386 protein-coding genes, 5 pseudogenes and 3 riboswitches (2 of these 394 only partly in view) are annotated in these 461,373 nt (G+C 64.5%); of the genes and pseudogenes, 184 read left to right on the forward strand and 207 right to left on the reverse strand.

Annotated features, from left to right (window positions below; genetic code table 11):
* From ABNP31_RS13020 to ABNP31_RS13040, 5 genes are all read left to right on the forward strand, one after another.
* A protein-coding gene (locus tag ABNP31_RS13020; protein WP_350013381.1) for a c-type cytochrome crosses the window boundary here: on the forward strand, positions 1-484 show its 3' portion. 182 nt of this gene lie to the left of the window's left edge; 484 of the gene's 666 nt are visible here — the last part of the coding sequence; its start codon lies off the left edge, out of view; it ends in the stop codon at positions 482-484.
* Positions 485-810: 326 nt separating this feature from the next.
* On the forward strand, positions 811-2,310 hold the full coding sequence (locus ABNP31_RS13025) for a flavin-containing monooxygenase (protein WP_238066308.1): 1,500 nt from the start codon (positions 811-813) through the stop codon (positions 2,308-2,310).
* A 76-nt stretch (positions 2,311-2,386) separates the two neighbouring features.
* Entirely contained in the window at positions 2,387-4,018 is a 1,632-nt protein-coding gene (locus tag ABNP31_RS13030; RefSeq protein WP_309673694.1) for a 3-(methylthio)propionyl-CoA ligase, read from the forward strand.
* A complete protein-coding gene (locus ABNP31_RS13035) occupies positions 4,015-4,974 on the forward strand; it encodes an alpha/beta hydrolase (RefSeq protein WP_350013382.1) in 960 nt (319 codons plus the stop codon). Before ABNP31_RS13030 ends, ABNP31_RS13035 begins: the two co-directional genes overlap by 4 nt.
* Before the next feature lie 55 nt (positions 4,975-5,029).
* On the forward strand, positions 5,030-6,610 hold the full coding sequence (locus tag ABNP31_RS13040) for a GMC family oxidoreductase (RefSeq protein ID WP_350013383.1): 1,581 nt from the start codon (positions 5,030-5,032) through the stop codon (positions 6,608-6,610).
* A gap of 331 nt (positions 6,611-6,941) precedes the next feature.
* On the opposite strand, the gene ABNP31_RS13045 is transcribed toward ABNP31_RS13040, so the two are convergent.
* The 11 genes from ABNP31_RS13045 to ABNP31_RS13095 form a co-directional block, all read right to left on the reverse strand.
* Positions 6,942-8,366 (reverse strand): coniferyl aldehyde dehydrogenase, encoded by a 1,425-nt coding sequence (locus tag ABNP31_RS13045; protein ID WP_350013384.1) that lies wholly within the window; start codon positions 8,364-8,366, stop codon positions 6,942-6,944.
* 88 nt (positions 8,367-8,454) lie between these two features.
* On the reverse strand, positions 8,455-9,105 hold the full coding sequence (locus ABNP31_RS13050) for a hypothetical protein (protein WP_350013385.1): 651 nt from the start codon (positions 9,103-9,105) through the stop codon (positions 8,455-8,457).
* A 33-nt stretch (positions 9,106-9,138) separates the two neighbouring features.
* Entirely contained in the window at positions 9,139-9,792 is a 654-nt protein-coding gene (locus ABNP31_RS13055; protein WP_350013386.1) for a c-type cytochrome, read from the reverse strand.
* A gap of 9 nt (positions 9,793-9,801) precedes the next feature.
* Entirely contained in the window at positions 9,802-11,289 is a 1,488-nt protein-coding gene (locus tag ABNP31_RS13060) for a flavin monoamine oxidase family protein (RefSeq protein WP_350013387.1), read from the reverse strand.
* A 91-nt stretch (positions 11,290-11,380) separates the two neighbouring features.
* The gene (locus tag ABNP31_RS13065; protein WP_350013388.1) at positions 11,381-12,097 is read right to left on the reverse strand and encodes a hypothetical protein; all 717 of its coding nucleotides are present in this window, start codon (positions 12,095-12,097) and stop codon (positions 11,381-11,383) included.
* Positions 12,098-12,161: 64 nt separating this feature from the next.
* Positions 12,162-13,496, reverse strand: a complete 1,335-nt coding sequence (locus ABNP31_RS13070) for an NAD(P)/FAD-dependent oxidoreductase (protein WP_350013389.1) — start codon at positions 13,494-13,496, stop codon at positions 12,162-12,164.
* A gap of 173 nt (positions 13,497-13,669) precedes the next feature.
* Positions 13,670-14,647, reverse strand: a complete 978-nt coding sequence (locus ABNP31_RS13075; protein WP_217190413.1) for a WD40/YVTN/BNR-like repeat-containing protein — start codon at positions 14,645-14,647, stop codon at positions 13,670-13,672.
* A 10-nt stretch (positions 14,648-14,657) separates the two neighbouring features.
* Positions 14,658-17,060: an efflux RND transporter permease subunit gene (locus ABNP31_RS13080; RefSeq protein WP_238066315.1), complete on the reverse strand. Its 2,403-nt coding sequence runs from the start codon at positions 17,058-17,060 to the stop codon at positions 14,658-14,660.
* Positions 17,061-17,074: 14 nt separating this feature from the next.
* Positions 17,075-18,661, reverse strand: a complete 1,587-nt coding sequence (locus ABNP31_RS13085) for a DUF1302 domain-containing protein (RefSeq protein WP_238066316.1) — start codon at positions 18,659-18,661, stop codon at positions 17,075-17,077.
* Between the two features lie 83 nt (positions 18,662-18,744).
* On the reverse strand, positions 18,745-20,169 hold the full coding sequence (locus tag ABNP31_RS13090) for a DUF1329 domain-containing protein (protein WP_238066317.1): 1,425 nt from the start codon (positions 20,167-20,169) through the stop codon (positions 18,745-18,747).
* A 417-nt stretch (positions 20,170-20,586) separates the two neighbouring features.
* The gene (locus tag ABNP31_RS13095; protein ID WP_350013390.1) at positions 20,587-20,853 is read right to left on the reverse strand and encodes a hypothetical protein; all 267 of its coding nucleotides are present in this window, start codon (positions 20,851-20,853) and stop codon (positions 20,587-20,589) included.
* Positions 20,854-20,879: 26 nt separating this feature from the next.
* Between ABNP31_RS13095 and ABNP31_RS13100 the strand changes: the two genes are divergently transcribed.
* Entirely contained in the window at positions 20,880-21,989 is a 1,110-nt protein-coding gene (locus tag ABNP31_RS13100) for an AraC family transcriptional regulator (protein WP_350013391.1), read from the forward strand.
* Positions 21,986-23,083: an AraC family transcriptional regulator gene (locus ABNP31_RS13105; protein WP_238066320.1), complete on the forward strand. Its 1,098-nt coding sequence runs from the start codon at positions 21,986-21,988 to the stop codon at positions 23,081-23,083. The genes ABNP31_RS13100 and ABNP31_RS13105 overlap by 4 nt, the downstream gene beginning before the upstream one ends.
* 35 nt (positions 23,084-23,118) lie before the next feature.
* Here ABNP31_RS13105 and ABNP31_RS13110 read toward each other — a convergent pair whose 3' ends face one another.
* Entirely contained in the window at positions 23,119-24,897 is a 1,779-nt protein-coding gene (locus tag ABNP31_RS13110; RefSeq protein WP_238066321.1) for an acyl-CoA dehydrogenase C-terminal domain-containing protein, read from the reverse strand.
* Positions 24,898-25,335: 438 nt separating this feature from the next.
* Between ABNP31_RS13110 and ABNP31_RS13115 the strand changes: the two genes are divergently transcribed.
* The 4 genes from ABNP31_RS13115 to ABNP31_RS13130 all read left to right on the forward strand — a co-directional run bounded on the left by ABNP31_RS13115 (position 25,336) and on the right by ABNP31_RS13130 (position 28,702).
* On the forward strand, positions 25,336-25,500 hold the full coding sequence (locus ABNP31_RS13115) for a hypothetical protein (RefSeq protein ID WP_190288806.1): 165 nt from the start codon (positions 25,336-25,338) through the stop codon (positions 25,498-25,500).
* A 153-nt stretch (positions 25,501-25,653) separates the two neighbouring features.
* Positions 25,654-26,865, forward strand: a complete 1,212-nt coding sequence (locus ABNP31_RS13120; protein WP_238066322.1) for an acyl-CoA dehydrogenase family protein — start codon at positions 25,654-25,656, stop codon at positions 26,863-26,865.
* Positions 26,866-26,876: 11 nt separating this feature from the next.
* A complete protein-coding gene (locus ABNP31_RS13125) occupies positions 26,877-27,905 on the forward strand; it encodes a phosphotransferase (RefSeq protein WP_350013392.1) in 1,029 nt (342 codons plus the stop codon).
* Positions 27,906-27,931: 26 nt separating this feature from the next.
* Positions 27,932-28,702 carry an SDR family NAD(P)-dependent oxidoreductase gene (locus ABNP31_RS13130; RefSeq protein WP_238066324.1) on the forward strand — a complete coding sequence of 257 codons (771 nt, stop codon included), beginning with the start codon at positions 27,932-27,934 and terminating at the stop codon, positions 28,700-28,702.
* 426 nt (positions 28,703-29,128) lie between these two features.
* Here the strand turns inward: ABNP31_RS13130 and ABNP31_RS13135 are convergent, their stop codons facing one another.
* From ABNP31_RS13135 to paaY, 3 genes are all read right to left on the reverse strand, one after another.
* Positions 29,129-29,713 (reverse strand): type II toxin-antitoxin system HipA family toxin, encoded by a 585-nt coding sequence (locus ABNP31_RS13135; RefSeq protein WP_238066325.1) that lies wholly within the window; start codon positions 29,711-29,713, stop codon positions 29,129-29,131.
* A gap of 200 nt (positions 29,714-29,913) precedes the next feature.
* Complete coding sequence (gene paaX / locus ABNP31_RS13140) at positions 29,914-30,837, reverse strand: phenylacetic acid degradation operon negative regulatory protein PaaX (protein WP_238066326.1); 924 nt, start codon at positions 30,835-30,837, stop codon at positions 29,914-29,916.
* Positions 30,838-30,914: 77 nt separating this feature from the next.
* The gene (gene paaY / locus ABNP31_RS13145; protein WP_085704547.1) at positions 30,915-31,514 is read right to left on the reverse strand and encodes a phenylacetic acid degradation protein PaaY; all 600 of its coding nucleotides are present in this window, start codon (positions 31,512-31,514) and stop codon (positions 30,915-30,917) included.
* A gap of 355 nt (positions 31,515-31,869) precedes the next feature.
* Here paaY and paaF point away from each other — a divergent pair, with 355 nt between their 5' ends.
* From paaF to ABNP31_RS13225, 16 genes and pseudogenes are all read left to right on the forward strand, one after another.
* Positions 31,870-32,643: a 2,3-dehydroadipyl-CoA hydratase PaaF gene (gene paaF, locus ABNP31_RS13150; RefSeq protein WP_350013393.1), complete on the forward strand. Its 774-nt coding sequence runs from the start codon at positions 31,870-31,872 to the stop codon at positions 32,641-32,643.
* A gap of 34 nt (positions 32,644-32,677) precedes the next feature.
* Positions 32,678-33,469: a 2-(1,2-epoxy-1,2-dihydrophenyl)acetyl-CoA isomerase PaaG gene (gene paaG, locus ABNP31_RS13155; protein WP_350013394.1), complete on the forward strand. Its 792-nt coding sequence runs from the start codon at positions 32,678-32,680 to the stop codon at positions 33,467-33,469.
* Positions 33,470-33,471: 2 nt separating this feature from the next.
* The gene (gene paaH / locus ABNP31_RS13160) at positions 33,472-34,989 is read left to right on the forward strand and encodes a 3-hydroxyacyl-CoA dehydrogenase PaaH (RefSeq protein WP_350013395.1); all 1,518 of its coding nucleotides are present in this window, start codon (positions 33,472-33,474) and stop codon (positions 34,987-34,989) included.
* Positions 34,982-35,422 (forward strand): hydroxyphenylacetyl-CoA thioesterase PaaI, encoded by a 441-nt coding sequence (gene paaI, locus ABNP31_RS13165; protein ID WP_350013396.1) that lies wholly within the window; start codon positions 34,982-34,984, stop codon positions 35,420-35,422. Before paaH ends, paaI begins: the two co-directional genes overlap by 8 nt.
* A complete protein-coding gene (gene pcaF, locus ABNP31_RS13170) occupies positions 35,415-36,635 on the forward strand; it encodes a 3-oxoadipyl-CoA thiolase (RefSeq protein ID WP_350013397.1) in 1,221 nt (406 codons plus the stop codon). The genes paaI and pcaF overlap by 8 nt, the downstream gene beginning before the upstream one ends.
* A gap of 121 nt (positions 36,636-36,756) precedes the next feature.
* Positions 36,757-38,076, forward strand: coding sequence for a phenylacetate--CoA ligase PaaK (gene paaK, locus ABNP31_RS13175; protein ID WP_238066331.1), 1,320 nt, complete (start codon positions 36,757-36,759; stop codon positions 38,074-38,076).
* A gap of 257 nt (positions 38,077-38,333) precedes the next feature.
* A complete protein-coding gene (gene paaA, locus ABNP31_RS13180) occupies positions 38,334-39,323 on the forward strand; it encodes a 1,2-phenylacetyl-CoA epoxidase subunit PaaA (RefSeq protein WP_025339109.1) in 990 nt (329 codons plus the stop codon).
* Between the two features lie 25 nt (positions 39,324-39,348).
* Positions 39,349-39,630 carry a 1,2-phenylacetyl-CoA epoxidase subunit PaaB gene (paaB, locus tag ABNP31_RS13185; protein ID WP_013972614.1) on the forward strand — a complete coding sequence of 94 codons (282 nt, stop codon included), beginning with the start codon at positions 39,349-39,351 and terminating at the stop codon, positions 39,628-39,630.
* A gap of 8 nt (positions 39,631-39,638) precedes the next feature.
* The gene (paaC, locus tag ABNP31_RS13190) at positions 39,639-40,397 is read left to right on the forward strand and encodes a 1,2-phenylacetyl-CoA epoxidase subunit PaaC (protein WP_085664848.1); all 759 of its coding nucleotides are present in this window, start codon (positions 39,639-39,641) and stop codon (positions 40,395-40,397) included.
* Positions 40,384-40,917 (forward strand): 1,2-phenylacetyl-CoA epoxidase subunit PaaD, encoded by a 534-nt coding sequence (gene paaD / locus ABNP31_RS13195; protein ID WP_085664847.1) that lies wholly within the window; start codon positions 40,384-40,386, stop codon positions 40,915-40,917. The genes paaC and paaD overlap by 14 nt, the downstream gene beginning before the upstream one ends.
* Before the next feature lie 15 nt (positions 40,918-40,932).
* Positions 40,933-42,009, forward strand: a complete 1,077-nt coding sequence (paaE, locus tag ABNP31_RS13200) for a 1,2-phenylacetyl-CoA epoxidase subunit PaaE (protein WP_350012356.1) — start codon at positions 40,933-40,935, stop codon at positions 42,007-42,009.
* A 229-nt stretch (positions 42,010-42,238) separates the two neighbouring features.
* A complete protein-coding gene (locus ABNP31_RS13205; RefSeq protein WP_004376242.1) occupies positions 42,239-42,547 on the forward strand; it encodes a DUF485 domain-containing protein in 309 nt (102 codons plus the stop codon).
* Positions 42,538-44,106, forward strand: a pseudogene (locus ABNP31_RS13210) (cation acetate symporter); the annotation flags it as partial. The gene ABNP31_RS13205 and the pseudogene ABNP31_RS13210, both read left to right, overlap by 10 nt.
* Positions 44,107-44,146: 40 nt before the next feature.
* Positions 44,147-45,379, forward strand: coding sequence for an OprD family porin (locus ABNP31_RS13215; RefSeq protein ID WP_350012358.1), 1,233 nt, complete (start codon positions 44,147-44,149; stop codon positions 45,377-45,379).
* A 27-nt stretch (positions 45,380-45,406) separates the two neighbouring features.
* Positions 45,407-47,458 (forward strand): phenylacetic acid degradation bifunctional protein PaaZ, encoded by a 2,052-nt coding sequence (gene paaZ / locus ABNP31_RS13220; RefSeq protein ID WP_085664844.1) that lies wholly within the window; start codon positions 45,407-45,409, stop codon positions 47,456-47,458.
* A 156-nt stretch (positions 47,459-47,614) separates the two neighbouring features.
* The gene (locus ABNP31_RS13225) at positions 47,615-47,785 is read left to right on the forward strand and encodes a hypothetical protein (RefSeq protein ID WP_158090796.1); all 171 of its coding nucleotides are present in this window, start codon (positions 47,615-47,617) and stop codon (positions 47,783-47,785) included.
* A 256-nt stretch (positions 47,786-48,041) separates the two neighbouring features.
* Here ABNP31_RS13225 and ABNP31_RS13230 read toward each other — a convergent pair whose 3' ends face one another.
* Both ABNP31_RS13230 and ABNP31_RS13235 read right to left on the reverse strand, forming a co-directional pair.
* The gene (locus ABNP31_RS13230) at positions 48,042-48,299 is read right to left on the reverse strand and encodes a DUF6555 family protein (protein WP_025339101.1); all 258 of its coding nucleotides are present in this window, start codon (positions 48,297-48,299) and stop codon (positions 48,042-48,044) included.
* Between the two features lie 168 nt (positions 48,300-48,467).
* Positions 48,468-48,677: a general stress protein gene (locus ABNP31_RS13235; RefSeq protein WP_003259459.1), complete on the reverse strand. Its 210-nt coding sequence runs from the start codon at positions 48,675-48,677 to the stop codon at positions 48,468-48,470.
* A gap of 275 nt (positions 48,678-48,952) precedes the next feature.
* Between ABNP31_RS13235 and ABNP31_RS13240 the strand changes: the two genes are divergently transcribed.
* Together ABNP31_RS13240 and ABNP31_RS13245 are read left to right on the forward strand one after the other, a co-directional pair.
* Positions 48,953-52,735 carry a CheR family methyltransferase gene (locus ABNP31_RS13240; protein ID WP_085664889.1) on the forward strand — a complete coding sequence of 1,261 codons (3,783 nt, stop codon included), beginning with the start codon at positions 48,953-48,955 and terminating at the stop codon, positions 52,733-52,735.
* A gap of 81 nt (positions 52,736-52,816) precedes the next feature.
* Positions 52,817-53,215, forward strand: a complete 399-nt coding sequence (locus tag ABNP31_RS13245; RefSeq protein ID WP_085664842.1) for an NUDIX hydrolase — start codon at positions 52,817-52,819, stop codon at positions 53,213-53,215.
* Positions 53,216-53,323: 108 nt separating this feature from the next.
* On the opposite strand, the gene ABNP31_RS13250 is transcribed toward ABNP31_RS13245, so the two are convergent.
* Positions 53,324-53,875, reverse strand: a complete 552-nt coding sequence (locus ABNP31_RS13250; RefSeq protein WP_025339098.1) for an ATP-dependent Clp protease proteolytic subunit — start codon at positions 53,873-53,875, stop codon at positions 53,324-53,326.
* 22 nt (positions 53,876-53,897) lie between these two features.
* The gene (locus ABNP31_RS13255) at positions 53,898-54,272 is read right to left on the reverse strand and encodes a low affinity iron permease family protein (RefSeq protein ID WP_025339097.1); all 375 of its coding nucleotides are present in this window, start codon (positions 54,270-54,272) and stop codon (positions 53,898-53,900) included.
* A gap of 166 nt (positions 54,273-54,438) precedes the next feature.
* Between ABNP31_RS13255 and ABNP31_RS13260 the strand changes: the two genes are divergently transcribed.
* From ABNP31_RS13260 to ABNP31_RS13280, 5 genes are read left to right on the forward strand one after another with little or no spacing between them, the layout of a single operon-like run.
* Positions 54,439-55,356: a DUF72 domain-containing protein gene (locus tag ABNP31_RS13260; protein WP_350012359.1), complete on the forward strand. Its 918-nt coding sequence runs from the start codon at positions 54,439-54,441 to the stop codon at positions 55,354-55,356.
* Positions 55,353-56,138 carry an endonuclease/exonuclease/phosphatase family protein gene (locus ABNP31_RS13265; RefSeq protein ID WP_085615733.1) on the forward strand — a complete coding sequence of 262 codons (786 nt, stop codon included), beginning with the start codon at positions 55,353-55,355 and terminating at the stop codon, positions 56,136-56,138. The genes ABNP31_RS13260 and ABNP31_RS13265 overlap by 4 nt, the downstream gene beginning before the upstream one ends.
* Positions 56,135-57,337, forward strand: a complete 1,203-nt coding sequence (clsB, locus tag ABNP31_RS13270; RefSeq protein ID WP_085664840.1) for a cardiolipin synthase ClsB — start codon at positions 56,135-56,137, stop codon at positions 57,335-57,337. The genes ABNP31_RS13265 and clsB overlap by 4 nt, the downstream gene beginning before the upstream one ends.
* Positions 57,337-58,284: a lysylphosphatidylglycerol synthase domain-containing protein gene (locus tag ABNP31_RS13275; RefSeq protein WP_085664839.1), complete on the forward strand. Its 948-nt coding sequence runs from the start codon at positions 57,337-57,339 to the stop codon at positions 58,282-58,284. The genes clsB and ABNP31_RS13275 overlap by 1 nt, the downstream gene beginning before the upstream one ends.
* A gap of 34 nt (positions 58,285-58,318) precedes the next feature.
* Complete coding sequence (locus ABNP31_RS13280) at positions 58,319-58,747, forward strand: hypothetical protein (protein ID WP_350012360.1); 429 nt, start codon at positions 58,319-58,321, stop codon at positions 58,745-58,747.
* Between the two features lie 193 nt (positions 58,748-58,940).
* Here the strand turns inward: ABNP31_RS13280 and ABNP31_RS13285 are convergent, their stop codons facing one another.
* Positions 58,941-59,165, reverse strand: coding sequence for a metallothionein (locus ABNP31_RS13285; protein WP_085664837.1), 225 nt, complete (start codon positions 59,163-59,165; stop codon positions 58,941-58,943).
* Positions 59,162-59,626: a phosphotransferase system, HPr-related protein gene (locus ABNP31_RS13290; RefSeq protein WP_085589667.1), complete on the reverse strand. Its 465-nt coding sequence runs from the start codon at positions 59,624-59,626 to the stop codon at positions 59,162-59,164. The genes ABNP31_RS13285 and ABNP31_RS13290 overlap by 4 nt, the downstream gene beginning before the upstream one ends.
* 128 nt (positions 59,627-59,754) lie before the next feature.
* Here ABNP31_RS13290 and ligD point away from each other — a divergent pair, with 128 nt between their 5' ends.
* Genes ligD through ABNP31_RS13315 form a run of 5 tightly spaced genes read left to right on the forward strand, consistent with a single transcriptional unit; the run spans position 59,755 to position 65,370 of the window.
* Complete coding sequence (gene ligD / locus ABNP31_RS13295; protein ID WP_350012361.1) at positions 59,755-62,247, forward strand: DNA ligase D; 2,493 nt, start codon at positions 59,755-59,757, stop codon at positions 62,245-62,247.
* A gap of 60 nt (positions 62,248-62,307) precedes the next feature.
* The gene (locus ABNP31_RS13300; protein ID WP_085664835.1) at positions 62,308-63,351 is read left to right on the forward strand and encodes an acyl-CoA dehydrogenase family protein; all 1,044 of its coding nucleotides are present in this window, start codon (positions 62,308-62,310) and stop codon (positions 63,349-63,351) included.
* Positions 63,348-64,103 (forward strand): PIG-L deacetylase family protein, encoded by a 756-nt coding sequence (locus ABNP31_RS13305; protein WP_085664834.1) that lies wholly within the window; start codon positions 63,348-63,350, stop codon positions 64,101-64,103. The genes ABNP31_RS13300 and ABNP31_RS13305 overlap by 4 nt, the downstream gene beginning before the upstream one ends.
* Before the next feature lie 11 nt (positions 64,104-64,114).
* A complete protein-coding gene (locus tag ABNP31_RS13310) occupies positions 64,115-64,714 on the forward strand; it encodes a class I SAM-dependent methyltransferase (RefSeq protein ID WP_025339086.1) in 600 nt (199 codons plus the stop codon).
* Positions 64,711-65,370, forward strand: coding sequence for a glycosyltransferase (locus ABNP31_RS13315; RefSeq protein WP_238066338.1), 660 nt, complete (start codon positions 64,711-64,713; stop codon positions 65,368-65,370). Before ABNP31_RS13310 ends, ABNP31_RS13315 begins: the two co-directional genes overlap by 4 nt.
* 360 nt (positions 65,371-65,730) lie before the next feature.
* On the opposite strand, the gene ABNP31_RS13320 is transcribed toward ABNP31_RS13315, so the two are convergent.
* The 12 genes and pseudogenes from ABNP31_RS13320 to ABNP31_RS13375 form a co-directional block, all read right to left on the reverse strand.
* Positions 65,731-66,552, reverse strand: coding sequence for a Ku protein (locus tag ABNP31_RS13320; RefSeq protein ID WP_046614175.1), 822 nt, complete (start codon positions 66,550-66,552; stop codon positions 65,731-65,733).
* Positions 66,553-66,624: 72 nt separating this feature from the next.
* Positions 66,625-67,530 carry an SDR family oxidoreductase gene (locus ABNP31_RS13325; RefSeq protein ID WP_075045213.1) on the reverse strand — a complete coding sequence of 302 codons (906 nt, stop codon included), beginning with the start codon at positions 67,528-67,530 and terminating at the stop codon, positions 66,625-66,627.
* A gap of 451 nt (positions 67,531-67,981) precedes the next feature.
* Complete coding sequence (locus ABNP31_RS13330; protein WP_350012362.1) at positions 67,982-68,521, reverse strand: hypothetical protein; 540 nt, start codon at positions 68,519-68,521, stop codon at positions 67,982-67,984.
* Positions 68,522-69,013: 492 nt separating this feature from the next.
* Entirely contained in the window at positions 69,014-69,601 is a 588-nt protein-coding gene (locus ABNP31_RS13335) for a nucleosidase (protein ID WP_085615705.1), read from the reverse strand.
* 56 nt (positions 69,602-69,657) lie between these two features.
* Positions 69,658-70,764, reverse strand: a complete 1,107-nt coding sequence (locus ABNP31_RS13340; RefSeq protein WP_350012363.1) for a carboxylate-amine ligase — start codon at positions 70,762-70,764, stop codon at positions 69,658-69,660.
* A gap of 6 nt (positions 70,765-70,770) precedes the next feature.
* Positions 70,771-71,724: a methyltransferase gene (locus ABNP31_RS13345; RefSeq protein ID WP_085664830.1), complete on the reverse strand. Its 954-nt coding sequence runs from the start codon at positions 71,722-71,724 to the stop codon at positions 70,771-70,773.
* The gene (locus ABNP31_RS13350; RefSeq protein ID WP_350012364.1) at positions 71,724-73,058 is read right to left on the reverse strand and encodes an iron-containing redox enzyme family protein; all 1,335 of its coding nucleotides are present in this window, start codon (positions 73,056-73,058) and stop codon (positions 71,724-71,726) included. Before ABNP31_RS13350 ends, ABNP31_RS13345 begins: the two co-directional genes overlap by 1 nt.
* A gap of 21 nt (positions 73,059-73,079) precedes the next feature.
* Positions 73,080-73,277, reverse strand: coding sequence for a hypothetical protein (locus ABNP31_RS13355; RefSeq protein WP_085664828.1), 198 nt, complete (start codon positions 73,275-73,277; stop codon positions 73,080-73,082).
* A 60-nt stretch (positions 73,278-73,337) separates the two neighbouring features.
* Positions 73,338-73,457: pseudogene (locus tag ABNP31_RS13360) on the reverse strand (general stress protein); the annotation flags it as partial.
* A 205-nt stretch (positions 73,458-73,662) separates the two neighbouring features.
* Positions 73,663-74,946 (reverse strand): NTP/NDP exchange transporter, encoded by a 1,284-nt coding sequence (locus ABNP31_RS13365; protein WP_350013420.1) that lies wholly within the window; start codon positions 74,944-74,946, stop codon positions 73,663-73,665.
* Between the two features lie 4 nt (positions 74,947-74,950).
* On the reverse strand, positions 74,951-75,859 hold the full coding sequence (locus ABNP31_RS13370; RefSeq protein ID WP_085692582.1) for an aldo/keto reductase: 909 nt from the start codon (positions 75,857-75,859) through the stop codon (positions 74,951-74,953).
* 89 nt (positions 75,860-75,948) lie between these two features.
* Positions 75,949-76,812: a Dyp-type peroxidase gene (locus ABNP31_RS13375; protein WP_085615693.1), complete on the reverse strand. Its 864-nt coding sequence runs from the start codon at positions 76,810-76,812 to the stop codon at positions 75,949-75,951.
* A gap of 184 nt (positions 76,813-76,996) precedes the next feature.
* Here ABNP31_RS13375 and ABNP31_RS13380 point away from each other — a divergent pair, with 184 nt between their 5' ends.
* Entirely contained in the window at positions 76,997-77,890 is an 894-nt protein-coding gene (locus ABNP31_RS13380) for a bile acid:sodium symporter family protein (protein ID WP_025339072.1), read from the forward strand.
* A gap of 168 nt (positions 77,891-78,058) precedes the next feature.
* Here the strand turns inward: ABNP31_RS13380 and ABNP31_RS13385 are convergent, their stop codons facing one another.
* On the reverse strand, positions 78,059-78,526 hold the full coding sequence (locus ABNP31_RS13385) for a sterol desaturase family protein (RefSeq protein WP_350012365.1): 468 nt from the start codon (positions 78,524-78,526) through the stop codon (positions 78,059-78,061).
* Positions 78,527-78,923: 397 nt separating this feature from the next.
* On the opposite strand from ABNP31_RS13385, the gene ABNP31_RS13390 reads away from it, so the two are divergent.
* Complete coding sequence (locus tag ABNP31_RS13390) at positions 78,924-79,637, forward strand: MgtC/SapB family protein (RefSeq protein WP_085664824.1); 714 nt, start codon at positions 78,924-78,926, stop codon at positions 79,635-79,637.
* 17 nt (positions 79,638-79,654) lie between these two features.
* A complete protein-coding gene (locus tag ABNP31_RS13395) occupies positions 79,655-80,164 on the forward strand; it encodes a GNAT family N-acetyltransferase (RefSeq protein WP_085664823.1) in 510 nt (169 codons plus the stop codon).
* A 132-nt stretch (positions 80,165-80,296) separates the two neighbouring features.
* Here the strand turns inward: ABNP31_RS13395 and ABNP31_RS13400 are convergent, their stop codons facing one another.
* Positions 80,297-81,865, reverse strand: coding sequence for a sensor domain-containing diguanylate cyclase (locus ABNP31_RS13400; RefSeq protein WP_085664822.1), 1,569 nt, complete (start codon positions 81,863-81,865; stop codon positions 80,297-80,299).
* A 152-nt stretch (positions 81,866-82,017) separates the two neighbouring features.
* On the opposite strand from ABNP31_RS13400, the gene ABNP31_RS13405 reads away from it, so the two are divergent.
* Both ABNP31_RS13405 and ABNP31_RS13410 read left to right on the forward strand, forming a co-directional pair.
* Positions 82,018-82,518: a DUF4142 domain-containing protein gene (locus ABNP31_RS13405; protein ID WP_085664821.1), complete on the forward strand. Its 501-nt coding sequence runs from the start codon at positions 82,018-82,020 to the stop codon at positions 82,516-82,518.
* 8 nt (positions 82,519-82,526) lie between these two features.
* Positions 82,527-82,778: a hypothetical protein gene (locus ABNP31_RS13410; RefSeq protein WP_013972652.1), complete on the forward strand. Its 252-nt coding sequence runs from the start codon at positions 82,527-82,529 to the stop codon at positions 82,776-82,778.
* A gap of 109 nt (positions 82,779-82,887) precedes the next feature.
* On the opposite strand, the gene ABNP31_RS13415 is transcribed toward ABNP31_RS13410, so the two are convergent.
* The 5 genes from ABNP31_RS13415 to ABNP31_RS13435 form a co-directional block, all read right to left on the reverse strand.
* Positions 82,888-83,058 (reverse strand): DUF6021 family protein, encoded by a 171-nt coding sequence (locus tag ABNP31_RS13415; protein ID WP_350012366.1) that lies wholly within the window; start codon positions 83,056-83,058, stop codon positions 82,888-82,890.
* A gap of 55 nt (positions 83,059-83,113) precedes the next feature.
* On the reverse strand, positions 83,114-84,100 hold the full coding sequence (locus ABNP31_RS13420) for a DNA-binding protein (RefSeq protein WP_085664820.1): 987 nt from the start codon (positions 84,098-84,100) through the stop codon (positions 83,114-83,116).
* A 228-nt stretch (positions 84,101-84,328) separates the two neighbouring features.
* Complete coding sequence (gene codA / locus ABNP31_RS13425) at positions 84,329-85,570, reverse strand: cytosine deaminase (protein WP_350012367.1); 1,242 nt, start codon at positions 85,568-85,570, stop codon at positions 84,329-84,331.
* 223 nt (positions 85,571-85,793) lie between these two features.
* Positions 85,794-86,456 carry a thiaminase II gene (gene tenA, locus ABNP31_RS13430; RefSeq protein ID WP_350012368.1) on the reverse strand — a complete coding sequence of 221 codons (663 nt, stop codon included), beginning with the start codon at positions 86,454-86,456 and terminating at the stop codon, positions 85,794-85,796.
* Positions 86,453-87,100, reverse strand: a complete 648-nt coding sequence (locus ABNP31_RS13435) for a TenA family protein (RefSeq protein ID WP_075046974.1) — start codon at positions 87,098-87,100, stop codon at positions 86,453-86,455. The genes tenA and ABNP31_RS13435 overlap by 4 nt, the downstream gene beginning before the upstream one ends.
* 78 nt (positions 87,101-87,178) lie before the next feature.
* A riboswitch (TPP riboswitch) is annotated at positions 87,179-87,293 on the reverse strand.
* Positions 87,294-87,535: 242 nt separating this feature from the next.
* Between ABNP31_RS13435 and ABNP31_RS13440 the strand changes: the two genes are divergently transcribed.
* The 4 genes from ABNP31_RS13440 to ABNP31_RS13455 all read left to right on the forward strand — a co-directional run bounded on the left by ABNP31_RS13440 (position 87,536) and on the right by ABNP31_RS13455 (position 95,606).
* Positions 87,536-90,928: an Ig-like domain-containing protein gene (locus ABNP31_RS13440; RefSeq protein WP_350012369.1), complete on the forward strand. Its 3,393-nt coding sequence runs from the start codon at positions 87,536-87,538 to the stop codon at positions 90,926-90,928.
* 123 nt (positions 90,929-91,051) lie between these two features.
* The gene (locus ABNP31_RS13445) at positions 91,052-92,035 is read left to right on the forward strand and encodes an SCO family protein (RefSeq protein WP_350012370.1); all 984 of its coding nucleotides are present in this window, start codon (positions 91,052-91,054) and stop codon (positions 92,033-92,035) included.
* 81 nt (positions 92,036-92,116) lie between these two features.
* Positions 92,117-94,441, forward strand: coding sequence for a putative bifunctional diguanylate cyclase/phosphodiesterase (locus ABNP31_RS13450; protein ID WP_350012371.1), 2,325 nt, complete (start codon positions 92,117-92,119; stop codon positions 94,439-94,441).
* A gap of 214 nt (positions 94,442-94,655) precedes the next feature.
* The gene (locus tag ABNP31_RS13455) at positions 94,656-95,606 is read left to right on the forward strand and encodes a site-specific integrase (protein ID WP_350012372.1); all 951 of its coding nucleotides are present in this window, start codon (positions 94,656-94,658) and stop codon (positions 95,604-95,606) included.
* Here ABNP31_RS13455 and ABNP31_RS13460 read toward each other — a convergent pair.
* Entirely contained in the window at positions 95,596-96,513 is a 918-nt protein-coding gene (locus ABNP31_RS13460; RefSeq protein ID WP_350013421.1) for an SMP-30/gluconolactonase/LRE family protein, read from the reverse strand. The two genes, ABNP31_RS13455 and ABNP31_RS13460, sit on opposite strands and share 11 nt — an antisense overlap.
* A gap of 205 nt (positions 96,514-96,718) precedes the next feature.
* On the opposite strand from ABNP31_RS13460, the gene ABNP31_RS13465 reads away from it, so the two are divergent.
* Positions 96,719-97,672, forward strand: a complete 954-nt coding sequence (locus ABNP31_RS13465) for a LysR substrate-binding domain-containing protein (RefSeq protein WP_350012373.1) — start codon at positions 96,719-96,721, stop codon at positions 97,670-97,672.
* A 289-nt stretch (positions 97,673-97,961) separates the two neighbouring features.
* On the opposite strand, the gene ABNP31_RS13470 is transcribed toward ABNP31_RS13465, so the two are convergent.
* Both ABNP31_RS13470 and ABNP31_RS13475 read right to left on the reverse strand, forming a co-directional pair.
* Positions 97,962-99,122 carry a glycerate kinase gene (locus ABNP31_RS13470; protein ID WP_350012374.1) on the reverse strand — a complete coding sequence of 387 codons (1,161 nt, stop codon included), beginning with the start codon at positions 99,120-99,122 and terminating at the stop codon, positions 97,962-97,964.
* Between the two features lie 222 nt (positions 99,123-99,344).
* Positions 99,345-100,442: a sugar diacid recognition domain-containing protein gene (locus ABNP31_RS13475; RefSeq protein WP_025339054.1), complete on the reverse strand. Its 1,098-nt coding sequence runs from the start codon at positions 100,440-100,442 to the stop codon at positions 99,345-99,347.
* Between the two features lie 163 nt (positions 100,443-100,605).
* Between ABNP31_RS13475 and ABNP31_RS13480 the strand changes: the two genes are divergently transcribed.
* The 4 genes from ABNP31_RS13480 to ABNP31_RS13495 all read left to right on the forward strand — a co-directional run bounded on the left by ABNP31_RS13480 (position 100,606) and on the right by ABNP31_RS13495 (position 106,066).
* The gene (locus ABNP31_RS13480; RefSeq protein ID WP_085693197.1) at positions 100,606-101,934 is read left to right on the forward strand and encodes an MFS transporter; all 1,329 of its coding nucleotides are present in this window, start codon (positions 100,606-100,608) and stop codon (positions 101,932-101,934) included.
* A 196-nt stretch (positions 101,935-102,130) separates the two neighbouring features.
* The gene (locus ABNP31_RS13485) at positions 102,131-103,651 is read left to right on the forward strand and encodes an FAD-dependent oxidoreductase (RefSeq protein ID WP_350012375.1); all 1,521 of its coding nucleotides are present in this window, start codon (positions 102,131-102,133) and stop codon (positions 103,649-103,651) included.
* Positions 103,652-103,722: 71 nt separating this feature from the next.
* On the forward strand, positions 103,723-104,733 hold the full coding sequence (locus tag ABNP31_RS13490; protein ID WP_238066354.1) for an aldo/keto reductase: 1,011 nt from the start codon (positions 103,723-103,725) through the stop codon (positions 104,731-104,733).
* Between the two features lie 235 nt (positions 104,734-104,968).
* Complete coding sequence (locus ABNP31_RS13495; protein WP_350012376.1) at positions 104,969-106,066, forward strand: alkene reductase; 1,098 nt, start codon at positions 104,969-104,971, stop codon at positions 106,064-106,066.
* A gap of 146 nt (positions 106,067-106,212) precedes the next feature.
* On the opposite strand, the gene ABNP31_RS13500 is transcribed toward ABNP31_RS13495, so the two are convergent.
* From ABNP31_RS13500 to ABNP31_RS13585, 18 genes are all read right to left on the reverse strand, one after another.
* Positions 106,213-107,193 (reverse strand): LLM class flavin-dependent oxidoreductase, encoded by a 981-nt coding sequence (locus ABNP31_RS13500; RefSeq protein WP_350012377.1) that lies wholly within the window; start codon positions 107,191-107,193, stop codon positions 106,213-106,215.
* A 100-nt stretch (positions 107,194-107,293) separates the two neighbouring features.
* Complete coding sequence (locus tag ABNP31_RS13505) at positions 107,294-108,205, reverse strand: LysR family transcriptional regulator (protein ID WP_085615654.1); 912 nt, start codon at positions 108,203-108,205, stop codon at positions 107,294-107,296.
* A 76-nt stretch (positions 108,206-108,281) separates the two neighbouring features.
* Positions 108,282-108,974 carry a TraX family protein gene (locus ABNP31_RS13510; RefSeq protein ID WP_085664804.1) on the reverse strand — a complete coding sequence of 231 codons (693 nt, stop codon included), beginning with the start codon at positions 108,972-108,974 and terminating at the stop codon, positions 108,282-108,284.
* A gap of 3 nt (positions 108,975-108,977) precedes the next feature.
* Complete coding sequence (locus tag ABNP31_RS13515) at positions 108,978-110,054, reverse strand: metal-dependent hydrolase (RefSeq protein ID WP_085664803.1); 1,077 nt, start codon at positions 110,052-110,054, stop codon at positions 108,978-108,980.
* A 309-nt stretch (positions 110,055-110,363) separates the two neighbouring features.
* Positions 110,364-111,614 (reverse strand): OprD family porin, encoded by a 1,251-nt coding sequence (locus ABNP31_RS13520; protein ID WP_085664802.1) that lies wholly within the window; start codon positions 111,612-111,614, stop codon positions 110,364-110,366.
* A gap of 54 nt (positions 111,615-111,668) precedes the next feature.
* The gene (locus ABNP31_RS13525; RefSeq protein WP_085664801.1) at positions 111,669-112,868 is read right to left on the reverse strand and encodes a benzoate/H(+) symporter BenE family transporter; all 1,200 of its coding nucleotides are present in this window, start codon (positions 112,866-112,868) and stop codon (positions 111,669-111,671) included.
* Positions 112,869-113,010: 142 nt separating this feature from the next.
* Positions 113,011-113,925 carry a catechol 1,2-dioxygenase gene (gene catA, locus ABNP31_RS13530; RefSeq protein ID WP_085664800.1) on the reverse strand — a complete coding sequence of 305 codons (915 nt, stop codon included), beginning with the start codon at positions 113,923-113,925 and terminating at the stop codon, positions 113,011-113,013.
* 30 nt (positions 113,926-113,955) lie between these two features.
* The gene (locus ABNP31_RS13535; RefSeq protein ID WP_085664799.1) at positions 113,956-115,305 is read right to left on the reverse strand and encodes an MFS transporter; all 1,350 of its coding nucleotides are present in this window, start codon (positions 115,303-115,305) and stop codon (positions 113,956-113,958) included.
* A gap of 58 nt (positions 115,306-115,363) precedes the next feature.
* Positions 115,364-116,125 carry a 1,6-dihydroxycyclohexa-2,4-diene-1-carboxylate dehydrogenase gene (locus tag ABNP31_RS13540; RefSeq protein ID WP_350012378.1) on the reverse strand — a complete coding sequence of 254 codons (762 nt, stop codon included), beginning with the start codon at positions 116,123-116,125 and terminating at the stop codon, positions 115,364-115,366.
* A 145-nt stretch (positions 116,126-116,270) separates the two neighbouring features.
* A complete protein-coding gene (gene benC / locus ABNP31_RS13545; protein WP_350012379.1) occupies positions 116,271-117,281 on the reverse strand; it encodes a benzoate 1,2-dioxygenase electron transfer component BenC in 1,011 nt (336 codons plus the stop codon).
* 72 nt (positions 117,282-117,353) lie between these two features.
* Complete coding sequence (gene benB, locus ABNP31_RS13550; protein WP_004374327.1) at positions 117,354-117,839, reverse strand: benzoate 1,2-dioxygenase small subunit; 486 nt, start codon at positions 117,837-117,839, stop codon at positions 117,354-117,356.
* On the reverse strand, positions 117,836-119,194 hold the full coding sequence (benA, locus tag ABNP31_RS13555; protein ID WP_350012380.1) for a benzoate 1,2-dioxygenase large subunit: 1,359 nt from the start codon (positions 119,192-119,194) through the stop codon (positions 117,836-117,838). Before benA ends, benB begins: the two co-directional genes overlap by 4 nt.
* An 83-nt stretch (positions 119,195-119,277) precedes the next feature.
* A complete protein-coding gene (locus ABNP31_RS13560) occupies positions 119,278-120,183 on the reverse strand; it encodes an RHS repeat-associated core domain-containing protein (RefSeq protein ID WP_350012381.1) in 906 nt (301 codons plus the stop codon).
* A 94-nt stretch (positions 120,184-120,277) separates the two neighbouring features.
* A complete protein-coding gene (gene benR / locus ABNP31_RS13565) occupies positions 120,278-121,234 on the reverse strand; it encodes a benABC operon transcriptional activator BenR (RefSeq protein WP_350012382.1) in 957 nt (318 codons plus the stop codon).
* 362 nt (positions 121,235-121,596) lie between these two features.
* Positions 121,597-122,652 (reverse strand): GlxA family transcriptional regulator, encoded by a 1,056-nt coding sequence (locus tag ABNP31_RS13570; RefSeq protein WP_350012383.1) that lies wholly within the window; start codon positions 122,650-122,652, stop codon positions 121,597-121,599.
* A gap of 141 nt (positions 122,653-122,793) precedes the next feature.
* The gene (gene proX, locus ABNP31_RS13575) at positions 122,794-123,822 is read right to left on the reverse strand and encodes a glycine betaine/L-proline ABC transporter substrate-binding protein ProX (RefSeq protein WP_350012384.1); all 1,029 of its coding nucleotides are present in this window, start codon (positions 123,820-123,822) and stop codon (positions 122,794-122,796) included.
* A 70-nt stretch (positions 123,823-123,892) separates the two neighbouring features.
* Positions 123,893-124,846, reverse strand: coding sequence for a glycine betaine/L-proline ABC transporter permease ProW (proW, locus tag ABNP31_RS13580; protein ID WP_350012385.1), 954 nt, complete (start codon positions 124,844-124,846; stop codon positions 123,893-123,895).
* Between the two features lie 19 nt (positions 124,847-124,865).
* On the reverse strand, positions 124,866-126,026 hold the full coding sequence (locus tag ABNP31_RS13585) for a quaternary amine ABC transporter ATP-binding protein (protein WP_350012386.1): 1,161 nt from the start codon (positions 126,024-126,026) through the stop codon (positions 124,866-124,868).
* 418 nt (positions 126,027-126,444) lie between these two features.
* Between ABNP31_RS13585 and ABNP31_RS13590 the strand changes: the two genes are divergently transcribed.
* The gene (locus ABNP31_RS13590) at positions 126,445-127,425 is read left to right on the forward strand and encodes a LysR family transcriptional regulator (protein WP_025339032.1); all 981 of its coding nucleotides are present in this window, start codon (positions 126,445-126,447) and stop codon (positions 127,423-127,425) included.
* A gap of 139 nt (positions 127,426-127,564) precedes the next feature.
* Here ABNP31_RS13590 and ABNP31_RS13595 read toward each other — a convergent pair whose 3' ends face one another.
* Both ABNP31_RS13595 and hisN read right to left on the reverse strand, forming a co-directional pair.
* Positions 127,565-128,296: a hypothetical protein gene (locus ABNP31_RS13595; RefSeq protein ID WP_085664888.1), complete on the reverse strand. Its 732-nt coding sequence runs from the start codon at positions 128,294-128,296 to the stop codon at positions 127,565-127,567.
* A 224-nt stretch (positions 128,297-128,520) separates the two neighbouring features.
* Positions 128,521-129,312, reverse strand: coding sequence for a histidinol-phosphatase (hisN, locus tag ABNP31_RS13600; protein ID WP_075045172.1), 792 nt, complete (start codon positions 129,310-129,312; stop codon positions 128,521-128,523).
* Between the two features lie 146 nt (positions 129,313-129,458).
* Here hisN and ABNP31_RS13605 point away from each other — a divergent pair, with 146 nt between their 5' ends.
* Both ABNP31_RS13605 and ABNP31_RS13610 read left to right on the forward strand, forming a co-directional pair.
* Complete coding sequence (locus tag ABNP31_RS13605) at positions 129,459-130,349, forward strand: universal stress protein (RefSeq protein WP_025339029.1); 891 nt, start codon at positions 129,459-129,461, stop codon at positions 130,347-130,349.
* 245 nt (positions 130,350-130,594) lie between these two features.
* On the forward strand, positions 130,595-132,730 hold the full coding sequence (locus tag ABNP31_RS13610) for a TonB-dependent siderophore receptor (RefSeq protein ID WP_238066368.1): 2,136 nt from the start codon (positions 130,595-130,597) through the stop codon (positions 132,728-132,730).
* Between the two features lie 117 nt (positions 132,731-132,847).
* Here ABNP31_RS13610 and ABNP31_RS13615 read toward each other — a convergent pair whose 3' ends face one another.
* From ABNP31_RS13615 to ptrR, 4 genes are all read right to left on the reverse strand, one after another.
* Positions 132,848-133,369, reverse strand: a complete 522-nt coding sequence (locus ABNP31_RS13615) for an acyloxyacyl hydrolase (protein ID WP_015270391.1) — start codon at positions 133,367-133,369, stop codon at positions 132,848-132,850.
* 197 nt (positions 133,370-133,566) lie between these two features.
* Entirely contained in the window at positions 133,567-134,313 is a 747-nt protein-coding gene (locus tag ABNP31_RS13620; protein ID WP_350012387.1) for a phytanoyl-CoA dioxygenase family protein, read from the reverse strand.
* Positions 134,314-134,367: 54 nt separating this feature from the next.
* Complete coding sequence (locus ABNP31_RS13625) at positions 134,368-134,811, reverse strand: hypothetical protein (RefSeq protein ID WP_025339026.1); 444 nt, start codon at positions 134,809-134,811, stop codon at positions 134,368-134,370.
* A gap of 125 nt (positions 134,812-134,936) precedes the next feature.
* Positions 134,937-135,803: a putrescine utilization regulator PtrR gene (ptrR, locus tag ABNP31_RS13630; protein WP_013972688.1), complete on the reverse strand. Its 867-nt coding sequence runs from the start codon at positions 135,801-135,803 to the stop codon at positions 134,937-134,939.
* Positions 135,804-135,910: 107 nt separating this feature from the next.
* Between ptrR and ABNP31_RS13635 the strand changes: the two genes are divergently transcribed.
* Positions 135,911-137,296 (forward strand): aldehyde dehydrogenase family protein, encoded by a 1,386-nt coding sequence (locus ABNP31_RS13635; RefSeq protein WP_039613622.1) that lies wholly within the window; start codon positions 135,911-135,913, stop codon positions 137,294-137,296.
* A gap of 150 nt (positions 137,297-137,446) precedes the next feature.
* On the opposite strand, the gene ABNP31_RS13640 is transcribed toward ABNP31_RS13635, so the two are convergent.
* Both ABNP31_RS13640 and ABNP31_RS13645 read right to left on the reverse strand, forming a co-directional pair.
* Positions 137,447-139,357, reverse strand: a complete 1,911-nt coding sequence (locus ABNP31_RS13640; RefSeq protein ID WP_350012388.1) for an AAA family ATPase — start codon at positions 139,355-139,357, stop codon at positions 137,447-137,449.
* Between the two features lie 164 nt (positions 139,358-139,521).
* Entirely contained in the window at positions 139,522-140,421 is a 900-nt protein-coding gene (locus ABNP31_RS13645) for a helix-turn-helix domain-containing protein (protein ID WP_085664788.1), read from the reverse strand.
* A gap of 183 nt (positions 140,422-140,604) precedes the next feature.
* Between ABNP31_RS13645 and ABNP31_RS13650 the strand changes: the two genes are divergently transcribed.
* The 4 genes from ABNP31_RS13650 to ABNP31_RS13665 all read left to right on the forward strand — a co-directional run bounded on the left by ABNP31_RS13650 (position 140,605) and on the right by ABNP31_RS13665 (position 145,612).
* On the forward strand, positions 140,605-141,963 hold the full coding sequence (locus tag ABNP31_RS13650; protein WP_025339022.1) for a glutamine synthetase family protein: 1,359 nt from the start codon (positions 140,605-140,607) through the stop codon (positions 141,961-141,963).
* Between the two features lie 139 nt (positions 141,964-142,102).
* Positions 142,103-143,191, forward strand: coding sequence for a polyamine ABC transporter substrate-binding protein (locus tag ABNP31_RS13655; protein WP_075045168.1), 1,089 nt, complete (start codon positions 142,103-142,105; stop codon positions 143,189-143,191).
* A 13-nt stretch (positions 143,192-143,204) separates the two neighbouring features.
* Complete coding sequence (locus ABNP31_RS13660; RefSeq protein ID WP_238066371.1) at positions 143,205-144,500, forward strand: NAD(P)/FAD-dependent oxidoreductase; 1,296 nt, start codon at positions 143,205-143,207, stop codon at positions 144,498-144,500.
* Positions 144,501-144,934: 434 nt separating this feature from the next.
* Positions 144,935-145,612 (forward strand): DUF3313 domain-containing protein, encoded by a 678-nt coding sequence (locus tag ABNP31_RS13665; RefSeq protein WP_025339019.1) that lies wholly within the window; start codon positions 144,935-144,937, stop codon positions 145,610-145,612.
* Between the two features lie 140 nt (positions 145,613-145,752).
* Here ABNP31_RS13665 and ABNP31_RS13670 read toward each other — a convergent pair whose 3' ends face one another.
* Positions 145,753-147,129 carry an L-serine ammonia-lyase gene (locus ABNP31_RS13670; RefSeq protein ID WP_085664786.1) on the reverse strand — a complete coding sequence of 459 codons (1,377 nt, stop codon included), beginning with the start codon at positions 147,127-147,129 and terminating at the stop codon, positions 145,753-145,755.
* Positions 147,130-147,275: 146 nt separating this feature from the next.
* Between ABNP31_RS13670 and ABNP31_RS13675 the strand changes: the two genes are divergently transcribed.
* The gene (locus ABNP31_RS13675) at positions 147,276-148,217 is read left to right on the forward strand and encodes a LysR substrate-binding domain-containing protein (protein ID WP_075046970.1); all 942 of its coding nucleotides are present in this window, start codon (positions 147,276-147,278) and stop codon (positions 148,215-148,217) included.
* A 170-nt stretch (positions 148,218-148,387) separates the two neighbouring features.
* On the opposite strand, the gene ABNP31_RS13680 is transcribed toward ABNP31_RS13675, so the two are convergent.
* The 9 genes from ABNP31_RS13680 to ABNP31_RS13720 all read right to left on the reverse strand — a co-directional run bounded on the left by ABNP31_RS13680 (position 148,388) and on the right by ABNP31_RS13720 (position 158,235).
* Positions 148,388-149,809: an undecaprenyl-phosphate glucose phosphotransferase gene (locus ABNP31_RS13680; protein ID WP_085664785.1), complete on the reverse strand. Its 1,422-nt coding sequence runs from the start codon at positions 149,807-149,809 to the stop codon at positions 148,388-148,390.
* A 157-nt stretch (positions 149,810-149,966) separates the two neighbouring features.
* Entirely contained in the window at positions 149,967-150,719 is a 753-nt protein-coding gene (locus ABNP31_RS13685; protein ID WP_350012389.1) for a WecB/TagA/CpsF family glycosyltransferase, read from the reverse strand.
* Entirely contained in the window at positions 150,719-151,906 is a 1,188-nt protein-coding gene (locus ABNP31_RS13690) for a glycosyltransferase family 2 protein (RefSeq protein WP_085664784.1), read from the reverse strand. The genes ABNP31_RS13685 and ABNP31_RS13690 overlap by 1 nt, the downstream gene beginning before the upstream one ends.
* Positions 151,903-153,105 (reverse strand): glycosyltransferase, encoded by a 1,203-nt coding sequence (locus tag ABNP31_RS13695; RefSeq protein ID WP_350012390.1) that lies wholly within the window; start codon positions 153,103-153,105, stop codon positions 151,903-151,905. The genes ABNP31_RS13690 and ABNP31_RS13695 overlap by 4 nt, the downstream gene beginning before the upstream one ends.
* A gap of 60 nt (positions 153,106-153,165) precedes the next feature.
* On the reverse strand, positions 153,166-154,170 hold the full coding sequence (locus ABNP31_RS13700) for a VirK/YbjX family protein (RefSeq protein ID WP_238066374.1): 1,005 nt from the start codon (positions 154,168-154,170) through the stop codon (positions 153,166-153,168).
* 70 nt (positions 154,171-154,240) lie between these two features.
* On the reverse strand, positions 154,241-155,218 hold the full coding sequence (locus ABNP31_RS13705) for a glycosyltransferase family 2 protein (protein ID WP_350012391.1): 978 nt from the start codon (positions 155,216-155,218) through the stop codon (positions 154,241-154,243).
* A gap of 5 nt (positions 155,219-155,223) precedes the next feature.
* A complete protein-coding gene (locus ABNP31_RS13710; RefSeq protein ID WP_025339010.1) occupies positions 155,224-155,748 on the reverse strand; it encodes a serine O-acetyltransferase in 525 nt (174 codons plus the stop codon).
* A gap of 8 nt (positions 155,749-155,756) precedes the next feature.
* Positions 155,757-156,713, reverse strand: a complete 957-nt coding sequence (locus tag ABNP31_RS13715; RefSeq protein ID WP_350012392.1) for a glycosyltransferase family 2 protein — start codon at positions 156,711-156,713, stop codon at positions 155,757-155,759.
* A gap of 55 nt (positions 156,714-156,768) precedes the next feature.
* Positions 156,769-158,235, reverse strand: coding sequence for a GMC family oxidoreductase (locus tag ABNP31_RS13720; protein WP_350012393.1), 1,467 nt, complete (start codon positions 158,233-158,235; stop codon positions 156,769-156,771).
* 373 nt (positions 158,236-158,608) lie between these two features.
* On the opposite strand from ABNP31_RS13720, the gene ABNP31_RS13725 reads away from it, so the two are divergent.
* The 3 genes from ABNP31_RS13725 to galE all read left to right on the forward strand — a co-directional run bounded on the left by ABNP31_RS13725 (position 158,609) and on the right by galE (position 163,810).
* The gene (locus ABNP31_RS13725; RefSeq protein ID WP_350012394.1) at positions 158,609-160,135 is read left to right on the forward strand and encodes an O-antigen ligase family protein; all 1,527 of its coding nucleotides are present in this window, start codon (positions 158,609-158,611) and stop codon (positions 160,133-160,135) included.
* A 5-nt stretch (positions 160,136-160,140) separates the two neighbouring features.
* On the forward strand, positions 160,141-162,756 hold the full coding sequence (locus ABNP31_RS13730; protein ID WP_238066377.1) for a cellulase family glycosylhydrolase: 2,616 nt from the start codon (positions 160,141-160,143) through the stop codon (positions 162,754-162,756).
* Between the two features lie 79 nt (positions 162,757-162,835).
* The gene (galE, locus tag ABNP31_RS13735; protein WP_085615582.1) at positions 162,836-163,810 is read left to right on the forward strand and encodes a UDP-glucose 4-epimerase GalE; all 975 of its coding nucleotides are present in this window, start codon (positions 162,836-162,838) and stop codon (positions 163,808-163,810) included.
* A gap of 692 nt (positions 163,811-164,502) precedes the next feature.
* On the opposite strand, the gene ABNP31_RS13740 is transcribed toward galE, so the two are convergent.
* The 9 genes from ABNP31_RS13740 to ABNP31_RS13780 form a co-directional block, all read right to left on the reverse strand.
* Positions 164,503-165,309 (reverse strand): CpsD/CapB family tyrosine-protein kinase, encoded by an 807-nt coding sequence (locus ABNP31_RS13740; RefSeq protein WP_085593459.1) that lies wholly within the window; start codon positions 165,307-165,309, stop codon positions 164,503-164,505.
* Positions 165,310-165,319: 10 nt separating this feature from the next.
* Positions 165,320-166,882, reverse strand: coding sequence for a GumC family protein (locus ABNP31_RS13745; protein ID WP_085593461.1), 1,563 nt, complete (start codon positions 166,880-166,882; stop codon positions 165,320-165,322).
* A 19-nt stretch (positions 166,883-166,901) separates the two neighbouring features.
* Positions 166,902-168,017: a hypothetical protein gene (locus ABNP31_RS13750; RefSeq protein WP_025339250.1), complete on the reverse strand. Its 1,116-nt coding sequence runs from the start codon at positions 168,015-168,017 to the stop codon at positions 166,902-166,904.
* A gap of 24 nt (positions 168,018-168,041) precedes the next feature.
* Positions 168,042-168,599, reverse strand: a complete 558-nt coding sequence (locus ABNP31_RS13755) for a polysaccharide biosynthesis/export family protein (RefSeq protein WP_025339251.1) — start codon at positions 168,597-168,599, stop codon at positions 168,042-168,044.
* A gap of 243 nt (positions 168,600-168,842) precedes the next feature.
* Positions 168,843-169,019 (reverse strand): EPS-associated small membrane protein EppA, encoded by a 177-nt coding sequence (eppA, locus tag ABNP31_RS13760; RefSeq protein WP_075045301.1) that lies wholly within the window; start codon positions 169,017-169,019, stop codon positions 168,843-168,845.
* A 252-nt stretch (positions 169,020-169,271) separates the two neighbouring features.
* Entirely contained in the window at positions 169,272-169,814 is a 543-nt protein-coding gene (locus ABNP31_RS13765; RefSeq protein ID WP_075045302.1) for a helix-turn-helix domain-containing protein, read from the reverse strand.
* 222 nt (positions 169,815-170,036) lie between these two features.
* Entirely contained in the window at positions 170,037-171,455 is a 1,419-nt protein-coding gene (locus ABNP31_RS13770) for a short-chain fatty acid transporter (RefSeq protein WP_075045303.1), read from the reverse strand.
* Positions 171,456-171,645: 190 nt separating this feature from the next.
* Positions 171,646-172,302: a CoA transferase subunit B gene (locus ABNP31_RS13775; protein ID WP_025339254.1), complete on the reverse strand. Its 657-nt coding sequence runs from the start codon at positions 172,300-172,302 to the stop codon at positions 171,646-171,648.
* A gap of 35 nt (positions 172,303-172,337) precedes the next feature.
* Entirely contained in the window at positions 172,338-173,036 is a 699-nt protein-coding gene (locus ABNP31_RS13780; RefSeq protein ID WP_085624876.1) for a CoA transferase subunit A, read from the reverse strand.
* 140 nt (positions 173,037-173,176) lie between these two features.
* Here ABNP31_RS13780 and ABNP31_RS13785 point away from each other — a divergent pair, with 140 nt between their 5' ends.
* Together ABNP31_RS13785 and ABNP31_RS13790 are read left to right on the forward strand one after the other, a co-directional pair.
* Complete coding sequence (locus tag ABNP31_RS13785) at positions 173,177-174,082, forward strand: LysR family transcriptional regulator (protein WP_025339255.1); 906 nt, start codon at positions 173,177-173,179, stop codon at positions 174,080-174,082.
* Entirely contained in the window at positions 174,070-174,891 is an 822-nt protein-coding gene (locus ABNP31_RS13790) for an aldo/keto reductase (protein ID WP_350012395.1), read from the forward strand. Before ABNP31_RS13785 ends, ABNP31_RS13790 begins: the two co-directional genes overlap by 13 nt.
* Before the next feature lie 279 nt (positions 174,892-175,170).
* Here the strand turns inward: ABNP31_RS13790 and ABNP31_RS13795 are convergent, their stop codons facing one another.
* The 4 genes from ABNP31_RS13795 to lexA are packed head-to-tail and all read right to left on the reverse strand — an operon-like array spanning position 175,171 to position 180,910.
* Positions 175,171-178,251 carry an error-prone DNA polymerase gene (locus tag ABNP31_RS13795; RefSeq protein ID WP_085664775.1) on the reverse strand — a complete coding sequence of 1,027 codons (3,081 nt, stop codon included), beginning with the start codon at positions 178,249-178,251 and terminating at the stop codon, positions 175,171-175,173.
* Positions 178,248-179,666 (reverse strand): Y-family DNA polymerase, encoded by a 1,419-nt coding sequence (locus ABNP31_RS13800; protein ID WP_085664774.1) that lies wholly within the window; start codon positions 179,664-179,666, stop codon positions 178,248-178,250. The genes ABNP31_RS13795 and ABNP31_RS13800 overlap by 4 nt, the downstream gene beginning before the upstream one ends.
* Positions 179,667-179,672: 6 nt before the next feature.
* Positions 179,673-180,293, reverse strand: a complete 621-nt coding sequence (gene imuA / locus ABNP31_RS13805) for a translesion DNA synthesis-associated protein ImuA (RefSeq protein WP_025339259.1) — start codon at positions 180,291-180,293, stop codon at positions 179,673-179,675.
* Positions 180,293-180,910: a transcriptional repressor LexA gene (gene lexA / locus ABNP31_RS13810; RefSeq protein WP_025339260.1), complete on the reverse strand. Its 618-nt coding sequence runs from the start codon at positions 180,908-180,910 to the stop codon at positions 180,293-180,295. The genes imuA and lexA overlap by 1 nt, the downstream gene beginning before the upstream one ends.
* Positions 180,911-181,161: 251 nt before the next feature.
* On the opposite strand from lexA, the gene ABNP31_RS13815 reads away from it, so the two are divergent.
* The 3 genes from ABNP31_RS13815 (at position 181,162) to ABNP31_RS13825 (ending at position 183,378) form a co-directional block, all read left to right on the forward strand.
* Positions 181,162-181,407, forward strand: coding sequence for a DUF2790 domain-containing protein (locus ABNP31_RS13815; protein WP_350012396.1), 246 nt, complete (start codon positions 181,162-181,164; stop codon positions 181,405-181,407).
* Between the two features lie 224 nt (positions 181,408-181,631).
* The gene (locus tag ABNP31_RS13820) at positions 181,632-182,288 is read left to right on the forward strand and encodes an HAD family hydrolase (protein WP_350012397.1); all 657 of its coding nucleotides are present in this window, start codon (positions 181,632-181,634) and stop codon (positions 182,286-182,288) included.
* 178 nt (positions 182,289-182,466) lie between these two features.
* On the forward strand, positions 182,467-183,378 hold the full coding sequence (locus tag ABNP31_RS13825) for a LysR family transcriptional regulator (RefSeq protein WP_350012398.1): 912 nt from the start codon (positions 182,467-182,469) through the stop codon (positions 183,376-183,378).
* Positions 183,379-183,525: 147 nt separating this feature from the next.
* Here the strand turns inward: ABNP31_RS13825 and ABNP31_RS13830 are convergent, their stop codons facing one another.
* The 4 genes from ABNP31_RS13830 to ABNP31_RS13845 all read right to left on the reverse strand — a co-directional run bounded on the left by ABNP31_RS13830 (position 183,526) and on the right by ABNP31_RS13845 (position 188,387).
* A complete protein-coding gene (locus tag ABNP31_RS13830) occupies positions 183,526-184,299 on the reverse strand; it encodes an IclR family transcriptional regulator (protein WP_085615560.1) in 774 nt (257 codons plus the stop codon).
* 65 nt (positions 184,300-184,364) lie between these two features.
* Entirely contained in the window at positions 184,365-185,819 is a 1,455-nt protein-coding gene (locus tag ABNP31_RS13835; protein ID WP_350013422.1) for an amidase, read from the reverse strand.
* Complete coding sequence (locus ABNP31_RS13840; protein ID WP_015270478.1) at positions 185,819-187,129, reverse strand: citrate-proton symporter; 1,311 nt, start codon at positions 187,127-187,129, stop codon at positions 185,819-185,821. The genes ABNP31_RS13835 and ABNP31_RS13840 overlap by 1 nt, the downstream gene beginning before the upstream one ends.
* An 82-nt stretch (positions 187,130-187,211) precedes the next feature.
* Complete coding sequence (locus tag ABNP31_RS13845) at positions 187,212-188,387, reverse strand: M20 aminoacylase family protein (RefSeq protein ID WP_085664771.1); 1,176 nt, start codon at positions 188,385-188,387, stop codon at positions 187,212-187,214.
* Between the two features lie 202 nt (positions 188,388-188,589).
* Between ABNP31_RS13845 and ABNP31_RS13850 the strand changes: the two genes are divergently transcribed.
* From ABNP31_RS13850 to ABNP31_RS13865, 4 genes are all read left to right on the forward strand, one after another.
* Positions 188,590-191,106: an excinuclease ABC subunit UvrA gene (locus ABNP31_RS13850; protein WP_350012399.1), complete on the forward strand. Its 2,517-nt coding sequence runs from the start codon at positions 188,590-188,592 to the stop codon at positions 191,104-191,106.
* A gap of 253 nt (positions 191,107-191,359) precedes the next feature.
* Positions 191,360-193,009, forward strand: coding sequence for an MFS transporter (locus ABNP31_RS13855; RefSeq protein WP_085615552.1), 1,650 nt, complete (start codon positions 191,360-191,362; stop codon positions 193,007-193,009).
* Positions 193,006-194,139 carry an HlyD family secretion protein gene (locus tag ABNP31_RS13860; protein WP_084785191.1) on the forward strand — a complete coding sequence of 378 codons (1,134 nt, stop codon included), beginning with the start codon at positions 193,006-193,008 and terminating at the stop codon, positions 194,137-194,139. The genes ABNP31_RS13855 and ABNP31_RS13860 overlap by 4 nt, the downstream gene beginning before the upstream one ends.
* A gap of 214 nt (positions 194,140-194,353) precedes the next feature.
* Positions 194,354-194,947, forward strand: a complete 594-nt coding sequence (locus ABNP31_RS13865) for a hypothetical protein (RefSeq protein ID WP_350012400.1) — start codon at positions 194,354-194,356, stop codon at positions 194,945-194,947.
* 209 nt (positions 194,948-195,156) lie between these two features.
* Here the strand turns inward: ABNP31_RS13865 and ABNP31_RS13870 are convergent, their stop codons facing one another.
* On the reverse strand, positions 195,157-196,032 hold the full coding sequence (locus ABNP31_RS13870) for an AEC family transporter (RefSeq protein WP_025339272.1): 876 nt from the start codon (positions 196,030-196,032) through the stop codon (positions 195,157-195,159).
* A 330-nt stretch (positions 196,033-196,362) separates the two neighbouring features.
* Here ABNP31_RS13870 and ABNP31_RS13875 point away from each other — a divergent pair, with 330 nt between their 5' ends.
* A complete protein-coding gene (locus ABNP31_RS13875; RefSeq protein ID WP_063914168.1) occupies positions 196,363-197,667 on the forward strand; it encodes an MFS transporter in 1,305 nt (434 codons plus the stop codon).
* A 313-nt stretch (positions 197,668-197,980) separates the two neighbouring features.
* Here the strand turns inward: ABNP31_RS13875 and ABNP31_RS13880 are convergent, their stop codons facing one another.
* The 8 genes from ABNP31_RS13880 to ABNP31_RS13915 form a co-directional block, all read right to left on the reverse strand.
* The gene (locus ABNP31_RS13880; RefSeq protein WP_085664766.1) at positions 197,981-198,943 is read right to left on the reverse strand and encodes a 2-hydroxyacid dehydrogenase; all 963 of its coding nucleotides are present in this window, start codon (positions 198,941-198,943) and stop codon (positions 197,981-197,983) included.
* Between the two features lie 11 nt (positions 198,944-198,954).
* Complete coding sequence (locus ABNP31_RS13885; protein ID WP_025339275.1) at positions 198,955-200,247, reverse strand: MFS transporter; 1,293 nt, start codon at positions 200,245-200,247, stop codon at positions 198,955-198,957.
* Positions 200,248-200,305: 58 nt separating this feature from the next.
* Positions 200,306-201,256, reverse strand: a complete 951-nt coding sequence (locus ABNP31_RS13890) for a sugar kinase (RefSeq protein WP_350012401.1) — start codon at positions 201,254-201,256, stop codon at positions 200,306-200,308.
* Positions 201,249-202,037: a TIM barrel protein gene (locus tag ABNP31_RS13895; protein WP_085615548.1), complete on the reverse strand. Its 789-nt coding sequence runs from the start codon at positions 202,035-202,037 to the stop codon at positions 201,249-201,251. Before ABNP31_RS13895 ends, ABNP31_RS13890 begins: the two co-directional genes overlap by 8 nt.
* Positions 202,038-202,104: 67 nt before the next feature.
* Positions 202,105-203,124: a transcriptional regulator PtxS gene (gene ptxS / locus ABNP31_RS13900; protein WP_238066383.1), complete on the reverse strand. Its 1,020-nt coding sequence runs from the start codon at positions 203,122-203,124 to the stop codon at positions 202,105-202,107.
* 272 nt (positions 203,125-203,396) lie between these two features.
* Positions 203,397-204,641, reverse strand: coding sequence for a cytochrome c (locus ABNP31_RS13905; RefSeq protein ID WP_085588584.1), 1,245 nt, complete (start codon positions 204,639-204,641; stop codon positions 203,397-203,399).
* A gap of 12 nt (positions 204,642-204,653) precedes the next feature.
* Entirely contained in the window at positions 204,654-206,438 is a 1,785-nt protein-coding gene (locus ABNP31_RS13910) for a GMC family oxidoreductase (protein WP_025339280.1), read from the reverse strand.
* A 3-nt stretch (positions 206,439-206,441) separates the two neighbouring features.
* Complete coding sequence (locus ABNP31_RS13915) at positions 206,442-207,182, reverse strand: gluconate 2-dehydrogenase subunit 3 family protein (RefSeq protein WP_085664763.1); 741 nt, start codon at positions 207,180-207,182, stop codon at positions 206,442-206,444.
* Positions 207,183-207,634: 452 nt separating this feature from the next.
* On the opposite strand from ABNP31_RS13915, the gene ABNP31_RS13920 reads away from it, so the two are divergent.
* The 7 genes from ABNP31_RS13920 (at position 207,635) to ABNP31_RS13950 (ending at position 215,228) form a co-directional block, all read left to right on the forward strand.
* Positions 207,635-208,963: a hypothetical protein gene (locus ABNP31_RS13920; RefSeq protein ID WP_025339290.1), complete on the forward strand. Its 1,329-nt coding sequence runs from the start codon at positions 207,635-207,637 to the stop codon at positions 208,961-208,963.
* Between the two features lie 32 nt (positions 208,964-208,995).
* Positions 208,996-211,233 carry an Ig-like domain-containing protein gene (locus ABNP31_RS13925; RefSeq protein ID WP_085692509.1) on the forward strand — a complete coding sequence of 746 codons (2,238 nt, stop codon included), beginning with the start codon at positions 208,996-208,998 and terminating at the stop codon, positions 211,231-211,233.
* A 15-nt stretch (positions 211,234-211,248) separates the two neighbouring features.
* Positions 211,249-211,722: a curlin gene (locus tag ABNP31_RS13930; RefSeq protein ID WP_025339292.1), complete on the forward strand. Its 474-nt coding sequence runs from the start codon at positions 211,249-211,251 to the stop codon at positions 211,720-211,722.
* Positions 211,723-211,738: 16 nt separating this feature from the next.
* Positions 211,739-213,184, forward strand: coding sequence for a curlin (locus ABNP31_RS13935; protein ID WP_350012402.1), 1,446 nt, complete (start codon positions 211,739-211,741; stop codon positions 213,182-213,184).
* Between the two features lie 228 nt (positions 213,185-213,412).
* Complete coding sequence (alkB, locus tag ABNP31_RS13940) at positions 213,413-214,060, forward strand: DNA oxidative demethylase AlkB (RefSeq protein WP_350012403.1); 648 nt, start codon at positions 213,413-213,415, stop codon at positions 214,058-214,060.
* 169 nt (positions 214,061-214,229) lie between these two features.
* Complete coding sequence (locus tag ABNP31_RS13945; protein ID WP_075045331.1) at positions 214,230-214,517, forward strand: hypothetical protein; 288 nt, start codon at positions 214,230-214,232, stop codon at positions 214,515-214,517.
* Between the two features lie 96 nt (positions 214,518-214,613).
* Positions 214,614-215,228 carry a Yip1 family protein gene (locus ABNP31_RS13950; protein ID WP_085615526.1) on the forward strand — a complete coding sequence of 205 codons (615 nt, stop codon included), beginning with the start codon at positions 214,614-214,616 and terminating at the stop codon, positions 215,226-215,228.
* Positions 215,229-215,247: 19 nt separating this feature from the next.
* Here the strand turns inward: ABNP31_RS13950 and ABNP31_RS13955 are convergent, their stop codons facing one another.
* The 5 genes from ABNP31_RS13955 to ABNP31_RS13975 form a co-directional block, all read right to left on the reverse strand.
* The gene (locus ABNP31_RS13955; RefSeq protein WP_025339297.1) at positions 215,248-215,508 is read right to left on the reverse strand and encodes a DUF1652 domain-containing protein; all 261 of its coding nucleotides are present in this window, start codon (positions 215,506-215,508) and stop codon (positions 215,248-215,250) included.
* 184 nt (positions 215,509-215,692) lie between these two features.
* Complete coding sequence (locus ABNP31_RS13960) at positions 215,693-216,622, reverse strand: DNA-3-methyladenine glycosylase family protein (RefSeq protein ID WP_085664758.1); 930 nt, start codon at positions 216,620-216,622, stop codon at positions 215,693-215,695.
* A 179-nt stretch (positions 216,623-216,801) separates the two neighbouring features.
* Positions 216,802-217,689 carry a pirin family protein gene (locus ABNP31_RS13965; RefSeq protein WP_350012404.1) on the reverse strand — a complete coding sequence of 296 codons (888 nt, stop codon included), beginning with the start codon at positions 217,687-217,689 and terminating at the stop codon, positions 216,802-216,804.
* Positions 217,690-217,785: 96 nt separating this feature from the next.
* Positions 217,786-218,658, reverse strand: a complete 873-nt coding sequence (locus ABNP31_RS13970; RefSeq protein ID WP_085615520.1) for an alpha/beta fold hydrolase — start codon at positions 218,656-218,658, stop codon at positions 217,786-217,788.
* 21 nt (positions 218,659-218,679) lie between these two features.
* Positions 218,680-219,309 (reverse strand): LysE family translocator, encoded by a 630-nt coding sequence (locus ABNP31_RS13975; protein ID WP_025339302.1) that lies wholly within the window; start codon positions 219,307-219,309, stop codon positions 218,680-218,682.
* A 125-nt stretch (positions 219,310-219,434) separates the two neighbouring features.
* On the opposite strand from ABNP31_RS13975, the gene ABNP31_RS13980 reads away from it, so the two are divergent.
* From ABNP31_RS13980 to ABNP31_RS14015, 8 genes are all read left to right on the forward strand, one after another.
* Positions 219,435-219,914, forward strand: coding sequence for a GNAT family N-acetyltransferase (locus ABNP31_RS13980; protein WP_085664755.1), 480 nt, complete (start codon positions 219,435-219,437; stop codon positions 219,912-219,914).
* Positions 219,915-220,103: 189 nt separating this feature from the next.
* Positions 220,104-220,327: riboswitch (cobalamin riboswitch) on the forward strand.
* Positions 220,328-220,420: 93 nt separating this feature from the next.
* Entirely contained in the window at positions 220,421-220,609 is a 189-nt protein-coding gene (locus ABNP31_RS13985; protein WP_025339304.1) for a CbtB domain-containing protein, read from the forward strand.
* 9 nt (positions 220,610-220,618) lie between these two features.
* On the forward strand, positions 220,619-221,305 hold the full coding sequence (locus tag ABNP31_RS13990) for a CbtA family protein (RefSeq protein ID WP_075045338.1): 687 nt from the start codon (positions 220,619-220,621) through the stop codon (positions 221,303-221,305).
* Positions 221,305-221,691 carry a cobalamin biosynthesis protein gene (locus ABNP31_RS13995; protein ID WP_085664753.1) on the forward strand — a complete coding sequence of 129 codons (387 nt, stop codon included), beginning with the start codon at positions 221,305-221,307 and terminating at the stop codon, positions 221,689-221,691. The genes ABNP31_RS13990 and ABNP31_RS13995 overlap by 1 nt, the downstream gene beginning before the upstream one ends.
* 31 nt (positions 221,692-221,722) lie before the next feature.
* Complete coding sequence (cobM, locus tag ABNP31_RS14000) at positions 221,723-222,475, forward strand: precorrin-4 C(11)-methyltransferase (protein ID WP_238066389.1); 753 nt, start codon at positions 221,723-221,725, stop codon at positions 222,473-222,475.
* Between the two features lie 66 nt (positions 222,476-222,541).
* Entirely contained in the window at positions 222,542-222,784 is a 243-nt protein-coding gene (locus tag ABNP31_RS14005) for a DUF1272 domain-containing protein (protein ID WP_085615510.1), read from the forward strand.
* A 231-nt stretch (positions 222,785-223,015) separates the two neighbouring features.
* Positions 223,016-223,630, forward strand: coding sequence for a response regulator transcription factor (locus ABNP31_RS14010; RefSeq protein ID WP_085588546.1), 615 nt, complete (start codon positions 223,016-223,018; stop codon positions 223,628-223,630).
* Between the two features lie 13 nt (positions 223,631-223,643).
* A complete protein-coding gene (locus ABNP31_RS14015; RefSeq protein WP_238067629.1) occupies positions 223,644-226,913 on the forward strand; it encodes a transporter substrate-binding domain-containing protein in 3,270 nt (1,089 codons plus the stop codon).
* On the opposite strand, the gene ABNP31_RS26220 is transcribed toward ABNP31_RS14015, so the two are convergent.
* From ABNP31_RS26220 to ABNP31_RS14025, 3 genes and pseudogenes are all read right to left on the reverse strand, one after another.
* Complete coding sequence (locus ABNP31_RS26220) at positions 226,888-227,460, reverse strand: methyl-accepting chemotaxis protein (protein WP_238067630.1); 573 nt, start codon at positions 227,458-227,460, stop codon at positions 226,888-226,890. The two genes, ABNP31_RS14015 and ABNP31_RS26220, sit on opposite strands and share 26 nt — an antisense overlap.
* A 12-nt stretch (positions 227,461-227,472) precedes the next feature.
* Positions 227,473-228,243 (reverse strand): annotated as a pseudogene (locus ABNP31_RS26225) (PAS domain-containing protein); the annotation flags it as partial.
* Between the two features lie 102 nt (positions 228,244-228,345).
* Complete coding sequence (locus ABNP31_RS14025) at positions 228,346-229,365, reverse strand: LacI family DNA-binding transcriptional regulator (RefSeq protein ID WP_025339312.1); 1,020 nt, start codon at positions 229,363-229,365, stop codon at positions 228,346-228,348.
* 206 nt (positions 229,366-229,571) lie between these two features.
* On the opposite strand from ABNP31_RS14025, the gene ABNP31_RS14030 reads away from it, so the two are divergent.
* The 3 genes from ABNP31_RS14030 to ABNP31_RS14040 all read left to right on the forward strand — a co-directional run bounded on the left by ABNP31_RS14030 (position 229,572) and on the right by ABNP31_RS14040 (position 231,953).
* Complete coding sequence (locus ABNP31_RS14030) at positions 229,572-230,111, forward strand: gluconokinase (RefSeq protein ID WP_085664749.1); 540 nt, start codon at positions 229,572-229,574, stop codon at positions 230,109-230,111.
* Positions 230,112-230,222: 111 nt separating this feature from the next.
* On the forward strand, positions 230,223-231,575 hold the full coding sequence (locus ABNP31_RS14035) for a GntP family permease (protein WP_015270532.1): 1,353 nt from the start codon (positions 230,223-230,225) through the stop codon (positions 231,573-231,575).
* 84 nt (positions 231,576-231,659) lie between these two features.
* Positions 231,660-231,953: a hypothetical protein gene (locus ABNP31_RS14040; protein WP_085664748.1), complete on the forward strand. Its 294-nt coding sequence runs from the start codon at positions 231,660-231,662 to the stop codon at positions 231,951-231,953.
* Positions 231,954-232,129: 176 nt separating this feature from the next.
* Here ABNP31_RS14040 and ABNP31_RS14045 read toward each other — a convergent pair whose 3' ends face one another.
* The 4 genes from ABNP31_RS14045 to ABNP31_RS14060 form a co-directional block, all read right to left on the reverse strand.
* Positions 232,130-233,557: a sigma-54-dependent transcriptional regulator gene (locus tag ABNP31_RS14045; RefSeq protein WP_025339314.1), complete on the reverse strand. Its 1,428-nt coding sequence runs from the start codon at positions 233,555-233,557 to the stop codon at positions 232,130-232,132.
* The gene (locus tag ABNP31_RS14050) at positions 233,526-235,019 is read right to left on the reverse strand and encodes a sensor histidine kinase (protein ID WP_085705985.1); all 1,494 of its coding nucleotides are present in this window, start codon (positions 235,017-235,019) and stop codon (positions 233,526-233,528) included. The genes ABNP31_RS14045 and ABNP31_RS14050 overlap by 32 nt, the downstream gene beginning before the upstream one ends.
* A gap of 295 nt (positions 235,020-235,314) precedes the next feature.
* Entirely contained in the window at positions 235,315-236,775 is a 1,461-nt protein-coding gene (locus ABNP31_RS14055; RefSeq protein WP_350012405.1) for a HAMP domain-containing sensor histidine kinase, read from the reverse strand.
* Between the two features lie 326 nt (positions 236,776-237,101).
* The gene (locus ABNP31_RS14060; RefSeq protein WP_023662492.1) at positions 237,102-237,686 is read right to left on the reverse strand and encodes a lytic transglycosylase domain-containing protein; all 585 of its coding nucleotides are present in this window, start codon (positions 237,684-237,686) and stop codon (positions 237,102-237,104) included.
* 185 nt (positions 237,687-237,871) lie between these two features.
* On the opposite strand from ABNP31_RS14060, the gene gspG reads away from it, so the two are divergent.
* Positions 237,872-238,297, forward strand: a complete 426-nt coding sequence (gene gspG / locus ABNP31_RS14065) for a type II secretion system major pseudopilin GspG (protein ID WP_085588532.1) — start codon at positions 237,872-237,874, stop codon at positions 238,295-238,297.
* 11 nt (positions 238,298-238,308) lie between these two features.
* Positions 238,309-239,499 carry a type II secretion system F family protein gene (locus ABNP31_RS14070; RefSeq protein ID WP_085615498.1) on the forward strand — a complete coding sequence of 397 codons (1,191 nt, stop codon included), beginning with the start codon at positions 238,309-238,311 and terminating at the stop codon, positions 239,497-239,499.
* Here ABNP31_RS14070 and ABNP31_RS14075 read toward each other — a convergent pair.
* Complete coding sequence (locus tag ABNP31_RS14075) at positions 239,493-240,800, reverse strand: LLM class flavin-dependent oxidoreductase (protein WP_025339319.1); 1,308 nt, start codon at positions 240,798-240,800, stop codon at positions 239,493-239,495. The genes ABNP31_RS14070 and ABNP31_RS14075 overlap by 7 nt on opposite strands.
* Before the next feature lie 139 nt (positions 240,801-240,939).
* On the reverse strand, positions 240,940-241,875 hold the full coding sequence (locus ABNP31_RS14080) for an ABC transporter substrate-binding protein (protein ID WP_238066390.1): 936 nt from the start codon (positions 241,873-241,875) through the stop codon (positions 240,940-240,942).
* 215 nt (positions 241,876-242,090) lie between these two features.
* Here ABNP31_RS14080 and ABNP31_RS14085 point away from each other — a divergent pair, with 215 nt between their 5' ends.
* The 9 genes from ABNP31_RS14085 (at position 242,091) to ABNP31_RS14125 (ending at position 254,854) form a co-directional block, all read left to right on the forward strand.
* Positions 242,091-242,699 (forward strand): cysteine dioxygenase, encoded by a 609-nt coding sequence (locus ABNP31_RS14085; RefSeq protein WP_350012406.1) that lies wholly within the window; start codon positions 242,091-242,093, stop codon positions 242,697-242,699.
* On the forward strand, positions 242,696-244,282 hold the full coding sequence (locus tag ABNP31_RS14090) for a rhodanese-related sulfurtransferase (RefSeq protein WP_286099968.1): 1,587 nt from the start codon (positions 242,696-242,698) through the stop codon (positions 244,280-244,282). Before ABNP31_RS14085 ends, ABNP31_RS14090 begins: the two co-directional genes overlap by 4 nt.
* A gap of 251 nt (positions 244,283-244,533) precedes the next feature.
* A complete protein-coding gene (gene mexE / locus ABNP31_RS14095; protein ID WP_015270540.1) occupies positions 244,534-245,775 on the forward strand; it encodes a multidrug efflux RND transporter periplasmic adaptor subunit MexE in 1,242 nt (413 codons plus the stop codon).
* 12 nt (positions 245,776-245,787) lie between these two features.
* Positions 245,788-248,967, forward strand: coding sequence for an efflux RND transporter permease subunit (locus ABNP31_RS14100; RefSeq protein ID WP_025339324.1), 3,180 nt, complete (start codon positions 245,788-245,790; stop codon positions 248,965-248,967).
* Positions 248,964-250,379 (forward strand): efflux transporter outer membrane subunit, encoded by a 1,416-nt coding sequence (locus ABNP31_RS14105; protein ID WP_085665734.1) that lies wholly within the window; start codon positions 248,964-248,966, stop codon positions 250,377-250,379. Before ABNP31_RS14100 ends, ABNP31_RS14105 begins: the two co-directional genes overlap by 4 nt.
* Positions 250,380-251,060: 681 nt before the next feature.
* Positions 251,061-251,387, forward strand: coding sequence for a type II toxin-antitoxin system RelE/ParE family toxin (locus ABNP31_RS14110; protein ID WP_085665733.1), 327 nt, complete (start codon positions 251,061-251,063; stop codon positions 251,385-251,387).
* A gap of 13 nt (positions 251,388-251,400) precedes the next feature.
* Positions 251,401-251,685 carry a helix-turn-helix domain-containing protein gene (locus ABNP31_RS14115; RefSeq protein WP_003260206.1) on the forward strand — a complete coding sequence of 95 codons (285 nt, stop codon included), beginning with the start codon at positions 251,401-251,403 and terminating at the stop codon, positions 251,683-251,685.
* Between the two features lie 416 nt (positions 251,686-252,101).
* On the forward strand, positions 252,102-253,157 hold the full coding sequence (locus ABNP31_RS14120) for a tetratricopeptide repeat protein (RefSeq protein WP_350012407.1): 1,056 nt from the start codon (positions 252,102-252,104) through the stop codon (positions 253,155-253,157).
* A gap of 80 nt (positions 253,158-253,237) precedes the next feature.
* Entirely contained in the window at positions 253,238-254,854 is a 1,617-nt protein-coding gene (locus ABNP31_RS14125) for a response regulator (protein ID WP_085665731.1), read from the forward strand.
* 6 nt (positions 254,855-254,860) lie between these two features.
* Here ABNP31_RS14125 and ABNP31_RS14130 read toward each other — a convergent pair whose 3' ends face one another.
* A complete protein-coding gene (locus ABNP31_RS14130; RefSeq protein WP_350012408.1) occupies positions 254,861-256,927 on the reverse strand; it encodes an ATP-binding protein in 2,067 nt (688 codons plus the stop codon).
* Between the two features lie 174 nt (positions 256,928-257,101).
* On the opposite strand from ABNP31_RS14130, the gene ABNP31_RS14135 reads away from it, so the two are divergent.
* Positions 257,102-257,782, forward strand: coding sequence for a type 1 glutamine amidotransferase domain-containing protein (locus ABNP31_RS14135; RefSeq protein WP_085665729.1), 681 nt, complete (start codon positions 257,102-257,104; stop codon positions 257,780-257,782).
* A gap of 133 nt (positions 257,783-257,915) precedes the next feature.
* Positions 257,916-258,701 (forward strand): CSS-motif domain-containing protein, encoded by a 786-nt coding sequence (locus ABNP31_RS14140; RefSeq protein ID WP_238066393.1) that lies wholly within the window; start codon positions 257,916-257,918, stop codon positions 258,699-258,701.
* A 40-nt stretch (positions 258,702-258,741) separates the two neighbouring features.
* On the opposite strand, the gene hppD is transcribed toward ABNP31_RS14140, so the two are convergent.
* On the reverse strand, positions 258,742-259,818 hold the full coding sequence (gene hppD / locus ABNP31_RS14145; RefSeq protein ID WP_025339331.1) for a 4-hydroxyphenylpyruvate dioxygenase: 1,077 nt from the start codon (positions 259,816-259,818) through the stop codon (positions 258,742-258,744).
* A gap of 299 nt (positions 259,819-260,117) precedes the next feature.
* Between hppD and ABNP31_RS14150 the strand changes: the two genes are divergently transcribed.
* Complete coding sequence (locus ABNP31_RS14150) at positions 260,118-261,704, forward strand: EAL domain-containing protein (protein WP_085665728.1); 1,587 nt, start codon at positions 260,118-260,120, stop codon at positions 261,702-261,704.
* 32 nt (positions 261,705-261,736) lie between these two features.
* Positions 261,737-262,624, forward strand: a complete 888-nt coding sequence (rarD, locus tag ABNP31_RS14155) for an EamA family transporter RarD (RefSeq protein ID WP_025339333.1) — start codon at positions 261,737-261,739, stop codon at positions 262,622-262,624.
* On the opposite strand, the gene ABNP31_RS14160 is transcribed toward rarD, so the two are convergent.
* On the reverse strand, positions 262,587-264,158 hold the full coding sequence (locus ABNP31_RS14160; RefSeq protein ID WP_085665727.1) for a TerC family protein: 1,572 nt from the start codon (positions 264,156-264,158) through the stop codon (positions 262,587-262,589). The two genes, rarD and ABNP31_RS14160, sit on opposite strands and share 38 nt — an antisense overlap.
* Positions 264,159-264,552: 394 nt before the next feature.
* Between ABNP31_RS14160 and ABNP31_RS14165 the strand changes: the two genes are divergently transcribed.
* Positions 264,553-265,140 carry a LysE family translocator gene (locus ABNP31_RS14165; protein ID WP_350012409.1) on the forward strand — a complete coding sequence of 196 codons (588 nt, stop codon included), beginning with the start codon at positions 264,553-264,555 and terminating at the stop codon, positions 265,138-265,140.
* A gap of 92 nt (positions 265,141-265,232) precedes the next feature.
* Here the strand turns inward: ABNP31_RS14165 and ABNP31_RS14170 are convergent, their stop codons facing one another.
* The gene (locus tag ABNP31_RS14170) at positions 265,233-266,015 is read right to left on the reverse strand and encodes an AraC family transcriptional regulator (protein WP_350012410.1); all 783 of its coding nucleotides are present in this window, start codon (positions 266,013-266,015) and stop codon (positions 265,233-265,235) included.
* A 162-nt stretch (positions 266,016-266,177) separates the two neighbouring features.
* On the opposite strand from ABNP31_RS14170, the gene ABNP31_RS14175 reads away from it, so the two are divergent.
* From ABNP31_RS14175 to ABNP31_RS14190, 4 genes are all read left to right on the forward strand, one after another.
* Positions 266,178-270,005: a leucine-rich repeat domain-containing protein gene (locus tag ABNP31_RS14175; protein ID WP_350012411.1), complete on the forward strand. Its 3,828-nt coding sequence runs from the start codon at positions 266,178-266,180 to the stop codon at positions 270,003-270,005.
* Positions 270,006-270,153: 148 nt separating this feature from the next.
* Positions 270,154-271,773, forward strand: coding sequence for an NADP-dependent glyceraldehyde-3-phosphate dehydrogenase (locus ABNP31_RS14180; RefSeq protein ID WP_025339338.1), 1,620 nt, complete (start codon positions 270,154-270,156; stop codon positions 271,771-271,773).
* Positions 271,774-271,883: 110 nt separating this feature from the next.
* Positions 271,884-272,351, forward strand: a complete 468-nt coding sequence (locus tag ABNP31_RS14185; RefSeq protein ID WP_025339339.1) for a VOC family protein — start codon at positions 271,884-271,886, stop codon at positions 272,349-272,351.
* A 63-nt stretch (positions 272,352-272,414) separates the two neighbouring features.
* Positions 272,415-273,596: a hypothetical protein gene (locus ABNP31_RS14190; protein ID WP_085588495.1), complete on the forward strand. Its 1,182-nt coding sequence runs from the start codon at positions 272,415-272,417 to the stop codon at positions 273,594-273,596.
* 664 nt (positions 273,597-274,260) lie between these two features.
* Here ABNP31_RS14190 and ilvA read toward each other — a convergent pair.
* Both ilvA and ABNP31_RS14200 read right to left on the reverse strand, forming a co-directional pair.
* Positions 274,261-275,820, reverse strand: a complete 1,560-nt coding sequence (gene ilvA / locus ABNP31_RS14195; protein ID WP_350012412.1) for a threonine ammonia-lyase, biosynthetic — start codon at positions 275,818-275,820, stop codon at positions 274,261-274,263.
* Between the two features lie 181 nt (positions 275,821-276,001).
* Complete coding sequence (locus ABNP31_RS14200) at positions 276,002-276,433, reverse strand: PACE efflux transporter (protein WP_025339342.1); 432 nt, start codon at positions 276,431-276,433, stop codon at positions 276,002-276,004.
* Positions 276,434-276,626: 193 nt separating this feature from the next.
* On the opposite strand from ABNP31_RS14200, the gene nrfB reads away from it, so the two are divergent.
* The 4 genes from nrfB (at position 276,627) to ABNP31_RS14220 (ending at position 283,875) form a co-directional block, all read left to right on the forward strand.
* Complete coding sequence (nrfB, locus tag ABNP31_RS14205) at positions 276,627-278,801, forward strand: cyclic di-3',5'-guanylate-activated glycosyltransferase NrfB (protein WP_350012413.1); 2,175 nt, start codon at positions 276,627-276,629, stop codon at positions 278,799-278,801.
* Positions 278,798-281,803, forward strand: a complete 3,006-nt coding sequence (locus ABNP31_RS14210; protein ID WP_085665532.1) for a phage receptor — start codon at positions 278,798-278,800, stop codon at positions 281,801-281,803. Before nrfB ends, ABNP31_RS14210 begins: the two co-directional genes overlap by 4 nt.
* Entirely contained in the window at positions 281,803-282,642 is an 840-nt protein-coding gene (locus ABNP31_RS14215) for a DUF4434 family protein (protein ID WP_085665534.1), read from the forward strand. Before ABNP31_RS14210 ends, ABNP31_RS14215 begins: the two co-directional genes overlap by 1 nt.
* A 141-nt stretch (positions 282,643-282,783) precedes the next feature.
* Positions 282,784-283,875: a GGDEF domain-containing protein gene (locus tag ABNP31_RS14220; protein WP_085665536.1), complete on the forward strand. Its 1,092-nt coding sequence runs from the start codon at positions 282,784-282,786 to the stop codon at positions 283,873-283,875.
* A gap of 206 nt (positions 283,876-284,081) precedes the next feature.
* Here ABNP31_RS14220 and ABNP31_RS14225 read toward each other — a convergent pair whose 3' ends face one another.
* Positions 284,082-285,380, reverse strand: coding sequence for an ATP-binding protein (locus tag ABNP31_RS14225; RefSeq protein WP_013972839.1), 1,299 nt, complete (start codon positions 285,378-285,380; stop codon positions 284,082-284,084).
* Between the two features lie 6 nt (positions 285,381-285,386).
* A complete protein-coding gene (locus ABNP31_RS14230) occupies positions 285,387-286,088 on the reverse strand; it encodes a response regulator transcription factor (protein WP_003259958.1) in 702 nt (233 codons plus the stop codon).
* Positions 286,089-286,360: 272 nt separating this feature from the next.
* Between ABNP31_RS14230 and ABNP31_RS14235 the strand changes: the two genes are divergently transcribed.
* The 3 genes from ABNP31_RS14235 (at position 286,361) to mobA (ending at position 291,313) form a co-directional block, all read left to right on the forward strand.
* Entirely contained in the window at positions 286,361-287,536 is a 1,176-nt protein-coding gene (locus ABNP31_RS14235; protein ID WP_085665537.1) for an efflux RND transporter periplasmic adaptor subunit, read from the forward strand.
* A gap of 11 nt (positions 287,537-287,547) precedes the next feature.
* Positions 287,548-290,676, forward strand: a complete 3,129-nt coding sequence (locus ABNP31_RS14240; RefSeq protein ID WP_085665538.1) for an efflux RND transporter permease subunit — start codon at positions 287,548-287,550, stop codon at positions 290,674-290,676.
* A gap of 61 nt (positions 290,677-290,737) precedes the next feature.
* Positions 290,738-291,313: a molybdenum cofactor guanylyltransferase MobA gene (mobA, locus tag ABNP31_RS14245; RefSeq protein WP_350012414.1), complete on the forward strand. Its 576-nt coding sequence runs from the start codon at positions 290,738-290,740 to the stop codon at positions 291,311-291,313.
* Positions 291,314-291,542: 229 nt separating this feature from the next.
* Here the strand turns inward: mobA and ABNP31_RS14250 are convergent, their stop codons facing one another.
* From ABNP31_RS14250 to peaA, 5 genes are all read right to left on the reverse strand, one after another.
* A complete protein-coding gene (locus tag ABNP31_RS14250; protein ID WP_238066398.1) occupies positions 291,543-293,216 on the reverse strand; it encodes a fatty acid CoA ligase family protein in 1,674 nt (557 codons plus the stop codon).
* A 139-nt stretch (positions 293,217-293,355) separates the two neighbouring features.
* Entirely contained in the window at positions 293,356-294,477 is a 1,122-nt protein-coding gene (peaD, locus tag ABNP31_RS14255) for a quinohemoprotein amine dehydrogenase subunit beta (protein WP_238066399.1), read from the reverse strand.
* Positions 294,478-294,509: 32 nt separating this feature from the next.
* Positions 294,510-294,833 carry a quinohemoprotein amine dehydrogenase subunit gamma gene (gene qhpC / locus ABNP31_RS14260; protein WP_004375838.1) on the reverse strand — a complete coding sequence of 108 codons (324 nt, stop codon included), beginning with the start codon at positions 294,831-294,833 and terminating at the stop codon, positions 294,510-294,512.
* A gap of 1 nt (position 294,834) precedes the next feature.
* The gene (peaB, locus tag ABNP31_RS14265) at positions 294,835-296,265 is read right to left on the reverse strand and encodes a quinohemoprotein amine dehydrogenase maturation protein (protein WP_013972844.1); all 1,431 of its coding nucleotides are present in this window, start codon (positions 296,263-296,265) and stop codon (positions 294,835-294,837) included.
* A gap of 49 nt (positions 296,266-296,314) precedes the next feature.
* On the reverse strand, positions 296,315-297,880 hold the full coding sequence (peaA, locus tag ABNP31_RS14270; RefSeq protein WP_047934355.1) for a quinohemoprotein amine dehydrogenase subunit alpha: 1,566 nt from the start codon (positions 297,878-297,880) through the stop codon (positions 296,315-296,317).
* Positions 297,881-298,372: 492 nt separating this feature from the next.
* On the opposite strand from peaA, the gene ABNP31_RS14275 reads away from it, so the two are divergent.
* Complete coding sequence (locus tag ABNP31_RS14275; RefSeq protein WP_085665543.1) at positions 298,373-299,866, forward strand: aldehyde dehydrogenase family protein; 1,494 nt, start codon at positions 298,373-298,375, stop codon at positions 299,864-299,866.
* Positions 299,867-300,018: 152 nt separating this feature from the next.
* Positions 300,019-301,332: a hypothetical protein gene (locus tag ABNP31_RS14280; RefSeq protein WP_350012415.1), complete on the forward strand. Its 1,314-nt coding sequence runs from the start codon at positions 300,019-300,021 to the stop codon at positions 301,330-301,332.
* A gap of 138 nt (positions 301,333-301,470) precedes the next feature.
* On the opposite strand, the gene qhpG is transcribed toward ABNP31_RS14280, so the two are convergent.
* From qhpG to ABNP31_RS14300, 4 genes are read right to left on the reverse strand one after another with little or no spacing between them, the layout of a single operon-like run.
* Positions 301,471-302,763 carry a flavin-dependent monooxygenase QhpG gene (gene qhpG, locus ABNP31_RS14285; protein WP_085665545.1) on the reverse strand — a complete coding sequence of 431 codons (1,293 nt, stop codon included), beginning with the start codon at positions 302,761-302,763 and terminating at the stop codon, positions 301,471-301,473.
* Positions 302,756-303,433 (reverse strand): subtilisin-like serine protease QhpE, encoded by a 678-nt coding sequence (gene qhpE, locus ABNP31_RS14290; protein ID WP_085665546.1) that lies wholly within the window; start codon positions 303,431-303,433, stop codon positions 302,756-302,758. Before qhpE ends, qhpG begins: the two co-directional genes overlap by 8 nt.
* A complete protein-coding gene (locus tag ABNP31_RS14295; protein WP_085665547.1) occupies positions 303,423-305,156 on the reverse strand; it encodes an ABC transporter ATP-binding protein in 1,734 nt (577 codons plus the stop codon). The genes qhpE and ABNP31_RS14295 overlap by 11 nt, the downstream gene beginning before the upstream one ends.
* A gap of 1 nt (position 305,157) precedes the next feature.
* Positions 305,158-307,068, reverse strand: a complete 1,911-nt coding sequence (locus ABNP31_RS14300; protein ID WP_350012416.1) for a sigma-54-dependent Fis family transcriptional regulator — start codon at positions 307,066-307,068, stop codon at positions 305,158-305,160.
* 726 nt (positions 307,069-307,794) lie between these two features.
* Between ABNP31_RS14300 and ABNP31_RS14305 the strand changes: the two genes are divergently transcribed.
* The 6 genes from ABNP31_RS14305 (at position 307,795) to ABNP31_RS14330 (ending at position 314,388) form a co-directional block, all read left to right on the forward strand.
* A complete protein-coding gene (locus tag ABNP31_RS14305; protein WP_238066403.1) occupies positions 307,795-309,897 on the forward strand; it encodes a type VI secretion system Vgr family protein in 2,103 nt (700 codons plus the stop codon).
* A complete protein-coding gene (locus tag ABNP31_RS14310) occupies positions 309,894-310,469 on the forward strand; it encodes a DUF4123 domain-containing protein (RefSeq protein WP_238066404.1) in 576 nt (191 codons plus the stop codon). Before ABNP31_RS14305 ends, ABNP31_RS14310 begins: the two co-directional genes overlap by 4 nt.
* Positions 310,466-311,308, forward strand: coding sequence for a hypothetical protein (locus tag ABNP31_RS14315; RefSeq protein WP_238066405.1), 843 nt, complete (start codon positions 310,466-310,468; stop codon positions 311,306-311,308). Before ABNP31_RS14310 ends, ABNP31_RS14315 begins: the two co-directional genes overlap by 4 nt.
* Positions 311,301-313,181, forward strand: coding sequence for a hypothetical protein (locus tag ABNP31_RS14320; RefSeq protein ID WP_350012417.1), 1,881 nt, complete (start codon positions 311,301-311,303; stop codon positions 313,179-313,181). Before ABNP31_RS14315 ends, ABNP31_RS14320 begins: the two co-directional genes overlap by 8 nt.
* Positions 313,182-313,260: 79 nt before the next feature.
* Positions 313,261-314,112, forward strand: a complete 852-nt coding sequence (locus ABNP31_RS14325) for a hypothetical protein (RefSeq protein ID WP_350012418.1) — start codon at positions 313,261-313,263, stop codon at positions 314,110-314,112.
* A gap of 57 nt (positions 314,113-314,169) precedes the next feature.
* Positions 314,170-314,388, forward strand: coding sequence for a PAAR domain-containing protein (locus tag ABNP31_RS14330; protein ID WP_232873948.1), 219 nt, complete (start codon positions 314,170-314,172; stop codon positions 314,386-314,388).
* Positions 314,389-314,603: 215 nt separating this feature from the next.
* Here ABNP31_RS14330 and ABNP31_RS14335 read toward each other — a convergent pair whose 3' ends face one another.
* The 21 genes from ABNP31_RS14335 to mnxG form a co-directional block, all read right to left on the reverse strand.
* On the reverse strand, positions 314,604-314,840 hold the full coding sequence (locus ABNP31_RS14335) for a hypothetical protein (protein ID WP_015270586.1): 237 nt from the start codon (positions 314,838-314,840) through the stop codon (positions 314,604-314,606).
* Positions 314,841-315,533: 693 nt separating this feature from the next.
* A complete protein-coding gene (locus ABNP31_RS14340; protein WP_238066409.1) occupies positions 315,534-316,445 on the reverse strand; it encodes a trypsin-like serine peptidase in 912 nt (303 codons plus the stop codon).
* Positions 316,446-316,722: 277 nt separating this feature from the next.
* Entirely contained in the window at positions 316,723-317,574 is an 852-nt protein-coding gene (locus ABNP31_RS14345; protein WP_085615427.1) for a CsgG/HfaB family protein, read from the reverse strand.
* A 33-nt stretch (positions 317,575-317,607) separates the two neighbouring features.
* Complete coding sequence (locus ABNP31_RS14350) at positions 317,608-318,021, reverse strand: curli assembly protein CsgF (RefSeq protein WP_025339362.1); 414 nt, start codon at positions 318,019-318,021, stop codon at positions 317,608-317,610.
* Positions 318,018-318,419: a curli production assembly/transport protein CsgE gene (gene csgE / locus ABNP31_RS14355; protein WP_013972855.1), complete on the reverse strand. Its 402-nt coding sequence runs from the start codon at positions 318,417-318,419 to the stop codon at positions 318,018-318,020. The genes ABNP31_RS14350 and csgE overlap by 4 nt, the downstream gene beginning before the upstream one ends.
* The gene (locus ABNP31_RS14360) at positions 318,416-318,943 is read right to left on the reverse strand and encodes a type II secretion system protein (protein WP_013972856.1); all 528 of its coding nucleotides are present in this window, start codon (positions 318,941-318,943) and stop codon (positions 318,416-318,418) included. Before ABNP31_RS14360 ends, csgE begins: the two co-directional genes overlap by 4 nt.
* Complete coding sequence (locus ABNP31_RS14365; protein ID WP_013972857.1) at positions 318,918-319,292, reverse strand: type II secretion system protein; 375 nt, start codon at positions 319,290-319,292, stop codon at positions 318,918-318,920. Before ABNP31_RS14365 ends, ABNP31_RS14360 begins: the two co-directional genes overlap by 26 nt.
* Positions 319,293-319,297: 5 nt before the next feature.
* Positions 319,298-319,777 carry a type II secretion system protein gene (locus ABNP31_RS14370; RefSeq protein ID WP_015270589.1) on the reverse strand — a complete coding sequence of 160 codons (480 nt, stop codon included), beginning with the start codon at positions 319,775-319,777 and terminating at the stop codon, positions 319,298-319,300.
* Positions 319,774-321,639 (reverse strand): secretin N-terminal domain-containing protein, encoded by a 1,866-nt coding sequence (locus ABNP31_RS14375; protein ID WP_350012419.1) that lies wholly within the window; start codon positions 321,637-321,639, stop codon positions 319,774-319,776. Before ABNP31_RS14375 ends, ABNP31_RS14370 begins: the two co-directional genes overlap by 4 nt.
* The gene (locus ABNP31_RS14380) at positions 321,636-322,145 is read right to left on the reverse strand and encodes a hypothetical protein (RefSeq protein ID WP_075045048.1); all 510 of its coding nucleotides are present in this window, start codon (positions 322,143-322,145) and stop codon (positions 321,636-321,638) included. The genes ABNP31_RS14375 and ABNP31_RS14380 overlap by 4 nt, the downstream gene beginning before the upstream one ends.
* On the reverse strand, positions 322,145-322,708 hold the full coding sequence (locus ABNP31_RS14385; RefSeq protein ID WP_025339367.1) for a GspMb/PilO family protein: 564 nt from the start codon (positions 322,706-322,708) through the stop codon (positions 322,145-322,147). The genes ABNP31_RS14380 and ABNP31_RS14385 overlap by 1 nt, the downstream gene beginning before the upstream one ends.
* Positions 322,695-323,237 carry a PilN domain-containing protein gene (locus ABNP31_RS14390; protein ID WP_075045046.1) on the reverse strand — a complete coding sequence of 181 codons (543 nt, stop codon included), beginning with the start codon at positions 323,235-323,237 and terminating at the stop codon, positions 322,695-322,697. Before ABNP31_RS14390 ends, ABNP31_RS14385 begins: the two co-directional genes overlap by 14 nt.
* Position 323,238: 1 nt before the next feature.
* Positions 323,239-324,030 (reverse strand): hypothetical protein, encoded by a 792-nt coding sequence (locus tag ABNP31_RS14395; RefSeq protein WP_025339369.1) that lies wholly within the window; start codon positions 324,028-324,030, stop codon positions 323,239-323,241.
* The gene (locus ABNP31_RS14400) at positions 324,014-325,819 is read right to left on the reverse strand and encodes a GspE/PulE family protein (RefSeq protein WP_256573529.1); all 1,806 of its coding nucleotides are present in this window, start codon (positions 325,817-325,819) and stop codon (positions 324,014-324,016) included. Before ABNP31_RS14400 ends, ABNP31_RS14395 begins: the two co-directional genes overlap by 17 nt.
* A gap of 60 nt (positions 325,820-325,879) precedes the next feature.
* Positions 325,880-326,413 carry a response regulator gene (locus ABNP31_RS14405; RefSeq protein WP_031325917.1) on the reverse strand — a complete coding sequence of 178 codons (534 nt, stop codon included), beginning with the start codon at positions 326,411-326,413 and terminating at the stop codon, positions 325,880-325,882.
* A gap of 248 nt (positions 326,414-326,661) precedes the next feature.
* Positions 326,662-327,303, reverse strand: a complete 642-nt coding sequence (locus ABNP31_RS14410) for a SurA N-terminal domain-containing protein (protein WP_085588441.1) — start codon at positions 327,301-327,303, stop codon at positions 326,662-326,664.
* 12 nt (positions 327,304-327,315) lie between these two features.
* On the reverse strand, positions 327,316-328,806 hold the full coding sequence (locus ABNP31_RS14415; RefSeq protein WP_350012420.1) for a cytochrome c/ABC transporter substrate-binding protein: 1,491 nt from the start codon (positions 328,804-328,806) through the stop codon (positions 327,316-327,318).
* 239 nt (positions 328,807-329,045) lie between these two features.
* The gene (locus ABNP31_RS14420; RefSeq protein ID WP_085665553.1) at positions 329,046-329,711 is read right to left on the reverse strand and encodes an SCO family protein; all 666 of its coding nucleotides are present in this window, start codon (positions 329,709-329,711) and stop codon (positions 329,046-329,048) included.
* Positions 329,708-330,364: an SCO family protein gene (locus ABNP31_RS14425; protein WP_238066415.1), complete on the reverse strand. Its 657-nt coding sequence runs from the start codon at positions 330,362-330,364 to the stop codon at positions 329,708-329,710. Before ABNP31_RS14425 ends, ABNP31_RS14420 begins: the two co-directional genes overlap by 4 nt.
* Complete coding sequence (locus ABNP31_RS14430) at positions 330,361-332,337, reverse strand: cytochrome D1 domain-containing protein (protein WP_085588433.1); 1,977 nt, start codon at positions 332,335-332,337, stop codon at positions 330,361-330,363. The genes ABNP31_RS14425 and ABNP31_RS14430 overlap by 4 nt, the downstream gene beginning before the upstream one ends.
* A 20-nt stretch (positions 332,338-332,357) precedes the next feature.
* A complete protein-coding gene (mnxG, locus tag ABNP31_RS14435) occupies positions 332,358-338,207 on the reverse strand; it encodes a manganese-oxidizing multicopper oxidase MnxG (RefSeq protein ID WP_350012421.1) in 5,850 nt (1,949 codons plus the stop codon).
* 29 nt (positions 338,208-338,236) lie between these two features.
* Here mnxG and ABNP31_RS14440 point away from each other — a divergent pair, with 29 nt between their 5' ends.
* The 4 genes from ABNP31_RS14440 to ABNP31_RS14455 all read left to right on the forward strand — a co-directional run bounded on the left by ABNP31_RS14440 (position 338,237) and on the right by ABNP31_RS14455 (position 343,989).
* Positions 338,237-338,467, forward strand: a complete 231-nt coding sequence (locus ABNP31_RS14440) for a hypothetical protein (protein ID WP_085665557.1) — start codon at positions 338,237-338,239, stop codon at positions 338,465-338,467.
* A 480-nt stretch (positions 338,468-338,947) separates the two neighbouring features.
* Positions 338,948-341,014: a DUF6531 domain-containing protein gene (locus ABNP31_RS14445; protein WP_350012422.1), complete on the forward strand. Its 2,067-nt coding sequence runs from the start codon at positions 338,948-338,950 to the stop codon at positions 341,012-341,014.
* 69 nt (positions 341,015-341,083) lie between these two features.
* Entirely contained in the window at positions 341,084-342,934 is a 1,851-nt protein-coding gene (locus tag ABNP31_RS14450; protein ID WP_350012423.1) for an RHS repeat-associated core domain-containing protein, read from the forward strand.
* 788 nt (positions 342,935-343,722) lie between these two features.
* The gene (locus ABNP31_RS14455; protein WP_085665561.1) at positions 343,723-343,989 is read left to right on the forward strand and encodes a hypothetical protein; all 267 of its coding nucleotides are present in this window, start codon (positions 343,723-343,725) and stop codon (positions 343,987-343,989) included.
* 415 nt (positions 343,990-344,404) lie between these two features.
* Here the strand turns inward: ABNP31_RS14455 and madM are convergent, their stop codons facing one another.
* From madM to mdcA, 9 genes are all read right to left on the reverse strand, one after another.
* A complete protein-coding gene (madM, locus tag ABNP31_RS14460; protein WP_024087229.1) occupies positions 344,405-345,169 on the reverse strand; it encodes a malonate transporter subunit MadM in 765 nt (254 codons plus the stop codon).
* Positions 345,170-345,171: 2 nt separating this feature from the next.
* Positions 345,172-345,594: a malonate transporter subunit MadL gene (gene madL, locus ABNP31_RS14465; protein WP_003258591.1), complete on the reverse strand. Its 423-nt coding sequence runs from the start codon at positions 345,592-345,594 to the stop codon at positions 345,172-345,174.
* A gap of 204 nt (positions 345,595-345,798) precedes the next feature.
* Positions 345,799-346,719, reverse strand: coding sequence for a malonate decarboxylase subunit epsilon (gene mdcH / locus ABNP31_RS14470; RefSeq protein ID WP_350012424.1), 921 nt, complete (start codon positions 346,717-346,719; stop codon positions 345,799-345,801).
* Positions 346,716-347,330, reverse strand: a complete 615-nt coding sequence (locus tag ABNP31_RS14475; RefSeq protein ID WP_350012425.1) for a malonate decarboxylase holo-ACP synthase — start codon at positions 347,328-347,330, stop codon at positions 346,716-346,718. The genes mdcH and ABNP31_RS14475 overlap by 4 nt, the downstream gene beginning before the upstream one ends.
* A 1-nt stretch (position 347,331) precedes the next feature.
* Complete coding sequence (gene mdcE, locus ABNP31_RS14480) at positions 347,332-348,123, reverse strand: biotin-independent malonate decarboxylase subunit gamma (protein ID WP_238066418.1); 792 nt, start codon at positions 348,121-348,123, stop codon at positions 347,332-347,334.
* Entirely contained in the window at positions 348,120-348,968 is an 849-nt protein-coding gene (locus ABNP31_RS14485; protein ID WP_085665567.1) for a biotin-independent malonate decarboxylase subunit beta, read from the reverse strand. Before ABNP31_RS14485 ends, mdcE begins: the two co-directional genes overlap by 4 nt.
* Entirely contained in the window at positions 348,961-349,260 is a 300-nt protein-coding gene (locus ABNP31_RS14490; RefSeq protein WP_024087234.1) for a malonate decarboxylase subunit delta, read from the reverse strand. The genes ABNP31_RS14485 and ABNP31_RS14490 overlap by 8 nt, the downstream gene beginning before the upstream one ends.
* Position 349,261: 1 nt before the next feature.
* Entirely contained in the window at positions 349,262-350,206 is a 945-nt protein-coding gene (locus ABNP31_RS14495) for a triphosphoribosyl-dephospho-CoA synthase (protein ID WP_350012426.1), read from the reverse strand.
* Positions 350,206-351,867, reverse strand: a complete 1,662-nt coding sequence (mdcA, locus tag ABNP31_RS14500) for a malonate decarboxylase subunit alpha (RefSeq protein WP_238066420.1) — start codon at positions 351,865-351,867, stop codon at positions 350,206-350,208. Before mdcA ends, ABNP31_RS14495 begins: the two co-directional genes overlap by 1 nt.
* Before the next feature lie 394 nt (positions 351,868-352,261).
* On the opposite strand from mdcA, the gene ABNP31_RS14505 reads away from it, so the two are divergent.
* Both ABNP31_RS14505 and ABNP31_RS14510 read left to right on the forward strand, forming a co-directional pair.
* A complete protein-coding gene (locus ABNP31_RS14505; RefSeq protein WP_350012427.1) occupies positions 352,262-353,332 on the forward strand; it encodes an enoyl-CoA hydratase/isomerase family protein in 1,071 nt (356 codons plus the stop codon).
* Positions 353,333-353,348: 16 nt separating this feature from the next.
* The gene (locus tag ABNP31_RS14510) at positions 353,349-354,500 is read left to right on the forward strand and encodes an acyl-CoA dehydrogenase family protein (RefSeq protein ID WP_003258582.1); all 1,152 of its coding nucleotides are present in this window, start codon (positions 353,349-353,351) and stop codon (positions 354,498-354,500) included.
* 162 nt (positions 354,501-354,662) lie between these two features.
* On the opposite strand, the gene ABNP31_RS14515 is transcribed toward ABNP31_RS14510, so the two are convergent.
* A complete protein-coding gene (locus ABNP31_RS14515) occupies positions 354,663-355,595 on the reverse strand; it encodes a LysR family transcriptional regulator (protein WP_085588409.1) in 933 nt (310 codons plus the stop codon).
* Between the two features lie 126 nt (positions 355,596-355,721).
* Between ABNP31_RS14515 and ABNP31_RS14520 the strand changes: the two genes are divergently transcribed.
* Positions 355,722-355,985 (forward strand): DUF2790 domain-containing protein, encoded by a 264-nt coding sequence (locus ABNP31_RS14520; protein ID WP_350012428.1) that lies wholly within the window; start codon positions 355,722-355,724, stop codon positions 355,983-355,985.
* A gap of 1 nt (position 355,986) precedes the next feature.
* Here the strand turns inward: ABNP31_RS14520 and ABNP31_RS14525 are convergent, their stop codons facing one another.
* Positions 355,987-356,679 carry a tRNA (adenine(22)-N(1))-methyltransferase gene (locus ABNP31_RS14525; protein ID WP_075045087.1) on the reverse strand — a complete coding sequence of 231 codons (693 nt, stop codon included), beginning with the start codon at positions 356,677-356,679 and terminating at the stop codon, positions 355,987-355,989.
* Positions 356,680-356,815: 136 nt separating this feature from the next.
* Here ABNP31_RS14525 and ABNP31_RS14530 point away from each other — a divergent pair, with 136 nt between their 5' ends.
* From ABNP31_RS14530 to ABNP31_RS14540, 3 genes are all read left to right on the forward strand, one after another.
* A complete protein-coding gene (locus ABNP31_RS14530) occupies positions 356,816-357,196 on the forward strand; it encodes a RidA family protein (protein ID WP_015270613.1) in 381 nt (126 codons plus the stop codon).
* 216 nt (positions 357,197-357,412) lie between these two features.
* Positions 357,413-359,413 carry a peptidase U32 family protein gene (locus tag ABNP31_RS14535; protein ID WP_350012429.1) on the forward strand — a complete coding sequence of 667 codons (2,001 nt, stop codon included), beginning with the start codon at positions 357,413-357,415 and terminating at the stop codon, positions 359,411-359,413.
* Positions 359,414-359,621: 208 nt separating this feature from the next.
* A complete protein-coding gene (locus ABNP31_RS14540; RefSeq protein ID WP_085617101.1) occupies positions 359,622-360,179 on the forward strand; it encodes a TetR/AcrR family transcriptional regulator in 558 nt (185 codons plus the stop codon).
* A gap of 219 nt (positions 360,180-360,398) precedes the next feature.
* Here the strand turns inward: ABNP31_RS14540 and ABNP31_RS14545 are convergent, their stop codons facing one another.
* The 4 genes from ABNP31_RS14545 to ABNP31_RS14560 all read right to left on the reverse strand — a co-directional run bounded on the left by ABNP31_RS14545 (position 360,399) and on the right by ABNP31_RS14560 (position 368,001).
* Positions 360,399-361,799, reverse strand: a complete 1,401-nt coding sequence (locus ABNP31_RS14545; protein WP_350012430.1) for an efflux transporter outer membrane subunit — start codon at positions 361,797-361,799, stop codon at positions 360,399-360,401.
* The gene (locus tag ABNP31_RS14550; RefSeq protein WP_350012431.1) at positions 361,799-364,930 is read right to left on the reverse strand and encodes an efflux RND transporter permease subunit; all 3,132 of its coding nucleotides are present in this window, start codon (positions 364,928-364,930) and stop codon (positions 361,799-361,801) included. Before ABNP31_RS14550 ends, ABNP31_RS14545 begins: the two co-directional genes overlap by 1 nt.
* Before the next feature lie 15 nt (positions 364,931-364,945).
* Positions 364,946-366,088: a MexC family multidrug efflux RND transporter periplasmic adaptor subunit gene (locus ABNP31_RS14555; RefSeq protein WP_350012432.1), complete on the reverse strand. Its 1,143-nt coding sequence runs from the start codon at positions 366,086-366,088 to the stop codon at positions 364,946-364,948.
* A gap of 587 nt (positions 366,089-366,675) precedes the next feature.
* Complete coding sequence (locus tag ABNP31_RS14560) at positions 366,676-368,001, reverse strand: sigma-54 dependent transcriptional regulator (protein WP_350012433.1); 1,326 nt, start codon at positions 367,999-368,001, stop codon at positions 366,676-366,678.
* A 341-nt stretch (positions 368,002-368,342) separates the two neighbouring features.
* On the opposite strand from ABNP31_RS14560, the gene ABNP31_RS14565 reads away from it, so the two are divergent.
* Entirely contained in the window at positions 368,343-368,609 is a 267-nt protein-coding gene (locus tag ABNP31_RS14565) for a hypothetical protein (protein ID WP_013972506.1), read from the forward strand.
* A 107-nt stretch (positions 368,610-368,716) separates the two neighbouring features.
* Here ABNP31_RS14565 and ABNP31_RS14570 read toward each other — a convergent pair whose 3' ends face one another.
* The 4 genes from ABNP31_RS14570 to cobW all read right to left on the reverse strand — a co-directional run bounded on the left by ABNP31_RS14570 (position 368,717) and on the right by cobW (position 375,241).
* Positions 368,717-369,283, reverse strand: a complete 567-nt coding sequence (locus ABNP31_RS14570) for a vWA domain-containing protein (protein WP_085665575.1) — start codon at positions 369,281-369,283, stop codon at positions 368,717-368,719.
* 101 nt (positions 369,284-369,384) lie between these two features.
* Entirely contained in the window at positions 369,385-370,407 is a 1,023-nt protein-coding gene (locus ABNP31_RS14575; protein ID WP_085665576.1) for an ATP-binding protein, read from the reverse strand.
* 1 nt (position 370,408) lies between these two features.
* The gene (gene cobN / locus ABNP31_RS14580; RefSeq protein ID WP_350012434.1) at positions 370,409-374,170 is read right to left on the reverse strand and encodes a cobaltochelatase subunit CobN; all 3,762 of its coding nucleotides are present in this window, start codon (positions 374,168-374,170) and stop codon (positions 370,409-370,411) included.
* A gap of 3 nt (positions 374,171-374,173) precedes the next feature.
* Positions 374,174-375,241, reverse strand: a complete 1,068-nt coding sequence (cobW, locus tag ABNP31_RS14585; RefSeq protein WP_085602303.1) for a cobalamin biosynthesis protein CobW — start codon at positions 375,239-375,241, stop codon at positions 374,174-374,176.
* 100 nt (positions 375,242-375,341) lie between these two features.
* Positions 375,342-375,554, reverse strand: a riboswitch (cobalamin riboswitch).
* A gap of 97 nt (positions 375,555-375,651) precedes the next feature.
* Between cobW and ABNP31_RS14590 the strand changes: the two genes are divergently transcribed.
* The 3 genes from ABNP31_RS14590 (at position 375,652) to ABNP31_RS14600 (ending at position 379,071) form a co-directional block, all read left to right on the forward strand.
* The gene (locus tag ABNP31_RS14590) at positions 375,652-376,011 is read left to right on the forward strand and encodes a hypothetical protein (protein WP_238066428.1); all 360 of its coding nucleotides are present in this window, start codon (positions 375,652-375,654) and stop codon (positions 376,009-376,011) included.
* A gap of 326 nt (positions 376,012-376,337) precedes the next feature.
* Positions 376,338-377,915 carry an ATP-binding cassette domain-containing protein gene (locus ABNP31_RS14595; protein ID WP_350012435.1) on the forward strand — a complete coding sequence of 526 codons (1,578 nt, stop codon included), beginning with the start codon at positions 376,338-376,340 and terminating at the stop codon, positions 377,913-377,915.
* Positions 377,916-378,051: 136 nt separating this feature from the next.
* Complete coding sequence (locus ABNP31_RS14600; RefSeq protein ID WP_085665581.1) at positions 378,052-379,071, forward strand: branched-chain amino acid aminotransferase; 1,020 nt, start codon at positions 378,052-378,054, stop codon at positions 379,069-379,071.
* Between the two features lie 218 nt (positions 379,072-379,289).
* Here the strand turns inward: ABNP31_RS14600 and ABNP31_RS14605 are convergent, their stop codons facing one another.
* A complete protein-coding gene (locus tag ABNP31_RS14605) occupies positions 379,290-379,718 on the reverse strand; it encodes a multidrug/biocide efflux PACE transporter (protein WP_350012436.1) in 429 nt (142 codons plus the stop codon).
* A gap of 92 nt (positions 379,719-379,810) precedes the next feature.
* Here ABNP31_RS14605 and ABNP31_RS14610 point away from each other — a divergent pair, with 92 nt between their 5' ends.
* The 3 genes from ABNP31_RS14610 (at position 379,811) to ABNP31_RS14620 (ending at position 384,748) form a co-directional block, all read left to right on the forward strand.
* Entirely contained in the window at positions 379,811-380,665 is an 855-nt protein-coding gene (locus ABNP31_RS14610) for a LysR family transcriptional regulator (RefSeq protein ID WP_085665583.1), read from the forward strand.
* Positions 380,666-380,846: 181 nt separating this feature from the next.
* Positions 380,847-383,996 carry a T6SS effector BTH_I2691 family protein gene (locus tag ABNP31_RS14615; protein ID WP_350012437.1) on the forward strand — a complete coding sequence of 1,050 codons (3,150 nt, stop codon included), beginning with the start codon at positions 380,847-380,849 and terminating at the stop codon, positions 383,994-383,996.
* Between the two features lie 197 nt (positions 383,997-384,193).
* On the forward strand, positions 384,194-384,748 hold the full coding sequence (locus tag ABNP31_RS14620; RefSeq protein WP_238066432.1) for a DUF6708 domain-containing protein: 555 nt from the start codon (positions 384,194-384,196) through the stop codon (positions 384,746-384,748).
* A 25-nt stretch (positions 384,749-384,773) separates the two neighbouring features.
* Here the strand turns inward: ABNP31_RS14620 and ABNP31_RS14625 are convergent, their stop codons facing one another.
* Together ABNP31_RS14625 and ABNP31_RS14630 are read right to left on the reverse strand one after the other, a co-directional pair.
* On the reverse strand, positions 384,774-385,667 hold the full coding sequence (locus ABNP31_RS14625; protein ID WP_350012438.1) for a DUF2950 domain-containing protein: 894 nt from the start codon (positions 385,665-385,667) through the stop codon (positions 384,774-384,776).
* Entirely contained in the window at positions 385,664-387,121 is a 1,458-nt protein-coding gene (locus ABNP31_RS14630; protein ID WP_085665764.1) for a DUF3300 domain-containing protein, read from the reverse strand. The genes ABNP31_RS14625 and ABNP31_RS14630 overlap by 4 nt, the downstream gene beginning before the upstream one ends.
* Before the next feature lie 295 nt (positions 387,122-387,416).
* On the opposite strand from ABNP31_RS14630, the gene ABNP31_RS14635 reads away from it, so the two are divergent.
* Entirely contained in the window at positions 387,417-387,662 is a 246-nt protein-coding gene (locus ABNP31_RS14635; RefSeq protein WP_085616929.1) for a hypothetical protein, read from the forward strand.
* Positions 387,663-387,673: 11 nt separating this feature from the next.
* Here the strand turns inward: ABNP31_RS14635 and ABNP31_RS14640 are convergent, their stop codons facing one another.
* Positions 387,674-388,333, reverse strand: a complete 660-nt coding sequence (locus ABNP31_RS14640; RefSeq protein ID WP_075045073.1) for a VIT1/CCC1 transporter family protein — start codon at positions 388,331-388,333, stop codon at positions 387,674-387,676.
* Between the two features lie 122 nt (positions 388,334-388,455).
* Between ABNP31_RS14640 and ABNP31_RS14645 the strand changes: the two genes are divergently transcribed.
* Complete coding sequence (locus ABNP31_RS14645; RefSeq protein ID WP_075045072.1) at positions 388,456-388,707, forward strand: hypothetical protein; 252 nt, start codon at positions 388,456-388,458, stop codon at positions 388,705-388,707.
* Positions 388,708-388,832: 125 nt separating this feature from the next.
* Here the strand turns inward: ABNP31_RS14645 and ABNP31_RS14650 are convergent, their stop codons facing one another.
* The gene (locus tag ABNP31_RS14650) at positions 388,833-389,705 is read right to left on the reverse strand and encodes a DMT family transporter (protein WP_350012439.1); all 873 of its coding nucleotides are present in this window, start codon (positions 389,703-389,705) and stop codon (positions 388,833-388,835) included.
* Positions 389,706-389,813: 108 nt separating this feature from the next.
* A complete protein-coding gene (locus ABNP31_RS14655; RefSeq protein WP_025338904.1) occupies positions 389,814-390,224 on the reverse strand; it encodes a RidA family protein in 411 nt (136 codons plus the stop codon).
* A gap of 227 nt (positions 390,225-390,451) precedes the next feature.
* Here ABNP31_RS14655 and ABNP31_RS14660 point away from each other — a divergent pair, with 227 nt between their 5' ends.
* On the forward strand, positions 390,452-390,778 hold the full coding sequence (locus ABNP31_RS14660) for a hypothetical protein (protein WP_025338903.1): 327 nt from the start codon (positions 390,452-390,454) through the stop codon (positions 390,776-390,778).
* A 44-nt stretch (positions 390,779-390,822) separates the two neighbouring features.
* Here ABNP31_RS14660 and ABNP31_RS14665 read toward each other — a convergent pair whose 3' ends face one another.
* Both ABNP31_RS14665 and ABNP31_RS14670 read right to left on the reverse strand, forming a co-directional pair.
* Positions 390,823-391,035 (reverse strand): PLDc N-terminal domain-containing protein, encoded by a 213-nt coding sequence (locus tag ABNP31_RS14665; RefSeq protein ID WP_350012440.1) that lies wholly within the window; start codon positions 391,033-391,035, stop codon positions 390,823-390,825.
* A 224-nt stretch (positions 391,036-391,259) separates the two neighbouring features.
* Positions 391,260-391,730 carry an FAD/FMN-containing dehydrogenase gene (locus ABNP31_RS14670; RefSeq protein WP_085616937.1) on the reverse strand — a complete coding sequence of 157 codons (471 nt, stop codon included), beginning with the start codon at positions 391,728-391,730 and terminating at the stop codon, positions 391,260-391,262.
* Between the two features lie 161 nt (positions 391,731-391,891).
* Here ABNP31_RS14670 and ABNP31_RS14675 point away from each other — a divergent pair, with 161 nt between their 5' ends.
* Positions 391,892-392,899: a GlxA family transcriptional regulator gene (locus tag ABNP31_RS14675; RefSeq protein ID WP_025338901.1), complete on the forward strand. Its 1,008-nt coding sequence runs from the start codon at positions 391,892-391,894 to the stop codon at positions 392,897-392,899.
* Positions 392,900-393,047: 148 nt separating this feature from the next.
* Here ABNP31_RS14675 and ABNP31_RS14680 read toward each other — a convergent pair whose 3' ends face one another.
* Positions 393,048-393,731 (reverse strand): TetR/AcrR family transcriptional regulator, encoded by a 684-nt coding sequence (locus ABNP31_RS14680; protein WP_350012441.1) that lies wholly within the window; start codon positions 393,729-393,731, stop codon positions 393,048-393,050.
* Between the two features lie 139 nt (positions 393,732-393,870).
* Positions 393,871-394,755 carry a hypothetical protein gene (locus ABNP31_RS14685; RefSeq protein ID WP_085616944.1) on the reverse strand — a complete coding sequence of 295 codons (885 nt, stop codon included), beginning with the start codon at positions 394,753-394,755 and terminating at the stop codon, positions 393,871-393,873.
* 196 nt (positions 394,756-394,951) lie between these two features.
* Between ABNP31_RS14685 and ABNP31_RS14690 the strand changes: the two genes are divergently transcribed.
* The 5 genes from ABNP31_RS14690 (at position 394,952) to ABNP31_RS14710 (ending at position 400,234) form a co-directional block, all read left to right on the forward strand.
* Positions 394,952-395,932 (forward strand): aliphatic sulfonate ABC transporter substrate-binding protein, encoded by a 981-nt coding sequence (locus ABNP31_RS14690; RefSeq protein ID WP_350012442.1) that lies wholly within the window; start codon positions 394,952-394,954, stop codon positions 395,930-395,932.
* Positions 395,933-395,948: 16 nt separating this feature from the next.
* Positions 395,949-397,340: an LLM class flavin-dependent oxidoreductase gene (locus ABNP31_RS14695; RefSeq protein WP_350012443.1), complete on the forward strand. Its 1,392-nt coding sequence runs from the start codon at positions 395,949-395,951 to the stop codon at positions 397,338-397,340.
* A gap of 106 nt (positions 397,341-397,446) precedes the next feature.
* Positions 397,447-398,283: a bifunctional allantoicase/(S)-ureidoglycine aminohydrolase gene (locus ABNP31_RS14700; protein ID WP_013972924.1), complete on the forward strand. Its 837-nt coding sequence runs from the start codon at positions 397,447-397,449 to the stop codon at positions 398,281-398,283.
* A gap of 90 nt (positions 398,284-398,373) precedes the next feature.
* Complete coding sequence (locus ABNP31_RS14705; protein WP_350012444.1) at positions 398,374-398,973, forward strand: START domain-containing protein; 600 nt, start codon at positions 398,374-398,376, stop codon at positions 398,971-398,973.
* A 325-nt stretch (positions 398,974-399,298) separates the two neighbouring features.
* Positions 399,299-400,234 (forward strand): LysR substrate-binding domain-containing protein, encoded by a 936-nt coding sequence (locus tag ABNP31_RS14710; protein ID WP_350012445.1) that lies wholly within the window; start codon positions 399,299-399,301, stop codon positions 400,232-400,234.
* A 34-nt stretch (positions 400,235-400,268) separates the two neighbouring features.
* On the opposite strand, the gene ABNP31_RS14715 is transcribed toward ABNP31_RS14710, so the two are convergent.
* Together ABNP31_RS14715 and ABNP31_RS14720 are read right to left on the reverse strand one after the other, a co-directional pair.
* Positions 400,269-401,687 (reverse strand): amino acid permease, encoded by a 1,419-nt coding sequence (locus ABNP31_RS14715; protein ID WP_350012446.1) that lies wholly within the window; start codon positions 401,685-401,687, stop codon positions 400,269-400,271.
* Positions 401,688-402,031: 344 nt separating this feature from the next.
* Positions 402,032-402,454, reverse strand: a complete 423-nt coding sequence (locus ABNP31_RS14720) for an Lrp/AsnC family transcriptional regulator (protein ID WP_012272037.1) — start codon at positions 402,452-402,454, stop codon at positions 402,032-402,034.
* A 187-nt stretch (positions 402,455-402,641) separates the two neighbouring features.
* On the opposite strand from ABNP31_RS14720, the gene ABNP31_RS14725 reads away from it, so the two are divergent.
* Positions 402,642-403,694 carry an ornithine cyclodeaminase gene (locus ABNP31_RS14725; RefSeq protein ID WP_350012447.1) on the forward strand — a complete coding sequence of 351 codons (1,053 nt, stop codon included), beginning with the start codon at positions 402,642-402,644 and terminating at the stop codon, positions 403,692-403,694.
* 25 nt (positions 403,695-403,719) lie between these two features.
* The gene (gene ctlX / locus ABNP31_RS14730) at positions 403,720-404,673 is read left to right on the forward strand and encodes a citrulline utilization hydrolase CtlX (protein ID WP_049866761.1); all 954 of its coding nucleotides are present in this window, start codon (positions 403,720-403,722) and stop codon (positions 404,671-404,673) included.
* 613 nt (positions 404,674-405,286) lie between these two features.
* On the opposite strand, the gene ABNP31_RS14735 is transcribed toward ctlX, so the two are convergent.
* A complete protein-coding gene (locus tag ABNP31_RS14735; protein ID WP_085591441.1) occupies positions 405,287-406,168 on the reverse strand; it encodes a LysR substrate-binding domain-containing protein in 882 nt (293 codons plus the stop codon).
* 70 nt (positions 406,169-406,238) lie between these two features.
* Entirely contained in the window at positions 406,239-408,029 is a 1,791-nt protein-coding gene (gene ggt, locus ABNP31_RS14740) for a gamma-glutamyltransferase (protein WP_350012448.1), read from the reverse strand.
* A gap of 117 nt (positions 408,030-408,146) precedes the next feature.
* On the opposite strand from ggt, the gene ABNP31_RS14745 reads away from it, so the two are divergent.
* On the forward strand, positions 408,147-408,797 hold the full coding sequence (locus ABNP31_RS14745; RefSeq protein WP_085665614.1) for an ankyrin repeat domain-containing protein: 651 nt from the start codon (positions 408,147-408,149) through the stop codon (positions 408,795-408,797).
* A 217-nt stretch (positions 408,798-409,014) separates the two neighbouring features.
* Here the strand turns inward: ABNP31_RS14745 and pobA are convergent, their stop codons facing one another.
* The gene (gene pobA / locus ABNP31_RS14750; protein ID WP_085665615.1) at positions 409,015-410,202 is read right to left on the reverse strand and encodes a 4-hydroxybenzoate 3-monooxygenase; all 1,188 of its coding nucleotides are present in this window, start codon (positions 410,200-410,202) and stop codon (positions 409,015-409,017) included.
* Between the two features lie 172 nt (positions 410,203-410,374).
* On the opposite strand from pobA, the gene ABNP31_RS14755 reads away from it, so the two are divergent.
* From ABNP31_RS14755 to ABNP31_RS14765, 3 genes are all read left to right on the forward strand, one after another.
* Positions 410,375-411,253 carry a helix-turn-helix domain-containing protein gene (locus tag ABNP31_RS14755; RefSeq protein ID WP_350012449.1) on the forward strand — a complete coding sequence of 293 codons (879 nt, stop codon included), beginning with the start codon at positions 410,375-410,377 and terminating at the stop codon, positions 411,251-411,253.
* A 199-nt stretch (positions 411,254-411,452) separates the two neighbouring features.
* Positions 411,453-411,851: a MerR family transcriptional regulator gene (locus ABNP31_RS14760; RefSeq protein ID WP_013972930.1), complete on the forward strand. Its 399-nt coding sequence runs from the start codon at positions 411,453-411,455 to the stop codon at positions 411,849-411,851.
* 19 nt (positions 411,852-411,870) lie between these two features.
* Positions 411,871-412,770 carry a hydroxymethylglutaryl-CoA lyase gene (locus ABNP31_RS14765; RefSeq protein ID WP_061551595.1) on the forward strand — a complete coding sequence of 300 codons (900 nt, stop codon included), beginning with the start codon at positions 411,871-411,873 and terminating at the stop codon, positions 412,768-412,770.
* Positions 412,771-413,302: 532 nt separating this feature from the next.
* Here the strand turns inward: ABNP31_RS14765 and ABNP31_RS14770 are convergent.
* Positions 413,303-413,821 (reverse strand): MgtC/SapB family protein, encoded by a 519-nt coding sequence (locus ABNP31_RS14770; RefSeq protein WP_013972932.1) that lies wholly within the window; start codon positions 413,819-413,821, stop codon positions 413,303-413,305.
* A 251-nt stretch (positions 413,822-414,072) separates the two neighbouring features.
* On the opposite strand from ABNP31_RS14770, the gene ABNP31_RS14775 reads away from it, so the two are divergent.
* From ABNP31_RS14775 to ABNP31_RS14795, 5 genes are all read left to right on the forward strand, one after another.
* Positions 414,073-414,312, forward strand: a complete 240-nt coding sequence (locus tag ABNP31_RS14775) for a DUF3203 family protein (protein WP_025338886.1) — start codon at positions 414,073-414,075, stop codon at positions 414,310-414,312.
* A gap of 121 nt (positions 414,313-414,433) precedes the next feature.
* Positions 414,434-415,837: a cytochrome c oxidase accessory protein CcoG gene (gene ccoG / locus ABNP31_RS14780; protein ID WP_350012450.1), complete on the forward strand. Its 1,404-nt coding sequence runs from the start codon at positions 414,434-414,436 to the stop codon at positions 415,835-415,837.
* A 50-nt stretch (positions 415,838-415,887) separates the two neighbouring features.
* Positions 415,888-417,297 (forward strand): GntR family transcriptional regulator MpaR, encoded by a 1,410-nt coding sequence (gene mapR / locus ABNP31_RS14785; protein ID WP_025338884.1) that lies wholly within the window; start codon positions 415,888-415,890, stop codon positions 417,295-417,297.
* A 57-nt stretch (positions 417,298-417,354) separates the two neighbouring features.
* Complete coding sequence (locus ABNP31_RS14790; RefSeq protein WP_350012451.1) at positions 417,355-419,010, forward strand: PAS domain-containing sensor histidine kinase; 1,656 nt, start codon at positions 417,355-417,357, stop codon at positions 419,008-419,010.
* Positions 419,011-419,073: 63 nt separating this feature from the next.
* Positions 419,074-420,768 (forward strand): response regulator, encoded by a 1,695-nt coding sequence (locus ABNP31_RS14795; protein ID WP_085665621.1) that lies wholly within the window; start codon positions 419,074-419,076, stop codon positions 420,766-420,768.
* A 9-nt stretch (positions 420,769-420,777) separates the two neighbouring features.
* On the opposite strand, the gene ABNP31_RS14800 is transcribed toward ABNP31_RS14795, so the two are convergent.
* Together ABNP31_RS14800 and ABNP31_RS14805 are read right to left on the reverse strand one after the other, a co-directional pair.
* Complete coding sequence (locus ABNP31_RS14800; protein ID WP_085616981.1) at positions 420,778-421,524, reverse strand: SDR family oxidoreductase; 747 nt, start codon at positions 421,522-421,524, stop codon at positions 420,778-420,780.
* A gap of 76 nt (positions 421,525-421,600) precedes the next feature.
* Positions 421,601-422,617 carry an FAD:protein FMN transferase gene (locus tag ABNP31_RS14805; protein WP_085665622.1) on the reverse strand — a complete coding sequence of 339 codons (1,017 nt, stop codon included), beginning with the start codon at positions 422,615-422,617 and terminating at the stop codon, positions 421,601-421,603.
* Positions 422,618-422,868: 251 nt separating this feature from the next.
* On the opposite strand from ABNP31_RS14805, the gene rsxC reads away from it, so the two are divergent.
* A complete protein-coding gene (rsxC, locus tag ABNP31_RS14810; protein ID WP_085665623.1) occupies positions 422,869-424,269 on the forward strand; it encodes an electron transport complex subunit RsxC in 1,401 nt (466 codons plus the stop codon).
* Entirely contained in the window at positions 424,266-425,216 is a 951-nt protein-coding gene (locus ABNP31_RS14815) for an RnfABCDGE type electron transport complex subunit D (protein ID WP_238066445.1), read from the forward strand. Before rsxC ends, ABNP31_RS14815 begins: the two co-directional genes overlap by 4 nt.
* 47 nt (positions 425,217-425,263) lie before the next feature.
* Here the strand turns inward: ABNP31_RS14815 and ABNP31_RS14820 are convergent, their stop codons facing one another.
* The 5 genes from ABNP31_RS14820 to ABNP31_RS14840 form a co-directional block, all read right to left on the reverse strand.
* Positions 425,264-426,799: a DHA2 family efflux MFS transporter permease subunit gene (locus ABNP31_RS14820; RefSeq protein WP_025338877.1), complete on the reverse strand. Its 1,536-nt coding sequence runs from the start codon at positions 426,797-426,799 to the stop codon at positions 425,264-425,266.
* Complete coding sequence (locus ABNP31_RS14825; RefSeq protein ID WP_025338876.1) at positions 426,796-427,989, reverse strand: HlyD family efflux transporter periplasmic adaptor subunit; 1,194 nt, start codon at positions 427,987-427,989, stop codon at positions 426,796-426,798. Before ABNP31_RS14825 ends, ABNP31_RS14820 begins: the two co-directional genes overlap by 4 nt.
* Before the next feature lie 30 nt (positions 427,990-428,019).
* The gene (locus ABNP31_RS14830) at positions 428,020-428,493 is read right to left on the reverse strand and encodes a MarR family winged helix-turn-helix transcriptional regulator (protein ID WP_025338875.1); all 474 of its coding nucleotides are present in this window, start codon (positions 428,491-428,493) and stop codon (positions 428,020-428,022) included.
* A gap of 245 nt (positions 428,494-428,738) precedes the next feature.
* Positions 428,739-429,374, reverse strand: a complete 636-nt coding sequence (locus ABNP31_RS14835) for a response regulator transcription factor (RefSeq protein WP_061305020.1) — start codon at positions 429,372-429,374, stop codon at positions 428,739-428,741.
* 6 nt (positions 429,375-429,380) lie between these two features.
* Positions 429,381-430,787, reverse strand: a complete 1,407-nt coding sequence (locus ABNP31_RS14840) for a sensor histidine kinase (RefSeq protein ID WP_085616989.1) — start codon at positions 430,785-430,787, stop codon at positions 429,381-429,383.
* Between the two features lie 195 nt (positions 430,788-430,982).
* Between ABNP31_RS14840 and ABNP31_RS14845 the strand changes: the two genes are divergently transcribed.
* From ABNP31_RS14845 to ABNP31_RS14855, 3 genes are all read left to right on the forward strand, one after another.
* Entirely contained in the window at positions 430,983-432,605 is a 1,623-nt protein-coding gene (locus tag ABNP31_RS14845; protein WP_238066446.1) for an acyl-CoA synthetase, read from the forward strand.
* A 135-nt stretch (positions 432,606-432,740) separates the two neighbouring features.
* Entirely contained in the window at positions 432,741-434,510 is a 1,770-nt protein-coding gene (locus ABNP31_RS14850; protein WP_238066447.1) for an acyl-CoA dehydrogenase C-terminal domain-containing protein, read from the forward strand.
* Positions 434,511-434,779: 269 nt separating this feature from the next.
* Positions 434,780-435,787, forward strand: a complete 1,008-nt coding sequence (locus ABNP31_RS14855) for a FecR family protein (RefSeq protein ID WP_075045017.1) — start codon at positions 434,780-434,782, stop codon at positions 435,785-435,787.
* 13 nt (positions 435,788-435,800) lie between these two features.
* Here ABNP31_RS14855 and ABNP31_RS14860 read toward each other — a convergent pair whose 3' ends face one another.
* Positions 435,801-437,120, reverse strand: coding sequence for a Na+/H+ antiporter family protein (locus ABNP31_RS14860; protein WP_085616997.1), 1,320 nt, complete (start codon positions 437,118-437,120; stop codon positions 435,801-435,803).
* A gap of 518 nt (positions 437,121-437,638) precedes the next feature.
* On the opposite strand from ABNP31_RS14860, the pseudogene ABNP31_RS26230 reads away from it, so the two are divergent.
* Together ABNP31_RS26230 and ABNP31_RS26235 are read left to right on the forward strand one after the other, a co-directional pair.
* Positions 437,639-438,556, forward strand: a pseudogene (locus ABNP31_RS26230) (PDC sensor domain-containing protein); the annotation flags it as partial.
* 393 nt (positions 438,557-438,949) lie between these two features.
* A pseudogene (locus ABNP31_RS26235) lies at positions 438,950-439,462 on the forward strand (methyl-accepting chemotaxis protein); the annotation flags it as partial.
* Between the two features lie 32 nt (positions 439,463-439,494).
* Here ABNP31_RS26235 and ABNP31_RS14870 read toward each other — a convergent pair.
* Positions 439,495-441,390: a S8 family peptidase gene (locus tag ABNP31_RS14870; RefSeq protein WP_085665626.1), complete on the reverse strand. Its 1,896-nt coding sequence runs from the start codon at positions 441,388-441,390 to the stop codon at positions 439,495-439,497.
* A gap of 164 nt (positions 441,391-441,554) precedes the next feature.
* Between ABNP31_RS14870 and ABNP31_RS14875 the strand changes: the two genes are divergently transcribed.
* From ABNP31_RS14875 to ABNP31_RS14900, 6 genes are all read left to right on the forward strand, one after another.
* Entirely contained in the window at positions 441,555-442,571 is a 1,017-nt protein-coding gene (locus ABNP31_RS14875) for an ABC transporter substrate-binding protein (RefSeq protein WP_085665627.1), read from the forward strand.
* Entirely contained in the window at positions 442,568-443,416 is an 849-nt protein-coding gene (locus ABNP31_RS14880) for an ABC transporter permease (RefSeq protein WP_013972953.1), read from the forward strand. Before ABNP31_RS14875 ends, ABNP31_RS14880 begins: the two co-directional genes overlap by 4 nt.
* A 157-nt stretch (positions 443,417-443,573) precedes the next feature.
* Complete coding sequence (locus ABNP31_RS14885; protein ID WP_025338865.1) at positions 443,574-444,437, forward strand: LysR family transcriptional regulator; 864 nt, start codon at positions 443,574-443,576, stop codon at positions 444,435-444,437.
* 236 nt (positions 444,438-444,673) lie between these two features.
* A complete protein-coding gene (locus ABNP31_RS14890; protein WP_085665628.1) occupies positions 444,674-445,591 on the forward strand; it encodes an AEC family transporter in 918 nt (305 codons plus the stop codon).
* Positions 445,592-445,626: 35 nt separating this feature from the next.
* Entirely contained in the window at positions 445,627-446,238 is a 612-nt protein-coding gene (locus ABNP31_RS14895) for a cell wall hydrolase (protein ID WP_075045013.1), read from the forward strand.
* A gap of 220 nt (positions 446,239-446,458) precedes the next feature.
* Positions 446,459-447,310, forward strand: coding sequence for a CAP domain-containing protein (locus ABNP31_RS14900; protein WP_025338862.1), 852 nt, complete (start codon positions 446,459-446,461; stop codon positions 447,308-447,310).
* A gap of 156 nt (positions 447,311-447,466) precedes the next feature.
* On the opposite strand, the gene ABNP31_RS14905 is transcribed toward ABNP31_RS14900, so the two are convergent.
* Positions 447,467-448,438 (reverse strand): GlxA family transcriptional regulator, encoded by a 972-nt coding sequence (locus ABNP31_RS14905; RefSeq protein ID WP_238066449.1) that lies wholly within the window; start codon positions 448,436-448,438, stop codon positions 447,467-447,469.
* A gap of 106 nt (positions 448,439-448,544) precedes the next feature.
* Here ABNP31_RS14905 and ABNP31_RS14910 point away from each other — a divergent pair, with 106 nt between their 5' ends.
* On the forward strand, positions 448,545-449,156 hold the full coding sequence (locus tag ABNP31_RS14910; protein ID WP_350012452.1) for a LysE family translocator: 612 nt from the start codon (positions 448,545-448,547) through the stop codon (positions 449,154-449,156).
* Between the two features lie 162 nt (positions 449,157-449,318).
* Here ABNP31_RS14910 and ABNP31_RS14915 read toward each other — a convergent pair whose 3' ends face one another.
* Both ABNP31_RS14915 and ABNP31_RS14920 read right to left on the reverse strand, forming a co-directional pair.
* Positions 449,319-450,518 (reverse strand): MFS transporter, encoded by a 1,200-nt coding sequence (locus ABNP31_RS14915; protein WP_085693184.1) that lies wholly within the window; start codon positions 450,516-450,518, stop codon positions 449,319-449,321.
* 105 nt (positions 450,519-450,623) lie between these two features.
* Positions 450,624-451,529: a LysR family transcriptional regulator gene (locus ABNP31_RS14920; RefSeq protein ID WP_085665632.1), complete on the reverse strand. Its 906-nt coding sequence runs from the start codon at positions 451,527-451,529 to the stop codon at positions 450,624-450,626.
* A gap of 117 nt (positions 451,530-451,646) precedes the next feature.
* Here ABNP31_RS14920 and ABNP31_RS14925 point away from each other — a divergent pair, with 117 nt between their 5' ends.
* The 3 genes from ABNP31_RS14925 (at position 451,647) to ABNP31_RS14935 (ending at position 456,017) form a co-directional block, all read left to right on the forward strand.
* Positions 451,647-451,997, forward strand: a complete 351-nt coding sequence (locus ABNP31_RS14925) for a cupin (RefSeq protein ID WP_046615410.1) — start codon at positions 451,647-451,649, stop codon at positions 451,995-451,997.
* A gap of 205 nt (positions 451,998-452,202) precedes the next feature.
* Positions 452,203-454,620, forward strand: coding sequence for a glucose/quinate/shikimate family membrane-bound PQQ-dependent dehydrogenase (locus ABNP31_RS14930; protein WP_350012453.1), 2,418 nt, complete (start codon positions 452,203-452,205; stop codon positions 454,618-454,620).
* A gap of 128 nt (positions 454,621-454,748) precedes the next feature.
* Complete coding sequence (locus ABNP31_RS14935; RefSeq protein ID WP_085693187.1) at positions 454,749-456,017, forward strand: carbohydrate porin; 1,269 nt, start codon at positions 454,749-454,751, stop codon at positions 456,015-456,017.
* Positions 456,018-456,139: 122 nt separating this feature from the next.
* Here the strand turns inward: ABNP31_RS14935 and argE are convergent, their stop codons facing one another.
* Both argE and ABNP31_RS14945 read right to left on the reverse strand, forming a co-directional pair.
* Positions 456,140-457,300, reverse strand: a complete 1,161-nt coding sequence (gene argE / locus ABNP31_RS14940) for an acetylornithine deacetylase (protein WP_350012454.1) — start codon at positions 457,298-457,300, stop codon at positions 456,140-456,142.
* Positions 457,293-457,970, reverse strand: a complete 678-nt coding sequence (locus tag ABNP31_RS14945; RefSeq protein ID WP_013972966.1) for a DUF1028 domain-containing protein — start codon at positions 457,968-457,970, stop codon at positions 457,293-457,295. The genes argE and ABNP31_RS14945 overlap by 8 nt, the downstream gene beginning before the upstream one ends.
* 304 nt (positions 457,971-458,274) lie before the next feature.
* On the opposite strand from ABNP31_RS14945, the gene ABNP31_RS14950 reads away from it, so the two are divergent.
* The gene (locus ABNP31_RS14950) at positions 458,275-459,594 is read left to right on the forward strand and encodes a flavin-containing monooxygenase (protein WP_350012455.1); all 1,320 of its coding nucleotides are present in this window, start codon (positions 458,275-458,277) and stop codon (positions 459,592-459,594) included.
* Entirely contained in the window at positions 459,594-460,010 is a 417-nt protein-coding gene (locus ABNP31_RS14955) for a RidA family protein (RefSeq protein ID WP_025338851.1), read from the forward strand. Before ABNP31_RS14950 ends, ABNP31_RS14955 begins: the two co-directional genes overlap by 1 nt.
* Positions 460,011-460,238: 228 nt before the next feature.
* On the opposite strand, the gene pgm is transcribed toward ABNP31_RS14955, so the two are convergent.
* Positions 460,239-461,373: the 3' portion of a phosphoglucomutase (alpha-D-glucose-1,6-bisphosphate-dependent) gene (gene pgm / locus ABNP31_RS14960; protein ID WP_350012456.1), read on the reverse strand. Its footprint extends 503 nt past the window's final position; the window shows 1,135 of its 1,638 coding nt (coding positions 504-1,638); its start codon lies beyond the right edge, outside the window; it ends in the stop codon at positions 460,239-460,241.

Here is a 461,373-nt window from a genome sequence, read left to right on the forward strand (position 1 = left end):
CCATGGTGCCTCCGGGCAGTCACAGAACGAGCAGTACCCATCCCTCGCCGGGCAGCAGGCCAGCTACCTCCAGACACAACTCAAGGCATTTGCCGAGGGCAAACGGCACAGTGCGCAAATGGAGCCACTGGCCGCCACATTGACCGACGACCAGATCGCGTCGCTGGCGCAGTATTTTGCCCGGCAGACGCCGCTGCGCACCGACACCCCGGCGGCGGATGAGCGGTTGTCGGCCGAGGGCCAGGCGAGCGCCACAGCGCGTGGCTGTAGCGCCTGTCATGGCAGCGATTTCATGGGCGGGGCAGCTGGGCCGCGCCTCGCCGGGCAGGGACAAGCTTATCTGCTCAGCCAGCTCCTGGCGTTCAAGCAGGGCACGCGGACAGACCCGAGTGGGGCCATGAACGCGACCGCCGGTCTACTTTCGCCAGCCGAGGCACAAGCGCTGGCGCACTACCTCGCAGGCCTTGCCGCCGCCAGCCGCTGACCTGTCAAAGGGCGGATGCTCAGCCTCCGCCCCTGTTCCACGGCGTTATCACGCGAGCTTGGTGCGGCGGGGAAAAAACGTTTCGAACTTAAACATAACAGTCGTTGCGTTAAAGTCGAGAGCGGATTACAGTGCAGTAAAACAACAACAATCAACGGAGCGCATCGTATGCACGACTCCATTGCCCCACCCGCTGCCGGCCACCCTCCTCCGGGCCTCAGCACTGCCGTCTCGCGGCTGCCGAACGACTACCGCGTGATCGCGTGCGCGCTGATACCCACCTTTCAATCAATGACCCGGTCAAATTCCGAAGGCGCGGAGACTCCATGAGCAACCTTCATTTCGATACCTTGATCATCGGTGCAGGCCTGTCCGGCATCGGCACGGCGTGCCATCTGATGGACGAGTTTCCCAACCGCAATCTCGCCATTCTGGAACGGCGTGAATGCATGGGCGGAACCTGGGACTTGTTCCGCTATCCAGGCATCCGCTCCGACTCGGACATGCTGAGTTACGGCTACAAGTTCCGCCTGTGGGACAGCCCCAAGGTGCTGGCTGACGGAGCCTCGATCCGGCGCTACATCCAGGACACGGCAAAGCAGTACGGCCTTGCCGACAAGATCCATTACGGCCTCAGGACCCTCAGTGCGAACTGGTGCAGCCAGCAGCGCCTGTGGCAATTGACGGTGCTGCACGAAGCCAGCGGGGATATCCGGCATTACACCTGCCGATTCCTGCTCTGCTGCACCGGCTACTACAACCATGACGAGGGTTTTCTGCCCGCCTTTCCAGGGGAGAACGACTTCAAAGGTGTGCGGATCCATCCCCAGCATTGGCCCGAGGACCTGGACTATCGCGACAAGAATGTCGTGGTCATTGGCAGCGGCGCAACCGCTGCCACGCTGATTCCGGCGATGGCCGACAAGACCCGCCATATCACGATGCTGCAACGCTCCCCCTCGTACATCTACTCGTTGCCTTCGACCGATAAGCTCACGGGCGTGCTCTCCCGCATCATGCCCACAAGCTGGGCGCTCGGCCTGGCACGCAAACGCAACATCATGCTGTACCGCGCCGTTTACATTGCCTGCCGGCAATGGCCACGCCTGATGCGCAGGATCATCCTGGCACACGTGCGCCGCCAGGTAGGCCCGAATGCCGACATGCGCCACTTCACCCCGACTTACATGCCTTGGGACGAGCGCCTGTGCGCCGTACCCGACGGCGACCTGTTCAAGTCCATTCGCAACGGCCAGGCGTCGGTGGAAACGGACCATATCGAGCGTTTCACCGAGCATGGCATTCGACTCAAGTCGGGCAAGGAGCTGCCTGCCGACATCATCATCACTGCCACCGGGCTGCGTTTGCAGTTGCTCGGCGGCATGACCGTCTCGGTCGACGGCACGCCGTACCCGATCGGCGAGCAGATGACCTACAAGGGTGTGCTGCTGGAAAACCTGCCGAACATGGCCTGGATCTTCGGCTACACCAACGTTTCGTGGACGCTGAAGGTCGGCCTGGCCGCCACTTACCTGTGCCGCCTGTTCCGCTACATGGAACAACGCAACCTGGATGTCGTGACGCCTTACGACAACGCCAACAACGCGTTGAGCGACGGGATCCTGAATTCGATGAAGTCCGGCTACATCCAGCGTGACCAGCACTTCCTGCCGCGTCAGGGCCGGTCGCACCCCTGGTTCGTCTTCATGCACTACGGGCGCGACAAGAAGATGTTGCTCAAGGACCCGATCGAAGACCACCACCTGGAGTTCCAGCGCGCCCAGCAACAAGCACTCACCCCGCGGCCCGCCAAGGTCACCGGTTGAACCACGACGCCCACGGCCTCGCCGCCAGTGCGTGAAAAACAAGAAAGGTAAAAGGCTGAATATCATGCTAGGTCAAATGATGACGCTCCCGCTGACCATTCCTTCACTGCTGGAGCATGCGCAGCGGTATCACGGCGATACGGAAATCGTTTCCTGCCTCCCTGGCGGCGCCCTGCACCGCTACACCTATGCCGACGCTCACCAGCGTGCCAGGCAAGCCGCCAACGCCCTGACCCGCCTGGGCGTCAAACCTGGAGACCGGGTGGGTACCCTGGCCTGGAATGGCTACCGTCATTTCGAGCTCTACTATGCGATTTCGGGCATGGGGGCGATCACCCACACCATCAACCCGCGACTGTTCCCGGAGCAGGTCGCGTGGATCATCGGGCATGCCGAAGACGAGGTGGTCTGCTTTGACGAGAGCTTCGCTCCGCTGGTCGCCGACATCGCGGCGCAGTGCCCGAGCGTGAAGCACTGGATCGCCTTGTCGGATGCTGCGCAGATGCCGACTGCGGGCGAGACCCGCCTGCTGTGCTACGAGGAGCTGCTGGCTGCCGAGCCCGCGACGTTCGTCTGGCCGACCCTCGATGAGCATGCGGCGGCGGCGCTGTGCTACACCTCCGGAACCACCGGCAACCCCAAGGGCGTGCTCTACTCCCATCGCGCCACGCTGCTGCACGCGCTGTCCAGTGCCCTGCCCGACTCGCTCTCGCTGTCGGCCCGCGAGGTCGTGGCACCGATCGTGCCAATGTTCCATGTCAATGCCTGGGGGCTGCCGTACTCCGCGGCCTTGGTGGGCGCCAAGCTAGTGCTGCCTGGTGCCGGCCTTGATGGTCAGAGCGTCTTCAAGCTGTTCGAACAGGAAGGTGTCACCTTCTCGGCCGGCGTGCCCACCGTGTGGCTGAGCCTTCAGCAGTACATGCAGCAGACCGGAAAGCGCCTGCCCAGCCTGCAGCGTCTGGTGGTCGGTGGTGCCGCCTGTCCGCCTGCACTGATGCGCAGCTTCGAACAGGAGTTCGGTATCCGGATCCAGCACGCCTGGGGCATGACCGAAATGTCACCGACGGGCACCGTCAATACCTTGAAAGCGTCGCACCTGCCCCTGGACGAAGAAGCGCGCTTTGCCATCAGCATCAAGCAAGGTCGACCACTGTTCGGCATCGAGCTGAAAACCGTGGACGATGACGGCAACGAGGTAGTGCGTGACGGCAAGACCTCGGGAGCCCTGGTCGTACGTGGCCATTGGGTGGTCGATCGCTACTACCGCAGTGATGAAACGCCGCTGGTGAACGGCTGGTTCCCGACCGGCGACGTCGCCAGTCTCGACCAGGACGGGTTCATGCAGATCACCGACCGGGCCAAGGATGTGATCAAGTCGGGCGGTGAGTGGATCAGTTCAATCGAGCTGGAGAACATCGCCATGGGCCACCCTGCCGTCGCTGAAGCTGCCGCGCTGGGCATCGCCCATCCGAAATGGGACGAACGCCCGCTGCTGGTAGTTGTCGCCAAGCCTGGAGAGGCGCCGACCCGTGAGGCGATCCTCGCGCTCTATACCGGCAAAGTGGCACGCTTCTGCATCCCTGACGACGTGGTGTTCGTCGAGGCACTGCCGCACACTGCCACCGGCAAGGTCAGCAAGATCCAGTTGCGCCAGGCGTTGCGTGACTACCAATGGCCGGGCTCACCAGCGCGCGAGGTGGCGTCATGAACGCCCCTGCGAGAAGCCGGGCCGATACCCGTGTCATCGACCCGAGCGAAGGTCGCTGGAAGCGCAGGCTGCTCAACCTGCTATTGCGCCTGTCGGTGAAGTCCCGCCACGGCATGGGTATCGATATCCAGCGCCTGCGCAAGCAGTTCGCGCAGCTGGATCGCCAAGGCCAAGCGCTACCAACGGACGTGCTTCGGACGAGAGTCTCGTGCAACGGTACCCCTGCACATTGGCTGTCGCCGGCCAGTTGCAGGCAGGAGCGCGTGCTGCTGTACATCCACGGTGGTGCGTTCGTCGCCTACACCCCGCAGATTTATGCCGCAATGGTGGCGAACTGGTGCAGACCGCTCAAGGCCAGGGCGCTGATGGTGGACTACAGCCTCGCGCCCGAGTGCCCCTTCCCAACGGCGCTTGATCAGGCTCATGCCACCTACCGATGGCTGCTCGAACAGGGGACCAGGCCCGAACACATCGTGATCGCTGGCGACTCCGCCGGCGGCAACCTTGCGCTGGCGCTGCTGCAGCGGCTCAGGGACGAGGGAGCACAACTGCCAAGCTGCGCAGTGCTGTTGTCACCGTTCCTCGATTTCACCCTCAGTGGTGCGAGCGCGCTGGGCAATGCTCGTCACGACCCGATCTTCACCCTGCCTTTCGCGATCGCTATCCGCGGTTTCTACGCATCGGCCGAAAAACACGCGTCGCCTGAAGTGTCGCCCTTGTTCGGCTCCTTCGCCGGCTTGCCACCACTGCTATTGCAAGTAGGCAGCACCGAAATGCTGCTGGACGACTCGGTCCGCGCGGCGGCCAGCGCGGCGGCGGCCGGAGTGCCGGTTCGCCTGGAAATCTGGCAACAGATGCCACACGTGTTCCAGATGATTGCGGCGCTTCCGCAAGCCCTCCAGGCACAGCGCCATATCCTGGACTTCGTCAACGACCACACGAACTGGGATGGCTAGCGAACCTGTTCCTGTCCTGCCCAGACCTCCCAATGATTCCCCCGAGAACAACAACATGGAATTCGATTATCTGATCGTGGGTGCCGGCTCTGCCGGCTGTGTCCTTGCCAATCGCCTCAGTGCCGATCCCAGTGTCACCGTCTGCCTGCTCGAGGCAGGGCCGGAGGATCGATCACCACTTATCCATACTCCCTTGGGCCTGGCTGCCATCCTGCCAACGCGCCACGTCAACTGGGCATTCAAGACCACCCCTCAGCCTGGTCTGGGCGGGCGGGTAGGCTACCAGCCCCGAGGCAAGGTGCTCGGAGGCAGCAGTTCGATCAACGGTATGATCTACATCCGCGGCCATCAGGACGACTTCAATGACTGGCAGGCGCTGGGCAACGAAGGCTGGGGCTTCGACGATGTTCTGCCGTACTTTCGCAAGAGCGAAATGCACCACGGCGGCAGTAGCGAGTATCACGGAGGCGACGGCGAGCTCTACGTCAGCCCGGCCAATCGCCACGCTGCCAGCGAAGCCTTCGTGGAGTCCGCGCTGCGTGCCGGGCACAGCTATAACCCCGACTTCAACGGTGCCACTCAGGAAGGCGCTGGCTACTACGATGTGACGATTCGCGACGGCCGCCGCTGGAGCACCGCGACGGCATTCCTCAAGCCGGTCCGCCATCGCAGCAACCTTACCGTGCTCACTCATACCCATGTCGAAAGTATCGTCCTGCTGGGCAAGCAGGCGACCGGGGTACAGGCGCAGATCAAGGGCTCGCGCGTGCACCTGAGGGCGCGCAAGGAGGTCATACTGTCAGCAGGCGCCTTTGGCAGCCCGCACTTGCTGATGCTCTCCGGCATTGGTTCGGCAGCCGAACTCGAGCCCCAGGGCATCGCCCCGCGCCATGAGCTCCCGGGCGTTGGCCAGAACCTGCAGGACCACGCGGACGTGGTGCTGTGCTACAAGAGCAACGACACTTCGCTGCTGGGCTTTTCCCTGAGCGGTGGCGTGAAGATGGGCAAGGCCATGTTCGACTACGCTCGCCATCGCAATGGCCCGGTTGCGAGCAACTGCGCCGAGGCCGGCGCGTTTCTCAAGACCGATCCAGGGCTGGAGCGCCCGGATATCCAGTTGCATTCGGTGATCGGCACGGTGGATGACCATAATCGCAAACTGCACTGGGGCCATGGCTTCAGTTGCCACGTGTGCGTGCTTCGCCCCAAGAGCATCGGCAGTGTCGGCCTGGCCTCGCCAGACCCGCGCAAGGCGCCGCGTATCGACCCCAACTTCCTTGCCCACGACGACGATGTCGCAACACTGCTCAAAGGCTACCGCATCACCCGTGACATCATTGCCCAGACGCCCATGGCCAGCTTCGGACTCAGGGATATGTACAGCGCCGGCCTGCACAATGATGAACAGTTGATCGAGCTGCTGCGCAAACGCACCGACACCATCTACCACCCAATCGGCACCTGCAAGATGGGGCAGGACGAGATGGCCGTGGTGGATAGCCAGTTGCGTGTTCATGGTATCGAGGGGCTGCGCGTCGTCGATGCCTCGATCATGCCGACACTGGTCGGAGGCAATACCAACGCGGCCGCGATCATGATCGCCGAACGCGCCGCTGAGTGGATTGCTCACGGCTGACACCCTCGCCCGGACTCAAACCGCCCTGCACCATGCCAGGCATGGGCGGTTTCCACCTACCCGATCTCCCCTCCTCCCGCCCCCAAGCCTGCACGCCATCTGAACTGTGGGAGCGGGCAAGCCCGCGAACACCGTCAAAGCCGGTGCCATGCACTGCACTGCCTGCTTCGAGGGCACGCCCGCTGCCACAGATGGCGCTGCTCGAAGGGCTTGGCGGTTTCCGACCTTTCACATCAACATAAAAAAAGCGCCCCGAAGGGCGCTAAAAAGGGCATGACGATCGTAGCGTCAACTCGATGTAGCCTCGTCAGCCCTACCCAGCAAACGCTTTTCAACGCAACATCAGGCGCATCAGGGCTTGGGTCAGGCGCCCATAGGGCGGTTTGAGCAGGAAACTGCCATTGAACTTCGCCTGGTAGAACACCGGCCGCATCTTGCTGAACGTCTGGAACCCTTCCTCGGCGTGGTAGTGCCCGAGCCCTGAATTGCCCACGCCACCGAACGGCAGGTTTTCCTGCAGCACATGCAGCATCACGCTGTTGACCGAAACACCTCCGGACAATGTCTGGCGCAGCACCGTCTCGACCCGGCCGGCGTCTTCGTCGAACAGGTAGAGCGCCAAGGGCCGTTCATGGGCGTTGATGTAGCCGATTGCGTCCTCGAGCTTGCGATAAGCCAGTATCGGCAACACGGGCCCGAAGATCTCCTCCTGCATGATCAGCATGTCGTCGCGCACATCGAATACCAGGTGCGGTGTCAGCTTGCCCGCCCGACGCGCGCCATCCACATCCGCCAGCGCCACCACGCGCGCGCCCTTGTCCCGGGCGTCCGTCAGCAGCGCCTCGACACGTGCCAGCTGGCGCGCATTGATCATGCAGCTGTAGTCGGGGTTGTCAGCCAACGGTTGCGGGTAATTTCGAGCCACCGCCGCCCTGGCATGCGCGAGGAACTCTTCCTCGCTGCCGGCAGGCAGGAACAGGTAGTCAGGCGCGACGCAGGTCTGCCCGGCATTCAGGCATTTGCCCCAAAGAACGGTCTCGGCGGCCTGCTTCAACGAGTAACCCGGGGCGACGATGGTAGGCGACTTGCCGCCGAGTTCCAGCGTCACCGGGGTAAGATTTTCGCTGCAATTGCGCATGATCTGCCGGCCGACCGCCGGTGAGCCGGTGAAGATCAGGTGATCGAAGGGCAGCCGCGAGAAACCGTCGTTGATACCTGCACCTGGCTGTATCACCGCCACCAGGTCCTGGTCGAACCGCTTGCCCAGCAACTCGGCGAGCAAGCGACCATAGTGGCTGGAGTCGCTGGCCACTTTGATCATGGCCCGGTTACCGGCAGCCAGGGCGCCGCATAGCGGACCCAACGTCAAGTAAAGCGGGTAGTTCCACGGCGCAGCAATCCCGATAACCCCGAGCGGCTGGGCCAGCACCGCAGCGCGCGCGGGCTTGAACCAGATCCCGACACCGCGCTTGCGCGGTTTCATCCAGCGTTTCAGGCAGCGGACCGCATGGTTGATTTCGCTGACCAGGCCGAAGATATCGAGCATCTTGGTCTCGTGCTCCGAGCGGTGGCCGAAATCTTTGGATATGGCGGCGGCGATCCGCTCGGCGTTCTCCAGCACCAGCGCCTTGAGCGCCAGCAGGTTGGCCCGCCGGGTCTGATAGGACGGGTAGCGTTCCTCGGCGAATGCGTGGCGCTGAAGCGCGAAAACTTCACGCATCCGCTCGACTTCCGGCGCGACTTGCTCGATCGACATTGTGTAAGTACTCCTGGTGGATCTCTTGGATCGCTGCGACTGCAAACTGCGGCCGCGCGGGCGGCCCCAGCATGGAAACCAAGGTGTGTCAGCGCGCTGGCACCGCTTGATGCTTTGCCCGCACCAGGGCGAAGTACGCGTAGTACAGCTGGATCATCATGAAAGACCAGCTGGCCAGCGCTATCGACATGAATACGGCCTTCGTGTCGTCCCCGGGTATTGGGTAGAAGTCATAGATGCAGGCCACCAGTAGCCCCAGCATCGCCGCCACCGTGACTCCGAAGGCGTGCAGGTACTCGCCGACCATCGCCAGGCGGCTGATGAAGTACGCCAGGTAGACCGTGTAGCCAGCCCACATGATGACGTAGAAGTAGGGAAGCGGCTTGATCATGAAATCAGCCTTGATCATCACGAACGTGCAGGCAAAAGTGATAGCGAAAATCAAAGCGTCCTTGCCCGCCGAAGGCCGGAAGCCATGGGTGACGGCCATCAGGCCAAGCACCGTGACGATCGGGATGCCAAAGCCGCGGGAAAACGCATCGCAGAAATACGAAATGCCGTAGGAGAATTGCGACTGGGTCAGCAGGTAGATCAGGAAGTTGGTGCCGGAAAATGCCACGATCAACCATTCCAGGCCCAGCAGGAAGTTGCCTCTGCGCAGGAATTTGATGCCGTAGGTGCTCCCGGAAACCACCAGGAGGACGCAAGTGAGCAACGCAAGAACATCTTTGATTTCCATAGCTCAGGTCTCTTTCTTGTAGGTATGAAGGCTTTACTTCGGGGTGGCCGCCAAGGCAGCAAGGTAATGCGCCAGCGCCTTGCGGTCTTGTGCCGAGAGGGTCTGGGTAACCGCCTTCATCGAACCGGTTGGATCGACCCGGCTGCCTTGGGCAAAGGCGTCCAGCTGTACCAGCAGGTAGTCGGCACCTTGGCCAGCCAGACGCGGGAATGCGCCTTGGCCCATCAGCTTCTCGCCATGGCAGGCAGCACAGGCACCCGCCTTGACCAGTTTCTCACCTTGCTGGCGCAGGCCAGGATCAGGCTGGAACGTGTGGTTATCCATGGGCGTCTGGCGAGCGTAGTAGTTGGCCAGCTTGTCGATTTCAGCGTCACCCAGGCTGATCGCCAGTGGCTGCATGTTCGGGAAATGACGGGTGCCATTGGCAAAGCCGTGCACCTGCGCCTTGAGGTAATCGGCAGGCTGGCCTGCCAGGCTGGGGTAACGCTGGTGCTGCGAGCTTCCGCGCATCCCATGGCAGCCGTAGCAGGCATCGGCCGTCTGGGGCCAGGGCCCGTCCGCTTCATAGGCCTGGGTAGTGCTGTCGATGTAGGTAACGAGGTGGTAGAAGCCCAGCAGGTCACGGCCGAACAATGCCAGCAGGGCGACCAGCAACACTGCCGTACCACACAACAATTTCTTTTTCATCGCTGTCCCCTATGCCCGACGTAGCGAGGCAAGCGCCTGCAGTGCACTTTGATGACCTGAACGCACGGCGCCATCCATATACCCGGCCCAGATATCGGCAGTTTCAGTACCCGACCAGATGAGGTTGCCGCACGGCGGACGCAACGATTCGCCATGCTCGCTCCAGAAACCTGGCGGAATCGCCGACACGCAGGTGAGGCTCCAGGGATCTGTCAGTCCCCAGTCATGATCGTGGTAGGCGACTGGCTGCAAGGCTTCCTCACCCAATGAGCGGGCGTAGATTTCCGTCAGCACCTGCTGCGCGGCCTGGTGGTCGGAGGGCAGCATGGCATTGACGACGAAGGCGTTGATCACGCCGATTTCGCCGTTGGGTGGGGAGTTGTCCCAAGCCCATAGCAGTGGCCCCTTGACCTGCATGGTGTGGCCGTTCAGGCCCTTCTCGCGCCAGAACGGCCGCTTGTAGACCATCGCTGTCTTGCGCGCAGGGCTGTGTGCCGGCCAGGCACGCTGCAGCGCCGCGCGCCCCTCCGGCAGCGCGGGCTCGAAGCGTACCTGGTTGCACAGCGCCGGATGGATCGCGACGATGACCCGCCGGGCGCGTATCAACCCTTGGTCAGTGTGCAGCGTGACGACGTCGCGGTCCCACTCGCTGATCGCGCGCACCGGGCAGGCCAGGCGCAGCCGGTCGCCCAACTGCTCGGCCATGCGCGTGCACAGTATCTGCGAGCCACCAACGAAGCGGGTGCCCTGGGCGCTGTCCTTGATCGAGTCCAGCTTCATGTAGTCGCAGCTTGCCGAATTGATCATCGACAGGAAGTGCAGCAGGCTCATTTTGGCCGGCGCGACGCCACAGGTGAGCATGAAGCTGGTATCCCAGCCAGACCTGTCCTCAGGCTTGATATCTTGTTGCGCCAGCCAATCACCCGCCGAGAGCTTGTCCAACTCGCTGACCTTGGAAGAAGCCCATGGTTTACCGGACGGTACCAACCTGGAGAGCTCGCTGAGCTTGGCGCCGATTCGTTCATCGGTGCCAAAGGTGCCTTGCAAGTCGATCTCCAGTCGCCCTTCCCCCCCAAGAACCACAGTCTTCCCCTGGTAGTAGGTGGGGAACGTGTCCACTTGAAGCTCACGGGCAAGGTCGGCGACGGCCGTCTGGCCGGGCCCGATCCACTGCCCACCGACCTCGGAGATGTAGCCCGAGCCCAGGTCGTAATTGAGCACCCGACCGCCGACCCGCTCACGGGCTTCCAGCACCTGGAATGAGCGGCACCCGGCGTTCAGCAGATCGCGGGCCGCCGTGAGCCCGGCCATGCCGGCGCCGATGATGGCAACATCCAGGATGCCCTCATCGTCGCCATGCGCAGCCGCCACAGGTTCAGCGGCGCTGGCCAGGCCGACATGCAGGCCGAGGCCGCCAACGGCCGCGGTAGCGCCAGCGAACTTCAGCAACTGCCGGCGCTTGAGATCCAATGAATTGGAGGTAGGCTTTTCAGCCATAAAGGGAGCCTCACGCTATTGTTGTTCGATTGTGCTGCGCCACTGCGTGGCGCTTCAGGTCCAGCAAGCAAGGGATGAAGCGTTAAAATGTTCAGGCGCCCAGCGGCAGGCGCAGTGCCCGGTGTCGCAACTGCAACCCGAACAACACCAGCCAGAACGGGAAGATCAGTACCACGAGCACCAGCAGGGCATTGGTCAGCGGATCAAGGGCGGCAAAGAAGCCGGAAACGAAGTACAGCCCGAAGCACCAGCCCACCACCTTCAGCGGCAGCAGGATCGAGTTGCCCCAACCGGCATTCTTCAAATGGCGCCCCACGACGATGCCCCAGAACAGGACAACAGGGCCTTCGCACCACCAGAGCCCGCGCTGGCTACCCACTGCAATGGTCGTCCATGCTGCCTCGGCGCCAGCTCGCACGGCCTCGCTGCCCGTCAGGTGCAATTGCGCCAGTGGGTTGAGCACCGAAAGCTGCAGGCCCGCACCGGTTACGCCAAGCACCACATAGGTGGCGATGGCCAACAGGGCCATGTCCCCGAGCGCACCTGCCTCATCGCGAAACTCGCGCCAGAAATATGCCCCCACAGCCAGCACTGGCAGGTAGAAACCCAGGATGTCGGCGAACATCGACAGCCTGAAGTACTGCCTGGCTTCAGCCGGCAGGGTCAGCATGGTCGTTCCCTGCAACGTCACGGCCATGTCACCCTGAGTGACCATGAGCATGAAACCGACATTGAGGTAGGCGAACAGTCCGCCGATGATCGAAGCCCATGCCGTGAAACGCATGGCCTCATTCGAATAATTGTTCATTGCATCTCCGGGGGTGATGGATCGGCAAGGCGCCGCGCCGCGATCGGCCAGCGCCTGATCGCAGTTACGACGCTCGTGCCCGTCGATTGAGGGCGTTGTCGAGCAGGTTTACACCCGCCAGGGCGGCCTTTACCGCGCACCACTGCAAAGGTTCAGGAAGCGTCGAGGGGGTCTTGTGGCGCAGCGCCGTGAGCAAGGGCTGCTCGATGCCGCCGATACGTTCCGCCAGCAGGAAACCGATCAGCGATTGGGTGCCAACGCCATGTCCCGAGCAACCAGCCGTGTAGTAGATATTGCTGTGCGGCCCGGTTTCACCAACCACCGGCAAGGCGTCGTAAGCAAGGCTTATATAGCCGCTCCAGCACTTGTCGATCGCCACGTCGCGCAATGACGGGAAACGGTCGTCCAGGGCTTGCCTCAACGCGGCGTACGCCGCCCGGTCCGGCTCGTTCGGGGTCTGTGAGCCGTAGGCATAACCCAGTTGCTTGGTGGTTATCAGGAGGGTGTTGCGTGCGGTCAGGCGGTGGCTCTCCATGGTCCAGTGGGGGGTCACGATGCCCTCCCGGCCCTGCCAACCCAAGGACTGCAGTTGCGCAGCGGACAGCGGCTGTGTCTCGATGGCCGAGACCCGCAGTGGCGTGACCTTGTCGCGCAGCAAACCCAGTTGCGGCGTGTAGGCATTGGTGGCCAGGACCATGACCGGCGCGCTTGCCGAGCCTTTCCCGGTACGGCAGGTAATGGTTGGGCCGTCACTGTAGGACAGCAGCCTGGTCTGTTCGAACAAGCGAACACCAGCCTGCAATGCCGCGCGGCGCAAGCCCATCACGTACTTGCCGGGATCGAGCGTGCCACCGTGCTGAATGCAACCGAAAAGGAACGCAGGCGGAATACCGCGAGCGCGCATTTCATCGCGATCCACAAATCGAGTGACCGAGCCCAGCTCCTGTCCCAGCGCCATGCTGTGGCGCAGTCTCTTTTCCTGCGAGGGATGGATGACGGCACGGATGACACCGCTGGGCAGGTAATCGCAATCGATGGCCAGCTCACCCAGCCGTCGTTCCACGTAGGCCACGCCTTCATCGTAGAAGGACACGACCTTGCTGGCCTGTTCCACGCCGAGCCGCTTGTGGAACAGTTCGAACTCGACGCCCATGCTGCCGGCAAGGTAGCCGGCATTGCGACCGCTGGCGCCGAAGCCTGCAAATGCCTGTTCGAGGACCACCACGCTGGCACCGAGCGCGGTGAGCTCCAGGGCAGTAGACAGCCCGGCGAAGCCCGCGCCGACGATGATCACATCGGCATTGATGTCATCCCCAAGCTCCGGCTGCAGATCGTCTGGCTGTTCGACCCATCCGCCGAGAAGGCGGAACTTGTCAACGTTGCTGCTGAGCTCGGACATGGTTTGCCTCCGAAAAATTTGTTGTTGTTTCGCCAGACTCTACTGCTGCGCCCTATTTAACGCAACAGTTGTTATGTTGTTTTTTACACGTATTCGTCATCACATATGGAACGCTATTCGCCGGCATGAATAAGCCCGGCCGCACCGCTTGAGGACGGTCCGACCGGGCGGGGTCAGCGAGGGTTTCGACCTGAAGGCGTTTCGCTCACGCCATGGCGGGAAAACAGTAACGGCTGGCCGTCACCCAGCATGAGTGCTGCAGTAAGCGAGACGCCGTCGCCGCTAAGCGTCTCGTCGAAGCTGGCGCCGCCGTCCTGGCTGTTAACCAGCAGGCCGTCAAGACCTGCCACCAGTACGTGCGTGCCCTCTGCCTGTATGGCGGTAATCGAGCTACGACTGTTCAGAGGTATGCGCTGCCACGCACTTGCGTCCGGCGTGCCGCGCAACAAGGTACCGCGTTGCCCGCCTACCAGCAGACGGCCATCCGGCAGCACGGCACCACTCCACAGCGAGCCCTGGTAGCCGGTGTCCAGGTAACGCCAGGTCTTGCCCCGGTCATCCGAGCGCAGCAACTTGCCATGCTCGGCGGTGGCATAGACTGCCCCCTGCCCATCGCCGAACAGGCTCAACAGGTTCAGGTCGGCGCGACTGGCACCAGGCTGCGGTTGCAAGGTGCGTTCGGTCCAGGTTACCCCGCCGTCGTCGGTTGTCAGTATCAACGACCACAGCCCTACCGCCACGCCCTGCTGGCGATCGAAGAAGTGCACGGCGAACAGCGGGCGGTCGACATCGCTGTCGATGCGCTGCACCGCCCAGGTTTCTCCGCCATCACTACTGGCCAGGATCGCGCCCCAGTGGCCAACGGCCCAGCCGTTGCTGGTATCGACGAAGCTGACACTGGTCAACGTGCTCGACAAGGGTACGCCGTGGGCCTGCCGGTAGCTGCGCCCATGGTCGTCGGAAAGCAGCACGATGCCATGGTCACCGACGGCCACCACCCGCTCCCCCGCTTTGCCCGCACCCAGCATCATGGCCTGCGGGGCATTGCTGGCAGGTGCCACCGGTACCGCTTTCAGCCCCGCGGCCCAGGGCGCGACCATTGGCATGGCCGCTAGCAAGGCGATGCCCACGACCCGTTTCAGGTAATGCATGTCATTCTCCTCAATGGGTCAGCGCGCCGACCATGCGCACCGGGCGCTTGCGTGGGAACACCCGCTCCAGCCAGACAGCGAACGCTGGCAGCACCGTCATGGCCATGACCATGTTGACCATGAACATGAAGGCCAGCAGCTTCCCCATGTCAGCCTGGAACTTGAGCTCGGAAAACGACCAGGTAGCCACGCCGACCGCTAGCGTGAGCGCAGTGAAGATGGTCGCGATCCCGACTTCGCGCAGGGCGCAGGCCACCGCGGTGGCGATGGGTTGGCCATGGGCCTGGTGCAGCTGGATGCGGTTGTAGATGTAGAACGCGTAGTCGACACCGATGCCCACCGCAAGGACCATCACCGGCAGGGTGGCGATGGTCAGGCCGATCTGCAGCTCCTTCATGAACCAGTAACCGATGAAGGTGCCGAGGGTCAGCGGCAAACAGCACACCAGCACCGCCCTGAGGTCGCGGTAGACGATCAACACCAACAAGGCGATCGCGGCATAGACATAGAGCAGCATCGGCGTCTCACTCTTCTCGACCTCCTCGTTGATCGCCGCGATCACCCCGGCGTTGCCTGACGCCAGGCGCACGGCGATGCCGTCCTGTGGGTAGGCCGTGCGGAAAGTCTTCACTGCATCGATCACGCGGGAGATGGTGGTGGCCTTGTGGTCAGCCAGGTACAGGTGCACCGCGGTCATGCTGCAATCGGTGCGCATCAGGCCAGGCAAGCGCCCCACCTCGGCGGCCAGAGACGAATAGTTCATCGGGTCGATGGGCACCGCGCTCATCTTCGGGTTGCCCTCGTTGTAGCCCTCGTTGAACTGGCGCATCGCTGATGAGAACGACGCCACCGAGAGCACTCCGGGCACCCCTTCCATGGTCCAGACGAAGCGGTCCTGATATTGCCCCAGCGCGGTATCCTCGCAAGCATTGGCGCTGCCATCCGGCCCTGACCGGACCTCGAAGACCACGCTCAGCCAATCGAGGCCGATGTCATAATTGCTGGCTATGGCCACTGCATCGCGATTGAAGCGTGAATCCTCCCGCAGCTCCGGTGCCCCAGCCTGAAGCGAGCCGACCACACGGTCGTGGCTTTGCCATACAGCCATGACGAATACGGCCACGGCAACCACTAGCACCCAGCGGGCGTTGCGCCAGTCCGCCAGCCTCGCCAGGCCCTCCAGCCAGCGCGACCGCCGTTGGCGCGACACTTCCTCGGCAGCGGCATAGCGTGCATCGACCTTCAGCATCGAAGCCACCAACGGCAGCATCACCAGGTTGGTGACGATTTTGTAGGCGACGCCGAGAGAGGCCGTGATCGCCAGTTCGCGGACCATGGGGATCGGGATCAGCAGCAGGGTGACGAAGGACACCAAAGCGGTAACCAACGCCAAGGTGCCGGGTATCAGCAGCCCGCGGAAGCTGGAGCGGGCAGCCTGCGCGACTGGCTTGCCATCGGCGATTTCGCGGACGATGTAGTTGATCTGCTGGACACCGTGGGAAACACCAATGGCGAAGACCAGGAACGGCACCAGCACCGCCAGCGGATCGAGGCCATAGCCCAACAGGCGCAAGCTACCGAATTGCCAGACCAGCGAGGTCAACGAGCAACCCAGCGCGAGCAGCGTGAAGCGCACTGAGTGGCAGTACCAGTACACCGCCGCCGCCGTCAGTAGCAAGGCCAGCAAGCAGAACTCCAGCACCGCTGCCGCGCCATCGGCGATATCACCAATCTGCTTGGCGAAACCGATCAGCTGGATCTCGAAGTCGGCATCCTCGAACGGCTGTCGTAATTGCTGCTCCAGCACACGGTTGTAGGCCACATAGTCCAGGCGCTGCCCATTGACATCGTATTCGTTGAGCTCGGCAGTGATCATCGCACTGGTCTGGTCCCTGGAAACCAGGGTACCGATATACCCGCCCTGAGCGGTGGAGTCAGCGATGCGCCCGATGATGGTGGCATCCAGCCGCTCGGGGGTCACAGTTCCCGGCACCAACGGATCGGCACGAAAGCCCTCCTCCGTGATTTCGTTGACGAAGGCGTTCGGCGTCCAGAGGGAGCGCACACTGCTGCGCGAAACGCTGGGCAGGAACGTGACTGCCTGAGTAACATCAGCCAACCGCCGCAAGCCCGCTTCGCTCCATATGCTGCCGTTGCGTGCCTTGACCACGATGGTCAAACGGTTCGCGCCAAGCAGGTCGCCGCGGTATTGCTTGAATGTCTCGACGTACTCATGGCCAATCGGCAACTGCTTCTCGAACCCGGCGTCCATGCGCAGTTGCACGGCGAACCAGGCCATACCCAGGGTGAACAGCGCGAGTATCGCCAGCACCCAGCCGCGGTGCCCGAACAACCAGGCCTCGGTGCACGCCAACGGGCCGCGCGATTGTGTTTCCTTGATCTGAATAGACATGTTCACAGCAGGCCTCACAGGGTGCGCGAAACGACGACACCTACGTAATCGCGATCACGGAACAACTGGTCATAGGGGGTGTCGCCGCCCATGAACTTGGCGTAGTTGAACGACACCTGCCAACTGGCCGGGTTACGCACGAAGTTGAGGTAAAGGTTCATGCTGCTGGCGTCTTCGGTGAATGTCGCCGAGAGGTTGGGAGTCCGCCCCCCGAGGGAACGCGAATAGAAGATCCCTGGCGTCACCTGCCAGCCTGGAACCAAGGTGCCGTCGTAGGTGAGGCTGAAGTCCAGGTTGATCCCGGATGAGGTCTTGTCACCGCGAGCCTTCGGCGCCATCGCAGGGTCCAGCTGCCAGGTATTGCCACCGGCGGCGATGATTTCGCCGTCATAGCTGCGGTGCAGCCCCGGGTATTTGATGACCACCAACTCGGTCAGCAACGTGCCTGTGCTGGCGCCGGTGAAATCGAGCAGCGTGGGCGAGTTGGACGGCGTCATGCTGTAAAGCCCGGTGAGGTGCCACTGGAACTTCTTCTCGTCCTTCCAGCACTTGCCGCCATTGTTGCTGCACAAATCCAGCACCGGGTTGAGCGGCACTGCGTCCTTGGGCCGGTAGGACAGCTCGGTACCCACCGCCCAATCGCCGATCGGCATGTTCGCGCTGATGCCGTAGAGCATGCGGTCTTCCGGATACTCCCACTTCTGCGCCACGGCGAAGGTGTCCGGGTCCAGCAGACGCATCGTCAGCGATGGCAGCTTGTCGTGGTAGCGCAATACGTACAAGCCGACGTTCAGGTCGCTGTCCTGGGGCTGCCAGCGTAGCGAAAGGCCCCATTGCCCGCTGTCGCGGGCGTCCTTGTCATCGAACCCGTAGGTCTTCATCCCGCTGCCTAGCGCTGAGGTGTAGGACCAGTAGCTGCCAACCGGTGGCACCTCGCTCTTGTTCCAGGCGAACTGGTAATAGGCCTCGATGTTGACCCCGCTACCGAGGCCCGATGCCAGGCTCAGCATCGGTGCCGGGAGCACCGCTTCCTTCAATTGCACGCCAGGGCGCGACAGCGCCTGGATGTCGTAGGCGTTGGTGTTGTTGATACCGCCGAGCACGAACAGGCTCTCGCCCCAGTTGATCACCTGGTTACCCAGGCGGGCGCGAACCCGCTGCTCACCGACATCGAAGCCCTTGCTCACCCAAAGGTCGAGCAGGCGCGCCTTGAATTCCAGGTCATCGCGGGCGGCACTGGTCAGCCCGTCCTTGCCGACGCCATCAGGGGTGTAGAACGACAAAGCGCCGCTGGTATCGGTGGCTGCAAAATCCCGGATCCAACTGCCGCGTGCCATGAAAGTAAAGTCTTCCGGCATCTTCAGCAGCAGTTCATGGGTGCCTTTGAGGTAATGGGTAAACAAGTCACCCTTGTCGTAGTTGAGGTCGCCCTGGTCGCCGATACCGGAGGTCTGTGCCAGGCACCCGCTGGGCGGATGATGCCCGCTGGTGCCCTGGTTGATCAGGTTGCAACCCTGGGACTCGGTGCGGATACCCATACCGTAGGAAATCGTCGAATCGAACGAGCCCCTGATGGTCTCGGTCTCGAAAGTGAACCCCATTGCCAGGGGAGTCATGCACGCAATAGCAAGGCCTGAAGCTTTTGTGATTGTTGTTTTCATGTCGGCGCTCGAAGTGGGGAAGTTCAACGTTCGCTGATGGCACGCAGGTTGTCCGAGGTGTAGAAGTCACGCTTCAGACGTGGGTTGCCGGCATCCTCGGTGAGCCAGCGATGGTCTTTCTTGCCGACGCCGATGGAGGTCATGTCATAGAGGTAGCGACCGTCGACCAGGTTGTACTGGACCTGGGCTTCCATATCGCAGGTGCCGGTCTCGTAGACGGGGATGGGGTAGCCCTCGCGGACTTTCCAGATCTGCCCCTGCTTGTCGTAGTCGACCGCCACCAGGCCGTTCCAGCTGTCCTCGTCGATATAGAACATACGCTTGGGCGCCTGGTGGCGCATGCCTTGGCGTACGGTCGCCTCGACCACCCAGACCCGGTGCAGCTCATAGCGGCGATACTGCGGCGCAAAGGCGTTCTGCTGCGCGACATCCTCGATACGGGCGGAGGCGTCATAAGCACCGAACGAGTTGTAAGGCACCAGAAGCTCCTGCTTGCCGACCAGCTTCCAGTCGAAGCGGTCCATAGGGCCGAAGAAGATGTTCGACTCGTCGATGGTGTACTGGTTATCCAGGCCGATCTGCGGCGAGTCATAGGAATAGGACGGCATGCGACGCACCCGGCGCTGGCCGGGGAAGTAGTAGAAGGTGCTCGCCTGCTCGCCGGCCTTGGTCGTGACCACCCCGGCCTGGCCAGCCAGTGCAGCCGGCTCGTTGTAGGAGAAGTAGGTGGCAACCTCGAGCCGGTCGAACGAGGAGAACAGCGCACTGCCCTTCTGCCCCCACGGCGTGTACATGAACCAGTCGGTCGAGGTCTGCAACCAGCTCCCGCCACCGGGACGCGGTGAAATGCCGGACACCGTCTTGGCCATGTCGAAGCCTACGCCGCGGTAGCGCATCTTCATGTTCCACATGACTTCGGCGCCCGTGGTCGGCATGGGGAATGGAATACCGGGAACATGAGCGTCCTGCAACGCAACCCCGTTGGCGTCGAGCGTGGCGAAGCCGACATTCTTGCGCGTATTGTCGACGACGAAGTCCGGTGCACCACAGGTGCGTCGGGTCGGGTAGACATCCATGCGGTAATCGGGAATTTTCTTGAACAGCTCCAGCTGCCCGGGAGAAAGCTGCTTGGCGTACTGCGCGACGTTGGCCGCGGTGATGCTATAGAGCGGCTTGTCGTCCTTGAACTTCCAGGATTGCCCACGCACCTGCCCATAACTCCAGCCTGTATCCTGCTTGCCAGGCGTCGCCCAGGCAGGAATTACGCCATCGGCGCTGGCGGCAACCTCAGCGCCCAAGGGGGTCAGTTTTGTTCCCAATTGCGAAGCATCGTTCTGCGCAGCCTGCACTGCGCCGCAAGCGGCCAGCGCCGCAAGCGCCAGGGCCAATGACCGCCCTCTGCAACCAATGGAAGGTCCAACATCAAGGCGCTGAATCACATCTTTCATGCGAAGTTCCTCACGAGCTCTTGGCGACCGTTCGGCGTGCCTCGTTCGAGGCAGCACTGACGGCTGGGTTTGTTTCGAAAGCATGGTCAGATGACGACCACGCAAGGTAAAAAGCAATTTACTTGCCAATATTTTTTTACTTTTGTTTTCAATTACTTATATTTTTTATAACAACTGATATGTGCTACCTGGCGACTCAGATGCCCTCCTCTGCAGCACGCAGGACGGCGATATGTGCAATTACGGAACACTTGTTACTTTAAATCAATGGGAGAGGACTCCGCCCGCTGCCCCAGGGTGAGTCCGAGCCGGGGCAGGCAGGCGTTATCGAGGAAAGAAGAAAGGCGGATGCCCGCAATGGACGCTGAAGTACGTAGGCAGGCTGTGGTCAAGGCAATGTTGAATGAAGCTGTTGCCCTAATGGCGAAAGACATCGCCGATGCCGGCAACGGGATGAATGTGAGAGGTAATGCCTGGGCTTGCATTGGCGCGCACAGTCGACAGGTAAACACTGCCTGCACCCAGCACAACGAACACAATGACGATAAGCATTCGAGTCATGACGATCTCCGTAATCGGCGCTTCGCCGCAGCAGAGTTTGTTTTTGTTGGTGCGTCCTCTCCGAGTCTGACGGTCAGCTTGCTCGAGTGCTTCACATATCGCGCCACTAAACAGGCTTTTCATGACAGCCTGGAAAGCCATGTTCCAGGGTGCAGGACAGCTGTTACGATGACTCATCACTACCCCGGGCACTGCATGCGCACTGCCAGACCAGAACCTTCGATATGACTTCTTTCGTCCTCGACATCGCCCTGCTCGGTTTCGACGAGTTTTCGACCCGCCAGGGCCTGGATGCCCGCACACTGCTTGAAGAGGCAGGCGTGATGGAAGGCCAGACCGACCTGCCGCTGAGCGGCGAGCGCTTTGCCGCCCTCCTGGAGCTGGCGTCGCGCAAGTCCGGCAATGCGCTGTTCGGCCTGCAGCTTGGCTTGCAGCAAGGGCTTTCAGCGCTGGGCACGCTGCACTATGTGATAAGCAGCGCTCATACGGTCGGCGATGCGTTGCAGGCTTTCATCCGCTATTTCCCTACCCACAGCAACGGCGCAGAGCTAAGACTTGAGCAACGGGGTAACCAGGCCTGGCTGCTCTATGATGTGATAGACGCAAACGTGTCAGTTACCCGGCAGACCGTCGAGCTTGCCATGGCGCTCGGCACCAAGATCATGGAGAGCCTCCTGGGGCGGGCCTGGAAACCCCAGGAGCTTCTGCTTCGCCACGCTGCCGGCGCCCGTCTGAACACATACCGAGCCTTGCTGGACATTACTCCGCGCTTCGACAGTGCGGTCAATGCCTGGGTATTCGATCACGCCCTGCTGACCCATGCGCTCGGTGAGCGTGATGCTGGCCTGCAGGTGTTGATGAAAAACCATTATGACGAGCTTGCGTACCTCACCCTGCGCGAGCTACCCGCCCACGTACAACGGCTAATGCGGCACGGCCTTTGCGATGGGCAAGCCAGCGTTGAACACATAGCCGGGCAGCTTGCGCTCAGCCCGCGGACTCTGCAGCGTTACCTGCAAGCCGAGGGCACCCACTTCCAGGCATTGCTGGACGACACTCGGCAGGCCATGGCCAAGCGTTATCTCTGTGATTCCACCGTGAACCTGACACAGCTTTCCGCGCTGCTTGGCTATACCAGCCTGGGCGCATTTTCCCGCGCGTTTACACGCTGGAACGGCATCAGCCCGCAGAAATGGCGGCAACATCATCGCACAGGGCAACTGGCTGCACCGGAAACCCACGAGGTGTCGCCGCCATGAAAGCGGTATCCGCCGCGGCCAGCGAGCGTAGCACGACCACTGGCTCGTTCATCCGTGCGCTGGCGCTCAGCAAATTTACCGAATTCGCCAGCAATGAAGGGCTCAGGCCAACGGCAATGCTCCGGCTGGTGGCTTTGCCTGTGGACGTGGAACAATTCCCCCAGCAGATACTTGCCTACCAACGCTACTGCGGGTTGCTGGATCTGTGCGCACAACATGCCGAGCAGCCGCTGTTCGGTTTGCGGTTCGGGATGCACCAAGGGCTAGCAGTATTCGGTGACATGCTATATCTGGTCGGCAGCACCCGATCGGTAGGCGAAGCACTGCTGGAGCTCAAGGACAACTATGCAGTCTTCAATGGTGCGGTCAGCATGCAGCTCATACCTGCACGCGATCAGGTCTGCCTTGAGTTTTCAACGCCTCGGCAGTACGGCCCCGGGCAGTTCCAGGCCGCAGAGCTGATGTGTGCCGTGGCCCTGAAACTGTTGCGTGCGATGATCGGTGACGAATGGCAACCTGATCATGTGGCCTTTACCCACGCGCCACTTGGCAACGAGCTGGACTACAGGAGCATCCTTGGCTCACCTCCGATGTTTTCCTCGGCGTTTACAGGCCTGGTCTTTCCACGGGATGTCCTGTCGTTGCCACTGAACGCCAAGGACACAACATTGCACCAGCTGCTGGAAACGCACATAGGCCGGATGGAGCGGTTGTCCAGCGCGGCACTCCCTGGATCCATCAAGCAACTGCTTCGCCACCTGCTTCCCAGCGGCCGTGCAACAGTGGACAAAGCCGCCAGCTGGATGGTCGTGAATCCACGGTCGTTGCAACGCCAACTCTTCGCCGAGGGCACGTCATTCCAGCAGCTTCTGGACGAAGTGCGCCAGGAATCAGCCCAGCACTACCTGCAGGATCCTGCCATCAGCATGAGCAGGCTGGCGAAGCTTCTGGGATATGCAGACTCGAGCGGCTTCAGCCGCGCCTTTCATCGCTGGTTTGGCCTCACCCCGCTCCAATGGCAACGAAGAACCGGGCTGACCAGGCAACCCCGCTTGCTGCGAGGGCGAAAAAACTACAACGGCCCTGCCGAGTGAAGACGGCCTGGCAACATTGTTGCCAGGCGCATGGCTCAAAACTGCGAACTGTCCAGCAGATACAGCGATTCACTCCCGGCTTTCACCGAGGCTATCAATGAATGGATCCGAGGTAGCAGACGGGCGAAGTAGAAGCGCGCGGTACCCAGCTTGCTGGCGTAGAAGTCGTCTTGACCTGCTTTGGGCAGCGCCGCATTAGCCATTCGCGCCCACATATAGGCGTAGACGGTGTATCCGAAGACATGCAGATACTCGACCGAGGCAGCACCCACTTCGTTGGGATCGCCCTTGGCGCGGTCCAGGATCCAGGCCGTCAATTCCTCAAGATTGAGGACCGCAGCTTTCAATGGTGCGGTAAATTCGGCCAGTGTTGCTGGCGCCGAATGGATGAAACCCAGCACCTCGTCGATCAAGGTTTTCGCGGAGGCGCCACCCGTTCCCAGGACCTTGCGGCCGAGCAGATCCAGCGCCTGAATGCCATTGGTACCCTCATAGATCTGGGTGATACGGCAGTCACGCACCAATTGTTCCTGGCCCCATTCGCGAATATAACCATGCCCGCCAAACACCTGTTGCCCGTGTAACGTGGCTTCCAACCCCATATCGGTCAGGAACGCCTTGGCGACTGGCGTCAGCAATGCGACAAGTTCTTCTGCGCGCTTGCGCACCTCGGCGTCTTCGCTGTACCTGGACGTGTCCAGTTGCATGGCGACATAGCTGGAGAATGCACGCCCGCCTTCGTTCAAGGCTTTCATGGTTAGCAGCATGCGACGTACATCGGCGTGGACGATAATCGGATCGGCAATCTGCTGCCCATCGGCAGGTCCACTCGATGCCCGTCCCTGGACGCGGTCACGGGCATAGCTGATCGCACTCTGATAAGAACGCTCGCCGGTAGCCAACCCTTGCACGCCCACTCCCAGCCGTTCGTAGTTCATCATGGTGAACATCGCAGCCAGGCCTTTGTTCGGCTCGCCGACCAACCACCCCACGGCACCATCGAAGTTCATCACACAGGTCGCTGACGCCTTTATGCCCATCTTGTGTTCAAGGGATCCGCAGCTCAGGCTGTTCTTCTCGGCCAATGTGCCGTCGTCATTGCTCAACACCTTGGGTACCAGGAACAGCGAGATACCCTTGGGACCGGCAGGGGCGTCAGGCAGCCGAGCCAATACCAGGTGCACGATATTTTCGGTCAGGTCGTGCTCACCGCCGGTGATGAAGATCTTGGTGCCGCTTATAGCGTAGCTGCCATCCGCTTGCGGCTCGGCACGAGTACGGATGATGCCCAGGTCAGTCCCGGCATGCGGTTCGGTCAGGCACATGGTGCCTGTCCACTCACCGCTGTACATCCTCGATAGATACTGGCCCTTTAGCGTTTCGCTCGCATGCGCATTGATTGCCATACAGGCGCCAGCGGTGAGCATGGGGTACAGACCAAATGACAGGTTGGCCGCATTGACGATTTCATCGACCAGTGTCGAGAGCATCTTCGGCATCCCCATCCCGCCATGGCTGGCATCGCCGGCAACCCCGCCCCATCCGCCCTCGGAAAAAGCCTTGTAGGCCTCCACAAACCCTTGAGGTGTCGTTACCCGCCCGTCTTGCCACTGACAACCTTGCTCATCACCGGGACGATTCAGCGGTGCCAGTACCTCGGCTGCGAGCTTGCCTGCCTCGTTCAGGATCGCATCGGCTGTTTCCGAGTCGATAAAGTCGTGCAGAGCAGGAAACTGACCCCAAAGTTTACTGGCCTCGAATACTTCATTGAGGATGAATTGCATATCCCGCAGGGGGGCTTGGTAATCAGACATGGCATTTCTCGAAAATGAGTTGGGTGATGCGCATCCCGGGAGCGAAGTGCACACAGGGCAAGCGGATTACTGCTATTGCTGGAACGGGCGCAAATTAAAACAACCAACGTTATGCTAATTCGTGAAATTGCTCGTTGGCAATGCCCTTTCGGCTGTGCTGTGGCTGCCCCCCATTGGTATGCCGGCTTACCGCACTGGCGAGTAGAAACCCGCTGACGCTTGGCTGAGAACGGCAATGCGTGCCCAGATTCAGGTTCGCATCACCCAGAAAATCGATAACAAGAAAGCCGCAAGGTGCTCGAACACCTTGAGCGTACATTCATGAATTGCACATTTTCTGGCGCGATCTGTTAAGTCTCTGATGCTCGGAGTCTTTAGACTTCCAATCACCAACAACAAAAACCGGCAACCAGACAATCGCTGGACTCGGAGAGATTCATGCGCCGAATTGCGTTCATCGGCACGGTCACGCTTTTGCTCACAGGCACGTTGTATGCGGCAGAGCAAATCGTGCAGACCAGCCCCCTTTACCCTTGGCCTGTCTACCTGATGTCCAGCTTCGCGGACATCCTCAAGCCCCTGCGCGATGCATTGGCAATCTAATGCTGATTTGCCCACATCCTTCATCCGACAAGCACGATTTCCAATCGTCGAAGCCCAGTACTTTGAGTTCGGTAATGCATTGGCGCATGAACCCTGCTCGCATCCAAGCCCCTTCAACGCAATACGCCCCCGCGTCCTATCGAGGAATACAGCATGCACTTTGAACACAGCCCTAAAGTTCGAGACCTTCTCGGGCGGCTTGAGCATTTCATGGAAGATCACGTATACCCGGCCGAGCACGAGTACTACGACTTCATCGAGCACTCCGACAACCGTTGGGTGATTCCTCCGGTGATGCAGCAACTCAAGGCGCGTGCGCGGAGCGAAGGCCTGTGGAACCTGTTTCTGGCGAAGTTCGACGACTACGGCTCGGGCCTGACCAACCTGGAATATGCGCCGCTGGCCGAGGTCATGGGCCGCTCGTTCATCGGCCCGGAAGTGTTCAACTGCAATGCGCCGGATACTGGCAACATGGAACTGCTGGCACGCTATGGCAGCGAAGCGCAGAAACAACAGTGGCTGCTGCCGCTGCTCAACGGTGAAATCCGCTCAGCGTTCGCCATGACGGAACCCGCGGTCGCTTCCTCCGATGCCACCAATATCGAATGCCGCATCGAACGGGACGGTGACGACTACGTGATCAACGGGCACAAATGGTGGACCACCGGCGCACCTGATCCGCGTTGCGCGTTCCTGATCGTGATGGGCAAGACCGATCCCGCTGCCCCACCTCATCACCAGCAGACGCAGGTGATCGTGCCGATGGATACCCCCGGCCTCAAGCTACTTCGCCCCCTGCGCGTGTTCGGTGACGATGATGCCCCGCACGGGCATGCCGAGATCCTGTTCGAGAATGTGCGCGTTCCGGTTGGCAACCGGATCGGCGACGAAGGGCAAGGTTTCGAAATTGCGCAGAGCCGGCTGGGTCCAGGCCGGATTCATCATTGCATGCGCCTGATCGGATCCGCTCAACGTGCATTGGAATTGATGTGCGCCCGAGTCGAGCACCGGGTAGCGTTCGGCAGGAAGCTCTCCGAGCAAGGTTCGATACGCGAAGACATCGCGCGCTCGCTGTGCGAAATCGAGCAGGCACGCCTGTTGACCTTGAAGGCTGCCGACAAGATGGACCGCACCAGCTACAAGGACGCGCGGGACCTTATCGCGATGATCAAGATCGTTGCCCCGACCATGGCGCAGCAGGTCATTGACCGCGCCATCCAGGCCCACGGTGCGCTGGGCCTGTGTCAGGACAGCTTCCTGCCGCGCGCCTTTGCCAATGCTCGGGCCATTCGCCTGGCCGATGGCCCCGATCAGGTGCACATGGCCTCCTTGGGCAAAGCGGTGATCAAACGCTACACAGCTTGAGGAACGACCACATGACCCACATTGAAAACCTCGACAGCGAGCGCCTTGGCGCCTACCTGGAAGCCGTTCTGCCCGGTTTCAACGGACCTGTAGCGTTGGAGAAGTTCGCTGGCGGGCAGTCGAACCCGACATACCGGCTACGCGCCGGCGGGGCCGATTACGTGTTACGCAGCAAACCACGGGGCGCACTGCTGAAGTCCGCTCACGCGATCGACCGTGAGTTTCGCGTCATGCAAGCCCTGCGCAACACCGAGGTTCCGGTAGCCCACCCGTATCACCTCTGCGAGGATGCCAGCATCATCGGCAGTGACTTCTACCTCATGTCCTTCGTGGAGGGGCGGATTTTCTGGGACCCTGCACTGCCCGAGATCGAGCAAGCCCACCGCGCTGCCTACTACGACGAAATGAACCGCGTACTCGCAGCTATGCACCGCCTGGACGTCGAAGCCATCGGCCTCGGCGATTATGGTCGAGCGGGTAACTATTTCGAGCGGCAACTCGTGCGCTGGACCCAGCAATACCAGGCCAGCGAAACCGATATCAACCCTGCGATGAACCAGCTCATCGAGCGGCTACCGGGGCTGCTGCCACCAGACGACGGACGCGTCAGCCTGGTCCATGGCGACTATCGCCTGGACAACTTCCTGTTCCACCCTACCGAACCGCGCATCCTCGCGGTAGTCGACTGGGAACTGTCCACTCTAGGCCATCCCTTCGCCGACCTGGCCTATCAATGCATGCAGTGGCGCATGCCGAATGACGGCCTGATCCGAGGGTTGGGCGGTCTCGACCGCCACGCATTGGGCATACCAGACGAAGATACCTATGTCGCCGACTATTGCGCGCGCATGGGACTGGAAAAGATCGAAAACTGGAACTTCTACCTGGCATTCAGTTTTTTCCGGCTTGCGGCGATCGCCCAAGGTGTAAAAAAACGCGCCCTAGAAGGCAACGCTTCCAATACGCGGGCGCACGAAACGGGTGAGCTGGCCCGGCCGCTCTCGCAAATGGGGTTGGACCTCATTGCCCCTGGGAACTGAAATTTCAGTTGTTTGGAGAAGCTACGATGGTTAATGAACGTTTTTCGCTGGCTGGCAAAGTCGCTCTCGTCACCGGGGCTTCGAGCGGTATCGGTTATTGTCTTGCCCGCGGCCTGGCGCAGGCTGGCGCCACGATCGTGGCTTCGGCTCGCCGGCTCGACCGGATCGAGGCGCTGGTGCACGACATCCTCAACAGTGGTGGCAAGGCCATCGCTGTCGCCATGGATGTGACCGCCAGTGACAGCGTACGTGCCGCGTTCGACGCTGCGGCGGCCCAGGTCGGCTTGTGCGACATCATTATCAACAATGCCGGTATCGCGGCCCCTGCCCCCTTCCTGGAGACCGACGAAATCTCGATGGATGCGGTGCTGGACACCAACTTCAAGGGGATCTGGCGTGTGTCCCAGGAAGCCGCACGTCGGCTTGCCGAGGCAAAGCGCCCGGGAGCGATCATCAACATCGCCTCGATACTCGGCCTTGGGGTACAGCCCGGTTACAGTGTTTATGCAGCGTCCAAGGGCGCAGTAGTCCAGTTGACCCGGGCACTTGCCAATGACTTGATGCGCTATGGCATCCGGGTCAATGCCATTGCCCCCGGCTGGTTTGAAACGGAAATGAGCCAGGCATTTTTCGCTAGCGAAAAGGGGCAGGCAGCCCTACGCTCAATGCCATCACGACGTTTGGGCCAGCTCGACGAACTGGTTGGACCGGTGATCATGCTCGCTAGCGAGGCGGGCTCCTTCGTCAACGGCGTGGTGCTGCCAGTAGACGGAGCCCATCATACCCGCCTGGCATAACGGTATTGCTGCAAAGCAGGACACAGTGTAGCCAACACTCTGTGTCCACCGGCCGGCCTTCAGAAACTCCGAAAACATTAAGGCGCGATGCCCTGCGGAAATCCGGTAATGGGCATCAAGGCGACCTTCGAGATTCTGCCGTCAGACGCTATCTGAATGGCTCACCCGATGAACCGATCGCTTACTGCTTGTATCTCAGCCCAGGTATATTGGGTCTGATAAGCCACAGGTTATCCGAACCTATTGCAGTGTTGAGCGAGACGAAATTGACAGAGCCGGTACAGATGCCCTCCTCCTCGCCGTTGGTGTTGGCGGAGCTGGCCGCCAGCACCCATGCCGCTGCGGATGCATTCATCGCCGCCGGTAAAGATACTTAACTTTCCCTGCGCCCCAGAGTTCGGACGGTAGTTATATTAAAGCGCCCACCTACCTGAGCATCCGCACCGAACTGGTCGCATCACAGGCCATATCCAGGTCCTTTCCTGAGAGGATTTGCGCGTAATGATCCTTTAACTCCTGCTCCCAGCTCGCCACTTCTTCAAGCAAATGCTCGGCTTGATCCCGTGTCAGTGCAAAGTGCGTATGGTGGCTGAGCAGATTGCTCCGGCTGACCTGGCTGCCCTCCCGGCCAATCGCCATGGCCAAGGCCTTCGCGGGCCCCTCATCAAGCATCGGCAATACGTCGTACATCGGTGAAAGCCGCCACTTCCCGGCAACCCAGACCACTGCATGGTTGCGCGGATGGTCGTCGGAGTTGCCTGCCAGGGCGTTGTAGCACATGCGTTTGAACAGCTCCTGCAGGTCGCCATCCGGCACGCCCCGCCGACGCATCTCGTCAGCCACGGCGGCATAGCGCCAATCCCTGTGGTGCGGGCCATCCCACTCCGAGTCGAGCAAAGTCAGAGCACTGAGCATCGGTATGCGCCTGGCGCCCTCGGCAATGGGCGTGCGGTCAAAGCGCTCGACCAGCAATGTAGACGGGTTTTCAGCATGCAGTGCGGTCCGGGTCACGTTAATACCCTTCCCCGCCGCAAATGTCATACAGGCATACTCAATCGTCGGTAGGTCATAGTGGTCAAACCGATCGCGTGTTTAGCCAGAATGAGCATCCCTTTGTCCTGAAGGGTGCGTTACGCAGGACTTCCCCAAGCTTAATGTCTATATGGGTTTGCCTTATAAAGGGTAAGGCTCACTATGGTTGACATTATTTTTCAGATCAGCCCGCCAAAACGCCTGTAAAAGCCTTCATTCACATCCGGCAAAGGCCCATCAGCCGTCTCCAGCGCTGCATTCAGCCAATCTTCCGCCTTGGCAAACACCAGCCGATAGAGGTTACGGCACAGCTGTCGCGCGGCCCTTCCCTCCCAATCCCCAGGCAGCAGCTCGTCCGGCAGTTGCGGGTCGCGCAGCAGCAGCCGGCGGTATTCGTGAATCAGCAGCGTACGTGCCAGGAAGCAATCCTGCGCATCGAGCTGTTGCTGCTCTTTCAAGCCTTGCCATAGCGGCCTGAACAGCTGGATGAACTCGCTGTACTGCTGCCCCAGTTCGTCGATACGCCAGCTTTCCCGCACCTGAGCACGCATGGCCTTGGATGCCAGCACCTCCTGGGTGTGGGTTTCGAAGACGATGCTGTCGTCGCTCGCCTCCAGGTCACGCAAGGTGGCGGCCAGGTCGGTGCGGTCTGCCCGTGGGCAGCCCAGCAGGTTCGGCGCCATGGCGCCGAAGCCCTGCCACTCCAACTCTTCACGCAAAGCCTTGCGCTTGCCGGCCTCCAGTTGCGAGAGCAACACCAGCGTCCAGGCGCCGTCCCAGGCTGGTTGGCTGGGGCTGTAGACTCGCTTGAAGGCTTTCTCGAATCGCCGGCGGCCAGTCCCTGTCAGGCTGTAGTAACTGCGGCGGCCAACCTTTTCGGCGGTGAGCCAGCCTTCCTTGGTAAGGCGGAAGATCGATGTGCGGATCAGGCGCTCGTTGATGCCGATCGGCTCCAGCAGGTTGATCAGGCTACCCAGCCAGACGGTTCCGCCGTGGGGTTCGATGGCGTCGCCGTACAAAGTGATGATCAGGGAACTGGCGCGGATCGGCGTCTGTTCCTGGAAGCGGGTGATCAGGTTGTTCAGTGGGGCGAGATTGCTCATGGGCGAACTGTGCGCGGTTAAAGCACCGACTATACCTGCGCGGCGGGCCGCCTGACCATTGCGTGACGCTGCCAGGCTCATGCCGATGCCTGGCCTTTGGGCCTGACGCCGGTGTCTTCCATGCGTGGGCGCTCGGGCTCGACCTCGGTCAGTGGTGGGCATTCGACCATGCTGTTCATGCAGCGTTGCGCCAGGTGCTGGTACTCCGCCGTGCCACGTTGCTTCCAGGCCAGTTCCTGTTCGGTCAGTGGGCGCTTGACCTGGGCTGGCGAGCCCATCACCAGGCTTTGTGCCGCACATTCGAAGCCCGCCTTGACGAATGCCGTGGCCGCGACGATACAGCGCGGTGCCACATAGGCACCATCCATTACCACCGCGTTCATGCCGATCAAGGCGTCTTCGCCCACGCGACAGCCGTGCAGCACGGCGCCATGCCCGACATGCCCGTTGCGTTCGACCACCGTATCGCCACCCGGGAAACCATGCATCACGCAGGTGTCCTGCAGGTTGGCGCCCTCCTCCAGCACGATACGGCCGAAATCCCCCCTTAGTGATGCCAGCGGGCCGACGTAGCAACGAGGGCCGACGATTACATCACCAATCAGCACGGCGCTGGGGTGCACGTAGGCTGTCGGATGAACCACGGGCGTCAGGCCGTCCAGTCGATAGCAAGGCATGGCAAAGCTCCTGAAATGATTTCAAATGCGCCTTGATCTTGTATCACAATCTTGTGGTGCGTCAATCGGCATGGTCGTGTATCGCTTTTGCTCGGGTCATCGCGCTCCAATAAGTTCGGAAATACGCGTTGATCGCAAGGTGATGAAGCGATTCAACATCAGGAAACCCTTTGCTGAGGCAGTTGTCAGCCCCGCAAAAAGAGATACATGAAACAATTTTGAATGTTGCATTATTGTATCGCGTAATGCATATACTGGTTCCACCTGGACGTGATCCCCACATCACGCCCCTGCAAACAATTCCAAGAAATGCCGGCCCCACGATGTGCCGTGCGTGCAGCCAGAGGAACCCGACATGCCGCGATATCTCGATGTGCAGGCGCCCGAACACGGCGTCCAGCTCATTACCCTGCAACGGCCCGAGGCGCTCAACGCCCTGTGCACCGAGCTACTGGCAGAGCTGGCCGCTGCGCTGGAAGCGGCCGGGCAAGACGAACAGATCCGCGCGGTGGTGCTCACCGGCAGCCGCAAGGCATTCGCCGCAGGCGCTGATATCCGCGAGATGGCCGAGCGCGACCTGGTCGGCATCCTCAACGACCCGCGGGTGGCCCACTGGCAAAGCATCGCCGCCTTCACCAAGCCACTGATCGCCGCCGTCAACGGCTACGCCCTGGGTGGCGGCTGCGAACTGGTGATGTGTGCCGACATCGTCATCGCCGGCAGCGACGCCCGTTTCGGCCAGCCGGAAATCAACCTCGGCATCATCCCCGGCGCCGGTGGCACCCAGCGCCTGCTGCGGGCAGTAGGCAAGCCGCTGGCCATGCAAATGGTGCTGACCGGCGAAGCCATCACCGCCCGTCATGCCTTGCAGGCCGGGCTGGTCAGCGAAATCACCCAGCCGGAACTCACCGTAGAACGTGCCCTGCACATCGCCCGCAGCATCGCCGCCAAGGCCCCACTGGCGGTGCGCCTGGCCAAGGAAGCGCTGCTCAAGGCCGGCGATACCGACCTGGCCAGCGGCCTGCGCTTCGAACGCCATGCCTTCACCTTGCTGGCCGGCACCGCCGACCGCGACGAAGGCATCCGTGCCTTCCAGGAAAAACGCCAGGCCCGCTTCCAGGGCCGCTGATCATCCTTCCCTCGACTGACGGAGCGAGTCTGTCATGACTTTCCAGCACATCCTGTTTTCCATCGAGGACGGCGTCGCCCTCCTCTCGTTGAATCGCCCCGAGCAGCTGAACAGCTTCAATACCGCCATGCACCTGGAAGTGCGCGAGGCACTCAAGCAAGTACGCCAGAGCAACGAAGCACGGGTGTTGTTGCTGACTGCCGAAGGCCGTGGTTTCTGCGCCGGCCAGGACCTGTCCGATCGCAACGTCGCCCCGGGCGCCGAGATGCCGGACCTGGGCGAATCGATCGACAAGTTCTACAACCCGCTGGTGCGCACCCTGCGCGACCTGCCGCTGCCGGTGATCTGCGCGGTGAACGGCGTGGCTGCCGGCGCCGGTGCCAACATCCCGCTGGCCTGCGACCTGGTGCTGGCCGCCCGCTCGGCCAGCTTCATCCAGGCCTTCTGCAAGATCGGCCTGGTACCCGACTCCGGCGGCACCTGGCTGCTGCCGCGCCTGGTCGGCATGGCGCGGGCCAAGGCCCTGGCCATGCTGGGCGAGCGCCTGGGCGCCGAACAGGCCCAGCAATGGGGGCTGATCCACCGCGTGGTGGACGATGCCGCGCTGCGCGACGAAGCCCTCACCCTCGCCCGCCAGCTCGCCACCCAGCCCACTTACGGCCTGGCCCTGATCAAGCGCAGCCTGAACGCCAGTTTCGACAACGGTTTCGATGAACAGCTGGAGCTGGAGCGCGACCTGCAGCGCCTGGCCGGGCGCAGCGAGGACTATCGCGAAGGCGTGAGCGCCTTCATGAACAAGCGCACGCCGGCATTCAAGGGGCGTTGATCATGAGCGCACTCGCAAGCAATGCCCAGGTGGCGGTGATCGGTGCAGGCGCCATGGGCGCAGGCATCGCCCAGGTTGCGGCCCAGGCCGGCCACCCGGTAAAGCTCTACGACAACCGCCCGGGCGCTGCAGCCCAGGCGGTGGCCGGCATAGACCGGCAACTTGCCCGCCTGGTGGAAAAAGGCAAGTTGCAGGCTGCCGAACGGGAAGCCATCAGCGCCCGGCTGTGCCCGGTAGACGCCCTTGAAGCCCTGGCCGATGCCCGCCTGGTGATCGAGGCCATCGTCGAGAACCTGCAGGTCAAGCAGGCGCTGTTCAGCCAGCTGGAAGCCTTGTGCGCCACCGACTGCATCCTCGCCAGCAACACTTCGTCGCTGTCCATCACCAGCCTCGCCGCCGGCCTGCAACGCCCGCACCAGGTGGTTGGCATGCACTTCTTCAACCCGGCGCCGCTGATGGCCCTGGTCGAAGTGGTCTCGGGCCTGGCCACCGCCCCGGCCGTTGCCGCATGCATTCATGCCACCGCCCAGGCCTGGGGCAAGCAGCCGGTGCACACGCGCTCCACGCCGGGCTTCATCGTCAACCGTGTGGCGCGGCCGTTCTACGCCGAAAGCTTGCGCCTGCTGCAGGAAGGCGCAGCCGATTGCGCCAGCCTCGATGCGCTGCTGCGTGATGCCGGCGGTTTCCGCATGGGCGCGTTCGAACTCACCGACCTGATCGGCCACGATGTCAATTACGCCGTTACCTGTTCGGTCTTCGATGCGTTCTACGGCGACTTCCGCTTCCAGCCTTCGCTGGTGCAAAAAGAACTGGTGGACGCAGGCCGCCTCGGGCGCAAGACCGGCCAAGGCTTCTATAGCTATGCCGAAGGCGCCGAACGCCCGCAGCCAGCCGAACTGCATAGCCCCGCCATCGTCGATGCCTGCGTCGTCGAAGGCGACCTGGGGGTGATGCAGCCGCTGGTCGAACGCCTGCGCCAGAGCGGCGTCGCCGTGACCCAGCGCGCCGGCAGCGGCCTGATCCAGGTGGGCGATGCCACCCTGGCGCTGTCCGATGGCCGCCTGGCCAGCCAGCGCGCCCGGGAAGACGGCCTGCGCAACCTGGTGCTGCTCGACCTTGCCCTGGACTACACCACCGCCACCCGCCTCGCCATCAGCTGGTCGGCCGACACCAGCGACAACGCTCGTGACCAGGCGGTGGCCTTGCTGCGGCGTGCCGGCCTGAAGGTAACGGCGGTCGCCGACCTGCCCGGCCTGGTGGTGCTGCGCACCGTGGCGATGCTCGCCAACGAGGCCGCCGATGCCGTGCTGCAAGGTGTCGGCAGCGCCGCCGACATCGACCTGGCCATGCGCGCCGGCGTCAACTACCCCTGCGGCCCGCTGGCCTGGGCCGCGAACATCGGCATCCCCCACACCCTGCGCGTGCTCGACAACCTGCAGCGCAGCTACGGCGAAAGCCGCTACCGCCCTTCCCTGCTGTTACGCCGCTGCGAAGCCAAAGGAGGCACCCTGCATGACTGATGTCGAACTGGCACAAGCCTGTGCCGAGGCCATGTACGCCCGCGACCAGGCCACCCAGGGCCTGGGCATCCGCCTGCTGGAAGCCGGCCCGGGCCAGGCATGCCTGCGCATGCCGGTACGCGCCGACATGATTCAGGGGCATGGCACCTGCCATGGCGGCTTCCTGTTCGCCCTGGCCGACTCGGCGTTTGCCTTCGCCTGCAACAGTCACGACCAGGCCACCGTTGCCCTGGGCTGCAGCATCGACTACCTGGCCCCGGCGCTGCGCGATGATGTGCTTACCGCCCGCGCCAGCGAGGTCAGCCGCAAGGGCCGCACCGGCCTGTACCACGTCCGCATCGAGAACCAGCGCGGTGAGCTGGTGGCGATGTTCCATGGCAAATCCTACAAAGTGCGCGGCACCGTGCTGGCGCAGGAGACGCAAGATGACTGAACACACCCAAGCCGATGCCTTGATCATCGACGCCGTGCGCACCCCCATCGGCCGATATGCCGGCGCCTTGAGCGGCGTGCGCGCCGATGACCTGGCCGCCATCCCGCTCAAGGCCCTGATCCAGCGCCACCCCGAACTGGACTGGAAAGCCATCGACGACGTCATCCTCGGCTGCGCCAACCAGGCTGGCGAGGACAACCGCAACGTCGCGCACATGGCCAGCTTGCTGGCCGGGTTGCCGATCGAAGTGCCGGGCACCACCATCAACCGCCTGTGTGGCTCCGGCCTGGATGCCATCGGCAATGCAGCCCGCGCCCTGCGCTGCGGCGAAGCCGGGCTGATGCTGGCCGGCGGCGTGGAGTCGATGTCACGCGCGCCGTTCGTCATGGGCAAGGCGGAGCAGGCGTTCGGCCGTGCGGCCGAACTGTTCGACACCACCATCGGCTGGCGTTTCGTCAACCCGCTGATGAAGGCGGCCTTCGGCACCGACTCGATGCCGGAAACGGCCGAGAACGTTGCGCAGCAGTTTGGTATTTCCCGCGCCGACCAGGACGCCTTTGCCCTGCGCAGCCAGCACAAGGCCGCCGCCGCCCAGGCACGCGGGCGCCTGGCACGGGAAATCGTGCCAGTCGAGATCCCGCAGCGCAAAGGCCCGGCCAAAGTGGTCGAGCACGACGAACATCCCCGCGGCGACACCACCCTGGAGCAACTGGCCAGGCTGGGTACCCCGTTCCGTGAGGGCGGTAGCGTCACCGCTGGCAATGCTTCCGGGGTCAACGATGGTGCCTGCGCCCTGCTGCTCGCCAGCAGCACCGCCGCCCGCCGTCATGGCCTGAAGGCTCGCGGCCGAATCGTCGGCATGGCGGTGGCCGGGGTCGAACCACGGCTGATGGGCATCGGCCCGGTGCCGGCTACCCGCAAGGTGCTGGAGCTTACCGGGTTGTCGCTGGCCGACATGGACGTCATCGAGCTCAACGAGGCCTTTGCCGCCCAGGGCCTTGCGGTACTGCGCGAGCTCGGCCTGGCCGACGACGACGAGCGGGTCAACCGCAACGGCGGTGCCATCGCCTTCGGCCACCCGTTGGGCATGAGCGGTGCACGCCTGGTCACCACCGCGTTGCACGAGCTGGAAGAAACCGCCGGACGCTACGCCCTGTGCACCATGTGCATCGGCGTTGGCCAAGGCATCGCGATGGTCATCGAACGCCTCTGAGCGGCTCAGACCATCGGCTTGTTACCGAACCGAACGCAGCCGTATATGCTGCTTCCATGACACTCACCGCGCGGCCTGCAACCGGTACCGCGCGGCGTACAAGAACAATTCGAGTGAAGCCATGAACATGTACCATGATGCCGATCGTGCCCTGTTGGACCCGATGGAAACCGCCAGTGTCGACGCCCTGCGCCAGCACCAGCTGGAGCGCCTGCGCTGGAGCCTGAAGCACGCCTACGACAACGTGCCGCTGTACCGCCAGCGCTTTGCCGAGTGCGGCGCCCACCCCGACGACCTCAAGTGCCTGGAAGACCTGGCGAGGTTCCCCTTCACCGGCAAGAACGACCTGCGCGACAACTACCCCTACGGCATGTTCGCCGTGCCCCAGCAAGAGGTGGTGCGCCTGCACGCCTCCAGTGGCACTACCGGCAAGCCGACGGTGGTGGGCTACACCCAGAACGACATCGACACCTGGGCCAACGTGGTCGCCCGCTCGATCCGTGCCGCGGGTGGGCGCAAGGGGGACAAGGTGCATGTCTCCTACGGCTACGGCCTGTTCACCGGCGGGCTTGGCGCGCATTACGGTGCCGAGCGCCTGGGCTGCACGGTAATCCCCATGTCCGGTGGCCAGACCGAGAAGCAGGTGCAGCTGATTCGCGACTTCCAGCCCGACATCATCATGGTCACCCCCTCCTACATGCTCAACCTGGCCGACGAGATCGAGCGCCAGGGCATCGACCCGCAAGACCTCAAGCTGCGCCTGGGCATATTCGGCGCCGAGCCGTGGACCGACGAGCTGCGCCGCTCTATCGAGCAACGGCTGGGCATCGATGCCCTCGACATTTATGGCCTGTCGGAAATCATGGGGCCTGGGGTGGCGATGGAGTGCATCGAAACCAAGGATGGCCCGACCATCTGGGAGGACCATTTCTACCCCGAGATCATCGACCCGGTCACCGGTGCGGTGCTGCCGGACGGCCAACTGGGCGAACTGGTGTTCACCTCACTGAGCAAGGAAGCGTTGCCCATGGTGCGCTACCGCACCCGCGACCTCACTCGCCTGCTGCCCGGCACCGCCAGGCCGATGCGGCGGATCGGCAAGATCACCGGCCGCAGCGATGACATGCTGATCATTCGCGGGGTCAACGTGTTCCCGACCCAGATCGAGGAGCAGGTGCTAAAAATAAAACAGCTTTCCGAGCTTTATGAGATTCATCTGTATCGCAATGGCAACCTGGACAGTGTCGAGGTGCATGTGGAACTGCGTGCGGAGTGCCAGCACCTCGATGAAGGCCAGCGCAAGGTGTTGACCGGTGAGCTGACCAAGCAGATCAAGACCTACATCGGCATCAGCACCCAGGTGCGCCTGCAGCCCTGCGGCACGCTCAAGCGTTCCGAGGGCAAGGCCTGCCACGTGTTCGACAAACGGTTGGCCAGCTGATTCATTCGGCTGCCTTTTCGGCCCCGGCATCGTCCGGGGCTTTTTTTTGCATTTTTTCGGCTGGCCTCTTCGCGGGTAAACCCGCTCCCACAGGAATTGCATGATGCCTGGGGGCTGCACATGACCTGTGGGAGCGGGTTTACCCGCGAAAGGGCCGCCAATGTGATACACAAATCTATTCGATACACATAAAACTGTTTGACGTTATGTTTTGTATCGCTTACAAATGACTCATGCCTTAGCAGGAGTCGGAACACATGTACGCACAGCTAGTGGAAACCGGAGTCAAGCGCGTCAAGTCGCTGGAAGAGATGTCGCCCGAGGAGCGCAACTTCCAGGAAAAGATCGACGCCGAAATCAAGATCGAAGCCAAGAACTGGATGCCCGAGGCCTACCGCCAGACCCTGATCCGGCAGATCTCCCAGCACGCCCACTCGGAAATCGTCGGCATGCTGCCCGAAGGCAACTGGGTCACCCGTGCCCCCAGCCTCAAGCGCAAGCTGCAGCTGATGGCCAAGATCCAGGACGAAGCCGGCCACGGCCTGTACCTGTACAGCGCCATGGAAACCCTGGGCGCCGACCGTGACGAAGAAATCGCCAAGCTGCACAGTGGCAAGGCCAAGTACTCGAGCATCTTCAACTACCCCACCCTCAGCTGGGCCGACATGGGCGCAGTGGGCTGGCTGGTGGACGGCGCCGCCATCGTCAACCAGGTGGTGCTGCAGCGCACCTCCTACGGCCCGTATTCGCGCGCGATGATCCGCATCTGCAAGGAAGAGAGCTTCCACCAGCGCCAGGGCTACGAAATCCTCCTGACCATGATGCGCCACGGCACCCAGGCCCAGCGCGACATGGTCCAGGACGCGATCGACCGCCTGTGGTGGCCGGCACTGATGATGTTCGGCCCCAGCGACGAGCACTCCCCCAACAGCGCCCAGTCCATGGCCTGGAAGATCAAGCGCCAGACCAACGATGAGCTGCGCCAGCGCTTCATCGACCAGACCGTGCCGCAGCTCGAATTGCTCGGCTGCACCGCCCCCGATCCCGAGCTGAAGTGGAACGCCGAGCGCGGCCACTACGACTTCGGCGAAATCCAGTGGGACGAGTTCTACGAAGTGATCAAGGGCAATGGCCCATGCAACCAGGAACGCGTCGCCACCCGACGCAAGGCCATCGAGGACGGTGCCTGGGTACGCGAGGCCGCCGTGGCCTACGCGCGCAAGCAACAGAACAAGAACGCCGCCTGAGCGGCGATTGATGCGGAGATCGAAAATGTCTGTCTGGACCCTCTACGAAGTGTTCGTGCGCAGCAAGCACGGCCTTAACCACAAGCATGTCGGCAGCGTGCACGCCGCCGATGCTGCCATGGCCATCGAAAACGCCCGCGAGCTGTACACCCGCCGCAGCGAAGGCGTGAGCCTGTGGGTGGTGCCCTCGGCACTGATCACCGCCTCTTCCCCGGACGAGAAAGACCCGCTGTTCGCCCCGGCGGACGACAAGGTCTACCGCCATGCCAGCTTCTACGAACTGCCCGACGAAGTCGGACACATGTGAGGTTGGCCATGCACAACGAAACCCTTGTCCCCTACCTGCTGCTGCTCGGCGACAGTGCCCTGGTGCAGGGCCAGCGCCTCTGCGAATGGTGTGGCCGCGCCCCGGCCATCGAAGAAGAACTGGCCCTGATGAACGTCGGCCTCGACCTGGTAGGCCAGGCGCGCAACTGGCTGGAGTACGCCGCCGAGCTGCTCGATGATGGCCGTGACGCCGACGCCCTGGCCTTCCGCCGTGACGAGCGCGCCTATCGCAACCTGTTGCTGGTCGAGCAGCCCAACGGCGACTTCGCCGTGACCATGACCAAACAGTTCTTCTATGACGCCTGGCATTTCGCCATGCTTCAGGGCCTGGTCGGCTCGAACGACGAGCGTATCGCCGGTATCGCCGCCAAGGCCCTGAAGGAAGTCACCTACCACCTGCGCCGCTCCAGCGAGTGGGTGCAACGCCTGGGCGGTGGCACCGAAGAAAGCCGCCAGCGCATGCTCGCGGCCATCCCGGCACTGTGGCGCTTCACCGTCGAGCTGGCTGCCGGTAGCGACAATGAAGTGCACCTGGCACAGGCGGGTATCGCCGCCGACCCCGCTGCCGTCGGCGCGGCCTGGCTCAAGCAGGTTGGCGAGACCTTCGCTTCGGTCGAGCTGCCGCTGCCCAAGGCCGCCAGCCACTTTTACCTGGACGGTCGCAAAGGCCTGCACACCGAGCACCTGGGCCTGCTGCTGGCCGAGATGCAGTTCCTGCCAAGGGCGTATCCCGATGCAACCTGGTGAGCTGATTGCAGGCGACCGTGGCGCCCGCGCGCCACGCGGCGACGACCTGGCCCGGGCCTGGGCGGTACTGGCCCAGGTCATGGACCCGGAAGTGCCCGTGGTCAGCGTGGTCGACCTGGGGATCGTGCGCGACCTCGGCTGGCACGCCGGGCACTTGCACCTGGTCGTCACGCCGACTTACTCCGGCTGCCCGGCCACCGAGGTGATCGAAGGGGATATCCGCCAGGCGCTGGAACAGGCCGGTTTCCCCGCCCCGGCTCTGGAGCGCCGGCTGACCCCGGCCTGGAGCACCGACTGGATCAGCGAACTGGGCCGCGAGCGCCTGCGCGCCTACGGCATCGCCCCGCCACAGGGCAGCGCCAGCAAACGCAGCCTGCTCGGCGAGGCGCCGCAGGTGTGCTGCCCGCAGTGCGGCAGCGCCCATACCGAATTGCTCAGCCAGTTCGGTTCCACGGCTTGCAAGGCGCTTTACCGCTGCCGCGAGTGCCTGGAGCCGTTCGACTATTTCAAATGCATTTGAGCCGTGGAGATCGCCATGAGCCAGTTTCACAGCCTGACCATCAAGCAAGTGCGCAACGAGACCCGCGATGCGGTGTCGATTGCCTTCGACGTGCCCGAGCACCTGCAGGCGCAGTTCCGTTTCACCCAGGGCCAGTACCTGGTCATGCGTACCCAGCTGGACAACGAAGAAGTCCGCCGTTCCTACTCCATCTGCAGTGCCGTGCAGGACGGCGAACTGCGTGTGGCGGTAAAGCGCGTGCCTGGCGGGCGCTTCTCGGCATTTGCCAATGACGTGCTCAAGGCCGGCCAGCAACTGGAAGTGATGCCGCCGTCGGGCAGCTTCTTCGTACCACTGGAACCGGCTTGCCAGGGCAACTACCTGGGCGTGGCTGCCGGCAGCGGCATCACCCCGATCCTGTCGATCATCGCCACTACCCTGGCCAGCGAGCCACACAGCCGCTTCACCCTGCTGTACGGCAACCGCTCCAGCTCTGGCGCACTGTTCCGCGACAAGCTGGAAGACCTGAAGAACCGTTACCTCGACCGCCTGAACCTGATTTTCGTGTTCAGCCGCGAGCAGCAGGATGTCGACCTGTACAACGGCCGCATCGATGCCGACAAGTGCGGCCAGCTGTTCTCGCGCTGGATGGACGTTGCCAACCTGGACGCTGCATTCATCTGCGGCCCGCAGGCGATGACCGAGACGGTGCGCGACAGCCTGCGGGCCAATGGCCTGGCCAAGGAACGCATCCATTTCGAGCTGTTCGCCGCCGCCGGCAGCGAAGCCCGTCGTGAAGCCCGCGAGGCGGCGCGCCAGGTGGACTCGGCGCTCAGCCACATCACCGTGATCAGCGACGGCCGCGCCCTCACCTTCGACCTGCCACGCAACACCCAGAACGTGCTGGACGCCGGCAACGCCATCGGCGCCGAACTGCCGTACTCGTGCAAGGCCGGCGTGTGCTCGACCTGCAAGTGCCGGGTAATCGAGGGCGAAGTGGAGATGGACAGCAACCATGCCCTGGAGGACTACGAAGTGGCGGCCGGGTACGTGCTGTCATGCCAGACCTACCCGGTGAGCGACAAGGTAGTGCTCGATTTCGACCAGCTGTAGGCCCAAGCCCCTCTCGGGCTGCTGACGCGGTCTCTGTAGGAGCGGCCTTGTGTCGCGAAAGGGCCGCAACGCGGCCCCAGGATCCTGGCCCTGATCATGGATTGCCGGGGCTGCTGCGCAGCCCTTTCGCGACACAAGGCCGCTCCTACAAAGGCCGCACCAACAGCATTGCAATGCAACACCCGCGTGACCTCAACAAAACAATTACAACACCCAGAGATCGCAACCCATGACACCCGAACGCATCGAAAGCATCGCCAACCACCCCGACTTCCAGCACCTGGTGCAGCGCAAACGCCGCCTCAACGGCAGCCTGACCCTGGCCATGCTGGTGATCTACTACGGCTTCGTCCTGCTGGTGGCGTTCTCCCCCAGCACCCTCGGCCAGTCCCTCAGTGGTGGCGTCACCACCGTCGGCATGCTGGTGGGCGTGCTGATGGTGCTGCTGTCCTTCGCCCTGACCGGTATCTACGTGCACCGCGCCAACAACGTGCTCGACCCGCTCAACGACAAGGTCAAGCAGGAGTGCGCACAATGAACTGGACCGCCATCTCGATGTTCATGGTGTTCGTCTGCTTCACCCTGCTGGTCACCCGCTGGGCTGCCATGCGCACCCGCTCGGCCAGCGACTTCTACACCGCCGGCGGGGGCCTGACCGGCATGCAGAACGGCCTGGCGATCGCCGGCGACATGATCAGCGCCGCGTCGTTCCTGGGCATTTCGGCAATGATGTTCATGAACGGCTACGACGGCCTGCTGTATGCCCTGGGCGTACTGGCCGGCTGGCCGATCATCCTGTTCCTGATCGCCGAACGCCTGCGCAACCTGGGCAAGTACACCTTCGCCGACGTGGTCAGCTACCGCCTGGCACAAACCCCGGTGCGCCTGACCTCGGCCTTCGGCACCCTGGTGGTGGCGCTGATGTACCTGGTGGCGCAGATGGTCGGTGCCGGCAAGCTGATCGAACTGCTGTTCGGCATCAGCTACCTGTACGCGGTGATGCTGGTCGGCGTGCTGATGGTCGCCTACGTCACCTTCGGCGGCATGCTCGCCACCACCTGGGTGCAGATCATCAAGGCGGTGATGCTGCTGTCGGGCACCAGCTTCATGTCCTTCATGGTGCTCAAGCATTTCGGCTTCAGCACCGAGGCGATGTTTGCCAGCGCCGTGGCCGTGCATGCCAAGGGCCAGGCGATCATGGCCCCGGGCGGCTTGCTGTCCAACCCGGTGGACGCCATTTCCCTGGGCCTGGGCATGATGTTCGGTACCGCCGGCCTGCCGCATATCCTGATGCGCTTCTTCACCGTCAGCGATGCCAAGGAAGCGCGCAAGAGCGTGTTCTATGCCACCGGGTTCATCGGCTACTTCTACCTGCTGCTGATCGTCATCGGCTTTGGTGCCATCGTCATGGTCGGCACCGAGCCGTCCTACCGTGACGCCACCGGCGCGATCATCGGCGGCGGCAACATGGTCGCCGTGCACCTGGCCCAGGCCGTGGGTGGCAACCTGTTCCTCGGTTTCATCTCCGCCGTGGCCTTCGCCACCATCCTGGCGGTGGTCGCCGGCCTGGCGCTGTCCGGTGCATCGGCCGTTTCCCACGACCTGTATGCCTGCGTGGTGCGCCAGGGCAAGGCCAGCGAGCAGGAGGAAATGCGCGTGTCGCGTATCGCCACCCTGCTGATCGGCTTGCTGGCGGTCATCCTCGGCCTGATGTTCGAGTCGCAGAACATCGCCTTCCTCTCCGGCCTGGTGCTGGCGGTGGCCGCCTCGGTCAACTTCCCGGTGCTGCTGCTTTCGATGTTCTGGAAAGGCCTGACCACCCGCGGCGCGGTGTGCGGCAGCATGGCCGGCCTGGTTTCGGCGGTGCTGCTGGTGGTGCTGGGCCCGGCGGTGTGGGTCAACGTGCTGCATCACGAAAAGGCGCTGTTCCCCTACAGCAACCCGGCGCTGTTCTCCATGAGCCTGGCCTTCCTCGGCGCCTGGGTGTTCTCGGTCACTGACAGCTCCGAACGGGCCAGCCAGGAACGTGGCCGCTACCTGGCCCAGTTCATCCGTTCCATGACCGGAATCGGCGCTGCCGGCGCCAGCAAGCACTGACTCTCAGGGAAGAACAACCATGTCGGGTAAAACAACAACAATGAACCGCACGCACTTCATTTCGGCCGCCTGGCTGGCGACCCTCGCCCTGCCGATGCCGGCGATGGCAGACTTCATCGGCGACAGCCACGCCCGGCTGGAGCTGCGCAACCACTACCTCAACCGCGACTTCCGCCAGAGCAACGCACCGCAGGCCAAGGCCGAGGAATGGGGCCAGGGCTTTACCGCCAAGCTGGAGTCGGGCTTCACCGAAGGCCCGGTCGGCTTTGGTGTCGACGCCATGGGCCAACTGGGCATCAAGCTCGACTCCAGCCGTGACCGCCGCAATACCGGCCTGCTGCCTTTCGGCCCGAACAGCCATGAACCGGTCGATGACTACAGCGAACTGGGCCTGACCGGCAAGGTGCGGATGGCCAAGAGCACCCTGCGCCTGGGGACCTTGCAACCGATCCTGCCGGTGGTGGTGTACAACGACACCCGCCTGCTGGCTTCCACCTTCCAGGGCGGCCTGCTCACCAGCCAGGACCTGGCCGGCCTGACCTTCAACGCCGGCCGCCTGACCAAGGCCAACCTGCGTGATTCCTCGGGCCGCGACGACATCGGCTACGGCGCCGCCAGCAGCGACCACCTGGACTTCGGCGGCGGCAGCTACGCCATCACCCCGCAAACCAGCGTCAGCTACTACTACGCCAAGCTCGAGGACATCTACCGCCAGCAGTTCGTCGGCCTGATCGATACCCGCCCGCTGGGCGAAGGCCTGAGCCTGCGCACCGACCTGCGCTACTTCGACAGCCGCAACGACGGCGCCGAGCGTGCCGGCAACATCGACAACCGCAACTTCAACGCCATGTTCACCCTCGGCGTACGGGCCCACAAGTTCACCGCCGCCTGGCAGCAGATGTCCGGCGACAGTGCCTTCCCGTTCGTGAACGGCGGCGACCCGTTCACCGTCAACCTGGTCACCTACAACACCTTCACCCGCGCCGGGCTGGACTCGTGGCAGGTGCGCTACGACTACGACTTCGTCGCCATGGGTATCCCCGGCCTGAGCTTCATGACCCGCTACACCGATGGCCGCCACGCCGAAACCGCCACCGTCAGCAATGGCCGTGAGCGTGAGCGCGACACCGACATCACCTATGTCATCCAGAGCGGCCCGTTCAAGGACGTCAGCCTGCGCTGGCGCAACGTCACCTTCCGTTCCGGCAATGGCCTGACCAACGCCGTGGACGAAAACCGCCTGATCATCGGCTACACCGTGGCGCTGTGGTAACAGCGCCCCTCTACATTGGAGAACAGCATGTCTGCCGCCCCTACCCTGCAAAGCTTCATCGCCGGCCGCTGGCTTGGCCAGCACGGCGCCCAGGCCCTGCGTAGCGCCCTGGATGGCCACGTCTTGGCCTACAGCCACGAAGAGCGCCCGGACTTCGCCGAAGCCGTGGACTTTGCCCGCGCCCGTGGCCTGGCCGCGCTGATGGCCATGGACTTCCAGCAACGCGCTGCCCGCCTTAAGGCATTGGCCCTGTACCTGGCCGAGCGCAAGGAGCAGCTCTATGCCCTGTCCCACCACAGCGGCGCCACCCGTGCCGACAGCTGGATCGACATCGAAGGCGGCAACGCCACGCTGTTCTCCTATGCGGGTATCGGCAGCCGTGAGCTGCCGTCGGGCAACCTGGTGCACGAAGGCCCGGCCATCCCGCTGGGCAAGCAAGGCCATTTCGCCGGCAGCCACATCCTGGTGCCGCGCGCCGGCGTGGCAGTGCACATCAACGCCTTCAACTTCCCCATCTGGGGCATGCTGGAGAAGTTCGCCCCGACCTTCCTGGCCGGCATGCCATGCATCGTCAAGCCGGCGACCTCGACCAGCTACCTGACCGAGGCCGTGGTGCGCCTGATGAATGCATCCGGCCTGTTGCCCGAAGGCAGCCTGCAACTGGTGATCGGCAGCACCGGCGACCTGCTCGACCGCCTGCAAGGCCAGGACGTGGTGACCTTCACCGGTTCCGCCGACACCGCCGCCAAGTTGCGCGTCACGCCGAACCTGGTACGCAACTCGGTGCCGTTCACCGCCGAAGCCGATTCGCTGAACTGCGCCATCCTCGGCCCGGACGTGACCCCGGACAGCGAAGAGTTCGACCTGTACATCAAGGAGGTGGCCCGCGAAATGACCACCAAGGCCGGGCAGAAATGCACCGCCATCCGCCGCGCCATCGTACCGGCCAGGCACATCGACGCCGTTGCCACGCGCCTGCGCGAGCGGCTGGCCAAGGTGGTGGTCGGTGACCCGTCGGTGGAGGGTGTGCGCATGGGCGCCCTGGCCTCCCACGACCAGCAGCACGATGTGGCCGAGCGGGTGCGCAGCCTGCTGCAGAGCTGCGACCAGCTGTTCGGCGCCAGCGATGGCTTTGCGCCGCGTGGCGAGGGCGTGGCCGAGGGCGCGTTCTTTGCCCCGACCCTGCTGCAGGCCCGTGACCCGCATGCCGAAGGCGGTGCCCACGATATCGAAGCGTTCGGCCCGGTCAGCACGCTGATGGCCTATGACGACCTCGATGAAGCCCTGGCGCTGGCCGCTCGGGGCAAAGGCAGCCTGGTGGCGACCTTGGTCACCGCCGACCGCAGCGTGGCAGCCAAGGCCATCCCGGTGGCTGCCGCCTGGCATGGCCGCCTGCTGGTACTCGACAGCGAGGCAGCCAAGGAATCCACGGGCCATGGCTCGCCATTGCCGCAGCTAAAGCATGGCGGCCCGGGCCGCGCTGGTGGTGGTGAAGAGCTGGGTGGCCTGCGTGCCGTCAAGCACTACCTGCAACGTGCCGCTGTACAGGGTTCGCCGAGCATGCTCACGGCGGTAACCGGCGAATACGTGCGCGGTGGCGAAGTGATCGAAACCGAAGTGCACCCGTTCCGCCGCTATTTCGAGCAGTTGCGCATCGGCGAGTCGCTGCTCACCCACCGGCGCACCGTGACCGAAGCCGACCTGGTCAACTTCGGCTGCCTGTCGGGTGACCATTTCTACATGCACTTCGACGAGATCGCCGCCAAGCAATCGCAGTTCGGCAAGCGCATCGCCCACGGCTATTTCGTGTTGTCGGCAGCGGCCGGGCTGTTCGTCTCCCCGGGTGCAGGCCCGGTACTGGCCAACTACGGCCTGGATACCCTGCGCTTCATCAACCCGGTGGGCATCGGCGACACCATCCAGGCGCGCCTGACCTGCAAGCGCAAGATCGACCAGGGCAAGACCAGCCCGCTGGGCCAGCCCCAGGGCGTGGTGGCGTGGGATGTGGAGGTGACCAACCAGCTGGGCGAGCTGGTCGCCAGCTACGACATTCTCACCCTGGTGCTGAAACAGCCCTGACAGTGCCGTTGGTCAGGGGCGGTGGATATCCAACCGACCTCCCCTGGCTGTTACCGCTCTCATTCAATGAGGGGTGGTCAATGGCTTCGCCTCTCACTCCTGTATTGGGCCCGCCTGATCGCGGGCCTTTTTTTCATCGAGAGCGAGGGTTGCGAGATGAAAGATTTTACTGCGATGGGTGGCGGTAGCGCACAGGATGACTGGCCAGAGCTCGAGCCGGACCGGCGCAATGACCGGGCAGATGACCCGGATGCCGACCCCAATGTGACAGATGACGAAGAGAACCGCCCGGGCGTACCGGCCAGCGACCCCGAGTCCGGTGCCTGACCGTCATGCAGACGGTCTGCGCGATCCCGTGTGGGAGATTGGCCAACCCTTTGGGCCGCGCTGTCGCACAGATAACGGAATTCGCAAGCGAACCTCGTACCCTGTGGGAGCGGCTTTAGCCGCGAAGAATCCAACGCGGTGCATGGCACCGGCTGCGCCGGTGTTCGCGGCTAAAGCCGCTCCCACAGAGGATCGTGCCAACTTTTAGAATTTGAGCAGGACATCTGTTCCCGCACGGATTGTGCAGTCGGGGGTATCACATTGTCGCCGCAGACTGGTTCGGCTTGCCGCCGGATACCCGCCAGCTCACCGCGGTAATGCCATAGCGCTCGGCCATCGGCCTGCTGACTTTCCTGATCTTCTCCCGGCCGAACTTGGGAATGATGCCGATGCCCGCATCGCAACTCGCCCAATGCCAGGCCTCGGCATTGTCCAGCGTCTCCAGACGGATGATGAAACTGCGCGGCTGGCCATGCAGTTGGTAATCGATGATGTACAGCTGTGGGCTAGGCATCGCAGGGGCCTCCTCTTCTCCATGGATGACACCTGATTGATCGGGGCACGGCCGGAAGATTCAAAAAATTGTCGAACAAGAAGTATCAACGGCTATTGATGCCTCGGTACGCAAGGTCTGGCCACCACCCGGCACCTGAGGTACCGGGTGTCCAGCAACCCCTTCAACTTACTGCTGGCGGCCCCCGCCGTGGCTGTTCTGGCCGCCCTTGCGACCGGCCTCCGATGCCCGTTGGCGGTCATTGGCGAAGTTGCCGCCAGAAGCCTGCCCGCCTTTGTGCCCCGCACGGGAGGCCCGTTCCCGGTCGTTGGCGAAATTGCCTGGGTTGGTTTCCTTGGTGCCGCCGCGCTGGCTGGTGCGCTCTTGATCCTGCGCCATGTGGTTTCTCCTTGCGATGGATGGGTCGCATGGATGTTTGCCATGCCTTGGTTCCGAACCGCCGATCACACAGTCTGCTCAATGGTTTTGCCGGCAACTGACCAGTGGCACCAAACATGGGTCGGCAAAAGGTTTGCGTGACGGAAGCAGGCGGGTCGCACTTTCCTGTGCCTGCGGAGGTCTCAACAACATGGCGACGGCCTATAATCCCGCCACACACACGCCCGATGATGCTGCTGCGGGCGGAACGTTCCGGTCTGCACAAGGCTCCGTCCATGAAGTCGTCCCCCAAGCAACCTGCCTCGCCCCAGAACCCGGCGCTCAGCCCCAGCCACCTGGATTTCCCGGTGGTGGGCATCGGTGCATCGGCAGGCGGCCTGGAAGCGATCTGTACGCTGTTCCGGCAAATGCCCAGCGACTGCGGCATGGCCTTCGTCGTGGTCCTGCACCTGTCCCCCGACCACCAGAGCGTCGCCGACCGCATCATCCAGGAGACCACGCAAATGCCGGTGCGCCAGGTGACCGAGCCGGTGCCCATCGAGCGCAACCACATCTACGTAATTTCACCGGCCAATCGCCTGTCCACCAACGATGGCTACCTGCGCGTGACCCCGGCCAACCGGCGCCGTGGCGACCACGTGGCCATCGACCTGTTCTTCCGTGACCTGGCTGACGTGCACAAGGACCACGCCTTCTGCGTGGTGTTGTCCGGTACCGGTGCCGACGGCGCCGTGGGCCTTTCGCGGATCAAGGAGCAAGGCGGCGTGACCTTGGCGCAAAACCCGGACGACGCCCAGTACGACAGCATGCCCCGCGCCGCCATCGAGACCGGCATGGTCGACCTGGTGCTGCCGGCGGCAGAAATGCCGCAGAAGCTGCTGGAGCTATGGCGCAATGCCCGCCAGGTCCGGCTCCCGGAAATCGAGGACGACACCCTGCCACCGGCCTTGGGCACCCGTGCCGGCGATGCCCAGGCCAGCGAGCCGATGCTCGAAGAGATCCTGTTGCAATTGCGCAGCAATACCGGCCACGACTTCCAGCACTACAAGCGCGCCACGGTGCTGCGGCGCATCGAGCGCCGCCTGCATGTGACCGGCCAGGCAGACCTGGCGGCCTACCTGCATTACCTGGAACAGCACCCCGCGGAATCCCGGGCGTTGCTGGCCGACATGCTGATTGGCGTGACCAATTTCTTCCGCGACCGCGAAGCCTTCGAAGCCCTGGAGCGCCATGTGCTGCCGCAACTGGCCTGCGAACGCGACCCGGCCGAGGGCGCGGACGAGATACGCGTGTGGTCGGCCGGCTGCTCCACCGGCGAAGAGGCGTACAGCCTGGCCATGCTGGTTTGCGAGCAGCTGGCACTGGAGCAGCGCTCGCACAAGGTACAGGTGTTCGCCACCGACCTGGACGAACGCGCCATCGGCATCGCCCGCAGTGGCTCCTACCCCGAAGCGATCGTCACCGACGTGCCGCCCAGCCGGCTGCGCCAGTTCTTTCTCAAGGAAGACCAGCATTACCGGGTGCGCAAAGAGGTTCGCGAGAAGGTGCTGTTCGCCCGGCATAACCTGCTGTCGGACCCACCGTTCTCGCAGATCGACCTGATTGTCTGCCGCAACCTGCTGATCTACCTGGACCGCGAGGTGCAGCGTGACATCCTGCAGATGTTCCACTTCGCCCTGCGCCCGGGTGGCTACCTGTTCCTCGGGTCGTCCGAGTCGGCCGACATGGCCAGTGAACTGTTCGCCCCGGTGGACAAGCGCAACCGCATTTTCCGCGCACTCGATGCCAGCAATACCGGCCGCCGTTCCGGCCGTCAGCTGGCCGGCACATCTGCCACCAGCATGCCCCTGGAGACGCTGGCCAAGGCCAAGCCGGGGCGCAAGCCATCGTTCGCCGACCTGCACTACCGCGCCCTGGCGCGCCGCATGCCGCCCAGCCTGATCGTCGATATCGACGGCAATATCCTGCACATGAGCGAAGGCGTGGGGCGTTTCCTGCAAGTGGCCGGTGGCGAACCGAGCCGCAGCCTGCTCAACCTGGTGCTACCGCCCCTGCGCCTGGCCCTGCGCAGCACCTTGTTCCAGGCGCGTCAGGGGACCGAGGCGGTGACCTCGCGCCCTGTCGACCTGGCGGAAACCATGGGCAAACTGCAGGTGGAGATCACCGTGCAGCCGTACAAGGACGACCTCAGCGCCAGCGATTGCCTGCTGGTGGTATTCGAGGAGCGCGCGCCTGATCCGTCCCTGCCGATGCCTGGTGTCATCCGCCAGACCGACAGTATGGTCTTGCACAACCTCGAGCGCGAACTGCAGCGTACCCGCCTGCAACTGCAGGAAACCATCGAGCAGTCAGAGGTCTCCAGCGAGGAGCTGACGGCCTCCAACGAAGAGATGCAGGCCATCAACGAGGAGTTGCGTTCGGCCAGCGAAGAACTGGAAACCAGCAAGGAAGAGCTGCAGTCGATCAACGAGGAACTGCTCACGGTCAACTACGAGCTGAAGAACAAGGTCGAGGAAACCGACAAGGTCAACGACTACCTCAGCAACCTGATCGCCTGCACCGAGATCGCCACGGTGTTCGTCGACCGCAACCTGCATATCCGCTGGTTCACCCCGCGCGCCACCGACCTGTTCAATATGCTGCCGGTCGATACCGGCCGTTCCCTGCTCGACATCACCCACCGCCTGGATTACCCGGCGCTGGCCGACGATGCCCGCGCCGTGGCCCAGGGCGAGGCCATCATCGAGCGTGAAATCGGCGGCCAGGGCGATCACTGGTACCTGGCGCGCCTGCTGCCCTACCGCTCCAGCGAGCAGAAAATCGACGGCACGGTGCTGACCTTCATCGACATCAGCAGCAGCCATGCCGCCGAGGAGCGCGTGCGCCTGGGCGAAGAGCGCCTGAGCAAGCAGCTGGCCGAAACGCAGAGCACCAGCCACATGAAGGACGAGTTCTTCGCCGTCATGTCTCATGAACTCAAACACCCACTCAACCTGATCCAGCTCAATGCCGAAATCCTGCGCCGCCTGCCGTCGCTACGGAACATCAGTGCAGCGAGCAAGGCCGTCGGTACTATCTGCGATGCGGTAACCAGCCAGGCGCGGATCATCGACGACCTGCTGGATGTGGCGCGCATTCGCACCGGCAAGCTCAAACTCAAGACCGAGCCTGTGGACCTGCTTGCCGTCCTGCAGGGCATCCATGGCGTGGTAGTCAGCGAGCAACACCCCTGCACAGTTCGCCTGGAGCTGCCCGCCGACAACCTGCCGGTGATGATCGAGGGTGACGTTACCCGCCTGGAGCAGATCATCTGGAACCTGCTCAACAACGCGCTGAAGTTCAGCCCGGCGGGCAATGACATACGCCTGGTGCTGAGCCACGACGAGGACCACGCCCGCCTGCAGGTGATCGACCATGGAGTGGGCCTGAGCCACGACAGCCTCGAGCATATCTTCGACCTGTTCAGCCAGGCTGCGCCGCAACATGCCAGCCACAGCCGCGAAGGCCTGGGCATCGGCCTGTCGCTGGTACGGCAACTGGTCGAGGCCCATGGCGGTACCGTCCGCGCCACATCAGCGGGGCTTGGCCTGGGCTGCACCTTCACGGTCACCCTGCCCCTTTGCGAAACGCAGCCCCAGCAGCATACGCAGGGCTCGGAGCCGCCGAGCGAGGGCCGCCTGAACGGAATTCGCGTGTTGCTGGTGGATGACTCCGTAGAGGTGCTGGCGGTGATGCAGGAGCTGCTGGAAATGGAGAGCGCCACTGTCAATGCCTTCAGCAAGCCACGCGAGGCCCTGGACGCCGCTGCGGGTGAGGAATACGACATCATCCTGTCCGATATCGGCATGCCGATTATGGACGGCCATGCGTTGATCAAGGCCCTGCGTGGCTACGTGCACCTGCGCCATACCCCGGCCATCGCCCTGACCGGTTATGGCGCCAGCGCCGACCAGTACAAGTCGCGCCAGTCGGGCTTCGACCGGCACCTGAGCAAGCCGGTGGGCTATGACGAGCTGGTGGAGGCCATCGAGGCGCTGAGCGGCTCGGTGCCTTACTGACCGTTGGTCGCTTCAGACGCAACGTTCATTGCTGCCGGGGGCCGAATCTACATGGAATTAGGGATTCGCCCAGGAGCCTGAATGAAGCCAGTCAAGCATCGCGCCACCATCATCTGCCGGCATGGCAAACAAACCCATAAATGGTTGTGGGTGAGAAAGCCCAACGCCGCCTGGACCCTGCCCGGCGGCAAGATAGAGCCCGGCGAGACGCCGGTACAGGCAGCGGAGCGTGAATTGCTTGAGGAAACCGGGTTGCAGGCAGAATCGCTGACCCTGTTGATGCGTCATGAAGCGGCAGAGCGCATGCATTATGTGTTCGAGGCGGAGTTCGTCGATGCCCCGCATCCCAAGGCGCAGCATGAAATTGTCGATTGCCGGTTCGCTCACCCGGACCAGGTGCCCATGCTCAAGGACGAGATCAAGCTGCTGATCCGCTCGTTGCTGGCCTGTGACCGGGCTACGGCGGCGTCAGTGAGGTAGACCTTCTACACCTGTGCCGGCCCTTTCGCGGGTGAACCCGCTCCCACAGGCATTCCACCGAACCTGTGGGAGCGGGTTCACCCGCGAAGAGGCCGGCACAGGAATCCGCTAGGCATGCACACTCCACTGACACGCCTCTGCCTCGATCGGCATTTCGTCAATGGCATGGATCATCCCGTTCGCCAATGCCTCCCGGGGCCCGAGTATCCGCGGGTAGGCCATCAGATACCGCGGTACATCCAGCACCTCGTCCGCCCCTTCAGTCCGCTCGGCGACGATCTGTGCATACAGCCGCAGGTCATAGTCCAGGCTCATCGCATACTCGGCCATGCGGGAGTGGTCGACCGAGCCATGCAAGGTCCAGTGGAACGGATGAAACAGGAACTTGCTGTAACTGCATGCCGTGCGCCGATCCCCGGCCAGGAACAGGATGTTGCCCATGGATTCCACCGTGCCGAGGTTGTGGGTATGCACCTCGACCGGTAACGCCCGCAGGAAGTTGTACAAGGTAAACCCGTAGCTGCACTCGCCGCCCATGGTGGCGATGTTCAGTTGCAGGACTTCGGCCCCTTGCTGCAACGCCCGCGAACAGGTGTTGATCAGGTTGCCGCAGGTGGATGAATTGATAGGCCCGGTGAAGTGGACGATATGTCTGGCCATGCTTGCCTCCAGGGTTGGCAGGTCATTCCTTGGGTTTCTGCGCATCGTCACCCTGCCCGGCCATCTGCCGGTACTGCTTGCGCAGGGCATGCAGCTCGGCCGGGTCCATGTCTTCAAGGTCCAGCAGCGCCTTGTGCGCCTGTTGGGTGGTGCGCAACAGCTCATCGATCTTGATGTGCAGTTCGTCGTTGTCGCGGTTCTGAGTGTTCTGGATCAGGAACACCATGAGGAAGGTGATGATGGTGGTCGAGGTGTTGATCACCAGTTGCCAGGTGTCGTTGAAGCCGAACAGCGGCCCGGTCACTGCCCAGATCAGGATAAGCAGGCAGGCGATGCCAAAAGTCAGCGGGCGGCCGGCCCAATTGGCCAGCCATTGGGCGAAACGGTCGAATTTCATCCTGGCGCCCTTCCTCATAGCAGGTATGCGGTGGAAACGCCGCGGGCCGCAAAGTTCCACGCGGCATCAGCCTTTTCCGTTGGTCAACCGTGCTGAACCCTGGCCGCTGTTGACCGGTCGCACTTTCAGAGTGACCGAACAAGGACCCGGCAATGAGGAAGGCAGCGTGAGCGATATCCGCATCGGCATCTCCGGTTGGCGCTACGGCCCGTGGCGCAAGGATTTCTACCCGAAGGGCCTGCCCCAGGACAACGAACTGGCGTTCGCTTCGCGAGCGGTCAACAGCATTGAAATCAACGGCTCGTTCTACAGCCTGCAAACACCCGAACGCTACCAGAGCTGGCATGACGAAACGCCGCCTGGGTTCGTGTTCGCGGTAAAAGCCCCGCGCTACATCACCCATGTACGGCGGCTCAAGGACATCGAAGAGGCCGTGGCCAATTTCTTCGCCTCCGGGCCGCTGCTGCTCGGCAAGAAGCTGGGCCCGTTCCTGTGGCAGTTTCCGCCGAACATGAAGTTCGACGAGGCCCGCTTCGCCCGTTTTCTCGAACTGCTGCCGCACAGCCGCAAGGATGCCCGCGAATGCGCACAGGGGTGTGCACCGCGCCTGAAGGACAACGGCAGCACCGATATCAAGGGCAACGCACGGCTGCGTCACGCGGTGGAAATCCGCAACGAAAGCTTTTTGTGCGAAGCCTTCATCAAGCTGCTGCGCAAGCACCGGGTAGCGCTGGTAGTGGCCGACAGTGCCGGTAAATGGCCCTATGTCGAGGACCTTACCGCCGACTTCGTGTACATGCGCCTGCATGGCGATGTCGAGTTGTACAGCAGTGGCTATACCGCCCAGGCGCTGCGGCGCTGGAAGCAGCGCATCCAGCACTGGAGCCAGGGCCGCCAGGCCGACGATGCCCAGCTGGTGGTGCCAGGGCCGCCACCGCGGCGCGCCGCCCGTGACGTCTACTGCTATTTCGACAACGACCAGAAAGTCCATGCGCCTTATGACGCCCGGCGCCTGTTGCAGAAGCTGTCGCTGGACCATGAGCTGATGACCGAGCCTGGCGTGGTGCCGGAGGTGACCCTGTGAACAGGACCCTGCCTGCCCCGCACTGCATCATCGACAAGATCACCGCCGTACGTAGTCTGAATGTACTGACGTTGAACGTGCACAAGGGCTTCACCTTCTTCAACCGGCGCTTCATCCTGCCCGAGTTGCGCGAAGCCGTGCGCGCCACCGGCGCCGACCTGGTGTTCCTGCAGGAAGTGCACGGCAGCCACCAGCAGCATGCCCTGCGCCACCCGGCCTGGCCGGATACGCCACAGTACGAGTTCCTGGCCGACAGCATGTGGCCGCAGTTCGCCTACGGCCGCAATGCCGTATACCCCCATGGCGACCACGGCAACGCGCTGCTGTCGAAATTCCCCATCAGCCGCTTCGACAACCTGGACGTCTCGGTGCAGGGCAACGAGCAGCGCGGCCTGTTGCATTGCCAGCTGGAAGTGCCTGGCCATGACCAGGTGCATGCGGTGTGCGTGCACCTGGGCTTGCGCGAGGCCCACCGGCAACGCCAGGTGAAGCTGCTGCTGGACCTGCTAGGCAGCCTGCCGCCCAAGGCCCCGGTGATCGTTGCCGGCGATTTCAACGATTGGCGGCTGAAGGCCGATGCGGTGCTGTGCGAACACCTGGTGGAAGCGTTCGGCGAGCATTTCGGCACCCCGGCACGCAGTTTCCCGGCGCGCCTGCCGTTGTTGCGCCTGGACCGCATCTACCTGCGCAACGCCATGCCCGGCACGGCCCAGGTGCTGTCGAAGTACCCGTGGTCGCACCTTTCCGACCACGCCCCTCTGGCTTCGGAGATCAAACTGTGAACCGACCCTGGGTAGACGGCAACTGCGTGCAGTTGCTGATCAATGGCGAGCAATACTACCCCCGCGTGTTCGAGGCCATGAGCCAGGCACGGGAGGAAATCCTGCTGGAGACCTTCATCATCTTCGATGACAAGGTTGGCCAGCAATTGCAGCAGGTGCTGATAGATGCCGCCCGCCGCGGCGTGCGTGTCGAAGTGGCCGTGGATGGGTACGGCACGGCCGACCTGCCCGACTCTTTCATTGCGGCCATGACCGATGCCGGAGTCAGTTTCCACGCCTTCGACCCGCAGCCGCGGCTGGTGGGCATGCGCACCAACCTGTTCCGGCGCCTGCACCGCAAGATCGTGGTGGTCGATGGCGAGCGGGCCTTCATTGGCGGCATCAACTACAGCGCCGACCATTTGGGCGACTTTGGTCCCATGGCCAAGCAGGACTATGCCGTGGAGGTCGTCGGCCCGGTGGTGGCACAGGTTCATGCCGCCAGCAAGCGCCTGATGTCACCGGTGCTGCAGCCGCCCAGCGCGGTAAGGCCATTGACCGAGCCTGCCGGTACCTGCACCGCCGTGCTGGTCGAGCGCGACAACAAGGTGCGCAGCACCGATATCGAGGCCCACTACCTGCAGGCGTTTCGCAGTGCCCGGCGGCGCATCGTGGTGGCCAATGCGTATTTCTTCCCGGGCTACCGGCTGATGCGTGAATTGCGCAATGCGTCCCGGCGCGGCGTGGAGGTCCGGCTGATCCTGCAGGGCCAGCCAGACATGCGCTGGGTACGGGCGCTGTCGCGACTGCTGTACAACTACCTGCTGCGCGACGGTGTGGCCATTCACGAGTATTGCCAACGGCCGCTGCACGGCAAGGTGGCGCTGGTGGATGATGAGTGGGCCACGGTCGGCTCCAGCAACCTGGACCCGCTCAGCCTGTCGTTCAACCTTGAAGCCAACCTGTTCATCCGTGACCGCGCCTTCAACCAGCAGCTCAACCAGCACCTGCAGGCGCTGGCCCGCGAACAATGCAAGCCGGTCACCCTGGAACGCATGGTTCGCGGCTACTGGTGGCGGGCACCGCTGATATTCGTGTGTTTCCACGTGATCCGCCATTTCCCGCGGATTGCCGGTTGGTTCCCGGCGCACCGTCAGCACCTGCGCTCGGTGCAGCCGGAGGCCGAGGCACAGGTTGACTATCACGAGGGCAAGACCTGATGGCGCGAAAACACTGGCAAATCTGGGGCAAGCGGCTGTTCACCCTGGCATTCCTGATCCTGATCCCTGCGCTGTTGTACCTGCTGGCGCGCAACCTGGACTGGAACGAAGTGCGCCAGTCGTTGCTGGCCTACAAGCCTGGCACCCTGGCCATCGGCCTGGTGCTGGCCGGGTGCAGCTACCTGACGTTCGCCAGCTACGACCTGCTGGCCCGGGCCTACACCGGCCACCACCTGCCGGCCCGCCAAGTGTTGCCGGTTGCCTTCGTGTGCTATGCCTTCAACCTCAATTTCACAACCTGGGTGGGTGGCGTTGCCTTGCGCTACCGGCTGTACAGCCGCCTGGGCCTGGACACGGCAACCATCACGCGCATCCTCACCCTGGGCCTGCTGACCAACTGGATGGGCTACATGCTGCTGGCAGGCACGGTGTTCGCCTTGCGCCTGGTCGAGCTGCCCGCCAACTGGGCGGTCGGCGCCAGCGGCCTGCAACTGATCGGCCTGGTATTGCTGGCGATTGCCGCAGGCTACCTGCTGGCCTGTGGTTTCGCCAAAAAACGCACCTGGCGCTGGCGCGACCATGAGGTAACGCTGCCGTCGCTGCGCCTGGCGCTGTGCCAGGTGGTACTGGGTGCCAGCAACTGGGCGCTGATGGCACTGCTGATCTTCTGGTTGCTGCCTGGCGACGCCTTCTACCCGTCGATACTTGGCATCCTGCTGATCAGTTGCGTGGCTGGTGTGGTCGCGCATATCCCGGCCGGGCTGGGTGTGCTGGAAACGGTGTTCCTGGCCCTGCTGCATGGGCAGCTTGCCCAAGGCACACTGGTGGCGGCCCTGCTGGGTTACCGCACGCTGTACTACCTGGTGCCGCTGTTGCTGGCGGTGCTGACCTACCTGATCCTGGAGAAACGCGCCAAGGCCATGCGCCGGCGCGACAAGCCTGCCTAGACCTATCGAGGGCCAGTGGCCCGGGAGGTGGCAAATGCGTGGCGCTGTCTTGAAGCCGATGTTGATACTGATGGTGGCGAGCCTGGCCAGCGGCCAAGTCCTGGCCGAAGCCTGCAATGTGCTCACCCGCTCCTCCAGCGAGGCGGTAACGCCGGTGGAGCGGCACAGCTGCTACAGCTACAGCAACCTGCCCGCCGAAGCGATCAACTGGTCATGCAGCAACGAGAGCAAGGACATGCTCAACAGCGAAAAGCACAAGGTCGCGCGTTGTGCGGATGGCAGCGTCGGCAGTTGCATCGCGCCGTTGACCCAGGAGGCATTGGCCAACCTCAAGGCAGCTGGCGGTGACAAGCCGGCGTTGCCCAAGGATGCACGGGTGATCACCTACTACTACGACACCCCCAGCCTGGGCCAGGCCCGCACCGATTGCGAGCGTAGCAACGGCATCTGGCAGACTCACTGATTCTGCGGGCCTGCGCGCTGCTTTGTGTAGGAGCGGCCTTGTGTCGCGAAAGGGCCGCAGCGCGGCCCCAAGATTTCAGCTTCGCACGGAAATTTGCCGGGGCCGCTTTGCGGCCCTTTCGCGACGCAAGGCCGCTCCTACAGGATCATCACAGCCCCATAGACCTATGCAGAACCTATGAGACGGCGATGTTTCAGGGTGAAATCGGGTCACTCGCCGGAAAAGTTTCGTCCAGCGCATTGTCCACCGCGCTTTCCCCGGTCTTTTCACCACAGTGGCAATCAGGCATCCGGCACCGCTCGCCATTGTGATGCCCGCTGGCACAGGCCTCGCAGCAATACACCTTGCCTTCGAGCTGCAAGGCATTGGCATCCACGGTGCAGGAACAATGCGCACAGGCACAACGTACCTCGTTCATGGCTTGCTCTCCTCGTCATCGATCACATCATCGGCCCAGGGCTCTCCATCCAGCGGCGCGGAGCGGGCCAGTTCGGCTTCGTCCAGGCCTATGCCGCCGCCAATCTCGTTGGCCTCTACCCGCCTCAGGGTCTTGTCTGCAGGGCCGCCGCTGCCGCCCGGTTCATGCGGGTCGCGGGCACCGGTTTCATCCAGCAAGGTGTCCGGGCTCAGGTCGTCGTAAGTGACGTTGTCCTCGTGCAGGCTGTCGCTCAACGCCTCGCCGCCGGTCATGCCGCTTTCGGCCACGCGCCGCGGTGGGAACTCGCGGGCCACGTCCGCGGCCGGTCGCTCGTCACCCACACGCCCCTCGCGTTCATCCAGGCGCTCGTCGAAGTCCAGTTCATGCACGCTGCCCATGCGGTCTTCGGTGTCGTCGATTTCAGTGGGGGTATACGGCTTCGGTTCATCTGCTCGGGCCATGTGCGTTCTCCGTCAGGTGGCTTCATTCGGTCGACTGCACCAGCTGCTGGAAGATTCAGAGTTTTTTTGAACTCCCGCCCGGGCCGCTGCCTCCCAGATTAGAGACTGCGAACCGCCCGGAGCCCGCCATGGCCAAGCCCCTGCAGGAATATGCGCGCAAGCGCGACTTCAATGCCACGCCCGAGCCCAGCGGCAAGCGCAGCCGTGGCAAGCGGGCCCACGCGCTGCAGTTCTGCATCCAGAAGCACGATGCCAGCCACCTGCACTACGACTTCCGCCTGGAGCTCGATGGCACGCTGAAAAGCTGGGCCATCCCCAAAGGGCCGTCGCTGGACCCCAAGGTGCGCCGCCTGGCCGTGCACGTGGAGGACCACCCGCTGGACTACGCCGACTTCGAAGGCCATATCCCCGAAGGCCATTACGGCGCGGGCGACGTGATCGTGTGGGACCGGGGCATCTGGGAGCCCGAAGGCGATGCGCGTGAGGCCTATGCCAAGGGCAAGCTGCGTTTTCGCCTGCAAGGCGAAAAGCTCGGCGGTGTATGGAACCTGTTCCGCACCCACCTAGCCGGCAAGAAGGAGCAGTGGATGCTGGTCAAGTCGCACGACAGCCAGGCGCGCAGCGAAGCCGACTACAGCATCGTCGACGCCCAGCCCGACAGCGTGCTCAGCGACCGCACGCTGGTGCCGCGCAAGCCGGCAGCAAAAAAGGCCGCCGCGCCACGTCGCAAAACCGCCAGCAAAGGCCGGAAGGTGCCGTTGCCGGCACAGCTGCAGCCACAACTGGCGACCTTGGTCGACTCCCCGCCCAGTGGCGACTGGCGCTACGAGGTCAAGTTCGACGGTTACCGCATCCTTGCCCGCATCGACGGTGATGACGTGCGCCTGTTCACCCGCAATGGCCATGACTGGAGCGGCAAGATGCCCAGGCAGGTTGCCGCCTTGCGTGCGCTGGGCCTCGATTCGGCCTGGTTCGATGGCGAGGTGGTGGTGGCCGGCGAAGACGGCGCGGCGGACTTCCAGGCGCTGCAGAACGCTTTCGACACCGAGCATGACGAGCACATCACCTATTACCTGTTCGACCTGCCCTTCCTGGGCGGCCAGGACCTGCGTCAGTTACCGCTGCAGGACCGGCGCAACACTTTGCAGCAGTTGCTGGAACACAACGAATCGGACGTACTCAAGTACTCCGCCGACTTTGACCAGCCCGTCGAATCCCTGCTCGACAGCGCCTGCCGGCTGCAACTCGAAGGCCTGATCGGCAAGCGCGTCGACAGCCCCTACAGCGGCCGCCGCAGCCCCGACTGGATCAAGCTCAAGTGCAAGCAGCGCCAGGAGTTCGTGATCGTCGGCTACACCGACCCCAAAGGCAGCCGCAGCGGTTTCGGTGCCCTGCTGCTGGCCTTGCACGACAACGACAGCGGCGAGTTGCGCTATGCCGGCAAGGTTGGCACCGGCTTCAGTGCAACCACGCTGGCCAGCATCCATGCCCGGCTGAAACCGTTGGAAATCGCCAGGCCGGCCCTGCCCAACCCGGCCACCGGGGCCGAAGCCCGGGGCGTGCACTGGCTGAAACCGCAACTGCTGGCCGAAGTCGCCTACGCCCAGATGACCCGTGACGGCATCGTGCGCCACTCGGTGTTTCACGGCCTGCGTGATGACAAACCGGCTACCGCCATCGACCTGGAGCGCAGCATGCCCGCCAAGACCCTGCCCAAGCGCAAGCAGGCCAAGGCCCCCGAGGCCTTGGGCGAGCTGCGCCTGACCCACCCCGAGCGGGTTGTCGACGCCACCAGCGGCGTTACCAAGCGTGAGGTCGCCGAGTACTACGCCGCTGTCAGCCAATGGATACTGCCCCAGCTCGAGCACCGCCCGGTGGCGCTGGTGCGCGCGCCGGATGGCCTGGCCGGGGAGCTGTTCTTCCAGAAGAACGCCGGCCAACTGCATCTGCCCAACGTGCTCAGCTACGACAAGGCCGAGGCCGGCCAGGCGGCGATGGTCGTCAACCGCGCCGACACCTTGCTGGGTGCCGTGCAGATGAACATGATCGAGCTGCACACCTGGAACGCCACCGACAAGGACTTCGACAAGCCCGACCGCTTCGTCCTCGACCTCGACCCGGACCCGGCACTGCCGTGGAAGGCCATGCTCGAGGCCACCCAACTGGCCCTGACGCTGCTGGATGAACTGGGCTTGAAGGTGTTTCTCAAGACCAGTGGCGGCAAAGGCATGCACCTGGTCGTGCCCCTGACCCGGCGGGCCAGCTGGGATGAAGTCAAGGCGTTCAGCCACGGCATCGTCGATTACCTGGCCAGGCTGTTCCCCGACAGGCTCAGTGCCGTATCCGGGCCCAAGAATCGCATCGGGCGCATCTTCATCGACTACCTGCGCAACGGCAAGGGCGCGACCACCGCCTGCGCCTATACCCTGCGCGCCCGCGAAGGCCTGCCGGTATCCGTGCCGATCTGGCGCGAGGAACTGCCGCAACTCAAGGGCGCCAACCAGTGGAACATCGGCAACGTGCTTGAACGCCTGGGCGAGGTGGACGACCCCTGGGCGGAGTATGGCAAGACAAGGCAATCGATCACCGTGGGCATGCGCAAGCAGCTGGGGCTGGCCTGATGGCGGCTTGCCTCCAGCGCTACGCCTACGCCCGCAGTGCCTCACCAAGGAGCCAAGCCCATGAGCATCGTCCAGGATTTTGACCTGACCAACCTCGATCGCCTGCTGCGAGCCTTCAGCGAGCGGCAGCAACCGCTCAACCTGGATACCCAGTTGCCGCAGCTGATCCAGGCACTGCAAGCCGACCACCTCGACCTGCTGCCCCTGCCCGGCCAGGGCAATACGCTACGGCGCTGGCAAACCCTGGCCCGGGTGGCAGGCTGTGATCTGGCCTTGGCCAAGCTGTACGAGGGCCACACCGACGCGTTGGCGATCCTTGCCGAATGCGCTGCGGCACACCACGCTGCCGAGGGTATATGGGGCGTGTGGGCCGCCGAACCGCCGGATGCCCGCGCCTGCATCGTGGCCCGTGATGGCGACCAGGTCCGCCTGGAGGGTCGCAAGGCCTGGTGTTCGGGCGCACTGCAGATCGACCGGGCGCTGGTCACGGCCTGGGACCAGCACGACCAGCCCCAGCTGGTGGCCATCGAACTGTCCCATCCCAGCCAGGGCCTTGCCATAGACCGCTGGCAGGCCATCGGCATGGCCACCACCGCCAGTGTCGAAGTCGAATTCAACCATACCCCCGGCATCGCCATCGGCCGCCCTGGGCAATACCTGTCACGCCCCGGGTTCTGGCACGGCGGCGCTGGCATTGCGGCCTGCTGGTACGGCGCCGCCGAAGCCCTGGCAGACTACCTGCGCGAACACTGCCGCAACCCCCGCCCCGACCCACATGCCGATGCTCACCTGGGCGCGGTCGATGCAGCCTTGTACGGCGCCAGGGCGGCACTGCGCGAATGCGCGGCGTGGATCGACCGCCAGCCAGGCGCGGACGCCAGCTTCGAAGTGCGCCGCACCCGCGCCCAGGTGGAACAGGCCGTGGAGCAGGTGATCCACCACGTTGGCCGGGCGCTGGGCGCCACGCCTTTCTGCCGCGACAACCACTTTGCCCGGCTGAGCGCCGACTTGCCGGTGTTCCTGCGCCAGAGCCATGCCGAGCGCGACCTGGCGGCGCTCGGCGAGCAGTTGGCACAACGGCCGGCGGGAGTCTGGCAGCTATGAGGCAGAACCTGATCCAGGCGAACAGCGGTACGCCGTGGGCGGCCTGGCAGCAGGCCGCGCACCTGGCCAGGGCCACCTGGATCACCCCGCAGCAGCTGTGCCCGCCAGGCCGCCGCCTGGTACTGCTGGCTCCGCACCCCGATGATGAAATTCTCATGGCCGGCGGGCTGCTGGCGGGCTTTCATGGCCGGGAAGACGACCTGGTGCTGATCTCCGCCACCGATGGTGAAGCCAGCCACCCCGGCTCTACCCACTGGAGCGAACACCGCCTGCGCCGGCAAAGGCCGCTGGAAAGCCGCCATGCGCTGCAACAGCTTGACCTCGACCTCGGCCGCATGGACTGGCGGCGGCTCCACCTCAAGGACGGCGCGTTGCCACGTGACGAGGCATTTCTGCTCAACCACCTGAGCCAGTTGCTCAGGCCTGACGACCTGCTGATGGCCACCTGGAGCGGCGATGGTCACTGTGACCACGAGGCAGTGGGCCGGGCTGCGGCGCAGGCGGCCCGGATGCGCAAGGTGCAATGCCTGGAGGTACCCGTGTGGGCCTGGCACTGGGCGCAACCGGACGACCCGCGCCTGCCTTGGCCGCGGGCCCACCGCATCCAGCTGGACGAGGCCAGCCTGGCCCGCAAGCGCAAGGCCCTGGCCGCCCATGTCAGCCAGCTGGAGCCGGATGGCCAGCGCCCGCCCGTACTGCCGCCGAACTTGCTGGATTGCCTGCTGCAACCTTTCGAACTGGTGTTCCTGTAAATGGAGTTGTCATGAGCCTCGACCCACAGTATTTCGCCGACCTGTACGCCACCAGTGAAGACCCTTGGGCCTTTCGCACCCGCTGGTACGAAAAGCGCAAGCGCGAGCTGGTCATGGCCAGCCTGCCGCGCCAGTGCTACCAGCGCGTGTTCGAGCCGGCTTGCGCCAATGGCGAGCTGAGCGCCCTGCTGGCCGAGCGTTGTGCCAACCTGTTGTGCCAGGACCTGGACCCTACTGCGGTAGCGCTGGCCGGTGAACGCTTGGCTGGACTGAGCAATGTCTCGGTGGAACTGGCGCGGCTGCCCTCGGACTGGCCGCATGGGCATTTCGACCTGATCGTGCTGAGCGAGGTGGGTTACTACCTCGACCCGACCGACTGGTTGCAGGTGATCGAACAGTCGGTGGCCAGCCTGACCTACGACGGTGGGCTGCTGGCCTGCCACTGGAAGCATCCCATCGCCGGCTGCCCGCAGGACGGGCGTGAAGTGCACCGCATGCTGGCCCGGCACCTTCCGCTGTATCTGCAGTTCCAGCATGACGAGGCGGACTTCGTGCTGGAGTACTGGGCCTCTCAGCCCAGCGTGGTCGACCTCGACGAGACCTGCCCATGATTGCCGTGGTGATCCCGGCCCACAACGAGGCCCGGCGCCTTGGGCGCTGCCTGCGGGCAGTACTGGCTGCCGCCCTGCAGGCGCAGCAGGCGGGGCACCAGGTGGAGGTGCTGGTGGTGCTGGACCGCTGCAGCGATGGCAGCGCCGCCGTGGCAAGGCGTTTCGGTGTACAGGTGCTGACGGTGGATGCCGGCAACGTCGGTATGGCCCGCCGGGTGGGCGCGGCATACATGGTCGAGCGCGGCGCGCAGTGGCTGGCCTGCACCGATGCCGACAGCCGGGTGCCAGAGCACTGGCTGCTGTCGCAACTGGCCTGCAGGGCCGAGGTGGTGTGCGGCACGGTGCATGTCGAGTACTGGCAACCCTGGCAGACAGCGGCCTTGCGCAAGCTGTACCACAGCCGTTACCAGGCACGTGAGGGGCATCGGCATGTGCATGGGGCCAATCTGGGTGTGTGTGCCGACGCCTATGATCGGGTGGGCGGCTTCCAGCCCCTGGCGGCACATGAGGATGTGCAACTGGTCAACGACCTGCAGGCCAGTGGGGCGCAGATCGTATGGACCGCCAGGCATAGCGTGGCCACCAGCAGCCGGCGCGACAGCCGCGCGCGCGAAGGGTTTGGTGATTATCTGGCGGGGTTGCAGACACAGGTTTGATGCTGGTTCGCAAGCGGCGCGTACCCTGTGGCAACTGTCTTGCTCAAATTCTAAAAGTTTGCGCGCCCCCTGTGGGAGCGGCCTTGTGTCGCGAAAGGGCTGCAAAGCAGCCCCAGCAATTTCAACTGTTGCGCATCAATCCTGGGGCCGCATTGCGGCCCTTTCGCGACACAAGGCCGCTCCCACAGGTACAGCGACAACCTCGAGAGCAACGCTATACCTGTGGGAGCGGCTTTAGCCGCGAAGAATTCAACGCGGTGCATGGCACCGGCTGCGCCGGTGTTCGCGGCTAAAGCCGCTCCCACAGGGGGCCGCGTTATGTTCAGTTCCATGCGAGCTGGCTTGCGGTGACGATTCCTTTCACGACGCCTTGCGTGTCTTCTTCGCCGGCTTCTTGCCACCGAGGCTGCGCTTGAGCAGTTCGGTGAGGTCGAGGATGTCGGCGCTTTTCCCCGCTTCCGTCGCCTCGCCCTTCTCCACAGTCTCGATCTTGCCCTTGCTGGCCTTCTCTTCCACCAGGTCCATGATGGTCTGGCGGAAGGCATCGTGGTAATCCGCGGGTTTCCAGGGCCCGCTCATGTCTTCCACCAACCGCTTGGCCATGTCCAGTTCGCGCTTGTCCACCTTGGCCTCGGTGACGCTGCTGTCCAGTTCCAGCGTTTCCAGCCCGCGCACTTCTTCGGGCCAGCGCAGGGTGATCATCACCAGCGCATCATCCAGCGGGCGTAACAGCGCCAGGTGCTGTCGGGTGTGCAGCACCACCGTGGCCAGCGCCACCTTGCCGGTTTTTGCCAGGGTTTCGCGCAGCAAGGCGTACACCTTGCCGCCACGGCGGTCGGGGGTAAGGTAGTACGGCGTGTCGAAGTGCTGCAGCGGGATCTCGCCAGCCTCCACGAAGGAAAAGATATCGATCGTCTGGGTCGCCTCGGGCCGGGCCTTGCGGATTTCCTCCTCGCTGATCACCACGTAGCGGCCCTTCTCGAACTCGACGCCCTTGACGATGTTGTCCTTGTCGATTTCCTTGCCGGTGACCTTGTTCACCCGCTTGTAGCCGACCGGTTCCATGCTGCGCTTGTCGAGCCAGTCGAAATCGACCCGCTCGGTGCGCACCGCGGTGTTGAGGGCCACGGGGATGTGCACGAGGCCGAAACTGATGGCGCCTTTCCAGATTGCCCTAGCCATTGAGGTGCTCCCAGGTTGCCTGCCAATACCTGAATCGACTGCAACGGGCGGCGAAGGTTTAGCCGCCCCGCCCTACGGCAGCGGGTTGCCGCCGGTCACGCCGAACACCTCGCCGGTGATGTAGCTGGACTCCTGGCTGGCCAGCAACACATACACCGGCGCACATTCGGCGGGCTGCCCCGGTCGCTTCATCGGTGTATGCGCGCCGAAGTCGGGGATTTTCTCCGGTGGCTGGCCGCCGCTGGGCTGCAGCACGGTCCAGATGGGGCCAGGGGCAACGGCGTTGACCCGGATACCGCGCTCGATCACCTGCTTGGCCAAGGCCTTGGTGAAGGCAACGATCGCGGCCTTGGTGGTGGCATAGTCGAGCAAGGTGGCCGAAGGCTGGTAGGACTGGATCGAGGCGGTGTTGATGATGGTCGCCCCCGCCGGCATCAGCGGCACGGCCGCCTGGCACAGCCAGAACAGCGCGTAGACGTTGGTTTTCAGGGTGTGGTCGAACTGCTCGTGGCTGACCTGGCTGATGTCCTTGCGCGCCTCCTGCTTGCCGGCGACGTTGACCAGGATGTCCAGGCCGCCGAGCTGCTCGTGGGCCTGGTCGACCAGTTCCTTGCAGAACTGCTCGTCCTTCAGGTCACCGGCAAGGGCCACCACCTTGCGGCCTTCGGCTTCGATCAGCTTGATGACTTCGCGGGCATCGGGTTGTTCGATGGGCAGGTAATTGAGGGCAATGTCGGCACCCTCGCGGGCGAAGGCAATGGCCACTGCCCGGCCGATGCCCGAGTCTGCGCCGGTGATCAGCGCCTTGCGCCCCGCCAGGCGGCCAAAGCCCTTGTAGGTGGTTTCGCCGTGGTCTGGTTCGGGCTGCATGTTGGCGTCCAGCCCTGGTGCTGGCTGGCCTTGGGCCGGGAACGGAGGGTGCGGGTACTGGGTCAGCGGGTTCTGCATGCTGAACTGGTCGTGCGGTTTGCTGGGCATGGGGGCCACTCCTCTGGTGAAACCGGTGTTGGCCCATTCGCGGGCTTGCCCGCTCCCACAGGTATTGAAACTGGTGGTAGTCCTGTGGGAGCGGGCAAGCCCGCGAAGGCCGTTCTACCGATTTCGAGGTAAACCGCCATCGATGGTTTTTTCCGACTGGCCCAAACACTGACCAGCGGTCGATACGTCACTCAAAGTGACTAGTTCCGTACCTCAGCTGTGTCGACATCCGGCGCATCCGGTGCATCTGGCGCGTCTGGAGCATCTGGCGCGTCGTCCACATCCGCCCTTGCAGCGTCTCTGGCTGCATTGGCAGCGACTTTGGCTTCGTCCCTGGCGGCATCTGCCGTAGCCCTGGCAGCATCTCTGGCGGCATCAGCTTCGTCTCGGGCTGCGTCGCGGGCAGCATCTGCCGCGGCCCTGGCAGCGTCTCTGGCTTCATCTGCGCCGGCTACGCCAGCAGCTTTTGCGGCGTCACGGGCTGCATCCGCCTCGGCTCTGGCAGCGTCTCTGGCGGCATCTGCAGTAGCTTTTGCCGCATCCCGGGCGGCATCTGCCTCAGCCCTTGCAGCGTCTCTGGCTGCATCAGCATCGTCTCGCGCTGCGTCCCTGGCGGCATCTGCCGCATCGTTGTCGTTGTCGTTGTCATGCGCATCGCCTGGGCCTCTGCCGGCCATGCCACCATGGTCACCATCGCCGGCCCCCGGGCCACCATGGCCGCCATGACCGCCACCGCCGTCACCGCCGTGACCACTGCCTCCGCCACCGCTGCCACCGCTGCCACCACCGTGACCGCCACCGCCTCCAGAGCCACCGCTGCCACCACCGTGACCACCGCCACCTCCAGAGCCACCGCCGCCACTACCGTGACCGCCGCCGCCTCCAGAACCACCGCTGCCACCACCGTGACCGCCGCCACCTCCAGAGCCACCGCCACCGCCGCTGCCGCCGTGGCCACCACCACCGCCGCCGCTGCCACCGTCTTTGGCATACACGCTGGAGAAACTACCGATGTAGTCGGGCACCAGGACGGTCGAGGCCGACAGGACGCCACCTATTGCCAATGCCAACAAACATTTCTTGAGCAACATGATGCACCTCCGCTTGGAGTTGCGTCGTCATCTCCGTATCGAACGCAATGACCAATGAGTTCGCAACCGCCCATGGAGCGGACAGCCAACCGGCGCGGCCATAGATCTGCAGTGTCAGCGAGCAGCTTCGGTTTCGCACGATCCTTCAGAGCCAGTCAGCATCTTTGCGTGGGAAATATTCCCACATATTAAGACTAGTACTGTCTGCCTGAGTTCAAAGGACCGAATATCAGGCCAAGGCACGTTCTAAGACTGTTGGGGCCGCTTTGCGGCCCTTCGCGGCGGTTCGGCGTCCCGACGTGCCCGCTGCCACAGGTTTGGTGCCATGCTCAGGATATGCGCGGTTCCTGTGGGAGCGGGCGAGCCCGCGAAGGGCTGCAAAGCAGCCCCAATCACGCCTGGCTGAACAGCACCTGCCTGAAAGCCTCAGCCGCCAGGTGTACCTGCACCGCCCAGTCCTGCGCCGCGTCACTGCCGGCATCATCGGAAATGTATTTCAGGCACACGAACGGGATGCCTTCGCCGCGTGCGATCAGCGCCAGCACGTAGGCTTCCATGTCGACCACGTCATAAGGTGCATCGCCATGGTTGATCTCGAAGCTGTCGCCACTGCCGCAGGTTTCCAGGGCCAGGCCGGGGATCTGCGCCCCATGCTCCAGCACCACCGGGATGTCCGACAGAGGTGTCTGGTAGCGGGCGAAGCCCAGCGGGGTCACATCCATGTCGCGCTGCACGAAGCGGGTACAGCACACCACCTCGCCCTTGCCATGGCGCTGGCTGCCGGCCGAGCCGAGGTTGACGATCAGCCTGGGCCGGCGCGCGGCAATGGCCTTGGTCAGGGCGATGGCGGCATTGACCTTGCCGATGCCGGTGAACACGGTGTTGACGTCAGCGAATACATCGCCGGCCTCGGCTTCGAGGGCGAAGACAAACAACGTGTCGTCCAGGGAAATGTCGGGGAATTGCTTGATCAGCATCATGGCGCAGGTGGTTCCGAGTGGCTGCGAAAGGCGCGGCCATTTTCGGCAAACCCCGGCTAATTGCAAGCCCCGGCGGCCACCACGGCCCGTAACGCCTGCACCCTGCCCAGGCCGGCAGCGCTGGCCTGAGCCAGGCATTGCAGTTGCTGGTCGGCATGGGTGCCGTCGCGCAGCAGGCGTTGTGCATGGTGGAAGGCGCGCTCGGCGTCTGCGGTGTCGATCGGCAACTGCTCCTGCAATTGAGCCAACCAACCTTCGGCCGTGACCGGCTGTTGCTCATGCAGGCCAATGAACTCGCCCTGGCGCCCATGACGCATGGCGCGCCAGTAGTTTTCCTGGGTGATCCAGCGCTGTTCGCGGTTGCAGGCCGCCGGGTCATGCCGGTACACGATGCTGTGCTCCACCAGGTGACGAAACAGCGCAGCGATGCACAGCGCGTCCTCCAGCCGCGGGCAGCCGTCGCAGATGCGCAGCTCGACCGTCGGGAAACGCCGCGAAGGCCGGATCGCCCACCAGAAGTCGCCATCCGCGGCTAGCGACCCTGTGCGTTGCAGCAATGCACGGTAGCGCTCGTAGGCGGCCCAGTCCGGCAACGGCTCGGGCAAGCCCATGTGCGGCCATTCCCCGCAAATCACCCGACGATAGCTCATGTAGCCGGTGCACTGGCCTTCCCACAGCGGGGATGACGCACTCAGCACCAGCAACAGGGGCAACCAGCCCAGTACGCGGTTGATCAATTGCATGCGGTCGCAACCTGGCGGTACGCCCACGTGTACATGCAGGCCGTTGAGCAGGCTGCGCCGCGCCACATGCCGGTAGTCAGCGAACAGTTGCTGGTAGTGCGCCGGGGTAGCAGGTTTCTGCCGCAGCCAGGCGGCATTGGGGTGGCTCGCCGCACCGTACAGGCCCATGCCCTCTTCGGCCAGCGCTGTGTTCAGCTGCTGGCGGCTGTGCTGGAAGAACTCGCGTGCCTCGAACAGGTTGGCGAACACCGGCGAGGCCACCTCGATCTGGCTGCGGAACATTTCCTGGGCAAAATGCTGGCCCAGCGCCTTGCGACAACGCCCGACCACGGCTGGCGAAGGTGTGGCTGGCACCTGCCCTGTGTCCAGGTTCACCAGCAGGTATTCTTCCTCGATGCCGAACGTGCAGGGTCGGGCCATGCTGCCTCAGCTGTTGCGGGTAACTGTGAGCACCACCGCGGCGATGCGCTCGACCTGCTCGTAACCGGGTTCGTTCAGTTGCTCGCCGAACACGTCCGGGTCGATTTCCCGATACACCCAGGACCATTCCGGGCCCGCCAGGCGCAGGCGAATGGCTTCGAGCAAGGCGTCCCGGCCTTCGACGATCGCCACGCCGGTATACAACAGTAGCGAGCCCCCCGAGCCGAGCCGCTCGCAGGCTTGTTCGACGATCCGCAGCGAAAGCTGCGCGCCGAGCGAACCGCCGCCATGCCGATAGGTACGTTCGCTGGCATCGAGCATGTACGGCGGGTTGGCAACGATAAGGTCGAACAGCCCGGTAATGCCGCCGAGCAGGTCACTTGGCTCCACGGACACATTGCTCAGGCCCGCCAATGCCGCGTTGATCGCGGTGTAACGCAGCGCGAGCGGGTTGATATCCACGGCGCTGACCTGGGCATGGGGAGCCGCCCGGGCAATCAGCAAGGCGCCCACACCCGTGCCGCAACCGATATCCACGGCATGCTCGACACGCTTTGGCGTGCGTTGCAAGTGATCATGGATGACCTGGGCGAAACGGTAACTGTCGGGGCCGAAAAACACCGCGTCGGAATGTTGGGTGGGGTACGCGGAGTGCACCAGCAGCAGGTCGTCGAGCGTGGACCAGCGCACGCGGCTGATCAGCAAATCACCGTGCTCCTCGAGTACCTGGGCCTGCCGCATCTGGTCCAGCTCATCGGCAGAAACCAGTGACGAACGGAACGGACGGTTCCAGCCGAACACATCGCGCACTGTCCTGGCCTGCCCGGCTTCCGGGCGCGCATTCACGCGAGCATGGGTTGCCGGGGTGACGCAAGTGAAGCGGTAGCCGTCGGCGCGCAGGCGCCTGCCTAGTTGCAGCACTGCCTGGTCAGCCTGGGTCTGTTGCGGATCGAGCAGCATCAGCGGGTGATCTCCTGAACAAGGCCGGTAGCACGCATATAGCGCCGAGTGGCCAGCAAGCCTTCCGGTGTTGCATGGCGGTTACCGGACATCGTGTCGATCAACGTCTCGATATCGGCGTCCGCGGCAGGAGTGGAAAGCGCATCATCCGATTGCACTTGCACCTCCCAGCTGCCAGGCAGCACGCGGCGCCCCCGGGCTTGCCAACCTGCCGCGATCCAGTCGTGCCATAGTTGTTTTTCATACGCCGTGAACACGCCATACATCGGTGCCGAGGGGCCGTCGATGAGCCCCCACCAGCGGCTATTGGCGGGTGCTTCACCACGGCGGATCCAGCCCTGCGCCTGCAGGGCCTGCAGAAACGCGGGCATGGCGCCGGGTTCGGCCAGCCATTGGTTGACGGTACGCTTTTGCAGGCGGCAATGGTCGGAATGCATGAACTGGCCAAAATTGCGCTTGTGCTCCAGTGCCGACAGCAATTCGGATTCAAGATCGAAGCTGCTGATCAGGCTGGGTGTATCAAGCCCCAGGTCGTTCAAGCGGTACCCACTGCGCACCCGCTGGTAGAACTGGCCAGCGTCGTCGGCCGGGCAGAGTTGGCGTAGCGCCTGGATGGACAGATGCGCATGCCCGCTGGCCGCGTTGTCGATGGTCACGTGAAGCTGGAAATAATGGCCATCGATGCCCAATTCCGCCAGTTCGTAGGTGGTGATCAGCAGATGCAACGGTGGTTGTTCATAGCCCAGGTTGTAGCCGATCACCTCGGGAAGGAAATCATCGCCGTGGCGCCCCAATGCCAATTGCAAGGCGCCCTGCAGGTAACGTTGGTCGTCCAGTTCAGGCATACCCAGGCAACCCAGCCGGCTCAACAGCCGTTGGTAGATCAGCACATGGTTGCAGCGCGGATCACCGCCACCCAGTTCTTCCAGGTAGGTGCGAATCAGGCCGTGATAGCGCGGATCGCTCCACTGTCGCAAGGTACTGTGCAGCCATGCCCCGTCCACTGCCTTGGTGGGCGCCACTTGTTGCAGGAACCACAACGCCTGGGCGCGGTTGGCAAAATAGCGCCGCGGCGCGCCTTGGCGTCGTTGCTCGAGGTAACTGGCATAGGCCTCGGCCACCTGGTTTGCATGGCTAGCGCTCCAGGCTTGCAGCTGAGCAGGATCGGCAGGCAGGTCATCCGGCAAACGCTGCGCGCGTGCCAATTGTTCGCTCAGCCACGCCGCGCTCGTGGTGTCGTGGGCCACGAGCAACTTGTGGTAACGCTCCTTCAGGCCTGGCCCATTTGCCGAAGCCGGTATCACCGCGCCGGTCTTGCGGGTCATTACCGTCATGCCGTAGTCCTTGTCCGCGTTTTATTGGCTGGGTTTCTGGCCAGGCATCGGCTCGGGGTCCGGCGCAGGTTGGGGAGCAGGTTGGTCGCCGGGTTGCTGCATCTGCAGCGAAGGTTTGCTTTGGTCGGCATCCTTTGCCGGGTGGTCGTTGTCCCGGTCGAAACAGCCACCCAGCAAGCCAAGCGTGCCCACCAGCGCTATCAGAGGGATCAATCGCATGGGGTTCTCCTCATGTGCAGAATCGCAGTGCCCGATCACCCGGGCACTGCGTAGCCTCACTTACGAACGGCCGCCCTTGCGGCCCGATTCGCTGGTACGGCCACCACCGGATTGCTGGCCGCCCTTGCGCCCAGCTTCGGAGGCTTTTTCGCGGTCATTGGCAAAGTTGCCCGGGTTCTTGTTGCCACCCTGGCTGCCTTGCTGGTTGCCGGTGCGGCTGTTCTCTTTGTTGGCCATGGTCTTAAACCTCGTATGACTTCGGAATGCACGGCATTACCTGCCGTACACCAGTTGGGAGTTCGGTCATTTCGGCGGATTCGGTTTAATGCGAAGCGTTCGGACCAACGGCATTAAATAAGCGGCATCAGCATATTTGGCGCGCCTGTCAGTCGCGCGATGTGGTATCCAGGCGTGCCTGTCGCCTTCCCAGCAAACCTCCGGTCATCGCCCAGCCCAGGGCAATCAGCGTACCGATCAACATCGCCAGTTGCGGGTACTCGCCCATCACATCCAGCCCCCGCTTGACCCAGCCGCTGAGCGCATCACCGCCGCGGTAGACCACGGTGTCGATGAAGTTCTTGGCCTTGTACTTGTCCTCGGCGGGCAGCACGGTGAACAGCATCTCCCGCCCCGGCCGCACCAGCGCGTACTCACCGGCCCGGCGCACCACCATCACCACCACGAACACGGCGAACACCGGGGCCAGTGCCAGCCACAGGAAGCCCGCAGCCATCACCAGCGGCACCGCCACCAGCAGCACGCCCACCCCCAGGCGGCGGGCAAGGCGCCCGGTGAGGAACACCTGGGTGAGGATGGCCAAGGCCTGTACCACGGTGTCGATCAGGCCGAACACCTGGGTTTGCCGGGTACGGTCGGTGAAGGTTTCGCTGACGATGCGCGCCTGTTCGAAATACAGGAAGGTACTGACACTGGCGAGCAACACCACGAACAGGGCAATGCCCAGCAGGTAGGGCGAGCGCAGTACGGCAGTGGCACCGGCAAACGGGTTGCCGCCCAGTGGCCGGGAACCTGCCCGCTCGGCTTGCGCCGGCAGTGGATGCCGCGTTCGCCAGCGTTGCAGGTACAACGTGGCGCCGATGCTGCCCAGCAGCAACGCCGCGGCCAGCACCAGCAACCCGGCATGGCCCAGCGGCGCCACCAGCAGCGTGCCCAGGATGGGGCCACTGAGCCCACCCAGGCTGGCCCCGGCCGCCAGCAGGCCGAACAGGCGCTTGCCTTGCGCTGTGGAAAACAGGTCGGCGAGCACGCTCCAGGCCAGCGAGATGCTCAGCAGGTTGAACACCGACAACCAGATGTAGAAGGCCCGAGCCGTCCACGAAGCTTCCGGATTGCGGGCAAACAGCACGGCGAACAGCAGCAGGTTGCTGGCGAAGAAGCCGTAGGTCCAGGGCAGGATGTACCGGCGCTGCACCTTGGAGGCCAGCCAGCCAAACAACGGCAGGCACGCCAGGGTGGCGATGAAGGTGCCGGTGAACAGCCATTGCAGGTTGTCCACGCCACCGGCAACGCCCATGGTTTCGCGCACCGGGCGCAGCATGAAATAGCCAGTGAACAACAGGTAGAACAGCAGCAAACCGGCGATCACCACCGGCCCTTCGCCGGGCTGGATGTTCAGCCCCTGGTCCAGGCGCCGCCGCCAGGCTGCCATGGTGTCAGGCAAACTGCTTGATCAGCGCCTGTTGCTGCGCCTGGGTCAGCAACGGCCCGTGCCCGGCCTTGAGCTGGTCAAGTTGGCGCTCGGGCCGGCTGGTCGCGGGGATGACCGTGGTCACCGCCGGGTGACTGATGGCGAACTTCAGAAACAGCTGCGCCCAGCTGCCGATACCTGCCTCTGCGGCCCAGCCGGGCAAGGCCTGGTCCTTCACCCGGGCGAACAGGCGGCCATCGTCGAATGCCCGGTTGATCAGCACGGCGACGCCTTTGTCCTGGCACAGCGGCAGCAGTTCGCGGGCGGCGTCGGGGGCATTGACCGAGTAGTTGATCTGGATGAAGTCCAGCGGTTCGCTGCGCACGATGCGGGCGACCTCGTCCTGGCCACTGTTCAGGTAATGGGTAATGCCGACATAGCGGGTCTTGCCCTGCTGCTTCAACTCGCGGGCATAGGGCAGTTGGGTCTGCCAGTCGCGCAGGTTGTGGATCTGCAGCAAGTCGACCTTGTCGGTGCGCAGGCTCTCGAGGCTGCCGGCCCATTGCGCTTCGGCGTCTGCCCGGCTGTCGGCGGCGATCTTGGTGGCGATGAAGCACTGCCGGTGCCAGCCGCCCTCTTCCAGCAGCTGGCCGAGAATGCTGTCGGCGCCGCCGTAGTTGGGCGAGGTGTCGATGACCCGGCCACCGCCTTCGAAGAACGCCTTCAGTACAACTTTCAGCTGCTGGTACTGGGCCGAACCGGCTTGCACTTCGAAACTGCCGGAGGTACCGGCACCGATCACCGGCAGCGCTTCACCGGTGCTCGGCACGTTGCGGGTCAGCAAGCCCGCCGGGGCAGCGGCGTGCAACCAGGGGCTGGCGGCCAGCAAGCCCAAGGTAGCACCCGCACGTAGGACATCACGACGTGCGTACATGGAAAAGCTCCCGTCACGAAGCGGAAACTTTCAAGGCTAGCCGCTGTACCCCGCTGCGTCCGGTGTTTCTGTATCTGGATGTTTAGCGATCAGGCTTGCAGCAGCAGGCTCAGGTCGACACCCGTCTCGCTCATGGGCGGGCACCAGTAGTAACCACCGGTCAGTGGCCGGCTGAAGCGGTACAGGCCGTCGATGATGCCGTCCTCCAGGCCGCTCATGCGCCGCAGCTGCACCTCGAACGCATCGAAGCTGTGGCCCAGGGCCACGAAGGCCAGGCCAGCGCCACGTTGGTCTGCCCAGGCCACCGAACGACGGACGATGAACGCTTCTGGTTCGAAGCTTTCCTGGGCCGTGCGCTTGACGTGGGCGGACTCGGGGGCGTCGTCGAGCTCTTCGTTGTCGCTGAGGCGGCGCCCGATGATGTTGTCCTGGTCGGCCTGGGGCAGCGACTTGAAGTACTCCAGGTCGTGCTTCCATAACTGGAACGCGGCAAAGCTGGAGCCATCGGCGCCAATGGCCGCTTGCACGGCCTCTTCGTCCACCGGGTTTTCGGTGCCGTCCTCATAGCCGGTCAGGTCATGGCCGCCACGGTGCAGGAAGCCGTCGACGCTGTCGGCCAGGCGCAGGGCCGGTGCCAATGCCAGCTCCAAGGCCTGGGCCCGCAGCAGCAAGTCGCCGCGCTCGTTGCCGCGCAGCCACAGCCACAGGGCGTGTTGGGTGCTGGGGTTCTCCACTGCAGCATCCAGCTGCGGGAAGGCGCGCAAGCCAGGTACTTCACGGCCCAGGGCCTTGGCCAGCGGGGCGCCGACACCCAGGATCAGCTGTTCGCCATCGACCTGCGGCAGCAAGGCATCCAGGGCGGCAGGCAGGGCCTCTGGCGACTGCAGGGTGAAGAACAGGTGACGGGCGTGGGCCGGCACCGGGGTGGCAAGCAGACCTTGCTGGAACGGCATGACAGGCTAATCCTCGGTAAAAACCGGAATGCTACTGCGCCTGCAGGCCTACTGCAACGCGGCATACAGCCTCGCTGGCCGCTGCGCTTGGTAACAAACGGTTACCAAGGGCTGGCGCTTTGCAATTAGCTATCAATCAGGGCCGACCTACACTCCTCGGGATCCTTCGCCCGAGAGACCGCCCATGACCGCATCACCTTTGCTCACCGCCTTTCTGCCGTTGGCCCTGGGCATCATCATGCTCGGCCTCGGGTTATCGCTGACCCTGGCCGACTTCGCCCGCGTGGTGAAATACCCCAAGCCGGTGGTGGTAGGCCTGGTTTGCCAGATCCTGCTGCTGCCGCTGGTGTGCTTCCTGATTGCCAACGGCTTTGGCCTGGAGTCGGCCCTGGCGGTGGGGTTGATGCTGCTGGCCGCCTCGCCTGGCGGGACCACGGCGAACCTTTTCAGCCACCTGGCCCATGGCGATGTGGCGTTGAATATCACCCTGACGGCGGTCAACTCGCTGATCGCGATCCTGACCATGCCACTGCTGGTGAACCTGTCGCTGAGCTGGTTCATGGCATCGGACCAGGCCATACCGCTGCAATTTGCCAAGGTGATGCAGGTGTTCGCCATCGTCCTGCTACCGGTGGCGCTGGGCATGCTGGTTCGCCGCTTCGCACCCGCTTTTGCCGCGCGCATGGAGAAGCCGATGAAGCTGGTGGCCGCGTTGTTCCTGGCGTTCACCATCGTCCTGGCGCTGGCCAAGGACTGGCAGACCGTGGTTGCGTACGCGCCGGTGGTGGGCCTGGCCGCGCTGCTGTTCAACCTGCTGAGCCTGAGCGTGGGCTACTGGGTGCCGCGCCTGTTGAACATTCCCAAGCGCCAGGCGATTGCCATCGGCATGGAGATCGGCATCCACAACGGCACCTTGGCGATTGCCCTGGCATTGAGCCCTTCGTTGCTGAACAACGCCACCATGGCGGTGCCGGCGGCGCTGTACAGCCTGATCATGTTCTTCACCGCGGCGGCGTTTGGCTGGTGGGTGAGCCGCGGGCATGTGGCGGCGCAGCCCAAGGGTGAAACGGTGAATTGAGGGCCTTTCCACGTACCCTGTGGGAGCGGGTTTACCCGCGAAGAATCCAACTCGGTGCATGGCACCGGCTGCGCCGGTGTTCGCGGCTGAAGCCGCTCCCACAGGGTCCCTGCTGACTCAATGAGTCATGTGCAGTTGCATCATCGTGGGCTGCTCTGCCAGTCCCTGTCACAACTGGCTGCGCTTACGCCGCAACTGCTGTTTCAGCACCTTCAACGGCGGTGCATAGAAAAACCCGAACGACACACTCCCCTTGCGCCCCTTCACCGCGTGATGCAACCGGTGCGCGCGATGCAAACGCTTGAGGTAGCGGTTGACCGGCCGTGGCTTGCGTGGCCAGTGCCGATGAAAGAACCCGTCGTGGGCCACGACATACAGCACGCCATACCCCGCCACCCCGCCGCCCACCCACTGCAAGGGCGCATAACCACCCTTGCCCAGGGCCACCAGCAGCGTGGCAGTCAGCCCCAGGGCCACCAGGTACAGGTCATTGGTTTCGAGCATGCCCAGCTGCGGCTCATGGTGCGAGCGGTGCAGCCACCAGCCCCAGCCATGCATGATGTACTTGTGAGCCAGCGTGCCAACGCCCTCCATGGCCACCAGGGTGCCGAACAGCACGGCGAGATTGAACAGCATGGAACGGTCCGGGGGATGGCAAGGGAAGGCGCAAGAGTACCGATTGCCCGCATTTTTTTCCATGCAGGCGTGACCGGTAGCAGGCCCATTGCGGATGAAGCCATTGTCATGTTTTTGCCCTTGACCTGGCCTGCCACGGGGCGTAAGGTCCGCGGCGCAATTTTGCATCCCTGAACAGGAGACCTGCATTGGACAGTAGCCCCAGTCGCATGCGACAGGCCCACGTGGCGCGCTAGTCCGGCAGTGTCCTGCACTGTCTGGCCGGCCTGGCAAGACGGTGGTTTCTTGTAATCCCCCTCTTCTTCCTCCCCCTTCGTGGTCTTGCGCATTTTCTGGTTTTTCAACCGCGCCAGCTGATGGCGTTCTTGCGGGCGTGTGCCCGTGGAAGAGGTTTGCTATGGATTGGAAAGTATTTCTGCTGCGTGTCAGCATCGCCCTGCTGCTGGGGGCGCTGATCGGCGCCGAACGTCAACTGCGCCAGCGCCTGACCGGGCTGCGCACCAATGCACTGGTCAGCACCGGTGCCTGCCTGTTCGTGCTGATGACCCAGGCGGTGCCGGGCATGGCGCCCACCGATGCGTCGCGTATCGCCGCGTACGTGGTATCGGGCATCGGTTTTCTTGGTGGCGGCGTGATCATGCGCGACGGGTTCAACGTACGTGGCCTGAACACCGCCGCCACGCTGTGGTGCACGGCCGCGGTCGGCGTGCTGTGCAGCCTCGGGCTGCTGCTGGAAGCGACGCTGGGTAGCCTGGTGGTGCTGTGTGCCAATATCCTTTTGCGCGACATTGCCCAGCGCCTGGACCGCCAGGACGTGGTGCCGGCCAGCGAGGTGGAACAGCACTTCGAGGTGCGCATCGTCTGCCGCGCCGAGGACGAGATCCAGGTCCGCAGCCTGATGTTGCACAGCCTCGGCGACCCGCAGCTGCGCCTGCAGTCACTGCACAGCGAAGACCTGGCGAACCCCGCACGCCTGGAAGTGCGCGCCGAACTGCTCGGCACCGCGCAGGCACCAGCGCAACTGGAACGGTTGGTCAGCCGGGTCAGCCTGGAGAAAGGTGTAAGCTCGGTGCGCTGGCAATTGCAGCCGCAGGTGCTGGCGGCAGACTAGAACGAAAGGACTTCTTCATGCGCATTCGCCCTACCCTCGAGCAAGACATTCAATGGCTGCCGGGCGTCGAACGCTCGGCTGCCCAGGCCTTTGCCGCCCGGCCGGCGCTGGCATGGCTGGCGCAAGGAGATGTGATGGACTGCGGCACCCATCAGGCATTTGTCGAAGCTGGCGGGAGCTGGGTGGCCGAGGGGCCGGATGGGCGCATTCTGGGGTTTGCCTGTGCCCGGTTCGAGGATCAGGCGCTGCATCTTCATGAAATTTCGGTGCGCCGGGAGGCCCAGGGGCAAGGTGTCGGGCGCAAGCTGCTGCAGCAGGTGGCCGATGCGGCGCGCCAGGCGGCGGTGCGGGAGCTGACCTTGACCACCTTTGCCGATGTGCCGTGGAATGCGCCGTTCTACGCGCGGTTGGGGTTCGAGGTGATCGATGAGGGGCTGCTGGATGCACGCTTGCAGCAGATTCTGGCCGAGGAGCGTGCCCATGGGCTTGAGGGCCGTTGTGCGATGCGCCTTGGCGTAGATAACTAGACCCCCGGGGCTGCTTTGCAGCCCATCGCCGGCAAGCCAGCTCCCACAGGGACCGCGCATTGCCAAAGAGATGCACATTACCTGTGGGAGCTGGCTTGCCGGCGATGGGGCCGGTACAGGCAACCCAAGCCTTCACTCATCTACACTCACCACCGAACTTTCTGCCACACAATACCCATCCCGCCCCTGGCGCTTGGCCTGGTACAGCGCCGCATCCGCTGCCGCCATCAGGCGCTCGGCCGTCACTCCCTCCCGCGCCAGGTCACCCACGGCAATCCCCGCACTGAACGACACCCGCCCCAGTGGGCTGCCCGCATGCTCCAGCGGCTGCCGACGCAACAGCTGTTGCACTTCCTGCATCAGCAGTTCCGCCCCGCGAACATCGGTATCAGGCAGCAGCAATGTGAACTCCTCGCCGCCATAGCGCACAGCCAGGTCGGCCGGCCGCTTCAGTGCCTGCTGCAGCACCTCGGCAAAGCGCCGCAGGCACTGGTCACCCGCGGGGTGCCCGTAACGGTCGTTGTAGGCCTTGAAGTAATCCAGGTCGAGCATCACCAGCGCCAGCGGATAGCCCTGGCGTCGCGCCCGGCGCAGCTCCGGCTCGAACACGGCATCCAGCCGTCGGCGGTTACCCAGGCCGGTCAGGCTGTCGGTCAATGCCAGGGCCTTCAGGGTCTGGTGTGCCTGGTGCAGCGCCCGCTCGATGACGATACGCTCGCGCAACTGGCGCAACACCACGCCACCAAAGGCCGCCAACCCCACCAGCAACAGCAGCAAGACCGCCACCGACTTGATCGCATCGTGTCGCCAGGGCGCAACGATCGACTCCCGCGACAAGCCCGCCTCCACTACCAACGGGTAGCTGCCCAGCGCGCGAAAGCCATACAGCCGTGGCGTGCCGTCCACCACGGCGACCGCCTCGGCCACCCCTTCGCTTGCATACGGCAGGTGCTTGCGGAAGATCTCGCTGCTGCTCAGGCTGCGGCCCACCACCTGCTCGACGAACGGCCGCCGTACCAGGATGGTGCCGTCGCGCTTGGCCAGCACCAGCGCGCCACGTTCGTCGATCTTGAAGTCGCCGTAGTAACGCACAAACCACTCCACCTTGATGGTGCCCAGCAGCACCCCGGCGAAGCTGCCATCGGCATATTGCAGGCGTCGTGAAATGGGGATGATCAGGTCGCCAGTGGAACGGCTGCGCACCACCGAACCGATGTGTACCCCACGGTCGGTATGGTCGCGGTGGTAGATGAAGTAGTCGCGGTCGGCATTGTTGGCATTGGGCGGGACTACCGCCTGGTCGGTCACGATCCAGCTGCCATCCGGGCCATACACGAACAACCCGTGCAACTGCGGCATGATGCTTTTCTGCTGCACCAGCAAGGTATGCAGACGCGGCCGGTCGATGTGCTCGAAGCCGTCGCCTTCCAGGCGCTCGGCCAGCGCCGCGGTAATTGCGTCGACCTGGCGGATGGCGTCTTCGGCATGCTGCGCCGTGGCCCGGGCCAGGTTGGTGACCATGTTTTCGGCGTTGGTGAAGGCGTGCCGGTAGTCGCGCCAGATACGCCAGCCTTCCACCACGACGAAGGCCAGCATCACCACCAGCATGAACGCCAGTACCAGGCGGAACAGCGCCACGGCGCGGCCCTCGCCTGTTATCGCGAAGAACCCGTCTTCATCCTGTTTCCTGGCTGCACACATTGAAATCCCTAGCCATACCGCGTTCGCCGCCTTTCACTATAGTTCAGCACCACCTGGGCGCAGCCGGCCAGGAAAAAGATTAAACCTTTGCCGCCCGTGCACCCTCAACCGTACGCGACACTGAGGTCGCGCCACGGTTTAAGGAGTGAAGCATGAGCAGTCTCTTCATCAAGCGCGTCGGTTTCTCCATGGTGCTGGGCCTGGCATCGGTACACGCGATGGCGGCAAGTTCCGATGACTTCGTCGAAGCGGCCACCGAGGCCGGTATTGCCGAAGTGGTCACCGGCAAGCTGGCTCTGGAAAAAACTCAGAATGCCGAAATCAAGACCTTCGCCCAGCAGATGGTCACTGACCACACCAAGGCCAATCAGAAACTCGGCGACATCGCTCGCAAGCTCGATATATCCGTACCCGATGAGGCGGCAATAACCGACAAGGTCAAGAAAATGATCCTGGAATGGCGGGAGGAGTCGTTTGACAAGTCTTACGTCAACAACCAGGTCGACGCTCACGAAAAGGCGGTGGAGCTGTTCAAGAAGGAAGCGGCATCGTCCGACAAGGCTGAACTGAAGGCCTTTGCCAGCGAAACCCTGCCCAAACTCGAACAGCATCTGGAGCATGCCAAGGCGCTTCAGGCCAAACACGGCAAGTGAGGCCCGCCATGAGTAACGATGCATTGAAAGCCGAGGTGCTGACTCGCCTGCTGCACGCTCACCCCCAGGGGCTGGGCAAGGAAGTGCTGGACAACTACCGGGGCGAGAAAGCCGTGGCCGGTATGCTCAAGACGCTGCAGGAGGCCGGTTTGATCCAGGATGGCAGCGTGGCGGTGAGCAGCGACCATCAGATCAGCGTGAACTACCCCATCAAACTCTCGGCTGCGGGCGTGGAGGCAGCCAGGCAGGCAGAGTCCTGAGTCAAGCGAGCGTAGCTTTCCTGGCCAAGGGCTCGAGACAGCCCGCCCCAAGCAGTACCGTGTTGATCGCGGGGGCCGCTGAGCGGCCCCTTTGCGACAAATGCCACCTTCACGGGGATTTTTCGACGTCCCGCGGTGGCTTGGCAGGCCCTTGAGGGTCGACTTGCGGATCCTCCACATCTGGCGAATCGGGGTCGAAACCCAAGTCCTGGCGTTCGTTCGCCTGCTCGGACGAATGGGGCCCTTGGGGATGTTTTTCTGGCTGTTGTGGTTCAGGCATGAGGCTATCTCCGGTGAGTGTCTAGGGAAGAAATCACCAGCCAGAAAAAGTTTGATTAATCTGTATCCACCGCTAGCTGGGCACGGCATTGAACCAACGCTGCATCACGTTGCTTCAGTTGCTCCTCGAGTTGCTGCAGTTGGCGAGCCTGTTCCGTGCACAAGTCGCGCCTGGCCTCCAGGCTCTGTGCCTGTACATCCAGCTGCCGACGCATTTCCTCGCTGGCACCCTGCGCCTGGGCCAGGATAGTGCGCAAGCCCTGGATCTGCGCATCACGCTGTTCCAGCAATTCATCCTGCGCCCTACAGGCGCTGGTGGCCTGTCGGTGCTCGCCCAACAAACGCTCGTTGTCGCGGTGCAGGCGGGTCAGCTCGTCCTGCTTGACGATCATGCCCTGCTGCAGCTGGCGCACTTCCACCTGCAACTGTTGCAGCTGCGCCTCGTGGCGGCGCTGTTCCTGTTCACGCTGTTCGCGGCTGGCGTTGCGGTAATGCTCCAGCGCGTCGCGGGCATGACGGTGCTTGTCTTCCAGTGACTTTACCTGCTCGTCCTTGTCGGCCAGGCGCACCTGCAGCTCGCCCAGCGACTGGTTGAGGCTGGCACTGCGCAGCTGTTCGGCCTGCAGGGTGCTTTGGGTGGAGAGCAGTTTCTCCGATTCGGCCGCCAGCGCGGCCGCGTCAATCTGATGCTGCTGATGCGCCGCAGCCAGTGCCTGCTGGGCAATCGCCAGCTGCGCCTCCAGTTGTTCGCGCTGTCGAGTGAAGGCGCTTTCGGCCTGCTCGATCTTCAGGTCGGCCTCGTCCTGCAACTGGGTTGCCAGCTGCCCGACCATTCGGCTCAGCACGTCGCTCAGCGCAATGCCGCCCTCGGAGGCCACAGGCTGCTGGCCATTCAACTCTTTCAAGTAGCGGTGAATCGTGGTCTTGGAACCGGTGTTGCCCAGTTCGATACGTATGGCATCGATGCTGGGGTTCTCGCCCCGGGCAATCAGCGCCTGACGCGCCTGCTGCACTACAACCTTGTTGATACCGCCCCGGGCCATGCTTGCTCCTACGATTTTGTACCGTGTTATGTACCATGTAATTACGTACCAATTATGGAGACAGGCCATTGCCCATGCAAACATTTCCTATGGTGGAATAATCACGGCTTATCGCATGTTAGTGGTTCATGAAGGCCGCGCAAGGGAATAAAGCAGTACGCCAGACAGCAAAACGCCCCACTCGGCTTCAAGCCGGCGGGGCGCTGCAGAATGCTGACGCAGGGAGCGTCAGGTGTAGCGTTCAACCCTGGCAGGCGTTCTACGCATCAGCACCTTGCCGTTGCGTACCGACACCAGCGCATGCCCCTGGCTGCGCACCATTTCGTAATCGTCCGGCGCCGACAGCAGCAACAGGTTGGCCGGCCGCCCCACTTCGATGCCGTAGCGCTCGCCCAGGTTCAGGGTGCGGGCGCTGTTGTCGGTGATCAGGTCCAGGCAGCGCTGCAGGTCTTCGTAGCCAAGCATGTGGCAGATGTGCAGGCCGGCCTCGAGAATACGCAGGATGTTGCCATTGCCCAGCGGGTACCAAGGGTCGACGATGGAGTCCTGGCCAAAGCACACGTTCATCCCGGCCCGGTCGAGCTCGGCCACGCGGGTGACGCCGCGGCGTTTCGGGTAGTTGTCGAAACGCCCTTGCAGGTGAATGCTCTCGGTCGGGCAGGACACGAAATTGATACCCGACTGCTTGAGCAGGCGGAACAGCTTGTAGCAGTAGGCATTGTCGTACGAGCCCATGGCCACGGTATGGCTGGCTGTCACCCGGGCGCCCATGCCGCGCACCCGTGCCTCTTCGGCCAGCACTTCAAGAAAGCGCGACTGCGGGTCGTCGGTCTCGTCGCAATGCACGTCCACCAGGCAGCCGGTACGCTCGGCCAGGTCCATCAGGAACTTGACCGACGACACGCCCTGGTCGCGGGTGTTCTCGAAATGCGGGATGCCGCCAACCACGTCGGCACCGATGGCCACCGCTTCGGCCATCAGCGCCCGGCCGTTGGCATAAGACTCGATACCCTCCTGGGGGAATGCGACGATCTGCAGGTCGAGCAGGTGGCGTACTTCGTCACGCACTTCGACCATGGCCTTCAGCGCGGTCAGAGTGGGGTCGGTGACATCGACATGGGTACGTACATGCTGGATGCCATGGTCCACCAGCATGCCGATGGTCTTTTTCGCGCGGTTCTTGATGTCGTCGTGGGTGGTGATCGCCTTGCGCTCGGCCCAGCGCTCGATGCCTTCGAACAGGGTGCCGCTCATGTTCCAGTGCGGCTCGCCGGCGGTCAGCGTGGCGTCCAGGTGGATGTGCGGTTCGATGAAGGGCGCCACCACCAGGTTCTGCCCGGCATCCAGGTCATCGGCAGCGCGCGTCGCCACCCCTTCGGCCTGGGGCACGATGGCGGCGATGCGTTCGCCGCTGAGCTCGATGCGGAACAGGCCGGGCTTGCCGCGCAGGCGTGCGTTGATGATGTTCATGATGCTTCTCCCTGGGCTTTGCGGGTGGCCCTACCAGCATAGTGGCCGAAATCTGATCTGCCCGGTTAGCGCGGACCTTTGCAGGAGCGGCCTTGTGTCGCGAAAGGGCTGCGAAGCAGCCCCAGGATTTCAGCGCAAATGCACAAATTGCTGGGGCTGCTTCGCAGCCCTTTCGCGACACAAGGCCGCTCCTACAAGAACTCGCGCAGGGCCATGCAGTGCGTTACTGGCTAACCAAGCCCATCTGCCAGAAGTCCGCCTCCAGGCTGGACGCCTGGCCGAAAATCCCCACCAGCTCGGCAAACCGTTGCTCGGTCATGCTCCGCGCTGCCAGCTCGTCCAGATGCTTGCGCGCCGCGGTGGCGACACCCTGGTAGCCTTCACCGGCATACTCGGCGATCCACTCGCGGTACGGGTGATTGCTCAGATCGCCAATGCGCTCGGACAACGCCCGGCCAATCTCGGCATAGCCGATCACGCAAGGCGCCAAGGCCACATGCAACTCCAGCAGGTCACCCGCGGCACCGCAGTCCAGCACATAGCGGGTATAGGCAACCGTGGCCTGGCGCTCTGGCGCGGCCTCGATATCCGCCTGGGTCAGGCCCCAGCGTGCGCACAGGCGCAAGTGCAACTCGGTTTCATCCAGAATCGCCGCCAGCCCGGCCTGCGCGGCGCGGATGTCGGCCGGGCGACGGCTCTTGTAGGCGGCCAGCGCCCAGGCGCGGGCGAACTGGATGAGGAACAGGTAATCCTGTACCAGATAGGTGCGGAAGGCGGCTTCGCTCAGCGTACCCTCGCCCATCTGGCGCACGAATTCGTGGTCGACATAGCTGTTCCACTGCGGCGTGGCAGCAGCCTTGAGGCGGTCGAAGATATCCATGCTCATTTGTCCTCCGGGTAGACGGCATCGAAGAAGGCCAGCTCCAGCGCCACGGTGCGCTGGTAGAAGTCAGCCGCCAGCGCGGCTTCCTGCGGGCCGACGCGGTCGAGTTCGGCTTGCAGAAAGGCAACGAAGCCCTGGAATGCCGGGTTGTCGTGCAGGGTGATCCATTCGGCGTGGACGAAGTTGTCCGGCAGCGGTTTTGGCGCCTTCAGCGCCCAGTCCAGGTACAGGCCTTCGGCGACATTGAGCACCGCCAGCGCGGCCACATAGGACCGGGTGGCCGCCGCTTCGCGCATGATCGCCTTGAAGCCTGCGGTTGGCACGGTGTCGGCCGGTTCGCTGCGTTGCGCGGGGCTTACCCCCAGGGCCTCGAAGGCGCGCAGGAAGTAGGTGTTCTCGTCACTGGAGATCATCCCGGCAAAACGACCGAAGCGCAGGCGCGCCTCGAAGGTGTCGGCGGTGGCGATGGCCGCGCCCAGCAGGGTCAGGAAGCTGTCGAGGAAGCGGTGGTCCTGCACCAGGTAGTCGACCATGATCGGGTCCGGCAGGCTGCCGTCGCACAATTGGGTGACGAAGCGGTGGCCAACGGCCGCCGACCAGGTCGGCTCGCTGCGGCGGCGCAGGGACTGGCTGAAGCGTTCGGTCATGTTGCTGTCCTTGATGGGGGTGACAGCGAGACCGCGATGGTTGGCATGGACGGGCCTCGCAGTGAGGCCGGCAAAAAGGCAGGTTTCAAGTCCCATCCCTTCGCCGGCATGATCCGGATCAGGTTCGAAGGGTCACCGCGCTGCAGCATCCAGCGGTTTCTCAGCCCGTTGCCGGGCTCCCCTTGGTGGCGCTCAGGTATACCCCAGGGCGCCGCTGCTGTCACCACCCAATCTGTGGGCAATGGGTGACCCACTAGTGGGGCCCCTCACCCATTTTTGACGCCGTTGTATTTAGCGCGCATCAGGCGCCACAAGGATTTGTTTAGAAACACATTCCTCGCATTTGGGTTGGCACAGCCGTTGCTCCAGCCCCAGAAACGGGCAAAACGCCACTGATGGCTGAAAGCCATAAGGCCGCGAGCGAGGCATAAGGCAATGAAAACACCTGCCGTGATCAACCCTGCCAGGCATGCATTCCAGCTGTCCACCCTCACCACGCTGATGCTCGGCCTCGGGCTGGTCACGGCTACCGCCGCTCCCCTCGACGACAACAGCATGCCACCGCCGACCGACCCGTCGGCCTACACTGACCAGCCAGCCGACCCGACCCAGGCGTTGCTGGACCTGTTCAACATGCCGCCGGCCAACCAAGGTTCGCTGGAGCTGACCAATGGCGTGTACGGCGACCGCGACACTGTACGCGCCAACAACGTGCTGCCGCCGGCCCTGCAAACCGACAACAAATACCCCACCAATGGCAAGCCCAGCCCGCTGTTCGGGGCATTGCCGTTTACCCAGCAGCTACTGCTATTCGAGGAATTCGGCACGGAGAAACTCGACCCCACGTTGCCGCAGCCGCCCCTGACCTTCCCGGTGCCCACCCTGGGCGCAGCACCGGCGCAGGACCCCAACGTGGTGGCGCGCAGCGGCCCTAGCGGCACGGCCCTGGAAGCCTTCCTCAAACAACCGGGCCTGTACCCGTTCCCGACCCAGTATTCCAACGTGCTCGACCGCAACCCGTGGAAGGCGCAGATCGAGATGTTCCTCAACCGCCAGCCGGTCGGCTCCCCGGCGGAAGGCCGGCCACCAGGAAAAGGCTGGTCGCACCAGCGCTGGAACGAGTTCTACCCGCAGGCGGGCTTCAAGACCGCCCAGGCCGGTGCGCGCATCAATCAAGGCCTGCGTGACCGCAAGCAACTGCACAACTATGCGGTCGGCGAGTTCGCCCCGGGCGGCCTGTACTACCAGACCTCTGACATCCCGAACACGCTGGGCACCACCAAGGGCATCGACACCCGCTTCCATCCGAGGATGCCCCTGCAAAACCACAAATCGGTATGGACCTTCGACGGCACCTTCCCGCCCAAGCTGCTGATGGCGCGCTATGGCCAGCCGATCCTGATGCGCCACTACAACGCCCTGCCGATCGACCCTTCGGCCAACAACGGCTTTGGCCTGCACACCCTTTCCACCCACGAGCACAACGGCCATTCGCCGGCCGAGAGCGATGGCTATGCCAATGCCTACTTCTTCCCCGGCCAGTATTACGATTACCGCTGGCCGTTGCAGCTGGCCGGCTACGACACCATCAACACCCGCGCCCAGGACGCACGTGCGGCGTTCCCCTGCTCGCCGGGCGAAACCCTGTTCGTCAATGACGCCTCGCCAGGCCTGAAAACCTGCCAGAACGGCAGCATCAAGATCCGTGGTGACTGGCGCGAAACCATGAGCACCCACTGGTTCCACGACCACATGATGGATTTCACGGCGCAGAACGTCTACAAAGGTAACGCCGTGATGATGAACTACTACAGCGCCCTGGACCGCGGCAATGAGGCGCTGCAGGATGGCGTCAACCTGCGTTTCCCCAGCGGTTCGGGCATGCCGTGGGGCAACCGCGACTACGACGTCAACCTGGTGATCGCCGACAAGGCCTGGGATGCCAACGGCCAGCTGTGGTTCAACCCGTTCAACACCGACGGCTTCCTCGGCGACCAGATACTGGTCAACTGGCAGTACCGGCCCACGCTCAAGGTACGCGCGCGCAGCTACCGCTTCCGTATCCTGAATGGCTCGGTGTCGCGCTACTTCAAGTTCGCCGTGGTGCGTGAAATTGCCGGTACCAGTGGCGAGTTCAAAGGCCCGACCGGCTCCAACCTGTCGTATGCGCGGGTGCCGTTCCACATGATCGCCAACGACGGCAACATCATGGAACACACCGTGCCGTTCGACGGGACGATGGACCTCAACGGTGACGGCAACCTGCAGGACAACAACGGCATCCTGCCGCTGCAAGGCATCGCCGAGCGCTACGACATCATCATCAACTTCGCCAAGAACGGCATCAAGGTCGGCGACAAGCTTTACTTCGTCAACCTTGAGGAACACCAGAGCGGCAAGGGCCCGGAAGGCGCCATCTCGCTGGCCGATGTGTTGTCGGAAAAGTACAAGCCAGTGATCAAGCAGACCAGCAAAGGCCCACGCTGGGAAAACGGCGACCCAGGGATCGGCAAGTTCCTGCAGCTTGTGGTACAGCCCTACAGCGGCCAGGACCTGAGCATGAACCCGGCAGCCTATGAACCGGCCAAACCGGGCAAGGCCGCAGGCATGAAGATGCTGCCGCTGCCGATCGACCGCAACTCTGCCAGCGACCAGGCCAAACTCCAGGCTGCCCGCCACCGCGAGTTCATCTTCGGTCGTTCCGACGGCACCGACACCCAGCCCTGGACCATCAAGACCGATGGCGGCTTTGGCTACAGCATGGACCCACGGCGCATCAGCGCGGCGCCACAGCTGGCCCAGCAGTCCACCGATGCCGGCTTCAGCGGCGACGGCACCCTGGAAGTGTGGAAGATCATCAACGGCGGCAATGGCTGGAGCCACCCGGTGCATGTGCACTTCGAGGAAGGTGTGGTGCTCAGCCGCGACGGCAAGGCACCGCCAGAATGGGAAAAATGGGCGCGCAAGGACGTGTATCGCATCGGGCCGGACATCGATTCTTCGGAAGAGGTGGAAGTGGCGATCCGCTTCCGCGAGTTTGCCGGTACCTACATGGAACACTGCCACAACACCCAGCATGAAGACTCGTCGATGCTGCTGCGCTGGGACCTGGAGCACCCAGGCCAGTTCCAGGTGATGCCGACCCCGCTGCCAGGCTGGGATGGCGTGGAGTACGTCGCTTCGGTTGGCCTGCCGACCTTCCGCACCAAAGACCATGACGACGACGACGCGGCCAACAAACCGCCAGTCGCGGCCAACGACAGCGCGGCTACCACGGCCGGCAAGCCGATCACCCTGAACGTGCTGGCCAACGATACCGACCCGGAAGGCAACCTGCCGCTGACCGTCGTCGGCCTCAGCCAGCCGGACTCCGGCCAAGGCAATACCAGCACCGATGGCACCAAGGTGACCTACACCCCGCCGGCCACTGTCACCACGCCGTTCACCGCCAGCTTCAACTACTCGGCGCGTGACGCCAAGGGCGCCGAATCGGTGGCACCGGCCACGGTCAGCATCGCGGTAGGCTCGGCAGCGGTGGTCGACCAGATCCAGGTCACCAGTGCCACGGTACAGGTGCTCAGCAGCAACCGTTTCACCTGGGAAATTGCTGGCACTACCTCGGTGGCCACGGGCAACAGCATCACGGTGACCGCGGCCACTACCGGCGGCCCGGTGAACCTGGGCACCGCCACGATGACCGCCACGGGCAGCGGTGCCAGTTGGCGGTTGGTGGCAACCACCTCCGGCTACGGCCCGGCCACGCCGGCGACAGTGGCCGTGAAGTCGGCGCTGGGGCAGAGCGTGACCGCGCCAGTCAGATACAAGTGAGGGTAAAGCGGGGGCCGCCATGCGGCCCATCGCCGGCAAGCCATGTGCAGTCCCTGTGGGAGCTGGCTTGCCGGCGATGGGCTGCATGGCAGCCCCGATCCCGTTATCGACGAGGACCGCATCATGTCCGGCTCATGGCGTTTCCTGCTGGTGCTCTCGCTGTTCGCCGCCAGCATCCCGTTCTGGCCGCTGCAACCGCAGCACCCCGTGGCCGAGGAAGCTGCAACGCCCTGGGGTGCCGACTACTTCCCCAACATCCCGCTGCTCACCCAGGACGGTGAAAAGGTGCATTTCTTCGACGACCTGATCAAGGACAAGGTGGTCGCCATCAACTTCATCTTCACCGGCTGTTCCGACTCCTGCCCGGTGGAAACCGCCCGCCTGCGCCAGGTGCAGAAAATCCTCGGTGACCGGGTAGGCAAGGACATCTTCCTCTACTCCATCAGCATCGACCCCTACAACGACACCCCCGCCACCCTCAAGCGCTACGCCGAAAAGTTCGGTATCGGCCCCGGCTGGACGCTGCTCACCGGCGAGCCAGCCGATATCGAACAATTGCGCCGCAGCCTGGGCCTGTACATCGATGGCCTGGAAAACGGCCGCTCCAAAGACCACAACCTCAGCCTGATCATCGGCAACCAGGCCACCGGCCGCTGGATGAAAGCCTCGCCCTTCGAAAGCCCGTACATCCTCGCCGACCGCCTGGGCAACAGCCTGCACAACTGGAAACAGGCCAGCGCCATGGCCAACGACTACGCGCAGGCTCCCGAGGTGCGCGCCCCCAGCAGTGGCGAGCAGCTGTTCCGTACCCGCTGCTCGTCCTGCCACACCCTGGGCAACGCCGAACCAGGGCAGCCCGGCATCGGCCCCGACCTGCTGGGCGTGACCCGCCAGCGTGATGCCAACTGGCTGACCCGCTGGCTGAAGGAGCCCGACCTGATGCTGGCCCAGAAAGACCCCTTGGCCATGCTGCTGTACGAACAGTACAACCGTGTGGCCATGCCCAACATGCGCCTGGGCGATGCCGAAGTCAGCGCGCTGATGAGCTACATGGAGGAAGAAACCGCGCGCCTGCAGACGCCGCTGGCCGATAAGGGAAATCCTTAAAGGCAATTAGCCATCAGTCATTAGGCTGTCATCTTACTGTCGTATTTTTCGACCATCACCCAGGGTCGGGAACTATCAGCAGTGATTCGCCGTTCGCTTTCATCCGCCAGCCTTCTGCGGCTGCTGATCCTGATGCTCTGTGCCGCCACCCTGGCCTTTCTATGGGGGCTGCACGTTTCGCAGAAGGCCGCCGCCCGCCAGGACGCGCTGTCGGCCAAGGCCGCCGAGCACTTGAACCTGGCCAGTATCGTCGGCGAAAGCCTGCGCCAGCTGGTGGATCGTGCCCAGGCCGTGGGCCGGGTCACCCAGGACGACATGAAGGTGCTGCGCCAGGGTAGCGTCAGCCTGGCGCGGATGCTTGCCGAAGACCCGGTCTTCAAGCGCATGAGCCTGTACGACCGGCAAGGCCGGCTGTTGTCTGCCAGCCATGCCGACGAGGCCGCCGAGCTGCCCGAAGACTGGTTGCGCCAGCTGCAGCGGCACGTTGCCCGCTACGGTTTCAAACCGTTCCTACCCAGCGTGCAGCCCCCCGGCCAACCGGCCACCCTGCCCAACTGGCACCTGCCCTTCCTGCTGCCGCTGACCAACCTGCCCGGCCGCGAAATCGACAATATCCTGGTGGTGCAGCTGGACATCGGCTACCTGGCGGTGCTGCTACAGCACATCGACTTGGGCAGCAGCGGGCTGGTGCGCCTGTTGCAGGATGACGGCCTGGAGCGGTTGCGCATCGATAGCAGCGGCGTGGTGGTGGCCGGCGACGCCCTGCTGCCCGGGCTGCCGGACAGCGGCAGTGAAGCAGGCATGCTGACCCAGTACGCGGCCGGCGACCCGTACCAGAGCCTGTACCGGCGCCTGCCCGAGCGGGGTTTCAGCGTGGTGGTCAGCCAGCGCCAGGACGAAATCCTCGCGCCGTCGACACTGGCCTATTCCCGGCAGTTCTGGCTGAACCTGAGCATGACCCTGATGATCCTCGCCAGCCTGCTGTGGACCTTGCGCCTGTTGCGCAAGCGCCAGGAGGCCTTCAACGCGCTGGAACAGGCCCAGCAGGTCAACCAGCAGTTGATCGGCCGCCTCGAGGACGAACACCGGCGCAGCAGCCATGCCGCAGCTACCGACCACCTCAGCGGCCTGCACAACCGGCGCCAGTTCGTCGAGGTGGCCAGCCAGGCGCTGACCCGGCAACGCGGCAAGCGCCGGCTGATGGCGATCCTGTTCATCGACATGGACCGTTTCAAGTCGATCAACGACTCGCTCGGGCACAAGATCGGCGACCTGCTGCTGCAGGCCGTGGCCGGGCGTATCCAGCGTCTGCTGGAGCCAGGCGACGAGGCTTCGCGCTTTGGTGGCGACGAGTTCGTGGTGCTGCTGGCCGGCGAGCGCAGCGAGGAACAGATCAATGCCTGGGTGCGCGTACTGGTGCAGAAGCTGTCGGCCACCTACGCGCTGGACGGCCAGGAGGTCAACACCAGCCCCAGCGTGGGCGTGAGCATCTGCCCGCGCGATGGCCAGGACATCGACAGCCTGATCCGCAGTGCCGATGCCGCGATGTACTCGGCCAAGCAGGCCGGGCGCGCCCAGTACCGTTTCTTCGACCCGTCGCTGAACCTGGCCGACATCCACGCCTTCACCCTCGAACAGGCCTTCGGCAGCGCCCTGGCCGAGCGCCAGTTCGTGCTGCACTACCAGCCACAGATCCGCCTCGACACCCAGCAGGTGCTGGGCTACGAAGCGCTGGTGCGCTGGGACCACCCCGAGTTCGGCCTGCTGTACCCGGACCGGTTCATTGACCTTGCCGAGCGCAGCGGCTTCATTGTCGAACTGGGCTGGGAGGTGCTGCGCCTGGCCTGCGAGGCCTTGTCGGGTTGGGACGCCCAGGGCCGGGAGACGCGGCTGGCGGTCAATGTATCCGCCCTGCAGCTACGCCAGGCGGACTTCGCTGCACGGCTATTGAGCAAACTGCAGCAGTACGCCATCGCCCCACAGCGGCTGGAGCTGGAAATCACCGAAACCACCATCCTCGACCCCGAAGGCACGGCGGTGGCGCACCTGCACACCCTGCGCGACGCTGGCCTGGGCATCAGCCTGGACGATTTCGGCCGCGGCTACGCCGGCTTCGCCCACCTGCACTCGCTGCCGCTGAGCAAACTGAAGATCGACCGCTCGCTGATTGCGCCGCTGTCCAACAGCCACGACGACAGCCCGATCGTGTCGTCCACCATCATCCTTGCCAAACGCCTGGGCCTGGAAGTGGTGGCCGAAGGCGTGGAAACCCGCGAACAAGTGGTGTGCCTGAAGCTTGCCGGCTGCGATATCGCCCAGGGCTACCACTTCAGCCGGCCGCTGTCGCCGGCGCAGATGCGTGACTACCCGCTCTTCAACGGTGTCGAGGACAAGGCCTGCGTGTAACGCAAGCCAGATCGGGGCTGCTTCGCAGCCCATCGCGACACAAGGCCGCTCCCACAGGTACAGCGCTGGACCTGCAGGCAGCGCAACCCTGTGGGAGCGGCCTTGTGTCGCGAAAGGGGCGCAAAGCGCCCCCGACAATCCCGCCAGCATCGCAGTCAGGACAGGCAACCCATTTCGGTTTATCGTGTGCCCATCATCTACTCGCACCCGCACCATGACCGACATCGAGCGCTACCTCCGCGCCGCCACCCGTGACAACACCCGGCGCAGCTACCAGGCCGCCATCGAGCATTTCGAAACCCACTGGGGCGGTTTTCTGCCGGCCACGGCCGAGAGCATCGCCCGCTACCTGGCCGACCACGCCGATAAGCATGCCGTCAGCACCCTGCGCCAGCGCCTGGCGGCGCTCAGCCAATGGCACGTCGCCCAAGGTTTCCCCGACCCGACCAAGGCGCCGCTGGTGCGCCAGGTGCTACGCGGCATCCGCACCTTGCACCCGACCCCGCCCAGGCAGGCCGCGCCGCTGTTGCTGCAGCACCTGCAAAGCGCAGTGGAATGTTTCGAAGAAGAAGCCCGCCAGGCCCGGGAACAGCATGACCTGGCCACCCTGCGCCGGGCGCGTCGCGACGCTGCGCTGCTGTTGCTGGGTTTCTGGCGCGGTTTTCGGGGTGATGAACTGGCACGCCTGCGCGTGGAACACATCCAGGCCGAGGCTGGTGTCGGCATCACCCTGTTCCTGCCGCGCAGCAAGGGCGACCGCGAGGCCCAGGGCGTACAACACCGCACCCCGGCCCTCAAGGCCTTGTGCCCGGTCATGGCCTACCTGCAATGGCTGGAAGTCGCCGGCATCGCCCATGGGCCGGTGTTCCGCAAGCTCGACCGCTGGGGCAACCTCGGCGACACCGCGCTCAACAGCAACAGCCTGGTCGGCCTGCTGCGGCGCATGCTGGAGCGCGCCGGGGTACCGGCGGCGCTGTATACCGGCCACTCGCTGCGCCGTGGCTTCGCCACCTGGGCCACGGCCAACGGTTGGGAGTTGAAGGCGCTGATGAGCTATGTGGGCTGGAAAGACGCCAAGTCGGCATTGCGCTACATCGACGCGGCGCAGCGCTTTGGCGAACTGGCCGTGCTACCGGCCAGCCAGGCGCAAAAGCTCATTCCTTGAAGGTGTGCCGGGCGATGCCGCCAATTTCCGGGCTGATGGCATACAGGTCGCCAGCGTCGGGGTAATGGTGCAGGTCTTCGGCACTCATGCCGAAGCGCGCGGTACTGATGAACAAGGTGTTCATCCCCGCTCCGCCAAAGCAGCAACTGGTGGGGCACGGCACTGGCATCAGCACCTGGTCGGTGAGGTGGCCGTGGCGGTCATAGCGCAGCAGGCAACTGCCATGGTACTGGCACACCCACAGGCCGCCTTCGCGGTCCAGTGCAAGGCCGTCCGGCCGCCCTAGTTCGGCAGGGGTTTCGGCAAACAGGGTGACCGCACCAAGACGGCCTTCGGCCAGGTACCTGGCGCGGTAGATCGAGCGCGCCGCCGAATCGACGAAGTACACCGTGTGGCCATCCTGCGACCAGGCCAGGCCGGTGGGCAACGCCATGTCGTCGTGGATCACCTGGTCGCTCAACTGCCCGTCAAAGCGGAACAGCGCCCCGGTGTTGCCACTCAGGGCATCGTCCATCAGCCCGGTTACGAAGCGGCCCTGCGGGTCGCAGGCGCCGTCGTTGAAACGGTAGGTCGAACGTGGGTGAACCGAGACCGAATGCCGGCGTACCTTGCGCAGCGGCACGTCGAAGATGGCCACGCTGGCGTCTTCGGTGAAAATCAGGTTGCCCTGGTCGGTCAACGCCAACGCGCCGATGCGTGCCGCGGATTCGTACAGGCACTCGGCTTCGCCATCGGGCGTCAGGCGGTTGATACGGCCGCCAGAGATATCGACGAAGTACAACGCGCCGCTGCATTCATCCCAGACCAGGCTTTCGCCCAGGTCGGCGCGGGTGTTGGCGACGTTGACTGGCACATGGCTGCATGCCTTGAGGCGGTTACGCAGTTCGCCCACCTCCGCCAGCGTCATGGAACAGGCCAGTCCCAGGCCCTGTGCGGCATCGGTGAAGACCGCAACGTTGTCGTGGAAAGGCTCTGTGACGGGCATTTGCTGGCTACCTTCGATTCTCCTTTCTACGATAACAACAAAAAAATCAATGACTTAATATTAAAAGCATGTAACTTTGATATCTCATGGATATCACCGCCGGTTCACCGGGCCGAAGGACCGCAGGATGATCGAGACACGTTTGCTTCGGCAGTTCGTTGCCGTGGCCGAAGAGCTGCACTTCCACAAGGCCGCCGAGCGCCTGCACATGGCGCAACCACCGCTGAGCCAGGCGATTGGTCGCCTCGAGGACAAGCTCGGTTTCAGCCTGTTCCTGCGCAACAAGCGCGGGGTACGGCTGACTGCTGCGGGCACGGCCTTCCTCGACACCGCCTACCGCACGCTGGCCGAGCTGGAACAGGGCATCGAGTATGCGCGCAATGTGTCCGCCGGCATCTGCGGCAAGCTGGACATCACCGCCATTTCCATCGCTTATTACGAGTCGCTGCTCACCACCTTGCGCCGCTTTCGCGAGGCGTACCCGAACGTGCAGCTGACCATCCGCGAGATGCCATCGGCCTCGCAGGCCAAGGCCCTGCTGGCCGGTGAGGCGGATATCGGCTTCATGCGCAGGTTGCCGTTGCCGGCAGGCACCCTAGAGTCACGTTTGCTGCTCGACGAGCAAATCGTCATGGCCCTGCCCACCCGCCATGCCAAAGCACGGGAGGGGGCGGTAGACCTGCGCGAGTTCGCTGATGAGGATTTCGTCTTCACCCCGCAAGCCCTGGGCAGCGGCTACCACGCGCAGTTGACGGCGCTGTGCGAGGCGGCGGGTTTCTACCCCAGGGTGGTGCAGGAAGCGGCACAGGTCCACACCCTGCTCGGCCTGGTGGCCTGTGGTTTTGGCGTGGCCCTGGTGCCGGCCTCGTTCATCGGCTCCATACCGCGCGAGCGCGTGCAGTTCCGAGCAATCCTGCCAATCGACGACCAGCCCACCCCGGGCCTGGGCTTGTACATGAAATGGAACGCCCGGAATGCTTCACCGGCGCTGGCCAACTTCATTGCCATGTTCGAGAACCCGGGCGTCGCTGGGCATCAGGGGCACTGTCCAGGAACAGCACCACATAACCCCCTCTCATAGAACGGCACATGACTCATTGAATTAGCAGGGGCCCTGTGGGAGCTGCTGGTCACTGTGTTTGGTATGGATACGATCGCGTTCATACCTGTCCTTCTTGTGTCGCCTGTACTGGCCTCTTCGCGGGTAAACCCGCTCCCACAGGATCACCGCAAATGCTGAATCCGTGCAGTCCCTGTGGGAGCGGCTTTAGCCGCGAACACCGGCGCAGCCGGTGCCATGCACCGCGTTGAATTCTTCGCGGCTAAAGCCGCTCCCACAGGGTACGCGGACCGCTTGCGAATTCAGTTCTCTACGCAACAGCGCAGCCCAAGGGACTCTGCGTTGCGCAGCGCCACAGCCGCCCGATATCACAAGCCCGCGCCCGCAGCAGCTCAGCGGCATTGGCACATGCCTGCTCCAGGCTCATCGGCCCGCTGGCCAGGGCAAAGGCAGCATCGACACCATGGGCATACAGCTGCTGGTAGCCTTCACCCAAGGTCCCGGCCAGCACCACCACCGGCACCCCGTGGCGCTTGGCAACCCGGGCCACGCCCATCGGCGTCTTGCCACGCAAGGTCTGGGCGTCGAAGCGACCTTCGCCAGTCACCACCAGGTCTGCGCCCTGCACCAAGGCATCCAGGCCGGCCAGTTCGGCCACCACTTCCACCCCTGGGCGGAACTGCGCGCCCATGAAAGCACGCGCGGCGAACCCCATGCCGCCGGCAGCGCCACAGCCAGGGTAGTCCCGCACATCCTCACCCAGCAGCAGCGCACAATGGTCGGCAAAATGCCCCAGGGCCTGGTCCAGCGCCTGCACCTGCTGTGGGTTGGCGCCCTTCTGCGGGCCGAAGATCGCCGAGGCGCCATTGGCGCCACACAGCGGGTTGTCGACGTCTGCTGCGACTTCGAACTGCACCTCGGCCAGGCGCGGGTCGAGGTCGCTGGCATCGATGCGGGCCAGCTTGGCCAAGGCCAGGCCGCCCTCTTCCAGCGCTTGCCCATCGGCGTCCAGCAGGCGCAGGCCCAGCGCCCGCAACATGCCGCTGCCCGCGTCGTTGGTGGCGCTGCCGCCGATGGCCAGCACTACCCGTTGCGCGCCGGCGGCCAGGGCGGCGGCAATCAGCTCGCCGGTGCCCCAGGTGCTGCTGCGGCAGGCATCGCGCTGGCCTGGCGGCACCAACTGCAGGCCACTGGCCTGGGCCATTTCGATGATCGCCGTGCGGCTTTGCGGCAGCCAGCCCCAGCCCGCCTCCACGCTTTGCCCCAGCGGCCCGCGCACGGTCTGACGACGCAGTTCGCCGTGGCTGGCAGCGAGAATCGCATCCATGGTGCCTTCGCCACCGTCGGCCATCGGGCACTCGACCAGCTCGGCCTCCGGCCAGGCCTCGCCCAGGCCCGCCGCAATGGCGCGGGCGACACCGGCAGCGTCGAGGCTGTCCTTGAACGAGTCGGGGGCAATGACGATCTTCATGGGGTTTCTCCTGTCCTGATGAGCGGCATGCTGACAGGTGGCTGCCAAGGAGGCCTCGGTCAAATGCACAAAACGCCGGGCGGGTTGTTTGGGCAGATGCCTTTCGCCTGCACTGGCCCTATCGCCGGCATGCCTGCTCCCACAGGTTCAACACAGGCCTGAGAGCATCATGCATCCTGTGGGAGCTGGCTTGCCGGCGATAGGGCTGGTGCAGGCAGCCCTTCAGTCGGCAGGCAGCAGCTGCAACCCCAGGTAGAGGCTAAGCATCCCTTCCATGCGCAGCGGGTCGACCTCGCCCAGCTCGGCAATCCGCTCCAGGCGGTAGCGCAGGCTGTTGCGGTGGATGCCCAGGGCATCGGCACAGGCCTGGCTCTGGCCGTCATGGGCACACCAGGCGCGCAGGGTGGTGAGCAACTGCCCGCTGCTGTCCTTGCTGCGAATACGCTGCAACGGCTCCAGCAATTCATCCAGCGCATCATCGTTGCGATGCCGCCACAGCAATGCCGGTAACCGGTAGCGTTGCAGGCTGAGCAGGCGCTCGCCGGGCAGTACCTCGCGCCCATAGGCCAGCAGGTCGCGCACCCGGCGATAACCCCGGCGCAGTTGCTCCAGGCTTTGCGCGGCACTGCCCAGGGCCAGCCGCTCCACTTCCCAGCCATGGCGCTGCAGGCGTTCCAGCAGGCGAGGTTCGTCCAGCACCACGCCTGCCGGGCGACACCACAACAACGACTGGCGGGCCGGGCTTACGCACCAACTGTCCGGGTAGCGGCTCATCAACCATGCCGCCAGGGTTTCGGCGGCTGGCCCCGAGGCCAGTTCGAACAGGCACGGTACCCGCGGCAACTGGGGTTTCAGGCCCAGTTGCCGGGCCTCGTCGAGCAACCGTGGAGAATCGCCGCTGCCGCCCAGCAGCAGGGCCAGCAAATCGTCACAGCGCTGCCGTCGCCATTGCTGGTCGGCCTGCAAATGGCGCTGGGCCAGCAGCATTTCGGCGGTCATGCGCACCAGTTCACCATAGGTACGCACTTGCTGCGGGTCACCGGTCAGGCCGAGTACGCCCATCAATCGGCCATCCAGCATCAGCGGCAGGTTCACCCCGGGCTGCACGCCCTTCAGGCATTTGGCCGCGTCGGTATCCAGCTCGACGATGCGGCCGTTGGCCAGCACCAGTTGCGCGCCCTCGTGGCGGGTGTTGATACGCTCCGGTTCGCCACTGCCAAGGATCAACCCCTGGCTGTCCATGACATTGACGTTGCATGGCAGAATGGCCATCGCGCGGTCAACGATATCCTGCGCCAGGTCATGGTCGAGTTCGAACATTGAACGGTCCTTTGGGTGTCAGGGTTTTGGGCTCGGGCACAGCAGCCCGGTGCAAGTGCTGTGCAAAAGCACAAAGACAGGCACGCCGCAGTCCCCGAGACTCGTCAGGGCGAGCGCCGGAACAGGCGACGCGGCGACAACCATAACAACAGAGAACCCGATCATGGCATACAGCCCCGCCCCTGACCAAGGCACGGACACCAACCGCAACGCGCTGTACCGGCGCATCACCCTGCGGCTGATTCCGTTCATTTTCATCTGCTACCTGTTCAACTACCTGGACCGCGTCAACGTCGGCTTTGCCAAGCTGCAGATGCTCGACGCGCTGAAGTTCAGCGAAACGGTGTACGGCCTTGGCGCCGGCATCTTCTTCATCGGTTACGTGCTCTGCGGCCTGCCGAGCAACCTGGCACTCAACCGCTTCGGCCCGCGGCGCTGGATCGCGCTGATGATGATCGCCTGGGGCAGCCTCTCCACCTGCCTGCTGTTCGTCACAACACCCACCGAGTTCTATGCCTTGCGCCTGCTGACCGGCGCCGCCGAAGCCGGCTTCTTCCCGGGCGTGGTGCTGTACCTTTCGCGCTGGTTCCCGGCGGCCCGTCGCGGTCGCATCATGGCCCTGTTCATGTCGGCGATCCCGGTTTCGGGCCTGCTCGGCGGGCCGTTCTCCGGCTGGATCCTCCAGCACTTCGCCGCCGGCCAGCACGGCCTGGCCGGCTGGCAATGGATGTTCCTGATCCAGGGCCTGCCGACCGTTGCCCTGGGTGTACTGGCGGTGTTCCTGCTCAGTGACGGCTACCAGAAAGCCGCCTGGCTGAGCCCGGCCGAACGCCAGCTGATCGCCGCCGACCTCGAGGCCGATGCCGCCAGCAAGCCGAGCACCACCGGCGACGGCGTGCTCGCCGTGTTGACCAACCCGCTGATCTGGACCTTCGGCTTTGTCTACTTCTGCATCCAGAGCGGTGTGTACGCGATAAACTTCTGGCTGCCGTCGATCATCAAGAACATGGGCTTCGACAACCCGCTGCTGATCGGCTGGCTCAGCGCCATCCCGTACCTGCTGGCCGGCGTGTTCATGATCCTGTGCGGGCGTTCGGCCGACCTGCGCAACGAGCGCCGCTGGCATCTTGTGGTGCCGATGCTGATGGGCGCCATCGGCCTGCTGATCGCGGTGAACTTCGCCGGCAACCCGGCCATCGCCATCCTCGGCCTGTCGATCGCCACCATGGGCGCGCTCACCGGCCTGCCGATGTTCTGGCCGATGCCCACTGCACTGCTCAGCGCCGGCGCGGCTGTCGCCGGCCTGGCGATCATCAACTCGGTGGGCCAGATGGCCGGTTTCCTCAGCCCGTACCTGGTCGGTTTCATCAAGGACCAGACCGGCTCGACCGATGCCGCGCTGTATTCGCTGGCGGCGTTGATCGTGCTGGGTAGCCTGGTGGCCTTGCGGGTTACCCGGGCTGGTGCGCTGAGTACTGCAAGGGCCAGTTGAGGCATTCGCGGGTAAACCCGCTCCCACAGGATCACCACCAACTCGAAGATTGTGGGATCCATGTGGGAGCGGGTTCACCCGCGAAGAGGCCAGCCCAGGCCACACACAATCCACCCCCCCACCGATCGTCAGCTCAACGCATCCCCTCCCCGACCCAGGCGTCAAATGGTTCCAAAGGTCCCTTTGGAGAACCCCCATGACCCAGCACGCCGTGGCCCGCCTGGCCCAACTCGACGAACACCGCCCCCTGCGCGTCCAGGCCGGCAGCGAGGAGATCATCCTCATCCGCCAGGGCGACCAGGTGCACGCCTACCAGGGCAACTGCCCCCACGAAGGCGCGCCACTCAATGAAGGCGTGGTGTGCGGCGGCCTGCTGGTGTGCCCCTGGCACAAGGCCGCGTTCGCCGTGGACGAGGGTGCGGTCTGCGAGCCGCCGGCCCTGGCCGACCTGCGCCGCTACAAGACCTGGGTCAAGGGCGACGAGGTCTGGGTCGATGACCAACCCCTACCCAGAACCGAGCCGCCCCGCCACAGCGACGCCCGCTGTTTCGTGGTGGTCGGCGCCGGTGCCGCGGGCAGCGCCGCAGTCGCCACCCTGCTGGCCCATGGCTTTGCCGGCCGCCTGGTCTGGGTCGATCAGGAGCGCCAGCCAGCCTACGATCGTACTTCCCTCAGCAAATTCGTGATCGCCGGGCAGATGCCGCCCGATGAGGTGCCGGCCCTGCTCGACGCCGACGCCCTGCGCAAGGGCCAGCTGGAGCGCAAGCATGGCAAGGTGCGCACCCTGAACACCCAGAAACGCCAGGTCACCCTGGCCGACGGCCAGCAGATCGACTATGACGCCTGCCTGCTGGCCACCGGCGGCAAGGCGCTTCGGCCCGATATCCCGGGCGTCGACCTGCCCGGGGTATTTACCCTGCGCTCACGGGAAGATGCCGCACACCTGCTGGACGCTGCCGAGCCCGGCCAGCCGGCAGTGATCGTCGGCGACGGTTTCATCGGCCTTGAGGCCGCCTCGGCCTTGCGCAAGTACGCTGTGCAGGTGCACCTGGTCACCCGCCGTGAGGTCCCCCTGGCCCGGCAGCTGGGCGAGCGCATCGGCCGTAGCATCCGCGAGTTGCACGAACGCAAGGGGGTCACCTTCCACGGCCCCACCGAGGTCGAGCGGATCGAGGGCCAGGGCAAGGTCGAGGCCGTGCTGCTGGCCAACGGTGAACGGCTACTGACGCCATTGGTGCTGCTGGGCACCGGGGTCAGACCGGCGACCGCTTTCATCCAGGGGGTGCTGCTGACCGAGGACAAGTCGGTGCAAGTCGACGCTGAAATGCGCGCTGCAGATGGCCTGTGGGCCGCAGGGGATATCGCCACCTTCCCGCTCAGCGGGCGCCCGGTGCGTATCGAACACTGGCGCCTGGCCCAGCAACATGGGGTGATCGCCGCCGCCAACATGCTCGGCGAGCAGCGCCGCTATGCCGACGTGCCGTTCTTCTGGACCTACCAGCACGGCCGCACCTACGAAGTACTGGGCCACGCGCGGGACTGGAACCGCATCGAGTTCGTCGGCGAGCCGGAAAAAGGCGACTTCATCGCCTTGCAATGCGTGGATGAACGGGTCGAGGCGGTCATCGCCAAGGGCTATTCCGATGCCATGGCGACGCTATCGCAACGCCTGAAGCGCCCGTTGACCTTGCAGGAGGCCTTGGCGCTGATCGGTTGAGGCTGCCTTTCATTGCGCCCCGGTTGTGTGTAAAACAGGAAGATCAGCCTACTGCACAAGGACCCAAGCGCATGATCTACCGCCCCCTCGGCCACAGTGGCCTGCAGGTTTCCGCCCTTACCCTGGGCAGCATGATGTTCGGCGAGCAGACCAGCACCGAGGACGCCCTGCGCATCATCGACAAGGCCTGGGACCAGGGCATCAACTTCATCGACACCGCAGACGTGTACAACGCCGGGCGCGCGGAGGAAATCGTCGGCGAAGCGGTGGCCCGCCATCGCCAGGACTGGATCGTGGCCAGCAAGGTCGGCTTCGGCCCGGCCGATGGCCTGCCCAACCGCAGCGGGCTGTCGCGCAAGCACATCTTCAATGCCCTGGAGGCCACGCTGACGCGCATGGACATGGACTACCTGGACATCTATTACCTGCACCGCGAAGACCAAAAAGTGCCGCTGGAAGAAACCGTTCAGGCCATCGGCGACCTGCTGCGCCAGGGCAAGATCCGCTACTGGGGCGTGTCCAACTTCCGCGGCTGGCGCATCGCCGAGGCCTGCCACATTGCCGAGCGCCTGGGCGTGCCCAGGCCAGTGGTGAGCCAGCCGCTGTACAACATCGTCAATCGCCAGGCCGAGCCGGAGCAACTCACCGCAGCCGGCGCCCATGGCCTGGGCGTGGTGCCGTTCAGCCCGCTCGCGCGGGGCGTGCTCAGCGGCAAGTATGCACCGGGGGCGGTGCCGGATGCCGGTAGCCGTGCCGGGCGCCAGGACAAGCGCATCATGGAGGTGGAATGGCGCCAGGAGTCGCTGGCCATTGCCCGGCAGATCCAGGCCTATGTGGATGCCAAGGGCGTGGGTATCGTCGAGTTCGCGATCGCCTGGGTGCTGAACAACCGGCTGGTCAGTTCGGCGATTGTCGGGCCGCGGACGGAAGAACAGTGGGATACCTATGGCGGCGCGCTGGCGGTGAAGATTACCGCGGAGGATGAAGCGTTCATTGATTCGCTGGTCACGCCGGGGCATGCGTCGACGCCGGGGTTCAATGATGTGGCGCATTATGTGAGTGGGCGGTTGGCCCGCGGCTGATCGTTCTCCTGTTCTGGCCTCTTCGCGGGTAAACCCGCTCCCACAGGATCACCTATGCCTTCAGGGCCTGTGCAACCCCTGTGGGAGCGGGTTTACCCGCGAAGAGGCCGGAACAGGCGACATCCAAGCTGCTGGAACAAACCATTGGGGAGCCCAATGCCGGGCTCCCGGTCCCCCCTTTCCCCAATCACCTCGGTATCGTGCGCACCATTGGTTTTCCACCTCTGGAGCAGCAATGAAACTCTTGCAACCCTTGAAAGTCGGCCCGCTCACCCTGCCCAACCGCGTGTTCATGGCCCCCCTCACCCGCCTGCGCAGCCTCGAGCCGGGTGACGTACCTACCTCGCTGATGGCCGAGTACTACCGCCAACGCGCCAGCGCCGGGCTGATCATCACCGAAGCCACGCAGATTTCCTTCCAGGCCAAGGGCTATTCCGGCTCGCCGGGCATCCACAGCGCCGAGCAGATCGCCGCCTGGAAGCATGTCAACGAAGGCATCCACGCCAATGGCGGCCATAGCGCCGTGCAGGTGTGGCACACCGGGCGGGTATCGCACACTTCCCTGCAACCCGGCGGCGAAGCACCGGTGGCACCTTCGGCGCTGCCGGCCGCTGCCCGCACTACCCTGCGTGACGAGCACGGCAACCTGATGCGTGTGGAAACCTCTGCGCCGCGGGCGCTGAGCGAGGCGGAAATCGCCGGCATCGTTGCCGACTTCGGCCAGGCGGCGGCTAATGCCCGTGAAGCCGGGTTCGACTTCATCGAGCTGCACGCCGCCCACGGCTACCTGCTGCATCAGTTCCTCACCCCCAGCGCCAACCAACGCGAAGATCGCTACGGCGGCAGCGTCGAGAACCGTGCGCGTATCGTGCTTGAAGCAGTGGACGCGGCGATTGCCAGCTGGAGTGCCGAACGCGTGGGTATCCGTGTGTTCCCGCTGGGTGGTTTCAATGGCGTGGACAATGGCGAGGACCAGGAAGCCGCAGGCCTGTACCTGATACGCGAACTGGCCAAGCGCAACCTTGCCTATCTGCACCTGTCCGAACCGGACTGGGCTGGCGGCAAGCCGCTGCGTGACGAATTCCGCCAGGCGATTCGTGCGGCCTACCCGGGGGTGATCATTGCTGCCGGTGCCTACACCGCCGAGAAAGGCGAAGACCTGATCGGGCGTGGCTTGATCGATGCCGTAGCGTTCGGGCGCAACTTCATTGCCAACCCGGACCTGGTAGAGCGGCTGCGGGTGCAGGCGCCGTTGAATGCGCACCGGGCGCAGTTCGACTATGCCAATGGGGCTGAGGGGTATACGGATTATCCGTTCCTCATGCAGGCTTGATGCTGAAAGAGGGAGCTCATGGGCTCCCTTTTTTGTTGCCTGTGTCGGCCTCTTCGCGGGTGAACCCGCTCCCACAGGGACTCCACAAAGTTCAAGTCTGTGGTGATCCTGTGGGAGCGGGTTCACCCGCGAAGAGGCCGGTAGCTTTAACCCAGCTGCGCCAGGGCCTGCGCGGCATAGGCATGCGAACGCTGCCGCGCCAGCGGGTCGTGAATGCGGCAGTCGATCATCAGTTCATCCGCACCGGTCTGCTCGATCAGGGTGCGCAACCCTTCCCTTACCCGCTCCGGCCCGCCGGCCACGGTGCAGGCCATCACCTGCTCAAGTACCGCGCGCTCATGGCCCGGCAGGCTCTCGATATAACCCTCCTGCGGCTTGGGCAACAGGCCGAAGCGCCCGACATGCAGGTCCAGCATCCACTTGCGATGGGAGCTGGCCAGGTAATCTGCCTCGGCGTCGCTGTCGGCGGCGAACAGGTTCATGCCCACCATCACATACGGCTTGGCCAGTTGTGCCGAAGGCTGGAAGTTGGCCCGGTAGTGGGCAATGGCCTGCAGCAGGTAGCGCGGGGCAAAGTGCGAGGCGAAGGCATAGGGCAGGCCCAGTTTCGCTGCCAGGTCGGCGCCGAACAGGCTGGAACCGAGGATCCACACCGGGATGTCATGCTTGCCCGGCACGCCGCGCACGCGGCGCTGGCCGTTGTCGGCCAGGTAGTCACGCAGCTCAGCGATGTCCTGGCTGAAGTCGCGCTCTGGCGCAGCACCACGCAAGGCGCGCACGGTCGGCCCGGAGCTGCCCGGCGCACGGCCGAGGCCCAGGTCGATGCGGCCAGGGTGCAGGGTGTCGAGCGTGCCGAACTGCTCGGCCACCACCAGCGGCGCGTGGTTGGGCAGCATGATGCCACCGGCGCCAACGCGGATATGCCGGGTGGCGTTGGCTATTTCGTTGATGACCAGTGACGTGGCGGCCGAGCCGATGCCCGGCATGTCGTGGTGTTCGGCGATCCAGTAGCGGCTGTAGTGCTGTTGCTCGACATGGCGCGCCAGTTGGCGGGACTCTTCGATCGCGTCGGCGAAGGTCTTGCCTTCGCCGATCATGACCAGGTCCAGTACGGACAGTGCAATCATGGGGTCTCCACAGGGATTATCAGTGACTGCCAGTTTCCCTGCTGCGCAGCCAGTGATAAACCCGGCTTCAGGCCCGGCATAGGGGCCTGCCATTCCCCAATCAGTATTCCCAGGGCACGCCCGGTTCCCAGCTGGCTACCAGCAGGTCGATGAAGCCGCGCACCCGTGGCGACAGGTGGCGCTTGCTTGGGTAGACGATGCGAATCGGGTCTGCTGGCGGCCGATAGGCTTGCAGCACCTCCACCAGGGTGCCGGCGCGCAGGTCGTCGCCGGTAATGTAGGTGGGCAGGTGAATCAGCCCGAAACCCGCCCGCGCGCCGTCGAGCATCGCCTCGGAGCTGTCGATGTTCAACCGCCCGGGGTCTTCGCACAAGTGCAGCCCCGCTTCGGTATGGAAGCGCCACGGCATGGCCTTTTCACCGGCCAGGAAGGCGATCTTGTCGTGGCCGTAGAGGTCGCCGGGCACCTGCGGTACGCCGCGTGCGTCCAGGTATGCGGGCGAGGCGCAGGTGACGAACTGCTGCCAGGCCACCGTGCGCGTCAACAGTTGCGAGTCTTCCTTCGGTGCACCGATACGCACCGCAACGTCGATACCCTCCTCGACCAGGTCGACGAAACGGTCGGTGAAGCGGATATCCGCGCGCAGCTCGGGCCACTGCTTCAGGTAGCGGTCGAGAATCGGCAGCACATGGCGCTGGCCGAACGACAGGGGTGCTGTCAGGCGCAGGGTGCCGGTGGGCTTGCCACGGCGCTGGGCCATGGTGCTTTCCACCTCGTCCAGGTCATCCAGAATCTGCCGCCAGCGCTCGTAGGCCACCAGGCCCTCGTCGGTCAGGCTCAGCTTGCGCGTGGTGCGGTTGAGCAGGCGCACGGCCATGCGCGCCTCCAGGCGAGCGATGCTCTTGCCCACCGCCGAACGCGTCAGGCCCAAGGTGGCGGCGGCGGCGGTAAAGCTGCCGGCCTTCGCGGCGCTGACGAAGGCGGCGATGTCGCCGAAGCGGTTGGGTTCCATGGGGGTTCCTGAGTCTGGTGCGGCCGGTTTAGATGGGTATGGATTTGTGAAATGCAAGCAGGACCGTCGAGAGCGATCAAGCGAAAACCTTGATCGCCAGTAAATGCACCGGATAGAACAGGTAGCCCCAACGCCCCACTGCTGGCACCCGCCAATCATCATGACGCAGCAACAGCAACCCGACCGGAATGGCCAAGGCTGCAGCAATCAGCGTCAGCACGGTAATGGGCGCCAACAGATGTTCCCGCAACCAACTGTTGGTCAGGTTCCCACCCATGGCCAACAGGCAAGGCAACACCCAGGCCGCCCCTCCCTTGCGGCGGGCCATCAACCAGGCGCCCGGCAGCATCACCCCCGGTAGCCCGTACATCAGCTGTTCGCTGAACAACCACCCTGCAAGCAGACCGGCAACGCCAAGCACGCGCGCCGACCTCGACGGATGATGCACGCCCCAGGCAACCAGCAACCCCAACACCAGAGTCGGCATCACGCTGAACGTTGGCGAACCACTGTCCAGCCAACGGTATACGGGCTCCGACAGCACCGCGAACACCAGCATCAACCCCAGATAACGCAGGTTGCCGCGGGTATAGAGCGCCCCGCCCCTGGCGCGTCCCACATTCACCGCAATCGCCAGGCAGAACAGCGGAAACGCCAACCGGCCCAGTACGAACAGGCCATCGGCAGCAGGCCACAGGAAACGCAGGTGGTCGGCGACCATGGTCAGCATCGCCGTCCACTTGACCAGGTCCACCCCGGCTGATCGCATGCCTCAGCGCCCGGGCTCGACTGTGGCGGGCCCCAGGTAGCGGTCGGTCCAGGCAGCCAGCGGCAAAGGTGGCTGCTGCTCGACGATCCGTCGCCAGATCAGCATCAGGTCGTCGCCATTGAACGCCGCCCCTGGTCCGGCGCCCTTCCACATCGACGGCACATCGGCGATCCAGTGCCCCTGGCTGTCACGGTGGGCCATGTTGAAGCGGAACGTGTAGTTCCCCGGGATGCCCATGCGCAGGTCGCTGACCACCAATGCATCGCCGACCTGGTCATAGCGCAGCCAGTCATCGGTGAACCAGCGCAAACGCTGGTGCAAAGGGTGCCCGGCCAGCGCTTGCGCCAGCTGCAGATTACGCGGCAAACGCTGCATTTCTGGCGCTTGCTGGTCGAACGCACTGCTGATGCCTTCGTAGTAATCGCCCTCCGGGGTCTTGGCCAGCACCCGCCAGACCAGGCTGTTGAAGGCTATCGGCACGGCACGTACCTGGCTGACAGCGATACCCTGGCGGTCGAGTGCAGCCTGGAAACGCTGCTCGGCCGCCATGCGTCCGGCCAGGCCGAAACCCAGGTAGGCTGCGCTGAATACCAGGGCCAAGGTCAGTAGCTGCGTAGCCCTTCTCGTTAGCCCTTTGATGATTGCGTAGATCACCGCGGCCAGCAGCGGCACGGTGTAGACCGGGTCGATGATGAACACCGCTGCCCAGCTTTCCGGGGTGGCCTGCAAGGGCCAGAACAATTGCGTGCCGTAGACCGTGAAGGCGTCGAGCAAGGGGTGGGTGACCAGCACCAGCCAGAACGCCAGTAACAGCCTGGGCAAGGTGTAGCCTTTGCCTGGCCAGCACTTGTTGACCAGCCAGGCCAGCAGCAAGGCCAGCCCGGTGAGCACGAACAGGGAATGAGAAAAGCCGCGGTGGTAGGTCATCTGCGACACCGGGTCGGCGTAGCGGATGATCACGTCCAGGTCGGGAAGCGTGCCCAGCGCCGCACCATACAGCAGTGAGCGGCGGCCCTGGATGCGGCCGAGTACGGTACCCTGCAGGGCCGCGCCGAGTACGGCCTGGGTGATGGAGTCCAAGGGTGGCATTCCTGAAAAGGTGGTTTCCAGAAGCTACCTTCATCCTGCCCTGATGCGCAATTCCCTTGGTTATGGGCTTTCATTGTGGGAGATGGCCCAGCCATTTGGGCTGCGCTGTCGCGTAGATAACTGAAATTGCAAGCAATCCGCGTACCCTGTGGGAGCGGCTTTAGCCGCGAAGAATCCAACGCGGTGCATGGCACCGGCTGCGCCGGTGTTCGCGGCTAAAGCCGCTCCCACAGGGTCCCTGCTAACTCAATGAGTTATGTGCAGCTCCTACAAAGGCCCCGCAGGCATCCTGTGGATGCGTCAGAACAACTGCCAGGTGTACACCAGCGTCAAGCGGTTCTCGTCGATGTCGCTGCGGTAGTTGGACCGGGCCATGGCATTGCGCACCCGGATCCCCAGCCCCTTCAGCACCCCGCCCTGCACGGCGTAACCGATGTCCAGGTCACGCTCGCGGTCGCGCCCTTCATAACCCAGCCCAGTGTCGACATTGTTACCGGTGATGTAGCGCACGGTCGCGGTCAACCCCGGCACGCCCATGGCCGCGAAGTTGTAGTCGTAGCGCACCTGGTACGAGCGTTCGTCGGTGTAGGCGAACTCATAGGTCGGCACTTCGTTACCCAGCGGCGAGATGTTGGCGAATACCCGTGGGAACGGGCTGTCGCCATAGATGCCCTGGTAGCCGGCATGGAAGCTGTGCCCGCCATGCCGGGCCGAGAACATCGAGAAAAACGCCTGGTTGTCGATGTTGCCGAGCAACGCATCGCCATCCTCGCGAGCAGTGAAATACCCCAGGTTGGCGCTGAGCACCCAGTTGCCTACGGGCTTGCTGTGCTTGAGGCCGACAAAGCCCTGTTCGTAGATGTCCTCCAGTTGCCCGTACCACAGGCTGACGCTGCTCTGGTTGGCATTGAACGCATAGTCCCCGCCCAGGTAGTTGAAGGCATCGCTTTCTGCCTGGCGCATCGGCACATGGCCGAGCATGGCGTTCATCTTGCCGTCGCCGCCTTCGTTGCGCAGGTGGGTGCTTTTCAGGTGCCCGGCCTGCACGGTCAGGCCGTCGATTTCCGCCGAGCTCAGGCTTGCGCCCTGGTAGGTCGGTGGCAACAGGCGGATGTCGCTGAAGGTCAGCACCGGCAGGTTGGGTTGCAGTTCGCCGACGCGCAATTCGGTCCTGGATAACCGGGCCTTGAAGGTGGGCGCCAGGCGGCTGTATTCGTCGGCAGCGCGGCCATCGCTGTGCACCGGCAGCAACCCGGTGTTGGTGCGGTCGGGGCTGCTGTCGAGCTTGATGCCCAGCAGGCCCAGGGCGTCAACGCCAAAGCCGACCGTGCCCGGGGTGTAGCCCGACTTGAAGTCGAGGATGAAGCCCTGGGCCCACTCCTCGGCCTTGGATTGCCGGTTGGCCCCGACGATGTCGGAGAAGTCGCGGCTGAAGTAGTAGTTACGGGCACTCAGGGTGGCCTTCGAATCTTCGAAGAAGCCGCCTTCGGCGGCCAGCAAAGGTTGGCTGAGCAAAGTCAGGCCCAGGGCGACGCAAGGGGTGTTGTTCATTCCGAAGCTCTCTTGATCTTGTTTTTATGGGTAAAGCGTTGGAAGCACGGCGGTTCATGGGGTACGGCGCAGCACCTCCCGGGCACGTGGCTGGCGCAGCCTGAGCAACCCATGGCTCAGCAGGCCGAACAGCAGGCCCCAGAACGCTGCCGACAGGCCCAGGAAGGCCACCCCCGAAGCGGTGACCAGGAAGGTGAACAGCCCGGCATCGCGCTCGGTTGGTTCCGCCAGGCTGCGGGCCAGGGCTTCGCTGATGGCGCCATACAGGGCCAGCCCGGCCAGGGCGGCGATCAGGGCGGCGGGGAATGCTGCGAACAGCGACATCAGCGTGGCCCCGGCGATCCCCAGCAGCAGGTACAGCGCACTGCCAGCCACCGCCGCGACATAGCGCCGCCGTGGGTTTTCATGGGCTTCATGGCCAGTGCACAGGCTGGCGGTGACCGCCGCCAGGTTCAGCCCGTGGCAACCGAACGGCGCCAGCGCGGCACCGGCCAGGGCGCTGGCACTGATGATCGGGCTGGCCGGCGTGGGGTAACCGGCGTTGCGCAGCACTGCCATGCCCGGCATGAACTGCCCGGTCAGGGCCACCAGCACCAGCGGCAGTGCCAGGCTGAATACCGCTGCCAGGCTGAACTGCGGGGTGACCCACTGCGGCGACGCCAGCTCCAGCACCAGCGCCTCGCTGCGAAACGCCCCGCTGGCCACGGTCACCACCGTGCCCACGCACAGCACCGCCGCCACGGCGTAGCGCGGCTGCAGCCGGCGCATCAGCACGTAGGTGACGAACATTGCCAGTACCAGCAGCGGTTGCACCGGCAAGGCGCGGAACACCTCGACGCCGAAGCTGAACAGGATGCCGGCCTGCATTCCGGCGGCGATGGAGCCTGGCAGGCGCGCGATGATGCGGTCGAAGGCCCCGCTGATGCCGATCAGCAGCAAAACCAGGTTGGCCACCAGGTAGGCGCCCACGGCCTGTTCCAGACCCAGTTGCGGCAAGGCGGTGACCAGCAGCGCCGAGCCGGGGATCGACCAGGCGATCACCACCGGCACCCGGTAGCGCAGGCTGAGCAGCGCGCCAAGCACGGCGCTGCCCATGGACACTGCCCAGACCCAGGAGGACAGTTGCCGATGGGACAGGCCGGCGGCTTCTGCGGCATGGAAGATGATCACCAGGGGGCCTGCGTAGGAGATCATCGTGGCGATGCAGCCGGCGACGATGGCGGACAGTGAACTGTCCTTGATCAGGGTTTTCATGGCACCTCTCGCATCGGTGATGTATGGCAAGGGCTGCGCCCTTGATCGCCGGCAAGCCAGCTCCCACAGGGATCACACAGGTTTCAGTCCTGTGGTGATCCTGTGGGAGCGGGCAAGCCCGCGAAGAAGCCAACCCGGTGGCTCAAGCCTCTTGCAAAGCCCGCGGCCGCCCACTGCGCTGTTCATCGGCACCGCCGTGGGCCCGCTGCAACTGGAAGTCGAATTTCAGCTCGGCATGCCGCCCCGCCTCGCCCTCGACGAACACCACCTCGCCCACCAGCCCATCGCGCGTGGCATAGGCAAAGTCATCCCACAGGTACTTGTCCCCGGCCAGGTTGATCTGCGTGGTCAGGTGCCGGTGCCCAGGCGCCGAGATGAAGAAGTGCACATGCGCCGGGCGCTGGCCATGGCGGCCCAGCAGGTCCAGGCACTCCTGCGTCGGCCCCTGCGGGTCGCAGCCATAGCCTGACGGCACGATGGTGCGCGCGCGGTAGCGCCCTTGGGCATCGGTGACGATGCGCCGGCGCAGGTTGTACTCGGACTGGCTCTGATCGAAGAACGAATAAGTGCCCCGGGTATTGGCATGCCACAGGTCGACCGTGGCCCCCGGCAGCGGCCGGCCTTGCGGGTCGAGCACCTGGCCCTCCAGGTACATCAGCGTGGCAACCCCCTCCTCGCTGCCGTCGTCCATGCGCACTTCACCTTCGGCGATGGGCGCACCGGCCACGTACAGCGGGCCTTCGATGGTGCGCGGGGTGCCGCCGACCAGGCCTGCCTGCCGGTCCTTGGCATCCTGCAGCAGGTCGAGGAAGTGTTCGATGCCCAGCCCCGCCACCAGCAGCCCGGCCTCGCCACGACCGCCCAGGCGGTTGAGGTAGTCGACGGCATGCCAGAACTCGTCCTCGCTGATTTCCAGGTCTTCGATCAGCCGCGCGGTGTCTTGCAGCAGGCGCTGCACGATGCGCTTCAGGCGCGGGCTGCCGGCATCGTTGCCAAAGCCTGCGGCCTCTTCGAAGAACTGCTGTACCTCGGCAGTGTGGGAAATTTTCACGGTCATGGTGGGTTACCTCATGTTGTTGTTCTGGAGTTACGCCTGCGCCGCAATGGCCTGGGCATGCCGACGGCCGCTGGCCAGGTGCACGGCCATGGCCAGCGCGGCAATTGCGCCGGGGATGGCGAAGGCGATGAAATTGAGTTGCAGGGGCAGGTTGATGCCCATCAGTGCGCCACCGAGCAGCGGGCCGACGATGGCGCCGTTACGGCCGATGCCCGAGGCCCAGCCCAGCCCGGTGGAACGCACTGATAGCCCGTACAGCTGGGCGGCGCCGGCATACAGCAGGATCTGCGTGCCGATGGTGGTGGCGCCGGCAATGAAGATGAGCAGGTACAGCACCGGCATCGGGCTGTTGACGCCCAGCAGGCTGATCGACAGCGCGGCGGCAATGAAGAACGCCACCTTGACCTTGACCAGGTTGTAGCGATCGCCCAGCCAGCCGCCGAGAATCGCCCCGGCCATGCCGCCGAAGTTCAGCGCCAGCAGGAACGACAGGCTCGAGCCCAGGCTGTAGCCGGCGTTGGCCATCAGCTTCGGCAGCCAGGAACTGAGCGCGTAGACCATCAGCAGGCAGCAGAAGAACGCCAGCCACAGCGCCAGGGTGCGAATGGCCAGGCCGTTGCGGAACAGTTCGACTACAGCGGTGAACTTGCCGGCCCTTTCGCGGGACAAGCCCGCTCCCACAGGGGCGACCAGTACATCGTCAGGTTGCAGGTCGCAATCCGGGTCCAGCCGCTTGAGCAGCTTGCGGGCCTCGCCGGTACGGCCCTGGCGCACCAGAAAACCGATCGACTCCGGGAGGTGGTAGAGGATCACCGGCAACAGCAGCAGTGGCACCGCTGCGGCGAAGAACATCGATTCCCAGCCGAAACGCGGCAGCATGAAGATCCCGACACCCGCCGAGAGCATGCCGCCCAGCGAGTAGCCACTGAACATGATCGCCACCAGCGTGCTGCGCAGGCGCTTGGGCGCGTACTCGTTCATCAGTGCCACGGCGTTGGGCATAAGGCCGCCACAGCCCAGGCCGGCAATGAAGCGGTAGATGCCGAACTCGCTCGGGCTGCTGGCAAAGCCGTTGAGGATGGTCGCCCCGGAGAACAAGGCGAAGCAGATGGCGATGCCCTTCTTGCGCCCGATGCGGTCGGCCAGGCTGCCGAACGCCAGGGCGCCGAACATCATGCCGAACAGCGCATAGCTGCCCAGTGCACCGGCCTGCAACGGGGTCAGGCCCCACTCTTTCATGATGACCGGCAGTACCACGCCGTAGATGAACAGGTCATAGCCGTCGAAGATCAGCAGCAGGCCGCACCAGGCCATGACCATCCAGTGAAACGGGGTAAAGCGCGCGTTATCGATGATCGGGTGTACGTCAAGGGTTCGCATGGCATCTGTCGCTCTTGTTTTTGTTGTGAAAGAAAGCTCTTTGCCCTGTGGGTGTCGCTCAGCCGAGGTCGCCGCCCCCTACCGGCAAGGTCACGCCGGTGATGTACGAGGCTTCGTCGGAAGCGAGGAACAGGATCGCGCCGACCTGCTCGTCGATGCTGCCGTAGCGGTGCATCAGGCTGCTGTCGAGGGTCTGGTCGACGATCTGCTGGTACCAGTACCTTTCCTGTTCGGTCTGCTCGGCACTGTTGCGCGGCACGCGCCGGGGTGGCGCTTCGGTGCCGCCGGGAGCGGTGGCGTTGACCCGGATGCCCCGGCCGGCGGTTTCGAAGGCCAGGCACGCAGTCAGCGCATTGACGCCGCCCTTGGCCGCGCCATAGGGCACGCGGTTGACGCCACGGGTGGCGATGGACGAGACGTTGACGATGGCGCCGCTGCCGCGTTCGAGCATGTACGGCAGTGCGGCATGGCAGCACCACAAGGTAGGGAACAACGAACGGCGTACTTCGGCTTCGATCTGGTCCACTTCGTAGTGTTCGAAGGGCTTGGCCCAGATGGTGCCACCGACGTTGTTGACCAGAATGTCGAGGCGGCCGAACGCTTCAACCGCGCTGGCCATGACCTGGGCGCAGTCGGTGTGTTGTTCCAGGTCGGCAGTGAGGGTGAGCATGCCCTCGCCGGCCAGCTCGTGAACCAGTTCGGAGCGGTCTACCGCGACCACTTGCGCGCCTTCGGCCTTGAGCCGCCAGCACACGCCACGGCCGATGCCCTGGGCGGCACCGGTGACCAGGGCGACCTTGCCTTGGAATCGGTTGTTCATGTGTGTCTCCTGCTTGATCCGTGTAAGGGCAATTGGGAGGGCTGCGCCCTCCATCGCGACGCAAGGCCGCTCCCACAGGGGAACGCGGTGCATGTGGGAGCGGCCTTGTGTCGCGAAAGGGCCGCACCGCGGCCCCGGCGATCTGTCAGGCCGCCGCCGCGAACTTCTCGTAGTAGAAGTTCGCCGGGGTAATGCCCTGCTCGCGCACGTACTGGCTGACCGCCTCGACCATCGGTGGCGGGCCGCACAGGTACACATCCACATCGCCGTCGTTGAGGTGGCGCGGTTCGATGTGCTGGGTCACGTAGCCCTTCTGCGGGTACTGGCTGTCCGGGTTGGCCACGCAGGCGCTGAAGGTGAAGTTGGGGATGCGCGCCGCCAGCGCCTGCAGGCGGTCGAGTTCGACCAGGTCGAAGTCGTTGGTCACGCCGTAGATCAGGTGCAGCGGATGCTCGCTGCCCTGCTCGGCGATCTTCTCCAGCATCGCCGTGAACGGCGCCAGGCCGGTGCCACCGGCCAGCAGCAGCAGCGGGCGCTGGATCGGCCGCAGGTAGAAGCTGCCCAGCGGCCCGGCCAGGGTCATGCTGTCGCCGGCCTTGGCCAGGTTGGTCAGGAAGCTGCTCATCAGCCCGCCCGGCACGTTGCGGATCAGGAAGCTGACCTCGCCGTCCTTCTGCAGCGAGCTGAACGAATAGGCACGGCTCTGCTCGCTGCCCGGCACCTTGAGGTTGACATACTGCCCCGGCAGGAAGGCCAGGCGGCTGAGGGCCTCGCCCTTGATCGACAGGGCAATGGTGCTGGCCGACAGCTGGCGGACATCGCTGATGGCGGCCTCGAAACTGGCCTGTTCGGTCTTGCACAACTGCGACGAGGCCGGGATGCGGATGACGCAGTCGCTTTCGGCGCGCATCTGGCAGGTCAGTACGTAGCCTTCGGCGACTTCGTCTTCGCTCAGGGCGTCTTCGATGAAGTTGTCGCCCAGGTCGTAGCGGCCGGACTCGGCCTTGCACTTGCAGGTACCGCAGGCGCCGTCGCGGCAGTCCAGCGGGATGTTGATGCCCTGGCGGTAGGCGGCGTCGGCCACGGTTTCATGGTCGGTGGCCTCGATGAAGCGGGTAACCCCGTCTTCGAAATTCAGTGCGATCTGGTAGCTCATGTTGCACCTCGCGGGCGAGCCGGGCCACGGCACGTCGCAGGACGCACCGGGCAGTGCTCGCAAAACCCTGGATCAGATGTGGTAGATGTCGATGACCTGGCGCACGTAGTCGTTCTTCAGCACCACTTTCTTGGCCTTGATCAGCGGCTGTTCGCCGCGCAGGTCGAGGGTGTAGAAGCTGGTGCCGAAGTAACTGTCGGTGGTCTTGTAGCGGAAGCTCAGGGTGTGCCAGTTGAAGCGCACCTGGCAGCTGCCCTCGCCCTGCTCGACGATCTCGATGTTGCTGATGTTGTGCGAGGTGCGGGTGTCGGGCACGGTCGCACTGGAGCGCTCGGTCTTGATGCGGAACACCCGGTCTTCCAGGCCGCCACGGTTGCCGTACCAGATCAGCGAAATTTCGCTTTGTGGGTCTTCGGTAAGGGTGTCGTCATCGTCCCAGCTCGGCATCCAGAAGCTGGCATCGCTGGCGTACAGCTCCAGCCACTGGTCCCACTGGGCATCGTCCAGGTAGCGCGCTTCGCGGTAGAGGAAGTCGCGCACGGTTTCATAAAGGCTCATTGCACGGCCTCCACGGGGATCAGTTGCTGTTCGTCCTTCAGGGCCTGGATCATGATGTCCTGCCAGTACTTGTGCTGCAGCACGAACAGGCCTTCGTCCTCGGTGCGTACGCCCGACAGCAGCGGCTTGAGTTCGATCTCCCTGGCCGCCTCGTCGGCGCCTTCCACCCAGTGCGCAGCGCCGCGGGACATGTCGTTCCAGCCGGTGCCGCCGCCATAGCCGGTCTGGCACGAGCGGAACTCTTCCAGGTCATCCGGGGTGGCCATGCCGCTGACGTTGAAGAAGTCTTCGTACTGGCGAATGCGCTTGGCGCGGGCATCGGCGCTCTCGCCTTTCGGCGCGATGCAGTAGATGGTGATTTCGGTCTTGTTCACCGAAATAGGCCGGGCGATGCGGATCTGCGAGCTGAACTGGTCCATCAGGTACACGTTCGGGTACAGGCACAGGTTGCGCGAGTTCTCGATCATCCAGTCGGCACGGGCCTGGCCGAAGTCGGCGGCCAGCTGGTCACGGCGCTCGTAGGCCGGGCGGTCTTCGGGGTTGGCCCAGCGGGTCCACAGCAGCAGGTGGCCGTGGTCGAAGGAGTAGAAGCCACCGCCCTGCTTGGCCCAGGCGCCGGCACTCATGGTCTTGATCTCTTCACCCGCCTCGCGCTGCTTGCGCTGGTTCTGGGTGGCGGCGTAGTTCCAATGCACGGAACTGACGTGGTAGCCGTCGGCGCCGTTCTCGGCGGTGAGTTTCCAGTTACCTTCGTAGATGTACGAGCTGGCACCGCGCAGCACTTCCAGGCCTTCCGGCGACTGGTCGACGATCATGTCGATGATCTTGGCCGACTCGCCCAGGTGCTCGACCAGTGGCTTGACGTCGGCATTCAGGCTGCCGAACAGGAAGCCACGGTACGACTCGAAGCGCGCCACCTTGGTCAGGTCATGGGAGCCGTCGCAGTTGAAGCTGTCGGGGTAGCCGGCGTTGCTTGGGTCTTTGACCTTGAGCAGCTTGCCGCTGTTGTTGAAGGTCCAGCCGTGGAACGGGCAGGTGTAGCTGGAGCGGTTGCCGCGCTTGTGCCGGCAGAGCATGGCGCCGCGGTGGCTGCAGGCGTTGAGGAAGGCATTGAGCTCACCGTCCTTGTTGCGCGCGATGAAGATCGGCTGGCGCCCCATGGTCAGGGTGAGGAAGTCGTTTTTCTCGGGGATCTGGCTTTCATGGGCCAGGTAGATCCAGTTGCCCTCGAAGATGTGTTTCATCTCCAGGTCGAACAGGCGTGGGTCGGTGAACATCTCGCGCTTGCAGCGGTAGATGCCCTTTTCACGGTCGTCCTCGAGCAAGGCATTGAGGTAGTCGAATCCCAGGGACATGGCCAGGGTCTCCCTTGTTATTGTTTAGACCTGGTCAGGTTAGGGAGACCGCTGGCGGGGGACTATCCGGATTGTGCAGAGTGTTATCCAGCTTCGCCGGATTTTCGCACTTGTTGACTCAACCGTTTGGGGTCATGGAGCCAGCTGTTTACTTCAGAGATTTCTCCAGCTGCGTCCACGCTACGATGGAGCGGAAACAGAACCTCATATGCTTCAATATCCAGTTTCCGCTTCGCTATAAACCAATTGCGTATGGGGCCCCAGCTATCTGGCATTGTGTCAATCAGCCACCCATTTTTCGCAACACGATTTCCCACCGTTAAAGAGCTACCCACTACCCGAAGCATCTGCTCGTTAGACCATATAGGCGCGTTCATGATTTCTTCTAGATGACTCCCACTACCACGAACCTGTTCGTCAACCGTCTTCACAACACGTTGATTTACTACACGGTGGGCAGAATGGCCTCTGTTGAAATCTGGATTGATGCTATACCCGGTTTTGGTGCTTCCCGCCTTAGGCCGGATGCTTGGGAGTTTTACTTTTGGAACAACTTTATGACCGCTGGGGTCAGTATTGTTAACGGGATCACCACCACAATAGGCGTAACAGTTTATTCCTCCAGCACCCATTGGGCTCAAGCTGTCAGGGCTGTTCAACCGCATCAAAACCGGGTTGAGCGCACGATATCCCTCCCCCAACAAGTAGTGCCCTGTTACAGACTCTTTTTTCTGCCCGCTGTAGCGAAGTACAGTTGCGCATTGCTCGTTTCCATCAAATCCATAAACTGTGTACTGCAGCGAATAAGGGGGAAACTGCAAGATAGATCCGTGCTCGTCCACGGCGTAGAACGCCGCCTGCCCCCCATTGCGCTGTGCCAGTGCCCGGCCAGCGGCCCGCAGCAAAGCCGAAGCCCCTGCGCCGGTATGTTTGACCAGCGCGAGGCCTTCGGGGGAATAGAAATAGAGATCCTTCTGTAACATTGACATGGTTGCCACCATTTACCCGAAATACAGCAAATGGTGGGTCGAGCATAAAATGCGAACAACTAGCAAAAATATCAGGTGGCCGAGCTAGCCGGCCTCATCCCCGCCGCTTGAACGTCTGCGAAGGCAGTTCACCAAACTGCTGCCGATACACCTCCGAGAACCGTCCCAGATGAAGGAAGCCGTAGTCCAGGGCCAGTTCCGTCACACTGCGCACGCCACAAGTCGGGTCGCTCAGGCACGCATGCACCCGTTCAAGCTTGCGCTGGCGCACGTAATGCTTGGGGGTGATGCCCAAGTGCTGGTCAAACAACGCATACAACGAGCGCAAGCTCATGCAGGCCTGCTCTGCCAGTACCTCAGCCGACAACTCCTGCTTCAGGTTGCGCTCAATGTAGTCAAGAATGCGCTCAAGCCCCGCTTGCGGCGCGCTCAGGCTTTCGCGGCGGATATTGGTGCTCATCAAGGTCAGCAGCTTGCTGGCGACGATCTGGCTGTAATGGCCCTGCACCCTGGGCAGCGAATCGCTCACCTCTGCTTCCTGGCAGACCATGGCCAGCAGGTTGACGAACCCGTCCAGCTCGTCCAGCCGGTAATGGTTGCGCAAGAACCGCACCCCGCCATCCGGGCGGTGCCAGCGCTGTTCGTCGCAGATCGAGTCCAGTAGCCGGGTCGGCACCTTGAGGATGAATTTTTCGCAGTCTTCCGAGTAGGTCAGGTCAACCGGGTCGTCGGGGTTGATCAGCAGCAGCTCGCCCGGCACCAGGTGATGCTCGCGCTTGTGCCCACGCCACAGGCAGTTGCCGTTGAGCAGCACCTGCAGGTGGTAGATGGTTTCCAGTGCCGGCGAGGTAACGCGCACGCTGCCGCCGTAGCTGATGCGGCACAGGTCGAGTTCGGCGAACTTGCGGTGGCTGAGGCTGGCTTGCGGATGAGTGGTGCGGGACAGACCGATGCAATGCTGGCCTACGTGCTGGTTCACATAATCGGACACAGCATAAGGGTCGGCGTGATGAAACACGCTACTGCGCTCGCTCAGCAGGCGGCTTTCCATAGGCAAGGCACTCGGATCGTTATTGTTCTGGTCGCCGCTTCCTACGGCCCGGTGGGGCTGTGGTTGCGGTCGTCACGGTCATTCTATCGAGCCGGCTGCGGGTCGCGGGGGCAGGCGACAACCGGTGGATGGGCACACTTAAGCAAAAAGGCGGGGGTTGGGCAATGCGACCTTGGGAATGGATGGGCGGATAGCGGACGTTCATGACAGGAGAGATGTTCGGTTATCGAACGGTGTTTTCCTGTGCCGGCCTCTTCGCGGGTGAACCCGCTCCCACAGAGATCCACCACTGCCGCAAGACCTGTGCAATACCTGTGGGAGCGGGTTTACCCGCGAAGAGGCCAGCACAGGCAACCGAAAGTTCAGTGCACAGCCACATCCTGCCGCCCTGCCCACCCTTGGCTCCTTGCCCGGTACTGCCGCGGGGCAATGGCGAACAGCTCACGGAAGCGCCGGTAGAAATGCGGGAAGCTGACAAACCCGCTGGCCACCGCCACTTCGGTCAATGACTTGCTGGTGTGCTGCAGCAACTGCCGCGCATGGGTCAACCGCAGCTCCAGATAGTAACGCGGCGGCGTGGCCTGTACATGCCGGCGGAACAGGCGCTCCAGATGCCGCCTGGACAAGCCGGCATGCTCGGCGATCTCGTCGATGCCGATCGGGTCTTCGATATTGGCGTGCATCAGCTCCAGGGCCAGGCGCACGCCGTTGGGCAGGCTGGGGTCGATTTCCGGCGAGCTGGCAGGTGCATCACTCAGTACCCGCGCCCGGTCGCATGCCAGCATCTGCTCCACGGCGCGGCGCAACGCTACGCCACCGCACTGTTCAAGCAGCGCCAGCATCATGTCCAGCGCGCTACTGGCGCCCGCGCAGCTCATGCGCCGGCGATCCAGCACATGGGCCTGGCGGCTGATGCGCACCTTGGGGAACAGCTCGCTCATCATCGCCCGGCCGTCGGGGTGGAAGGCGCAATCATGGTCGTTGAGCAATCCCGCTTCGGCCAGGAAGTAGGCACCGTTCCACAAACCGCCCAGCTGGCAGCCGTGCTGGTCGGCCTGACGCAGCCTGGCGCGCAGCATCGGTGAGGTTTCCAGGCGCACACGGAAGCCGCCGCACACCAGCAGGCAGTCCAGGCCTTGCACCTCCAGGTCGGCCAGCTGGGTGTTGACCGGCAGGGCGATGCCAAGGTCACTCATCACCTGGGGACCCTCACCCACTACCTGAATCTGGAACAACGGCGTGGCACTCATCAGGTTGGCGGTGACCAGACTGTCCATGGCGGCGGTGAAGGCCATCATCGAGAAGTGCTCGCGCAGGACGAAGGCGACACGCTGGCATGGCATCGACAGCGAAGTGCGGATGGCCGGGTCCAGGTGGGCCAGGTTGGTGTTCTTGAGGATGCTTTCGAAGTGGCTCATGGCTATTCACTCAACAGCGGAAATCGCGTTGCCCCCTTCGCGGGTGAACCCGCTCCTACAGGTATCGCACAGTATTCAGAGCCTGTGCAGTACCTGTGGGAGCGGGTTTACCCGCGAAGGAGCCAATGCTAATGGATCAGGTTACTTGCCAGCCTGGGCCGCAGCGTCACGGGAGGCTTGCAGCCACTGGTCGAACTGCTGGCGGTGCGCCGCTACCCATTCCTTGGCATGGCGGGTGATGTCGGCAGGCTTCTTCTCGCCCTGCTGCATCTTCAGGTTCTGGTTGCTCTCGTCGTCGGTGCTGATCTGCACCAGCGACAGGAACTTCAGCGCTGCCGGGTTCTCTTCGGCAAAGTCCTTGTTCAGCACGGCCACCACCTTGTCGATGGCAAAGCCGAGGTTTTTGCCGTGGTACATCGTGTCGACATCATTCTTGCCATCCGGCAGGTCGGTCTTCGGCACTTCCAGCCAGACCACGTCCCTGCCCTCGACCAGCACGCTGGCGATCCACTGTGGCACCCAGGTGAAGTAGAAGATCGGCTTGCCTTCCTTGTAACGGGTGATGGTGTCGGCCATCAGCGCGAAGTAGGAGCCCTGGTTGACGGTGATGCTCTTGTCCAGGTCGTAGGCTTTCATGTGGTGGGCAATCACCAGCTCGCAACCCCAGCCCGGGTTGCAACCGGTCATGTCAGCCTTGCCGTCACCGTCGGTGTCGAACAGCTTGGCGATCTCTGGCTTTTTGAGGTCGGTGATGTACTTGATGTTGTACTGGTCAGCGGTTTTCTTGTCGATCAGGTAGCCTTGGGCCACGCCCGGCAGGATGTCGCCAGTCTTGACCATCACGTCGTCACCACCGGCCTGCTGGTAGAACTGGTTGTGCAGTTTGTCCCACAGGTGCACGGTGAAGTCGACGTCGCCGTTGGCCAGGGCCACCATCATCACGCCGTACTCGGTCTCCTTCGGCTCCTGGACCTTGTAGCCCAGCTCGCGCAGGCCTTCCATGGCCACTTCGCCACGGAAGCGCTCTTCGGCGATGGAGGGGAAGATCGGCGTAACCTTCACGCCCTCCCCCGGTTTTTCGGCCGAGGCGTGCGCGCCCAGCGCGGCTGCCACCAGGGTCAGCGCAGTGGCGCATTTGAGGATGCTGCGGGAGAACTTGGATTCGTGCATCGTCGCTTACCTTCTTCTGATTTTTATCTTCAAGTGCGGCAGATCGAACGTCTCAAAAGCCTTGCAGTGCTCAGGCGGTCTTGCGCCGCCCTTGCGGTTGCGCCACGCCACACAGGCGCATGACCACGCCTACCGGGCCGGTGTGGTACCAGCGCAGGCTCGGGTCGGCGCTGGTGCGGGCGCCCATGGCCTGGGTCAGGCGGTCAAGGAAGATCGCCAGCAGCACCAGCCCTACGCCACCGACCGTGGCCAGGCCCATGTCGAGGCGGCCGATACCGCGCAGGACCATCTGGCCCAGGCCGCCGACGGAAATCATCGAGGCGATCACCACCATCGACAGCGACAGCATCAGGGTCTGGTTGAGGCCGGCCATGATGGTCGAGGTGGCCAGCGGCAGCTGCACGCGGGTCAGCATCTGCCGTGGGGTGCAGCCGAAGGCACGGGCGGCCTCGATCTTGTCATCCGGCACCTGGCGAATGCCCAGGTTGGTCAGGCGCACCAGTGGCGGCAAGGCGAACACGATGGTTACCAGCACGCCGGGCACGTTGCCGATGCCGAACAGCATCACCACCGGTACCAGGTAGACGAAGGCCGGCAGGGTCTGCATGGCGTCGAGCAGCGGGCGGATGATGCGCTCCAGGCGGTCGCTGCGGGCACACAGGATGCCCAGCGGTATGCCGATGACCGCGCAGAAGAACACCGAGGTTAGCACCAGCGCGAGGGTGGTCATGGATTCGGCCCATACGCCGATCAGCCCTAGCAGGGTGAGGGTGACGAAGCACAGCACGGCCATGCGCTTGCCGGCCAGCTGCCAGCCCAGCAGCGAGGAGAGGATGATGCCGATGGTGGGTGGGATGCTCTGCAGGGTGAACTCGATGCCATTGAGCACCTGGTCGATCGGCCAGCGGATGGCGCGGAACACCTCGCGGAAGTTGTGCACCAGGAAGTTCAGGGTGGCGGTGACCCAGTCGCCCAAGGGGATGGTGGCCGCCTGGAACGGGTCGAGAATGCTGAATTCGGACATGAGGGTGTACCTCTGGGTATTAGTGGCGGCTCAGGGTCTGCAACAGCTCGTTCTTCGACAGCGTGCCCTTGAAGGCGCCCTGGCGGTCGAGCACCGGTACCGGGTACGGCAGGTCGGCCGCCACACCGAGCACTTCGTGCAGTGGCGTGTCGGTGTATACCGGGCACTGCTCGTGCAGGCTGTAACGCTCACTGGCGGTAGCGCCGTTGGCGTCGGTGTCGACCACGCCCAGCAACTGCCCGCGGTCGTCGACCAGGTAGCCGAACGGCACGCCGGCCTGGAAGCTCGGGGCCTTGCCGTTGACCTTGCACACCACCGCCGGGTCGAACTTGGCCACATCACCGGCCTTGAGCACCCGCGAGCTGTCGAAGCTCTTGAAGAAGGTGCGCACGTAGTCGTTGGCCGGCTGGTTGATCAGCTCCTGTGGGGTGCCGATCTGCACCACGCGGCCACCTTCCATGATCGCGATGCGGTGGCCGATGCGGATGGCTTCCTCGATGTCGTGGGAAATGAAGATGATGGTGCGCTGCTGCTCGGCCTGCAGGCGGATCAGCTCGCCCTGCATTTCGCTGCGGATCAGCGGGTCGAGCGCGGAGAACGCCTCGTCCATCAGCAGGATCGCCGGGTCGTTGGCCAGGGCCCGGGCCAGGCCTACACGCTGCTGCATACCGCCAGACAACTGGTGCGGGTAGCTGTTTTCATGGCCGGCCAGGCCAACCTGGCTCAATGCTTCACGGGCGCGGCTGTGGCGTTCGGCCTCCGCTAAGCCGGCAATTTCCAGGCCGAACGCGGTGTTTTCCAGCACGCTCATGTGCGGCATCAGTGCAAAGGACTGGAACACCATGCCCATTTCCTTGCGGCGCACATCCAGCAGGGCTTTGTCGGAGAGCCCGGTGATTTCCTTGCCGTTGAGGTGAATGCTGCCGGAGGTGGGTTCGATCAGGCGGTTGAACAGCCGCACCATGGTCGACTTGCCCGAACCGGACAGGCCCATGATGACGAAGATTTCGCCACGCTTGACGGAAAAGCTTGCATCGAACACGCCGACGACGTGGCCGGTCTTGCTGAAGATTTCGTTCTTGTCGGCCCCCTTGCGGAGCATCTCCATGGCCATGTTCGGGTTGGGACCGAACACTTTGAAGATGTTTTTTACCGAAAGAATCTCATCGGCATGGCTCATACGACCCTCTTTATTATGCTTATTAACCAATCTTTCAACTTCGCACTTTCAATAAGGCGGGTAGAGATCAGTGCGAGTACGCTTGGCAGTCCGTTCAAATTCGAACGTGAGTCAAAACCGGCACGCAGAAAGTCCTGCTTCAAAATTGTCCGACTATCGATGTCTCGAATGTCGCGCCGTGGGTTCAACGTTAGGCCTTGAACCAGAGCGGGTCCAACGACATTTGTTTCACGCAAACCATTACCTGAAGTTATCAATAAGGGCCTGAGCCCCGAGCCACAGCCTGGCGCAGTGCGCTTGAATGCAGGCGCAGCCTTGTGCAGCGAAGAGACCGGCTCATACACTTGAGCCATGGGTGCCTGTAGGGGCCCTTTCGCAGCACAAGGCTGCTCCTACAAAGGACCTGCACCCCACCGACATGGTCAGACACTCCGAACCCGATCAGACGCTGATCAAGATGCCCTCGCTGCGTGCGGTCAAAGTCTTCGTCGCCGCCGCCAAGTACCAGAACTTCACCCGCGCCGCCGAGGCGCTGTGCGTGACCCAGGCAGCGGTCAGCCGGCAAATCCGCGAACTGGAAACCTACCTGGGCGCCGAGTTGTTCACCCGCGTGGGCCGTGCGGTGGAGCTGACGGTGGCCGGCTCGATCTTCTTCGATGCGGTGCAGTTGTCGTTCGTCAACATTTCCCAGGCTGCCGAGCGCATTCGCAGCAACACCAACAGCAAGCAGGTGGTCACCCTGTGCTGTTCGCCGGCCTTCGCCGCCTTGTGGATGGGGCCGCGGATGCCGAGGTTCTTCGATGAGAACCCGGACATCGACATCAACCTGGTGACCACGCAGAACTTCCTGGCCATGGAGCCCGGGGTGCGCCCGGACATCTACATCACCAAACTGGGCAAGGTGCAGGCGGGCTACAGCTCGCACCAGCTCAACCACGACGTGATCTACCCGGTGTGCACGCCGCTGTACCTGGCGCAGCACCCAGAGGTGCGTACCCTGCAGGGGCTGCGTGATGGCACGTTGTTGAACCTCAGCCCTTATGGCCGCTCGCAGGTGGCCGAGCACGTGGACTGGAACGTCTGGTTGGCGTTCCATGACATCGACCTGAAAAGCCGCGCCAACACCGGCCCGCACTTCTTCAATGCCAACGATTACAACCTGCTGGTGCAGCTGGCCCTGGGTGGCCAGGGCGTGGCGCTGGGCTGGCACCACCTGGTAGAGCCGCTGGTGGCCCAAGGGCTGCTGGCAAGGCCGGTGGAAGAGGAACTGGTGCTCAAGGATACCTTCCACTTCCTGGCGTTCAACGAAGACAAGGACCATGACTCCAGTTGCTGCCGCTTGCGGGACTGGTTGCTGGCGGAGTTTCAGCCGTTGCTGGAGTCGTTGCGTACCCGCTGAATATCAGTTGCCTGTGCTGGCCTCTTCGCGGGCACGCCCGCTCCCACAGGTACTTCATCGCCCTTCAGGCTGGTGATATCCCTGTGGGAGCGGGCATGCCCGCGAAGAGGCCGGTACAGGCAACCCGGAACCGCCCACTTCACTGCACCGGCAGGAAGTTCATCAACAGCAGGCTCTGCGCATAATTCAATCCAATCCGCCTGTACCGCTCATCCAGCAACTCCGCCAGCAAATCCAGCCGTGCCACGATCTTGCCGAACTCAACGGCAAAACTCAGGTTGCTGCCCTCTTCCGAGATTTCGTTGGAGAACAACAGCAGCACGCCATTGGCATCCTGCCGCTGGCTCAGCATCCAGGTGGCCTTCTCGATATTGCGCGCCGCGTTGTTGATGAACAGCGGGTCGATGGTATCGGTCATGTAGAACTCGGTACGCCCGCCGTGCGCGGTGATCAGCATGCTGCCGATGGCGTAGATGAAGGCGCCCACCCGGTCACCGCGAAACTCGGGGCTCAGGGCATAGCTCAAGGCTGCCAGGTCGCGACGGTTGCCCAATTGCGGCAAGGGCTGGCGTTGTTCGATGGCGATACGGATCTGCCGCTCGGCAGTTGCCGCGTCCACGTAGCCGGACAGCTTCCACTGGTTGGGGTTGCGCAGGTAAAGCTTGTTCATCAGCAGGTACAAGCTCTGCAGGTTGTCGCGCATGGACAGCGTGGCCAGGCGGTCGACGCTGGTCTGGAACAGTTCGCTGGGCTTGCCGTTGCCGAGCTGGTTGACCATGTCGCGACCCTGCTGCTGGGTGCAGGCGCACAGGCACGTGAGGGTGCCTGCCAATAGCAGGCGGAGGAAGAATTCTGGCTTGCTTGCAACCATCGGCACCGGGTCGATATTCGGCGGCCGCACCGGGGATCAGTGTGGCCTGGCCAAGCATAGAGCCCGGAAATTGGAAAAAGTGCGGTGATCGGGGTTATGGATACCTGTGCCGACCTCTTCGCGGGTAAACCCGCTCCCACAAGATCACCACATATCTTGAAAACTGCGCAGTACCTGTGGGAGCGGGTTTACCCGCGAAGAGGCCGGCGCAGGCAACACATGAATCACATGGCGTGACGCAACATCTCCACCACCTGCGCATGCAGCGCCGGGTCACCACAGGCCACCACGCACCCGCCATTCTGCGCGCTGCTGCCATCCCACGCCGTGATCACCCCTCCCGCCCCTTCGATGATCGGCATCAGCGCCTGCACGTCATACGGCTGCAGGCTCGCCTCGACAATCACGTCGACAAACCCGGAAGCCAGCATGCAGTAGGCATAGCAATCGCCACCGTAGCGCATCAGGCGCGCCTTGCCGGCAACGGCTTCGAATGCAGCCTTGCGCGCGGCGGTATCGAACATGTCCGGGGTGGTGCACATCAGCGTGGCCGAGGCCAGGTCGGCACAGGCGCGGGTCTGCAATGGCGTACCGCTGCGCCAGGCGCCTTCCGGTGTGCCGACAAAGCGTTCGCCGGTGAACGGCTGGTTCATCACCCCTACCACCGGGCGCGTGCCGTCGTTCAGGGCAATCAGCGTGCCCCACAGCGGCAGGCCGGTGATGAAGGCACGGGTGCCGTCGATCGGGTCGAGCACCCAGGTCAGCGGGCTGCTGCCGACTGCCACGCCGGCTTCTTCACCGAGGATGCCGTGCTCGGGATAGCGGGCCTGGATCAGCTCGCGCATGGCGTCCTCGGCTGCCTTGTCGGCCACGGTCACCGGGTCGTACAGGCGCCCCCCCTTGTCCTCGACGTCCAGGCTGGCGCGAAAGTATGGCTTGATCGCCACGGCAGCAGCATCGGCCAGCTGCTCGGCGAAGGCGCGGAATTCACCGATCTGTTCAGCACTCAGGGACATGGGGCGGGCCTCGTGAAAATGATGGGGCCCGCATCATACCCGACACACCGTGCCGCGCCAGCCTCCGTCGGCCGCTCATGCGGCCCTGCGCGGTCTAGACTGAACAAGACCAGACACCGGGGGGCTGCCACACGTGGAGGTGTGAGATGAGCCAGTTCAAGCGTCTGTTCGTCATGCTCGGCCCGCAAATGCGCCACACGCCAGCGCTACAACGCGCTGCGGCGTTGGCGGAATCCAGCGGTGCCTTGCTGGATATCAACGTGTTCGTCGACGATGTCGACACCTTCGGTTTGATGAGCGATAGCCGCGAGCGTGAGCGGCTGCTCAGCGACAACCGCCAATGGCTGGCGGACGAAGCCGAACAACTGGCCAACGCCGGCCTGGATGTGTCTACCGAACTGCTGCTGACCCGCGACCCGCTGGGCAGCGTGCTGGAGCGGGTGGAACGGCTGGGTTGCGACCTGCTGATCAAGGACGTGCAGCACGAACCGGTGCTCAAGCGCCTGCTGGTAACGCCACTGGACTGGCAGTTGCTCAAGGACAGCCCGGTCGCCGTGCACCTGGTCAGCGATATCCGCCTGCCGCTGCCCCGGCAGATTGCCGCCGCGGTGGACCTGAACAGCCATGGCGCCGGCGAGCACCTGGATGAGCAGGTGATCCATTGCGCCCATGCCCTGGCCCTGCAGTGCAATGCCGAACTGCACCTGCTGCATGTGTGTGACGCGGCCAAGACCCACATTGCCGACTTCGGCGCCGGCACAGTGACCATGCCCGGCTTCGATGTCAGCGTGCGCACCGCGCAGCGGGCGGCGTTCAACCGGCTGGGCGACCACCACCAGATCCCGCTGGAGCGCAGGCACTTCCTGGAAGGGGCCGCGATCAAGGTGATTGCCCAGTTCGTCGGGCACAGCCGGGCGGATGTGATCGTGATGGGCAGCCACCGGCATGACGCCATGCAGACGTTCCTGGGCGGGACCACGGCGCATGTGCTGGAGCATCCGCTGTGCAATGTGCTGGCGATCAAGGCGGTTCGCTGAGAGCTGGTAAATCTGCACCGGCCTCTTCGCGGGTGAACCCGCTCCCACAGGTACCCCACTGACCTCAGGCCTGGTGAAACCCCTGTGGGAGCGGGTTTACCCGCGAAGAGGGCAACACGGATTTCAGCCTTGGTATCTGGTACACCAGTACCACACAAAAAGAATGCATTTGATAATGATTCGTAGTAGTTTCTCGGCGCTTGCCCACCCTACCCTCAGCGCCCTACTCCAGGATCGTACCGTCGATGCGTCGCACGTTCGTTTCGCTTTGTGTGCTTCATGCTGTCTCCCCACTGGCCTTTGCCGAGCCTGAACCGCTCGGCGAACCCGCCCAGATCGAACTCCAGGCCCTGAACATCACCAGCAGCGCCGACAGCGAACGTGCCAATGGCCCGGTCGAGGGCTACAAGGCTACTCGCTCGGCCAGCGCCACCCGCACCGACACCGCCCTGCACGAAACTCCGCAATCGGTCAGCGTGGTGCCCAAGGATGTACTGGAAGACACCGGCGCCACGCGCCTGCAGGATGGCCTGGACTACGCCGGCGGTGTCGGCCGCGCCAACAACTTCGGCGGCCAGGGCCTGACCACCTTCACCGTGCGTGGCTTCACCACCGGGGAGTTCTACCGCAACGGTTTCCCGATCAACCGCGGCTACCCCAACGCCCCCGACGCCAACACCGTCGAGCGCCTGGAAGTGATCCGTGGCCCGGCCAGCAGCCTGTATGGCCGTGGCGACCCCGGCGGCACCTTCAACGTGGTCAGCAAGCAGCCGCTGCCAGAGTCGAAAGTTACCCTGGGCAGCCAGTTCGATGACCAGGGCATGCACCGTGCGACCCTGGACGCCACCGGGCCGCTGAACCAGGACGGCTCGCTGGCCTACCGCCTGAACCTGCTGGGCGAAGGCGGCGAAAGCTTCCGTGACGACGTGGAAAGCGAGCGCTATGACGTGGCGCCGGTGCTCAGCTGGCAGGTCAACGACAGCACGAAGATCGTCTTCGAGGGCGATTTCATGCGCAACAACCACCCGCTGGACCGTGGCCTGACCCGCCTGCCCGGCCAGCTCGGCACAGCTTCGCGCGACACCAACATCTGGGAAAAAGGCAGCGACAACCTGCTGCACAACGACAACAACATGGCCCAGTTGCGTTTCGAGCACCTGCTCAACGACAACTGGACGCTGGGCGGTGGCATGCAGTGGCTCGACGGCTCGCTCAAGGGCAACGCCGTGGAGGCCAACGCATTGCAGGCTGACGGTCGCACGCTGGGGCGCAACTTCAACTACCGCAAACTGGAGTGGACCGACCGCGACTACCAGCTCAACCTCACCGGCCACTTCGACACCGGCGGCTACGCTCATACACTGCTGACGGGCATCGAGTACGAAGACTACGACTACAACTCGATCATCCAGCGCTCGGCCAGCGGTGCCAGTGAGTACCCGATTGACATCTTCGACCCGGTACTGGGCCAGCCACGCCCTGCCCTGACCCGCACCACCACCCATGACAAGGAAAACCTGAAGACCTGGGCGGCTTTCATCCAGGACCAGGTGGCCCTGACCGAGCGACTGAAGGCGCTGGCGGGCGTGCGCTTCGAGCGCTTCGAGCACGATTACGACGACAAGCTGCCGACCAACCGCGACTTCAGCAAAGGCGAAAACGGCGTCACCCCACGCTTCGGCCTGATCTACGACCTGACCGATACGGTTGCGGTCTATGCCAACACCGCGCGCTCGTTCAAGCCCAACACGGGCACGCCAAGCGGGGGCGGAGGCTTCGACCCGGAAAAAGGCAAGTCCTACGAACTGGGTGTGAAATGGGAGGCACTCGACCGCCAGCTGAGCATCGATGCTGCGATCTATCACATCGTCAAGGAGAACGTCCTGGCGCGCGACCCGAACGACCCCACCGGTACCTACAGTATTGCGGCCGGCGAAGTGCGCAGCCGTGGCCTGGACATCAACATCGCCGGCAACCTGACGCCGGAGTGGCGCGTGATCGGTGGTTATGCCTACGTCGACGCCGAAGTGACCCAGGATACGACCCTGCCCAAGGGCACGCGCCTGGCCAACATCCCGCGCAACAGCTTCAGCCTGCTGAACACCTACGAGTTCCAGGATGGCCTGGCCAAGGGGCTGGGGTTGGGGGTTGGAGTGAAGTACGTGGATGATCGCGCCGGCCAGACGGCAGCCACGACCTACACCATGGAGCGCTACAGCGTGGTCGACCTGCTGAGCTTCTACAAGGTCAACGAACACGTGCGGTTGAACCTGGACGTGAAGAACGTGTTCAACAAGGGCTATGAAGAGGGCGCGTTCAACAACTATGTCTACCCGGGTGCGCCAAGGACAGTGCAAGCTGGGGTTTCGTATACCTTCTGACAGTTCCTGGGGCTGCTTTGCAGCCCATCGCGACACAAGGCCGCTCCTACAAGGAAACCGCGATCTCCTGTAGGAGCGGCCTTGTGTCGCGATGGGCCGCAAAGCGGCCCCCCGGTCTCAGAACCCTTTGCTGTAGAACAGCGAGTACGACTCGATGCCGTCGTTAGGCTGCTTGAGCCCCGCGTTGGAGTAGTGCATCGCGCGGATCCCCACCTTCTGCTCCCCCGGCAGTTTCAGGCCGAAGCCGATGCGGTCTTCGAAGTTGACCGACGAGCCCAGGCGCTGGTCGCCCACGTCGGTCTTGGAAAACGCCGCCAGACCAATGCCGGCCTCGATGTACGGGGTATAGGTGAAACCGCTGAACTCGTAGGTGAACACCGGGCTGAACGACAGCGAGTGCGCGCCACTGGCCTCACCGCCTTCCCAATAGGTGTAGGCCGCATCCCAGTACCCGGTCAGATGACCGGTGCTGCTTTCCAGCCATTTCTTGTCCCAGTCGAACGACAGGCCGATACGGTAGGTCATGTCGCCTTGGCCAGTGGCGCCAACGGCACCGCTCACCTGCGCTGCCTGGGCCAGATTCGCCCCGGCAAAGGCCAGCACTGCAGCAGCCAGCGAAGCTGCTAGACGGGTTTTCATCAATGACTTCTCCTGATGGTCTATACGGCAAGCGGGGGCTTGGGCCCCTCGATCTTATGTGGCGACCGGTTGCATCCAGACCGGTCACACGAAGTAATACTTTTCTGATTATCGACCAGATAAACACAAAGTTGAAAGTGAATTGCCACCATTGGCTAATACCCTGCGCCAGCATCTGCCATGCCGAACAGCAGCGGTCAGTCGTATTCCGCCTCTTCGTGTTCGCCCAGCAGGCGCCTTTGCCTGGGGGTGGCTTCCTCCAGCACCTGCGGGTTGAAACGCCAGTTCAGGTACGGCGAAAACTTCTGCGCGACCATGCGCCGGCCATAGTGCACTTGCAGCATGTCGCGCTCGCGTGACTGGGTGCAGTTGGCCCCGCCGCTGTGCCAGACATCGCTGCGAAACACCAGCGCGTCCCCTGCCTTGCACAGCACCGGCTGGGCCTCACGGCCCTGCCAGTGTTGCTCGCCAGCCTGTGGTGGCCGCGCCGCGCGGTGGCTGCCGGGCACAATCCAGGTCGGCCCGATGTGATGGTCGATATCGCTGAGGTACAGCTGCGCAGTCAGGATCTGCGGGGGTTGGGTGAAGTCGCTGCGCTCGCTGAGCCAGTCGGGCAACTGCATGGGCAGATGGTCCAGGTGCAGGGCCACGCCGGGGTAGCCCGGGTGGCTGCGCCAGGCGGTCTGGCCGATCACGTGGCAGTCGGCGCCCAGTGCCGCTTCGGCCAGGGCGATCAGCGGCGGCAGGTCGAGAAAGGGCAACCACAACGGGTTGCGGTTGAACACGCACTTGTAGTGTTCCAGCAGCCCCTGGTAATCCCAGTGGATGGGCTGCAGGTCATCGATAGCGCAGCGCAACAAGGCGATACGCAAGGGTTCGAGCACACCGGGGAGCAACACATAGCCCCGCTCGTCCAACATCTCCAGCTGAAGGTCCAGGCTCATGGCGATGCGCTCCTTTCAGGCAGGAGCACATCCGTACTCCTGCCCGTTTTTCCATCAACGCCAGTTCAGGTTCACGGTTGCGGGGGTCTTGCCATTCACGGTCACCAATTGCTGCACCGTCTCACCCTGGGCGTTGCCAGTCACTTTGTATTTGCCGGGAGGCAACTGCACATACAGCAGCGGCCCGGCATCCGTAAGGCTGAGCACGGGCTGGCCCTGTGCATTCTGGATGTCGACGGTGGCACCGCTCTGGAACTTGCCTTCCGGGCCGGTGGAAAGTTCCACGTGCAGGTCATAGCCCGGGGTCTTGCGCAGGGCGTTGGCTTCATCCTGGCCGATGCCGCCTTGCAGGTAGCGGACGCCGTTCTGCTCCTGCTGTTGCAGTTGCACGGCCTGCATGTCGATGGGGGCATTGAGGTCGGCGGCGGCCGCCAGGGTCCATGGCAGCGCCAGGGTGATCAGCAGCGCCGCGCCGAGGGCATAGTGATGGTTACGCATGGTACGACCCTCCTTTCGAGGATGGCTTACCTATTATCTGATCCTTCGGGCGTAACGGCGTTCGTGCTGATGCATGGTCGTCTTGATGAAATTCGCATCGATGGTGTGAATATTGTGCTGGAACATCAGGTTGCGCGCCCTTCCTCGAGCAGTTTCACGAACATGCTCAAACTGCGCGATACCGTGCCCCGGCGCCACACCAGCCAGGTCTTCAGGTAACGGAAATCCTCCGACATCGGCCAGGCACTGACGGTGCTGCAACCGGGCATGTTGTCGAGCATGCTGCGCGGCATCATCGCCAGGCCGGCGCCGGCGCTGACGCAGGCCAGCATGCCGTGGTACGACTCCATTTCGTGGATCTTGCCAGGCACTGCCTGGTCCTGCACGAACCAGTTCTCGAAGTGGTGGCGGTACGAACAGTTGGCGCGGAAGGCGTAGATGCTTTCGCCGTTGACGTCCTGGGCGCGGGTTACCGGGGCGTGGTTGAGCGGCGCGATGACCATCATTTCTTCCTCGAACACCGGCATGCCTTCCAGCGTCGGGTGCAGCACCGGCCCGTCGACGAACGCCGCCACCAGGCGGCCAGACAACACGCCTTCGAGCATGGTCCCGGACGGCCCGGTGGACAGGTCCAGGTCGACCTTGGGGTAGCGCTGGTTGTAGGCCGCCAGCAAGGCCGGGATGCGCACCGCGGCCGTGCTTTCCAGCGACCCCAGGGCGAAGGTGCCCTGCGGGTCTTCACCGGCCACGGTCAGCCGCGCTTCGTGCACCAGGTCGAGGATGCGCCGGGTGTATTCGAGGAAGTTCCAGCCTGCGGGGGACAGGCGCAGGCGGCTCTTCTCGCGGATGAACAGCTCCACGCCCAGGTCCTCCTCCAGTTGCTTGATACGCGTGGTCAGGTTCGACGGCACCCGATGGATATGCTGCGCGGCGGCACTGATGCTGCCCTGCTCTGCCACGGCCTTGAAGATCTCCAGTTGCACCAGGTCCACAGCCTTTCTCCAAACGTGAATGTTTCGCTCATTATTATTCAGTTTTCATTAAAGCCATAGCCCACTAGTCTGGCGTCACGGTTCAACAACAACGAGAGTGTCCCGCCATGAGCGCGATCAGCAGCCTGACCCACGCCATCTCCCTCGACCCGTACAGCGGCGAGCAGATCGGCGCCTACCCGTTCGACACCGACGCCGCACTGGAAGCGGCGCTGCAACGCGCCAAGGTTGGCTACCGCCAGTGGCGCCAGGTGTCGCTGGGTCAGCGCAGCGAGTACTTGCTTGCCCTGGCCAGCACCCTCGAAACCAAGGCCGAAGCCTTCGCGCAAATGATCAGCCGCGAAATCGGCAAGCCTGTCGCCCAGGCCCGTGGTGAAGTCAGCAAGTGCGTCGGCCTGTGCCGCTGGTACGCCGAACATGGCCCGGCCATGCTCGCCGCCGAGCCGACCCAGGTCGAGAAAGCCCGCATCGAATACCGCCCGCTGGGCCCGATCCTGGCCGTGATGCCATGGAACTTCCCGGTCTGGCAGGTACTGCGCGGCGCCGTGCCGGCGATCCTGGCCGGCAACACCTACGTACTCAAGCACGCGCCGAACGTGATGGGCAGCGCCTACCTGCTGGGCGAGCTGTTCAAGGATGCCGGCCTGCCGGAAGGCGTGTTCGAAGTGCTGAACGTGACCCCGGATGGCGTCACCCGCGCCATCAACGACCCACGCATCGCCGCCGTGACCCTGACCGGCAGCGTGCGTGCCGGCATGGCGATTGGTGCACAAGCCGGCGCGGCGCTGAAGAAGTGCGTGCTGGAGCTGGGCGGTTCCGACCCGTTCATCGTGCTGGCCGACGCCGACCTGGATGCCGCCGTGAAAGCTGCCGTGATCGGCCGTTACCAGAACACCGGCCAGGTCTGCGCTGCGGCCAAGCGCCTGATCGTCGAGGAAAGCATCGTTGACGAATTCACCCGCAAGTTCGTCGAGGCCACTCGCGAGCTGAAGGTCGGCAACCCGCTGGAAGAAGGTACCTACATCGGCCCGATGGCCCGTTACGACCTGCGCGACGAGCTGGATGGCCAGGTCCAGGCGACCATCGCCGAAGGCGCCACCCTGTTGCTGGGCGGCCACAAGGTCGATGGCGTGGCCAATTTCTACGCACCGACCGTGTTCGCCAACGTCACCCCGCAGATGACAGCGTTCAAGCAGGAGCTGTTCGGGCCGGTGGCGGCGATCATCAGCGCACGTGATGCGGAGCATGCGGTGGAGCTGGCCAACGACAGCGAGTTCGGCCTGGCCTCGACCATCTACACCGCCGACTACGCGCTGGCCGAGCGCATGACCGCGGCGCTGGATACCGGCGGCGTGTTCATCAACGGCTATTGCGCTTCCGACCCCCGCGTGGCGTTTGGCGGGGTGAAGAAGAGCGGCTTCGGGCGTGAGCTGTCGCACTTTGGTGTGCGTGAGTTCACCAATGCCCAGACTGTGTGGCTGGACCGTAACTGATTCGATGCTTAGGGGCCGCATTGCGGCCCTGTGGGAGCGGGTTTACCCGCGAATCAGGCGACACGGTGCCCGGCACCGGCTGCGCCGGTGTTCGCGGGTGAACCCGCTTCCACAAGGACTTTGAAGGGCTGAAAAAGCAGCCCCAGGGCCTCAATCCCGAACCTGGTCCTTGACCCAGTCCAGCATCCCCCCCGGCACGATCAGTTCATGCCGCGCCCGCGAACAGGCGGTATACAACCCCGCCAGCATCCGCGCCCGCTCATTGCGGTTCCCCGCCACCTGCGGCGCTACCATCAGCTCCGGCGACACCATCACCCGGGCGAACTCCATGTTCTTCACATCCCGCACCCGCCCCAGGAACAGCTTGGGCGCCTTGTCCCAGCGGTAACGGCTCTTGGCCCTGGCAAAGTGCTCTGGCGTGTAGCCCTTGCGCAGCATGTTGGCCACGGCGACGAACGCCTTGTCATCACCCTTGTCCTGCTCCAGCGCCTGCCAGCTGGCATAGCGGAACAGCATCGGGTGACGCGGCCGGGTGCCATGGCGGTACAGCTCGATGCAGTCTTCGACGAACAGCTCGAAGTCCTTGCGCGCGCTTTTCAGCAGCACGAACGGCACGCCCTGGTGGGTCAGGCGCTGGAACCAGCCAAACAGGCCCCATTCATCGTCGACGATCAATGCCGTGGGCTGTTCCGGCACCGTTACCGCATCGAAGAAGCTGACCCGCGTGTAATGCTCGGCGCTGCCGCTGAAGGCTGCCTGGATCGCCGCCGGGTGGGCCTGGATCAGCGGGTTGAGCACGTTGTCCATCGCCGGGCCGGCCCGCAGCGAGTGGTCGATGTAACGCTGGCGGATGAAGCCGCCATGGTGCGCGCTGAGGCCGTTGAGGTTCTGCAGCTCGTCACCCAGGGCAATGATCGACTGCGGGCTGCGGTCGAGCACGGCAAGCATCGGTGCCGACAGCTCGTGGGCCTCGTCGACGATGACATGGGTGTAGCGGCTGTCGATCACATGACCAGTCAGCGACAGCAGTTTGACCCGGTGGTAGTCGCGCACCGGCAACTGGATTTCCCGTGCCGACGGGCGAATCAGCTCCTGCCAGTACACCCGTGCCTTTTCCAGCAACACTTCCTGGTCCAGTGGCGTGGTCCCCGGCCCGGCCCAGGGCAGGTGGTGCAACTGCAGCTGGGTGTCGGCGCTGTGGCAGAACGTGCGCACCGCGCGGATGCACAAGGCAACCACATCGCGCGCGGCGAGCGGGCCGATGTCGGGGATGGCCAGCCAACGTACCACCTGCGCATCCTGCGGGCGCCACGACAGCTTGGTGCGATACGGGTCGCGCAGGCGCCAGCCGTTGCTGGTGAGGTCGCGGTTGAGCAGCTCGTCGGCCAGCTGGCCGAAGGTCAGTGCGGTGTAGGCGGCGGCATCCTTGACCCGCGCCTGCAGCGCGCGCAGCTGGCCTTCGGTCAAGGCCAGCAACAGCGTGCGCTGCGGCTCGAGCAGGCGCGCGAACTGGTGAATCAGGAAGGTCTTGCCGGTGCCGGCAAAGCCCTGTACCGCCACCGACTCATCGCTACCACTGAGGAATTCGCGCAGCAGGCGGTTCTGTTGGTCGCTGAGCATCAGGTCGCTGGCCAGTGACGGCAGGTACACCGGGTGCAGCGGAGTCGCCCGCTGGCGGTAGCTGTCGGCGAACTGGAAGTTCCACTGGCCCTCGGCGTCCAGCAGCTCGTCGGCCTGGTACTCCACCTCGGTCGACAGCAGTGCGATACCGTTTTCGCCCAGCATGCCCAGGCCCATGGCGAAGGCTTCGCGATCGAAGTGCTGCGCCACCTGGCCCTGGAAGCGCCCCGGCGCGGCGCTTTCGACCTCGTTGGCAATGCGCACTATTTCGGCAAAGCGGCGTTCCTGCGCATCCGCCGAGGCGGTGGCGGGCTGGCGCGGCAGGTTCTGCACGAACAGCACGGCGGCGGCGTCGAGGACGCTGGCGGTGGTGAAGAAGTCGGTGGTGGGCTCGCTGGCGAGGCGGTCGGCCTGGTCGCTGGGCAAAGGCAGGTAGAACATCGGCACCTCGGGTGGAATCAGGGCGGCACGATAGCAATTTTCGCTGTGGAATGCTGGGTTGTGTATTGCCTGGGCCGGCCTCTTCGCGGGTGAACCCGCTCCCACAGGGACCTCACAACGCCTGGCACTGAGGTGATCCTGTGGGAGCAGCTACACCACCAGATTCAGCCCCTGCCCCGCTTCAAGGTCTCGCTGGGAAACTCCTTGAACAACTGCCGGTAACTCTCTGAAAACCTTCCCAAATGCCAGAAGGACCAACGCATCGCCACCTCGGCCACCGTCACTTCACCGCCATGCAGCAGATCGCGCCGCGCACCGTTCAGCCGGCGCAGGCGCAACCAGTGCGCCGGCGGCATCCCGGTATACGCCTTGAAGGCTTGCTGCAACTGACGCAAGGAAACCCCGGCAGCATCCGCCAGCTCCACCAAGTTAAGCGTCTCCTCCGGGCAATCGGCCGCCCACTCGCTCACCCGGCGCATGATCGCCCGTTCCTCGTCACGCCGGCCCAATGCCACGCCCTGCAGGCGCTGGCAGGCGTTGTCGAGGATGAACAGGCAGTCTTCCAGCAGTTGCTCCGCCAGGGCCTGCCCCTGCAGCGGGCAATCCGCCTGGCCCAGGCGGGTCAGTGTCGCGCTCAGCCAGCTGCCGAACAGCGCGTTCTGGCCGCTGCCCAGCGGCACCATGAACAACCCTTCCAGGCGCTGCGGGTCAAGCCCATGGCGGGCCAGGAAGGCCTGGTCGAACACGACCGCCACTTCCTGGTAGTTCTCCGGGGTGATCCAGATGTTGCGGCTCTGTTCGTTCAGCAGGTACAGGCTGTTCTCGCTGCGGTCGAAGCAGAACGCCAGCGAACCGCTGGGTGCGCGGAAAAACTGCTCCACCCGGGTGTTCAGCCGCTCCTCGTATACCTCCACCCCGTCCAGCCCCAGGCAACGCAGCTCTCCGCTGAAATGCCCGGGCGACATCTGCCGGTACTGCTGCTGCCACCCAGGGGTGGCACGTACTTGTTCGGTCACGTCGGTGGTGTGGAAAGCCTGGACTTGCAGGGCGTTGGCGGTTGTCACGCTCGGTCCTAGTTGCACTCTTTTGGTGCATTCATTGCCGGAGAAAGTGGATAGATCAGCCATGCGGGCTGCGACCAAGATAGTCTCCAGCGCGTCACCTGGGAAGCGGGACGCCTTCGAAACCGTAGAACGGTTTACGCTGGCACGCCTGCTCCCACACTAAAACCCAACCAAGAGGTCTGTATGAACGCCCCCTTCGATCAGCTGTCCACCTGGCTGAAAGAACACCGGATCACCGAAGTCGAATGCGTGATCAGCGACCTGACCGGCATCGCCCGCGGCAAGATCGCGCCCACCGCCAAGTTTCTCCACGAGCGTGGCATGCGCCTGCCCGAAAGCGTGCTGCTGCAGACGGTCACCGGCGACTACGTTGACGATGACATCTACTACAACCTGCTCGATGCCGCCGACATCGACATGGTCTGCCGCCCAGACCCGAGCGCCGTGTACCAGATCCCGTGGGCGATCGAGCCGACCGCGATCGTGATCCACGACACCTTCGACAAGCAAGGCAACCCCATCGAGCTGTCGCCGCGCAACGTGCTGAAGAAAGTGCTCAAGCTGTATGCCGACAAAGGCTGGCAGCCGATCGTGGCACCGGAGATGGAGTTCTACCTGACCCAGCGCTGCGAAGACCCGGACCTGCCACTGCAAGTGCCGCTGGGGCGTTCCGGCCGTGCCGAAAGCGGCCGCCAGTCGTTCTCGATCGATGCCGCCAACGAATTCGACCCGCTGTTCGAAGACGTCTACGACTGGTGCGAGATCCAGGGCCTGGACCTGGACACGCTGATCCATGAAGACGGCCCGGCGCAGATGGAGATCAACTTCCGCCACGGCGACGCCCTGGACCTGGCCGACCAGATCACCGTGTTCAAGCGCACCATGCGTGAAGCCGCGCTCAAGCACAACGTGGCCGCCACCTTCATGGCCAAGCCGATCACCGACGAGCCCGGCAGTGCCATGCACCTGCACCAGAGCGTGGTCGACATCGCCACCGGCAAGCCGATCTTCGCCAATGAAGACGGCAGCATGAGCCAGCTGTTCCTGTACCACATCGGCGGTTTGCAGAAGTACATCCCCAAGCTGCTGCCGATGTTTGCGCCCAACGTCAACTCGTTCCGCCGCTTCCTGCCGGACACCTCGGCACCGGTGAACGTCGAGTGGGGTGAAGAAAACCGCACCGCCGGCCTGCGCGTGCCCACCTCCAGCCCCGAGGCGATGCGCGTGGAAAACCGCCTGCCGGGCGCCGATGCCAACCCGTACCTGGCCATCGCCGCCAGCCTGCTGTGCGGCTACCTGGGCATGGTCGAGCGCATCGAGCCCAGCGCACCGGTGCAGGGCCGTGCCTACGAGCGGCGCAACCTGCGCCTGCCGATCACCATCGAGGACGCCCTGCAGCACATGGAAGACTGCGAGACCGTGCAGCAGTACCTGGGCAAGCAGTTCGTCCAGGGGTACGTGGCGGTCAAGCGTGCCGAACATGAGAACTACAAGCGCGTGATCAGCTCGTGGGAGCGTGAATTCCTGATGCTGAGCGTCTGACTTTTTCGCGGTACCTGTGGGAGCGGGTTTACCCGCGAATGCTGTGGTGCATTCAACGACGTATTCGCGGGTAAACCCGCTCCCACAGGGCACGAGCCCCTGCACCGAACTCCAAGAACAAGACCAACGAGGTGTCCCCATGCGTCATCTGCAAGCCCTGATCCCCGCCGCATTCACCCTGCTGTTCGCCACCACCACCCAGGCGACCCCCTCGGTCAGCGTGTACAACTGGACCGACTACATCGGCGACACCACCGTGGCCGACTTCCAGGCCAGCAGCGGGATCAAGGTGGTCTATGACGTGTTCGACTCCAACGAAACCCTGGAAGGCAAGCTGCTGGCCGGGCGCACCGGCTATGACGTGGTGGTGCCATCCAACCACTTCCTCGCACGCCAGGCCCAGGCCGGTGCCTTCCTGCCGCTAGACCGCAGCAAGCTGCCCAACTGGCAGCACCTGGATCCCAAGCTGCTCAAGCAGCTTGAACAGAACGACCCGGGCAACCAGTACGCCGTACCCTACCTGTGGGGTACCAACGGCATCGGCTACAACATCGACAAGGTCAAGGCGGCCCTGGGCGTCGACCATATCGATTCATGGGCGGTGCTGTTCGAGCCCGAGAATCTGAAAAAGCTCAAGCAGTGCGGCGTGGCGTTCATGGACTCGCCCGACGAACTGTTCCCGGCCGTGCTCAACTACCTGGGCATGGACCCGCGCAGCGAAAAACCGGCCGACTACGCCAAGGCGGAAGCCCGCCTGCTCGAACTGCGCCCCTACATCACCTACTTCCACTCCTCCAAGTACGTTTCCGACCTGGCCAATGGCGATGTCTGCGTGGCCTTCGGCTACTCCGGCGACGTGTTCCAGGCCGCCAACCGCGCCGTGGAGGCGAAAAACGGCGTAAAAGTCGCCTACAGCATTCCCAAGGAAGGCAGCAACCTGTGGTTCGACCTGCTGGCCATCCCCAAGGACGCCAACAACCCCGAACAGGCCCTGGCGTTCATCAACTACCTGCTCGATCCCAAGGTGATCGCCAAGGTCAGCGCCACGGTCGGATATGCCAACGCCAACCCCGATGCCCAGGCCTACATGGACGCGTCGCTGGTGAAAAACCCCGAGATCTACCCACCCCAGGACGTGCTGGACAAGCTGTACATCTCCAGCACGCCGAGCCCGAAGATCATGCGCGTCATGACCCGTTCCTGGAGCAAGATCAAGTCCAACCGCTGAGTCGAGAACGCCCATGTCTTTCACTACCCAACACACCGCTTCGTACTATGCCGCCACGGCACGCGATGCAGCGCCCTATCCCAGCCTGGACGGCGAACTGAGCGCCGATGTGTGCGTGGTCGGCGGCGGGCTGACCGGGGTCAATACCGCCCTGGAACTGGCCGAACGCGGGCTCTCGGTGGTGCTGCTTGAAGGCCGGCGCATCGGCTGGGGCGCCAGCGGCCGCAACGGCGGCCAGTTGATTCGCGGCATCGGCCATGACGTCAGCGGCTTTGCCCGGCATGTCGGCCAGGACGGCGTGCAGTACCTGAAACAGGCCGGCATCGATTCGGTAGCGCTGGTGGCCAGCCGCATCGCCCAGTACGGCATTGCCTGCGACCTGCGCTGGGGCTTCTGCGAACTGGCCAATACCCCAGCGCAGTTCGCCGCATTCAAGGACGAACAGGACGACCTGGCCGCACTCGGTTATCGCCCTGAAACCCGCCTGGTCAGTGCCGACCAGCTGCATGAAATCGTCGCCAGCAAGCAGTACGCCGGCGGCCTGGTGGACATGGGCTCGGGCCACCTGCACCCGCTTGACCTGGTCCAGGGCGAAGCCCGCGCCGCCCACGGCCTGGGCGTACGCATCTTCGAGCAGAGCCCGGTGCTGCGCATCGAGCACGGCCCCCGCGTGACCCTGCACACAGCCCGTGGCAAGGTGCGGGCAAGCAGCCTGGTGCTGGGCTGCAACGCCCACCTCGATGAACTGGAACCACGCCTGAGCGGCAAGGTGCTGCCGGCCGGCAGCTACGTGGTGGCTACCGAGCCATTGCCCGAGTCACTGGCCAGCAGCCTGATCCCGCAGAACATGGCGCTGTGCGACCAGAAAGTCGGCCTGGACTACTACCGCCTGACGGCAGACCGGCGCCTGCTGTTCGGCGGCGCCTGCCACTATTCCGGCCGCGCCCCCAAGGACATCGCCGCCTACATGCGGCCCAAGGTGCTGAAGGTGTTCCCGCAGCTGGCCAACGTGCGTATCGACTACCAGTGGGGCGGCATGATCGGCATCACCGCCAACCGCTTCCCCCAGGTCGGGCGCCTCAGCCAGCACCCCAACGTTTACTACGCCCAGGGCTATTCCGGGCATGGGCTGAACGTGACGCACTGGACGGCGAAACTGCTGGCCGAAAGCATCGCGCTCGGCCACAGCCAGGGGCTGGACGTGTTCAGCGCCGTGCCACACCTGACATTCCCCGGCGGCAAGGCACTGCGCTCGCCGCTGCTGGCGCTGGGGATGTTGTGGTATCGACTGCGGGAGGTGCTGGGTTGATGTGGCAGAGGGCTTGCCTGCGAATCGGAAGTTAAAGGAAATTTTTTAAAAAATTCTGTAATTAACTGTTTTTAAAGGACTTTCAAAAATCAGACAAAGGACTCAAAGAATAACCTGCAACCCTTTGTTTTTAATGATATTCAGCAGCTTCAAAGCCGGTCCTCACCGTACCTCCACCCGCCTGCAACGCCCGGCAGAGCAGACCCAGAAAGACTTTGCCCGCGAATCGCAGCACTTCTGCTCCTTAACGGGCATAGTTTTCCAAGGGCGGCAGAAACTGAAAAGCCAGCGAGGTCCCAAGACACTGTAGGAATTTGCGCGCCTGGGAACATTACCGCAGCCAATTCCCACTACAGATTGAACCAGCCCACTGGCCAACTGTCGCGCACCTGCTAGCGTTGTTCTGGCCGACCTATCATGGATGCATCTTCATCATGAAATCATTGCCCCGCATTACCCTGTTGTGCGCCGCACTGCTTACCATGGCCGCCTGCTCCAGCAATCGCGTGGACCCAAAGGACTACTCCGGCTTCCTCAAGGATTACAGCCGGCTGCAGGAAACCAAGAGCCCGTCGGGTGACCCGGTGATGCGCTGGATCGACCCCAAGGTCAACGTCAACCAGTACAGCCAGGTGTTCATCGAGCCCAGCCAGTTCTACCCCAGGCCGCAGCCGACGGCGGTCATCTCGGCGCAGACGCTGCAGGAAATCACCCGCTACTTCAACGAAGCGCTGCGCCGTGAAATGGGCAGCGTGGTACCGCTGGCCAAGGGCCCCGGCCCGGGCGTGATCGTGGTGCGCCCGGCCATTACTGCGGTGTCCACCAGCAACGAGGGCCTCAAGCCCTATGAGGTCATCCCTATCGCGCTGATTTCAGCCGGTGTGAACACCGCCATGGGCGGCCGTGACCAGGAGGTTGATGTCGGCGTGGAGGCTGCGTTCCTCGATGGTGCCAGCCAGAAAGTGCTGGCCCAGGTCGTGCGCAAGGGCACGGGGCAGGATCTGGAGAACAAGACCACGCAGCTGACCCTGAATGACGTCAAGCCGGTGCTGGATGGCTGGGCCAAGGACATGCGCGCGAGCTTCCTGGAAGCGAAGCAGAAAGCCCGCTAAAGCCTCACTGGTCCATGTAGGAGCGGCCTTGTGTCGCGATGGGGCGCGGAGCGGCCCCAGATCCACGTATTCAAGGTGAAATCGCTGGGGCTGCTTCGCAGCCCTTTCGCGACACAAGGCCGCTCCTACAGTTGACCGCGTCAGCATTCGACGAAGGCAACGGCCAGGCCGCCGCGCGAAGTCTCCTTGTAGTTGGCATGCATGTCCGCCCCGGTATCACGCATGGTGCGGATCACCCGGTCGAGCGAGATGAAGTGCTCGCCATCCCCCCGCAACGCCATCTGCACGGCGTTGATCGCTTTCACCGCAGCAATCGCGTTGCGCTCGATGCACGGCACCTGCACCAGGCCGCCAACCGGGTCGCAGGTCAGCCCAAGGTTGTGTTCCAGGGCAATCTCGGCGGCATTTTCCAATTGCGGCGGCGTAGCGCCCAGCACCTGGGCCAGGCCGGCAGCGGCCATCGAACAGGCCGAGCCCACCTCTCCCTGGCAACCAACCTCGGCTCCGGAAATCGAAGCGTTCTTCTTGCACAGGATGCCGACCGCCGCTGCCGCCAGCAGGAAGTCCACCACGTCCGCGTCGCACGCGCCCGGGTTGAACTTCATGTAGTAGTGCAGCACCGCCGGAATGATGCCAGCCGCACCATTGGTAGGCGCCGTGACCATGCGCCCGCCGGCGGCGTTCTCTTCATTCACCGCCAGGGCGAACAGGTTGACCCATTCCATGGCGCTGAGGGTGGAACCGATCACGTTGGGCTTGCCCAGTTCCTGCAGGCTGCGATGCAGCCGCGCCGCGCGGCGCTTGACGTGCAACCCGCCCGGCAGGATGCCTTCGTTGCGCAGGCCGTTGTCGACGCATTCACGCATGGCGCCCCAGATCCGCAGCAAGCCCTCGCGTACCTCGGCCTCCGGGCGCCAGGCACATTCGTTGGCCATCATCAGCTGCGCCACGTTCAAGCCATGGGCCTTGCACAAGGCCAGCAACTGCGCGGCACTGTCGAACTCGTACGGCAGCACCACCGCATTCGCTTCGACGGCTGGCGCATCGATCTCGGCTTGCTCGACGATAAAGCCACCGCCCACCGAATAGTAGGTCTGGCGCAACAGGCTGCCCTGCCCGTCCATGGCTTCCAGGCTCATGGCATTGGGGTGGTACGGCAGGTTCTCGTCGAGCAGCAGCATGTCGCGGCTGTACTCGAATTCCAGCGGGTGGCTGCCATCGAGCATCAGGCAGTGCTCCTGCATCACCTGGCCAATGCGCGACTCGATGGTGGCCGGGTCGATACGGTCCGGCCACTGCCCCATCAGGCCGAGCAGGCAGGCGCGATCGGTGGCGTGACCAACCCCGGTGGCCGACAGCGACCCGTACAGCCGCACCTCGACACGGCTTGCCCGGGCCAGCAGCCCCTGTTCGCGCAGGGCCTGGGCAAAGGTAGCCGCCGCCCGCATCGGGCCGACGGTGTGGGAACTGGACGGCCCGATGCCGATTTTGAAAAGGTCGAAAACACTGATAGCCATGCTAATGCCTGACCGTGCCCGGGTATGAAGCCGCAGCACGGTTATCTGGAGAAATTGAGCGGTATTGCGATTTTGCGCGATACTGCCGCGCTGGCTCATGGATGACCAACGAAACTTCCTAAGCAAGGCTTTAGTGGTACTAAACGATGCGACGACAACTCAATGGCCAGACATTCGTCTGGCTACACGTGTTCGCCTGTGCGGCCCGGCACTTGTCCTTCACCCGCTGTGCCGAAGAGCTGCACATCACCCCGGGCGCCGTCAGCCAACAGATGCGCCAGCTGGAGGAACGCCTGGGCTATCGGCTGTTCCTGCGCCGGGCGCGCGGTGTGGAACTGAGCGCCGAAGGGCAACGCCTGGCGCAGACGGTGACCGAAGCCTACGGCAGCATCGAAGCGGAACTGCTGCGCCTGGACGCGGGGGAAATCCGCGGCACCTTGCGCCTGCGCTCGATCCCGTCGTTCCTGGCCAAATGGCTCACGCCTCGCCTGCCGCGCTTTCAGCAACGCTACCCGGACATCGAGCTGCGCCTGGTGGCCGAAGACAGTGCCCAGGCGTTGACCCCGGGCGATTTCGACCTGGCCATCGACCTGAACGATGGCAGCTACCCCGGCATGCTCTCGACGCCGCTGCTGGACGAGCAGATCTTCCCCGTGTGCTCCCCCACCTTGCTGCGCGGGCGCCCGCCGCTGCACGGGCCGGCAGACCTGGCGCACTACCCGCTGCTGCACGACATCACGGCCTGGCGCGGCAGTTCGGAATATGCCGAATGGGAGTTCTACCTGGAGGGCATCGGCGCCGCCGGCCTGGATGTGCGGCGCGGGCATACCTTCAACCGCAACCACCTGACCATCGAGGCGGCGATTGCCGGCATTGGCGTGGCGATTGCCCGGCGCACGCTGCTCAACGACGAACTGGAGCGCGGGGCGCTGATCGTGCCGTTCGGGGTGCCGATCGCCAATCACAAGCGCTATGTGGTGCATTACCCGCCGGGCGGGCTGAACCAGCCGGGGGCGCGGGCGGTGCATGACTGGCTGGTGGAGGAAGCGCGGGGGTTCAGGGAGTTGCACCCGCTGAACAAGGACTAGGCCAGCCAATTGCGCTTGCACGCTGCAAATGACTCATTGAATTGGCAGGGACCCTGTGGGAGCGGCTTTAGCCGCGAACACCGGCACAGCCGGTGCCATGCACCGCGTTGGATTCTTCGCGGGTAAACCCGCTCCCACAGGGTGCGCAGAGCGCTTGCGAGATCTGTGCGTCAGTAGGCCTGCTTGCCGGTAAAGGCGCTAAGTGTGCGCACCAGAATCACGAAATCCAGCCACAGCGACCAGTTGTTGATGTACTCGATGTCCGAGTCCACCCGCTGGATCATCTGCTCGATATCCCTGGTCTCGCCCCTGAACCCACGCACCTGCGCCAGTCCGGTCATGCCAGGCTTGATATTGTGGCGGGCAAAGTAGTCGACGATGTCCTGCGAATACAGCGTGTCATGCTGCAAGGCATGCGGCCTTGGCCCGACCAGCGACATCTCCCCGGTCAGCACATTGAACAACTGCGGCAGTTCATCCAGGCTGGTGCGGCGGATGAAGGCGCCGACCCGGGTCAGCCGCGGGTCATTCTTCTGCGCCTGCCTGACCACGCCCTCTTCCGGCTGATGGACATGCATGCTCCTGAACTTCCAGATGCGGAACGCTTCCCCGGTCCAGCCGGTGCGTTCCTGGCGGAAGAACACCGGGCCGCGGCTATCGAGCTTGATGGCCAGCGCAACGGCAAGCAACACCGGCGATGCCAGCAGCAGGATCAGCGCCGCCAACACCCTGTCCTCGAGGTTCTTCAGGAACAGGCTCATGCCCGTCAGCGGTGTTTCCGACAAGGTCAGCACGGGAATGCCGGCAATTTCCCGCACGCTGTGGTTGATCAGGCGCAACGAGAAGATATCCGGCACCCAGTTCACCGCAATGCACTTGTCGAGCAACTTGAAATACACATCATTGATGACCTCGGAACCACCCAGTGGAGTCACCAGGTACACCGTGCGGATGCCGTAACGGGCCACGACATCGTCGAGCTCGGCAACATGCCCGAGTACTGGCATGCGCTGCTTGCCGTCGGCGCTTTCGCGCCCCGGCTCATCGGCGCTGTCGATCAGCACGCAGCCCAGCACACGCTCGCCGAACCAGGGGTTGTTGCTGATTTTCTGGTACAGGAAGTTGGCCAGGTCACCGGCGCCGATGATCAGGGCGTTGTCCAGGCGGGCATGGGCGGTGAAGCGCTTTTGCAATTCACGCACGGCAAAGTGCAGGAACAACTGGGCGATGTAGCCAATGATGAACAACTGCACCACCAGCAGACGCGAATAGGTTTCGCTCTGCTTGGCCAGGAAGGCCATGACCACAAGGAAGCAAAAGGTTGCCGACCAGGCCTTGAACAGCCGAAAAGCCTTGATGGAAAGGCCAACGTTGGTACGGTAGATCGCATAATGATCGTAGATGACGGCCAGGGCGCCAACCAGCAACAGCAGCATGATCACGTAATCGGAGGTGATGTAGCCAAACTGGTCGTAGATCAGGTACCAGGCAATACCGGTGACTGCAATCCCATCGAGGCCGGCCTGAATGGCGTTACTTACGCTGCTTCTTCTCTGCAGCAAGGAACGACTGCTTCTGGGCTCGAGAACCATTTCAGACCTCATCAATTTGCGCGCAGCAAGTGCCTTCCACAAACCAGCAAGACTTGACAACGGCTCATGCAAAGCCCGTGAAGCGAAATCCTGCAGCCCCAACCCATTGATCTCACTGTAGCAGCCATCCGCCATCAGTGTGCGCGGATTCTGCCGCTCATACGGGGTGTCTGGCCGCCCCTCCGTCGCGGCGGTACAGCAAGGTACGCAGCAGGAACAACGGGTTACCCACCACATAACGCATGAACAAACGCTTCGGCTCGCGCAACAGTCGGTACAGCCACTCCCCGCCCAACCGCCGCAACCACTCGGGCGCCCGGCTGACCTTGCCGCCGAGAAAATCCAGGATCGCGCCGCCGCACACAATCAGGCACGGCCCGCCAGTTGCTGCCAGCCTTGCCGCCACAACCTCCTGCCTGGGCATGCCCATGCCCAGCACGATCAGCTCCGGTTGTTGCTCCCTGGCCAGTTGCAGGTAGGTATCGACGCTGGCAAAGCCATCGTGGACCGACACTGGCACCACCCCGAACATGGCTGTGCTGCGCTGCACGGCCTGGTCCAGGTAAGGTTGCCGGGTGCCCCAGAACGCGACCCGCCGCCCACGGTAGGCGGCCAGGAGCCGAGGAATGAAGTCGGTGCCATTCATGTTGAGCCCCGGTTCAAGCCCCAGCCGGCGATACAGGATCGCCATGCCGGAACCGTCGCGCAGCAGCACGTCGGCCGCCGACAATGCCTGGTGGCAGGCGCCATCGCGCACCACCAGGTTCATTGCATGGGCATTGACGAAGCCCAGCACGGTCGCGGCTTCCGGGGCGCTCAGCCTGTCCAGCAGGCGCTGCGCGGCAGTGGCATCCACCACCACTTCCAGCTTGCCGACAAGGGTGTTCCAACGTTTCTGCCATTCAGCCATCAGTCTTCATCCCGTTTCGAACGTACCCATTCAACCTGGCGCTTGATCAGGAACCCCAGATACAAGGGGACCTTCCTTGCGGCGTAAAACGGCGCGTACAGCAGCACGGAAAACGGGATCAGTTCGCGACAGAAGCGCGCCCAGGCCAGTGCGACGGCAAGGCCGAGCAATGCCAGCGCGCAAAGGGCGATCCAGGCAGGTGCCGCCAGGCCGAACAGCAGGTACGCCAGCCAGGCCACCAGGTTGAGCCCGAGCAGGCTCAGCACCAGCAACGCCAGGGGCGGCACCAGCAGGTCCAGGGTCATGGCCAGCAAGCTGCCGTTACGCTGGGTGACTGCGGCCAACGCACGCCTGGGCGCATCGGCCAGCATCAGGCTCAGGTGCCCATGCTCCCAGCGGGTGCGCTGGCTACCCAAGCCTTGCTGGCTGGCAGGGAACTGGCTGCTGACCACGGCCTCGGGGCAGAACACTGGCGGCTTGCCCTGCTGGCACAGGTCCAGGCCCAGTTTCACATCCTCCACCAGATGCCCGTTGGCCAGGTCGATCAAGGCCAGGTCACGCCAGCCGAACGCCATGCCGGCGCCCATCAACTGGCAAGGCAGGCCCAGCCGTGCCCAACCACGCGGGCGCACCAGGTTCTTGACCCGCCAGGCGAACTCGGCAACCTGCACTGCCAGCCCGGCCCCTGCCGATGCGTGCATCAGGTACAGCGCCTGCACCGGGCGAGCGACCTCGCGGTAGCGCCGCGCCAGGTGCTCGATCGCCCCCTCATCCACCTGGCAGTCGGCATCCACCACGATCACCACCTCGGGCGGCTGGCTGGCCAGGTGGCGCACGCCAAAATCCAGGGCGTAGCCCTTGCCGCGCAACCGCGCATCGCGGCGCTCCACCACTTCGGCACCGGCCTCGCGCGCCAGTTGCGCGGTGTCGTCAGTGCAGTTGTCCGCCACCACCAGCAAGCGGTCGCCTGGCCGCAACTGCGGGGCAATGCTTGCCAGCGTGGCACGAATCATCGAGGCCTCGTCATGGGCTGGCACCAGCACTGCCACCTGCGGACGAGCGTTGTTGCCCAACGGCTGCGCGCGCGCTGGCAGGCAAGCCATCAGCACCTGCACCAACAGCAGCAGCACCGGCAACAGGGCGATGGCCGCCAGCGTGCCCAGTAACCAAGCCAATACACTCATCATGCGGATGCCTTGAAATAGCTGGCCAGCCTGGCCGCTTCGGTATCGATGTCATGCCGTTGCAGCACACGCTGGCGGGCTGCCTCGCCCATGCGCTGCAGCGCTTCGGCAGGTTGCGCCAGGCAGTCGGCCATGGCCGCCGCCAGCTCGTCCACGGCGCCGGCAGGGAACAACCAGCCGTTCTCGCCCGGCCGCACCAGCTCGGGAATACCTGCCACATAGGTGGTCAGTACTGGCCGGCGCAAGGCCATGGCTTCCATGATCACCACCGGCAACCCCTCGGCAAAGCTGGGCAGCACCAGCGCACGCGCCGCAAGGATTTCCTCGCGCACCTGTGCGCTGCTGATCCAGCCAGTGATGCGCACCTGCTGCTGCAAGCCATGCCGGGCAATCAACGCCTCGATCTGCCCACGCATTTCACCGTCGCCGGCCAGCACCAGCTCGAAGGCGATCGCCCGGGCGGCAAGTACCCGCGCGGCCTCGAGCAACAGCAGCTGGCCTTTCTGTTCGCACAGGCGACCGACGCACACCAGGCGTGGCGCCGTGGGCACGCCGACCGGCGCCACCTCATGGAAGCTGCGCTCGAGGCCGCAATGCACCACCTTCACCTTGGCCCAGTGGTCGTGCGCCACCCAGCGAAACAACTGGCTGCGCCCGTACGAGCTGACCGCCGCGACAAATGCGGCACGCCGCACCTTCTCGCCCATGTGCAGGAACTGCGGTTTGTCGAACTCTTCCGGCCCGTGCACGGTAAAGCTGTAGGCTGGCCCGCCCAGCACGTTGGCCAGCATCACCACCTCGGTGGAGTTGGTGCCGAAATGCGCATGCACATGTTTTGCTTCGCCAGCCTTCAACCACTGCAGTACCTGGCAGGCCTCGGCCAGGTAGACCAGGTGGTAGGGCCAGGCGCGGTCGGCCCGCAGGCCAAGGCGCATGGCCAGCCAAAGCGCCTGGAAGAACCGGCGCGGCTGTGCGCGCAGCACTTGCCAGGACGGTGCCAGCAAGCCCTTGACGCCACGTTGCAGCACATAGCGGGTCCTGGCCTGTTCGCTCGAGTCCTCGGCATCCTGCAACTCGGCGTCCCACCCGCGCAGGGCAATACGCTGCACCTCTACCCCCTGGCGCTCCAGCGCCAGGATCTCGCGGCGGATGAAACTGTGGCTGACCTTCGGGTACTGGTTTATGAAATAAGCAATGCGCATAGGAATCCAGATCAAGACCCGCGTAATGAACCTTCAGGCCTGCCGTGGCAGGGCCGGCCGTTACTTCAGGCTGTCGATTACCGGCGGCCGGCGCCCCGCCGATGCCACCTCGTCAGGTGCATCCTCCTGTTTCCCTTGTAGTCCAAGGTTGTGACCGCTGCCTGGCAACGTGGCCTGCAAGCGGGTGAAAACATCGTCGAGCAACGCCTGGCGGCGGCGGTACATCGCCCGTTTCTTCGCCGGGATGTCCTGTTCCGCCCGCTGTACCGCGGCCAGCGGGAGGGCGAAGAAATCCGCATGGTTCGACGCAGTAGCGCCGTGCTCCAGCCAGATCACGTCATAATTGGCCGCCAGGTCCTGGCCTTTGTCGTTGCCGAAATAAGCGTGCCGATGGTGGCGGCAGGCGTCACTGACGGCATACAGGTGTGCCACGCCCAGGGTCCTGGCCAGGCACTTCAATGCCTCGAGCAGCAGGCTGCGTGGGCGCAACCCTTCGAAGTCCTTGGTCAGGTCGCGGTAGATGGCCAATGAGGTTTCGCTGTCGACACCCTTGTGGATGCCCTGCACGGCACCGATGAACAGGCAAAGCTCGCCCTGGCTGCGACACAGGCTGAACGCCAGGGATGCCACGCGCAGTTCGCCCTGGAACAGGTTCAATACCAACTCGCCTTCGCGCTTGAACCAGATCGGCCGGTCCAGCACCAGGCGGCAGCCCGGCGAATGGCTGGACAGCTCGCACAGCGTCAGGCTTTCGTCCCGCCCCAGCAGCAACAGCGCCGGAAACTGCCCGGCCAGCACTTCGAAGTGCGAAGCCAGCACCTCCAGGCGCTGCGGGGCTTCCCAGCATTTGCTGAGGTAAGGCCACTGCACGACACCGATGCAATCCACCCCCAGCCGCTGCAAACCTTGCGGGCCCAGCGTCGCCGTCATGCGCTGCAGGAACGCATTCAGCTCAGGCCATTGCCTGGCAATCTGCAGCGTCAACTTGCGCTTGTTGTTCAGCGCCCGCAACGAGTAGCCCGGTTGCAAGGTAAACACGCTTTTCACGATCATGCCGAGCATCATGGGCCTCTTTCTCATAGAACTGCACATAACTTATTGAATTAGCAGGGGCCCTGTGGGAGCGGACTCCTTGTCACTTGTACTCGATCAACGTCGATTTGCCGGCCGCGATGCGGTGGCGCAAGAACTTCAGTTGCCCGAGCATTTCCGGGAACTTGCCCAATACCAGGAACACCGCCTGTAGCCAGTTCTCCCGCACCGACTTGCCGCCACGGCGGGCCAGGCGTACGGCCTGCAGCGGGTAGACCAGCAGCAACAGCAGGCTCCAGCCGCCCAGCAGCAGGCAGGCCAGCACGGTCACCACGGGGATGCCCAGGCCCCACAGCCAGGCCCGGCGCGATTCGCGAAGCCAGTGCCGCTCGGGCGGCTGACCATGCAGGTAGGCCCCTTCGGCATAGGCGTGGCCAGCGCGCAGGCTACGCCGCCACCATTGGCTGAAACGGGTCATGGCGGCGTCGTGCAGGGTCATCTCGGCGTCAAGGCGCCAGACTTTCCAACCCTTTGCCCGCAGGCGCACGCACAGTTCGGGCTCTTCTCCGGCGATCAACTCGGGGCGAAAGCCGCCGACCGCGGCAAAGGCATCTACCCGCATCAGGGCATCGCCACCGCAGGCCTTGGCCTCGCCGATGGGGGTGTCCCACTCCAGGTCGCACAACAGGTTGTACACCGACCGCTGCGGGAAGCGCTCGCGTCGGCGGCCACACACCACTGCCACGTCGGGATGGTCGTCGAGAAACGCCTGCGCCGCGGGCAGCCAGCCGCTATTCACCTCGCAATCGCCATCGACGAACTGCACCAGTTGCATCGACGGCAGCCGCCGCTGCAAGGCGAAAAAGCCTTCGTTACGGGCGCGTGCGGCAGTAAACGGGGTGCCCAGGTCCAGCGCCAGTACCTCTACCCCCAAGCTGCGGGCCAAGTGCAGTGAACCATCGGTGGAGCCCGAATCGACGTACATGACCTTGTCCGCCCCCTGCTGCAGCGAAATCAGGCAACGTTCCAGGCGCTGGCCTTCGTTGCGGCCAATCACCACCACACCGACCCCGCTCGCCATGGGCCTCACTCGACGGGCGCCGTGGCGGCCGGTTGCCTGGCCTTGATGATGGCCGGCACCCCCACCGCCAGCGAATTGTCCGGCACATCCACCAGCACAACGGCATTGGCACCGATGATCACGTCGTTGCCGATACGGATGCTACCGAGCACCTTGGCCCCGGTGCCGATATCGACGTTGTTGCCGAACACCGGTGCAATCGGCTCGTTGACATTCTTCAGGCCAACAACCACCCCATTGCGGATGCGGCAGTCATCGCCAAAGCGGGCATAGCCGCTGATGACGATGCCGCCGAAATGGTCGATGACGAAGTTGCGGCCGATTACCACTTCGCACGGCAACTCCACACCCGTGATGATCTGCACGAACTTGAACAGGACCTTGTAGATGAGCGAAAACAGCTTGCGCAGCAGTGCCGGGCGCACCCCATAGCGCCAGCGGCCGAAGCGGTACACCAGCAGTACCCAGAAGCCCTGGGCGCCCCAGTCGCCACCGTGGGCACGCAGGTCGGCACGTATATTCTCGAACATGGCTCCACCTACCTTGTCGGTTGGCTGGCGTACCGGGTCTTGAACAACAGAGACCAGGTCGCCCGGCAGTGACGCCAGCAGGCCTGTATCGCGCCCCGGCCGCGTCGTTTCAACAGCGCCTTGAGTGCCAGCACCAGGTCGCCCAAGGTGACCAGCAGCATGTGCAGGGCCAGGCCCGCCAGCCCGTGATGCTTGCGAAAGTACAGCAGCTCGCTTTCGATCTGGTATGACGAGATCTGCCGGCTGGCCACCTCAAGTTCGGCCACCGACCTGGAGCTTTCCCCACCGATGTGCACCACCGTGGTATGCGGGTAGAACACCACCTTCCAGCCGGCCGCCTTCACCCGCTTGCAGTGGTCGACCTCTTCGTAATAAAGAAAGTAGCGCGGGTCGAACAGGCCCACCTGGTCGAGCACTTCGCGGCGCACCAGGTAGAAGCAGCCAGGCAGCCAGTCGCACTCGCGGACCGAGGCGTGGTCCCAGTTCATTTCGTCGACCATCTTCAGGCCGGGGAACAAGCGCCCCAGCCCGGTACGCCCGACGAACACGTTGAGCGGTGTGGGGAAGTAGCGGCAACTGGGCTGCAGGTCGCCGTCGCGGCCCTCCAGGCGCACCCCCAACACCCCGCACTCCGGGTGGGTTTCCATGTAGTCGAGGGTTTTCTGCAGGGAATCGGCGGCGACGAAGGCGTCGGTGTTCAGCAGCAAGGCGTACTTGCCCTTCAGGTGCTCCAGCAGCTGGTTGTTGGCCCGGCCGAACCCCACGTTCTGCCTGTTGCTCAGCAGCAGTGCCTGCGGGCACACCTCGGCCATGCGCTGCAGCGAGTCATCGACCGAGGCATTGTCCACCACCAGGTAGCTGGCCAGCCGTTCGCTGTCGGCCCGGCGCAGCGCATCGAACATCGGCTGCAGCAGCCTGGCCGTGTTGAAGTTGACCACCATGACGTCCACAGGTTTGCTAGCCATTGTTGCCATCCCTCGAAGAAGTCCCCGCGCCTTTGCAGCATCAGCACAACATTCGTCACACCACGGCTTCCCTGGCCGCGCTCATCCTGGCATCGAGGTGGTCGGCCAGGCGTACCGCAAACTGCAGCAGCGGCATGGTCGGGTTGGAGGCACCGCCCGTGGCAAAGATGCTGCTGCCGGCGATATAAAGGTTTTCGGTACCGAACACCCTGCAGTTGGTATCGACAACACCGAACTGCGCCGACGACGCCATGCGCGTGGTACCCATGTGGTGGGCATGTGGCGACAGCTTCAGCGGTATCGAGGTGTCATAAACGAAGTCATTGAGCTTGATGAAGCCCAGGTTCATGTCCGCCCACTGCTTGGCCAGTTCGCTGCCAATGCACTTGATGGTGTGCCGGTCATCAGCGCTCAGAGCCCAGTTGACATTGACCTTGGCCACGCCCAGTGCGTCCTTCTCGTCCAGCAGCGAGATGCGGCTGCGCAGGTTGGGGAACTGCTCGATCATGGTGCTGATGACACCGTCACCGGGGCAACTGAACTTGGTCACGAAGGCGATCTTGCCGGCTACCCCCATGTCGCAGGCCAGATTCTCCAGAAAATGCTTCACCTCGGCAGTACGACCATAGGTTTGCACATCGGCCAGCAAGGCAGCCCTGACATTGCCTTTACCTGCCTTGTATTCGTCAACGAAGGCATCGGTGGTGTAGTACTCGCGCGGCTCGGGGGCCAGCCCGGACTTGAGGATGAAGGAGCCAAGGTCAATGTTCAGATGCTCCATGAAACACCGGCCGACCAGCCCGTCCTTGCTCACGACCCCCGCCGCCAGCAACGACTCGCTGTTGAGCAGTTGCCGGGCATTCTCGATGGCACCGGTGGCCAGCACGAAGTTTCTCGCAACCAGGCGCTGGCGATTGCACGCGTAATCGGACAGTACGACTGCGGCCAGCTGGCCGGAGGCCTGGTCGAACTCCAGGTTCACGCAATTGCAGTTGATGAACACGTCCAGGCCTTGGGTCTGTTCCAGGGCTGTGGCGTACTTTTGCGCAAAACGCGTGGGCGGGCTGAGCAGAAAGCGGTCTGGCTCGAATTCTCCGCCGTCGAGGCCAGCATTCAACGCGTGAAAATCCGACCCGGGCGGCAGGTCGACGATATCCATTGCAACAGGCAGGTAGCTTGCTATCTCCGAATAGGGAATGGGCCAGCCAGGCAGGTCGCCAATAGGGGGAACGGCGAAGTCCGAGGGGCTGAACGGTCGGCAACGGCCGGCCCAATGGTTGGATGTGCCGCCCAGGTAACGCAGGCGAGCCTCCCCGGCGTACAGCTCCAGGCCAGTGGATGCACAGGCGTACAAAGCTTGCGAGTTCGCCGAATATTCACGCCCGCCACCCTCGGCAAGCAGTACGCTCCAGCCCGCGGCGGCCAGGCGCAGGCCCAGGGTAATGCCCGCGGGGCCGGCACCGATGATGCAGACATCGTAACTGTCGCGCAGGGCCTTCTGCTGTTGATAATCCTTGATCATGGGTGTTCGTTCCGGAAGTAGCGAGACGGCAATACCCAGCCGTTGATCACCACGAACCCGGGCCTGCCGGCAGGTTGGCTGGCAGCGGCTGGCGTAGCAGCGAACACCAAACCACCAACCCCCAGCAACACGCAACTCTGGAGAAACCCTCTACGACCCGTTTGCGCAGTACAAAAAGTAAGCTTCCCCATGACACAGTGACCTGCACCTTTGAAAGATTTACCCGACAAGCAGCATTACCGCCAGTCCCCGGGGCCAGCTTCACAATCGACGGCATGGCGTCGATCTCTGACCGATTGGCTAAAAGGTCACTATAGTTTCAATCAGCCACGATGCTAGCCGTTGCCCACCGACGCAAAGGTGCACATAGCCAATGCCTGAACATTTTCGTGCGTTGATCGTCATCCTGTTTCTGGCGAGCGTGGTCTTCCTGCTGGCGCGGCGGCCTGCCACCGACCTGGTCCCGCTCAGCGACTTCAAGCGCCGGCGCAACCTGTGGTTCCTGCTTACCCTGCTGGCGTTCTTCTCGCACAGCTTCTGGCTGTACCTGGGTGCTGGCGCCGTCATCCTGTACATCGCCGGGCGCCGCGAACACAACCCCATGGCGCTGTTCTACATGCTGCTGTTCCTGGTCCCGCCGGCTTCGGTGCAGGTGCCCGGGTTTGGCGTGGTCAATTACCTGGTCGACCTCAACCATATCCGCCTGCTGACCCTGTGCGTGCTGCTGCCGGCGGCACTGGCCCTGCGCCGGCAGGGCGACACCCTGCGCTTCGGCCGCACCTGGCCCGACAGGCTGTTGGCGGCCGGCCTGCTGCTGATGAGCGTGCTGTACCTGCGCGAAACCACCCTGACCGACACCCTGCGCCAGACGCTGTACCTGTATGTCGACGTGCTACTGCCGTATTACGTGGCCAGCCGTGGCCTGCGCCAGATCAGCGACTTCAAGGACACCCTGCTGGCCTTCGTGCTTGCCTCCTTCGTCCTGGCCCTGATCGGCGTGGCCGAGTACGTGCGCCACTGGCTGCTGTACAGCGCCCTGGTCGACGCCATGGGCGTGCCGTGGAGCATGTCCGGCTACCTGAGCCGTGGCGGTTCGCTGCGCGCCAGCGTCACCACCGGGCAGGCGATTGCCCTGGGCTATGTGATGAGCGTGGCCATCGGCCTGTTCCTGTTCGTCCAGGGTTACGTGCGCCGCCCCCTGCAGCGGGCGCTGGGCGCCCTGCTGCTGGCCGCCGGGCTGTTCGCGCCACTGTCCCGTGGCCCGTGGATCGGCGCCGTGGTCATCGTGGTGGTGTTCATCGCCCTGGGCAAAGGTGCGGTCAGGCGCCTGGCGCTGCTCGCCGTGGCAGGCGTGCTGGCCCTGCCCTTGCTGACCATCGTGCCCGGTGGCGACAAGGTACTGGACATGCTGCCGTTCATTGGCAACCTCGAGAAAGAGAACATCACCTACCGCGCAAGGCTGATGGACAACTCGTGGATCGTCATCCAGCGCAACCCGCTGTTCGGCTCGTTCGACTTCCGCAACACCCCGGAAATGCAATCGATGATCCAGGGTGAAGGCATCATCGACATCGTCAACACCTACATCAACCTGGCGCTACGGGTAGGGCTGGTCGGGCTTGGCCTGTTCGTGGCGTTCTTCGCCGCCGTACTGCACGGCATCCGCAAGGCCATGCGCAGTTTCCCTGACAAGGATGACGAACAACGCCAGCTCGGCCGGGCATTGCTGGCGACACTGATCGGCATCCTGGTGATCATCTTCACCGTCAGCAGCATCACCTTCATCCCGGTGGTGTACTGGACTGTCGCCGGGCTGGGCGTGGCCTACATCCAGATGGTCCGCAGGCTGCACAACAGCCAGGCCATCGCGCTGGCCGACCCCGGCCTTCAACCAAGGTGACACTTATGAGCTTGCTCCCCCTGCGCAGCCGGGGTTTTCAAACCCTGCTGCGGGTTTCGGCCATTGCCGGCCTGGCCTTGCTGCCGCTCACCGGCTGGGCATCAGCGTGGCAAGTCAGTGTCGATGAACAGAACGGCCTGCCCATGGTGACCCGCGGCGGTGGGCCGGTGATGAAAGCCAAGTTCGACTTCTGGGCAGCCAACTGGAGCTGGACCGGTTTCTCCACCACGTTCAAGGTCAATGGCCCCTACCACTACATGCTGCAGGGCAAGAACAAGGAGCTGGACTTCGACCTGGCGGCGGATATCCGCAAGGAGCAGGCGCAAACCCTGAGCTGGGCCTTCGACCTCGACGCCCATAGCCGCCAGGCCGGGGTGATGGGCGGCGGCATGGTGTTCGAGTTCGACCCTGCGCAAATTGCCGGCGAGATGGGCGCCCCGCAGCTGCTGCCCGGCAACCGTGGCTGGTCGTGGGGCAAGGCTGACCAGGGCCGGCGCATCGAAATGCGCTTCGACCCGCCGCTGACCAAGGTGTATTTCGAGCGCGGCAACCCGTCCGAACTGCGTGCGTTCATCTACAGCGACCCGATCAACGCCGGACAGCAGCAGATCAAGGCGATGCTGAACATTACCGGCGACATTGAGCTGGGGCCCACGCCCAGCGAACGCTTCGGCCTGGCCGACCCCGCCGGTTGGCCCGACGACCAACTGGACTGGCGCACCTCGCCAGTGGACCTGTCATTCCTCAACGCTGCGGAAAAGCCTGCCGGCAAGCACGGCTTCGTCAAGGCCGTTGGCGAGCAATTGATGTTCGAAAACGACACCCCGGTGCGCTTCTGGGGCACCAACCTGTCCGCCTATTCACTGTTCAAGAGCCCCGACGAAGAAATCCGCCAACAGGCCAAACGCCTGTCGGCACTGGGTTTCAACCTGGTGCGTTTGCACCACCACGACTCGCCCTGGGTCAGCCCTAACGTGTTTGGCGACGGCACCCTGGTGCGCGATACCCAGCAGCTCAGTGTCGAATCGCTGCGCAAGCTGGACCTGTGGATCAAGGCGCTCAAGGATGAAGGCATCTATATCTGGCTGGATCTGCACGTGCAGCGGGCGCTTACCGCCAATGACAACATCGATGACTTCAAGGAACTGGCCAAGGGCGAGAACCACGTCGACCTGAAGGGTTACGCCTATGTGAACCGCAGTATCCAACAAGCGATGAAACGCTTTGCCGAGCAGTACCTGACCCATGTGAACGAATACACCGGCCTGGCCTACAAGGACGACCCGGCCATCGCTGCCGTACTGCTCACCAATGAGAACGACCTCACCCAGCATTATGGTAACGCCCTGATGCCGAACAAGGATGTGCCGCACCACAGCGAGCGCTACATGGAAGCGGCCAAAGCCTTCGCCAAACAATACGACCTGCCCACCGACCTCACCTGGCGCGCCTGGGAGCATGGCCCTTCGAAGCTGTTTCTCAACGACCTGGAACAGCGCTTCAACGCCGACATGATCGCCCACCTGCGCGGCCTCGGCGTGAAAGTACCGATTGCCACCACCAGTACCTGGGGCGGCAATGGCCTGAGCGCGCTGCCGGCACTGACCGCAGGCGATGTCATCGATGCCCATGCCTACGGTGCCAATGGCCAACTGGAGAAGAACCCGTTGACCAGCGACGGCATGATCGACTGGCTCGCCGCCGCCCAGGTAGTCGGCAAGCCGCTGACCGTCTCCGAGTGGAACGCCGAACCCTTCCCGCTGCCCGACCGCCACTCGCTGCCGCTGTACGTGGCCGGCACCGCCGCCCACCAGGGCTGGGACGCCATGCTGCAGTACGCCTACAGCCAGCAAGCCTTCAACCCAGGCTGGCGCACGGCGGACAACTGGCACGCGTACAACGACCCGGCGATGATCGCCACCCTGCCCGCTGCCGCCCTGCTCTATCGCCGCGCGGACGTGAAGCCGGCCACTACCCGCTATGTGTTCGCGCCGACGCCCGCCACCCTGTACAACCAGGAGATCACCCCGCGCACTTCAGCGCTGCTGCGCACGGCCATGGAAAAGGGCCAACTGCAGATCGCCCTGCCACAGACGCCGGAGTTGCCCTGGCTGAAGCCCGCCGCCATCCCTGCCGGTGCGCAGGTACTGCAAGACCCGGGGCAGTCCTTGCTGCCAGCCGACGCCACGCAAGCGCTCAGCGACACGGGCGAGCTCAAGCGCAACTGGCAACAGGGCATCTATACCATCGACACACCGTTGACCCAGGCCGCCACCGGCTGGCTGGGAGGTCGCTCGATCAGCCTGGGCGCCATCCAGGTGCAAGCACGAACGCCGTATGCCAGCGTCGTGGTGCAAAGCCTGGACGGCAAGCCCCTGGGCCAGTCACGCGAACTGCTGCTGTCGCTGGGTACCCGTGCCGTGCCCAAGGCCGATTACAAGACACCGTTCAACGTCGAGCCGCTTGCCGGCACCTTGAGCATCAAGGCGCCTGCTGGCCTGAAACTGTTCGCCCGGGATGCGCAGGCGCAGTTGAAACCGTTGCCGATGGCTTACCAGGATGGGCGCTACAGCATCACGTTCGATGGCAAGTACATGTCCAACTGGCTGTTCTTGAAATAGGGTATATGGCCATCTACCCTCACCACAGACCTGTAGCTGAAAAGCGCGGCTGTACAACAGCAGAGTCCGGGAGGCATGGATGAAGTTTCTGGTTGTCGGTGGCGCAGGCTACATTGGCTCGCACATGGTCAAGCACTTGCTCGGCGCGGGCCATGAGGTGGTGGTGGCGGACCTGGTCTCGCCCGGCCCCGGCGTGCAGTGGGCGAAACTGGACATCGCCGACGAACCCGCGCTGGATGTGCTGTTCGGGGTTTGCCGTTTCGACGCTGTGTTCCACTTTGCCTCGTTCATCCAGGTGGGCGAGTCGGTCAGCGTGCCCGGCAAGTATTACCAGAACAATGTCTCGGCTACCCTTTCCCTCCTGCAGGCCATGGTGAATGCCGGTATCAGGCACCTGGTTTTTTCTTCCAGTGCAGCCGTTTACGGCAACCCACAGTATGTGCCGATCGACGAAGCGCATGCCAAGGGGCCGATCAACCCGTATGGGCTGAGCAAATGGATGGTCGAGCAGATTCTCGAGGACTTCGACCGGGCCTACGGTTTGAAGTCGGTATGCCTGCGTTACTTCAACGCAGCGGGAGCAGACCCGGAAGGCCGGCTGGGAGAGCGCCATGACCCGGAAACCCACCTGATCCCGTTGATCCTGCAGGCCGCTTCGGGCCGGCGTGATGCGGTAACGGTATTTGGCCGCGACTACGACACACCGGATGGTACCTGCATACGCGACTATGTGCATGTGGCCGACCTGGTGGCGGCCCATGCACTGGCGGTGGATTACCTGCTGGCGGGTGGCGAGCGAACCGCGTTCAACCTGGGCAATGGGCTGGGCTTTTCGGTGCAGCAGGTGATCGATATGGCCAGGGCGGTGACTGGCCGGCAGATCCGCACCCTCGACGCGCCCCGCCGCCCCGGCGACCCGCCCCGGTTGGTGGCGGATGCTGGCAAGGCCATGCGCATGCTGGGCTGGCGGCCGGAGTTTGCCGCATTGGAGCCGATTGTGCGGCATGCGTGGCAATGGGAGTTGCAGTATCCCTGGGTTCAGCGCCAAAGCTGAGATTGTGGGGCTCGCTACCCACCAACTGAAGGCAAGCGCCATACCTGTGGGAGCGGGCGCGCCCGCGAACACCGGCGCAGCCGGTGCCAGCCACCGCGTCGCCTGCTTCGCGGGTGAACCCGCTCCCACAGGGGCCCCATCAGCCGAAAGAATGCGCCATACCTGTAAGAGCGGGCGCGCCCGCAAACACCGGCGCAGCCGGTGCCAGCCACCGCGTCGCCTGCTTCGCGGGCATGCCCGCTCCCACAGGGACCCCATCAGCCGAAAGAATGCGCAATACCTGTAGGAGCGGGCGCGCTCGCGAACACCGGCGCAGCCGGTGCCAACCACCGCGTCGCCTGCTTCGCGGGCATGCCCGCTCCCACAGGGACCCCATCAGCCGAAAGAATGCGCCATACCTGTGGGAGCGGGTTTACCCGCGAACACCGGCGCAGCCGGTGCCAGCCACCGCGTCGCCTGCTTCGCGGGTGAACCCGATCCCACAGGGCCCCCACCAGCTGAAAGAATGCGCGATACCTGTGGGAGCGGGCGCGCCCGCGAACACCGGCGTAGCCGGTGCCAGCCACCGCGTCGTCTGCTTCGCGGGCATGCCCGCTCCCACAGGAAACCCCGTCAACTGAGGGTATGCGCTGTACCTGTAGGAGCGGCCTTGTGTCGCGATGGGCTGCGACGCAGCCCCAGAATCCTGTGCCTCAATAATAGGTCCGAGGCTGCTCGTCAGCCTTGTTCAATACCGTCCCCACCAGGTTCACCCTGGCCAGGTGATGCAGGCAATCTTCGATTTCCTTCCTGTTGTTCATACCGTTGGCCACCACCAGCAGCACACAGTCGAACTTGGGTATCACGGTGATCGCATCGTCAGAGCTGAGCAACGGCGGCAAATCGAAAATGCAGATGCGCGACTCGTAGCGGTTGCGCAGTTCGCTGATCAGGTTGTTCACTTTGGGCGACGACAGCATTTCGGTAGACAATGGCACCGGTACCCGCGTGGGCAGTACCACGAACCGAGGCAAGGTCGGGTTGACCAGGCAGTCCTGCAGCTCGGCCTTGTCCGTCAGAAACTCGTTCAACGCCTGGTCCATGGGCAGGCCCAGGCTGCTGCCGACCTTGGGCCGACGCAGGTCGAAGTCCACCAGCAACGCAGTCTTGGTGGTGTGGTGGGCGATGCTCATGGCCAGGTTGATCGACAGCACCGTCTTGCCCGCTTCAGGTGTTGGCGAGGTGATGGCCAAGGTTCGCCAGCCATTCTCGTCCATGGTCCTGAGCACTTGCGTGCGCAGCAGGTCGATCGGCCCGTTCATGTTGGAGTTCTTGTTGTAGGCGACGATACGGTGACGCTCCAGGTGCTCCGCGCGCAGCGGCACCACCTTGGTGTTCACGTAATCGAACTGGCCAGGCACTTCCACCAGCGCCGTACCTGGAGCGGGTGACAAGGCCTGCGGGGTACCTGGGGTAACCTGGTGAAGATTATTGCCAACAGCCGGCTTGGTCCTGTCCATCACTGCTTTCCTATGCAAACCGCGACATGACTTTGAACAACAGCACATCCAGTGGCATGTAGAACACGTGCACCAGCACCACCATGATAGCCGCCAGCACCAATGCAGCCAGGATCAGCCAGTTGCGCCAACGCTTGCGCCTGGCCACATCGGCCTTGGTATCGATGTATGGCAGCGCCACCAGCACCCGCCTGCCCAGCAGGTTTTCCAAGGCACCGACGCCGCGAATGCGCTGGTTGAGCATTTCCAGCAGCATCACCAGCGCACCGCCACCTGCCGGTGCCAGCACCAGGCCCAGCGCAGCGATTTTCTTGCGGTTGGGTTTGATCGGTTTCTCGGGCATCAGCGGTGGCTCCAGCAGCACAAAGCGCTCGGCCTTGTTCTCCTGCTCCAGGCTTTCGGTAATCTTCGCGCCCATTTCCTTGGCGCGGATTTCCTCGTACTTCTTGCGCGCGTTGTCGTGGTCACGCATCAAGGTCACCAGACCACGCTCGACCTGCGGCGCCTCGAGGATCTCGGCCTCGTAGCCTTCCATCTTGCGGGTCAGCTCGCGCTTCTGCTCGGCCAGCGAAGCAATGCGCACCTGTGCCGCACTCATCTTGGCGCGCACGCGGGCGACATCGAGGCCGACCGTGGAGGCCGCAGCCGTGCGATTGCCACTGGCTTCGAGCGCCTGGATCCTGCGCTTGACCGCCACCACATCGGGGTGGGCTTCCTTGTAGCGGCTCAGCAGCCGGGCATACTCGGCCTTCAGGCTGGGCAGGTCCTGGGGCTGCTCGGCACTGGCCACCCTGGGGCCTTCGCCGACCTTGGTAGCCAGCCCGGCACTGGCCGCGGACAGTTCCAGCTCAAGGTAACGCAGCTCTTCCTGGGCGGCCTTGTAATCACGGTCGACCTCGCGGAACTCCAGCTCCGAGCGTGACAGCATGTTCATGCGCAAGGTCTGGTGCTCGGGCAAGGCATTGGCGTGGGCCTGCTTGAAATCCGCCAGCTGGTTTTCCAGGCTGGCCAGCTCGGCACCCAGCTTGTTCGCCTCCTGGGTGAGGAACTCGGTGGTTTCGTTGGCCCGCTCGGTACGCTGCTTGAGGTTCTCGTTGAGGAACAGCGTGACCAACTCGTCGGCAACTTCCTTGGCCACCTCCGGCTGCTTGTGCTCGAAGGACACATTGAACGCCACGGTCGCTTCGCCACGCCCGCGTACATAGGTGGTGAGGGTTTCAACCACGATGGCACTGCGCATGTGGTCAATCTTGTCGCTATCGCTGAAGCGCTTGTCGGGGAACAGGTTGTACTTGTCGATGATGCGCAGCAGGTTCTCGCGGGTCATCACCCGCTGGCGAATCACTTCGATGCGTTCATCGGCGAAACTGGTGTTGTTGGTCGATACCAGCTCGGGTGAAATTTGCTGCGACTCCACCAGGATGGTGCCGGTCGACTGGTAGATCGGCGGCACCATCACTGCGACAGCGACGGTCGCGGCCAGGATGACTACGATGCTCACCCCCAACAACAGGGCCCGGTCCTTGATTATGGCGATGTAATCTCTGAGGGAGAGCTCGTAGTCGGACTTCATGGGGCCACCTGCCTGAAGTTCAGATGTCGGGGTACCTGTACGTCAACGTCAAACCCACGATCGTAGCGTTCGCATCAGCTTCGTGATCCTGCTGCCGATCCTTGTACATCAGCGACAGGCGCAGGTCCCAGTAGGGCGAAAACTCGCGGCTGGCCCACACGCTGTAGGTCTGCAGGGTGTTGGGGGTCTGCCCTTTGCTGTCTTGCCAGGCAGCGTCCGCGCCCACCCGGGTCAATTCGCTGACGGCGTAACTCCACACACCGCGCACCTGGTCCAGCTCGGCGAAGCCGCCTTCGGCGCTGGCCACCGTGCTGCGTTCGGCGGTAAAGCTGGCGACGGCGCGCGCACCGGTATACAGCAGCGCTACCCCACCCTCCCCGCGTCGGCCACCTTCGTCACCGGAAACCTCGGTGACACCCACATGTGCATCGGCGCTGAGGCGTTCGGAGAACTGGTACTTGACCCCGACAGCCGGGCTGTAGCTGTTGGACGCCGTCGCCGTCTGGTCTTGCTCGGGCTCATAGCGCCGGGCGCCAAAGCGGCTGTACAGATCAGCCCGCTCGCTCCAGGCGTAGGTCCAGGTGAACACGTTGCCCAGTTCTTCGTAACCCGTCAGCGTACTGATGTCATAACGGGCACGGTTGTACGTGGTTTCGTTGCTCAAGGTGCTGCGTTCGGTAACCGCCTGGCTCCAGTTGCCGGCCAGCGTATACAGCTTTTGCGTGCCATCGGTGGTGACCACGCCGGTATCCAGCACCGTTCCCGACAGCGTCGAACTTTCGTTGTAACGTGCCAGCAGGCCAAACCGCCCGCGCTCGGTCTGGCGCTGCCAGCCCAGGCTCACGTCGGGGTCCTCACGGTTGTCGACCACCGCCGTGTCGGACGAGCGCAATACATGTACGCCCAGCCCCAACCTCAGTTCGTCACGGTCGAAGGTACCGATCAGGGTGTAATCCGGCGCGATGATCGTGCGCGTTATGCCCTTTTCACCCGACGACAGCAGCAAGGGGTTGCTGTCATGTTCGACGGATGTCGGTACCACCACCGTAGACTGCCAATTTGCTGCCAGGACTGTGTCCGTAAACGGCAACACCAAGATTGCCGTTGCAATGCTAGTTGTTCTGAGAAGAGGCATTAAGTGTTCTTATTAAAGGCAAGATCAAGGAACGACCAGCGTATCGCCAGCCTGCAGTTGGATGTTGGTGGACATATCCCGGCCAGACACCAGGTCTCTATATCGCACGGGCAGAATTTTTTGGGAAGCGCCGGTGCCACGCACCACTTTGATTTCGCTTTCATCTGCAAACTTGTCCAGGCCGCCCGACATGCTCAAAGCCTGCAGCACTGCCGTAGGGCCTGCCATTTGTACCGGCCCGGGCTTGATCACTTTGCCTTGTACATAGACCAGGTTGCCGGCGATGCTCTTGACGACAACGCTGACATTCGGGTCGGGGAGAAACTTCTCGAGTTTGGCAGCCACTTGTTTTTCAACGGTCGTCACATCCAGCCCGGCAACATCGATGCGCCCGGCCAGGGGGAACGTGATACTGCCATCGGGAAGTACGGTGGCTTCCTGGCGCAGGCTGTCTTCCTGCCATACCGAAACCATCACCACATCGCCGGGGCTGAGCAGGTAGGTAGCACTGTGCGGGTCGGCCTTACCGGCACCAGACCACACCATCAGCATGCAGAACGCGGCAAACATTGAACGCACCATGAGGGTCCCTCCGGCCGAAAAGGCCCGACAAAGAGCACTGAATGAGAACAACACACCAACTCTCGCTCCGCTTCGCGGCATACACCAACCGCGATGGCCTCGATCTTCCAGAGGCCTTGCCTTGGCGCTGTGTGCCTGCAACCGTGGACCTGCACGGGCTACTGGCAATATAGCAACGGCTGGGGAATTGACAAGCCAGGCCCCGGGCCGCTGGCGTCAAGGGTTAAACCCAGGCTGGCGGACTCAGATCTGTTTCCTGTTGGCGACTGCCACAAAGCCAACGACAGCAAATGCAAAGAACCACCCTGCGGTTGAAACAGGGATGATACTGTTCTGATTGATATACATATCCGCCGCACGCGCCGCGCCACTCATCAGCGCCAGCAAAGACATCGATTTGATAATCAGAGCCGTGCGCATACGCCCCTCCTGTAAAGAGGAAAATCAACTATTTGTTGGCGTGGTGTTCGGGAGTTGTTTCACTGTTGAATTGAGCTTATGAACACAATGACATTGCGTCAACGATTCGACACTATAATAAAATTCAATGGGCGCCGGACAATGCAGTCAAAATATCGGCGCACAAATTGAGCAAAGGGCGCTGCATTGGTGACGCCAGAGTTTCATCGCTGAGAAAGGCAAGGCCGTGGGGCACTTTGGCGCCCCAGCGTGTTACTCGTCTGCGTGATGTACCACGACCAGCAACTGCGCCGGCAGCGGCCCCACCGACCTTAGCCGGTGGGGTGTCTGGGCATTGAAATGCAAGGCATCGCCTTGCTCCAGCAGCACCCGCTCGTTCATGAAGTCCACCTCCACCTGGCCGGCGTGGACGAACAGAAATTCTTCGCCCAGGTGTTCCTTGAACGTGGGGTCGCTGAACTCGGTCGGCGGCTGGATCAGGAACGGCAGCAGGCTGCGCTGCCCGACCTGGCTGGTGAGGGCCGCGTACCCCGGCCCTGCCCCGTCACCCACCAGGGCCTGGCGCTCGCCATGGCGCACCAGGCTGTAGCGGCTCTGGCCGGCCTGCTCTTCGGCGAACAGTTCTTCGACATTGACATTCAGTGCCCGCGCCAGCTTCAGCGCGGCGGCGATCGAGGGGGTGTTCAGGCCACGTTCGACCTTGGACAGGTAGCTCTTGGTCATGCCGGTCTTGTCGGCCAGCAGTTCCAGGGTCATCCCCAGTTTCTTTCGCAGCAGTTTCAATCGGATAGACATGTGACGCGGGTTTCCCAGGCGAAGGCAGCCTGGTAATGATACGTGGACTGCTCAGGAAATGCTGGGGCTGCTGCGCTGAGTCTTGTAGGAGCGGCCTTGTGTCGCGATAGGGCTGCAGAGCAGCCCCGGCAATTTGTGCACAGTTGCTGAAATCCTGGGGCCGCTTTGCGGCCCTATCGCGACACAAGGCCGCTCCTACAAAAAGCCAGCGCAGGCCCAGGGTTACGGCATCACCGGCGGCAGGTACTGCAACGTCGTACCCAATGCCCACAGCAACACCAGCACCAGCGGCACGTGCACCAGCAACTGCACGAACGAGAAGCCGATCAGGTCGCGTGCCTTGAGCCCCAGTACCCCCAGCAGCGGCAGCATGTAGAACGGGTTGATCAGGTTCGGCAAGGCTTCGGCGGCGTTGTAGATCTGCACTGCCCAGCCCAGGTGGTACTGCAGGTCATTGGCCACCAGCATCACGTAAGGTGCCTCGATGATCCACTTGCCACCACCCGATGGGATGAAGAAGCCCAGCACCGCCGAATACACGCCCATCAGCACGGCATAGGTGTCATGCGTGGCGATCTGGGTGAAGAACAGCGAAATGTGGTGGGCCAAAGTCTGCTCGTCGAGGCCCTTCACCTGTGTGAGGATGGCAGCGATCGAACCATACAGCGGAAACTGGATCAGCACCCCGGTGGTGGTCGGCACCGCGCGCGCCACCGCATCGAGGAAGCTGCGCGGGCGCCAGTGCAGCAAGGCACCAAGCATGATGAACAACAGGTTGTAAGTGTTCAGCCCGGAAATGGCGGTAATCGCCGGCTTGGTGGCGAACTCCTGGTACAGCCAGCCGGCAGCCAGGGCCACCAGCAGCAGGATCAGGATGGGGCTGTGTTCCAGCCACTCGCCCGGGCGGGTGCGCTGGGGTGCCGGTGGCGCGGTGAAGCTGGGGTCGACCCCACAGTCCTGGGCGCTGCGCGCACTGTTCGGGCCCGGGGCCGTGGCGTAGGCGATCACCAGCGAGACCACCACCAACGCCGCCAGCATCACGCCGGACTGCCAGAGGAAGATGGTTTCGGTGAACGGGATCACCCCGGTAATCGACAGGATCGACGGTGGCAGGCTGGCCGGGTTGGCCTGCAGTTGCGCCGCCGACGAAGACAGGCCCAGCGCCCACACGGCACCCAGGCCCAGGTAGGCGGCTGCACCGGCGGCGCGGTAGTCCATCTTCAGTTCGGTGCGCCGGGCCAGGGCGCGCACCAGCAGGCCGCCGAACACCAGCGACAGGCCCCAGTTGAGCAGCGATGCCAGCATCGAGATCAGCGCCACCCAGCACACTGCCGAACGGCCATTGCCGGGGATGCGCGCCAGGCGGTCGATCAGCCGCGCCGCGGGCGGCGAGCTCGCCACCACATAGCCGCCGATGACCACGAAGGCCATCTGCATGGTGAACGGGATCAGGCTCCAGAAGCCATCGCCAAAGGCCTTGGCGGTGTCGGTCGGCTTGGCGCCCATGGCCAGGGCGCCGATGCACACCAGCAGCACCGCCAGGGCGGCAAACACCCAGGAATCGGGGAACCAGCGTTCGGCCCAGTTGGAGCAGCGCAAGGCAAAGCGCGCGGAACGGCTGTCTTGGATTTCAGCGGCCACAGTTCAATTCCTTTTATTGGTTTTATCGGATACATCAGCAAATGCAAAACCCCTGTAGGAGCGGCCTTGTGTCGCGAAAGGGCCGCAACGCGGCCCCTCGATCTCGGCATCGATGCCAAAATCGCGGGGCTGCGTTGCAGCCCTTTCGCGACACAAGGCCGCTCCTACAGGGGCGGTGCGCGGCGATAGATTAGAAGGTCATTTCCTTCACATCATCCGGCACGATCAGCTTGCCGGCGGTTTTCTCGATGATTTCCTCAACGCTCACCCCGGGCGCGGTCTCGCGCAGGATGAAGGCGCCGTCTTCGATTTCCAGGTAGGCCAGGTCGGTCAGCACCTTGCGGATGCAGCCAGCACCGGTCAACGGCAGGCTGCACTGCGGCAGCAGCTTGGACTCGCCGTCCTTGGAAGCGTGGGTCATGGTGACGATGATGTTCTCGGCACCGGCCACCAGGTCCATGGCGCCGCCCATGCCCTTCACCAGCTTGCCCGGGATCATCCACGAGGCGATGTTGCCTTGCACATCCACTTCGAAAGCGCCGAGCACGGTCAGGTCGACATGGCCGCCACGGATCATGGCGAACGACTGCGCCGAATCGAAGATCGAGGCACCGCGGCGGGCGGTGACGGTCTGCTTGCCGGCGTTGATCATGTCGGCATCGATGGTGCCTTCGGTGGGGAATTCGCCCATGCCGAGCAGGCCGTTTTCCGATTGCAGCATCACATCCATGTCGGCGGGTACGTAGTTGGCCACCAGGGTCGGAATGCCGATGCCCAGGTTGACGTAGTAGCCGTCCTTCAGTTCACGGGCGACGCGTTGCGCCATCTGTTCGCGGGTCAGTGCCATGGTCAGGATCTCTTTGTTGTTCTGGTGGATGGCGCTCAGGCCTTGACGGTGCGCTTTTCGATACGCTTTTCGAAGGTGCCGACGATGACGCGGTCCACGTAGATGCCCGGAGTGTGGATCTCGCTGGGCAGCAGCACGCCAGGTTCGACGATCTCTTCCACTTCGACCACGGTGATCTTGCCGGCGGTGGCGGCCAGCGGGTTGAAGTTTTGCGCGGTGTTGCGGTACACCACGTTGCCGTAGTGGTCGGCCTTCCAGCCCTTGACGATGGCGAAGTCGCCGGTGATGGATTCTTCGAGGATGTACTTGCGGCCGTTGAACTCGCGCACTTCCTTGCCGTCGGCAACCGGGGTGCCGTAGCCGGTGGCCGTGTAGAAGGCCGGGATGCCGGCGCCACCGGCGCGCATTTTCTCGGCGAGGGTGCCTTGCGGGGTCAGTTCCACTTCCAGTTCGCCGCTCAGCAGCTGGCGTTCGAACTCGGCGTTCTCGCCCACGTAGGAAGCAACCATCTTGCGGATCTGCCGGTCTTCCAGCAGCACGCCCAGGCCAAAGCCATCGACACCGCAGTTGTTGGAGACCACGGTCAGGCCCTTGACGCCACGGCGCCTGATTTCGCTGATAAGGTTTTCCGGGATGCCGCACAGGCCGAAACCACCAGCCAGTACCGTCATATTGTCGGTCAGGCCTTCGAGGGCCTGTTCATAGGTTGCAACGCGCTTGTCCAGTCCGGCCATGCTGATCCGCCTTTTGTAGTTGTTGAACCGACGAGGCTGTCGGTGAGCGTGTGGGGACATCTTCACCGCAAGCGACTGATTTGTTAATTTTGTTTTCATCATCGATTGATAACTTTTGCAAAACAACCAAAAGGCCTGTCATGAACGTCAAGCAACTGCGCGCCTTTGTCGCTGTGGCCAAGTACCAGAGCTTCGCCCAGGCCGGTGAACACCTGCATGTCTCGCAACCGGCCCTGAGCCTGACCATCAAGGCCCTGGAAGAAAACCTTGGCGGCGCCCTGCTGAGCCGCACAACACGCAGCGTCAGCCTGACTGCCGAGGGCGAGGTACTGCTGCCACTGGCGCGGCGCCTGCTGGCCGACTGGGACGACACCGAAGAAATGCTGCGCCAGCGTTTCACCCTGCAACTGGGCCGGGTTTCGGTGGCGGCCATGCCGGCCTTTGCCGGCAACCTGCTGCCCTACTCGCTGAAGGTGTTTCGCCAGCGATACCCGAAGGTCAACGTCACGGTGCACGATGTGATCAACGAACAGGTGCAGGAACTGGTGCGCCATCGCCGCGTCGAACTGGGCATCGGCTTCGAACCGGACAACATCGATGGCCTGGATTTCCACCCGTTGTACATGGACCGCTTCGTCGCCGTGGTGCCCGCCGATTCGCCCTTGGCGCAGCTGCCCCAGGTCAGCTGGGCACAGTTGCTGGCCGAAGACTTCGTGGCCCTGCAACGCCCTTCGGCGGTGCGCCTGCTGATGGAACAGAACGTGGCCGCCCAGCACGGCAAACTGGCGGTGGCTTTCGAGAGCCACCAGCTGTCGACCATCGGCCGCATGGTTGCCAGTGGCCTGGGGGTCAGTGCCGTGCCGGCACTGTGCATCAACCAGATGCAGGAGCTTGGCGCCCGCTGCGTCACCCTGGTCGAGCCCACGGTCGAGCGCCGCATCGGCGTGATTGCCCTCAGCGAACACAAGCTTTCCACGGCGGCGCAAGCGCTGCTTGAAGTACTGCTTTCCAATACCCGCATCCCGGAGGTGACATGCGTTACGTGAAACTGGCAGGTTCGAGCGTTCCGGCCATCGGCCAGGGCACCTGGTACATGGGTGAAGATCCGGCCCGCAAGGCGGCCGAGGTGGCGGCCCTGCAACAGGGTATCGAACTTGGCCTGAGCTTGATCGATACCGCCGAGATGTATGCCGAAGGTGGCGCGGAAGAAGTGGTTGGCCAGGCCATTGCCGGGCGCCGCGACCAGGTGTTCCTGGTCAGCAAGGTGTACCCGCACAATGCCAGCCGGCGCGGTATGGCGGCGGCCTGCGAACGCAGCCTCACGCGCCTGGGCACCGACTGCATCGACCTGTACCTGCTGCACTGGCGTAGCCAGCACCCACTGGAGGAAACCGTCGAGGCCTTCGAGCGCTTGCGCGAGCAAGGCAAGATCAAGCGCTGGGGTGTTTCCAATTTCGACGTCGACGACCTGCGCGAACTGCACAACCCCGATTGCGCCACCAACCAGGTGCTGTACAACCCGGCCCAGCGTGGCATCGAGTTCGACCTGTTGCCGTGGTGCGAAAAGCGCGCGCTGCCGACCATGGCCTACTGCCCGCTGGCCCAGGCCGGGCGTCTGCTGCAGCACCCGGTGCTGGCGGAAATCGCCGAGCGCCATGGTGCCACGGCGGCCCAGGTCAGCCTGGCCTGGGTGACCCGTGATGACGGGGTGATAGCCATCCCCAAGGCCGTGACGCCCGAGCATGTGCAGTTGAATGCGGCTGCGGGAATGCTGACCTTGACCAGCGAAGACCTACGGGCGATCGACCGGGCGTTCCCGGCACCGACGCGCAAGCAGCGGTTGGCGATGGTGTAGCGACTGGCACGGACTCGTTTTTTGTAGGAGCGGCCTTGCGTCGCGAAAGGGCCGCAAAGCGGCCCCAGCATTATCTGCAGTGACGCCGAAATCCTGGGGCTGCTACGCAGCCCTTTCGCGACGCAAGGCCGCCCCCACAGGTCAGCGCAATCCGGACTATGGCGAGACTCCTGTGAGAGCGGGCGTGCCCGCGAACACCGGCAAAGCCGGTGCCATGCACCGCAGTGCCTGCTTCGCGGGCTTGCCCGCTCCCACAAGGGCCCGCGCAAAGATGGGGATTCAGTGAAAGTCCCGGCTGCGTACGTCCAGCCCTTGCAACAGCGGGCTCACATCCTCCAGCCGCCGTGCTATCAGGTGGCGCACGCCATTCTCCTGCTCCAGCCGCCCGCTGACCTTGAGCAACTGCGACCCCACCAGCGCCCGCCGCTGCCGTTCGGCAAGCGCCCGCCACACCACCACATTGACCATGCCGTGCTCGTCCTCCAGGGTGACGAAGGTCACGCCACTGGCGGTCTGGGGCCGCTGGCGGCCCACCACCAACCCGGCCACGGCAATGTTGTCACCATGCCCGACATCTTGCAGCTCGCGCGAACTGCGACAGCCCAGCGCCCGCAGGCGTGAGCGCAGCAAGGTCAAGGGATGCGGCCCAAGCGTGGTACCCAGGGCCTGGTAATCGGCCATCAGGTCCTCTGCCACGCTGGGAACGGGCAGTTCGACGGTGCTTTCCGGCAAGGCCTCGATATCGGCGAACAAAGGCAGCTGCGGCTGCACCGCCGCCACCTGCCAGCGCGCCTGGTGCCGGTCGCTGGCCAAGGCGCGCAGCGCGCCGGCATCGGCCAGGTGAGCGCGGGCGCGCGAATCGAGCCCGGCACGCAGGCACAGGTCTTCGACATCGCGCCATGGTCGCTGCGCCCTCGCCTGCTCCAGGCGCCTGGCATCGGCCTCGGCAAGGCCGCGCACCAGGCGCAAGCCCATGCGAATGGCCAGCACCTCTCCAGGCTCAGGCTCGAGCGTGCAGTCCCAGTCACTGTGGCACACATCCACCGGCCTGACCTCGATACCCTGGCGCCGGGCCTCTTGCAGCAACTGATCGGGGCTGTAGAAGCCCATGGGCCAGCTGTTGACCAGCGCGCAGGTGAAAATCGCCGGTTCATGGCACTTGAGCCAACTGCTGGCATAGCACAACAAGGCAAAGCTGGCCGCGTGCGACTCCGGAAAGCCATAGCTGCCAAAGCCCTTGATCTGCTCGAAGATGCGCTCGGCAAACGCCAAGTCGTAACCATTGCGCAACATGCCCTGCACCAGCCGCTCGCGGTGCGGCTCCAGGCCGCCGTGACGCTTCCAGGCGGCCATGCTGCGGCGCAACTGGTCGGCCTCGCCCGGGGTGTAGTCGGCCGCGACCATCGCCAGTTCCATCACCTGCTCCTGGAACAGCGGCACGCCCAAGGTACGCTCGAACACTTCCTTCAGTTGCGGCGAGGGGTACGTCACCGGCTCCTGCTTCAGCCGCCGGCGCAGGTAAGGGTGGACCATGTCGCCCTGGATCGGCCCGGGGCGGACGATGGCCACCTCGATGACCAGGTCGTAGAACTTTACGGGCCGCAGCCGCGGCAACATGGCCATTTGCGCGCGCGACTCGATCTGGAACACGCCCATGGTCTCGGCACGGCTGATCATCGCGTAGGTGGCCGGGTCTTCGGCGGGGATGGTCGCCAGGGTCAGGTGCCGGCCACGGTGGCGTTGCAGCAGGTCGAAGCAACGGCGCAAGGCGCTGAGCATGCCCAGCGCCAGCACGTCGACCTTGAGCAGGCCGACCATGTCCAGGTCGTCCTTGTCCCACTGGATCACCGTGCGCTCCGGCATCGCGGCATTCTCCACCGGCACCAGCTCGTCCAGGGGTTGCTGCGAGATGACGAAGCCGCCCGGGTGCTGTGACAGGTGCCGGGGGAAGCCGATCAGTTCGCCGGCCAGCACCAGCACCCGGCGCAGCGAAGGGCTGCCCGCCTCGAAACCGGCCTCGGCCAGGCGCTGGTCATCGGGTATGCGATCGCTCCAGCGGCCGCAGCATTTGGCCAGGGCGTCCACTTGGTCGGCCGGCAGCCCCAGCACCCGCGCCACATCCCGCACCGCACCGGCAGCATGGTAGGTGTTGACCACCGCAGTGAGCGCCGCCCGGTGCCGGCCATAGCGGCGGAACACATACTGGATCACCTCCTCGCGCCGGTCGTGCTCGAAGTCCACGTCGATGTCCGGCGGCTCGTTGCGCTCGCGCGACAGGAAGCGCTCGAACAACAGGTGGTGTTGCATGGGGTCGAGCTCGGTGATGCCCAGCACGAAGCACACCACCGAGTTGGCAGCCGAGCCCCGCCCCTGGCACAGAATGCGCTGGCTGCGGGCGAAGGCGACGATGTCGTGCACAGTCAGGAAGTAGCTTTCGTAGCCCAGCTCCTCGATCAGCGCCAGCTCCTTGGCCAGCACATCCCTCACCTTGCTGCTCGGCCCGTCTGGCCAGCGCGACGGCAAACCCTGCTGGCACAATTCGCGCAACCAGCTCGCCGGGCTATGCCCCTGGGGCACCAGTTCGCGTGGGTACTGGTATTTCAATTCGCTCAGTTCGAACTGGCAGCGCGCAGCGATGGCCAGGGTCTCGGCCAGCAGGTCGGCGGGATAGAGTTCGCCCAGTTGCGCCTGGCTGCGCAGGTGCCGCTCGCCATTGGCAAACAGGAAGCGCCCCGCCTCGGCCACCAGGCAATGCTGGCGAATGGCGGTCATGCAATCTTGCAGGGCGCGACGACCGCGCACGTGCATGTGCACGTCGCCACAGGCCACGGCGCGGATGCCGACCCTGGCCGCCAGGCTACGCAAGCGTTCAAGGCGCAAGGTATCGTCACTGCCGCGGTGCAGGTGCACGGCCAGCCACAGGCGCTCGCCGAACACGCCGTGCAGCCACTGCCCGGGCGTGGCATCGCCGCTGTCATCAGCTATCCACAATGCCAGCAGGCCCTGATGGTGCTGCTGCAGGTCATCGCGAAACAGTTGGTACTCGCCCTTCTGCGCCCGCCGCCGGGCCCGGGTGATCAGCGCGCACAGGTTCTGGTAGCCGACCAGGTCCTGCACCAGCAGCACCAGCCTGGGGCCGTCCTGCAACTGCACTTCACTGCCCACGATCAGCCGCAGCTGGTGTTCCTTGGCCGCCTGCCAGGCACGGACGATACCGGCCAGGGTACATTCGTCGGTGATCGCCAGCGCCTGGTAGCCCTGTTCACGCGCGCGCCGGAACAGCTCGTCGGCGCTCGACGCGCCGCGCTGGAAGCTGAAGTTGGACAGGCAGTGCAGCTCGGCATAACCCGGGGTGTTCATGCGAACCAGCCCTGCAGCCACAACGGGCCGGCCTTGCCCAGGTCGCGATAGGCCCAGCCGCGCAGGCCGTCGCGGGTTTCGATGCGGTAATAGTCGCGGCGCACATCGCCGCCATCCCACCAGCCCGACTCGATGCGCTCGGCATGGCCTTGCAGGCGATAGCCGCCTTCGTCCAGCGCCATGGGGGCCGACAGCAGCCAGCCAGGGCGGCTGCCAGGAACGACCGGCATGTTGCCCTGGGCACCCTGCTCTACCGCTTGCCAGGCACACTCGGGGCGATGATCGGCTGCCGCGCTCAGGCCCTTGACCGCCTCATCCCCCAAGCGGGCGCGCAGCCGTTCGCGCAATTGTTCCCAAGGTTGCGCCTGTTGCGCACGCGGGTCGAACAATGCCTGGTGTTGCGGCACGAAGGGTGGCAGGTCCTCGGCAACCAGCCGCAGGTTGCGCACCGGTGCGGGAATGCGCAGCGGTTCCAGGCGCCCGCGCGCCAGTTCGAACAACATTGCCGCATCGCGTTCGGCGGCCAGCAGGCCTACCTGCAGCAAGGTATCCGGCCCTTCGGCGTGCTCCAGGTGCAGGCAGAAACGCTGCACGCCACAGTCACGCCCGGCGAGGAACGCGGCAAGGTCGTTGAGCATGCGCCGCAGCGGGAACAGCAGGGCCTGGTGCGATTCGACGTCGAAGTTCAGCTCCAGCCGGGCTTCGAAACGGTCCGGCGGCTGGTAGAAGCCCAGCCCCAGGTTGCGCAGGCCGAGCAACTGGTCAAGGTGCAGCTGCACCTGGGCCGGAAAGCGCCTGGCCAGGCTGTCGCGGGGCAAGGCCAGCACCTGGCTCAACTGGCGCAGGCCCATGCGGGCAAAGGCCTCGGCAGCCGGCGCAGGCAGGCCGATACGCTCGATGGGCATGCCCAGCAGCGCCGCACGGGTGGCATCGGCGTCACTCACGGCCAGGCCATCGTGAGCGTTGGCGAGCATGCGCGCCGCCACCGGGTTGCTGGCCAGGACGATGCGTTGGCGCAAGCCCAGTTCCGCCAGTTCCTGGCGCAGGCGTGCCTCGAACAGCGGCCAGGGGCCGAACAGTTGCAGGCTGGAGCCCACCTCCAGCAACAGCGCCCGTGGGTAGTGCAGGCTGACCTGGGCACTGAAGCGGTAGGCCCAGGCTGCCAGCAACTGCTGCACCTGGTCGATGCGCCTGGGGTCGGCTTCGACGCAGCTGAAGCCATCGGCCAGCGCACGCGCCGCCGTCAGGGTTTGCCCGGCCCGCAGGCCGAGCGCGGCCGCCGCCGGGTTGACCGCCTGCAGCACGCGTCGCTGGGTCGGCCCGCCAAGCAGCACCAGGGGTGTATCAGGGTCGTCACGCTCACGCAGGACCGTGTCCAGCGCCAGCTGCGGAAGCAGGATGCAGGCCCAGAGCATGTTGCATCAGCCCCGCCCCGGGCAGGCGATGGGCAGCGCCGGGGGCATGCCGCCACGGCTTTTCAGCACGCGCCATTGTGCCGGGCGGGTGTCGACGGCAATGCGCAGCGCTGCGGGCGAAGGGTTGTGCGCCGCCTGTTGCGGCCGGCAGGCGAAGGCCAGCGCCTGCCCGGTTTCGGCAGCCACCTGCAAGCGCCGCAGGGCGCGGTCATCGGCACGTTCCGGCCAGCACAGCACCGCCGCGCAACTGCCGGAGCGCAGGCACTGCTCGGCGGCCCACAGGGCATCGGCAGGTGCGGCGTCCACCTGTACCAGCCAGCGCAGGTCTACCCCCGCGGCCTGCCAGGCCGGGGCGTAAGGAATGAATGGCGGTGCCACCAGCACGATTCGGCTGGCTTCAGCGCTCAAGCGGGCCAGGGTTGGCCACAGCAGCTGCAATTCGCCACAGCCGGGGCTGGCCAGCAACAGTTCGCTGAGCGCAGCCGCCGGCCAGCCGCCTTCCGGCAGGCATTGGTCAAGGGCGGCATGGCCTGTGGGCTGCAGGCCGAGCGGCCGCGCCTGGGCCTGCCGACCGCGCCATACCCGGCGCTGGTCGAGCAACCTGTCGAGGTCGACCACCGCGCCCATCAGTCACGCCTCAGCAAGCCGCAGAACACGCCTTCGATGAAGAACTCCTGTTCAGGCCGCACATCGATAGGCGCATAGGCCGGGTTGCGTGGCAACAGCCGGTAATTGCCACCCTGGCGCTGCAGGCGCTTGATGGTCACCTCGCCGTCCAGGCGCGCGACCACGATCTGGCCATCGCGAGCGTCGGCCTGCTGGAGGATGCCGACCAGGTCGCCGTCGAAAATGCCGTCGTCGATCATCGAGTCGCCACGCACCTTCAGCAGGTAGTCAGGGGTACGGCGGAACAGGCTGGGGTCGAGCAGCAACTGCTCGTGAATGTCGAGGTCCGGGCCGATGGGGGCACCTGCCGCCACCTGGCCCAGCACCGGCACTTCGAGGATTTCCGGGCGGCGCAGCCGTTCGGCCAGGCGTATGCCCCGCGCCTGGTTCGGCGTGACGTCGATGTAGCCGGCCTGGCACAGGGCGGTGATGTGCTTGCGCGCGACACTGCGCGAGGCAAAACCGAAGCGCGTGGCGATATCGGCCAGGCTCGGCGGCTGGCCGTGGTCGGCGATGCGCTCACGGATGAACTCGAAGATGGCGCGGCGTTTTGGGGTAAGATTGTCCATGGAGCACATTTGTACTCTTTTCGGAGCACGCTGAACAGCCCCCTTCGTCGACGGCTTGGCGGCTGCGATCCGGCAAACCTGACTGCACATGGCGAATTGAATCAGCAGGGACACTGTGGGAGCCGCGCTTGCCAGCGATGCAGCGCTCCAATAGACCAGATAGTGGAAATATATTTTGCGCGCTAAATATTATCACGCAATATTCAACCCAGGCAGCAAGCAGTCGCTGATCCCACTACCCAAGCTAACGGAGCATGATCATGACCTTCATCAAAGCAATCGCCATCGCCACCCTGACCTTTGGCAGCAGCGTCGGCGCCTTCGCCCAGACCGCCTCCCCGTACCAGTACGGCATGAACCTGGATATCGCCCAAGTGATCGCGGTGGAGGCCTCGGGCCACGCCACCGACCACGCCGACACCGCCACCCTCACCTACCGTGACAGCGACGGCAAGGTGCAGAAGATCAGCTACCTGCGCCCAGCCGCCTCCGCCAACCAGAACTGATGACCAAACTTCGAAAGCCGGAGCGTGCCAGCGGCCGGTTACTCGGTTGGCTTTCCAGCTTTGGCAGTTGCTGACTCGACGCGCAGGCGCCAACCTCGCGTTCGAGCACAGCTCTGCCAAGGCTGCCGTACTCCAGTACACTCAGGAAGTCGCGAAGTTCACGTGACTCCAAAGGCAAAGAATCTCCCTTCTGGCCCGCCCATGATTTTGGACCTGGATACCCAATGCTGACTGCCCTGCTGTTCGACCTCGACGGAACCCTCACCGACACTGACACCTTGCACCTGCAGGCCTTTCGCCAACTGCTGCGCGAGCATGACGGCCGCGAGCTGAGCCAGGCGCAGTTCGATGCCCAGGTCAGCGGCCGCGCCAACGGCGAGCTGTTCGCCGAGCTGTTTGCCGGTGCCAGTGCCGAGCAGTGCCAGGAGCTGGCCGACCGCAAGGAGGCACTGTTCCGCGACATGTCGCCGGCTCTCGAGCCGATGCCGGGCCTTGTGCGCCTGCTGGAACATGCCCGGGCTCATGACATCGGCATGTGCGTGGTGACCAACGCACCGCGGCTGAACGCCGAGCACATGTTGAACGCCATGGGGCTGGGCCAGCGCTTCGAGCATGTGCTGGTGGCCGAGGAACTGGCACGGCCCAAGCCGGACCCGCTGCCTTACCTGACCGGGTTGCAGCGGCTGGGTGCCGAGGCCGGGCAGGCACTGGCCTTCGAGGATTCGCTGCCGGGGGTGGCGGCAGCGAGTGGCGCGGGGATCTTTACCGTGGGCGTGGCCACTACCCAGACGCCAGAGCGGTTGCTGGCGGCGGGGGCGAAGCTGGTTGTCCGTGACTTCAACGACCCGGCGTTGTGGACCTTGATCGGATCCATGCAATGAGCATACAGGGCCGCTTCGCGCCCCATCGCCGGCAAGCCAGCTCCCACCTCGACCGCATCGGCCTCAAGCCATGCGCCATCCCTGTGGGAGCTGGCTTGCCGGCGATGGGCTGCGAAGCGGCCCCAGAATTTCAAGGCAATATGCATGCCCCAGCCATTGTGCACACCCAGGTCCACCCATGCTGATCGACGAAGAACTGACCCTCAAGAAGCTGGAAACCTTCCTCGCCTTCATGCGCACCGGCAACCTCGGCCGCGCCGCCGCCGAGCTGGCCACCAGCGCCGTCAGCGTGCACCGTGCCATCCACTCGCTGGAAAGCGCACTGCGCTGCCCGCTGTTCAAGCACGAAGGCCGCCAGCTGATCCCGCTGGAAAGCGCCTACGTGCTGGAAAAGAAAGCCCGCCAGCTGATCCAGGACGCCGAGCAGATGGTCCGCCTTACCCGCGAGGCCGCCGGCTTCTACGCCGAGCGCTTCCGCCTGGGCGCGCTCTACTCGCTGACGGTGAAAACCGTGCCCAAGCTGGTCATGGGCCTCAAGCTGCGCCGCAGCGAACTCAACATCGACCTGACCCTGGGCTCCAACGTCGACCTGCTGCAGCGCCTGAAGAACCACGAGCTGGAGGCCATCCTCGTGTCGCTCGACGAAAGCGTCAGCGACCCGGCCTGCGAGCAGCTGCCGCTGTTTTCCGACGATATCTTCCTTGCCGTGCCCATCGATTCGCCCTTCGCCGAGCAGGCCGAGGTGGACCTGGCCGACCTGGCCGACTCCACCTTCATCACCCTGACCCAGGGCTTTGCCACCCACCGCGATGGCGCCCGGGTGTTCCAGCAGGCCGGCTTCGAACCCAAGGTGGCCATGCAGGTGAACGATATCTTCACCCTGCTGAGCATGGTCAGCTCGGGCGTGGGCTTTGCCCTGCTGCCCGGGCGTATCGCGGCGGTGTACGAAAACCGGGTCAGGTTGATTGCCCTGAAACCGCAATATCGCTTGCAACAGTATATCGGCGTGGTGTTCCTCAAGGCGCGGGAGCGGGAGCCGAACCTGCTGGCGTTGCTTGCGGAATGCAGGATGTACAGCCTGGAGCGCTGAGGGGCCTCGGAACACAGCCTCTTTTGTTGTTTGCTGCACTGGCCTCTTCGCGGGTGAACCCGCTCCCACAGGTACCGAGCAAGCCTCGGGCAATGCACTTACCCTGTGGGAGCGGGTTTACCCGCGAAGAGGCCGGTGCAGGCTGACTCAAACCAGCAAGGCCCGCTGCACCTCCCCCACCGTTGTAGCCAGGCTGTTCAGGTGCAGGTTCAACACCCGCTCCACCGGCGCCTGGTCCAGCGGCCAGTGCAAGGCAATGCTCCCGGCCAGGCGCCCTTCGGCATGCACCGGCAGGGCTATCGCGCGGATCAGGAACGGCAAGCGCACCGGGTACTCCCAGTGCCCTTCGGTGCGCTGGCCGAACCCCTTGTTCGCTTCCTCCTCGATGTCGCGCAGCACCGTCTCGTCGCCCACCCGCGCATGGGCCGCCAGGCGCTGCACTTCATCGACCGCCAACTCACCCAGGCATGCCCGCCCCATCGCCGAGTGGAACAGGCTGGCATGATGGCCGACGATCTGGCAGGTGTGCGGGTAGCGCTTGCGCAATACCTGGGGGATGGCGCTTTCCATCACCTCCAGCCGCTCGCCGTCGAAACATGACAGGTCAACCACCAACCCGGTGCGCTCGCTCAACTCCAGCAACATGGGTGCGGCGTGCTCCACCAGGCGCCGCTTGAAACGCAGCTGGCGGTCACCGAACAGGCGCCGCGCGCACAGCCGGTAACGCCGGTCGCTGAGGCCGCGGTAGACCCAGCCCTGCTCCTGCAGGGTGGCGAGCATGCGCGACACCGTGGCCTTGGGCAGCGCCGTCAGGTAATGCAGTTCTTCCAGGCCCAGCGCCTGGTGTTCGCCCAACAGGTCGACGATGGCCAGCGCCCGCTCCACCGAACGCACGCCGCCACTGTCTGCCGTGATGCCCATGAGTGTGACCTCCCTGTAGCTGGATGGTCAGGATAGCCAGCAAGATCCGCGCCTGCCCAGCGGTTTCATGGCGCTTGCAGGCTCCGGGGTGGGCGCCGCGCTACCCAACGGGTGAGCTGTTCATGGGCATGGGCCAGCTGCAACACCGCATGGTCGGCCTGGGCCGGGCCGATGATCTGCAGGCCCATGGACAACCCGGCAGCATTGAAGCCGACCGGTACGCTGATGCTCGGCAAACCGGCCAGGGTCGGCCCTATCACCACTTCCATCCAGCGATGATAGGTGTCCATCGCCCGCCCGCCGACCACCGTTGGCCAAGGTTGCCGTGCATCGAATGGGAACACCTGGGCCGATGGCAACAGCAGGTAATCGTAACGCTCGAACAGCTGGCCCAGCGCGCGGTACCAGTCGCTGCGGGCCACCGAAGCCTGGTACACCGCCGCCGCGCTCAGTTGCAGGCCACCCTCCACCTCCCACTGCGCCTCGGGCTTGAGCAGCGCGCGCTTGCCCGGGTCGGCATAGGCGGCAGCGAGGTTGCCGTGCACCAGGAAGTGGCGATGGGTCAGCCAGCACTGCCACAAACGCGCCAGGTCGAACACCGGCTGGCAGGCCTCGACCCGGCAGCCCAGTTCGGCGAAGTCTGCCAGGGCCGCTTCGCACAGGCCCAGCACCCCGTCATCCATCGCCAGGTAGCCGTTGTAGTCGCCCAGCCAGCCAACCCGCACGCCGCGGAAATCGCGCTGCAACCCGGCGGCAAAATCGCGCCGGCCCTCGCCCAGCGACAACGGCGCCCGCGCATCGAAGCCCGCCTGGGTCGACAACAGCCGCGCCACATCCACCACGCTGCGGCCCATCGGCCCCTCGGTGGCCAGCTGCTGCACGAACAGTTCCGGCACCGGCCCGTGGGGTACGCGGCCCTGCGACGGGCGCAGGCCATACACGTTGTTGAACGCCGCCGGGTTGCGCAGCGAGCCCATCATGTCGCTGCCGTCGGCGACCGGCAGCAGGCGCATGGCCAGCGCCGCCGCCGCCCCACCGCTGCTGCCCCCGGCCACCTTGCCCGGGTCGTAGGCGTTGGTGGTGGTGCCGAACAGGGTGTTGTAGGTCTGCGAACCGAGGCCGAATTCCGGCACATTGCTCTTGCCCACGATCAGCGCACCACTGGCCCGCACCCGCGCCACACTGATCGCGTCCTGCTCGGGCACCTGCTCGGCGAACAGCGGCGAGCCCAACGTGGTGCGCAGCCCGGCAGTGGCGGCCAGGTCCTTGACCGCCTGGGGCATGCCATGCATCCAGCCGCGCGAATGGCCACGGCCCAGCTCGCGGTCACGCTCATCGGCCTCGGCCAGCAGTGCCTCGGCCGGGCGCAGCGATACCAGCGCATTGACCTGCGGGTTGAAGCGTTCGATATGCGCCAGATAAGCCTGCATCACCTCCCGGCACGACATCTGGCGGGCATGGATGGCCCGGGACAATGCCTCGGCATCGAGGGCAACGATGGGGTCGATGGCTAGCGGCATCACGGTTTCACTCCAAGGTTGAAAGCGGCAGGCTTGCCCGCACGTGGGGCTTCCTTCAGGCAATAGGTGCCCAGCAGTGTCAGCAGGCAGGCGAACAGCACATAGAACGACGGCGCCACCGGTGTACCGAGCACCTTGCTCAGCCAGGTGACGATCAACGGGGCGAAGCCGCCGAACACCATCACCGCCACGTTATAGGCCACCGACACACCGGTAGAACGCACCTCGACCGGGAACTGCTCGGCCAGGGCCGTGGGCGCCGGCCCGAAGAAGCCACCGATGGCGGTGCACAACAGCAGTTGCATCACCAGCAGGCGCTCCAGCGACGGCGCGGCAGCCACCCACACATACAACGGGTAGACCATGACGAAGAACGCCAGGGTGAAGGCCATCAGCACCGGGCGCCGCCCCAGCCGGTCAGACAACGCCCCGGACAGCGGGATCACCACGGTCATCAGCCCAACCGCAAGCATCTGCACCAGCAGCACCTGATCCAGCGGCAGGCCGAGGTTCTTGTGGGCGAAGGTCGGCATGTTCACCAGCACCACGTAGAACGACACCGTCGCGCCACAGGCCAGGCCCATCGATACCAACAGGCTGCGCCGATGCTCACGCAGCACCTGCCACAGGCTGGGCGACTGGCCCTTGGCCTGGCGGCGCGCCTCGATGAATTCCTCGGGCTCTTCCATGTGCTTGCGAATCCACAGCCCCACCGGGCCGATCAGCAGGCCGAGCACGAACGGGATACGCCAACCCCAGCTGTCCAGCGCCGCAGGCGTGCACAAGTGGGTGACCAGGGCCACCATCGCCGCCCCGGAGAACACCGCCAGGCACTGCCCCACCAGCTGCCACGAGCCATACAGGCCCTTGCGGTGGGCCGGCGCGCTCTCCACCAGGAAGGCCGTGGCGCTGGCGTACTCGCCGCCGGTGGCAAAACCCTGCAGCATGCGCGCCACCACGATCAGCATCGGCGCGGCCATGCCGATGGCCAGGTAGTCGGGGGCAAAGGCGATCATGGCAATGGACACGGTCATCAGCCGGATGATCATCTGCATCGCCGCCTTGCGGCCCTTGCGGTCGGAATACATGCCCAGCAACACGCCGCCCACCGGGCGCATGAAGAAGCCGACGCCGAAGGTGGCCAGGGCCATCAGCAGCGAGGCGTATTCGTCGTCGGAGGGGAAGAACTGCCGGGCGATGATGCTGGCCAGAAAGCCGTACACGATAAAGTCATACCACTCCAGGGCGTTGCCGATGACGGCGGCGACCACTTGCCGGGTACGCGACACGCCGGTGCTCGAAGTCTGCATAGGAAACACTCCACACAATGATTGGGTGATCGCCCAGGCGCGGTCGCGCCCGGGTTCCAGCGGCAGTCGTCAAAAGGAAAGGTCAGGCGGGCGCGAGCCAGCGCTCTGCCAGCGCGCCCCAGTAGGCGGCGCCGGTCAGCAGGATGTCGTCGTTGAAGTCGTAGGCCGGGTTGTGCACCATCGGCCGCGATACGCCATTGCCGATGAACAGGTAGGCGCCGGGGCAGCGTTGCAGCATCCAGGCGAAGTCTTCGCTGCCCATCAGCTTGCGGGTGTTGCCATCCACTGCCTCGGCACCGAGCAATTCCACTCCCACCTGCCGGGCGAAGGCGTTTTCCGCGGCATGGTTGACCAACACCGGGTAGGCCGGGCGGTGTTCGATGGTGGCGCTGCAGCCAAAGCTCTCGGCCTGGCTGACGATAATCGCCCGCACCCGCTCCAGGGTCTGCGCCCGCACCTCGGCGTTCAGCGCGCGCAGGCTCAGGCGCAGCAGCGCCTGCTGCGGGATCACGTTGGCCGCTTCGCCGGCCTGCAAGGCGCCGACGGTAACCACGGCCGCCTCCTGCGCATCGATATTGCGCGCCACCACGGTTTGCAGGGCCATCACCACACTGGCCGCCGCCACCAGCGGGTCGACGGTCAGGTGCGGCATCGAGCCATGGCCGCCAACCCCGTCGAGGGTCACCGTGAGCAGGTCTTGCGAGGCCATCATCGGCCCTTCGCGGAAGCCCAGGTGCCCCGCCGGCAGCCCGGGCATGTTGTGCATGCCGAACAGTGCATCGCAAGGGAAGCGCTCCAGCAAACCATCGGCCAGCATCGCCTCGGCACCACCCTGGCCCTCTTCGGCCGGCTGGAAGATCAGTGTCAGTGTCCCGTCGAACTGCCGGGTCGCCGCCAGGTAGCGCGCGGCGCCAAGCAGCATGGTGGTATGCCCGTCATGGCCGCAGGCGTGCATGCAGCCCTGGTGCTGGCTGCTGTACGCGGCGCCGGTAGCCTCGTGGATGGGCAGCGCATCCATGTCGGCGCGCAGGCCCAGGCGGCGTGGGCTGCTGCCATTGCGCAGTACGCCGACCACGCCGGTCCTGCCGATACCGGTGTGCACTTCATAGCCCCATTCTTCGAGCAGTCGGGCAACCAGCGCCGAAGTGCGGCTTTCTTCGAAGCCCAGTTCCGGGTGAGCGTGGATATCGTGACGGATTGCGTGCAGGTCGCTGGCCACATCGTTCAGCCAGGCCAGGATGTGCTGATGTCGGGACATGTAGAGTCTCCTTGCGCGGGTGGATTCCCGTTCTTGTTGTTCGCCTTGAGGTCACGACGGGTGAGGCAGGTCGTGCTTGGCTGACAGATAAGCGCGAGGAAGCTGGGAGCACAATCGAATCTGGTTTCACACGGTGGAACACAAAGTCGTGCCTTTGCTGTTACCTTGAACGCACTGTTCAGCCAAAGCCAAGGACTGCGTCATGCCCCCACGCCCCACCACCCCCACCGGTTTCATCCGCGTCCGTGGCGCCCGCGAGCACAACCTCAAGAACATCGATGTCGATATCCCCCGTGATGCACTGGTGGTGTTCACCGGCGTGTCCGGCTCGGGCAAGTCCTCGCTGGCCTTCTCCACCCTCTACGCCGAAGCCCAGCGCCGCTACTTCGAATCGGTCGCGCCCTATGCCCGGCGCCTGATCGACCAGGTCGGCGTGCCGGACGTCGACGCCATCGAAGGCTTGCCCCCGGCCGTGGCCCTGCAGCAGCAACGCGGCACGCCGAGTGCACGTTCCTCGGTGGGCAGCGTGACCACCCTGTCCAGTTCGATCCGCATGCTCTACTCCCGCGCCGGCCACTACCCGGCCGGCCAGTCGATGCTGTATGCCGAGGATTTCTCGCCCAACACGCCGCAGGGCGCCTGCCCGGAATGCCATGGCATGGGCCGGGTCTACGAAGTGAACGAAGCGACCATGGTCCCCGACCCGTCGCTGACCATCCGCGAGCGCGCCGTGGCGGCGTGGCCGATGGCCTGGCAGGGGCAGAACCTGCGCGACATCCTGGTGACGCTGGGCTATGACGTCGATACCCCCTGGCGCGACCTGCCACAGGCGCAGCGTGACTGGATCCTGTTCACCGAAGAAACGCCCACCGCGCCGGTGTATGCCGGGCTGACCCCGGCGCAGACCCGCGCCGCCCTCAAGCGCAAGCTAGAGCCCAGCTACCAGGGCACGTTCATGGGTGCCCGGCGTTACGTGCTGCACACCTTCATGCACTCGCAAAGCGCGCAGATGCGCAAGCGCGTTGCCCAGTTCATGCGCCCCAGCCCGTGCCCGCTGTGCCAGGGCAAGCGCCTGAAGCGCGAGGCCCTGGGGGTGACCTTCGCCGGCCTGGATATCGCCGAGCTGTCGCACCTGTCGCTGCAGGCGCTGGCCGAGGTGTTCCGCAAGGTGGCGGCAGCAGACTACCTGGCACAACAGCAGGACGACCTGACCCTGGAAAAGCGCCTGGCTGCCCAACGCATCGCCAACGAGCTGCTCGAACGCATCGACACACTGCTCGACCTGGGCCTGGGCTACCTGGCCCTGGAGCGCAGCACCCCGACCCTGTCCTCTGGCGAGCTGCAACGCCTGCGCCTGGCCACCCAGCTGAACTCGCAGTTGTTTGGCGTGATCTACGTGCTCGACGAGCCTTCGGCCGGTTTGCACCCGGCCGACAGCGAAGCCCTGTTCGAGGCGCTGCAGCGCCTGAAGCACGCGGGCAACTCGGTCTATGTGGTGGAACACGACCTGGACACCATGCGCCGCGCCGACTGGCTGGTGGATGTAGGGCCTGCCGCTGGCGAGCATGGCGGCACCATCCTCTACAGCGGGCCGCCCACGGGCCTGGCCCAGGTCGAGCAGTCGAGCACCCGGGCCTACCTGTTCAGTGCACCGGCCCAGACCACGCGCGCACCACGCCAGGCCCACGACTGGCTGAAGCTCGAAGGCATCAGCCGCAACAACCTGAACAACCTCAGTGCGCAATTCCCGCTGGGCTGCTTTACCGCCGTTACCGGTATTTCCGGGTCGGGCAAGTCGAGCCTCGTCAGCCAGGCCCTGCTGGAGCTGGTGGGTGCGCACCTGGGCCATGCCGCCCAACGCAACGAGCCCGAAGAGCAGAGCCTGGAAGATGAACCTGAACAGGCCAGCGGCGGGCATGTGAGCGCTGGCCTTGGCAGCATCAGGCGCCTGGTGCAGGTCGATCAGAAGCCGATCGGCCGTACGCCCCGCTCCAACCTGGCCACCTACACCGGCCTGTTCGACCATGTGCGCAAGTTGTTCGCCGCCACCGAACAGGCCAAGGCAAAAGGCTTCGATGCCGGGCGTTTCTCCTTCAACGTTGCCAAGGGGCGCTGCGAGAACTGCGAGGGCGAAGGCTTCGTCAGCGTCGAGTTGCTGTTCATGCCCAGCGTCTATGCGCCCTGCCCGACCTGCCATGGCGCCCGTTACAACCCGGAAACCCTGGCGGTGAGCTGGCAGGGCATGAACATTGCGCAGGTGCTGCAGCTGACGGTCGACCAGGCCCTGCTGGTGTTCGCCGAACAGCCAGCGGCGCGGCGCTGCCTGCAGGTGCTGCAGGACATCGGCCTGGGCTATCTGCGCCTGGGCCAGCCGGCCACCGAACTGTCCGGCGGCGAGGCGCAGCGCATCAAGCTGGCCACCGAGCTGCAACGCATGGCCCGCGGGGCGACGCTGTATGTACTGGACGAACCCACCAACGGCTTGCACCCGCAGGACATCGACCGGCTGCTGGTGCAGCTCAACCGCCTGGTCGATGGCGGGCACAGCGTGGTGGTGGTCGAGCATGACATGCGAGTGGTGGCGCAGAGCGACTGGGTGATCGACATCGGGCCTGGGGCCGGGGATGCCGGGGGCCAGGTGGTGGTCAGCGGCACGCCACAGGTGGTGGCCGGGTGTGCTGAAAGCCGCACTGCGGAGTTTCTGGCCAAGGCCTTGTAGCGCCTGCACCGGCCTCTTCGCGGGTAAACCCGCTCCCACAGGTACTGCACAGCTTGCAAGATCTGTGGTGAACCTCTAGCTCCCACAGGTACTGCACAGCTTTGCAAGATCTTTGGTGAACCTCTGGCTCCCACAGGTACTGCACAGCTTGCAAGATCTGTGGTGACCCTGTGGGAGCGGGTTTACCCGCGAAGAGGCCGGTGCAGGCTGTAGACTGTTTTTTTGCAACGGCCGCTGAAGTACAGTCTGCCCCATGGACAAATACGCCCCCCGCCAGTGGCTCCCCCACGAAAAACCCAGCCTGCCGGGCTCCCCCTCCACGCCCCTGCACACGCCCGCCAAACGCCTGGCCTACGGCGTGGTCGGGCTGCTGGTGGCGATCACCGGTGGCCTGGGCAACGCGCTGGTCACCGCCAACCTTGTGTTCCTGCAAGGAGCGCTGGGCGCAACCACGGCGGAAATGGCCTGGTTGCCGGCCGCCTACGTGATGACCAACGTGTCCATCAACCTGCTGCTGGTGAAGTTCCGCCAGCAATTCGGCCTGCGCGCGTTCACCGAGGTGTTCCTGGTGCTCTATGCCCTGGTCACCTTCGCCCACCTGCTGGTAAACGACCTCAATTCGGCCATCGCCGTGCGGGCAGCGCATGGCATGGTCGGTGCCGCGCTCAGCTCGCTGGGGCTGTACTACATGATCCAGGCGTTCCCGGCGCAATGGCGGCTGAAGGCGATGGTGCTTGGCCTGGGCGCCTCGCAGCTGGCGTTGCCGCTGGCGCGGATCTTCTCCGAAGACCTGCTGCAGATCGCCGAATGGCGCGGCCTGTACCTGTTCGAACTGGGCCTGGCGCTGGCCGCGCTGGGCTGCGTGCTGATGCTCAAGCTGCCCCCCGGTGACCGCTTCAAGACCTTCGAGCCGCTGGACTTTCTCACCTTCTCGCTGATGGCCAGCGGCACCGCGCTGCTGTGCGCCGTGCTGTCACTCGGGCGTATCGACTGGTGGCTGGAGGCGCCCTGGATCGGCATGGCCCTGGCGGCCTCGATCGCGCTGATCTTCAGCGGCCTGGCCATCGAGCACAACCGCCAGAACCCGCTGCTGATGACCCGCTGGCTGGGCAGCGGCGCGATCATTCGCCTGGCCCTGTGCGTGGTGCTGATTCGCATGGTCACCTCGGAGCAGTCCACCGGGGCGGTCGGCTTCCTGCAGGCGCTGAACCTGGGCAGCGAGCAGATGCGCACGCTGTACGCGGTCATGCTGCTGGGCGCGGTGGCCGGCCTGGCCAGCAGTGCCTTCACCATCAACCCCAACCACCTGGTGATCCCGCTGTTCATCTCGCTGCTGGCCATGGCCACCGGCGCCTTCATGGACAGCAGTTCGAGCAACCTCACCCGCCCGGCACAGATGTACCTCAGCCAGTTCCTGCTGGCGTTCGGCAGCACCTTCTTCCTCGGCCCGTCCATGGCCCTTGGCATCAGCCATGTGCGCGCCAACCCGCGCAACCTGGTGAGTTTCTCGGTGCTGTTCGGCATCTGCAACAACCTCGGCGGCCTGATTGGCGCGGCACTGCTGGGCACCTTCCAGACCTGGCGGGAAAAATTCCACTCCAGCCACCTGATGGACCGCCTCAGCTACCTGGAACCCTTGGTCACGGCCCGTGTGCAAAGTGGCGGTGCCGGCTACGGCGGCATCATCGCCGACCCGGCCCTGCGCAGCGAAGCCGGCATGCGCCTGCTGGCCAGTGCCGCCACCCGCGAGGCGAATATCATGGCCTACAACGATGTGTTCGTGCTGATCGGCAGCATCGCTATTCTGACCATGATCTGGATCTGCATCCGTAGCACCTGGCTCTGGCACACCAAACGCCGGGCCATTTCCCCTGACTCCACCCCCGGCGCGCCCACCCGATGACCGACGACACCCGCACCACGACCACCACTGCCATCGCCGAAACCCCGGAAGGCGCCACGCCGCCCAGCGAGCCGACCAGCCCGGTGCGTTCGCGGCGGGTGCGGATCCTGTCGTCGATCAGCTTCGCCTGCGTGGCCCTGGCCGGCATCCTGCTGGTGCTGTATGCCTGGCGCCTGCCGCCATTCAGCAGCGCCATCGAAAGCACCGAGAACGCCCTGGTGCGCGGCCAGGTGACCATCATCGGGCCGCAGCTGAGCGGCTATATCGTCGATGTGCCGGTGCATGACTTCCAGTTCGTCAAGGCCGGCGACCTGCTGGTGCAACTGGACGACCGCATCTACAAGCAACGCCTGGCCCAGGCCATCGCCCAGCTGCAGCAACAACAGGCGGCCCTGGCCAACAACCTGCAGCAGCGCAACAGTGCCGAAGCCACCATTGCCCAGCGCCAGGCCGCCATCGGCGATGCCGCCGCCCAGGCAACCAAGGCCAGGGCCGACCTCGGCCGCAACCAGGCGCTGGTCAGCGATGGCTCGGTGTCGCGGCGCGATCTGGACCTGGCCCGGGCCAGCGAAGCCGCTGCGGTCGCCAGCCTGGCCCAGGCCAAGGCGGCACTGGAAATCGCCCGCCAGGACCGCGAAACCGTGGTGGTCAACCGGGCCGCGCTGGAGGCCTCGGTGGAAAACGCCAAGGCCGCCGTGGAGCTGGCCCGCATCGACCTCGACAACACCCGCGTCACCGCTCCGCGCGACGGCCAGCTGGGGCAGATCGGCACGCGCCTGGGTGCCTATGTCAATTCCGGTGCGCAGTTGATGGCGCTGGTGCCCGACACCCTGTGGGTGATCGCCAACATGAAGGAAACCCAGATGGCCGATGTGCGCATCGGCCAGCCGGTGAGTTTCACCGTGGATGCGCTGAACCACCTGAAGCTGCATGGGCACGTGCAGCAGATCTCACCGGCCACCGGCTCGGAGTTCGCCTTGTTGCAGGCGGACAATGCCACCGGCAACTTCGTCAAGATTGCACAGCGCATACCGGTGCGGATCACCGTGGATGCCGACCAGCCGGAGGCTCGGCGCCTGCGGCCGGGGATGTCGGTGGTGGTCAGTATCGATACTCGCAGCCAGGATTGATGTTGTTGCCACTGGCCTCTTCGCGGGTAAACCCGCTCCCACAGGTTCACCACAGGTCTTGAAAACTGTGCAATACCTGTGGGAGCGGGTTTACCCGCGAAGAGGCCAGCGAAGATCATGCAGAGATGCCGTCTTGCCATGATTGCGCCGCTCTAGCCCGTAGGTTCTAATCGCGCACGACCCGTTTGCCTTTGTCACTCAAGGAAGTGTCACCATGTACAGGAAGATCGTGCCGCTGGCGCTGTTGGCAACCCTGGCCGGTTGCCCGAACAGCGAGGACACCAGCGAGGCCAGTTTCCAGAAGGCCGCCCAGGCCTACCTCGATACCCAGTACCCGCACTGCTTCGTCATCAGTTCATTCCCGACCAAGACCCAGGACTTCGATCTCCATGGCACCAACAAGGCGTTGCATGCCCTGGCCCAGGTAGGTGTGGTCAGCGAAAAGGAGATCTCGCGCACCGAGGTGCCCGCCCGCCTGTGGCAAGCGGCACGCACAGACATCTACTACGCCTACGACCTCACCGACGAAGGCCGCAAGTACTACAAGGCGGATAACGGGCTGTGCTTCGGCAAGGCGCAGGTCACTGCCATCGAGCAGTTCAGTGAACCGAGCGAGGCGACCGGGCAGAAGATGTCGAATGTGACCTATGCCTACAAGATCACTGGGTTACCGGCGTGGGCCGGGGATGATGGGGTCAAGGCCAGCATTGCCGAACTGGGCAAGGCGGTGGCCAGTAATGACACGCCGCTCAAGGAAACCCGGGCGATGGTGCTGACCAGCCAGGGGTGGCGGTTGCAGGAGAAATAGCCGTTTGCCGGGCATGCCTCCCGCCGGGTTGGTTGATGCTGGACCTTGTAGGAGCGGCCTTGTGTCGCGAAAGGGCTGCAAGGCAGCCCCAGCAATTTGTGCATCTGTGCTGATGCCTTGGGGCTGCTTTGCAGCCCTTTCGCGACACAAGGCCGCTCCTACACTAGTCCGCGCAGGTTAGAAGTTGATGCAAGGAGGCTGGCAATGGCTTACATCCACCAGGCCAGCACCACCGGCAACCAGGCAAACGACAGCACCGTGGAACACATCACCAGGTTCGCCACCTGCTCCGGTTCGCGGTTGGCGCGCACCGCCATCAGGTAGTTGAACACCGCCACCGGCATCGCCGACTGCACCACCAGCACCGCACGCTCCAGGCTGCCCATGCCCAGCGCCGCACCTACCGCCCAGCCCACGGCAGCCCCCAGACCAATGCGCAAACCGCCCAGCAGCATGCCGCTGCCCACATGGCGCAGGCGAATGCTGGCCAGCGACACACCCAGTGTCAGCAACATCAGCGGGATGGTCATGCCGCCCAGCAGGTCTGCGGTATTGGCCAGCCAGCGCGGCAACTCGAAATCGAGAAAGATGATCGGCATGGCGCCGGCCAGGCTGATCACGATGGGGTTGCGCAGTAATGCCTTGAGCGAAGCCGCAGTACCGGAAATGGCCATGCCGAGGGTGAACTGCACGATCGACAGGGTCAGGAAGAACGCCACTGCCAGGGCCAGGCCGTGTTCGCCAAAGGCGTACAGGCTGATCGGCAGGCCCATGTTGCCGGTGTTGGGGAACATGAACGCCGGCAACAGCACACGCCAGTGCATGCCCGAAGCGCGGCACACCAGCAAGCCGGCCAGGGCCATGCCCAAGGTGCACAGCAGGCAGGCCATGGCCATGCTGGTGAAGGCGGTCGGGTCCAGTTCGGTGCGGCTGAGCGTGGACAGCACCAGCGACGGGGTGCCGACGGTCATCACCACCCGGGCGATGAATTCGGTGGGGTAGTCCAGGCCCTTGCGGGCCCAGGCATAGCCGATGCCGGCGACGATGAAAACCGGGGCCAGGACGGCGAACAGCGAAGCGAACATGGGGGCCTTCCTTGGGGGTGAGCCCCGCATTATGCCGCAGTCTGCGGGCTTGCCGGCGATTGGGCCGCACAGCGGCCCCGGGATGTCCGCCCAAGACGCATTCGTGTCGCCCACAGACTGCGGCGTCTCGTCGCACACCCAAGCCCCTTGGGCAAAACCGCGCAAGCCCGTAGAATCGCGCTTCCTTTTCGCCCGTCGCCTTGAACGGTGGCAACCGGCAGCGTCGCATCCAGCCCAGGCACATCCGTGCAGCCCCTCGGCCCCGTTCGGGTCGAGCCGGTGTGCGCGTCCGAAAAGGCGCTCATTCCGCTCATCCAACTAGAGGTACGTATGTCTCCGCGTTTGCTGGCCATGGCGCTGGCGCCCCTGCTCGGGCTGTTCATCATTGCCCTGGGCAACGGCTTCATGTCTTCCCTTACCACCCTGCGCCTGGGCGCTGCCGGCGAGTCGGCCACCACCATCGGTGTGGTTTCCTCGACCTACTTCATCGGCCTGACCCTGGGTGCCATCTTCAACGACCGGCTGATCCTGCGCATCGGCCATATCCGCGCCTATACCAGCTTCGCCTCGCTGATCGCCGTGACCATCCTGCTGCAAGGCCTGTTCTACGACGTCACCTGGTGGTCGGTGCTGCGCCTGATCAACGGCTGGGCGGCGGTGGGCGTGTTTCTGGTGATCGAAAGCTGGCTGCTGCTGGCCGGTGACGCCAAGATCCGCGGCCGCCTGCTGGCGCTGTACATGATCGCCTTCTACGGCGCCGGGGTCATCGCCCAGGCCGGCCTTGGCGAAATCACCCACATGGGTGACACCGCACCGTTCATGCTGGCCGGCGTGCTCGCCGCCCTGTCGGTACTGCCCATCGTGATCCTGCCGCGGGTGTCGCCGCTGCTGGACCAGGTCGAACCGCTCAAGCCGCGCCAGTTGCTGGGCGTTGCGCCATCGGGCCTGGTGGGCTGCTTCGGTTCGGGTGTGGCCATTGCCGGCATCTATGCCTTGCTGCCGCTGTACCTGCAGCGCATCGGCCTGGATGTGGGCGAGGTCGGCAACATGATGGCCTGGGTGATTCTTGGTGCCATGCTGCTGCAATACCCGGTCGGACGCTGGTCCGACCGCAAGGACCGCCAGGATGTGCTGATCGCCCTGGCCGCGCTGTGCGTGCTGCTGTCGCTGGTGACGGTGTTCCTGCCGTCGGACTCGATCCTGCTGCCGGCGATGCTGTTCCTGCTAGGTGGTGGCGTGTTCACCCTGTACCCGGTGGCGGTCAGCCATGCGGCCGACCGGGCGCCATCGGATGCACTGGTGCCGATGATCCAGGGCCTGCTGCTGATCAACTCGCTGGGTTCGGCCATGGCGCCGGTGGCCATTTCGCCGATGATGACCGAGTTTGGCGAGGCCGGGTTGTTCTGGGCCTTTGCCGTGGTCAACCTGGCCATGGTGTGCTTCTTCATGTGGCGTCGTGGCAAGCGCCCGGCGGCAGAGCACCCGGCCCCGTTCACCGCTTCGACCACCTTCTCGCCGACCGGTGCCGAGCTGCGGGTGACCGAAGACCTGATGCATGCGGCGCAGGAGCACCCGCCGCTGGAGCCGGTGGAGAGTGCTGCGCCAGCGCAGGCGCAGCGTTCAGAATCGCATTGACTCCGGGGGCTGCCCTGCAGCCCTTTCGCGACACAAGGCCGCTCCCACAGGGACCTCATCAGCTGAAGGAATGCGCCATACCTGTGGGAGCGGGCGCGCCCGCGAACACCGGCGTAGCCGGTGCCATCCACCGCGTCGCTTGCTTCGCGGGCATGCCCGCTCCCACAGGGGCCTCACCAGCAGAAGGAATGTGCCGTACCTGTGGGAGCGGGTTTACCCGCGAACACCGGCATAGCCGGTGCCATCCACCGCGTCGCCTGCTTCGCGGGTAAACCTGCTCCCACAGGGGCCGCGCAGGTTTGTTGATCTGGCTTTAGCCATTCACCAGGTTGGCCGGGCGCTCACCAGCCAGGGCACTGAGCAGGTTGTCCACCGCACAGCGCGCCATGGCCTGGCGGGTTTCCTCGGTCGCCGAGCCGATATGCGGGGTCGCCACCACGTTGTCCAGCTGCAACAACGGCGACTGCGCCGGCAACGGCTCCTGCACGAACACATCCAGGCCGGCGCCGCGTATGCGCCGGGCACGCAACGCTTCGATCAGCGCCGGCTCATCCACCACGCGCCCGCGGGAAATGTTCACCAGGATTGCCTGTGGCTTCATCAGCGCCAGCTCCCGCGCGCCGATCAGGCCTTCGGTGCTGGCACTCAGCGGAACGGTCAGGCAAACGAAATCCGCCTGCTGCAACAGCTCATCCAGGCTGCATTGACGCGCCGCATGGCGCGCCTCCACCTCAGGCTTGGCACGCTGACTGTGATACAGCACACGCATGCCGAAGCCGGCCGCGGCACGCCGGGCCAGGGCCTCGCCGATGCGGCCCATGCCGACGATGCCCAGCGTCTTGCCGTGCACATCGCTGCCGAAATGCGCCGGGCCGAGGTTGGCCTGCCAGTTCCCGTCTCGCACCCAGTTCGCCAGCTCCACCACCCGCCTGGCGGTGGCCAGGATCAAGGCAAAGCCCGTGTCGGCGGTGGTTTCGGTCAGCACGTCGGGGGTGTTGGTCAACATCACGCCACGCCGGCTGAGCTCGGCGATGTCGTAGTTGTCCACGCCGACCGAAACGCTGGACACCACTTCAAGCTGTGGCGCCAGGTCGAGCAGGCTGGCGTCCAGGCGCAGGCTGGCCCCCAGCAACCCGTGCGCCCCCGGCAAGGCGTCGCGCAGGCGCGCCAGGCCATCGGGCCCGGAGGTGTCCACCCAGGTCACCTCGACGCGCTCTTGCAGGCGTGCCATCAAGTCGTCGGACAGGCGTTTGTACAGGACGATTCGCTTCTTCATTGCACAGGTTCCTAATGGTTCATGGCCAGGCGCGAGTTGCCGCGCTTGGCCCGGCCGGATGTCTGGGAAGTATTGAGTGCGGCGGTAAGCGCCACTGCGGCCAGCAGCGCACCGCACATGAACAGGTAGGAGGCACCGGGCCCGCCCGTGACGCCATTGAGGTAACCCACCAGCCACGAGCCACCGAACGAGCCCAGCGCGCCCATGCTGTTGATCAGCGCCATGGCACCGCCCGCGACGTTGGCCGGCAGGATCTCGGGCACGATCGCGAAGAACGGGCCATAGGGTGCGTACATGCAGGCGCCGGCGACCACCAGCAACGCGTACGACAGCCAGAAGTGTTCGCTGCCCAGGGCGTACGAGCCATAGAACGCAACGGCGGCGATCAGCAGTGGTGGCCAGACGAAGCGCTTGCGCTTCTGCAGGCGGTCGGACGCCCACGACACACCGACCATGCCCAGCACCGCCGCCAGGTAAGGTACCGACGACAGCCAGCCGGCCTGCACGATGTCGAGGTTGGCCGCCTGCTTGAGGATCGACGGCAACCACAGCACGAAGCCATACACACCGATGCTCCAGCAGAAGTACTGCAGCGAAAGGATGATCACCTGCGGCGAGCGGAACGCCTCGCGGTAGTTCTTCACCGGCTTGATACCTTGCTGCTCGGCAGCCAGCGCCTGCTCCAGGGCGGCCTTTTCCTGCTCGCTCAGCCAGTTCACCTGGGCCGGGCGGTCATCCACCAGGCGCCACCAGAAGAACGCCCAGATGACGGCAGGCAGGCCTTCGATGATGAACATCCAGCGCCAGTCGTAATGCTTGACCAGGTAGCCCGACACCACCGACATCCACAGGATGGTCACCGGGTTGCCGAGGATCAGGAAGGTATTGGCGCGCGAACGCTCGGCGCGGGTGAACCAGTGGCACAGGTACACCAGCATGGCCGGCATCACCGCCGCCTCCACCACCCCGAGCAGGAAGCGGATGGCGATCAGCATGTAGACGTTGCTGACCACGCCGGTGAGCGTGGCAAGGCCGCCCCAGAGTATCAGGCAGACAAAGATCAGCTTCTTCACACTGCGCTTTTCGGCGTAGATGGCGCCAGGCACCTGGAAGAAGAAGTAACCAAGGAAGAACAGTGCCCCCAGCAGCGAAGACAGTGCGGGGGTGATGTGCAGGTCTTCAGCCATGCCGGAAGCGGCGGCGAACCCGTAGTTGGCGCGGTCCAGGTACGCCAGGCTATAGGTGAAGAACACGATCGGGATGATGTACCACCAGCGGCGAGGTGCCAGGCTTTGGCTTTGCATGGTTCGTTTCTCCTGAGCTTGTTGTTTTTGTTGCAACAGGTGTTTCGGGGTCAAGTGTTCACGCGCTTCTGCGCAGGTCGTGGGCTTGCAGCTCATGGCGCAGCGGCAGACCTTCCATGTCGCCACGCGACTGCACGGCGCGGCTGCCGCACCAGTTGCCACGCGCCACTGCCTCGGCTACCGGGTGGCCCTCCAGCAGCGCACTGAGCACGCCGACGGCAAAGGCATCGCCGGCGCCAACGGTGTCCACCACATGGCTGACCGGCACTGGCGCCACCTGGCCTTCGCCCTTGGCGCTGCGGAAGTAGGCGCCGGCGTCGCCCAGCTTGATCACCACCAGTTCCACCCCTTGGTCGAGGTAGAACGCGGCGATGTCTGCCGGGGTGTGCTGGCCGGTCAGCAGGCGGCCCTCTTCCAGGCCTGGCAGAACCCAGTCGGCCTTGGCTGCCAGGGCATTGACTTCGCGCACCATGCTGCTTTGGTCAGGCCACAGCGAGGGGCGCAGGTTGGGGTCGAACGAGATACTGCGCCCGGCGGCACGCATGGCGTCCATCAACGCATGCGACAGCGCCCGGCAGCCCTCCGACAGCGCCGGCGGGATGCCGGTGGCGTGCAGGTGGCGGGCCTGCAAAGAGCCCGGGCGCAGCAACGCCGGCGACAGCCGGCTGGCCGCCGAGCCACGGCGGAAGTACTCCACCGCCGGGTCGCTGCCGTCATCGCAGCGGGCCTTGAGCTGGAAGCCGGTGGGGTAGTTGGGATCCACCTCGACGCCGGAGCAGTCCAGGCCTTCGCGGCGCAGGCTGTCGAGCACGAAGCGGCCCAGCGAATCGTCGCCCACCCGGCTCAGCCAGCGGACCTTGAAGCCCAGCCGCGCCAGGCCGATGGCCACGTTGCTGTCGGCGCCGGCGATGCGCTTGCCGAACTGGCCGACACTGGCCAGGTCGCCGGCCTGCTCGGCGACGAACATGGCCATGGTCTCGCCGAAACACAGCACGTCATGCTCATGCATGGCTCAGCTCCTCACTCGATACGCCCTGCCCCAGCGCCGCCAGGTCGCGCACCTGGGCACGGGTCAGCGCCAGCAGATCGTCGCTCACCAACGGGTACTCGACAGCACGCACCACGCCGGGGGTGAACTCGGCCATCAGCTCGGCCCACTCCTGCAGGTCCGCAGTCTCTGGCGGGACGGCTACCAGGCGGCCATCGGCCCGCCGCTGCACGGCCTTGCAGTGCACATAGCGCACCCAGCGGCCAAGCTGGCGTGCGGCGTGCCGGGCAGGCTCGCCCTGCCACTGCCAGTTACCGATATCGAAGGTCATGCCCAGGCTCAGCCCGAGCTCGTCGGCGCGCTGGAAAAACTGCTGCAGGGGTTCGATTCGTCCACCTTGCGCGGTCTGGTCATTCTCCACCAGCAGCAACGGCCCGTGCGCCGGCAACAGCGTCGCCAAGGCCGCAACATCACAGCCCGCATGGTAGTGGCCCAGGGAAACCTTGAGCGCTACCGCGCCAAGGGCGCGGGCGGTTTCCAGCTTTTGCGCCAATTGCGGGTCAAGCTCGCCTTGTGCGGTCCACAGTTCCAGGGGTGTGGAGTACAGGCACTCAAGGCGCAGCGCGGCAATGGCTGCAGCCAGCGCTGCAGTGTCCGGCGCACGAGTGAACAGTTCTTCGCGCAGTTCCACGCGGGTAACGCCAGCGGCAGCCAGCAGGTCAAGGAACTGCTCCTGGCCACGTTGCCGGACAAAGTCGGCACCGTAGCTGGAGAGGCTGATGGAAACGGGGCTCGAGTGCATTGTTGTTGTCCTTATGAAACCGGTTTCATTTTTTGATGACAGCAAGCACGCGGGTGCCTGCCTGTGATTACTGTGGCTGGGTTGAACCTCGGATGATCAGCTCGGCCTTGAAGTCGATGCGCCGGGCTGCCCCGCTGTCGCCGCGCAGGCGGCCAAGCAGGCTCTCGAATGCTGCCACGCCGATTCGCTCGGTGGGCTGGGCCAGTGCAGTGATGCCGCTGCCGACCAAGGGGTACCAGTCAAGGTCGTCGAGCGCGATCAGCCCGACGTCCGCGAACAGATTGCGCCCTGCTTCGTGCAGGGCCCGGGTCACGGCCAGGGTGGCGACACCGTTGAAGGTGAAGATGGCCTGCGGGCCATGGCCGCTGCCGGCGATGAACGAAGCCAGCTGGTCATCCAGCCCGGCGCCGATTTCCAGCACCTGCTGGCGCATGCCGGGGCGCCGGCTGATCGATGTGCCGAACGCTTGCACCCGCTCCAGCCGCGAGCTGGTGCCATCGAGGCGTTCGGTTACCGCCAGGATGTCGCGGTAGCCTTGCGCCTGCAGGTGGTCGAGGGCCTGCTCGACCGCGTCGGCATTGTCCAGGCCAACCAGGTCGACATTCAGTTCGGGCAACTGGCGGTCGACCAGCACCATGGGGATGTCGCGCTGCAGGTTGAGCAATTCGCCGGGGTGATGGCCAAGCGTGTTCACGATCAGCCCTTCGACGTTGTAGGACTGCAGGGCCACCAGGTGGTGACGCTCCTGCTCGTCGTCGCGGTTGGTGTTGCACACCACCAGGCTGTAGCCGTGCTGGCGGCAGGCAGTTTCCACGCCATGCATCACGGCCACTGAATAGGGGTTGAGGATATCGGCCACCAGCATGCCGATCAGGCGCGTCTGGCCGCGCTTCAGGCCACGGGCCATCTGGTTGGGGCGGTAACCGAGGCGCTCGATGACCTCTTCCAGGCGCTTGGCGGTGGCTTCAGCGAGCAACTGCCGGTCACCGCCGATGTAACGGGAGACGGTGGCCTTGGAAACGCCAGCGACACGCGCTACTTCGCTGATGGTGACCCGTTCGCGGGCATGGGCAGGCGCGTCGGTCATGGGCTGTCCTTATGATTGTTGTGATAGCGATGAAACCGGTTTCAATACAGCAAAATCGCACGCGTTCGTCAACATGCCGTTGGTCGGGAGTGCGATATTCATGCGTAGCAAATGCAATAAGAATACGCTTTAACTGACTGATATATATAGATATATAAACACGAGACCCTGTGGGAGCGGGTTCACCCGCGAATGCGATGTTGAATGTGCCGACGCATTCGCGGGTAAACCCGCTCCCACAGTGGATTGGGGGTGCAGACAGAGGGATGCAGTTAACGGAGGGCTTTCACGTCACTGGCGGTGACGGCATCCCCTTGGTTACCCCAACTGGTGCGAATGAAGTTCACCACCTCGGCAACCTCCTGATCACTCAGGCGCCAGCCGAACGCCGGCATGGTGAAGTTCGACGGTGCCGCGTGCGTCGCCGGCACTGTGCCCCCCGCCAAGACCACGTGGATCAGCGATGTGGCATCCGCCGTCTGCACCACCGGGTTGCCGGCCAGGGCCGGGAACACGCGGGTATAGCCCTGGCCATCGGTACGGTGGCAGGCCGCGCAGTTGTCGATGTACACCGCCGCCCCGGGCTTGCTGTCGTCGCCCTTCCACAGCGCATCCGCCACCTGTTTGTCGTACACGTGCGGCTGGTCATCAGGGTTGCTCGGCGGCAGCGTCTTCAGGTAACGGGCGATAGCGGTCAGGTCGGCGTCGCTCATGTGTTGCATGCTGTGCTCGACCACGTCGCTCATGCCACCGAACACGGCGCTGCGGTCGCTACGGCCAGTCTTGAGAAACTGCACCAGCTGCTCTTCGCTCCAGCTACCCAGGCCGTCCTTGTGGTCGCCACGCAGGTTCTTGGCAATCCAGCCTTCCAGCGGTGCACTGCCAGCCAGGAACTGCTCGCCATCCTGTGGGCTCAGTGCCTTTTCCTGCATGGTCAGCGCCCGCGGCGTATGGCACGCGCCACAGTGCCCCAGGCCCTCGACCAGGTAGGCACCGCGGTTGACCACCGGGTCGGCAGCCGCCGACGCCTGCCAGGGCTTGGCCTCTGGCGCGAACAACCCGCGCCAGACCGCCAGCGGCCAGCGCATGCTCAGCGGCCAGGGGATGTCGGTGGCCTTGTTCGGCTGCTCGACCGGCTCCACGCCCTTCATGAAGTAGGCATACAGCGCCTGCATGTCCTGCTCGCTGACGCGCGCATAGGACGGGTATGGCATGGCCGGATACAGGGTGCTGCCGTCCTTGCCGATGCCCTTGCGCACCGCCTGGTCGAAGTCTTCGAAGCTGTACTGGCCGATACCACTGGCCGCCGGGGTGATGTTGGTGGAGTACACCGTGCCAATCGGTGTCTCCATCGGCAGCCCACCGGCGAACGGCTTGCCGCCCTTGGCGGTATGGCAGGCGACGCAGTCGCCGGCGCGGGCCAGGTACTCGCCCTGGCGCACCTGCGCATCGTCATTCGGCGCAGCCTGTGCAGCCACGCTGGCACCCAGCAGGGTTGCGATCAACATTGTCTTCATGCGCATCGCTCCTCAAGCCTGGACCAGCGGGCCAGGGTTTTTCAGGTACTGCTCGCGGATGGCGCGGGCCGACCAATAGGTCAGCGCAGCCACCAGCCCGGTCGGGTTGTAGCCCAGCCCCTGGGGGAACGCCGAAGCCCCCGGAACGAACACGTTGTGCACGTCCCAGCTTTGCAGGTAGCGGTTCAACGCACTGGTTTTCGGGTCGGTGCCCATGATCGCGCCGCCGTTCAGGTGGGTGGTCTGGTAGCTGGCGGTGTTGAAGTGGTCCTTGACCTTCTTGCCCAGCACGGCAATGGTCTTGGGGTTCATCGCCTGGGCGATCTTGCTCAGCTTGTCGACCATGAACTGGTTCATCCTGATGTCGTTTTCCTGCCAGTCGAAGGTCATGCGCAGCAGCGGCTGGCCGTAGGCGTCGCGGTAGGTCGGGTCGAGGTCCAGGTAATTGCCACGGTAGGACTGGTGGGCGCCGTGGGCGTCCATCGAAACCTGGTGGGTGTAGTAATCGGCGGTGGCCTTCTTCCAGGCGCTGCCCCAGGCCGGTGTGCCAGGCGGGGTGGCGCCGCCGGCAATCGGCCGTGTGCCGGCCTGGTTCACCCACATCGGCGAGCCACCGACGAAACCGTGCGGGCCATGATCGAAGTTGTCGGCGTTGAAGTCATCGATGGCAATGCCGTTGCCACCGGCGCCGATGAAGTTGTTGGTGTAGGTGTCCTTGTCGAAGAACGCCTTGACCGTGCCCATGTTCTGGTAGGCGAAGTTACGCCCGACCACGCCTTCGTTCTTGATGGGGTCGTACGGTTTGCCGATGCCGGACAGCAGCATCAGGCGCACGTTGTTGAACTGGAACGCCGCCAGGATCACCAGGTCCGCCGGTTGCTCCACTTCCCGCCCCTGGGCGTCGATGTAGGTCACCCCGGTGGCCTTGCGCTTGCTGTCGTCCAGGTTCACCCGCAGCACATGGGCGTTGGGCCGCAATTCGAAGTTCGGCACCTGGCGCAGCGCCGGCAGGATGTTCACGTTGGGCGAGGCCTTGGAGTACATGTAGCACACGTAGCCGCTGCAGAAACCGCAGAAGTTGCACGGCCCCATCTGCGCCCCGTACGGGTTGGTGTACGAGCCGGAGGTGTTGGCCGAGGGCAGGTTGTAGGGCTTGTAGCCCAGGCTGGCCGCCGCCTTTTCGAACAGCCTGGCCGACACCACGTTTTTCTGCGAAGGCAGCGGGAACGGGCTGGAACGGTCCGGCGCATAGGGGTTGCCGCCCTTCCCTTCGCCAACGACCTGGCCGTTGACGGTCCAGGCCTGGCCAGAGGTACCGAATACCTTTTCGGCAAAGTCGAAGTGCGGTTCCAGTTCTTCGTAGCTGACCCCGAAGTCCTGGATCGTCATGTCTTCGGGGATGAACTTGCGCCCGTAGCGTTCTTCGTAGTGGCTGCGCATGCGCAGCTCCATCGGGTCTACCCGGAAGTGCACGCCAGACCAGTGCAGGCCTGCGCCACCTACACCTTTGCCCGGCAGGAAGGCACCGAGCTGGCGATTGGGCAGTGCCACGTCGTTCATGCCATGGCGGATGGTGACGGTTTCTTTCGACACATCGACGAACAGCTTCTTGCGCACGCTGTAGGTCAGCTCGTCGATCACCTGCGGGTAGCTGCCTTCCGGGTAGGTGTCCTGCATCGGCCCCCGCTCCAGGGCCACCACCTGCAGCCCGGCCTCGGTCAGTTCCTTGGCCATGATCGCGCCGGCCCAGCCGAAGCCCACGATTACCGCGTCCACTTTCTTCATCACGGTCGCCATGTCTCAGGCCCTCTCGCCACGGATCGAAACAGCCGGGAACGGGTAAGGCTCGTTGCGCTCGACCCAATCCATGAAATCGGCGCGGGCGCCGGGGAAGCCGATCTGGGTCCAGCCGACCATGCCTTTGTTGCCGCCATGGATCGGGTCGCAGAAGAACCCTTCACGGGTGTTCTGCACCAGCAAGCTGAAGAACACCTTGGCCGGCACGGTGTCGAAAACCAGCTCTCCAGCCTCGACCTTGCTGAGAACGTGGTCTCGGGTAGCGCTATCTTGCGCAGCAAAAACTTGCCCGGAATTGGCCTTGCACCAGCCGTCCACGGCGGCGATGCCCAGGCGGTAGATCTGTTGCGGGCTGAGTTGCAGCTGGTAACCCAGTTCGGGCGCGGCGTCGGCCTTGAACGGGCCCTGCATGTACCACTGCGCGCCGGTTGCGTAGGGGGTGTTCATCTGCCGGTCGATGAACTCGGCAGCGCCGGCTTCAAGTGCACCGGGGCCAAGCTCGTCGGCCGGGATGATGCGCGAGACGGCCGCCTGCACGAAGGCCCACTCCTCTGCAGTGAAGAACGTCGGCTGGTAGTTGCCCGCTGGCGGTGTGGCCGGCACTTTGGGCTCGTGTTGCGGGGCCGCAAGCAGCTGACTGGCACCCACGCCAAGCCCCGTGCTGGCCACGGTGACCACAGGGATCAAGGTCAAGGTCTTGCGCAGAAAGTCCCTGCGCGGGTTGTCTGGGGCATGGTCAGGCATTGCGAATCCTCATCGGCTGTGTGCGGCCTTGAAAAGCGCCATCTGATTTTCAATATGGGGGGTGGTCTTGATAGGCCATCAAGAAAACAGCCGAATAATTTAGCGTGTTCAGAAATGTTTTGAAACCGGTTTCAGGCTTGATTTCAAAGGGGCCGTCCGGACTTCGCACCAGGCCTGCCTGCCTTGCTGGCTACACACGCATTCGCGGGCAAGGCCGCGCCCACAGGGCCGCGTTCACGCAGATGTCACGAATGGGGCGGCACGACCTGCCCCACTCCCCAACCTTGGGGGCACGGTGCCCAACGACAAACGCCTACCAATACCGTTGATAAGGAATTGGATCCCTTGCCCTGCAAGGGCTACAGCACATTTTTTCCGGTTTGGCACGCCTATTGCCGATCTCCTGCCAGACGCCCCAAGTCCATGGGCCCGTTTGCAGGAGGAAATGACTCATGCACCGACCGATACCCCACCCGCTGGCAGTGGCGATTTTCGCCGGCATGCTCCAGCTCCCGGCGCAGGCTGCCTTGAACGCTGTCGATCCAGGCGCCTATGTGCCCGCCAACGGCGGCTTCCCTGCCTGGTACCAGGACAGCCACGGTCGTACCCTCGACCTGTGCCTGACCAAGGCGGTCAGCTCGCGGGTGCCTGGCGCGCCCGGCGCACCGTCGTACATGTGCACGCTGCTGCCTACCCCCGGCGTGTTCGACGATACCCAACCCATCGTCTTCCCCACCAACTTCCCTGACGAGGCGTTCTGGTTCACCGCCGACGCCGCCATCGTCGACGCCACTCGCGGCATCGACCTCAGCTACGGCACCGCGATCGAAGCGGCATTTGCCGCCGAAGAACCGGTCGACGGCGACCAGGTCAGCTTCGCCCGGGTGCGTATCCGGGTCGACGTGCCAACCGCCGGCACCTACGTGGTCACTCACCCCTACGGCGTTGAAGTGTTCGACGTACCTGCGGCCGGGCGCCGGGCGATCAACATGACCCGCGACATCGGCATTGCCGGCGCAGGTGATTTCACCGGTGCCCTGAAAGGCGATGTCGGGCCGTTCCTGCGTAGTGTCAACGGCCCCTACACCGAAGGCAGCGAGCGTTTCATCGGCGACCCGAACCTGGAAGAACGGGTGACCGGCAGCCCGTTCAACACCAACTACGTGCGCATCGAAGGCCCCGGCGGCATCGACCTGCGCACCGAGCTGTTCGCGGTTTCGGGCAAGCTTTCCGCAGTGGCCCTGCCAACCCCGCTGATGCCGCAACGCACTACCTACTCGCGGCATACCGAGAACGGCGACCTGCGCGCCCAGCAGGACATCTTCGTGATGGCCCCGCCGCCACCGGCCAGCGTCACCCTGACCAGCCAGACACCCAACCTGAACCTCACCGAGGCCAACGGTACCGGCGCCTGGTACGCCCAGTCGGTGCTCGACCCGGCCGCCGGGACGGTCCTGACGCTGACCGCCGACAACAGCGTGGCGATCCCCACCAGCAGCCTGACCACCGCCAACGTGCCGCTGACCGACCTGGTCACCATCACCCAGGCCCAGTACCGCCTGTCCACCGGCGAGCTGACCCTGGTGGCCAGCACCAGCGACGAAACCACGCCGCCAGTGCTCACCGCACATACCGGCAACGGCGCGCTGATCGGCAACCTGAGCGGAACTGGCGCCGTGAAGACGCTGAGCACCAGCCTGTCGCCGATCCCGCCGGCCAAGGTGCAGGTCACCAGTGCCAATGGCGGTAGCGACACCGAAGACGTGGTGCTGGTGCCATGAACAGACAAAGGCTCAGCCTTCAAGGAGGCAGCATGAACACTTGGTCGCGCCGTGCGCTGTTGGCCGCCGGTTTTTCTCTTACCGTTACCAGCGCCGCGTTTGCCGCGCTGTCCGATGTCGACCCGGGGCCCTACACCTTCGCCACCGGTGGCTATCCGATGTGGTACAAGGACAGCCTCGACCAGTCCCTGGAGCTGTGCCAGTCCCGTGCCACCAGTACGCGAGCCCCCGGCGCGCCAGGGGCACCCGCCTACATGTGTACCTTGTTGCCCGAGCCCGGCATCTATGACGATGCCCTGCCGTTGGTGTTCCCGGACAACTGGCCGCCAGAGATGTTCTGGTTCCTGGCTGAAACCGACATTCCGCAGGTCGGCAACAGCGGCTACGAGCTGGAGGTCTATGTAGCCGGGGTGGAGGCAGCCTTCGCCGCTGAAAACCCGGTCGATGGTGACCAGCAGAGCTTCGCCCGCATCCGTATCCGCGCTTCGGTCCCAAGTACCGGTACCTACACCATCACCCACCCTTACGGGGTGGAGACGGTCAACGTCACCACGGCTGGGCGCCGGGCGATCAACATCACCCGGGACATAGGCATTGGTGCTCCTGGCAACTTCCGGGGAGCGCTGGCGGGGGCGATCGGCCCTTGGCTGAAGGGTGTTGGCGGGCCTTACACCGCGGTCAACCCCGATACCGGCGCCATCGAAACCTACATCGGCGACCCCAATATCACCGAAGCGGTGACCGGCAGCCCCTTCAATACCAACTTCGTGCGCATTCAAGGCCCCGCTGGCACCATCCAGACCAACACCTTCACTGTTTCAGGCAAGGTACTGGACCAGCGTGCCCAGACCCCGGTCAGCCTGGAACGCGCCACCTACTCGCGCAATGCCACCGGCACCCGCACGGAAGTGTTCGCCAAGGCGCCCAGCGCAGCCAGCCTGTGCATGCGCAATGGCATCGCCCTGGTCGGCACCCCGCCTTCGCCGTGCCAGTACACCCTCACCGCCGACAACAACGGGCTGTTCTTCCACCAGCAGTTCGGCCAGGAAGCACCGCCCGCAGTGGTGGTGGTCACCGCCAGCAACAGCGCCGGCGGCACCCAGCCGACCGCGCTGTCGAGCAAGCTCACCGACGTGGTCAAGGTCAGCACCGCACGCTACGACTGGGCCAACAAGCGCCTGCTGATCGAGGCCAGTTCCAGTGATGAGGTGGCGATCCCCGACCTGCTCGCCCAGGGCTACGGTCGCCTGTCCAAGGCAGGCACGCTGCAGAGCCTGACGGTCAACGACGTACCGCAGCCACCGGCCACGATCACGGTCAAGTCGGCACGTGGCGGCAGCGATATCGAACCGGTGGTCGTGGTCGGCAACGCACCGGTCGAGGCGGCCAACCAGCCACCGCTGGCCCAGGCCGATATCGGCAGCACCAGCGTCGGTATCCCGATCACCCTCAACCTGCTACAGAACGACAGCGACCCGGACGGCAACGTACCGCTGACCATCAGCGACCTGACCCAGCCCGGTACCGGCCTTGGCGGCGTGGTGATGAACGGCACCACCTCGGTCACCTACACCCCGCCAGCCGGGGCCACGCAACCCGTGGTGGCCACCTTCAGCTACCGGGCGGTGGACGCCAAGGGCCTGAAGTCGGCACCGGCTACTGTCACCATCAACGTAGCGCCCAACCGGGCACCAACCGCCAACCCGGAAACCGTCGCCACCCTGGGCGTGCCATTGACCATCAACGTGCTGGCCAACGACACCGATCCGGAAGGCAACGTGCCGCTGACTGTCCCCGCTACCTCCCTCACCCAGCCGGCTACCGGTCGGGGCACGGTCAGCACCGACGGCACCACGGTGACCTACACCCCACCGGCCACGGTGACCACCGCCTTCACCACCACCTTCACCTACCAGGCGCGTGACTCGCTGGGGGCGCTGTCCAACCCCACTACCGTCACCGTCAACGTGTCGCCACGGCCCGCCGCCGAAACCTTCGCGGTCACGGCAGCCACGGTCACGGCACGCTCCAACAACCGTTACAACTGGGACCTCAGCGGTACCTCGTCGGTCACCACCGGCAACACCGTCACCGTGCGGGTTACCACCACTACCGGCGTGCAGACCCTTGGCACCGCCACGGTAGCGCTGACCGGCCGCTGGCGCCTGGCGGTGAGCAATAGCACCACGATCATCCCGACTGCGGCACCGACGGCGACGATCACCACCAGCCAGGGCACCACACGCACCGTCAACGTAACCGTGCAGTAAAGGCCGGAGGTTGCAATGAAACGCCTGTACCCCCTGCTGCTCGGCCTGGCCCTGGTGGGCCAGGCCTGCTGGGCCGACGACCTGCTGGACAATGCCGACCTCGCGCCCGGCAACGACCTCGGCGACCCGGTGATCATCCGCCTGCTGCCGGCCGGCGCCGGCCAGGCTGCGGTGATCGAGCAGCAAGGCGCGGGCAACCGCGCCGCACTCGACCAGAACGGCCAGGCCCTGCTGGGCCGCATCGTCCAGGCCGGTGGCGCGCAGGAAGCGTACATCTTGCAGGAAGGTAGTGACCTGATGGCCATCATCAGCCAACAGGGAAATGGCAACAGCGCGTCGATCCGCCAGAGCGGCAGCAGCAACAGCGCGGCCATCGAGCAGATCGGCAACGACAACAGCGCCAGCATCGTGCAGTCCGGCACTGGCCTCAACAGCTCCGTGACCCAGGCCGGCAATGGCCAGCACGTTCAGATCACCCAATACCGATAGCCCTGGAGGCACCCCCATGTACAAGCTCGCTCCGTTAAGTGCCGCTATCGTCCTGGCCCTTGCAGGTCAGGCCATGGCTGCTGACAGCACCTCGTCCCAGACCCAGGACGGCAAGGAAAACATCGCCGAAGTCAGCCAGTCCCTGGCGCCATTCGCCTCGGCCACCCAGACCCAGACCGGCAAGGGCAACAACCACCTGGCGGTGCAATCCGAGAGCACCAGTGATATCCAGCAGAGTGCCAACGGCCAGTACAACGCCGGCTACGCCGACCAACTGTTCGAGAACGGCAGCCAGATCACCCAGCACGCCAGCGGCAGCTACAACGATGCCTTCGTCAGCCAGTCGCTGGGCCTGGGCAACCAGTCGCTGCAAACCCAGCAAGGCGCCGAAAACACCTCGACCGTGTGGCAGGACAGCCAGGAAGGCAGCAAGGCCACCACCTGGCAATCCGGCCAGCGCAACGAGGCCTTCATCGAGCAGACCTTTGGTGGCAGCAACAACAGCAGCATCATCAACCAGACCGGCCAGGACAACTACGCCGCCGCCGAGCACCTGAGCTACGTCGATGGCGATATCCAGGTCTACCAGGATGGCAAAGGCAACTGGGCGTATGGCGACCAGCGCGACGGCACCGGCGGCACCATCGGCATAGGCCAGTACGGTGGCGGCAACTCGGTGGAAGTGTGGCAGGACAACCAGACTGCCAGCCAGGCATCGGTAACCCAGTCCGGCCAGCTGAACGAAGGCTATATCGACCAGAGCTTCGGCATGAACAACAAGGTCAGCCTGTCGCAACAGGGCACGGCCAACGCCAGCTGGTCGGACCAGTTCGAGACCAACAACTCGACCACCACCATCACCCAGACCGGTAGCAACAACCTGCATTTCACCTACCAGAACGGTGAAAACCTCAACCTGACCATCAACACCAAGGGCAATGGCAACAGCGTCACTGCCAGCAACTGGAAAGGCGCCAAGATGGGCGGCCAGTTCGGTACCAACCAGAACGCCACCATCAACCAGAACGGCAATGGCAACGGCGCCAACCTGACCCAGAACGGTGACAACCAGCTGGCCACGCTGACCCAGAAAGGCACCGGCAACCAGATGGAGACCAAGCAGGCCGACATGAACAACGAGCTGTACTTCGAACAGAACGGCACTGACAACATCCTGATCGCCGACCAGCGTGGCACCGAAAACTATGCCTACGGCAACAGCCAGGGCACCGGCAACGTCATCAACCTGGACCAGTCCGGCTACAGCAACCAGAGCTACACCAACCAGCTGTACGGTGGCGGCAACGAAGCCACCATCAAGCAGGTTGACAGTTACAACGTCGCCTACGTGACCCAGGGAGGCCAGGGCAACAAGGCGTACGTCGACCAGAGCGGTGTCACCCAGACCGCGACCATCAGCCAGCTGGGCAGCGCGAACGTGGCCACTGTGACCCAGCAATAGATCGCTCCCCCTTTGAACCGCGGTGCTCCTCTCCCTGGTGCCGCGGTTCCTTTTTATTCCTGTCAGAACTTCTTTTCTTGCCGACCTGTTCGCGGGCACGCCCGCTCCCACAGGTACTCCACCGCCGTCAAAGCCTGCGCCAACCCTGTGGGAGCGGGCATGCCCGCGAATAGGCCAAGCCTGCCAAGCGCATTACAATGGTCCCCAACCAAGCCGATACCCAATCCCATGATCCAGTCCGACCTCAACCTGTTCGGCCACCAGCCGCAACGCCTGGCCAGCCACACCGTGCTGCTGCCCGGCTTCGCCCTGGCCGAGATCGAGCCTCTGCTCGATGCCCTGCGCCCGGTGCTGCGTGCCGCGCCGTTCCGGCACATGCACACCCCGGGCGGCCTGCGCATGGCGGTAGGGTTGACCAACTGCGGCACGCTGGGTTGGGTCAGTGACGAACACGGCTACCGCTACAGCCATTGCGACCCGCTCAGCGGCAAACCCTGGCCCGCCCTGCCCCCCGTGTTGCTCGAGCTGGCCAACCGCGCCGCGGCCATGGCCGGGTTCGACGGCTTCGTGCCGGATGCCTGCCTGGTCAACCATTACCTGCCGGGCACCCGCCTGAGCCTGCACCAGGACCGCGACGAGCAGGACTTCGGCCAACCGATCGTGTCGGTGTCGCTGGGCTTGCCGGCGGTGTTCCTGTTCGGTGGCCTGCAGCGCGCCGACAAGACCCAGCGCATCCCACTGAGCCACGGCGATGTGCTGGTCTGGGGTGGAGAGGACCGCTTGCGCTTTCACGGCGTGCTCCCGATCAAGCCCGGCGTGCATCCGCGCCTGGGTGAACGGCGGATAAACCTGACCCTGCGCAAGGCCGGTGGCTGAATCGGAGCGACGGCCTGTCACCCGGCGCAAACAGGATGAACGCGCATGAAACACGTTGAACATCTTGGCCAGGCAAGCTTCAAACGATATGCCATGCCCTCTTCAGCCTGGAGCCCGCCATGCCCTGCCAGCCCTGTTCCCCGACCCCTCACAGCGGAGCCGCGCGCCCATGAAAATGCCCTGCCGCGCGCCCAATTCCTCACTGCAACTCGATTACGTACGCGACACCCTGTTCGGCCCGGTGGCACAAAGCGTGGAATGCCAGTGCCAACTCGCCGCCCTCAACCTGCAAGGCCGCCCGGGCCTGCGCCTGCACATCTGCCCGCCGCTGCCCGACAAGGTCGACCGTGCCCACAGCGTGGCCTTCGTCTGGGACGGGCGCAGCTACCACGGTGTGGTCCGCGACCAGGGCAAGTGCGGTGATGGCGGCCTCAACCTGCTGCTGGAACTGCTGTAAGACGATCAACGGCGATCAACCCGGCTGAACCCAGCGGGCGCGTCACGTCTCCATAGCAAAAGGGCCCATGTCTGCCGGAGAACGCGGAGAACGCCAATGAACAGTCCGTTGCTCAAGCTCTTCACTCACCCCGCCGACGCCTGGCTGGATATTCGCCGGGCCGAGGAAGACCACCCGCAGCAGTATCTGCCGCGCCTGCTGGCCCTGGCGTTGATCCCCGCGGTGTGCCTGTTCTTCGGCACCACCACCTTCGGCTGGAGCCTGGCGGCCGAGGAGCGGGTGCGCCTGAGCATGGCCAGCGCCGCGCAACTGGCGGGCCTGCTCTATGCCACCACGGTCGTCGGGGTGATGTTGATGGGCACGATGATCCGCTGGATGTCGCGCGGTTTCGATGCGCAGCCCAGCCTCAACCAGTGCATCGGCTTTGCCGCCTACTGCGCCACGCCATGGTTCTTTGCCGGGGTGGTTGGCCTGCTGCCGATCCGCTGGCTCGCGCTGGCTGCGCTGCTGGCAGCCTCGGCCTATGCCAGTGTGTTGCTGTATGGCGGGTTGCAGACCTTCCTGCGCCTGAAGAAGGAACAGGCCATGCTGTTCGCTACCTGCGTGTGGGGCGTGGGGTTGCTGCTGCTGGTGACCATCCTGGTGGCGATGATCCTGTTCTGGTTCAACGGCCTGATGCCGGAATATGTGCGCCCGGCCAGCCTGGGCTGACCGGGGCGCGGCAGGCGCCTCAGGCGATCGCCTTGAGTGGCGCCGGGTGGCTGTCACGCAGCGCGTGCAGCTGCCCCACCAGGTTGACCAGGTCGCGGCAACTGTTGAGGCTATGCAGGGGGACCCCGCTCAGGGTCACGCCCTCGTCGAGACTCTGGCCCTGACCCAGGCGGATGGTCAGGTTGGCGCCGTCCGTGCAGCTGACTTCGCAACGGTCGGGCAGGCAGGCCTGCTCGATCATCTGCCGCATTTCTAGCATCGAAACTCCTATCAACGACATGGTACGACCCTCTCTTTGGGATGGCCTGTTGTGTGAGTACGCCTTTGTCGGGCGAGGCGCCAATTGATATTGCGCATGCCGGAGCAGGCGTCCATGCGCCTGGGCAATGATCATGCGGGGAATCCTCTAGCACCTTAGTGGAAGATCGCCTGCGCAGTTCGAGTGTTCGAACGCGATGGCAGACTTAGCGACGAGCGGTGCCGGCAGGCCCCAGCGATGCCCACAGATGCTGCGCCGCATAGGCTCGCCACGGTCGCCAGGCCAAAGCTCGTTGCGCCAGTTGGGCGTCGTCGCCTTCGAGCAGGCGCAACGCCTTGACCAGCGCCACGTCGCCCAGCGGCAAGGCATCGGCCGCGCCGGCCTGGCGCAACGCCAGGTAGTGCGCGCTCCAGGGGCCGATCCCCTTGAGTTGGCACAGGTTGCGCAGCAGTTCATCCAGCACTTGCCCGCGGCGTAGCAGCCCGGGCTCGGCCAGCAAGGCGCTGGCCAGCGTGCCCAGGGTGGCGGCGCGCGCCCGCGGCATGCCCATACCGTCGAACTGCGCAGCCGCCAATACCGGCAGCGCCGGAAACACGTGGCTCAGGCCCGGTGCGGGCCAGCGCAAGGGCACGCCGTGGCGTTGCACCAGGCGGCCGGCCAGGGTCATGGCCCCGGCCACACTGACCTGCTGGCCCAGCACAGTGCGCATGGCCTGCTCGCAGGCGTCCCAGCCTTGTGGCACGCGCAGGCCCGGGCGCTCCTGTAGCAGGCGGGCCATCAGCGGATCGCGGGACAGTTCTGCATTGATGCGCGCGGGGTCGGCATCAAGGTCGAAGACCCGCCTCAGCCTGGCGGTCAGGCCGGGTAGCGCGTGGGCCGGGACGCCTTCAAGGCGGACCCGCAGGTACTGGCTGCCCGAAGGTGTGGCGTGCAAGACGGCGTGGCGGCCGGCAATTACCAGAGTACGGCGGTAGGTGCCGTCGAGGCAGGTCTCGATGCCGGGGATGCAGCGGGCAGCGAGGAAGGCCAGCGTCGAGGGCCAGTGGTAAGGGGCGCGGTAGCGCAGCCACAAGGTGTGGTGGCCGGGGGTGGGCAATGATCGGCGCACGGCGTGCAAGGGGGTGAGCTTGGGCATGGGGTGATCATGCCAGTAATGCCAATGGTTTCAATCCGGACGTGGCTTTTGAGTGCTGGGGGCGCTTTGCGCCCCTATCGCGACACAAGGCCGCTCCTACAGGGGATCGTGCTTCCCTGTAGGAGCGGCCCTGTGTCGCGATAGGGCTGCAACGCAGCCCCAGCTTTTTCAGTCAAGGATCAATGCGCTGCACCGCCCCGTGCATCCTGCATCTGCCCGAACCGCCCGGCATGGAAGTCGTCGAACGACTCGGCAATTTCTGCCTGGCTGTTCATCACGAACGGGCCATAGCCCACGATCGGCTCGTCGATCGGTTCACCGCTGAGCAGCAGCAGGCTGGCACCTTCCAGCGCTTCGACGGCAACATCCTCACCGCCGCGGTCAAGCAGCACCAGGCTGGATGGGCCGGCTTCGCGCTCGCCGTTGATCCGCACATTGCCACGCAACACCACCAGCGCCGCATTGCGACCGGCGGCAACCGGCAGCTGCAAGGTTGCACCGGCATTCAGGCGCATGTCCCAGACATCCATGGCGGTAAAGGTTCGCGCCGGCCCCGAATGCCCACGATATTCACCTGCAATCACCCGCAGGCTGCCGCCCTCGCCGTCCAGCGCCACCACCGGGATGTCCTCGGCCAGCAGCGTCTGGTAGCCAGCCGCTGCGCGCTTGTCCCGTGCCGGCAGGTTGACCCACAGCTGTACCATCTCCAGCGTACCGCCAGTGCGGGCGAAGCCCGGGGAGTGGAACTCTTCATGGATGATGCCGTTGGCAGCAGTCATCCACTGCACGTCACCGGGGCCGATCAAGCCGCCAGCGCCGGTAGAGTCGCGGTGCTCCAGTTCGCCCTGGTAAACGATGGTCACGGTCTCGAAGCCGCGGTGCGGGTGCTGGCCAACGCCGCGCCGCGCACTGGTCGGGGTGAAGTCATGAGGGCCGGCATAGTCCAGCAGCAGGAACGGGCTGATCTTGCTGGCCAGGTTGTCGTAGGTGAACAGGCTGCGCACCGGGAAACCATCACCTACCCAGTGGGCGTGGGGGCTGCGGTGAATACCCAGAACCGTTTTCATGAGAAAGCTCCTCTCTTGGTTGAGATAACCTTATCAATGATGCCAATCAGGCGGTAGCAGGCCTGCTTGGCATTCATCGTTCCACCCATGGAACAGTCAGCCTTGCAAGAAACCGAGCACCTGTTCTGCAGCAATGACCGGGTCTTCCTGCATGAAGCAGTGCCCACCTGCAACTTGCCTGGCGGTCACCTGAGGGTTGAGCGCCGCCAGGCGGCTCACCGAATGGGGCACGAAGGGGTAGGTGTGCTCGCCGTACAGCACCCGCGTGGGCGTGCGGATCGCCGTCAGGCTTGCCCACATGCGCTTGGGGAAGGAACTGAAGATTTCCACTTCGCGGCTGGGCCGGCACTTGAGCACCACCGCTTCGCCACAGTCGCCGATGGCATGCTCGACGTAGGCCCGCAGCGCCGCATCGGTCCACCCCTTGAAGATACCCCGCCCATGCAGCGAAGCCAGGGCTGCCTCGCGGTCGGGCCAGTGGCTGCGACGGCTGGCGGCCTTGCGCGCCAAGGCGTGACGCTGATGCAAGCCGACCAGGGCCGCCACCCCCATAACACCCAGCATGCGCCGGCTGAACAGTACCGGGTCAAGCAGCACGGCACGGGTGAACAGCTGCGGTTCACTGGCCAGGATCAGGCCGGTGAGCACGCCACCGAAGCTGTGCCCGACGGCAAAGCGCGGTACGTCGCCATACTCGCCCCGCCCGGCTGCGAAAGCCTCCACCGCCAGCGCAGCGGTGCGGTTCCAGCCACGAAAAACCCCGCCATGGTCACTGTCACCATGGCCCTGGACATCGCTGAGCCACAGGTCGAAATGTTCGCCCAGGCGCATCAGCAATGGCTGGTAGGCAAGGCAGCAGAAGCCGTTGCCGTGCAGAAAATGCAGCAGCGGCTTGCCACTGGCCGGGGTTCGCCAGCCACGCAGGGTGAAGCCTTCGGCGCATTCGTGGGACCAGGGGATCAACTGCATCGGCTTGCTGTACTCGCGGGGTCAGGAAAACGCCGATTCTACAAACAGCAACGGGTACAGTGAAATCACCAGCAACAAGGCCATCAGGACATTGAACAGCATCAGCCAGCGCGGGTTCTGCAACAGGTTGCGCAGGGCGCTGCCGAACATCACCCACACCCCCACGCTGGGCAGGTTGACCAGGGCAAACAAGGCGGCAATGACAATGACGTTGGTCACATAGCCTTGCGCCGGCGTGTAGGTGGTGATTGCACCGACTGCCATCACCCAGGCCTTGGGGTTGACCCACTGGAATGCCGCCGCTCCCCAGAAGCCCAGCGGTTTGCGGGCACTGGACGAGGCTGTGCCGACCGGCCCGGAGGTGGCGATCTTCCAGGCGAGGTAAAGCAGGTAGGCGGCGCCGGTGTAGCGCAGTACCGTGTACAGCGGCGGCCAGGCCTTGAACACCTCGCCCAGGCCCAGGCCAACGGCCAGCACCATTACCATGAAACCGACGCTGATCCCCATGGCGTGCGGGATGGAGCGGCGCACACCGAAGTTGACGCCCGAGGCCAGCAGCATGGTGTTGTTGGGGCCAGGGGTGATGGAGGACACGAAGGCAAACAGCACGAAGGCGGTGAGCAGGTCGGCAGAGGCAAGCATGGCAGGCATTCCACATTCTTTATGGGTGGTGTCACACTAACGGAGTCGCCCTCCTCTGCGACCGATACAGTTTCACTAAATTGTGTAGATACACATCGCTGTACCGCTACCACCAGATCAAGGAAGCCGTCACCATGAGCCTTACCATTCGCCCTGCCGTTCGCGCCGATGCCGAGCAGATCCTGGCCTTCATCACCGAACTGGCCGAGTACGAACGCGCTCGCCACGAGGTGATCGCGAGCGTTGCCGATATCGAGCGCAGCCTTTTTGGCGAGGGCAGCACCGTGCACAGCCTGATTTGCGAGCGCGATGGCCGGGCAATCGGCTTTGCCGTGTATTTCTACAGCTACTCGACCTGGCTCGGGCGCAACGGCATCTACCTGGAAGACCTGTACATAACGCCCGAGCAGCGCGGCGACGGTGCCGGGCGGCAATTGCTGCAGCATATTGCCCGCGAAGCGGTGGCGAATGATTGCGGGCGGCTGGAATGGAGCGTGCTGGACTGGAACGAGCCCGCGATCGGCTTCTATCAGAAGCTGGGGGCCGAAGCGCAGGATGAGTGGGTGCGCTACCGGCTGGACGGGGAGAAGCTGGCGACGTTTGCCCGGGGCTGACCAGGTGGATGCTTACGGCATAGACCACTACAGGCCGAACCGGCTTGCATGAGGGCTTGAGTGCGCTTGCCTTGAACTTTCCAGCGCCTGTGAGATCGAGCGCCGCGCGGGCGGCGCTCGATCTCCCAGGCACTGCAAAACCAAAGCCCTACCATCAGGGCAATTGACGGCAGCCCCGCCCCATGGTCTCCTTATGCCTCGCGTTCAGGTGCCCCCGATGGGGGTGAAACGGGAAACCGGTGCGTCACAGGCCCTCAAGCAGGGCCGGACAAGGCCGGTGCTGCCCCCGCAACGGTAAGCGAGCGAAGCGTCTGTACCACTGTGCCCGGTCACCCGGCATGGGAAGGTGACGCCTTCCAGGAGCCTGGCTCCTCCTCGCAAGCCCGGAGACCGGCCTGGCGTTCATGAACACCCCGCGGTGGGCGGGCGCTGTTGCATTCCCCTGGGCTGCCACGCTCGGGGCTGCCGCGCTTGCCCGTTGCCCACAAAAAGCAGAGGAACGCGTCATGCCCGTCACCAGCGCCAAGCAACACAGCATCACCACCCCCGTCACCCTCAGCCAGCGTGTCGTCATCGCCGTCGGCGCCAGCCTGCTGGGCCTGTGCCTGGTGTACTTCGCCGGCTTCTCGCACATCGAAGCCGTGCACAACGCCGCCCACGACACCCGCCACAGCGCCGCCTTCCCCTGCCACTGAGTACGCCCGATGATCACACGCATTGCCCGTACCGCGGGCTTCAGCGGGTTGCTGGCGGCCTTGCTGCTGACCTTGCTGCAAAGCTTCTGGGTCGCCCCGCTGATCCTCGAGGCAGAAACCTACGAATCCTCGGCCCCGGTCGCCCAGCACGAGCATGCCGGCGAAGTGGCCGCCCATGAACACAGCGCCGAAGCCTGGTCGCCGGAAGACGGCTGGCAGCGGGTGCTGTCCACCACTGGCGGCAACCTGGTGGTCGCGGTCGGCTTCGCCCTGATCCTCACCGCCCTGTACAGCCTGCGCGAACCCAAGCGTGCCGGCACCGGCGCACTGTGGGGGCTGGCCGGCTTCGCCGTGTTCTGCCTGGCCCCGACCCTGGGCCTGCCGCCGGAACTGCCAGGTACTGCAGCCGCCGACCTGGGGCAACGCCAGGCCTGGTGGATCGGCACCGCCAGCGCCACCGCGCTGGGCCTTGCCCTGCTGGTATTCGCCCGCCACTGGTTGCTGAAGGCGCTGGGCGCCGTGCTGCTGGTCATTCCCCATGTGATCGGTGCGCCGCAACCCGAGGTGCACGAGAGCCTGGCCCCCGCCGCACTGGAAACCCAGTTCAAAGTGGCCTCCTGGCTGACCAACGCCGCCTTCTGGCTGGCCCTGGGCCTGCTCAGCGCCTGGCTGTTCCGGCGCTCCAGCCAGGCCTGATGCCTGCCTTTTACGCCGGCTTCGGCTGCCGCCGGGGTTGCCCGGCGGATACGCTGGAAACCTTGCTACGCCAGGCCCTGGCCAACCAGGGCCTGGCGTTGGCCGGCCTGCACGGTATCGCCAGCATCAGCCTGAAGGCCGACGAACCCGGCTTGCAGCAACTGGCCGAACGCCTCGGCGTGCCCTTGGTGTTGTACGATACCGCGCAATTGCAACCCTACGAACTCCAGCTCAGCCACCGCTCCGCCGCTGCCCATGCCCACTGCGGCTGCTGGGGCGTGGCGGAGAGCGCGGCTTTGGCCCTGGCCAGCGAGCGGCTCGGCACGGCCAGGTTGCTGCTGACGCGCCAGGTACTGGGCCCGGCTACCCTCGCCCTGGCCTGTTGAACGTTTCCCCTCTTTCCTGCAAGGACTTTCCATGACGGTCTACTTCATCGGCGCCGGCCCCGGCGACCCGGAACTGATCACAATCAAGGGCCAACGGCTGATCCGCCAGTGCCCGGTGATCATCTATGCCGGTTCGCTGGTGCCGGCCGCCGTGCTCGAGGGCCACCAGGCCGAGACCATGATCAATAGCGCCGAACTGCACCTGGAGCAGATCATTGCCGCCATGCGCAGTGCGCATGAGCAAGGCCTGGATGTGGCCCGGGTACACAGTGGCGACCCCAGCCTGTACGGCGCCATCGGCGAGCAGATCCGCCATCTGCAGGCGCTGGGCATCGATTACCAGATCATCCCCGGGGTCACCGCCACGGCGGCCAGCGCCGCCCTGCTCGGCTGCGAACTGACCCTGCCCCAGGTAGCGCAGACCGTTATCCTTACCCGCTATGGCGACAGTTCGCCGATGCCGCCCGGCGAGCAACTTGGCGACCTGGCGCGCCATGGCAGCACCCTGGCGATCCACCTGGGGGTCAAGCACCTGTCGCGAATCGTCGAAGAACTGCTGCCGCACTACGGCGCGCACTGCCCAGTGGCGGTGGTGCATCGCGCCACCTGGCCGGATCAGGACTGGGTGCGCGGCACCCTCGGCGATATCGTCGAACGCGTCGCGGCCAAGGGCTTCCGGCGCACGGCGCTGATCCTGGTGGGCCATGTGCTGGGCGACACACCGTTTGCCGAATCGGCCTTGTACCGCGCCGGGCATGCCCACCTCTATCGCCCTGGCGACTGAACATTGCCAGGTTCGCCACGGGCGTAGCAGACTCCGGTTTCCCGCCTGCAAACAGGAGTCATGCCCATGCTGGACCTACGCCCAAACTGCGAGTGCTGCGATACCGACCTGCCGGGTGACAGCCCCGATGCGCTGATCTGCTCCTTCGAATGCACCTTCTGCCGTACCTGCGCCGAAACCCGTTTCCAGGGCCGCTGCCCGAACTGCACCGGCCAGTTGGTGGCACGCCCGACACGGGTTGGCCAGGCGCTGGCCAACAACCCCGCCTCGACCCAGCGCGTGAGCAAAGTACACTCCGCCTGCGCATGATCTACTTCAAAACATTCAAAAAAACAGACATCGCCGCTTTGTCAGGGTGATGTCTTTCCCACTTTTTGTAGGACTTTTCAACAACTAGCCCGGGGACTTTCAACACTTCTATACTCGGCATTACCAAATTTCGGGAATGGTCGTATCGTGCAGCGCTTCCGATAACCCTACTTGCAGACGTATTCCTGAGTGATCCAGGAAGCGGACCACATCCTGACAGGAGTTTTCTTCATGACTACCGTGCTGATCGTCGACGACCACCCCATAGTGCGACTGTCCTTGAAAATGTTGCTCGAACGCGAGCGCTTCCAGGTCGTCGGCGAAGTCGGCGATGGCAGTGAAGTCACTCAGGTGGTCCGCACACTGCGCCCGAACGTGGTCATCCTTGACATCGGGCTTCCGGGCCTGGACGGCATGGAAGTCATCAAGCGCCTCCAAAGCCTGGAACCGGCCCCCAAGATCATGGTACTGACCGGCCAGGCCACCGACCTGTATGTACGGCGCTGCCTGGATGCCGGCATCGGAGCCTTCGTCACCAAGGACGAGGACCACGAGGCCTTGCTGTTCGCCCTGAAGGCCTTGGTCAAAGGCTACTCGACCTTCCCGCAGATGTCGGTCAACAGCAACTCGCTGGAAAGCGAGCCGGTGCGTCTGGCGAGCCTGTCCAACCGGGAAATGGAAGTGCTCAGGCGCCTGTCACGCGGCGAGAACAACAAGAATATCGGCACCTGCATGAACCTCAGTGCCAAGACCATCAGCACCTACCGGGGCCGCATCATGGAAAAGCTCAAGACCGAATCGCTGGTTGAGATGGTCGACCTGGCCAAGCGCAACAGCGTCTACTGAGCGCTTGGTGACAATGAAGCGCCTGCTGGCAAGCGCCCTTCTGGTCATCGGCCTGGCCAATTCCGGCGCGCTGCTGGCCAACAGCGAACCCCGCCAGTTGCTGGCGCGCTCGGTCAGCGCCGCCGCCCCGCTGGCGCTGTCCAGCGAAGAGCGGCAATGGCTCCAGCAACGCCAGCACCTGGTGCTTGGCAGCTCGCGGCCCGACTACCCACCGCTGGAAATCAATGTCAGCCAACGCGACTATGAAGGCCTCAGCGCCGATTACGCTGGCATCATCGCTGAACAGCTGGGCACCACCATCGAAGTACGACGCTACGACAGCCGCCACGAAGCCATCGCTGCGCTACGTGACGGCCGTATCGACCTGCTGGGCAGCTCCAACGCCTTCGAGGCAGCGGATGCCCAGCTCAGCCTCAGTGCGAGCTACGCCGACGACCTGCCGGTCATCGTCACCCGCGAGGGGCACAGCCTGAAGAACACCCCCGACCTCGCCGGCCTGCGCCTGGCCATGGTCGATCATTACCTGCCGGCCAGCAGCGTTCGCAGCCTGTACCCCAAGGCGCAACTGAGCCTGTATCGCTCGACGCTGAGCGGGCTGGCCGCCGTCGAACTGGGCGAGGCCGACGCCTACCTGGGCGATGCCATCAGTACCGACTTCGCGATTGGCAAGAGTTATCAGGGCACACTGAAGATCGACCACTTCTGCCAGGTTGCCCCCGGTGCGTTTGCCTTTGCCCTGGCCAATGACAACCCGCGCCTGCGCCAGTTGGTCGACAAGGCGCTGGCGCGCATCAGCGAAAGCGAACGCCTGAACATCCTGCGCCGCTGGAGCAGTGGCAACACCAGCCTGCTGCTGCAACGCCACCTCACCGCCCTTACCGCCGAAGAAGAAGCCTGGATCGCCGCCAACCCCAGCATCAGCGTGCTGGTCAACACATCGCTGGCACCACTGACCTTCAATGACGCCCAGCACCGCCCCAGCGGCATTACCCTCGACCTGCTCAAGCAAATCTCGCTGCGCACAGGGCTGCATTTCAAGCCGGTCGAAAGCCCGTCGGCGCAGGCAATGGTCGAGCGCCTGGCGCGCGGCGATGCGCAGATGATCGGCGCATTGGGCTATAGCGCAGACCGTTCGAAACAACTGCGCTATACCCGCCCCTACCTGGTCAGCCCGCGGGTGCTGGTCACCCGTGGCGACAATGCATTACCGGCGCAGGCCATGGCGCTGGATGGCCAGCGCATCGCCCTGGTGCGCGGCTCGCCGCAACGGGCCGTGCTGCAACAACGCTACCCGCAGGCCAGGATGGTCGAAGTGGACAACCCGCTAGGCCTGATGGAAGCCGTGGCCAACGGTGCCGCCGACGTCGCCTTGAGCAGCCATATCAATGCCGCCTACTACATCAGCCATGTGTTCAAGGACCGCCTGCGCATTGCCAGCGTGCTCGACGACGACCCGGCCATCGCCGCCTTCGCCGTGGCCGCCGACCAGCCGCAGTTGCAGGCAATCCTCGACAAGGCGCTGCTGAGCATTCCGCCCGAAGAGCTGGACCAGTTGATCAACCGCTGGCGCACCACCACCCTGGTCAGTGACAGCCCTTGGCGCGACTACCGCACCCTGGCCTTGCAGGTGCTCGTGCTGTCGGCCTTGCTGCTGGCCGGGGTGGTGTTCTGGAACAGCTACCTGCGCAAGCTGATCAACCAGCGCACCGAGGCCCAGCATGCCCTGCAAGCGCAGCTGGCGCTCAGCCGCGGCCTGCTCGAGCAGCTGCGCCAGGCCAAGGACGACGCCGAACAGGCCAGCCAGACCAAAAGTACCTTCCTGGCCACCATGAGCCATGAAATACGTACCCCGATGAATGCCGTGATCGGCCTGCTGGAGTTGGCCCTGGAAGACAGCCGCGGTGGCCGTTGCGACACCCAGACCTTGCAGACCGCCCACGATTCGGCCATCGGCCTGCTTGAGCTGATTGGCGATATTCTCGACATTTCCCGCATCGAATCCGGGCACATCACCCTGCAGCCGGTGCCCACCAACCTGGTCGAACTGGTACGCGCCACCGTACGGGTGTTCGAAGGCAATGCACGGGCCAAAGGCCTGCACTTGCACAGCGAGCTGCCCGCTGCGCCGGTCTGGGTACTGGCTGATCCGCTGCGCCTCAAGCAAGTCTTGTCCAACCTGATCAGCAACGCCATCAAGTTCACCGACCGCGGCGAAGTCCAGGCCAGCCTGCTGCTCTCGCCCGCCGACAATGACAGCCTGGCAGTGGAACTGAATGTGCGAGACACCGGTATCGGCATCGGCCCAGCCGACCAGGCCCGGCTGTTCAATGCCTTCGTCCAGGCCGATGGCCCCCGGGCACGCCAGGGTGCCGGCCTGGGGCTGGTCATCAGCCGCACCCTGGCCGAGTTGATGGGCGGCACCTTGAGCCTGCAGAGCGTCGAAGGCGTAGGTACCAAGGTGCAGGTCAGCGTGCGGCTGCCCGCGTGCGCAGCACCGGTACAGGTCGAACACAACGCCCCGGAGCTGGAAAGCAGCAGCGGCCCGCTGAACATACTGGTGGTCGACGACTACCCCGCCAACCTGCTGCTGCTGGAGCGGCAACTGCATACCCTGGGGCATCGGGTGACGCTGGCAGAGAACGGGGAAATCGCGCTGGCACGCTGGCAGGCAGCGCGCTTCGACCTGGTGATCACCGACTGCAGCATGCCGGTCATGGACGGCCACGAACTGACCCGCCGCATCCGCAGCCTCGAGGGCGAACGCGGCCTGGCGGCATGCCGCATTCTCGGCGTCACCGCCAACGCCCAGGCCGAGGAGCGTGCCCGCTGCCTGGCCAGCGGCATGGACGAATGCCTGTTCAAACCCATTGGCCTGCGTACGCTCAAGGCCCACCTGCCCCACGCTCACCCCCGGCAACAGCCGCCAGCGCGGCGCGCCAGCGGGTTCAACCTTGGCGAACTGCGGCACCTGACCCAGGACGACGAACAACTGACGCGGAATCTGCTGGAACAGCTGGCACAAAGCGTCAGCGAAGACCTTGCGACCTTGCGCGCACTGGCAGCCGATGCCCCCGGCGAGGCTGTGCGCGCCCTGGCTCACAGGATCAAGGGCGGGGCGAAGATGCTCAAGGTACGCACGCTGGTCCACGATTGCGAAGCCATCGAACAGGCCCACGGCCAAGGCCTGCCGACGGTTGACCTGCGCCTGCAATTGCAGGCCAGCCTGGAGACCCTGCTGGACGAGTTGGGCGATGCGCTCAATGCAATTGCAGCGTCGAACTGATCTGGCTGATGGCGTTTACCACGTGCCGTGAACCCTGCTGGATTTCCATGATCACCGTGCCGGCCTCATTGGCCAGCGCCACGCCATGATCGGTGCGTTTCAAGCTTGACTGCATGCTGGCCACGGCCAACAGCGACAGGTCGTGGTTCTGCCGCACCACGTCGACGATTTCCACGGTGGCCTTGCTGGTTCGCGCCGCCAGGTTGCGCACCTCGTCGGCCACCACGGCAAAACCGCGCCCGTGCTCGCCGGCGCGGGCCGCCTCGATGGCCGCGTTCAAAGCCAGCAAGTTGGTCTGGTCGGCAATACCACGGATGGTCAGCACGATCTGCCCGATCACATCCGACTGCTTGCTCACCGCATCGATGCTGCGGGCCGCGTCGTTGAGCTCATGGGAAATCTGCTCGATCACCTGTACCGCCTGCTGTACCACCTCGGTGCCCTTGCGCGCGCAGGCATCGGTCTGCACCGAACTGGCATGGGCAGCATCGGCGGCGCTTTGCTGGGTGCTGATCTGGCGGGTGATGTCGCTGGCGAACTTCACCACCTTGTACAAGCGGCCCTTGCTGTCGAAGATCGGGTTGTAGGACGCCTCCAGGTAGACCGTCCGGCCATGTTTGTCGACGCGCTCGAAACGGTGCGAATGGTATTCGCCGCGGTTGAGCGAAGCCCAGAACTCGCGGTACTCCGCCGATTCGCGCTCATGCGCCAGGCAGAACAGCCCGTGATGGCGGCCGACCACCTCGTCCAGGCGATAGCCCATGGTGTCGAGGAAGTTCTGGTTGGCCTTGATCACCCGGCCTTGCGGGGTGAATTCGATCACCGCCATGGAGCGGCTGATGGCCTTGAGCAGGCTTTCGCTCTCGTGCTCCTCCATCACCCGCTGGCTGATGTCGGATGCCACCTTGATCACGCTGGTGACCTGGCGCTGCTCGTCCAGTACCGGCATGTAGCTGGCTTCCAGCCAGACTTCGCGGCCGGCCTTGTCGATGCGCTCGAAGGTACCGCTGATGGCCTTGCCCTGCCCCAGTTCACGCCACAGTTGCTGGTATTCGGCGCTTTTCGCGTAGCCAGGGTCGCAGAACAGACGGTGGTGCTTGCCGCGCAACTCCTCGGCGCTGTAGCCCATGGCCTGGCAGAAGCGCTCATTGGCATCGAGGATCGTGCCGTCGGGGGTGAACTCGATCATTGCCATGGAGCGGCTGATCGCCGCCAGCTTGGCCTGCAAGCTGGCCAAGGCCTCATGACTGCGCTGGATCTCGACCAGATCGGACTTGCGGTGGAAATCGAACATGACGCCGGGCTCCTGTATGCGCGGTGTCCTGAGCATAGATCGCCGTTAGCGCCATGCAAGCACAGTGCTATCACCTTGTAATTAATGCATTCATAGTACGGAGCGCGCTTCTTGACCAGGATGGGCAAGCGTCCGGGCTCAGGAACTCTCCCGCACCATCAACTCGAAGCCCAGGTCCTGCTGCGCATTCGGCACCCGCTTGCCATCGAGCAACGCCAGCAGCGCCTGTGCAGCACCGCGCCCCACGGCGGCCCGAGGCGTGCGAATCGAGGTCAGCCGCGGCACCATGTGCGCCGAGGCCGGCAGGTCGTTGAAACCGACCATCGCCACCTGCCGCGGCACCTCCACCCCTTGGCGCAATGCCTGCAGCACCGCGCCCTGGGCCAGGTCGTCGTTGCAGAAGAAGATACCGTCGACATCCGGCGCCTGTTGCAGCAGCTGGCTGAACAACGCGCTGCCCAGGGCAATGGAAGAAGGCTCCGGCGCCAGCACTTCCAGCTCGGCCGCCTGCAAGCCGGCCTCGGCCAACGCCTGGCGGAACCCTTCGGCACGCTGCATCACCCGCGGGTCGAGCTGCGCGGCGATGAACGCCAGGCGCTTGCGCCCGCGCTCGATCAGGTGGCGGGCCGCGGCGCGCCCGGCCTGCTGCTGCGAGAAGCCGACCGACAACGCCCCTGCCTCGCCATTCAGTTCCATCATGTGCACACAGGGCACGCCACTGGCCGCCAGCATCTGCCGCGATGCCTCGCTGCGCTCGAAACCGGTCAGCAGCATGCCGCAGGGCTGGTAGGCCAGGTAGTTGCGGATGAGGTTCTCTTCTTCGGCAAGATCGTAGTGATAGTTGCCGATCAGCACCTCGAGCCCGCGCGGGCGCATGACCTCATGAATGGCTTCCAGCGTATCGATGAACAGCTGGTTGGACAGCGACGGGATCAACACCACCACCGACTGGCTGCGCGCCGACGCCAAGGCACGGGCCGCCGGGTTGGCCACGTAGCCAAGGCTCGCTGCGGCAGCAACGACCTTTTCCACCAGCTCCGGCGCAACCGTGCTGACCCCGCGCAGGGCGCGCGAGGCGGTAATCGGGGAAACCCCGGAAAGCCTGGCAACTTCTGCCAGGGTGGGACGACCTGTGGTACGGGAGCCGGTGCGGGACATGGATGTTGTAATTTTACTACTTGCAAGGAAAGGGAACGGCCACTAAGGTAGCGCTGTCTCAGGACGCAGGCAATGTAATCTTTGGTAGCAGCCACCGCGCGCTCGCCGCCAAGCGTCCATACTGCGTAAGGACAAGATCAATAACACCGGGGAGGTGACTGTTCGTCGACGACGAGACAGCGCTATCTCACCCGCAGGAGGTACTGATGAATTCTCCCCTGTCCGCCATCGTGGTGATGGGCGTGGCCGGTTGCGGCAAAAGCTGCATCGGCGCTGCCATCGCCGCCCGAAGCGGCGGCCGCCTGATCGAAGGCGACGCTTTCCACCCTGCCGAAAACATCCGCAAGATGAGCGCTGGCATCCCCCTGGACGACAGCGACCGTGCCGGCTGGCTGGTGCGTCTTGGTCAGGAGCTGCAAGCCACGACCCAGGCCGGGGAACGTCCGATCCTGACCTGTTCGGCCCTCAAACGCCGCTATCGCGACTCCCTGCGCGATGCCATGCCCGGGCTGGTGTTCGTGTTCCTCGAGCTGTCACCCGCCGAGGCGGAAAAACGCGTGCTGGCCCGCCCCGGGCATTTCATGCCGGCGAGCCTCATCGACAGCCAGTTCGCTGCCCTCGAGGCGCCACACGGCGAACCCCTGACTATCGCGCTTGACGCCACCCAGCCCATCGAAGCGCTTGCCGAAGCGGTGGACAGCTGGCTAAAGGGCCGCGGTGAGCCGGGCCTGGCACAAACCGCCTGACCGTGGCGGCTTTCCCGGCCCACCCAAGACAGCGCTACCCTGCCCCATAAGCGCAAGCAAAGTTACAAAAAAGCTACGCCAAAACAACGATAAGACCGAGGCCTTCAAACCATGTTCGGACTGGCTACTGATACCTTCCTGCTGCTCGACGCGCTGGTTACCATCGTCGGGCTGATCCTGCTGATCACCCACTTCAAAGTCCACCCCTTCGTCGCCCTGACCATCGCGGCCGGCTTCCTTGGCCTGACCTCCGGCATGCCGGTGGCCAAGGTCATGAAATCGTTCCAGGACGGTTTTGGCGGCGTGCTGGGCTTCGTCGGCATCGTGCTTGCCCTGGGCACCATGCTTGGCAAGCTGATGGCCGACTCCGGGGGGGCCGACCAGATCGCGCAAACCCTCATCCGTGCCTTCGGCAAGAAGAACGTGCACTGGGCGATGATGTTCGCCGCCTTCCTGGTGGGCATCCCGCTGTTCTTCGAGATCGGCTTCGTGCTGCTGATTCCGCTGGTGTTCATCGTCGCCCGGCGTTCCGGCGTGTCGCTGATCAAGATCGGCATTCCACTGCTGGCCGGCCTGTCGGTGGTGCACGGCCTGGTGCCCCCGCATCCGGGCCCGCTGCTGGCGATCGGCATCTTCCATGCCGACATCGGCAAGACCATCTTCTATGGCCTGATCGTGGCGCTGCCTACCGCCATCATCGCCGGCCCGCTGTTCGGTAACTTCATTTCCCGCTACATCCCGGGCACCCCGTCCCAGGAGCTGATGGACCAGATCGCCAAGGAGTCCGACCAGGGCAACCTGCCGAGCTTCACCATCACCCTGGTCACCGTGCTGCTGCCGGTGGTGCTGATGCTGCTGAAGACCTTCGCCGACGTGGTGCTGCCAGCCGAGCACATCGTGCGCCAGTGGATGGACCTGATCGGCCACCCCATCACCGCCCTGCTCGCTGCCCTGCTGCTGGCCTTCTACACCTTCGGCTCGGCCCGTGGCTTCAACCGCCAGCAGATCATGAAGATGCTCGACCAGAGCCTGGCACCAACCGCGGCGATCGTGCTGATCGTGGGTGCCGGCGGCGGCTTCAAGCAGATGCTGGTAGACACCGGCGTGGGCAACGTGATCGGGCAGATGGCCGTGCAGGCGGAGATTTCGCCGATCATGCTGGCCTGGCTGGTAGCGGCGGTAATCCGCATTGCCACCGGTTCCGCGACGGTCGCCACCATCACCGGCGCGGGCATCGTCGCACCGGTGATCGACCTGGTGCCTGGGGTCAACCGTGAGCTGCTGGTGCTGGCCACCGGCGCCGGCTCGTTGATCCTGTCCCATGTCAACGACGCCGGTTTCTGGCTGGTGAAGCAGTACTTCAACATGACCGTGGCGGAAACCTTCAAGACCTGGAGCATGATGGAGACCATCCTGTCGATCGTCGGCATCATCTTCATCATGTTGCTGTCGCTGGTGGTGTAACCGTTGATCGGGGTAATGGCACCTTGAAGCTTCGGGTAGGGCCGAACGGAAGTATCAGCCCTACCAGAAGCAAAGGAGCCTGCCATGCCCCGCTCAAGCATCCTGCTGATTGCCCTGCTCGCCACGCCATTGGCCATCGCTGCCGGCACCGGCCCCACCTACCCCGACGACCCGCACAACCCGGCGCCCAAGCCGGGCGCGGACAGCACCCTCAACCCGATCGAAAAGCCCATGCCGCGGGACACCGACCCACGCATAAAAGGCAACGACCCGGACAGCCCGCCCGCTGAACAGAATGACAACCGGGATTTGCCGGGTATGGATGGCAGTGGCTCGGAAGGTACCGGGCGACAGGGAGCAGCCGATAATCAGCGTTGATCAATGCGCTCAAATTCTAAAAGTTGCCGCAATCCCTGTAGGAGCGGCCTTGTGTCGCGAAAGGGCTGCAAAGCAGCCCCAGCAATTTCAACTGTTGCGCATCAATCCCGGGGCCGCGTTGCGGCCCTTTCGCGACACAAGGCCGCTCCTACAAACGCCGCTCCCACAAAGGGGGCTCACCACTGGCGCTTGTCCGGCCTGGTCAGCCCCAGTTTCTCGATCCGGTAACGCAGCATGTCCCGCGACAGCCCGAGCATGCGCGCCGACTTGGTCACGTTCCAGTCCGTGCGGTCCAGGGTCTTGCACACCAGGTCGCGCTCCATGTCCGGCAGGCTGGTGCCGGGCTCGGGTTCGTGCCGAGGCATTTCGAACACCGCAGGCGCCGCCTGTTGCACCAGCGGCTCGTCGATCAGGGTCATGCACAGGTTGAGCTGATGCGCCTGCACCACCTCGTTCGGTGCCAGCAGCACGGTCTGCTCCAGCATGTTGCGCAGTTCGCGCACATTGCCTGGCCAGCTGTAACCGAGCATCAGGTTTTCCGCCTCGGCGGAAAAGCGCAGGTTCGGCTTGCCATAACGCCGGCCATGATGGGCCAGGAAATGCCGCGCCAGCAGCAATACGTCCTGCCCGCGGGCATACAGGCGCGGGACCTTCAGGGCGATGATGCGCAGGCGGAAGAACAGGTCGCGGCGGAACTTGCCCTGCTGCACCATCTGCTCCAGGTTGCAGTTGGTAGCGCTGATCACCCGCAGGTCGACCTTGCGCTCCTTCACCGCGCCGATGCGGCGGATACTGCGGTCTTCCAGCAACTTGAGCAGCTTGGCCTGCAGCACCAGGTCCATCTCGCCAATCTCGTCGAGGAACAAGGTGCCGCCATCGGCAGCCTCCACCAGGCCCACCCGGCGCTCCTTGGCATCGGTAAAGGCGCCCTTCTCGTGGCCGAACAGCTCGGCCTCCAGCAGGTTGGCCGGGATCGAGGCACAGTTGAATTCGATGAACGGCCCCTTGCTGCGCGAACCATCGAAATGCAGGGCGCGGGCCACCAGCTCCTTGCCGGTACCGGTCTCGCCTTCGATCAGCACCGGTGGCAAGTCGTCACTGGCCATGCGCCGCTCGGCATCCAGCACCTGGCGCAGGGTGTGCTTGAGGGTGAGCATCGTCGGTGATTCGCCGATCAACGCCTGCAACCCGGACTTCTGCGCCTCGCGCTCCTGGTAGAACGACAACGTGCGCTCCATGCGTTCGGCAGCCAGTGCCTTGTCCAGGGTCAGCTTGAGCTCGGCCAGCACCACCGGCTTGGTCAGGTAATGGAAGGCGCCCTCCTTCATTGCCTGCACGGCATCTTCGACATTGCCGTAGCCGGTCATCATGATCACTTTCAGGTCCGGCACCTGCGCCACCAAGGTACGCAGCAGGTCGTGCCCGCTCATGCCCGGCAGCGAGTTGTCGGTCAGCACCGCATCGGGCTGGCCCCGCTTGATCTGCTCCAGCGCCAGTTCCGCGCTGTGGCACACGGTGACCTCGAAGCCCTTGAGGCTGAGGTAGGTGCGAATATTGTCGGCGAGAATTTCATCATCCTCGACTACCAGGATGCTGTGCTCCATGGTCCCCTCCCGCTGCGATATTGAATGTGAGGCTGACGCGGGTTCCTTCCTCTTCGCGGCTGCTCAGGCTGACCGAGCCGCCAAAACGTTCCATGATGCGTTTGACCAGGGCCAGGCCTACGCCGAGGCCGCCCTGCTTGGTGGTGTAGAACGGCTTGAACACCATCCGTTCCTGCTGTTGGCTCATGCCCTTGCCGGTATCGCTGAGGACGAACTCGGCACGCTGCCCATCCTGCACATTGACCTGGGCACGCAGCATGCCGCCTTCGGGCATGGCTTCCAGGGCATTGGAGAACAGGGTGTTGAGAATTTGCGTGAGTTGTAGCGGCTGGCTGGCCACCCATTGTGCCCCGGGGCCTTCGTAGCAGAAGCGCACGCCGTTGCGTTCGATCTGCTGGGCGAAGGCCAGGTGGGTGTCCTCGATGGCCGTCACCAGGTCCACGGCCTCGGCGTCGTCACTGGTCGGGCGCAGCGACACCAGCAAGTCACGCACCCAGCGCGACATGCGGTCGACCTGGCTGATGATGTCGGTGATGTTCTTCTGTGCTGCGGGGTTGGCGATTTCCTGGGCCAGTTCGGCGCTGGAGCGGATGTTGGCCAGCGGGTTGCGCAAGCTATGCGCCACCGCCGAGGACATCTCGCCCAGGGCCACATAGGTTTCACTGGCCACCAGCCGATCCTGCTGCAAATGCAATAGCTGCGCCGCGCGGCGCACGATCCAGAACAGGCCGAAGTAGACCAGCGCCCCGCCCACCAGGGTCGAGGCCCAGATCAGCACGTAGCCGCGCTGGATGCGCCGCACCAGGTCTTGCGGCTCCTTGTAGATCTCCACCATCGCCAGCACCTGCTCGCCCTGGCTGTCGAACAGCGGGATGTAGTTCTCGATGAACAGGTAACGCGGCTCACGCTGGAACTTCTGCTCTTCGCGGTCATCGTCGGCCTGGTGGTAGCTGGCCGACACCGCCTTGCGCGAGCGGAAGGCGCGGTCGAGGTCGCCATCGGCCTCGATGCGCTTGCCGATCAGCTCCCGGTTGGTCGACCAGACGATGGTGCGGTCGCGTGCATAGACATTGGCCAGCAAGGTGTCCGGCAGGTGCTCGACATGGTCGAGGAACTCGACCCGGGTAGATTCAGCCAGGTCCGGGGTGAACTGCAGGTGCTGCTGGTCCAGGCGCGGATCAAGCAACTCGCCCATGGTGGTGCCCGGCGGCAACTGCGAATGGCGCACTTCGGCCTGGGCCATGGCCTGGATGAACTGGGCGGTGAGCATGGCATCGCGCTCGACGCTGTCGCGCACCACGAAACGCGTCGACACATAACCCAGCCCGCCTGCCACCGAGGCGATGATCAGCAGGCTGATGACCGAGAACCAGCGCAGCAGGTTGAATTCGCGCAATGGCACGGCCACACCGCTGGCGGTAGTACTGGCCTTGTCTGGCACTTCATTATCCAGCATCTGCATCGCGTGCTTCCCGCGCTGGGCGTCCGTTCAGAAATGCATCAAGGCGACGAACAGTAGCCAATTGATAGCACTCCACCCGTGCAGCCGCAGCTGCCATTTGTCGTGTTGCACTCCGCCTGTCACGTTGCAAGAACCCAGCCAGCCATCTGATTGATTTGATTAGTTCTTTATAATCAATAGGTTAATGAATTTTCCTAGATTCGTATGGAGGATTATCCCCCACATTTGGGGATTTTCACCCCAAAAAACATAGATCCTTTATAAACAATAAGATACGAAGATTTATCAATGTAAATCATGAGGACTCGATCAGCCGGAAACTCAACGAAACCCGGGTGCCATGGCCTTCACTGCTGCTGAGCCGGACGCTGCCACCGAAGCGTTCCATGATGCGTTTCACCAACACCAGGCCCACACCCAACCCACCCTGCTTGGTGGTGAAGAAAGGCCGGAAGGCCATGCGCTGCCGCTCTTCGTTCATGCCTTTGCCGTTGTCGGACAGGCGCAGGGTCAGGTTACGACGGTCATGGCGCACCACCTCGACACGCAACCGCCCACCCTGCTCCATCGACTCCAGGGCGTTGGCGATCAGGCTGCTGAAAATCTGCCGCAGTAACACCGGGTGCCCCAGCACCTGCACCGCCGGTAACGGTTGCAGGTCCAGGCTCACGCCGCCACGCGCCAGCAGCACCGCGTAGGTCTGCAGGCTTTCCTGCAATGCCAGCGGCAAATCCACCGCCACTGCCTCATCGTTGAGCGGGCGCAATGACTGCAACATCTGGCGGATCCACTGCGACATGCGGTCGACCTGGCTGATGATGTCGTTGACATTGCGCTGCGCCGGGCCGTCGTCGAACGCCTGGGCCAGCTCGGCACTGGAACGGATGCTGGCAAGCGGGTTGCGCAGGCTGTGGGCTACCGCCGAGGACACCTCGCCCAGTGCCACGTAGGTTTCGTTGCTGATCAGCCGTTTCTGCTGCACCGACAGCAGGCGCGCGGCGCGGTGCATGATGCCGTACAGGCCGACGTAGACCAGCCCGGCACCGACGGTGATCGCCAGCCAGATCAGGATCAGGCCATGCTCGATGCGCACGATCAGGTCATGGGGCTCCTTGTAGATCTCGACCATCGCCGTGACCTGCTCGCCATCGGCATCGAACAGCGGAATGTAGTTCTCGATGAACAACTGCTCGGGTGGGATGACGAACTTCTGCTCGGCGCGGGCCTGTTCGAAGTTGTGGTAGCTGGCCGAGACTCGCATCTTGTATTCGAAGGCCTGCTCCAGGTCCTGGTCGCCTTCGATCAGCTTGCCGACCAGCGCCGGGTTGCTGGACCAGATCACCGTACGGTCCGGGGCATAGATGTTGGCCAGCAGCATGTCGGGCAGGTGGGCGATGTGGTCGAGGAACTCGCCACGCGCCCTGCGCCGGGCGTCCGGGTCGACATCGAGCAGGTTGGCGCGGTCGATGCGCGGGTCGAGCAGTTCACCCATGGTGCGCACATTGGGGATCGACACATGGCGCACTTCGGCATCGGCGATGGAGGTAATGAATTGCGCGGTGAGCAAGGCATCGCGCTCGATGCTCTCGTCAATGATGAAACGGCTGGAAATCAACCCCAGCCCGACCGCTACCGAGAGGATGATGGCCAGGCTGACCCAGGCGTACCAGCGCAGCAGGTTGAACGGCTTGCGTGGGGTGGCCAGTTCGTTACCGGCGGGTACTTCAATAGCGTCGGAACGAGGGGCGATGTCCATGGCGGACTCCACAACTGGGCACCTTCAGAAGGTTATAGCCCAGAGTTGGGGAAACCATCGGGTCAGCTTGGTGGCATCCGCCGAAGGGTATTGTTTTGTTTCCCGTACTGAACGCACCTGCCTTGCAAAAATCCAGATGCTCACACGGTCCCTGTGGGAGCGGCTTTAGCCGCGAACACCGGCGCAGCCGGTGCCATGCACCGCGTTGGATTGTTCGCGGCTAAAGCCGCTCCCACAGGGTACGTGGATTGCTTGCAATTTCAGTTATCTACGCGACAGCGCAGCCCAAAGGGCTGGGCCATCTCCCACAGGGAAAATTGCAAAGGCTAATCACCCGTCAACCCCTGCAACCGGCGGTACTCCCGCAGCACATTCGGTACATAGCGCCGGGTCTCGGCAAACGGCGGTACCGCACCACGGCGCAACACAGCTTCGGGGCCGGCGTTGTAGGCCGCCACGGCCAGGGTGATGTCATTGTCGAACAAGTTGAGCATGCGCTTGAGGTAGCGGGCCCCGCCCTGCACGTTGTCTTCCGGGTCCAGGCGGTTTTCCACGCCCATCTCGCGGGCGGTATCCGGCATCAGTTGCATCAGCCCCACGGCGCCCGCCGGTGAACGGGCCTTGGGGTTGTAGCCGGACTCGGCCTTGATCACCGCATGCAGCAACGCCGGGGGGACGTCGTGGGTACGCGCCGCGGCGGCGACCAGCTTGGCGTAGGGGCGGCCGGTGATGAGCTGCGCGTTGGCCGGGCCGGCCTGGGCCTTCGGCTCGCTGATCACCGTTTCATAGAGGCGCCCGGGTCGATGGACGTTGGTCAGTATGTAGCTGCCTTTGGCGTCGATGGAAATGTACACATCGGCCTGGGCAGCACCTGCCACCAGCCAGATCAAACCGAGAATGAGTCCACGCATGTCGGTCGCCTCTTCGTGGTACCCCCAAATTTGGGGGATATACCCCGGAAAACCCGAGGTCGATGACCACGACGCAAGCACTGTGCCGCTTTGCGTACCGCATGGTGCAAGGCGCCAGCACGGGCGTGCACGGCTGTTGCATGGAGCCTGCAAAAGCTTGTCCCCATGCAGCGGAGGGCTTCACCATGCAGCGCAGAACCAACCCTCAACGTGGCTTCACCCTGCTTGAACTCCTGGTGGTGCTGGTGGTGCTCGGCCTGTTGGCCGGTATCGTCGCGCCCAAGTACTTCAGCCAGCTAGGCCGCTCCGAGGCCAAGGTGGCGCGGGCGCAGATAGAGGGGCTGAGCAAGGCCCTGGACCTGTACCGCCTCGAAGTCGGCCACTACCCCAGCAGTGAGCAAGGCCTGCAGGCCCTGGTGATCGCCCCCAGTGGCGAAGCGCGCTGGACCGGCCCGTACCTGCAGAAGGCCGTGCCGCAAGACCCGTGGGGCCGCCCGTACATCTACCGGCAACCTGGCGAGAACGGCGGCGAGTACGACCTGCTGTCGATGGGCAAGGACGGCCAGCCCGGTGGCGACGGGGAAAACGCCGAAATCACCAGTTGGCAGTAGGGAGAACGACCATGCGCTACAGCCTCAAGGCCCTGGGCAGGCAGGGTGTGGTGCAGTTGCAGATCGACGCCGAGGACGCCGACCAGGCCCGCCGCCAGGCCGAGGACCAGGGCCTGCGCGTGCTCAGCCTGCGCGGCCACGGCGGCGCCTTGCGCGGCATGGCCTGGCGCCGCGAAGCAAGCTTTGACCTGGTGCTGTTCAGCCAGGAACTTTCAACCCTGCTCAACGCCGGCCTGCCGCTGATCGACGCGCTGGAGAGCCTGGCGGAAAAGGCCCCCGCAGCGGCAACGCGCAAAGTGCTCGCCGAACTGGTCCGCCAACTGTACGAAGGCCGCTCGCTGTCTCAGGCCCTGGGCCAGCAGCCACGGGTATTCCCGCCGCTGTACGTGGCGCTGGTGCAATCCAGCGAGCGTACCGGCGCACTGGGCGACGCCCTCGCCCGCTACATCAGCTACCGCCAGCGCCTGGACCTGGTACGGCAGAAGCTGGTGGGCGCCTCGGTGTACCCGTTGCTGCTATTGCTGGTGGGCGGTGGCGTGGTGCTGTTCCTGCTTGGCTACGTGGTGCCGCGTTTCAGCCAGGTATTCGAGGGCATGGGCACCGAGTTGCCCTGGCTGTCTCGGCTACTGATGCAGATCGGCCTGTTCCTGCATGCCCAGCAACTGCCACTGGCGTTGGGCACCCTCGGCGTGGTCATGGCGCTGTGGCTGCTGCGCCGCCAGCCACGGGTGCGGCGTTGGGCAGCCTGCCAGCTGCGGCGCCTGCCGGCACTGCACCAACGCCTGATGATGTACGAACTGGCGCGCTTCTACCGCTCGTTGGGCATCCTGCTGCAAGGCGGCATCCCCATCCTCACCGCCATGGGCATGGCCCGCGGCCTGCTCGGCAGCGCGGCGGCCCAGGGCCTGGAGCACGCCAGCCAGCGGGTCGGCGAAGGGCTGCCGTTGTCCGACGCGCTGGAGGCCGGGCAACTGGTCACGCCGGTATCGCTGCGCCTGCTACGGGCCGGCGAGCAGTCCGGCAACCTGGGCGAGATGCTGGAGCGCTGCGCCGACTTCCATGACCAGGAAATCGGCCGCTGGGTGGAATGGTTCGTCAAACTGTTCGAACCACTGCTGATGACCTTCATCGGCCTGCTGATCGGCCTGATCGTGATCCTGATGTACATGCCGATCTTCGAACTGGCCTCGAGCATTCACTGAATGGCCAGGCCCAGGCTTTCGCGCAGGGTGGTGCCCTCGTAGGCGGTGCGGTATACCCCGCGTTCCTGCAGCAGCGGCACCACTTGCTCGGTAAAGCGGCGGAACTGCCCGGGGTGGCCGATATAGATGTTGAAACCATCCAGCGCCCGCGCCTCGAACCACTCGGCCATTCTGGCCGCTACCGTTGCCGGCGAACCGACGAAGGCCCCCGGCCGCAACTGGCGGCCGAATTCCACCGCCTGGCGCAAGCTCAAGCCCTGCTCCCGTGCCTGGTCGGCAATACGCCTGGCGTTGGTGAAGAAGCTGCTGCGCGCGTGCTCCAGGCTTTCTTGCGGGAATGGCGCATCGAGGTCGTACTGGCTGAAGTCGTGCCAGCCGAAGTTGCGCCCGAACTCCTTGAGCGCCAGCTCGAAGCTGTGGTCCTGCTGGTGGTAATGGCGCTCGATCTCGCGGGCGTGTTCGTCGGTGTCGCCGACATAGATCTCGGCCCCGGGCAATACCAGCAACTGCTCGGGGTCACGCCCCAGCCGCGCGGCGCGGCCCTTCACATCACGGTAGAACGCCTGGCCCTGCTCAATGCTGGCGGCGTGGGTGAAGATTACATCCGCGGTGGCAGCCCCAAGGTCACGCCCTTGCTGCGAATCGCCGGCCTGGAAGATGACCGGCTGGCCCTGTGGCGAGCGCTGGATGTTCAACGGCCCCACCACCGAGAAGTGCTCGCCCTTGTGGTTCAGGGCATGCATCCGGCTGGGGTCGAGGAACTGCCCGGTGGCCCGGTTGCGCGGGAAGGCGCCGTCTTCATAGGAGCGCCACAGGCCCTGCACCACCGCGACGTGCTCCTGGGCGCGGGCATAGCGGGTGTCGTAGTCGTAGTGCTCGTCACGGCCATAGTTGCCGGCGGTGCCGGCGTCGCCACTGGTGACCACGTTCCAGCCGGCGCGGCCCTTGCTGATCAGGTCCAGCGAGGCAAGGCGGCGGGCGACGTTGAACGGTTCGTTGTAGGAAGTGGTCAGGGTGCCGACCAGGCCGATGTGGCGTGTGCTTACCGCCAGCGCCGAGAGCAGGGTCAGCGGCTCCAGGCGGTTGAGGTAATGGGACGGCGAGCCGGGGGTGATGTACTGGCTGTCGACGATGAACATCAGGTCGAACAACGCCGCCTCGGCCTGACGGGCGATGTCGATGTACCAATCGATATTGACGCTGGCGTCGGCAGGCAGCTCCGGGTCGAGCCACAGGTTGTGCCGGCCAGGGCCGCCGCAGCCCATGGTCAGGGCACCGAGCTTGATCTTGCGGGTGGTCATGGGTATTCCTCGGAAATGGTGGTGGCTGGGCCGGCCTCTTCGCGGGTAAACCCGCTCCCACAGGAATTGCGCAGTATTCGAGTGCTGCACTGCCCCTGTGGGAGCGGGTTTACCCGCGAAAGGGCCGGTACAGGCGTAATCAGTGCTCGAACGCCGCCGCGAACGAGGTATCGAACAGGCTGGCCGCCGGGTAGGCCTTGATCAGCCCCAGCCCGGCAAAGAAGTCCACGGTCTTCTGCGCCTCCACGATCACCTGCGGGTTCAGTGCCGCCACATCGGTACGCGCCCTGGCAAACCAGGCCCGGGCGATGTCGCGGTCGGCACGGGTGCGCTTGGCCCAGGCATCGGCATACGCCTCGGTGTGGGCGGGGTCGCTCAGGGTCCAGTCACGGGCCTTCTTCAGGCGCTGGAGAAAATCACTGATCTGCGCCCGCTTGACCTCCACCGCCTTGGCATTGGCCACCACGAAACTCTGCGCCGGGATCAGCCCTTCGGCCGTGGCCAGCACCCGCGCCCCTTGGCGCTCCTGCTGGGTGACATAGGGTTCCCAGGTGGCGATCACATCCACCGAACCACCATCCAGGGCATGCGACGCATCCAGGGCGCTGAGGTAGCGCAGCTCCAGGGCGTCACGCGGCACCGCCGCCTTGTCCAGCGCGCTGAACAGCAGTTGCTGGCTCCAGGAACCCTTCCAGATCGCCGCACGCTTGCCACGCAGGTCTTCGAGGCGGTGAATGTTCGAGTCCTTGCGTGCCAGGATGGCCACGCCCTCCAGGTTCTGCCGGCTGACCGCAATCACCTTGATCGGCGCACCCAGCGCACCGAGGAACAACGGCGGCGCATCGCCCAGCAGGCCGATGTCCAGGCTGCCCACGTTCAGCGCCTCGGCCACCGGCGAGCCGGCGGTGAACTGCTTCCATTCCAGGGTATAGGGCAGGTCGTCGAGCACGCCGGCCGCTTCCATCACGGCGCGGGCATTGAAGCTCTGGTCGCCAACCACCAGGGTTTGCGCGGCGGCCGCCAGGCTGAGGGAGCTGGCCAGCACACCGGCGGCCAATTGCTTGAGGTATCGCACGTTCGTCTCCAGGTACCGTCGAGGTACATAAGGCCGATCCGCGCGTGCGGTCTCGTGGGGTAATCGCGGGGCTTGCTGTTCGTTGCGCCCATTTCAAAACAGATCAGCCAAGCTGTAAATGCATTTTTTGCATATTAGCTTATGAATATTTTTACTTTTAAGAATACTCACCGCATTTGCTAGGGTTTAACCAAACCGTCAGCCGAGCCTGAACCATGAGCCAACCCCTGCGCCTCGAGCGCCTGCGCCACTTCATCGACGCACTTTCGCAACTGCTGGACCGGGAAACCGACGAAGCCACCCTCCTCGACCAGGGCCAGGGCCTGCTGCGCAGCCTGGTCGCCCATGACGACTGGCTGCCCGAGGCGCTGGCGCAGCCGGACCCGGCCCGTTACCATCAATACCTGCTGCATTGCGATTCGCGCCAGCGCTTTTCCATCGTCAGTTTCGTATGGGGGCCAGGCCAGCAGACGCCGATCCACGACCACCGGGTGTGGGGCCTGATTGGCATGTTGCGTGGCGCCGAATACTCGCAAGGCTTTGTCCGTAGCGAGCACGGTACGTTGCTGCCGGCAGGCGAGCCGGTGCGCATCGACCCCGGCCACGTGGAGGCCGTATCGCCGCGCATCGGTGATATCCATCAGGTCAGCAACGCCTTCGCCGACCAGGTCTCGATCAGCATTCACGTGTATGGCGCCAACATCGGCGCCGTCAGCCGTGCCGTGTACCTGCCCGACGGCAGCGAGAAACCGTTCATTTCCGGCTATTCCAACACCCTTCTGCCCAATATCTGGGACCTGTCCAAAGAGAACCCTGCCCCATGAGTACCGTAGCCACCCGCGCCTTCCACGACATTCGTCGGGCATTGCTGGCCCATGAAGAACTGGCGCTGATCGATGTACGCGAGGAAGACCCGTTCGCCCAGGCACACCCGTTGTTCGCCGCCAACATTCCGTTGTCGAAACTGGAGCTGGAGGTGTTTGCCCGGGTCCCCCGGCGCGACACCGCCATCACCCTGTATGACGACGGCGAAGGCCTGGCGGCCCAGGCCGGCCAGCGTCTGACGGCACTGGGCTACAGCGATGTGGCACTGCTCGAAGGTGGCCTGGCCGGCTGGCGCGCAGCAGGCGGCGAACTGTTCCGCGACGTCAACGTGCCAAGCAAGGCCTTTGGCGAACTGGTGGAAAGCGTGCGACACACCCCATCGCTGGCGGCCGAACAGGTGCAAGCGCTGCTGGATGCCAAGGCCGATGTGGTGGTGCTCGACGCCCGCCGCTTCGACGAATACCAGACCATGAGCATCCCGGGTGGCATCAGCGTCCCGGGTGCCGAACTGGTGCTGCGGGTGGCCGAGCTGGCGCCCGACCCTGCCACCCAGGTGATCGTCAATTGCGCCGGGCGCACCCGCAGCATCATCGGCACCCAGTCGCTGGTCAACGCCGGCATCCCCAACCCGGTGGCCGCCCTGCGCAACGGCACCATTGGCTGGACCCTGGCCGGGCAAACCCTGGCCCACGGCCAGCAACGGCGCTTCGCCGAGGTTACCGACAGCACCCGTGCCGATGCCGCACAGCGCGCGCGCAGCGTGGCCGACCGCGCCGGCGTGGCCCGCCTGGAGCCCGAAGGCCTGGCCGCCTGGCAGGCTGATACCAGCCGCACCACCTACCTGTTCGACGTACGCACGCCCGAGGAATACGCCCAGGGCCACCTGCCGGCCAGCCGCAGCGTGCCGGGCGGGCAGCTGGTGCAGGAAACCGACCATGTCGCCAGCGTACGCGGGGCGCGCATCGTGCTGGTGGACGATGACGGCGTGCGGGCCAACATGAGCGCTTCGTGGCTGGCGCAGATGGGCTGGCAGGTGGCAGTGCTGGACGGTTTGTCAGCGGCAGACTTCAGTGCAGCCGGCGAGTGGCAGGCGCCGCAGCCGGCGTTGCCAGCGGTGACCGAAATCGGTGTCGAGCAGCTGGAGGACTGGCTGCAAGCGCCAGGCACCGTGCTGCTGGACTTCACCAGCAGTGCCAACTATGTGAAACGGCATATTCCAGGCGCTTACTGGGCGATCCGCGCGCAGTTGCCACAGGTGCTGGAGCGCTTGCCGGTAGCCGAGCGCTATGTGCTGACCTGCGGCAGCAGCCTGCTGGCGCGCTTTGCGGCGCTGGACTTGCAGGCACTGACGCAAACCCCGGTGTACGTGCTGGACGGTGGCACCGCGCGCTGGATCGCGGCGGGCAAGGCGCTGGAGAGCGGCGAAACGCGCTTGGCCGTGGCGCGTACCGACCGTTATCGCCGGCCTTATGAAGGGACGGACAACCCGCACGAAGCGATGCAGGGGTATCTGGACTGGGAGTTCGGCTTGATTGCCCAGCTGGAGCGCGATGGCACCCATGGGTTCCGCGTATCGAGCTGAGATTGCCGGGGGCGCGTTGCGCCCCTTTCGCGACACAAGGCCGCTCCTACAGGGGAACGCGTAAGCTGTAGGAGCGGCCTTGTGTCGCGATGGGCTGCAACGCAGCCCCAGAAATCCCAACCATGCCGCAAATCGATGAACGACTCACACATATCATTCATCGTGATAATAACCTTCGTCCCGTTCGATTCGTGCCTCACGCGCAAGACACTCACACTCCGCCCACTACTAATACATTGGCGGAGTTCTCCATGGAACAATCATTCAAACCCTTGCGCTTCCCCCTCGCTGCCCTGGCAGTGGTGGTGATCAGCGCTTGTGGCCGAACCCCAGACGCAGTGCAGGCTCCCACCGCGCCGAAGGTCAGCGTGGCCAAGGTGATCGAGCAACCGATCAATGAATGGGACGAGTTCACCGGCCGCCTCGAAGCGCCGGAAACCGTCGAGGTACGCCCACGGGTCTCCGGCCAGATCGACCTGGTAGCCTTCACCGAAGGCGCCCAGGTCAAGAAAGGCGACCTGCTGTTCCAGATCGATCCACGCCCGTTCCAGGCAGAGGTCCGCCGCCTCGAAGCCCAACTGCAGCAGGCCAAGGCCACCGCCATTCGCAGCGCCAACGAAGCCCGCCGTGGCGAACGCCTGCGTGACAGCAACGCCATTTCCGCAGAACTGGCCGAATCGCGTAGCAGCGCCGCCGCCGAAGCCCGCGCCGGGGTCGACGCGATCCAGGCCCAGCTCGACCTGGCACGCCTGAACCTCAGTTTCACCCGTGTCACCGCGCCCATCAGCGGCCGTGTCAGCCGCGCCCAGTTCACCGCCGGCAACATCGTCACCGCCGATGTCACCCCGCTGACCAGCGTGGTCTCCACCGACAAGGTCTACGCCTACTTCGACGCCGACGAGCGCGTGTACCTCAAGTACACCCAGCTGGCCCGCGAAGGCCAGCGCGGCCAGAGCACCCCGGTGTACCTGGGCCTGACCAACGAAACCGGCAACCCGCACCTGGGCCAGATGAACTTCGTCGACAACCAGGTCAACCCGCGCACCGGCACCATCCGTGGCCGTGCGGTGTTCGACAACAGCGACGGCCAGTTCACCCCAGGCCTGTATGCACGCCTGAAGCTGGTAGGCAGCGCCCAGTACCAGGCCGTACTGATCAACGACGAAGCCGTGGGCACCGACCTTGGCAAGAAGTTCGTGCTGGTCATGGACAAGGACAACAAGGCCGCCTACCGCGCCGTGGAGCTGGGGCCGAAGCTGGAAGGCCTGCGCATCGTGCGCAGCGGCCTGGGCAAGGACGACCGCATCGTGGTCAAGGGCCTGCAGCGTGTGCGCCCTGGCTCACCGGTCACCCCGGAAGAGACACCGATGGCCAGCGAACAGACCCTCGCCGCCCTCGCCCAGCAGCGCCAGGCCCTGGAGGCCAGCAACCCGGCGCCGAAGGTGGCGGGCAACAACGTGAAAGTCGCCAGCGCCCAGGCGCCACGCGGTTAAGGGACCACACCGATGAACTTCTCGAAATTCTTCATTACCCGGCCAATCTTCGCCGCGGTGCTGTCGCTGGTGCTGCTGATCGCGGGTTCGATCTCGCTGTTCCAGCTGCCGATCAGCGAATACCCCGAAGTGGTGCCGCCCACCGTGGTGGTGCGCGCCAACTTCCCAGGCGCCAACCCCAAGGTCATCGGCGAAACCGTCGCCGCGCCACTGGAGCAGGCGATTACCGGCGTGGAGAACATGCTGTACATGTCCTCCCAGTCCACCGCTGACGGCAAGCTGACGCTGACCATCACCTTCGCCCTGGGCACCGACCTGGACAACGCCCAGGTGCAGGTGCAGAACCGCGTCACCCGTACCCAGCCCAAGCTGCCCGAGGAAGTGACCCGCATTGGTATCACGGTCGACAAGGCCTCGCCCGACCTGACCATGGTCGTGCACCTGACCTCGCCGGACAACCGCTACGACATGCTCTACCTGTCCAACTACGCCATCCTCAACATCAAGGACGAGCTGGCGCGCCTGGGCGGCGTGGGCGATGTGCAGCTGTTCGGCATGGGCGACTACTCGCTGCGCGTGTGGCTGGACCCGAACAAGACCGCTTCGCGCAACCTCACCGCCAGTGATGTGGTGGCTGCAATCCGCGAGCAGAACCGCCAGGTAGCCGCCGGCCAGCTGGGCGCCCCACCCGCCCCCGGTTCGACCAGCTTCCAGCTGTCGATCAACACCCAGGGTCGCCTGGTCAATGAGGAAGAGTTCGAGAACATCATCATCCGCGCCGGTGCCGATGGCGAAATCACCCGCCTGAAGGACATCGCCCGGGTCGAACTCGGCTCCAGCCAGTACGCCCTGCGTTCGCTGCTGAACAACCAGCCGGCGGTGGCCATTCCGATCTTCCAGCGCCCAGGCTCCAACGCCATCGAGATCTCCGACGAAGTGCGGGCGAAGATGGCCGAGCTGAAGAAGGACTTCCCCGAGGGCATGGACTACAGCATCGTCTATGACCCGACCGTGTTCGTCCGTGGGTCCATCGAAGCCGTGGTACACACCCTGTTCGAAGCGCTGGTGCTGGTCGTGCTGGTCGTCATCCTGTTCCTGCAGACCTGGCGTGCCTCGATCATCCCGCTGATGGCCGTGCCGGTATCGCTGATCGGTACCTTCGCCGTGATGCACCTGTTCGGCTTCTCGCTCAACGCGCTGTCATTGTTCGGCCTGGTCCTGGCCATCGGTATCGTGGTGGACGATGCCATCGTCGTGGTGGAGAACGTCGAGCGCAACATCGGCCTGGGCCTGAAACCGCTGGAAGCCACGCAAAAGGCCATGGGCGAAGTGACCGGCCCGATCATCGCCACCGCCCTGGTGCTGTGCGCGGTGTTCGTACCTGCTGCGTTCATTTCCGGCCTCACCGGGCAGTTCTACAAGCAGTTCGCCCTGACCATCGCGATCTCGACCGTGATCTCGGCGTTCAACTCGCTGACCCTGTCGCCGGCCCTGGCTGCCGTGCTGCTGAAGGACCACCATGCGCCCAAGGACCGGTTCTCGCGGTTCCTGGAAAAACTGCTGGGCAGCTGGCTGTTCGCCCCGTTCAACCGCTTCTTCGACCGCGCTTCCAACCGCTACGTCGGCGGCGTGCGTCGGGTCATCCGCTCCAGCGGCATCGCCCTGTTCGTGTATGCCGGCCTGATGGGCCTGACCTACCTGGGCTTCTCGTCCACCCCGACCGGTTTCGTACCGGCCCAGGACAAGCAGTACCTGGTGGCGTTCGCCCAGCTGCCTGACGCGGCCAGCCTCGACCGCACCGAAGCAGTGATCAAGCGCATGAGCGAAATCGCCCTGAAGCAGCCTGGCGTGGCCGACTCGGTAGCCTTCCCAGGCCTGTCGATCAACGGTTTCACCAACAGCCCGAACAGCGGCATCGTGTTCACCCCGCTCAAGCCGTTCGACGAGCGCAAGGACCCGAGCCAGTCGGCGGCGGCCATCGCTGCTGCACTGAATGCCCAGTTCGCCGACATCCAGGACGCCTACATCGCGATCTTCCCGCCACCGCCGGTACAAGGCCTGGGCACCATCGGCGGCTTCCGCCTGCAGATCGAAGACCGTGGCAACCTGGGCTACGAGGCGCTGTACAAGGAAACCCAGAATATCATCGCCAAGAGCCACAACGTGCCGGAACTGGCGGGCCTGTTCACCAGCTACCAGGTCAACGTGCCGCAGGTCGATGCCGCCATCGACCGGGAAAAGGCCAAGACCCACGGCGTGGCGATCACCGACATCTTCGACACCCTGCAGGTCTACCTGGGCTCGCTGTACACCAACGACTTCAACCGCTTTGGCCGTACCTACCAGGTCAACGTCCAGGCCGAGCAGCAGTTCCGCCTCGATGCCGAGCAGATCGGCCAGCTGAAGGTGCGCAACAACCTCGGCGAGATGATCCCGCTGGCGACCTTCCTCAAGGTCAGCGACACCTCCGGGCCTGACCGGGTGATGCACTACAACGGTTTCATCACCGCCGAGATCAACGGCGCAGCGGCACCGGGCTACAGCTCCGGCCAGGCCGAAGCTGCAATCGAGAAGCTGCTGAAAGAGGAACTGCCCAACGGCATGACCTTCGAGTGGACCGACCTGACCTACCAGCAGATCCTCTCGGGCAACACTGCGCTGTTCGTGTTCCCGCTGTGCGTACTGCTGGCCTTCCTGGTGCTTGCCGCCCAGTACGAAAGCTGGAGTCTGCCGCTGGCGGTGATTCTGATCGTGCCGATGACGCTGCTGTCGGCCATCACCGGGGTGATCGTGTCGGGTGGTGACAACAACATCTTCACCCAGATCGGCCTGATCGTACTGGTGGGCCTGGCGTGCAAGAACGCGATCCTGATCGTCGAGTTCGCCAAGGACGAACAGGCCAAGGGGCTCGACCCGCTGGCAGCGGTACTGGAAGCCTGCCGCCTGCGCCTGCGGCCGATCCTGATGACCTCGATCGCCTTCATCATGGGTGTGGTTCCACTGGTGTTCAGCTCCGGTGCAGGTTCTGAAATGCGCCATGCCATGGGTGTGGCGGTGTTCTCGGGGATGATCGGCGTGACCGTGTTCGGCTTGTTCCTGACCCCGGTGTTCTTCTTCCTGATTCGCCGTTTCGTCGAGCGTCGCCAGGCCCGCAAGGCCGAACGCGCCCACTCGCTGGAGAGCCATGCATGAACCTGCTCAAACCCTTGACCCCGAGCCTGCTGGCGCTGGCCCTGGCGGCCTGCGCGGTAGGCCCGGACTACCAGGCGCCAGCCACCGAGCCTGCGCAGCTGGCCAGCGATGTACAGGCCAAGGCCTACGACCGTAGCCGTTTCGAGAGCCTGTGGTGGAAGCAGTTCGACGACCCGGTACTGAACCAGCTGGTGCAGGCTTCGCTGGACGGCAACCGTGACCTGCGCGTGGCCTTCGCCCGCCTGAAGTCGGCCCGTTCGATCCGTGAAGACGCCGAGAACGATCAGTTCCCGGTGGTCACCAGCCGCGCCAGCAGCGACATCGGCAAGGGCCAGATCCCCGGCCAGACCACGCAACGGGTGAACAGCGAGCGCTACGACCTGGGCCTGGACATGGCCTGGGAGCTTGACCTGTTCGGCCGCATCCAGCGCCAGATCGAAGCCAGCGAAGCCCAGGAAGCGGTAGCCGCGGCCGACCTGCAGCAGCTGCAGGTCAGCCTGATCGCCGAGCTGGTCGATGCCTACGGCCAGCTGCGCGGCGCGCAGTTGCGCGAGAAGATCGCCCTGGCCAACCTCAAGACCCAGCAGGAATCGCGGGCCATCACCGAAACCCTGCGCGATGCCGGGGTGGGCAACGACCTTGACGTGGTACGGGCCGACGCGCGCCTGGCCGGGGTCGAAGCCACCGTGCCGCAACTGCAGGCGGAACAGGCGCGGGCCCGGCATCGCATCGCCACCCTGCTCGGCCAGCGCCCCGAGGCGCTCAGCGTCGACCTGTCGCCCAAGGCCCTGCCGGCCATCGCCAAGGCGCTACCGGTGGGTGACCCGGGTGAACTGCTGCGCCGCCGCCCGGACATCCGCAGCGCCGAACGCCAGTTGGCGGCTGCCACTGCCAACGTCGGCGTGGCCACGGCCGACCTGTTCCCCCGCGTCAGCCTCAGCGGCTTCCTCGGCTTTACTGCTGCCCGTGGCTCGCAGATCGGCTCCTCGGCAGCCAATGCATGGGCGCTGGGCCCGAGCATCACCTGGGCGGCCTTCGACCTGGGCAGCGTGCGCGCCCGCCTGCGCGGTGCCAAGGCCGATGCCGAAGGGGCACTGGCCAACTATGAACAGCAGGTGTTGCTGGCCCTGGAAGAATCGGCCAACGCCTTCAGCGACTACGACAAGACCCAGCAGCGGCTGCTGTCGCTGATGCGCCAGAGCGATGCCAGCCGCAAGGCGGCTGAACTGGCCTCGATTCGTTATCGCGAGGGTACGGTGGACTACCTGGTGCTGCTCGATGCCGAGCGTGAGCGGCTGAGCGCCGAAGATGCTCAAGCCCAGGGCGAGGTCGAGCTGTACCGCGGCATCGTCTCCATCTACAAGGCCCTGGGCGGCGGCTGGCAGCCGGAGACTGTAGCCAGCGCGCGCTGATACACCCGTTTCAACGACTCCTTTGGTTGGCTCCTCCCCCAACCGTTTGCCCCGCAGGCCTTGGTCCGCGGGGCTTTTTTATGCTGATTGAGGGTGTGTGCAGGGTGCATGCCTCTGAATCTTCAGTGCCTATGAGATCGAGCGCCGCCCGCGCGGTGCATCGCCGGCAAGCCAGCTCCCACAGGTACTCCACCGCTTTTGAGACCTGTGGTTCACCTGTGGTAGCTGGCTTGTGCATGCCTTGAAGTTGGTGCGGACCATGTAGGAGCTGGCTTGCTGGCGATCGAGGGCAAAGCCCTCGCCTAGGTTCTAGAGCTGTAAGACATTTCCGAACCAGAAACCAAATGCTTCAGTTCGAACGCCCTGTCGAATTATCCTACAGCACCTGTCGGAAGGTGCTGTCTTGGCTGGGAAGCACACCAGGTTTAATGTCCTCGGCTCGCCTTTTCAGGTGAGTTGCCTCACTTCTGTTGCCCATTCCTTTCTGTTTTAGTCGGTGTCGATAATGGACATTTACAGGCTTGAGGTTATATCGGTATCGATATAATTTGTGTGCAGGCTCCTGGAATCTGTGCATTGCCATGTACGCCAGAAAGGTGCAGCGGCATGACCAAACACACGGGTGAGGCATGAGGCGCAAGCGCAGCTGGCGATTGGAGCGATGGCGAAGGGGTATGCGTCATGTGGGACGGTCAGAAGCCTATCGAATGGGTAGGCGGCAGCAAGGATGATGTGCGCAGGTTTCCACCAGTGGCGAGGCAGCGGGCTGGGTATCAGCTGGACTTGATCCAGTCCGGTGAAGAACCTACCGACTGGAAGTCGATGGAGAATGTGGGGCGGGGTGTGCGGGAGATCCGCATCAAGTGTAAAGACGGTGCTTTTCGCGTGTTGTATGTTGTGAACCGCCCGGAAGCTGTCTATGTCCTGCATGCATTCCGCAAGACAACTGAAAAGACGGATAAGCGCGATATTGATGTGGCGAAAGCCCGTTTCAAGTCGCTGGACTGAGAGGTGATCAACAATGGCGAATGAACGCTCGGCATCTGTATGGGACGCGTTGGCTGATACGCCAGAAGAGGCCGACAACCTTAGGCTGCGCTCGCAGTTGATGCGGATTTTGGTCAAGACGGTGCGTGCCTGGGATCTACCTCAGAAGGATGCGGCGCGTCGGCTACATGTCACTCAACCGCGCTTGAGTGAGCTGTTGAATGGGAAGATTGACAAGTTTTCCCTGGATGCCTTGGTAAATCTGCTGGCCAATGCCGATCTGGAAGTGGATTTCACGGTGAAGGAAAAGCTCGCCTGAATCGGTGGCTGGACCATGAAGGCCAGGCCTTGCCGTTTTCAACCCGCACCGAACTGAGGCGAACGAGGATCGATTCTCTACTAATGCGGAAAATAAATTTCTAAAGACAGTTGCTCCCACATCTGTTTCGGGCCAGTTACTCCTGGCTCCTGCGCACTCGCACCCTGGGTGCATGTCTGGAGAATGCAGAAGAGCAGCAGCGCTACCTTCGATATCGTGTCGTACAAACAAGGGGTCGCGCGCGCCAGGCACAGAAGAGACTGGCCCGAAACAGATGTGGGAGCTGGCTTGCCGGCGATGCGCCGCGCGGGCGGCGCTCGGTCTCACAGGCGCAGAAAATGTCGAGACAGGCACCTGGTTGCATTTACCCCCCAGCTAGCCCAAGCTCTGCCCTTCCCGCCGCCACGGATCGTCCGATGCCCAGACGCCACCGCTACCTGATCGCCCTGCTGCTGTTGATCCTGGTATCGGCCCTGTTCGGCTACCTGTGGCGCGACACTCCGCCAGCCCCGCCAACCCTGCCCGCGCACAGCTACGCCAAGGCCCTGCGCCAGGCCCATGAGGGCCAACCCGGCGCTGCACGGGTGCTGTACCAACAATTGCAGCGCACCGACCTACCGCCCATCCGCCGAGCGGCCTTGTATGCCGAACTGCCCAACTACCCTTCGCCCCAGGCATTGAAACTCGCCCGCCAGGACCTGGAACATGCCGACCCGCTGGTGCGCCGTGCAGCCATTGCCGGCATCCGCCGCCTGCTGCCGGCGGCGCAGCGCAGCCTGGTACTCGGCCCGCTGCTGGATGACGACGAGCAAAGCGTACGCTTTGCCGCGGTAGATGCCCTGCTCGGCCTTGCCCCGGATGACATCGGCCTGTATTTCGGCCCGCTGCAGGTCGCCCTGGAGCAATACCAGCAGGCCCTGGAGCAACAACCCGAAGACCCAGACGCCCAGGTCCACCTGGCGCGCCTGTATCTGCACGAAAACGACTACACCCTGGCCGCCACAGCCCTGCAACGGGCCCTGACGGTAGCGCCAGGCAACCTCGACGCACTGGCGACCCAGGTACGCCTGCTGGAACGCCAGGGCCATCACGACGCCTCGCGTCAGGTACTGGGCAAAGCCCTGGCGCTGAGCCCCGACTCGGCCTTTCTGCAGTACGAACTGGGGCTCTGGCTGAACCGCCACGAGCAGCGCGAATACGCCTTGCTGGCCTTGTCCCGCGCCGTCGAACTGGACCCGGATAACGCCGACTACCGCTATACACTGGCGGTCACCCTGCATGAACTGGAACAACTCGACGCCGCGCAAAAGCAACTGGAAACCGTGCTCAGCCGCCAGCCGGCCAATCGCCGGGCACGGGTGTTGCTGATCCAGTACTGGAAGGAAACCGGCCAGTTGCAGAACGTGCAGGTACTGCTGGCCGAACTGGAGCGGCAGAACCCGGACGACCCCGTGCTGCAACAGGGCCTGTAGGCAACGTCCGAAAATTTGTTGAACCCTGGGGCTGTGCCCAAGGTCCAGTGGATATCAGACCACCCTGCAGGAGAGTCGTTTTGGCCAGTTCGTTGGCGCTGGACGAACGTGCATTGATCCTGGCGCCCCCGCCAATAGCCGCGGATACTGCTCGCCTGCTCGCTTCTGCGGGCATCGACAGCCTGTGCGCGGTCGACCTGGCCAACCTGCAAGCCTGCCTGGCCGAAGGCGCGGGCGTGGCGATCATTGCCGAGCAAGTGTTCAAACAGGGCCCAAGCGCGTTGCTGCAGGCATTCATCGACCAGCAACCGTGCTGGTCGGACCTGCCCATCGTGCTGCTCGGTCAAGGGAGCCAAGCGGCCAAGGGCTCGACCAACTATCCAGTGGGCAACCTGGTCCTGCTGGTCGCACCATTCGAAAACGCCCAGCTGCTGCACACGACCCGGTCCGCCCTGCGCAACCGGCGCCGGCAGTACCTGGCGCGCGACCAGCTGCAGGACCTGCAGCAACGCCTTGACGCCCAGGCCGCGCCTCCCGGCGAAGACCAGCAACGTAGCGAGTTCGCCCGCCACCAGACGCGCAAGATGGAGGCCATCGGCCAACTGGCCGGGGGGGTCGCCCATGACTTCAACAACCTGCTCACCAGCATTGGCGGCAGCTTCGAGCTGATCGACCGGCGCTTGCGCCAGGGCCGCAGCGATGGCCTGGACAACGTGCTGCGCATGGGCCGCGAGGCAGTGTCACGCGCCGCCCGCTTGACCCATCGCCTGCTGGCTTTCTCTTCCCGGCAATCGCTGCACAGCCAGCAGGTCGACCTGCACGACCTGCTCCAGGCCAAGCGCCTGAAGGCTTGCTTGAGCCCGGCCGTGAACCTGCACCTGCAAATCGCCAAGGGCCTGTGGTCGGTCGAAGCCGATGACCAGCAGTTGCAGGAAGCCCTCGACAACGTGCTGCTCAATGCCTGCGAAGCCATGCCCAGCGGCGGCCAGCTGCGCATCGAGGCAAGTAACCAGCACATCGGCGCCGGGCAATTCCCCGGCGGTGCCCAGTGCGCCGGCGACTATGTACGCCTGCGAATCGTCGATGACGGCCAGGGCATGGCGCAAAGCACGCTGGAGCATGCCTTCGAGCCGTTCTTCAGCACCAAGGCGATCGGCCAGGGCATCGGCCTGGGCCTGTCGATGGTGTACGGCTTCAGCAAGCAATCCCACGGCCATGTCACCCTGCACAGCCAGATCGGCCAAGGCACCCGGGTGGACCTGTACCTGCCGCGCCATGTCGACCAGGACCAGGCACCGGTCAAACCCGTGCAGCCCGTGCGAGGCTACCAGGGCAATCACGTGCTGGTGGTCGAGGACGACCCGCATGTACGCCAATTGCTATGCCAGGCCCTGCGCGAGGATGGCTTCGCCTGCCACAGTGCCGCCGACGCCAACGAGGGCCTTAAGGTTCTGCGTTCGACACAACCGGTGGATCTGCTGGTCAGCGATGTCGGCTTGCCCGGCATGAATGGCCGCCAGCTGGCCGAGATTGCACGCAACCTGCGCCCACGCTTGCCAGTACTGTTCATCACCGGCTATGCGGAAACGGCCATGGCCCGCGAGGGTTTCCTGGAGGCGGGCATGCACCTGATCTGCAAGCCCTTCGAGCTGAAGCAGCTGCAGGCCCAGGTGACCCAGATACTGGGCAAGCCCTGAACCGCTTCACTCCTCCAGCATGCGTAGCGCCTCATCCACCAGGTCCGCCAGCGCGAACGGCTTGTTCATCAATGCCGTGCCCGGCTGCTCGAGCAACTGCGCTTCGATCGGCTGACCCGCATAGCCGGTGATGAACAGGATCTTCTGCAACGGCAGCTGCATGCGCATGGCCTTGGCCACCTGGCGGCCACTGAAACCACCCGGCAAGCCGATGTCGGTGATTACCAGGTCGAACGGGCCGTCATGGCGGAAGCGCTCCAGCGCACTATTGGCGTCGCCCACATCAATGACCTCGAAACCACGCTCGGTCAGGTACTCGCGCATCACCGCACGCAAACCGAGCTCGTCATCGACCAGCAACAGGCGCTGCCCCCCGGCCAGGCGCTGCGAGCGCTGCACCAGCGCGGGCGCCTCGGGTACCGGGTCATGGCACCTTGGGAAAAGCATGCAGACCTTGGTGCCCTGGTTCGGCTCCGACTCGATCCAGGCGTAGCCCCCCGACTGGCCGACAAACCCATACACCATCGACAAGCCAAGCCCTGAGCCACGCCCGACCGGCTTGGTGGTGAAGAACGGTTCAAAGGCCCTGGCAATGTCCACCGCCGGCATGCCGCAGCCATCATCCTCCACATGCAAGGCCACGTAGTCGCCTGGCGGCAGGCCGCCCTCATCCGGGAAACACGCCGTCAGCCGCTGGTTGACACTGCGCAGCGTGACATTGCCGCGATCCAGGCACGCTTCGCGGGCGTTGGTGCAAAGATTGATCAAGGCATTTTCAAGCTGGGAAACATCAAGGTTCACCGCCCACGGTGTGACATCCAGCTGCCAGTGCAAACGCATCTCGGCGCCCAGCGTGCTGCGCAGCAGTGGTTCGCTCAAGCGCAATTGCCGGTTGAAATCCAGCGGCCTGGGCGCCAAAGGTTGATGACGGGAAAACGCCAGCAAGCGATGGGTCAGCTCCATGGCACGCTGCACCGAATCACGCGCCACCTCGACATAGGTCTCCACGCGCTCCAGCCGTCCTTCCTGCAGGCGCCGTTGCAGCAACTCCAGGCTGCCGCCGATGCCGGACAACAAGTTGTTCAGTTCATGGCCCATGCCCCCGGCCAACTGGCCAACCACTTCCAGGCGTTCGTTGTTGCGCATCAGGGCTTCGGATTGACGCGCGGCCTCTTCATGCTCCTCGGTGATGTCCCGGCCAACGGCAGTCAGCAGGCTGCCATCGAACCGCGCACTCCAGCGAAAACAGTGGTAATGGCCATCGCAGTGACGCAGGCGCGTCTCAATCTGCTCGGCATTGCGGTATTGCAGGCACCCGGAAACCGCCACCTCAACCTCGGCGCGATCGGCCGGATGTACCAGATCCAATACCGGAACACCCTGTACCTGCTCCTCGGCCCAGCCCAGAATGCGGTACCAGGCGGGGTTGGCGGCATGCACCTTCAGCTCGGGCGTAACCGTCATCATCGCATCACGCGACAACTGCCAGAACTGCTCGCGCTCCACCAGGTGTCGCTCGACCTGCTGCTCGAAGCTTTGCGCCTGCTCGCGCCAGTGGCGGTGCGCCTCGACGCTGGCCGTGGTCTCGATCACCGCGTGCAGAAAACCTGCCACGTTGCCCAGTTCATCGCGCAACGGTGTGTAGCCGAACGCATACCACAACGGCTCCCCGCCTTCGCCGCAGGCAAGACGCAGTGGTGGGTCCTCGACAAAACTCGAGTGCCCTTCGAGCGCCTTGAATACCCACGGCCCCATCGCCGGCCATACATCGCTCCAAAGCGCATCGAAGGCCATGCCCAATGCATCCGGGGCAACCGGCCGCAACGCCCGGTAGCCAGCATTGTGGACAACGTTGAGGTCTGGCCCCCAGACCACGGCACACGGGAACGGTGTCAAGTGCATCATGTCGACGGCAATGCGCAATGAGGCCGGCCAGCGCGGCAGCGGCCCGAGCGATGTGCGCCCCCAGTCGAACTGTACAATCCGTTCGCCCATGAGGTCGGCCGGTGCCAGTACAGGCGCCTGCAGAATGACCGTCGACGCAGGCTCGCGCGGCGTACCGTTTTCGACCACTATCGTGACTCCAGCATGGTTCAGGAAAAGTATGGGCGCCCCGTGAATGTGGTTCACGGTAGCACAACACACGCCACGCAATATGGCGTACTTGCACCTGAGAGCTATGCTCATTAGGTTTTCCCTCGGGCCAGGGAGCAACGGCCCATTCAGGTTGCCGACGGGAGCGTGGTCATGAGCAAGAAAATGCTGGTGGTGCTGACCAATACAGCCAAGTATCCGACCCTCAAACGGGCGACCGGGTTGTGGCTGGGGGAAGCCGTGCACTTTGTCGAAAAAGTCGAGAAAGCCGGTTATACGGTCGATTATGTCAGCCCGCTGGGCGGCTACGTACCCGTCGACCCGCATAGCCTGCAAATGGCCCCCGACCTGGACTGGCAGTGGTATGACGACAAGCGCTTCATGACCCGCCTGGGCACCACCTTGAGCCCTGGCCAGGTAAAGGCCGAAGAGTACCGCGTCATCTACTACACCGGCGGGCACGGGGTGATGTATGACTTTCCCGACAACCAGCCGCTGCAAGACCTGGCACGCCGGGTCTACGAGAACAAGGGCATAGTCGCAGCGGTCTGCCATGGTGTTGTCGGGCTGCTGAACATCAAGCTCAGCGATAACAGCCTGTTGCTCAAGGATCGTCAGGTGACCGGCTTCTCCAATACCGAGGAGAAACTGGTCGAACTGGACAAGGTGGTCCCCTTCCTGACGGAAAACGAGCTGGGCGCGCGCGGCGGTATCTACAGCAAGCATGAAGACCCGTGGCAGCCGTTCGCGGTGGCCGATGATCGGCTGATCACCGGGCAGAACCCGGCCTCCACGGCACTACTGGCCGAAAAAGTGCTCGCCAAGCTGAAGTAAAGCCGACAACGAGGTTCTGCTTTTCTGTAAAACTGCAACACTTTTGGCCTACAGCCGGGGGCGTCATCAAGCACATAGGATCAGCGCTGACCTGTTCAACCCGAACAGCAAGGTTCAACGGAGCGGCGGTCCTATGGCAGCAATACCGAGTGTCGGCATCAACTGGCGGAAACTACTGCTGATATTGTCCATCGGCGCAATACCGGTGCTATCCGGGTTACTGATGATGGACTATCAGTTGGAAAGAAAACTTGAGGAGAATGCCAAGGTTTCTGTTCAAGAGGCGGTTTTCAGCATCGACCAGGCACTGGGCCGCATGGAAGGCGATCTGGACCTGATCCTGCCATTGGCAGGCAAGCCCTGTGACGAAGTGCTCGGTACGCTGGAGCAGAGAGTCGCCAACAGCCCGCACCTTCGCTCTTTGATACTCACCCGCGACCAACAAGCGTATTGTGCGACGGACATGGACCCTTTGGCGTACAACTCGGCATTTGCCCTGTCCGGACGGCAGACAGAGCTGGCATTCGACGCGCCATCGTCGCCTAACGCGGCGATCATCAAGATCCAGAGACCGCACAGCGACCCCGGGATAATCGCAACCGCATACGGTCGGCAGTTGCGTGACGAACTGCGTGCTTTCCAGGACGGGCTGACATTGCTTCTGGAGTTCAACGACCTGTATATCTGGAGCGAGGGAGACAGCCGCGACGCACGACGCCCCTCCCAGGCCGAATTCACCGAGCGAACGGTGTCCCAGAAATATGGCTACATGGTGATCGGCGGCTACCCAAAAGGGTACGCCGCCCAGGAGTTTCGCCTATCCCTTCACCAGGTGCTGCCCTCGCTGGTACTGGTCGGGGTCGCCAGCATGTTCATCATGTACCTGGGCCTGACCATTTCGGGCAAGAAGAAGGGTTGATACCGCCGCCATCGAGTCGTGACGGCGGTACTCTCGGGGATCAGTCGGTGCTCAGCACACCACGGCGTACCTGGTCGCGCTCGATCGATTCGAACAGGGCCTTGAAGTTGCCCTCGCCAAAGCCGTCGTCACCCTTGCGCTGGATGAACTCGAAGAACACCGGGCCGAGCAAGGTCTCGGAGAAGATCTGCAGCAGCAGGCGCTTGTCGTCAGGCTGGGAGGCGCCATCGAGGAGGATGCCGCGTGCTTTCAGCTGATCTACCGGCTCGCCGTGACCTGGCAAGCGCTCCTCGAGCATCTCGTAGTAGGTTTGCGGCGGTGCCGTCATGAAACGCATGCCGAAGCCCTTGAGGGCGTCCCAGGTCTTGAGCAGGTCATCGGTCAGGAAGGCGACGTGCTGGATGCCTTCGCCGTTGAACTGCATCAGGAACTCTTCGATCTGCCCGGAGCCCTTGGACGATTCTTCGTTCAGCGGGATACGGATCATGCCATCCGGTGCGGTCATGGCACGCGAAGTCAGGCCGGTGTACTCACCCTTGATGTCGAAGTAGCGGATTTCGCGGAAGTTGAACAGCTTCTCGTAGAAGCCGGCCCAGTACGACATGCGCCCGCGATAAACGTTGTGGGTGAGGTGGTCGATGATCTTCAGGCCGGCACCCACCGGGTTGCGGTCCACACCCTCGATGAACTTGAAGTCGATGTCGTAGATCGAGCTGCCTTCCTCGAAACGGTCGATCAGGTACAGCGGCGCACCGCCGATACCCTTGATCGCCGGCAGGCGCAGCTCCATCGGCCCGGTTTCGATTTCCACCGGCTGGGCGCCCAGTTCGAGGGCGCGGGCATAGGCCTCGTGGGCGTTGCGCACGCGGAACGCCATGCCGCATACCGACGGGCCGTGTTCGGCGGCGAAGTACGAGGCGATGCTCTTGGGTTCGTTGTTCAGGATCAGGTTGATGTCACCCTGGCGATACAGGTGCACATCCTTGGAACGGTGGGTAGCCACCTTGGTGAAGCCCAGCATCTGGAATACCGGCTCGAGTACGCCAGGGGTCGGCGAAGCCAGTTCGATGAATTCGAAGCCCATCAGGCCCATTGGATTGTCGAAGATATCAGCCATGTTCGTGTCCTCATCTGCAGCGAAAAATTATTGATTGCGTGGGATGTGGCACGGAAACGGCGGTGAGCACGGGATACCCCGCACGCTGCGGGCGAGGAAGTCACCTATTATCAGCTTGAACCCATGGTATGTCATATGGACCCATTCTCGGCGGGCTTGATCCTTCGGTATCGAAGGACCTTATTGTTGTATTCGTAAATCGATTCTACATTGCGTAAAATGGTTTGTCGCGCTTTAGTTGCTCACGGCTTCCGACAAGCGGCTATCCTCTCGTAATCCTTCCTACAGATCAGGTCAGCATGCCCCTTACCGTCAAACGCCGCGCCGGCTTCGGCTGGCGCACCCTGTTGCCCTGGGTCGTCGGCGTGCTGCCGGTGGCGTGCGGCCTGACCGTGATGAACTGGCAGATCGAGCGCGAAATGCAGGCCAGCAGCCAGGCCACCGCCCGCCAGGTGGTGGAACACGTCGAGCGCATTCTCGACAACCTGTCCAGCGCTGCCAATGCCCTGCTGCCACTTGTCGACAGCCCGTGCGACGAGGCCCAGCTCATGCTGCGCGCCCAGGTCACGCGCAAAGCCTTCGTGCGCTCGACCAACCTGTTCCGGCACAACGCCCTTTATTGCACCTCGCTGTTCGGCGCATTCGACGAGCCGGTCAACCCCGGCGACTACATCGACGGCAAGCTGTGGCTGATGGATGGCAACTCGGTCACCCCAGGCCACCCGCTGCTGGTGTATCGGGCCAGCGATGGCGACCGCGGCGCGATCAGTACGGTGGATGGCGAACACCTGCTGACGGCGCTGCGCCTGATCGGCCCCGATGAAGAGCTGCAGATCCGCGTGGGCGATGCCTGGCTGGGCAAGGATGGCATCGTGCACAAGGGCGTGCCCCCTGCCGCGGCCAGCGCGAATGTGCAGCTGGGCTCGACCCGTTACCCGTTCAGCGTGCATGGCGGCTACGGCGCCGACAAGCAGGGCCAGCTGTGGCGCAGCCACTACCCCGCCCTGTTCGGCTTGCTGCTGGTACTGGGCGCGGTGGCCGCCCTGGTGTGCCGCTGGCAGGTTCGCCGCGCCACCTCGCCCCGTGCCGAACTGCGTCGGGCCCTGGAGGCCGACGAGTTCCTGCCGTACTTCCAGCCGGTGGTGCGCAAGGGCGACTACCGCTGGGCCGGCGCCGAAGTGCTGATGCGCTGGAACCACCCGCGCGAAGGCCTGGTACGCCCCGACCTGTTCATCCCCTACGCCGAACACAGCGGGCAGATCGTCGCCATGACCCGTGCGCTGATGATGCACACCGCGCAGAACCTGGCACCCTATGCCGGGCTGCTGGAGGACGGTTTCCATATCGGCATCAACATCACTGCCGACCACTGCCGCGACTTCAGCCTGCTGGACGACTGCCGCACCTTCCTTCAGCACTTCCCGCCAGGCCGGGTGGTGCTGACCCTGGAGCTGACCGAGCGCAAGCTGATCGAGGCCACGCCGGTGGCTCTGGAACTGTTCGAAAAGCTCGACGCCATGGGTGTGAAGATTGCCCTGGACGACTTCGGCACCGGCCAGTCGAGCCTCAACTACCTGCGCCAGTTCAAGGTCGACTACCTGAAGATCGACCAGAGCTTCGTCGCCATGATCGGTGCCGACGCGCTGTCGGTACACATCCTCGAGACCATCATCGAGCTGTCGGCCAAGCTGGGCCTGGGCATCGTTGCCGAGGGCGTGGAAACCGAAGCCCAGCGCGACTACCTGGCCCGTCACGAGGTGGACTTCCAGCAGGGCTACCTGTTCGCCAGGCCCATGCCGGCTGCTCAATTCCTCGAGGCGCTGGCGGCACGCCCGGCTGCGTCGCGGTTGCCGCAAGCCGCGCCCCCTGAGATCATGCGCGGCTGATCCACCCGCTCAATTCCCTATTCGAGGCATTCGTGTCAAAAGGCATTCTTTCGTCGGTCATGGCGTCCTGTCTGTTCGCCGTGATGTACTTCTATACCTCTCTGCTCACGCCGCTCGATGGCGAAGAGATCTTTGGCTGGCGCACCCTGTTGACGCTGCCCTGCCTGACCCTGTTCATGCTTGTCTCGAAAGACTGGAAACGGGTGGGTGAACTGCTTGCCCGGGTAAAACGCACGCCGCTGCTGTTACTGGGCATGGTCGCCACATCGTGGCTGATGGGCGTGCAGCTGTGGCTGTTCCTCTGGGCACCCCTGCACGGGCGCAGCCTGGAAGTGTCGATGGGCTACTTCCTGCTGCCGCTGGCCATGGTCCTGACCGGGCGCCTGGTGTATGGCGAGCGCCTGTCACGCCTGCAGAAGGTGGCCGTGGCCTGCGCCGCGCTGGGCGTGGGCCACGAGCTGTACCAGCATGGCAGTTTCGCCTGGGAAACCCTGGTGGTGACGATCGGCTACCCGATCTACTTCGTGTTGCGCAAGCGCTGCCGCACCGAACACCTGGGCGGCCTGTGGTGCGACATGTGCCTGCTGTTGCCCTGGGCGTTGTACTTCGTGATCCAGGGCCCGCTTTCCCCTGCCGATCTGCAGGCACACCCCGGGCTGTATGCGTTGATCCCGATCCTCGGGGCGATCAGCGCCTCGGCCCTGATCGCCTACGTGCTGGCCAGCCGCCTGCTGCCGTTCAGCCTGTTCGGCCTGCTCAGCTACGTCGAACCGGTGCTGCTGGTGGGCGTGGCGCTGCTGCTGGGCGAAACCATCGGCCCGGATCAGTGGCTGACCTACCTGCCGATCTGGGCCGCGGTGCTGGTGCTGGTGATCGAGGGCTTCAAGCACCTGCTGCGTCAACGTCGCCGCTCGGTGTAAGCCGAACCTGGCGCACCCGCCGCTCCTCGACCGCCTCCACGGTCAGCGTCCAGCCATTCCAGGCCAGGCGGTCACCCACCATGGGCAGGCGGTCGAGCAGGCTCATCACCAGGCCCGCGAGGGTCTGGTAGTCCTCGGTGGCGCGGGCGCTGAAGCCGGTACGCGCCTGCACCTGGCTCAGGTTCAACGCACCGCTGACCACAAAGCCTTCACCTTCCTGGACGATGCCCGGGCCTTCGACCTCGCTGGCATCCGGCAGCTCGCCGGCAATCGACTCGAGGATATCGGTCATGGTCAGCAGGCCGGTGAAGTCACCGAACTCGTTGACGACGAAGGCGATGTGCGTCGACTGGCCTCGCATCTGCTCCAGGGCGTTGAGGATGCTGAAGCTTTCCAGCAGGTTCAGCGGTACCCGGGCCATGCCTTCCAGATCGGGCTGGCTACCCGACAGCAGTTCCTTGAGCAGCTCCTTCTTGTGCACGAAGCCCAGCGGCTCGTCCACGCGGCCATCGCGGATCAATGGCAGGCGCGAGTACGGCGAATTGGCCAGGGCCAGGGCAATCGCGTCGGCCGGCTGCGCCAGGTCGATCACATCGACCTCGGCGCGGGCGGTCATCACCGTGCGGATCGGCCGCTCGGCCAGGTTCAGCACGCCACTGATCATCACCCGTTCACGGCGGTCGAACAGCACCTGCTCCTCACCGCCTTCGACCAAGTCGGCGATTTCCTCGCCCACCTCGTCCGCCTCGACCCGGCGGCCACCCAGCAGGCGCAGCACGGCATGCGCGGTGCGCTCACGCAGCGGCCGGTGCTGCTGCAGGCTGCGCTTGCGGCGGGCACGGGCCAGCTGGTTGAACAGCTCGATCAGGATCGAGAAGCCGATGGCCGCGTACAAGTAGCCTTTCGGGATATGGAAGCCCAGGCCTTCGGCGGTAAGGCTGAAGCCGATCATCATCAGGAAGCCCAGGCACAGCATGATCACCGTAGGGTGGGCGTTGACGAAGCGGGTCAGCGGCTTGCTGGCAACGATCATGATGCCGATCGAGAAGATCACCGCGATCATCATCACCGACAAATGCTCGACCATGCCCACCGCGGTAATCACCGCGTCCAGCGAGAACACCGCATCGAGCACCACGATCTGCGCAACGATCGGCCAGAACGCAGCGTGGCGCACCGCGCCACTGGCCTGGGTCACATGGCCTTCCAGGCGCTCGTGCAGCTCCATGGTGGCCTTGAACAGCAGGAACACGCCACCGAACAGCATGATCAGGTCACGGCCGGAGAAGCTCTTGTCGAACACCTCGAACAATGGCGCGGTCAGCGTGACCATCCACGAGATACTGGCCAACAGGCCCAGACGCATGATCAACGCCAGGCTCAGGCCAATGACCCGCGCGCGGTCGCGCTGATGCGGCGGCAGCTTGTCGGCGAGGATGGCGATGAACACCAGGTTGTCGATACCCAGCACCAGCTCGAGGACGATAAGCGTCAACAGGCCCAGCCAGGCCGTGGGGTCGGCTAGCCATTCCATTAGCGGGTACTCACGAGGGCAGCGTCACGAGGACGGGAGAAGGAAGGCCTTGAAGGCCGGGGACTGGGGGGCTCCGCGAAGGTGCTCATATGGACCTTGATAGCAAATTGGGAAAATGATCCTACAAGCACAGCAGCTTTCCGTAATAGCGCAAAACTATTACAAAACCTGTAACAACCTTGTAGGAGCGGCCTTGTGTCGCGATCGGGCCGCACAGCGGCCCCAGCTGTTGATGCAGCGCTGCTGAAACCCGGGGGCCTTGTGCGGCCCGATCGCGACACAAGGCCGCTCCTACACAAAAATGCGCTGGCCGGGCGTGAGGTACTTTTCTTCAATACCGCAGGCTGTCGATGCCCGAGCATGGAGGCCACCCTCAACCAAACGGATCCCCCTCATGAGCCTGTCCCTGTCCATGGCCGCTTTCGCACTGGCGGCCTCGATCTCCCCCGGCCCGGTCAACATCGTTGCGCTGGGCAGCGGTGCCCGCCATGGCCTGCGTGCCAGCCTGGCGCATGTGGCTGGCGCCACGCTGGGCTTCTGCCTGTTGCTGGTGCTGGTCGGGCTGGGCCTGCATCAGTTGTTGCTGCGCTGGCCTTTGCTGGGCCTGCTGTTGCACTGGGGCGGCGTGGCGTTCCTGCTGTACATGGCATGGAGGCTGGCCAGCGACGATGGGCAGCTGGGCAGTGCCCATCCCGCCCAGGCCCCCTCGGCCTGGCACGGCGCGGCGATGCAATGGCTCAACCCCAAGGCGTGGCTGGCAGCGGTGGCCGGGGTGGGTGCCTACACCGGCGGCGAGCAGCAGTTGCTGTGGCTGTTTGCCTGGATCTACGGGCCGATCTGCTTCATTTCGGTGGCCTGCTGGGCGTGGGCCGGGAGCGTGGTTCGCCAGTACCTGGGCAACCCACGGCACATGCGCCTACTGAATCGGGGCTTGGCGGTGCTGCTAGTGGGCAGTGCGGTTTATCTGGTCATTCAAGGCTAGCTGCACCAGCCCTATCGCTGCCCTCAAGACCTGCACTGTACCTGTAGGAGCTGGCTTGCCGGCGATAGGGCCATCACAGCCAAAATGGCAATTCAGCCGAATGCATTGCGGTAATGCCCCGGCGTCGCCGCCAGGTGCTGCTTGAAGGCCCGCTGCAGGTGCGCCTGGTCGGCAAACCCAGCCTCCTGCGCAACTTCGGCGATTGCCCGGCCCTGGCGCAGTTGCGCCCTGGCCAGCTGCACGCGCTGGTCGAGCAGGTAGCCATGCGGTGTCAGGCCGAAGCGTTGGCGGAACGCGCGAATCAGGTAGGACCGCGACAGGCCGCAGGCCGCGCAGATGTCGTCCAGGCTCAGCGGGTCGCCACGATGGGCGCGTATGAACGCTGCCGCCGCGTCCAGTCGCGGGTTGCCCTCGTCGTTCACGCTGGCATTACCGCCAAGCATGCCAGGCAGTGCGCCAAACAGTGCCGCCAGGCGGCCTTCGCGGTCCGGCACGCTGGCGTCGAACAGGTCGGCAAAGGCCTGCAGCAGGCACCGGTACAATACCGGCGAGCTACTCCAGGCCTGGGACGGCAAGGCAAACCCCAGCGCCTGCAACCAGGGCATGTCGACGAACAACATCAGGTAGGACCATGGCTCCCCGGCGATGGGGTTGCAGGCGTGCACCACGCCTGGGCTCATCAATACCGTGGCACCAGCCGCCACCTCGATGCACTGGTCACCGTACAGGTAGGTGCTGCGCCCCCCCGTGATCACCCCGATGGAAAAGCTCTCGTGGGAATGCGCGGCGTAGCACACCTGGCGCCCGTCCCCTACCCGCCGGGCTTCGACGAAGGGCAACGCCGGGTCGCGCCAGAACCGTGATACTTCGATCATCCCTCACCCCGCTCGCCGCTGCCATGCGCCTGGATACTACACGCTTGTCACGGAATCAGCAGGCAACCGCAGGCCATATATCCAGCCCGCGTTATCCCATTACCACTTGGCCATCGATAAATACCGTTTGATGCCCCCTCTTTGCATGAAAGGAGCATCGACATGCCAGCCATCAACCCTCATCAACCCTTGCTCGAGGCGCAGCTGCCGCACTGGGCACGCCAGGTAACGCCCAATCAATGGGCCGCGTTGAAGCGAACCCAGATCGCCCCGTGGAAGGCGCAGGACTGGTTCGCCAATGCTGCCCCCGACCTGCGTGACACAGTGCATGCCAGCCAGGCGCGCCTGATGCAGGCGCAAGCAGCCTTGGCCGGCTCGCTCAAAGGCCTGAAACAGATCACTGAATTCGCCGAGCCATTGCTGCAACGACGTCTTGCCGAACAAGGCTTTCACGCGCCGCTGCGCAATAGCCAACTGCTGCGGGTCGAGCGCAACTGGCACTGGGCCGCCCTGCGCTATCTTTACCGCCATCGTCGCGACAACCTGCTACAGGCCGCCCTGCAGAACTTCGCCAGCGACGAAGTGTTCACCGCTGAAAGTGCCATTGCCCTGGGCGACAACATTCAGGTGACGCCGATTCTGGTGCAAGGCTCCGCCCCCTTCGGCATGCAATCACCCGTCGCGCACTTTCCATTGCAGTCGGAGCACTATCAGGTGGAACGGCTGCCACTTGAGCCGGCCGCTTTCGCCACACAGTGCCGTGACCTGGACCTGGGTGAGGCTTACCAGACCCACCTGGAACAACACCTTGCCCAGCCCGCTACCCGAGCCTTGGCCATCAAGGTTCAGAAAGACCGCCTGCGCCTGGCGGCCGACCTTGCCTATCTGCGGCACCTGCTTGACGGCAGCACGCGCGATCAGGTCGAACAGCTGTTGCAGGGTGGTGCCGTGAGGTGCTGGCAACTGGCGCTGTTCGGCACGCCCCTGCACGAGGTCATGCTGATCGATGCCGGCAGTGCGGGGCTGGCGCTGTACCTGCCCGCCCATGACCCAGCCCTGCGTCAATGCAGCAACCTGGACGCGGTACACGACACGCTGGCGACCTTGCTGCTGGAGCCCGATGCCCGCCAAGCCTTCACTGCCTACATCAGGCAGGACCAACGCACGCACTTTCTCGACCTGTTGCAGCAGAACCTCGACGCCACAGGCAACACGGCCTTTGACCGCCCTTGGCAGCGCGCAGCGCAAGCGGACCTGCGCCCCACACGCGTGGCTATCACGGCCGAGCCTTTCGGCCACTACCAGGACCTGCACCTGGCCCGCCTCAAGCACGAAGCCAGCCTGCTGGCGGTCCCGACAGCAATGGCCGATGCCAACGCGCGAACCAGGCGCCTGGAGGAATGGGAAAGCCTTGGCCTGGATGCACTCGGTATTGCCGCGTTCTTCGTTCCGGGTGCAGGCACCCTGATGCTGGCCGTCACTGCCTGCCAACTGCTCGGCGAGGCCTTCGAGGGCTACCAGGCCTGGCATGAAGGCGACCGCCACCTGGCGCTGCGCCACCTGGAGGCGGTCGGCCTGAACCTAGCCCTGATCGGAGGGTTCGTGGCAGCGGGCAAGTTCGTGCCCAAGCTGTTCAACAGCCCGTTGATGGAAAGCCTGCAGCAAGTACGTGGCAACGACGGGCGCTACCGGCTCTGGAATGAAGACCTCACCCCCTACCGCAGTGCCGTGACACTGCCCGAAACCCTGCAGCCCAATGCACTTGGCCAGTACCTGTATCAGGGCCGGTATTTCATCCGCATGGACAGCCAGCTCTTCGAACAACGCTTCGATCACGACCTGCAGCAATGGCGGGTCATTCACCCCGACACGCCCGACGCCTGGCAGCCACCGCTGACGCACAATGCCCAAGGTGCCTGGCGCGGCCAGCATGAACAGCCCGGCCAGTGGCCATTCGCGAAGCTGGCGCGCCGTCTCGGCCCTGCATATGCCGCTTTCACGCCAGAACAGCTGACGCAAGCCGGCCGCCTCTGCGGCATCGACGCCGCGCAGTTGTGCCGGGTGCACCTGGAAGGCCGAGCAACGCCCCCGCTGTTGCTCGATGCCCTGCAACGCATGGCGGCACAGGCCGAGGTAGAGGCGTTGGCCGACAGGGCCCCACCGGGCCTGTTCGAGCGCCTCTACAACGGCAGCGCGCCCACCACCCCGTCAACGCAGAAACTGCTCGCTGCCTATCCACGGCTTTCCCCTGCCCTGGCCACGCGTTTGCTGGCACCGCTGGGCGAGGCTGAATCGCTCGCCTGGCAACAGCAGGGTCAGCTACACATTCAGGTTCGCCAGGCACTGGAACAGGTGCACAGCGAGCTGCCCCTGGTTCGCGCCCTGGAGGGCGTGCTTCAGCCAGCCCGGGCCAGCAGCGACAGCGAACGCCTGCTGTTCAGCGCCTTGGATGCCATGCCCGACTGGCCTGCGGACCTGCGCCTGGAGCTGCATGGCGCAAGCCCCCAAGGCCCTTTGCTGGAGCATGTCGGCAGCGACCAGGCCAGCACCCTGCGCCGTGTGATCAAAACGACCGAAGGCTATGAGGTCGACCGGGGCGAGCGCCCTGCACCTGGACCGCGTGATCCGGACCTCTGCCGTGCCATAGAGCAGGCACTGCCACGCTCGCATCGCGATACGCTGGGTATCCCGACGGCCGATGGCAGCTCGCTACGCCAGCGCGTACTGGGTTGGGTCGACCTGCACAGACAGACACTTGCCCAACGCCTCTGGGGTCATCGCGCGCTGCTGCGCAAGCCCATGGGCAGCTTGCGCGGCGGTCGGCCGCTTGACCCCGAACCGCCTCAGCCGCGGCTGGAAGGCTCGCTGGCCGGGGCCTATCGGCGCTTGTTCCCCGACGCCACCGACTGGGAATTCGAAAACTGGCTCGGCAACGACGAGGACAACCCGTACGTCGATGACATTCGCTCACCCACACAGCGGCTGCACGACCTGCAGCAGCGTCTGGATACTTTGCGCCGCGACCTGCATGAATGGGCCCGGCCCGATCCGCAGCGCCCGCACCAGCGGCACCTGGCCATCCGCCCCATCCTCAACGCCTGGCGGCGGCTGTCGACCGTAGCGCTTGAAGGGGGTGGCAGCCTGCACAGCCTGGACCTGTCCGGCCTGGAGCTGGACAACCAGGACTTGGCCAGCCTGGCCTTGCCAGACGACTTCACCCATGTGCAGCACCTGTCACTCAGCTACAACCGTTCACTCAGCCAGTTGCCAACCGGGTTCTACGAGCGCTTCCCCAACCTCAATCGCCTGCTGCTGGCCGACTGCCGGTTCGACACCGTGCCCCGCCTGGGTAACCCTGAGCACCTCGCCTGGCTGGATCTGGAAGGCAACCGCATTACCTGGAGTAGCCAGGCCCAGCAGGCACTGAACCGCTGCTCCGGGCTTGTAGTACTGGACCTTTCGGGCAACCCACTGCTGCAGGCCCCGGACCTGCGCGGCCTGGCCTACCTGAGGACGCTGTTCCTGAACGACTGTGCGCTCAGCGAATTGCCGCAAGGCCTGGACCAGATGATCGAGCCCATCATCGTGGATATTGCCGACAACCAGTTGCTGCGGCTGCCAGACGGTTTCACCGTGCCAAGGCCAGTCGCAGAGGCGCTGCGCCTGGAAAGCGAATGGCTGGGCGCCCCCGTGGTTGCACAGATCGAGGCTTACAACGCTGCGCATCAGGTGGACCTGATGGTATGCGCAAGCGACTATCAGGAATTCTTCGAACAGACCGGCCCGGCAGAACTGGCCCTGTGGCAGCGTTTGCCGCTGCAGTATCGGCGCGACCTCAGGCCCTTGCTTGAACTTGAACCGTTCCTGTCCCACCCAAGGCAAGCCCGTGCAGAGTTCTGGCGGCGTCTGGCCCTGATCGAGGCAGACCCCGCCCTGCGTCAGCAATGGTTGACGCACCCACCGTACGACCTGTTCAACCTCCCGCTTTGACCGCCCCCGGGTGCCTGCCTGCACAACAGGCAGGCATTTGCCGCCATGTTAAGCCAGACTGGTGTTTTTCCGGTGGCCGGTGCATGCTCCTAGCTGAAGCGATTCACCCCGGCTTGAAACCCGCCCAGCAATGTGAGGTGCAGTACCCATGGACCGTCTGCTCGATTCACTCTTCCCCAGCGCCGAGAACATCCCGGAAACCTGGCGCCTGGAAGCCCCCCTGGAACAACGCGACTATCTGGTGAACGGCGAGCTCAGGCGCTGGGACGGACCTCTGGCCACGGTGCGCAGCCCGGTCTGGCTCAAGGAAGGCAACGATGAGCATCAGGTAGTGCTGGGCAGCGCCCCGCTGCTCGATGCCGACACCGCGCTCACCGCCCTCGATGCCGCCGTGCAGGCCTACGACAAAGGCCGTGGCGCCTGGCCGAACATGCGCGTGGCCGAGCGCATCCAGCATGTCGAGACCTTCCTGGCACGCATGCGTGAACAGCGCCAGGCCGTGGTCAAGCTGCTGATGTGGGAGATCGGCAAGAACCTCAAGGATTCGGAAAAGGAATTCGACCGCACCTGCGACTACATCGTCGACACCATCAACGCCCTCAAGGACCTCGACCGCCGTTCCAGCCGCTTCGAGCTGGAACAGGGCACGCTGGGCCAGATCCGCCGTGCACCACTGGGCGTGGCCCTGTGCATGGGGCCATACAACTACCCGCTGAACGAAACCTTCACCACGCTGATCCCGGCGCTGATCATGGGCAACACCGTGGTGTTCAAGCCGGCCAAGTTCGGCGTGCTGCTGATTCGGCCGTTGCTCGAGGCCTTCCGTGACAGCTTCCCGCCAGGGGTGATCAACGTCATCTACGGCCGTGGCCGGGAAACGGTGAGCGCGCTGATGGCCAGCGGCAAGGTCGATGTGTTCGCCTTCATCGGCACGCACAAGGCCGCCAGCGACCTGAAGAAGCTGCACCCGCGCCCGCACCGGCTGCGCGCCGCGCTTGGGCTGGATGCCAAGAACCCGGGCATCGTGCTGCCCCAGGTGGACCTCGACAACGCCGTCGAAGAGGCCGTCACCGGTGCGCTGTCGTTCAATGGCCAACGCTGCACGGCGCTGAAGATCCTGTTCGTCCACGAGGACGTGGTCGATGCCTTCCTCGACAAGTTCCAGCGCAAGCTGGCCGCGCTCAAGCCCGGCATGCCTTGGGAGCCAGGCGTTGCCCTGACGCCGCTGCCCGAGCCCGGCAAGGTCGACTACCTCGACGGCCTGGTCGCCGATGCCACAGCCAAAGGCGCACGCGTGCTCAACGAAGGCGGTGGGCACAGCCGTGGCTCGTTCTTCTACCCGGCCGTGCTGTACCCGGTGAAGAGCGACATGCGCGTGTACCACGAGGAGCAGTTCGGCCCGCTGGTGCCGGTAGTGCCCTACCGCGACCTGCAGACGGTGATCGACTATGTACTGGACTCCGACTACGGCCAGCAACTGAGCCTGTTCGGCAATGACCCGGCGACCATCGGCAGCCTGGTCGACATCTTCGCCAACCAGGTCGGGCGCATCAACATCAACGCGCAATGCCAGCGCGGCCCCGACACCTACCCGTTCAACGGCCGCAAGAACAGCGCCGAAGGCACCCTGTCGGTACATGACGCCCTGCGTGTGTTCTCGATCCGCACCTTGGTCGCAACGCGCTTCCAGGAGGCCAACAAGGAACTGATCAGCGAGATCATTCGCAACCGGCAGTCGAGCTTCCTGACCACCGACTACATCTTCTGACCGCCGCGTTTATAGAGAATCGGTCTATCGCCCCTGTCGATTTTCCATCCGCGCAAACGACTCTAAGCAACAGGGCGCCAACCGGCGCCCACTTCCAAGGAGAGTCGAACATGGCAGCCAAACCCATCCCCGAAGGCCAGCACAGCATCACGCCCTACCTGGCCATCAACGACGCCGCCAAGGCCATCGAGTTCTACAAGAAGGCCTTTGGCGCAGTGGAAATGTTCCGCCTCGATGCCCCTGGCGGCCGCGTTGGCCATGCCGAGCTGAAAATCGGTGATTCGTCGCTGATGCTGGGCGACCCCTGCGACATGGAAGGCGGCCTCACCGCCAGCCAGAAGCTCAGCGGCACAGGCGTGGGCCTGCACCTGTATGTCGAAGACTGCGACAAGGTCTACGCCCAGGCCCTGGCCGCCGGCGGCACCCAGTTGCATCCCTTGACCGACCAGTTCTACGGCGACCGCAGCGGCACCCTGAAAGACCCGTTCGGCAACATCTGGTTCGTTTCCACCCACAAGGAGGACCTGACCCCCGACGAAATTCGCGCCCGCGCAGCGAAGATGTTCGGTGGCAACTGAGCGGTAAGTTGAAAGCGGCGCGACTTTGCTTGAAGCTTGGGGCTCGTAGCTGGGAGCTGCTTCATGCGAATCATCGACAAAACCGCCGCACAGGTCCGTAGCCTGACCCCTGCAGAAGAGGAGCTGCTGGTCGGCTTTGCCACCGGCAGCCTCGCCGGCCCGCGCCTGCTGCAGGCCAACCAGTTGCTGATGAAGGTGCGCAACGCCAACCAGTGGCTGGCCTGCGACTGCCGCAACGATGCCTTGCCGGTACTCAATGTCACCCTCAACGGCAGCACCGGTACGCTGTTTCTCAAGAACAACCCGGGTACCGCCGAACACGCGCCCGGCTGCCCGTTCACCAAGGACGAGCGGGAAGCGGCCGAGCGCGAGAACGACCCCGCGCCACCCGCCGCCTGGCTGCCGCCTGACACACCGTTGCGCCTGATCGGCGATTTTCGCAGCGGCACCGCCGGTGCCGGCGGCGATGGTAGCGAGCGGCGCGACCAACAGCGCCTGCTGTCACTGCTGCTGACCTGGATCGAGACCAGCGGCCTGAACCTGTATGCCACGCATCTGAAAAAGGACCTGACCGGGCAGTTTGCCGAGTTGCGCAGCGTTGCCAGCCGCTATCCGCTGCTGGAACGGGTGCCCGCAAGCAACTACCTGGAAACCCGCCTGGACATGAAGCACATGATGATGCTCAAGTCCCGCCTGCGCGAAGCCACGGTGTTCGGCAACCACCGCCGCCACGGCCTGCTGCTGGACTGCGTGGACCAGATCAAAGGGCGCAAGCTGTTCAACAACCGCAGTGAAGACGGCTTCGACTTCCAGGGCCACCACCTGTACTGGGGCGGCAACCGCACCGCCGGGCCGTTGCTGGCCTTGGCGCTGTACTCGCCGACCAGTGCCGGCAGCCATTTCTACGAGCTGATCCATGTCGCCAGCGTACCGGTGCTGTCCCGCGCCCACCTGTTCCCGGTGTATCGCGACGAAGAGCGCGAGCCGCTCAAGGCCCTGGTATCGCTGGTCGACTGGATGGCCGGCAAAGGTGTGAAAGTACAGATGCGCCGCCCGGTGATCGGCGGCCAGGTGATGGATGAACTGGTAATGACTTCGGACCAGGACCGGGTGTTGTCGGTATCGTTGCTGGAGCAGCCAATCGGCCCCGAACCGGATACCGAGAACTTCAAGCGCTACGCCGACTTCAAGAGCCTGGAAACCTTCCGCAAATTCGTTGCCGGTTTCTTCATGCGTGAGCGCTGAGCCCATCTACCGGCACACACAAAAACTTGTAGGAGCGGCCTTGTGTCGCGATGGCTGCAAAGTAGCCCCGGCAAATCATGCACTAGTGCTGAAACCCAGGGGCCGCTTCGCGGCCCATCGCGACACAAGGCCGCTCCTACAGGTACAGCGACAACCTCGAGATCAACGCTGCACCCGTGGGAGCTGCTTGCCGGCACAAACTCGTCGCTGGCTTCTTCATGCGTGAGCGCTGAGCACCATCTACCAGCACACACAAAACCTTGTAGGAGCGGCCTTGTGTCGCGATGGGCTGCAAAGCAGCCCCGGCAATTCATGCACTAGTGCTGAAACCCAGGGGCCGCTTCGCGGCCCATCGCGACACAAGGCCGCTCCTACAGGTCCAGTGCATGCCTTGAGGGCGACGCTGGCCATGTGGAAGCAACTGTCTTGCTCAAATTCTAAAAGTTGGCGCGATCCCCTGTGGGAGCGGCCTTGTGTCGCGATGGGCTGCAAAGCAGCCCCAGCAATTTCAACTATTGCGCATCAATCCTGGGGCCGCGTTGCGGCCCTTTCGCGACACAAGGCCGCTCCCACAGGTACAGCGACAACCTCGAGATCAACGCTACACCCGTGGGAGCTGGCTTGCCGGCGAAGAAGCCCGTACAGGCTGCATGAGGTTTGCGTATCAACCCAGAAACAGCTTGTACGCCGGGTTGTCGGTCTCATCCCAGTACCGGTACCCCATCTCATCCAGCGCCAACGGCAACCCCGCCAACTCATCCCCCGGTACTTCCAGCGCCGCAAATACCCGTGCCTCCGCGGCACCATGGTTGCGGTAATGGAACAGGCTGATGTTCCAGCGCTTGCCAAGCCGCTCCAGAAAGCCCAGCAAGGCCCCCGGGCGCTCGGGGAATTCGAAGCGCAGCACCCGCTCGTCAGCGCCGGGCGCGGCACGGCCGCCAACGGTATGGCGCACATGCAGCTTGGCCAGTTCGTTGTCGGTCAGGTCCAGTACGCTGTAGCCCTGCTCGCGCAGGCTGGCCAGCAACTGATCGCGCGGGTCGTGCAGCGGGTGTGTCTGCACACCCACGAACAGCCGCGCCTCCTTGCCGGGGTAATAGCGGTAGTTGAACTCGGTGATCTGTCGCTTGCCCAGTGCCTGGCAAAAGGCGCGGAAGCTGCCCGGCTGTTCCGGAATGGTGACAGCGATGATCGCCTCGCGCTGCTCGCCCAGTTCGGCACGCTCGGCCACATGGCGCAGGCGGTCGAAATTGACGTTGGCCCCGGAATCGATCGCCACCAGGGTCTGCCCCTGCACGCCGTCGCGCGCCACGTACTTCTTGATCCCGGCCACGGCCAGGGCCCCGGACGGTTCGGTGATCGAGCGGGTATCGTCATAGATGTCCTTTATCGCCGCGCACAGCTCGTCGCTGCTCACCGTCACCACTTCGTCAACGAAGTGCCGGCACAGCTCGAAGCAATGGGCGCCGATCTGTGCCACCGCCACACCATCGGCGAAGGTGCCGACCTGCGGCAGGATCACCCGCTCACCAGCGGCCATGGCAGCCTGCAGGCAGTTGGAGTCCTCCGGCTCGACGCCGATCACCTTCACCTCAGGGCGCAGGTACTTCACATAGGCGGCAATGCCAGCGATCAGCCCACCGCCACCCACCGGCACGAAGATGGCGTCCAGCGCCCCCGGGCGCTGGCGCAGGATCTCCATGGCCACGGTGCCCTGCCCGGCGATCACATCCGGGTCGTCGAACGGTGGCACGAAGGTGGCACCTTCGCTGTCGGCCAGTTTCAGCGCATGGGCCAAGGCGTGGGGGAAGCTCTCGCCGTGCAGCACTACATGGCCACCGCGCGAACGTACCCCTTCCACCTTCAGCGACGGCGTGGTGGTAGGCATGACGATGGTGGCCTTCATGCCCAGGTGCGATGCCGCCATGGCCACACCCTGGGCATGGTTGCCCGCGGAGGCGGTGATCACGCCGCGCTCGCGCTGCACGGTACTCAGGCGTGACAGGCGGGTGTACGCACCGCGGATCTTGAACGAGAAAGTAGGCTGCAGGTCTTCCCGCTTGAGCAACACCTGGTTGCCCAGGCTGGCAGACAACGCAGGCGCAGCTTGCAAGGGCGTTTCGATGGCCAGGTCGTACACCGGGGCGGCAAGAATGCGCCGCACCTGCTCCGACAGCAGTTGCTGGGGGGTGACGGTAGAACGAGGGCTGACGAAGCTGGTCATCGATGACTCCTTGGCTGTGTTCACGTTGCCCAGGAGTCAGAGAGAAGAAACCCGCCTCCAGGGCGGGTTCGGTGCACGTACGCGCTAGCCCGCCAAGCTGATAATGGCGGTAATAATAATGGCGTTGACGTGCTGGAAAGTATTCATGGGGTAGGAACTTAGCCGGTAGTGGAGCACAAAGTCAACACTTCGCCTGCTGCGCCGAAAGCGGCACATCGAACACCTTGTCGAAGCCCCACTGGAAGACAAACGCGTAAGCGAAGAAGAACACGAACAACGCCAGGTTGGTCAGCAACGCTGCCCACAGGCTGACATCCAGCCAGTACGCCACCAGCGGCAGCAGGATCAGCACCAGCCCGCCCTCGAAGCCCAGCGCATGCAGCAGGCGCCGCAGGAAAGTGCGCTCACGCCGGTGCTGGCGCGCTTCCCAGCGTTCGAACACCCAGTTGTAGGCCATGTTCCAGCTCATCGCGATGCCCGACATCAGCACCGACAGCACGGTCGACTGCGCCATGCCGGCACCGAACGCCAGCTCCAGCGCGGGCGCCACGCAAGCGACGGCGATGGCTTCGTAAAGAATGGCCTGGACGATCTTGCGTGCCTTGCCTTGCATGTTCAGCTCCCTGGGTAAACGACCTGTAAAACTACAAGAAGTGGCCCACAAGAAAAAGCCTGAAATTTGGACAACCCCGCGTTCGGCTGCTTGTATCTATCCAGTACAAACGGCGACAAGTCGTACAACTTCGTCCAGGGAATCGAACGAGGATATAGACGATGGCCCACCCCTTCCTGCCGGTGACCGGCACATGAGCCTGGCATTCATCGATTTTCTCACCTATGTGCTGTTCGGCCTGAAGATCCTCGCGATCGTCCTGGCCACGCTGATGTTCCTGCTGGGCCTGGATGACCTGTTCATCGACCTTTGCTACTGGGGCCGCAAGCTGATCCGGCGGTTTCGCATCTACGACAAGTACGAAAAAGCCGACGAAAAACGCCTGTTCGAGGTACCAGAAAAGCCCCTGGCCATCATGGTCCCGGCCTGGAACGAAGTGGGCGTGGTCGGCGAGATGGCGCGCCTGGCAGCCTCGACCATCGACTACGAGAACTACCAGATCTTCGTCGGCACCTACCCCAACGACCCGCAAACCCAGGCCGACGTCGACGTGGTGTGCCTGCACTACCCCAACGTGCACAAGGTGGTCTGCGCTCGCCCCGGCCCCACCAGCAAGGCCGACTGCCTGAACAACATCATCGACGCGCTGCTGCGCTTCCAGCAGGACGCCGGCATCCAGTTCGCCGGCTTCATCCTGCACGACGCCGAAGACGTGATCTCGCCCATGGAGCTGCGCCTGTTCAACTACCTGCTGCCGAACAAGGACATGATCCAGATCCCGGTGTACCCCTACGCACCGGAATGGAAAGGCTTCACCGCCGGCCACTATGTCGACGAGTTCGCCGAAAACCACGGCAAGGACGTGATCGTGCGCGAGGCCCTGACCGGCCAGGTGCCCAGCGCCGGGGTCGGCACCTGCTTCAGCCGCCGCGCCATCAGTGCGCTGCTCGAGGACGGCGATGGCATCGCCTTCGACGTACAGAGCCTCACCGAAGACTACGACATCGGCTTCCGCCTGAAGCAGAAGGGCATGAAGTGCATTTTCGCCCGCTACTCCATCACCGACCCGACGCTGACCCTGAAGCAGGAATGGCGCCCGGGCATGAGCCGCGAATTCTCCCAGGTGATCTGCGTGCGCGAGCACTTCCCGCGCGACTGGCAGCATGCCATCCGGCAGAAGTCGCGGTGGATCGTCGGCATCGTGTTCCAGGGCACCAGCAACCTCGGCTGGAGCCGCAAGGGCGCGCTCAACTACTTCCTCTGGCGTGACCGCCGCGGCCTGTTCGCCTACCTGCTGAGTTTCCTGGTCAACCTGTTGCTGCTGGTGTTGCTGGCCATGTGGCTGGTCACGGTGATTGCGCCGGAGTCGTGGCGCTTCATGTCGATCCTCAGCGACAGCTGGCTGCTGACCACCTTGCTGTGGCTGAACGGGCTGATGCTGTTCAACCGCCTGTTCCAGCGCGCCTGGTTCGTCACCCGCTTCTATGGCATCGGCGAAGGGCTGCTGTCGGCACCGCGGATGATGTGGAGCAACTTCGTCAACTTCTTCGCCAACCTGCGCGCCCTGCGTCAGGTGATGGAAATGGGTGACTCGCGGCGCGTGGCCTGGGACAAGACCACTCACGAATTCCCCGCCATCGCCGCCCCCGCCCGCACGCCGCTGGGCCAACGCCTGGTGGCCAAGGGCCTGATCAGCGACGAACAGCTGCAACAGGCGATCACCAGCCCGGTACGCCGGCGCCTGGGCCGCGAGCTGCTGCTGCGCGGCTGGCTGAACAGCGAACAGCTGGTCGCGACCCTGGCCGAGCAGATGGACCTGCCCTGGGCACCGCTCAACCCGTTCAAGCTCGACCCGCAGCTGATCGCCAAACTGCCGCGCAAGCTGGCGACGCACTATGGCGTACTGCCGGTGGCCGAAGACGGCGACACGCTGGTGCTGGCCAGCGAAAGCCCGGTCAGCCAGGTATCGCTGGGGGTAATCAGCCGCCACCTGAAGCGCCCGGTCAGCGCCCGCCTGGCGCCCCAGGGCCGGGTGACCCTGGGCCTGCGCTACCACTACCCAAGCCCCTGGCAGAAGCCGGAAACCCGCGACATGCTGGCCATCCTCGAGCGCCACCAGGACGACGAAGTGCTGCTGGAACAGGTCAGCCACCACCAGGTGATGCTCGGCGCCCTGCTACAGGTGCGCGGCATGGTCCCGGTCACTTTGTTCAACCAGGCGCTGATCGACTTCGACCCGGAACACCAGAGCCTCGGCGAGCACCTGATTGCCCGCGGCATCATCACCGAGCAGGTGCTGCAGCAGGCCCTGATCGAACAGGCCAGCGAACAGCAGGCCGCCTTTGACCTGACCCGGGAGGTGGCATGAAGCCGCGCTTTTCCCTCACCTTCACTGGCTTGTTGCTGTGCTCCGCCGCCCTGCCCTGCGCCGCTTCGGCGCCGATGACCGACTTTCAGCGGTTCACCAGCTACCCGTTCATGGAGCGCAGCTACCGCGAAGCGAAGAAGGACAACTGGCCCGAGGTCGAACGCCTGACCCGCCACGTGCTGGGCCGGGTGCCGAACAACGACGAAGCCCGTGCGCTGCTGGTCGAGGCCCTGGCTCACCAGCGCCGCTACAAGGAGGCCGAGGCCCTTGCCGAACAGTTGGGCGACAGCCCCGAATACGCCAACGCCCTGCTTGAACTGCGCCTGACCTGGATCGAACAAGACCCGCCGCCGGCCAGCCAGGTGGAACAGTGGCTGGCCAGCAGCGACGGCACCCACCGGGTGCGCCTGTGGCAGGCCTATAGCCTGAGCCTGGCCAAATTCGCTGGTGCCGCCAAGGCGCTGGACTGGCTCAACCATCTGCCGCCTCAGGGGGACGGCCAAGTGCTGCGTCTGGCCCGGGCCAACTTCGCCGAGCAACTGCGCAACTGGAAGGAAACCATCGAACAGCTGCAGCCGTTGGCCGACCAAGGCCAGTTGCCTGCGCAAGACTGGCAGCGCCTGGCCAATGCCTATATCCAGCAGGTGGATGAAAAAGGGCTGAACGCGCTGCTGCCCAGCGCCCCTTCCCCCGAAGCAGCCAACCAGGCCCGCCTGGCCATGGCCAACCGCGCCATCGCCGTCGGCCAGAACCAGCAGGCCCGGCATTGGCTGCAGGCACTGCCCGCCGCGCAGCTGAACCAGCCCGAGCAGCGCCAGCAACTGTGGGAGCTGGCCCGCGAAGGCGACGACGCGCCGCTGGTACAGCGCCTGAGCAACGAACTGCAACGCCCCTGCCTGGAAACCGTCGACTGGCTGTCGCGCCGCGACCCGGAGCTGGCGCGCGCACAGTTCAAGGGCTGCACCGCCAGCACCGACCCCAGGGCCTATGCCGTGCTCAGGCAACGCCTGTACGGCGACCCGCCCCAGCCCCCGCAACCACGCACCGCAGCCGAATGGGAGCAACGCTATCGGCAGAGCGGCGATATGGCCGCACTGGAGCAAGCCACCTTCCTGCTGATGCAACAGGGCCATGGCGAACACGCCCGGCAACTGCTGGAACAGGCCTACGACCGCCACCAGGGCCGCCTTGCACCGTCGCTGCTGCAGCGCCTGGGCAACCTGTATGCGCGCAACGACGGGCCGCTGGACAGCCGCCGCATGCTCGGCCTGATCCCTCGGGTCGACGCCAGTACCCGGGCCCAGCTGCTCGGCCGCCTGGCCGAGGCTGGCCAGTGCGATGCCGTGCGCCAGGCCGTACCGGCCACCCCGAGCGAGCCCGGCCAGTACCGCGCCCTGGGCCGCTGCGCCATGCCCGACCAGCCCGGCGAAGCGGTGGTCTACTACCAGGCCGCCGAGCGCCTGGGCGACAGCGGGAGCCGCTTGCCCCTGGCCTATGCCCTGGAAGCCGCTGGCGACTCCGAAGCGGCCCTGCCCATCTGGCGCACCCAGCCGGACAGCGCCTGGACCGACAACGCCCGCCTCACCGCCGCCCGTGGCGCGCTGAACGCCGGCGACGCACAAGCGGCCCGGCGCTATTGGGACGCCGCCGCGCACGATAGCGCCGACGACTGGGCCCTGGGTGCCGCCATCGCCCAGCGCCAAGGCGATTACCAGGCCGCGCTGGGCTTCCAGCGCCAGGCCCTGGCACACAACCCGCGGGCCGACCACTACTACGCTGCCTCCAGCACCGCGCAACTGGCTGGCGACAGTGCCCAGAGCAGCGCCTGGCTGGCCGAAGCCGTGCGCCTGGCCCCCGACCAGCCACGCTACCGCGCCGACTACGGCATGCGCCTGGCCGGCTCGACGGACAAGGCCCAGCGCCGCCAGTCGATCCCCTACCTGGAGCGCGCCACCCACGACTTCCCCGAGGACTACCGCCTTGGCGAGACGCTGGCCTTGCGCTACGACGAAGCCGAAGACAGTGCTTCGGCGCGCCGCGAACTGCGCCGCATCCTCGATGTGGAGCAGGACCTGGTCGACGGCGACGACGAATACGGCAGCCTGGAAGCCCGCAAGTACCGCCAGCGCCGCGCCCACGAAAGCCTGTCGCGGCGCGACACCATCACCCTGGCCAGCACCTGGTCTCCGGCCGGCACCTCGACCAACGACAAGTTCCTCGACAATGGCCAGCGCAGCGGCACTTCTCGCCGCGCGCAATCGCAGAACGTGCAACTGGCCATGTGGGACCACGCCCTGGGCGAAGAGCCCAGCCGCAACGGCAGCACCCTGTCGGTGTATGGCCGGGTACTGTTCGGTGGGCAAAGCCGCACCGACTACGCGCAAAGCATGGGCACCGGTGTCGGCCTGCGCTACAAGCCATTCGGCCAGGCCAACCTCAACCTGTATGCCGAGCTGTACCACCAGCGTCAGATCGACGAAGAGCACTACCGCGGCCTGAGCCTGGGCCAGCTGCTGAGCCCGGCCAAGGTCGGCGGCAACTGGGGCGACCTGCGTCACCACGCCGAATCGAGCAACGACCTGCTGTTGCGTGCCACCGCCTCGTTCCTCGACCAGGGCGACTGGCGCAACGACTGGCGGGTCGATGAAGACGACTGGAACGAGCGCTTCCTCTACCTCGACGTCGCCTGGTGGACCCGTGCCGGCGACCACGCCTGGCTGTCGCGCTACCAGCAGGGCCACGCCTGGAAGCTGCCGGGCAGCTCGCCGCAAACCATCATGCCCTATGGCTTTGTCGAGTTTTCCAGCCAGGACCCGAGCAACAACTGGCGCCAGGACGCCCGGGCCGGGGTTGGTGTGCGCTGGCAATGGTGGTTCGATGACGACCGCTACAACGCCTACCGCGGTTCGCTGAAAGTGCGTGCCGAATACCAGCAATCGCTGGGCGGCAATCTATACGAGCGCGCCAACGGCGTGCTGGTCGGTGCGGAGATGACCTTCTGATGCGTACGTTCCTGGCCCTCTGCCTGCTTGCCCTGTGCCTGCCAGCCAGCGCCGACCAGCGCCTGTTCTACCAACCCCTCAACCGCGACGCCAATGTCACCTCCGCCCAGTGGCAGCAACTGTGGCACGCCACCGTGGCCCAGGGCGGCAAGACCCTGATCGTGCAGTGGAGCGCCTATGGCGACAGCGATTTCGGCGGTGCCCAAGGCTGGCTGGCCGACAGCCTGCGCAGCGCGCGTGCCCAAGGCCTGCAACTGGTGCTGGGGCTGTACATGGACCCGGCCTATTACCAACGCATCGACGAGCTGGACGGTGAAGGCCTGAACAGTTACTGGAAGGCGCAGCTGGGGCGCTCGCTCAGCCAGTACCAGCAACTGCGCCAGGCGTGGCAGTTGCCGGTGGACGGCTGGTACCTGCCCATGGAGCTGGACGACCATCATTTTCGCGAGGCCGAGCGCCGGGATGCCCTCTACAAACAGTTGCAGGCCTTCAACCGGCAGTTGGACAAGCCTTTGCATATCAGCGCTTTCAGCGCTGGCAAACTCTCACCGCGGGTCAATGCCGCATGGCTGGATCAACTGGCCGGGTTGGGCTTGACTGTGTGGTGGCAGGATGGCACCGGGACCGGGCGCTTGCCCGCGTTGGTGCGCCAGGGCTACGAGCAGGCCTTGCCATGCCGGGTGGGCGTGGTGCGCGAGGCGTTCCGCCAGGTGAGCGCGCCAGGCCAGGCGTTTCGGGCTGAGCCTGCCCAGCCGAAGCTGGGCGCCGGGTGCCATGCCGAGGCGGTGTTCGACCTGCGTTACCGGCCATGGGCCCGGGGTATTCTGCCCACCAATTGAGTCTCCAGGCCCGGCCTCTTCGCGGGTAAACCCGCTCCCACAGGGACCGCACAGATTTCCAGTGCTGTGGGAGGCCTGTGGGAGCGGGTTTACCCGCGAAAGGGCCAGGCCTGGTAAAGCAGTACTCTCAGGAGCCCAGCGATGTTCAAGACCATCGAAGCCCACGTTCGCAAACAGGTCGCCCCAGCCGCCCTGCGCGCCGAATTCCGCCAGCACGAATTCGAGGCCATGCGCCCATTCTGCCTGTTGGTATTCTGCGTCAGCATCCTGATCTGGCTGGTCTTCGACCTGATCGTCAGCTTCCTCGGCGGCCAGGGTTTCACCTGGCTGTCCTATCTGTTCATCACCCTGCTCGGCGCCCTCACCGTGGTGCTGCGGTTCACCCGTCGCAGCCATCATTTCGATGTGCTCAACCTGCTGTTCATCGCCTCCATCACCCTGGGCATGCGCCTGGTGATCGAAGGCATCCCGGTGGCCCTGCGCCCGGTGTGGCTGGTGCTCGGGGTCTCCACCGTGCTGTATGCCGTGTCGGTGCTGCCGGTGCGGCGCTGGTCGTTCTTCTGCGCCATGGCCATTACCTGGGTGGTGCTCAACCCGTTCTACCACACCCGTATCGGGCCGGACGAACTCGAAGGCGCCATGCTGATCAGCTACGCGGTGTTCCTCAGCGGCCTGGTCATCTACAGCTACCTGCAGATGCGCAAGGCCAAGCTGCACAACTTCTACCTGTCCAAGGTGCTGCTGGACCAGGCCTATGTCGATGCCCTGACCGAAATCCCCAATCGCCGCTCGTTCATGGCCCAGGCCGGCCACCAGCTGCGCCTGGCCACGGCCGAGCAGTACCTGGCGATGATCGACATCGACAACTTCAAGCGGGTGAATGACCGTTTTGGCCATGACGTGGGCGATGAAGTACTCAAGCGCGTGGCCCTGCATATCAAGGCGAGCATGGCCGGTTACGAGTTTGCCCGACTGGGTGGTGAGGAATTCGCGATCTTTTTCCAGGGGCTGGACCAGCAAGGCGCCGAGCAACGGGTGGCGGCGCTGTGCCAACGGGTGCGCGAAGACGTTGGCGAGCATCCGGTAACTGTCAGCATCGGCCTGGCCCGGGTGGACCAGGGCGACAGCCTGACCACGGCGCTGGTGCGCGCCGACCAGGCGCTGTACGAGGCCAAGCACAGTGGCAAGGACCGGTTTGTGCTGTGGTCTGCCCGGCTGGCAGAAAGTGATTAGCAGGCCCGGCCTCTTCGCGGGCTCGCCCGCTCCCACAAGTTCTCCACAGTGTTTGAAATCTGTGCGGCCCCTGTGGAGGACCAGGGTTAGCAGGCCCGGCCCTTTCGCGGGTAAACCCGCTCCCACAGGTACTCTACAGTGTTTGAAATCTGTGCGGTCCTTGTGGGAGCTGGTTTACCCGCGAAAGGGCCGGTACAGGCAGCCTATCACCCGGCAGGCAAGCGAATCCGGAACTGTGCACCACCCAGCGCCGACTGCGCCACGGTCAAGGTGCCACCCTGCCCCTCGATCGCCCGTCGGCTGATCGCCAAGCCCAGGCCAAACCCGCCGGTATTGCGGTCACGGCTACGGTCCAGGCGGTAGAACGGCTGGAAAATCCGCTCGCGCTCCTCCACCGGAATACCAATCCCGTCATCCTCCACCGTGACCAGGCAGGCGCCATCGTCTTCCAGGCGCAAGCGCAGCAACAGGCTTTCGTCGCAGTAACGCATGGCATTGCGCACCAGGTTCTGCACCGCCCGTGCCGTCAGCCGTGGGTCCAGCACAAAACGCGGCAGATCCCCCTCGGCCCGCACCTCCCACTGGATACCCCGGCCATCGAGCTCCTCGGCAAAGCCGCCGAGCACGCTGTCGACCAGCTCCAGCAACGACACCTCGACCCGCTCGCGGGCCTGGTCGGCGTTGTACAGCCGGCTGTAGGACAACAGCTCCAGCACCAGCTCATCCAGCTCACGCACATGCCCCACCAGCTCCAGCAGGCGCTTGCGGCTGGCCGGCGGCACTTCGTCGAACAGCAGCACCAGGCCGAAATCCAGCCGGGTCAGCGGCGTGCGCAACTCGTGCGACACCGCATTGAGCAGCTCGCGCTGCTGGTTGACGTGGCGCTCCAGGTCACTGGCCATGGTGTCGAACACCCCGGCCAGCTCACCGATGTTGGAGTGCGGCGAGATGTGCGTACGCTCGGCCATCTGCCCCTGGCCCAGGCGCCGGGCGGTCTCCTTGAGGCGCTCCAGGTCGCGCCAGTGCGGCCATACCCACAGCAGCAGGCAACCGAGCATGGCTGCACCGATCAGTACGGTCACGCCCCACGACAGCACGTTGATATCCAGCGGGTCTGGCGGTGAGTGCAGGCGCACCAGCCATTCCTTGTCCAGCGGCGCCAGCACCGTCTCGTAGTAGCCCCATTCGGCGATGCGCACGGCGTACAGGCCGTGCTCCAGGCGCGCCTGCTCGTCCTCGCTCAGGTCGGCCTGGTCCATGCGCAGCAGTTGCAGTTCCAACGGCGCGAAATCACTGGCCAGCTCTTGCTCCACCGCCGGCCACTGCTCACGCGGGGCCTGACGGAACTGGCGTACGATCAGCGACTGCACGCCCTTGGCCTGATCCAGGTTGTAGGCCATGAAGCGGTCCTGGAACAGGCCGACGATGGTGTCGGGGATGAACAACAGTGCACCGGCATAGGCAACGATGATCACCAGGTACAGCCGCACCAGAATCTTCAGCATGGGCGGTCAGCACTCCCACTCGACACGGCTGAACAGGTAGCCCTTGCCCCACACGGTCTTGATCTTGCGCGCTTCGCCGGCGTTATCGTCGAACTTGCGCCGCAGCTTGGAGATGGCCACGTCCACCGAGCGGTCGGTGCCGTTGAACTCGATACCCCGCAGTTGCTGCAGGATGCGGTCGCGGTTCAGCACTTCGCCGGCATTGCGCGCCAGTACCACCAGCAGGTTGTACTCGCCGCTGGACAGCTCCACCTCTTCGCCGCGCCAGCTCACGGTGCGCTCGGCCAGGTCGATGCGCAGGCCACCGATCAGGATCAGGTCGTTGTCCAGGCGCGGCTCGTTGACGCTGCTGCGGCGCAGCAGGGTGCGCACGCGGGCCAGCAGCACACGTGGCTCGCAGGGTTTTGTCACGTAGTCGTCGGCGCCCATTTCCAGGCCCAGGACCTGGTCGTGGCTGTCGTCGCGGGCGGTCAGCATCAGGATCGGCAGGCCCTGCGACTCCTGGCGCAGCAGGCGGCACAGCTGCAGGCCATCGATGCCCGGCAGCATCAGGTCGAGGATGACCAGGTCGGGCTTTTGCCGGCGGTACTCGTCCAGCACATGATCGCCGCGGGCGATCACCTGGACATGGAAGTCGTTGCGTTGCAGGTAGCTGGCGATCAGCTCGGACAGGGCGCTGTCGTCTTCGACCAGGAAAATATTCGGCATAGGTGCTTGTAAGTCTGGGTTGTGGTAGGCCTTGCCGGCCTCTTCGCGGGTAAACCCGCTCCCACAGGGACTGCACAGGTTCCAGATGCTGTGCGGTCCCTGTGGGAGCGGGTTTACCCGCGAAGAGGCCGGTACCGGTACACGCAGAATATAGAACCCTACAGGTCGGCAGGATTGTTCTTCACACTTTTTCACACTCGTCCTACAGGTATTAACAGCCACCCAAGGAACGCCTGCCGTAGCATACCGGTGGTCATCATCGGAAGATCCGCATGTCTACTACCCTCCCCCCACGCTTGTGCCCGTTGGCGCTTCTGGCGTTCCTGAGCCTGTCCCTGGCCGGCTGCGACGACAGCGCCGAACAGGAAGAACAGGCCCCCACCCCGCAAGTGCGGGTGGAAACCCTGCAACTGCAGCCACTGGCCATCAGCAGTGAGCTCAGCGGCCGTATCCTCGCACCGCGCACCGCCGAAGTGCGTGCGCGCGTCGCGGGCGTGGTGCTCAAGCGGGTGTACCGCGAAGGCAGCGACGTCAAGCAGGGCGATGTGCTGTTCCTGATCGACCCGGCACCGTTCAAGGCCGACCACGACAGCGCCCGCGCCACCCTGGCCAAGGCCGAGGCTACCCTGTACCAGGCACGCCTGCAGGAGCAGCGCTACCGCGAGCTGGTCGACGACAAGGCGGTCAGCCGCCAGGAATACGACAACGCCAAGGCCAGCTACCTGCAGGCCGATGCCGCAGTGGCCGAGGCCAGGGCCGCCCTGGAGCGCGCCCGCCTCAACCTCGGCTACGCCACCGTGACCGCGCCGATTTCCGGCCGTATCGGCCGCGCCCAGGTCACCGAAGGTGCGCTGGTCGGGCAGAACGAGACCACGCCACTGGCGACCATCCAGCAGCTGGACCCGATCCACGCCGATGTCACCCAGTCGACCCGCGAGCTCAACGCCCTGCGCCGCGCCCTGCGTGCCGGCGAGCTGCAGCAGGTCGGTGACGGCCAGGCCCGGGCCACGCTGATCCAGGACGATGGCAGCACCTACCCGCTGCCGGGCAAACTGCTGTTCTCCGACATCAGCGTCGACCCCAGCACCAACCAGATCACCCTGCGCAGCGAGTTCCCCAACCCGGACCTCGACCTGCTGCCCGGCAGCTACGTGCGCGTGCGCCTGGAGCAGGCCGTGCAGCCCAAGGGCCTGAGCGTACCGCAGCGCGCCATCCTGCGTGACAGCGCTGGCGTGCCCAAGGTGCTGGTGGTCGACCCGCAGGCCCGGGTCAGCGACCGCCAGGTGGTACTGGGCAGCGCCCAGGGCGACCGCTGGATCGTCAGCGAAGGCCTGGCCCCCGGCGAGCGGGTGGTGGTCGAGGGCCTGCAACACGTCAAGGCTGGTGACCAGGTGCAGGTCGACAATGCATCAGGGGCATCGCCCATCGCACAGCACACTGGCCAGTGAGGGCCTGATTCATGCCGCAATTCTTCATCGACCGCCCGGTATTCGCCTGGGTGGTTGCCCTGTTCATCCTGCTGGCCGGTGCCCTCGCCATCCCGCAGCTGCCGGTGGCCCAGTACCCCAACGTGGCCCCGCCGCAGGTGGAAATCTACGCCGTGTACCCGGGCGCCTCGGCGGCGACCATGGACGAGAGCGTGGTCAGCCTGATCGAGCAGGAGCTCAACGGCGCCGACAACCTGCTGTACTTCGAGTCGCAGAGCAGCCTGGGCAGCGCCACCATCACCGCCACCTTCGCCCCGGGCACCAACCCGGACCTGGCCCAGGTCGACGTGCAGAACCGCCTGAAGGTGGTCGAGTCGCGCCTGCCGCGCCCAGTGACCCAGCAAGGCCTGCAGGTGGAAAAGGTCTCCACCGGCTTCCTGCTGCTGGCCACCCTCACCTCCGAAGACGGCAAGCTCGACGAAACCGCCCTGTCGGATATCCTTGCGCGCAACGTGATGGACGAGATCCGCCGCCTCAAGGGCGTCGGCAAGGCCCAGCTGTACGGTTCGGAGCGTGCCATGCGCATCTGGATCGACCCGCGCAAGCTGATCGGCTTCAACCTCACGCCCAACGACGTGGCCGAGGCCATCGCCGCGCAGAACGCCCAGGTGGCCCCCGGCAGCATTGGTGACCTGCCCACCCGTGGCACCCAGGAAATCACCGCCAACGTGGTGGTCAAGGGCCAGCTGAGCACCCCCGAGGAATTCGCCGGGATTGTCCTGCGTGCCAACCCGGACGGTTCCACGGTGACCATCGGCGATGTCGCCCGGGTCGAGATCGGTGCCCAGGAATACCAGTACGGCACACGCCTGAACGGCAAGCCGGCCACCGCCTTCAGCGTGCAGCTGTCGCCGGGCGCCAACGCCATGGAAACCGCCACCCTGGTGCGGGCGAAGATGCAGGACCTGGCGCGCTACTTCCCCGAAGGCGTCAAGTACGACATCCCCTACGACACCTCGCCATTCGTCAAGGTGTCGATCGAGCAGGTCATCAATACCCTGTTCGAAGCCATGCTGCTGGTGTTCGCGGTGATGTTCCTGTTCCTGCAGAACCTGCGCTACACCCTGATCCCGACCCTGGTGGTGCCGGTGGCCCTGATGGGCACCTTCGCCGTGATGCTGGCCATGGGCTTCTCGGTCAACGTGCTGACCCTGTTCGGCATGGTGCTGGCCATCGGCATCCTGGTCGACGATGCCATCGTGGTGGTGGAAAACGTCGAGCGGATCATGGCCGAGGAAGGCCTGCCGCCCAAGGAGGCCACGCGCAAGGCCATGGGCCAGATCAGCGGCGCGATCGTCGGCATTACCCTGGTGCTGGTGGCGGTGTTCCTGCCCATGGCCTTCATGCAAGGCTCGGTGGGTGTGATCTACCAGCAGTTCTCGCTGTCGATGGCAGTGTCGATCCTGTTCTCGGCGTTCCTCGCCCTCAGCCTGACCCCGGCGCTGTGTGCCACCCTGCTCAAGCCGGTGGCCAAGGGCGAGCACCACGAACGCAAGGGCTTCTTCGGCTGGTTCAACCGCCGCTTCGAGGGCATGAGCAACGGCTACCAGCGCTGGGTGATGCAGGCGCTCAAGCGCAGCGGCCGCTACCTGCTGGTATACGCGCTGCTGCTGGCGGTGCTGGGTTATGGCTTCAGCCAGCTGCCCACGGCGTTCCTGCCCACCGAAGACCAGGGCTACACCATCACCGATATCCAGCTGCCGCCGGGCGCCAGCCGCATGCGCACCGAACAGGTGGCGGCACAGATCGAGGCGCATAACGCCGAAGAGCCCGGCGTGGGTAACACCACCTTGATCCTGGGTTTCAGCTTCTCGGGCAGCGGGCAGAACGCGGCACTGGCCTTTACCACGCTCAAGGACTGGTCCGAACGCGGCGCCGACGACAGCGCCCAGTCGATTGCCGACCGCGCGACCATGGCCTTCACCCAGCTCAAGGACGCCGTGGCCTACGCCGTGCTGCCGCCGCCGATCGACGGCCTTGGCGAGTCGACCGGCTTCGAGTTCCGCCTGCAGGACCGCGGCGGCATGGGCCACGCCGAGCTGATGGCCGCCCGCGACGAGCTGCTGGCCAATGCCGGCAAGAGCAAGGTGCTGACCAACGTGCGCGAAGCCTCGCTGGCGGAAAGCCCGCAGGTGCAGCTGGAAATCGACCGCCGCCAGGCCAATGCCCTTGGCGTGTCGTTTGCCGATATCGGCTCGGTGCTGGACGTGGCCGTGGGTTCCAGCTACGTCAACGACTTCCCCAACCAGGGCCGCATGCAGCGGGTGGTGGTGCAGGCCGAAGGCGACCAGCGCAGCCAGGTCGAAGACCTGCTGAAGATCCACGTGCGCAACGACAGCGGCAAGATGGTGCCACTGGGCGCCTTCGTCCAGGCCAGGTGGGTCAGCGGCCCGGTGCAGCTGACCCGCTACAACGGCTACCCGGCGGTGTCGATTTCCGGCGAACCGGCAGCCGGCTACAGTTCGGGCGAAGCCATGGCCGAGATCGAGCGCCTGGTAGCCCAGCTGCCGGCCGGCGCCGGCCTGGAATGGACTGGCCTGTCGCTGCAGGAGCGGCTGTCCGGCAGCCAGGCACCAATGCTGATGGCGCTGTCGTTGCTGGTGGTGTTCCTGTGCCTGGCAGCGCTGTACGAAAGCTGGTCGATCCCCACCGCAGTTCTGCTGGTAGTACCGCTGGGCGTGCTCGGTGCGGTGCTGGCGGTAACCCTGCGCGGCATGCCCAACGACGTGTTCTTCAAGGTCGGCCTGATCACGCTGATCGGCCTGTCGGCGAAGAACGCCATCCTGATCATCGAGTTTGCCAAGAGCCTGGTCGACCAGGGCGTCGATGCCGCCGACGCCGCCGTGCAGGCCGCGCGCCTGCGCCTGCGGCCGATCGTGATGACCTCGCTGGCGTTCATCCTCGGCGTGGTGCCCCTGGCAATTGCCAGCGGCGCCAGTTCGGCCAGCCAGCAGGCGATCGGCACCGGGGTGATCGGCGGCATGCTCAGCGCCACACTGGCGGTGGTGTTCGTGCCGGTGTTCTTCGTGGTGGTGATGCGCGTTGCCGGGCGACGCCAGGCGGGTAATGCCGACACGCAGGCCGTGACCAGCGAGAGCTGACTGGACAAGCCCCGCGTGAAATGGGAGGGTTCCCGGCAATGACTGCCCGGAACCCTTTTTCATGCCTGATGCCCTCCCCCCCTGCTCCATCCTCATTCTCGCCGGTGGCCGCGGCCAGCGCATGGGCGGCCGCGACAAGGGCCTGGTCGACTGGCAGGGCGAACCGCTGGTGGCGCACGTGCAGCGCGTGGTACGGCCACTCAGCGATGACCTGGTGATTTCCTGCAACCGTAACCAGCAGGCCTACCGGGCGTATGCCGACCAGTTGGTCGGCGATGCCGAGGCGGACTACCCCGGGCCGTTGGCGGGGGTGATTGCCGGGCTCAAGGTGGCGCGGCATGAATGGGTGGTGCTGCTGGCCTGTGATGCACCGCTGGTTGACCGGGGGTTGATCGAGGACCTGCTGCGGCTGGCGGTGGCGGGTGACAGTGCGGCCATGGTACGCCAGGGTGGGTACTGGCAGCCGATGTTCAGCGTGCTGCCACGCCGGGTGTTGCCGGTGCTGGAGCAGGCCTGGGCGGCGGGCGAGCGGAGTTTGCAGAAGGCCTTGCTGCGTGAAGCGGTGCAAGGGCTTGAATGTGCCAACGATGATCGCAGGTTGAGCAACTTCAACAGCCCGGAGTTGCTGCAAGGCTGAGGTCATCTGCTGCCTGTGTTGGCCTCTTCGCGGGTAAACCCGCTCCCACAGGTTCTCCACTGCCCTTGAGGCATGCGCGGTCCTTGTAGGAGCGGCCTTGTGTCGCGAAAGGGCCGCAAAGCGGCCCCGGGATTTCAGCAGCAATGCATGAATTGCCGGGGCTGCTCTGCAGCCCTTTCGCGACACAAGGCCGCTCCTACAGGGGCCCCATTTCCCTTCAGCTGGTGATTTACCCGGCAGACAGCTCCTCGACACTGATCTCGCGCATGCGGAACTTCTGCACCTTGCCGGTCACCGTCATCGGGAATTCATCGACAAAGCGGAAGTACCGCGGCACCTTGAAGTGCGCTATCCGCGCCTTCGCCCACTCGCGCAGTTCCTCCGCACTGGCCGTATGCCCCGGGTGCAGCCGCACCCAGGCCACGATCTCTTCACCGTACTTGCTGCACGGCACGCCAATCACCTGCACATCAGCCACCGCCGGGTGGGTGAAGAAGAACTCCTCCAGCTCGCGCGGGTAGATGTTCTCGCCGCCGCGAATGATCATGTCCTTGCTGCGCCCGACAATACGCACATAGCCCTGCTCGTCCATCACCGCCAGGTCGCCGGTGTGCATCCAGCCGTCCTCATCGATGCTCTCGGCCGTGGCCTTGGGGTTGTTCCAGTAGCCCAGCATCACGCTGTAACCCCGCGTGCACAGCTCGCCGATCTCGCCACGCGGCACGCTGTTGCCATCGGCATCGATCACCTTGTTCTCCAGCCGCGGCTGGGTGCGCCCGACGCTGGTCACGCGGCGCTCCAGGTCGTCGCTGGCGCCGGTCTGCAGCGACACCGGGCTGGTTTCGGTCATGCCATAGGCAATCTGCACCTCGGCCATGTGCATCTCGCCGATAACCCGGCGCATCACTTCGATCGGGCAGGTGGCACCGGCCATGATCCCGGTGCGCAGGCTCGACAGGTCGAACTCGCCGCGCTGGGGGTGGTCCAGTTCGGCGATGAACATGGTCGGCACACCATACAACGCCGTGGCCTTTTCTTCCGCCACCGCACGCAGGGTGGCCAGCGGGTCGAAGGCGTCGTTGGGGTAGATCAGGGTGCTGCCGTGGGTCATGCAGCCGAGGTTGGCCATGACCATGCCAAAGCAGTGGTACAGCGGCACCGGCACCACCAGCCGGTCATGCTCGGTCAGGCCCAGGCTTTCACCGACCATGTAGCCGTTGTTGAGGATGTTGCTGTGGCTGAGGGTGGCGCCCTTCGGAAAACCGGTGGTGCCCGAGGTGTACTGGATGTTGATCGGGTCGTCGCAGCGCAGCTGTGCCTGGCGCTCGGCAAGGGCCTCGCGGCTGACGGCCGTGGCACGGGCCTGCAGCTCGTGCCAGGCGAGGAAGCCCGGCGGTGGCGCGACGGCCAGGCTGACCACGCCGCGCAGTTCGGGGAAGCGTTCGCAGATCAGGGCGCCCGGCTGGCCGCCGGCCAGGCCCGGGACCAGCCCCAGCAGCATGGCGTGGTAGTCGGAGGTCTTGAACGCGTCGGCGCAGATCACCCAGCGGCAGCCGGACTGGCCGAGGGCGTAGTCCAGTTCGCTGGAGCGGTAGGCCGGGTTGATGTTGACCAGGATCGCGCCCACCTTGGCGCTGGCGAACTGGGTGATGCACCACTCTGCGCAGTTGGGTGCCCAGATACCGAGGCGGTCACCGGGCTGCACGCCCAGGGCCATCAGCGCACGGGCATGCTGGTCGACGGCTTCGGCCAGTTGCTGCCAGGTGTAGCGCAGGGCCTGGTGGCGGACGACCAAAGCGTCACGGTCGGGGAAGCGGGCGACGGTGGTGTCGAAGGCGTCGCCGATGCACTGGGTAAGCAGGGGTTTGTCCTGGTTGCCCTGGGAATAGCTTGGCTGGGGCATGGGCGGTCTCTTGTTGTTCTTGTGTTGATTGAGCGGGCCTCTTCGCGGGTAAACCCGCTCCCACAGGGACCGCACAACATTAAGCCCTTGTAGAGATCCTTGTGGGAGCGGGTTTACCCGCGAAGAAAGCAACACCGGTTTAACGGATGAACACCTGCGGCGTAGTGGTGGACATGTCCCCACCCGGCAACTTGATGTTCTTCACTTTCTCCAGCGTATCCGGGTTGAACACCGCCAGGTCATTGAAGGTGCCGCCCAAGTACAGCTTGTCGCCTTTCTTGTCGAAGGCCACGCAGTAGTAAGTGTGGTCCAGATTCGCCGCCTTGATCAGCTTGCGCTGTTCGAGGTCGTATTTGGCCAGGCGGTTGAGCACGCCGTAGATCTGGTTCGGGTCTTTTGGCGAACGCAGCCCGGTGAAGTACAGCTCGGTCAGGTCGGCAAATTCCTGGGTGTGGGTCTTGCCGGTCTTCAGGTCGACGCTCAGGTAGCCATACAGCAGATCGGCGGTGGCCGGGTCCTGCTTGTCATCCTTGAACCTGGCAATGGTGTACAGCATCGAGAACTCGTGGCGCGGGCTCTGGTGCGGCCAGAAGTACAGCACGTCCGGGGCGCTGTAGCCTTTGCGGTTCCAGTTGCGCAGCGGCAAGGCCACCGTGTACTTGCCGGTCTTCACGTCCATCTTGTAGATGTCCGGCCCGGCGACGTACAGGCTGCCATCGTCCGCCGCACGCATCAGGTACACCTGGCGCGGCATCGGGAAGGTGCGCACCGGCTTGGCCTCCAGGCCATCGGCGGTGCTGAACACTTCCAGCCGCGGTGGCTTGACCACGTAGTGGTCGTTCAGGCGCTGGGTCGGGTTGACCGTGGCGTACACTTCCTTGCCGTCCGGGCTGATGGCGAACGAGTACATCGACCGGCCCACCTCACCCGGCACACTGGACAGGTTGGCGTGGAAGGTGTTCTTGCAGGTGTCCAGGTCGATGCCGTAGATGTCGCCGTAGTGGTTGTTGAGCACGTAGGCGGTGCGGTTGTCCGGCGCCATCATCGCAGTGCCGGGGCCGAACTTGTCGGGCATCACGCAGCTCTTGTACACCGTGTCACTGGCCACATCGACCACGTGCAGGTTGTTCGGGTAGTTGGTCACGATCATGTATTCGTGGCCAGCCTTCAGCGCCGGCCCGGTGTCGGCGGCCTGTACCAGCCCGGCACAGGCCGTGGCGGCGATGGTGAGCGCGAGTGACGCGCAGCGTCCAGCTTTCATGCGGTTTCCCCTTGTCATTCTTGTTGGGCCGGTCACTTGTCTTTCGGGAACACGGTGCCGAGGTTGCGCCAGTCTTCCGCCGAGTTGCTCGCCTGGGCGTTCCAGTCCTGGTAGGTGCTCATCATGTCCGGCACCTGGGCCGGCCACCAGCAAGGGTCGGAGCAGCCATACAGGTCGGCCTCCATCGGCTGGCACAGCGAGCTCACGCCACCAAAGGCGTCCACTTCCCAGCCCGGGTCGGTGGTGGCGGTGCAGCCCGCCACCGCGCTCATGGCCATGACTTCTTCGACGCGGTCTTCGGCGGCGGCCTGCTCGAGGATGCGCGCCTTGTTGTTCAGGGGCTTCAAGTGCTTCATGTCAGTGCGCCTTCCGCGGGGTGATGTAGCGATCGATGAAGGCCGGGTTGGCGGCCATGATGCGGCTGTAGACTTCGATGCCGAAGTCGACCCAGTCGCGCATCAGTTCGCAATAGTGGTAGGTCGGGTGCTGCGGGTCGCCATAGCGGGCATAGCTTTCGTGGTAGCAGCCGCCGGAGCACAGGTTGCGGATGCGGCAGCTGTCGCAGCCGGTGTTGCTGCGGTCCAGGCGCTGCGACAGGAAGTCGTTGAGCTGCGCCTGCTTCACGCCCTGGTGCACATTGCCGAAGGTCGGCAGGCTGGAGCCGGTGAAGCGGTGGCACAGGTTCAGCTCGCCCTCATGGTCCACGGCCAGCATCTTCAGCCCGGCGCCGCACGGCAGGGCCTTCTTGTGGCCTTCGTGGATGTCGGTGATCAGCTGGTGCAGGTTGGAGAAGCCGATGTTGCGGTGTTCCAGCGCAGCCTCCAGGTAGCGCCGGCCCAGCGCCTTCATGTTGGCGAACACCTGCACCAGTTCTTCGCCGGTGAGGTTGAAGTTGGCCATGTCGCCGGAGGTGACCGGGGCAAAGCCGACTTCAGCGAAGCCCAGTTCGTTGAACAGGTGGTTCCAGATGGTCTCGACGTCGGTGATGCCCCGGGTCAGCGTGACCCGCGCGCCCACCGGGCGGCTGTGGTAGCGCGACAGCAGCATGTCGACCTTGCGCCGCACCACGTCATAGGTGCCCTGCCCGCCCACGGTGATGCGGTTGCGGTCGTGCACGGTCTTGGGGCCGTCGATGCTGATCGACAGGCCGAAGCGGTGGGCATTGAGCCAGTCGATGATCTCTTCGGTGAGCAAGGTGGCATTGGTGGTCATGATGAACTCCACCTGCTTGCCGGCCTCGGCGAAGCGCCGCTCGCAGTAGGCGACCATGTGCTCGATCAGTGGCCGGTTTGACAGCGGCTCGCCACCGAAGAACACCACGCTGTAGCGCTGCTCGTCGGGCGACTCCTTGAGCAGCATCTCCACCGAAGCCTCGGCGGTGGCGGTACTCATCTTCTTGCCCGCGGACGGTTTGTCCAGGTCTTCCTTGTAGCAGTAGGTGCAGCTGAGGTTGCAGCCGGTGTTGACGTTGAGCACCACGGTGTTCAGCGCCGTGCGCTCGACCTGCTTGAGGGCGATTTCCGGGGTCAGCGGCGAGCCGTCGCTGACCAGTTCCAGCGCGATCAGCTCGCGCAGGGTGTCCTGGATATCGCTGCCGGCAAACTGCTGGCCAAGGCGCTGCATCAGCTCCTCGGCCGAGCAGCCTTGCTGGCGCAGGGTGTCGATGATGCCGCCGGTCACCGCGTCGGCGGTGAACAGCGAACTGCTGGGGATATGGAACAGCATGCGGTCGGCGTCGACCTGCACTTCATGCAGGTTGCGTTCGACCAGGTTCAGTAGCGCGCCCATGGCGACCTCCCGATAATCGATCCGTTGGAAAACCGTACGCCACCTGCCGTTATGGCAGCGGCGGGTTGTTCCAGCGCTGTACGGTGACGATCATGTGCCCTTCGCCAGTCTGGCCACCGTCGGCCAGGGTGGCGATGACCTTCAGGTTGCCGGCGTTGTTGGTCATCATCTTGCGCTCCGGGTTGGGGCCGGCACCACCTGGCACGAACACGCCATCGGCCTGCATCTTCCCGGCGAACTTGACGTCTTCGTCCTCGACCGCACGCTCGTTGAACGGCTCGACCTTCCAGCTGGCCGGCAGGTAGCCGATGCGCAGCGGCTGGCCATTGGCGTCCTTGCCCCAGGCTTCGGCCTCGAAGCGGCCCTGCACCTTGGGCACCGAGGCGCCGTTTTCGCCGATGCGGGCGATGGAGAACGCCGGCACCACTTTCACTTCCTCGACCTTGTCGTACACCGCCAGGTTGACGCCCTTGAGCGCCCCTACGGCGACTTCGCGCTGGCCAGGCTTGGCATCGGCCGCGGCGCGGGCCTTCACCCGTACCAGGGTTGGGGTCTGCTCCAGCACCTCGGTCACTTCCACGCCAGCGCCCAGGTCCGGTTTGCCGGCCAGGCCGCTGCCGACCAAGGTGATCTCGCTTTCGCCACCGGCCTTGATGAATGCCGGTTGTACCGCCAGCAGGCGCGCCTTGCCCTCCTTCACCGCAGTGAAGTCCAGGCCACGCTCATCGTGCTCGGCCTCGAACATGCGGCCCTTCATTTCGCCATCCAGCGCGGCGAACACCTGGCGCAGGTTGGCGTCGCCGACCTTGACGTTGCCACGCCATTCATAGCCGTTGTAGAGGATCGCCGAACCGCTGCCATTGAACGGCGTGCCGTCGGCATAAGCGCCCTTGACCTCGACCTTGAAGGTATCGCCCTGGTCAGGCGTGACACTCATCACCCCGCGTACATCGCCCTTGGCCAGCATGTGGCCGCTGAATGCCCACTGGCCCGGCAGCGCATCGGCCTTGGGCCTGGCCTTCTGCCATTCGGCCCACGCCGCGCTTTCCAGCGGGTAGCGCTTGGCCAGGTCCGGCACCACTTGTTGCAGGGCGATCGGCAGCCAGTCGCGGTCACGCGCCTGGGCCTGGTATTCGAGGGACGGCCACTGGCCGAGATGGAAGTTGACCAGGTGCTCCCATTCCTTGGCCGGGCGCCGCTGCAAGGCGACACGGGCACCGGAGTGGCAACGGCCACAGGTTTCGCTGAGCTGGGTGTCGAACTGCTCGACGGTGTTCAGCCGGCGCTCCATGGCATAACGCACGCCATCGGTTTCGCTGGGCGCCAGGCCCTGCTTGTCGGCCAGGTACTTGACCAAGGTGCGGCGGTCGTCGTCGCTGATCTGCAGGCCGTGCATCACCTGCATGCGGGCGATGCTCATCAGCCAGCCTTCCGGCGTCTTGCGCTGGTGGCTGATACGGCTGTAGGTGTCGTTGCCTTCGGGGATATGGCACCCCATGCACTTGTTCTGCAACAGGCTCGGGCCCTGCTCGGCCGCCATGGCCTGGGTGCTCAGCAGCGCGGCGGCGACCAGCGCCAGTTTGCCCGCATGCCGCCGGAGTCGAGTCGTCTTCAAGGTCAGACCTCCACGGTTGTTGTTCTTATCGTTTTCGCACGCTTTGGTACAGCAGGTGTGCATGTGACGGTTGTGATACAGGAACTGTGCCAGGTGATGTAAAAGTGTTTTAAATCAGGCCATTGAGGTCAATTACCGGATAATGGCAATGCAAGGACAGCTTCTTTGAGCGTCCCATTCCGCGACTGAGTGTTTCACCTTGAGACACTGGGCCTGCTGCGCAGGCCTTTCGCGACACAAGGCCGCTCCTACAAGGGATCGCGTACGGCCTGTAGGAGCGGCCTTGTGTCGCGAAAGGGCCGCACAGCGGCCCCCGCTTTTACTGTTTCACCACCGTCTCACACCGTCTCAATGTGCAACAGCGCAACCCTGCAATTCCAACCTTGCACCAGGACAAAACCCAACCCGCTCAAGGGTTTGCGGCCATCTATCGACCTTGGCACGCCCATTGCGCCTATGCCTGTCACATCCAATGACAAGAGGCACCGTCCCATGCTTTCCGAACTGCCCATCCTGCCCGCCACCCGCGCCTTTCTCGAACGCAAGCTGAAGATGCGCATCGGCGCCGACTGGCAGGACGCCGCCAGCGGTCGCACCCTGTCGTTCCGCAACCCGGCCACTGGCGAGGTACTGGGTGAAGTGCCCGCCGCCGAGGCCGAAGATGTCGACCGCGCCGTGCGCGCCGCGCGCCAGGCCTTCGATGATTCGCCGTGGAGCCGCCTGCGCCCACGCGATCGGCAGAACCTGCTGTGGCGCCTGGCCGACCTGATGGAGCGCGACGCCCGCCAGCTGGCCGAACTGGAATGCCTGAACAACGGCAAGAGCGCCGCCGTTGCCCAGGTGATGGACGTGCAACTGGCCATCGACTTCCTGCGCTACATGGCCGGCTGGGCCACCAAGATCGAGGGTAGCACCGTCGAAGCCTCGATGCCGTTGATGCCCAACGACCAGTTCCATGGTTTCGTGCGGCGCGAGGCAGTGGGCGTGGTCGGCGCCATCGTCGCCTGGAACTTCCCGTTGCTGCTGGCCTGCTGGAAGCTCGGCCCGGCCCTGGCTACCGGTTGCACCGTAGTGCTCAAGCCCGCCGACGAAACACCGCTGAGCGTGCTCAAGCTGGCTGAGCTGGTGGACGAAGCCGGCTACCCGGCTGGCGTGTTCAACGTGGTCACCGGCACCGGCCTGAACGCTGGTGCCGCACTCAGCCGCCACCCCGGCGTGGACAAGCTGACCTTCACCGGCTCCACCGAGGTCGGCAAGCTGATCGGCAAGGCGGCCATGGACAACATGACCCGCGTCACCCTGGAGCTCGGCGGCAAGTCGCCGACCATCGTCATGCCCGACGCCAACCTGCAGGAAGCCGCCGCCGGCGCGGCCACGGCGATCTTCTTCAACCAGGGCCAGGTGTGCTGTGCCGGGTCCCGCCTGTACGTGCACCGCAAGCACTTCGACAACGTGGTGGCCGACATCGCCGGCATCGCCAACGGCATGAAGCTGGGCAGCGGCCTGGACCCGGCGGTGCAGATGGGCCCGCTGATCTCGGCCAAGCAGCAGGACCGCGTCACCGGCTACATCGAGCTTGGCCGCGAGCTGGGCGCGACCATCGCCTGCGGTGGCGAAGGCTTCGGGCCGGGCTACTTCGTCAAGCCGACAGTGATCGTCGATGTCGACCAGCGCCACCGCCTGGTGCAGGAAGAGATCTTCGGGCCGGTGCTGGTGGCGATGCCGTTCGATGACATCGACGAAGTGATCGGCATGGCCAACGACAACCCCTATGGCCTGGGTGCGAGCATCTGGTCCAACGACCTGGCCGCCGTGCACCGGATGATCCCACGCATCAAGTCGGGGTCGGTGTGGGTCAACTGCCACAGCGCCCTCGACCCTGCCTTGCCCTTTGGCGGCTACAAGATGTCCGGCGTCGGCCGTGAGATGGGGGCGGCTGCCATCGAGCACTACACCGAGCTGAAGTCGGTGTTGATCAAGCTCTGATCTCCAGCCTGTACCGGCCCTTTCGCGGGTAAACCCGCTCCCACAGGATCACCACAGGCCTGAACACTGTGGGGTCCCTGTGGGAGCGGGTTCACCCGCGAAGAGGCCGGCACAGGCAACCCGAAAACAACAACAAAAACATGGAGCACACCATGAGGCACAAACTCGCCTGCACATTGGCCCTGCTATTCGCCGCCCCCATCACCCAGGCCTACGAGCTGTACAACCACGACGGCACCACCCTCAACGCCGACCTCGAAGCCCTGTTCGGCGCCTTCCACAGCGACGAAAGTTTCAACCTGGCCGGCAACCGCAAGCCCGGCAGTACCGCCTGGCAGGAAGGCTACGTCAAATATGGCCTCAGCGGCAGCCAGGCCCTGGACGACAGCGGCGCGCTCTACGGCGCCTTCAACCTGCTCAGCTCCGCCACCTGGGGCGACGGCGATGCCGCCGGCCTGACCCTGGGTGACGAGCGCCGCACCGCCATCGAAGACCTGTACCTGGGCTGGCGCTCGGCCAACCTGTTCCCGGCCCTGGGCGAAGACGGCGTGGACATTTCCGGCGGCCGCCAGGTGGTGACCCTGGGCGACGGCTTCCTGATCCAGGGCGACCCGGTGAACCTGGGCAAGGTCGACCTGGGCGCCAACTTCGACCGCGGCGGCGCCTACTACCTGGCCGCACGCAAGGCCTTCGACCGCACCGCCGTGCTGCGCCTCGGCGGCAAGCAAGGCTGGCGCAGCGACCTGATGTGGCTGAAGTCCGACAACCACTACCAGGCCGACACCTCGCTGGCGGTGGCCAACCTGGAGCACGTCGCCGACGCCGGCACCGTCGGCCTGAGCTGGATCCGCGGCCTCGACGTGGACCAGCGCTACGCGCAGATCATGGGCCTGGAATACCGCGACGGCATGGACACCGCCAGCCTGCGCGGGCGTGGCAACCTGGGGGTGAAAGACCTGGAGCTGGCCGCCGAGTACGTGACCCAGGACAAAACCGGCGGGCGGGAGAACGCCTGGTACCTGGAAGGCAACTGGACCTTTTCCGAACTGCCCTGGTCCCCCACCGCCACCTACCGCTACAGCCGCTTTTCCGAAGACTTCGACCCGCTGTTCTATGGCCTGAGCCGTGGCTATGGCACCTGGTTCCAGGGTGAGGTGGCAGCCAACTATGCCGGGCCGTTCAACAGCAACAGCCAGGTGCACCACGTGGCGCTGAAGGGCAAGCCACGGGACAACCTGACCGTCGGCGCGCTGTACTTCGACTTCGATACGCTGGACACTGACCAGGGCAACCTGGGCGGGCGGGAGCTGGACCTGTATGTGGAATGGATGGTCAACGACCACCTGCTGATCAGCCCGCTGGTAGGGTTCTACAAGCCGGAACGCAGCGCGGCCAATGGTGGGACGCAGCTGGGCGGGCGGGATACCGGGACCTATATGCAGCTGATCGTCGGGACTTTCTTCTGATTCGAGATCCCGGGGCTGCTGCGCAGCCCATCGCGACACAAGGCCGCTCCTACAGGTACCGCGCTGCCATCAAGGTTTGTGCAGACCTGTGGGAGCGGCCTTGTGTCGCGAAAGGGCCGCAAAGCGGCCCCGGCAATCTCAAGCCAAGCCCTGCTCCAACAACCACCGCCGCACCATCATCTGCTGCTCCCCTGGCAGGCCTGACAACACTGCCTCGAGAGGTCGGCCGCTACGCAGCCTCCGCACCACCGGCGCCAGCTCCACCCCCTGCAAATGCCACACCCCCAACGGCTGATCCGCCGTCACCACCACCTCGGCCTCATCTACCAGCCCGTCACGCAACACCGGCCGCCGCTCGACCCTCACCGCGCTCCAGTCCGGCGCCACGTGCAATGCCTGCATGTCCGGCCACCCCTGCCGCCGCGCCCAGAACGGCTGCCCCACCCGCCCCTGCTCTTGCCCATAGAAATCCCGCCCGATCCGGGCAAAACGCAAAAACAGCTGTTCGATCCGTTGCTGGTGAAACTGCCGCGCCAACCCGGCCCGCTCGGGCCTGCGCAGCAAGGTATTGATCACCACCGGCGCCTGCAGCGCCGAAGACAGCGACTGGAAGATCCCGTTGCCCGACAGTGGGTCAACGGCCATCGCGGCATCGCCCACGCGTATCCAGTCCTGCCCGACGCACTCACCGGCCAGAATCGCGGTACTGCTGCGCGCATGCACCTCTGCCGGCGCCAATGCCCTGGCATCGAACAGCTCGGCCACCAGCGCGCTGTCGGCTCGCCGCGCCGCGCAATAATCCGCCAACCCGGCCTTGCCCGGCAGCCCTGCGGCGTCCAGGGTGACTTGCCAGTAGCAGCGGCCGTCTTCCAGGCGCGCCATCCACGCCCAGCCATCCGCCAGGCTCTCCACCGCCGACGCGGGCGCCCCGGGGGCGGCCTGCCAGACATTCAGCAAGCTGACCGTCTCCGGCCCGCGCAGTCGGTCGGCAGCCAGCGGGGCCTGGCGGCCTCGGGCTTCGACCAGGAAATCGGCCTGCAGTACCTGCCCGTCATCCAGGCGAATGCCATGACCGACTTCGCGAACCACCTCACGCACCCGCCCCTCGACCACGCTCACACCCGCACGCTGAAGGTCGTCGCGCAGCGCCCGGTCAAACCTTTGCCGATCCAGCAGAAACTCCTGATTCAGGTGCAGCTGCTGGCCGTTCCAGTGCACTTGCCGAGTCGCCGGCATCGCCGCCTGGCTCAACGCCCCGCCAAGGCCGGCGTGGCGCAGACCATCCAGCACCCGCTGCGAAACCCCTTCGACCGCGGCGAACCGGCGCCACTCGGACACCACCGTCACCGCATAGCCCAGCCGCCGCAAGCCAATGGCCGAGGCCGCACCCGCAGGGCCTGCCCCCAGCACCACGATGCGTGGCTCAGCCATGGCCGGCACCTCGTCGCTCGGGACCGGTAAACGCCGCGTGGTGGCGCAACCAATCATGAACCTGCTGGTGGCCCATGCCCGGCTCATCACGCAGCAACGCAGCGATCCTGCCACTCAGGGCCGCACAGCCCAGGCTCGCGCCCGCCCTGCCGCCCGCCCCCACATAACCGCCAAAGTCCGCCTGCCGGGTACCCAGCCAGGACCACTGGCCCGGTGCACAGCGGGCATCGCCGGTAACCCGGATCACCCCGGGGTAGCTGGCCGGGTACACGGGCCCGCCCTGGGCCGGGCTGGAGGCGCACAACAGCACACCCGCGGCCAAAGCCTCGGCACAGGCCTGGTGCAGCACAGGCCGGTCCTGCTGCAGGCCAAGGCTGAGGTTGACCAGCGTAACCCCCGCCTCCACCAGCCACAGCAGCGCGGCCGCCACCTGCAAGGCACTGGTGCTGGCCTGGGCGCCGAAAACCTGGGCCAGCAGCACGGGCACCGGCCCGGCCTCCCGCTGCAAGCCGGCGAGCACCGCGCTACCGTGCCCAAGCTGGTCGGCCAGCATGTCACCTTCGCGCAACTGGCCGTCCTCCAGCCAGAAGCGGCGCGCGCCCAGCAAGGCGCTGGCCTGCTCCGGCGTGCAACCACTGTCGATCACGCCAACACGCACGTCAGTGCCCATGCTTGATCACCTCCTCGGGCAGCACCTGCAACTGGCCGGCGTGCAGCTGCAGGTGCAGGTCGGCATCGGCCAGGGTCGAAGCACGGTGGCTGATCAGGATGCGCGTGCGGCCGGCGAACAACTGGTCGATGGCCGCGATCACTTCGCGCTCGGTAGCTTCGTCCACCGCCGAGGTGGCCTCGTCCAGCACCAGGATCGCCGGCGCCTGCAGCACCGCGCGGGCGATGGCAATGCGTTGTTTCTGCCCGCCCGACAACTGCTGGCCACGCTCACCCAGCAGGCCGTCCAGGCCCAGCGGCAGGCTGTCGACCAGGCTGTCCAGCCGCGCCAGGCGCACCACCCGCTCCAGCTCCTCACGGCTGGCCTCGGGCACGCCGTAGGCCAGGTTCTGTGCCAGGGTGCCGCGGAACAGCACGATATCCTGGCTGACCACCGCAATGCGCCGGCGCAACGCAGCCAGGTCCAGTTCGCGCAGGTCGGTGCCGTCCAGCAGGATGCGCCCGGCGTCCGGGTCGTAGAAGCGCTGCAGCAGGTCGATCAGGGTCGACTTGCCCACCCCCGAGGCACCGCTGATGGCCACCTTCAGGCCTCCCGGCACGCACACCTGCACGTCGTTCAGCACCGCGCCCTGGCGCCCTTCATGGGCAAAGCTCACCCCCTCGAGGCGCAATTCGCCCGGGCCGTCGGGCACCGGCTGCGGGTTGGCTGCCGGGCGCACGGCCACGGCCTCCTGCTTCAGTTCCATCACCCGCCCCAGGCTCACCGCCATGCGCTGCACCGCCACGTACAGGCCCAGCAGGCTCTGCACCGGCCCTACCGCCATGCCCATGTAGGTGGAAAAGGCGATCAGCGCACCCAACTGCCAGGTACCCTGAATCACCCACCAACCGCCGACCAGGAACGCGCAGGCGCGGCACCAGGAGGTCAGCGTGCCGGGGATGGCCTGGGTGAAGAATTCGGTCACCTGTACCTTGAGCAGCTGGCGCATGTAGCCCTGGCCCAACTGGTCCAGGCGCCCCGCCTCGCGGCCTTGCTGGCCGGCGGCCTGGATGAACTTCATCGCCGGCAGGGTTTCGACCAGGAACGACGACACATCCGCCGAGCGTTCGCGCAGGTTGCGTACTTCGCGCTCCACCTTGCGCCGCATCCAGCGCAGCCACAGCACTTCGATCGGCACCAGCAGCGCCAGCAGCAGCGACAGTTGCCACGACAGCATCAGCATCAACACCACCGCGCCTACCAGGCCGATCACCGCCGACACCGCCGAAAACAGCGAATCCACGGCAAAGCGCTGGATTTCCGCCACATCGCCATCCAGCCGCGAAAGGATGTCGCCGATGCGCCGCCGCCCGTAGAACGTCGGCGACAGCTGCTGCAGGTGGCGGTAAAGGTCGTCGCGCAGGGCAAACAGGATGCGCCCCGACAAGCGCGTGTGCAGGTAACGGTTGACCCCGGCCAGCACGGTACCCAGCAGGCCCGCGCCGATCATGATCGCGGCCATGTGCCAGAGGGTCTGGTAGTCCTTGGCCAGCAGCCCCTCGTCGATCAGCGTCTTGACCAGCCAGGGTTGCGCCAGCGCCAGCAACGAGGCGCCCAGCGACAAACCGAGCAACAGGCCGATGGCACGTCGATGGGGGCGCACGAAACCATACAGCCAGGCCAACGCCTGGCGCATGAGCACAGGGTCGCTGGATTCCACCAGCCGGGCGAACAGGCCGCCCACGTCAGCCGCGCAACTGTTTGAGCTTGCGGTACAGCGTCGCTCGGCTGATACCCAGCGCCTCGGCCGCCGCGGACACGTTGCCCTGATGGCGCGCCAAGGCCCCACGGATCAGCTCCAGCTCGTTGTCCTTGAGGCTGCCGGAAGGCGCGGTGCCGCAGGCCAGTTCGTCCAGCAGGCAGTCGGTGAGGTGGTCGAGGGTCAGCACCTGCTCGCCGTCCTCGCGCATGGCCAGCGCGGTGCGCACGACCATTTCCAGCTGGCGGATGTTGCCCGGCCAGTCGAAGCCTTCGAGCAACGCGGTCAGGGCCGGGGCCAAGGTCACGCCCCGGGCATCGGACTTGTCCAGCAGCCCCTGGATGATCGCCGCCAGGTCATCGCGCTCGCGCAGTGCCGGCAGGCGCAGCGACACGCCGTTGACCCGGTAGTAAAGGTCTTCGCGGAAGTGCTGCTCCTGCACCAGGCGCTTGAGGTCGCGGTGCGTGGCACAGATCAATGCCACGTCGATGTCCTGCTCGTCGCCCGCCCCCAGCGGTGCCACTCGCCGTTCCTGCAGTACCCGCAACAAGCGCGCCTGCAGCGCCAGCGGCATGTCGCCGATTTCGTCGAGGAACAGCGTGCCGCCATGGGCCTGCATCAGCCGGCCGACCATGCCGCCCCGGCGCGAACCGGTGAACGCGCCTTCACGGTAGCCGAACAGTTCGGACTCGATCAGCCCTTCGGGGATGGCCGCGCAGTTGACGGCCACGAACGGTTTGTCGGCGCGCGGGCTGGCCTGGTGCAGGGCCCGGGCGACGACTTCCTTGCCGGTACCGGTCTCGCCCAGCAGCAGCACCGGCAGGCCATTGCCCAGCCCCTGGCGGGCCATGCGCAGGTTGCGCGCCAGGCGCGGGTCGCCACCGGCCAGGGCGTCGAGCGCCGGCGACTGCTTGCCCGGCGCCGGCTTGCTCACCGGCGTGCTGCCGTTGACCCGGCCGTGGCGCGGCAACTGCAGCGCGCGGAAGTAGAACTCGCCCTTGGCCGTTTGCACACTGCTCACCCCGCCCTGCCACAGGCGGGCGATGAAGGCCGGTGACCGTTCACCCAGCAGGTCGCTGCTGCGCCGGCCCAACAGCTCATGGCGCGGCACCTGCAACAGCTGGCAGGCACTGTCGTTGGCAGCCAGCACTTCACCGTCCAGGCTCAGCGCCAGCAGGCCATGCCAGGCACTGTTGAGGTATTGCGGGCGGCTGTGGAAGGCCAGCACCAATTGCTCCGGGTGGCACAGGCCAAACATACGGCTTTCGATGTTGCCGGCCGCCAGCATCAGCGTCGACAGGCTGTCCTGTGGTTGCGCCATTACCCCTTCACGGGTGATGTCGAGCACGCCGATCACCTCGCCGCGCGGGTCGCGCAGGGGTACCGAAGTGCAGGAGAACGGGCTGAGGCGGTCGAGGTAATGTTCGCCGCAGTTGATCAGCGTCGGCCGGCCTTCCACCACTGCCGTGCCGATGGCGTTGGTGCCGCGCAGTGATTCGCTCCAGCAACTGCCCGGGTGCAGGTCGCGCAGGCCCTCGCGTTGCAGCACGTGCTTCTGCCCTTCGATGGCCAGCACATTGGCCTGGGCGTCGCCGAGGATGACGATGCCGGCCTTGCCCTGGCGCGCGACCAGGTAGTCCAGTTCCGGGGTAACGGCGTCGACCAGCAGGCGGTTGCGCTCCAGCAGCATGCGCAGGTCGTGGCCCTGCTCCAGGCCCAGACCGACCTGCTCGCCCTGCAGGCAGTCCAGGCCATGGCCCAGGCTGCGGCGCCAGGAGGCATCGATCTCGTCGCGCAGCATGCCCATTGGCAGCTCGCCTTCGCTGGCCAGTCTCAGGCGGGCCTGGCGGGATTCGTGCAGCGGGTCGTGGGCGTTTGTTATTAGTTGTCGCGCCATTTTCTACTCCGGCTGTGCCCCGCAAGGTGGCGGGGAACGGGCTTGGGAATTTTCCGCAGTGTGCGGGAGAAATCCCTGGCCGTCATCAGGCTGAGGTAGAAGGTGGCATATGGTGACGTTTACGTAAAGGGACACGCAGGAGCACCGCCTTGCCCAAGATCTGAAAGCTTGCGCAAGCTTTGTGGGAGCGGGTTCACCCGCGAAGAGGCCCTCGAGTTCGATCACGGCTGCCGCTTGATTTCAAAAAAGCCCAGGTGCCCGCCAGACACCCGGCACCGCCCCATTCGCGGGTAAACCCGCTCCCACAGGGATGGCATCGCACTTGAGATCACGCGGTACCTGTGGGAGCGGGCATGCCCGCGAACACCGGCAAAGCCGGTGCCATCCACCACGTCGTCTGCTTCGCGGGCGCGCCCGCTCCCACAGGTACTGCGCTGTCTTAGCCACCATAAAACGAAATAACTGGGCATAAGGCCGCTCCTGCAGGAACAGCGTACAACTTGTTCTCAACTACATGGCCAACCCAACAACTAAGAAAAAACACTAAGTTACAAGTTTCAGAAAGTTCCTACTTATAACCAAAAACAACAACACCCTGTTTATTTAAATCCCGCCGCAGGCCGCCTACCCTGCAAGTCCGCCCTCGCCATCAACCTTACCCCAGGCCCAATCTGCACCAAGACTACGGCTGATACCGGAGCAATTCTTAACAAGGGAAAACACGCCATGTACCGACAATCTGATCTGCGCTTCAGCTTTCAACCCTTGGCTGGCGACATTCAATTCGAGGTGATTTCATTCGAACTCGACGAAGCCATCAGCGCACCATTCCAGTTGAAGCTGGAGCTGATCAGTCACGAAGATGAAGTCGACTTCGGTAAGTTGCTCGACAAGCCGGTACTGTTCACGATCTGGCAGCACGAACGCCCACTGCGCTACGTGCACGGCGTGACAAGCAGCTTCAGCCAAGGTGAAACGGGCTTTTATCGCACCCGTTACCATGCCTTGGTCGAGCCCCTCCTGGCCCGCGGCGGGTTGCGTTCGAACTGGCGAATCTTCCAGCAGAAAACCGTGCCGCAGATTCTCGAAATCATGCTCAAGCGCCAGTGCATCCTTCATTTCGAGTTGCACATTTTTGGCGACCATCAGGTGCGCGAGTTCTGCGTACAGGCCGGTGAAACAGACCTCGACTTCATCGCCCGCCTGGCGGATGAAGAGGGTTTCATCTATCGCTTCGAGCACACGCCAAAACAACACCTGCTGGTCATCACCGACCGACTGCTGGCGCTGGGGCAGATCAGCCGAGGCGCGATCAAGAGCGAAGACGACGATGAAGGGCTTCCTGAAGAGGACGACGTCGGCCCCGTCCAGGTGCTGTACCGCGCCAACAGCGGTGGTGATCAGGCCAGGCCTTGCCTGCGCCGCCTGCGCTACAGCGAGCAGGTACGCACCGCACGACAGGTACAGCGGGACTACACCTTCACCAACCCGCAGTACCGGCAGGAACACCGCGCAGATGACAGTGCCATCGCCCATCAGTCCCGGGATTATGAGCGCTTCGACTACCCCGGCCGTTACAAGCGCGATGTGGTCGGCGTCCCCTTCACCGCCACGCGACTCACGGCCCTGCGCCATGACGCCCGTATTGCCGAGGTAGAGGGCGACGATGTGCGGCTGCAACCAGGCCTGAGCTTCACCCTCATCGAACACCCCCGCAAAGACCTCAACACACACTGGCGCGTGATGCGCGTGCATCACGAGGGGAGCCAATTCACCAGCCTGCAAGAAGAAGCTGCCGGAGCCGAACAGGGAACGCGCTACTCGCAGGAAGCCGTGCTGGTGCCCGGCCGGATCGAATGGCGACCTGCGCCGCTGGACAAACCGCGCATCGATGGCCCGCACATGGCCACCGTCGTCGGTCCACCCGGCGAGGAGATCTATTGTGACGAATGGGGACGGGTCAAGGTCAGCTTCCCCTGGGATCGCGAGAGCAGAAACAACGAGTTCAGCTCCTGCTGGGTGCGCGTATCACAAGGTTGGGCAGGCGGCAGCTGGGGCTCGATGGCTATCCCACGCATCGGCCAGGACGTGATCATCCAGTACGTCAACGCCGACCCCGACCAGCCGATGATCACCGGGCGCACCTACTGCGGGGATCAACTGCCGCCCTACGAGCTGCCGGAACACAAGACGCGCATGACCATCAAGAGTCAGACCCACAAGGGTAATGGCTTCAACGAACTGCGTTTCGAAGATGAACTGGGTCGGCAGGAAGTGTACGTGCATGCCGAAAGGAACATGAATACCAAGGTCAAACATGACCAGACCCTTAACGTCGGCAATGATCGCGCCACTGCGACAGGCCGCGACCAAAACACCAGCATTGCGCGTGACGAGACTATCGATACGGGACGTGATCGCCGCGATCATGTTCACCAAGACCGATTCACCAGCATCGACCGCAACGATATCCATACCATTGGCAACACAAGCCGCATCACCATTGCCGCCGACCACAGCCTGAGTATCGGCGGCAATCAGTCGCTCGTCATCGAAGGTACGCGCGCCATTGAAGCCCGTACTGCACAACGCCTGCTGACCCGGTATTACATGCTTCAGGGCACGGAACGCATCCACATCCGTGGCCCGAGCGGCAAGATCATCCTCGATACCAACGGCATCACTATCGAGGCTCCCAACATCCACTTCAAAGGCAATGTCACCTACCAGACACCTGTGCAGGCCCAGGTCGAAGCCATCGAGGCCGCCATTCGAGAAGGCTCACCGCTGATTGAAGAATGCCCCTTTGCCGGGAAGGACGACGCATGAGCCTGCACCAGCAATTAAGCGAAGGCAGCCTGTACACGGGTGTCGTCAGTGCAAGCCTGTTCGTGCTTGCCGAAGCGTCGGCCAATCCGGGCCTGCTGGGCAGGCTCGAGTTTCATTCCACCCGACACCAATGCCTATGGCACCTGGACCATCACACCGGGCTGGAGAAGCATGCGCCATTACTGTTCCAGCTGACAGCAGGCAGCGAACTGGATGCCTGGCTTGGCGGCCTGGACGGGGCCTTCGCCTGTACTGTCGCCGAGACCACTCTGTCCCTCGAAGCCCTCGCGCGGCACCTGCGTCGCTTTGGCAAAGTCCAGGAAGGCCGACGTCGGTACTTCATGAGGCTTGGTGACCCTCGGTCGTTAAGCTTCTACGTCGGCTCACTGGTACACCAGCCAGACACCCTGGCCCGGCTGTTCGATCACGGACGCATACGCAGGCTCTACTTTCACGATTCACGAACCGGGCTTGCACTTTGCGCACAGCCGCTGTTCGAGCAAACAGAAAGCAGCATCGAACGGGAAGGCTGCCTGGCCTGGCTGCCATTGCGCCACGAGGTCCCTGCATGAGCCTGCCGAAACTGAATCTGGGTGCGCTGCAAGCTGCCTCGCTACGGACCACCAACCGTCGACTGTCCCGCTTCCTGCTGGGGACGTTGGACGGTTCGATTGCGCGCTTTCATACCCGTCCCGAGGATGTTCCCCTGCTGGTAGCCAATGCGGGGGCCCTGGTCAGCAACAGGGGCTACACCTGCGGCAAGGAATACAGCTTGCTGGTGCTGAGCCATTTCTTGCTGGGTCTGGGCTGGTGGAACGACCCCGCAAGCGTATCGGTGTGGTCAATCCACCAGGTTCCCGGCCTTACCCAGGATGAGCGACTCGACATGCTGACCGTGCGGGCAGTAGCCCACCGTATGCAGTGGGAGGGTCAACTTACCCTTATGCATGACGTTACACGGCAGATTTTGCGCTTGCCCGATGACGATTGCGACCACGACCGGCAGTGGCGATCACTGGAGCAACTGATGACCCTGCGCGGCATACCGGCTGACGCGCAGCAGTCTTGTTACTGCTGCTATGAGTCGGATGCCAGCCGCCGCTATGCGCTGCCCGCCATCAATCACAAGGAGCTGAACGGGAACGAGATCCTCGCCTACCGCTATTACGGAAAACGGCTACCTCAGCCGTCCGATGACCTGTACAAGCTGCCCCCGTTGCCCCGCAGCCAAGTGCTGATGCATGTGCTCCTGGCGATCGCGTTCGGTCGACACTTTTACCTCAACCCATTGTTCACCCCTTGGGTGAAGTTGCTTGAAGCCACCGACTCTCCCCGAGAGCGCTGCCGGGTGTTGGCAAGTCAATTGGCAGCCCACCAACAAGCACTCAAGGAGCCGAGCCCGCATGGTTGAAGCATCTGCTTTACAAACGCTGGGGCAAGCCGCACTCAACGGGGCGCTGCCTGTTCCACCCGACATTTGCGTACCCTGCTCCCTTCCCGGCGCGCTGTTCTCTCTCGACGGTGGTGACGGCTGCGACCAGCTGCTGGGCATCCCCTCCCAGAACGGCGTCGGCCCTGCCTGGTTTCGCAACAACCCCTGGATCCGCGACCAGGCGCGCAACCACCGCGATACCTTCCTCCAGCAGGTGCTGGAGCATGCCGGCGACACGCTGGGCAATGCCTGGCTGGCTGAGTTTCATGCCTTTGCCGCCAGCGAAAAGCTGCAGTTGGTTTGCATCGACGACGAGATCCGCCTCGACGAACTGCCCCCACCCGTACTCGACCACATGGGCGAGCGCAGCCAGCACGGTTATGCCTTTGCCCTGCACAGCAATTTCTTGTTCACCGACCACAAGATCTATTTCGCCACCTTCACCCATGTGCAGTGGGCCGAGGCGCAACGGGAAGAGTACGTCGACGAGCACGGCACCCAGCGTATCAGCCCGCCCTACACCTGGCACACGCCCAGTGGCCTGTACCCGATCGAACAGGCCTGTGAACAGCTGGCCCGGCACTACGCCGAAGCCAAGGCCCGGGCTCGCTTCTGGCAAGGCGTCATTGGCGCGGCCGAATTCGCCCTCGGCGTGCTGGCATTCATACCGGTGGTGCGCGGCATCAAGGGCACCGTATCGCTAGGCCGCTATGCCTTCGTCGCCCTGGAAGCCGCGCTGGCCGCCGATGCCATGGTCGACGGCAGCAGCCGCATGATCACTGGCGAAGGCCTGAGTATCGGCGAGCAGTTCTTCACCGACCTGGCGCGCCTGGCCAACCCCGACACTGCCGAGGCACGTGGCAAGCAGGTATTCATGGCCATCAACCTGGCCCTGCTGCTGCCGGCCGCCATCGGCGGCGCCCGTTGGCTGATGCACAAGTTGCGGCCCGGCAGCATGACCACCGTACGCCTCGACAACGCCGCGCTGTCGCAAGAGGAAGTCCGGCGCCTTGGCAACCGCAGCGCCAGCGAAGTCACCGTACTGGAAACCCGCATCCAGCGACGCCCCCGTGAGGGTGAGCTGCCGGTCACCGCCCGTGAACTGCACTCGGTGGAGCGCAATGCCAGCCTGGTCGCGCTCGATGTGGCTGGCGGCAAGGCCGACTACGCCTACATGGCCACCACCCTGCGCGACCGGCTGGTGGCCATGATTCAGCACTCCATCGGGCCGATGCGCATGGGCGGCAGCCTGACCCGGGTCGTCGCCGATGCCGGCGAAGAAGCCCTGGCGGCGGCCCTGGTCAGCCACTGGAAGGTCAAGCCGGAGAACATCCTCGGCCTGAGCACCCACCCTTCCCGGCCCAGCCAGTTCGGTTTGAAGAACAAGAGCGACCAGGGGATCGACATGCTGGTGTACGTACCACCACCGCCCTCGATGACGGTGCGTAATCCGACGACGCTGGAAATGCGGCATCACATTGATGGGCTGAAGGGGACGGCACCCGTGGAAGAGTTGAAGTTCGAGGCTGGGACGTTGTTAGTGATCGAGGTGAAGACGACTCTAGGGAAAAGCAAGACGCCTGGTTTCATCAGCACCCAGAAAGCAGGAGGCAAAGCCAACCTTCAGCGCATACAGGACTTGATTCGCAGAAAAAGACAAGGATGGGGAGAAGCCCTTACAAAAACTGACCCAGCCTTTATTACAAAGCACCAAGCAATAGAGGACAGTTTGGACTCGCGAAAAGTTTCATTCCTACATGCACAAGTATTCTTTGACTCGAAAGGTCATCCTAACACTATTGTCGGTGACCGAAGCGGAATACAAATTAATCTCTGGAACCAACATGAATAGACAGACAAAAGATCGACTCAAAGTCAGCTTGAAAAAAATACACGAATGGGCGAGAGAGGACCTACTCGTAAGGTGCGACATGCTGACGTCATACATCATGACTGGCGAAACCATCGGTATCGCTTGCAATCAGATATTCAGAATTGGCATGAACAATATTGGAAAAGGCCTACAGTTTGCACCGCAGCACCCATACGGGCCAGCGTCATTGGGTTTCGTTTCTGGCATTACACAGATGTTAATCGCTGAAGCAATCTTAATACAAAAACTTGCGGGCACTAAAGAAAGTAGCACCGGCGATTTAGATGGGACCACTCACCTAATGTTGTGCGCACTGGCTACTGGCCGGTTAGAACTGATTGAGCCCTTTCACCAAGCTATTTTCACGGGTATTCAGAATGGCTACGGTGTCAGCGATGGCCACAACCTGCCAATCGGTACCACCTTACGCTACGCCGCCTTCGGTCTGACCATCATCGGCGACTGGCTGGGCAAACCGCTCGACCTCGACAAACATGCCCTGCCCCGCGACCCAGCCTGGGGTCAATTGGTAGCTCATTGGCGCGAACCTGATCCCGATAAACTGGCGCCTATTCTGGTGGTGGCCTGCGATACCCATGTCCAACGCATCGCCCTGACATCCCGGGAACTCGACTCCGGCAATTTCGAATTCGGCTCCCCCTTCGAGGCCGTCTACCCCGCCGAGATCCTGGCCATTCTCAACCTGCGCCGTTCGCTGGGCCTGCCGAACCCTTCCATCGACCACCCATTGATGAAAACACCCTACGCCAGGCTGACCTGCCCGCCTGGCATGCGCTTCGAGCCGGATGAACTGCTGATGCGCTTCCTGGCTGCCGCCTGCAAATACGATCCTGATGCCGTGCCGGCCGGCCTTTACGAAGCAATCCTGCAAAACAGCGCAAAGGATTGAGCGATGTCCCGACAAGGTGCGATTCGAAAAGGCGATCCCCACAGCGGGGGTGGTCGGATGGGGGAAGGAAGCGGAGTTCTTGTCAACGGGCGGCAACAATGCGTTCTCGGAGATCGTGCGCCATGCGCGCTTCATGGAGGGACATTTGCGTTGGTCTCTGGCGGTGACGGTAGTGTCTTGTTCAACGGTATTTCGTTAGTGTTCGAGCCTGCAGAGCTTGCTTGTGGGTGCAAGGTTTCATCTACCTGTTCGGGACCTTATGCCAAAGAGGGCTGAACGACCTGAAGATCGTGGTTTCATGCATCGACCTCTTCGCGGGCTTGCACGATTTGAACAGCGCACGCGTTGTCTGTTTCGCGGGCGCTCCCGCCTTCACAGGTACTGCGCGGGCTTCGAGTTGGCGCTGTACCTGTGGGAGCGGGTTCACCCGCGAAGGGGCCCTCGAGGTCAGTCACGGCTGCCGCTTGAGTCCGACAAAGCCCAAACGCCAGTTAGACACCTGGCACCGTCTTCCGCCCAACCAGTTGCTGTCTCTCCACCCCATCCAGCAACGCCTCCACCACCGCCTTGGCCGAATCCAGCCCATGGTCGTTGCTCAACAACAGATCACGACAGGTCCCCTTGGCCAGTTCCAGTGCCTTGAGATTGGTCGCAAACGCCCCTTTGAGCAGCGTGGACAGATGCACCAGCGCATCTTCGTAGTCCACCCCTGAACGCACGGCAAACAACGGTGGATGGCTGCATTCGCACGTGGAGAAACTGGAGGACGCCGTGGTGGCGCGTACGGGAGGATCGGGTAAGCCTTTTGTCATTGTGTCGCTCCTTGATTCACTGGAGCCGCCACAAATCGCTACCAAACGAGATGGTGACGGCTGTACGCAGGTTGGTAGACCGGGAATCAAGGAAACCGGCGCGCACGGAGGCGCCCTACGCACAGCCGCCATAAAACGAAACAGCCGGGCACAAAAAAGGGCCAACTGTATCGCAGAGCGGGCGCTTGTGCGCCTTGATTGATCGCGGGCTACCAAACCCGGCTGCTGGACTTACAGCAGCGGGCAAAGACTACCGGTGTCGGGGAAGCGTTTCAAGCGAAGGGAATGTGCAGTAACACTTCCATTGCCGCCTCTCACTCATCACCGGCCGGCCAATCAGCAGTGATCACCATGTTGTGTCGCCTGCACCGGCCTCTTCGCGGGTAAACCCGCTCCCACAGGGACGGTGTCGCACTTGAGATTACGCGGTACCTGTGGGAGCGGGCATGCCCGCGAACACCGGCAAAGCCGGTGCCATCCACCGCGTCGCCTGCTTCGCGGGCGCGCCCGCTCCTAGAGGTACTGCGCAGGCTTCGAGTTGACGCTGAACCTGTGGGAGCGGGCTCACCCGCGAAGAGGCCCTTTTACTTTCCCTCAAATGCTCAGCACTCATGGGGCTGAACATTCAGAAGCCTGGTCACTGGCACCGCTTGCCAATTTATAGAGGCCATCGAAAGTGCTTTCGCGCAGTCGCGATGAAATACCAGTGCCATGTACAACCCCGGCGACCCAATCGCTGTCTTCTTCCACAATTCTGAAACCGCTTCCGCTGCTGCCAGACATGGTCGCGCAATTAGGTGTGCTTATACCGCTCGTATGCACTATGGGTTCCAGCCTTGACAAGCATCTTTGCATTTCACCGCCACTGTAGTATACCCCGGGGTAACTCCAGATCTCGCCGTTAGGTAATTTTTCCTCCGCTTCCGATATATATGGCTTGCTCGCACCACCAAGCTTGGACTGCAACGACATGCCTTGCTGAGGAAAGACACTGACAATTGCCAGGTCGCTATCTACGCTTGAATAGGCGTCTTCAACCGGAATGTATTTATAGTGAACAGGCCAGCGTCCCAAGGGCGCGCGCTGAGACTCTGCTGCTGTGCCATCATAACTTGGTACAAAAAGTGCCATGCCCTTCCAGTTGCATCCCCTCTCGACAACGCAATGCGCGGCAGTAAGCACCAGGTCACCCTTCGGAGAGTCAAGCACCGTGGCCGAGCAGTGCTGGGGCACGCCGTCTGTGGAAACGTAGAACAGAACTCCCGCACGACGACCCAGTTTGTCTGTATGTGCTTGAGTTACTTTGATGAAGCCAAATCTATCCCCGTATTTTGTTAGTACCTCATTAACCGGATTGGCTGGGCCACCGACCGCCGACTCGGCCAATTTCATGTTTTCCGGCGTCCAGTAAGCCAATACGTTCACTTCGTCTTGTTCCGGGCTTCGGATTGGCGCGCAAACACCCACCTCGGCAAACAAAAAAGCAGCAGATGTCACGAAGGTGGTCAGTAAACGCTTCATTTTCGATCCCGAGCCAATTCTGGTTGAAACAGAATTGAATCAGACTCTGTTAAATATGACAGCTGCCAGAAATGTCAGTAGCGACGCAATCCGCAAGCTGCTAAAACGGGTAGAAGCATTTTGTCCCACTCCACGCAAACATCGCCGTAACTTGAATCCGTACGACCATGACCCAGGCCGACCTTGACTTGGCGCTCGGTGGATCAATCTGACCTCCAAGCCCGAGGCCAGCGCTGTCCCTGTAGAAGCGGGTTCACCCGCGAAGAGGCCCTCAAGCTCAATCAGGCTGCTGATTCTGGCTCAGGTACTTGTCCACCGTAGCCTGCCCTTCCCCCGCATCCCCCGCCACCTGCCACAGCCGCCGCTCGATCCCCTGCGCCAGCAAGTGCCCCACTGCCGCCTCAATCGCCGACAGCACGCACAGCTGCGCCGGTTCGTTGGTGGTGTACCCCACCTCGGCCTCGAGCAGCTTCTTGAACTCGATGAACTTGAACACCCCCGCACTGCGCCCAACCGAATAGATGGTCTTGCTGGTCATCACGTTGGCCAGCACCTGCCCGGTGCGCACGTCCACCGCGCGCAGGTTCACGGTCACCTGGTCGACCCGGTACTCGCGGGAGATGTCTATACCCAGGTAGCGCGCCCCCTCGCCGCCGCTGCGCACGTTGGTGTCGTAGGCAATGATGCCGCCCTCCAGCATCAGGTTGGCGGCCTGCAGCGGTGGCAGCTCGCCCATGATGTTTTCCGGCACGTCGGGCTTTTTCTGCGAAGCACGGATGATCTTGCGCTCGGTCAGCAGGTTCTGCAGGCCTTCACGCTCCAGCACCACGAACCAGCCGCTGGCGTTCAGGGCGTCCATCAGCATGCTTGCCGCGCCCTGGGTGACGCTGGTGGAGAACGAGCTGGCCGGCGTCGGCTTGTACTGCCCGGTCTGGTCGCGGAAGCCATACACCACCGCCATCAACCGGCCCTTGGGCCGTGGCATGTTGATCAGGTCGTAGTAGGTCGAGGCACGCGGGGTCAGGGTCGGGGTTTCCGAGTCCTGTTCGGCGGGCATCGGTTCGCGCAGGCCACAACCGTGCAGACCCAGGGCGGTGAGGATCAGCAGCGTGCTCAGCAGACGTTTCATGGTGTTCTCTCCCCAACAAATAGCCTTGCCCCCTCAAGGGTTCAGGCCGCTGACCTCAATGATCGAAATTTCTCCTGTGGCGCGATCGGTGACCTTGATACTCAAGGCCCCGGAATCGTCGATGACGTCGATGAGAAACGCATCGGTCGCCATGCTGCCGGTGTTGCCGTTACTGATGTTGTCCAGCAACTGCGACAACATCCGCGACTCCAGCTGGTTGCTGAAGCGCTCCAGGGCCGTGGTGCCGGTAAAGGCCGAGGAACGGTCCTTGAGGTCGGGGTCGTCGTAGTCGTTCTGCGCCTGGGCGTTGTTCAGCAGCCAGGTGCCATTGAGCGGGTTGCCGCCAAAGGCCGGGTTGACCGGGGTGTACACCAGCTCGGTGGCCTGGGCGGCACATGCGCTGGCAAACAGGCAGGCGGCGATGCAACGGGGTATGTGGTACTTCATAGCTCGTCCCTCTCCAGATCGGTGGTGTCCTGCAGCAGGCGTTGCAACTTGCGTTGGATGATTTGTTGCTTGACCAGGTCGGCTGCTGCAACGGCCTCGTCCTTGAGCTCGGTGGTGTTCGGCGGCAGGAAGCGGCGGTACACCACCTCACGCTCGAATTCCACGGTGACCAGGCTGCCCCAACGGGCATCCGGGCGTTCGCGCACCACCAGGTTGAAATCAAGCCGGCTGGTGGCGCGCAGGCGGTCGGCGAAGTAGTAGTAAAAGTCGTGGCCGATGTGCGAGATGGTGTTGTCGACGATGAAGCCTTGCATCTCGTCCTCGTCCCCGGCCCTGGCCGAGGTGGCCAGCACTGCCACCAGCAGCAGGCCCAGGCACAGCGCGGCCAGGCGGCTCACGGCGTGTCTCCCGGGCCGGCATGGGTCTGCACACCACCGGCACTTTCGGTAAAGGCCTGCTCGGCGACGAACTGCCAGTCGCTGTAATGTTCCAGCCCATCGAAACCGCTCCATTCGGCGCTGAAGCCACTGCGCTTGAACGGGGTGGCGTCCGAGCGGCTGTGCACGCCGGTGATGCGGCCATCGATCGAGCGCAGCAGGCCCCAATCGTCACTGTTGGTGATGGGGTCTGGGTACAGCCGGCGAATGTGCCGCCTGGCCTGCGGGAAGCGGTTGTCCTGCAGCAGGTCGGCCAGTTCCTGCGGATACTGGGCCAGCCCCGGCGAGGCGCGGTAGTAGCTGCGCAGGGCCTGGGCATACTGGCTGCCCACCCACAACAGCTGGCGTTCGCGGTCACGCTGGGCGGCACTGGCCCAGAGCGTGCCGGTGGCGGCCAGGGCCACGCTGCTGACCGCAATCAGCAGCAACACGCCCAGGTAGGTGAAGCCGGCGTCGGCCTTACCATTCCGCGAACAGGCTGCCATCGCGCGCCCTCCCTGTGGCACCGCTCTTGATATCGGCCACGCCGCCGGCCACGCCTTCGGGCGGTGGCACCAGCTGCCAGGCATCGCTGCGCTCGGTGATCGGGTCGACCGGGGTGTTGCGCAGGTAACGCTGTTCCACCAACTGCTCCAGCGAGTCGGGGTAGTGGCCGGTGTCGCCGTAGTAGTGGTCCAGCGCCTCGCGCAGCACCGCCAGGCTCTGGCGCAGGGTGGCTTCGCGGGAGCTTTCCAGGCTGTTGAAGTAGCGCGGCATGGCAATGGTCATCAGCGTGGCGATGATCGCCAGCACCACCAGCAGTTCGATCAGGGTGAAGCCTTTGCTGCGTTTCATGGCTGTCACCATTGCCCGTAGGGGATGTTGTTCAGGCCTTTGCCGCGGGCCTTGGAATACACGTCGAACACGTCTTCGCCTTCGCGCGGGTTGTCGGGGCTGCTGTCGTAGGCGCGCAGCCCCCACCCGCCTTCGTCCTCACCCTTGGCCGCCACCAGCGGGTCGTGCGGGATGCGCCGCAGGAAGTAGAACTTGGCGCCCTTGGCGCTGCGCACATCGCGCACGCCGTCCACCAGCACTTGCAGGTTCGGCGGGTAGCCACTGGCGTCCAGGCGCTTCTCGATATAGCCGGCATCGAACGCGCGCTTGTAGGCGTCGATGGCGTCGCGAATCTGGTACAGCGCCTCGCGCAGCTGCTGTTCCTTGCCGCGGCGAACCACGGTTTCGGTCAGCGGCGCGGCCATGCTGGCAAGCAGCCCGAGCAGTGCCAGGGTCAGCACCACCTCGATCAGGCTGAAGCCCTGCATGCGGCGCTGCGCGATCATGGCCGCGGGCTCCCTTTGGCCGGGGCGATCGCCATCTGGCTTTCCACCACCGGGGCATCGGTGGCCGGGGCATTGCCAGGCACATCCGCCGGCGGCAACGGCGCCATCTGCCGCACCTGCATGGCCGACTCGGTGCCGGTGGCGAACTCCATGTCCGACGGGCTCTGGTACGGCAGGTTGCGCACGATGCGCGGGGTGATCGCCAGCACCAGCTCCGACTTGCTCATGTCGTCCTTGTTGCTGCCGAACAGCCGGCCCAGGCCGGGGATGTCGCCAAGGCCCGGGATCTTGTTGCCGCTGGCGTTGTGGTCGTTGCGCACCAGCCCGGCCAGCACCTGGGTTTCGCCATCGTGCAGGCGCAGGGTGGTCTGGGCGTTACGGGTGTCGACCTGGACCGGGATGGTGCCCTGGCGCGTGGCTTCCAGCGGGGTGGCGTTGCTCACCTCCAGGGCTACCTTGATCGCCACTTCGTTGTTCAGGTGCACGGTGGGCTGCACCTCGAGCTTCAGGCCCACGTCCAGGTAGGTGACGCTTTCGGTGATCACCGGGCCCTGGGTGGACGGCACCGAGGTGGCGCTGATGATCGGTACCCGCTGGCCGATGTGGATGCGCGCCTGCTCACGGTTGCTGACGCGGATCACCGGGCTGGCCAGGGTGTTGATGTCCTTGTCCTGGGCGTTGATCTTGGCCTGCGGTGCCGGCGCGATACTGATGCGGCTGGAGTCGATGCCCTTGAGCTGGTCGAGCACGCTCACCGGCTGGCCGTCGGAGCTCAGCACGCCGAAGGTGTTGGGCCATTGCAGGCCGAGGTCGAGGATGCGCGAAGTGGCCACTTCCATCACCTCCACTTCCAGCACCACCTCGGGGTTGGACTGGTCCTGCGACTGCAGCAGTTTCTCGGCCATGCGCACGGCGTCGGGGGTGTCGCGCATGGTCAGGGTGTTGAGGCGTTCGTCGACGAACACGTCGCGGGTCTTGAGCATGGTCTTGACCATGTTCAGCGCGGTGTTGGAGTCGATGCTGGTCAGGTAGAAGGTGCGCATGACCAGTTCCTGGTAGTCCTTGGTCTTCTGCGGCGAGTCGGGGTAGATCATCAGGGTGTTTTCGTTGACGATCTTCTGCCGCAGCTGGTTCTGTTCCAGCAGCAGCGCCACGGCGTCCTCGATGCGCAACTCGCGCACGAAGATGGTTGCCTTCATGTCCGGGCGCATGTCCTTGTCGAAGATGAAGTTGATACCGGCGACCTGGGACAGCACCTCGAAGATGCTCTTCAGGTTGGCATCGCGGAACTCCAGGGTCACCGGCCGCTCCAGCTTGCTGCGCAGCTGCGGGAACGGCTGCGCGGTGCGCGCCTGCACGTTCTCGATGTCGCTGCGCAGGGCAATGCCCTTCTGGTTCTGCGGGTCCAGGCGCAGCACTTCACGCATGTAGCGCTCGGCACCGAACAGGTCGCCCTGGCGCAGCGCCGCCTGGCCCAGCGCCACGCGCTCGTCGAGGGTGCGGATCAGCTCCAGCTGGCGGATGCCTTCCTGGGCGCGGCGGTTGTTCGGCTCCAGGGTCAGCACCCGGCCATAGCCCATGCGGGCGCTGGCGAAGTCGTGGCGGATGCGGTCGGCGTCGGCCTGGGTCAGCAGCGCCTCGACCGCAGCCTGGCGGCTGTGGGCCAGGGCGATGTTCAGCTCGGTGTCACGCGGGTCCTCGCGCAGGGCTTCTTCCAGGCGGGCGATGCCGGCTTCGTACTGGCCCTCCTTCATCAGCTGGTCGCTGTCCTTGCGTACCGCGCTGGAGCCGCAGCCGGCAATGGCCACGCACAGCGCCATTAGCAGGAACGGAGCCGGTTTGCACAGCTTTGACGACTTCATGGTGCGCTCCCTACAGACAAAGTCTGCGACTGATGCAAAGGCAGGTAGACCAGGTGCAGCTCGCTGGCCGATACCCGTTCGAGGCGGTAGGTGTCTTCGATCACGTCGCCCTGGCGCACGACGTAGAGTTTTTCGCCGCTCTGCAGGAAGATCTGCAGGTCGTCGCGGTCGCCGATGCGGCCAATGAACTGGAATGGCAGGGCCGGTGCAGTCGGGGCTGCGGCTACGGCGGGTGCGGTGACCACGGGTTGTTCGGTGACGGTGGCCAGGGCCTGGGGTTTGGTCCATTGCTGGGTTGGGAAGAGATCTCTTGAGGCTTGTTCCGGCCCTTTCGCGGGTAAACCCGCTCCCACAGGGACCGTGGATACCGCCGATTTTGTGGGAGTCGGTTTGCCCGCGAAGGGGGCAACACTGTCTTCCTGGCCGAACCAATGGCCCGGGGCCCAGGCCAGCGCCGCGCTCACGCCGAGGAAGCCAACCCAGATGACAGCACGTTGTGTGTTCATCACGACCTCGACAGGTAAAGGGTCATGCGCAGGCGGGCGTTGAGCTCGCTGTCGCCAATGCGTTTGCGTTGCAGCTCCAGGTCTTCCAGCACCAGGGTCGGCAACTGCTTGAGCAGGCCCCTGAGGAAGCCGCGAATCTGCGGGTAGCTGCCGCGCACCGGCAGCACGATCTGGTAACGCGCCAGTTGCGTCCTGGGGTCGATGCCCAGGGCATATTCGCCACGCGCCAGGCTGATATGCTCGGCGCTGGCCAAGTGGTACAGGCGCTCGATCAGCTCGCTGGCCCGGGGCTGCCCCGGCAGTTGCTGGCGCAGGCTGTCGAGGGCCTGCTGCTCGGGCTTGATGGCGATCTTCAGCTCGCCACGCCTGACCCGCTCGACCTGCACGCTGGCGTCCGCTTCGGCGGCGCGCAGTTCGCGCAGGTTCTGCCATTGCGGCAACACCCCGGCGCACAGCACGCCCACGGCCAGCAGGCCCACCGCAATTGCAGCCAGGCCGACCGGGCCGACGCGACGCAGGCGTTCCTGGAGGATCAGGCTGTTCAGCGATTCACGGGCGCGCATGGCCGGTCTCCCAGGTGGCGGTGAGGGTGAAGCGCACCGGGTGCTCGGGCTGCGCGGCCAGCACCTCGTGGTTGAGCAGCGACACATCGCTGAGCTCGGCACTGGCTTCCAGGCGCTGGTGGTACTGCAGCATCGCTTCCAGGTTGCGCGCCTCGGCGGTTATGCGCAGCTGGCCTTTGCGCGCGTCGGGGGCCAGGCTGAGCAGCGCCACGTCGTCCTGGGGTTGCGCTTCAAGCATGGCGAACAGCTGCTGCCAGGGCCGTTGCAGCTGCTGCGACACGCTTTGCATCTGCGCCAGGCGCTCGGCCTGTTCGCGGCTGGCGGCGCTGCCCAGCGGTGCGACAGTGGCCGGGCGACGGCCCAGTTGCTGCTCCAGGCTGTGCACGCTGGCCTCCACTTCGACCTGCTCGGCCTGCAAGCTTTGTTGCAGCAGCACCAGGCCGGCGACCATGGCACTCGCCACGGCCAGCAGCGACCAGGCCAACGGGCTGTTGCGCCGGGGCTGGAATTCCAGGTCGAGGCGGCGCATGTCAGGCCACCGCCCGCCACATGGCGCACAGCGGGTCGGCGTCGCTGGCCGGCTGGCACAGCTGCACCGCCGCCAGTTGCGGCACCTCGCCCCGGCCCGGGGCATGCAGGTAGACCCGTGGCAGGTGTTCGCCGTACAGCTCGCAAGTGCGCTCGATCAGTGCTTGCAGGGCCTGGTCGCTGTCGGCGCAGCCTTGCGCCAGCACTTGCTGCCAGGCCCCGCCGGCGGCCAGCAGCAGCACGCTGCGGCGCGGTTCGGCCAGGACGAACAGGAAGTCGCCCTGCTCCAGCTGTGCCGAGCAGCGGTTGTAGGCGGCCATCAGGTACGGCTGCACCGAGCGCAGGCTCAGGTGGCTTTCCCGGCCCAGCGCCTGCAGCCGCTGCAGCAGGGCTTCGGGCAGCGCCGTGGCGATGCGCGCGGCACCGGCCGGCTCGGGCGACAGCACGATGCGCCAGTCGTCCAGCGGCTGCCCGTAGAGGTTTTCGAAACAGGCCCGGGCGTAGGCGTCCAGTTCGCGCGGGTGGCTGATGGCATCACTCCAGGGCACCAGGCAGAAGCGGCTGTAGCGGGCCGACAGCAGCACCCGCAACTGGGCACCGCGCACGGCATGCTCGGCCAGCAGGGTGGCCAGGGCATCGACGGCGGCCTCCCAGGCCGGTTGGGCGGCATCACAGGTAAAGTCGCGGCTGCCCAGCCATTGGTGGTGATTGGCGTGCCAGCTACCCAGGCCTACACCTTCGGCGCCGAGTACGGCACTGTATCTGTAAGCGCCACGATCAGATGAATGTGACACGGTTGATCTCCTCGAGAGTGGTACGGCCATCCCGGACCAGGTCCAGGGCCGAGGCCCGCAGCAGGCGCAGGCCGCGCTGGCAGGCGAGGTTCTTGATTTGCGACAGGGGGCGGCGCTCGACGATCATCTGCCGCAGGTCGTCGTCCAGGTGCAGCAGTTCGGCGATGGCGCTGCGGCCGCGGTAGCCACTGCCGCGGCACTGGCCGCAACCCTGGGCGCGGACGAACTTCCAGCCGGCCACGCCCTCGCGGGTCAGGCCCGCGCCGTACAGGGTGTCGTCGTCGACTTCGCACGGCGTGGCGCAGTGCGGGCAGGCCAGGCGGATCAGGCGCTGGGCCAGCACCGCATTGAGCGCGGAGACGAAGCTGTAGGGGTCGACCTGCATCTGGCTGAAGCGGCCGATCACATCGAACACGTTGTTGGCGTGGATGGTGGTGAACACCAGGTGGCCGGTGAGCGCCGACTGCACGGCGATTTGCGCGGTGTCCGGATCGCGGATTTCACCGACCAGGATCTTGTCCGGGTCGTGGCGCAGGATCGAGCGCAGGCCGCGGGCGAACGTCAGGCCCTTCTTCTCGTTGACCGGGATCTGCAGCACGCCGGGCAGCTGGTATTCGACCGGGTCCTCGATGGTGATGATCTTGTCCACGCCGTGGTTGATCTCGCTGATCATGGCGTACAGGGTGGTGGTCTTGCCGCTGCCGGTGGGGCCGGTGACCAGGATCATGCCGTAGGGTTCGGCGGCCAGCCGGCGCAGGGCGCGCAGGGTTTCCTCGGCAAAGCCCAGGGCCTGCAGCTGCACGCCGCTGACCCGGTCGGACAGGTCCTGCTTGTCGAGCACCCGCAGCACCGCGTCTTCGCCGAAGATGCTGGGCATGATCGATACCCGGAAGTCGATTTGCCGGTCGCCCACGGCAACCTTGAAACGGCCGTCCTGGGGCACGCGTTTTTCGCCGATGTCCAGCTCGGCCATCACCTTGATGCGCGAGATCACCTGGTCGGCGAAGGCGCTGCCGCTGGCCTTGCCGGCGCCGTTTAGCACACCGTCGATGCGGTACTTGATGGTCAGGCCCTGGCCGGTCATGCCCAGGTGGATGTCGCTGGCGTGCAGCTTGAGGGCGTCGTACAGCGTGGAGTTGACCAGCTTGACCACGCGGCTCTGGTCTTCGCTGATGCTGGCCAGCGACAGGCGCTGCAGCGGGTCGCTTTCGCTGCTGGTTTCGGCGTCGTGGTCAAGGGCGTCCACGGCGTGGAAGCTTTCTTCGTGGCGGGCCAGGAAGGTGGCCAGGTCGGCGGCGTGGGCCAGGTACAGCGGTGCGCCTTGCAGCACGTCGTCGATCCAGGCCAGACGGGCGTGGTCGAAGGGGTCGGCGAACACGCCCAGCAGTTGGCCGCCCTGCTCGATCAGCACGAATTCACGCTTCAGGCACATCGCCAGGCTGACCTTGTCGAAGCGTGGGGTGCTCGCCAGCAGCGTGTGGCTGCCCAGCACCGGGTAATGCAGGGTCAGGCCCAGGCGCTGGGTGAAGGTGTCGGGGGTGTCGCCGGCCAGCTGTTCCAGGCGGGTGAGCAGGCGTTCGTCGCTGGTTTGCAGGCGGGCCTGGGCCAGCAGGTCGCGGGGGTAGGCAGAATATGCTTTTACCTGTGCCGGCCCTTTCGCGGGTAAACCCGCTCCCACAGGATTTTCGATATCTTCAGGATTGCAGTGCCCCTGTGGGAGCGGGTTTACCCGCGAAGAGGCCGGTGCAGGCGGTGGAGCGTCCTGGGTTGCATCGAATGCTTCTGGCATGGCCTGCGACTCCGCTCAGGGGCGCGTCGCAGGCTGGCTCGGCCAGGGGTGCGGGCGCCGCTATTCCCCTGTGAGCAGTTGATCGTCGTCGGGCCCTGGGGGCTTGGCGCCGTTACGGCGGCGGTCGGCCAAAACCCAGCTTCCATCGTACAACTGCAGGGGGAACGATTCGTTCCTGTTCTGGCGTCGTTCGACGAACCCTTCAGCCGGGTTGTCCGTGGCCCTGCGCCGGCGCTCGATGCCCATCAGGTCGAAGACTGCACGGGCCAGTTCCACCAACGGGAACGGCTTGAACAGGACATGGCTCACACCCAGCTCGGCGGCCCGCTCACGCACTTCGACGGTGGGGTGGGCGGTAATCAGCACGAAGTGGCACTGCCTGTTCCTGCGTACGGTCTCCAGAACCTGAAAACCCTCCATGTCGGGCAAGCGGTAATCCAGCACGATCACTTGCGGTGCCAGGCTTGCAGCCTGCTCGATACCACTGGCACCGTCGTGGGCAACATGAACTTCCAGGCCTTGCGCCTGCAGGTACGCTTGCAGGTTCTGCGCAAGAGTCTGTTCGTCATCGACTACCAATACTCTGTTCACCAAGGTCGACTCCCAAGAACTGCCCGGTAACCCGGTCTGCGAAGTGCGCCCCTGTACAGGCTTGAGCAGGCTTCGTGCCAGGCGTGAATAGTCATGCTGAATAACCGTAACTCATTGATTTTGCAGGGGCACCGATCACTACCCGCAACGCGGCGGGCAGGCGCACCAGCCCCGTTCCCCACATGCGGGGAAAGCGATGGCACACTGCTATTTCGTTATTCCCCAGCATTGGGGAAACGCCATCAGGGGCCTCAGTCGGCGATCTCCACGGTAGCGGACGCACGCAAACGTTGGCGCACGGACTGGCGCGCCTGCGCCTCCCGCTGCCCGATGAGCGTGGCCCTGGCCAGGACCAGGCCCTGTTCGCGTATGACCGAAGGCTCGTCACTTTGTTGCTGCACTCCTTGCAGGTTTTGCGAATTGGCATCATAGAATGCCTCCACTTCGGCCTCGCTGGGCGCGGCGACCGCGCTGAGCTGGGCGTACACCTGCTGCGCGGCCAGCTCGCGCCGGGTGTACTCATTGTACTGTGCCCTATCGAAACCCGCTTCCGCCAGCCGCCGCTCAAAAATTGCCGGGCTGCCAAGCGCGGCCTCGATCTCGCCCACATGCGCCGACACCTGCTCGTCGCTGATGGCTATGCCGAGGCGCTGGGCCTCCTGCCACAACAGCTCCTTGTCGATCAGTTCATCCAGGGCCTGATCGCGCAGGCGCTGGTACAGGTTCGGGTTGCGGATGCTGGCCACCGCGCGGCCCTGGGCGTCCAGGTATTCGCTGAAATAGCGCTCCAGGCGCATCGTCTCGATCTCCACACCGTTGACCCGTGCCGCCGGCATATCGGCCCAGCTTGCCTTGGCCAGCACCTGCAACAGGCACAACAACAGAACACGCATGGCAACCTCCGCTCAAGGGCTGTCCGGCAGTGGCCGGTACGGGGTGACCGCGGTAAAGCGCGGCCCGGGAAGGGCCACCGCCACCACATGGGCACCGGCCATGCCCTGGCGGCGACCGGGGCCGAAGCCCAGGGCCGGGGTCAGGCCGGTGGACACATCATGCAGGCCCTCCAGCGCGGCAATCAGCTGCTCGCGGCTGGTGTCACGGCCAGTCTGCTTCAACGCTTCGCTCAACAGGCGCAGGGCGCACAGGGTGTTTACCTGCAACGACGCCTGGCGGGGGGCGAGCCCCTGGCGCTGCTGCAGGCCGGCCAGGGTCGCCAGGCCCTGTTCGGTCCAGTCCTCGGGCACGTAGGGATAAGCCAGGAACACCCGTTGCGACCAGAACTCGGGCAAGCGCGCCACGGCGCCGGTCACCTGGCTGGAGGCGCCAAACAGGTATGGCTGGCGGCCGGCTGACTGCAGCGCCGAAGCCAGTTCGGCAAAGGCCTGGGCACGGCCGAGGAAGACAATGCCCTGCCCGTCCACGGCTTTTCCTGCAAAGGCCTGGGCCGCAGGTGTTGCCCAGCCCTGCTGCAGCAGGCGTTCGCGCACCTGTTCGGCCAACGCCGCATGTTCATTGCCGGCATACACCACACGCAGGTCGCCCGCTGCCAGGCCCAGCGCTGCGCGGGCGTGGCCGGCCAGGCTCAGCAATTGCGCGGGCAAGCCGGGCAACGGGTCGAAAATCTGTGGGCTGCCGCCGCTTCGTGGGGTGCTGCCGATCAGCGGTACATTGTGTGGCGCCAGCAAGGTTGCCAGGCGCTGGTCGAGCATGGGTACCAATGGCGCGATCAGGGCGAACACCCGTTCCTGCTCCAGCAACTGCTGCAGTGCCCGTTCGGCGCTGGCCGGGTCGGCGCCCGGGTCGAGCACCACCAGTTCCAGGCGTCGCCCGTGGATGCCACCCTGCTGGTTGAGTTGCGTCAGGCCGTCTTCCAGCACCGCACGCACCACCTGCCCGGCCTCGGCCAGCGGGCCGGATGCCGGCAGCAAGGTGCCCAGGCGCAGCACGCCCTCCTCCACGCCGGGGTCGCGCTCCTGGGCCAGGCGCTTGAGGTAGGCCGTGAGGTTGCGCTGGTCGGCCAGGGTCAGCTCGAAGCGTGGCATGGCCGGGTCCAGGCGATTACCGGCCGGGTCGACGCCATGCTGGATGGCCCGGGCCAGGCTGCTGTCGGTGTAGGCCGGATAGCGGCGGCCGTTGACCTCGCGTTCGCCCTGGCCTTGCGCCAGGCGCTGCCAGTCGAGGCTGGGCGGGCGTACCCCCCCTTCGGCGCGGCCGCGGCCATCGTTGCCGTGGCAGCTGGCACAGGGCAGCACGCTGGCGGGGACCGTCATGTCGCTGACACCGACCCGGGCCTGCAGTTGTGCGTCGCTGCTGGAGACGCCCTGGCGGTAGAGGTGTTTGCCGGCTTGTTCATGTTCGGTCAGGTCCAGGGCAAAGGCAGAAGAAAAGTGTGCCATGCCGAGCACGAACGCCAACCAGATCGCAAGCCCTGTGGGAGCGGCCTTTGTGGGAGCGGCCTTGCGTCGCGAAAGGGCTGCACAGCAGCCCCAGCGATAGTTGCACCAACCCAGATAACGGGGAGCGCTGCGCGCTCCTTTCGCGACGCAAGGCCGCTCCCACAAAGACCGCATCCACAAAGGGAGTTCCCAGAGTGGCAGATGCCACAGAGGCCAATGCCGCAGAGATCGCATGATGCTCACCGCCCTGCCAAAGGCAGTGCCAGCAACTGCATGCGCTGGGCAATCGCCGCAGGCGGCGCATCCGGGCGGATCTTGCTCCAGCGCTTGCCGGCCACGTCGCCGGCAATCAGCTGTGTCGAATGCTGCTCGGGGCTGGGCAGAAACTGGCCGATGCGGCCGAGCACCAGGTCGACATTGGCCTTGTCACCCGTCAGGAACACCCAGTTGGGCCCATCCACGCCCTGCTTCTCGGCAAACGCCTTGAGCACTTCGGGGGTGTCGTTGAGCGGGTCGCTGCTGATCGACACGAAGGTCACCTGGCTGGCCAGCTGCGGCCCCATGGTCTCGCGCACTTCACGCAACTTGCGGGTAATCAGCGGGCAGGCGTCGGTGCAGTGGGTGAAGATCACGTTGAGCATCACCACCTTGTCCTTGAGCACATCGCTGTAGAAGCGCAGCTCGCGGCCGTTCTGGTCCTTGAGCACAGTGTCGGTGAACCAGGTCTGGGCATCGCGGGTGCCGCCGCCACTGGTCATCGCCTGCGGGGCCGGCTGCGGTTCTGGCGCCTGCGGGGCATGGCCTTCATGGGCGAACGCCACCGAGGCGAGGATCCACAGGCAGCCACCCAGCACCAGCCAGTCAAAACCGCGCATGGCAACGCGGCGGTTGCTTACCTGGCTCATGGTTGCACCTCGTGATGGTCGGCAATGGCCGTGCTCTTGGCATGCACCCGGCGGGCGCCGAGGCGGTTGATTTCGTCGATCAGCACTGCCGGGTCGGTGAACCCGTAGTAGCGCGTCCAGTGCCCGGTGCGCCCGTCACCCACCAAGATCAGCGGCGGGTGCTGGCTGAGATCGGCGCTGAAGCTGCCCAGGCCCTTGAGGGTTTCGCTGATGGCGTACGGCGTGCCGGTCAACCAGCTCCAGCCCGGCCCCTTCTGGAAGGCCTTGGCGTAGTCCTGCAGGCGCCTGGCGTCGTCACGTTGCGGGTCGACGCTGATCGACACCAGATGAATGTCTTGCCCTACCCGGCCACCCAGTTGCTGCTGGACCTTGCCCATGATCGACGACACCACCGGGCACACCGTGGTGCAGCTGGTGTAGATGAAGCCCATGACCACCAGGTGGTCACCCACCAGGTCTTTTTCCAGGCGTACCGGCATACCGTCCTGGTTCAGCAGCGAGACATCGGCAAAGCGCACGCTGGCCTTTTCCTGGCGCGCCGCCGGCGGCTGTTCGGCGTGGCCGTTGTGATCGTGGCCACCATGGGCCAGAGCCAGGTTGCCGGCCAAAGCCAGGCTCAGGGCCAACAGTTTGCAAGCATGCTTGGCGCTCATCGCAGACTCCTCACGTCATTCTCGGAAACGGTGGACGTTGCGGCCGGCAGGACGCGCAGGCTGGTGTAGTTTTCCTCGGCGAACCTGCGCCCCAGCGACGGCGACTGCACGTGCAGGTACCAGGCGCCGGCTTCAGGCAGGGTCAGGGCTGCCTGATAGATGCCCTCGCCCACCTCCTCCAGTTGCAGGTTTTGCGGCATGGACGAAGGCGCCAGGAAGTAGCGCAGGCTCAGGTCGCTCAGGCCCAGGCGCGGCTGGCCGTCGTCGCCGACGATGCGCACCCGCGCGGTAACGGCGCTGTGCTGCGACAACGGCCGGTCCAGGCCGATGAACTCGGCGTGGGCGCCCTTGCGCTTGCCGGCATTCGGCGCTGCGGCCACGTCGGTGCTGAAGCAGTGGATGATCTGCGGCTGGTTGAGCAGGAAGGCCACGTCGAACTTGCCGGCGGCGGGCATCTTCACCGTCGAGCCGTACACGCCCGGCGCCAGTTCGCGCAGGCTGCGGTCGACGACGATGGCGGCGCGGGCCTGGTGGCCACGGTTGTTGTAGCCGGACATCGGTGCGTTCATGCCTTCGGCGTAGAAGTAGGTGGTGTTGTCCACCGGATTGACCACGAACACCGAATTGTCGTCACGCGACACCGACAGCCCCTGGGCCAGCGGCAGGTCACCGGCCTGGCGTGGCGCCGCCGGGCCGGCCTCGAAGCCCTGGATGATCGGCGAACGCCCTTCGCCCAGGCTGGCCAGGTTGATCATGCTCACCTTCGGCGAAGCCAGGCCGCGCACGTAGGCATAGCCCTTGGTGAAGGTCAGCTGGTACGGCTCGGCCGCCACCGGGATCTGGTGGATCAGCTTGTCGGTACTGGCGTCGATCACCAGGGCCTGGTTCTCCAGGGTGTTGAGCACGATGCCGTAGCGGCCATCGCTGCTGAAGCGCATTGGCCCCAGGCCCTGGGCGGCCTGGACCGTGTGGCGCAGCTGGTGGTTGCGGGCATCGAACACGCGCACGCTGCCCTCCTCGCCATCGACCACGTACACCGCTTGGGACAACGCCGAATAACTGACCGACAGCGGGTGCGGGCCAACCTTGATGGTCTTGGCCAGGCGCATTTCCGGGATGTCGATGACACTCAGGGTGCCGCTGTCGCGGTTGCTGACATAGGCGTAGCGCGAGTCGGCACTGAAGGCGATTTCGTGGTGCCCGCCGCCGGTGTTGAAAGTTTTCAGGGTGTTGCGCCCCGGTACATCGATCACCGTTACCCCGCCCTTGGCCGGATCGCTGCTGTTGTTGCCTACCCACAACCGGTGCTGGTCCGGCTGCAGGGCCACGCGCAGGGGCTGGTCGCCAGCGTTCAGGTCGGCCACGCGGGTGAAGGTTTCGGTGTCGATCACCGAGACTTTGCCGCGCTCCGGGATGGACACGAACACCAGCTTGTCGTCACCGGTGGCCACCCAGTCCATGGGCCGCCCAGGCAGGTCGATGCGGGCCATGGTACTGGTCACGCCGCCAACCGAAACGGTCGGGTCGATCACCGTCAGGCTGGCGTCCTTGTTCATCATCAACAGGAAGTAGCTGTTCAAGTCGAGCAACGGCCGGGCGCCGATACTGCTTTTGAGGAACAGCGCGACACGGGCCTTGCAGCTCTGGTCGCGGTCGCCCTCCGGGGCCGACTGCGTCGGGTCGATCCACGCCCCCGGGGCCATGCCCGACAGCGGCTGGCCACTGGCCTGGTCGCTGACCTTGAAACGGATGTTGGCGAAGCTGCCCTCCTGCAGCTCGCCCCCCGCCAGCGGCCGGGCCTCGAACTCCACGGTCACGCCGTCGCGGCTGAGCCGGTGCGGGGCCTGCGGGTCGTCAGAGCCCTGCAAATACTCGCGCGGATCGCACCAGAGGCTTTCATAGGCCACGCCCAGGCCGATCAGCACAGCCCCCAGTGCTACCCCCATGTATGCAAGGCGGGTTTTCTTGTTCATGTTCGCGCCCCCATTTACCGTCACTGCGCCGGTGCCGTTGCCGGCGGCGCTTCATTGGTCACCCGCAAGATCCCCCACAGCCCCGAGAGGTTGCCGTAGGCGGCGTAGTCGCGGAACAGGTAGTCACCCGCCACCGCGTTGGCGCCGCCGGCACTGGGCAGCATGAAGCTGAAGTGCGCAGCCGGCAGCACGCTTTCCTGGGCACCGATGTACATGGCCATCGGGTTGTAGCCGAAGCGCACCGAGCCGATGCCGGGCTGCCACATCGGGTAGCCGTACTCGTCGCTCTTCTCGGCCTGGTAGTTGTGCAGCGGCCACAAGTGGCCATCCAGCTGGTAGACCATGCCGCGGCTGCCGCCACTGGGCATCACGATATGGTTGCGCACTGGCTGGCCGGGCTTGGCGTACAGCACCGGGGTTTGCGGGTCGCCGCCGACCAGGGCGTTGGCGTAGGCCATGTGGGCGTTGGGCACATCGCCAAAGCCCAGGCCGGCGGCGCGGCCGAAGGGTGAGTCGGGGGCCATGCCGAAGCGCAGCCACAGGGGCTCGGTCTTGTAGTTGACCGCCATGTTGCCGTTGTCCTGCGGGTCGCCGGCGGCGCCGTTGCCTTCGGTATTGATGCCCTCCACCGGGCGGCCGTCGGCCCAGCGCATGTTCAGCGCACGCTGCCAGACCGTGACGAAGTCGCGGTAGTCCGGCTGGCCGGTGACCTTGACCGTGGCCTGGGCCCGTGTTGCGCCGTCCTCGGTCCAGGTGGCGGTCTGCGGCAGGATGCTCATGGCACCCACCAGGCCTTTCTGCGGCTGCTTGATGAAGTCCGACGGGGTCAGGTTGAGGCCGCCGAACTCGATGGCCGTGGTGTTGATGTTGTCCACCGTGCGGCCCAGTTGCGACACCGGCTTGCCTTCACGCTCCAGGTGGCCGGCATAGTACTGGTAGGTACGGGTCGGCCAGGCGCCACTGGTGCCGGCACGCGGGGCCACGGTCTGCACCGGGTTGAGGCCGACGTTGGCACCGTCGGACTTGGTGATGTCGTAGGCCAGCAGCTGGGCATGCAGGCCCACGTGGCTGGACGGCCGCATCAGGTTGTTGGCAAAGGCGGTGGCACCCTCGCTGTCGAAGCGGTCACGCTTGACCACGTTGTGCATCACCGCAGTGCTGGGCAGGTCCGGCATCACCAGTGGCAGGCGGTTTTCCAGGGTGATGCTGATGCACTCGCCGGCGTTGGCGCGCAGCACCAGCGGCTCCACGGGCACACCCGCCTTCAGCTTGCCGGTGGTGGCGTCCAGGTCGGCCTTGCGCACGTACAGGATTGCGGTCGGGTCGTGCAGCGGCGCGCTGTGGCCACCGATGGTGAAGGGTTCCCCATCTTCGGGGTCTACCCCACTGACCAGCGGGATGGCGGTCTTGCGGCTGTTGAACACCAGGGTGCCGCCGTTGGCCTTGAGCGGGCCGCCGACATGCTGGCCGACACCGGCCGGGTCGTTGATGCTGACGCCGTTGCGGTTCTCGAGGATGTCGTTGGCCAGTGCCGCGACGATTTCGTAGCTGCGCTTGACCGTGGGGCGGCTGCCGATGCCGTTGGGATTGGCCGTGGCTTTCGGGCAGATGCCGTCGAAGTTGACGGTGTTGCGCATGGCCACCGGCTGCGGGTTGTTGGGCAGCGGGAACAGGTCGGCACGCTGCGCGGTGTAGTTGCGCATGATGCCCCAGATGCCGTTCCAGTAGCCCTCCAGGGCCGCGTCCAGGGAATACAGGTAGTCACCGTTGGTGGCCGCCGAACTGGAGATCATCGACACCGGCGCCATGAAGCCCAGTTGCTCGGAAATACCGATCATCTGCGATGACTTCCAGCCCGAGTTGGAGCTGTTGCCGTAGCCGGTGCCGTTCTGCAGCCACTTCACGCCATGCAAGGTGACGTTGTGCTCCTCTTCATGGCCGCCGGCGTGCATGCGCAGGCGTACGTTGTCACCGGAGTAGGTGCGCAGCATCGGGGTAAACGGGTCGCCCGGTTCGCTGCCGGCCGCGTTGATGTGCGGCGGGAACAGCGTGGTGCCGCCGGTGGGGCCCACGGCCGAAGTAATCGCCGACGGAGCCAGGTTCATGGCCGGAATCGCCCGGTCGGTACGGGTTTGCAAGGCATAGCTCAGGTCGCCGGCCAGGCCGTCGGCCTGCATGCCACGCTTGCCGTCCGGGCCGACCTTGTTCGGGTCGTACACACGCAGGGCCAGGGGCTCGTTGCGGTAGTTGACGACGAACATGCCCGGGTCATCCACCGAAATCGCCTGCGGGCAGGGCCGGCTTGGGCAACCGGGGTTGATGCCGCCGCGCTCCTCGACAATGGCCTCCAGCAGGTTCGACGCCTTGCCGCGCACCGGCGGGTTGATGGCGTAGCGGAAGCTGTCGGCGGTGGCCGGGTACGACTGGGCATTGGGGATGCCGTCCGGCCCGGCGCCGACATACACACCGGCCTCGTAGGCGTGCTGGAAGTCGCTGTATTCCAGGAAGAACTCGCGGTAGCTGTCGTTCTTGCCGTCGCCATCGTGGTCACCGGTCTGGATCACCGCCTGCCACGAGGTCGGGCCACCGTCCTGGCGCGTGGCCGGGTTGTACAGCTTCTCGCCGGTTTCGGCGTGGTACCAGGTGGAGTTGGCCGGCTCGGCCAATACGGTGGCATACAGCCCAAGCTGCTGGTGGGTCGATGGGCCGAGGTGGTCGTGGGTGAAGATGGTGCCCAGGCCACGGTCGACGTTGTACACGTTCACCAGCGGGTCGGCGAACCAGCGCTGCATGGCCGTGCGTGCGCCCAGCCAGTCGGCCCGGCCGAAGCGGCCGAAGTACGGGTGCTGCCGGGCTTGCGGGCAGGCGGCGGTGCCGTCGCGGCTATCGCCCTGGGTGCAGCCGTTGTAGGCACGAATGGCCTGCACCCGCTCGACCACACTGCCGGGCGAGAGGATGCCGTCTTCGTAGTTCCAGCCGTTGGCCGAGCCATCGGCGGCGGTCAGGTCCCACTTGGGCAGGTGAATGTGCTGGCCGATCACGTCGGTCGGGGTGCGCACCTGGTAGTCGTCCATCTCGTAGATGTTCGGGATCAGGTTGGTGTGCTGGTACATGGTGCAGTCGAAGGTGTTCATGCGCATCACCAGCGGCTCTGGCGGGCGCTGCTTGGTGATCACCGGCCAGGCGTCTTCCCACAGGGCGATGATGCGGGCCTGCGGGAAGTGGTAGCCGACCTTGTTGTACACCGCGTCGAACTGGATGTTGGCGCCCTTGTAGATGCGTGGGCGGTCGGCGGTGAAGGCCGAGGCGCCACGGAAGTTCAGGCCCGCCAGGCTCTCGCCGCTGAAGTACTCGCCTACCCCGGAAGACTGGGTCAGGCGTTTGCCCCGGTCATCCATGCACGGCTCGTAGAACGGCGCGCCGGCAGTCGGCAAGGCGCCGTTGGTGCGGAACGCCTTGGCCACCGGCTGGCTGCCGGGGATCAGGGCGAAGCTTGGGTGTTCGGCCAGGGCGTGGAACTGCATGGCCGCCTGCTCGACATCGGTGCCCTCTTCGGGCAGGTAGATCGGCTTGGCCTTGTGTACCACCTTGGTGAAATCGAGCTTGGTGGTGGTGGTTTCGGCCTCGCCGCCGGCGGATACGCCGTCCAGCGCGTGGCGCCCCAGGCCGCCGTCCCAGCCATCGACCTGGTTCGGGTCGAGGTTGGCCCACAGTGCCTTGCCGCTTTCCTTGAGCTGGCGTGCCATGGCCGGGTCGAGCATGTCCAGTGGCGGGGTTGGTGGGCGGTTGCCCACGCTGCTTTCCATGCCGCCGATCCAGAACGGATAGCCAGGGTTCTTCAAGGTGCCGTCGGCGTTGCGGTTGGCGTCGCTGCGGTCGACCAGTGCCAGCGAGCCGATGGCCTTGCGAACCGGCGCCTGGTTGGCTGGCTCCTCATCCTCTTCTTCCTCGGGCTCGTCGTCATCATCATTGGCGGCAACCAGCGCTTCGGACAGCTTCGGTACCACCACCACCTTGCCTGGCATCGGCGCCATGGCCTTGCCGGGCAGCGGCACGATGGCCGGGATCGGCGTGCCGGCAACGATCTCGCCATCGGGCAGGGCCCGGGCGCCAACCGCCGGCTTGCCGCTGCGCAGGGCGAACGGGGTGTTGTGGAAGCCGTTCTCGCCCTGCCCGCTTACCTCGAGGCGGGTGCCTTCCTCGAACACGTCGTGCACCCGCCACATGGCCCACATGCCCTGGGCGAAGTGCGGGTAGAAGTGGCAATGGTAGATGGCATCGCCCGCCACCCGGTTGCGGTTGCCCGAACCGCCGTTGGCGATTTCGTAGGTGTAGCCGACCCCCGCGCCGATGCCCTGGGCATCGATGTAGTCGGAATTGTCGTCATTGGGGTTGAACAGCCACTGGTGGCCGTGCAGGTGGAAGATGTGCTGCTCATGGCCGTTGTGGGTGTTGCGGAACTTGGTGAAGTCACCGATGTAGCTGTGGTGCACGTTGGCCGGTTCCGCCGGGAACAGGGCCATGCTGGCCTTGACCCCGATTGCGCTGGCCGGTGGTACCTCGCCAGGGCGGATGTGCTCCAGGCCGACGTTGGCCGGCACGTCCACCAGCGTACCGACGTCACCGACAGTGTGCGCACTGAGGAAGAACTCCTCATAGGCGCACGACAGGCAGTCGTGCATCGGCCCCACGCCCAGGCGGTTGGCCACCACTTCGGCGCCCATGCCACCGGAACCGTAGTTGATCATGAACGAGTCGCGGGTGGGTTCCAGTACGTGGCCCATCACCGGGTCCGCCCAGTAGCCAGGGAACGCCTGGGTGCCGGCGACCTCGTCGGCGAACTGCGAGGCGAAGTCACGGAACGCCTCCAGGCGGTTGGGCAACGCCGGGTTGCGCTTGCCCAGGCTTTCCAGCGGGTAGGTGGATTTGGGGAAGCTGCCATCGGGGTTGGGGCCCATGACGATGGCATCGGTTTCGCTGTTGATGATCTGGTTGCCGTCGACCATGGCAATGATCGGCTTGCCAGCCTTGCCTTCGGCGATCCAGGGTTGCATTTGCGGGTAGCGGGCTTCGTAGTCGATCACCGGCTGGCCGGTGGCGGTACGGCCGGTGGTGGCCAGGCGCATTTCTTCTTCGGTGAGGGTATTGCGGTAGGTGCGGCCGAGTTTGGGCACCACCACTACCTGGCCGAACAGGCCGTTGGCAACGTTGCCCGCAGTGCCCTCGCCGCCGAAGGTGGCGGCTTTGCTGGTAGCGGCGAAAGCGCCTTCGCGTTCGGCGTACAAGGTATAGCTGCGGGTGCTGCCGGGGCTGACGAAGAAGTTGCCGTTACGCCCGGTGTAGGCAGAAATGTCGGCGATGCTGTTGACCGCCTGCATGCCGTTGACCTGGAAGCCGACCATGCGCTCGGCCACCTGCTCGTCGGCGACGAAGCCTTCGGCGGCTTCGTTTTCGAGCTCCGGCCCCTCCTCTTCGCCCTCAGGCTCTTCAGCCTCGATGCCGTGCTTGTTGGGGTTGGCCTTGTAGTCGAGCAGGTTGGTCAGGTTGACGGTAAGGCATTCACCGGCGGCCACCCGCAGCACGATGGGCCGCGGGCGCTTGTCCGGGCGCAGGGTGACCTTGCCCGGTACTGCCGCCCCGCCGCTGCTGAGGGGGACCATCTTGTCGTCCACCACATCCTCGCGCAGGGCGAACATCATGCCGTTGGCGTTTTGCGCGCCAAGGCGGTTGAACATCAGTGGCTGGTCCAGCGCCACCACGTTGGCGACCAGGGTGCGCTGGCACTGCACGGCGGCTTCGCTGGTCGACTCCCAGCCGAGCAAGGCCAGAACGAGTGATGACAGGATGGGGCCTTTGAGTGGCATCGACATGCTGCACCTCCGGGACACAGGATCTCTGCGTGGAGCTGGAGCAAGGTGTATGCCAGGAGCGGATTGCTTTTATTTTCAGTTGGTTGCAGCGGCAAACGAAACAGATTGGGGAGGATTCCCCAGCGGTTTTCCCCGAAACGGGGGGTGGGTTGCAGGTGTTCGTCATGAGATTTTCATTGCCTGTGAGATCGAGCGCCGCCCGCGCGGCGCTCGATCTCACAGGCACCGACAATGTGGTGGCGAGCCCGTGGCGGCCCTAACCCAATCCCCCGCCCTGCACCTCACAATCAACAAGTCGCTACCCGTACTGGCCTCATCGCAGGCAAGCCACACACAGTTACTGCACATGGCTTGAAGCCGATGCGGTCGATGTGGGAGCGGGTTCACCCGCGAACACCGGCGCAGCCGGTGCCATCCATCACGTCGCTCGGTTCAAAGGCCTGCCTGTGACCACTTATTACATCCCCAACACCCTGTAACGCCACGAGTCGAACTTTCCTACACATTTTTCGGAAGCCGGACTAGCGACCCGGAACCCTTGCCTCGTTAGTGTCCGGTGCTTGCACCCCGTGCAATTCACCACACCTGCCCGCATGCGCCAGGAGGCTGCATGCCGGCGTTCACCTGCCCGATGGAATGAACAGCAGGAACACTAATGAGCGCACAACACACTCTACGCGTTACCCCAAATACCCTCACTCCAGCCTGGATGATTCATCCCGTCACCTGGGGTACCCACCATGGATAAATGCTCCGGCGTCGTCGCCCCCACCGAGACCTTCGACCAGGACGATGTCGGCGCCAGCACCGAACTGCTGGCGCAATGGCTGACTGACCTCACCGGCCATCTGGTCAACTGGCGCATCGTCATCACCGTCGCGGAGGTAATGCCCGTCGCCGGTTCGGTATTCGCCGCCACCGACGCCATCGGGGACATCATCAGCCTTGTCCAGGGTTCTCCGGAATACCGGGCCGACCTGTTCAACTGGGTTGGCCTTGGCATCAACCTGTTCGCCATTGCACCGATACCCGGCATGAGTCCCGCTCGCAAAGTGATGCGGCCGGTGTTGAAGTCCGCGAGGGCTTCCTCCAAGGACGGCATGGCCCAAGCCCTGCTGATCGCGATGGAAAACGCCCTCGCCGACGTCTGCCGGGGCGACCTGGAAAACTTCGTCAAGGAAATCGACCGGCAATTACAAACCATCCTGGCCAGCTTTGCGCAGAAGGTCGTGGATATCTGCCAGTTCTTCGCAGACCTTATCCGCTCGGCCGCAGACGGCACCGTCAAAAGCACTGCCCTGACCGTTATCTTCCCGGGATTACGCCTGGTTGCCGAAGCCTCCGATTACGCCAAACGCAAAACCGGCTACGGCTTGAGCAGAGACCAGCTTGGCCTGGGGCCGGACCCAAAACTGCTGGCACTGCTCGAACCCATTGCGCTCAGCCTGGAAAGCCTCGGCCGAATGGCAGGCAACAAGATCGCCCAGATCGGCAACAAGGCCACCCCAGGCAGCCTGGCGGCGATCCTGGATGCGCTGAAGCTGGCCCTGAGCAAGCGCAAGCCTGTGGTGATGCGGGCCAACGTGAATGCCGACGGCAGGGTTACCCAAGTGCGGCGCGTTCACCCACAAAACGGCACCGAAGCAGCCCCGCGGCAACGCCCTGCCCGTGCGGACCCCAACTGCCGCAAAGCCGGGGTCGCCGGCGGCACAGGATGCAGCATCAGTTTTGCCCTGGGCAGCGAAACGATCAGCCACACGGACTTCGCGCTACCCGGCGTGTTTCCCATCAACTGGAACAGAACCTATCGCTCGACTCTAGGCGCCTACGACCATAGCCCGTTCGGCGCCCGCTGGATCACGCCGTTCTCCAGCCGCTTCGACCTGGCCGGGGACACGCTCGTCTACCACGGCATCGATGGCCGTAGCCAGCACTACCCCTTGCCTGATGTCAGCAAGCATCACCACGACCCGATCGAAAACCTGTGGGTCGGACGACCAGAGGCTGACAAGCTGGTGCTGGCGCGCGGGCATGTGATGCATGAGGTGTACGTGCGCGACGGTGACCAGTTCCGGCTGGAGCTGATCTCGCATCAGGGCGGTGCACGCATCGCACTGTTCTATGAGCACCGCCATGCCGACCGTTCTGTGCTGTCCGACCTGGTGACATACCAGTACGAAACCGCCCATCAGCACATCCACACGCAACTGGACGATCACGGCCGGATCGTCGCCCTGTGGTTGATGCGTGATGGCCAGCCAGAGCGTCAAGTCGCTGGCTATGAATTCGATGCCCAGGGCGACCTGCGCAGTGCGCGTGACGAACATGGCGCGCAATGGACCTACCAGTACGCCCATCACCTGATCACCCGCTACACCGACCGTACGGGCCGGGGCATGAACCTTGAATGGGTCGGCGAAGGCTCCGACGCCAAGGCCATCCGCGAGTGGGCCGACGACGGCAGCCTGGATACCCGATTGAACTGGGACCCAGATATTCGCCTGACCCGCGTGACCGATGCCAACGGCAACCAGACCCAGCACTTCTACGACAGCTTGGGTTACACCTACCGCATCATCCACCCGAATGGTGACGAAGAATGGCTGTACCGTGACAGGGACAAGAACGTTACCCAGCATGTGCATACTGATGGCAACGCTGATCACTACGTCTATGACAATCGCGGCAATCTACTCCAGCACACCCGCCCGGACTACACGACCGTCCACCACACCTACGACGACCTGGACCAGCGCTTCAAGACCCGCGATGCCGAGGGCGGCCTGTGGAAGTACGACCATGATTAGCGCGGCAACATCATCGAAACGGTCGACCCGCTGGAGAACAAGACCGAGTACACATACAACAGCGAAAACATGCTCGTAGGCATCAAAGATGCCAATGGGAGTGACAGGAAGCTGGGCTATGACCGTGATGGCCGGCTGACCAGCTACACCGACTGCTCAGGAAAGACCACGCAATGGAAATACAGCGCGCAAGGCCAACTGGCCAAGCTCATCAATGCAGCCGGTGAAGCCACCGAATATCAATACCAAGCCGGCCAGCTGACCCGCGTGGTCCTGCCCGACAAAACCTCCGAGCGCTTCGAGCATGATGCCGAAGGTCGTCTGCTCAAGCACACCGATGCCCTGCACCGGCGGACAATCTGGACCTATAACGAAGCCGGTCGGCTCAAACAGCGTCGCAACGACGACGATTCCACGCTCACTTACCACTGGAACAAGCTCGGCCAACTGGTGCGCCTGCGCAACGAAAACAACGCCGAGGCCATATTCAAGTATGACGCGGTCGGCCGACTGACGCGTGAAACCGGTTTTGACCGGGAAACCACCGATTGGCTCTACGACAACGGCAGCCAGTTGCCCACCCGCCGCATTGACGGTGATCGCATCACCCATTTCGAATATGACCCCATGGGAAGGTTGCTGGAGAGCAATGCCGGGCGGCGCGGTGGCAAAGCATGGGAAACCGAGAAGTTCAGCTATGACGGCAATGGCAACCTGCTGCTCGCTGTTAATGACGCCTGCAAACTGCAGTGGTTCTACGATGAGGCAGGCAACAACATCCGCGAGCACCAGCACTTCCGATACATGAAGGAACAGAAGGTCGCCGTCTTCAAGCACGAGTACGACGCTCTTAACCAACGTATCACTTTTGCCTACGACGCGTTGGGTCGGCGCCTGTACAAGAACTCCCGTTCCAAGTACCGCGACCGGCCGCAGGCGGGGCCTGTCTGGAACGAAAACGCGCGACGGGAGTTGGATGGGAGGCTGGGATGCGGCTTTACCTACTATGGCTGGGACGGCAACACCCTGGCCTTCGAATGCCGCGATCCCGATGGTACTGGGCCGATGACCCATTACATCTTCGAACCCGGAACCTTCGTGCCGATTGCACAAGCGGTGTCGAAGGCTAGCTTGGAGTTGATACCTCAACCCGTTTACCAAGCGCCCTACAACATCAATCGGGATCCAGTTTGGCAGCACAAACCCACGCCGAACCCGCTTGACGCCTTTGCCTGGTACCAGTGTGATCACCTTGGGACCCCGATGGAGCTGACCGATGAAATCGGGCAGGTGGCTTGGAGTGGTGTATACAAGGCTTGGGGGGTAGCGGAGGAGAAGCGCAGTGAGCATGCGAAGTGGGCGGATATTCGCAATCCGCTGCGCTTTCAAGGACAGTATTTTGATATCGAGACAGGGCTGCATTATAACCGGCATCGATACTACGACCCGAGTATTGGACGATTTATAGGTAAGGATCCAATTGGCTTCTCAGGCGGACTAAATGTTTACACCTATGCAGCGAACCCCATTGAATGGCTTGATCCCTTAGGGCTTATATCCAACAGAGACTTTAGGCCGACTGCAACTCTCGACAAAAAACTATCCGCATTGGAAGGTGCTCAATCCAGAGCGGTCAGAGAGAGGCATTTATTGGACGGTAGAATCAGATACTATGAGCGAGAATCTCCTGCTAGAACCCAAGGACCCACTAGAGGGCGATCACACGCCACCGAGTGGAATCCAAAAACAGGTGAAGTCAGAAGCTGGGAGGAAAGCTATGATCACTCCGGGAATGTCAATCGCATTCATCCAAAGTCAAAAAACGGAAGAGAAATGAGGCTCCCTCATTACCCTCCAACATTGGCTGACATTGAGCAAGGCTTGGCTGAGCCATCTAAAAATTGCAAATGCGGAGATTAAGCAAATGCCCTTAGAAACAGCAGGATTGACTATTGCTAAAGACCTAGTGGAGCACCTATCAACTCGCAAATACGACGCAGTAAAATTTGCAATGTATGCGTACTCCATCTGGCTAGACTACAAACTTTATCAATCAGACGACACCCAGCTAGTGGAGATAATGGAAAAATTGCGAAGCATGGACGCAGGAGAGGAATTTGAATACTCCAAAGAGGAAATCCTAGAAATATTAAACGGGTATATGAAAAATAACGAATCCAGCTAAAACCCTAACGGCGGAGCACATGCTTATTCCGGCGAATTGCTCCGCCATGTGTAACATCAACTTCACCGCGCCGGTTGAACGACAACGTTCTCCGCAGTTATTGCGGCATTCAGGGCCGCGACGACGAGCGCGGCAACTTGCTGGGCCCGCGTAGCGGCCCGATCGCGACACAAGCCCGCTTCAAGAGGACCGCGCAGCCTCCGTAGGACATTTCTGAACATGAAACCAAATGCTTCAGAATGAACCCGCTTAGGAATTATCCTACGCGCGCTGCCGAACTATCGCTGTTGTCGGGGAAACACCTCACGGATAACGTTTTCGGGTCGCTTCGGTGACCGGGCATGAGAACCCGACAGATAAGCTAGCAGCACCTCTATGGTGGCCGTACGTGGGCGGGCTTTCGCCTGGCCGGGTCTTTGCTAGCTTCTTCTCGGCTTTCTCACACCCGCGTACGGCTGCCACCTTCAATCCATGAGAAAGATTCAGGTGGTAGTTCCATTCCTCTAGAAGCTGGAATTACATAATGAAAAAGCTCGTCCCCGACCCACCCGTCAAACTGACGTCCCGCCCCATCTACACCATCAACCAGGACATGCCCTCGGTTGACGCTCTGATCCACACCCTTCAGCTGATGTCTGGCATCGAAGACACGCTGGACGAATTCATCTGCGCCAACGCCGGCGAGCCCGGCATCAATATGTTGGTCAATGCGGTACATCATGTTCAGATGACCAAGGCCCTGACAGAGTTGCTGTTCCACCGACAGGCCGGGGATATCACCTGGCATTGAAGTAGAGTCGACTGGCCTCATCGGCGGCAAGCCAGCTCTCATAGAACTGCACATAACTCATCGAATTAGCAGGGACTCTGTGGGAGCGGCTTCAGCCGCGAACACCGGCGCCGCCGGTGCCATGCACCGCGTTGGATTCTTCGCGGCTAAAGCCGCTCCCACAGGATACTCGGGCCGCTTGCGAATTCAGTTTTCTACGCGACAGCGCAGTCCAAAGGGCTGGGCAATCTCCCACAGGTACAGCATTGCTCTCGAGGTTGTCGCTGTACCTGTAGGAGCGGCCTTGTGTCGCGATGGGGCGCGCAGCGGCCCCAGGATCTTGGCTGCGGTGCGGATATCGCTGGGGCCGCGTTGCGGCCCGATCGCGACACAAGGCCGCTCCTACAAGGGGTCTGCGCAGTCCAGCAGATTGTTGTCAACCGACCAGGGCGCGTACGCAGAAGTACAGGATCGACGGGCCCATCAGGCAGCCCAACCCGGTATGGAAGGTGGCTGTCAGTGCCCCGTACGGCACCAGGCGCCGGTCGGTCGCCGCCAGCCCGGCCGTCACCCCCGACACCGTCCCCGCCAACCCACCGAACACCATCGCCGAACGTGGGTTGTCCAGCGCCAGCAGGCGCGCCGATACCGGGGTGAACACCATCACCAGGATCGCCTTGATCAGCCCGGTGGCAATCGACAGCGCCATCACGTCCGAGCTGGCCCCCAGCGCCGCCCCGGTCACCGGCCCGACGATATAGGTCACCGCACCCGCACCGATGGTGGTCATGCTCACCGCATCACGGTAACCGAAGGCGTAGGCCACCGCAGCGCCGACAATGAACGGCAGCACCGTGCCGAGCAGCAGCGCCACCGCGCCGATCATCCCGGCCCTGCGCGCCTCGGTGGCCTGCACCTCGAAGGCCGTAGCGACAATGGCGAAGTCGCGTAGCATGGCCCCGCCCATCAGGCCGATGCCGGAGAACAGCGCCATGTCGGCCAGGCCTTTCTGGCCACCGGTAATGGTGCCGCCGACCCAGGCCAGCACCAGGCCGATGACGATGGCGATGGCCGAGCCGTGCACGCGGCCGAAGGTCAGGTACTTCGACAGCACCACCGACAACCACATGATCGCGCCCACCACCGCGAAGGCAGTGATCAAACCGTTATGTTCCAGGGCATTGTCAATGATCGGCCACATGATCAACGCCCTCCTGCAGGGGCAGCCTGCACATTGCTTTCGGGGCCGGCCTCCACTGCCGGCAAGGGTTCGCCGCGGTGGCTCCGGCTGATCAGGGCAATGGTCGCACCGCACACCAGTACCGCACCCACCGCCGCCAGCAACGCCACCGGCCCGCCGTGCAGGGCGGTGACCACGTTCTGCTGGGCAGCCATGGCCACCACCACCGGGATGTACATGGCGCCCCAGAAGCCCACGCCGAACTCGCATTCCTTGCTCATGCCGCCGTTGCGGTGCATGTACAGGCGTGCGCAGATCAGCAGGATCATGGCGATGCCGACCCCGCCCACATTGGATTTGACGCCCAGCAGCACGCCCAGGAAGTCGCCGACGATGACGCCGGCAAGCGTGCAGACCGCCAGCAGTGCCACACCATAGATGATCATTGTTGTTGTCCTCAGGTAGTGTCGAAGTTGCTTGTTGTTGTTCTTCGTAAACACACTTTTGTGCGGGTTTCGCCCCCATGGAACTGAACACTGTGGGAGCGGCTTTAGCCGCGAACACCGGCGCAGCCGGTGCCATGCACCGCGCTGGATTCTTCGCGGCTAAAGCCGCTCCCACAGGGGGCGCCATCCGCCGCGGTGCCGCTGTCATCGATCGTTAGCCACCTCCTGTCGCAGCAGCGCATCCAGGGTGTCCCAGCGGGTGCCTTCAACAGCAACCACCCTGCCCTGTTCGAACACCGGCCGGGCCAGCCCGCCGAGCACGTTGCCGGGCGGCAGTTCCAGGTGCAGGCGCACACCACGCTCATAGGCGTTGCGCAACGTAGCACGCCAGTCGACCACCCGCGCCATGTTGCCGGCCAGGTCGTCGCGCAGACGCTGTGGGTCGAATATCGGCCGTGCACTGCTGCCGCTGAGGTAGGTGATACGCGGTCGCTGCAGCTCGACCGTGGCGAAGGCACTGGCCAGCTCGGCCGCCGGGCCATCCAGCAACGGGCAATGCGACGGCACGCTGACCGCCAGGCGCCGGGCCACGCCCTGGCCCAGCCGGCGTGCCTTGGCGGCAACCGCAGCCATCGCGCCATCGCTGCCGGCGATGACGATCTGGTTGTCGCTGTTGAGGTTGGCGACATACACCTCGCCGCCCGTATCGCTGAGCAAGCGTTCGACACAGGCCAGGTCCAGGCCGCTGAGTGCGGTCATGCCGTAGCCTTGCGGATAAGCGCGCTGCATCAGTTCGCCACGCAGGGCAACCAGGCGCACGGCATCGGCAAAGCCCAGGGCGCCCGCCGTGACCGCCGCCGGGTAGGCGCCAATCGACAAGCCCGCCACGTAATCCGGCGCGGGGCTGCGCTGCATCAGCCTGCGCGCCCAGGCCACGCCAGCCAGCAGCAGGCACAGCTGCACGGCACGGGTCGTCTGCAGGGCCTGCTGGCTGTCCAGCGCCAGAGCCTGCTCGCCGAGGGTGTCACTGGCCTCTTCCAGCAATTGCCCGGCACCCTCAGGCAGGCGCTGCAGCATGCCCACCTGCTGGGCGCCCTGGCCGGGGAAGGCGAACAGGCTGCTCATGCTGCACGCTCCATCGCTGCCCATGGGTCGCTGACCAAACGTGGGCCCTGGGCCGACTTGAGCAGCACGCGGCGGGCGTAGCCGGCCCACTCACGCAAGGCGACAGCACCCGCCGGGGTTTCCAGCTGCAGGTCGATACGACAAGGCGCGCAATCGAGGATATCCAGCAGCTCACGCGCCTGCGCCCGGGCCAGCGGTTGTGGCGTGCGCAGCAGCAAGTCCAGGTCGCTGTCGGCGTGTATTACCTCCATACCGGTGGCGATCTGGTACCCCACCCCACCTGTCGGCCCCCAGGCCAGGCCGCTGGCATCCAGTACCGGGGCGACCGAGGCCAGGGCCTGCAATGCAGGCCAAGGGCTTTCAGCTTGCCAGCGCAGTGCTTCGGGGCCTTGCTGACACTGGATATCGGCCAGCCGCATCAGTACACCCGACCGCTGCGCCCTGCCCTGGCCACGCAGCCCCACCGCCACCCAGCCGTCCGCACAAGTGGCACGGCGCACCACCACCGGCTGGCCGCTCAGCAGCACATCCTGCGCCCAACGCGGCGCATCAGCAGGCAGGCACGATACGGGCATGCCCCACAGCAGGTCGTGCGGCCTTGGCGCGTTCATCTCAAGCGCCCTGCCACTGGCGGCGCAGCTGTTCGCGCACCTGGCGCGAGGCGCTGCGGTTTTCGCCCGCCAGCCGCGACGACAGGTCGCTCGAGCTGCCGATGTCGCGCACTGCATCTGCCAGGCAGGCACGTACCTGGGCGATGTCGGCACTGCTCGGCGTCTCGGCGCTGCCCACCGTCAGGCGGCGCCACAGCAGGCCCAACGAGGCGTAGCTGGCCAGGTCGTAGGCCATTGGCGGCACCTCGGCGGCCAGGGCTTCCAGTTGCTCGACGCTGCGCAGGGTGATGCGCGCCGCCGCCGCCTTGCCCATGGCGTGCACCATGACCCCGGCATCGTCCAGGGCGATCAGGCGCTGGGCCTGGTAACCGTGGGCCAGGAAGGCACCAGACATGGCCTTGCCGACCAGCAGGCCGATCACCGGGTGCCCGGCCAGCCGCGCCTGGGCATAAGCCTGCACCGCAGCGGCCAAAGCCTGGTGAATACCCAACGCCTCCTCACGGCGGCCATAGGCCTGGCTAGGCACGTCGATCACCGCGACGATGGCGCGCTTCTGGCCATGGCGGTCAGCCTCGACCGCTTCGCTCACGGCCTTGGCCAGGCCCCAGCCTTCCAGCAGGCCGACTTCGCCCGAGCGCGCCCGGGGGAACGGGTTGTCGGCGTCCGGCACCACGGCGATGAAACGCGCCAGGCGGTTGTCCAGCTCGCCATCGATTACCCGCAACGACGCGGGGTAGCCGGGCAAGGCTTGCCCGCCGGCCAGGCCCGGCAGCCAGTTCAAGGCACGGTTCATTTGGCTTCTCCTTGGTAAAGGTCACGCACGGCAGCGGCATCCAGTTGCGGGCAGCCATCGCCCAGCCGGGCCAGGCGTTCGAGGAACCAGGCGTGTTGACCGGCGCGATCCCTTGAAGGCTCGTCGAGCAATTGCAGCAAGCGTTCGCGCAAAACCTCGATGTCATCGGCCACATAGGCATCGACCAGGCCGCTGGCGTGGCGCTGCTCGCCGCCGGTCAAGCTCCAGATGAAGGGGCGGTCCTTGGCGTCGTATTCACCGATGCCCGCTTCCTGCTCGATCACCTGCGGGCCGTTGAGGCCCAGGCGGGCTTCGCGGGTGACCAGCAAGTGGCTGCACAGGCCGGCGGCGATGGACATGCCGCCGAAACAGCCGACCGAACCTGCGACCAGACCGACCACCGGCTGCCAGGCGCGCAGCTCGACAATCGCCGCCTGTATTTCGGCAATCGCCGCCAGGCCCAGGTTGGCTTCCTGCAGGCGTACACCGCCGGTTTCCAGCAGCAGCACGGCGCAGGTGGGGATGCCGTTGCGGTTGTCTTCGATGGCCAGCTCCAGCGCACCGGCGATCTTGGCCCCCCCCACCTCGCCCATGCTGCCGCCCTGGAAGCCGCCTTCGATGGCGGCAACCACAGCGTTGCGCCCGTTCAGCAGGCCCTTGGCAATGACCACGCCATCATCGGCCTGGGGCACGATGCCCTGGCGCGGCAGCCAGGGTGACATCAGCCGGTCGAACGGGCCCAGCAGTTCACGGAAGCTGCCCGGGTCGAGCACGGCGCGGGCGCGCTGGCGGGCGCCCAGTTCGACAAAGCTGCGGCTGTGCAGCAGGCGTGCGATATCAGTCATGGGCGATCTCCTCGAAGCCTTGCTCCAGGCGCAGGCGCACCACGCCTGGGGTGGCGCCGAAATCATGGATGTCGATGTTCACGGCCGGCCAGGTGCGGCCCTCGAACAGGCGCTGGAACAGCTGCGCCCAGCGGGCAGCGCTGCCGTTGACCGAAGTCACCACCTGGATTTGCAGGCTGCCGGCGGTGCCGGGTTCGATCAGCACTTCAAGGTCGCCGGAGCTGACGCAGCCCACCAGCGTGCGGCCACGCCCAGGGGCGGCGGCGGGGAATTGAAAGGTCAGGGTTTCCATGTCACAGGCTCCCGGCTTTGTCGAGGAACAGGCAGGCGGCCAGCAGATCGGCGGCGCCGCCCGGTGAGGCATTCAGGTGCAGCAGGTGCTGGTCCAGCCGGCGCAGCTGTCGGCGCCCGGCCAGCGTGGCGCTGCCGCCTTCGCTCAGCACGGTAAGGGCGCCGTGCTGGACGGCAGCCAACCCGGTCGGGCCGCTGCGCCAGAGCACGCAGGTATCGTTGAGCACGGCCATGATCGCCAGCAGCGCGTCCAGCCGGGCGTGCGGCTCGCTGGCACCGGCGGTGCGGCTGCGCTGCAGTTGTGGCAGGCCGTGACCGATAACCGCCGGGAAACCTTGTTGCGCCTGTTCGCGGGCGCCGCCAGTGCCATAGCGGCGGCGTACCTGCAGGCCATGGCTGTCTTGGGTGGTCATGGCGGGGTCGTCGAACAGTGCGATGCGACCGGCACGGGCAGCCAGGGTGTCGGTATCGGCCTGGGTGTCGAGGGCCTTGGATGCTACCAGCAGGCCGAGGGCCCAGATTGCGCCGCGGTGGGTGTTGACCCCGCCGGTGGCGGCCAGCATCGCCGCCTCGCCTTCGCGGCCGAGCTGGCCCAGGGTGGCGCGCAGGGGCTGGCCGAGGGTGCCGATGGCCTGGGCGGCTTCGGCCATGTTGCGCAGGCATGGCCACAGGGCCAGGGCCGAGGCATGCATCAGGGCCAGGGTCATGTCGTGGTGGGCGCCGTTGCCACGGCGGTCGACCAGGCCGGGTTTGGGGGACAGGTCGGCTTCGTCGATCAGGGCTTCCACGGCCAGGTCGGCCAGTTGGTCGGCCAGGGGTAATTCGGTTGCCTGTGCTGGCCTCTTCGCGGGTAAACCCGCTCCCACAAGGATCGCGCAATCTTCAAATGCATCACTATTCCTGTGCTCGCGAAGAAGCCCACGCGGTTGCAAGTCGAGTGCTTTCATCACCAGCTCCTGAACCGTGCAGGCGGGTTGTAGAGGCCGCCGGACCATTCGACCAGGTCGGCGATGCTGCGCGCGGCCAGCAGCTCGCGGCTGGCGTCGGTGCGGCGGATGCCGAGGTCTTCGGGCAAGGCGACCAGGCCTTGCTGGCGCAGGCGCTGAGTGTCCTTGGGGTCGTGCCGCAGGCCGATGGCGGTAACCCCGGCCACGGCGGCGATCATCTGCTGGCGCTCTTCCAGGCTGCGGGCCTTGTACAGGTAGGCAATGCCCTCCTCGGTCAGCAGGTGGGTGACGTCGTCGCCATAGATCATCACCGGTGCCAGCGGCATGCCGGCTTTCCTGGCCACTTCCACGGCATCGAGGGTTTCCACGAAGGTGGGCTTGCCGCCTTCCTGGTAGGTCTCGACCATCTGCACCACCAGTTTGCGACCGCGTTCGAGCATGGTTTCCGGCACGGTCATGTCGAGCCAGGCCGGGGTCGCATGGCGCCGGCCACGGGGGTCGTGGCCCATGTTCGGGGCACCGCCGAAGCCGGCCAGGCGGCCGCGGGTCACGGTCGAGGAATGGCCATCGCCATCCACCTGCAGGGTGGCGCCAATGAACAGGTCGACAGCGTACTGCCCGGCCAGCTGGCACATCATGCGGTTGGAACGCAGCGAACCATCACGACCGGTGAAGAACACGTCCGGGCGCTGGGCGATGTAGCCCTCCATGCCCAGCTCGGTACCGAAGCAGTGCACGCTTTCCACCCAGCCGGTCTCGATGGCCGGGATCAGCGTCGGGTGCGGGTTGAGTGTCCAGTTGCGGCAGATCTTGCCCTTCAGGCCCAGGGACTCGCCATAGGTGGGCAGGATCAGTTCGATGGCGGCGGTGTTGAAGCCAATGCCATGGTTCAGCGACTGCACCTGGTGTCTTTCGTAGATGCCGCGAATGGCCATCATCGCCATCAGCACGTGCACCGGCTTGATATGGCGCGGGTCGCGGGTGAACAGCGGCTCTATATAGAAAGGCTGGTCGGCAACCACCACGAAATCGACCCAGGATGCCGGGATATCGACCCGTGGCAGGTCATCCACGCGGTCCACCAGCTGGTTGACCTGGGCAATGACGATGCCGTCGCTGAACGCGGCCGGCTCCACCAGTGCCGGGGTGTCTTCGGTGCTGGGGCCGGTGAACAGGTTGCCATCGCGATCGGCCATGAAACCAGCCACCAGGGTAACGTTGGGGATCAGGTCGACCAGCAGCCGCGAGTACAGCTCGATATAGGTGTGGATTGCACCGACTTCGAGCAGGCCGTCTTCCAGCAGCTGGCCAATGCGCAGGCTCTGCGGGCCGGCGAAGGAGAAGTCGAGCTTGCGGGCGATGCCACGTTCGAACAGGTCCAGGTGCTCGGCGCGGCTGACGCTGGGCATGATCATGTGCAGGTCGTGCAGGCGCCCAGGGTCGACCTTGGCCAGCGCACGCGAGAGGAAGTCGGCCTGCTTCTGGTTGTTGCCTTCGAGCACTACCCGGTCGCCGGGAGCCAGCAGCAGTTCCAGGGCTTCGACGATACGCTCGGTGGGCAGCACCACGCCGTCGGCGAGGTGGCGGACCCGGTCAAGGCGGCGCTGCTTTTCGGCGCGCCGCCGCGACCATTGCGGCGGTGGATTCTTGGTTGTTGTCATGGTGACTCCACGGGTTCGCTGTCGTGGGGGTCACCTTAGGGCTGGGGTGGTTGCGCATCAATCAAGCTCAGGCACTGATCGTTACGGTCAGGGTAACGATTTAGCATATGCGCTGTCGCTCATGGCCCTATCGCCGGCAAGCCTGCTCCCCACAGGTACAGCGCAGGCCTTGAAAGTTGTGCGGTATCTGTGGGAGCTGGCTTGCCGGCGATAGGGCCAGCCGGCCAACCTGAAACCTTGGTAGAGTGGCGTTATCGCCACACAAGACAAAAATGCAGAATCCCCCTGCAGATTTGTCGATTGTGCAAGGCAAATTCGCATGACAGGATCCTGCGATCCTCCAGCGAACTCCAGACTTCACTTGGAAAATCAATAACAAAGCAGGGAGAACGCAATGACTGCGCACGCTCATACCTCGGCAACCGACCATGTGCTGGCCGAGGTCCGCAACCAGATCGGCCATCTGACCCTGAACCGCCCCGCCGGCCTCAATGCCCTGACCCTGGACATGGTCCGCAGCCTGCGCCAGCACCTCGACCTGTGGGCCGAAGACCCGCACGTGCACGCCGTGGTACTGCGTGGCGAGGGCCCCAAGGGTTTCTGCGCCGGTGGCGATATCCGCTCGCTGCACGACAGCTTCAAGGCTGGCGAAACGCTGCATGAAACCTTCTTCGTCGAGGAATACGCCCTTGACCTGGCCATCCACCGCTACCGCAAGCCGGTGCTGGTGCTGATGGACGGCTTCACCCTCGGTGGCGGCATGGGCCTGGCCCAAGGCTGCGACCTGCGCGTGGTCACCGAGCGCAGCCGCTTGGGCATGCCTGAAGTGGCAATCGGCTACTTCCCGGATGTGGGTGGCAGCTACTTCCTGTCGCGTATCCCTGGCGAGCTGGGCACCTACCTGGGCGTCAGTGGCAGCCAGATCCAGGCAGCCGATGCACTGTACTGCGGCCTGGCCGACTGGTACCTGGCCAGCGACCAGCTGGCAGCCCTCGACCGGGGCCTGGACCAGCTGCACTTCGGCGACCAGCCACTCAAGGACCTGCAGAACCTGCTGGCCAGGCTCGGCACCCAGGTGCTCGACGATGCGCCGCTGGAAAAACTGCGCCCGGTCATCGACCACTTCTTCGCCCTGCCCGACGTGCCTGCCATCGTCGAGCAACTGCGTGCGGTGAGCATTGGCGACAGCCACGCCTGGGCCGTGGCCACCGCCGACCAGCTGGAAAGCCGCTCGCCGCTGGCCATGGCGGTTACTCTGGAGATGCTGCGCCGGGGTCGCCACCTGAGCCTTGACGACTGCTTTGCCATGGAGCTGCACCTGGACCGCCAGTGGTTCCAGCACGGCGACATCATCGAAGGCGTGCGCGCGCTGATCATCGACAAGGACAAGCAGCCACGCTGGAACCCGCCGACCCTGGCCGCACTGCAACGCCAGCGGGTCGACCAATTCTTCGAAGGCCTGTGAGCCCGGGAGTACACAGATGCAAGACCTGGAACTGAGCGAAGAACAGATCATGATCCGCGACATGGCCCGGGACTTTGCCCGTGGCGAGATCGCCCCGCATGCCCAGGCCTGGGAAAAGGCCGGCTGGATCGACGATGGTGTGGTGCGCAAGATGGGCGAACTGGGCCTGCTGGGCATGGTGGTGCCGGAAGACTTTGGCGGCAGCTACACCGACTACGTCGCCTACGCCCTGGCGGTGGAAGAGATCGCCGCCGGATGCGGTGCCACCGGAGCGATGATGAGCATCCACAACTCGGTGGGCTGCGGCCCGCTGCTGGCCTACGGCACGGCCGAACAGCAACAGCAGTGGCTGCCACGCCTGGCCACCGGCGAGGTGATCGGCTGCTTCTGCCTGACCGAGCCACAGGCCGGTTCCGAGGCGCACAACCTGCGCACCCGCGCCGAGCTGGTGGATGGCCAGTGGGTGATCAACGGCGCCAAGCAGTTCGTCAGCAACGCCCGCCGCGCCGGGTTGGCCATCGTCTTCGCGGTGACCGACCCGGAGCTGGGCAAAAAGGGCCTGTCGGCGTTCCTGGTGCCAACCGACAACCCGGGCTTCAAGGTCGATCGCAGCGAGCACAAGATGGGCATCCGCGCCTCCGACACCTGCGCGGTCACCTTCGACAACTGCCGCATCCCTGCCGCCAACATCCTCGGTGAGCGTGGCAAGGGCCTGGCCATCGCCCTGTCCAACCTCGAGGGCGGCCGTATCGGCATTGCTGCCCAGGCACTGGGCATTGCCCGCGCCGCGTTCGAGGCGGCGTTGGCCTACTCGCGTGATCGGGTGCAGTTCGGCAAGCCGATCAACGAACACCAGAGCATCGCCAACCTGCTGGCCGACATGCAGGTGCAGGTGAATGCCGCGCGCTTGCTGATCCTGCATGCCGCGCGCCTGCGCAGCGCCGGCAAGCCGTGCCTGTCGGAGGCCTCGCAGGCCAAGCTGTTCGCTTCGGAAATGGCCGAGCGGGTGTGCTCGATGGCGATCCAGGTGCATGGCGGGTATGGCTACCTGGAGGATTACCCGGTGGAGCGCTACTACCGCGATGCGCGGATCACGCAGATCTATGAAGGGTCTAGCGAGATCCAGCGGATGCTGATTGCGCGGGAGTTGAAGCACTACCCGCTTTAAAACCTTGCGCGATCCCTGTAGGAGCGGCCTTGTGTCGCGATAGGGCCGCATGGCGGCCCCAGCAATTTGTGCATCGAAGCTGACATCCTGGGGCCGCTTTGCGGCCCTTTCGCGACACAAGGCCGCTCCTGCAAGGGCCAGCGTTAACCGCCCCGCACTCGTCTATCGCCAATAGCGCGAATCATCCACCACCCTGGCATGCCCCTCGAACAGCGCCGGCAACTGCTCCTTTAGGTAGTCGATCCAGGTGCGCACCTTGGCATCCAGATAATGCCGTGACGGGTAGATCGCATACAGCGCGCTCTCGCGCAGGCGATACGGCGCCAGCAACCGGCACAACCGCCCCTGCTCGATCGCCTGGCTGGCGGTGTAGAACGGCAGCAGGCCAATGCCCATGCCCAGCTCGCTGGCCACCAGCATGGCGTCGGCGACGTTGGTGGAAAAACTGTCGCTCGGTGCGATCACGCACTGGTCAACCCCTTGCGGGAACACCCAGTCACCTTCGTACATCGGATAAGCCATGCGCAGGCAACGGTGCTGGTGCAGGTCTTCCGGGCGCTCTGGCACGCCGTGGGCCACCAGGTAGCTCGGCGCCGCGCAGGGGATGCTGAAAATGTTGCCCAGCGGCACGGCGATCAGCTGCGAATCCGGCAGCGCCCCGTCCACGGTAATCACCACGTCATGCCCTTCGGCCAGCGGGTCGGGGTTGCGCTGGGACAGGGTCAGCTCGATCACCACCTCCGGGCACAATGCGTTGTAGCCGGCCACCAGCGGCATCAGCAACAGGCCCAGGCCGTGCGGGCAATGCAAACGCAGGTGGCCGCGGGGCGTGAGGTGCGCGCCACGGGCTTCGCCCACCGCCTCTTCGGTCAGCAACATGATCTGCCGCGAGCGCTCGAGAAACCGCTCGCCCGCCTCGCTCATGCGCAAACGCCGCGTGGTGCGGTGCAGCAGGCGGGTCTGCAGCTGGTTTTCCAGCTCGGCAACGATGCGCGAAACCTGCGCCGCAGAAATGTCCAGGGCATTGGCGGCCGCAGCGAAGCTGCCACATTCCACCACACGGGCGAAGGTACGCATGGCATGCAGCATGTCCATGAAGGTGTGCTCCTTGTTCGGTCTTATTCTTGCGTTACAGGCAGGAATCTATCACGGGTTAGCCCATTTATTGTGGATGACCAATGAATGGATCATTAGCCATACATTGAAAAAAAGGAGCCTGCCATGAAACGTTCGATCGCTGTCCTTGCCGTTGCGGCTACTCTCGCCTCGTTCGGTGCCCTTGCCGACAGCGGCAGCAACCAGCCGGTCAGCAGCAGCAACTACGAATACGGCATGCCGCTGGACGTGGCCAAGGTCATCTCCATCACCCCGGCCAGCAACGCCGCCGACTGCCAGGTTGGCACCGCGCACATGGTGTATGTCGACCACCAGGGCCAGAAGCGCGAAATCGACTACCGGGAAATGGGCAACTGCTCGCAGCAGTGAGTCAGGCCAGCACCTCGGTGATCCAGCCGACCTGTTGCCTGAAGTCGTCGATTTTCGCCTGAGGCACCGCACCGCGGGCCCGCTCGAAGTTGGCCAGGGTCTGCTGCTTCTGCCGCAGCATGCGCCGCCACTTGACCAGGAACGCCTCGCTTTTCTCCTGCACCAGCACCGGGCCGAAGTACAGCTGTTCAGCGGTGTACGCCGCCCCGCCCGGCTCGGCGACGATGATCTCGTAGTCGAAGCGGTTTTCCCGCAGCAGCTCTTCGCTGACGATCCGGTAACCATTGCCCACCAGCCATTGGCGCAGTTCGCGCTCGGCGCCATTGGGCTGCAGCACCAGGCGGGTGACGCCGGCCAGGCGCTGTTTGCCGGCCTCGAGGATTTCGCACATGGTGTCGCCACCCATGCCGCAGATACTGATCACCGTGATGCGGTCTTCCGCCTCGACCGCTGCCAGGCCATTGGCCAGGCGCACGCTGACCCGCCCTTCCAGGCCGTTCCTGCGCACGTTGCGCTGGGCCGAGGCAAACGGCGTCTGCGCCACTTCGCCCGCTACCGCCGCGTCCAGCACGCCGCGCAGCATCAAGGCCACCGGCAGGTAGCCATGGTCCGAGCCGATGTCGGCCAGGCGCGCGCCTTGCGGTACTTGTGCAGCCACGCGCTCCAGGCGCCTGGACAATGTCTGTTCGTTCAACGTAAACCCCTGCTTTGCAATCGGCCGCGATTCTGACGGCGAACGCCGCGCATTTCAAACACCGGGGTGCCCTCGACCGTGCCGGCGCGCTCGCGTAGGCTTGCCGCTTTCCTTCCGTAGCAAGGCAAGACACACCATGGCACAAGCAGACATCATCTACACCCCGGACCCGGACGCCGAGTCGATTTCCTCCGACGTTGCCGAATACAACGGCGTGCTGGTCACCACGCAGATCCCGACCCACGCCGATGGCAGCCTGGAACTGGGCGGCATCGTCGAGCAGAGCGAGTGCACCCTGCAGGCGCTGAAAGTGGCGCTGGAGAAGGCCGGCAGCGGCATGGACCGCGTGCTGCACCTGACCATCTACCTCACCGACATGGCCGACCGCGCGGCATTCAACGAGGTGTACCAGCGCTTCTTCAGCAAGCCCTGGCCGGTACGCGCCGCCGTGGGCGTGGCTGCACTGGCGTTCGAAGGCATGCGCGTGGAAGTGACCGCAATGGCCGCCAAGCGCTGACTTTTGCCTGAGGCACGATTCTTGTAGGAGCGGCCTTGTGTCGCGATTGGGGTGCGCAGCGCCCCCAGGTTCTCAGCTGCGCAGCAGATATTGCCGGGGCCGCGTTGCGGCCCTTCGCGACACAAGGCCGCTCCTACAAGCACCCCGATGATGCCGCCAGCCCGTTTCGCCGCTACAATGCCCGCCTAAACCGTGACAGCCCGAACCTATAACGACATGTCCCTTCCAAAGAATCACCTGGAACTGCTCAGCCCTGCCCGTGACGTGGCCATCGCCCGCGAAGCGATCCTGCACGGTGCCGACGCCATCTACATCGGTGGCCCGAGCTTCGGCGCGCGCCATAACGCCTGCAACGAAGTCAGCGATATCGCCGAACTGGTCGAGTTCGCCCATCGCTACCATGCACGCGTGTTCACCACCATCAACACCATCCTCCACGACAACGAGCTGGAGCCCGCGCGCAAGCTGATCCACCAGCTGTACGACGCCGGTGTCGACGCGCTGATCGTGCAGGACCTGGGGGTGATGGAGCTGGATATCCCGCCGATCGAGCTGCACGCCAGCACCCAGACCGACATCCGCACCCTGGAACGGGCCAGGTTCCTCGACCAGGCCGGCTTCTCCCAGCTGGTGCTGGCGCGTGAGCTGAACCTGCAGCAGATCCGCGCCATCGCCGCCGAAACCGACGCCGCCATCGAGTTCTTCATCCACGGTGCGCTGTGCGTGGCCTTCTCCGGCCAGTGCAACATCTCCCATGCGCAGACCGGCCGCAGCGCCAACCGCGGCGACTGCTCGCAAGCCTGCCGCCTGCCCTACACCCTGAAGGATGACCAGGGCCGCGTGGTTGCGTTCGAGAAGCACCTGCTGTCGATGAAGGACAACAACCAGACCGCCAACCTGGCCGACCTGGTCGATGCCGGCGTGCGCTCGTTCAAGATCGAAGGCCGCTACAAGGACGTGGCCTATGTGAAGAACATCACCGCCCACTACCGCAAGGAGCTCGACGCCATCCTCGAAGGCCGCCCGGAGCTGGCCCGCGCCTCCAGCGGCCGCACCGAGCACTTCTTCGTGCCCGACCCGGACAAGACCTTCCATCGCGGCAGCACCGACTACTTCGTCACCGACCGCAAGGTCGACATCGGCGCCTTCGACTCGCCAACCTTCACCGGCCTGCCGGTGGGTGTGGTGGAAAAGGTCGGCAAGCGTGACCTGCAGGTGGTCACCGAGGTGCCGTTGACCAACGGCGACGGCCTCAATGTGCTGGTCAAGCGCGAAGTGGTGGGCTTCCGCGCCAACATCGCCGAACCGCGTGGCGAGTTCGAGGAAGACGGCGAGAAGCGCTACCGCTACCGCGTCGAGCCCAACGAAATGCCCGAAGGCCTGCACAAGCTGCGGCCCAACCACCCGCTGTCGCGCAACCTCGACCACAACTGGCAGCAAGCCCTGCAACGCACCTCGGCCGAGCGCCGCGTCGGTGTGCAATGGCACGCGGTATTGCGCGAGCAACGCCTGGCGCTGACCGTCACCAGCGAGGAAGGCGTGAGCGCGCAAGTGGCACTGGACGGCCCGTTCGGCCCGGCCAACAAGCCGCAGCAGGCGCTGGACCAGCTGCACGACCTGCTCGGCCAGCTGGGTACCACCATGTACCACGCCGACAGCATCGAGCTGGACGCCCCGCAGGCGTACTTCATCCCCAACTCGCAGCTCAAGGCCCTGCGCCGCGAAGCCATCGAGGCGCTGACTGCAGCACGGGTGCAGGCGCACCCGCGTGGCGGGCGCAAGGCCGAGACCACGCCACCGCCGGTTTACCCCGAGTCGCACCTGTCGTTCCTGGCCAACGTGTACAACCAGAAGGCCCGCGACTTCTACCACCGCCACGGCGTGCAACTGATCGACGCGGCCTACGAGGCCCATGAAGAGCACGGCGAAGTGCCGGTGATGATCACCAAGCACTGCCTGCGCTTCTCCTTCAACCTGTGCCCCAAGCAGGCCAAGGGCGTGACCGGCGTGCGCACCAAGGTGGCGCCGATGCAGCTGATCCAGGGTGATGAAGTGCTGACCCTGAAGTTCGACTGCAAGCCGTGCGAAATGCATGTGATCGGCAAGATGAAAAGCCACATCATCGACCTGCCGACCCCGGGCAGCGCGGTTGCCCAGGTGGTTGGGCATATCAGCCCGGAAGACCTGCTGAAGACCATTCCGCGCGGGCCGCATTGATCGGTAGCCTGTAAGGGCCCTTTCGCGGGCACGCCCGCTCCCACAGGGATCTCCACAGTCCTCCATACCTGTGCAGTACCTGTGGGAGCGGGCATGCCCGCGAAGAGGCCCGCAAAGACACAAAAAAGTCTCAAATGAGACCCTTAGGCTTGATCCCCCTACCATTTCCTGCACAATGCCAAGCATGCGAACCACGCGAGGCATGCCGATGCAACCCACCCCGCACGATGAACGCCTGCTCAAGGCCCTGGCCCACGCTATCGTGGTCCACCCCCGCGCCACCCTCAAGGAGCTGGCCGAAACCGCTGGCGTCAGCAAAGCCACCCTGCACCGTTTCTGCGGCACCCGCGACAACCTGGTGGCGATGCTCGAGAACCATGGTGAACAGGTGCTCAACCAGGTGATCGACAATGCCGCCTTGCACACGGCCGAACCCCTGGCCGCCGTGCGTCACCTGATTTCCGAGCACCTCAAGCACCGCGAGATGCTGGTGTTCCTGATGTTCCAGTACCGTCCCGACACCCTGCTGAACGACAACGAAGACCGCCGCTGGCTGGCCTACACCCAGGCGATGGATGCGTTTTTCCTGCGTGCGCAGCAGATGGGCGTGTTGCGCATCGACATCAGCGCGGCGGTGTTCACCGAGATGTTCATCACCCAGATCTACGGCATGGCCGATGCCGAACGGCGTGGGCGTGCGGCCAGTGCCAATTCGGCGCAGGCGCTGGAGCAACTGTTCCTGCAGGGGGCACTGGCCAGGCCCTGAAAGCGGTCCCTGTAGGAGCGGCCTTGTGTCGCGAAAGGGCTGCAAAGCAGCCCCAGGATTTCAGCACAAATGCATAAATCGCCGGGGCCGCTTTGCGGCCCTTTCGCGACGCAAGGCCGCTCCCACAATGACAGTGTCGGCCTTGGGAACAAAAAAAGGCCCCTGGGCACAAGTCCCAGGGGCCAAAGCGGTTGGATCACCCAACCAAAGGAGCCTTTCTCAGCCGCGTGCCGGCCATCCGCCGCCCAGGGCGCGGAACAGGTCCACCAGCGCCAGCTGCCGCTGCGTACTTGCCTCGATGTACGCCGCTTCGTTCACAAAATCGCTACGCTGCGCATCCAGGTAGCGCAGGTGGCTGTCTATCCCGCCTTCATAACGCGCCTTGGCCAGGGCCACCGTTGCCCGGCTGGTATCGGCCAGGGCCCGACGGGCGATTTCCTCACGCCGCAAGGTATCGGTAGCCGCCAGGGCATCGGCCACCTCACGAAACGCCTGCTGGACCGTCCCCTCATAAGCCGCCACCGCCGAGTCCTTGCGCGCCTCGGCCAGGCTCAGCCCGGCCCGGTTGCGCCCGGCATCGAAGATTGGCAATGACAACTGCGGCATGAAGCTCCAGCTGCGCGAACCGCCATCGAACAGGCCGGATACCTGGGTACTCGACGTGCCAAAACTGCCGGTCAGGCTGATACGCGGGAAGAATGCCGCCCGCGCAGCACCAATATCGGCATTGCGCGCTCGCAAACGGTGCTCGGCGGCGAGGATGTCCGGGCGCCGTTCAAGCAGCGCCGACGGCGCGCCAGGGGCAATGTCCTGCAGCACGCTGGGCGCCGCCTGGCGTTCGGCCGGCAGGGCCTTGGTCGCCTCGCTGTTGCCCACCAGCAGCACCAGCGCGTTGCAGGCCTGGCGCTGTTGGCGCAGATTGCTCTCCAGCTCGGCACGGGACTGCTCGACCAGGCCGAGCGCCTCCTGATGGTCCAGCGCCGTGGCCGTACCGGCGGCGCGACGCTGGCCGATCAGGGCCAGCGAGTCCTCGCGGCTGGCCAGGGTCTGCCGGGTCAGGGCCAGGCGCCGCTCGCTGCCGTCCAGGCTCAGGTAGGCCTGGCTCACTTCTGCGATCAGGGCAATGCGCGCGGCGCGGCCAGCCTCTTCGGTGGCCAGGTAATGCTCCAGGGCCGCATCGCTCAGGCTCTTCACCCGGCCGAACAGGTCCACCTCGTACTCAGGAAACGACAGGCCGACCTGGTAGCTGCTGGCAACGCCTTCACGGCCATCGCCGGCCAGCTGGGCGGGCTGGTGCTGGCGGTTGGCGGAAGCCGCGGCGTTCAGCCCCGGCACACGGTCGGCACGCTGGATGCGGTACTGCGCACGCGCTTGGTCGATGTCCAGCAGGGTCTGGCGCAGCGAGCGGTTGTTGTCCAGCGCCGTGCTCACCAGCTGACGCAACACCGGGTCGACGATGAACGCCTGCCAGCCCAGCTGGTCCACCTGTTGCCCGTGGCTGGCGGCATCGTTCCACTGGCTGGCGACTGGCGCCTCGGGGCGCTGGTAGGTCGGCGCCAGGGAGCAGCCGCTGGCCAGCAACGCCAGGGTGAAGGGCACAAACAGATTACGCATGACCATCACTCCGGCACCTCGACGGCTTGGGCTTGTGGCGCTGGCTTGCGCTTGAGCAGCGACAGCACCCAGACAAAACAGATCGGTACGAACACCACACCCAGCAAGGTGGCGCTGAGCATGCCGCCGATCACCCCGGTGCCGATCGCCCGCTGGCTGGCCGCACCGGCACCGCTGGCGATGGCCAGGGGCACCACGCCGAGGATGAACGCCATCGAGGTCATCACGATCGGCCGGAAGCGCAGGCGTGCGGCCTCGATGGCGGCGTCACGCAGGCTGTAACCCTTCTCCCACAGTTCCTTGGCGAACTCGACGATCAGAATGGCGTTCTTCGCCGCCAGGCCGATGATGGTGATCAGGCCAACCTTGAAGTACACGTCGTTGGGCATGCCGGTGACCATCACCGCCAGCACCGCACCCAGCGCGCCGATCGGCACGATGAGCATCACCGTCAGCGGGATCGCCCAGCTTTCGTACAACGCCACCAGCAGCAGGAACACCACCAGGATGGCCAGGGCGAACAGGCTGCCGGCCTGGCCGCTGGAGACCTTTTCCTGGTACGACAGGCCGGTCCAGGCGTAGCCGATCCCCGGCGGCAGCTCGCTGACCAGGCGCTCCATCTCGGCCATCGCCTGGCCAGTGCTGTAGCCAGGCGCGGCATCACCGGAAATACGGATCGACGGGTAGCCGTTGTAGCGCACGATCTGTACCGGCCCTTCCTCCCAGCGGGTGGTGACGAAGGCACTGAACGGCACCTGCTGGCCATCGGCATTCGGCGCGTACAGGCGCAGCACGCTTTCCGGGGTCATGCGCTCGCCCTGCTCGGCCTGCACCACCACCCGCTGTTGCCGGCCGGCGTTGGTGAAGTCGTTGATCACCGCCGAACCAAAGGCTGTGGCCAGGGTGTTGTTGATGGTCTCGAAGGTCACGCCCAGGGTGCGGGCCTTTTCCCGGTCGATGTCGACCCGCAGCTGCGGCGCCTCGGCCAGCCCTTCCATCATCGCGTAGAGGATGATCGGGTTGCCGTTGGCCTGGCCCAGGATCTGGTCACGCGCTGTCAGCAAGGCCTCACGGCCCAGGCCGCCACGGTCGAGCAGGCGCAGGGCGAAACCACCGGCGTTGCCCAGGCCATCGATCGGTGGCGGGTTTACCGCCATGATCGCGCCATCGCCGTAGCTGGCGAACTGCGCGTTGATCGCCTGGGTTTCGGCATCCACCGATTGCTCGGCGCCGCGCACCGACCAGTCCTTGTAGGTAGGGAACGCCAGCGCGGCGTTCTCGCCCATGCCGGAGAAGCTGAAGCCACTGACCATGAACGCCGAGGCCAGGGCTTCACGCGACATCAGGAACTGCTCAAGGGCTTGCCCGGTAGCATCGGTACGCACACGGCTGGCGCCCGGCGGCAGCTGCACGTCGACAATGGCATAGCCCTGGTCTTCCACCGGCACGAATGATTCCGGCAAACGCAGGTAGAAGTAGCCCAGCATCGCCAGGATGCCGGCATACACCAGCATGTAGCGGCCGGCACGGCGCACCAGGGCATTGTTCATTACCGAGTAGCGCTCGGTCAGCCGCGCGAAGCCGCGGTTGAAGGCGCCGAAAAAGCCGCGTTTTTCATGGTGCCCAGGGGCCACCGGCTTGAGCAGCGTGGCGCACAGGGCCGGGGTGAAGGTAAGCGCGAGGAAGCCCGAGAACAGGATCGACACCGCCAGCGACAGGGAAAACTGCTGGTAGATCACCCCCACCGAACCCGACATGAACGCCAGTGGCATGAACACCGCCGACAGCACCAGGGTGATGCCGATGATCGCGCCAGACACCTGGCCCATGGCCTTGACCGTGGCATCGGCCGGCGACAGGCCCTCCTCGGCCATGATCCGCTCGACGTTCTCCACCACCACGATGGCGTCGTCGACCAGGATGCCGATGGCCAGCACCATGCCGAACATGGTCATCATGTTCACCGAGAAGCCCATCAGCTTCATCACCATCAGCGTGCCCAGCAGGCACACCGGCACCACGATCGACGGAATCAGCGTGTAGCGGATGTTCTGCAGGAACAGGAACATCACCAGGAACACCAGCACCATGGCTTCGAGCAGGGTGTGGATGACCTTTTCGATGGCCACGTCGACGAAGCGCGAGGTGTCGTACGGCACCGAGTACTCGACGCCTTCGGGGAAGAACTCGCTCAGCTCGGCCAGGCGCTGCTTGACCAGCTCGGCGGTTTTCAGCGCATTGGCGCCCGGCGCCAGCTGCACCGCACCGGCCACCGCAGGCTTGCCGTCCAGGCGCGAGGAGAAGTTGTAGCTTTCCATGCCCACTTCCAGGCGTGCGACATCGGCCAGGCGCACCAGCGAACCGTCCGGGTTGGCGCGCAGCACCACGCGGCCGAACGCCTGTGGGTCGTCCAAGGTGCCTTGCACCGCCAGGGTAGCGGTCAGCTCTTGCTGGCTGCTGCCGGGCGCACTGCCGAAGCTGCCAGCCGGCACCTGCACGTTCTGGCCACGGATGGCGTTGCTCACGTCATCGATCGACAGGCCGTAGCCGACCAGCTTCTGTGGGTCTACCCACACCCGCATGGCAGCTTCCGACGAGAAGAACTGCAACTTGCCCACGCCCGGGACCCGGCGCAGCTCGTTGTTGATATTGCGAGCGGCATAGTCGCCCAGCGCCGTGGTATCGGCCTGGCCGGCGCCGTCCTTGTAGCTGAGGGCGTAGATCAGCAGGAAGCCGGCACTGGTCTGCTCGACCTGGATACCCTGGGTAATCACCGCCTGCGGCATGCGCGCCTCGGCCTTTTTCAGGCGGTTCTGCACATCGACCTGGGCCAGCTCCGGGTCGGTGCCTGGTTCGAAGGTGACCACCACCTCGGCCATGCCGTTGGAGTTGTTGGTGGACTCGAAGTACAGCAGGTTCTTGGCGCCGTTGAGCGACTCTTCGATGATGCTGGTCACCGATTCCACCAGCACCTTGGCCGAAGCGCCCGGGTAGGTTGCGGTGATGGTGATCTGTGGCGGAGCCACGTTGGGGTACTGGGCTACCGGCAGCGCGGGAATTACCAGCAGGCCGGCCAGGGAAATGAACAACGCCACGACCCAGGCGAAGTTCGGCCGCTTGATGAAGAACTTGGACATCTCGTAACCCTCGCCTCAACGCGCCGCGGCTTGTTGCGCCGGGGCCGGTGCCACCGGCATGCCCGGGGCCAGGCCGGCAGGGCTGCCAACGATCACCTGGTCACCTGGGCGCAGGCCCTCGGTCACCTGCCAGCGGGCACCGTGCATGGCACCGGTGCGCACGCTGCGCGTCTCGGCAACCCCGCCAATGCCCACCAGCATCACCCGCGCTTCACCGTCGCTGCCGCGCTGGATGGCGCGCTGCGGGACGAGGATGGCTTGGTTGTCGGTGCCTTGCGGGGTGCGCACGCGCACGTACATGCCCGGCAGCAGGATGCCGTCGGCGTTGTCGAAGCGGCCACGCAGGGTGACCTGGCCGGTACCGCGGTCGACCGCGACGTCGGTAAACATCAGCGCGCCCGGGCGCTCATAGTCGGTGCCTTCCACCTGGGCCGTCAGGGCCTGCTGGTCACCGGCCGCCAGCGCGCCGTCCTTCAGTGCCTGGCGCAGGCGCAAGGCATCGGCGGCGGACTGGGTGAAATCGACGTAGATCGGGTCGAGCTGCTGGATACGCGCCATCAGCGTGGCGTCACCCTGCCCTACCAGTGCACCTTCGGTGACCAGTGCGCGGCCGATGCGGCCAGAGATCGGCGCCTTGACCGTGGCATAGCCCAGGTTCAGGCGCGCGGTCTCGACATCGGCCTGGGCCGAACGCACCGCGGCCTGGCCGCTGCGCAGCTCGGCGCTGGCGGTGTCGAAATCCTGCTGGCTGACCGCCTCGATTTTCACCAATGGTTCGTAGCGGCGCACCCGCGCCTGGGCTTCGAGCATTACCGACCGGGCTTTGGCCAGGTCGGCTTCGGCGCGTGCCAGCGCGGCCTTGAATGGCGCAGGGTCGATCTGGAACAGCACATCGCCGGCCTTGACGTCGGCGCCCTCTTCAAAACGCTTGTGCAGGACGATGCCGGCCACCCGTGCGCGCACCTCGGCGACACGCATGGGTTCGACCCGGCCCGGCAGGGTTGCCGCCAGGGTCAGGGGTTCGCTGGCGACCGTCACGGTCTGCACCGGAAAGGCGCTTTGGGCCGCAGACGGCGGCGCTTCCGCTTCGCCGCAACCGGCCAGCGCGACTGCTGCCGCCAGGCAGCTGGCCATTCCTATTGCACGCAAGTTGCTCATGATTCACCCGAGCTTTAGATGGAAAAACGGCCCGAATGATATTGGCGAAGGCAAAATGAGTCGATTTTGTCTCATTTGATACTTTGTTAATAATTGTGAAGCCTGTCCGGTGTAGGAGCGGCCTTGTGTCGCGATCGGGCGCGAAGCGGCCGCAATTCAGGCGCTGCCGTGTGTCCTGGAGATACGGGATGCAGGTTTGGCGGCCGCTTCGCGCCCGATCGCGACACAAGGCCGCTCCTACAGGGATCGCGCAGAGCCCAGGCTTGGCGCCATGCCTGTAGAGGACCTTGAAGCCTGCACGGTCAGTGTGGGAGCGGGTTTACCCGCGAACACCGGCATAGCCGGTGCCATCCACCGCGGCGCCTGCTTCGCGGGTGAACCCGCTCCCACAGGGATCGCGCAAAGTCCCGGGGCTGGCGCCATGCCTGTACAGGCAATGGCCTGAATCAAAGACCTTGAAGCCTGCACGGTCGGTGTAGGAGCGGGTTTACCCGCGAACACCGGCGTAGCCGGTGCCATCCACCGCGGCGCCTGCTTCGCGGGCATGCCCGCTCCCACAGGGACCGCATGACCTTTTACGCTGCTACTCAGCGAATCTGATGCTTGTGCAGCAACCGATAGAAAGTCGGCCGCGATATACCTAGCACCTTGGCCGCCACACTCAGGTTGTTACTGTGCCGGCTGAGTACATCGCACAGCGCCTGGCGCTCGGCCCGGTGCTTGTACTCCTCCAGCGTACCCAGCGGTTGCTGCATCTGGTCAAGGGTCTGCAATCCCAGGTCCTGCGCCTCGATTTGCCGACCTTCGGCCAGCACCAACCCGCGCCGCACACGGTTGGCCAACTCGCGAACATTGCCCGGCCAGTCATGCCGGCCCATGGCCGCCAGCGCATGGTCGCTGAACGAACGCGGTCGACGCCCGGTTTCCAGGCTGTAGAAATGGGCAAAATGGCTGGCCAGCATCGACAGGTCGCCATGCCGGTCGCGCAAAGGCGCAGTCACTACCTGCAACACGTTCAGGCGGTAATACAGGTCTTCGCGAAAGCGCCCTTGCTCGATGGCCCTTTCCAGGTCCACGTGGGTAGCCGCCAGCACCCGCACATCCACCGGGATCGGCTGGCTGCCCCCCACGCGTTCAATGTGCTTTTCCTGCAGAAAACGCAGCAAGTTGGCCTGCAACTCCAGCGGCAGGTCGCCAATTTCGTCGAGGAACAACGTGCCACCATGGGCCGCTTCGATGCGCCCGGCCTTGCGCTGATGAGCACCGGTGAAGGCGCCCTTCTCATGGCCGAACAGTTCCGACTGGATCAGGTGCTCGGGGATCGCCCCGCAGTTGATGGCAATGAACGGCTGCTCGCTGCGTTGCGACTGACGGTGCAGGGTGCGGGCCACCAGTTCCTTGCCGGTACCGCTTTCACCGCGGATCAGCACCGGCGATTCAGTAGGCGCCAGCTTGCCCAGCAGCTTGCGCAACTCGCGGATCGGGCGGCTGTCACCGAGCAGCTCGTGGCTGGTTTCATCCACTCTCGCCAGCTCTTTGCCACGCAGGCGCGCCATGCCGAAGGCCCGGCCCAAGGTAACCTGCACGCGGGAAACGTCGAACGGCAAGGTGTGGAAGTCGAAGAACCATTCACAAACGAAATCGCCGACGGCCGGCATGCGCAACTGTTCGGCGCTGAGCACGGCAATCCATTCGGTGTTGCTGCGCTTGATCAAGTCCTTGACCCCGTCCGGGCGCCTGAGGTGCGACGCCTGCAAGCGCAACAGGCCCACATCGCAAGGATGATCCAGCGCGGCACCGAGCATGCAGCTGTCCACATCCCAGCCTGCGCTGCGCAATCCAGGCAACAAACGGTGGCAGTCATCGCAGGGGTCGACGATGAGCAAACGGCGTTGGGCGGCAGGCTGCTGCATGACCGATCCTTGGCGCCAGTTTTCGGTTTTGCGAAATAAAACAGTAAGTTGTGGCGCCCGATTAACAGTAGCAACGAAGTTGACGGTTCCCAGTACCGTCTGTCTGCCGAATCATTTTTTTACAATCAGTGACGGGAATTTTCGCACTTTATCGACATCACATGGCGGCATGGGCAAGAACGGATTCGAACCTGGCAAATTTTTTTACAACCAATGTGTGACTCGCCCCCGGACAACGAGCATCAGTACACATAACCCCGCGCTGCACTTCGCGATAACCGAGGCGACTTTGAAGCAACGCGGACTTACCTGGATGTTTGGGACCATAGAGAGACCGAACCATGAATGCCCCGCTCCGTGTCAACGAAGCACTGCTGATTGCCGACCACGCCTTCGAACCTTTCCAGTGCGTAGCCTGGGATGCACCCAACGGTACTGGTGAACTGAGCCTGGCAGTGATCGACCGGACCAGCACCCGCATCGGCAGCAAGCAAGTGTCCTCGCGTATCTACTCCGACCCGGCCCAGTGGGCCAGCCTGATCGAGGAAGTGCGCGCCGAACTGTGCGAAAAAGGTTACGACCTGCAACCGTGGTCGATGCCGAAGTAATATCGGCCGGCAAACCAAGTGCGTGCACCGCCACGCACTTGTACAACTTCCGGGTTGCTGTTCTGGCAACTTTTCTTATTGCGGCATAGTGTCGCATCGATACTTTTTCAATCCACCAACCTGAACTGTTGCAGGTGCTGGTAATCAGCCTGAAGTTGTTGCGCCAGACGCTGCGCACGGCCCAGGCGCACCGGCGCCAGTTCCATATCCACCAGCAAAGTGGCACACGGCATTGGCTGCACGGCATTCCAGTGCTGCAGGCGACCGTCGGTAAACACCAGGCAGCGCAATGCTTCTTCAGGGTGGGCCCGTTGCCGCGCCTGCAACCAGTGCCGAGCCTGTTCCAGTGCTGCGATCAACGGCGTGCCGCCACCGGCACCCAAGGCTTGCAGCCAGGGTTGCAAAGCGGCCGAGGCCTTCAGGCCGTGGCGCTGCCACTGCGGCGTGCGCCCGCTGGCGGTAAGCAGGGCCAGCCGGGCACGCTGGCGGTAGGCCTGATCGAACAGCGCCGCCAGCAGCCCTTTGGTTTGTGCCAACGCCTGGTGGCGGCGGGTCGAGGCCGACGCATCGACGATTACCAGCCACAGTTCTGCGGGCTTGGCCTGGCGTTGCTGCCAGCACAGGTCCTGGCGCTGGCGTGGCCGGCCCTTGAGCAGGGTCGGCAGCCAGGCCACCCGACCGGCCGCGGCACTGCGCGCCCGGCCTCGGCTGGCACCGTACTGCTTGCCTGCGCCTGCTTTGGCATCCGCCCCTTTGGCAGGTAGCTGGGGGATGCTCAGGGCTTTTTTGCCCAGTTCGGCACCTCGCGGCGGGCGCCGCTGGCCACTGGCTGCGCCGCCATCGCGCCCCAGTCGCCCTGCCCGCCCTGTTCGCCAGGGTTGCCTGCGCCTTGCCGATCGGGTTGTTGCTCAGGCTGCTGCGGTGCCGCAGGGGGGTTGGCCTGGGGCGCAACGCGGCGGCGATGGCGCAAGGCGAACTCGGCCACTGCATCGACATCGGCCTCTTCGATGGCCTCGCCACCGCGCCAGGCACAGTGGGCGCGGGCGGCGCGCAGCCAGACCAGGTCGGCGCGCAGGCCGTCGACCCCGGCGGCGTAGCAGCGTTCGGTGATCCAGGCCAGCGCCTGGTCGTCCAGGGCAATGCCGGCCAGGGCCTGGCGCGCCGCCTGGCAGCGCTCGCGCAATTGCGCCTGGGCCTCGGCCCATTGCGTGCAGAACGCCTGCGGGTCGCTGTCGAAGGCCAGGCGGCGGCGAATGATCTGCTGGCGCGCTTCAGGCTCGGGCAAGCCTTCCAGGGCCACGTTGAGACCAAAGCGGTCGAGCAACTGCGGGCGCAGTTCGCCCTCCTCCGGGTTCATGGTGCCGATCAGTACGAAGCGGGCACTGTGCCGGTGCGAGATGCCGTCGCGCTCGATGCGGTTGGTGCCACTGGCCGCCACATCGAGCAGCAGGTCGACCAGGGTATCGGGCAGCAGGTTGACCTCATCGACATACAGCACGCCGCCATCGGCCTGGGCCAGCACCCCCGGGGAAAACTGCGCCTTGCCCTGCCCCAGCGCGGCATCCAGGTCGAGGGTGCCGACCAACCGTTCTTCGCTGGCGCCCAGTGGCAAGGTGACGAACGGGCCCTCGCCGAGCAGGTCGGCCAAGCCACGGGCCAGGGTGCTCTTGGCCATGCCACGCGGCCCCTCGATCAGCACGCCGCCGATCTTCGGGTCGATCGCGGTCAGGCACAGCGCCAGTTTCAGGTCGTCGGCACCGACCACGGCTGCCAGTGGAAATTGCACGGGTTCACTCATTTCAAGCCTGTTCCTCGCCGTCGAGCAGTTGTTCCTCGAGGGCTTCGCGGTAGTCGCCAGGCGCCTGCCACAGGCCGCGCTGCTGGGCCTCCAGCAAACGCTCGGTAAGGTCGCGCAGGGCCTCGGGGTTGTGCTCGCGCATGAAGTCGCGGGTCGCCGGGTCGAGCACGTAGGCATCGGCCAGCGCCTGGTAATGATGGTCGTCGATCAACTGCGTGGTGGCGTCGAAGGCAAACAGGTTGTCGACCGTCGCCGCCATCTCGAAGGCGCCTTTGTAGCCATGGCGCTTGACCCCGTCGATCCACTTTGGGTTCAGCGCCCGGGCGCGGATGACCCGGTTCAGCTCTTCCTTGAGGGTGCGGATGCGCGGCCGGTCGGCCTGGCTGTGGTCGCCGTGGTAACTGGCCACTGCCGCACCGGACAAGGTTTCCGACGCCGCCAGCATGCCACCCTGGAACTGGTAGTAGTCGTTGGAATCGAGCAGGTCGTGTTCGTGGTTGTCCTGGTTCTGCAGCACCGCCTGCACCTTGGCCAGGCGCTGGGCGAACTGGGCGCGCGCCGGGGTACCGTCGTCGCTGGCGCCGTAGGCATAGCCGCCGTGGTTGAGGTAGACCTCGGCCAGGTCGTCGCGGCTGTGCCACAGGCGCCCGTCGATGGCGTTCTGCACCCCGGCGCCGTAGGCCCCGGGCTTGGCACCGAACACCCGCCAGCCAGCCTGGCGCGCGGCCTGCTCGGCGTCCACGCCCTGCGCCTGCAGCGCGGCGCGCTCGCTACGCACGCGGGCGGCCAGTGGGTTGAGATCGTCGGGTTCGTCCAGCGCGGCCACCGCCTGCACTGCGGCATCGAACAGGCGGATGAGGTTGCCGAAGGCATCACGGAAAAAGCCGGAAACGCGCAAGGTCACGTCCACCCGCGGGCGGTCGAGCAGGCTGAGCGGCAGGATCTCGAAATCGTCGACCCGCTGGCTGCCGGTGGCCCACACCGGTCGCACGCCCATCAGCGCCATGGCCTGGGCGATGTCGTCGCCACCGGTACGCATGGTTGCCGTGCCCCACACCGAAAGGCCGAGTTGGCGCAGGTGATCGCCGTGGTCCTGCAGGTGGCGCTCGAGGATCAGGTTGGCCGAGGCGAAGCCCAGGCGCCAGGCGGTGGTGGTGGGCAGGTTGCGCACGTCCACGGTATAGAAGTTGCGGCCGGTGGGCAGCACGTCCAGGCGCCCACGGCTGGGCGCGCCACTGGGGCCGGCGGGCACGAAACGCCCGGCCAGCGCCGCCAGCAGGCCATTCATTTCGGCGCTGCCGCAGGCGTCCAGGCTGGGTGCCACCGCTTCGCGCAGCGCCTGCACCACATCGTGCACCGGCTGCCATTCGCTATGGGCTGGTAACTGTGCGGTGCCGCCCAGCGCCTGGTCGATTACCTGCAGCGCCAACAGTTCGAGGCGTTCGCGGGTATCGCCACAGGTGCGCCAGGGTTCGCTGCTCATGGCCTGCAACTGCTCGGGGCGTGCGCCCTGCCACGGCTGCCCGAGCTCGCAATCGAGCGGGTCGAAACCCGGCACCAGCGCCTTGGCCAAAGCCCGCAGCAGGCTGGCATTGCCGCCGCGACCGTCGCCACGCTCGACCCGCAACAGCGCCAGCAGGGTATCCAGGCGCAGCCGCCCTACCGGGGAGTGGCCGAACACATGCAGGCCATCGCGAATCTGCGATTCCTTCAGGTCGCACAGGTAGGTGTCCAGGCGCGGCAGCCACACGGCAGCATCGTCCAGTTGGCCTTCCAGTTGCAGTTCGCGGTCGATGTGGTTGGCCTTGACCAGTTCGAGAATGTCGCGCTGCAACTCGCGGGCGCGCCGCGGGTCGAGCAGCTGTGCTTCGTAGAACTCGTCGGCCAATTGCTCCAGGTGGCGCAACGGGCCATAGGTTTCGGCACGGGTCAGCGGCGGCATCAGGTGGTCGATGATCACCGCCTGGGTGCGGCGCTTGGCCTGGGCACCCTCGCCCGGGTCGTTGACGATGAACGGGTAGATGTTCGGCAGCGGGCCGAGCAAGGCGTCCGGCCAGCACTGCGCCGACAACCCGACGCCCTTGCCGGGTAGCCATTCGAGGTTGCCGTGCTTGCCGACGTGGATCACCGCGTCGGCGGCAAAGGCATGGCGCAGCCAGAAGTGAAACGCCAGGTAACCGTGCGGCGGCACCAGGTCCGGGTCGTGGTACACCGCGCTGGGGTCCACCTGGTAGCCCCGTGCCGGCTGGATGCCGACGAAGGTCAAGCCGAAGCGCAGGCCGGCCACCATCAGCCGGCCACTGCGGTACATCGGGTCCTGCTGCGGTGGCCCCCAGCGTTCCAGCACGGCCTGGCGGTTGGCCTCGGGCAGGCGCTCGAAGGCGGCCTGGTAGTCGGCCAGGCTCAGGCTCTGCGCACAGGGGCGCAGGTCCAGATGGTCGAGGTCGTTGGTCACGCCTCCGAGCAACTGGTGGATCAGTTGCGTGCCACTGCCCGGCAAGTCGGCCAGCGGATAGCCTTCGGCCTGCAGGGCCTTGAGGATGTTCAGCGCCGCCGCTGGCGTGTCCAGTCCAACGCCGTTGCCAATGCGACCATCCCGGGTCGGGTAGTTGGCCAGCACCAGGGCCACGCGCTTTTGCGCATTCGGCAGGCGCGCCAGTTCGACCCAGCGGCGGGCCAGTTCGGCGACAAAGTCCATGCGCTCGGGGTGGGCGCGGTAGCAGACCACGTCGGACTGGCTGCGCTCGCTGCGCCAGGCCATGTCCTTGAAACTGACCGGGCGGGTGATGATGCGCCCGTCCAGTTCGGGCAAGGCAATGTGCATGGCCAGGTCACGCGCCCCCAGGCCCTGCTCGCTGGCTTCCCAGCCGGGCTGGTTGTCTTGCGCGCAGATGGCCTGCAGCACTGGGATGTCGCGACGGAACGGGCGCAGGTTGGGCCGTTCGGGGCTGGACAGGGCAAAGCCGGTGGTGTTGACCAGCACTTCGGCACCCACCTCGTCCAGCCAGGCTTCGACCTGCTCCAGGCAGGCGCTTTCCTTGAGGCTGGCCACGGCGATCGGCAACGGGTTGAGCCCGGCGGCCTGCAGGCGCTGACAGAACACATCGATGAACGCGGTGTTGGCCGCCTGCAGGTGCGAGCGGTAGAACAGCAGTGGCGCCACCGGCTGTTCGGGATGCCACTGCGGGTACCAGTCCTCCAGCGTGGCGCTGCCCTTGGCCGGGTGATACACGGCGGTGCGCGGCAAAGGCTGCGGCTCGTCCCAGGCATAGTCGCGGCCCAGCCACTGGCTGGCCAGGCAGTTGAACAGGTTGATGGCATTGGCCTTGCCGCCCTGGCGCAGGTAGTGCCAGAGGCGTTCGGCCTGCTCGCCGCTGACACTGCCCAGGCTGGTCAGCTCCGGGTCCGGGCGGTCGTCGCCCGGCACCAGGATCAGTTGCACGCCACGGCCAGCCAGCTCGACCAGTTGCTCGACGCCATAGCGCCAGTAGCCGACGCCGCCGTGCAGCGACACCAGGATGACCTTGGCATGGCGCAGCACCTGGTCGACGTACAGGTCGACCGAGGCATGGTTCTGTACCTGCATCGGGTTGGCCAGGCGCAGGCTGGGGTAATCCTCGGGCAATTGCTCGGCGGTATCCGCAAGCAATGCCAGGTGCGAATCGCCGCTGCAGAGAATCACCAGCTCGGCGGGCGTCTGGCCGAGGTCGGCAATGCTGTCATCCGGCACGAAGCCGCCGGGCTGGGTCCGCAGCAGGTGCATGGGTCAGGCGCCCAGTGCCTGGCGCAGGCGCGCTTCCAGCTGGGCGGCGTCGAGGTCCTGGCCGATCAGCACCAGGCGGGTGATGCGCGGCTCGTCGGCGCGCCAGGCGCGGTCGAAGTGCTTGTCGAAACGGGTGCCCACGCCTTGTACCAGCAGGCGCATCGGCTTGCCCGGGATGGCAGCGAAGCCTTTGGCGCGCAGGATGCCGAATTCCACCACCAGCTGGGTCAGGGCGTCGAGCAGCAGGCTTTCGTCGGCTTCGGGCAGGTCGATGGAGATGGAGTCGAAGGCGTCGTGGTCATGATCGTCATGGTCATCGCCGTCATGATGCGAATCGTGGTGGGTACGGCGGCCATCGATGTGCGCCTCGGACTCGGCGCCCACGCCCAGCAGCACCTCCAGCGGCAGCTTGCCGCTGCTGGCCTCGATCACCTTGACCGCCGGCGGCAGTTCTTCGGCCACCTCGGCGCGGACCTTGGCCAGGCCTTCGGCGTCGATCAGGTCGGCCTTGTTCAGCACCACCAGGTCGGCGCTGGCCAGCTGGTCGGCGAACAGTTCGTGCAGCGGCGACTCGTGGTCCAGGTTGGGGTCGAGCTTGCGCTGGGCATCGACCTGGTCCGGGTAGGCGGCGAAGGTGCCGGCGGCCACGGCCGGGCTGTCGACCACCGTGATCACCGCGTCGACGGTGCAGGCATTGCGGATTTCCGGCCACTGGAAGGCTTGCACCAGCGGTTTGGGCAGGGCCAGGCCGCTGGTTTCGATGAGGATATGGTCCAGGTCGCCACGGCGTGCCACCAGCTCGCGCATCACCGGGAAGAACTCTTCCTGCACGGTGCAGCACAGGCAGCCGTTGGCCAGCTCGTAGACGCGGCCGGTGGCTTCTTCTTCGGTGCAACCGATGCTGCACTGTTTGAGGATTTCGCCGTCGATGCCCAGTTCGCCGAACTCGTTGACGATCACCGCAATGCGGCGGCCCTGGGCGTTGTCGAGCATGTGGCGCAGCAAGGTAGTCTTGCCCGAGCCGAGGAAGCCGGTGACGATGGTGACGGGGAGCTTGGCCAGTGTTTTCATGTCGCATTGCCCTTGGCAGATTGGCGCGGGCATGCAGGACGACAGCCACGGGCCAGACCGGCCGGGCTTGTTCGCCACCGGATCACCCCGCCCGGTTGAAAGTCGAAAACGTGACGAGGCAGGTCTCCTGGCTCGCACCGTTCCATGTACCCGCTGGTGCAGCGGGCTGGCGGGATGACGCCTTCCCGCGCGCGGGCGCAGTGGCTGTGTCGATCCGTTGTCGGTGCTTACAGTTGCGGGGGCAGCCGCGGCTTGTACCGCGTTCCCGTCTTAGCTTCGGCCTGGCCGAAGAACCTCGAAGTGGCAAGGCTACGCAGTGGCTGGCAGGTGGTCAACCATTGCTGTCGGGCTGGCCGACAACAAGTGGCGCAACTGCGTTACAGTGGTGGCTTTGAGCAGCGAGGCCCCCGGTGGAACCCTTGAACAAGCGCGATTTGGCACGCCTGGAGCGTGAACTGGTGGTTTGCCTGACCGAAGCCTGCGAAACCGCCAAGGCGGAGATCGTCGGTTTCAGCTGGCTTACCCATCGTCTGGCTCCCGAGGATTTTCCGGCCAGCCTGCGTATTACCTGGGTGTTCGAACGAGAGGCCGACAAGGCCGCCGCCGTGGCGGGCGACGCGAAGGTACGCATGCTGGCGCTGACCGGCCTGGCTTTGGAACAGGCCGGCATTCAGCTGGATCATCCGGCCTGGCATGTGCGGTTTGACAGTGAAGAGACCTGCCAGCAGAGCCACGGGGGCGACTGGAGCAAGCGCTTGAGGGGGCGCTGATCCAGGGGCATGCGCGGTCCTGGCTCTTGTAGGAGCGGCCTTGTGTCGCGATAGGGCTGCGAAGCAGCCCCAGGGTTTCAGCAAAGACGCACAAATTGCTGGGGCTGCTTCGCAGCCCTATCGCGACACAAGGCCACTCCTACAGGGGCCGCGGCGCACTCGCGGAATCTGTTTTCCCGCGACAACGATGCCTCTATCCGTTAGGCTACGCATTCCCCTGTCACGAGGTGTTCGTCCAATGCGCCATTGATGCCGCCGTCCCTTCGACGGCCAGTCTTCAGCCTCCGGTTCGCTCCGGAGATGTCGCGGCATTTGTGGAGTTGTGCATGACGAACACGTCGATCCTGACGCTGGACAGCGTCTCCTTGGCCTTGCCTGACGGCAGGCTGTTATTTACCGACCTCAGCGAAACCTTCGACCAACGCCGCACCGGCCTGGTCGGGCGCAACGGTGTGGGCAAGAGCCTGCTCGGGCAAGTACTTGCCGGCCAGCGCGAACCAAGCAGCGGCCAGTGTCGGCGCCTTGGGCGCATCCATCTTCTGGACCAGCAGGTGATCGAGCGCAGCGCCACGGTCGCCGACCTGGCCCAGGTGGGCGCGGTGCTCGCTGCGCTGGAGCGCATCGAGCAAGGCAGCGTCGCACCCAGTGACTTCGACACCGTCGGCGAACGCTGGGATATCCGCGAGCAATTGCAGGGGCACCTGCAACGCCACGGCCTGGGCCAGCTCGACTGGCACCAGCCCGCCCGCAGCCTGAGCGGTGGCCAGGCCATGCGCGTGGCGCTGGTCGGCGCCTGGCTCAGCGAAGCGGACTACCTGATCCTCGACGAACCGAGCAACCACCTGGACAGCAACGCCCGCGCCCAACTGCTGAGCATGATCGAAGCCTGGGACCGGGGCTTGCTGGTGATCAGCCATGATCGCAGCCTGCTCGCGCACATGACGCGCATCGTCGAATTGTCCAGCCTGGGCTTGCAGGCCTATGGCGGCAACTACAGCTTCTATTCGGCCCAGAAAGCCAGCCAGACGGCGCAGGCCCAACAGCAACTTGCCCGGCTGAAACAGGAGCAGCAACGCCAGGCGCGCGAACTGCAGCGCCAGCGCGAAGACCTGGAACGTCATCAGGCCCGCGCCGGGCGCAACGCCAGGCACGCCAACCAGGCCAAGATCCTGGTCGACCGCCAGCAGGAGCGCAGCCAGGCCACTGCGGGCAAGCAGCGCCGCGACCATCGCGACGCCCGGCAGGCGCTGCAGGGCAAAGTGCGTGACGCCGCTCGCGAAGTCGAGCAGGACAGCGCCATTACCCTGCATGCACCCACGCCGCAGCGCCATCCGGGCCGCGAAGTGCTTGCCTTGCAGGCGCTGCACCTGCCCCGCGGCACGCGCAAACCACTGAACCTGCGCTTGTGCCTGGGCCAGCGGGTGGGCCTGGTCGGCGCCAATGGCAGTGGCAAGTCCACCCTGCTCAGGCTGATGAACGGTGAGTTGCCAGCACCGCCCGACAGCCTGCGCCTCAGTGGTGAAACCGCCCTGCTCGACCAGCACTGCAGCGCACTACCAGGCCACACCAGCGTGCTCGACCACCTGCGTCAGGCAAACCCGACACTGGCCCAGGGCGACTTGCGCAGCCGCCTGGCGCAACTGGGCCTGGATGCCGCCCGCATCGAACTGCCCAGCGGCCTGCTCAGCGGCGGTGAGCGGATGAAGGCAGCACTGGCCGCCGTGCTGTACCGCGAACGGCCGCTCGACCTGTTGCTGCTGGACGAACCCGGCAACCACCTGGACCTGCCGTCACTGGCCGCACTGGAACACATGCTCGGGCAGTTTCGCGGGGCGCTGGTGGTGGCGTCCCACGACCAGGTACTGCTCGACAAGCTGGCGCTGGACGAGTACCTGCACCTGTAGAAGCCGCTATGAATGCATTGCAGGCTATCAATTCGTGACTGGCCGTTCCCGATCTGCCACGGATGTATTATGGTGGCGTGGTGCGCATATAACAGCAGCCCGAGCAATCGGGCACTTGCAAGACAATGAGGGTGTCATGAGCAACGAAAGCATTAATTGGGACAAGCTGGGTTTCGACTACATCAAGACCGACAAACGCTACCTGTCCGTATGGCGCAATGGCGAGTGGGACAAGGGCACCCTGACCGAAGACAACGTACTGCACATCAGTGAAGGCTCCACGGCCCTGCACTACGGCCAGCAGTGCTTCGAAGGCCTCAAGGCCTACCGTTGCAAGGACGGTTCGATCAACCTGTTCCGCCCGGACCAGAACGCCGCCCGCATGCAGCGCAGCTGCGCCCGCCTGCTGATGCCGCAGGTGCCGACCGATGTGTTCATCGAGGCGTGCAAGCAAGTGGTCAAGGCCAACGAGAAGTTCGTGCCACCGCATGGTAAAGGCGCCCTCTACCTGCGTCCGTTCGTGATCGGCACCGGTGACAACATTGGCGTGCGCACCGCCCCCGAGTTCATCTTCTCGATCTTCGCCATCCCGGTTGGCTCGTACTTCAAGGGCGGCATGAAGCCGCACAACTTCCAGATCTCCAGCTTCGACCGCGCAGCCCCGCAAGGCACTGGCGCGGCCAAGGTCGGTGGCAACTACGCCGCCAGCCTGCAGCCGGGTGCAGAAGCGAAGAAAGCCAACTTCGCCGACGCCATCTACCTCGACCCGCTGACCCACACCAAGATCGAGGAAGTCGGTTCGGCCAACTTCTTCGGCATCACCGCCAACAACGAGTTCGTCACCCCGAAATCGGCTTCGGTGCTGCCAGGCATCACCCGCCTGTCGCTGATGGAACTGGCGCAATCGCGCCTGGGCCTGAAAGTGATCGAAGGCGATGTGGAAATCAACAAGCTGGACCGCTTCATCGAAGCCGGCGCCTGCGGTACCGCTGCGGTGATCACCCCGATCGGCGGCATCGAGTACAACGGCAAGCTGCACGTGTTCCACGACCTGGAAAAGGTCGGCCCGGTTACCCAGAAGCTCTACAACGAGCTGACCGGTATCCAGAGCGGTGACGTGGAAGCACCGGCTGGCTGGATCGTCAAGGTTGCCTGAGGCGCTTTAACGGTTTGAAAAACGGGGCATGCCAGCGATGGCATGCCCCGTTTTTTATTGGCTGATGGCACCGGCTGCGCCGGTGTTCGCGGCTAAAGCCGCTCCTGAAACCTGCGCCGTCCCTGTAGGAGCGGCCTTGTGTCGCGAAAGGGCTGCGAAGCGGCCCCAGGATATCCGCACAAAGCACAAATCGAGGGGCCGCGCAGGGCAGTTAGTTTTCACGCAAAGCGACGCTGCATCAGCAGGTGCCGGGCTTTGTCGAAGGCCCAGTTGTACAGCACGGTGTAGGGCAGGATGATCACAAAGAAGCCCAACTCCACCATGAACGCCTGCAGCAACGAAATCTCCAGCATCCACGCCGCCACCGGCAGACACCACACCACCAGCCCGGCTGCGAAGCCCAGGCCGTGCACAAAGCGTGCGCTGGCCTTCCACTGGATGCGCTCGACCCGCACGTAGCGATCGACCAGCGCGTTGTAGACCATGTTCCACAGCATGGCGATCACCGACAGGGTCACCGCCAGCGCCCCCGCCGTCGCCAGCGACTTGCCCATGACCCAGGACAACAGCGGCGCACACAGCAGCACGGCGAACACTTCATAACCGACGGCGTGAACCAGGCGTTCGGTGAAAGAGACGTTTTTCATTGCAAATTCCATCCATTGCGTGAGTCGTGCTTCCTATTTTCTTTGATAGAACTGATACTCGCGACATAGCTACCATCGGTTTTATCAATACCATGCGCTACTCACCCGAAGCCCTGGTCGCCTTTGTCGAAGCTGCATCGCTGGGTTCGTTTTCCGCTGCGGCGCGCAAGTTGCGCAAAAGCCAGTCCACCATCAGCATCGCCATCGCCAATTTCGAGGCCGATGTGGGTTGCCCGTTGTTCGAGCGTGGCGGTCGTCACCCCACGCTGAACGAGGCTGGGCGGCAGGTGCTGAGCCATGTCGAGGCGATTCTCGATGCCAGCGCCCAGCTCGATGCCCTGGCGGTGCGGTTGGCGGAAAACGTCGAGGCTCTGGTCTCGGTGGTGATGTCGGACAGCTACAGCGTGACCTTCCAGGGCGCGGTGATGGCCCGCTTCGCCCAGCACTACCCACATACCGAGCTGCGCTGCGGCCCCTCGGAAGATGCCGATGTGATCGAACTGATCCAGCAGGGCCTGGCACACGTTGGCATTCTTGCCACCCAGCCCAGTTACCCTGCGGACGTTGCCGTTGCGCGCTTGCCCGAGCAGGCCGAGTTTGGGGTGTACGTGGCCAGCGGGCATCCGCTGGCGGCTTTGCCCCAGGTGAAGACGCAGCACCTGGAGAACGTCCGGCAGCTGTATATCAAGACCTATGCCCCCAGCTTGCACCACGGTCGTGGCCAAGCCTGGTCGGCACCGGACTACCTCACCCTGCTGGAGTTCGCCGTGCGCGGGTTCGGCTGGGCCGAACTGCCCAGGGCCCTGGTGGCTCGGTTTGGCAGTGGGCTGGTGGAGTTGCAGGTGGCCGGGTACCCGCGACGGGTTGACATGGATGTGGCGTGGTCGAGCCGGCGCGCGCTCGGGCCGGCGGGGCAGTGGCTGGTGCGGCAGATGTTGGGGCAATAGGCCTTTATCGCATTCAAGATCCTGGGGCTGCTGCGCAGCCCGTCGCGACGCAAGGCCGCTCCTATAGGGGCACTAAAGCGAAAAGTCCTACAACGTTTTAGGAAGCCCATTGCTCCCCCGCGAAGGCGTTCCTCGCTAGTGTTTTGGCCGTTGCGTCAAATCACTGGAAAAGGAACTCCTGATGAGCATCAGCAAAGCCATCCACATCGCCATGCAGGAAGAGATCCCCAACACCTACGGCACCTGTAATGCCTGCGAACGCTCCGGCCTGCCGATTCTGCTGCTGCGCGAGGCCTACGCCCCGCGCCCGGATACAGGGCGCCCCTATCGCCTGGCAGACGATAGCGAAATCATCTTCCACCCGATGCACACCGACCAGTTGCGCCTCCTGCGCCAGGGTTATGTCTACGTACTGCTCGACCAGGAAATCTGGCAGGCCTACGAGGTAGCGGCGGAAGGTACCTTGCAGCGCTTTCCGGTATCGCAGATGCCCTTCGGGCCACCCAGGTCGTTACCCAAGGTATGCGCCACCGAAGGCCACGATGTGATCGCCTCGTTCATCAACATCGATACCCTGCTCTACCGCAAGGCCTGGATCGCCTTCGCCAACGACCCCTGGCCCCGTGCGGTACTCGACCGCTATCGGCAAGGCATTGCCGACAGTGACCCGGGCACCCTCGCCCGCTTCGTCGAGGTGGACCTGAACACCGCACGCAACGACCCTGCCAGCCTGGGCATCGCCATGACCGACAGCTTCCGCTTCGGCCTGGAACAGGTGCTGGAGTTCTCGACCTTTTCCTCTGCCAGGTTTACCAGCGCTCATGGCTTTTACAGCCGCCTGGGCCGCTGGCATGAAACCCGCACGCATGTGCGCAATGTCATCCAGCAGGAACAACTGCCCAATGGCCTGCTGGCGCTGACGCTGCCCGACCCGGTCGGCATGGTCATGGAGCTCAACGCGCAACGCACTGGCTGGGTGCAGGCCCTGCAGGAATGGCGGGCGCAGCCGCAGCGGCACTTCGAATACTTCACCTCGCAAGCACTACTGGGCATCCGCGAATTGCACGCTGCCATGGCGGCCGTGCAGGGTGCCGAGGACGCGCAGCGGGAAGCCCGACAGGTCGAGCAGTGGAACGACAGCCCGATCGCGGCCAAGGCGTATCTGCCGCCGGTGGACATCGACGCGCAGGCCGAACGCAACACCGCGCGCAAGCAGCAGGACGCCCGCGAGCGGCTGGAAGAGCGTTACGACGAAAGCGCCCGCGCCGCGTTCCAGGCCGGTTACGACCGCGAACTGAAAAACTGGCAGTCGATGATCGACCAGGTTGGCAATCTGTATGCGCGGCACTATGCCAAGCGGGCGTTTCAGCAGATCGGCTACTACGACTATGACGCGACCTCCCCCGTTTCGGTGGAGTACTTCATCCAGATGATGGCCGCCTGCCTGGCCGGCGGACCAACTGAAACCTTGCCGCAGGAGGGTCAGCCACTCGGGATCACCCAGCATATCTGGCAGCAGCTGCTGGAAGACGACCGCAGCCTGCTTTACCAGGCACTACTGGCCAAGAACCAGAAGCTGATGCAGCAGGTGGCCAGCGCGCTATCCGGGGACGACTTCGGCAAGGTGTACGACATCATCAAGGGCATCGCCGGCACCGCCGACGGCCAGCTGTTGATGATCAAGCCGATACAGGATGCCGTTGGCCAGTTGCTGACCGCGACCAACAGCGCAGGGAATGCGCTCAGCCAGCACCTGAGTGAACGGACCAAGACCCTGATCGGCCATGTGCATCGCTCGGCGTTTGCCCTGTTTGCGGGGCAGCAGGTAACGCCGCTGCGGGTGTCGCTGACAGTGGGCGAATACATGAGCCTGCTCAATGAAGCCCTGGAGGCGCGGACCGATGCGTTTCTGCAGCAGGTAGACAAGCAGTTCCGTGACCCACTGGGCCGCAAGGTGCGGGCCATGGTGCTGAGTGGCGCGATCAATATTGCGGCAGCGGGTAACCGTAGCCAGATGATCGAAGTGATGCTCTGGACGTTGGAAGGTGCTGAAAGTTTACAGGCGCGGCTAGTTCAACTGCGGGCAAGTGCCGTATCAGGGGCCACTACACTGGCGCGTACTATTACTGTAGGTGCAAACGCCTTTCGGCTAAGTGCAGAGGCTGCTCGTAGCTTGGCAAGCGATACAACTAATATGCGGAGCGCTGTAACAAACCCGACAAGCGCCAGCCTGATGCTTGGGCTAGGCGGAATATGGTTCCATCAAGATAGCCTGCGCAGAAATTATCAGGCGCTACTTAAAACTGCCAACGTAGACCCGGAAGCGCTCGCCGCAATATGGTCTTCTTCCCTTGGTGTGCTGGGGGCAACCGTAGAGAGTGTAGGGCTTACCGCACAGTTACTTCGCCCGGAAAAGCTGTGGCCAAGCGCTATCAGCACCGTGAATTTAGGTGAGCGCATCGCTAAATTCGGTGGCGTCATAGCAGCACTCGCGGGGGCATCTGACGCAGCACAATATGCCTTCGCTGCGCGAAGGTCAGATGACAAGGGGGACGTTGCGTCCGCCCAAACCTATGGCTATGCAAGCGCCATTGCCTTTGCCACGATCTTCCCGGCGGGCTATGCCGCCCTTGTCCCAGGCACATTACTAGGGCCGCTGGGAATCGCGATAATCTTGGGCTTGGCAGCATACGCATTGGCGACCAGGGCGAAGCAACAAGAATCCTCCGCGACAGAACTATGGGCTCGACGTAGCAGGTGGGGATTACCACCCGAACATCGGTATTGGTGTGAGGCAAAAAGTATTGATTTGGCTATTGGCGCTTTGAATGCCGCAGCGCTTGGCATGAGAGCCGAGGCCTCGATAGAAATTGGTTTCAAACAGCGGGAAATAGATTCAGTAATCAGTGACGGCAACACGGTGGCAGCAGGCTTTGTACTGAATGCGTATATGAGCATGCCAAATTTCACGGTGGGTACTTCACATTATCAATGGAAGCTGGACTTGCATCGAACCGGGGGAAGCAAAGAAACCATCACCCTATCAGGAGACAGTACTAGATTAGTACTGCCGTCAAGTTCGGCACTGAGTGTTGCCGGTGTTTTTGCAGACGACATATTGGAAAGCCTGCACAAAAGCGTTGACTCAGAAAGCAGGATCCTGAACATCCAAGGGGCGGTCCCCTTGACAGATCACCACAATATTACCTCTCTGGAGTTGAGCCTGATTTATTGGCCTGATCCTGATGACGATTCAGCTCGAGCACAGATAACAATGACAGAGAACAACATCAGATCTTTGGAGCACCTCAATTGGCCTCCCCATTACTAGTCCCTCCTTGCGCTGGCTGGAAGGAGGATCTGCCTGGCCCAACCACCCCTCCAGCCGTTGACAGGAATTTGGGCAGGCAGATACCAAACCATCAAGGTACGATTTACCTTGAAGTGCCTCGGTCCCCTATTTCACCTAGAGGTATCCTCTCGGCACTCTCCGTACCTGCGGCCATATTTACGCTGCAGGTTCCTCACATGATCTTCAAAAGCTGGAGTATTGGCAGCATAGAGCTAGTCATCATTGGAATTCTTGTACTGCTCCTTGGCGTCTGGTGTACGTTTTTTGGATACCAAGTTGATATATGCCCCCCTCGCGACCTACCCATCAGGTTCAACCGTGCGCGCCAGAAAATCTACGCCTACAACTTCAAACGCCAATGGTGGAACCCCTTCGACAAAGGCAAGGTCGTGCCGGTCAGTTACGAATGGTCCCAAGTCCGCGCCGAGCGCTGGTCACAAACCGGCGCCCTGCCAAACGGTGGGGTCATTTTCAAATGGGGTGTCATGCTGTCCATCGTCGCGCCGGGCACAAACAACGTCATCGACCGTTTTCACCTGAGTACGATGGGTGCCGACCAGCATGCCTGGGCCTACATCTGCACCTACATGCAGGAAGGCCCCTCAGCCCTGCCACCACAAGGCCCCCCCAAGGATCACAACGATGTGCTCTGGTGTGAGTTCGCTCTGCGCCTGGCACCCAAAGTGAGCTGGCCAGCTGATATGGACCTTGAATCGCGAACCGCCCCTTGAACCGGCCACGGCGGGTGCGCCCCACTCAATCTCCCGCCGGCACATCCACCACCTTCCAACTGTCATCCGGGTCGAAGCGTTTCATCTCCTTGGCCAGCTTGTCGCCGTGCGGCCCGAGGTCTTTCTCGAACACTTCGCCGTCATGGCTGATCATGAAGCTCATCACCCCGGTGTCATCGTACCTGGCCGGCCAGGCAACCATGGCAAAGCCACGGCTCATCTGGTTGCCGATCAGGTAGCTGTAGGCACCGCCGGGGGCAGATGGGCCCTGTGCATCGAGGATGCGGAAGTGGTAGCCATACCAGGCGTCGCCGACCATGTCCTGGCCGAACAGCGGGCCCAGCGGGCTGACCTGACCATCGCCATCGTCATCCCAGTACAGCCCGTCATGCTTGCCGGGCTCGCTGAATATCTTCTGCGCGTACTCCAGCGCACCGTTGCCGTTGTGGTCCTGGCTGGCATAGTCCATCTGCGCATCGTGGTAGGCCAGCATCGACTGCATGGCGCCCAGCTCGTTGCGGCCAATACGCCGGGCGCGGATTTCAGAGCTGCCGGCCTTGAGGTCGAAACGCCAACCCTGGCTGCCTTTGGTCAACGGTATGGGCAACGTCCAGTGATCACTGCCCACCGCGAGGATGGCCTTGTTCGCCCCCGACATGTCGATGCTGTGCTGCGCGTGATACTGCGCCAGGAACGTGTCCACGTCACTGCGTTGCACACCGCCGCGCGGTATGTAGGTACGCCAGTCATCGCCCAGCAACCGGGCCAGGCGGGCTTCATCAGGTTTCTCCTCGCCCAGCGCCGCGACAAAGGATTCCACGGCCTTCTCCGGTGTAGGGAAGACTTCCTGCGCAGCGGCCAGGGTTGACCCGGCCATACCGGCTGCGATTACCAGTGCCGCTATCGATTGACGGTTCATCGACGGCCACCTCCCCCGCGGCGTGCGGGCGCACTGGGCCGGGAAATCTGGTGCCCGGCGGCACGCGATGCGCTCGGGCGCTGGGCGAACGACTGGCTGGTGCGGCCACGGCTGGCCTGCGCGCTGGTGCGCGAGGGTGAACGCACGCCGTCGAAGGCATTGTTACGCGCCCGGCCGGCGGTATTGGAAGGCCGGTTTTGCGCCAGCTGCCGCCCCTGGCCTTCGCCCTGCCTGCGCTGGTTCACCTGGTTGTTCTGCTGCCGAGCCTGGGTGTTGCGGGTTTCCTGTCGGCGGTCGGTTGCCCGCGGGTTGTCGCTACGAGGTTGCATGCGGTTGCCGACCGAATTGCCCGCTTGCGCCTCGCGCATCTGCTGGCGTGCCTGGCGATTGCTGGTGGCCGGCCGTTCGATGCCGGCCCGGTCCATCGACGCCCTGGCCTTGTCCCGCGCCTGGGCGCGCTGGGCGTCATCGCCACGGAAGGCAGTACGCTGGGTGGCACCGTCCAGCTGGCGACCGTACTGCTGGCGGCTGCGGGAGTCGCGGTACGGCACGCCGTCGCGGTTGGCGGCGTTGTGCTGCCATTTGTTCTGGTTGTTGGTGATGCGGTTGTTGGCGTTGATGTTGTTGTAGCGGTTGACGTCGATGTCGATGTCGTTGTTGCCCCAGTCACAGTCGCCCCACAGCGAGGCAACGATCGCCACGCCGGTACCGAAGGCCAGGCCCGCCACCAGCGCGGAACCGGGGTAGTACATGGGCGGTGGCGGGTAGTACGCCGGCGGCGAAGCCGGGTAGGCCCAGGTGCCGTAGGTGGTGGTCGGGTTGTAGCTGGGCACGTACACCACTTGCGGGTCGGACGGCTCGATGATGATGGTGGTGGGCGGGCTGCTGGCCGTAACCACCTGGGTGCTGCTACCGCTGGAGGCCGGTGCCGGGGCGGTCTGCACGGTCACGTTCTGGTACTGGTTGCTCTGCAGGTTGCCGGCGGCCTGGGCCTGGTGACGCAGGCGCTGCACGCCGCCCATGACATCGTCGGGCTGCGCGAGGAAGGCATCGCCCAGCCGCTGCACCCAGACCGGGTCCTGCCCCAGGGTTGCCAGCACCTGCGGGAAGGCCACCAGCGCTTGTACGCTTGGGTCCCAGGGCTGGTTCGCCACCTTCTTGACGGCATCGTCGCCGGTGGCCTTGGGGTTGGCCTTGGACCAGGTCACCGCTTCGCTCACTTGCCCCGGATAAGTGGAGGCCATCAATACCTGGGCCAGCAGCGCATCGGGGTACAACGCGATGGGCGCGAGCATCTGGTCCAGTTGCTCCTGGGTGAACACCGGGTCCTTGGCCGCGACCGTGTCGGCTTGTGGTGCCGGGTCTGGGGCAGGTACGTCTTCTGCCAGCACCAGGCCGGGCGTGGCGCTCAGATACAGGATTACCGACAGGACCGCTGACAGTGGGATGCGCATCGCTTCTCTCCATGAGATCAGACCGCGTGGATTAAGGGTAGCAATGGCGATGCTTTTGGCCAGATGTGCGGGCGCAAACTTTTCGCGCTCTAAAGGTGAGGGTGGTTGCTGCTTTTGAATCTATACCAGGGCTGGGCTGAGATCTGTAATTGACTGTACCGGCCCTTTCGCGGGCACGCCCGCTCCCACAGGGCCACCACAGGTTCGAACATTGTGGAGTACCTGTGGGAGCGGGCGTGCCCGCGAAGAGGCCGGTGCATGCACAAGACCGTATCCAAAAAAGGAGCCCACCCTGATGAACACGCCCCGCCTCATCGCCATGATCATGCTGGCCGTGCTCTGCACCTCGGCCTGGGCGGCCACCGACCGCGCCGAACGGCGCCGCGAGGCCCGCGATGTGCGGCAGGAAACCCGCCAGGACGCGCGGCAGACCAAACAGGATTGCCGCCACGCCGACCAGCAAAGCAACGCCGGCTGCCGACAGGACAAACGCCACACCAAGCAGCAAGGCCGTGAGCGCGCCCGCGACATAAAATACTGAGCGGGCGGTGCTCAGCCGCCCAAGGCGATGATCGCCAGGATCAGTGACGCCCCGACTACCGCCAGGACCACGCCGGTCAACAGGGTGCGGCCACCGGAATAGCGTGCCAGCAGCCAGCCCGCAAGGAAGAGCATGGCCAGGGCGACCAGGTTCGATACACGGATGGCCGTACCGGTGGTCTCGATCAGCAGGAACGGAATGACCATCGGGAAGGTTGCCAGTACCACCAGCAGGAAAGTGGCCAGGGCCGCCTTGAAATCATCCAGCCCCAGGCGTGCCGGCAGCGGGCGGCCAGCATCACGCAGCATGCGCCCGCGCAGCATCTCCAGCCCGTCTTCATCCAGTGCCAGGCCGATGCGCTCTGGCAGCGTATCGGCAATCAGCCTGCGCCCCTGATTGATATCACCGGCTTGCAGGCGGGCCAGCAAGGTCCGGCTGCGGGTACGTTCGGTCCAGGTACGCAGCAGGTAGATGACGGCATCGGCCAGGCCCCAGGCCAGGTTGCAGCCGAGCGCGGCAATCAGCATCAGCCGCGCGTCTTCGCGCCCTGCGGTGGCAACGCTCAGCGAGCCGATGAAGGTCATCGCCATCAACAGGCCGAAGATGACTTCGGTGATCCGGTCGATCGGCTCCAGCACGCCCCATTTACGCGGTTGCTCGTCTTGCCCCATCGCACCCTCCCAGGAACCATCGATAGTCACTATCGAGAATGGCAATTTCTGCCGAACGACATGGCCGAATAACCTAGCTCCATCGACTCGCCGCCCACCACCCCGGCCCCTGGAGCTACCTGATGAACACCTTGGCCCGCCTGCTGTCCGCCACCCTTGCCGTTATTGCCATCGCCATCATCAGCGGCTGTGCCAGCCACCCCGAACTGCGCCCTTACACCGCCGAGGAAACCCGCCAACTGCAACTGGAAGCCTTGCAACGCCGTGGCCTGTCGCTGGACGACTACGAGCAGCAACGGCGGGTAATCCAGCGTGCCGGCAACCTGCCCGTGGTGACCGAAGCTGCCGACGCCGACCGTTCGAGCAAAGGCTGATTGGGCTCGCCAGCGGTTCCTTAGCGCTACCTGTACAGATAGGGCTGCGAGGTGAGGTTGCTCCATTATAGTCAGCCAGGCATTGCAGGCCCCGACAGCCATGCCCTGTCACGCCCTTCACCCTTTTAGCGGCGCGGCGCCAGCGCCAGGGCGATACCGCCCAGCACCACCACGCACGCCACCAGCAAGCGCAAGGACAATGGCTCGCCGATCAGGCCAACCCCGCCCAACGCCACAATCACCGGGACGCTGAGCTGCATGGTCGCTGCCTGCTGCGCGCTGACTTGCCTGACCACGCCGTACCACACGGCATAGCCCGCACCCGAGGCCAGCACACCGGAGCCCAGCGCATACAGCAAGCCGAGCGGGCTCAGGTGCAAGCCGGCGCCCAGCAACAGCATCGGCACCAGCAGCACCAGGCACGGCAGGCTCCGGGCGAAATTGCCGGCAGTGTCGGCCAGCGGCCTGGGTGAGCCTTTGCCCAGCAGCGTGTACACGCCCCAGGCCACGCCGGACAGGGCCATCAGCAAGGCACTGGCAAAGGGTGGCGCCGCGGTACCGGGCAACAGCAGCACCAGCAGGCCGGCGAAGGCGATCAGCATGCCCAGCAGCATCCGCGCGGTGATAGGTTCGCCTTTGTACCAGGCGAAGCCGAACATGGTGATCTGCACCGCGCCGAACAGCAGCAACGCCCCCGCGCCTGCGCCCAGCTGCAGGTACGCCGCAGAAAACAGGAACGCGTACAGGAACAGTGCCAGGCCGCCGCGCCAGCTGCCCCCCATGGCAAGCGCGGGCTTGCGCAGGCGGATCAACAGCAGCAGGAACAGTGCACCACTGGCCAGGCGCACCACGGTGAAGGATGCCGGGTCGATGGCCCCGTCCTTCAGCGCCAGCCGGCAGAACACCGAGTTGGCAGCGAAGGCCACCAGGCTGAAAAGTGCAGGCCAGACCCAGGCCCGGGCCTTGCGGTCGGTGAGCGTGGTGGTGCCGGTGCTCATGGTGTGGTCACCTCTGAGATCGATTGTTGTCATGGCGGCCATGCTGGTAGGGCCAGCACCGATATACAACATAGTGTTTATCTGACGCCACCACCGAATCGCCCGGACCTATACCGCTGCCACCGCCTCGATCTCCACCAGCATGCCGTCCAGCGCCAGCCGGGGTACCGGTATCAGCGTGCAGGTCGGCTTCATGCAAGGGCCCCAGGCCCTGTCAGCCTCGGCTACCCACTCACGCAGGCGCGTTTCGGAATGCTCGACGATCAGCAGGGTCAGCTTGAACACCTGGGCCAGGCTGGCGCCTTTCGACGCCAGGGCAACCTCCAGGTTGGCCAGTGCCTGGCGCGCCTGCTCGGCGAACAGCGGCGACAGCTGCCCGTTGCGGCCCTCCCCGCCCTGGCCGGCGATGAACAGCAGGCGGCTGTCGGCATGCACTTCGGCGACATGGGAATAGGCGTTGCCGCTGGGGTCGTACAGGCCTTCGGGATTGCTCAGTTGAAACGCGGTTGAATGGCTCACGGTAAACCCTCGATCAGTTGGAAGAGGGGCGGAGTATCGAACCTTGAGTTAACTCGAGGTCAAGCGCGGTTTTCAGGGGCGGGCTTGTTCGCGAAACAGGCGCCGAGTGTAGGACGTTTCGCACAGCGCACGAGCTTCCGTGAACCACGCGTTCATATGCGAAGTGGCCGTCAGGCGCTAGATTGCGAGGCCCGGCATGGAGGCCTGTACGTAACAAGGATAAAGCGATGAGCAAATACAATTTTCAACTGGCCTACACCATCAAGCCAAACAACCCTGCCCGAGATGAAACCGATGCGGCGCAGGCCCGTCTGCACCTGCGCGAGAAAATTGGCCTGGACACCGTCGAGCACATTGAGACCACCCTGCTCGGGATGGTCACACTCAAAGGCGCCACACTTGCAGAGCGCAAGCGCGAAGCCGAAAAGCTGCTTCACGACTACATCCATGAAGCGCTCAAGCAACTGCGTGTGCTGTCGACCGTGAAGTTCTACGGTTGCTTGATGGTGGACGGGCTGGGCGCAGCCATTCGCTTCGACATCCTGCCCAAATGAACAGCGACGGCATCAGGCGCCCCCGCGCCTGATGCCGCGCACCGTCATTTTTCCTGCAGTACCGCCCTGCCCTTCACCGCCCGAGGCCCGCGCCAGGCCCAGAACAGCAAACCAGGGAGTGGCGCGTAGACCACGAACACGATCCACAGCATCTTGCGCTCGGCGCGCCGGTCACTGCCGATGATGTGCCAGATGGCCCAGATTTCCAGCAGGATCACAAAGGCCGCGACGATGATCCAGATCGTTCCGATTTCCATGAGCGCTCTCCCATTTGGCATGTAATGGGTTGGGTTGCAGAGGCTGCCGAGGGTTCAGATTGATTTGGCTGACGGCATGGCACCGCGGCCCGTTGTAGGAGCGGCCTTGTGTCGCGATGGGCTGCGCAGCAGCCTCAGGATTTTTGCCCTACGAAAGACCGCAGGGGGCTGCTCTGCAGCCCATCGCGACACAAGGCCGCTCCTACAGGGTGCAGTGACAGCTCTCAATGCCGTGGTGCAGTCTCCAGCGCCGCCTTCAACGCCGGCGCATCGGCAAATGCCCGCTGGCTCACCAGCTTGCCTTGCTCCAGTTGCAACCACTGTACCTGGCCATCCTGCCCGGGATAACGGCTGGCCACCCGCCCATCACGGTCCAGCAGCACCCGGTAGTTGTAATCGCGCATGGCGGGGATGGCGAACAGCTTGCTGATCAGCGCCGGCATGCGCTGGATGTCGGCGACGAACACCGCATCGCGCGCCTCCAGGTAACCCTTGGGCTGTTCGGCCAGCGCCGCCTTCACCAGCTTGGCACCGTCCATGTCGCGCGCCACCAGCAGGATGTGCGTACCGGCGCCGAGGCTATAAGCCTGGTCGTGCTGGTCGAGCAGCGTCCACGGCGCGAGCTTGTCGCCCGGTTCCAGGGCATTGGCCAGCAATGGCATCAGGCAAAGCAACAGTGCAGCGGCGTACTTCATCAAGGGTATCCTCAGTCACGGGAGCATCAGCATAGCGGCAACCGGCCAAGCCAGACAGGTTGCCTGAACACGACCTGGAACACGACACGGCCACCCGGGAGATTGTCTTTCCCCCGGCCACCCGCCACACTCTCGAGGCCAGCCAGGAAGCGGAGTCCAGAGTGCCCACGCCACGCCAGTTCAGCAAGAAGACCAGTACCAGCAACATGCTGCGGCTGAAGTCCACCAGCGCCAATGCCCAGGCCCCCTATCGGGTCGATTTCGTATTGCTCGAACACTTCTCGATGGCCAGCTTCACCGTGGCCATGGACGTGCTGGTCACGGCCAACCTGCTGCGCGCCGACAGCTTCCAGTTCACCCCGCTGTCGCTGGAAGGCGACCGCGTGCTCAGCGACCTGGGGCTGGAGCTGGTGGCCACCGAGTTGTCCGCCGAGGCGCTGAAGGAGCTGGACCTGCTGGTGATCTGCGGCGGCCTGCGCACGCCATTGAAGTACCCCGAGCTCGACCGCCTGCTGGGTGATTGCGCGGCCCACGGCATGGCCCTGGGCGGGTTGTGGAACGGCGCATGGTTCCTCGGCCGCGCCGGGGTGCTTGATGACTATGGCTGCAGTATCCACCCCGAACAGCGCGCCAGCCTGTCCGAGCGCAGCCCGCAGACGCGGATCACCCCGGCCAGCTTCACCCTCGACCGCGACCGCCTCAGCGCTGCCAGCCCCAATGGCGCCATGGAACTGATGCTCGGCCTGGTGCGCCGGCTGTATGGCGACGGCCTGGCCGAAGGCGTCGAGGAAATCCTGTCGTTCTCCGGTGCCCGCTACCGCCAGGTCGGCCCGGGCGCGAAGAAGTCCATGAGCTTGCACCTGCGCACCATCGTCGAACTGATGGAGAACAACCTCGAGGAGACCCTCAGCCTCGACCAGCTGGCCGCCTACAGCGGGCGCTCGCGCCGGCAGATCGACCGCCTGTTCCAGGCCCAGCTGGGCACTTCGCCGCGGCGTTACTACATGGAGCTGCGCATCACCAAGAGCCGCCGCCTGTTGCAGTATTCCGACCTGTCGGTGATGGAAGTGGCAGTGGCTTGCGGGTTTGTTTCGGTGTCGCACTTCAGCAAATGCTATGCGGCTTACTTTGGCTACCCGCCGTCGCGTGAGCAGCGGTTGGGCGAGTGAGCGCCAAGGCGTCATTCATGTGTCGCCTGGGCCGGCCCTTTCGCGGGTAAACCCGCTCCCACAGGTACTGTGCAAATCTTTGGGACAGCGGTGATCCTGTGGGAGCGGGTTTACCCGCGAAGAGGCCGGCCCAGGCACTAGAGAACTTTCAGGGGCGGCGCTCGATCTGGATATACCGCAACACCGCATCACAGATCATGGCCCTGTGACGCAGCTTGACCTGCTCATCGGACAGGTCGATCTGGAAGATCTCGCCAAAGGTGTGGCGGTTCGAAACCCGGTAGAAGCAGAACGAGCTCATCAGCATGTGCAGGTCGATGACCTCGATGCCGGCGCGGAACACACCTTCCTGCACCCCACGGCGCAAGGTACTGCCCAGGGCCTCGAGCACCAGGCTGCTCATTTCGCGAATCGCCGGCGACTGCTTGACGTACTCGCCGTAGTGGATGTTTTCGGTGCAGATGATCCGCACGAAATCGACGTTGCGGTCGTGGTGATCGAAGGTGAACTCCACCAGCCGGCGAATCGCCTGCTCGGCCGGCAGCGACTCCAGGTCCAGGCTTTGCTCGGTCTTGCGGATGTCGCCGTACAGCTTGATCAGGCACTCGCAGTACAGCTGCTCCTTGCTGCCGAAGTAGTAGTAGATCATGCGCTTGGAGGTGGCGGTGCGCTCGGCAATGGCGTCGACGCGGGCACCGGCCAGCCCTTGCTGGACGAACTCGTTGATGGCGGCCTGGAGGATGTCCTCGCGCGTTTTCTCGGGGTTGTTCTTGCGCGTCTTGCGCCCCCCTTCGGTTTCAGGCTGGCCGAGGCTGACTACGGAATCACTCATACCCACTCACAGGCTGTTTATTGGAATGGAGGGATTATCCGCGAGCGCGGCCATGCAGGGAAGCGCGCTGTTGGTCGGGTAGCCATCACCCGCGGCGGCTGCCCACCCGCAAACGGCGCCTGCCCAGCCAGGCGCAGGGTCAGTCGCGCTGGGCGGTATTGCGTTCCAGCGGCGGGGTCAGGTGCAGCACGCGGTTGCGCCCGCCTTCGGCCAGCAGGTAGCCGCCCTTGCCATCGGCAACGATCGACTGCGGCGCCTTGAGGAACGACAGCACGGTCTGCCGCGTGCCGTCGGCGCCGATGCGCAGCAGCCGGGCCCGGTGAGTGTTGTCTTCGCTGATCCACAGGCCGCGCTGGTCGCAGAACAGGAACGTCGGGTTGCGCAGGCCATCGACCACCACCGGGTCCCGGCCATCGTCGGACAAGGCGCGGACCTTGCCGTTGGCCTTTTCGGTATACAGCAGACGCCCGTCGCTGCAGCGGGTCAGGCCTTCGGTTTCGGTCAGGCCGGAGCGCAGCACATCGAGCTGGCCGCTGCGCCAGTCATAGCGCATCAAACGGCCATTGCCCTTGCGGTCCTCGATGGCGTACAGGTGCTCGCCGTCGTTCCACAGGCCCTGCACGCTCTCGCCATCGAACAGCCGCGTGACCTGGCCATCGCGGGCCAGGCTGACCGGGGCAAACCCGCCTTCCTGGCTGAACACCCAGCCTCCCTGCGCCGCCACCATGCCGTCGGGCTTGGACAGGTTGTCGATGACCACCACCCGATCACCTTGGGCGGTGATCCTGAGGATGCTGCCACGGCCATCGTCCAGTTCGCGGCTGACCAGCAGGCTGCCATCGGCTTGCGGCAACAGCGACGCGGCCTTGGTCACGTCGCGGTGCAGCACCTCGACGCCCCAGCCGGAGGCGGCCTGGACCGGGTAGAAACTCTGCCAGGCAAAGAAGCCCAGGGTGGCCGTGAGCAGGCCGGCGGTGGCGGCCAAGGCGATGCGGGTGCTGCGCTTGCGCAGGATGTGCGACATGTAGGGCTCCTCGGGAATGCCGGGGAGCCTAGCAAGCGAATGTGAAAAAAATGTCGAAATGGACCAACCATTACAAAACAAATGGATATAAAAATAACAAAACAATCTAACAAACAGGAATATAAAAATTGAAAGCCAAACGCCACCTCCTTAGTCTGGGCACATCGTTTCCCTTCCAGATCAAGGAGCAATGCCCATGCCCGCCCGTGCCTTCTCCCCCCTGCGCCGCCTGTTGATCGGCGGCTTGCTGGCCAGTGTCGCCAGTACCCTGTTGCCCTGGTCCCAAGCCCTGGCCGACGAGGCCAGCACCCTGCGCATCGGTTACCAGAAGTTCAACAGCATCAACATCCTCAAGGGCAGCGGCGCCCTGGAGAAGGCCCTGGCACCGCAAGGCGTGAAAGTTAGCTGGCACGAGTTCGCCGCCGGCCCGCAGTTGCTCGAAGCCTTGAGCACCGGCGCCATCGACCTCGGCCATGCCGCCGACGCACCCTCGGTGTTCGCCCAGGCCGCAGGCAAGCCGGTGGTGTACCTGGCCGCCGAGCAACCCTACCCACGCGGCATCGGCCTGGTGGTGCGCGAGCAGGACCACCTGGCCAGCGTGCAAGACCTCAAGGGCAAGCGCGTGGCCACCGGCCGCGGCTGGAACGCCCAGTACCTGCTGGCCGTTGCCCTGGAACAGGCCGGCCTCAGCTACCAGGACATCACCCCAGCCTACGTCAACAACGCCGCCGATGCCGTGGCTGCCCTGCAATCGGGCAGCGTCCAGGCCGTAACCCTGTGGGACCCGTTCCTCGCCGCGGCAGAAAGCCAGCCGGGCCTGAAGAACCTGCGCGACGGCAGCGGCCTGTCCAACAACCGCACCTTCTACCTGTCCACCGCCAGCTTCGCCGACCAGCATCGCGCCTTGCTGAAGACCTTCTTCGCCGAACTGGGCAAGGTCAGCCAGTGGGTCAATGCCAAGCCTGCGGAAGTTGCCGCGCTGCTGGCCCCGCAACTGGGGATCAACGCCAACGTGCTGCAAGTGGCGAGCGAGCGGCGCAACTACAACGCCGTGGCCATTACCCCGCAGATCGTTGCCGAGCAACAGAAGCTGGCCGATACCTTCCAGGGCCTGGGCCTGATTCCACGCAAGCTGCAGGTGGCCGACGCGGTCTACCCGGCTTCCGTATTGCCTTGAGCGGAGCGCGCCCACCATGCCCCGCCCGATTCGCTTCAACGCCTTCAGCATGAATGCCGCCAGCCACCAGTCCCCCGGCCTGTGGCGCCACCCGCGCAACACCAGCGTGGCCTTCAACCGCCTGGGCTACTGGACCGACCTGGCCCGCCTGCTCGAACGCGGCCTGTTCGATGCCCTGTTCATCGCCGATGTGCTGGGCATCTACGACGTCTACCAGGGCGGCCCCGAAGCCGCCCTGCGCGGTGGTGTGCAGGTGCCGGTCAACGACCCGCTGCTGCTGGTGCCGGCCATGGCCGGGGTTACCGAGCACCTGGGCTTCGGCGTCACCTTCTCGCTCACCTACGAACACCCCTACCCGTTCGCCCGGCGCATGTCGACGCTCGACCACCTGAGCAATGGCCGGGTCGGCTGGAACATCGTCACCGGCTACCTCGACAGTGCCGCGCGCAACCTGGGCCTGGCGCGCCAGCTGGGCCACGACCAGCGCTATGACCTGGCCGAGGAATACCTGCAGGTGCTGTACAAGCTCTGGGAGAAAAGCTGGGACGACGATGCGGTGCTGCTGGAGCGTGACAGCGGGCGCTATATCGAACCCACCCGGGTGCACCCCATCAACCATATGGGCGAGCACTTCCAGGTGCCGGGCATGCACCTGTGCCAACCTTCGCCGCAACGCACGCCGGTGCTGTTCCAGGCCGGTGCTTCGGCACGCGGCCAGCAGTTCGCGGCGCGGCACGCCGAATGCGTGTTCATCAGCGGGCCGACGCCCACGGTACTGCGCCGCTACGCCGACGGCATCCGCCAGGCCAGCGAGGTGGCCGGGCGTGGCCGGGACGAGGTGCTGATCTACGCCCAGGCGCTGTTGATCGTCGCCCCTACCCGGGAGGAGGCCGAGGCGCGCTTCGCCGAATACCGCCGTTATGTCGACCTTGACGCCGCCCTGGCGCTGCTGTCGGGCTGGACCGGCATCGACTTTGCCGGCCTCGACCCCGATGCGCCCATCGAATACGTCGAGAACGATGCCGGCCGCGCGGCCCTGGCCGCCTTCACCGCCGCCGACCCGAACCGCCGCTGGACCGTGCGCGAGGCTGCCGAGTTCGTTGGCCTGGGCGGCCGTGGCCCGGTGCTGGTGGGTGCTGCCAGCGAGGTGGCCGACCAGTTGGAAAGCTGGCTGGACCAGACCGGCATCGATGGCTTCAACCTGACCTACGCAGTGCAACCGGACGACCTGGCAAATGTGGTCGAGCTGCTGGTGCCGGAGCTGCAACGCCGTGGCCGCTACCCGCTGAGTTATGCCGAAGGCACCTTGCGCCACAAGCTGTTCGGCCAGGGCGACCGCTTGCCGGAAGGCCACGCTGGCCGGCAGGTTCGCATTCAGCCGGCAAATACCGGGCATTCCAACATTTAATTTGTGGATGGCACACACTCGACCCTATTCTGTCGCCACATCCCCTGCGCCGCACCGGCCGGTGCGGTTCACGGCATGGGGAGAGAACAACAAGTCGAGATCGTCCATGTCGAACCATTCGTACTTCGCCCCCCACGGTGGGCACCCGGCTCAGACCGAGCTGCTGACTGACCGTGCCATGTTCACCGAAGCCTATGCCGTCATCCCCAAGGGCGTGATGCGTGACATCGTCACCAGCCACCTGCCGTTCTGGGACAAGATGCGCATGTGGGTCATCGCCCGCCCGCTGACCGGTTTTGCCGAAACCTTCTCCCAGTACATCGTCGAAGTGGCCCCGGAAGGCGGCAGCGAGCGCCCTGAGCTGGACCCGAACGCCGAAGCCGTGGTGTTCATCGTCGAAGGCGAACTGGACATCACCGTCGAAGGCAAGCACCACACCCTGGTACCGGGCGGCTACGCCTTCCTGGCCCCGGGCGCCGAGTGGAGCCTGCGCAACAACAGCAAGTCCAACGTCACCTTCCACTGGCTGCGCAAGCACTACCAGAAGGTCGAAGGCCTGGACGTTCCCGAGTCGTTCGTCACCCACCGTGACAACGCCACCGTCATCGAGATGCCGGGCACCGAAGGCCGCTGGGTCACCACCCGCTTCGTCGACATGGCCGACATGCGCCACGACATGCACGTGAACATCGTCACCTTCCAGCCGGGCGGCGTGATCCCGTTCGCCGAGACCCACGTGATGGAACACGGCCTGTACGTGCTGGAAGGCAAGGCGGTGTACCGCCTGAACCAGGACTGGGTCGAAGTGGAAGCCGGCGACTTCATGTGGCTGCGCGCCTTCTGCCCGCAAGCCTGCTACGCCGGCGGCCCAGGCAAGTTCAGCTACCTGCTGTACAAGGACGTGAACCGTCACGTGCACCTGACGCTCAACCCTAAGCGTTAAGCCCAGGCTGATGCCCGCAAGCCCGCCAACCTGGCGGGCTTTCTGTTTGCCGCGCATACTGAAACACCCACCTCCCGCGCGGTACCAGCCATGAACCGCTGCCTGCTGCTCGCCGTCCTGCTGCTCTGCACCCCCGCCCCAGCCGCCGATGACTGGAACCTGGCCTACGACCGCGAAGGCATCCGCGTTTACCTGAGCGCCGCCCCCGACTCGCCCTACCAGCAATTCCGTGGTGTCAGCACCATGAAAGCCAGCGTTCGCACGCTCACCGACCTGCAGGAGAACCTGCGGGTGGCCTGCAAGTGGCTGTACGCCTGCGCCGAGATGCGCTTGCTGGATGTGCAGGGCGAAAACACCTGGGTGTACCTGACCACCAACCTGCCGTGGCCGACGATGCCGCGGGACATCGTGCTGAAGGTCACCACCGAACGCCTGGACGACGGCACGCTGTTGCGCCACCTGAGCGCCGAGCCCGGCAGGATCCCCAAGGTAAAGGGGCTGATCCGCGTACAGCACCTAAGCGGCGAGTGGCGGATGAAACCGCTGGGTGAGCGCAAGACCGAAGTGACCTACCAACTGCAGGCCGACCCTGCGGGGGATGTGCCGGGGTGGCTGGCCAACCGGTTTGTGGTGGATGCACCCGTGGTGACATTGCGGACCTTGCGGGCGGTGGCCGAGCGCCAGCCTTGAAATGCCTGCACGGCCCTATCGCCGACAAGCCGAGCTGCCACTCCGATCGCGCCGCTCTCAAGGCCAGTGAACTGATTCGCAAGCGGTCCGCGCACCCTGTGGGAGCGGCTTCAGCCGCGAAGAATCCAACGCGGTGGATGGCACCGGCTGCGCCGGTGTTCGCGGGTAAACCCGCTCCCACAGGGATTTGCACAAGCCTTCAGATTTGCGCAAGACAGTTTCCACCGGCAGCATCACGGCCCTTCCGGGCTACCGCCATCGCGCTTTTTCTGCCACGGTGCCCGCGCGGCGCGGACCAGCGCGCCGCGCCTGGCCAGGACGTCACATGAAAACACAAGAAAACGACAACACGCATAAAGGCTACCGGCGCATCATCCCGTCGATGACCGCGCTGCTCGAATTCGAAGCTGTAGCCCGTCACACCAGTTTCACCCTGGCTGCCCAGGAGCTGGGCGTCACCCAGGCCGCGGTCAGCAAGCAGGTCAGGCAGCTTGAAGAAAACCTCGGCCGCCAACTGTTCCAGCGCCTGCACCGCGGCATCCGCCTGACCAGCGAGGGCCAGGCGCTGTACGCGGTGGTTTCCGATTCCATGCAGAAGATCGCCTCGGTCTTCGACCGCCTCAGCGAAGGCGACAGCGAACAGGTACTGGTGCTCAGCTCCACCGCCACCTTCTCCCAGTTGCGGGTGATGCCGCGCCTGGGCAGCCTGCGCAGCGCCCTGCCCCAGGTGCGCCTGCGCCTGGCCACGCAGATGTTCACCGGCGACCTGCGCAACCACGATGTCGACCTGCTGGTGCGCTATGGCAATGGCCGCTGGGAAGACGGCATTGCCCTGCACCTGTTCGATGAAGAGATCTTCCCGGTGTGCTCGCCGGCCTGGCTGGCGCACAACCCGCTGCCGGACTCGCTGGAGGCGCTGTACCGGGCCGACCTGCTGGACGCCGATGCCACCACCGAAGGCTGGATGACCTGGCCCACCTGGTTCCGCGCACTGGGCAGCAACCCGCCGAAGCTGCACTACAACCTGCGCTGCCAGCTGTATACCGACACCATCCAGGGCGCACTGCATGGGCATGGTGTGGCACTGGGCTGGGGGCGCATGCTCGACCACCTGCTGGCGTCCGGCGAACTGGTGCGCCTGACCGACCTGGTGGTGCGGCCGCGTGAGGCCTATTACCTGGTGGTGCCTCACGGGCGCACCACTACCCCGACCATTCTGGGGCTGGTGGACTGGCTGCGCGACAATTTGCCTGCCAGCTGAACAAGTAACTGGGGCCGCTTTGCGGCCCAAAGTGCTAAGCGGCAGTAGCTGCCTGCGGCCGAGGACAGGCCCTGGCCCTGCGCCGATAGGCCAGCAACAGGCCTGCGTACCACAGCGGCATCACGTACAGCGCGGTGCGGGTGTCCGGCTCCAGCGCCAGCAGGCACAGCACGAAGATCAGAAACAGCTGCGACAGCGCAGCGGTGACCTTGCCACCAGGCAGCTTGAACGTCGACTGCTCATGCGCCTGCGGATCCTGTTGGCGATAGGCGAAGTAGGACAGCAGGATCAGCGACCAGGTAACGATGATCATCACCGCGGAAATGGTCGACACCAGGGTGAACACGGTCATCACCTCGGGGATCACGAACAGCAGCGTCAGTGCGATCACCATGCACACCCCCGAGAACACCAGCGCGCGCACCGGCGTACCCGAGCCCGACAACCGCCCGAACGCCACCGGCGCCTGCTGCTGGTGCGACAGGCCGTAGAGCATCCGCGAGCCGGAGTACACGCCACTGTTGGCCGACGAGGCCGCAGAGGTCAGCACCACGAAGTTGATGATGCCAGCGGCAGCGGGCAACCCGCCCAGCAGGAACAGTTCGACGAACGGGCTGCGATTGGCCGGCACATTGGCCCAGGAGATGACACTGATGATGCACACCAGCGAGCAGATGTAGAACAGCAGGATACGTACCGGGATGGTATTGATGGCCTTGGGCAAGGTCCGCTCCGGGTCCTTGGCCTCCGCGGCTGCAGTGCCGATCAGCTCGGTACCGACGAAGGAGAATATGGCGATCTGGAACCCGGCGAGAAAGCCGAGGATGCCATGCGGCATGACCACGCCCGGGGCCACCAGATGGCTGAACGAGGCAGTCACCCCGGCCGGCGAGGTGTAGGACGTGGCGACCATCACCAGGCTGGTTACCACCAGCAGCACGATGGCCACGATCTTGATCAGGCCGAACCAGAACTCCACCTCGCCAAACGCTTTCACCGCCAGCATGTTCAGCCCCAGCAGCAGGAACATGGTGGCGAATGCCGGTAGCCAGGTGGGCACATCCGGGTACCAGTACTGCACGAACCCCGCCACGACCACCACATCGCCCACCGCCGCGACCACCCAACTCAGCCAGTATGACCAGCTGAGGATGTAACCGGCCCTTGGCCCCAGATAGTTGTGCACCAGGTCGGCGAACGAGTCCATCTGCAGGTTGGCCAGCAGCATCTCGCCCATGGCCCGCATGACGCAGAACACGAAAAAGCCGATGATGGCGTACACCAGGATGATCGACGTGCCGGACAGCGCAATGATCTTGCCCGAGCCCATGAACAGGCCGGTGCCAATTGCGCCACTGATCGAAATAAGCTGGATATGCCGGTTTTCCAGCCGGCGCTTGAGCACGCGGCCATCTTCCGGAACTGCGCTTTGCGCGTTGCACGTTTGCTGCATAGTTGACCTCTTATTCTTTTTTTTGTAAAACCTCAGCGCCCCGCGCCGCACCAGTTAGTTGGCACTCAAGTGCAGGCTTTTAGTCATTCAATACTGTCGAAGCGTGGGTATTGAGACAGATGAAGAACAGTTCCCGATGCAACTTCGCAGCGGGCTTACTTATTCTATTGAAACGCACCAGAGTGGCGCGCCCGATACAGTCCCGCGAAAGCCGTTTCATTCTGCCAGCGGCCCGGGTCAAGCGGAACGCTACAGAATGCACACAGCCAAAGGGATTTTGTGCAGTGTGAAAAGCCTGGGTGACAGTTTGCACAATGCACCTGCCACAAGGCCTGACCCAGCGGTCACATCTTGTAGGTCGAGAGCAGGATGCTGGTCTCGGTGTTTTCGATGTGCGGTATCGAGCGGATGGTGTTCAACGCCCGGTCGAAGGCCTCGAGGGTGTCGGCACGCAGCTCAGCCATCAGGTCCCAGCGGCCATTGGTGGTATGGATGGCCACCACGTTGGGATGCCCACGCAGCGCGTGCTTGACCTCTGCGGCGTGGTGGCCGCTGATGCCGATGCTGGTGATGGCCCGCACACCCTGCTCCAGCGCATCGGAGCGCAGGCGTACCGTGTAGCCGATGATCACGCCCTGCTCTTCGAGCCGGGTGATGCGGTTTTGCACGGTTGCCCTGGCTACCTTGAGCTTCTTCGCCAGGGTCAGCACGGGGGTGCGCGCGTTGTCCCGCAACAGCGCAATCAGTTCCCGATCGATAGTATCCATGGATGCCTGCCAAATAATCAGATTGCTATTTTGGGGTGGCAGATTGTCTAGAAAGTTGATGAAACTGGCAACCTGCTCTCTTCATCTTGACGCAACCTTTCATCAAAATGTTCACGCCACTTCAACAATCTCAAGCGTTCACCCCGCAGGCCACTGGGGTGAAAGCGCAATAATAAGGTGCAAGAGCATGACGTATTTCATTGATGTTCCAACCATGTCGGACTTGGTACATGACATTGGCGTAGCGCCGTTCATTGGCGAACTGGCCGCAGCTATTCGCGAAGATTACAAACGCTGGCAGGAGTTTGATAAATCCGCGCGTGTTGCCAGCCATTCGGAAGTCGGCGTGATCGAACTGATGCCGGTCGCCGACAACAGCCGTTATGCCTTCAAATACGTCAATGGCCACCCGGCCAACACCGCCCGCGACCTGCATACGGTGATGGCCTTCGGCGTGCTGGCCGATGTCGACACCGGCTACCCGGTGCTGCTGTCCGAACTGACCATCGCCACCGCCCTGCGCACTGCGGCCACCTCGCTGATGGCAGCGCAGGCGCTGGCCCGGCCGAACTCGCGCAAGATGGCGCTGATCGGCAACGGTGCGCAAAGCGAATTCCAGGCACTGGCCTTCCACAAACACCTGGGCATCGAAGAAATCGTCGCCTACGACACCGACCCGCTGGCCACCGCCAAGCTGATCGCCAACCTCAAGGAATACAGCGGCCTGACCATACGCCGCGCCGGTTCGGTGGCAGAAGCGGTGAAAGGCGTGGACATCATCACCACGGTGACCGCCGACAAGGCCTACGCCACCATCATCACCCCCGACATGCTCGAGCCCGGCATGCACCTGAATGCCGTGGGTGGCGACTGCCCGGGCAAGACCGAACTGCATGCCGATGTGCTGCGCAGCGCCCGGGTGTTCGTCGAATACGAGCCGCAAACCCGCATCGAAGGTGATATCCAGCAGTTGCCGGCGGACTTCCCGGTGGTCGACCTGTGGCGTGTGCTGCGCGGCGAGACCGAGGGCCGCCAGAGTGACGCCCAGGTCACCGTGTTCGACTCGGTGGGCTTCGCCCTGGAAGACTACACCGTACTACGGTACGTACTACAGCAAGCCGATAAACGCGGCATGGGCAGCAAGATCGACCTGGTGCCTTGGGTGGAGGATGACCCCAAGGACCTGTTCAGCCATACCCGCGGTCGCGCTGCCCAAAGCCGCATCCGACGCGTTGCCTAACCCTGCTCCCAACCTGGTATTTCACATGGCATTTCCAACGCGTTCCATTCAGGCACCTGCAGCAGTGGTCATGGTCAGGCCGCATGCCTTCACCCCCAACCCGGAAACCGCAGCCGACAACTCGTTCCAGCGCAGCAACCCCGACATCGCCGCCCAGGCCCTGGCCGAGGTGGCACGCGATGAAGTCACCCAGGCTGCCGGCCGGCTCGAGGCCGAGGGCGTGCGGGTGCATCTGTTCGACGACTTCGGCGAGCACAACACCCCCGACTCGGTATTCCCCAACAACTGGTTCTCCACCCACCCTGGGGGGCACATCGCGATCTACTCGATGTACTCGCGCAACCGCCGCCGCGAACGGCGCGCCGATGTGATCGAGATGCTCAAGCACGAGTACCGGGTGCAGGATGTGATCGACTATTCGGGGCTGGAGCAGGACGAACTGTTCCTTGAAGGGACCGGCGCCATGGTCTTCGACCACCTGTCGCGGGTGGCCTATACCGCGCGCTCCAACCGCGCCGACCCGATTGCCCTGGAGCGCTTCAGTACGCACTTCAACTTCGAGCCGATGGTGTTCGACACCGCCGATGAACAAGGCACGCCGATCTACCACACCAATGTGCTGATGTGCGTGGCGACGGAGTTTGCGCTGGTGGGCTTTGGCACCTTCACCAACAAGGCGCGGGCCGAGGAAGTGCGCATGCGCCTGCTTGAGTCGGGCCGCGATGTGATCGACCTGAGCAACCGGCAGATCAGCCAGTTCGCCGGCAATGCCATCGAACTGTCCGGGCGTGATGGGCGCATCCTGGCGCTGTCACGCAAGGCCTTCGACAGCCTGACCGGCGAACAGCGCCAGCGCATCGAACGCTCGGCGCGGCTGGTGCCACTCGATGTACCGACCATCGAAATGGCAGGGGGCTCGGTGCGCTGCATGATTGCCGGGATACACCTGTCGCCAAGAATGACCGCTGCCTGCGCCTGACCCACGACCTTACTGGCTGACGCGGCCCTTGTAGGAGCGGCCTTGTGACGCGAAAGGGCCGCATAGCGGCCCCGGCAATCTCTGCAGCGACGCTGAAACCTGGGGCTGCTGCGCAGCCCTTTCGCGACGCAAGGCCGCTCCTACAAGGGATCGCGTGAGATTGCCAAATCCTGTATCGCCGCACAGATCGTCAGATCCCGCCACCTGCCAGCATCCACCCTCGGCCGGTGGACCACGTTCTTGTAGGAGCGGCCTTGTGTCGCGAAAGGGCCGCAAAGCGGCCCCGGCAATTTCTGCAGCGACGCTGAAACCTGGGGCTGCTGCGCAGCCCTTTCGCGACGCAAGGCCGCTCCCACAGGGATCGCGTGAGATTGCCAAATCCTGTATCGCCGCACAGATCGTCAGATCCCGCCACCTGCCAGCATCCACCCTCGGCCGGTGGACGAGGTTCTTGTGGGAGCGGCCTTGTGTCGCGAAAGGGCCGCATAGCGGCCCCGGCAATCTCTGCAGCGACGCTGAAACCTGGGGCTGCTGCGCAGCCCTTTCGCGACACAAGGCCGCTCCTACAAGGGATCGCGTCAGATTGTAAAATCCTGCATCGCCGTACAGATCGTCAGATCCCGCCACCCGCAAGCAATTGCGTCATCACCTCGGCCAACGCCTTGACCATCACATCCGCCGTCGGCCGGTGGACGATGACGATTTCGTAGCTGTCGACTTCCGGCAACCCTTGCCCTGCCCCCAGCACCCGGTGCTCGCCAGTGGCCGCCCGTGGCGGCAGCAGGCTGATACCCATGCCATCGGCGACCGCTGCCTGGATACCGCTGAGGCTGGAGCTGGTGAAGCTGATGCGCCAACGCCGGCCCATGCCTTCGATGGCGGTGATCATGTCGTCGCGGTACAGGCCACGGGGCGGGAAGGTCACCAGCGGGATCGGGTCCAGCTCGAAGGCGGGCGTGCGCGCGCTGTCGATCCACTGCAGGCGTTCGGGCCAGCAGGCCACGCCTTCGCGGCTGTTGCGCCGCTGCTTGAGCAACACCAGGTCGAGCTCACCGTTGTCGTAGGCCTGGCTGAGGTCGCGGCACAGGCCGCTGGTCACTTCCAGCTTCACCTGCGGGTGCAGCCGGCTGAAGGCCGACAATGCATTGGTGGTACGCCCGCCCACGAAGTCCTCGGGCACGCCAAGGCGCACGGTCATGCCAACCATCGCCCCGGCCAAGGCTTCGAGCATCTGGTCGTTGAGGGCCAGCATGTGCCGGGCATAGCCGAGCAGGGTCTGCCCGGCGTCGGTCGGCAGCACGTCGCGATTGCCACGCACCAGCAGACGGTGGCCAACCATATCCTCCAGGCGGCGCACCTTCTGGCTGATGGTCGATTGGGTGGAGTGCAGCCGCGCAGCAGCCGTGGTGAAGCTGCCGCAATCGGCCACCACGACAATGGCACGCAACAGGTCGAGGTCGAACAGGGCCCTATTCGATTTCACGCTGATGGACATCTTGATATTCAACTTCTGAATGGCAAGACTGACTTCTACCACGCCACCTGCTGCACCGCAACGCGCACCGCTAGTCGCCGACTGCCACGCCTTCGCGCCGCGGGTCGGCACCGCCCGACCAACCCTCGCCACTGCGCTGGATGATCTGCATGCCACTGGTCATGGTCATCGGCGTCACCTCATGCCCCCAGGCTGCCAACTGGCGGATCAGTGCCGGGCTGGCCAACCCCGCCTCTACTTCGGTGCCGGCATTGCGGCTGCCGAAGTTGGGCAGGCCGGCGGCCTGCTGCGGGTCGAGCTGCCAATCCAGCAGGCCGATCAGCGCCTTGTTCACGTAGCCGATGATCTGCGAGCCACCGGGCGAACCCAGGCTGGCCACCAGCTCGCCGGAAGCTTGCGAGAACACCAGGGTCGGCGCCATGGCCGACAGCGGCCGTTTGCCCGGTTGCACCCGGTTGGCCACAGGCTTGCCTTGTTCCCGGGGGATGAACGAGAAGTCGGTCAGGTGGTTGTTGAGCAAAAAGCCCTTGACCATCAGGTGCGAGCCGAACGCCGCTTCCACCGAAGTGGTCATGGCCAGGGCCTGGCCGCGGTCGTCCACCGCGCTGAGGTGCGAGGTGGATATGCGCAGCGGCGAGCGGTCTGGCGCCAGGGCCAGATCGGCTCCCTGCGGCTGGCCCGGGCGGGCGCGTTTCATGCTGTACTCGCCGACCTGCGCAGCGCGGCTGGCCAGGTATGCGGAGTCGGTCAGGGCCTTGAGCGGCACCGGCACGTAATCGCTGTCGGCCAGGTACTGGGCGCGGTCGGCATAGGCCAGGCGCTCGGCCTCGGCAACCAGGTGCACGGCCAGCGGCGGGGCTTCCAACCCGGCAACCGACGAAGTGCGCAGCGGCCGCATGGCGGCAAGGTCGCGCTTTGGCGAAGCCCGTTGCAGTGCCTCCAAGATGCCCAGGGTCTGCAGCACCGTCACCCCGCCCGACGACGGCGGCGGCATGCCACAGATGCGCCAGGCCTTGTAGGGGCCGCACAGCGGCTCGCGCATCTTGGCCCGGTAATGCTGCATATCCTGCAACGACAGGTAGCCGGCATTGGCATGGCTGCGCACCTTGGCGACGATGGCTTCGGCGATCTCGCCGCTGTAGAACACTTCGGGGCCGTGCGCGGCAATCTGCTCGAAGGTTTGCGCAAGCTCGGGGTTGCGCAAGGTAGCCCCCACCGCCAGCGGCTTGCCCTGCTCATCCAGGAAGTAATGGGCCATGGCGGGTGAACGGGCAATGAACGGGTCGCCCGCCACCAGCGTGTGAAGGCGTTCGGAAACCGTAAAACCGTTACGTGCCAGCGCAATGGCCGGGGCGAACAGGTCGCGCCAGGGCAGCTTGCCGTGCTGCTCATGGGCCAGCTTCAGGGCACGCAGAACCCCCGGTACGCCCACCGAACGCCCGCCGATCTGCGCCGCCCTGAATGGCATCGGTGAACCATCGGCTTGCAGGAACAGGTTTTCCGTCACCGCCGCCGGGGCTGCCTCGCGGCCATCGAACGCCTGTACGCGCTGCCCATCCCAGTAGAGGATGACCCCCCCACCGCCAATGCCGCTGGATTGCGGTTCGACCAGGGTCAGCACCATCTGCATGGCGATGGCCGCGTCGATGGCGCTGCCACCGGCACGCAGCATCGCCCGCCCCGCCTCGCTGGCCAGCGGGTTGGCAGCTGCAGCCATGTGCCGGCTGGCATGCACCGGCTGCAGGCCGGTGCGGTAGCCGGAGGCCAGTTCCGGTGGTGCGGGCAGCACCTGGTCGGCACAGGCCCAGCCACTGGCAGCTACCAGGCACAAGGCGCCCATCAGGGGGGTGGAGAATGTCATCGTTGTGCTTCCCGCCATTACCTATTCAGCAAGGCACTGTCTGTCATGCGCAAACTTAACTTCAAGCCCTGGCGTGTTTTTTCTAGGATGCGGGCAGGTCATCGAGGAGCCTGCCCCATGCGTTCACTACTTGCTGCGATGCTGTTCGCCCTGTGCACCAGCCTTGCCGCCCACGCCGAGAGCACTGCCATGGACAACCGCCTGCACAATGCTGCCCGTCACGATGATGTGCGCACCCTGCAACAACTGCTGGCACAAGGTGCGCAGCTGGAGAGCCGTGACGAGCAAGGGCGCACTGCCCTGCTGGTGGCCACCCATGGCAACCAGGTTGCGGCCGCGAAAGCGCTGATCGAGGCCGGTGCCGATGTGAATGCCAAGGACAACATCGACGACAGCCCGTACCTGTATGCCGGGGCACGTGGCCTGAACGACATCCTGCGGCTGACCTTGAGCCACGGTGCCGACCTCAAGAGCACCAACCGGTATGGAGGCACTGCTCTGATACCCGCCGCCGAACGCGGGCATGTCGAGACCGTGCAGTTGCTGATCGATGCCGGGGTGGACGTGAACCATCTCAACCGCCTGCACTGGACTGCGCTGCTGGAGGCGGTGATCCTCGGTGACGGCGGGCCACGGCATGTGGAGATCGTGCGCCGGCTGCTGGTGGCCGGGGCAGATAGGCAGATTGCCGACAAGGATGGGGTGACCGCGCTGGAGCATGCGCGGCAGCGGGGGTATCGGGAAATGGAGGCGTTACTGGCCCGCTAGGCAATGCTGGCTTTCGAATGCCGGGGCTGCTTTGCAGCCCAATCGCGACACAAGGCCGCTCCCACATGTAATCGTTTGCCTCACAGGCGCTGCTGTACCTGTGGGAGCGGCCTTGTGTCGCGATTGGGCCGCAAAGCGGCCCCAGCAATTTTGCAGGAATGCGAAGACCCTGGGGGCGCTTCGCGCCCCTTTCGCGACACAAGGCCGCTCCTACAGGTCAGGCCACTTCTTCGAACGGCAGCCCTACATAGTTCTCGGCAATGTTCACCAACCCCGCCGGCGAGGTCAGGAAATACTCGCGGTCGGCCTCCTGCATCTTCTGGTCCCAGGCGTCCTTGTGGCTGCCGAAGTCATGCAGCAGCTGGGTCATGAACCAGCTGAAACGCTCGCCTTTCCACACCCGGCGCAAGGCCAGCGGCGAATACTGCTGCAGCAGGTCGGTGCGCCCTTCGCGGTACACCTTGACCAGGATGCGGTACAGGTAGTTGACGTCCGATGCCGCCAGGTTCAGGCCCTTGGCGCCGGTCGGCGGGACGATATGCGCAGCATCCCCGACCAGGAACAGCTGGCCATACTGCATCGGCTCGACCACCAGGCTGCGCAGCGGCGCGATGCTCTTCTCCAGCGCCGGGCCGGTGACCAGGCGCGCAGCCACGTCTTCGGGCAAGCGTGCCTTCAGTTCCCCCCAGAAGCGCTCGTCGGACCACGCCTCCACCTGCTCTTCCAGCGGTACCTGCAGGTAGTAGCGGCTACGGGTGTGCGAACGCTGGCTGCACAGCACGAAACCGCGTTCGTGGTGGGCGTAGATCAGTTCGTGGTTGACCGGTGGCGTGTCTGACAGCATGCCCAGCCAGCCAAACGGGTAGACCCGCTCGTACTGCTTGAGGATGCCCTCGGGGATGCTCTGCCGCGAGACACCGTGGAAGCCGTCACAGCCGGCAATGTAGTCGCAGTCCACCCGGTGCACCTGGCCGTCTTTTTCATAGGTCAGGCAGGGCCGTTCGCCCTTGAGTTCGTGCGGCTGGACATTGCTTGCCGAATAGATGATCGGCGCGCCGCTGGCTTCACGTGCCTGCATCAGGTCACGGGTGACTTCGGTCTGGCCGTATACCATCACCGTCTTGCCACCGGTCAGGGCCTTGAGGTCCAGGCGTTGGCGGCGCCCGCCGACCAGCAGTTCGACACCCTCGTGTACCAGGCCTTCACGGTCCATGCGCTCGGCCACACCGGCTTCACGCAGCAGGTCGACCGTGCCTTGCTCCAGCACCCCGGCACGGATGCGGCCAAGCACGTATTCGGGCGTCTGGCGTTCGACGATGACCGTATCGATACCGGCCTTGTGCAGCAGTTGGCCCAGCAGCAGGCCAGACGGACCTGCACCAATAATTGCGACCTGAGTTTTCATTGTTGTTGTCTCTGTGCGGACGATGCCGGCCCTGGACTGGCAGTGGGGCGGCATCTGCTGTTAGGGTTTGCCCTTGCATTTTTAATGGCAAAAACAGCCATTGAAGTGTGCTATTCCATACATAACCTGCACTTTTACAAAAAACGTTCGATTAACGGACAGGCCTGCACGCATGAAATCCACCCTCCCCGGCGTCCCCTTGTTCAAGCTGTATGGCGAAAACCAGCCCTGGCCCGGCACCGACCTGCTGCACTGCGAGTCGATCCCGGCGCGTAGCCGTTTGCACCACTGGGAAATCAAGCCGCACCAGCATGCCGAGCTGTTCCAGTTGCTGTATGTGCAACGCGGCCGGGCCGAGGTGGAGGTAGAGGGGGTGCGCAGCGCCATCAGCGAAGCGGCGATCCAGGTGGTGCCGCCGATGACCGTGCATGGCTTTCGCTTCAGCGCCGATATCCAGGGGCATGTGCTGACCTTTGGCACGGCACTGGTGGCCAACCTGGAGCAGCGCCTGGGCGCGCCGCTGGCGGTGCTGGCGAAGGCGGCGTGTTACCCGCTGGGCCGCGACCGGGTGCACCTGCGCAGCCTGATCGAGACCCTGCAGCAGGAGTACCAGGGCAACGCCCCGGCGCGGGCGGCACTGCTCGAGGCGCTGGTGACGGCTCTGATGGTGTGGATCAGCCGCCGCCAGCAGTTGGGGCAGCCGCCTCGCAACCGCGATGAACGCGACCGCCAGTTGCTGGGGCAGTACCTGCGCCTGGTCGAGGCGCATTACCGTGAGCACCTGTCGGTGGAGGAATTTGCCGCGCGGCTGAATATTCCGAGTTTGCAACTGAACCAGCTGTGCCGGGCGCTGAGTGGGCAGACCGCGCTGCAGGTGGTGCACCAGCGGTTGCTGCTGGAGGCGCGGCGCAACCTGATCTATACGCGGATGAGCATCGGGCAGTTGTCGGATAGCCTGGGGTTTACCAACCCCACCTATTTTGCCCGGTGGTTCAAGCGGTTGAGTGGGCAGACGCCGAATGGGTATCGCAGGTCGGGGTTGTCTGAGTAACTTTTTCGCCTGTGCTGCCCTCTTCGCGGGTGAACCCGCTCCCACAGGGACGGCGGTGCCCTCAAGGCCTGTGCACTTCCTGTGGGAGCGGGTTTACCCGCGAAGAGGCCGGCACAGGCAACACACATCCCATGCCCCTGCTTGACGTATACGTCAACCTGCCCTCAGGATACCCGCATACCCCACGCCGAGCCCCAGCATGAGCACCCAGACCTACAGCATCTCCGACCTGTCCCGCGAGCTGGACATCACCACCCGCGCCATCCGTTTCTATGAGGAACAGGGCCTGCTGAGCCCCGAGCGCCGTGGCCTGGAGCGTATCTATTCGGCGCGTGACAAGGTCAGCCTGAAGCTCATCCTGCGCGGCAAGCGCATCGGCTTTTCGCTGGCCGAATGCCGCGAGCTGATCGAGCTGTACGATCCCTCCAGCGGCAACCTCAAGCAGCTCAACAGCATGCTGGCGAAAATCGCCGAGCGCCGCGCCCAGCTGGAACAGCAGATGCTCGACATCCACCAGATGCAGCTGGAGCTGGACACCGCCCAGGAGCGCTGCGAACAAGCCCTGGCCGCCACCCTGAACAACAAAGACAACCGCTGAACGCCACAGGAAACCCGCCATGTCCTTGCCCAAACACGTCCGCCTGGTCGAAGTAGGCCCCCGCGACGGCCTGCAGAACGAAGCCCAGCCCATCAGCGTCGCCGACAAGGTGCGCCTGGTGGACGACCTCACCGAGGCGGGCCTGGCCTATATCGAAGTGGGCAGTTTCGTCTCGCCCAAGTGGGTACCACAGATGGCCGGCTCCGCCGAAGTGTTCGCCGGCATCCAGCAGCGCCCGGGTGTCACCTATGCGGCGCTGGCCCCCAACCTGCGCGGTTTCGAGGACGCCCTGGCCGCCGGCGTGAAGGAAGTGGCGGTGTTCGCGGCCGCCTCCGAAGCCTTCTCGCAACGCAACATCAACTGCTCGATCAGCGACAGCCTCAAGCGCTTCGAGCCGATCATGGAAGCCGCGCGCAACCACGGTGTGCGCGTGCGCGGCTATGTGTCGTGCGTGCTCGGCTGCCCCTATGAAGGCAAGGTCAGCGCCGAGCAGGTCGCCCCGGTGGCCCGTGCCCTGCACGACATGGGCTGCTACGAGGTATCGCTGGGTGACACCATCGGCACCGGCACCGCCGGCGAAACCCGGCGCCTGTTCGAGGTGGTCGCGGCACAGGTACCGCGCGAGCAACTGGCCGGGCACTTCCACGATACCTATGGCCAGGCCCTGGCCAACGTGTATGCCAGCCTGCTCGAAGGCATCAGCGTGTTCGACAGCTCGGTGGCCGGGCTGGGCGGCTGCCCCTATGCCAAAGGCGCTACCGGCAATATCGCCAGTGAAGACGTGGTGTACCTGCTGCAGGGGCTGGGCATTGAAACCGGCATCGACCTGGACCTGCTGATCGCCGCCGGCCGCCGCATCAGCAGCGTGCTGGGCCGCGACAACGGGTCGCGGGTAGCGCGGGCGCGCAGCGCGCAATAAGTCATACGGGTGTCACATTGGTGTGGGTGAAGTGTTACCGCCCCCACGTTTTGCAGCAAAAAATCGGGTAACAGGGAAACAAATCGGCAGAATTTCAGGCCGTTCGATTTCGACTGAAATCGCCAAGTGCTTGATTTTAAAGGGTTTGCAAAAGTTGGCACGCACCCTGCTATATCTCTGGCACAACAACAAAAAGAATGTGACACCCAATAAAAACAACAGGTAACGGCTCTGACATAACAAGAACAACACGGCAGAGGCGTAGCAAGCAGATTTTTTTGGAGTCGACACGCTTTTCAGGGGTACGCCCCGCGGTCTGGCACAGAACAATAAAACTACCTCCAGGTAGCGGCAGCCAGGTTCGGATCAGCAATGATGAAGGCAGGTCAGCGCTCAAAAAAATACGTTTGCTCTTGACCCCGCATGGGGGTCGCCCGCAACACCAGGACAGGCTGACAAAAACAACAACAGGCCGGTCCCAATAATAAAAAAAGAGCAGGCAACAACGCTTTGAGGGGAGCTTCGGCTCCCCTCAGTGCTTCCTGCCCTCTTCCTCCTCCTGCTTTCCCTCATCCTGCCCTTCGAGCTTGTCCACCAGCAACGGCATCGTGCCCAGCACCAGCAGGGCCAGTATCGTGCTGATCAACGCCGTGGCTTCACGGCCCATGCCGGCTGCCGTACCGATGGCGGCGGTCATCCACAACCCGGCGGCAGTGGTCAGGCCCTTCACATGGCTGGCGTCCTGGCCGTTACCCTTGAGAATGGTGCCCGCACCCAGAAAACCGATACCGGCGACAATGCCCTGGATCACCCGGCTCAGCGCCTGCTCATCGGCCCCGGCCATGCTCGGTGCCAGCACGAACAGCGCGGCGCCAAGCGAAACCAGCATATGCGTGCGCACCCCGGCGGCCTTGCCCTTGTGCTCGCGCTCGAAGCCCAGCACGGCGCCGAGCAGGGCTGCCATCAGCAGGCGTACGAGGATTTGCGTGACCTCGCGCTCGTCGGTGATATCGGCGAATTCGGCCTGGATTGCTTGCCAGATGAGGTCCATTGCTTTTCCCCTGCCTGAGTATTGCATTGCCAGGCCCGGCCTCTTCGCGGGTAAACCCGCTCCCACAGGTACTGCATTGCATTGAAACCTGTGCAAACCCTGTGGGAGCGGGTTTACCCGCGAAGAGGCCAGGCCTGCCATCTGCAAGGGTTGACCCCCGAACAAATGACAAAGTGCCGTTCAGCCTGCTGATGCAGCAACCTTCCCCTCAGCACGGTCCACCCTGTAACCACCCCCAGGAGGACCACTCCATGCCCATTGAAATCGACGAAACCACCCGCCGCTGCACCCTGATCGCCGAAGACCTGCGCCTCGAGGGTGATGGCCCGTCCATCGAAATCGTCACCGACGAACAGCTGCGAATGTCCGTGGCCCTGCTCGCCGGCCAGCGTGTGCCCATCACCGAAGCCGAGGCCGATGCACTGACCGTGGCGGGTGCGGTGGATAGCCGCAGGCATCTGAAGGCAAGCACGCCAGGCTCGGTAATCTGAGGCCTGGCGGGGCTTGCCCGTAAATCTGATACGGTTTTTATCGCAAAATCTGAGCCTGTGCTGATAACAGCCTCAGGGCCATAGTGCTCATGCCTGATCGAGGCCTGATGAGCACCGAGCCATGAACGATAGAATCCCTTTCGCAGAGATCGCCACCGCCCCAGCCAGCCCCCAGCCGCGCCGCGCCGACAATGGCATCCATACCCGCAGCTTCACCGGGCTGTACCGCAACCTGCGCATCGGCTTCGCCGGCGCCCTGTTCGTGCTGTTCTTCGGCACCGCCTGGCTGAACTGGAATGGCCGCCAGGCCGTGCTGTGGGACCTGGGCAACAGCAAATTCCACATCTTCGGCGCCACCTTCTGGCCGCAGGACTTCATCCTGCTGTCGGCGCTGCTGATCATCTGCGCCTTCGGCCTGTTCGCCATCACCGTGTATGCCGGCCGCGTATGGTGCGGCTACAGCTGCCCGCAAAGCACCTGGACCTGGCTGTTCATGTGGTGCGAAAAGGTCACCGAGGGCGACCGCAACCAGCGCATCAAGCTGGCTTCCGCGCCCTGGAGCCTGAACAAACTGGCCCGGCGCACGCTGAAGCACAGCCTGTGGCTGGCCATTGGTGTGCTCACCGGGCTGACCTTCGTCGGCTACTTCACCCCGATCCGCCCACTGGCCGCGGAGCTGTTCACCTTGCAACTGGGCGGCGTGGCGCTGTTCTGGGTGCTGTTCTTCACCGCCGCCACCTACATCAATGCCGGCCTGCTGCGCGAAGCGGTGTGCCTGCACATGTGCCCCTATGCACGCTTCCAGAGCGTGATGTTCGACAAGGACACCCTGGCGGTCGCCTATGACCCGTGGCGCGGCGAAGCCCGTGGCCCGCGCAAGAAAGGCAGCGACCTCCGCGCCCAGGGCCTGGGCGACTGCATCGACTGCACCTTGTGCGTACAGGTGTGCCCCACCGGCATCGATATCCGCGATGGCCTGCAAATGGCGTGCATCGGCTGCGCGGCGTGCATCGATGCCTGTGACGGGGTAATGGACAAGATGGGCTATGCACGTGGCCTGATCGGCTACAAGTCCGAACGCAGCCTGCAAGGTGGCACCACCCATTGGCTGCGCCCGCGCCTGCTGGGCTACGCCGCCGCGCTGGGGGTGATGATCGCGGCGCTGGTGGTGGCCTTGCAGCTGCGCCCGATGGTGTCGCTGGATGTGATCAAGGACCGCGGCCTGTTCCGCGAGAATGCCCAGGGCCAGATCGAGAACATCTACCTGCTCAAAGTCATCAACAAGACCGAAAGCACCCGGCACTACCAGCTGCGCCTGCTGGACGCCGACGGCTTCAGCCTGCAGGGCAAGACCTCATTCATGATCCCGGCCGGTGAAATGAGTGAACTGCCGGTGTCGGTGGCGATGCTCGCCGAGCGCCCGGCCAGCAGCTCGCAGACACTGAGCTTCGAGATCAGCGAGCGCGACGACCCCGCCATCCGCAGCGTGGCCCACAGCCGCTTCGTCGCGCCGCTGAACCGTTGATCCCTTACACTGACTCCACCTTGCCTGCCAGGCTTCGACAGAAGGCCAGAATGAAACGCTACGAACGCTTTGCCGACGACATCGCCGAACTGATCCGCTCCGGGGTGCTGGGCCCCGGCCAGCGCGTGCCCTCGGTGCGCTATGCCAGCCAGACCCACGGGGTCAGCCCGTCCACCGTGTTCCAGGCCTACTACCTGCTGGAGCGGCGCGGGCTGATCCGCGCCCGGCCGCGCTCGGGCTACTTCGTCAACGCTCACGCCCCGCGCCAGTTCAGCGAGCCGCAGGCATTGCAGCCGGTCAGCGAGTCCACCGACGTCGACGTCAGCGCGCTGGTGTTCTCGATCCTCGACTCGATCAAGGACCCCAACACCGTGCCGTTCGGCTCGGCCTTCCCCAGCCCCGAGCTGTTTCCGCTGCAACGCCTGTCGCGCTCGCTGGCCAGCGCCAGCCGCAGCATGGACCCGCGCATGGTGGTGACCGACCTGTCACCCGGCAACCCGCAACTGCGCCGGCAGATTGCCCTGCGCTACATGGTTGGCGGGCTGATGTTGCCGATGGAGGAGCTGCTGATCACCAACGGCGCGCTGGAAGCCCTGAACCTGTGCCTGCAGGCCGTCACCCAGCCCGGTGACCTGGTGGCCATCGAAGCGCCCGCCTTCTATGCCTGCCTGCAGGTACTGGAGCGGCTCAAGCTCAAGGCCGTGGAAATCCCTGTGCACCCGCGCGAAGGCATGGACCTGGGCGTGCTGGCGCAAACGCTGGAGAAGCACCCGGTCAAGGCCGTGTGGTGCATGACCAACTTCCAGAACCCGGTGGGCGCCAGCATGCCGGAGGCGAAAAAGCAGGCACTGGTGGAGCTGCTGGCGCGTCATCAGGTGCCATTGATCGAAGACGACGTGTACGCCGAACTGTACTACTCGCAACAGGCACCCAAACCGGCCAAGGCCTTCGACACCCAGGGCCTGGTGATGCACTGCGGCTCGTTCGCCAAGAGCCTGGCACCCGGCTACCGCATCGGCTGGGTGGCAGCCGGGCGCTTTGCGCAGAAGATCGAACGGCTCAAGCTGATGACCTCGCTGTGTGCCTCGATGCCGGCCCAGGCGGCCATCGCCGACTACCTGCAGCACGGCGGCTACGACCGCCACCTGCGCAAACTGCGCTATGCCCTGGAAGGCCAGCAGGCCAACATGCTGGCGGCCATCGCCCGGCACTTTCCGGCGCAGACGCGGGTCAGCCAACCGTCCGGCGGCTACTTCCTGTGGCTGGAGCTGCCCGAACAGATGGACGCTCTCAAGCTGTTCCACATGGCCTTGGCCCAAGGCATCAGCATCGCCCCCGGGCCGATCTTCTCGCCCACCCGGCGCTTCGGCAACTGCATCCGCCTGAACTACGGCAGCCCCTGGCACGAGGATGCCGAACGGGCCATGGAAACCCTGGGGCGAATCATCCGCTCGTTCTGATGGCTGGTGCCCCGGTGGGCGACTATAGTTGCCCGATCCGCTCACCGGGCCCTCGCCATGCAAGCAGATTCGCTCCCGTCCCTGGCACAGCTGCAAGCGCGTGTCGCAGAACTGGAAGCTCGCCTGGCCGAGCGCGACGACACTGCACAGGCCCACAACCGGCTGCTGGGCGAATTGCTCGACAACAGCCTGGCCAACGTGTTTGCTGCCGACCGCAGCATGCGCCTGATAGCGATCAACCGCATGGCCCGGGAAACCTTCGCGCATTACCGTGGCTTCGTGCCGCAGATCGGCGATTACGTGCCGCAGTTCCTGCTCAACCAGCCTGACATCATGGGCCGCCTGGCACCGGTGTGGCCACGCGTGCTGGCCGGCGAAGCCTTCATCGACACCATCACTCTCGGCCCGCCTGACGCCCCGCGCCATTACGAGATTCGCTACCACCCGTTGCACGATGCGCAGCAGCAAGTCCAGGGCGGGTACCTGTTCGCCTATGACATCACCGAGCGCGTGGCCGAGCAGGAACGCCTGCGCCAGGCCGAAGAAGCCCTGCGCCAGTCGCAGAAAATGGAGGCGGTCGGCCAGTTGACCGGTGGCATCGCCCACGACTTCAACAACTTGCTGGGCAGCCTGCTTGGCGCACTGGAGCTGGCAGAGCAACGCCTGGGCCAGCAACGCTTTGCCGACACGGCCCGCATGCTCGAGCTCGGCCGTAGCAACGCACTGCGCGCCTCAGCCCTGGTGCAGCGGTTGCTGGCCTTTTCGCGCCAGCAGACGCTGCTGCCACAAGCGGTGGATGTGCAGCGCCTGGTCGCCGACATGCATGACCTGATCCGCAGCTCGACCGGCCCGCACATCGACTTCCAAGACCGCACACTGACTGCGCAATGGTCGATCCGCATCGACCCGCAACAGTTGGAGAACGCCCTGCTCAACCTGTGTATCAACGCCCGTGACGCCATGCCGCTGGGCGGCACCTTGCGCATCGGTTGCGAGAACGCCGATCTCGCAGCGGCCGAGGCCGAGCGCCTGGACCTGCCGACGGGCCACTACCTGCACATTCGAGTCGAGGACACCGGCGTGGGCATGTCCGGTGAGGTGCTGCAACGCGCCCTCGAACCCTTCTTCACCACCAAGCCACTGGGCCAGGGCACCGGCCTGGGATTGTCCATGGTCTATGGCTTTGTTCGCCAGTCCGGGGGGCAGTTGCTGATCGACAGCGTCGCCGGGCAAGGCACTTGCGTTCACCTGTACCTGCCCCGAGACCGGAGCGCTCCCGCAACCTGCAACGACGAGCCAGCCACATCCGCCACCGCGCCCCTGCAGGCGCGCGGGTGCCGGATCATGCTGGTGGAGGACCAACCGGCCTTGCGCCTGGTGCTGGTCGAAGTGCTGACGGAGCTGGGCTACCAGGTGCAAGCTTTCGAGGGCGGCCACCCGGCGCTTGAATCGTTGCAGGAAGGGCCACCACCGGACTTGCTGATCACCGATGTCGGTCTGCCTGGGCGGGTTGATGGTTACCAGCTTGCAGAGGCCTACCAAAACCTGGTGGAGCATGCCCCGGTATTGCTGATTACCGGCTACGACGCTGCCGATACGGTGCACTTTGCCCGGCCCGACAGGCGCACCGAACTGCTGCACAAACCCTTCGACCTGAGCACCCTTGGCGAACGGATCGAGCGGCTGCTGGCCATTGCGCCACACCCGCGTTGACTGGCTATTCGCCTGTTGCCGAACACGCTAAAGTCTGGGCTTCATCCACTGTCGGACGTCGGCATGCCCTCCCGCGACCTGCTTTCACTGCGCCAACAAGTCGAAGCCCTGCAGCAACAGAACGCGCTGCTGGAAGCCCGCCTGGCAAGCCATCAGCAACACGACCAGGACTTCTACCGCTCGCTGTTCGACACCATGGACGAGGGCTTCTGCATCATCGAGTTCTTCGACGGCCCGCACGGCCCGCTGAGCGACTATGTGCATGTGCTGGCCAACGCGGCCTATGCCAAGCACGCCGGCATCCCCAACGTGGTCGGGCAGAAACTGCGCGAGATGGTGCCCGATGAGGCCGACGATTGGGTCGCTCGTTATGGCGCGGTGCTGCGCACGGGCGAGCCGCTGCATTTCGAGCAGGAACTGGTCGCCACCGGCCATGTGTTGTCGGTGACCACCTTCCGCGTAGAGCCTGCCGAAAAGCGCCAGGTGGCGGTTCTGTTCAAGGACGTCACCGCACGCCGACGGGCAGAGCAGGCCCTGCAGCGCCTGAACGAGGAACTGGAACAACGGGTGAATGCGGCACTGGCAGAACAGGCCAAGGCCGAGGAGGCCCTGCGCCAGGCACAGAAGATGGAAGCGGTCGGCCAGCTCAGTGGCGGCATCGCCCACGACTTCAACAACCTGCTGGGCGGCATCCTCAGTGCCCAGGAGCTGATGCGCCAACGCCTGGAACAATCCCGTTTCGACGCCCTGGAGCCGTTGCTGAAGCTGTCCAGCGACTCGGCGCAGCGGGCCTCTTCGCTGGTACACCGGCTGCTGGCATTCTCCCGTCAGCAGACCCTGCAGCCCTGCTCCACGCAGGTGGCCACGCTGGTGGGCGGCATGGAAGAGCTGCTGCGCCGCACCATCGGCCCCTCCATCACCCTGACCAGCCAATTCCCCTGCCAGCTGTGGCCGACCTTCATCGACCCGCCGCAACTGGAAAGCGCCCTGCTCAACGTGTGCATCAATGCCCGCGATGCCATGCCCACTGGCGGCGTGATCGATATCCTCGGTGACAACCTGCAGCTCGACGACCAGCAAGCCCGTGCACTGGAACTGCCAGCTGGCGAATACGTGCGGCTGAGCGTCAGCGACAGCGGCAATGGCATGTCGGCGGAGGTGGCCGAGCGCGCCGTCGACCCGTTTTTCACCACCAAGCCGATGGGCCACGGCACTGGGCTGGGCTTGTCGATGACCTATGGTTTCGTGCGCCAGTCGGGCGGGCAGCTACGGGTGTTGTCGACACTTGGCGAAGGCACCCGCATCGAGCTGCTGCTTCCCCGCCACCACCAGCACCCCGAAGCCCCGGCACCCAGGCCACCGCGCACACTGCTGGAAAAAAGCAGCAGCGCCACGCAGCGTATTCTGCTGGTCGAAGACCAGGCCGCCTTGCGCGTGGTCGTCTGCGAGGTGCTGGAAGAACTGGGCTATCGGGTCGATGCATTCGAGAACGGCCCGGCCGCCCTCGCCCACCTGCAAGCTGGCGAGCGGCCAGACCTGCTGTTGAGCGATATCGGCCTGCCTGGCGGCCTGAATGGCCGCCAGTTGGCTGAACGTTGCCGCGAGCGCCACCCCGACCTCAGGGTGCTGTTCATCACTGGCTACGACGAAAGCGCGGCGCTCAGTGACGGCCAGTTGCTGCAAGGCACTCAGGTGCTGACCAAGCCGTTCGAACTGGAAGTGCTGGCCGAACGGGTACGCACGCTGCTGGAGGATTGAACGGCGCGCTCAGCGCCCGCCGCCCAGGTCGATGAAGCTGCCGGTGGAGTACGAGGCTTTGTCCGAGAGCAGCCAGAGGATGGCCTCGGCCACTTCCTCGGGGCGCCCGCCGCGGCCCATGGGCAAGCCGGGCTCGAGCTTGCTGACCCGGTCGGGGTCGCCCGACAGCGCGTGGAACCCGGTATGGATGTAGCCTGGCCGCACACCATTTACCCGCACGCCCTCGCCTGCCACTTCCTTTGCCAGGCCAATGGTGAAGGTGTCGAGGGCGCCCTTGGAAGCGGCATAGTCCACGTATTCGTTGGGCGAGCCCAGGCGTGCGGCCACCGACGACACGTTGACGATGGCCCCGCCCTGCCCGCCGTACCTGCGGGCCATGCGCTTCAGTGCGTGCTTGGCGCAGAGCATGGGGCCGACGACGTTGGTCTTCATGACCTTGAGCAGGCGGAATTCGGACATGTCCTCGACCCGGCTTTGCTGGCCGATGGTGCCTGCGTTGTTGACCAGTGCGGTAACCGGGCCGAGTTCTTCGTCCACGCGCTGGAACAGCTGGATGACTTCATCCTCGACACTGGCGTCGGCGCGCACGGTGATGGCCTTGGCGCCCAGGGCGCGGACCTGGCCGAGGATGTCCTCGGCGGCCTGGTCGTCGGCGTGGTAGTTGATGCAGATGCGGTAGCCCTGGCGGGCGGCCAGCAGCGCCGTGGCGGCGCCGATGCCGCGGCTGGCACCGGTGATGACGATGACTTTCTCCATGGATCTGCCAATCGTTTGGAAAGGGAGCATCGACAATAGGGGAAAAGGCTGCGCGTGGGAATGACCTTTCCTGCTGCTACTGCCTGGGCGTGCCCTGCTGGGGAAACAACGTCTCGAATCGCGGCGTCGCCCGCGCAACGAAACCCAGCCCCTGGTGCATGATGAAATAGGCAGCGATTTCATGCCGCTCGGCGAAGGCATAGCCTTCCTCCGGGCCGAGCACCATCAACAATGTATCGAGGGCATCGGCACGCAGCACCGAAGGGTCGACCACCGACACTGCCGCCAGCGCGTGCTTGACCGGCCTGCCGACACGGGGGTCGAAGGTGTGCGAGTAGCGCTGGCCACCTTCCTCGAAATAGTTGCGGTAATCACCGGCGGTGGCAACGCCGTAGCCATCCAGGGCGATGGCGCGCTCCACTTGCTGCTCGCCCCCGCCACTCGGTACCTCGAGGGCGATGCGCCAGGGCGAGCCATCCGGCTTGCGGCCGACGCCCTTGAGTTCACCGGTGATCTCGACCAGATAGGCCTGGATACCCAGGGCCGCAAGCCGGTCACCCACCCGATCCACTGCATAACCGGCGAGCATGCTGTCGAAATCCAGCTGCGCCGCCACATCCTTGCACAGCTTTTCTCCATCCAGGTGCAAGTGCTGCAGCCCTACCCGGGCCTGCTCCCGTGCCAGTGCGCTGGCGTCCGGCACCTGCCTGCCGCGTGACTGCGGGCCGAAGCCCCAGAGGTTCATCAATGGCAAGACCGTCAGGTCGAAAGCACCGCCACTCTCGCGGAACAGGGACACACCGTACACCAGCAAATGCTGCATCTCTTCCGGCACCGCCTGACAGGCGCCGGCCGGCAGAGCGTTGAAGCGGGCAACCACGGAATCGCCGCGCCAGTTGGAAAACTGCTTGTCGAGCGCCTCGAGAATCACCTCGACGTCGGCCTTTACCTGCTGCGCGCCGGGCGCCTGCGCGGTGGGTACGTACTGGATCGAATACGTGCTGCCCATGGTCGGCCCGCCAAAGCGTTCGATCCTTTCGCCGCAGCCATACAGCAATGTCACCAGCATCACCAGCAGGCTTGCGCGCATCATTCGACACCTCGCCGATTCTGGCCGCCCGTTCGCGGCGCAGGTTATTTCACCAGAATTGCGAGATGGCAATTGGCCTACCGTTCATCAGCAAACCTGGTCAAAAACCGAACAAAATCCTCATTGAGCACTCTGATCTGCGCGGGTGATCAATCATCCCCCCTCCCTTTCCGCTTAACGTCCCGGAAGTTACAAAACCATCATGTGCATAAGCGCATAGGGGCGTTCTTTGCCCAAAAATTGGAGGACAGTAAATGTCTAGCCATTCGTTGCAGAGCGTCGAACGCCTGCAGAGCCGCATCCGCGCCCAGCGTCAGCCGCAACAGAAAACTTTCTGGCGCCGTCTGCTGGCCATCGCCTCATCCTCTCAGCGTAGTTGGCATGGAGGGATCGAGCTCAGGGGATACAAGGAACTATCCAACGCCACCCCGGTTGCCCCCGTCGCAATCGGAAAAATCCAGCTGGCGATCCCCCTCGGGCGGGGTCGGCGGTTTGTCCAGCCTTGCGTGCAGCCGGGGCAGCATGTGCGCAAGGGCGAAGTGATCGGTATTGGCGACAACACCACCGCCTGGGTGCATGCCAGTACCTCCGGCATCGTGGAACGGATCGATCACGTCTTCGCGGCCGACTCGGCCGAGCCGGTCATGGCCGTCATCCTGAACGCAGATGGCCTGGATGAGTGGCTCGAACGCCCGGCGCCGGGCCTGCCGCAAACGCCAGAGGCGCTGGTCGAGCGCGCATTGCAGATGGGCATAGTCGGCCTTGGTGGTGCGGGTTTCCCGACTGCCCTCAAGCTGGCCGGCGCACAGCAGCCCGATCTGCTGCTGATCAACGGCGCCGAATGCGAGCCCTTCCTTACCTGCGATGACCGCCTCATGCGTGAGAATGCCGAAGCGTTGATCGAGGCCGCCGACTATGTCGCCGCGCTGCTGGGAATAACGACTACCCGTTTCGGCATCGAAACCAACAAGCCGGAGGCGATGGCCACGTTACGTGCCGCCGCTCGCCAGGCGCGCACCCGGGTCGAGATTTGTCCACTTCCGGAGCGTTACCCGGCAGGTGGGCAGCCGTTGATGATCAAGAGCCTCAGTGGCCGCAACCTGGCCCCGGGGAGCCGCCCCGCCGATATCGGCGTGCTGGCGCTGAATGTCGCAACCCTCTACGCACTGGGCCGGGCCGTCTTTCAGGGCGAACCACTGACCAGCCGCGTGCTGACCCTGACCGGTGACTGCGAGCGCCCGGGCAATGTGCGGGTGCCGGTGGGCTACCCGGTCAGCGAACTGCGCGCGATTGCTGGCGCGTCCTCCACTGGGCAGCTGACCCAGGTCGGCGGCCCGATGATGGGGCAGCCGCTACCGGACGCCAACGCCTTCGTCAGCAAGACCAGCAGCTGCCTGATATTCGGCGCCGAGCGCTACCTGCCGGCTGCTCGCCCCGCCAGCAGTTGCATTCGCTGCACGCGCTGCGTGGATGTCTGCCCGATGTCGCTGCGGCCGCTGGACCTCTACGCTGCCGCCGAACGCCTGGACAAGGCCAGCCTGCAAGAGCTGCGCCTGGACGCCTGCATCGAATGCGGCAGCTGCAGCAGCATCTGCCCGAGCAATATCCCGCTGCGCGAACGCTTCCGCCAGAGCAAGACGGAGGTACGCGCATGAGCCTGATACGCCACCCCATCCCGCAACGACTGCGCACGGTGATGCTGCTGGTCGTCCTGTGCCTGCTGCCGGGCACCGTCCTCTATGCCTGGCAATTCGGTGTCGTGGTCTGGTTGCAGGCCTTCTGGTGCGTGCTGTTCGCCCTGGGCTTCGAAGCCGCCCTGCTGCGCCTGCGCGGGCATGACGTACGCAAGGGTTTGAGCGACCTCAGCTGGCTGGTGCTGGGCCTGATACTGGCTCGGGCATTGCCGCTGATGGTGCCGTTGTGGATGATCGCCCTGGCCAGCTTTGCCGCTCTGGCACTGTGCAAGCACGCCAGTGGAGGCCTTGGACGCAACCGCCTCAACCCTGCGATGGTTGGCCTGGGGGTGGTTGCCATCTGCTTCTACCAGCAGTTGTACCCCGCGCCATCGAACCATGCCCCCTGGACCGCAGCCCTCGACGCCAAGGCGGTTCTGCTGCAACAGCTACAGTTGGCGCCACGACTGGATCTCGATGCGTTCGCCGGCGCCACTCAACTGGCGCAGAACGAGTTCACCCATGTCACCCACAACCTGTCGGGGTACGGCTACATTGCCGGCGGTTTGCTGCTGGCTTTGCTGCGGGTGATCCGCATCGAGATTCCGCTGGCGATGCTCGCGAGCACGGTATTGCTGTGCATGGCCGCCGGCCACAGCCTGCAGGAAGCCGTGTACAACCTCAGCCTCGGCGGCTACCTCTTCACCGCCTTCTTCATCGCCACCGATCCGGTCACCAGCCCCGATACCCGGGCCGGTCGCATCCTCTTCGGCGTGACCGTCGGCACGCTGACCGAGCTGATCCGCGAGTTCGGGCTTTACGCCGATGGCCTCTGCTTCGCCGTGCTGGCCGGCAACCTGCTGGTGCCGCAAATCGACCGGTTGGTGCTGCGCATGCAGCGGCCCTGGTACGCAGCAGCGAGTGCCTGACATGGCATTTGGCAAGGGCAAGAGCCTGGGCCTTGTTCTGGCCCGGCTCAATGCCCTGCCGACGCCGGCCCCGCCTTGGCGGTAAAGGGCGGTTTGGCGAACCACACCAGCAGGATCAACCCGGCAAACACCCAGGTCATCAGGGTGAAGTAGTCCACCGTCGACATCATGTACGCCTGCCCGTTGAGTATCTGCTCCAGCTGCGCATAGCTCTGCGGGCTGGCCCCGCCCAGCTGCTCCAGGGTATGCCGCGTGGCCGGGTCGAACTGGCTGATGTGCTCGCTCAGGTAGGCATGGTGCTGGTCCGCCCGGCGAATCCAGATCCAGGTGGTCAGCGACGCCGCGAAACTGCCGCCCAAGGTACGCAGGAAAGTCGCCAGGCCCGAGCCATCGGCTATCTGCTGCGGTGGCAGGTCGGACAGCAGGATGCTCAAGGTCGGCATGAAGAACAGCGCCACGCCAATGCCCATGAACAGCTGCACCAGCGCCACATGCTGGAAGTCCACCTCGCTGGTGAACCCGGCACGCATGTAGCAGCTGCTGCCGATCGCCAGGAACGCCAGCCCGGCCAGCACACGCAGGTCGAAGCGGTGCGCGTACTTGCCCACGAACGGCGACATGAGCACCGGCAACAGGCCGATCGGCGCCACCGCCAGGCCGGCCCAGGTAGCGGTATAGCCCATCTGCGTCTGCAGCCACTGCGGCAGGATCAGGTTGATGCCGAAGAACCCGGCATAGCCCCCTACCAGCACGATGGTGCCGACGCGGAAGTTGCGGTGCGCGAACAGGCGCAGGTTGACCACCGGGTGACGGTCGGTCAGTTCCCAGATCACGAACACCGCCAGGAACACCAGCGAGATCAGGCTGCCGACAATGATGAACGACGACTCGAACCAGTCCAGGTCATTGCCTTTGTCCAGCACCACCTGCAAGGCGCCAACGCCGATGACCAGCGTCAGCAGGCCGATGTAGTCCATCGGCTGGCGGCTGGTGACCACCGGCCGGGTGCGCATCTGCTGGCGCACCACGGCGGCGGCGAACAGGCCGATGGGCACGTTGATGAAGAAGATCCACGGCCAGCTGTAGCTGTCGGTGATCCAGCCCCCGAGAATCGGCCCGGCAATCGGCGCCACCACCGTTACCATCGCCAGCAGCGCCAGGGCCATGCCGCGCTTGGCCGGCGGATAGACGGCGATCAGCAAGGTCTGGGTCATCGGGTACAACGGCCCGGCCACCACGCCCTGCAACACGCGAAAACCGACCAGTTCCGGCATCGACTGGGCAATACCGCACAGGAACGAGGCCAGCACGAACAGCAGCGTGGCCCAGATGAACAGCTTCACCTCGCCGAACCGCCGGCTGAGCCAGCCGGTCAGCGGCAAGGCGATGGCGTTGCTCACCGCGAACGAAGTGATGACCCAGGTGCCCTGCTCGTAGCTCACCCCCAGGTTGCCGGAAATGGTCGGCAAGGCCACGTTGGCGATGGTGGTGTCGAGCACCTGCATGAACGTCGCCAGTGACAGGCCGATGGTGGTCAGCAGCAGGCTCGGTGGCGTGAACTGGGCAGCAGCGTTGTTGCTCATCGCTGGGCCGTCTTGCCGGTTGCGCTGTTTTCGTGGATCAGCCGGGCGATCAGGTTGTCGGCTTCGACCAGCTGGCGGTCATACACCTGGGTGGTGTAGCTGGCCTGCTGCGGTGGCTGCTGGGCCAGGGCCGGGCCGCTCTGGTCGTGCAGGTCGACCTCGACCACGGTGGACAGGCCGATACGCAGCGGGTGGTCCTTGAGCTGGTCGGGGCTGAGGTGGATGCGCACCGGCACGCGCTGGACGATCTTGATCCAGTTACCGGTGGCATTCTGCGCCGGCAACAGGGCGAAGGCGCTGCCGGTGCCGGCGCCAAGGCTGTCGACCGTGCCGCTGTACCTGACCTCGCTGCCGTACAGGTCGGCGCTGATCTGCACCGGCTGGCCGATACGCATGTCGCGCAGCTGGGTTTCCTTGAAGTTGGCGTCGATCCACACCTGGTCCAGCGGGATCACCGCCATGGTCGCGGTGCCCGGTTGCAGGCGCTGGCCAAGCTGCACGGTACGCTTGGCGACGTAGCCGGTGACCGGTGCCACCAGGGTGGTGCGGGCATGGTCGAGGTAGGCCTGGCGCAGGTCGGCGGCGGCGGCCATCACCTCGGGGTGCGAGGACACTACGGTATCGTCGACCAGCGCGCTGCTGGTGCTGAGCTGCTGGCGCGCACTGTTGACGGCGGCCTCGGCCACGCTCAGGTCATCGCGGGCATGGGACAATTCTTCTGCGGCAATCGCACCGCTGTCGGCCAGCACCTTGCGCCGGTTGAAGTCCTGCCGGGCCTTGCGCAGCTCGGCCTGGCGGGTTTCCAGCTGCGCCTTGAGCGCGTCGACGTTGCTGTACAACCCGCGCACCTGGCGCACGCTGCGCGCCAGTTTGGCTTCGGCGGACTGCAAGGCCACCTGGCTGTCGGCCGGGTCGAATTGCAGCAATACCTGGCCGGCGTGGACCAGGTCGCCGTCATCGGCACCGATGCTGGTGACGGTGCCGGTGACCAGCGGGGTGATCTCTACCACGTTGCCGTTGACGTAGGCATCGTCGGTGCTTTCGTGCCAGCGCCCGACCAGGCTGTACCAGGCCCAGGCACCGACGCCGGCAAGGATCAGCAGCAACACCAGGCCAAGCAGCCAGGCCTTGCGCTTGCGCGACGGTTCGGGCGCGGCGGAGGGAGTCGGGGTGTCTGCGGGAGTGGCCATGACAATACCTTGGAAAATTCGTGACAGGGTTCAACGATCGCCGAAGCGGCGGATCGTCAACGGGTCGCCGGCAGCGAGCAGGACCTTGGCCAGCAGGCCTTCCAGGGTCTCGAGCTCTTCGGCTGCCAGTGCGCCGCACAACTCGTTCATGGCCGCCGCGCCGATTTCCGGCAGGCGGTCAGCCAGGCGCTGGCCATCGGCGGTAAGGGCCAGGCGCACCTGGCGACGGTCGTCGGCGCAGCGGTTGCGCACGATCAGCTCCTTCTGCTCGAGGCGGTCGAGCATGCGGGTCATCGACCCGCTGTCCAGGCCCAGGTAGCGGCACAGCTCGGCCGGGGTGTCCACCTGGTACTGGGTGACGATGATCAGCACCTTGAACTGCGCGGCGGTGACGCCTTCGGATTCGAGGTGCCAGTCGAGAATGCGGTCCTTGAGGATCGCCGCGCGGCCAAGCAGCATGCCGATGGCGCAGGTCTGGAAGTTTTCGGGGGAGAAATGGGCCATCGGAGGCTGCTCGGGTAATTGTGTAAAAATATTACTGCCTAGGCAGTGAATATTAAAGCTTTGATTAGGTTGCTATGGAAAATTTCATGATTTCTGCCCCTTGCGCTGCCCCTGTAGGAGCGGCCTTGTGTCGCGATGGGCCGCAAAGCGGCCCCGGCAATTTCTGCTGGGGCACAAAACCTGGGGCCGCTTCGCGCCCCATCGCGACACAAGGCCGCTCCTACAGGGCCATGCGTCAAGGCCTGCTACGGTGTTCGCAGGCCCAGTGCCTCCACCGCCCCGCAGGCTATGGCCATGCCCACCAACTCCGCCAGGCTATCGGCCTGCAACCGCTTCATCACCCGCCCCCGGTACAGGTCCACCGTCTTCACGCTCACCCCCAGCCGCTCGGCAATCTCGCGGTTGCTCAACCCTTGGGCCAACGGCACGAACACGTCGCGCTCGCGCGGGGTCAGGCCGTCGATGCGCGCCTGCACCCGGGCCAGCGCCTGGTCGTCCTGGCGTGCCCGCCCGGCGCTCTCCAGCGCAGCCTGTACGCTGTCGAGCAGCAACTGGTCGTTGTAGGGCTTTTCGATGAAGTCGCAGGCGCCGGCCTTGAATGCCCGCACCACGATCGGCACATCGGCATGGCCGCTGACGAAGATCACCGGCAACCCCAGGCCACGCTCGCGCATCGCCTGCTGCACCGCCAACCCGCCCAGCCCAGGCATGCGCACATCCAGCAGCACACAGGCCGGCCCATCGTCGACGCAGGCGTCGAGAAACGCCTGCCCGCCGGCGAACGGCAAGGCCTGCAAGCCCACCGACTGCAGCAGCCACACCGTCGAGTCGCGCATACCCTGGTCGTCATCGACCACATACACTTTCGCCTGCACCGCCATCTCCCCTTATCCCCTGCTGACCGCCAGGCGGCAGCACAGTACCAGACCGCCATTGTCACCGGCTCGCGCCCACAGGCTGCCGCCAAAGCCCTCGATCAGGCTGCGGCTCATGCTCAGGCCAAGGCCCAGGCCATCGGCCTTGCTGGTGGTGAACGGCGTGAAGATTTCATCCAGGCGCTCGGGCGCCACACCCGGGCCCTGGTCGGCCACCTCGACCAGCACGCCATCGCCATCGCGCGCGGCGCCCAGCAGGATACGTGACGGCCGCTCGCCATGCTGCTCGCGGTTGGCATCGATGGCGTTGCGCAGCAGGTTCAACAGCACCTGCTCCAGCAGTACCCGGTCGGCATACACCAAGGGCAACTGCGCACTCATGCGCAGCTCGACCACCACCTGGTCACGCGCGGCCTCCCAGGCGCACAGACGCATGGCTTCGCCGGCCACCTCGGCCACGTCCAGCGCCTGCAGGCGGCGTGGCCCTTTGCGCAGGAAGGCGCGCAGGCGGCGGATCACTTCGGCGGCATGGGTGGCCTGTTCGCTGATGCGCTGCAGGCCCTGCCCCACCCGCTCGCGGGCCTGCGGGTCGCGCTCCAGGCCCTGCAGGTAGCGCTGGCTGGCGTTGGCATAGTTGACCACTGCGGCCAACGGCTGGTTGATCTCGTGGGCAATGCCCGAAGCCAGCTCGCCCAAGGTGGCCAAGCGGGCACTGTGCGCCAGGCTTTCCTGGGCTTCGATGCGCAGGGTGATGTCGCGGGACACGCTGACCACCTCCACCACCGCGCCGGTGTAGGTTTCGCGGATGGCCCGGCTGGCGATCTCGAACCAGCGGTAGCCGCCTGCAGCCTGGCGCACCCGGCAGGTCATGGTGTGGTAGCCGTCCTGATCCAGGGCGGCGGCGGCCTGGCGCAGCACCTGGCGGCGCTCGCGCGGGTGCAGCAGGGTATGCACGGCCATGCCGCGCAGCTGCTCGGGCCACAGGCCAAGCAGGCGGAATGCCGCCGGCGAGGCATCGAGGAAGCGGCCATCGGGGCTGTGCCGGGAGATCAGGTCGGTGGTGTTCTCGATGATCAGCCGGTACAGGCGCCGGGCGCGGCTGGCCTCGCGTGCGCCATGGCGCTCGTCGCTGGCGTCGCGGCAACGCGCCAGCACCTGCTGGCCCTGGTCGTCAGGGATGAAGCTCCACAGCACGATGCGTTCGCCGACCTGCACCTCGACATCGGCGATCGCCCGGCGCTGGCGCAGGCAGGCGCGCACCAGGGCGGCGCAGTTGCCCGGCAGCCAGCTGGCCAGTGCCGGGCCCTCATCGACCCAGGCCTGCAGCGCCGGGTTGAGTGCCAGCGGCCTGGCGTCGCCGGCCAGCATCAGGCTGGGTTGCGGGTCCTTGGCGAGCAAGGGATAGGCAGTGTTGTCCACGGTAGGCGGCTCGTTGTTATAGTAGTTTTACTATATTGCTATAGTCGATATTCCTAATACCATAGCGACTCGCGTAAAACTGCGACAAGGGCGAGCGGCCCACCGTCCGCCTCCCTGCACCCTGAACAGAGCTAACAATCAGCCACCGGGGGTCAAGCGCACAGGTTGTGCCTGCCTCCCCTACAGGATTACCGCATGTCGATCTATGCCCAGGGCCTGATGCCCGCTGCCGTCAACCATGTCGCCCTCACCCCGCTGAGTTTCATCGAACGCACCGCTGCCGTATACGGCAACTACCCGGCGGTGATCCACGGTGCCATCCGCCGCAACTGGCAGCAGACCTACCAACGCTGCCGACGCCTGGCCAGCGCCCTGATGGGCCGGGGTATCGGCCGTGGCGACACCGTGGCGGTGATGTTGCCCAATATTCCGGCCATGCTCGAAGCCCATTTTGGCGTGCCCATGACCGGCGCCGTGCTCAATACCCTGAACGTACGCCTGGACGCCGAGGCCATCGCCTTCATGCTGCAGCATGGCGAGGCCAAGGTGCTGATCACCGACCGCGAGTTCCACAGCGTCATCGAGGCGGCCCTGGCCTTGCTCGAGCACCCGCCATTGGTGGTAGATGTGGATGACCCGGAGTACGGCGAAGGCCGTGCGGTCAGCGAACTGGATTATGAGGCGTTCCTCGCCGAAGGCGACCCGGACTTTGCCTGGGAATGGCCCGATGACGAGTGGCAGGCGATCTCGCTCAACTACACCTCCGGCACCACCGGCAACCCCAAGGGCGTGGTCTACCACCACCGTGGCGCTTACCTGAACGCCCTGGGCAACCAGATGGTCTGGGGCATGGGCCATCGCCCGGTGTACCTGTGGACCCTGCCGATGTTCCACTGCAACGGCTGGTGCTACCCATGGACCATCACCGCGCTGGCCGGCACCCATGTGTTCCTGCGCCGGGTCGACCCGCAGAAGATCCTGACCCTGATCCGCGAGCACCGGGTCAGCCACCTGTGCGGCGCGCCGATCGTGCTCAACGCCCTGGTCAACATGCCCGAGGCGGCCAAGGCGGCCATCGAGCACCCGGTGCAGGCCATGGTCGCCGGCGCCGCGCCACCTGCCAAGGTCATCGGCGCCGTGGAAGAGATGGGCATACAGGTCACCCACACCTACGGCCTGACCGAAGTCTACGGCCCGGTGACCGTGTGTGCCTGGCATGACGAATGGGATGAACTGTCGCTGGAAGAGCGCGCACGGATCAAGTCCCGCCAGGGCGTGCGCTACCCGACCCTCGACGGCCTGATGGTCGCCGACCCGCAAACCCTCGAGCCGGTGCCGCGCGACGGCGACACCCTGGGCGAGATCTTCATGCGCGGCAACACGGTGATGAAGGGCTACCTGAAGAACCCGGAGGCCACCGTCGAAGCCTTCCGTGGCGGCTGGTTCCACACCGGTGACCTGGCCGTGTGGCACGCCGACGGCTATGTCGAGATCAAGGACCGGCTCAAGGACATCATCATTTCCGGTGGCGAGAACATCTCCACCATCGAGGTCGAGGACGCCCTGTACAGGCATCCGGCGGTGCTGGAAGCCGCGGTGGTAGCGCGCCCGGATGAAAAATGGGGGGAAACCCCGTGCGCCTTCGTTACCCTCAAGCCGGGCCGCGAAGACACCCGCGAAGCCGACATCACCAGCTGGTGCCGCGAGCACCTGGCCGGGTTCAAGGTGCCGAAGACCGTGGTGTTCGGCGAACTGCCCAAGACCTCCACCGGCAAGATCCAGAAGTACGTGCTGCGCGACCGGGCCAAAGCCCTCTGATCCAGTGGTGGCCTCTTCGCGGGTAAACCCGCTCCCACAGGTACAGCAATGTGCTCAGGTTTGGCGCGATCCCTGTGGGAGCGGGTTTACCCGCGAAGAGGCCAGCCCAGATTTCCCACTTTTCAAGAGCTACCGATGACCACCTACACAGCCCCCCTGCGCGACATGCGCTTCGTCCTGCATGATGTGTTCAACGCCCCGGCCCTGTGGGCCCGCCTGCCTGCCCTGGCCGAGCGCATCGACGCCGATACCGCCGATGCCATCCTCGAGGAAGCAGCCAAAGTCACCGGCCAGCTGATTGCCCCGCTCAGCCGCAACGGTGACGAGCAAGGCGTGCGCTTTGCCGCAGGCGAAGTCACCACCCCTGACGGCTTCCGCGAGGCCTGGCACACCTACCGCGAAGGCGGTTGGGTCGGCCTGGGCGGCAACCCCGAACATGGCGGCATGGGCATGCCGAAAATGCTCGGTGTGCTGTTCGAAGAAATGCTCTACGCCGCCGATTGCAGCTTCAGCCTGTATTCGGCGTTGAGCGCCGGCAGTTGCCTGGCGATCGATGCCCACGCCAGCGAAACGCTCAAGGCCACCTACCTGCCGCCCCTGTACGAAGGCCGCTGGGCCGGCACCATGTGCCTCACCGAACCCCATGCCGGCACCGACCTGGGGCTGATCCGCAGCCGCGCCGAGCCCCAGGCCGACGGCAGCTATCGCATCAGCGGCAGCAAGATCTTCATCACCGGCGGCGAACAGGACCTGACCGAGAACATCGTCCACCTGGTGCTGGCCAAGCTGCCGGATGCACCCACCGGCGCCAAGGGCATCTCGCTGTTCCTGGTGCCCAAGTACCTGGTCGAGGCCGATGGCCGCCTGGGCGCGCGCAACGCCGCCCATTGCGGCTCGGTCGAACACAAGATGGGCATCAAGGCCTCGGCCACCTGCGTGATGAACTTCGATGGTGCCGTCGGCTACCTGGTGGGCGAACCGAACAAGGGCCTGGCGGCGATGTTCACCATGATGAACTACGAGCGCCTGTCCATCGGCATCCAGGGCATCGGCTGTGCCGAGGCGTCCTACCAGAGCGCCGCCCGCTACGCCAACGAGCGCCTGCAAAGCCGCGCCGCCAGCGGCCCGCAGGCACAGGACAAGGCTGCCGACCCGATCATCCACCACGGCGATGTGCGGCGCATGCTGCTGACCATGCGCACCCTCACCGAAGGTGGGCGGGCGTTTGCCGCCTACGTCGGTCAGCAGCTGGACCTGGCGCGCTACGCCGAAGACGCCGGCGAGCGCGAGCATGCGCAGCGCCTGGTGGCGCTGCTGACACCGGTGGCCAAGGCGTTCTTCACCGACAACGGCCTGGAAAGCTGCGTGCTCGGCCAGCAGGTGTATGGCGGCCATGGCTATATCCGCGAATGGGGCCAGGAGCAGCGGGTGCGCGACGTGCGCATCGCGCAGATCTATGAAGGCACCAACGGCATCCAGGCCCTCGACCTGCTCGGGCGCAAGGTGCTGGCCGACGGTGGCCAGGCGCTGGCCAGCTTTGCCGCCGAGGTGCGGGCCTTCAGCGTGGATGCGCCGCTGCACCGTGAAGCCCTGCAAGCGAGCCTGGCGCGGCTGGAGGCCACCAGCGCCTGGCTGCGGGGGCGGGCCGGCGAGGATGCCAACCTGGTCAGCGCGGTGGCGGTGGAATATTTGCAGCTGTTCGGGCTGACTGCGTATGCCTACATGTGGGCGCGGATGGCGGCGGTGGCATTGGTCAGGCGTGACGAGGATGCCGCGTTTCATGGGGCCAAGCTTGCGTGTGCGGAGTTCTTCTTCCAGCGGGTCTTGCCGCGGGGGTTGGGGCTGGAGGCCAGTATCCGGGCGGGTAGTGGCAGCCTGTATGGTTTGGAGGCGGCGCAGTTCTGAGAGGCCGTGGGGGCGCTTTGCGCCCCATCGCGACACAAGGCCGCTCCTACAGGGGAACGCGATTCCATGTAGGAGCGGCCTTGTGTCGCGATGGGCTGCAAGGCAGCCCCAACGATTTCAGCCATTGTTTTACCTGCGCGAAGGGTTCTCAAACGCTGGAAAACCATCACCAATCCGACGAAAACCGGCACAACTGATAGTCATTCGCCATTACCTCGGTTCTCGGGAGCCCTCCAGCAAGGGTAGAATGCGCAAAACCCGGAGCCGCAATGAACCACGACCGCCTCAATCCCAGCCCAGACGATGCCATCACCGACGCCGCCGCGCACTGGTGCATGCGCCTGCACGCCGAAGATTGCACGGCGGGCGAGCGCGAGGCGTTCGCCCGCTGGCTGGCGGCCGACCCGCGGCATGCCGAGGAATACCAGGCGATGCTGGAAATCTGGCAAACCGCCGACCTGCTGCCGCGCAATGCCACTGTCATCGACTTCAACCCGCCCGTGCAACAGGCCGCGCGCCCGCGCAACTGGCGGCCGCTGGCATCCGCTGCCGCGATCGCCCTGGCGGTGCTGCCGCTGGCCGGCTGGGTGGGCTGGGAGCAAGGCTGGCTGCCCAACCACTATCAGCACTTCGAAGCCGGCGCGCACATGCAGACCGTGCAGCTGAGCGACGGCAGCACGGTGCAGCTCAACCTCAACACCGAGCTCACCTACCTCAACTACAAGGACCAACGCCAGGTCACGCTCAAGCGTGGCGAGGCGTTCTTCAAGGTGCAGCACGACAGCAGCCACCCGTTCATCGTGCATGCCGGTCGCGGCCAGACCCGCGTCACCGGCACCCAGTTCAACGTGTGGAAGTACCAGGAGCAGGTCAAGGTCACCCTGGTGGAGGGTTCGGTACTGGTATCCAGCGACGGCAGCGCCGGTGGCTACCGCCTGGGCCCGGGGATGCAGGCCAGCTATCACAAGGGCGACTTCGAGCCGCAACTGGAGCAGAGCGACGACTACGGCAACAGCCTGGCCTGGCGCGACGGCAAGCTGGTGCTCGACAACCTGAGCCTGGAACAGGCCCTGCCGATTATCAACCGCTACCTCGACGCACCGCTGTTGCTGGCCGACGCCAGCACCGGCCGCATCCGCATCAGTGGCATCTACAACACCCGTGAGGTGGGGCGCCTGGTCAACAACCTGCCCAAGGTGCTGCCGGTCTACCTGACCCGCAGCAAGGACGGCAGCACCGTGCTCAACCGCATCTCGCCGCCGCCCGACAAGGGCTGACGCCCTCCCCGTCTTACAGTGTCATCGCCGCCAACCAGCCGAACGCCAGCAGTGGCAGGTTGTAGTGGATGAAGGTGGGCACCACGGTGTCCCAGATATGGTGGTGCTGGCCATCCACGTTCAAGCCCGAGGTCGGGCCCAGGGTCGAGTCCGAGGCAGGCGAGCCGGCGTCGCCCAAGGCACCGGCGGTACCAACGATGCACACGGTGGCCAGCGGGTCGAAGCCCAACTGCACGCACAGCGGCACGAAGATCGCGGCCAGGATCGGCACGGTGGAGAACGACGAGCCGATGCCCATGGTCACCAGCAGGCCCACCAGCAGCATCAGCAAGGCACCGATGCCCTTGCTGTGGTCGATCCACTGCGCCGAGGTTTCCACCAGGCTCTTCACCTCACCGGTGGCCTTCATCACGTCGGCAAAGCCCGAGGCGGCAATCATGATGAAGCCGATCATGGCCATCATCTTCATGCCTTCGGTGAACAGGTCGTCGGTGTCCTTCCAGCGCACGATGCCCGACAGCGAGAAGATCAGGAAGCCGACCATGGCGCCGATGATCATCGAGTCCAGCCACAACTGGACGATGAACGCCGAGGCAATCGCCAGCCCGGCCACCAGCAGGGTCAGCGGGTTGTACTGCACGCTCACCTGCTCTACCTGCTCGATGCGCGCCAGGTCGTAGTCACGCTTCTTGCGGTAACTGATGAATACCGCCAGCAACAGGCCTGCCAGCATGCCGGCTGCCGGAATGGCCATGGCGTGGGTGACATTCACGCCACTCACGTCGACACCCGCGCGGGCAACGTTGGCCAGCAGGATTTCGTTGAGGAAGATGTTGCCAAAGCCCACTGGCAGGAACATGTACGGGGTGATCAGGCCGAAGGTGATCACGCAGGCGATGAGCCGGCGGTCGATGCGCAGGCGGGTCAGCACGTACAGCAGCGGCGGCACCAGCAAGGGGATGAAGGCGATGTGGATAGGCAGGATGTTCTGCGACGACACGGCCACCACCAGCATCAGGCCGACCAGCAACCATTTGACCTTGCCGCCATTGGCATGGCCCTGGCGGTCGATCATGGCCAGGGCGCGGTCGGCCAGGGCATGGGCCAGGCCGGACTTGGCGATGGCCACGGCAAAGGCGCCCAGCAGTGCATAGGACAGGGCCACCGTGGCCCCGCCGCCGAGGCCGCCATTGAAGGCCTTGAGCGTACCCTCGATACCCAGACCGCCCACCAGCCCACCGGCCAGGGCCCCGATGATCAGGGCGATGACCACGTGCACGCGGGACAGGCTGAGTATCAGCATGATGCCGACCGCGGCGATCACTGCATTCATGGTTGGCTTACCTCATTGCGACAGAAAAAAAGCGCGCACTCTGAAGCAGTGGGCAGCAGATGTCAAAAGCGCCATGTTGCGGCGGATTACCAACGCCTCGCGCGGCCTGCGGATTAAATTGAACGTTTGAATAAAGAAAAGCCCGCGCCAGCCGACACATTCGTCAGCCACACTCTTATTACAAGGGACCCACCCCCATGCCTTTGCGACAACTTTCCATCCAGTGGAAGATCACCCTGCTCGCCGGTCTCTGCCTGGCCGGCATCGTCACCCTGCTCGTCGGCCTGTCGCTGTACCGCATGGACCACAGCTCGGACCTGGTCAAGGCCAGCAGCATGCAGATGCTGACCGAGTCGGCGCAGTCGCGCATCGAGTCGCAGGGCGAGGTGCAGGCGCTGAACATCCGCCGCCAGTTCATGGACGCCTACCAGTACGGCGCCGGTTTCGCCCGCCAGGTGCTGTTCCTGCGCGAGCAGGCGGAAAAGCGCTTTCTCGATGCCTTCGACCTGCGCGAGGACATGACCCGCCAGGTGCGCGCCGCCCTGCAGGCCAACCCTGAGCTGCTCGGCCTGTCGCTGGTGTTCGAGCCCAACGCCCTGGACAACAAGGACAGCCTGTTCGCCGGCAAGGCGGAACTGGGCAGCAACGAAACCGGGCGCTTCGCCCTGTACTGGTCGCAGCCGCGTGTCGGTCAGCTGACGGCCATGGCCCTTCCCGAGCATGACATGGCCAACACCGAGATCGGCCCCAGCGGCCAGCCAGCCAATACCTGGTGGGTGTGCCCGCGCACATCCGGCAAGGTGTGCGTGGTGGAGCCCTACTTCTACGACATCGATGGCCAGCAGGTGCTGATGACCAGCATCGTCTTCCCGCTGGCAGTCGACGGCAAGGTGATCGCCACCCTGTCCATCGACATCAACCTCAACAGCCTGCAGGCCCTGAGCCAGGAGGCCAGCCGCAGCCTGTACGAAGGCCGCACCACGGTCGGCATCCTCAGCCCGGTCGGCCTGCTGGCCGGCTACAGCGCCGACGCCAGCAAGCTGGCCCAGCGCTTCGACCAGGTCGATACCGCCAAAGGTGCCGAACTGGTGCGCAAGCTGGCTGACGGCAAGATGACCATCGTGCACGACCAGCAGCGCCTGAAAGTACTGGCCGCGTTCCGGCCGATTCCGGATGCCCAGCCCTGGGGCGTGCTGCTGGATGTGCCGGAAAACGCCCTGACCGGGCCGGCCGAAGCGCTGAAACAGGAACTGGACGCGCTGAACACCAGCGGCACCCTGCTGGAGCTTGGTCTGGGCCTGGCGGCGGCGATTGCCGGCCTGCTGATGGTGTGGCTGATGGCCCGCGGCGTTACCCGGCCGATCCTCGGCGTGGCAAGCATGCTCAAGGACATCGCCAGCGGCGAAGGTGACCTGACCCGCCGCCTGACCTACCAGAAGCAGGACGAACTGGGCGAACTGGCCGGGTGGTTCAACCGCTTCCTCGACAAGCTGCAGCCGACCATCGCCGAGGTCAAACGCTCGGTGCAGGCCGCCCGTGGCACCGCCGACCAGTCTTCGGCAATTGCCACCCAGACCAGCGCCGGCATGGAGCAGCAGTACCGCCAGGTCGACCAGGTGGCCACTGCCTCGCACGAGATGAGTGCCACTGCCCAGGACGTCGCCCGCAGCGCCGCCCAGGCCGCGCAGGCCGCCCGCGACGCCGACCAGGCCACCCGCGAAGGCCTGGCGGTGATCGACCGCACCACCCACAGCATCGATGCCCTGGCCGCCGACATGAGCAACGCCATGGCCGAGGTGGAGGGCCTGGCGCAGAACAGCGAGAAGATCGGTTCGGTGCTGGAAGTGATCCGCTCGATCGCCGAGCAGACCAACCTGCTGGCGCTCAATGCCGCCATCGAGGCGGCCCGTGCCGGTGAAGCCGGCCGTGGCTTTGCCGTGGTCGCGGACGAGGTGCGCAACCTGGCCCAGCGTACCCAGGAATCGGTGGAGGAAACTCGCCAGGTGATCGAGGCTTTGCAGAACGGCACCCGCGAAGTGGTCGGGGCCATGGACAACAGCCACCGCCAGGCCCAGGGCGGTGTGCAGCAGGTTGGCCAGGCCGTCACCGCGCTGCAGCGCATCGGCCAGGCAGTGACGGTGATCACCGACATGAACCTGCAGATCGCCTCGGCCGCCGAGGAGCAGAGCGCAGTGGCCGAGGAAATCAACAGCAACGTGGCAACCATCCGTGATGTCACCGAATCGCTGTCGGGGCAGGCCAACGAGTCGGCGCGCGTAAGCCAGTCGCTGAACAGCCTGGCCAACCAGCAACAGGCGCTGATGGACCAGTTCCGCGTGTGAATGGATCAGGGCCGGCAGCTGCCGGCCCTGGCTCAGGCCGCGAACCTGCCACCGCCGAGGATGCGGTCCAGCAGCACCAGCGCGCCATGCACATTGGGCCTGGCGCCCATCGGCAGCACATCGGTACCGGGTAATGTGGCGTCGTGATACCCGGACGCCATGACCAGCTGATGCATCTGGTTGCCATTGAGATAGACGTGGTGCTGCTCCATTGCGTAGGACTGGATCAGGCTCAGTGTGCCGCACACCATCGGCGTAGCGCTGGAGGTGCCAGCGTAGCGGTCTGTGTAGTCCCTGTCCTCACCAGACAGGTCCTGCAAATCCCCATAGGAAAGCGTGACGACGCTGTCGCCCCAGGCATTGAGCATGCGGTAACGGTAATGGTGGTTGGAGTAGGCGTGGGGCTTGCCGTCATACGAGTGACTGGCGCCCACCAGGATGGCACCTGAATCGCCATGGTCATCGAAGTAGCGCCAATTGGTCAGGTCTACGCCCTGCCCTTCGTGGGTTTGTCGTTCTGCAAGGGTTTTGCTGCTGCCATTGGCCGCGGCATTGACCACCACTGCACCACGCTGGCTCAACTGCTGCATGACTGTCCACCAAGCCTTGTAGTGCAAGGACGGCAGCATCGTGCTAGACACCTCGATATTTGCAGTCTGGCGATTGATGCCGACGATGTCCCCGGGTTCTACATTGCGCAGCAACTCCGTGAGCGCCTGGAAACCGCCCTGGGCGTCTGTCGCGCGGTTGTTGTACAGGTATAGCTCGCTGTCATGGCTGATCCCTGTAGCGCCGACCCCGTTGCGCCTTGCCAGAATGATACCCACTGAAGCAGTGCCATGACGCGGATCATCGTTTGGCTCGAGCGACACGACGCTCAAGGCCGTGTTGCCACGCAGGTCTTCATGTCCAGCATGCAAACCACCGTCGCTGAAGTGAATCCGCGCGCCCTTGCCCGTCACCTTGTTGGCCCAGGCCTTGCGCACATTCAGGCCCTTCCAGCGGGGGCCGGGTTCGTCGAGGTAGTTCTGGCGTGGCTCGAAGTCGGGCGTGGGTTGAGCATTTTCATAAGCCCTGTTGCCTGCCACCACTGCAGTACCTGTCAGCAGGGTTGCCAACAGCCCCGCCAGCACGAATGCGGCGGGGTGTGGTTCCGAAGGGGCCGGCGCCATCTGCATGGATGTTACGTAATCCAGCGCGGCCATCGACTTGAGCAATGCCAGATAGGTGTCATTGAGCATGCTGGCAGGCTGGTCGAGGTAATAGTACTGGCGTAACGCATGAAGCCGGTTATCGTCCAGATCATGTTTATCCAGGACCGGCCTGGGCGCGATCACCGACTTCAGGTTCGGCCAGTAACGCGACAGGGCAGAGCCGGAAGCAGGCTCCAGGTCTCGAAGGAAGTGCTCGTAACCCCCGGCACTGAACTCGATGACCAGGGTCGGGTACGAAGTGCCTGGTGCCAATAGGGGCAGCGCGTGTTCGGCCACCTCCGCGCCCGCCAGCGCCCGCTTGCGACGCCCGCCAGCAGAAGGCAACGGGACCTTGTCGAGGACGCTGCGGTTGATCTCCTCGGCCTTGATGTCGAGTACCAGCGGCGGCATGTGGATGACACCGGCCCCTCCGACAGGCAGGTTCATCGCCCGCGCATGCTCGTCCTGCAGTACCACCCTTGGTCGGATGGTATAGACCCCTGCTTCCTCCTCGGCGAGCAGTGTGGCTGGGCAACCGTGGTCACTCAGTTTGCCGGTGTGGGCCCGGGAATAGGCCGAAATCCCTCTGAACGACACCGGGCCATCGGGGCCAGCCCGCTCCAGTTCGTAGCGAATGCGGCTGACCTTGTGCAGGTCTGCGCCACTGCAACGAACGTGCAGCTTTCCATCAAAACGGAAGTTGCGGTAATAGACGAAATTCAAGTCCAGTGTCATCAGGAATACCTCGCAAAATGTGCTTGCCAAACGGCGCTGGGCACCTTTGCAAACCGCCGCCCCCGCTGGCATCAGGAGCCCGTTCCCTGCCGCCGTCGGCACCGAGCGGGAGGGGTCGTCTACACTTGCCCGCAGCTACCCCACGGCAACCGACGAGGGCCCTGATGAAGAGAATTCCAACGTTGCTGGCCGGCCTGCTGCTCGCCGTCGGCCTGGCCAGCACCGACAGCGCCGCCTCGGCAGAGCGCAGCGAGCCCATCCGCTTTGGCGCCATCGGCTGGGAAAGCGGCGCCCTCACCACCGAGATCCTGCGGCTGATCGTGGAGCGTGGCTACGGCTACACCACCGACACCCTGCCAGGCAGCACCGTCAGCATGGAAGTGGCCCTGGCGCGCAATGACCTGCAGGTAATCGCCGAGGAATGGGCCGGGCGCAGCCCTGCCTGGGTCAAGGCAGAAAAGGCCGGCCAGGTGTTCGCACTGGGCGACACGGTCAAGAACGCCGAAGAAGGCTGGTGGGTGCCGGCCTACGTGATCGAGGGCGATGCGGCACGCAAGCTGAAACCCGTGGCGCCGGAATTGCGCAGCGTCGAGGACCTCAAGCGTTACCCGCAGGTGTTCCGCGACCCCGAGTCACCCGGCAAAGGGCGTTTTCTGAATAGCCCCAGCGGCTGGACATCCGAAACCGTCAACAGCCAGAAACTCAAGGCCTACGGGCTGAATGATCTCTATACCAACTTCCGCAGTGGCTCCGGGGCTGCAATGGATGCCGAAATCGGCTCAGCCATCCGCCGTGGCCAGCCGGTGCTGTTCTACTACTGGAACCCGACCCCTTTGATGGGGCGTTACAAGCTCATACGCCTGCAGGAGCCGCCGTTCGATGCCCAGGCCTGGGCCACCCTCACCGATGCCGGCAACCCCAAGCCCAAGGGCAGCAGCTCGCTGCCGGCCAAGTTGTCGATTGGCGTATCCAAGGCCTTTCGCGAGGGCTACCCGGAGCTGGTGAGCGTGTTCGAGCGGGTCGACCTGCCCATCGACCGACTGAACAAGGCACTGGCCGACATGAGCGAAAAGCGCACGCCGGCCCGCGACGCTGCCCTCACCTTCCTGCGCGATAACCGCGAGGTGTGGAAAGCCTGGTTGCCTGCGGACATTGCCACCAAGGTCGAGGGCAGCCTGTGAGCGGCGGCTTCCCCGAAGCCCTGCAATTCTCCTTTGCCGACAGCGTCAACCGCCTGGTCGACTGGCTGGTGCTGCATTACGGCGATCACCTGCGCAGCGTCTCGGACCAGTTGCTGCAACTGCTGGTCGGCCTGGAAACCCTGCTGCGCCTGCTGCCGTGGTGGCTGCTGCTGTTGCTGATCGGCCTGCTTGCCTGGCATGCCAGCCGCAGCGTGCTGCGCAGCGCGGTACTGGTGGCGCTGCTGGCCCTGATCGGCATGCTCGGGTTGTGGGACAAACTGCTGCAGACCATGGCGTTGGTGCTGGTCAGTACCGGCCTCTGCGTGCTGGTGGGCGTGCCGCTGGGCATCCTGCTGGCTGCCCGGCCGCTGGCGAAGCGGTTGCTGTTGCCGGTACTGGATGTGATGCAGACCTTGCCGGCCTTCGTTTACCTGATCCCGGTGCTGATGCTGTTCGGCCTGGGCAAGGTGCCCGCCGTGTTCGCCACGCTGATCTATGCCCTGCCACCGCTGGTGCGGCTGACCGAACTGGGCCTGAGCCAGATCGACCCTTCGCTGCTGCAAGCCGCCCATGGCCTGGGGGCCAGCCGCTGGCAGCGGTTGCGGCGCATCGCCCTGCCGCTGGCGCTGCCGAGCATCATGGCCGGGCTCAACCAGTCGGTGATGATGGCCCTGTCGATGGTGGTGGTGGCTTCGATGATTGGCGCCCGCGGGCTGGGCGAGGACGTGCTGTCGGGGATCCAGACCCTGAATGTCGGCCAAGGCGTCGAGGCCGGGCTGGCGATCGTCGCCCTGGCCATGGTGATCGACCGGATCAGCCAGGCTTATGGGCGTGGTGGGCGTTGAGCAGTGCTGCCTGCCCCGGCCCTGTCGCCGGCAAGCCAGCTCCCACAGGGTGCCGCAATGGCCACCGCCGGTGGAGTACCTGTGGGAGCTGGCTTGCCGGCGATAGGGCCGGGCCTGACAATGCAGCTCTGTCAGCTTGAAACCGGACCTCACCCGCATGTCCCTCAAAGCCTTGCGCACCCTGGTGACCATCGCCCGCCACGGCACCTTCGCGCGTGCCGCCGACCTGCTCAGCCTCACCCCTTCGGCGGTGAGCCTGCACATCAAGACCCTCGAAGACGAACTGCAGGTGACCTTGTTCGACCGCAGCCGCAGGCAGGTGTCGCTGACCGAAGCCGGCCAGTTGGCGGTGGCCCGCGCCGAGACCATCCTGGCTAGCTATGACGAACTGGCCGACGCCCTGGCCAGCGGCCCGAGCCTGCGCGGCCGCCTGCGCCTGGGGGCGATCCACACGGTGCTGGCGCGGCGCCTGCCCAAGGCGCTGGTGTGGATCAAGGCGCACCATCCGCAGCTGCATGTCAGCGTGGCCTCCGGCATGTCGGCGGAACTGGCACGGCGGGTGGAAGACGGCGAACTCGATGCGGCGATCACCACCGAGCCGGTCAGCCCCTACCCGCAAAACCTGGACTTCACGCCGTTGTTCGAAGACCGCTTCTGGGCCATCGCCAGCCCCGACCTGGCCGGGCTAAGCGTGCCGCAGTTGCTGGCCAGCCAGCCGTTCCTGCGCTTCGACAAGCGTGCCTGGGCCGGGCGGCAGATCGAGCAGGAGCTGCGCCGACAGCATCTGCAGGTGAGCGAGCAGATGGAGCTGGACAGCCAGGAAGCGCTGGCGCGCATGGCGGTGATGGGCCTGGGCGTGGCAATCATCCCCATGGCCGATGACGACCTGCAACGCTTGCCACCGGCCACCTGCCTGCCGTTTGGCGACCCCCAGCTGACCCGGCGGGTGGTGTTGCTGGAGCATGAGAAGAGCCAGCGGCGGCATTTGAGTGCGGTGCTGAAGACTGCGCTGGAGGCTTGAGATTGCCGGGGCCGCTGCGCGGCCCTTTCGCGACACAAGGCCGCTCCCACAGCGAACGCGTTGCATTTGGAGGCAGTGGCAAACCTGTGGGAGCGGCCTTGCGTCGCGAAAGGGGCGCACAGCGCCCCCAGAGCAAACATGCATTTTTCCTCAATGGTCAGTGCAGAAAACAACGTTTTTACAGATCGATCCGCACCAGTAGTCTGTGCCCCGTACCCGACCACGGAACGTCGATCATGCTCCACCTGCTGCTGACTACCCTGCTGCCGATCATCCTGCTGATTGCCCTGGGCACTTTCCTGCGCCTGCGCGGCTTCCTCGCCGATAACTTCTGGCCCGGCGCCGAGCGCCTGAGCTATTACGTACTGTTGCCGTCGCTGTTTCTCCATGGCCTTGCCACCGCCAACCTCGATGGCGTGCCGGTGCTGGGCATGGTCGGCGTGCTGATGCTCTCGACCCTGGCCGGGGCCGTGCTGCTGGTGCTGTACCAGGGCGCAATGAACCACGACGGTGCCGACTTCACCTCGGTGTTCCAAGGCGGCATCCGCTTCAACAACTACATCGGCGCCACCCTTGCAGCGGGTATCTACGGCAGCGCCGGCATCGCCCTGGCGGCGGTGGCCAACGCCGCCATCGTGCCACTGGTCAACCTGCTTTGCGTGCTGGTGTTCGCCCGCTTCAGCGCCCGCCATAGCTCACCGGCCACAGTGCTGCGGGCCATCTTCGCCAACCCCTTGATCGTCGGTTGCGCCGGCGGGTTGCTGCTGCGCGCCAGCGGGCTGGGCCTGCCAGCGGGTATCGAACCCACGGTCAAGGCCCTGGGCCAGGCCGCCCTGCCGCTGGGCCTGCTGTGCGTCGGCGCAGCCCTGGGTGGTGCCCGCCTGGGCCAGCAGGTGCGCCCGCTGATGGCGGCGTCGGCATTCAAGTTCCTGGTCATGCCGCTGACCACCTGGGGCTTGTGCCGCCTGCTTGGCCTGGGTGGCCAGGCAGCGGTGGTGGCGGTGCTGTTCCAGGCACTGCCGACTGCGTCATCTTCCTATGTAATGGCCCGGCAAATGGGCGGTAACGCACCGTTGATGGCCACCATCATCGCCCTGCAGACCGTGTTGGCCGCCGGCACCCTGCCTTTGGTGCTGATGCTCGCGCTTGGCTAGACTGTGAACCAGCCTACAGTTCGGGAGCTTGCATCATGCGCCTTTCGTGGATGGTGATCGGCCTGGTTTCGGCCCTGCTCGCAGGCCCCTTGCACGCGGCCGACCCGGCCAAGGCTGCCGTCGCAGAGGACAAGGCCGAGGTGCTCGAGGAAAAAGTGGTGAATGACACACCACCCCCGAAAAAGGCCGAAACCCTCACGCCGGGCGAAGCACAGGCAGTGGACCCGGCCGGCCAGGCGCCACTGGATGACAGCATCACCTGCCTGGCCCGCACCATCTACTGGGAGGCCAAGGGTGCGGACGCCGAAGACATGGCCGCCGTGGCCAACGTCGTGCTCAACCGCCTGGGCCACGATGGCTTCCCGGATACCATCTGCGGCGTGGTCAAGCAGGGTGTGGAAAGCAAGGCCTGCCAGTTCTCCTGGTGGTGCGACGGGCGCCCGGACCAGGTCGAAGAAGCGCAACGCTACGGCATTGCCAAGGAAATCGCGCGCAAGGCGCTCAACCAGCAGTTGAAAGACCGCACCGGGGGTGCCTTGTACTTCCATGACCGCAATGTGCGCCCGGACTGGGCCAAAGCCTACCGCCGGACGGCGCAGACCCGGCATTTTCTGTTCTACAAACCGAACCAGGCGGTGGCGCGCTGATACCCGCCGGGTGCCGGCAAACGGGCTGACCGCTGCGCTTCGATAAGAATGATTACCAACTGTTCGCACTTTTCCGATGATCAGTGGTCTACTCCCTCTTTTGCCGCCAGCAACGAATGCCGGCGTTTTCATTGCTTTGCACGATCCCGGGCCAAAAGCCCCGGGCTTGTGTAGGATGAGCAGCGCAAACCACGACGCTGCCAGTCATAGGGAGATCCACATGCGCGTCCTGTCATCCGTTGCCGCCTTGTCGCTGGGCCTGGTCGTTTCGGCCGGGGCACTGGCTGCCACCGGCGAAGAGGCGCAACTGATCGATTCGATCAATGTCTACCGCAGCAAGGCCCAGCCCTGCGGTGGCGAAGCGTCGTTGGAGCTGCCGCCGCTCAACAGCGATACCCGCCTGGCGCTGTCGCCAGAGGGTACTCGCGACCTGCAGCAGGCCATGACCCGCGCCGCCTACCCGATGGTCAATGTGCAGGCCATCAGCCTGTCGGGGCCGCGTGATGCGCGCGCTGCCATGCACGCCATCGAAGAGAGCTTCTGCCAGGTGGTGCTCGACCCGCAGTTCGTCGATATCGGCGTCAGCCAGGAAGGCCGCGACTGGCGCATCGTGCTGGCCCGGCCGCTGCTCAGTGGCCGCCTGGGCGACTGGCAGGCCGAGGGGCAGAAGGTGCTGCAGGAGATCAATGCCGCGCGCAAGGTGCCGCGCCAATGCGGTGGCCAGCCCTTCGCCGCCGCCCCCGCGCTGAGCTGGAGCACGGTGCTGGCCGGGGTTGCCGCCAACCACACCCGGGCCATGGCCAACCAGAACTTCTTCGACCACATCGACAAGGATGGCCGCACCCCCGGTGACCGGGCAGAGCTGGCCGGCTACCTGTACCAGCAGATCGGCGAAAACATCGCCGCCGGGCGTGACACCGCGCGCAAGGTGGTCGATGGCTGGCTGGATAGCCCGGGGCATTGCGCGACGCTGATGAACCCGGACTTCCGCGAGCTGGGCGCTGCGTATGCAGTGGACCCGAAGAGTGACGCGGGGATTTACTGGACGGGGTTGTTCGGGACGCCGCAGTAAGCCCGCTCTCACAGGACTGCACATGACTGATTGAATCAGCAGGGACCCTGTGGGAGCGGCTTTAGCCGCGAACACCGGCGGAGCCGGTGCCATGCACCGCGGTGGCTTCTTCGCGGGTAAACCCGCTCCCACAGGGTACGTGGACCGCTTGTGAATTCAGTTCTCTACGTGACAGCGCAGTTCAAGGGCCGTGCAACCAAACCGTCGCCGCACGCACTTGCCCAGGTGACTGGCATCGCCCAGGCCCACTTCATCGGCAATCTGCGCCAGGCTGTGGCTGGAATTGAGCAAGCGCCAGCGCGCCTGTTGCAGGCGCATCTCCAGCCACCAGGCCTTGGCGCTCATGCCGTGGCTGGCGTGAAACTGCCGGTCCAGCTGGCGCCGGCTGATGCCCAGCTCCGCCGCCAGCTGCTCCACCGTCAACGGCGTCCCCAGGTGATGACGCATCAACGCCTGCGCACGCTGCACCTGCCGCCCCTGCCCCGCCCCCAGCTCCAGCGAGCGCAAGGCATGGCGGCTATCGCGGGTTTCATCCACCAACATGTCGGCCAGGCCCTTGAGCGCCCGGGCCCGCCCGCAGGCGCGTGACAACAGCGCGACGGCCAGGTCGATGGCCGCGGTACCGCCGGCGCAGGTGATGCGGCTACCGTCGATGCAATACAGCTGCTCACTCAGCACCTGCAAATGCGGGAAGGCCGCACGAAATTCGGCTTCGTGGCGCCAGTGCACCACTACCTTGTGCCCCTGCAGCAACCCGCAGGCGGCCAACAGGAAAGCACCGTTGTCGACCCCCACCAGCTTGACGCCAGCCTTGCCGGCCTGCCTGAGCAAGGTCCGGTAGCGAGGCGCCAGCGCGGCAGTGGCCATGGCGTTGCGCCCGCCGAACACCACCAGGTAGTCGAAACTGGCCAGCTCGAGCTGGCCAGCGACGGCCTCGACCTGCACCACCGCGCCGCTGCTCGACGGCACCGGGTCGAGGGTCAGCCCTGCCACGGTCCAGCTGCAGTAGCGCTGCTGGCTGTAGTCCTCGTCGTCGGCGCTGAACCGCAACTTGTCGAGAAAGGCGCCGAACGGCAGCAGGGCAAAATCCGGTAACGGCAAGATCAGCAAGCGGATATCGGGCAGCATTGGCATCGCGTCCAGAAACGACCATTCAATGTCCGGATCATACCCTTGCCGGCCAAGGTCGGCGCCATAGACTGACGCCCTCCCCATCAACAAGGCATTCCCCACCATGGCACTCGACACCTGGCTCATCTACCTGCTGGCCAGCATCGGCCTGTCGCTGACCCCAGGCCCCAACAGCCTGCTGGCCCTGACCCACGGCGCCCTGTATGGCGCACGCCGGACGTTGTTCACCATCGTCGGCGGGGTGTTTGGCTTCAGCGCCCTGATCGCCCTGGCCATGTTTGGCCTCAGCGCATTGCTGCAGGCCTCGGCCTCGGTGCTGAGCGTGCTCAAGTGGGTGGGTGGCGCCTATCTGATCTGGCTGGGTATCCAGCTGTGGCGCAGCCCGGGTCTGCACCTGGAACTGACCGCGCAAAGCGCGCGGCTGGGCAATGCCGACCTGTTCCGACAGGGCCTGCTGTCGGCCATGGCCAACCCCAAGGTGCTGCTGTTCTACGGCGCTTTCCTGCCGCAGTTCATCGACCCGCAGCGCGGGTTGCTGCTGCAGTTCGTGGTGATGGCGGCAACCTTTGCCAGCGTCGAGTTCCTGGTCGAATACCTGTTGGCACGCCTGGCGTTTCGCATCCGGCCATGGCTGGCCAAGGGTGGCAAGGGCTTCAACCGCTGCTGCGGCAGCCTGTTTGCCTTGATTGGTGTGGCGTTGCCGCTTGGGCGGTAACGTCTGATACAGGCGTGTGCAGGTCTTTTTGTGGGAGCGGCCTTGCGTCGCGAAAGGGGTGCGAAGCGCCCCCACGATCTACGCATCACTTCAGAATTGCCGGGGCCGCTTTGCGGCCCTTTCGCGACACAAGGCCGCTCCCACAGGTGACCGCGCTAGCATTCAACCCCGGCGCGCTTTGGCCAGGAAGATGAGCAAGGCCACACCCGGCAACCCCGCCCCCACCAGCGCCACACCCTGCCAGCCAAACTGGCTGAACACCGCACTGGCCACCGCCGAACCCAGCGCCCCACCCAGGAAGATGCTGGTCATGTACACCGCGTTCAGCCGCCCGCGGCTGGCCGGGTCCAGCGCGTACACTTCACGCTGGCCGATGACCATGTTCATCTGCACCGCAAAATCCAGCAGCACGCCGGTCAGGCCCAGGCCGATCACGCTGTAGCCCGGCACCGTCAGCCCCAGCAACAGTGCCGCCGGCGCCAGCAACAACGCCAACAGTGAACCGGCCCGGGCATGCCCGGCATCGGCCAGGCGGCCGGCCATGGGTGCGGCAACGGCGCCCACCGCGCCCACCAGGGCGAATACCGCGATCTGGCTCTGCGACAGACCATGCTCGGTTGCCAGGGCCATCGGCACCGCCGTCCAGTAAAGGCTGAACGCCGCGAACATCAACGCCTGGTACAGCGAGCGCTGGCGCAGCAAGGGATAACGGCGCAGCAGCGTGAGCAGCGACAGCATCAGCCCGGCATAGCTGGCCTTGTGCTCGGGCACCCGCCGCGGCAAGGTCAGGGCCAGCAGCAGGATGATCGCCAGCATTACCCCGGCAGCGCCAATGAACACCGCACGCCAGCCGAAGTAGTCGGCCACCAGGCTGGACAACGGCCGCGCCAGCAGGATACCCAGCAGCAGGCCGCCCATGATGTTGCCGACCACCCGCCCGCGCTGCTGCTCCGGCGCGAGGTGCGCCGCCAGCGGGATGAGCATCTGCACCGCCACGGAACTGAAACCGATCAGCAGTGCATAGCCGAGGAACAGCTGGCCCTGGCCGCTGCTGCTGGTGCCCGCCAGCAGCAGGCTGACGCAGGCCAGCACGGCGGTGGCCACCATCAAGCGGCGGTTTTCCAACAGGTCGGCCAGCGGTACCAGCAACAGCAGGCCCAAGGCATAGCCCAATTGCGTGAGCGAAACGATCAGGCTGGCATGCTCGGTGGACAGCCCCAGGTCCGGGGCGATCAGGCCGACGATGGGTTGGGCATAGTAGATATTGGCGACGATCGCGCCGCAGCAGAACGCCAGCAGGGCGACCAGGGCCCGGCTGAGGCCGGTGACTGCAGGCTGCGCGGCGGCAAGGGAGGGATTCATGCGAGTGTCCTCGACAATGGCTGGAATATGCCGGCCACCTTACCCAGACGCACTCCTGGCGAGAATCCAGCGCTGGCGCAACAGGGCTTTGCGCACTGCGCAACACTAGGTGCTGCGCTGCAGCAAATTCTCGCAAAAGTCGATGAAGGCATTCACCCGCCGCGAACCACGATGGTTGGGCAGGTACAGGGCGTTGATGCTGTCATTGGCCGCGCCGGGGCTGGCCTGCCAATCGGGGAACAGGCGTTGCAGGCGCCCGGCCGCCACATCCTCGTGCACCAGCCAATCGGCCAACAGTGCGATACCGCTCCCCGCCAGTGCGGTTTCGCGCAGCATGTCGGCATTGGCACTGCGCAACGGCCCGCTCACATCCAGTTCCAGACTGTCCTGCCCACGGGCCAGGCGCCAGGGGCGGCCTTTCTGCCCGTAGCGAAAGCGCAGGCAGGCGTGCTCGAGCAGCTGCCGCGGATGCTCCAGCGCGTCATGCCCGGCCAGGTAGCCCGGGCTGGCCACCAGCCAACGCTGGAAGCGACCCAGCTGGCGGCATACCAGCTCGTCATTGGGCGAGGGGTCGCCCAGGCGGATCGACAGGTCGTAGCGCCCGTCAAGCAGGTCATCCAGGCGGTCGCTGAGGTCAATGTCCAGCTCCAGAGCCGGATGTTGCGCCAAAAACGGCCCCAGGTGCGGGGCGATGACCCGCCTGCCGAACTCCACAGGCAAGCACAGGCGCAGCACACCGACAGGCTCCTCGCCCCGATCGGCGACACTGGCATCGGCCTCGTCCAGGGCCTCGAAAATACCCCGCGCGCGCTCGTAATAACGGGCGCCGGCCTCGGTCAGGCTGACCTGGCGGGTGGAGCGATTGAGCAAGGTGGTGCCCAACGCCGCTTCCAGGGCATCGACCAGGCGCGTCACCGACGATGTCGCCAGCCCGAGCCGGCGTGCAGCGGCAGAAAAGCCCTGGGCATCGACGGTGGCCACGAACATCTTCATCGCCAGGAGTTTGTCCATTTGTTGCCCGTCTTCCAAATCCCGGAAAGTTCTTACAAACAGCCGGGCCGGTCAAGAAGCGCGGCGCACGGCAATTGCGTCCATAGTGGAACCACCCCCTTCCAAACGAGGTTTTCCATGATCCCGACCAACCTGCTGACCGCCCTGCCCCCTTGCGACCCAACCAGCGCCGAATGGGTCGACCAACTGCTCAGCCGCCCGGGCGTGCGCGTGGAACGTATCGTCTCCAGCGGCCAGGCCAGCCCGCCCGGTTTCTGGTACGACCAGGCCGAAGGCGAATGGATCGTGCTGCTCAGTGGCGCCGCCGGCCTGCGCTTCGAGCACGAGAGCCACACCCGCCTGCTGGCGCCGGGCGATTGCCTGGATATCCCGCCGCATTACCGCCACCGCGTGGAATGGACCGCCCCCGGCACCGCCACCATCTGGCTCGCGGTGTTCTACAGCAGCGGCACTCCGTGGCCGGCTTGAATCCGGTAATCGAAAATCGAACGGGGTTACCCAGCCGACATGAACACCCTGTTTACTGCAATTTTAAACGCATGATCTAGACTTTTATCCACTTCTTGCAGAGTTCAGCCCTGCGACAATCCGCCCCACAAAATTATGTACCAACTTGTTAATTAGCAAGCTAAGAGATTACACTGCGCGCATTCCACCTGCTGAGATCCCTGGCATGAAAGAAACACCGCGCGCCTCTGGCGCCACAAAACTCATCCTGATCGGCCTGGGCGTGATCATCGCCCTGCTCGGCCTCCTCCTGGCTGCGGGCGGCGTCAAGCTGGCCGGCCTGGGCGGTTCCTGGTACTTCCTGGTCGGCGGCCTGGCCATGGCCATCGCCGGCGTCCTCATCGCTCGCCGCAAACCGGCTGGCGCCTGGCTGTACGCAGCGTTCCTGGTCGGCACTGCCATCTGGGCGCTGATCGACGCTGGCCTGGTGTTCTGGCCGCTGTTCTCGCGCCTGTTCATGTTCGGCGCAATCGGCATGGTGGTGGCGCTGGTCTACCCACTGCTGGCCCGTGCCAATGGCACCAGCGCCGGCCGCGGTGCCTATGGCGTTGCCGGGGTGATGGCCGTGCTGCTGGTGATCGCCGCCGGCAACATGTTCGTCGCCCACCCAAGCGTCGCCCCCACCGGCAAAGGCCCGGGCATGACCCCGGTCGAGGCCGACAAGGCGCAGAAGGACTGGGCCCACTACGGCAACACCGAAGGTGGCAGCCGCTTCGCCGCGCTGGACCAGATCAACCGCGACAACGTCAACAAGCTGAAAGTGGCCTGGACCTACCACACCGGTGACGTGGCGCTCAGCGACGGCAACGGTGCCGAAGACCAGCTGACCCCGCTGCAGGTCGGCAACAAGGTGTTCATCTGCACCCCGCACAACAACCTGATCGCCCTCGATGCCGACACCGGCAAAGAGCTGTGGAAGAACGCGATCAACGCCCAGTCCAAGGTCTGGCAGCGTTGCCGTGGCATGGCCTACTTCGACGCCACTGCCGCCATCGCCCAGCCGACCCAGCCGAACAGCTCGCCAATCACTGCGGCCAGCGTACCGGCCGGTGCCAACTGCCAGCGTCGCCTGCTGACCAACACCATCGATGGCCGCCTGATTGCCGTCGACGCCGACACCGGCGAGTTCTGCCAGGGCTTCGGCAACAACGGCCAGGTCGACCTCAAGGCCGGCCTGGGCGATGTGCCGGACTCCTACTACCAGCTGTCCTCGGCCCCACTGATGGCCGGTACCACCGTGGTGGTCGGCGGCCGCGTCGCCGACAACGTCCAGACCGACATGCCAGGCGGCGTGATCCGTGGTTTCGACGTGATCACGGGTGAAATGCGCTGGGCCTTCGACCCCGGAAACCCGGAAGATCGCCAGGCGCCGCAGGGCGACAGCACCTATGTGCGCAGCACCCCCAACAGCTGGGCCCCGATGTCCTACGACCCGGCGATGAATACCGTGTTCCTGCCGATGGGCTCGTCGTCCACCGACATCTACGGTGTCGAACGCAGCAAGCTGGACCACACCTATGGCGCTTCGGTACTGGCCCTGGACGCCACCACCGGCAACCAGAAGTGGGTGTTCCAGACCGTGCACAACGACCTGTGGGACTTCGACCTGCCGATGCAGCCGAGCCTGATCGATTTCACCAAGGACGACGGCCAGTCGGTCCCTGCAGTGGTAATCGGCACCAAGGCCGGGCAGATCTACGTGCTCGACCGCGCCACCGGCAAGCCGCTGACCCAGGTCGACGAAGTACCGGTCAAGCCAAGCAACATCCCCAACGAGCCGTACTCGCCAACCCAGCCGAAGTCGGTGGGCATGCCACAGATCGGCGCGCAGACCCTGACCGAATCGGACATGTGGGGCGCAACCCCGTACGACCAGCTGCTGTGCCGCATCGACTTCAAGAAAATGCGCTACGACGGCCTGTACACCGCGCCGGGCACCGACCTGTCGCTGAGCTTCCCGGGTTCGCTGGGTGGCATGAACTGGGGCAGCATTTCCACCGACCCGGTACATGGTTTCATCTTCGTCAACGACATGCGCCTGGGCCTGTGGATCCAGATGATCCCGTCGCAGAACAAGGGCGGCGCCGCTTCCGGTGGCGAAGCGCTGAACACCGGCATGGGCGCAGTACCGCTCAAGGGCACCCCGTATGCGGTGAACAAGAACCGCTTCCTGTCGGTGGCCGGCATCCCGTGCCAGGCGCCGCCATTCGGCACCCTGACCGCCATCGACATGAAGACCCGCCAGGTGGCGTGGCAGGTACCGGTGGGTACCGTCGAGGACACCGGCCCGCTGGGCATCCGCATGCACCTGCCGATCAAGATCGGCCTGCCGACCCTGGGCGGCACCCTGTCGACCCAGGGTGGCCTGGTGTTCATCGCCGGCACCCAGGACTTCTACCTGCGCGCCTACGACAGCAGCAACGGCAACGAAATCTGGAAGGCTCGCCTGCCAGTGGGCAGCCAGGGCGGCCCGATGACCTACGTCTCGCCGAAGACCGGCAAGCAGTACGTGGTGATCACGGCTGGCGGGGCGCGCCAGTCGACTGACCGTGGCGACTACGTGATTTCTTACGCCTTGCCGTAACACCGCGTCGCCCCCTTCGCGGGTAAACCCGCTCCCACAGGAACTGCACAGTTTGCAAGGGCAGTGAAAATCCTGTGGGAGCGGGTTCACCCGCGAAGAGGCCTTAGAAGACAACCCGAGATTCAGCAATGCCATCCGCAATTCGCATCACCCCCACCCTGCTGCTGGCCCTGGCCAGCAGCACCGCCCTGGCCGACGGCGACCTGATGACCCGCAGCACCCTGACCGGTGACTGGGGCGGCCTGCGTCACCAGCTGGAAGAAGACGGCGTCAAGTTCACCGGCGACTACAGCGGCGAAACCGCCTACAACGCCCACGGTGGCCTGCACCGCTCGGCGCGCTACTCGCAAAACCTGAAACTGGGCGTGCAGTTCGACCTGTCGAAACTGTATGGCCTGGACAACGGCGGCAAGGTCCAGCTGACCATCAACGACCGCCGCGGCAACAGCGCCTCGGAAGACCTGGTGGGCAACCGCCTGCCGATCCAGGAAAACTTCGGCGGCCTGTACACCCGCCTGACCGAACTGAGCTACGAGCGTACCCTGTTCACCCCGGCACTCAACGTCAAGCTCGGCTACATGGCCATGGGCAACGACCTCGGCGGCCTGGACAGTGGCATCCTGTGCAACTTCATGAACGCCGGCTTCTGCGGCCACCCGCTGAACATGTCTGGCGGCAGTGGCTGGACCAATTACCCCAATGCCCACCTGGGCGTGCGGGTGAAGTACGACCTGTCGCCGTCCTGGCAGCTGCGTGTGGCGGCGTTCAACGTCGACCCGGAAAGCAACGGCAACTCCAGCCGCGCCTGGCACCTGGGCCCCAAGCACACCACCGGCACCGTGGTACCAGTAGAGCTGGTGTACAAGCTGCAGGGCGAGCTGCCTGGCGAGTACAAACTGGGCTACTACTACGACAGCTCCGATGTGAAGCGCATCGGCAGCGACGAGGAAGTGTCCGGCCGTGGCGGCCACTATCTGCTGGTCGACCAGGCCGTGTGGAACGACCAGGGCTTGCCGGGCCGCAGCCTGCATGCCTTCGGTCAGTACTCGGCGTCGAGCAAGGCCGCCTCGCCGTTCACCAAGTGGTATGGCGCCGGCGTGGTGCTGTACAAGCCGTTCGCAGGCCGCCCGAAGGATACCGTGGCGCTGGGCTATGGCCGTGCCGTGCCCAACCCGCGTAGCCGCGACGTGCTGGAAGATGCCGCGTTCAATGCCGGGCAGCAGTTCCCCGATATCGACAGCGCCGAGCAACTGGTCGAGCTGAGCTATGGCTACCAGGCCACGCCGTGGCTGAACCTGCGCCCGGATGTGCAGTACATCATCGAGCCGGGCGCGTTCTCCGGGAAGGACATCGACAACGCGCTGGTGGTTGGCCTGCAGGTCAAGGCTACCTTCTGAAACCTTGATTGGGGCTGCTTTGCAGCCCTTCGCGGGCACGCCCGCTCTCACAGGTACTGCACAGCCCTTGAGACTGACGAGATCCTGTGGGAGCGGGTTCACCCGCGAAGAAGCCAGCGCAATCAACCCTGCCTGAGGTAATCCACCAGCCTCAGCAACATGGCATCACACCCCCGCAACTGCTCGACACTGACGAACTCATCCGGCTTGTGCCCCTGGTCCATGCTCCCGGGCCCACACACCACAGTCGGGATGCCCGCCTGGTCGAACAGCCCTCCTTCGGTACCAAACGCCACCGTACCGAACTCATCCGAACCACTGAGCAACGCCACCAGGCCAGCCGCCTCGCTATCCGCTGACGTGGCCAGCCCCGGATACGCACTCAACGGCTGCAGGCGAATGGCGCTGGCGGCATTGACCTTGCGCATGCGCGGCAGCAATTCGGCCTCGGCATAGGTTTGCAACTGGTCGGCCACTGCCTGCGCCTCGAACCCCGGCAAGGCCCGCACTTCGAAATCGAATTCGCATTCCGCCGGCACGATGTTCAGCGCCCTGCCCCCTTTGATCACACCAGTCTGCACAGTGGAGAACGGTGGGTCGAAGCGCTCGTCGTGATGCTCCGGCAACGCCAGGGCATCACCGATATCACCCAGCTTGCCGATCAGCTTCGCCGCATACTCGATGGCATTCACCCCATACGGCGCGTACGCCGAGTGGCAGGCCGCGCCATGCACCTGGCAACGCATCGCCAGCTTGCCCTTGTGCCCCAGCACCGGCTTGAGTTCGGTGGGTTCGCCAATCAGGCAAAGCCGTGGCTTGTGCGGGCGCTGCTCCAGCGCGGCCAGCATCGAGCGCACCCCCAGGCAGCCGACTTCCTCGTCGTAGGAGAACGCCAGGTGCACCGGCATGCGCAACGGCTGGGCGAGAAACGCCGGTACAGCCGCCAGCACCGAAGCGATGAAACCCTTCATGTCGGCCGTGCCACGGCCATACAGCCGCCCGTCGCGCTCACTCAGGGCAAACGGCTCGACTGTCCAGGCCTGGCCGTCCACCGGTACCACATCGGTATGCCCGGACAGCACCACGCCGCCACCGTCCCGGGGGCCGATGGTGGCGAACAGGTTGGCCTTGGTGCCTTCCGGGTTATGGAACAGTTCGCTTTCCACCCCCAGCTCGGCCAGGTAGTCGCGGATGAAGCTGATCAGTTCGAGGTTGGAATCCCGGCTGACCGTGGCAAAGCCGATCAGCCTGGCCAGCAGCGCGCGGCTGGCAAATTCACTCATCGCCCGGCACCCCGTAGCTTGGCGCGGCAGTCGGGTTGAGGGCGCGGGTGACGTAGTCCTGCATCTGCGGCCGATACGCCTGCCACAGGCCATCGAGCACGCCGATCGGGTCGGCCTCGGCCCAGTCCACGCGCAGGTCCACCAGCGGCCAGGTCAGCTCGCCGGCAATCTTCAACGCCGCCGAGTGCACAGGCCCCGCCTCGCCGCCTGCGGCCATCGCCGCGTGCATGGCCGCCAGCAGGCGGTCGGCCAGATGCCCGCCGGCTTGTTCAAAGGCCTGCACCATCGCCTCGATCACCTGGGTCGAGGCCAACAGGTTGCCTGCCGCCGCACATTGCTCACCGGCCACGGCGTGGTGTGTGCCCAGGGCTTCCTTGCCAGTGAACAGCGCCACCTGGCCATGGCTGTCGATCACCGTGAGCTGGCGGTACTCGCTCCAGCCATTGGCGCTCAGCACCCGGTCCAGCGCAGCGGCGGGCGGCAACTGGCCCTGTTCCAGGGCATCGAGAATCTGCGGGCCCAGTGCCGGCAAGGTGATGTTCTGGGTGGCGACCGCACCCACACCGGCACGTACCCACGGGCAGCGGGCGCCCACGGCGATGCTCGAAGAGCTGATGGCGATACCGACCTGGCCGGTTTCCTGGCAACGACCGATGATGGAAAAAGTCATGTCATGGTTCCTGTTGTGCTGTGCGATACACGGCATTCTGGGTTGAACCTTTCGGCCGGCGAAACGACCTTTTTCCGAGGGTTTGCAGAGGAAAAAACTATGACCACGAAACGTTCCGGAAAAACCCCGGCAAAGCTGCTGCGGGAACCGCTGCAGGCGGCAGCAATCAAGGCCTTCGCCGTTTTATCGGCAAGCCCCAGCTAAATACTATTTTCGCCATTTCCACGGCATCCCTAGTCTGGCCCCAGGCAACGGCGGTCCTCCAAACCGACCTGACAAAAACCGCCTGAACAAGGGCTCGGACATGACACTGAACAACCTCGAAATCGACACCCTCGTCGTCGGCGCCGGCCAGGCCGGCGTGGCCATGAGCGAACACCTGAGCAAGCTTGGCGTGCCGCACCTGGTGCTGGAGCGCAAGCGTATCGCCGAGGCCTGGCGCACCGGCCGCTGGGACTCGCTGGTGGCCAACGGCCCGGTCTGGCACGACCGCTTCCCGGGGCTGGAATTCAACCTCGACGCCGACGCCTTCGCCGGCAAGGACCAGGTGGCCGACTACTTCGAGCAGTACGTACGCAAGTACAACCTGCCCGTACGCACCGGCATCGAAGTGAAGAAAGTGCTGCGCAACAGCGACCGCCCCGGTTTTACCATCGAAACCAATGAAGGCGTGATTCGCGCCAACCGCGTGGTCGCCGCCACCGGCCCGTTCCAGAAACCGGTGATCCCGGCCATCGCGCCGAAAGACAGCAACCTGCACCAGATCCACTCCGCTGCCTATTACAACCCCGAGCAGTTGCCAGAAGGCGCTGTGCTGGTGGTCGGCGCCGGTTCCTCGGGCGTGCAGATCGCCGAAGAACTGATGCGTGCCGGGCGCCAGGTGTACCTCTCGGTCGGTGCCCACGATCGCCCGCCACGCGCTTACCGCAACCGCGACTTCTGCTGGTGGCTGGGCGTGCTGGGTGAGTGGGATGCGGAAATCGCCAAGCCTGGCCGCGAGCACGTGACCATTGCCGTCAGTGGCGCCCGTGGCGGCCACACCGTGGACTTCCGCGCCCTCGCCCACCAGGGCATGACCCTGGTCGGCCTGACCCAGTCGTTCGAGAACGGCGTGGCGCGCTTCCAGGACAACCTGGTCGAGAACATCAACCGCGGCGACGAAAACTACCTGGCCCTGCTGGATGCCGCCGATGCCTACATCGAACGCAACGGCCTGGACCTGCCGGAAGAGCCCGAAGCCCGCAAACGCCTGGCCGACCCGGAGTGCATGCGCAACCCGCTGCAGCAACTGGAGCTGGCCAAGGCCGGCGTTACCAGCATCATCTGGGCCACCGGTTACGGTGTCGACTTCAGCTGGCTGCAGGTAGACACCTTCGACGCCAACGGCAAGCCCCAGCACCAACGCGGCGTGGCCCGCGAGCCGGGTGTGTACTTCCTTGGCCTGCCCTGGCTGTCGCGCCGTGGCTCGTCGTTCATCTGGGGCGTGTGGCACGACGCCAAGCACGTCGCCGGCCACATCGCCACGCAACGCACCTATACCGCCTACCGCGACCGCGAACAACGCGCAGCGGACGAGCAGCAACAACCCAAGATCAGCAACGTCAGCACCCTCGGAGCCCACTGATGCCTACCCATACTCGCATCCGCATGTTCAACACCAAGGTCACCTACCCCAACCAGACCTTGGACAACGACCTGTGCCAGGCGGTACGCGCCGGCAACACCATCTACGTGCGCGGCCAGGTCGGCACCGACTTCGAAGGCAACCTGGTGGGCCTGGGTGACCCACGGGCGCAGGCCGAGCAGGCGATGAAGAACGTCAAGCAACTGCTCGAAGAAGCCGGCTCGGACCTGTCGCACATCGTCAAGACCACCACCTACATCACCGACCCGCGCTTCCGCGAGCCGGTGTACAAGGAGGTAGGCAAGTGGCTCAAGGGCGTGTTCCCGATTTCTACCGGGCTGGTGGTGGCTGGGTTGGCCCAGGCCGAGTGGCTGATGGAGATCGATGTGATCGCCGTGGTGCCTGATTCGGTCTGACCGATCGGTTCAACCTGTAGGAGCGGCCTTGTGTCGCGAAAGGGCTGCAAAGCAGCCCCGGCAATTTCAACTGTTGCGCATCAATCCTGGGGCCGCGTTGCGGCCCTTTCGCGACACAAGGCCGCTCCTACAGGGAGCGCGCCAGCTTTTGAAATGGGCTAGAAACCCACTGTCGCCGACAGCAGGAAGGCCCTGCGGTGGCCGCAGAACCAAGCGGTTTGTTACCTGTCAGGCAATCGCCGCATCCACCAGCACCTGCGCTTCCTGCACCAGGCGCTGCAGGTGCGCCTCGTCGATGAAGCTTTCGGCGTAGATCTTGTAGATGTCCTCGGTGCCCGAAGGGCGTGCGGCGAACCAGCCATTGGCGGTCATCACCTTCAGCCCACCGATCGCCTGGCCGTTGCCCGGTGCATGGCTGAGGATCTGCACGATCGGCTCACCCGCCAGCTCGGTCGACTTCACCTGCTCCGGCGCCAGCTTGCTCAGCAAAGCCTTTTGCCGGGCATCGGCCTTGGCTTCGACACGGGTGGCAAACGGCTTGCCCAGCGCCTCGGTCAGGTCGGCGTAGGCCTGGCTCGGGTTGCGCCCGGTGCGGGCAGTCATCTCGGCAGCCAGCAAGGCCGGGATCAGCCCGTCCTTGTCGGTGGCCCAGACCGAGCCATCGCGGCGCAGGAACGAAGCCCCCGCGCTTTCCTCGCCACCAAAGCCCAACGTGCCGTCGAACAGGCCCTGGGCGAAGAACTTGAAGCCCACCGGCACTTCGTACAGCTCACGGCCCAGGCGCTGGGTGACGCGGTCGATCAGGCCGCTGGAGACCACGGTCTTGCCGACGGAGGCATCGCTGCGCCATTGCGGGCGGTGGCGGTACAGGTAGTCGATGGCCACGGCCAGGTAGTTGTTCGGCTGCAGCAGGCCATCGGGGGTGACGATGCCATGGCGGTCGTGGTCCGGGTCGCAGGCGAAGGCCACGTCGAAACGTTCGCGCAGGCCGATCAGGCCCTGCATGGCATAGGGCGAGGACGGGTCCATGCGGATCTGGCCGTCCCAGTCGACGGTCATGAAGCGGAAGGTCGGGTCGACCTCGGTGTTCACCACTTCCAGGTCCAACTGGTAATGCTCGGCAATCGCCGACCAGTAGCGCACCCCTGCCCCGCCCAGCGGGTCGACGCCCAGGCGCAGCTTGGCGCCGCGGATGACGTCGAAGTCGATGACGTTTTCCAGGTCGGCCACGTAGTTGCTCACGTAGTCGTGGCGCTGGGTGGTGGAGGCCTGCAGCGCCTGGGCATGGTCCATGCGCTTGACGCCCGCCAGGTCAGCGGCCAGCAGTTCGTTGGCCTTGGCCTCGATCCACTTGGTCACGTCG

The sequence above is a fragment of the Pseudomonas asiatica genome (genome assembly GCF_040214835.1).
Classification (GTDB): Bacteria; Pseudomonadota; Gammaproteobacteria; order Pseudomonadales; family Pseudomonadaceae; genus Aquipseudomonas; species Aquipseudomonas putida_Z.

Coding starts and splice junctions, on each gene's coding strand:
- ABNP31_RS13025 (WP_238066308.1), top strand. CDS start 811: ATGAGCAACCTTCATTTCGATACCTTGATCATCGGTGCAGGCCTGTCC.
- ABNP31_RS13030 (WP_309673694.1), top strand. CDS start 2,387: ATGATGACGCTCCCGCTGACCATTCCTTCACTGCTGGAGCATGCGCAG.
- ABNP31_RS13035 (WP_350013382.1), top strand. CDS start 4,015: ATGAACGCCCCTGCGAGAAGCCGGGCCGATACCCGTGTCATCGACCCG.
- ABNP31_RS13040 (WP_350013383.1), top strand. CDS start 5,030: ATGGAATTCGATTATCTGATCGTGGGTGCCGGCTCTGCCGGCTGTGTC.
- ABNP31_RS13045 (WP_350013384.1), bottom strand. CDS start 8,366: ATGTCGATCGAGCAAGTCGCGCCGGAAGTCGAGCGGATGCGTGAAGTT.
- ABNP31_RS13050 (WP_350013385.1), bottom strand. CDS start 9,105: ATGGAAATCAAAGATGTTCTTGCGTTGCTCACTTGCGTCCTCCTGGTG.
- ABNP31_RS13055 (WP_350013386.1), bottom strand. CDS start 9,792: ATGAAAAAGAAATTGTTGTGTGGTACGGCAGTGTTGCTGGTCGCCCTG.
- ABNP31_RS13060 (WP_350013387.1), bottom strand. CDS start 11,289: ATGGCTGAAAAGCCTACCTCCAATTCATTGGATCTCAAGCGCCGGCAG.
- ABNP31_RS13065 (WP_350013388.1), bottom strand. CDS start 12,097: ATGAACAATTATTCGAATGAGGCCATGCGTTTCACGGCATGGGCTTCG.
- ABNP31_RS13070 (WP_350013389.1), bottom strand. CDS start 13,496: ATGTCCGAGCTCAGCAGCAACGTTGACAAGTTCCGCCTTCTCGGCGGA.
- ABNP31_RS13075 (WP_217190413.1), bottom strand. CDS start 14,647: ATGCATTACCTGAAACGGGTCGTGGGCATCGCCTTGCTAGCGGCCATG.
- ABNP31_RS13080 (WP_238066315.1), bottom strand. CDS start 17,060: ATGTCTATTCAGATCAAGGAAACACAATCGCGCGGCCCGTTGGCGTGC.
- ABNP31_RS13085 (WP_238066316.1), bottom strand. CDS start 18,661: ATGGGGTTCACTTTCGAGACCGAGACCATCAGGGGCTCGTTCGATTCG.
- ABNP31_RS13090 (WP_238066317.1), bottom strand. CDS start 20,169: ATGAAAGATGTGATTCAGCGCCTTGATGTTGGACCTTCCATTGGTTGC.
- ABNP31_RS13095 (WP_350013390.1), bottom strand. CDS start 20,853: ATGAAAAGCCTGTTTAGTGGCGCGATATGTGAAGCACTCGAGCAAGCT.
- ABNP31_RS13105 (WP_238066320.1), top strand. CDS start 21,986: ATGAAAGCGGTATCCGCCGCGGCCAGCGAGCGTAGCACGACCACTGGC.
- ABNP31_RS13110 (WP_238066321.1), bottom strand. CDS start 24,897: ATGTCTGATTACCAAGCCCCCCTGCGGGATATGCAATTCATCCTCAAT.
- ABNP31_RS13115 (WP_190288806.1), top strand. CDS start 25,336: ATGCGCCGAATTGCGTTCATCGGCACGGTCACGCTTTTGCTCACAGGC.
- ABNP31_RS13120 (WP_238066322.1), top strand. CDS start 25,654: ATGCACTTTGAACACAGCCCTAAAGTTCGAGACCTTCTCGGGCGGCTT.
- ABNP31_RS13125 (WP_350013392.1), top strand. CDS start 26,877: ATGACCCACATTGAAAACCTCGACAGCGAGCGCCTTGGCGCCTACCTG.
- ABNP31_RS13130 (WP_238066324.1), top strand. CDS start 27,932: ATGGTTAATGAACGTTTTTCGCTGGCTGGCAAAGTCGCTCTCGTCACC.
- paaX (WP_238066326.1), bottom strand. CDS start 30,837: ATGAGCAATCTCGCCCCACTGAACAACCTGATCACCCGCTTCCAGGAA.
- paaY (WP_085704547.1), bottom strand. CDS start 31,514: ATGCCTTGCTATCGACTGGACGGCCTGACGCCCGTGGTTCATCCGACA.
- paaF (WP_350013393.1), top strand. CDS start 31,870: ATGCCGCGATATCTCGATGTGCAGGCGCCCGAACACGGCGTCCAGCTC.
- paaG (WP_350013394.1), top strand. CDS start 32,678: ATGACTTTCCAGCACATCCTGTTTTCCATCGAGGACGGCGTCGCCCTC.
- paaH (WP_350013395.1), top strand. CDS start 33,472: ATGAGCGCACTCGCAAGCAATGCCCAGGTGGCGGTGATCGGTGCAGGC.
- paaI (WP_350013396.1), top strand. CDS start 34,982: ATGACTGATGTCGAACTGGCACAAGCCTGTGCCGAGGCCATGTACGCC.
- pcaF (WP_350013397.1), top strand. CDS start 35,415: ATGACTGAACACACCCAAGCCGATGCCTTGATCATCGACGCCGTGCGC.
- paaK (WP_238066331.1), top strand. CDS start 36,757: ATGAACATGTACCATGATGCCGATCGTGCCCTGTTGGACCCGATGGAA.
- paaA (WP_025339109.1), top strand. CDS start 38,334: ATGTACGCACAGCTAGTGGAAACCGGAGTCAAGCGCGTCAAGTCGCTG.
- paaB (WP_013972614.1), top strand. CDS start 39,349: ATGTCTGTCTGGACCCTCTACGAAGTGTTCGTGCGCAGCAAGCACGGC.
- paaC (WP_085664848.1), top strand. CDS start 39,639: ATGCACAACGAAACCCTTGTCCCCTACCTGCTGCTGCTCGGCGACAGT.
- paaD (WP_085664847.1), top strand. CDS start 40,384: ATGCAACCTGGTGAGCTGATTGCAGGCGACCGTGGCGCCCGCGCGCCA.
- paaE (WP_350012356.1), top strand. CDS start 40,933: ATGAGCCAGTTTCACAGCCTGACCATCAAGCAAGTGCGCAACGAGACC.
- ABNP31_RS13205 (WP_004376242.1), top strand. CDS start 42,239: ATGACACCCGAACGCATCGAAAGCATCGCCAACCACCCCGACTTCCAG.
- ABNP31_RS13215 (WP_350012358.1), top strand. CDS start 44,147: ATGAACCGCACGCACTTCATTTCGGCCGCCTGGCTGGCGACCCTCGCC.
- paaZ (WP_085664844.1), top strand. CDS start 45,407: ATGTCTGCCGCCCCTACCCTGCAAAGCTTCATCGCCGGCCGCTGGCTT.
- ABNP31_RS13225 (WP_158090796.1), top strand. CDS start 47,615: ATGAAAGATTTTACTGCGATGGGTGGCGGTAGCGCACAGGATGACTGG.
- ABNP31_RS13230 (WP_025339101.1), bottom strand. CDS start 48,299: ATGCCTAGCCCACAGCTGTACATCATCGATTACCAACTGCATGGCCAG.
- ABNP31_RS13235 (WP_003259459.1), bottom strand. CDS start 48,677: ATGGCGCAGGATCAAGAGCGCACCAGCCAGCGCGGCGGCACCAAGGAA.
- ABNP31_RS13240 (WP_085664889.1), top strand. CDS start 48,953: ATGAAGTCGTCCCCCAAGCAACCTGCCTCGCCCCAGAACCCGGCGCTC.
- ABNP31_RS13245 (WP_085664842.1), top strand. CDS start 52,817: ATGAAGCCAGTCAAGCATCGCGCCACCATCATCTGCCGGCATGGCAAA.
- ABNP31_RS13250 (WP_025339098.1), bottom strand. CDS start 53,875: ATGGCCAGACATATCGTCCACTTCACCGGGCCTATCAATTCATCCACC.
- ABNP31_RS13255 (WP_025339097.1), bottom strand. CDS start 54,272: ATGAAATTCGACCGTTTCGCCCAATGGCTGGCCAATTGGGCCGGCCGC.
- ABNP31_RS13275 (WP_085664839.1), top strand. CDS start 57,337: ATGGCGCGAAAACACTGGCAAATCTGGGGCAAGCGGCTGTTCACCCTG.
- ABNP31_RS13280 (WP_350012360.1), top strand. CDS start 58,319: ATGCGTGGCGCTGTCTTGAAGCCGATGTTGATACTGATGGTGGCGAGC.
- ABNP31_RS13285 (WP_085664837.1), bottom strand. CDS start 59,165: ATGAACGAGGTACGTTGTGCCTGTGCGCATTGTTCCTGCACCGTGGAT.
- ABNP31_RS13290 (WP_085589667.1), bottom strand. CDS start 59,626: ATGGCCCGAGCAGATGAACCGAAGCCGTATACCCCCACTGAAATCGAC.
- ligD (WP_350012361.1), top strand. CDS start 59,755: ATGGCCAAGCCCCTGCAGGAATATGCGCGCAAGCGCGACTTCAATGCC.
- ABNP31_RS13300 (WP_085664835.1), top strand. CDS start 62,308: ATGAGCATCGTCCAGGATTTTGACCTGACCAACCTCGATCGCCTGCTG.
- ABNP31_RS13305 (WP_085664834.1), top strand. CDS start 63,348: ATGAGGCAGAACCTGATCCAGGCGAACAGCGGTACGCCGTGGGCGGCC.
- ABNP31_RS13310 (WP_025339086.1), top strand. CDS start 64,115: ATGAGCCTCGACCCACAGTATTTCGCCGACCTGTACGCCACCAGTGAA.
- ABNP31_RS13315 (WP_238066338.1), top strand. CDS start 64,711: ATGATTGCCGTGGTGATCCCGGCCCACAACGAGGCCCGGCGCCTTGGG.
- ABNP31_RS13320 (WP_046614175.1), bottom strand. CDS start 66,552: ATGGCTAGGGCAATCTGGAAAGGCGCCATCAGTTTCGGCCTCGTGCAC.
- ABNP31_RS13325 (WP_075045213.1), bottom strand. CDS start 67,530: ATGCCCAGCAAACCGCACGACCAGTTCAGCATGCAGAACCCGCTGACC.
- ABNP31_RS13330 (WP_350012362.1), bottom strand. CDS start 68,521: ATGCCAAAGACGGTGGCAGCGGCGGCGGTGGTGGTGGCCACGGCGGCA.
- ABNP31_RS13335 (WP_085615705.1), bottom strand. CDS start 69,601: ATGATGCTGATCAAGCAATTCCCCGACATTTCCCTGGACGACACGTTG.
- ABNP31_RS13340 (WP_350012363.1), bottom strand. CDS start 70,764: ATGGCCCGACCCTGCACGTTCGGCATCGAGGAAGAATACCTGCTGGTG.
- ABNP31_RS13345 (WP_085664830.1), bottom strand. CDS start 71,724: ATGCTGCTCGATCCGCAACAGACCCAGGCTGACCAGGCAGTGCTGCAA.
- ABNP31_RS13350 (WP_350012364.1), bottom strand. CDS start 73,058: ATGACGGTAATGACCCGCAAGACCGGCGCGGTGATACCGGCTTCGGCA.
- ABNP31_RS13355 (WP_085664828.1), bottom strand. CDS start 73,277: ATGCGATTGATCCCTCTGATAGCGCTGGTGGGCACGCTTGGCTTGCTG.
- ABNP31_RS13365 (WP_350013420.1), bottom strand. CDS start 74,946: ATGGCAGCCTGGCGGCGGCGCCTGGACCAGGGGCTGAACATCCAGCCC.
- ABNP31_RS13370 (WP_085692582.1), bottom strand. CDS start 75,859: ATGTACGCACGTCGTGATGTCCTACGTGCGGGTGCTACCTTGGGCTTG.
- ABNP31_RS13375 (WP_085615693.1), bottom strand. CDS start 76,812: ATGCCGTTCCAGCAAGGTCTGCTTGCCACCCCGGTGCCGGCCCACGCC.
- ABNP31_RS13380 (WP_025339072.1), top strand. CDS start 76,997: ATGACCGCATCACCTTTGCTCACCGCCTTTCTGCCGTTGGCCCTGGGC.
- ABNP31_RS13385 (WP_350012365.1), bottom strand. CDS start 78,526: ATGCTGTTCAATCTCGCCGTGCTGTTCGGCACCCTGGTGGCCATGGAG.
- ABNP31_RS13390 (WP_085664824.1), top strand. CDS start 78,924: ATGGATTGGAAAGTATTTCTGCTGCGTGTCAGCATCGCCCTGCTGCTG.
- ABNP31_RS13395 (WP_085664823.1), top strand. CDS start 79,655: ATGCGCATTCGCCCTACCCTCGAGCAAGACATTCAATGGCTGCCGGGC.
- ABNP31_RS13400 (WP_085664822.1), bottom strand. CDS start 81,865: ATGTGTGCAGCCAGGAAACAGGATGAAGACGGGTTCTTCGCGATAACA.
- ABNP31_RS13405 (WP_085664821.1), top strand. CDS start 82,018: ATGAGCAGTCTCTTCATCAAGCGCGTCGGTTTCTCCATGGTGCTGGGC.
- ABNP31_RS13410 (WP_013972652.1), top strand. CDS start 82,527: ATGAGTAACGATGCATTGAAAGCCGAGGTGCTGACTCGCCTGCTGCAC.
- ABNP31_RS13415 (WP_350012366.1), bottom strand. CDS start 83,058: ATGCCTGAACCACAACAGCCAGAAAAACATCCCCAAGGGCCCCATTCG.
- ABNP31_RS13420 (WP_085664820.1), bottom strand. CDS start 84,100: ATGGCCCGGGGCGGTATCAACAAGGTTGTAGTGCAGCAGGCGCGTCAG.
- codA (WP_350012367.1), bottom strand. CDS start 85,570: ATGAACATCATCAACGCACGCCTGCGCGGCAAGCCCGGCCTGTTCCGC.
- tenA (WP_350012368.1), bottom strand. CDS start 86,456: ATGAGCATGGATATCTTCGACCGCCTCAAGGCTGCTGCCACGCCGCAG.
- ABNP31_RS13435 (WP_075046974.1), bottom strand. CDS start 87,100: ATGACCGAACGCTTCAGCCAGTCCCTGCGCCGCCGCAGCGAGCCGACC.
- ABNP31_RS13440 (WP_350012369.1), top strand. CDS start 87,536: ATGAAAACACCTGCCGTGATCAACCCTGCCAGGCATGCATTCCAGCTG.
- ABNP31_RS13445 (WP_350012370.1), top strand. CDS start 91,052: ATGTCCGGCTCATGGCGTTTCCTGCTGGTGCTCTCGCTGTTCGCCGCC.
- ABNP31_RS13455 (WP_350012372.1), top strand. CDS start 94,656: ATGACCGACATCGAGCGCTACCTCCGCGCCGCCACCCGTGACAACACC.
- ABNP31_RS13460 (WP_350013421.1), bottom strand. CDS start 96,513: ATGACGCTGGCGGAGGTGGGCGAACTGCGTAACCGCCTCAAGGCATGC.
- ABNP31_RS13465 (WP_350012373.1), top strand. CDS start 96,719: ATGATCGAGACACGTTTGCTTCGGCAGTTCGTTGCCGTGGCCGAAGAG.
- ABNP31_RS13470 (WP_350012374.1), bottom strand. CDS start 99,122: ATGAAGATCGTCATTGCCCCCGACTCGTTCAAGGACAGCCTCGACGCT.
- ABNP31_RS13475 (WP_025339054.1), bottom strand. CDS start 100,442: ATGTTCGAACTCGACCATGACCTGGCGCAGGATATCGTTGACCGCGCG.
- ABNP31_RS13480 (WP_085693197.1), top strand. CDS start 100,606: ATGGCATACAGCCCCGCCCCTGACCAAGGCACGGACACCAACCGCAAC.
- ABNP31_RS13485 (WP_350012375.1), top strand. CDS start 102,131: ATGACCCAGCACGCCGTGGCCCGCCTGGCCCAACTCGACGAACACCGC.
- ABNP31_RS13490 (WP_238066354.1), top strand. CDS start 103,723: ATGATCTACCGCCCCCTCGGCCACAGTGGCCTGCAGGTTTCCGCCCTT.
- ABNP31_RS13495 (WP_350012376.1), top strand. CDS start 104,969: ATGAAACTCTTGCAACCCTTGAAAGTCGGCCCGCTCACCCTGCCCAAC.
- ABNP31_RS13500 (WP_350012377.1), bottom strand. CDS start 107,193: ATGATTGCACTGTCCGTACTGGACCTGGTCATGATCGGCGAAGGCAAG.
- ABNP31_RS13505 (WP_085615654.1), bottom strand. CDS start 108,205: ATGGAACCCAACCGCTTCGGCGACATCGCCGCCTTCGTCAGCGCCGCG.
- ABNP31_RS13510 (WP_085664804.1), bottom strand. CDS start 108,974: ATGCGATCAGCCGGGGTGGACCTGGTCAAGTGGACGGCGATGCTGACC.
- ABNP31_RS13520 (WP_085664802.1), bottom strand. CDS start 111,614: ATGAACAACACCCCTTGCGTCGCCCTGGGCCTGACTTTGCTCAGCCAA.
- ABNP31_RS13525 (WP_085664801.1), bottom strand. CDS start 112,868: ATGAAAACCCTGATCAAGGACAGTTCACTGTCCGCCATCGTCGCCGGC.
- catA (WP_085664800.1), bottom strand. CDS start 113,925: ATGACCGTGAAAATTTCCCACACTGCCGAGGTACAGCAGTTCTTCGAA.
- ABNP31_RS13535 (WP_085664799.1), bottom strand. CDS start 115,305: ATGCGAACCCTTGACGTACACCCGATCATCGATAACGCGCGCTTTACC.
- ABNP31_RS13540 (WP_350012378.1), bottom strand. CDS start 116,125: ATGAACAACCGATTCCAAGGCAAGGTCGCCCTGGTCACCGGTGCCGCC.
- benC (WP_350012379.1), bottom strand. CDS start 117,281: ATGAGCTACCAGATCGCACTGAATTTCGAAGACGGGGTTACCCGCTTC.
- benB (WP_004374327.1), bottom strand. CDS start 117,839: ATGAGCCTTTATGAAACCGTGCGCGACTTCCTCTACCGCGAAGCGCGC.
- benA (WP_350012380.1), bottom strand. CDS start 119,194: ATGTCCCTGGGATTCGACTACCTCAATGCCTTGCTCGAGGACGACCGT.
- ABNP31_RS13560 (WP_350012381.1), bottom strand. CDS start 120,183: ATGTCAATGTTACAGAAGGATCTCTATTTCTATTCCCCCGAAGGCCTC.
- benR (WP_350012382.1), bottom strand. CDS start 121,234: ATGGAAAGCCGCCTGCTGAGCGAGCGCAGTAGCGTGTTTCATCACGCC.
- ABNP31_RS13570 (WP_350012383.1), bottom strand. CDS start 122,652: ATGAGCCACTTCGAAAGCATCCTCAAGAACACCAACCTGGCCCACCTG.
- proX (WP_350012384.1), bottom strand. CDS start 123,822: ATGCACGAATCCAAGTTCTCCCGCAGCATCCTCAAATGCGCCACTGCG.
- proW (WP_350012385.1), bottom strand. CDS start 124,846: ATGTCCGAATTCAGCATTCTCGACCCGTTCCAGGCGGCCACCATCCCC.
- ABNP31_RS13585 (WP_350012386.1), bottom strand. CDS start 126,026: ATGAGCCATGCCGATGAGATTCTTTCGGTAAAAAACATCTTCAAAGTG.
- ABNP31_RS13590 (WP_025339032.1), top strand. CDS start 126,445: ATGGTCAGACACTCCGAACCCGATCAGACGCTGATCAAGATGCCCTCG.
- ABNP31_RS13595 (WP_085664888.1), bottom strand. CDS start 128,296: ATGGTTGCAAGCAAGCCAGAATTCTTCCTCCGCCTGCTATTGGCAGGC.
- hisN (WP_075045172.1), bottom strand. CDS start 129,312: ATGTCCCTGAGTGCTGAACAGATCGGTGAATTCCGCGCCTTCGCCGAG.
- ABNP31_RS13605 (WP_025339029.1), top strand. CDS start 129,459: ATGAGCCAGTTCAAGCGTCTGTTCGTCATGCTCGGCCCGCAAATGCGC.
- ABNP31_RS13610 (WP_238066368.1), top strand. CDS start 130,595: ATGCGTCGCACGTTCGTTTCGCTTTGTGTGCTTCATGCTGTCTCCCCA.
- ABNP31_RS13615 (WP_015270391.1), bottom strand. CDS start 133,369: ATGAAAACCCGTCTAGCAGCTTCGCTGGCTGCTGCAGTGCTGGCCTTT.
- ABNP31_RS13620 (WP_350012387.1), bottom strand. CDS start 134,313: ATGAGCCTGGACCTTCAGCTGGAGATGTTGGACGAGCGGGGCTATGTG.
- ABNP31_RS13625 (WP_025339026.1), bottom strand. CDS start 134,811: ATGCGTAACCATCACTATGCCCTCGGCGCGGCGCTGCTGATCACCCTG.
- ABNP31_RS13635 (WP_039613622.1), top strand. CDS start 135,911: ATGAGCGCGATCAGCAGCCTGACCCACGCCATCTCCCTCGACCCGTAC.
- ABNP31_RS13640 (WP_350012388.1), bottom strand. CDS start 139,357: ATGTTCTACCTGCCTTTGCCCAGCGACCAGGCCGACCGCCTCGCCAGC.
- ABNP31_RS13650 (WP_025339022.1), top strand. CDS start 140,605: ATGAACGCCCCCTTCGATCAGCTGTCCACCTGGCTGAAAGAACACCGG.
- ABNP31_RS13655 (WP_075045168.1), top strand. CDS start 142,103: ATGCGTCATCTGCAAGCCCTGATCCCCGCCGCATTCACCCTGCTGTTC.
- ABNP31_RS13660 (WP_238066371.1), top strand. CDS start 143,205: ATGTCTTTCACTACCCAACACACCGCTTCGTACTATGCCGCCACGGCA.
- ABNP31_RS13665 (WP_025339019.1), top strand. CDS start 144,935: ATGAAATCATTGCCCCGCATTACCCTGTTGTGCGCCGCACTGCTTACC.
- ABNP31_RS13670 (WP_085664786.1), bottom strand. CDS start 147,129: ATGGCTATCAGTGTTTTCGACCTTTTCAAAATCGGCATCGGGCCGTCC.
- ABNP31_RS13675 (WP_075046970.1), top strand. CDS start 147,276: ATGCGACGACAACTCAATGGCCAGACATTCGTCTGGCTACACGTGTTC.
- ABNP31_RS13680 (WP_085664785.1), bottom strand. CDS start 149,809: ATGGTTCTCGAGCCCAGAAGCAGTCGTTCCTTGCTGCAGAGAAGAAGC.
- ABNP31_RS13685 (WP_350012389.1), bottom strand. CDS start 150,719: ATGGCTGAATGGCAGAAACGTTGGAACACCCTTGTCGGCAAGCTGGAA.
- ABNP31_RS13690 (WP_085664784.1), bottom strand. CDS start 151,906: ATGATGAGTGTATTGGCTTGGTTACTGGGCACGCTGGCGGCCATCGCC.
- ABNP31_RS13695 (WP_350012390.1), bottom strand. CDS start 153,105: ATGCGCATTGCTTATTTCATAAACCAGTACCCGAAGGTCAGCCACAGT.
- ABNP31_RS13700 (WP_238066374.1), bottom strand. CDS start 154,170: ATGATGCTCGGCATGATCGTGAAAAGCGTGTTTACCTTGCAACCGGGC.
- ABNP31_RS13705 (WP_350012391.1), bottom strand. CDS start 155,218: ATGGCGAGCGGGGTCGGTGTGGTGGTGATTGGCCGCAACGAAGGCCAG.
- ABNP31_RS13710 (WP_025339010.1), bottom strand. CDS start 155,748: ATGTTCGAGAATATACGTGCCGACCTGCGTGCCCACGGTGGCGACTGG.
- ABNP31_RS13715 (WP_350012392.1), bottom strand. CDS start 156,713: ATGGCTAGCAAACCTGTGGACGTCATGGTGGTCAACTTCAACACGGCC.
- ABNP31_RS13720 (WP_350012393.1), bottom strand. CDS start 158,235: ATGATCAAGGATTATCAACAGCAGAAGGCCCTGCGCGACAGTTACGAT.
- ABNP31_RS13725 (WP_350012394.1), top strand. CDS start 158,609: ATGCCTGAACATTTTCGTGCGTTGATCGTCATCCTGTTTCTGGCGAGC.
- ABNP31_RS13730 (WP_238066377.1), top strand. CDS start 160,141: ATGAGCTTGCTCCCCCTGCGCAGCCGGGGTTTTCAAACCCTGCTGCGG.
- galE (WP_085615582.1), top strand. CDS start 162,836: ATGAAGTTTCTGGTTGTCGGTGGCGCAGGCTACATTGGCTCGCACATG.
- ABNP31_RS13740 (WP_085593459.1), bottom strand. CDS start 165,309: ATGGACAGGACCAAGCCGGCTGTTGGCAATAATCTTCACCAGGTTACC.
- ABNP31_RS13745 (WP_085593461.1), bottom strand. CDS start 166,882: ATGAAGTCCGACTACGAGCTCTCCCTCAGAGATTACATCGCCATAATC.
- ABNP31_RS13750 (WP_025339250.1), bottom strand. CDS start 168,017: ATGCCTCTTCTCAGAACAACTAGCATTGCAACGGCAATCTTGGTGTTG.
- ABNP31_RS13755 (WP_025339251.1), bottom strand. CDS start 168,599: ATGGTGCGTTCAATGTTTGCCGCGTTCTGCATGCTGATGGTGTGGTCT.
- eppA (WP_075045301.1), bottom strand. CDS start 169,019: ATGCGCACGGCTCTGATTATCAAATCGATGTCTTTGCTGGCGCTGATG.
- ABNP31_RS13765 (WP_075045302.1), bottom strand. CDS start 169,814: ATGTCTATCCGATTGAAACTGCTGCGAAAGAAACTGGGGATGACCCTG.
- ABNP31_RS13775 (WP_025339254.1), bottom strand. CDS start 172,302: ATGGCACTGACCCGCGAACAGATGGCGCAACGCGTCGCCCGTGAACTG.
- ABNP31_RS13780 (WP_085624876.1), bottom strand. CDS start 173,036: ATGGCCGGACTGGACAAGCGCGTTGCAACCTATGAACAGGCCCTCGAA.
- ABNP31_RS13785 (WP_025339255.1), top strand. CDS start 173,177: ATGAACGTCAAGCAACTGCGCGCCTTTGTCGCTGTGGCCAAGTACCAG.
- ABNP31_RS13790 (WP_350012395.1), top strand. CDS start 174,070: ATGCGTTACGTGAAACTGGCAGGTTCGAGCGTTCCGGCCATCGGCCAG.
- ABNP31_RS13795 (WP_085664775.1), bottom strand. CDS start 178,251: ATGAACACCCCGGGTTATGCCGAGCTGCACTGCCTGTCCAACTTCAGC.
- ABNP31_RS13800 (WP_085664774.1), bottom strand. CDS start 179,666: ATGCTCTGGGCCTGCATCCTGCTTCCGCAGCTGGCGCTGGACACGGTC.
- imuA (WP_025339259.1), bottom strand. CDS start 180,293: ATGGGCGCGGTGGTCGACCTCGACAGGTTGCTCGACCAGCGCCGGGTA.
- lexA (WP_025339260.1), bottom strand. CDS start 180,910: ATGTGCTCCATGGACAATCTTACCCCAAAACGCCGCGCCATCTTCGAG.
- ABNP31_RS13815 (WP_350012396.1), top strand. CDS start 181,162: ATGACCTTCATCAAAGCAATCGCCATCGCCACCCTGACCTTTGGCAGC.
- ABNP31_RS13820 (WP_350012397.1), top strand. CDS start 181,632: ATGCTGACTGCCCTGCTGTTCGACCTCGACGGAACCCTCACCGACACT.
- ABNP31_RS13825 (WP_350012398.1), top strand. CDS start 182,467: ATGCTGATCGACGAAGAACTGACCCTCAAGAAGCTGGAAACCTTCCTC.
- ABNP31_RS13830 (WP_085615560.1), bottom strand. CDS start 184,299: ATGGGCATCACGGCAGACAGTGGCGGCGTGCGTTCGGTGGAGCGGGCG.
- ABNP31_RS13835 (WP_350013422.1), bottom strand. CDS start 185,819: ATGCCGCTAGCCATCGACCCCATCGTTGCCCTCGATGCCGAGGCATTG.
- ABNP31_RS13840 (WP_015270478.1), bottom strand. CDS start 187,129: ATGCAGACTTCGAGCACCGGCGTGTCGCGTACCCGGCAAGTGGTCGCC.
- ABNP31_RS13845 (WP_085664771.1), bottom strand. CDS start 188,387: ATGTCCCGACATCAGCACATCCTGGCCTGGCTGAACGATGTGGCCAGC.
- ABNP31_RS13850 (WP_350012399.1), top strand. CDS start 188,590: ATGCCCCCACGCCCCACCACCCCCACCGGTTTCATCCGCGTCCGTGGC.
- ABNP31_RS13855 (WP_085615552.1), top strand. CDS start 191,360: ATGGACAAATACGCCCCCCGCCAGTGGCTCCCCCACGAAAAACCCAGC.
- ABNP31_RS13860 (WP_084785191.1), top strand. CDS start 193,006: ATGACCGACGACACCCGCACCACGACCACCACTGCCATCGCCGAAACC.
- ABNP31_RS13865 (WP_350012400.1), top strand. CDS start 194,354: ATGTACAGGAAGATCGTGCCGCTGGCGCTGTTGGCAACCCTGGCCGGT.
- ABNP31_RS13870 (WP_025339272.1), bottom strand. CDS start 196,032: ATGTTCGCTTCGCTGTTCGCCGTCCTGGCCCCGGTTTTCATCGTCGCC.
- ABNP31_RS13875 (WP_063914168.1), top strand. CDS start 196,363: ATGTCTCCGCGTTTGCTGGCCATGGCGCTGGCGCCCCTGCTCGGGCTG.
- ABNP31_RS13880 (WP_085664766.1), bottom strand. CDS start 198,943: ATGAAGAAGCGAATCGTCCTGTACAAACGCCTGTCCGACGACTTGATG.
- ABNP31_RS13885 (WP_025339275.1), bottom strand. CDS start 200,247: ATGCAAAGCCAAAGCCTGGCACCTCGCCGCTGGTGGTACATCATCCCG.
- ABNP31_RS13890 (WP_350012401.1), bottom strand. CDS start 201,256: ATGCATGAGCATGACGTGCTGTGTTTCGGCGAGACCATGGCCATGTTC.
- ABNP31_RS13895 (WP_085615548.1), bottom strand. CDS start 202,037: ATGCACTCGAGCCCCGTTTCCATCAGCCTCTCCAGCTACGGTGCCGAC.
- ptxS (WP_238066383.1), bottom strand. CDS start 203,124: ATGACCGACGCGCCTGCCCATGCCCGCGAACGGGTCACCATCAGCGAA.
- ABNP31_RS13905 (WP_085588584.1), bottom strand. CDS start 204,641: ATGAAGACAATGTTGATCGCAACCCTGCTGGGTGCCAGCGTGGCTGCA.
- ABNP31_RS13910 (WP_025339280.1), bottom strand. CDS start 206,438: ATGGCGACCGTGATGAAGAAAGTGGACGCGGTAATCGTGGGCTTCGGC.
- ABNP31_RS13915 (WP_085664763.1), bottom strand. CDS start 207,182: ATGCCTGACCATGCCCCAGACAACCCGCGCAGGGACTTTCTGCGCAAG.
- ABNP31_RS13920 (WP_025339290.1), top strand. CDS start 207,635: ATGCACCGACCGATACCCCACCCGCTGGCAGTGGCGATTTTCGCCGGC.
- ABNP31_RS13925 (WP_085692509.1), top strand. CDS start 208,996: ATGAACACTTGGTCGCGCCGTGCGCTGTTGGCCGCCGGTTTTTCTCTT.
- ABNP31_RS13930 (WP_025339292.1), top strand. CDS start 211,249: ATGAAACGCCTGTACCCCCTGCTGCTCGGCCTGGCCCTGGTGGGCCAG.
- ABNP31_RS13935 (WP_350012402.1), top strand. CDS start 211,739: ATGTACAAGCTCGCTCCGTTAAGTGCCGCTATCGTCCTGGCCCTTGCA.
- alkB (WP_350012403.1), top strand. CDS start 213,413: ATGATCCAGTCCGACCTCAACCTGTTCGGCCACCAGCCGCAACGCCTG.
- ABNP31_RS13945 (WP_075045331.1), top strand. CDS start 214,230: ATGAAAATGCCCTGCCGCGCGCCCAATTCCTCACTGCAACTCGATTAC.
- ABNP31_RS13950 (WP_085615526.1), top strand. CDS start 214,614: ATGAACAGTCCGTTGCTCAAGCTCTTCACTCACCCCGCCGACGCCTGG.
- ABNP31_RS13955 (WP_025339297.1), bottom strand. CDS start 215,508: ATGTCGTTGATAGGAGTTTCGATGCTAGAAATGCGGCAGATGATCGAG.
- ABNP31_RS13960 (WP_085664758.1), bottom strand. CDS start 216,622: ATGCCCAAGCTCACCCCCTTGCACGCCGTGCGCCGATCATTGCCCACC.
- ABNP31_RS13965 (WP_350012404.1), bottom strand. CDS start 217,689: ATGAAAACGGTTCTGGGTATTCACCGCAGCCCCCACGCCCACTGGGTA.
- ABNP31_RS13970 (WP_085615520.1), bottom strand. CDS start 218,658: ATGCAGTTGATCCCCTGGTCCCACGAATGCGCCGAAGGCTTCACCCTG.
- ABNP31_RS13975 (WP_025339302.1), bottom strand. CDS start 219,309: ATGCCTGCCATGCTTGCCTCTGCCGACCTGCTCACCGCCTTCGTGCTG.
- ABNP31_RS13980 (WP_085664755.1), top strand. CDS start 219,435: ATGAGCCTTACCATTCGCCCTGCCGTTCGCGCCGATGCCGAGCAGATC.
- ABNP31_RS13985 (WP_025339304.1), top strand. CDS start 220,421: ATGCCCGTCACCAGCGCCAAGCAACACAGCATCACCACCCCCGTCACC.
- ABNP31_RS13990 (WP_075045338.1), top strand. CDS start 220,619: ATGATCACACGCATTGCCCGTACCGCGGGCTTCAGCGGGTTGCTGGCG.
- ABNP31_RS13995 (WP_085664753.1), top strand. CDS start 221,305: ATGCCTGCCTTTTACGCCGGCTTCGGCTGCCGCCGGGGTTGCCCGGCG.
- cobM (WP_238066389.1), top strand. CDS start 221,723: ATGACGGTCTACTTCATCGGCGCCGGCCCCGGCGACCCGGAACTGATC.
- ABNP31_RS14005 (WP_085615510.1), top strand. CDS start 222,542: ATGCTGGACCTACGCCCAAACTGCGAGTGCTGCGATACCGACCTGCCG.
- ABNP31_RS14010 (WP_085588546.1), top strand. CDS start 223,016: ATGACTACCGTGCTGATCGTCGACGACCACCCCATAGTGCGACTGTCC.
- ABNP31_RS14015 (WP_238067629.1), top strand. CDS start 223,644: ATGAAGCGCCTGCTGGCAAGCGCCCTTCTGGTCATCGGCCTGGCCAAT.
- ABNP31_RS14025 (WP_025339312.1), bottom strand. CDS start 229,365: ATGTCCCGCACCGGCTCCCGTACCACAGGTCGTCCCACCCTGGCAGAA.
- ABNP31_RS14030 (WP_085664749.1), top strand. CDS start 229,572: ATGAATTCTCCCCTGTCCGCCATCGTGGTGATGGGCGTGGCCGGTTGC.
- ABNP31_RS14035 (WP_015270532.1), top strand. CDS start 230,223: ATGTTCGGACTGGCTACTGATACCTTCCTGCTGCTCGACGCGCTGGTT.
- ABNP31_RS14040 (WP_085664748.1), top strand. CDS start 231,660: ATGCCCCGCTCAAGCATCCTGCTGATTGCCCTGCTCGCCACGCCATTG.
- ABNP31_RS14045 (WP_025339314.1), bottom strand. CDS start 233,557: ATGGAGCACAGCATCCTGGTAGTCGAGGATGATGAAATTCTCGCCGAC.
- ABNP31_RS14050 (WP_085705985.1), bottom strand. CDS start 235,019: ATGCAGATGCTGGATAATGAAGTGCCAGACAAGGCCAGTACTACCGCC.
- ABNP31_RS14055 (WP_350012405.1), bottom strand. CDS start 236,775: ATGGACATCGCCCCTCGTTCCGACGCTATTGAAGTACCCGCCGGTAAC.
- ABNP31_RS14060 (WP_023662492.1), bottom strand. CDS start 237,686: ATGCGTGGACTCATTCTCGGTTTGATCTGGCTGGTGGCAGGTGCTGCC.
- gspG (WP_085588532.1), top strand. CDS start 237,872: ATGCAGCGCAGAACCAACCCTCAACGTGGCTTCACCCTGCTTGAACTC.
- ABNP31_RS14070 (WP_085615498.1), top strand. CDS start 238,309: ATGCGCTACAGCCTCAAGGCCCTGGGCAGGCAGGGTGTGGTGCAGTTG.
- ABNP31_RS14075 (WP_025339319.1), bottom strand. CDS start 240,800: ATGACCACCCGCAAGATCAAGCTCGGTGCCCTGACCATGGGCTGCGGC.
- ABNP31_RS14085 (WP_350012406.1), top strand. CDS start 242,091: ATGAGCCAACCCCTGCGCCTCGAGCGCCTGCGCCACTTCATCGACGCA.
- ABNP31_RS14090 (WP_286099968.1), top strand. CDS start 242,696: ATGAGTACCGTAGCCACCCGCGCCTTCCACGACATTCGTCGGGCATTG.
- mexE (WP_015270540.1), top strand. CDS start 244,534: ATGGAACAATCATTCAAACCCTTGCGCTTCCCCCTCGCTGCCCTGGCA.
- ABNP31_RS14100 (WP_025339324.1), top strand. CDS start 245,788: ATGAACTTCTCGAAATTCTTCATTACCCGGCCAATCTTCGCCGCGGTG.
- ABNP31_RS14105 (WP_085665734.1), top strand. CDS start 248,964: ATGAACCTGCTCAAACCCTTGACCCCGAGCCTGCTGGCGCTGGCCCTG.
- ABNP31_RS14110 (WP_085665733.1), top strand. CDS start 251,061: ATGTGGGACGGTCAGAAGCCTATCGAATGGGTAGGCGGCAGCAAGGAT.
- ABNP31_RS14115 (WP_003260206.1), top strand. CDS start 251,401: ATGGCGAATGAACGCTCGGCATCTGTATGGGACGCGTTGGCTGATACG.
- ABNP31_RS14120 (WP_350012407.1), top strand. CDS start 252,102: ATGCCCAGACGCCACCGCTACCTGATCGCCCTGCTGCTGTTGATCCTG.
- ABNP31_RS14135 (WP_085665729.1), top strand. CDS start 257,102: ATGAGCAAGAAAATGCTGGTGGTGCTGACCAATACAGCCAAGTATCCG.
- ABNP31_RS14140 (WP_238066393.1), top strand. CDS start 257,916: ATGGCAGCAATACCGAGTGTCGGCATCAACTGGCGGAAACTACTGCTG.
- hppD (WP_025339331.1), bottom strand. CDS start 259,818: ATGGCTGATATCTTCGACAATCCAATGGGCCTGATGGGCTTCGAATTC.
- ABNP31_RS14150 (WP_085665728.1), top strand. CDS start 260,118: ATGCCCCTTACCGTCAAACGCCGCGCCGGCTTCGGCTGGCGCACCCTG.
- ABNP31_RS14160 (WP_085665727.1), bottom strand. CDS start 264,158: ATGGAATGGCTAGCCGACCCCACGGCCTGGCTGGGCCTGTTGACGCTT.
- ABNP31_RS14165 (WP_350012409.1), top strand. CDS start 264,553: ATGAGCCTGTCCCTGTCCATGGCCGCTTTCGCACTGGCGGCCTCGATC.
- ABNP31_RS14170 (WP_350012410.1), bottom strand. CDS start 266,015: ATGATCGAAGTATCACGGTTCTGGCGCGACCCGGCGTTGCCCTTCGTC.
- ABNP31_RS14175 (WP_350012411.1), top strand. CDS start 266,178: ATGCCAGCCATCAACCCTCATCAACCCTTGCTCGAGGCGCAGCTGCCG.
- ABNP31_RS14180 (WP_025339338.1), top strand. CDS start 270,154: ATGGACCGTCTGCTCGATTCACTCTTCCCCAGCGCCGAGAACATCCCG.
- ABNP31_RS14185 (WP_025339339.1), top strand. CDS start 271,884: ATGGCAGCCAAACCCATCCCCGAAGGCCAGCACAGCATCACGCCCTAC.
- ABNP31_RS14190 (WP_085588495.1), top strand. CDS start 272,415: ATGCGAATCATCGACAAAACCGCCGCACAGGTCCGTAGCCTGACCCCT.
- ilvA (WP_350012412.1), bottom strand. CDS start 275,820: ATGACCAGCTTCGTCAGCCCTCGTTCTACCGTCACCCCCCAGCAACTG.
- ABNP31_RS14200 (WP_025339342.1), bottom strand. CDS start 276,433: ATGCAAGGCAAGGCACGCAAGATCGTCCAGGCCATTCTTTACGAAGCC.
- nrfB (WP_350012413.1), top strand. CDS start 276,627: ATGAGCCTGGCATTCATCGATTTTCTCACCTATGTGCTGTTCGGCCTG.
- ABNP31_RS14210 (WP_085665532.1), top strand. CDS start 278,798: ATGAAGCCGCGCTTTTCCCTCACCTTCACTGGCTTGTTGCTGTGCTCC.
- ABNP31_RS14215 (WP_085665534.1), top strand. CDS start 281,803: ATGCGTACGTTCCTGGCCCTCTGCCTGCTTGCCCTGTGCCTGCCAGCC.
- ABNP31_RS14220 (WP_085665536.1), top strand. CDS start 282,784: ATGTTCAAGACCATCGAAGCCCACGTTCGCAAACAGGTCGCCCCAGCC.
- ABNP31_RS14225 (WP_013972839.1), bottom strand. CDS start 285,380: ATGCTGAAGATTCTGGTGCGGCTGTACCTGGTGATCATCGTTGCCTAT.
- ABNP31_RS14230 (WP_003259958.1), bottom strand. CDS start 286,088: ATGCCGAATATTTTCCTGGTCGAAGACGACAGCGCCCTGTCCGAGCTG.
- ABNP31_RS14235 (WP_085665537.1), top strand. CDS start 286,361: ATGTCTACTACCCTCCCCCCACGCTTGTGCCCGTTGGCGCTTCTGGCG.
- ABNP31_RS14240 (WP_085665538.1), top strand. CDS start 287,548: ATGCCGCAATTCTTCATCGACCGCCCGGTATTCGCCTGGGTGGTTGCC.
- mobA (WP_350012414.1), top strand. CDS start 290,738: ATGCCTGATGCCCTCCCCCCCTGCTCCATCCTCATTCTCGCCGGTGGC.
- ABNP31_RS14250 (WP_238066398.1), bottom strand. CDS start 293,216: ATGCCCCAGCCAAGCTATTCCCAGGGCAACCAGGACAAACCCCTGCTT.
- peaD (WP_238066399.1), bottom strand. CDS start 294,477: ATGAAAGCTGGACGCTGCGCGTCACTCGCGCTCACCATCGCCGCCACG.
- qhpC (WP_004375838.1), bottom strand. CDS start 294,833: ATGAAGCACTTGAAGCCCCTGAACAACAAGGCGCGCATCCTCGAGCAG.
- peaB (WP_013972844.1), bottom strand. CDS start 296,265: ATGGGCGCGCTACTGAACCTGGTCGAACGCAACCTGCATGAAGTGCAG.
- ABNP31_RS14275 (WP_085665543.1), top strand. CDS start 298,373: ATGCTTTCCGAACTGCCCATCCTGCCCGCCACCCGCGCCTTTCTCGAA.
- ABNP31_RS14280 (WP_350012415.1), top strand. CDS start 300,019: ATGAGGCACAAACTCGCCTGCACATTGGCCCTGCTATTCGCCGCCCCC.
- qhpG (WP_085665545.1), bottom strand. CDS start 302,763: ATGGCTGAGCCACGCATCGTGGTGCTGGGGGCAGGCCCTGCGGGTGCG.
- qhpE (WP_085665546.1), bottom strand. CDS start 303,433: ATGGGCACTGACGTGCGTGTTGGCGTGATCGACAGTGGTTGCACGCCG.
- ABNP31_RS14300 (WP_350012416.1), bottom strand. CDS start 307,068: ATGGCGCGACAACTAATAACAAACGCCCACGACCCGCTGCACGAATCC.
- ABNP31_RS14305 (WP_238066403.1), top strand. CDS start 307,795: ATGTACCGACAATCTGATCTGCGCTTCAGCTTTCAACCCTTGGCTGGC.
- ABNP31_RS14310 (WP_238066404.1), top strand. CDS start 309,894: ATGAGCCTGCACCAGCAATTAAGCGAAGGCAGCCTGTACACGGGTGTC.
- ABNP31_RS14315 (WP_238066405.1), top strand. CDS start 310,466: ATGAGCCTGCCGAAACTGAATCTGGGTGCGCTGCAAGCTGCCTCGCTA.
- ABNP31_RS14320 (WP_350012417.1), top strand. CDS start 311,301: ATGGTTGAAGCATCTGCTTTACAAACGCTGGGGCAAGCCGCACTCAAC.
- ABNP31_RS14325 (WP_350012418.1), top strand. CDS start 313,261: ATGCTGACGTCATACATCATGACTGGCGAAACCATCGGTATCGCTTGC.
- ABNP31_RS14330 (WP_232873948.1), top strand. CDS start 314,170: ATGGGGGAAGGAAGCGGAGTTCTTGTCAACGGGCGGCAACAATGCGTT.
- ABNP31_RS14340 (WP_238066409.1), bottom strand. CDS start 316,445: ATGAAGCGTTTACTGACCACCTTCGTGACATCTGCTGCTTTTTTGTTT.
- ABNP31_RS14345 (WP_085615427.1), bottom strand. CDS start 317,574: ATGAAACGTCTGCTGAGCACGCTGCTGATCCTCACCGCCCTGGGTCTG.
- ABNP31_RS14350 (WP_025339362.1), bottom strand. CDS start 318,021: ATGAAGTACCACATACCCCGTTGCATCGCCGCCTGCCTGTTTGCCAGC.
- ABNP31_RS14360 (WP_013972856.1), bottom strand. CDS start 318,943: ATGGCAGCCTGTTCGCGGAATGGTAAGGCCGACGCCGGCTTCACCTAC.
- ABNP31_RS14365 (WP_013972857.1), bottom strand. CDS start 319,292: ATGAAACGCAGCAAAGGCTTCACCCTGATCGAACTGCTGGTGGTGCTG.
- ABNP31_RS14370 (WP_015270589.1), bottom strand. CDS start 319,777: ATGATCGCGCAGCGCCGCATGCAGGGCTTCAGCCTGATCGAGGTGGTG.
- ABNP31_RS14375 (WP_350012419.1), bottom strand. CDS start 321,639: ATGAAGTCGTCAAAGCTGTGCAAACCGGCTCCGTTCCTGCTAATGGCG.
- ABNP31_RS14380 (WP_075045048.1), bottom strand. CDS start 322,145: ATGAACACACAACGTGCTGTCATCTGGGTTGGCTTCCTCGGCGTGAGC.
- ABNP31_RS14385 (WP_025339367.1), bottom strand. CDS start 322,708: ATGCGCGCCCGTGAATCGCTGAACAGCCTGATCCTCCAGGAACGCCTG.
- ABNP31_RS14390 (WP_075045046.1), bottom strand. CDS start 323,237: ATGCGCCGCCTCGACCTGGAATTCCAGCCCCGGCGCAACAGCCCGTTG.
- ABNP31_RS14400 (WP_256573529.1), bottom strand. CDS start 325,819: ATGCCAGAAGCATTCGATGCAACCCAGGACGCTCCACCGCCTGCACCG.
- ABNP31_RS14410 (WP_085588441.1), bottom strand. CDS start 327,303: ATGCGTGTTCTGTTGTTGTGCCTGTTGCAGGTGCTGGCCAAGGCAAGC.
- ABNP31_RS14415 (WP_350012420.1), bottom strand. CDS start 328,806: ATGGCACACTTTTCTTCTGCCTTTGCCCTGGACCTGACCGAACATGAA.
- ABNP31_RS14420 (WP_085665553.1), bottom strand. CDS start 329,711: ATGAGCCAGGTAAGCAACCGCCGCGTTGCCATGCGCGGTTTTGACTGG.
- ABNP31_RS14425 (WP_238066415.1), bottom strand. CDS start 330,364: ATGAGCGCCAAGCATGCTTGCAAACTGTTGGCCCTGAGCCTGGCTTTG.
- ABNP31_RS14430 (WP_085588433.1), bottom strand. CDS start 332,337: ATGAACAAGAAAACCCGCCTTGCATACATGGGGGTAGCACTGGGGGCT.
- mnxG (WP_350012421.1), bottom strand. CDS start 338,207: ATGTCGATGCCACTCAAAGGCCCCATCCTGTCATCACTCGTTCTGGCC.
- ABNP31_RS14445 (WP_350012422.1), top strand. CDS start 338,948: ATGGATAAATGCTCCGGCGTCGTCGCCCCCACCGAGACCTTCGACCAG.
- ABNP31_RS14450 (WP_350012423.1), top strand. CDS start 341,084: ATGCTCGTAGGCATCAAAGATGCCAATGGGAGTGACAGGAAGCTGGGC.
- ABNP31_RS14455 (WP_085665561.1), top strand. CDS start 343,723: ATGAAAAAGCTCGTCCCCGACCCACCCGTCAAACTGACGTCCCGCCCC.
- madM (WP_024087229.1), bottom strand. CDS start 345,169: ATGTGGCCGATCATTGACAATGCCCTGGAACATAACGGTTTGATCACT.
- madL (WP_003258591.1), bottom strand. CDS start 345,594: ATGATCATCTATGGTGTGGCACTGCTGGCGGTCTGCACGCTTGCCGGC.
- mdcH (WP_350012424.1), bottom strand. CDS start 346,719: ATGAGCAGCCTGTTCGCCTTCCCCGGCCAGGGCGCCCAGCAGGTGGGC.
- ABNP31_RS14475 (WP_350012425.1), bottom strand. CDS start 347,330: ATGAACGCGCCAAGGCCGCACGACCTGCTGTGGGGCATGCCCGTATCG.
- mdcE (WP_238066418.1), bottom strand. CDS start 348,123: ATGAACCGTGCCTTGAACTGGCTGCCGGGCCTGGCCGGCGGGCAAGCC.
- ABNP31_RS14485 (WP_085665567.1), bottom strand. CDS start 348,968: ATGACTGATATCGCACGCCTGCTGCACAGCCGCAGCTTTGTCGAACTG.
- ABNP31_RS14490 (WP_024087234.1), bottom strand. CDS start 349,260: ATGGAAACCCTGACCTTTCAATTCCCCGCCGCCGCCCCTGGGCGTGGC.
- ABNP31_RS14495 (WP_350012426.1), bottom strand. CDS start 350,206: ATGAAAGCACTCGACTTGCAACCGCGTGGGCTTCTTCGCGAGCACAGG.
- mdcA (WP_238066420.1), bottom strand. CDS start 351,867: ATGACAACAACCAAGAATCCACCGCCGCAATGGTCGCGGCGGCGCGCC.
- ABNP31_RS14505 (WP_350012427.1), top strand. CDS start 352,262: ATGACTGCGCACGCTCATACCTCGGCAACCGACCATGTGCTGGCCGAG.
- ABNP31_RS14510 (WP_003258582.1), top strand. CDS start 353,349: ATGCAAGACCTGGAACTGAGCGAAGAACAGATCATGATCCGCGACATG.
- ABNP31_RS14515 (WP_085588409.1), bottom strand. CDS start 355,595: ATGGACATGCTGCATGCCATGCGTACCTTCGCCCGTGTGGTGGAATGT.
- ABNP31_RS14520 (WP_350012428.1), top strand. CDS start 355,722: ATGAAACGTTCGATCGCTGTCCTTGCCGTTGCGGCTACTCTCGCCTCG.
- ABNP31_RS14530 (WP_015270613.1), top strand. CDS start 356,816: ATGGCACAAGCAGACATCATCTACACCCCGGACCCGGACGCCGAGTCG.
- ABNP31_RS14535 (WP_350012429.1), top strand. CDS start 357,413: ATGTCCCTTCCAAAGAATCACCTGGAACTGCTCAGCCCTGCCCGTGAC.
- ABNP31_RS14540 (WP_085617101.1), top strand. CDS start 359,622: ATGCAACCCACCCCGCACGATGAACGCCTGCTCAAGGCCCTGGCCCAC.
- ABNP31_RS14545 (WP_350012430.1), bottom strand. CDS start 361,799: ATGGTCATGCGTAATCTGTTTGTGCCCTTCACCCTGGCGTTGCTGGCC.
- ABNP31_RS14550 (WP_350012431.1), bottom strand. CDS start 364,930: ATGTCCAAGTTCTTCATCAAGCGGCCGAACTTCGCCTGGGTCGTGGCG.
- ABNP31_RS14555 (WP_350012432.1), bottom strand. CDS start 366,088: ATGAGCAACTTGCGTGCAATAGGAATGGCCAGCTGCCTGGCGGCAGCA.
- ABNP31_RS14560 (WP_350012433.1), bottom strand. CDS start 368,001: ATGCAGCAGCCTGCCGCCCAACGCCGTTTGCTCATCGTCGACCCCTGC.
- ABNP31_RS14565 (WP_013972506.1), top strand. CDS start 368,343: ATGAATGCCCCGCTCCGTGTCAACGAAGCACTGCTGATTGCCGACCAC.
- ABNP31_RS14575 (WP_085665576.1), bottom strand. CDS start 370,407: ATGAGTGAACCCGTGCAATTTCCACTGGCAGCCGTGGTCGGTGCCGAC.
- cobN (WP_350012434.1), bottom strand. CDS start 374,170: ATGCACCTGCTGCGGACCCAGCCCGGCGGCTTCGTGCCGGATGACAGC.
- cobW (WP_085602303.1), bottom strand. CDS start 375,241: ATGAAAACACTGGCCAAGCTCCCCGTCACCATCGTCACCGGCTTCCTC.
- ABNP31_RS14595 (WP_350012435.1), top strand. CDS start 376,338: ATGACGAACACGTCGATCCTGACGCTGGACAGCGTCTCCTTGGCCTTG.
- ABNP31_RS14600 (WP_085665581.1), top strand. CDS start 378,052: ATGAGCAACGAAAGCATTAATTGGGACAAGCTGGGTTTCGACTACATC.
- ABNP31_RS14605 (WP_350012436.1), bottom strand. CDS start 379,718: ATGAAAAACGTCTCTTTCACCGAACGCCTGGTTCACGCCGTCGGTTAT.
- ABNP31_RS14610 (WP_085665583.1), top strand. CDS start 379,811: ATGCGCTACTCACCCGAAGCCCTGGTCGCCTTTGTCGAAGCTGCATCG.
- ABNP31_RS14615 (WP_350012437.1), top strand. CDS start 380,847: ATGAGCATCAGCAAAGCCATCCACATCGCCATGCAGGAAGAGATCCCC.
- ABNP31_RS14620 (WP_238066432.1), top strand. CDS start 384,194: ATGATCTTCAAAAGCTGGAGTATTGGCAGCATAGAGCTAGTCATCATT.
- ABNP31_RS14625 (WP_350012438.1), bottom strand. CDS start 385,667: ATGAACCGTCAATCGATAGCGGCACTGGTAATCGCAGCCGGTATGGCC.
- ABNP31_RS14630 (WP_085665764.1), bottom strand. CDS start 387,121: ATGCGCATCCCACTGTCAGCGGTCCTGTCGGTAATCCTGTATCTGAGC.
- ABNP31_RS14635 (WP_085616929.1), top strand. CDS start 387,417: ATGAACACGCCCCGCCTCATCGCCATGATCATGCTGGCCGTGCTCTGC.
- ABNP31_RS14640 (WP_075045073.1), bottom strand. CDS start 388,333: ATGGGGCAAGACGAGCAACCGCGTAAATGGGGCGTGCTGGAGCCGATC.
- ABNP31_RS14645 (WP_075045072.1), top strand. CDS start 388,456: ATGAACACCTTGGCCCGCCTGCTGTCCGCCACCCTTGCCGTTATTGCC.
- ABNP31_RS14650 (WP_350012439.1), bottom strand. CDS start 389,705: ATGAGCACCGGCACCACCACGCTCACCGACCGCAAGGCCCGGGCCTGG.
- ABNP31_RS14660 (WP_025338903.1), top strand. CDS start 390,452: ATGAGCAAATACAATTTTCAACTGGCCTACACCATCAAGCCAAACAAC.
- ABNP31_RS14665 (WP_350012440.1), bottom strand. CDS start 391,035: ATGGAAATCGGAACGATCTGGATCATCGTCGCGGCCTTTGTGATCCTG.
- ABNP31_RS14670 (WP_085616937.1), bottom strand. CDS start 391,730: ATGAAGTACGCCGCTGCACTGTTGCTTTGCCTGATGCCATTGCTGGCC.
- ABNP31_RS14680 (WP_350012441.1), bottom strand. CDS start 393,731: ATGAGTGATTCCGTAGTCAGCCTCGGCCAGCCTGAAACCGAAGGGGGG.
- ABNP31_RS14685 (WP_085616944.1), bottom strand. CDS start 394,755: ATGTCGCACATCCTGCGCAAGCGCAGCACCCGCATCGCCTTGGCCGCC.
- ABNP31_RS14690 (WP_350012442.1), top strand. CDS start 394,952: ATGCCCGCCCGTGCCTTCTCCCCCCTGCGCCGCCTGTTGATCGGCGGC.
- ABNP31_RS14695 (WP_350012443.1), top strand. CDS start 395,949: ATGCCCCGCCCGATTCGCTTCAACGCCTTCAGCATGAATGCCGCCAGC.
- ABNP31_RS14700 (WP_013972924.1), top strand. CDS start 397,447: ATGTCGAACCATTCGTACTTCGCCCCCCACGGTGGGCACCCGGCTCAG.
- ABNP31_RS14705 (WP_350012444.1), top strand. CDS start 398,374: ATGAACCGCTGCCTGCTGCTCGCCGTCCTGCTGCTCTGCACCCCCGCC.
- ABNP31_RS14710 (WP_350012445.1), top strand. CDS start 399,299: ATGAAAACACAAGAAAACGACAACACGCATAAAGGCTACCGGCGCATC.
- ABNP31_RS14715 (WP_350012446.1), bottom strand. CDS start 401,687: ATGCAGCAAACGTGCAACGCGCAAAGCGCAGTTCCGGAAGATGGCCGC.
- ABNP31_RS14720 (WP_012272037.1), bottom strand. CDS start 402,454: ATGGATACTATCGATCGGGAACTGATTGCGCTGTTGCGGGACAACGCG.
- ABNP31_RS14725 (WP_350012447.1), top strand. CDS start 402,642: ATGACGTATTTCATTGATGTTCCAACCATGTCGGACTTGGTACATGAC.
- ctlX (WP_049866761.1), top strand. CDS start 403,720: ATGGCATTTCCAACGCGTTCCATTCAGGCACCTGCAGCAGTGGTCATG.
- ABNP31_RS14735 (WP_085591441.1), bottom strand. CDS start 406,168: ATGTCCATCAGCGTGAAATCGAATAGGGCCCTGTTCGACCTCGACCTG.
- ggt (WP_350012448.1), bottom strand. CDS start 408,029: ATGACATTCTCCACCCCCCTGATGGGCGCCTTGTGCCTGGTAGCTGCC.
- ABNP31_RS14745 (WP_085665614.1), top strand. CDS start 408,147: ATGCGTTCACTACTTGCTGCGATGCTGTTCGCCCTGTGCACCAGCCTT.
- pobA (WP_085665615.1), bottom strand. CDS start 410,202: ATGAAAACTCAGGTCGCAATTATTGGTGCAGGTCCGTCTGGCCTGCTG.
- ABNP31_RS14755 (WP_350012449.1), top strand. CDS start 410,375: ATGAAATCCACCCTCCCCGGCGTCCCCTTGTTCAAGCTGTATGGCGAA.
- ABNP31_RS14760 (WP_013972930.1), top strand. CDS start 411,453: ATGAGCACCCAGACCTACAGCATCTCCGACCTGTCCCGCGAGCTGGAC.
- ABNP31_RS14765 (WP_061551595.1), top strand. CDS start 411,871: ATGTCCTTGCCCAAACACGTCCGCCTGGTCGAAGTAGGCCCCCGCGAC.
- ABNP31_RS14770 (WP_013972932.1), bottom strand. CDS start 413,821: ATGGACCTCATCTGGCAAGCAATCCAGGCCGAATTCGCCGATATCACC.
- ABNP31_RS14775 (WP_025338886.1), top strand. CDS start 414,073: ATGCCCATTGAAATCGACGAAACCACCCGCCGCTGCACCCTGATCGCC.
- ccoG (WP_350012450.1), top strand. CDS start 414,434: ATGAACGATAGAATCCCTTTCGCAGAGATCGCCACCGCCCCAGCCAGC.
- mapR (WP_025338884.1), top strand. CDS start 415,888: ATGAAACGCTACGAACGCTTTGCCGACGACATCGCCGAACTGATCCGC.
- ABNP31_RS14790 (WP_350012451.1), top strand. CDS start 417,355: ATGCAAGCAGATTCGCTCCCGTCCCTGGCACAGCTGCAAGCGCGTGTC.
- ABNP31_RS14795 (WP_085665621.1), top strand. CDS start 419,074: ATGCCCTCCCGCGACCTGCTTTCACTGCGCCAACAAGTCGAAGCCCTG.
- ABNP31_RS14800 (WP_085616981.1), bottom strand. CDS start 421,524: ATGGAGAAAGTCATCGTCATCACCGGTGCCAGCCGCGGCATCGGCGCC.
- ABNP31_RS14805 (WP_085665622.1), bottom strand. CDS start 422,617: ATGATGCGCGCAAGCCTGCTGGTGATGCTGGTGACATTGCTGTATGGC.
- rsxC (WP_085665623.1), top strand. CDS start 422,869: ATGTCTAGCCATTCGTTGCAGAGCGTCGAACGCCTGCAGAGCCGCATC.
- ABNP31_RS14815 (WP_238066445.1), top strand. CDS start 424,266: ATGAGCCTGATACGCCACCCCATCCCGCAACGACTGCGCACGGTGATG.
- ABNP31_RS14820 (WP_025338877.1), bottom strand. CDS start 426,799: ATGAGCAACAACGCTGCTGCCCAGTTCACGCCACCGAGCCTGCTGCTG.
- ABNP31_RS14825 (WP_025338876.1), bottom strand. CDS start 427,989: ATGGCCACTCCCGCAGACACCCCGACTCCCTCCGCCGCGCCCGAACCG.
- ABNP31_RS14830 (WP_025338875.1), bottom strand. CDS start 428,493: ATGGCCCATTTCTCCCCCGAAAACTTCCAGACCTGCGCCATCGGCATG.
- ABNP31_RS14835 (WP_061305020.1), bottom strand. CDS start 429,374: ATGGCGGTGCAGGCGAAAGTGTATGTGGTCGATGACGACCAGGGTATG.
- ABNP31_RS14845 (WP_238066446.1), top strand. CDS start 430,983: ATGTCGATCTATGCCCAGGGCCTGATGCCCGCTGCCGTCAACCATGTC.
- ABNP31_RS14850 (WP_238066447.1), top strand. CDS start 432,741: ATGACCACCTACACAGCCCCCCTGCGCGACATGCGCTTCGTCCTGCAT.
- ABNP31_RS14855 (WP_075045017.1), top strand. CDS start 434,780: ATGAACCACGACCGCCTCAATCCCAGCCCAGACGATGCCATCACCGAC.
- ABNP31_RS14860 (WP_085616997.1), bottom strand. CDS start 437,120: ATGAATGCAGTGATCGCCGCGGTCGGCATCATGCTGATACTCAGCCTG.
- ABNP31_RS14870 (WP_085665626.1), bottom strand. CDS start 441,390: ATGACACTGGACTTGAATTTCGTCTATTACCGCAACTTCCGTTTTGAT.
- ABNP31_RS14875 (WP_085665627.1), top strand. CDS start 441,555: ATGAAGAGAATTCCAACGTTGCTGGCCGGCCTGCTGCTCGCCGTCGGC.
- ABNP31_RS14885 (WP_025338865.1), top strand. CDS start 443,574: ATGTCCCTCAAAGCCTTGCGCACCCTGGTGACCATCGCCCGCCACGGC.
- ABNP31_RS14890 (WP_085665628.1), top strand. CDS start 444,674: ATGCTCCACCTGCTGCTGACTACCCTGCTGCCGATCATCCTGCTGATT.
- ABNP31_RS14895 (WP_075045013.1), top strand. CDS start 445,627: ATGCGCCTTTCGTGGATGGTGATCGGCCTGGTTTCGGCCCTGCTCGCA.
- ABNP31_RS14900 (WP_025338862.1), top strand. CDS start 446,459: ATGCGCGTCCTGTCATCCGTTGCCGCCTTGTCGCTGGGCCTGGTCGTT.
- ABNP31_RS14905 (WP_238066449.1), bottom strand. CDS start 448,438: ATGCTGCCCGATATCCGCTTGCTGATCTTGCCGTTACCGGATTTTGCC.
- ABNP31_RS14910 (WP_350012452.1), top strand. CDS start 448,545: ATGGCACTCGACACCTGGCTCATCTACCTGCTGGCCAGCATCGGCCTG.
- ABNP31_RS14915 (WP_085693184.1), bottom strand. CDS start 450,518: ATGAATCCCTCCCTTGCCGCCGCGCAGCCTGCAGTCACCGGCCTCAGC.
- ABNP31_RS14920 (WP_085665632.1), bottom strand. CDS start 451,529: ATGGACAAACTCCTGGCGATGAAGATGTTCGTGGCCACCGTCGATGCC.
- ABNP31_RS14925 (WP_046615410.1), top strand. CDS start 451,647: ATGATCCCGACCAACCTGCTGACCGCCCTGCCCCCTTGCGACCCAACC.
- ABNP31_RS14930 (WP_350012453.1), top strand. CDS start 452,203: ATGAAAGAAACACCGCGCGCCTCTGGCGCCACAAAACTCATCCTGATC.
- ABNP31_RS14935 (WP_085693187.1), top strand. CDS start 454,749: ATGCCATCCGCAATTCGCATCACCCCCACCCTGCTGCTGGCCCTGGCC.
- argE (WP_350012454.1), bottom strand. CDS start 457,300: ATGAGTGAATTTGCCAGCCGCGCGCTGCTGGCCAGGCTGATCGGCTTT.
- ABNP31_RS14945 (WP_013972966.1), bottom strand. CDS start 457,970: ATGACTTTTTCCATCATCGGTCGTTGCCAGGAAACCGGCCAGGTCGGT.
- ABNP31_RS14950 (WP_350012455.1), top strand. CDS start 458,275: ATGACACTGAACAACCTCGAAATCGACACCCTCGTCGTCGGCGCCGGC.
- ABNP31_RS14955 (WP_025338851.1), top strand. CDS start 459,594: ATGCCTACCCATACTCGCATCCGCATGTTCAACACCAAGGTCACCTAC.